The organism is Ruegeria sp. CDSA193, from assembly GCF_059611885.1.
Window position 1 is genome coordinate 1 of record NZ_JBXWPN010000004.1, and the last position, 436,555, is coordinate 436,555.

Below are 436,555 nucleotides of genomic sequence, written 5' to 3' on the forward strand. Positions count from 1 at the left end.
CGCTGACGGCCCAGCTCGGACGTGATCGAGCCGAACAGCTCTGGGTCGCGCGCTGAGAGAGACTGGGTGAAAAAACCGGTATCACGTAGATTGGCGTTCATGGGGGCTCCACAATGCTGGGATTTCTTGCGGATTTCCTATCGGAAACGGGACATCGGCAAAAGGCTTAAAGCGACGATTTGGCCAGCGGTGGCGTCAAGTCTGGTCTATAGGGGAAAGGTATGATTGTTTCGGAACCAAATGTGCAGCACTGGAAACCACAATAGATGATTCAAAGAATCGCTTTTCTTGCCAGCGACGCCAAGGTGGCTCAAACCGCACGCGACAAACTGGTCAGGCGCTATGGCAATGCGGCGCCGCGTGATGCCGGTGTAATTGTCGCGCTGGGTGGGGACGGCTTTATGCTGCACACTTTGCACAACATGCAGCACCTCGATACGCCCGTATATGGCATGAATCGTGGAACAATCGGGTTCCTGATGAACGAGTTCCACGAAGAAGATCTGATGGACCGTCTTTCCGCCGCTGAAGAAGAGGTCATCAACCCGCTGGCGATGCGCGCGATGGATCAGTCCGGAAAGATCCATGAGGCGCTAGCCATCAATGAGGTCTCTTTGCTAAGGGCAGGCCCTCAGGCGGCGCGGCTGAGGATCAGTGTGGACGGTCGCGTGCGCATGGATGAATTGGTTTGCGATGGCGCTTTGCTGTCAACGCCAGCAGGATCGACGGCTTATAACTATTCCGCGCATGGGCCAATCCTGCCGATTGGATCGGATGTTCTAGCTCTGACAGCGATTGCAGCCTTTCGTCCGCGACGCTGGCGGGGGGCGCTGCTGCCCAAAATCGCCCAAGTGCGGTTCGATGTGTTGGATGCGGACAAGCGGCCGGTCATGGCTGATGCGGATTCAAATTCATTTCCGGATATTGATTGGGTCGAAATTCGATCTGAACCGGCGATCCGGCACCGTATCCTGTTCGACCCGGGCCACGGCCTGGAAGAGCGTCTGATTTCGGAGCAGTTCACCTAATTGAAAGGCCAGGTATGAATTAATCGCGCTTGTGTGAACCAGTTCACACGAATCCGATTAACATTAAGGTACTGTGAACTTGCCTGGAGAACACGCCATGGTGGAAGTGAGTGGCCATCAACGGCGGTTTCGAAATGAACGTGCAGTTTATGTGCGGGCGAGGGTAGGTGGTGCTACGCTCGTTATCGGATTTCTAGGCATATTTTAGAAAGCGGACCCCGGGTACAAAACCCCGGGGTCTATTTTTTTGGACAACGTCTATTTAGAAGGACGTCCCCATTTTCTTCCACAATGGCAGGCACATTTGCCCCACCCGGTCTTCGATCGCCGCGGCGGCGTCTACGGCCATATCCTCGCGCCATCTGCGGGCTGCGATCTGGATGTTGATCGGCTGCGGCCCACGCGGCAGCTCGGCCAACCGCGCCGGAACGCATGCCGCGGGCAGGCCGATGAAGTTCATCGCATAGGAATAGACCGCACAGCCCAGAACTTCATGCACGCCCTCGGCGCCCTCGGTATCTCGGTCCGGTTTGAAGAACGGCTGTGGCAGGAATGGTGACAGGACCAGAGGATAGTTTTGCATGAACAGAGACCACTCGCGCGCATAGTGGCTGCGCTTGGCCAGCATTTCGATAAGGTCTGTGCCAACTATGGGTGGGAATTCCTGAAAGTAGACCTCGAATATGTCGCGGATTGTTTTTGATCCCGCAGCCTCGATATCGGCTTTCAACAAGGTCAAAACTTCGCCCATCAGGGCGCGGTACCCGCCACGACCAGCTTCAAAGATATCGGGTGGTGCGACCTCTTCCACTACATAGCCTGCTTCGATCAATGCATCGCATGCAGTATCCAGAGCCTTGTCGACTTCGGGATGCAAATCGTATCCAAAGGTCTGCTTGGTGAAGGCGACCTTGATCGGGCCGGTTTGGTCCTCACCCCGCCACGGCATCGGCACGTGAAACGGATCGCGCGGATCGGGCGCGATCAAGCTGGGCATGGACAGGTGCAGGTCCGCTGCGGAGCGCGTGATCAGACCCTGCACCGACATCGATTGTGCCAATATGCCCCGTTCTGCCGATTGGCTGGGATTCCACGCCGGAACACGACCCAGACCCGGTTTGACGGTGACCGCCCCATTGGCGGCGGCTGGAAATCGCAGACTGCCCCCTATATCGTTGCCATGGGCCAGCGCACCGATCCCAGCCATCACAGCCGCGCCCGCGCCACCAGAAGATCCCCCGGGCGAGATATGACGCCCCCAGGGGTTATACGTGCGGCCATGCAGTTCGTTATCTGTGTCAGCACGGAATGAAAATTCGGGCGTGTTGGTGCGACCGATGACGATGGCGCCCGCCTTTTGCAGGTTGGAAACAACTGGCGCATCATCCGGGGCGATCACGTCTTTCAGGGCAACGACCCCATTCGAGGTCGCATGTCCTTTTTGATCGACGTTGATCTTGATGGTGACCGGCACACCATGCAGGGGGCCGGGCTGCTCTCCGCCACCGACCGCCTTGTCCAGATATCGCGCACGGTCCAGCGCCTGCAGGCTCAGATCTTCAACAACCGCATTCAACGAAGGGTTGACCTGATGCATCCGCTCGATTGCGGCTTTTACGGCCTCTTCCGCGCTGAGTTTACGGTTGCGGGTCAACGCGGTCAGATCGGTGGCGCTCAGACGCCAGATGTCGGTCACTGTCATGGGGCCTCACTGTCTTGGTCAGACAGTAGAGGCCCAGTGTCAGGTTGCAAGAGGCGGCAACTGTGCCGATATTCTACTGGGCGTAGCCTATGGATTTCAGGGCTTCGGTGATTTCGTCCAGAATCGCCGGATCGTCGATGGTGGCGGGCATCTTGTATTCCTTGCCATCCGCAATCGAGACCATGGTCCCGCGCAATATCTTGCCCGACCGCGTTTTGGGTAGGCGATCGACAACCACGGCCAGCTTGAAGGCGGCGACCGGTCCGATCTTTTCGCGAACCAACTTGACGACATCCTGAACGACGTCCCCATGGTCGCGGTCACAGCCCGCATTTAGGCATAAGAAGCCAACCGGCATCTGGCCCTTCAGCTGATCCGACACACCGATCACGGCGCATTCGGCAACGTCAGGGTGCGCGGCCAGAACCTCTTCCATGCCGCCGGTGGACAGACGATGGCCCGCGACGTTGATCACGTCATCGGTGCGCGCCATGATGTAGAGGTACCCGTCCTCATCAACCATGCCCGCATCGCCGGTTTCATAATATCCGGGAAAGTGATTCAGGTACGAGCTTTTGAACCGGTCTTCGGCGTTCCACAGCGTTGGCAGAGTGCCGGGGGGCAGGGGCAGCTTTACCGCAATCGCGCCCAGCTCTCCGGGTTTCATCGGGTGGCCGCCTTCGTCCAGAATCTGCACGTCGTAGCCGGGCATCGGCTTGGCAGGTGAGCCCAGCTTGGTTGGCAGCTCTTCAATCCCCAGCGGATTGCCCGCGATGGTCCAACCGGTTTCGGTTTGCCACCAATGGTCGATGACCGGAACGTTCAGCGCGTCTTTGGCCCATTCGATCGTGTCGGGATCTGCCCGCTCTCCAGCCAGAAACAGGGCTCGCAGGCAGGAGAGGTCGTATTCAGGGATTAATTCCCCCTTGGGATCTTCACGTTTGACCGCGCGGATTGCGGTGGGAGCAGTGAAGAAACTACGAACATTATGCTCGGATATCACCCGCCAGAAGGTGCCCGCGTCTGGGGTTCCAACCGGCTTGCCCTCGAACACTATCGTGGTGTTGCCGTGGATCAGCGGCGCGTAGCAGATATATGAGTGGCCAACGACCCAGCCGACATCAGAAGCCGCCCAGAACACGTCGCCGGGATCCACGTTATAGATGTTCTTCATCGTCCAGTTCAGGGCGACCAGATGGCCGGCCGTCGGCCGTACGACCCCTTTGGGCGCTCCGGTCGTGCCCGATGTATACAGGATATAAGCTGGATCATTGCCATCGACAGGAACACATTCCGCAGGCTCAACACCGTACTGGAACCCGTGCCAGTTGAAATCACGCCCCTCGATCAAATGCGCAACCTCTTGTTCGCGCTGGAATATCACGCAGAAATCGGGCTTGTGGCTGGCAAGTTCGATGGCACCGTCAAGCAGCGGTTTATAATGCACCACACGGCCCGGCTCCATCCCGCAAGAAGCGGCGATGATTGCTTTTGGTTTGGCGTCATCAATACGGACCGCCAATTCGTTGCTTGCAAAGCCACCAAACACAACCGAGTGCACCGCACCCAGCCGGGCACAGGCCAACATCGCCTCAAGCGCTTCGGGGATCATCGGCATATAGATGATAACCCTGTCGCCCTTTTCGACACCTTTTGCCCGCAATGCCCCGGCCAAAGTAGCGACCCGATTGCGCAGTTCGACATATGAGATCTCGCGCTTGGTGTGGGTGATTGGGCTGTCATAGATGATGGCCGTCTGTTCACCGCGACCATTCTCGACATGGCGATCAACCGCATTCCAGCAGGTGTTGACCCTGGCATCACAGAACCATTCATAAAGAGGAGCATTGTCGTCAAACAAAGCCTTGCTGGGTGGCTGAACCCAATCAATTCCTTTTGCAGCTTCCATCCAGAATGACTCCGGATCGGATTTCCAGCTCTGGTAAACGTCCTGATATGCCACTTTGGTCTCCTCCGAAAAATCCCTGCACCGTGTCTAGGGCGGGGTATAGGGGGCAGACAAGCGGTCGAAGTGACGGGGCGTCACTTTATCGCAAAATATTTGCAGATGTATAAGAATTTCCCTGCAAATTTTTGCAAACCTGTCGGCAATTTATGGATTTTGCGCGCCGAATTCACAGTTTTGCAAAACTGCAAATGTATTGGTGCAAATATGAAGGAATCAGTCCGGGCACCTGTTTCGGTGCCCGGAGGGGATCCGTGACCCTTTACCCGTAATGAGCGACAGGCGTTCCTGCGATCGCCGCCATGTTCAGTAACCCGCGTGCGGTGATCGAGGGGGTCACGATATGTGCCTTGTTGCCCATACCCATCAGGATCGGGCCAACTTCCAGCGCGTTGGCCTTCATCTTCAGGATGTTTCGCACACCGCTGGCGGCATCTGCGTGGGCAAATATCAGGACGTTGGCAACACCTTCTAGACGTGAATGCGGGAAAATGCGCGACCGCAGTTCCGGGTCAAGCGCTACGTCCAGATTCATCTCACCCTCATATGTGAAATCGCGCGGCTCCGAGTCCAGAATCTCCAAAGCGGCCCGCAGGCGCTTGCCCGAGCCTTCGGCCTGATTGCCGAATTGAGATTGCGAACAGAACGCGATTTTTGGCTCCAACCCGAAACGCCGGACATGACGGGCCGCGCCCAGGGTGGTTTCGGCAAGCTCTGCAGGCGTTGGTAATTGCCGCACATGTGTATCGGCAATGAACAAGGGGCCGTCCTCAAGAACCATCAGAGACAAAGCGCCATGTGCGCGCAGGTCGCCATTGGCCAACACCTGTTCGACATAGCTTAGGTGCCAGCGGTATTCGCCAAAGGTTCCGCAGATCAGGCTGTCGGCCTCGCCACGCTGGACCATGATCGCCCCAATGGCTGTGCTGTTGGTGCGCATGATGGCCTTGGCCAGATCAGGGGTGACACCGCGGCGCTGCATGATCTGGTGATATGAGGTCCAGTAATCATAGTAGCGATTGTCATGTTCCGGGTTCACGATCTGAAAATCCTCGCCGGGACGCACGGTCAGGCCCAGGCGCTCGCATCGCGCTTCAATGACTTCGGGACGTCCGATCAGGATCGGTGTTTCCGTGGTTTCTTCCAGAATGGCCTGAGCGGCGCGCAGCACACGTTCGTCCTCGCCCTCGGCAAATACTATTCGGCGCGACGCAGCTGCTGCGGCCTCGAAAACCGGGCGCATGATCAGGGCGGATTTGAAAACCGTCTGGTTCAGGCGCTCTTTATAGGCCTCCATATCTGGAATCGGACGCCTGGCAACGCCACTGTCCATAGCCGCCCGGGCCACTGACGAGGACACAACAGCGACGAGGCGCGGGTCAAAAGGTTTTGGGATCAGATAGTCAGGCCCGAATGTCAGTTGCTCGCCCTTATAGGCGGCGGCGGCTTCTGCACTGGTCGTTGCCCGGGCCATATCAGCGATACCGTCTACGCAGGCGATCTGCATAGCGTCGTTAATTTCGGTCGCACCAACATCCAGGGCGCCCCGGAAGATGAAAGGAAAGCACAGAACGTTGTTCACCTGATTGGGAAAATCACTGCGACCGGTTGCGATGATCGCATCGGGGGCCACTTCGCGAGCTGCGTCCGGCAGAATCTCGGGCGTCGGGTTGGCCAGCGCGAAGATGATTGGTCTGTTGGCCATTTTCGCGACCATTTCGGGTTTCAGGACATTCGGTCCGCTAAGCCCCAGAAACAGATCGGCATCCCCGATCACGTCATCCAGCGTGCGCAGATCAGTCTTTTGCGCGAACTGGCTCTTGTGCGGGTTCATGTCCTCGGCTCGCCCTTCATAGACAAGCCCGTGAATGTCACACAGCCAGATGTTTTCACGTTTCACACCCAGCTTCACCAGCATGTTCAGGCAGGCGATCCCAGCCGCGCCTCCGCCGGTCGAGACGATTTTGATATCCTCGAACTTTTTCCCGGCAACGTACAGCGCGTTCTTGGCAGCGGCGCCCACGACGATTGCGGTGCCGTGCTGGTCATCGTGAAAAACGGGGATGTTCATCCGCTCGCGGCACAGTTTTTCGACAATAAAACAATCGGGGGCTTTGATGTCCTCAAGATTGATCGCCCCGAACGTGGGTTCCAGCGCGCAAACGATATCGGCCAGCTTTTCGGGGTCGGATTGGTCAACCTCGATGTCGAAACAGTCGATCCCTGCGAATTTCTTGAACAGAACCGCTTTGCCTTCCATCACCGGCTTTGAAGCCAGAGCGCCTATATTGCCCAGGCCCAGCACTGCTGTTCCGTTCGAGACCACGCCAACAAGATTGCCCCGCGCAGTGTAAAGCTCGGCGTTGGATGGGTCGGCCTTGATTTCCAGGCTGGCCTCGGCGACGCCAGGCGAGTAGGCGCGCGCCAGATCCCGACCGTTGGCCATGGGTTTCGTAGCCCTGATTTCGAGCTTTCCAGGCTTTGGGTGAGCGTGATAATCAAGCGCGGCCTGTCGCAGGTTGGGAGTGTCAGACATAGGCAATTCATCTCCGTTCCGAATTTGGTTGAAGGGTTAAACTATTTCTGGCGCCTTGGCTACGTGACGTCACTTCATAAATGGATTTTTGCCAAACACGGCCGTAGGTTGAATTTTGTTCCAATATGGTTACGGTCTCGCATCTTCATATTCGGCACCGCTTCCACAGGAGATCGAAGGCCCAAGATGACCCCGGAAAAACAATCTCAGTCGATACCCGTCACAACCGATACCAAGCGGTCCTTTGGGCTGGACCAGCCGCTGTTTGGTGCAGCGATTGGTGTTGCGTTGCTGATCTTGGTGGTCCTCTGTATCTGGCCGGTGCAGGCGATGTCCCTCAGCCATGAGGGCGGCCCGTTCGAATCCATTTCGGCCGCGGCACTTGTTCTGGCCGGGGGCATTGCGCTTTTCCGGTATCGCGGGATTTCCCGTCTCTATATCGGTCTCGTCTGTTTGCTGCTGGCAGAGCGCGAACTTGCTGCGGATATCTATGCCGTAGATAGCCTGCCATATGGGATTCTGAATGGGCTGGACACGCTGCTTGATATGAACGCGGTTCGCGTCATCCTGGCTGTTTTGGTTCTGGGAGGCTTGCTCTGGCACGGGGTGCCAAACGGGTGGCGTGCGTTCAAGCAACGGGTCCCGTTTCTAATGGTGTTCTTTCTGGCCGGTATGTGTGCGGTGGTTGCGCAGGGGTTGGAAGAAGTCAGTGGCGCACTGAAAGACGACCTGTCGGACCAGATGATCATGCGTTTGTTTGTGTTGGAAGAAACGCTTGAGATGTTCTTTTCGATTGGCATTTTGGCTTCTGTTCTGATCGGATGGCCCAAAGCCACGACCGAAGAGAACTTGAATGACCAGCAATCAGACCAAAGCTGAGATTCGTCTGCCGACGCAGGAATTACGTGACGACATCCCGTTTTTTACCAAGGTACTGGGGATGCGGATGGATATGATCTATCCGGCTGATGACCCTCGGGTCGCCGTGTTCTCGGGGCATGGATTGCGATTACGGATCGAACAGGATGCACCCGAGGCGCCCGGAATGTTGCGCATTCTGACCGAAAATCCGGATGAGTTTGCGGCTGGCCAGCGCAGTTTGGTCGCGCCGAACGGGACGCGTGTCGAAATTGATGAGCTGAACCCGCCGATGGTGATGCCGGATACCGTGCATTCCTTTGTCGTGCGCAGACTCAAGGATCAGGCCCCGTGGGTCATCGGGCGCGCCGGAATGCATTATCGCGATTTGGTACCCGATCGCTTGGGCGGGTCGATCATTGCCAGCCATATCCGCATTCCTGATGGCGGTCCGGTTCCAGACATGGTGCATTTCCACAAGGTCGGGTTTCAGTTGATTTTCTGCATCCATGGCTGGGTCGATGTGGTTTACGAGGATCAGGGCGACAAGATGCGCCTGACCGCCGGCGATTGCTTTATCCAGCCGCCCGAAATCCGCCATCGTGTGTTGGAAGCATCGGACAATGTGCAGGTGATCGAAATTGGTGTTCCTGCCGAACATGTCACCGAAATCGACCACGAAATGCAGTTGCCGACCCCGCAATACCGCCCGGATCGCGAATGGCAGGGTCAGCGCTTTGTCTACAACCGGGCCGAGGGGGCAGAATGGGGGCCGTTCCGTTTGCCGGGCTACATCTGTCGCGACACCACGATTGCCCAGAACACGATGGGTGTCGCAGGCGTTCAGGTGGTGCGTCGGGGGCAGGGTGACACCGCCTGGGCTACACATGATACCGATATTCATTTCACCTTCGTTATGAACGGTGAGCTTACGCTTGAAGGCGAGGGGCGCGACCCGTATCGGCTGGAACAAGGTGATGCCTTTGTCATTCCACCGGGCATGCGGACACGCCTGTCTGATCCGACCGATGATGTTGAACTGCTTGAGGTCACGCTGCCTGGCGTGTTCAATACGGTTCTGGATTAAGCATTTTGGCTCAGGAATTCTGCGCTCGGGGCTTCAATTCCCCGGGGGCTTTCATTTAGGGTATGACTTTCTGACCAGATGATCAAAAAATAGGGAATCGCCATGAGCTTGAAAGACGCAGCCTTGTCCGTGCGGGAAAACGCCTATGCGCCTTATTCCAATTTCAAGGTCGGCGCGGCGATCCGGTCCCTGTCGGGGCAGATCTACTCCGGTTGCAATGTGGAAAACGTGGCCTATCCCGAAGGCACTTGCGCCGAGGCCGGAGCCATTGCCGCCATGGTCGCTGCTGGCGAGCAGGAACTGACCGAGGTTTACGTGGTCGCGTCGTCTCCTCAGCCAGTACCGCCGTGCGGGGGGTGCCGCCAGAAACTGGCCGAGTTCGGCAAGCGTGACGTCAAGGTGGTATTGGCCAGCTTGGACGGGGCGGAGTTGAAAACCACTATCGGGGATCTGCTGCCAGGCGCATTTGACGCCTCGCATATGGAGGATGTCTGACCCCATGGACGCCCGCTCGATCATCGCAAAGTTGCGCCGCAAGGATATACCCTCCGCCGAGGAACTGCACTGGTTTGCGCAGGGGCTTGCCGATGGTGGGGTCAGTGACGCGCAGGCAGGGGCCTTTGCCATGGCGGTTTGCATGGGCGGGTTGGGCGCGCAGGGCCGCGCCGATCTGACCATTGCGATGCGCGACAGCGGCGATGTCCTGAACTGGGATGTGGAAGGTCCGGTAATCGATAAACACTCGACCGGGGGTGTGGGCGACAGCGTCAGCCTGGTACTGGCCCCCGCACTGGCCGAGCTTGGGGCCTATGTGCCAATGATTTCTGGCCGGGGACTGGGACATACGGGCGGCACGTTGGACAAACTTGAATCCATCCCCGGTGTGACCACCCAGATCAGCCAGGACCGGCTGGTGCAGGTGCTGAACGAAACGGGGGCAGCCATCGTCGGGGCCACCGGGCAAATCGCGCCGGCGGACAAACGGCTTTACGCCATTCGGGATGTCACGGCGACAGTTGAAAGCCTTGACCTGATCACCGCGTCGATCCTGTCGAAAAAGCTTGCAGCCAGCCCGGATGCACTGGTGCTGGACGTTAAGGTTGGCAGTGGGGCCTTTATGAAAACCCTTGATGACGGGCGCAATCTGGCACGGGCGCTGACGGAAACCGCCAACGCTGCAGGGTGTCGGACCTCGGCAGTCATAACCGATATGAACCAGCCGCTTGCCTCTGCGCTGGGCAATGCACTTGAGGTGGATGAGGTCATGAAGGTATTGACCCAAGCGCCTAACGCGCCGTTGGCTGTGATCTCTGCCGAGCTGGGCGGGGTTCTGTTGGCTGACGCCGGTATGTTTGCCACTTCGGAAGAAGGCCGGGACAAAATCGCCAAGGTCATCCGCGATGGCCGTGCCGCAGAACGGTTTGGCCGCATGATGGCCGCAGTTGGGGCACCCATTCACTTTGTCGACGATTGGTCGCGCTATTTGCCCGAAGCCAGCGTGATCCTCGAAGTGTCTGCTCCCGCTGCGGGCTATGTAACCACGATAGACGGAGAGGCTCTGGGCCTTGCGGTTGTCGAATTGGGTGGCGGACGTCAGGTTGAAAGCGATGTGATCGACCCTGCGGTCGGGCTGTCAGATCTGGTGCGACTGGGCGACCGGGTCGAAAAAGGCGCGCCATTGGCTGTCGTCCATGCCGCCCGCGAGGATGCCGCGCGACGTGCGGCTGATGCTGTTCAAAAGGCGATCACGCTTGGAACGGGTAAACCAGTGGTGCCATCCCTTGTCCACGAGAGGATCACGCCATGAGCCGCGCCTTCCTTGTGGTGATGGATTCTGTGGGTATCGGCGGTGCGCCCGATGCTGATCAGTTCTTTAATGGCGACATGCCGGATACTGGGGCAAACACTCTGGCCCATATCGCGCAGGCTTGTGCACAAGGTCAGGCGGAAGAGGGGCGATCCGGGCCTTTGCATCTACCGCATTTGGATGCGCTGGGGTTGGGTGCTGCGGCACGACTGGCCTCGGGTGCGGAAACGCCGGGTTTGCTGGCCCAGCCGACAGGTCTGTGGGGCTGCGCCTGTGAGGATTCACCGGGCAAGGACACGCCATCGGGGCATTGGGAGCTAGCAGGGCTGCCTGTGCCGTGGGACTGGCATTACTTTCCAAATACAACACCATCATTTCCGGCTGATCTGAGCAAGGCCGCAGCCGAGGCCGCCGGAACCGAAGGGGTTTTGGGGGATTGCCACGCCTCGGGCACCACGATCATCGCCGAATTGGGGGCCGAGCATATGCGAACCGGTTGGCCGATCTGCTATACCTCGGCCGACAGTGTCTTTCAGATCGCCGCGCATGAAGAAAGTTTCGGCCTAGACCGTCTGCTTGACCTCTGCCGCGCGCTGGCCCCACGTTTGCACCAGATGAAAGTGGGGCGTGTGATCGCACGGCCCTTTGTCGGCTCGCCTGAACAAGGGTTCACCCGCACGACCAACCGCAAGGATTTTGCCATCGTGCCGCCCGCTCCGGTGCTGACGAACTGGTGTCAGGATGCGGGCCGCCGTGTTCATGCAGTGGGCAAGATCGGCGATATCTTTTCCATGCAGGGAATCGACACACTGCGCAAAGGGTCGGATGCTGACTTGATGGGTCATCTGTCCGATCTGGTCGATGAGGCCGAAGAGGGCAGCCTGACATTCGCTAATTTTGTCGAGTTCGACAGTCTCTATGGCCATCGGCGCGACATCAGCGGCTATGCCCGCGCGCTAGAATGGTTTGACCAAGAGATAGGTGCAATTCTGACCCGGTTGCGCCCCGATGACCTGATGTTGTTGACCGCTGATCACGGCAACGACCCAAGCTGGATCGGCACCGACCACACGCGTGAGCAAGTACCTGTCCTGATTGCAGGGCAGGGTGCGGGGCAGATCGGTAAGGTCAAATTCGCCGACATTGCCGCCAGTATCGCAAATCACCTGAATATCCCGGCACAAGGGCCGGGGCGGAGCTTTCTATGACTGTCGCTGACCTACCCAAGATCGAACTGCACTTGCATCACGAAGGTGCCGCGCCGCCTGCCTTCATCCGTCAGCTGGCGCATGAAAAGCGCATCGACCTGAGCGGGATTTTCAAACATGACGGGTCTTATGATTTCCGGGATTTCGCCCATTTCCTCAGCGTATATGAGGCCGCCTGTGAGGTGCTGAAATCGCCTGAGGATTTCCGCCGTCTGACGTTGGCTTTTCTTGAAGAAAGCGCGGCGAACGGGGTGGTGTATTCGGAAAGCTTTCTGAGCCCCGATTTCTGTGGCGGTGGCGATTTGGTGGCCTGGCGCGACTATCTAAGTGCCATTCAGGATGCCGCTGATGAAGCCGAGCGGAAATACGATATCACTCTGCGCGGCGTGGTGACCTGTGTCCGGCATTTCGGACCCCAACAGGCCAAGCTCAGTGCATATTGTGCCGCTGAAACAGCTGGCGACTGGATTACTGGGTTCGGTATGGGGGGCAATGAATCCGTGGGGGTTCAGGGCGACTATAAGTGGGCGTTTGACTGCGCGCGCGAGGCCGGACTGCGCCTGACCACCCATGCCGGAGAGTTCGGCGGGCCGGATAGTGTCCGCGATGCGATCCGTGATCTGGGAGTTGAACGCATCGGCCATGGCGTGCGTGCGATCGAAGATCCCGACCTTGTGCATGAGATCGTTGATCGTGGTGTGACGCTCGAGGTTTGCCCGGGCTCGAACGTGGTTCTGGGCCTGTTTCCTGACTTTGCCAGCCACCCGATTTCCAAGTTGCGCGAGGCAGGTGTCAAGGTCACCGTGTCCACCGACGATCCGCCGTTTTTCCATACCACAATGCGGCGTGAATATGAGATGTTGGCCAAAGCTTTCGGTTGGGAGGCCGAGGATTTTGCCGCCCTGAATGAAACCGCCCTGAATGCGGCTTTTTGCGATGAAGCGACCCGTGCGCGGGTCAAGAAAAGACTGGAGATATCATGAGCGAACACTTGACCGTCGTCGACCACCCGTTGGTGCAGCACAAATTGACGCTCATGCGGGACAAGGGCACTTCGACCGCCGAATTCCGGCAGTTGCTGCGTGAGATCACCTTGCTGCTGGCCTATGAGATCACGCGGGAAATGCCATTGACCACCCGGCATATTGAAACCCCGATGGAAGAGATGGACGCCCCCATCCTGGCAGGTAAGAAACTGGCGCTGGTTTCTATCCTGCGCGCCGGTAACGGAATGCTGGACGGCGTTTTGGAACTGATCCCCTCGGCCCGTGTTGGCTTTGTTGGCCTGTACCGCGATGAAGAGACTTTGAAGCCCGTCCAATATTACTTCAAAGCGCCCGAGGGGCTGAAGGACCGTTTGGTCATTGCTGTCGACCCGATGCTGGCAACCGGCAACAGTTCGGCCGCTGCGATTGATTTGCTGAAAGAGGCTGGCGCGACGGATATCCGGTTCCTGTGCTTGCTGGCCGCCCCCGAAGGTGTTGCCCGCATGAAAGAGGCACATCCGGATGTTCACATCGTCACCGCCGCACTGGACCGTGAGCTGAACTCAAAAGGCTATATCATGCCGGGTCTGGGCGATGCGGGCGACCGGATGTTCGGGACCAAATAAGCGGGCTTATCCGCCGCATATATTCTGCAGCCGGACCCATTCGCGATCTGGCAGTATCTGTTGCTGGGGCTGGCCCGCCATCGGGTCGGCCTCGATCAAGCCCAGCACGGTTTCACCTGTCACGTCCGTCGCATAGGCAAAGGGGACCGAGGGCAAAGCTGCCTCGGCAAAAATTTCCAGCAGGTTCTCGTCGGGTACAGCAGGACGGGGTTCTGATAGAACTTCTTCGGTATAACTGTCGACAATCTGAGGTGTCAGCTCACCGGTTGTCAGCAGGCGGAACGCAGATCTGATGCCGGTCCGGTCCAGCAGATCATCCAGTGGGTCCTGTGCCTGCACACGTGCACGTTCCGCAAGGATGTACCCGGCCACGACCGAGGGGTCCTCGTGATCTTCGACCAGAGATCGGTTCAACAGGACAATTCCACCCGGCAGGGTCAGGCTGGTCTGTACTCCGGCGGGTAGGATAACGATTGCGCGCACGCCCGTTCTTGCCGCCAGATGATCCAGTGCTTCCTGAGTGCCCTCGGACACGCAGGCGCGGCCTGACACTCTTTCTATGCGCCTCAGGATCGTGTCGCCGATGTCGATACGTTTGATTTCGGGAACGACGGATACGACATGGTTTTGTAACGCTGACGGTAACCACAACAGCATGAGCGCGGCCACAGCAGCCACAACCCCGGCCACGCTGAACCACCGCAAACGCCCGGGGTGGGGGCGTGACCAGTCGATGGCACGCTGCAGACGGTCAATGGCTTCGATCATCGTGGTTTCGGATTGGGCCAGTTCCAACGTCTCTTGCGGGTCGCCATCCGGGTGGTAAATCGCAGGGAAAACACCGGGGTTCTGGCGCTCTAACGCAGCCAGCGACCAATGCGTCAGGGCCCGGTCGTTGAAATCTGATATCGTCAGAGTCGCTTCGCCAATCGACACAACAACCTCGCGCCGCTGAACATCGGGCGAGGGGCGCCACAGACCGGTGGCTTCGATCCGCTGGAACTGTTTCAGTGCCGTCATCGGGGTGATGTCTGCTCGTTCTTAATTGGAGCCAGCTTAACACGCTAAATTCAACCGGCGCAAACCTGTTGCGCGATGTTCAGGAAATGTGCTGGATACCTAGACGAGCGGAATATTCTGTTACCGCTCTCCATCATGCCGCGGGGAAAATGATGCAGGCGGACACCCAGACTTCACCGGTTTTGGCCTCGGTGCTGATGGTCAGTGCTATGGCAATCATCGGCGTGATTGATAATGTGGTCATCTTGGTGGCCGAAACGATCGGTCTGTGGCAGTTCCATTTCAGCCGGGCTCTGCTCATGCTACCGCTGATAATGGGCCTGTCACTGCTTGGGCTGGGCCGCTTGCGCCCGATTAGGCTTGGCCCCGTGATCCTGCGTAGTGTTCTCATCACATTGGCCATGTTGTTCTATTTTGCCTCGCTTGCGCTGATGCCGATTGCTCAGGCGTTGGCGGGTTTGTTCACGTCGCCGATCTTTGTGCTGTTGATTACAACCGTCGCCATGAAGCAACGGATAGGCCCATGGCGTATTCTGGCCGTTGCAGTAGGGTTTGCCGGGATTTTGTGCGTGTTGCAGCCGAATCCCGGCGAGTTTGATGCAAAAACGCTGTTGCCGGTCGCCGGAGGGCTGTTCTACGCGTTCAGTTCAGTCATCACCCGAAGCCACTGCGCGCAGGAAAGCACAACGGCATTGCTGGCGGCTATGGTGACAACCTTGGGAGTGGCCGGAGCGGTAGGGCTGATCGTGTTATCCTTGTTTCCGGGGGTTCCGGTCGCTGGGCCGGAGGGCTTCGTTACCCGTGGCTGGGTCTGGCAAATGGGACCGGCAATTCCTTGGATTATAGTTCAGGCAATAGGGTCGACGATTGCGGTATTCATGCTGATCAAATCCTATCAGATCGGTGAGACCTCTTATGTGGCGGTGTTTGAATATTCGGTGATGATATTTGGACCCTTGTTCGCCTGGAGGGTCTTTGGGCAGAATATCGGTGTTCTGCAGATCCTCGGCATATGCCTGATCGCAACGGCCGGAGTTCTGCTGGCCTGGCGGTCCACGCGTCCCGCCGCTACAGAGGCCGCATCGTGATCATTTCGCGCGGTCGCTCTTATATCTTCGTCCACATTCCCAAAACTGGAGGGACATCTTTGTCGCTGGCTTTGGAACAGCGCGCGATGAAGGATGATATTTTGCTGGGAGATACGCCCAAGGCAAAGAAACGCAATAGGCGGATCAAACAGCTATCGGCGCGTGGCCGCCTTTGGAAACATTCAACCCTCGCCGATATCGAAGGTGTTCTTTCACCGGATGACTTTTCGGGGATGACAGTCTTTACTCTGGTCCGAAATCCCTGGGATCGGCTTGTCAGCTATTATCACTGGCTCAAGGTGCAAGGCTTTGATCACCCCGTAATCGCGCTGGCCCGCGCCCATTCGTTTGAAGGATTTGTCTGCCACCCTGCGACGCAACAATCGCTCCGTCAGCATCCGGCGCGGCACTACGTGACGCGAGCCGATGGTATCGAGCAGTGCCAGTATTTCATCAGACTCGAAGCGTTTGATCAGGACGCAGAGCCTCTGTTCGACCATTTGGGGTTCCGGATCACGCTGCCGCATCTGAATCGATCAGAGCGGGCGAAAGATTACCGCAGCTATTATTCAGCCGCATCACAAGAGGCCGTCGCCGAGGCTTGCGCTGAAGATATAGACAGATTCGGATACTCTTTTGATTAGATGACAGAAATATAGTTTCCCTGCCGGACTTAATACCGGGCGATTACAGATCGTTGTTCCGTTTTTAGCGTTATCCAACGGGGTTTGGGACCCAAATCAGGCTCAAATGTGTCAAAATTTGGACGTGTGATCGGTTTGGATGCTAATGAATATCTATTGTTTTTGGTGCCAGCAGGGGGGGAGGCACGTGTTTGAAGTAGTGAGTGACATGGGTATTTCAGATGTTCCGGAAAGCCGGACACAATTCGAAACCAGAGTAGAACTGAACGCGCGCCGTGGCGGCTTGATCCACGGGACCAGGGTTGCAACTGTCGACGGCTGGACGCCGATTGAAGACATTCAGCCTGGTGATCTGATCCGGACAGTCGAGAACGGCTTTAAGGTAGTAAGGCGCATTTCTGTCGATACGATTTCGGTTCCTACTGAAGAAAGTCGGATCGAGTATTTGCCAGTCCGCGTACCCCCAAGTGCCGTCGACAGCCCAGGTACGATTTGGATCATGCCTGAACAGGGTATAGCATTGGAGCATGGCACCGCAGATCTGACTGTTGTGGCAGCACGAAAGTTGAGCGGTTTGTTCCGCATCAAGTCGGACGTCCCGGCATCATCATTCGATGTCAGCGCACTGTTCTTTGACGAGGATGAAGTGGTCTATATGGAAGGCGGCATGCGCGCCTTCTGCCCGTCAGGGCGTTTCGGCGGCCACAGCGGCACAAGTGCGGGCTATCAAATTGCCGAAAGCGAAACAGCGGCGGATTTGGTCGAAGAAATACGAACCGAGGGCCGCGTGGCAGCCCTTGCCAACCCGTTGGGTGCGCTGCCTGCACCCATCTCGCTGGAACAAGTTGTCCCTTTGAGACCCAGCAGGGGTGCGCGTCGCCCGGGTCGTCCGGGCCGACCTCTCCCAGTGATCTGAACGGCAGACCAACCAAACACGACAAGCAGGGTGCTGGCGTAAGGTCTCTTACGCCAGCACCAACTGTTTAGGCAGCCTTGGCTTCGGGGTTGAACCGCCCGTAGAAGCTTTGGCCTTTATCTGCCATCTCACGCAGCAGCGGCGGGCAGGTAAACCGTTCCCCATATTGTGCGGTCAACTGATCGCAACGCTCGGCCGCATAAGGGGTGCCGATGATGTCCAGCCAGCTCAGTGGGCCACCTGACCAAGGTGCAAAGCCCCAGCCCAAGATTGCGCCGACGTCACCCTCGCGGATGTCTTCCAGAACGCCTTCTTCCAATGCGCGGACGGCCTCCAGAACCTGAGCGAACATCAGGCGTTCCTGCACTTCGATTAGGTCGGGCTGATCCTCTGCGAGCGGATACTTGTCCTGCAGACCCTTCCAATATTCGACGCGCTTGCCTTTTTCGTCATAGTCGAAGAAGCCCGCGTTTGCCTTGCGGCCCAGACGGCCCTGTTCTTCCATCCAGAAGATCAGATTATCGGACGGGCTTTCAGGATATTCGTTACCCATCGCGGCCTTGGTCGCGCGTGCGATCTTGGCACCCAGATCAATCGAGGTCTCATCAGTCAGCTGGATAGGCCCGACAGGGAAGCCCAACTGGCGTGCCGCGTTGTCGATCAGAACCGGGCTGACGCCTTCGGTCACCATCCGGGCACCTTCATTGATGTAGGGAATGATGCAGCGGTTGGCGTAGAAGAAGCGGGCATCGTTGACCACGATAGGCGTCTTGCGAATCTGGCGCACATAGTCCAGCGCCTTGGCCACTGCGCGATCACCGGTTTCCTTGCCTTTGATGATCTCGACCAAGAACATCTTCTCGACGGGCGAGAAGAAGTGGATGCCGATGAACTGATCCGCACGCACCGAAGCTTTGGCCAGGTCGCTGATCGGCAGGGTCGAGGTGTTCGAGGCAAAGATGCAGTCCTCGGGAATGATCGCCTCGACCTTTTTGGTCATCTCGGCCTTGACGCCCATGTCTTCGAAGACGGCTTCGATGATCAGGTCACAGCCCTTCAGATGATCAAGGTCAGGGGTCGCGGTGATGCGGCCCAGCATGGCCTCTTTCTTTTCAGCCGTAACCTTGCCGCGCTTCATACCTTTGTCCAGGTACGTCTCGGTATAGGCTTTGCCTTTGTCTGCTGCTTCCTGATCGCGGTCGACCAGAACAACTTCCATACCGGCCTGCGCCGATACAAGTGCGATACCCGCACCCATCATGCCAGCGCCCAGAACACCGATCTTCTTGACTGACTGATCCGGTACGCCCGCAGGACGCACGGCGCCTTTTTCCAAGGCTTCCTTGTTCAGGAACAGTGATCGGATCATGGCACCCGAAGACGGGTTCATCAAAACGGAGGTGAACCAACGGGCTTCGATCTTCAGCGCGGTGTCGAAATCAACCAGCGCACCTTCGTAAACAGCGCTTAGCAACGCCTTGGCGGCAGGGAACGCACCCTGGGTTTTGCTATTCACCATAGCCGAGGCGCCGACGAAATTCATGAAACCGGCAGGGTGGTAAGGCGCACCACCGGGCATTTTGTAACCCTTGGCATCCCAAGGCTTCACAATGTCCGCATCTTTGGCGTTCAGCACCCAATCTTTTGCCGCGGCAACTGGATCCTCTGCGATCTCATCGATGTAGCCTGCACTTTTCGCCTTTTTGACGTCCAGCATCTTGCCTTCCAGCAACAGCGGAGCGGCTGCAATCGCACCGACCTTGCGGACCATACGGGTGGTGCCACCAGCGCCGGGGAAGATGCCAACCATGATTTCAGGCAGGCCGTATTTCGCCTTTGGATTCTCGGCTGCAAAGATGCGATGCGTCGACAGCGGTAGTTCCATGCCAATGCCTGCGGCTGTACCGGGCAGGGCGGTTGCAATCGGCTTGCCGCCTTTCTTGGTCTTGGGGTCCATGCCCGCCAGCTCGATCTTGCGCAGCACGCCGTGCATATTCATGGTGCCTTCGAACAGGCCCTTGGCGGGGTTGTCACCCGCCTGTTCTTTCATCACCGCAAGCAGGTTCAGGTCCATGCCACCGGCGAACGAACCTTCTTTCCCGCTGGTGATAACGATGCCTTTGATCTCGTCATCGGCAAGTGCCTGATCGATGCAATCGCTCAACTGTGCGAAGCCGTCAAAAGACATCACGTTCATGGACTTTCCCAGGACGTCCCAGGTGATAATGGCGACGCCGTCCGCGTCTTTGCTCAGAGTGAAATCAGTCATTGTCATCTCCAATCTGGTCAGCCGTTAGCGGGCTGCCATCTTTCCGGGTGAAAGAGAATCCGTTCTCATCATCCTTCACCATCATGTCTAAGTCGCTGTAATAGCCGGTCTCGTTCGGGGTCCGTGTGCCCACCACCAGAAAGGTCGCAGGCGCATCGGTGTTGTTCACAAGGTGATGGCCGTTGGCTTCACCTGCGGGCCATGCGGCGCAATCGCCGGGCTGCATTTCATGCTCGCCATCGTCGTCGATCAGCGTACAGGTGCCGCTTAGCATGATTGCAAACTCGTCCTGCTCCATATGGTAGTGGCGCAGCGAGGACATGCCTTGCGGTTCAAGCCGTACGATGTTGACCCCGTACTGGGTTAGCCCGCCCGCATCACCGAGGCGCTGAACAAAACGGCCTGCGGTCGCCTCGGCCAGCTTGCCGGGATAGGCCGAGCCGCCCTGAAACGGAATCTGAGAGAGATCCAGCTTGGGCATCAGACGCGCTCGATGATCGTTGCTGCACCCATGCCAGATGCGATGCAAAGCGTGGCCAGCCCGGTTTCCTTGTCCTGACGTTCAAGCTCATCCAGCAGGGTGCCGATGATCATCGCGCCGGTCGCGCCCAGCGGGTGGCCCATTGCGATCGAGCCGCCATTGACGTTGACCAAAGCCGGATCGACATCGAATGCCTGCTGGAAGCGCAGAACAACCGAGGCAAAGGCTTCGTTCACTTCGAACAGGTCGAGATCGCTGATTTTCATGCCGTTGTCGGCGAGGATTTTCTCAGTCACCGGAACCGGACCGGTCAGCATAATGGTGGGGTCGGTGCCGATCTTGGCCGTGGCCTTGATGCGTGCGCGCGGCTTCAGGCCGTACTTCTCGCCGAATTCCTTGTTGCCGATCAGAACTGCCGCCGCACCATCCACGATGCCCGAGCTGTTACCCGCGTGGTGGATATGATTGATCTTTTCCAGATGCGGGTATTTCAGCTTTGCGACGTTGTCGAAGCCGGGCATTTGCTCGCCCATCATCTGGAATGCGGGGTTCAAGCCACCCAGGCTTTGCATGTCCGTGCCGGGGCGCATGTATTCATCATGGTCCAGAATGGTCAGGCCGTTCTGATCCTTAACGGTGATGACCGATTTCGAGAACCGGTTGTCGTCCCACGCAGCTTTTGCACGGCGCTGCGATTCCATCGCCAATTGGTCGGCCTGATCCCGAGAGAAACCGTATTCAGTGGCAATGATGTCAGCCGAAATACCCTGCGGCACAAAGTAGGTGTTCATCGCCAGCGAGGGATCAACCGCAATCGCGGCACCATCGCTGCCCATAGGCACGCGGCCCATCATCTCGACACCGCCTGCAATGTATGCGTCGCCTGCGCCGCCCTTGACCTGGTTAGCAGCCAGGTTCACGGCTTCCATCCCGGACGCGCAGAACCGGTTGATCGCCAGCCCGGGGATCGATTCATCCAGATCAGAACCCAGCACTGCGGTTCGTGCCAGACAGCCGCCCTGTTCCATAACCTGGGTTACGTTGCCCCAGATGACGTCCTCTACGGCGTGGCCCTCTAGATTGTTCCGCTCTTTTACGGCGTTCAATGTCAGCGAGGACAGGCGCGCCGAAGTCAGCTCGTGCAGGCTGCCATCCTTGCGGCCTTTGCCGCGCGGGGTACGCAGGGCGTCATAGATATATGCGTCGGTCATAGTTTTCTCCTTAAGCTCGATCCGGCACAGAGCCGGGCATCAGGTCGTAGGGGTGTTTCCAGCCAGGCTGCTGGGACAAGCGTGTCAGCCAGGCGTCGATATTTGGCCATTCGGTGCGGTCAAAGCCGAAGGGTTCAGGATAGTAGAGATAGCCACAGCAGCTGAGATCAGCATTGGTTACGCCGTCCCCAACGATCCAGTCGCGACCGTTCAGATGTGCATCCAGGACTTGATACGCAGCCTTCAGACGACCCTGGTTGAATGCGATCACATCTGGGTTGCGATGTTCTTCCGGCAGAAAGTTGATCAAAAAACGGGTCAGGCCTGCCATCGAGCTGAGTTTGTGATTGTCCCACAGCACCCAGCGCAGTACCTCGTATTTCTCTTCCTGCGTCTTTCCTCCGAACATACCTGTCTTTTCAGTTATATAAGTCTGAATGGCCCCGGACTGACTGGTGCGAAAGTCGCCATCAATCATGACGGGCGCTTCACCCATTTCGTTGACAGTGGCACGAAATTCGGGAGTGCGTGTCACTCCTTTGAAGAAGTCGACTTCGACGGCTTCCCATTCTAACCCTGATAACTCCAGAGCCAGCGCCGCCTTGTACGAGTTTCCGCTGACGCCGAAACAATGCAGTTTGATGGTCATCATTTGCCTCCCTTGGCACATGAGTCAGTGCGATGTGCTGTATCATGTAGCCCGCCCTTTTTTGGGCGGGTCTGTTTTCTTATCGTTTGCGTTCTTCAAGTTCGGAATTGAAGATACGCAAACGGTGCGTCAGGCTCTCTTCGTCGATGACACTGTTGAAGTTCTCGAACAGGAATGACAGTGCCTCACCTTCGTCCAGACCAGCCTCGCGCGCGAACCCTCTGAGTTTGCGATAGCCGTCTTCGGTCATGGCGACCGGGAAACGGCGTGTTAGGCGAAATCGTTTTGGCATATCGAGCCTTTCGAATGGCCGGCCCCAAGATGGTCTGGGGCCGGTCAGAGATCAGAAGCTTGCCGCGTCCAGGCCCATGACAGTATCCGCACCGCTCTGGATGCGTGTCAGATGAAGACCGGTGGCTGGCAAGCGACGCGCCATGTAGAACTGGCCGGTGGTAATCTTTGTCTCGTAGAACTCGGTGTCCGAAGTCCCGGCTTCAAGTGCGGCATAAGAGGCTTTTGCCATCTGTGCCCACATCAGGCCCAGGCAGACATGACCGAACATGTGCATGAAGTCATTCGACCCAGCCAGCGCATGGTTGGGGTTCTTGGTGCCGCTTTGCATAAAGTACATGGCAGCGGCCTGCAGATCCTTGGAGGCCGCTTTCAGCGGTTCGATAAACGCCGTATCATAGGCTTCGTTCTGACCTGCGTTTTCCTTGCAAAAGTTTTTGACCATTTCGAAAAACGCCATGACGTGTTTGCCGCCATCTTGGGCAAGTTTACGGCCCACAAGGTCAAGCGCCTGAACGCCGTTTGCGCCTTCGTAGATCATCGCGATCCGGGCGTCGCGGGTATATTGCGACATGCCCCATTCTTCGATGTAGCCGTGGCCGCCATAGACTTGCTGGGCCTTGACCGTCATGTCATAGCCTTCGTCGGTCAGGAACCCTTTGAGGACCGGCGTCAGCAGTGAGATCAGGCCATCGGCGGCATCGTCACCAGAGCGGTGGGCCTTGTCGATCATGGTCGCTCCCCACAGAACAAAGGCACGGGCACCCTCGGTAAAGCTTTTCTGATCCATCAGGCTGCGGCGGATGTCGGGATGCACGATCAGCGGATCGGCTGGACCGTCCGGGTTTTTCGCACCGGTCACATCGCGGCCCTGCAGGCGGTCTTTGGCGTATTCCACCGCGTTCTGATAGGCCGCGTCGGCCTGGGACAGACCCTGCATGGCTACACCCATACGGGCTTCGTTCATCATGGTGAACATCGCGCGCATGCCTTTATGCTCTTCGCCCAAAAGATAGCCGGTTGCCTCGTCATAGTTCATGACGCAGGTCGAGTTGCCGTGGATGCCCATCTTTTCTTCGATGTTGCCGACCGATACGCCGTTGCGTTCACCCAGGCTGCCATCTTCGTTCACCATGAATTTAGGAACGATGAACAGGGATACACCCTTGATGCCTTCGGGGCCGCCCACGATCTTGGCCAGCACCAGGTGAATGATGTTGTCGGCCATGTCGTGTTCACCAGCCGAGATAAAGATCTTCTGACCGGAAATCTTGTAGGAGCCATCCGCCTGCGGTTCAGCCTTGGTGCGCATCAGACCCAGGTCGGTGCCGCAATGCGGTTCGGTCAGGTTCATGGTGCCGGTCCAATCGCAGCTAACCATGTTCGGCAGATAGGTTTCTTTCTGCTCTTGGGTGCCGTGCGCCAGAATGGCCGAGGCTGCGCCGTGGGTCAGACCTTGATACATGGTGAACGCCTGGTTCGAGGCGGAAAACATCTCGGCCACGGCAGAGCCGATGACATAAGGCATGTTCTGGCCGCCGAATTCTTCGGGCATGTCCAGGCCGGTCCAGCCGCCTTCCTTCATCTGACCGAATGCGTCTTTAAAGCCAGTAGGGGTATATACCACACCGTTTTCCAAACGACATCCTTCGGTATCACCGATTGTATTCAGCGGGTGCAGAACATTTGTCGCCACCTTACCGGCTTCTTCTAGAACAGCGCCGGTAAAATCAGGTTCAAGCTCGCTATAACCCGGGATGTCCGATCCCGATACATTGAGCACTTCGTGCAATACGAACTGCATGTCTTTGGTTGGTGCATTGTATACGGGCATTGGGAACTTCCTTAGTTTCGCTTGTCCGGTGGGTGGGTGCCGCCGGGGTTATTCTGCGGCCTTTTTGTCGCTCTTGATCGAGGCGATCACTTTCTCGCCCCATCTCAACTGTTCTTTTAGATCGTCAATGGCCTGGGTCAGCTCTTCACGCCGGGATTCCATATCGGCAAGCCGCTCGCACGCGATCTCATAGGTGCGGGTCATCTGTGTAACCTGCTGATCACCTACGTGATACAAATCAAGAAGCTGGCGAATTTCTTCCAGGCTGAAGCCAAAGCGTTTGCCTCGCAGGATCAGCTTGAGACGCGCCCGGTCGCTTTTGGTGAACAGTCGTTTCTGCCCTTCGCGGATCGGAAACAAAAGTTCCTTTGCCTCGTAAAAACGTAATGTGCGCGGCGTGACATCATAGGTCTCGCACATTTCACGAATGGTCATCAGATCTTCGGTCATGGTTTCTGCACTCTTGTAACTGGCCTTCGTTAAGCTGATTTGCGCAGTCGATGCGCGTCTTACAGCACGTAGATGCCGTTCACGTAACGCGAACGCTGCGTCACAAATAAGTTGACGTAACTTCCGTTCGCGTCAAGGTTTCTACTGCAGGGAATTTCAGGACGTCACGTCAGATCACCTTCCAGATGCAATTTTCCAAACACGGGAAAGCATGCTGAAAGGGTAAAAGAGCCCAGGAAGGGTCTGTTTTTGGCTTTGGCAAATCCGATAGTAAACGCGATCAACTGGGCAGCAATGCCTAGTCTAACAATTTCGCGGTCTGGTCACGCATTTGTTCCAAGGCATCTATGGCTTCATCCAACTGTTTTTTCTGATTGTTCAGTTCGACAAGCTGATGTTCGGCCATTTCGATGAAGGCCTTCATCTGTGCCTGATTCCCCTGATCTTCGTAGATCAGCAGCCACTGGCGGATATCTTCCAGTGGAAATCCGTATTTCCGTCCCCGCATGATCAGCGTCATCCGAGCGCATTCCCTAGGCCCGTAAAAGCGAGTTCGGCCTTCGCGGTCAGGCTGCAGAAGTTCGATATATTCATAGTAGCGCAGGGTACGTGGAGTCACGTCAAACTCGGCGCACATCTCTTTGAATGACAAACGGTTGTCGGGCATTCCTGGTCTCCTTCGAAACAGCGTAGGACGTGGCGAGTTCAAGCGCAACAGGCGGGCTTGCTCTTTTGCTAGCCTGACGCTCATAAAGGGAGAAACAGAGAGGACACAAGTAGATGGTCGACAAAGCTGCTATAGCACGACAGTTTATTGAGGCCATTCCGCATGCCAAAGCTTTGGGTTTGACACTCACCAAAATGGGTAATGGCGAGGCCGAGATTTCGATGCCCTACAAGGCCGAACTGATCGGTGATCCACGCACGGGTGTGATCCATGGCGGGGCGGTTTTTGCCCTGCTTGACACCTGCTGCGGTTCCGCGGTCATGTGCCATCCTTCTTCGCCCGGCGCCACCGCGACAATAGATCTGCGGATAGACTACATGCGCCCGGCGACGCCAGGGCAGAGCATTACGACACATGCTGTCTGTTATCACATCACCAGAAACGTGGCCTTTGTCCGCGCAACTGCGATGGATGAGGACAAGGACCTGCCCGTGGCAACCGCCACCGGTTCATTCACAGTGGAGAGCCGATGATGTCACGACCTCGGCCCGAAGCCATGCAGCTTATCGAACAGCGTCGCGATGCAGCACTGAAGGCAATCGTGGATGGTGTTCCATATATTCAGTTTCTCGGAATCGAATTTGACCGGCGGGGAAATGAGTTGACCGGGGTACTGAACTTTGACCAAAAGCTGATCGGAAACCCGATGCTTCCGGCGCTTCATGGTGGTGTGACGGCTGCCTTTCTGGAAGTAACCGCGGTTATCACCCTGAGTTGGGAGTATTTCTTTCCCCGGATCGAAAACGGCGAATTGGATGCCAGCACGGTCTTTCAAGATGAAACCATCATGTTTCCAAAAACAGTCGATTTCACTGTTGATTACCTGCGATCGGGCTTGCCTCGGGATGCCTATGCGCGTGCCTTTGTTCGCCGATTAGGGCGCCGGTATGCGTCGGTTCGTGTCGAAGCGTGGCAGGACAATCATCAGCGACCTTTCGCACAGGCCAGCGGGCATTTTCTGATGCCGCAGTCCAAATCGAAAGCTGAGTAGATTTCCATGCAAGACGCCTCGGCACCAATCACGCACAGGCGCGTGCTTAAAATTGCAGCGCCCATCGTGCTGTCGAATGCCACGGTTCCGATCCTTGGGGCCGTGGATACTGGCGTAGTCGGGCAGATGGGTCTGGCTGCGCCGATTGGGGCTGTTGGGATGGGGGCCGTGATTCTGGCCTCGATCTACTGGATATTCGGCTTTCTGAGGATGGGGACCACCGGCCTGGCGGCGCAGGCGCGCGGGGCAGGTGACACTGCAGAAACCGGTGCGCTGCTGATGCGGGGCATATTGCTGGGCAGTGCGGCAGGTATGGTTTTCATATTGGCCCAAGTCCTTTTGTTCAAAGGGGCTTTTGCCCTTTCCCCCGCCAGCCCCGAGGTTGAGGCGCTGACCCGCGACTATTTGCGGATACGCATCTGGGGTGCGCCGGCAACGATTGCGCTGTTCGCCATCACTGGCTGGTTGATTGCGATTGAACGTACGCGTGGGGTCTTTGTCCTGCAGGTCTGGATGAACGGGCTGAATATTCTCCTGGATCTGTGGTTTGTGCTTGGTCTGGGTTGGGGCGTCGAGGGGGTGGCCATCGCGACGCTCATCGCCGAGTGGAGCGGGCTGGCACTGGGTCTCTGGCTGTGCCGCAGTGCTTTTACCGGGAATCAATGGCGTGACTGGCCGCGAATTTTTGATCCCACGCGTCTGCGTCGGATGATGCAGGTGAATGGCGACATCATGGTCCGTTCGGTATTGCTGACCGGCGCCTTTACCACATTCCTCTTCGTCGGGTCGGATCTGGGGGATGTTAATCTGGCAGCCAATCAGGTCTTGCTGCAGTTTCTCGAAATTACCGCCTTTGCACTGGATGGGTTCGCCTTTTCCGCCGAAGCACTGGTCGGCGGCGCCATTGGCGCGCGGGATCGGCATCAGGTGCGCCGAGCCGCGGCCATGGCTTCGCAATGGGGGGTAGGGGGTGCATTTGTACTTGGTGCGGTTTTCTATCTGGCCGGGCCAGCGTTGATCGACCTGATGTCAACTGCACCTGAGGTGCGACTAGCCGCACGCGAGTATCTGGTCTGGGCGGCGCTGGCGCCGGTGATCGGTGTGGCAAGCTGGATGTTTGACGGCATCTACATAGGCGCGACCTGGACGCGCGCAATGCGCAATGCGATGATCCATTCGGTTGCGATTTATGTTTTGGCCCTGTTCATATTGGTGCCTGCGCTCGGCAATCACGGCCTTTGGGCCGCGCTGATGATCTTGAACATCGCGCGTGCCTGCACGCTGGGATGGCGATACCCCAAGCTTGAGGCTTTGGTCGCCTAAAGAAGGTCCAGAAGGGATTCCGTAGGGCGACCAATGGCTGCGTTGTCCCCTTTGATTGCAAGCGGACGCTCGATCAAAATCGGATGGGCCGCCATTGCTGTGATCAGGTCATCCTGAGCGGTATTCTTGGTTAGGCCCAGTTCCTTGAACAGCTTTTCGCTAGTCCGCATCAGGTCGATGGCGGGGATATCAAGGCGTGTAAGTACGGCCCGGATTTCGTCTGCCGAGGGCGTATCCTCAAGGTATTTGCGAATTTCGACCTGCGCTCCGTTTTCCTCAAGCAAAGCGAGCCCTGCGCGAGACTTAGAGCATCTGGGATTGTGCCAGTATTCGATCATATCCAGTCCTGTCTTTTGCTTCCAACGGCCTGCGCAACTGTTTCAAACCCATCGCGCGCCAGCAAGTCATCCAAGCCTCGCGCGATTTCCGCTGCAAGTGAGATACCACCGAAAACCATCGCGGTGTAGAATTGCACGGCCGAAGCACCGGCGCATATCTTGGCATAGGCCTGTTCTGCTGTGCTGATGCCACCAACGCCGATCAACGGAATCTGACCGTCGGTCAAATGGCTAAACCGGGCAAGAACGCGGGTGGATTTTTCGAACAAAGGCGCGCCGGACAGGCCGCCTGCTTCGTCTCTGTGTGCGCTGCGCAACCCATCGCGCGACAAAGTGGTGTTCGAGGCGATGACCGCATCAACGCCCGATTCATGGGCCACTTCGGCGATATCCCGCAGCTCATCCTCGGTCAGATCGGGGGCGATCTTGAGGAATACTGGTAGAGGGCGCATTAGGGTGTTTCGGGTTTCGATCACGCCGCTCAACAGAGCGCTCAGCGCCGCTTTGCCTTGCAAATCCCGCAGCTTTTCAGTGTTCGGAGATGACACGTTGACCGTAGCGAAATCCAGATGCGCCCCACAATGGGCCAGTACCTTGGCAAAGTCGCCGGGGCGATCATCGCTGTCTTTGTTCGCACCAAGGTTCAGTCCGATCACCGCATCCCTGGGGCGCGCCGCCAGACGACGGGCCATGGCCTCCATCCCTTCGTTGTTAAAGCCAAAGCGGTTGATGGCAGCCTTGTCTTCGGTCAGGCGGAACAGGCGCGGCCTGGGATTGCCGGGCTGCGGGCGTGGGGTAACGGCACCGACTTCGATGAACCCAAACCCGGCGCGAGACAGGGGGCCAAGAACCTCTCCGTTCTTGTCGAACCCTGCGGCCAGACCAACCGGATTGGGCAGATCCAGCCCCGCGATTTTGGTCCGCAAACGCTGTGACGTAACCGGTCCTGGTTCAGGCGCAAGCCCTGCCTTCAGGGCTTTGATCGACAGGGTATGTGCGGTTTCCGGATCCAACCGGTGCAGGGCAGCCAGCCCCAGCTTTTCAGTCAGTTTCATCCAAACATTTCTCCGCCTTCGGTCGGCGCGCATCGGATCAGGCGAGAGGTCTTCACCGCAGCCTGACGATGCACGACCGCCTGTTTGTAATCAGGGTCGGATATCATTTCCAGAAAGGCATGGGCCGATGGGTAACGCGCGATAAATACCGCGTCCCATAGCTCATCCTTTGGGCCAATCAACGTAGTCTGAAACGCGCCGCGCCAAATGATCTTTGCCCCAAGGCGGGCAATGATCGGCCCGGTTTCGATCCCATAATTTCGATAAGCCTGAGCGCCCGACAGACCGCTTTTGGCCAGTTCGTGCCCCGATGGATATTCGGCCCGGCTGCGGAACCTCACCAGGTTCATCATCTCGATCGGGTGGTCACGATCCAGCACCTTGAAGGCTTCGAACTGGGCGCGATCCGGGTCGATATATTCCGTCATTTCATGTCGTCCGGGAAGCGATGCGCGTTGCCGTCAAAGGGCAGGGGGCAGGACCAAGCTATGTCGGTCATGCGGATCTGACGGTAGAGATGCGGAAACAGAGCGCCCCCGCGCGAAACCTCCCACTTCAGTTCCTCGCCCATCGCGTCAGCATCGCAGGCCAACAGCGTCAAACCTTCGGCGCCGGCAAAATGCTTGGCAGCGGTTTCCGCAGCTTGTTCAGCTGTCGAAAAGTGGACAAAACCGTCCGAAACATCAATCGGAGCACCATCCGTGGCGCCATCGGTCTGCAGCGCCGTCCATTCGTTGGCGCGGAAAATCTTGTAAATCAGCATAGAACGGTCATGCCCCGCGCTGCGGCTAGATTCAAGCCGGATTTCCCCCTTTGACTCTTTGCTGAAGGCGGCGCAACATCTTGGCAATTAACAAAGGGAGTTAAAATATGTTCACCCGTTTCCTAGCCTCGGCTGCTGTGCTGGGTTTGACTGCAGGAATGGCCGCCGCCGAATATAAACTGACCATTCTGCACACCAACGACTTTCATTCGCGTATCGAGCCGATCAACAAATATGACAGCGGCTGTAGTTCAGATGACAACGCCGAAGGCAAGTGTTTTGGCGGATCTGCCCGTCTCGTAACAGCAGTGGAAGAAGCCCGCGGGCGTGCCGAAAACTCGATCCTGGTAGATGGCGGCGATCAATTTCAGGGCTCGTTGTTCTATACCTATTACAAGGGCAAGGTCGCGGCCGAGTTCATGAACAAACTGGGCTATAACGCTATGACCGTGGGCAACCACGAATTCGATGATGGCCCGGAAGTCCTGCGCGGCTTTATCGACACGGTTGATTTCCCGGTGCTGATGTCGAACGCGGATTTTTCAGGCGAAGAATTGCTGAGTGGCAAGATCAAAAAGTCTACAGTGATCGAAGTCGGCGGAGAAAAAGTCGGCCTTGTTGGCCTGACGCCGGAAGACACGCATGAACTGGCCTCTCCTGGCCCGAACATCACATTCTCGGACCCGGTTCCCGCGGTTCAGGCCGAAGTGGACAAGCTAACCGCGGAAGGCGTGAACAAGATCATCGTTCTCAGCCATTCGGGATATGCTGTCGACCAGCGTGTTGCACAGGAAACGACAGGCGTTGACGTAATCGTAGGTGGGCATTCCAATACATATTTGTCCAACGTTTCTGACAAGGCTGTTGGCCCCTATCCGACAGTGGTCGATGGCGTGCAGATCATTCAGGCCTATGCCTATGGCAAATTCCTGGGCGAGCTGAATGTCACTTTTGATGACGACGGAAATGTTATCGCGGCGGCTGGTGAGCCGCTGATCATGGACAACAACGTGGCCGAAGATCAGGCCTCGCTGGACCGTATCGCGGAACTGGCCGCTCCTTTGGACGAAATCCGCAATAAGGTCGTGGCCAGCACGTCTGAGGCGATTGAGGGTGACCGTTCGATCTGTCGTGTTCAGGAATGTCAGATGGGCAATTTGGTCGCTGATGCCATGCTTGCGCGGGTTGCTGATCAGGGCGTTCATATCGCGATTGCGAACTCTGGCGGCTTGCGTGCTTCGATTGACCCTGGCGATGTGACCATGGGTGAAGTTCTGACCGTGCTGCCGTTCCAGAATACGCTTTCAACCTTTGAGATCAGCGGACAAGGCATCGTTGACGCGCTTGAAAACGGCGTGAGCCAGGTAGAAGAGGTCAAGGGCCGCTTTCCGCAGGTTGCCGGTCTGACCTTTGTTTGGGACGCATCGGTGGCACCAAACGAAGGGCGCGTATCAGAGGTCATGGTATCCAACGGCGATGGGCTTACCCCGATTGATCCGGCGGCGACTTACCTTGTCGTTACCAATAACTACGTCAGAAATGGCGGTGACGGGTACAGTATGTTCGAAGGCGACGATAAAAATGCCTATGACTTTGGCCCGGATCTGGCGGATGTCACGGCGGAATACCTAGCCGAAAACGCGCCTTACCAGCCTTATCTGGACGGTCGCATCAAGCAAAAGTAAGGCGACCAGAGCGAAACGAAAAGGGCCGCACCTTCGGATGCGGCCCTATTTCATTCAGCTAACCTTCAGCCTTGATCAATGTCGTATTCCGGCCAAAGCCCTGTATCAAAACCCGCAAGCATGGGCTGGATATGTTCCGACACAGATCGCCATCCCCCAATGGATTTGGTTGAGATTTTGTTGCGAACCTGGTCGATACTGGCAGTCCGGACCTGTTTGGTATTCTCTTCCGGACGCATCATCGTCTCGGTCCATTCGAGGTCGCAGAAAGCGGCGACCTGCTTGCTATAGGTTTCGGGGTCCGCGACAAGCTTTTCATATGGAACGGTCAGGATCTTGTCGCCAAAAACAGCATCCCAATGCGCCATATAGTGACGATATAGGTTGGCAGAATGGGCAATGGTCTCAAGATTCGAGGCATAGTTCATGCCACCCGCAGGGAACCGGCGGATCCATTTCGAAAGACCAACATCGCGCGGATCACGCAGCATGTTTATTATCTTGGCGTTTGGGAATGCCGACAACAGGAAGCCGACCCGCTGAAAATTGTGGGGCATCTTGTCAACAAAAGCGGTCGAGCCATCGGGGATCGGCGGCATCAACTCTCGGAACTCTTTGGCATATTTCGCTGCGGCAGTGGAATCGAAGGTCTTGCGATGTTGTGCGTAGTCGCGCGAAAGATCGGCCCCAACCGTCAGTTCGCCGCAGCCAGCAATGTCTGGCGCGGAGCTCAGCATCATTTCCATGAGCGTCGTGCCAGAGCGCGGCTGGCCCAGAACGAAGATCGGAACCGGCTGATCGGTTTGTTCGGACCAAGGAACTCTTCCTCCTACAGGGAACAGGCCAGTGATACGTTCGAACTTCTGTTCTTCCGCCTCTAAATCATAGGGTTTGACGTTGTGTTGGATGGCATTGGCACGTGCAAATTGCGGCAGTGCTGCGCCAAGGCTATCGGTTTTTTGGATCAGGTGGGCCTTGGCAAATTCCAGTTCCGACAGCTCGTGTACGCTTTCGGATATCGCTGCTTCAACCGCCTCCATCAGTTTCGGGGCGTCCTCTTTGCTGGACATTGTCGAAAGCTGAAGAAGGGTGGCAACATGGAAGGGTTCTTTGGCGTAGATGCCCTGCAGAATATTGGCGCATCCCTTTTTGTCGCCACTCTGGTGCAGATTTACGGCTTTTTGAAAGGCTATCTTTTCGTTGTCCGGTGCCAATTCATACGCCTTGGTTATATCGCGTGAGTTGTGCTCGATATAACCGATGCGGCCATAGGCGCGGGCACGAGTCGACAACAGGCTGACATTTTCAGGGTCGCTTTGAAGTTTTTTGGTCACGTGATCAATGATCAGGCGCCAATTCTGTCCTTTCAGCGTAATCTCATCAATGACCCGGTTCAGTTCCTTGCTGGCTGGGAATTTTTCGGCCTTGAGTTCGGCATATTCCAAGGCTTTGGCCATCTGGCCGGTTTGCATAAGAGCATTGGCGAGGTTTTCGACGAATTGCGGATCATCAGGTTTCATCCGCGCGGCTTCGACAAAATGCGGGATCGACCTTTTATACTGTTTCATCTCGGTCAGAACAAAACCGGAAATGGCATGAAAATCCGAGTCGGTCGGAAACTTTTTTACGCCAAGTTGAGCCTTTTTCAGCGCAGCCTGGAATTTGCCTTCTTCCAGCGCTGCGACAGCTTTGACTTTTAAGGTTTTCGCCGTTTGATTTTGCATATGACCCCGTGAGAACCTGTGCCTGTAGAAAACGATTGTTGAAAGTTCATTACCTATGTGCGGACGGTTTGCAATAACCCTTCCAAATGATGCCATGGCCCAGTTGTTTTCTGCGCGCCCGGCCAATGCTCTGCCTGTTGTCCCGAATTTCAACGTTTGTCCGACATGTCAGGTGCATGTGGTCAGGGCAGGCGAAACCGGGCGTCAGCTGGATGCCTTGCGTTGGGGGTTTTTACCACACTGGTACAAGTCTAAAACCGCTGGGCCATTGTTGATCAATGCCCGCGCCGAAACGCTAGCTGAAAAACCGGCTTTCAGGGCGGCCTGCAGAGAACGCAGATGTCTGATCGTTGCCAGCGGGTTTTATGAATGGACCAAAACCGAGAGCGGAGACCGGCTGCCCTGGTATATTTTCAGAAAAGACGGGGCCCCGATTGCTTTTGGCGGGGTATGGCAAGATTGGGGACCCGAGGGCGACCAGAAGGGAACATGCGCAGTCGTTACGACACAAGCGAACCGCAATCTGGGCAGAATTCATCACCGCATGCCCCTGATTGTTGAACCTGAAAACTGGCCTTTATGGCTGGGTGAAGTGGGCAAGGGGGCTGCGCAGCTGCTGTCTCCGGGGCAGGAAGGTACTCTTGGCTTTCATCGTGTCGATCCGGGCGTCAATTCCAATCGGGCCAGTGGACCGACGCTTGTCGATCCCATCGCAGGTTGACACCGTGCCTTTCCATCCGGTTCAACGCGGGTTAGATCGTTGACATGGTTCTGAAAATCACCAGCCTTCAGCAGTTATACGCGTATGAGTTCGACACAACCATAGACGTGCGCAGCCCGGCTGAATTTGCCGAGGATCATTTGCCCGGGTCTATCAACCTGCCAGTTCTGGATAACGACGAACGGGCGCGCGTCGGGACGATCTATGTCCAGGAAAGCCCGTTTCTGGCCCGCAAGCTAGGGGCGGCTCTGGTTTTCAGGAATGCGGCCAACCACATTGAACACAGCCTGTCCCATCACGAAGGGGGGTGGAAACCCCTTGTATATTGCTGGCGCGGTGGGCAGAGATCTGGTTCGTTTACCTGGATGCTACAACAGATTGGCTGGCGGGCCGAGGTTGTCGAGGGCGGCTATCGGGCTTATCGCCGCTTGGTGAGCCGGTATCTGTATGACGATCCGTTGCCGTTTCAATTCGTCCTCCTGGATGGGTATACGGGCACAGCAAAGACCGAGCTGCTTACACACCTTCAGGAACGTGGTGTCCAGGTTCTGGATCTCGAAGGGCTTGCCAATCACCGGGGGTCGTTGCTGGGGGCAATACCGGGCGGACAACCCAGTCAAAAGGCATTCGAATCCGCGCTGGCCGAAGAACTTTGTGGTTTTGACCCCACCCGTCCCGTCGTAGTCGAAGCGGAATCGTCCAAAATCGGCTCTTTGATCCTGCCACCGAGGCTTTGGTCCGCCATGTGTGCGGCCGTGCGCATTCAGATTGATGCCCCGATAGAAGCGCGCGCGGAATATCTGGTCTCGGCATATGACGATGTCCTCAGCGATGCCGAGCGGTTGAAAGATCTCCTGTCGCCGCTGAGGTCTCACCGTGGGCATGAGGTGGTGGATGGGTGGTTTGCGCTGATTGACGGCGGTAACAAGTTGGCCCTTACACGGTCACTTATGGAACAGCATTACGACCCGGCTTATGCCAAGTCGGCGCGCGTACACAGCGCCGAAATTGTAGCCTCGATCCAGGTGCCCTCGCTGGCAAGTACCGGTCTGAAAGAGGTCGCTGTGCGGGTCGAACAGGTCCTGGATCAGCTCTGAAGTTTTAAACCCGGCGTATCGTCGATCATGCCGATGATTGCTGCTGGATATCCAGCCGCACGTAGGTCTGCACACAGGCCTGGCGCGTCATCGGCTTGGACAGCGGCCAATAGCCCTCCGGCGGTTTGAGGATCGAAAAGAAGATCAGCCTTGGGTCCGTTGGCGAGTTCAGGCGCGATGGCGCGGTTGTCCTCGAAGATCGTGGACCGAACACCGCTTGCGCTGAGCTCTACGGCCCCGGCCATCACGGGAACCGCATCCAGAGCAATTACCGCACCGCAGCCAGAGGCACCGCAAATACCTTGCAGATGCCCTGCCAGACCAAACCCGGTCACATCGGTCATCGCATGGGCGCTGAACAGAATGCGCGCGGCTTCGCCCTGCGGCTGAACCATGTGGCGGAACGCCTCTGCGACCCAGATGCCATTGGCCAAACCGGCCATTTCGGCGGCCATGATCACGCCGCTGCCAATCGGCTTGGTCAGGATCAAAGCGTCGCCCTTGCGGGCCCCGGACAAGATGATCGGGTCGTTTTCGCACAGGCCGGTCAGAGTGAACCCGATGGTCATCTCATCCCCCATCGAACTGTGGCCTCCGACGATTTCGGCCCCGGTTGCGCGGATGACGTCACTAGCGGTGGCCATGATTTCTGACATGGTACGTTGTTGCAGTGCGGGTGACATCCGAGGCAGAATAATCGTCGCGGTGGCGGCCTGCGGTGCCGCACCCATCGCCCAGATATCACCTAATGCGTGAATGGCCGTGACCCGTGTCATCAAAACCGGATCATTGGTAAAGCTGCGCAAATGGTCCGAGGTCATCACCTGCCGCGCGCCGCCGGTGAGAAGCAAAGCCGCATCGTCACCTGAAAGCGGTATTACGTCTTGCCGATCGGGGGGCGGTAAATCAGACAGAACACTGCGCAAAGCGCGACGCCCAATCTTTGCGCCGCACCCACCGCACATGGGCTTTTCACCCAGGACTTCGGGCACGCCCAAAGCGTGGTCGCGGGGCAACTCTGCTGCTTTCATCTGCGGCAGATTCCGGAACTTATTCATGAAATTCTGGTCGATATGGTTCTTCCATTTCCACATCAACGGACCACTGAGCGAGGTTCCCAATCGCTCGGCCAATGCGGATTTCCCACCCAGCGATATCAGCTTGAGGTAATCTTTTTGCGGATGATAGGGGCGCATCTTTCCGACACCCAGTGAGGCCCGAAGATTGTCATAAAGAATCGGGGCTTCTCGGACGGCATAAACACCTGCTTTTGGTCTGGGGTTTTCTGACAGATGGGCACAATCGCCGGCTGCGAACACAAAAGGATTGCTGGACTGCAGCCTGCTATTCACCGTGATATATCCATCGTGAAGATCCAGCCCGGACTGCGCCATCCAACCATAGGGTTTGGCCCCCGCCGCCCCCGTCACGAATTCAGCTGCAATCTGGCGCCCGTCCTCCAACCGGATGTGATCCGCATGAATTTCGACGATGGCGGCCTGTTCGATCACGTCGATGCCAAGGTCAGCCATCGCATTGCGAATGATCGAGGCCGCCTTTGCGCCAATCGCGGTCAGGGCCCGAGCATTGTCGATCAGGGTCAATCGGGCGCTGCGGTTTGCGGAACGCAAAGCGTGCGCCATCGCCATGATCAACTCGACCCCGGCAACACCACCGCCGATCACGGCGACCGAGGCGGCGCCTGCACCAGATTGGTACTCGGCCCACCTGGCGGCAAAAGACCCTAACGGTTTTGCGGGGACCGCATGGTCGGAAAATCCAGGTAGGGCCGGCATGTCGGATGTAATGCCAACATTAACCGAGGTTACATCATAGGCGACGGGCGGTCGGCCGGGCACATGTACCTCTTGCCGGTCAGGGTCTAACCCTTCGACGGCACCCAATATCACCCGTGCCCCCGCAAAGCGAGCCAGGCGCACCAGATCAATATCCAGGTCACCCCGGCGATAATGACCGGCAACGAAACCGGGCAGCATCCCTGAATAGGGGGCTGAAGGCGCGGGGTTGATGACCGTCAGGCGCGCGCCAGGCAGAGGGTTCATCCCCCATTTTCGCAACACCAGCGCGTGCGTATGACCGCCGCCGATAAGAACCAGATCGCGGGTCAGGGGCAGCGGAGGTCTATACATAGGTATCAGGTGTTTCTGTGATCAGGAACGTCTTCGACCTGTTCGACCGCATGTGTGGCCCAGATTTTGTCCTCACCCGCGTCCGGCAGATCCTGGGGCTTTTCATGGCGGTGAATATGCCATTTGGCAATAAACAGGGCCGTGATCGGAGCAGTCAGGAACAGAAACAGCGTGATCAGCAGCTCGTGCAGAGACAGGTGATGTTCGATCAATACGGAATGGATGATTGAGGCGATCAGAACGCCACCCACCCCAAGCGTTGTCGCTTTGGTGGGGGCATGGAGCCTGGACATCGGGTCCTTTAGCTTGATCATTCCGTACGATCCGACAAAACCAAATATGCCTGAAACAACCAGGAAGAAGGCGACCAGAAACTCAAAAATTACCGACATGTCGCCCTCACTCGATGATATTGCCGCGCAGCATAAAGCGCGCGTAGGCAACGGTTGAGACAAAGCCGAGCATTGCGATGATCATGGCGGCCTCGAAGAAAATCTCGGTCCCCAGAAACAGCCCGTAAAGCACCATAAGGGCGATTGTGTTGATCACCATCGTGTCCAGCGCCAGAACCCGGGTGCCCACTCCATCGGCCGTAATGATCCGCCACAGGCACATCATGATGGCTGCGCCGAAACAGGCAAAGGCAAAGTAGATTGCTAGCTCGATCATTCGAAAATCTCCTTTAGCCTGCGCTCGTATCGTTGCTTGATTTGATCGCGTACTTCGTCCGGGTTTGGCGCATCGAGGCAGTGTACCAGTAAGTTGTGACCCTGCGCTGACAGATCGCAACTGACGGTGCCGGGGGTCATGGTGATTGTCCCGGCCAGAACCGTAATCGCTTCGGGTGTGCGCAGTTCCAGCGGAATGCAGACCCAGTTCGGTTCACGGTCGGAATCCCGTTTGAACAGGATGATCCTGGCAACTGTCATATTGGCGACAACAATGTCCCATAGAACCACCAATATGTATTCGGTGATCATCGGCCAATTCCGAAGAACGGGCCGGTCTGGCCAATACGGCTGTGTGACGAAGGGGATGATAATCCCCAGCACAAGGCCAAACACCAGTGAATTCAGCGATGGTGTGTTTGCCAGCAAAATCCACACAACCGTCAGCAGGAAAGTCAGATGCGGGTGCGGGAATATCCGGTGAAGCAGTTTTTTCATTCTTCCACCCCTAACACGGCCGAGATGTAATTTTCGGGTGCAAACAACTGTTCCGCTGTGCTGGTAGCGTAGTTCATTGCAGGCCCGGCAAACAATGTCAGCATGACCAGACCGATGATCAAAGCAAATACCGACGTAAAGGCCAACCCGGGCGAAGGTTCCGGGGCTGCCTGAAAGGCGGTCTCGCCGTCAGTTGTATCGGCTTGGTCGGTGGTCAAGCTGGCGTCATGGCTTTTCCAAAAGATCAAAGTTCCGGCGCGGGCCAACCCTACTATGGTTACGAATGAGCCGATCAATACCACAGCCCAGACCGTATTTGCGTCTGGTGCATCTCGCGCGGCGTCCAGGACCAGCAGTTTGCCAATGAACCCGGAAAGGGGCGGCATCCCGGCCAAAGCAATCGCACCAATAAAGAACAGTGCGGAAATCAGTCCGGTCTGTGCCATTGGGTGCTTTGGGGCAATTGCGCCTCCGCGCCGCTCGATCACCAGATCAGCAATCAGGAACAACAGTGCCGTCGCCAGTGTCGAATGATAAATATAGAACAAAGCGGCAGCAGTGGCCGTTTCGGTGAACAGGGAAATTGCGATCAGCAGGGTACCCATTGACGCGATGGCGCAAAAAGCCACAAGGCGCGCGATGTGTCGTGAGCCCAATATGCCGATTGTACCAACCGCCAAAGTTACCAAAGCGGCAGGTTGCAGCCAGTTGATCACAAGATCATGCGCAACCAAAACCTCGGGGCCAAAGCCAAGCGTGTACATGCGCAAGATCGAGTACGCCCCGACCTTTGTCATGATCGCAAACAGCGCGGCAACTGGCATAGGAGCATTCGCATAGCTGGCCGGTAGCCAGAAATGCAGCGGCAGAACTGCAGCCTTAATGCAGAATACCAGCAGCAACAGGGCAGCACCCACTCTTATCAGAGCGGTGTCTTCGAGCGGAAGCTCGGCAATCCGTACAGCCATATCCGCCATGTTCAGCGTGCCGGTCACTGAATAGAGCGTGCCAAGGGCAAACAAAAACAGCGTTGAGCCCAAAAGGTTGTAGGCGACATATTGCACGCCTGCCTTGAGCCGAACGGCTCCACCGCCGTGCGTCATCAAACCGTAGGACGCGATCAGCAATACCTCGAAGAACACGAACAGGTTAAAGGCGTCACCTGTCAGAAAGGCACCGCATACGCCCATAAGCTGAAAGTGGAATAAGGGATGAAAGTGCTTGCCGCGTGCATCCCATCCGGAGGCAATCGAATAAAGCACTATCGGAAGGGCTAAAAGCGCGGTCAGCAAGACCATCATGGCAGATAACCGATCCAGCACCAGCACGATTCCAAAGGGCGCTGGCCAGTTGCCCAACTCATAGACCAGAATGTCTCCACCTGCGGCCTGTGCGGTGATTGTCAGGGCGATGCCAAGCAGTGCCACGACACCGGCGACCGAGAATATGCGCTGCAAATCAAGGTGGTATCGCAGGACCATGATGATGAACGGAGCCAGAATCGCGGGCAGGACGACTGGCGCAACGATCCAATGGTTCATGCGTCTTCTCCCGGCGCGTCCGTATTGTCATGCGCGGCCATGTCGATGTGGTCATCCTTGGCCGACAGGTAAGCCGAAAGCGAGATCATCACGATCACCGCAGTCATCCCGAATGAAATCACGATGGCGGTCAGCACCAGGGCCTGCGGCAAGGGATCGGTATAGGCGACCTCTTCATATTTGTTCAGAACCGGCGGCGCGTCCAAAGCCAGCCGCCCGGTGGCAAACAAAAAGACGTTCACCGCATAGGTCAGCAGAGACAGGCCCAGAATGACCGGAAAAGTCCGGCGACGCAGGATCAGGAAAATCCCGGCGGCGGTCATCACGCCAACCGCAGAGGCTACGAGCGCTTCCATCAGACCCGCTCCTTTTCTTCTTGTTCTTCTTCGGGCGGATCGTCCCGCAGCGGGTTGATATCCATTGGGAATTCCTGCGCCATGCCGGGCTGCCAGGCCAAGCGGGACAGGCTATCCAGTGCCAGCATCACCGCGCCCAAAACCGCAAGGAACACGCCGGTATCGAACAGCATGGCGGTTGCCCATTCGAACTCTTCCAGCGGCGGCCAATTCAGATATCCGAAATCGCTGGTCAGGAAGGGACGTTCATTGAACCATGCGCCAATTCCAGTTGCTGCGGCGATCAGAACGCCCCAGCCGATTGTGCCGTGGTAATAGAACCGTTGCCGTTCGATGGCCCAGGTATAGCCGCTGGCCATATATTGCATCAGATAGGCGATGGCGACGACCAGACCGGCGATGAACCCTCCTCCTGGTTGGTTATGGCCGCGGAAAAAGATATAGGCCCCGACCATCAGCGCGATCGGCATCATCACTCTTGTCGCCACGACCATCATCAACGGATGAGAGTCACCCGATTGCGGCCAGTGCGGTTTACGGTTCAGCAAATACCCCCGGACATTGGTTTCCAGAACCGCCTCGGTCAGGGCAAAGATGATCAGGGCGGCAATGCCCAGAACGATGATTTCGCCGAAGGTATCAAAGCCACGGAAATCCACCAGGATCACGTTGACCACATTGGTGCCTCCGCCGCCCTTATAGGAGTTGGCCAGATGGAATTCGGAAATGCTCGGGAAACCGAAATCCCGCAGCATCAACGCGTAGATCAACGCACCTGATCCGATGCCTGCCACGACCGAAATTGCCGCATCCCGCCAACGCCGCGCCGCGCTGCTGTCCCAGGGCGTGTCCGTGGGCAGGAAGTTCAGTGACAACAACAGCAGGATCATCGTCACTACCTCGACAGAAATCTGTGTCAGGGCAAGGTCGGGTGCGGACAGATAGTTGAAGGCCATCGAGACGATCAGGCCCACGACCCCGATCAGCACCAAGGACAACAGCCGGTTGCGGTGAAACCACATGATGGCCAGCGTCGCGGCGATCAGGCAGATCCAGCCAATGAACGGAATGATCTGAACGGGTAGGGGCGTGCGTGTTTCAACGCCAATAGATCCGGTGGCGAATGCATAATATCCCAGCCCAACCGTAAAGACGATCAGGATGGCGGCATACCGGCTGAGGACCCCGTTATGCAGAGTATCTGTGACCCAGCGGCTGGTTGTCGTAAGCGCAGCGATCACTGCGTCAAAAATGGTCTTCGCCTCGGGTCTGGGCAGCGCATTCCAGATAAACTCACCGCGCCGATGCAGTGCCAGCAAGGCCAGGCCACCCAGTGTCGCGAACGCGGACATATATAGGGCAGGCGTAAACCCGTGCCAGAGTTTCAGCGAATAATAGGGCAGTTTCTCGCCCCCGATTACCGCACTTGAAACAACCGCCACCAGCGGACCTACGATGGCGTTGGAATAAAGACCGATCAGGACGACAAGCACGACCAGGAAAGCGGGTGCAAGCCAAAGCCCGGCCGGTGGGTCATGTGGATGGGTTGGGTAATCGTCGCGTACTGGACCAAGGAACACGTGACCAACAAAGCGGAACGAATAGGCTGCAGAGAACAAGGCCGCCAGCAGCGCCAGTCCGGGCACAAGATAATGCGAATGCAGCCAGGTTGTGTGGACCGTTTCCTCCAGCATCATCTCCTTGGACAGAAACCCGTTCAGCGGAGGTAGACCGGCCATGGAAAGTGCGGCAATCGTCCCGATGGTGAAGGTGATGGGCATCAAATGGCGCAATCCGCCCAGTCGCTTGATGTCGCGGGTCCCGGCCTCGTGATCCACGATCCCGGCGGTCATGAACAGGGCTGCTTTGAACGTCGCATGGTTGATGATGTGGAAGATGGCAGCAACGGCGGCTATCTTGGTTCCAAACCCCAGCAGCATGGTTATCAGACCCAGATGCGACACGGTCGAAAACGCCAGCAGCGCCTTGAGATCGTCTTTGAACAGGGCGATGCAGGCCCCGATCAGCATGGTTACCAGGCCGGTTGTGGCCACAATGTAGAACCACGCATCAGTACCCGCCAGAACGGGCCACATGCGGGCCATCAGAAACAACCCTGCCTTCACCATCGTGGCCGAGTGCAGATAGGCTGATACTGGCGTAGGGGCGGCCATCGCGTGTGGCAGCCAGAAATGGAAGGGGAACTGTGCCGATTTGGTGAAACACCCCAGCAAAATCAGGATCAGCGCTGGCATGTAATAGGGTGAAGACTGGATCAGCTCTTTGTTCTGGAGAATGACGCTTAGGTCATAAGAGCCAACGATATTGCCCAGGATCAGCATCCCCGCAATCATCGCCAAGCCGCCAGAGCCGGTCACAGCCAGCGCCATACGCGCGCCCTGTCGTCCCTCGGGGAGGTGTTTCCAATATCCGATCAAAAGGAATGAACTAAGCGAGGTAAGTTCCCAGAATATCAGCAAAAGCAGGATATTGTCCGACAGAACGATTCCCACCATCGCTCCCTGAAACAGCAGCAAATAGGTGTAAAACTGCCCCATCGGGTCTTCGCGCGATAGATAGAACCGGGCGTAGAGGATGATCAGCAAACCGATGCCAAGGATCAGCAGCGCGAACAGAAACCCAAGGCCGTCCAACATGAAATTGGCGTTTAGGCCCAGTGCCGGAATCCAGTCGAACCGGGCGGTAACGACCTCGCCGCGCATCACGGTTGGGATGTGAATCAACAGCCCCATCAGCGCCAGAAAAGTGGTCAACCCAGCGGCCGAGGCTGCTGCGTTTCGTCCAGCCCGGATCAAAAGGGCTGGGAATACAGCTCCGAGGAAGGGAAGGGCCGCGATGAGGAATAGGGACAACTGCGATACTCCGGTCTGGGCGGTCAAAAGTGCTATTGATTTTGTAAGGATAATTCGCGGAGTGTCCAGCGATTGCAAGCCATTCTGCCTGTTCAGGGGCCCCAAGGCAGAGGATGGTACAGGTAAAGCGGCGATGACACGAACTTGAACAGGCAGGTTAATTTCGACACGGAATTGGATAAGCTGCTGTGATACATAGGACCGCATCGGATCAGGAGGGATTACAGTGGCTGCTGGGGCAAACCGGACACGGCGAAAGGTTCTGCTGTTTGGTGCGGCTGCTGTTCTGGGCGGTTTTGCAATCCGTGAATACCGCCTGATCCCGCAGAGCTATGCGGGCGGTCGGATCAGTGTCGGGGATGCGCATCAGCAAGCTAGGCTGGGAGATATATTTTTGGTGGACATCCGTACCCCACGCGAATGGGATGCCTCAGGCGTGGGCGAAGGCGCGCATCCCCTAGACATGCGTCGCGATGATTTTGATGAGGCGCTGCTGCAGATTGTCGGCGGAGACCTCGATGCCCCAATCGCCCTGATCTGCGCGCGCGGTGTGCGCTCGGCCCGGCTGAGCAACCGGCTGTCCGAGGCGGGGTTCGCAAATATCATCGACGTGCCCGAGGGTATGTTAGGCTCAGCAGCAGGGCCGGGCTGGGTCCGGGCAGGCCTGCCGGTTCAACACTATGATGGGAAAGCAGAATGATCCGAAGCTTGTTTCTGTCGGTCGGGATGGCCGTGATCTGTAAGGCAGGAATGGCCGCCTGTGTCGATCAGGAAGACATGTGCGAAACGCCGTCGGGTGGGTACCATATCGAACTTCCCGAAACCGAAAACCCACCGCTGGTGGTGTTTCTGCACGGTTATGGCGGGACTGCGACCAGAACGCTGAAGAACCGCAGCTTGGTTGATCCTCTGCTTGCGCGCGGATATGCGGTTATGGCACCGGAGGGGTCCGAGCGTAACGGCCGCCAAAGCTGGAATTTCTTCCCGGGTTGGGAAGGGCGTGACGAAACGGCTTTTCTGCGCGAGGTGGTTCAGGATGCGTCGGACCGGTTCGGGGTCGATGATGACCGCGTCGTGTTGGGCGGGTTTTCTGCGGGGGCCTTCATGGTCTACTACCTCGCCTGCGCGGCGCCGGATACGTTTTCGGCCTATGCTCCGGTTTCAGGTGGGTTTTGGCGACCGCATCCCGAGGCCTGCGATGGCCCGGTGCGCATGTTTCACACCCATGGCTGGATCGACAATGTAGTCCCGCTGGAAGGGCGTCTTTTGGGCGGTGGTCGATTCCATCAGGGCGATATCTTTGCCGGTCTGGAAATTTGGCGGGTCGCAAACGAATGCGCCGATACCAAACCCAGCGGATTTTCCACGACCGGGCAATTCATGCGCCGCAGATGGACCGGATGCGCCGATGGCGCGATGTTGGAATTCGCACTTTTCCCAGGTGGTCACAACGTGCCGCAGGGATGGTCGGATATGATGGTAGAGTGGTACGAGGGCCTGCCGGGTGGTTGATCACTCGGCAGGAGTCATGACGGTTTTGCCTTCGACCAGGCGCTTCAATTCATCCCTGTGGAGACGGGCGGACCGGGTGATTGCCGGTTCCAGAACATCTTCTTTCATTCCGACCATGCGCCGCGCCGGTGAGGTTGAAACGCCGCTGAGTGCGGAAAGCGGGATGGCAAAGGCCAGGCTTATGGCAATCGGAGCCAGCCAGATTGACACCAGACCCGATAGGATGCCGGCGCCCAAGGCTATACCGCTGATGGTTTCCAGCGTGTGACATAAGATCAGCGTCCGCAGTCCATAGCTGCCACCATCCCGCGCCTGAGGAGACCAGCCTTTTTGAATACCAAGAATTGTCCGGAAGACGGCGATCATCTGTTGCACCATAAGGATCGGCGCATAGAGGATCGACAGGATAACCTCTGAGATGAATGAGGTCATGAATTTACCTGCGCCACCGAAATCCGCATAGCGCACACCGCTAAGTGGCAGGGCAAGCACGCCAAGTACCTTGGGGGCCAGCAACATGGCATACATGACCAGAATGATTAGCACGTGGCGGGTTTCCGACATCTCGGGCCATTGCGGGAACAGCGGATTGTCGGGGCTGAAATAATGCAGGACCGAGGCATCCTCGCCCTGACCGATCAGCGCCCACATCACCAGCAAGGCAAACCACAGCGGCGACATCAGATATCCGACTGCTCCATGGAACATGTGGAACCTCGACACAGCGCGGAATCCGGTTGAGCCCAGCAACTTCAGGTGTTGCAAATTGCCCTGACACCAGCGCCGGTCACGCAACGCGTGGTCGATCAGCGTGGGCGGGGTTTCCTCGTAAGAGCCCCGGATACGCGGCAGGAACCGCACGCCCCATCCGGCGCGCCGCATGAGGCCGGCCTCGACGAAATCATGGCTCATGATCAGCTTTTCCTGACCATTCATCGCGCGCAGTTTCGGCAGCCCGGCGCAGTTGGCAAACGCTTTGGTGCGGATAATCGCGTTATGGCCCCAATAGTTGCCTTCCTGACCACACCAGCGGGCTAGACCTTCGGCGAAGGCGATACCATAAACACCATTGGCAAATTGCTGCATCCGAGCAAAAACCGACTGAGCGCCAATTAACTGAGGGTAGCTCTGAATCAGGCCTGCGCCCGGGTCACGTGCCAAGGAATCCGTCAGGCGCAGGATGGCGCGGCCGGTCATCAGGCTGTCGGCATCCAGCACCAGCATCGCATCCCAATCCGCGCCCCAGCGGCTGACCCAATCGGCGATATTGCCGACCTTGCGGTCTGTGTTCTGTTCGCGGCGGCGGTAGTACAGCTCAAGCCCAGGGGCGAGGGTGGTGCGCAACGCCTCGACACTTGCCTGCTCTTGCGCCGCGATCTCGGGGTCGCGCGTGTCCGAGAGGATGAACATCGCATAGTGGTGCTGGCCATCCCGCGCACGCAAGTCTTCCAGCATAGTGCGGGCGTTGCCCAGCACGTTCCAGGGTACTTCATTATAGACCGGCATAAGAAGCGCGACGCGCAGCGCCTGTGGGCGGCCCTGACGTTTGGGCTGTTCCTGCCGCGACAGGGAAATCATACCCAACAAAACGGTGCAGACCGTGAAAGAGATCCAGAAAAAGTTGAATGAGATCAGCGTCAGCAGAATGGCTTCGATCAGGTTGATCCCTTCGGCACCGAACCAGTCGGCCATGACCCACAGCAGGCCCAGCGTAGCCGCCATCGCGGGCGAGAACGCCAGTGCGCGCCAGAACCCCGCAGATGCACGCCTGCGCCCGGGCGCCTGCGCGTCACGGAACCCGGCGCTAAAGTTCTGCTCTGGCATCGCCAGAGGTGCCTCAGGCGGCATGATATGCAGATCGCTGCTCATGAGGTCCAACGATACAGCCAGACTTCGGAGGCAGGCTGCTTGTCCTTCAGCAGTTGCGCCCGCAGTTCCACATGGTTCCGGTCGCCCGGCTCGAAGGAAAAGGCCAACCGCAGACCGCCCGTATCGGGGTTGCGCTGCAGAACGCCTTCGGAAGTTTCCGCATGGGGCGAGTTGACAAAGATCGTCATAGCCTCTGGGTCGTCGAACAGCTCGCTGGCCTCAAAGTCGATCACGGCCAGACGGCCTTCACCAAATGTGTTGTCACCCATCGCGGTGCTGATCACGCGCGGCATCGGGGTGCTCTGTGGTTCCTCACCCCAGATCAGGCGATAGGACAGGTCCACCTGGCTACCAGCCGCGTAGGGCTCCATCGGGCGCCAATAGGCGACGATATTGTCGTAGATTTCCTGATCGGCAGGGATCTCGACCAGAGTGACCGCACCTTTGCCCCAATCGCCAGTTGGTTCGACCCAGAGGCCGGGGCGTTTGTGGTAACTCGCTTCAAGATCGGCATAATCCGAGAACGCGCGTTTCCGCTGCATCAGGCCAAACCCGCGCGGGTTCATGTCAACAAAGGACGAGAACTGCAGGCGGGTCGGGTTTGCCAAAGGCCGCCACAGGACCTCGCCAGCGCCGTTGCGGATCAACAGCCCGTCGCTGTCATGCACCGCAGGGCGGAAATCGTCGAAACGGCTGTGATTGGTCTGATCGAACAGGAACATCGACGTGCCGGGTGCAATGCCGACATGGGTCAATTCCATACGCGGGAACAGAGTGGCCTCGACCTCCATCACGCAATCCGCGCCTGCCGTGACATTGAACCGATAGGCCCCTGTCACGCTCGGGCTGTCCATCAGGGCGTGAACGACCATGTTGCGCTGACCGGGCTTGGGACGTTCCAGCCAGAAACGAATGAATTCGGGAAATTCTTCACCATCCGGATCGCCGGTTTTCAGCGCCAGCCCCCGGGCCGACAGGCCGTAGACCTCGTGCAGGCCGATGGCGCGGAAATAACTGGCGCCCTGAAACACACAGAACTCATCGGTTTTTCCGGGGCGGTGCATTTCAGTCCGCAGGCGCAGGCCTGAAAAACCCAGCGTGTCGTCGACGGGCAACTGAGGAACCTCGGTTGACTTGTCAAACATCGACAGATCGAAGGCTACGGGTTTGGCCATGCCGTCTTCCACAGTCAACACCTGAACCGTGCGGGGGAAATAAAGCCCAGGGGTGAAGAAATCGACGTTGAACGGCGTCTCGGTCTCGTACCAAAGCGCACGATCCAGGCGGAACCGGATCGAGCGGTATTGCTCATAGGTCAGGTCCTGCCATTCCTGCGGGACCATCTCGCGCTCGGCAAAGGGCTTTGCGGCCAACGCACGGGCCAGCGCGATCACGTCACTGCGGTCAAACGGGACCTCTCCGCCCACGGCAAAAGTGGCCGGGGCGAAGGCAAGCGCTGAAGTCGTGGCCAGAAATGCGCGACGTGTGAATTTCATTTCTTTGATTTCCAGGGTTGTGACTTAAACCACGCGGCCAAATAGGCCACGCTGATGATCATGGCAAAGCCAATCATATTAGCGACAAAGACACTGGCAAAATCCCGCCCAAACAAATCGAGCCCAACGCCGATAAGTCGTGCTGCTGCCATGGAAAATACGAATACGGCAAGTGATTGCTGACCCACTTTGGTGACCAGGGTCAGTACGAATTGCCAGGCTTTGGCACCTGCGCTCTGACCGGTTGCGATCAGGCGGTGTCCATGCTCGCCAGCAGCGACCCAGCCCAGATAGGCCAGCGACAGGAAATGCATGTAGCGAAACAGACCGAAATCGGTCTTGTCGCGGAATTCCTTCGTGATGGGCCAGACTTTGCGGATTTCATCGGCCAAGTCCGGGGCTGCGGCATTCACCCATGTGAACACTTTCCACGACCCGAAGGGCATTGAAAAGATCAGGAACAGCGCCGCTGCCCAGATCAGCGTTTTTGACACCGGAGGGGCTGGGATCCAGCCGCGCATGAATGCAAAGCCAGTAAAGAACAGCAACTGCCAGCCAAAAGGGTTAAAGAACCACTGACGATCCGACCAGGGCTCGGCAGGCAGGTCCAGAATGTCGGTCTGCGCCACGAGCCAGATAGCAACGGATGTGGCTGCAACTGCCCAGAATCCGATGCGGGACAGGCCCATGAACAGCGGCATCATTGCAAGAACTACCAGATACATGGGTAGAATGTCGAAATAATTCGGCACGTAGGTCAGGGTGAACAGGCCGACGATCTGCGGCGCAGGATCATTGAAGAAATGCTGCAGGTTCAGGGACGAGATGTAGTTCTTCTCAAACAGGCCTGTTTGATTCAGCGCAGCCATCGTCATCGCGACAAAGAAGAACAGGCCGATATGCGCCCAGTAAACCTGCCAGATCCGGTATGATACCCGCGCAGTGCCCATCCACCAGCCCTTGCGCAGGAACGCGCCGCCAAAGGCGATGGCCGAGGCCATGCCCGAACAAAAAACAAAAATCTCGGTTGCATCCGAAAAACCAAACCGGGCAGGGATCCACTTGGCCCAGGGGTCGTTGGGAATATGCGCAATCAGGATGATGAACATCGCAATTCCGCGATAGAAATCCAGACGCGGGTCGCGCGTACTAACAGGGGCGGCCGAGGTGGCTGCCACAGGTGCAAAATCAGAAGCGGGCGATAGAGTCGCCATACGAGTTCTGTCCTTCTTCAGTCTTTTTGTTTTGTTATTCTGCCGGAACGCTTTGTGCGTCTTGGTTATCGCGGGCCGCATCGATCAATGCGCGGCGCGCCATAGCATAATTGTCCTCACCCCCGGCCCGCTTGGCACGGCGGTCGTCTAGAATGCGCTCGACAGCATCCAAACGGCCGGCACGCAGGCCGGAATCAATAGTGATGCGCTCGAATACATCACGTTGGGCGTGGCTACCACCGGCCAGTTGCATTCCGTCCCGTGCATTCGACAGGAAATCAAATGCTTCGCCGTAAAGGCCGTCGCCAAAAGCTTCAAGCCCTTTGGCTGCGGCAATACCGGGATCCGACATCCGGATCGGAGTGTCGCCCTGATTGCGCTGGGCATCTTTCTGGATGCGCTGCAGCATTTTGCCGGTCGCTTCGGTCCGGTTGTCGCCGGTCAGGGCCAGCAGATAGTGAAGATCGGCGAAGATCAGGCAGCCATCTTCGGTCCGGGCGGCGCTGAGGTCGGCCAGTTCCTCCCAGCGGTTTCCAACTTTGACACCCTCAAGCTCGAGCCGGGACAAAAGCGACGTGGCATTCGATATGTCTCGGTAATCGTCGGTTTTGTCCTGCCGGACATACTGGTCATACAGTTCCATAACCTGATCGACCTGGCCCAGGTCCAGATGCATCAGCGCCTTGTGCCACCAGACATGATAGCGAAAGTTGTTGCAATGCGCCCAGGCATCCTCGCGTCCGGCCAGCCAATCAAGACCTTGCTGCGCATTGCCGGTCATCTCGTGCACATGGGCCACTGCGTGCAGACCCCAGGCATCATCCGACACCATCCACAGTGCCTGACGTCCGGCGATTTCGGCTTTTTCATAGGCCCCGGTTTCCTCAAGCGCGAAGGAATGGCACCCCAGAAGATATCCGCGGCCGGCGTGGTCGGGTTCATAAGCAGGCAGGACACGTTCGATCGACCGTCGCATACCAGCGGCATCTCCCAAAACAAACCGTGTTGCATGGCTGAGTTTCATCGCCAGCGAGTCCTGTGGGTGGAGGCGCAGAATTTCTTCAAACTTCTGGATTGCATGTGAGGGCAGGTCGGACAGGTAAAGGGCCAACGCGTCGACATAAAGCCGCTCGCGCTCAGTTACCGGTTGGCGATCCATAGCGGTGTTGGCAGCATTCAACGCTTCCGCTGCAACTGGCATCATCTCGCGCCGACCCAGCAGGACCAGGAACAGACCTTTGATGGCGTGACCAAGCGCGAAATCGGGCTCAAGCTCTAGCACTTTGCCCAGATGCTGGGGTGTGACAGCTGAATGCGCCATGAAACCAAGCAGAACACCATTCCACGCCTCGACACTGGCCGAATGGCAAAGAGTGTTCATCTGTCCGAAAACATCTTGTTTCATGCGCGGGATCCAATCCATTTGCGATTTATTACTTTATTCGATTTAGCAGAGAGTCAGGCGGGGTCGTATCAGTATCGGCCCTGCTCTCGAATTGGTGAAAAGCTGTGTGTGGAAAACGTGAAAAAATCCGCCGATTCAACGGCATGTTTCAGCAATATGCCGCCTAGTAAGGCATTGTGTTTCAATCTTCAAATGGGTTCTTAGCGTTCAGGACTGCTGCAGTGTCCGCTCCGAACTGTGGCGGAGCCGTCCGGTAGGTAACCGGTGTCCGCGACAATTTCAGCGGGTTTCCGATCAGTTTTACCTCGGCCGGGGCAGCCTGCATCGCGATCTGCATTTGCCGCGCCGCGACCTGCTCGGTGTCAAAAACCTGATCCAGGGTCTGGACCGGCCCAACTGGTACTTTGCGTGCCTCAAGTTCTGCGATGACGGTTGTTGTGTCATATGACTGAACCGCAGGGCGCAATAGGGCGTTCAACGCATCCCGGTTTTCCAGCCGCGCCGGATTCGTCGCAAAGCGGACGTCATCCGCCAGATCAGGTTGGTCGATGAATTCGCAGAACCGGCGGAACTGACTGTCATTACCTACAGCAAGGATCACATGGCCATCGGCGGTTTCATAAACGTCATATGGAACAATATTTGGATGACCATTCCCACGGCGTTGTGGCACATTGCCGGATGTCAGATAATTCACGCCTTCATTGATCAGCCACGCAATCTGGGAATCGACCAGAGCCAGATCAATTTGCTGTCCCTCTCCGGTCTGGTCCCGGTGGCGCAATGCTGCCAGAATGCCAACGCAGGCATACATACCGCACATGACATCAGCGATACCAACTCCAACTTTCATCGGCGCCCCTTGGGGATCGCCGGTCAGAGACATGACACCGCCATAGCCCTGCGCCATCAGATCATATCCGGGCTTTGATGCGTTAGGCCCATCCTGCCCGTAGCCTGAGATCGAACAATAGACGAGGCTAGGGAATTCCTGCGAGAGCGATTTGTAATCCAGCCCGTATTTCGCAAGCCCGCCGGGTTTGAAATTCTCGATCAGGATGTCCGCAAACGAGGCCAGCCGCCGAATTTCCGCCTGACCTTCGGGTGTGGTGATGTCGATGGCGACCGATTTCTTGTTGCGGTTGGCTGACATGAAATAGGCACTAAGATCCGATGGAACCCCGTCGGCATCTGCGACATAGGGTGGGCCCCACTGGCGCGTGTCGTCCCCTTTAGTGGCAGGGTTTTCGATCTTGATAACGCTGGCACCCAAATCGCCCAGCAACTGTGTGCAGGTCGGTCCGGCCAGAATGCGGGACAGGTCCAGAACCTTGACGCCCTTCAGCGGCCCTTCAGATCCGGCCATCATATCCTCCGCGGTCAATCTCAGCAGCGATTACGGTGAACCTATCAGACTTGGTTGCCGCTTCCAGAGCATCCCTCAGTTCGGCGCGGGTGCGCACCGTGTGACCATTCCCACCGAAGGCCCGGCCCAAAGCTGCAAAGTCGTGGCGGTCGAAATCGACGCCTACGTTCCCCATTTGCCGCTGACGCTGTTTCAATTCTATCAGGGCAAGGCTGGCGTCAACGAACACCAGGAAAATCGGGTTACCCCCCATCTCGGCAACGGTCGACAGTTCTCCGGCGACCATCAGGAACCCGGCATCACCGGAAAAGCTGATGACCGGGCGCGTGGGTTCGGCCAGCTTCAGCCCGATGGCCATTGGCAGAGCGCAGCCCATGGTGCAGAGCGCCGAAGATTGGATCAGCCCGCGTTCTTCGGAACATCCCCACATCTGGCTGAGAAGGATGCGATGCGCGCCACTGTCAGCGGTGGCCAATGTCTCGGCAGGAAGAACCGCGCGGGTTTCCGCAATTACCGCGGCGGGACCCCATACGTCATCAGTAGGGAAGGCTCGCGCCAGGGCGGCCCGAACCTGTTCGGGTTCGCCGCCGGGCCAGGTGGCGCGGGCAGGGTTGCCCTTTGCAATGGCCTCGAGGGTCGCGCCGGTATCAGCCACCAGGTTCAACCCGGCCTGATGCATGTAGTGATCGTTCGGAACCGCCGAAATGTCGATGACGCGCTTTTCTTCGGGGTCCCAAATCTCGCGCCAGCCTGGGCGCATTTCGATCGGGTCATAGCCCAGACACAACACCAGATCGGCCTGTTCAACCAGCGGCACCAGATGGGTGTCAGCCAGCGGCGACAGGCCCGCGCCGCCAAGGCACAGTGGATGATCCTCGGGAACCACGCCCTTGGCCTTGTAGGTTGTCACAAAAGGAATGCCAAAATGTTCAAGGAACGCCTGCACCACATTGCGCGAGTCGTCATATAGAACATCCAGGCCGATAATCGCGATGGGCCGTTCGGCCTGTGCCACCCAGCGGCGGGCTTTTTCAACGCAATCCCCCTCGGGCGCGACGGCGGCAGGTTTGACAAGACGGCGGCGTTTGACATCGGTCACAGGCGCATCCGCAACCGAAATCGGCACGTCGATATGCACCGGCCCTGGACGCGGTTGATTGGCCAGCGACACCGCTTTGTCTGCGATAATATCCGCGCCTTTGGCGGTCAGCATGAACGTCCCTTTGGTGATCGAGCGATAGACCCGTGCGTGATCCATGACCTGATGGGTGTATGTCAGCGCCTCATCTGCGTCGACACAGCCGGTCAGCACGATCATTGGCACCCGGTCCTGCAACGCATTGGCGACCACATTGATCCCGTTCATCGCGCCTGGGCCGAGTGTGGCCACCAGAATGGCTGGGGCGCCGTCGCGGTGATGCACCGCCTCGGCCATAAAGCCGGCCGCGTTCTCGTGTTTGGTCAGGTGAAAGGTTATCCCCGCCTTTTCCAACGCATCCACTAGGGTCAGCACCTCGCCACCTGGCATGCCAAAAGCGTGGCGGCAGCCAGCCTCATAAAGCCGTTGGGCCAGAATGTCCGCAGCGCGGGGCGACGAGTCCTGCATCAGTATAGCTCCGAAAACTGTTTCAACGCAGATTGCGGAGGACAGACCCGGACGCAAGGCGCATCACGCCAGTGTGACTATTTGACAGCGGCTTCGGCCACGATCTGAAAGGTGTCATCCAATTCCTGGGCAATGTCCCTCAGGGGGTCTCCGCCCTCATAGATATAGGGCGCGAATACAAAGCTGGGCGTTTTATAGGACAGGGTGGCGGTGCCGTCCTCGTTTTCGGTCACGTAAAACCGGATTGGTGCTTCGATCATTGCGCGCACCGAGGTTTCCAGCACGCGCACCGCATAGTCATTGTTGAAGGCGCCGATCACCAGATTGCCTGGGATTGTAATTCCCCGCGCGGCGGCGGCTTTGGTGGGGCCGGCCTGCGTGACCACGATCAGACCGTTTGCCTTAACCGCCGATTTGGTGTCCGAGACTAATTCATCATAGCTTTTGCCCGTTGGATACACGGCCCATCCCGAGAGCGGTTCGTCGGCCCAGGCGGGCAGGGCCAGCAGGGCGAAGACGGTCCAAAGCAGTTTCATCCAGAGGCTTCCTTTTAAGGTGTCTGCAGGAATCCTGCCAGAAATGTGAGAACGTCGCACTCACAATCTTGTGTGCATTCGGGATTGCGCCGCGCCGCTTAAAGCCGCAGAAACGGGCGCAGGACGAAGGGAAAGGTCTGGATCGGATGCGCCTGATGATCTGCAAAACCTGTGGCACCGCACGCGATCGGGCGGCCGAGGTGCAGGCTGTGAAGGACGCACTGAAAAGGGCTGGATTGACGGATCAGGTCGAATTGAGCGAACACGCCTGTTTCAGCAGCTGCGCGGAACCCACGGCGCTGGCTATACAGGCGCTGGGGCGCGCATCTTATGTGTTTTCGGGTGTCGATGTGGTGGCGGATGCTGCGGATATCGCTGAAACTTGCCGTACTTACCTGAACAGCCCGCAGGGCTGGATCGAAGACGCCCGACCCTGCGGGCGGCTTCGGATGTGTTTGCGTGCGCGTATTCCGGCGCTTTAGTCAACCTGAACCGTAACCGCAGCACGAACCGGCACGTTATCGACCGAAAGCGGGCTATGGCTGTTGGAATTCAGCGAAACCGAAACCTCGACCTCACCTTTGGGCAACTGATCAATGTGCATCCAACTGCCGTAAAGCCGGGCGAGCTTTTCTCCGTTGATGTAAACATGCGCGTGCCCTTCGCCTGCCATGTCTGCGGTCGATGCGTTCTGCGGTGCGAAGGTAAAGTTTTTTGGCATAACATGCAGGTTCCAGCCAGACATAGGATCCTGTGTCAGAGCGATGTCCAGTGTAGGTGCATCTGTGCCTGCCGGTAGGTTCAAGGCCGTGGAATGATCGTGGGCCATGGTCTCAGTGGGTGAGGCTCCGTGAAGAGACGGATCAGAATGGTCGTGGCCATCAAATGTGACGCCGTTTGCAGCAGCAATTACAAATCCTGTACCGCCGCCAAAGACCAGACCGATCACGAATAGAGCAAGTGAACGGGTCATTGTATTTCCTTGAAAACATAGGGAAACGCGCCAAGTTTACACCCGGCGCGTTCAATCGAAGTGCGATCAGGCCGTTGCTTCGGAAGGTTGCGCTTCTTTCTGCCAGAAATAGCCAGCGAACGCGCCAACCAGAACCCATGCAACCAGACCGATTCCAAAAGCTCGTGCCGCGAACAACGCGCCAATTTCAGTCGGCACAGGGCCGGTGAAAACATCGGGCTCGGGTGCACCTATAAGATGTGGCACCAACAGAAGTACTGCGGCGATCACATAGCTGATCAGGTTACCTCCAAAGGCGATCAACCACATGGCGACAAGGGCTGCTGCAACCGTTGCGAACCACCAGACCTGACGTGCATAGACATCGGCTGCCGCGACACCCGGCACTTCGGGCGCCAGGGTGAAACCTGGTGCAAGGTGGAAGGCGATAAATCCGGCCAAACCCCAAAGGACGCCGGTCCGGCCATCAATCTGATGCCCTTGACCTTCGGCTACCGACATCAGCGCAACCATCACCAGCGAATAGCCGGTATAGGTCAGCATGGTAAAGATGACACTCAGCGCATCACGCGTCAGTTCAGAGAACATGCGCGGCAGCTCGGGATGAGCCGATACGGTCTCGGCCCCGAAATGCACCAGCTCTCCGGATTCATAAAGCTCGGCATGCAACAATACTGGTTGCACAAATACCAACTGCAGCAAGGCGGCAATCAGCCCCGCTGCAGCACCAGCGAACAACGCGCTGGTCAATATACGACTGAACACGGTCTTAGTGGCAGGGGAAGCCGGTCGCGTGACGCACGTCATGCGCTGCATCATGCAGGGCCGCTGCCTGAACGTGACCGGTCAGCGTAATGAGGCCCAGACCCAGAACCACTGCAAACATGACCGGAACAAAGCCTGTACGCGCGGCGGATGCTGTTTTCGTTTGTGTTGCCATTTTGTATTCTCCTCTGCCGCCGCACCCGACGGCCGGTGTTTCGTTTTTGCGCCTGGCAGGTCTCCTGGCTTGCGGGTCGATGCCTCTGTTCGCCTTCCCCCCGGAGAACCGGGAGTGGCTGGTTGAACAGGGGCTCTCCGCTTACAGTCGCGGGGGCGGCTTTGGAGTTGACCACCGAGGCAGTCGCACCAAATTCCCTCTTAGCATCCGGATTTCTCCGGCAGGACCAGACACCCCCATTTAGCCGCTATAGCTGTGGCGGTGCAATCATCATTTGCGACGTATTGTGTCAGATTATGCGCTTTTTCAGCAAATAAATATCCATGATCCAACCATGGTCGGCACGGGCATGGGCGCGGCGGTCCAGAATCTGCTGGGCAACCTCGGCCAAAGGGCCTTTGATCAGGATTTCCTCTTTCATGCCGACATATGCGCCCCACCAAATGTCCAAGTCTTCCATGTCCAGGTTTTGGAATGAACATTCACCATCCAGCATCACCGCCACGTTTTCTGCGGTTTCCGGCCATCCTTCGTCCCGGATGCGACGACCAGTTGTGACGATATAGGGCGCGCCCAGTTCGTTGATCGGAATCGCATGGGCCGCCGTCAGCGCTTGCAGCGCTGTGATGCCGGGAATCACGCGTGTTTCTGGCTGAGGGGTCAAACGTGCCGCGATTCGCAGCGAACTGTCATACAGCGACGGATCCCCCCAGATCAGCAGCGCCACATGACGGGCCTTCGGGTGGGCTGCGATGGCCTCCTGCCAGCGCAATGCAATCGCGTCGTGCCATTCGTCCACTCCGCGTAAATAGCCATCATCGGCACGGCGTTTGGGAATGTCGAAATACGCGATTTGCGGAGGAGTATCCGCGACCTGAGCGATGATCTGCTCGCGCAGCCCTGCCAGATCGGCCTTGTTTTCGCCCTTGCGGGGGATCAGGATCAGGTCCGCCGAACGGATCGCCTGCGCCCCTTGAAATGTCACATGATCCGGGTTGCCGGTGCCAATACCGATCAGCGTCAGGTCAATCATTTTCGAACTCTGCCAGAGGTCCATACAGGATCAGGGCCGGGGCGGTGCCGATCTCGGTTTCCAACTGCTGCGACAAGGCACCGATGGTCGAGCGTTGCAGCTTTTGTTCGGGGGTCGAGACGGATTCGGCCATCAATGCAGGCGTGTCCAGCGGTAGGCCGTGCGAATGCAGGGCGCCAACCAAAAGGGGAAAGGTGCGCTTGCCCATAAATACGACGGTCGTAGCCTGTGGATCAGCCAGTGCTGCCAGGTTCAGATCTTCGGGCAGTTTGCCACTGACATCGTGGCCGGTGACGAATTGCACGCGCCGCGCGGTCAGTCGCCGGGTCAGCGGAATGCCTGCCGCTGCCGCCGCCGCTACCGCCGAGGGGATGCCGGGGATGATTTCATAGTCGATCCCGGCCTCTTGCAGGGCCACCAGTTCTTCTTCAAGCCGGCCGAACATGCCGCCATCACCGGATTTCAACCGCACAACATGCTGACCGGTTTGTGCATATTCGACCAACAAGCGGCTGACGTGATCCTGCTTGGGCGAGGGGCGCCCGGCGCGTTTGCCGACACCAACCAGGTCAGCATCCTCGCGGGCATGGCTCAGGATCGGGCCGCTGCTGAGGTCGTCAAACAGCACCGCATCAGCTTTCTGCAACCTGTCTACCGCCTTCAGCGTCAGCAATTCCGGGTCGCCGGGGCCTGAACCGATGAAGGACACAAAACCACTCATGCCGAGGCCTCGGCGATCAGATGAAAGAATGTCCCAGTGACATTGCCTCGCACCGATCCGGTTTGCGGGCCTTCCGCGCCTTCGGCGTCGAACACGCGTGCCAGCGGCGCGTCAGGCTGTTCGATGATCGAGGAATAGTGGAACTCATGCCCGCGTAGCGCTGTGCCTTCGGCAAATCCGGCCATCGAGGCCAGTAATTCTGCCTTGCGATAACCCAGGTTGAACTTGCGCTTTTCATAGGAGGTCACAAGGCCCAGAAGGCCCGCCATTTCGTGCTGGACTCCGTCTTTGTCGATCAACGCCTGACCCAGCGCCATGTAGCCCCCGCATTCGCCGTGCACAGGTCTTGTCTCGGCATGTTTGCGCAGCCCAGTCTGGAAGGTGTTGGCGGCGGCCAATGTGCCTGCGTGCAACTCGGGATACCCACCCGGCAGCCAGACCAGATCGGCATCCGGGGCAGGGGCTTCATTCGCCAGTGGTGAAAACGGTAGGATTTCTGCACCCGCCGCGCGCCAGCCTTCCAGCAAATGCGGATAGGTGAACGAAAACGCAGCATCCCGGGCCAGTGCGATCCGCTGCGCCGGAGGGCGCGGCAGCACGGCTGACGATGGCCTATTTGGGCTTGAGGAAGCCGCCCGCTTGATCGCCTCCAGATCGACATGTTCACGCAGGAACGCAGCATAGCCGACAATGGCGCTTTCCAGATCGGGATGTTCCACCGCCTGGATCAAACCTAAGTGCCGCTCGGGAAGTGTCAGGTCTCCGCGTCGTGGCAGAACGCCCAGAACCGGCAGGCCTGCACGTTCCATACCCAACCGGGTCAGACGCTCGTGACGCGGGCTGGCGCAGCGGTTCAAAATTACCCCGGCAAAGGGCAGGTCGGGGTTGTACATCCGAAACCCCAGCGCCGTGGCTGCAGCTGATTGCGCCTGACCGCCGACATCCAGAACCAACACCACAGGCCAGCCCATACGCTGCGCAGTTTCCGCGCTAGATCCATGTCCAATCTCACCGGGTTTGGCGACACCGTCGAACAGACCCATCGATCCTTCGGCTACGACGATATCCGCGCCGTCAGCCTGTGCCGATATTGCGTTCAGCAGAGGATCGCCCATCGCCCAGCTGTCCAGATTGAACGAGGCGCGCCCAGCCGCCGCCCGGTGAAAGGCCGGGTCGATATAGTCAGGGCCGCTTTTGAATGGTTGGACGGTCAGGCCATCCTCGGCCAGCGCACGCAGCAGGCCCAGCATCACGGTGGTCTTGCCAGTCCCCGAAGACGGTGCCGAAATCAGAATACCCGGAGGGTTAGTCATCACCATGGCTCCAGGTTGACCAAGGGCTGTCCGCGCTTTGCGGGCGATACCGGCGGTCGTAATCCTTAGAATACAGGCAGCTTTCGTCAAACCCTTCACCAGCCAGTGCTGGACCCACCATGATCAGCGCTGTGCGCGAGATGCTCTCGTCCAGCGCGTCTTTCAGCGTCGCCAGCGTCGCACGGATGATCTGTTCGTCGGGCCAGCTGGCACGATAGACCACGGCCACCGGGCATTCGGCGCCATAGGCCGGGGTCAGATCGGCGATCACAGTGTCTAGATTGCCGATCGACAGGTGGATGGCCAGCGTCGCCCCGGTACGGGCAAAATTCGCCAACGTCTCGCCCTCGGGCATCGACGATGCGCGTCCCGGTGTCCGGGTCAGGACCACTGATTGCGCAAGTCCGGGCAGGGTCAGTTCCGTGCCCAGTGATGCGGCCGCAGCGGCAAAAGACGGCACGCCGGGGGTCACGCTGACCGGGATGCCCAATTCCTTGAGGCGGCGGATTTGTTCGCCCATCGCCGACCAGACCGACAGGTCGCCGGAATGCAGTCGCGCAACATCCAGACCGGCCTGATGTGCGGTCTCGATCTCGGCCATGATTTGATCCAGATCCATCGCCGCCGTGTTCACGATCTTGGCGTCGTCGGGGCAATGGTCCAGAATTTCCTCTGGCACCAGCGAACCCGCATATAGGCAGACCGGGCAAGCGGCGATGATATCGCGCCCCCGTAAGGTCAGCAGGTCGGCGGCACCCGGTCCGGCGCCAATGAAATGAACGGTCATGTCTGTCCTCCGATGGCGATGGCGCAGGTGGCCAGCCGGTCGCCTGAAATCTGTCTGGGTGAGATCAGCCGCGCACCAGGTCCGGCGGCGGCAAGGGCGGATGCTTCGGCCACGCTGCCGGTGCCATATGTGGCGCGGCTGCGGGTCGAGCAGGTGAGGGTGCGCTGCCCGGCCAGATCGGCGGGGGCAATGAAATGCAATGGCAGGGCAATGGCCGAGGCGAAATCTGTCAGCGCGGCGTGGCCTTCCTTGTCGGCAACCGTGGCCAGCGCGTCCACAGATTGGCCGATACTGGCCCGATCATAGGCGGCGCGCAGGCTGTTCACCGTGGCGGTCGAGGAAAATCCGATGCCTGCGACGATCATAGCGTGACGCTCCATTGCACCACCGGATAGGCCGATTTCCAACCGCGCCGCGGCCCCAGGGCTGAAGCCTGTGCCAGTTCGATCCGTAGCAGCTCACCGCCCAGCATATTCTGCCATTGCACCAGCAAAGCTTCGCTCTCCAGTGTCACAGCATTGGCCACAAGCCGCGTTCCAGATGGCAGAGCCGCTTGCAGCCATTGCAACAGATCCCCGCTTAGCCCGCCACCTATGAACACCACATCGGGCAGGGGCAGGCCGTCAAGCGCATCCGGGGCGCTGCCGTGCACCACCTGCAGCCGGTCTTGACCCAGCGCGTCGGCATTTCGGCGAATGCGCTCGGCGCGGTCTTCGCGGGGTTCGATCGTTGTGGCGCTGAGCGTTGGATCACACATCAGCCATTCGATGCTGATTGACCCGGTGCCGCCGCCAATGTCCCACAGATGCTCGTCCCGCTGCGGGGCCAGCGCCGAAAGGGTCAGCGCACGGATAGGGCGTTTGGTGATCTGGCCGTCGGTCTCAAAAATCTCATCCGGTTTGCCAGAGGCGCGCGGAAAGGCCTGCCCGCCGCCAGCAACCTCGAGCCCGACGCAGACCGGGTGATCGAACCCACCCAACAGCGCCTCAGTCAGCGAGACACTGCGCGCCCGTTCGCGCGGGCCACCCAGGGCCTCCATCACATGTAGGTGTGTGTCGGCAAAGCCAGTGTCAGTCAGATAGGTGGCAAGTTCCGTCACGGCCTTACCATCGCGCAGCAGCAGAATCGCGCGCAGGCCGAGGGCCAGATGCGGGCGCAGCCGGGTCAGTGGGGCCGCGTGCAGACCAAATGTCTGCGTGCTTTCCAGCGGCCAGCCCAACCGCGCAGCGGCCAGCGAAAACGTCGATTGGCCGGGTAGGGCGGTCCATTCCCCGGCCTCGAAATTCCGCGCGATCACGGATCCGGCGCCGAACCAGAACGGATCGCCCGAGGCCAGAACCACGGTTGATCGCCCGCGAAAACCGGTCAGGATCGGCAGACCATCGGCAAAGGGCACAGGCCATTCCACCTGCTGGGCTCCGAAATCGGGAACCAAGGACAGGTGTCGCGGTGGCCCCATGATGATTTCAGCGCGTTCCAGCACTTGACGGCTTGCGGGGGGCAAGCCATCCAGTCCATCTTCGCCCAAACCCAAAACGGTCAGCCACGGAGCTTCAGACATGTCCAACCTCCTGATATTGGGCGGCACGACCGAGGCCAACGCGCTGGCAAAAGCCATCGCGGATCTGGGTATTCCCGCGACCTATTCCTATGCCGGGCGTGTCGACAATCCGCGCCCGCAACTTCTGCCGGTACGTGTTGGCGGGTTCGGTGGGGCCGAAGGGCTGGTGAAATATATCCATGACCACGGCATAAGCCACGTGATCGACGCGACCCACCCTTTTGCCGCCGGGATGAGCTGTAACGCGATTGAGGCCTGCCATGCGGCGCAGATTCCACTTGTTGCGCTGACACGGCCCGAATGGGCACCGCAGCCCGGTGACACCTGGCTGCGCGTCCCGGATATCGCCGCAGCGGTGGCCGCTTTGTCCGGTAATCCGCAGCGCGTGTTTCTTGCGGTCGGGCGCATGCATCTCGAAGATTTCGTCAGCCAGCCCCAGCACCAGTATCTGTTGCGGCTGGTGGATGAACCCGATGTCCTGCCCTTGCCGAATTGCGAGGTTGTCGTGGCGCGCGGACCCTTTGCCGAGGCTGATGACCGGGCGTTGATGCAGCGCCACGGCACGCAGCTGGTGGTATCCAAGAACGCGGGCGGCGCCGGCGCGCGCGCCAAGCTGGACGCCGCGCGGGCTCTGGACATACCGGTGTTGATGATCGACCGTCCAGCCCTGCCGCAGCGGCTGGAACTGTCGAGCGTTCCGCAGGTTCTGGACTGGCTGGCTCATTCGGGTGTGAACCTCGGCGTATAGACGATGGGATCACCGTCGCGTTCTATAACGCGGGTTAAGGATGAGCCGACGATCACCACGGTCTGCATATCGGCCATATCAGGCGTGGCCTCGATCAATGTCGAAATCCGGATTGCCTCATCCGCCCGGCTGACAGCGCGGGCGAACAGGATCAGCCGCTCGGGTTCACATTCTTCGCGCAGGATTTCCAGCGTTTTGACAAAGCCTTCGGGGCGAGATTTCGAGCGGGGGTTGTAAAACGCCATCGCGAAATCCGCTTGTGCCGCCAGTCGCAGGCGCTTCTCAATCAGAGGCCAAGGTTTGAGGTTGTCACTCAGGTTGATGGTGCAGAAATCATGCCCCAGCGGGGCACCTGCACGTGCTGAGGCCGCAAGCATCGCGGTGATCCCGGGCAGCACCTCAACCGGTAGGTCACGCCATTCACGGGGGCCGTTTTCCAGCGCTTCGAACACCGCTGCTGCCATGGCAAATACACCCGGATCGCCCGAGGATACGACCACTACGCGCTTCCCTTCGGCCGCCATTTGCAACGCATGCTGCGAACGGTCGATCTCAACCCGGTTGTCGCTGGCATGCAGCGTCAGGCCGGGGCGTTCGGCGATGCGCGCGACGTAAGGAATGTAGCCGACGACATCCGTCGCCTCAGCCAGCGCAGCGGTCACTTCGGGCGTCACCAAAGCCTCGTTTCCTGGCCCGAGTCCTGCGATCTTGACCCAACCGCTCATGGCCGCCGCCCTTGTCCGTGAACGATGATGATCGAGAAATACGGAGTGATCCCCTCGCAATTTTCCGACAATTTGCACACGCGTTGATTGGGCATCTGAGCGTATTCCACGATCCAAGCACGGTCATACAAACCGGCCGTCTTCAAGGCCCGCTTCACTTTGTCGATATTGCGCCCGATCTTCATCACTACCAGCGCGTCGGTTTGCGCCATCCGATGTGCAAGATCATCCTCGGGCAATGTGCCTACCAGCACGGTCAGAACATCATCGCCCCATGTGATCGGATCGCCAGTTGCGGTCCATGCGCCGGACATTCCGGTGATCGCAGGCACGACTTCTACTTCAGCTCCGCTGCGTAGGCGATTGTAAAGATGCATGAATGATCCATAGAAAAACGGATCTCCCTCACACAGGACCACCACGTCTTCGCCCTGATCCGACAGTGTCTTCAGATGCGCGGCACAATCTTCATAAAACGCCGAGAGCAGCTCATTGTACCGCGGATCACTCAATGGAATTTCTGTGGTCACGGGGTATTCCATCGGGAATTCCACCGCGCCTTCTGGGATCATGCCATTGACGATCTTGCGGGCCTGACCACTGCGACCCGGTTTTCGGAAAAAGGCCACGTGACGTGCTGTGCGCAGTAGGCGGTCGGCCCGGACGCTCATAAGGTCCGGATCGCCGGGGCCGATGCCCACGCCGTATATCTTGCCCGCGTTCATTCGGCGCGGCTCGCGATGGCGTTGATGGCTGCGACTGTGATGGCACTGCCGCCGAGGCGGCCCTTGACGATGCAGGACGGCACGGGCTGCGCCTCCCACAGAGCGTCTTTAGATTCGACCGCACCGACAAAGCCCACCGGGCAGCCGATGATGGCCGCAGGGCGCGGGCAGTCGGGGTCTTCCAGCATGTTCAGCAGGTGGAACAGGGCGGTGGGCGCATTACCGATGGCCACCACGGCACCTTGCAGATGCGGGCGCCACAACTCCAGCGCAGCGGCGGACCGGGTGTTGCTCATCTCGGCAGCCAGCGGACGCACACGTTCGTCGTGCAGGGTGCAGACCACCTCGTTATCGGCGGGCAGGCGGAACCGGGTCACACCCTCGCTGACCATGCGGGCGTCGCACAGGATCGGTGCGCCGTCTTCCAACGCGGCACGGGCCGAGGTCACAAAACCGGTTGAGAAATGCACGAACTCTTCCAACCCCACCATACCTGCCGCGTGGATCATCCGAACGGCGACCTGTTCCTCATCGGCGTCGAACCGTGCCAGATCGGCCTCGGACCGGATGGTGGCAAAGCTTTGTTTGTAGATCGCCGCGCCGTCGGTTTCGTATTCATAGGGCATCAGGAGAAGTCCATGGTCATAAGTGTTTCGGGGCTTAACCCGCGCAGGTTTGGCTCATCTCCCGCGCGGCCTTGTTTGACAAGATCAAATCGACCATCGTGGCCGACCAGGGTGACATCAGCTGGTCCCATGCGCGCGCATCCTTTAGCACAGCCCGAGACATGCAAGTGGCCGGGAATACGCGAGGTCAGCGCGCGGGCGATATCGCGGGTCTCCACCTGCGCCTGCGGGCAGAGCGGGGCGCCGGGGCAGGCGTCAGTGGTCATCAGCGGGTCGGTGCCATCGGTGACGAACGCTGGGGCGGGTATCGCCGCCCCGCCTTCCATCAGGAACAGCCGCCAAGGGGTGACCCGCAGCGCAGAGGCACCGCAGGTCTCAATCAGCCCCGCAAGCCCGCGCGCTGGCAACTGACCGAACGCGGCTCCGTAAAACGCACCCAGCTCCACGATGCCCGGTTCAGGCAGAGCGCCAACATCACCCGGTGCGCTGCCTTGGCATTCTGACGGCAAATCCTGTGACGCAACCAAGCGGGCCATGCGCCGGGCCTCGGGAGTTTGGTGATCCGCGAACCATTCGGCCAGCGCGATCAGGTGGTCGATGGCGATTTTTTCGGTCACGCGACGCCCTGTTTCGGCGCCATCAGCGCGTAGGATCAGCCCGTCGGGGCCTGTCTCCAGCCGGATATCCGCCGAATCCCCGACCAACAGGCGATTTGGTCCGGTGTCGATGGCAAACCCAAACTTGGCTGGTAGCGACGGCAATTCACCCAACCGGTCGATCAGTTCCTGCGTCAGTCGTGCGGTAAGATCGCCGGATTGGTAGAGCGGCGTCACCAGAATATTGCGCCGCACCTCGATACCCGGTTCCGCATCCAAAAGGTTCAGCGCAGCGAGTTCTTCTAGCAAAGGTTGGTGATCGGCCTCGGCCACACCGCGCAGTTGCAGATTGGCGCGGTTGGTCAGGTCAATTGTGCCATTGCCAAACCGGTCGGCAAGTTCGCACAGGCCTAACATCTGCGCAGCCTCAAGGCGCGCCAGCCGCGGCCGAACCCGCACGACCAACCCGTCCCCCGACATCATCGGGCGATGGGCGCCGGGGCACCAGCCCTGAACGATCGGTGCACTCATCCCAACCCCTCCAGATCGGCTCGGATCGAGTTTCGGCGCGTGTTCCACAGGCCAGCCTCGAGCAGCGCACGGAACCGATCCTGCATGGCCTGATGCGCCTGTGGGTTGTTCTCTTGCAGAAAGGCATCAACCTCGGCGTTACCCAGTGTGGCATCGTGGTAGATGTCAAACAGATGCGGTGCTACGGTTCCCGACAGATGGGCAAAGCTTGCCATATGATCCAGCGTTGCCGCGATCTCGGCGGCACCGCGAAATCCGTGCCGTTGCATTCCTGCGATCCAGTTAGGATTAGCCGCGCGCGCGTGGACAACGCGGCTGATTTCCTCAGACAGGGTTCGGGCACGGGGGGTGTCTGGGTTGGTATTGTCTAGATGGTACAGCTGCGCAGTACCGCCAGTGGCTTTCTTGGCGGCGGCAAAACCGGCCTCATGCGTGGCATAGTCATTGGCCAACAGCAGATCGGTTTCGGTCAGGTCCTGAAGGTGAACAAAGCTATCGGCGTGGGCAACGCGTTGGGTTATACCATCGACATCCCGTGCAATTTGCTCGCCCTCAAGCGCAAAGGAACTGGCGTCCAGCCAAGCCTGACCGGCCTGTGCCCGCGCTTCGTCCGTATAGATTTCGGATAGCTGCGTCATGTTCAGGCCATAGCTGCCGGGGGCGGGGCCATAGACACGGGCGGCCGGTGCCTGCCCGGCATATGGGTTCCAGTCTGCTGCCTCGTCCCGTTCACACAATGCTCGCACTGCCTGGCCATACAGCGCAGAAAGCGTCGGGAATACATCGCGGAACAGGCCCGAGACACGCAAGGTCACGTCTAGCCGTGGACGGCTGAGATCAGTGATTGGCAGCACCTCGATACCGGAAACCCGCTCCGACCCCTTGTCCCAAACCGGTTTCACACCCAGCAGGTGAAGCGCCATGGCGAATTCTTCACCCGCAGTGCGCATCGTGGCCGAGCCCCAGAGGTCGACAATCAGCCCCTTGGGGTAATCGCCTTCTTCCTGCAGATGCCGCCGCACTAGTTCCTCGGCCAGTTTGACACCTTGGGTATAGGCCGCGCGTGTTGGAACCGAACGCGGATCGGTGGTGTAAAGATTTCGCCCTGTCGGCAGCACGTCCGAGCGCCCGCGATAGGGTGAGCCAGACGGGCCAGCCTCGATCCGTTTCCCGGCCAGTGCGTCCAAAAGTGATTGACGTTCCGCATGCGCCGAAGGCGTGGCATCAAAATTGCCGGTCACTTCGGGGACGCGGCCAAAGACGTGCAAGCCGTCGCCGAACTGGCTTTCTTTGATGTCGCAGACAAATCGGTCGATACGGGTGATCGCTTCGGCGGTACAGGTTGCCTGATTCAGACCCAGATCGCTTTCCAGACCAATGGCCTGCGCCTCATCCCGTATGTCTTCTTGTAGTCGGTCGCGGCGTTTGGGGTCCAGCCCGTCGGCGTTCGAGAATTCGTCCAGCAGGGATTCCAGCCGCACCATACGGTCCGGTGTGTCGCTTGTGCGCATCGGGGGCGGGATATGGCCCAGTGTAACCGCGCCGATCCGGCGCTTGGCCTGTGCGGCCTCGCCGGGGTCATTCACGATAAAGGGGTAGATCACCGGCAGATCGCTGACCAACGCCTCGGGCCAGCAATTTGCCGACAGAGCAACGGATTTACCAGGCAACCACTCCAGCGTGCCATGCGCGCCGATATGGATCAGCGCATCCGCGCCATGCCCCTTACGCAGCCAGAGATAGAAGGCAACATAGCTGTGGCGCGGGGTGCGCGAAAGATCGTGATAGTCGTCATCGCGCAGCTCGGGCGTGCCGCGTTCCGGTTGCAGCGCGATCAGTGTCTTGCCCCGGTTCAAGGCGGTAAAGTGGAACGCACCATCGGCAAAAACCGGGTCGTCCTCAGGCTTGCCCCAGATGGATTGCAGATCCGTTTGCAACTCTTCCGGCAAGTCTGCCAGCGCGGTCTGATAGGCCGCGAGCGGCCAAGACAGTCGCGCATCCAGAAGCGTCTCGGCAATCGGCGCGCCAGGTGCGGTGTCATAGCCTTCGGCCTGCAGATCAGACAGCATCGCCTCGGCCGAGGCCAGCGCATCCAGGCCAACCGCATGGGCCATCTGCCAGTCCTTGCCGGGATAAGTCGACAGCACCAACGCTGGGACCTGATCTGGCTTGGGTTTGTCGCTTAGGCGCAGCCAGCCGTCCACCCGATCAATGATCGCCTCAACCCGTTCCGGCTCGGGGCGGTGGGCAAAACGGGAATATTCCAGATACGGGTCGCGCTTGCCCGGTTCCTTGAACGAAGCGATGCCCGCCGAAATGCGGCCATCCACCTCGGGCAGGACCACATGCATTGCGAGGTCGGCGGGGGACAGCCCGCGTTCCGCATCGACCCAAGCCTTGCGGCGTGCGGTGGACAAGGCGACCTGAAATACCGGCACATTGGCGGCGTCCAGCGGGGACGTTCCCGAGGCGCCTTTGCCCGAAAAGGAGGTGGCGTTGATGATTGCCGAGGGGGCCAGCACCACGGCCTGTTCGCGCAGCCAGTCAGCGGCGGTAGGGGCTTTGAGCGACGGCGCAAATAGGCCAACAGCCTGAAACCCACGCGCACGCAGACGGTGGATCAGGGCCGCGACCGGGGCAGTGTCTGCCGAGGTCAGATAGGCGCGATAGAAGGTCACGAGGATGCGCTTGGTATCACCGGCGAATGCGGTATCCGCCGGGATCACACCGCGATCCGGGCACCATACGCCACATTCCGGGATCGTCTTGGCCCCCATCACCGGGCCAGAATAAAGCCCCGCGGCCAGTGCCATTTGCGCCAGTGCCGCCTGCGCTGCGACCTCACCGCCTGTGTCGCAAAGATGCGCCAGCCGCCGCAGGGTTGAAACGGGCAGGGTAGAATAGTCATCCAGCCGCGTATCTTCACGCCCATCCGCAGGCAGCACAGCAACGGCGATGCCCTTTCCGTGGGCCAGTGCCAGAACCTGCTGCAAGCCATAGGACCAGTAGGGCACGCCACCGATCAGGCGGATCAGGATGCCTTTGGCGCCCTCCAGCGTCTGCTCGACATAGGTGTCGACAGAAAGCGGGTGCTTCAGCGCCGTTAGATTGGCCAGCCGCAGGGTCGGCATCCGACCTTCGGGTCCACCCCCCCGATGCCAGCCTGCCGCGAAAGCGCCAAGGTCACTGTCGGAAAAGGACAGCACCACCAGATCCGCCGGGCTCTGGCCCAGATCGGTTGGGGTCTCCGTTTCCTCTAACCCGTGGCTTTCGCGGAAGACGACGTGCATGGCTTACTCGGCAGCCTCGGTTACACCCACGAGGATATCGCGGATTTCGGCCTCTTTGATGTCGTCATGTTCGGCGATGACCACCAGACGCGAGCGGCGGTCTTCACCTGGCTCCCACGGGCGGTCGTACTGATGACGCACACGGGCCCCGACAGCCTGCACCAAAAGGCGCATGGGTTTGCCGGCAACAGCGGCATAGCCTTTTACCCGCAGGATGTTCAGTTCATTCGCCAGACGTTCGATATTGGCGACCAACTGGGCCGGATCGGTCTGTTCCGGCAGTTCAACAATGATGCTTTCGAAATCATCATGCTCGTGATCGTGGTGGCCATCATGATGGCTGGGACGTGCATCCATGTCATCTTCGGCAGCGGCTTCAAGCCCCAGCACAACACGGACATCCACGGCGCCTTCGGCCACTTCGACCACAGGCAGCGGACGCGGAGCCTCAGCGGCGATGATTTCCTTGGCCTTGGCAACACCCTCGGGACCCGCCAAATCAGGCTTGGTCAGCAGAATGATATCAGCGCAAGAGATCTGGTCCTCGAACACCTCAGACAGAGGTGTTTCGTGGTCAATCGAGTCATCGGCTAGGCGCTGGGCATCTACTGCCGCGACATTCGGAGCAAAGCGACCGGCGGCTACAGCCTCGGCATCGGCCAGAGCAATTACGCCATCCACGGTGATTTTTGAGCGAATATCGGGCCAGTCGAACGCTTTCAGCAGCGGCTTGGGCAGGGCCAAGCCAGAGGTTTCGATCAGAATGTGATCGGGGCGCGGCTCTAGCGCCATCAGCGCCTCAATCGTCGGGATGAAATCATCTGCCACGGTGCAGCAGATGCATCCATTGGCCAATTCCATGATGTTTTCCGCCGGGCAATCGGGGATCGCACAGGATTTAAGGATATCGCCGTCCACGCCCACATCGCCAAACTCGTTGACCACAATGGCCAGGCGTTTGCCCTGCGGGTTTTGCATCAGGTGACGCACCAGCGTGGTCTTGCCCGAGCCCAGAAAGCCGGTGATCACAGTGACGGGGAGTTTTTCGAGGTTGCTCATTTCAGGGCTCCAATCGGGGGAATGCGGGCCGCACAGTTTTTGCGGAAATGTTCAGGACGTTCGCGCCATTTAACGAGGCCATCTTGGGTCGCGAGATATTTGGTCGCGCCTTCAACAATGGTCTCGACATGATCGGTTTCATCGAGATGCTCATAGACAAAGGTCCAACGTTTGGGTCCGCCACGCAGCACAATCGAGCAGCCCTGATCGCAATTTGAAAGGCATTCTACTGCCTTCAAAGTGACGCCATCAGGAAGTTCTGCCTGCTCCAATGCCTTGTGCAGCAACGCCCCAGGACGATCTGCATCATTCTCGACGGGCAGGCCGCGGCGGCAGGTCGTGCACACCAGCAGTTCAACAGGTGTGGTCTCGGTCATGTCTCTCATCCCCCCAAATCCTCTTCGCGGGGGACGGGGTTTCATGCGGGCCACGTATTGCGACATGGGCCCGACACCGGATCACCCCGTCCGGTTTCAACTTCGGATGTTGGCAGGTCTCCCGGCTTGCGGATGTCAGAGGCTGGCCTCTGGCAGATGTCCCGCCTTCCCGGCCTGTCTGGCCAGTGGCTTTGGGCACCCTCTCCGGTCACGGTCGCGGGGGCGGCTGCGTTTGACGGATGACCGCTGACGCATTCCCTTTTCATCTGCATATGCAGACACCAACGGATGGGACATGCGGCACGGGCAGGGGGCTTGTCAAGCGCGGCCGACGCACGGAAATCATCGAGAATGGAAAAGCGACCTGCCAATGCCTGTCAGCGGCATGTTTGGTCAGCCACACGTAAAATGACCGCAGGCGAATTTGGGCTTTGCGCCTCGAAGATATCCAGACGAAAGGATTCGCGGGCCCATTACTTCAAAGGTCATATCGCGTGGAATCGATAGAGCGGTCAAATTTACTGGCCGAGCCAGTGAGTTCACCGCCGTCTGATCAATCCGGTGCCAAGCTTCACTCAGCAGAGCACTGATGTAGCGAGACGGCATGTCGCAGGCTCGAAAAACCGAATGCGAAGCAACTGTTTGAAAGTATTGGAGGCGAGTACCGGAATCGAACCGGTGTACACGGATTTGCAATCCGCTGCGTCACCACTCCGCCAACTCGCCTTTTCAAGTAATATCAAATACTTGCCGTGGTGTGACAGGCGTTTTAGCAGCTTTAATCCGGGGCGTCCAGTGGGTTCGGTCTAAATTTGACGAACTGAAAATTGGATCACCCAATCGGATCACTCTAAAATCTTCACGACAGACGAAAGTTTCCGCTTGCGGGCCGTTGCTGGTTTGCCCGGGATGTGGCACAAGCCCAGCAACCTTGGGAAATGAATGAGCGATCCAATGACAGATTTCGCAGCCCGCCGCCGCACCATGGTCGATACGCAGGTCCGGCCTTCGGACGTTACCAAGTTCCCGATCATTGATGCCATGCTGTCCGTCAAGCGCGAGAATTTTGTGCCAGACGCGCAACGCGAAGCCGCCTATGTTGAGGGTTTGATAGAACTTGAGGCCGGACGCTGCATTCTGGAACCGAGAACACTGGCCAAGATGCTGGATGTGCTGAACATTACCAATGATGAGGTTGTTCTGGATATTGCTCCGGCGCTGGGATATTCGACGGCTGTTGCAGCCCGTATGGCGCAGTTGGTCGTAGCGGTGGAAGCGGATGAAGCGCTAGCTGCCGAAGCGCAAACTCTGCTGATGGAGGCTGACGCGGATAATGTGGTCGTTCACGTGGGGCCGCTTGATGAGGGCGCTGCCGAGCATGGGCCTTATGACGTGGTCATGATCCAAGGCGGCGTAGAAGAGGTTCCGTCTGCATTGATTGACCAGCTTAAGGATCATGGGCGTATCGCCTGCCTGTTCATGGAAGGTGATCTTGGGACCGTCCGTATAGGCCACAAATCAGGCGATCGCGTTACCTGGCGCCAGGCATTCAACGCCAGTGCACCTGTTCTGAAGGCTTTCTCGGCCGAGAGTGCATTTTCGCTATAGTCGGCGGGCAGATTTATCTGCTGCCTTGATTAGTTCAACACAAAGACGCAAACTGCCCTGAGGGCTGCGTTATTTTGATTTGAGAGGATTTCGCCATGCGTTTTGCAGCAGGAGGCAAGCTGGTCAGGACTCTGGCAGTGACTGCGGGTATTGCTCTGGGCACGTTGCCCGGTAAGGCGGTTTGGGCCGATAACCTGACCGATGCGTTCATCGGAGCTTATAATACCAGCGGTTTGCTGGAACAGAACCGGGCGCTGCTGCGGGCTGCGGACGAGGATGTGGCGATCGCGCTGTCGGCTTTGCGCCCTATTATCAACTGGACCGTCGCGGTTAGCCAAGATTATACGCGCAGCAGAAACAGTGGTGTTACGAACAGTGTTGATCCTTCGAACTTCTTCTCGGGCCTGACGCTGAGCCAGCTTTTATACGATGGCGGAGCCTCGATTCTGGGCAAGCAATCAGCGCAGGAAACGGTGCTGTCGACCCGGCAGGCGCTGATCGATATCGAACAGCAGGTCCTGTTCCGCGCGGCGACCGCTTACCTGAGTGTTCTGCTGCAGGAAGAGACCGTATCGATTCGTCAAAACAACGTTGAACTGTCCGCAGAAGAGCTTCGCGCCTCGCAGGATCGTTTCGAAGTTGGGGAAGTTACCCGCACAGACGTCGCATTGTCTCAGGCTCAGCTTGCAAGCTCGCAGGCCGATCTGGCGAATGCGCGCGGCGATCTGAGCACTGCTCAGGCGGAATATGTGAACGCAGTTGGCAAACTGCCGGGCCGTACTGCTGGTCAGCCCAGCCTGCCAAACTTGCCCCGGTCCCAGAGCGAGGCCGTCAGCCTGGCCCAACGCAATCACCCATCCATTCTGTCCGCCCAGCATCAGGTGCGCGCCCTTGATCTGGTCGTGCAGCAGCAGCGCGCGGGCCTGGGTCCGAATGTCAGCCTGAACGCTGATGCGGGCGTCACCGAGAGCTATGATGACGACGATTATGTGAATGATGCGAGTATCTCGCTGAACTTCAGCCAGCCGATCTATGCGGGTGGTCGACTCGCGGCAAGCGTGCGCCGCGCAATGGCCTCGCGGGATGGGTCACGTGCCAATCTGCTGAATGTGCAAAAGAACATTACGCAGGGCGTGTCTGATGCCTATGTTCGGTTTCAAACTGCAAGCGCAAGCCTGAGGGCCTCTTCGGAACGTGTGCGCGCCTCGGAAGTTGCGTTTGATGGCATCCGCGAAGAGGCAACTTTGGGTGCGCGGACCACTCTGGACGTGCTGGCTGCTCAGCAGGATTTGCTGGACGCGCAGCTTGCCGAAATTGCTTCCAGAACCGAGCGATCTCTGGCGGCTTATCAGTTGCTGCAGGCCCAAGGTTTGCTCACGGCCGAGCGTTTGGGTCTGGCGGTTCAGATTTACGATCCGACCCTTTACTATAATCTGGTGAAGAAAGCCCCCGCGCAGGTCAGCAAGCAGAGCAAAGATCTGGATCGGGTCCTGAAAGCACTGCGTCGGGACTAAACACCCAATACTGCCTGTTGTGAGGTCTGCATTGTTTGGCTACACTCGGACCTGAGGTTAGAGCGGTAGAAAACAATGACAGACAATGTCGTGAACTCCGGGATCGAAGACGTACTGTCATCGGTCAAGCGGCTGGTCAGCGAAGAAGGTCGAAAAGTTCCCGATCTGGTGCGTTCCAAGTCAGAGCGAAAGCCAGGGCGGCTTGTTCTGACTGATGCGCTCAGGGTTGGCGAGCAAACAGGTGTCGAGACGCAGCCTTTCAAGCTGGATGCTGAGTACAGCGCTGAAAAATCGGTGAAACCGATGCTTTTGCGCGCCTGCGATGTTGTTGCGGGTGATGAAGCGGAGTCGGCTACAGAGCATTCACCTGATCCAGTTGCGGAAGAGGGCATAGCCAAAAGTCTAAGTGCCAAAATTGAGGCGCTGGAAGCCGCGATCGCCAGGACCGAAGATCAGTGGGAGCCCGACGGTGACAGCGTAGATGCCTATTCAGGAACGCCAAATCAACCGTTGGAATGGCAACCCCAAGACGAAGCCCCAGATGCAGAGACTGAGACTGTTGAAAAGGCAGTGTTTGTACGGGACCCAGAGGTATCGGCTGCTGCGGATACAACAGGTTCAGAAGCAGATGCTGCCATGTCCCGGCTTGATGACGATGGCTTGCGCTCTTTGATTGCGCAGGTTGTTCGTGAAGAACTGCAGGGCGTACTGGGTGAACGCATTACGCGGAACGTTCGAAAAATGGTTCGCCGCGAAATCTACCGTGCGTTGGCCGAGCAAAAAGCCGAGTAAAAGTCAGCTTCTAATCGGCGTTTCAGCCAGTTCCAGCAAGCGGTCCAGATCCATATGTCTTTCCAGATGGTCGGCCAGACGATCAAGCGTATCTTCGACACCGTCCTCATAGTGCAGGGTGGAAGAGACTCCCAAAAGCTGTAGGTAGTCGGCCCGAAATTGATCGGATGAGAATATACCGTGTAGGTAGCTTCCGCGTATCCGGCCAGTCCGATCAGCTGCGCCCTCCGGGCGGCCCTCGACCTCCAGCCAGGCGCGGGTGCAATCGTTGCCTTCGGTGCGGCCCATATGGATCTCATATCCGGTTAGCGGTTGGTGCCCCGGCAGGGCGCGTGCAGTCCGCAGGGTCACCTTTTTCTCGCCGACCATAACGGTATCCACATCCAACAGCCCCAATCCATCGACTGTACCTGGCCGCCCATCCACACCATCGGGATCAGCAATGGTGTTACCTAGCATTTGGTAGCCACCGCATAATCCCAACACGTGACCGCCACGTCGCACATGGGCATAAAGGTCGATATCCCAGCCCTGCGCACGAAAGTAAGCCAAATCGCCAATGGTTGATTTGCTTCCGGGAAGCAGGACCAAATCCGCATCGCCGGGCAGCGCGCGGCCAGCGGGCACGATCTCGACCGTGATGCCAGGCTCTGCCGATAGCGGATCAAGATCATCAAAATTGGCCATCCGTTCCAACTGAGGTACTGCAACCTTACAGGAACCGCCACTGTGGGACCGGATATCCATCATATCTTCGGCTGGCAGCTTCCAGGCATCGTCGAACCAAGGCACAACACCGATACAGGCCCAGCCTGTTCGAGCGGCGATGTCATCGCGACCTTCGTCGAATAGGGATACATCGCCCTTAAAGCGATTGATGGCAAAGCCTCGGATCATTGCCAGATCGCCAGCATCCAGCACGGCCTGAGTCCCGACGATCTGAGCAATTACCCCACCTCGGTGAATATCGCCGACAAGTACGACCGGCACACCCGCGGCGCAGGCGAAGCCCATATTGGCAATATCACCCTGACGCAGGTTGGTCTCGGCCGGGCTTCCGGCCCCTTCAACCAACACCAGATCAGCGTCGGTGCAGAGCCGGTCAAAACTCTGGCGCGCGGCTGTCATCAGCTTGGATTTATCCTTGCGGTAATCGCCAGCCTGCATCGTTCCGGCGCGTTTGCCCTGAATGATGATCTGCGCGCCTGTATCTGTTTCAGGCTTCAAAAGGATCGGGTTCATATCCGTATGTGTGGCGCGTCGTGCCGCCAACGCTTGTAGGGCTTGCGCGCGCCCGATCTCGCCACCATTTTCGGTTACTGCGGCGTTATTCGACATGTTCTGCGGTTTGAACGGGGCAACCCGCAGGCCTCGGCGCGTATAGGCGCGTGCCAATCCGGCCACCAGAACCGATTTTCCAACATTGCTGCCTGTGCCCTGAATCATGATGGCGCGAACCATGCCGTGTCTCCTGTTAGCTAACGCGCAGATGACCTGATTTGACGGTGAAGGGAAAGCCCCGGATGACGCGGCATTGTCATCATTTTTCAGTCATCGGGTGAGGGCGCAGTTTCGCACCGGAATTCATATTCGGGGTCTATGCAACAAAAAAACACGCCTCCATCAATAGGAGGCGCGTTTTTTCAAACAGACTCGTGTCTGTGATCAGGCGGCTTCGGCCTGTTGGGCGGCGTTGCGGCGCTCGCTTTCTTCGCGCGAAAGAGCGACCGAAGTCCGCACACCGCGACCAACGAAATCCATCAATCCGCTGACAACCCGTTCATTTGGGTCGATACCCGCGCAAGACAGCACTTCGCGCCCATCGCGCGAGCGTGCCCAGCGGGCGATCTGTTCTGGGCCATTGCCATACTTTTTGTCGTCGGCAATAGCATCATCCAGCGCAGCCAAAACGACAGCTGCGAAAAGTTTACGAGCACGGTTGCCTTGCTCATTGTTAAAGGCGGTGCCGTCAACGAAATCTCTCATCTCGTCTTCCTTGTTGTTCTTGCTCTTGCATTTTCGGCGTGACGGTTCTTATGACCTATTAAGTGCGATTCGGATACACCTAATGTGCATAGTTGCGTTGCGTCACGCGCATAGCTTGCTGCGGCTGCAGCACAAGGTGTCGTTGTCTTGTCAGGTGCGGCCACGCCAGATATAGGGTGCGCGACTGACGCATCAACCGTTTGTGAAGGATTTATGTAATGCCCAAGATAAATGGGAACGAAATTCGCCCCGGCAATGTGCTTGAGCATAACGATGGGCTATGGGCCGCTGTCAAAGTTGATCATGTAAAGCCCGGTAAAGGCGGGGCTTTTGCACAGGTCGAGCTGCGCAATCTGCGCAATGGTTCCAAACTGAACGAACGTTTCCGCTCAGCTGACAAGGTCGAGCGTGTTCGCCTGGAACAGAAAGACCAGCAGTTTCTATACGAATCCGACGGCATGTTGGTGTTCATGGATTCTGAGACCTATGAGCAGATCGAACTGTCCGCTGATCTGTTGGGTGATCGCCGCCCGTTTCTGCAGGACGGCATGACTATCGTCGTAGAATTTTATGAAAGTGAGGCACTGAACGCCAAACTGCCACAGAAAGTGACGTGCAAGATCGTCGAGACCGAGCCTGTGGTCAAAGGTCAGACCGCTGCGAACTCGTTCAAACCGGCCGTTCTGGACAATGGTGTAAAAGTCATGGTGCCACCGTTTGTGGGCCAAGATGAAATGATCGTGGTGAATACTGAAACCATGGACTATTCGGAACGCGCGTAACTGCACTTCTGCTTTAAGACACCGAGAACCGCGACAGCCCGCGCTGCGCGGTTTTTTTGTTTTCACTCTTTGACGCGCCGGTATTTCTCGGGGTTCGGGCCAAATAGTTCGAGCATCAGTTCGAATTTGATCCGATTTGCGCTGACCTGGCGATAATAGGCGATCAGAAAGGCCGTGGGGCCTTGAATACGGCTGAGCCCACTGGTGGCGGCAACAACTGTGCCGACATCGGTTCTGCCCTGAAGGACAAGCCAGCCACCCAGCATCAGAACGCCAACCGTCCCGGCGCCGTTGATCACGCTTAGAAGGAATTTGGCCGAGAGCTTCCAGATGAACATCTTTCGGCGAGTTTCGTAGATTTTGTCGAATTCCGCTTCGATCTCGTGCGCGGCCGCGTCAATCTTTTCTGCTGTCAAACTGTCGGTGGCGCGGCGCAGGATACGAACGCGTTCGGCGACAAAGACGTTCACTTTGCGTTGCGAAACCAGAACGATGATGATCTGCGGCGCGACCATCGAAAAAGCGATCAAACCCAGCCCCGGCTGTGTAGACGAGATATAGCCAATCACGCTGATCAGAGTGCCGATTTGGACCACCGGGTCGGAAAAGGCACCGCCTGCGAATTTACCCAGCTCTTCTGCTTCGGCAGAAATGGCGGTAGTCATGGTCCCCTTGCGCATGGTCTCGCCGGTTTCATCCAGATCGGCGGACCGGACCAGCAGCCTTTGCCGGATCAGGCGGATCATATCCTCGCCCAGTGTTCCGGCCCGATAGCCGAGCAGCCATTTCAGCCCCAGGCTCAGCAAGATAACCACCATCATGCCGGCACCAAGCAGGATCATCCGGTCCACGGATACATCGTCCGAGGTCAGGTGGTTGATGATATCGCGCTGAAACTCCAGCGGGACCGCTGCCAGAGCGGCAACCGCAATAGACAGGATGATAAGGATGATCTGCCGGGCGGAACTGGCACGCCAAATTGCTTTATACAGACGAAACATCAACTCACCCGGATCGCTGAACCAAACCTAGTTTGGCAGCCTGTGCCGGGCGGATCAAATGGTTCCGGGGCTGGCGGGGCCATGGCCAGGCTGTATTCGAGAAATTTCATTCCGTCAGGCGCACGGCCGCGTCGCCCGCCTGCATATCGCCCTTGGCCCTGTCGAGCCTGAGATATGCGATCCCCTGGCCATCCGCTTGGGTAAACAGGCGCCCCACGGATTTCCCGTCAGCAGTTATTTCGGTTCCGACAGGCGTGGTGCCTGCGACAAGTACCGTGCGCAGCCCTTTACGCAGCTCGGTCTTGTGTTTCATGCGCGCGGTCACTTCCTGACCGACATAACACCCTTTTTTGAAATCAACGCCGTTCAGTAACTCGAACCCTGATTCCAGAATATAACTGTCTTCGGTCAGTTCGATTCCGGTTTCGGGAATGCAATGGAGCACGCGGATCGCGTTCCAATCGGTTCCGTCCTCGCTTTCCGCATCTTCGGTATATGCGCGCCAGCCCATATCTGAATGGCGCGGATCGGGCAGGGCCCCATCGGGTGCCAGGCCAGTGCCGCGTTGCAGATTCAGGTCGCTGGCTTCGATCGTTAGGTCGGCGCGCAGCTTGTACATGCTCAGACGTTTGATCAACCCGTCGGCGATAACCTCTGCGACGTCCAGCAAGATATCGTCGCCCTCGCGTTTCAGAAAGAAATCGGCCAGATACTTGCCTTGTGGGGTCAGCAGCGCCGTATAGACCAGACCCCGATCAAGCCCGGCAATGTCATTGGTCACCAGCCCCTGCAAGAAGCTGTCAACGTCGGCACCGGTTAGGCGCAGAATGCGGCGATTGGGCATGGCAGAGTCCTCGTCTTTTCCATGGTGCTCGTGATATATGAGAAATCGCTCATAAGACCAGAGGATATCCGACGTGCCGGCACCGATCAGTATTGTAATTCCAACCCTGAACGCGGCCGATACCTTGCCTGCTACACTTGGAGCGCTGATGGAGGGGCTGCGCGCAGGGTTGATCCACGAATTGATTGTGTCGGACGCAGGCTCTACCGACAAAACCCATGAAATCGCCGAGAATGCCGGGGCCAGGATCGTGACCGGAGAAGCCTCGCGCGGGGGGCAGCTGCGCCGTGGCTGTGCAGCCGCCAAAGCCGATTGGTTGTTGGTACTTCATGCGGATACGGTTTTGCAGGACGGGTGGAGCAATGTTGTGCGGGATCATCTGCCCTCGGGGCGACCTGCGGCGTTCAGACTGGCCTTTGTGGCCGCGGGGTTTGCGCCATCCTGGGTTGCCGGATGGGCCAATCTTCGTAGCCGGATCTTTGGGTTGCCCTATGGTGACCAGGGCATGCTAGTCCGGCGTTCTGAATATCAAGATGCAGGCGGCTTCCCGGACCAGCCCTTGATGGAAGACGTGGCGCTTGCCAAAAAGTTGCGCCGTATCACGCTCTTGTCCGCGCGCGCCTTTACGAGTGCGGACCGGTATGAACGGGCGGGGTGGTTGCGTCGTGGTGGTCGGAATCTGTGGACTCTGACCCGCTATCTTCTGGGCGCTGATCCCGAGCGGTTGGCGCGGGCGTACCGGCAGTAAGCGTCGTTCTGAGTTCGACAATGGATTTGCCCAGCCGGAACGGGGCGGCGAAACTTACAAGGCACAGTGCAATGATCTGAAGCACCAGAATATGCCCGTTTTCTCGCAAATACTCCCATTCATCCTTAAGCTTGCCGACCTGAGTGACAAGGTCATCGTAACTTTGGGCCAAGATCAAATAGTCGCCTGCGATTGCGGGAACTTTCCTGCGCAGATTGTCGATAGCTTCCTGTGTCGGGTCATCCAGCGTTGTGAACACCAGAAACTGGTCGACGTCGAATGAGTGCACCTTCGATGTCATCGCGCGCATGTCATCACGCTCTTCCTGGGCCTGCCGTCCAAACAGGAATTGTAGCCCCCTCAGAGGGGCGACTTCGTTTGTTACGGCAATAAACAAGGGCAGGTCAGCGTTGCTTGCGGTTGAGGCTGAAAGGAACTCAACTTTTTCGCACAGCGCTCCGATATCCTTGTCATAGGCCGGGTCGCAGAACCGCAATCGAAACCGCGCGGCGTCGCGGTCAAAGGCAAGTGTTGCGGCATAGGCAACGTCAATCTGCCGGTCCAGACGGGAACTGTCCGCTGTATAAAGCCCGGCCATCACCGCAACCAATGCGCCGACCCCGCCCAGAACCACCCAGACCAGATCAGCCAGTTTCCATGCGCGATGCCCGGCTGGTTTGCGAAACAGGAACGCTGTGCCAACTGTGCCGATCAGAAAAAACAGAATCAGCAGCGGCAACTGGTTTTCGGTAATAAAGGTCATGGAAACAAAGTGACCAACCGCCGGTCAAGTGGCAACACTCCTCACGGGCAGTTGTAGTTTTGGAACAATCCGAAGCTAAGAGCCCGAACTTTGACCGAATTTCCGAAACAGCTTGGTGCGATCAAAGGCCTGTTCCAGTTCGACCGTGCGATCTTTGACCGAATCCCAAAGCCGTTCCTGAACTTCGGCTATGGCGCATTCCATCAGGGTCAGTATCGCAGCCATCGAATCCCAGGCAGAAGGCACCGAGATGCGCGCCGCGAATGTGTGTTTGGCCAGCCGGTGGATTGGCGAGCGCCACTGATCGGTCAACAGCACGATTTCGGCCCCGCGCTCGTGGCAGAGCTGACCAATCAGTAGGCTCGCATTCTCATAGCGCCGGACATCCAGCGCGATCAGCACATCCCCTTGACGCACGTCCAACAGATCATGGGTCCAGGATGCGGCGACCGGCAACAGGCGGACATCCGGTCGGATCATTTGCAGGTGCAGATACAGGTATTGCGCCAGTGTTCCGGTAATGCGGCCACCGGTGATGAAAATACGCCGGTTCTGATCGCTCAGCAGGCTGCAGAAGCTATCGAATTCGTCGGGGTCGATCTCGTCGATTGTGCGCTTCTGGTTGGCCAGAGAACGCTGGGAATAGCGGTTGAGGATATGTTCTTCGGGCAGGTCATTCTGCCAGACATCACGTTTGGCTACTGGCCCCGAGATCATTTCTTTGACCTCACCACGCAGCGCGGCCTGAAATTGAGGATATCCGTCAAAACCGGTCTTTTGCAGCATCCGTGCAACCGTAGTGGTCGAGACTGAGGCGGTACTGGCCAATTCGGTAATACTACCCAGCCCGGCCATCGGGTAATCATCCAGCAGAACGCTGACCAGTTGCCGTTCAGACGGGGTCATCTTGTCCCGATGGGCCAGAAGCCTGTCTGTCACCCGCACTGGCGTGTCCTCCTATTATGCGACCAGACCATAATGTGAATAATTTTTCAGCAAGATCAAGCTTGGAAAAATTTATACAGAAAAAATATTGACAGGATGATGCGGTCTGTGGAAATTTTTCCACAGTGTCTCATTTTGGAATCGCAGGACGGTAGATTGGACTTCGGCAAAGTTGTTCATACGGATTTGGCGGGCAATGCGCCTGTGGTCGTGCTGGTGTGCGAACATGCGTCTAATCGTATCCCGGCTTTTCTGGGTGATATGGGGTTAAGCGCTGAAGCACGCGAAAGTCATATTGCCTGGGATCCAGGCGCACTGGCCGTGGCGCAGGCTATGGCCAAACGCATGTCAGCACCTTTGGTCCATGGCGGGGTGTCTCGGCTGGTCTATGACTGCAATCGCCCGCCCGAGGCGGCGGGTGCAATGCCGATCCGCAGCGAGGATTACGAAATCCCGGCGAACATCAACATGTCGCCCGAGCAGCGAGTGGCCAGAATCGAAAACGTGTATCAGCCGTTTTGCGCCGCTCTGTCGGATTTGATCGATCAGCACAGCGCTTCGCTTAGGCTGATGGTGACAATTCACAGTTTCACGCCGATCTATCTGGGGCAGAAACGGCAGGTCGAACTGGGTATTCTGCACGGTGTGGACAACCAGTTTGCCACAGCGATGATGGCTGACGAAGCTATCGGCAGACCCTTTATCATCAGGCTGAATGAGCCTTATTCTGCGGCGGATGGAGTAGCTCATACACTGGATACCCAGGCGCTGCCCCACCGCTTGCTGAACGTGATGATCGAGATCCGCAATGACTTGATCCGCACGCCTAAGCAGCAAGCAGAGATGGCCGATTGCCTGGTGCCCTGGATTGCGCGTGTTCTGTCCGGTTTTCAGGAAGGGGCGTCAGCGTGATCAAAGCGATGAGCGCATATGTCCGTATCGTGGATGCGATCAACTATCGGATCGGGCGGGTCATGATGTGGGGCCTGTTTGTCATGATGGGCATCCTGTTGTGGTCTTCGATATCAAAGACCTTCTTCCTACCGTCGCTCTGGACACTTGAAATGGCACAGTTTGCGATGGTGACCTATTACATCATGGGTGGGCCATATTCGATCCAGCTAGGGTCGAATGTGCGCATGGACCTGTTTTACCACAACTGGAGCCCCCAACGAAAAGCGTGGTTCGATGCATTTACCGTGCTTTTGCTGATCCTCTATCTGGGTGTGCTTTTCTATGGCGGGTTGGGATCGACGGCGTATAGCCTTGGTTATTGGGGCGACGAACCCGTTTCCTACTTCACCGGACTGCTGACCGGCAGTGAAGAGATCGGTCGGCTTGAACGTTCGTCGACCGCGTGGCGGCCGTATATCTGGCCGGTCAAATCCATCATGGTGTTGGGCTTCTTCCTGATGTTGCTGCAGGCAGTCTCGGAATTTTTCAAGGACATTGCGCGGATCAACGGGCAGGAAATCGGGGTACAGCGGGCATGAGCCAGGAATATATCGCCATCTTCATGTTCGCGTTGATGATGCTGATGCTGTTCACCGGTCAGCGCGTTTTTGGTGCGATCGGTGCGGTTGCGACGATCGCGGCGCTTTCATTGTGGGGAACCGGAGGGCAGGACATCACGTTTTCAGCCGCGATGAAGCTGATGAAGTGGTATCCGCTGCTGACCCTGCCAATGTTCATTTTCATGGGCTATGTGCTCAGCGAAAGCAGGCTGGCGGATGACCTGTATCGCATGTTCCATGTCTGGATGGGGCCGGTGAATGGCGGGCTTGCCATCGGGACGATTGGTTTGATGGTCTTGGTTTCTGCCATGAATGGCCTCAGCGTGGCCGGGATGGCCATTGGAGCTACGATTGCTTTGCCTGAACTATTGAGACGCGGGTACGACAAAACCATGGTGACCGGCGTCATTCAGGCCGGGTCCAGTTTGGGTATCCTTGTACCACCTTCGGTGGTTCTGGTGCTGTATGCGATGATCGCCCGTCAACCTGTGGGACAGTTATGGCTGGCGGGGATCGTGCCCGGCCTGATGATGGCTGGCATGTTCATTCTTTATATATGGATCCGCTGTCGCATTCAGCCCGAGCTTGGCCCAGCGATGAAAGACGCGCACGAGGTTCCGCGGGCCGAGAAAATCCGGTTGCTGGGCGCGGGTGCGTTGCCGCTGATTATCTTCGCTGCGATGATGGTGCCCTTTGTGAACGGGTGGACGTCACTGGTTGAAAGTTCGGCCATCGGAGCGCTGGCGGCATTGGTGGTTTCGGTGGCCAAACGTCGAATGACCTGGGCGATTTTTGAAACCTGTACCAAGCATACGCTGGCGATATCGTGCATGTTCATGTGGATCATCCTTGCAGCACTTGGTTTTGGCGCGGTTTTCGACGGGCTTGGTGCGGTGAAGGCAATCGACAACTTGTTTACCGACCAGTTGGGCCTGTCACCCTGGATGATCCTGATCTTGATGCAGCTCAGCTTTATTGTCATGGGCACGTTTCTGGACGACACCGCGATGCTGGTGATTGTGGCACCGCTTTATGTACCGCTGGTTGGTGCGCTGGGCTTTGACTTGATTTGGTACGGGGTTCTGTACACGATCACCACACAGATCGCCTATATGACACCGCCTTTCGGCTATAACCTATTTCTGATGCGCGCGATGGCCCCACCAGAAATCACGCTGAGGGATATCTATGGCTCGATCTTTCCGTTCGTCGCCGTGATGGTTCTGGCGCTTACGATTATCATGATCTTCCCGGAACTGGCTCTTTGGCTGCCCGGCTATGTCTATGGAAATTAACAAGAATGCCTTTCGAAGAGGCACGAAGCACTTCAACAGAGAGGAAATTGACATGACGACAAGACGTAAGTTTCTGAAAACCGCCGGGGTAGGGGTCGCAGCCGCACCTCTGGCCGCACCGGCGCTGGCTCAAAGCACGATCACGTGGCGCATGCAGACCTATGCCGGTCCTGCGCTGGCTGCGCATGTGATCGACCCGGCAATCGAGATGTTCAACAAGATTGCCGGTGACCGGATGCAGATCGAGCTGTTCTATGCTGACCAGCTTGTTCCGACAGGCGAACTGTTCCGTGCCATGCAGAAAGGTACCATTGATGCGGTACAGTCCGATGATGACTCGATGGCGTCGCCCACCGATGTCACAGTGTTCGGCGGCTATTTCCCGTTTGCCTCGCGCTATTCCCTGGATGTACCGGTTCTGTTCAATCAGTACGGTCTGAACGAAATCTGGGACGAAGAATACTCGAAAGTCGGGGTCAAGCACATCTCGGCTGGCGCATGGGACCCGTGCCATTTCGCCACCAAGGATCCAATCAACAGCCTGGCGGACCTGCAAGGCAAGCGTGTCTTCACCTTCCCTACAGCGGGTCGCTTCCTCAGCCAGTTCGGTGTGGTACCAGTTACACTGCCATGGGAAGATATCGAGGTCGCCGTACAGACCGGCGAGTTGGACGGCATCGCATGGTCGGGCATCACCGAGGATTACACTGTCGGCTGGGCGGATGTGACCAACTACTTCCTGACCAACAACATCTCAGGCGCCTGGGCCGGGTCTTTCTTTGCCAACATGGATCGCTGGAACGAGTTGCCGGAAGATCTGCAAACCCTGTTCCGTGTTTGCTGTGATCAGTCGCATTACTACCGCCAGTGGTGGTACTGGGGCGGCGAGGCCAGCTTGCGGGTCAATGGCGACAAGATGCAGCTGACCACGATCCCAGATGAGGAATGGGCACAGGTCGAAGGCGCGGCAATCGCATTCTGGGATGAGATTGCGGCAGAATCTGAGATCAAGGCGAGGGTTGTTGAGATATTCAAGCAATACAACGCCGACATGCTCAAGGCCGGACGGCCTTATCGTTACGGATAATAAGCAACTTCCCGACGCGGGTAACTCCTCTCGCGTCGGGATTGGACATCACCTGGCGACACCTCTTATGTTCATATCAATCCCAATAACAGAGATGCGAAACCGGATGCACAGTGCTGCTCACCGGTCGGACGGGGTATGAACACATGGCCATCGCTGGTTTTCTGATCGAGATTTTTGCCGCAACCATGTTGCTGCTTTTCGCCGTTCGCTTGGTTCGTACGGGGATTGAGCGGCGATTTGGCGCGCTATTTCAATCGCTTTTGACCCGACATTCAAACAGTTTTGTCGCCGGTGGCGCGGGTATGGTTCTGGCCACGATCCTGCAAAGTTCAGCCGCCGTGGCGGTTTTGCTGACAGGGTTTGCGGCGGCCGGAATGGTCAGTTTTGGCATCGCCCTGGCGGGGGTTTTGGGGGCCGATCTGGGATCGGCTCTGGTCATTCAGATACTGTCTTATGATTTGGGATGGTTGCAGCCGGTGTTGCTGGCGCTGGGCGGGTGGCTCTACCTCAAATCCGATCGGGCAAATGTTCGCCTGATGGGGCGGATTGTTCTGGGTGTGGCCTTCATTTTGGTATCACTGCAATTTTTGCGCGATGCAGTTGATCCGATCCGTGAAAGTGCCTTTTTGCCGGCTATCGCGGGCTATCTTGAAAGCGACTATTTCAGTGCCTTCATCGTTGGGGCTGTGCTTGCCTTTGTCATGCACAGCTCGGTTGCGACAATCCTGATGTGCGTGACGCTGGTACAGATCGGGGCAATCCCATTCGCGGCGGGTTTGTCGTTGGTATTGGGGGCCAATTTGGGCTCGGCCTTTATTCCGATCTGGTTGACGCGCGACCAGATCGTTTCGGCCCGCCGGATACCGATAGCTAACCTGTTACTGCGCGGCAGTGCGGCGCTTGTGATGCTGTTTGCTGTCAACGTCACCGGGACCCATGCCGCATTGATGATCAGCGGACCGGGGCAATCGTTGATCTTTGCCCATATCGGTTTCAACCTCGTGGTGTTTCTGCTGGCAACCGGGTTCGTCACCCGGATGGAAGCGCCGATGGCTTTGCTCATGCCCGAGACCGACCCTGAATCTGGTGTGGCAGATCAGTTCTCGGGTGCTCTTAATCCGCTAGGCGACCCCAGTGCCACAGGCCCTGATGTTGCGATGTCCTCGGTGCGACACGAATTGTTGCAGATGGTCACGCAGGTCGAACGCATGTTCCGCCCGGTGCTGGATATCTATGAGCGTGACGACATTGATACCATTGCCGCTCTGTCGCAGCAGGATGAAATGGTAAACGCCCAGTTGACGGAAATCCGACGCTTTGTCGCGCGGTTGCCGCGGCAGAATATGAGTAAGTCTCAGATCAAAGCCGCCCGTGGTCTGGTGGAATACGCTATTCGGCTCGAGGCCGCTGGAGATGTCGTGTCGAACAGAATGACGCGTTCAGCAAAGATTAAACACATGGAAAGGGCCGAGTTTTCCGCCCAGGGGTGGAAAGAACTCAAGGATTTACACGCCACCATTCAGGAAAGTTTTTCGCTGGCGCGACACGTTTTGTTGGTGGACGACGTCGACTGTGCCCGCCGCCTTGTTCTGGACAAGGCCGAGATCAAAAGGATGTCCCGCGACAGCCGCAAGGCGCATCTAAAGCGGCTGGAGCGTGGTCAAACGGAAAGTTTCCAGTCCAGCGATCTGCATCTGGAGGCACTGCGCGCTATGCGCGATCTGCACGGCCATATCGCGGCCATCGCCTATCCGATCCTCTACAAAAGCGGACAGGTTCTGGAAACGCGGTTGGTTATGGAAATGGAGAAAGAAGCGGCCGAAGACTAACGGCCGTCGATGGGAACAGGGGCGCGGTGGGCCCGATTGTGATGAAGGATGAACATGATGGGCCATGATGTTGTGTTGGCGGACCTCAAAACCAAGGTTGAAGCAGGTGAAGTAGACACCGTTCTTGTTTGCATGGTGGACATGCAGGGGCGGCTGATGGGCAAACGGTTTCACGCCGGTCACTTTGTGGCAGGCGCTTGGCAAGAGACCCATTGCTGCAATTATCTGTTGGCGACAGATCTGGAAATGGGCACGCCTGACGGATATGCCTCGACCAGCTGGGAGCGGGGCTATGGCGATTACGTCATGAAACCTGATCTCAGCACTTTGCGCCCGGTGCCGTGGCTTGAGGGCACGGTGATGGTGATGTGCGATGTTCTGGATCACCACACGCATGATGAGGTCCCGCACGCGCCCCGGTCGATCCTGAAGAAACAGGTCAAACGCCTGAAAGCCATGGGTTACGACGCGATGTGCGCCACTGAGTTGGAGTTCTTTTTGTTTGAGAAGAGCTTTGACCAGATCCGCAAGGAAGGGTTTCGCGATCTGGCGCCGATCTCGGGCTATAATGAGGATTATCATATCCTGCAGACCACCAAGGAAGAGCATGTGATGCGTCCCATCCGCAATCATTTGTGGAACGCGGGCATCCCGGTCGAGAATACGAAGGGCGAGGCCGAGACCGGTCAGGAAGAATTGAACATCAAATACGCCGCCGCCATGGAAACGGCCGAGTATCACTCGATCGCCAAGAATGCGGTGAAGGAAATCGCCTGGCAGCACGGGCATGCGGCCACGTTCCTGCCGAAATGGCATCATGACAAGGTTGGCAGTTCATCCCATGTGCATCAGTCGCTGTGGTCTGAGGGAAGGCCAATCTTTTTCGACGAAAAAGATCCGCTCGGCATGTCGGCAGTAATGAAAAGCTATATGGCCGGGTTGTTGAAATACGCTGCCGATTATACGTGTTTCATGGCCCCCTACGTCAACAGCTACAAGCGTTTCCAAAAAGGAAGTTTTGCGCCGACGCGGATCATCTGGTCGGTCGACAACCGCACCGCCGGTTTCCGACTGTGTGGTGATGGAACCAAATCGGTTCGCGTGGAATGCCGTATTCCGGGCTCGGATATGAACCCGTATCTGGCGATTGCTGGTATGTTGGCGGCGGGTATCGCAGGCATCGAGGAGGGGTTGGAGCTTGAACCACCAACCAAAGGCGATGCGTATCAGAGCGAGTCCGGCATGATCCCCGGCAACCTGCCCGCTGCGCGGGATGCCCTGCTTGGCTCAACCATGTTGCGGGCCGCTATGGGGGACGAAGTTGTTGATCACTATGCGCGCGCCGCCGAGGTAGAAATCGAGGAATTCGAAAGCGTGGTTACTGATTGGGAAATTGCCCGCGGGTTCGAACGGGCCTGAGGGTGGACGAAGTTGGGGGCCCTGCCTGTCGCTATTGGTACTTGAACCAATGGCGCATCAATGACGGCCCCCGAGGTTTGTGTTGGCCAGATAAAGCAGGAAATTCTGCTTTTTAGAGGATGGAGTGGAGATGGGGCAGATGTTGAAATGCATCTCGCCGATCGATGGATCGGTTTATGCTGAGCGCGAAACCTTATCGCGCGAAGCAGCGTTTGAGGTGGCTGCGCGGGCCAGGGAAGCGCAAACAGCCTGGGCAGCACGCCCATTACAAGAGCGAATTGATCTTGTGATGGCGGGTGTCGCCGCTGTTGGTGCGATGAATGACGAAATCGTGCTCGAATTGGCCCATATGATGGGGCGCCCAGTGCGCTACGGCGGAGAGTTCGGCGGGTTCAACGAGCGCGCCGGCCATATGGCCGAGATCGCGCAGGGTGCACTGGCCGATATTGCGGTGGGCGAGGATGAGGTCTTCAGGCGCTATATCAAACGGATTCCGCACGGGGTGGTCTTTGTCGTGGCGCCCTGGAACTACCCGTACATGACGGCGATCAACACGGTGGCCCCGGCGTTGATTGCGGGCAATACCGTGGTGTTGAAACACGCGACCCAGACCTTGTTGGTGGGTGAGCGGATGGCGCAGGCTTTCCATTCGGCAGGTGTTCCTGAGGATGTGTTCCAGAATGTGTTCCTGAGTCATGATGTGACTAACGATTTGATCGCTGGAAATGCGTTTGATTTCGTGAACTTCACCGGTTCGGTCGGTGGTGGTCAGGCGATGGAACGTGCGGCGGCGGGCACATTCACCGGGGTCGGTACCGAGTTGGGCGGCAAGGATCCAGGCTATGTCATGGACGACGCCGATCTGGACGCGGCTGTTGATACGCTGATCGACGGTGCGATGTTCAACGCGGGCCAGTGCTGCTGCGGGATTGAGCGGATTTACGTGCACGAAAGCCTGTATGATGCGTTCGTTGCCAAAGCGGTTGAGATTATTCAGGGCTATAAGCTGGGCAATCCGCTGGATGCAGAGACGACGATTGGACCGATGGCCAATATACGCTTTGCCGATGAGGTCCGCGCGCAGATTGCCGAGGCAGTCGCGGATGGCGCAGTTACCCATATCGACACTTTCCCCGAGGATGATGGGGGGGCATATCTGACCCCGCAAATCCTGACCAATGTCACACACGACATGCGGGTGATGCGGGATGAGAGTTTCGGCCCCGTAGTTGGTATCATGAAAGTGTCGTCGGATGACGAAGCCATCGCGCTGATGAATGACAGCGAGTTTGGTCTGACCGCCAGCCTCTGGACCCGCGACGTGGACCGGGCCGCGCGGGTCGGTGACCAGATTGAAACTGGCACCGTCTTCATGAACCGCGCCGATTATTTGGATCCGGGCCTGTGCTGGACCGGTTGCAAGAATACCGGGCGTGGCGGTGGTCTTTCTGTCATCGGCTATCACAACCTTACCCGCCCCAAATCCTACCATCTGAAGAAGGTGACACCATGAGCCTGTCTGGAAACTGGTCTTATCCGACCGCGATCAAATTCGGCGCTGGCCGCATCAAGGAACTGCCCGAAGCCTGCGCTGCGGCCGGAATGAAACGCCCTCTGCTGGTCACGGACAAGGGGTTGGCTGATCTGCCGATCACCTCGGCGACGCTGGATATTCTTGAGGCTGCGGGTCTGGGGCGTGGCCTGATTAGCGAAGTGGACCCGAACCCCAATGAGAAGAACCTTGAGGCCGGCGTTGCGGCGTATCGGGCAGGCGACCATGACGGGGTAATCGCATTTGGCGGTGGCTCGGGGCTGGATCTGGGTAAGATGGTCGCTTTCATGGCCGGGCAGACGCGCCCGGTCTGGGATTTCGAAGATATTGGCGACTGGTGGACCCGCGCCGATGCCGATGCCATTGCTCCGATCATTGCGGTTCCGACCACCGCTGGCACCGGGTCAGAGGTGGGGCGCGCCAGCGTCATCACCAATTCGGAAACCCACGCGAAAAAGATTATCTTTCACCCTAAGGTACTGCCAACCGTGGTGATCTGTGACCCGGAACTGACCGTGGGAATGCCGAAATTCATCACCGCTGGCACTGGTCTGGACGCATTTGCGCATTGTGTCGAGGCGTTCTCCAGCCCGCATTACCACCCGATGTCACACGGCATCGCGCTCGAGGGGATGCGGCTGGTCAAGGACTACCTGCCGCGCGCCTATACCGATGGCACCGATATCGAAGCGCGGGCGCAAATGATGAGCGCGGCAGCGATGGGTGCTACGGCGTTTCAGAAAGGCCTCGGCGCGATCCACGCGATGAGCCACCCGATTGGCGCGGTGTTCAACACCCATCACGGGACGACCAACGCGGTCTGTATGCCCGCGGTGCTAGAGTTCAACGCCCCCGCCATCGCCGACCGGTTCCAGCAGGCCGCGGCCTATCTGGGCATCGATGGAGGCTTTGACGGGTTCCGCGCCTTTGTGCAGGAGTTTAATGACTCGCTGGGTATCCCCCGCAAACTCTCGGATATGAAAGTGACCGATGCTGCAATCCCCGAACTGGTCAAGGGGGCGATCATCGACCCCTCTTGCGGCGGTAACCCGATTGAACTGACCGAGGACAACCTGACGGCGCTGTTCAAAGCGGCGCTGTAAGCCTCTTGCCGATCCGCTCCCTCATCTCTCATAGTGAAGGCAGGTGAGGGGGCGTTTCCATGACCAAAGAGATTGTTCTGATCCACGGAGCCTTTGCCGGACCGTGGTGTATGGCCGATTACGCGGAGTTCTTCCGCGACCGGGGCTGGACCGTGCACACACCTGCGCTGCGGTACCATGGCGGCGACGCCAAAGCCGAACCCGATCCGGGGCTGACCGACGTCAGCGTCACCGACTATGCCAACGACATTGCAGAGTTCGTGCAGGGGCTGGACGGCAAGCCGGTGCTGCTGGGCCATGCCATCGCGGGGGTTGTGGCGCAGCAGGTGGCGGCGCGCGGGTTGGCCAGCGCCATTGTTCTGATCAACCCGAACGCGCCATGGGGCACGTTGCCCGAAACCGACGACGAACGCGCCGTGCCGCGCGCGCTGATGGAGGGCGGGGCGTTCTGGAAACAGCCCATGCGGGTTGAGTTCGATCTGATGGCCCCCTTTGCGCTGAACAAGATGCCCGAGGCGCAGCAGCACGCGGTGTTCGACCAGCTGGGCGCTGAAAGCGGGCGGGTGATGTTCGAGATGTTCTTTTGGATGTTCGACGATCACCACGCGATGAAGGTGGATATCGACAAGGTCGACTGTCCGGTTTTGATCGTTTCAGGCACCGAGGACCGGGCCGTAAACCCCAACACCTGCCGCGCGCTGGCGAAGCTTTATGGAGACCGCGCGACGTTTTTGTCTGTCGAAAACCATGCGCATTTTCTGTTCATGGAGCCCGGGTGGGAGGGGCCAGTCGGGCAGATTGCGGAGTGGTTGGACGGGGTGTCGGATTGACGCCCAATCGTGCGGGAATCGGGAATTGTGGTAATGTAGGATGGGTGTTTCGCCCACCTAGATGTGGAAAATTTGATGGTTAAAAACTCATCCTACGCTTGCGTGTTTTATTGACAGGAAGCGTTGATTACGTTTTGGGAAACTTCTTTCGTTCTTGCTCGGCTCTGCCCAATCACCATTTCATTATGATAAACCAGTTGCATTGCGATTAGAGGCCGGGCATCGAAATTTTGAAAAATAGGCGGACCAAAGGTTTCACCTGAAAGCGAATCTTCTGAAAATAGTGAATCCAAGCCTATCGGATCGCCCGGCACGCCACTTGCGTTGAAAATTTCTTCTTTCACACAATTCGCAAACCTCATTGGCGATGTCGATGTTTTGATCCAAACCTCGGAATACTCAATTTCAGCATCTGGCCAGTCAAAGTTCGTGGCAAGGCAGGTTAGCTTTTTGGATTTTAAGAATTTTCCAAAAAACTCCGGCACTAGAGAGGTTTGATTTGACTCATCAGAGTCGCCAACCAAGATAACGTGGATAACGCCAGTTACAGTTTCTGGATGCTCATCAAGATAGAACTCTAGCCCGGACAAGTGGTTAACCAAGTTGATTGTGTATACGGCGTTAGCGTTGAACAGTTTTCTCGTTTTCTCAGAACCACCGTCATCTATAGTGATTTGTATGGGGCTTGTTCTTTTCTTCAACCCTTTGTCGCAGCCATCGGCTAAATGGCAGTACTCAACATCGTGTGCCATGTGGGCGACCAAGTCTGGGAATGAACCCTCGCCCTTAATGCTCTCATAGACTTCAATGTAATCACACGCAGGTTTTGACAGCTCTGAGCTTGCAGCAGTTGCGAAGGCGAGAAATATTGTACCTGATGCGATATTGAGTTTGAATTTATTCAATTTTGTAACAACTAGATTGTGAATCTATGAAGGATAGAACTATTGAGTTTTCGCGTCATTTAGATTGAAGCTGCAAAATCTTCGACGTTCACTTCTCAAAGCACAAACTCAAACATCCAACTCCTCCACAAACCGCGCGTTTTCCTGAATGTATTGGAACCGCAGTTCGGGTTTTTTGCCCATCAGGCGTTCGACAAGGTCGCCGGTCTCGCCGGGTTCGTCCTCGTCTATGGTGACGCGGATCAGTTTACGCGAGGCCGGGTCCATCGTGGTTTCTTTCAGGTCCTTGGCGTCCATTTCACCCAGACCCTTGAAGCGGGAAACGTCGATCTTGCCTTTGCCGCCAAGACCTTTTTCCATCCATGCGTCGCGCTCGGCCTCGTCCAGACAATAGACGCGTTTGGCGCCTTGCGTCAGGCGATACAGCGGCGGGCAGGCGAGGTAGAGGTGGCCCGCGTTGATCATGGGCCGCATCTGGGTAAAGAAGAACGTCATCAGCAGCGCCGCGATATGCGCGCCGTCGACATCCGCGTCGGTCATGATGATGATCTTGTCATAGCGCAGGTCGTCGACGTTGAAACGGGTGCCAAGCCCGACACCCAGCGCCTGGGTCAGATCGTTGATCTCGGCATTGGTGCCCAGCTTGGAACTGGCCGCGCCCAACACGTTCAGGATTTTGCCGCGAAGGGGCAGCAGCGCCTGTGTTTTGCGGTTACGGCCCATCTTGGCCGAGCCGCCCGCCGAGTCGCCCTCGACGATGAATAATTCGGTGCCGTCGCGGGTTGAACTGGAACAGTCCACCAGCTTGCCGGGGAGACGAAGTTTCTTAGTGGCGGACTTGCGCTGTGTTTCCTTTTCAGCCCGTCGGCGCAGGCGCTCCTCGGACCTTAGAATGAGGAAGTCGAGGATCGCTCCGGCGGATTTGTTATCCGCGGCCAGCCAGTTGTCGAAATGGTCACGGACCGAGTTTTCGACCAGCCGCTGTGCTTCGACCGTGGCGAGGCGGTCTTTGGTTTGGCCGACAAACTCGGGCTCGCTGATGAAACAGGACACCAGGGCACAGCCGCCGGTGACCAGGTCGTCGCGGGTGATCTGCGCGGCCTTTTTGTTGTTGATCAGCTCGCCGTAAGCTTTGATGCCCTTGAGGACAGCGGCCCAGAAGCCTGCCACATGGGTGCCGCCTTCGGGGGTGGGGACGGTGTTACAGTAGGATTGGATGAACCCGTCGCGTGAGGGGGTCCAGTTGATCGCCCATTCGACCTTGCCGGGCGCGTTGAACTTTTCGCGAAAGTCCACGGTTCCGGCAAAGGGTTGCTCGGCATAGGTGGACGAGCCGTTCATCGTTTCCTTGAGGTAATCTGACAGGCCACCGGGGAAGTGGAAGGTCGCCTCGGTCGGGGTTTCGCCGTCGTCGATATGGGACTTCCAGCGGATTTCGACGCCCGAGAACAGGTAGGCCTTGGAGCGGATGGATTTGAACAGGCGGGCCGGTTTGAATTTGTGGTGGCCGAAGATATCGGGATCGGCGTGGAAGGTGACGGTGGTGCCGCGCCGGTTGGGGGCAGCGCCGACCTTTTCGACGGGGCCCTGAGGTACTCCACGCGAGAAGCGTTGTTCGAACAGCTGTTTGTCGCGGGCCACCTGAACAACCATGGAATCCGACAAAGCATTGACCACAGATGCACCAACCCCATGCAGACCGCCCGAGGTCTGATACGCCTTACCCGAGAACTTGCCGCCCGCGTGCAATGTGCACAGGATGACCTCAAGCGCGGATTTGTCGGGGAATTTCGGGTGCGGATCGATCGGAATGCCGCGCCCATTGTCGCGCACGGTCAGGGCGTAATCTGCATGCAGTTCGACCTCGATCCGGTTGGCATGGCCTGCCACCGCTTCGTCCATCGAGTTGTCGAGGATTTCAGCGACCATATGGTGCAGCGCACGCTCATCCGTGCCGCCGATATACATGCCGGGGCGTTTGCGAACAGGTTCAAGACCTTCGAGCACCTCAATGGATGAGGCGTCATAGGTATTGGTCGCTTCGGGCGTCAACAGATCGTCGGGCATATGGGCTGCTCTTGTTTTTGAGTTTCCCCCATTATGGCAGGTGATGTGGTCCGGGGGAAGAGGGACGCGAGGTGTTGTGGATAGTTTGGGGCTGGTTGGCCAATTAGAGGATAATCAATATGGTTGCGGCACCAGCTATCACTAATGGAAGCGATGCGGGACAAAGCTGCCATTGCCTGTCTCTTCAACGGTGAATCAAGGGTATAATGAAAAGTGTATGACCAAAGCGCCGCAAACAGCAGTATAGAAACCAGGATGAAAGAACCAGATTAGAAACGCATTCTGTGGCCCAACCTTTTGAGGTTCACGAAGAGCCAAACTGATTACCTTTGGCTGTCTGATATAGGGCTCACCCATTCGAGCCAGTTCGCTCTGATATCTGTACGTTCCAATGCTCAAGCAAACTCCTGAAAGAAAACCAAAACCAACAGCGATTGGTGTGGAGGCACTTAGCACCAAGAGACCAGTCCACAGCACGAAAACCGAAAACCATGTGAGGGTTCGTGTTAGCAATGCGCAAGCTCCAACTACTTGTTTGCATCGTAAAATCAATATCTCGGTACCCGAATTTTGGCTCATATGGGCGAGAGTATCAATCGATAAGTCGACAAGCGAAAGGGAGACTGGGGGCCTACTTGCGGCAGGAGCGTTCGCATACACTTTGGGCTCAGAGCAGAAGTTTGACGATTTCGTTTTGCGACCTGTTCTAAGGCCTCTTAGGCTGCGGATAACAAATCACCGCGACAGCAGGAATCTTAAAATGAGCTGGATAAAAACCATCCCCTACGATACGGCCACTGGTCGGCTGAAGAAACTCTACGACCGCGTCACCGGCCCCGACAACAATGTCGACAACATCATGATAGCGCATTCCTTGCGGCCGCATTCGATGGAAGGACATATGGCGCTGTACAAGAATGTGCTGCACCATTCAGCCAATCAAATTCCCAAGTGGTTTCTCGAAACTCTGGGTGTCTGGGTCAGTTCCCTGAACCACTGCGGGTACTGTGTCGAGCATCATTTCAACGGGTTGCAAAGGCTGTTAGGCGACGAAGTGCGCGGTAATGCAATCCGTGCCGCGATCGAAGCTGGGACACCCGAAAGCGCACCATTGGAGGCTGCTCAGGTTGCGGCCATGCTGTATGCGCGTAAGCTGACGCAGGCCCCGGCGGATCTGGTGGAAGACGACATAGCCGTCCTGCGCAACACAGGGTGGGACGATGGTGAAATCCTCGAGATCAATCAGGTCTGCGCCTATTTTGCCTATGCCAACCGCACCGTTCTGGGGCTGGGATGTTCCACCGAGGGTGACATTCTGGGGCTGTCCCCCAATAACTCGGCTGATCCTGCTGATTGGGGGCATAAATAGGCCTCAGCCGTCTGTCCACTCAATGATTGCCTGTGCCATTGCTTCGGGCTTCTGGTGGTGTAACCAGTGATCCGTGCCCGGAATATCGACTCGTGTGAGGTCGGGCGCGAAATCTTCCAGACCGTCTGTCGTCTCGGGCAGCAGCGCTTTGTCATCGGAGCCCCATAGCAAAAGATGTGGGCAACGAACCATCAGCCGCTCGACCGGAAGCCGGGGCAGGTCTGTGCAGGGCTCGCCCGGTTTCGCCACAACCAGCGGAGATGCCCGATACCAGTTCAGCATGGCATTCAGACGACCGGGACGGGCCCATTCAGTGCGATAGTCCTCCATCCGGTCATCGGACAGCCAGTCCAAGCCCATCCCGTGGCGAAAGAAACTTTCCAAGCGGGTAAAATTGTTCGCGGCAAAGAGTGTTGCGGCATCAGGGGCCCGTAGCGCGTTAATATATTGAGAGGCCGCGGATTGTGCGCCGCCCGATGCCATAGCCCGTTGGAAGGGCACCGGGTGAACGCCGTTTGCGATGATAAGGCGACCGACGAGATCTGGGCGGAACATGGCCAGGCCATAGGCGACCGCGGCGCCCCAGTCATGGCCCAGAACACTGATTGGCGTATCCAGACCTTCGACAAGTGCGATCATATCCGAGACCAGCTCGGACGTGGCATATTGGCCGACACCTTCTGGTGCCCAGCTTTGGCCGTAACCGCGTTGATCAGGGGCAATGCAATGGAAATGAGATGCCAGATGTGGCGCCAGATCGGCCCATGCCCCACCATATTCCGGAAAGCCGTGCAGCATCAGCAAGGGTGGCAGGTCGGATGACCCCCAACGGCGAATATGAAACCTCTGGCCATTCAGGATCTGAAATCGGGTTTCCATGTTTCTTGGCCTTTTCGCCGTATAAGTGAATTTGGTTTGACCCCAATCAAAGCGCGAAAGCTTCGGTTCTGCTAGCCATTTTTTCGAACAGTGAAAAAAGGAGAATATGAATGGATGCAGCTGCGCAACCCGAGCAAAATCTACCACGCGTGAATGACGAAACACCTGTTGCAGGTGCTGTTTCCGAGCCAAGCCCGGAAAAGATCCGCAAGGCATTCGAAAGCGGAAGATATCCCTATCATCGCAAGATGCCCCGTCGGGTCTATGAGGCCGAGAAGGCCAAACTGCAGGCTGAGTTGCTTAAGGTTCAGCTGTGGGCGCAGGAAACCGGTCAACGGTTCGTATTGCTGTTTGAAGGGCGCGATGCGGCTGGTAAGGGCGGTACAATCAAACGGTTTATGGAACACCTGAACCCCCGTCAGGCGCGCGTGGTCGCCCTTAACAAACCCACCTGGGAAGAAAAGGGTCAATGGTACTATCAGCGCTATGTGCACGAGCTTCCCACCGTTGGTGAAATGGTGTTCTACGACCGCTCTTGGTACAACCGCGCCGGGGTCGAGAGGGTGATGGGGTTCTGTTCTCCGAACGAGTACCTAGAGTTTATGCGCCAGACGCCAGAGCTTGAACGGATGTTGGTGAGGTCGGGAATTCAGCTTTACAAATACTGGTTTTCGGTCACGCAACCCGAACAACAGCGGCGGTTTCAAAGCCGTGAGACCGATCCGTTGAAGCAATGGAAACTATCTCCGATCGACAAGGCAAGCCTTGGAAAATGGGATGACTATACCGAGGCTAAAGAGGCGATGTTCTTTTATACAGACACCGCTGATGCGCCCTGGACTATCGTGAAATCGAATGACAAAAAACGCGCTCGTCTGAACTGTATGCGCCACTTTCTGTCGACACTTGATTACCCGGACAAGGATCACGGCATTGTTGGCGAGCCCGATCCTTTGATCGTGGGTCAGGCGCATCATGTGATCCACCGATCCGAGCATATTCTGGGCAACGCGCTGCATCCTGACGCCCGCTGCTAGGCCTAAGGTTCGGGGCAGGGCACCTGTCCCGGTTCCATGTCTCACTCTGAAATTTCTCTGTTCCGGTCTTGTCCCGGCCTTTCGCCGGGCCTATGGCTGGTGGAATGAATAAGGTGATGACATATCAAGGCCATTTCCGTGCCATTGCCGTCCTGGGCCTGCCATTGGTTGGCGGGCATCTGGCGCAGTTCGCAATCGGTCTGACGGACACGATCATGCTTGGCTGGTACGGGGTCGAAGCTTTGGCGGCGGTCACGTTGGCCAGCAGCTTTTACTTTGTCCTGTTCCTGTTCGGGGGCGGGTTCGGTCTGGCCGTTATGCCAATGGTGGCAACAGCCGCTGCCGAAGACGATGAAACCAGCATTCGCCGTTCGACCCGCATGGGGCTCTGGTTGTCGTTGCTATATGCAGCAGTGGTAATGCCATTGCTGTGGTGGTCATACCCGATCTTGATCGCCACAGATCAGGATCCACAGGTGGCGGAAACTGCATCGGAATACCTGCGGGTTGCAGGCTGGGGTCTGTTCCCCGCTCTGGTGGTAATGGTCTTGAAGTCCTACCTTGCGGCGTTGGAGCGAACCCAGGTTGTTTTGTGGATCACTGTTGCAGCTGCGGTGGTGAACGGTCTGACCAACTATGCTTTGATCTTTGGCAACTGGGGTGCGCCTGAACTGGGCGTGATGGGCGCCGCTATCGCTTCGGTCGTGACGCAGACCGTGTCGTTAATTGCGGTTATCATCTATGCTGTAAAAGTTCTGCCCGAGCATAGCCTGTTCCAAAGGTTTTGGCGGCCCGACTGGGAGATGCTGCTTAGCGTTCTGAAGCTAGGCATACCCATCGGGCTGACCCTGCTGGCCGAAGTGTCTCTGTTCGCGATGTCGGCCTTTATGATGGGCTGGATCGGTCAGGTGCCGCTGGCGGCGCATGGGATCGCTCTGAACCTCGCCTCGGCGACATTCATGGTCCATCTGGGCCTGTCCAACGCCGCCACGATCCGGGCGGGCAATGCGCTTGGCCGCAAGGACCGCGCGCATCTGGAAAAAGGAGCCGTCGCCGTGACAGGGATGTCTCTTGTGGTGTCTATCCTGACAATCATCCTGTTCCTGACCTGCGCCGAGCCTCTGATTTCCGTATTTGTGGAACCGCAGGATCCGAAACGCCCCGAGATTCTGGCCATAGGTACCGGGTTGCTGGCCATGGCTGCGTTGTTCCAGCTGGTGGACGGTGCACAGGTGATCGCGTTGGGCCTTTTGCGCGGATTGCAGGATGCCAAGGTGCCAATGGTCATGGCCGGGCTAAGCTATTGGGTCGTCGGAATTCCGGCGTCCTACTATTTTGGGTTCATCCGCGGCATGGAGGGCGTCGGTGTCTGGTTGGGCCTTGTGCTGGGTCTTGCCTGTGCCGCCGTACTGTTGATGGCGCGCTTCTGGTTACGATCAGTGCGTATGATCGCTGAACCGGCAGCGTGAAGGCAAATTAGCCTTTGTTCAGCCGGTCGGCTTTCTTCCGAACCAATACGCTGCGCAGATCATGCATCGCCAGTAGTAGCCGGTCCGTAACGTCCTCGAGCTGTTGGTCAGTCGCTTTGGACTGGGCCCACTGTGTGGTTAGGTTCAGATAGTCCACCGCGCGGTGAATATCGTCGATATCGCGCTGCGCCAGAAGATCTTTACGTTCTGCCATCCAGCGCTCGATTTCGGCCTGATCCGCCTCAGTCAGAGCGCGCTGACCCTGCGGCTTCACCTCTCCATTGCGGATGTTGATGACCGCGATCTGGTTCATTTCAATCCGACGTTGGCGGTTTTCCGTGTCGATCCGGAAAACCGCGGCACCGTTTTCGCGTATGCGGAAATAGTACTCAGGCAATTCGGCAGTCATAAGGTCTCCGATCAGGTCAGCGAAGCACAAAACCTCTGAATGCGCGTGCAGGCTTCGGTCAGCGCTTCATCTGACGTAGCATAGCTGACGCGGAAGTTGGGGGACAACCCAAACGCAGCGCCGAAGACGACTGCAACGTCAGCCTCTTCCAAAAGCGCGGTTGCGAAGGCTTCGTCTGTGTCGATCAAAGTGCCAGCAGGCGTGGTCTTTCCGATCAACCCGGAAATGGAAGGGTAGACGTAAAACGCACCTTCCGGAGTTGGGCAGGTCACTCCTTCGATCTGGTTCAGCATGCTGATGACCAGATCACGGCGGCGTTTGAACGTTTCATTGTTCGGGGCCAGAAAGGACTGTGTACCGTTCAGCGCCTCTACCGCCGCCCATTGGCTGATCGAGCAGGGGTTCGAGGTCGATTGCGACTGAACCTTGCGCATTGCCGCAATCAATTCGGTAGGCCCTGCTGCATAGCCAATCCGCCAGCCAGTCATCGCATAAGCTTTGGATACACCATTGCAGGTCAGGGTGCGGTCATAAAGCCTGGGCTCGACTTCGGCCGGTGTGCAGAATTCAAACCCGTCATAGGCCAGATGCTCGTACATATCATCTGTCATTACCCAAACATGCGGGTGCCTGATCAGGACATCGGTCAAAGCTCTCAGTTCCGCCCGGCTATACCCTGCACCGGTTGGGTTGGACGGAGAGTTGAAGATGAACCATTTGGTCTTTGGGGTAATAGCTGCCTCAAGCTGTTCAGCGGTTAGTTTGAAACTGTTCTCCAAGGTCGTTTCAACTGTCACAGGCGTTCCCCCTGCCAGAAGAACCATATCGGGATAGCTGACCCAATAGGGCGCAGGTATGACCACCTCATCGCCCGTGTTCATGGTGGCCATCAGCGCGTTATACAACGTCTGCTTGCCACCGGTTCCGACCGAGATCTGAGCAGGCGAATAGTCCAGTCCATGATCACGTTTCATCTTGGCGCAAACCGCCTGCTTCAGCTCTGGTATGCCATCGGGCGCGGTGTATTTGGTCTTTCCAGCGGCGATGGCCGCCACCGCAGCATCCTTGATGTTCTGGGGCGTGTCGAAATCTGGCTCTCCGGCGCTTAGGCCAATTACGTCTCGTCCGGCTGCCTTTAATTCGGCCGCCTTGGCTGTCATCGCGATTGTTGGAGATGGTTTTACGCGTGACAGTGTCGCAGACAGGAAACTCATGGTCGGCCTCAGTTTGTATGTTTAGCCTGACTGTCATAGGGTGCGCCCGAACGACGATCAAGCGATATAAAACAAGAGATTTGGAGACCCCAATGAACGACGAAAATGACTGGTACGGACCCGACGCGGCGACATTCGGAGACCGGCTGGCAGGGGCGCGTGAAGCAGCGGGGATGACGCAGGCACATCTTGCCCGCAGGCTGGGTGTCAAGAAGTCTACGATTGCCGCCTGGGAAAATGATCTGTCTGAGCCCCGGGCCAACCGACTGTCGATGATGGCAGGCATGATCAACGTTTCGATCATGTGGCTTCTCACCGGCGAGGGCGACGGGATGGACGCCCCTGTCGAGGCTGGAGAAAACGCACCTGACCTGGCCGGAATCGTATCCGAGCTTCGATCAATCCGAGGCGAGATGCGCGCCAGCGCCGAGCGGGCTGCAAGGCTGGAGAAACGTGTGCGCATGATGCTGGAGGCGGAATAGTGGCCGAACCGCGCAATGTCAGGATCAAACGGATGAAAATGCGTTCCATGCGACGCGGCATCAAAGAGATGGATCTGATTCTGGCTGCCTATGCAGACCGCAATCTGGACTCCATGGATGCAACAGGGCTGGATGTTTACGACGCCCTGTTGCACGAGAATGATCAGGACCTGTATCAATGGGTCACCGGTCAGGTCCTGCCACCTTCCCAATTCTCGGACCTTGTTTCCGAAATCGCACAAACCTTTCAAAAATAGAGATTATCCGGCTTAACTGATTTTTCGGCTTTTCGTTTCATTCTGCCTGAAACTGCGCGAATGAATCGGAGGATCGTATGAGTTTGGAAATGCAGGTCTCCGCGCCGGGGGTCAAAGGCTTCATGACCAGCTATCTTGAGGCACTTGCTCTGGTTGAGCGGCTTCATCGTTTGTTGTTGGACGTTATCAAAGATGAGTTTGAACGGGTCGGTGTTCTTGAGATCAACGCAGTTCAAGCGTTGCTTTTGTTCAATATCGGAGATCATGAGGTTACCGCTGGTGAATTGAAAAGCCGCGGCTACTATCAAGGCAGCAATGTCAGCTACAACCTCAAAAAATTGGTCGAGATGGGGTATATGCACCACCAGCGTTGCGAAATAGACCGCCGATCGGTGCGTGTCCGGTTGACGCCACAGGGCCGCGAAATCCGCGATATCGTCTCCGAGCTGTTTTCGAGACATGCCGAAGGCCTACAATCGCGCGGCGTGCTTGGACAGGAAGGGATCGAAGAAATTACCGGAGCATTGCGGCGGGTAGAACGGTATTGGACGGATCAGATCCGCTATATCTACTGATGCTTGGTCGGCCTCTGTCCCGCATCCGATAGGGTCAGGCCTTCAAGTTCGCGGATCAGTTTACGGGTCATTGCTTCTTCGTAATCGTCAAAGCCCAGGGCAACCTCAACAAAGGCGCCGGGGCCAAGGATGACCCATGCTTTGAAATAGGCCAGCAGCTCTCCGACCTGAACATAGCGGGTGCTACCGATGTCAGGGTCGTCGGCACCGATGACCAGTCCATTGATCGTGATACCGTCGTCAGAGAGCGTCTGTTTCGCATTTCTTGGATGCAGGCCGATATTGTGCTTTCCGTCCCCCGACAGATCCAATGTCCGCTTCCAGCAATCGGGTTTCTGGCCCAAAAGCTCGGCACCGAACAGCATGGCGGACCCGACGGCGGTTCCTTGCGGAGCGCCGCTGCGTTTCACATGGTCGAGCAGGGTGGCTATGCGCCCCAGATCGAGGTCCGATTGTACTGCGGTCCAGCTCAATAACAGGCGTTGGTGGCCGGGTTCGCTCCACTCATAAATCGCGATTTGTACCGGGTTTGCTGTGTTTGAAAGAAAGAGTTGCTTAATCTCGGGCCTGCGCAAAGCACCTGCCAAGCCGCCAAGCTGCAACCGGTATTCCGAGCTGTCGACTGATCCCGACACATCCAGGCCCAAAGCCAAAGCATGGCGGCATTCTGATGCCGCAGAGGTGGCCAATATGCTGACTATCGTTGCAAGCGCACGTATCATCGCTGGCCGGGGCCCGACAATGCGCCGATCTGCATACCTTTTAGTTCGCGTTCAAGTTTGCGCCGCATGGCGCGTTCGAAATCCTGGAACCCGTCGGCGATTTCCAGAAACGCGCCGGGGCCGTACAGGACATTGTTTTCAAAGAAGGGAATCAGGTACAGCTCGCCTTCGAAGTCGGCGGCATTAATGACCAGGCCATTCACAATCGTATTCTCAAAGGGAAAATGCCGATAGGCGGAATCCGGGCCATATCCATCGTTGTTCGAACCGTCACCTGACAGATCAATGGTTTGAAAAAGACATGTCGGGGCCTGCTGCATCAGCGTCGCCCCAAAGGCTAGCGCATATCCCATCGCCGTGGCCGAGTCGCTGTCTGATCGGACCGATTGCTGTATTGTGGTCGCTGCCACCAGCAAATCGGTCTGCGTGTTGATCATCGTCCAGCCCAGTATGATGTGCTGAACGTCCCGGCCGCTCCATTCATAAACAGCCAGCGCGACCGGCATCGGCGAGGAAAAGAAGGCCTCGGTCACCTCGGGGGCAACCAACGCTGCGGCAAGGCCCTGCCTTTGCAGCGCGTCCTCTTCTGCGCTTACCGATGTTGAAATGTCCATTGCCAGCGCAAGCGCAAGGCGACAGGGCTCGGCCCGCAGGGGGCTGGCTAAAAAGGCTAGGCCCAGTGTGATCAACCAACGGATCACCAGTGCCCGGTGCTTTCCATGCTGGCCCAGGGTTCGGCCGGTTCCAGCGCATCACCGTTTTGTAGCAACTCTACCGAGATATTGTCGGGTGACCTGACAAACGCCATTCGGCCGTCGCGTGGTGGCCGGTTGATCACGACTCCATTGTCCTGCAGGTGCTGACAGGTTTCATAAATATTGTCGACTCCATAGGCGAGATGGCCGAAATGGCGGCTGTCGTTGGGCAGATCGTCATCCCCATCCCAGTTATAGGTCAACTCGATTGGTCGATCCTCTTGCCCAGCGGGAGCCATGAAGATCAGAGAAAACCGCCCCTGTTCGCTGTCATAGCGGCGCGTTTCCTTAAGACCCAGCAACTTGTAAAACGCCATGGATTTGTCCAGGTCCTTCACGCGAACCATGGTGTGGAGGTAAGTGAGACCCATTGCGGGTTCCTTTCTGTTCCGGTGATGCCCTGCACCTTAGCGCGCGTACATCACGTGTCGAGAGGCCGCACGGACACAATTCTGAAAATGCAAATGTGGGCGCACATATCGCGGTTCCTGTCTTTTGATTGGCGATATATAGTGGCAGGCGACTCATTGCTGGAAAGGAAATTTCATGCCGCTGTCCTCTGACCAACTGGCCGAGATCGAAGCGCAACGGGCGCAATCGCATCCAACACGCCGTGTTGTAGCTGCGGGGATGGAGGAACACCTGTACACGGCGCATCAGGTTCTGGACCACGGTTTTGTGCGCGTGATCGACTATATGGGTGATGACGCAGCGATTTGTCAGGCCGCACGCGTGTCCTATGGCAAGGGCACCAAATCAGTGCAAAATGACGAAGGGTTGATCCGCTATCTGATGCGGCACTGGCACTCGACCCCGTTTGAGATGTGCGAGATAAAGTTGCACGTCAAGTTACCGGTTTTTGTCGCGCGACAGTGGATTCGGCACCGGACAGCGAATGTGAATGAATATTCGGCGCGCTATTCGATTTTGGACCGTGAATTCTATATCCCGGCACCCGAGCACGTGTCCGCGCAGTCCGAGATCAACAATCAGGGTCGCGGCGATACGTTGCAGGGCGAAGAAGCCGCCCGCGTCCTTGAGATATTGAAAGCTGACAGCGCGCGTTGTTATGACAATTACGAGGCGATGATGGGTCAGGACGGGCAGCAAGGGCTTGCGCGTGAACTGGCGCGGATGAACCTTCCGGCGAATATCTACACGCAATGGTACTGGAAGGTTGACCTGCACAACCTGTTCCACTTCCTGCGTCTGCGCGCGGATCCTCATGCCCAATACGAAATTCGTGTTTACGCCGATGCCATGTGCAAGATCGTCGCTGATTGGGTGCCGGCCGCCTATAAGGCGTTTGAAGATTACCGCTTGGGTGCGGTCAATCTTTCCGCGCAGATGGTCGACAGCCTGCGTCGGATGTTGGCCGGAGAGACGGTCACGCAGGAAAACTCGGGCATGACCGGGCGGGAATGGCGTGAGTTCGAGGCGATCATCAAGGAAAGCTGAGTGCGCTTGCCGTCTGTCTATACGGGGCGTCATGAAATGGTTGCGATCGTTTCATGACACTTTCAGTTTTGATCAAAACCGGTTGTCTGACCCTGTTCCTACCTCGCGTGGCACATGCCGAGTCCCCCCATCGTCGATGGTGATTTGCGAACCCACGGCTACATGCACCAAAAACTTGCGCTCCAGTTCACCTCTGAGCGGGCAAGAGCCGGGATGTGCGATCCTGAACAACTGATGGAAGTGTGGACTAGATAATCCGGCAACTGGACGATGGTGGTCACTTATGCGACCAGTACGTCCTGTATCGTGCCATGTGGCAAAATTGAACCACGCGCCCCGAAAGCAGCAGGGCGCCAGAATAGGCACATCACTTTCGATGGCCAACGGCCTGAAATTGGCCGTTGTCCTGATTTTCGTACCCGCAGTAACGGGATTTTACAGTGGCTTCAAATCTGAAGCCATTTGTCGGCCGTCACGTCCGTCTTCCAGTTCGTAAGCGACCTTCTGATTGTCAGCGAGTCCGGTAAGACCAGATCTTTCAACGGCCGAGATGTGAACAAATACGTCCTTGCCGCCTTCATCAGGGGCAATAAACCCATAGCCTTTGGTGGTATTGAACCATTTCACGGTGCCAGTTGGCATTTCCCGTGTCTCCTTCTACTTGCACGTTGTCCCACAAAATTGGTGGGGGTAGCGATTGACGTAACCGCAACACATCACCGTCTCGTCCACACGACACGGCCCGAATTACGTGTTTCGTCTTTTTCAACATTGCACGGTGAAGTAAAAAATCAAGAAATACCGGAATACACTGGCGAATTTGCCCATTATCAAGATCGAAACAGGAGCAGCCCGAAAATGCGCGTATATGGATTGAAGACTTGCGATACTTGCCGTAAGGCTATGAAATCGCTTGAGGGTTCGGATTTTATCGATGTTCGCGCGCAAGGTGTGCCGGATGCGGTACTGGCGCAGGCCCTAAAACGTTTCGGCGAGGCTTTGCTCAATACCAGGTCGACAACGTGGCGCGGGTTGGATGCAGAGCAGCGCAAAAAAGAGCCGCTGGAACTCTTGCAGGAACACCCAACCTTAATGAAGCGACCGCTTGTTGAGAAAGACGGTGCACTTTATCTGGGCTGGACGGCTGAAACGCAGGCAGCCCTTGGCGTTGGCTGAGTGGGTACTTATGTGGTTGGTCGCAAGCTAGAGGGTTCTAAATGCGTAACGCAGCGATGATTTTAGGGGTAGTTGCCGGTCTGATCGGCATGTTGGTCGGGTTTGTTGGCTATGGATATGTCGAGTTGATCGACAGGTTTGGCGAAATCGACGGGATCGCCGAGCAGGTGGACAATGCGCAGTTGATCCGAACCGCGGCGATCCTTGCGCCTTTATTGGCTATTGCGGGCGGGGCGATGGCACATGCCCGCGCTCTGATTGGTGGCGTGTTGCTGCTGATTTCTGCGGCTGGGATGTATTATGCGTTCGGGTTCAATGTGTTCACCATGTTCCCGGTCGCCTTTGCCGCCGTGGCGGGTCTCCTTGGGCTGGCCGCGGGTAAACCGGACGAGCCCAAGGCACATTTCTGAGTTACTTCAGGCGCAGGATGCGATCGATCGAGATCGGGCCTGCGCCGTTTATCGCGATGACCAGAAACAGGAAAGTCCACATCACGCGCTGATCCATCAAGGTAAGTGCGTTGTCGAACAGGCCTCCCAATTTGACGCCATGACCGGTCACGTCGACAATGGTCTGGACCCAAACAAACCCAATCATCCCAAGGGCTGCCACCCGGGTCAGCAGGCCGACCAGCAACAAGGCTGGCAGGACAAATTCGGCGACTGTTCCCAGAAAGATTACGACGCGTTGGAAAAAAGTCATCTGGGTTACGTCATAAAGTACGGCCTCTGCCGCTTTGGGGAAAATCTGCCCAAACGCCCCCGCTGACGGAGAGAAAATCGACCCGTCGATTTTCAGGGTGGCTGAGTTCCAGTAGTAGACAAGCAACACGGCAACAAAGACAAGACGCGCCAGGGTTGGTGTCAGCCAGTTGGCCGAGCTGTCGATCCGTCCCAGGACGTTGTTATGAAGAGAGATCAGGGCAGTCATGTTGCCAGCCTTTCAATAGTCACAGAAGTGATAGCGCCGCCCTGTAACAGCAGCGCCAGAGTGGCCCCAAGATCAAAATCCGGGGTGGTTTCGGTAGTGTTTTCAAATGCCTGTCCGATTGTGTTTCCGGCCTTCATCGCGGCGATCCAACCCGCCCCGCCTTGCGGCAGGGCCTGAGGAACAGGATCATATTCGCGGCGCGTGATCAGGGTATCTTCAGCACCAGCTTGGGGTTTCGGTGCGCCGTCTTCGGTATTGAACCGCCATATCGAAAAGATGGGCCAGTCCGAGCGCAAGATTTGCATCGAAGGTGCGAATTCCAATCGGGCCCGGAACAGATCTTCGGGTGGCACGGCTAACGCGTCGTCCGACGCTGGCACGCTGTCCGCCGCGTGGTAAGATCGGCGAAGGGCCAGCTCCAGTTGCGCCACATCGGGCAGGTATCCGATATGCGACAGCTGATCCATCCCGGCCAGGAAATCCGGAAACGCTTCGCCATAGAACATCATCAACGGCGAGGTTGGTGGGTGGCTGCGCAGAAAAAGCCCGGCCAACCCGTCCATGTTTTGCGAACCCAGCAACTTGGCGATAACCGGGAAGGCTTGATGCATGGCTTCGGTCAGCGAAACGGCAACATTGTTGCGATAGACACTGAAACGCCGTCCCGCCGGCTGATCCGACGCGTCTACAAGGCCCTCAGGCACCGACATGGCTGGATCCAGCAAAGCCAGGTGAAACTCTTCTTGCGACACGCTCATGCTGGGATGCGGTCCAGTGCCGCTTGGGCGCGATCGGCTTCGGCACGCAAGACAGGCCAATCAGGGACGTCGGTATCCCATTCCACCAGAACAGGTTTTGGTCCCGATTGTTCAAGCACATAGTTCAGAAGCGCCCAAACCGGATCAACCACTTCTCGCCCGTGGCTATCGATCAACAAGGGAAGCCCGTGGTCGTCTTCATCCTCATCATGCCCGCCAAGGTGGATCTCCCCGACCTTGTCCAGCGGATAGGCGTCGATATAGCTCTTCGGTGAGAAGTCGAGATTTGTCGCCGATACGAAAACGTTGTTCACATCCAGCAAGAGCCCGCATCCGGTGCGGCCCGAAATTTCGCGCAGGAAGTCTGGTTCGGACCACGTACTTTCATCAAATGCTAGATAGCTTGACGGGTTTTCAAGCAGCATCTGTCGCCCAACGACATTCTGAACTTGGTCGATGTGATCGCAAATCCGTGCAAGGGTTGCGTCGGTATAGGGCAGGGGCAACAGATCATTCAGGAAGTGGCTGTCATGTGTCGACCAGGCCAGATGTTCGGAAAAGCTGGCGGGGTTGAGCCAGCCGACGAGGTGTTTCAAGCGGGCCAAGTGGTCTTTATCCAGCGGGCCTTCTCCGCCGATGGACAGGCCAACGCCGTGGACGGAAATCGGGAAGTGTTCCGACAAGTGCCGCAGCTGTGCCAGCGGTCGGCCACCATCGCCCATGTAGTTCTCGGCGTGGATTTCCAGCCATGCGACCGGTTGCGGGTGATCCAGAATCTGCTGGAAATGCTGAGGCTTATAGCCGACGCCTGGTGCCGCAGGCAGCCTGTTCGATCGGATTGTGCTGTCCAGCATCTGGTAACCTCGCGGTCTTGAAAAAAGAGGCGGGCGATTCTTGCCCGCCCCTCAGATTTGGCAAAAACTCAGGCTTATGCCGGCAGGTCACGCTCCAGCGGCTCGAGCGATCCCTTGCGGGCAGCGCCGTCAGCTGACTGAGGCAGGTCGATATCGGCGCAGGTGCCGGCATCTACCAACGTCCAGGCATTGCCCTGATAATCAACAGTCGAGGTGCCCGCGCACGTGGTGCCAGGCCCGGCGGCACAATCGTTCTGACCGGCCAGAGAAACGCCATAGCACTTTTCTTTGGCTTGTGCGGATGCGGTTGTGGCCATGCCTGAAACGGCTGCGGCTACGGCGCTTGCGATGACAAGGGATTTAGCGGTGTTCGACATCTCGGTTATCCTTTTGATGACTGCGTATGTCTGTGTTCGACAATGACAAAGGTAATGGGTTGCAGGTCACAGTTGAATTCACGAGCCTGTGTCTCACGAGCCCGTCAATGACTGTCATGACATCTTGCAAACTAATAGTTTGTTTTAGAAGAGATAAAACGCAAATGTTTCAATCCGACCCCTCAGAGGGGGCCGGATTTTGTGCAATTTGCCGCTGATTGTTACAGCAGGTCGGGCGGCGTAGCGGCCCGCGACAGTTCATTTGTTACAGCCTCAAGCGGCTGCACTTGTGTCTGTTTCTCACCAAGACGACGGACACTGACCGTGCGGTCCTCAACTTCACGGTGACCGACGGCCAGAATGACCGGAACTTTGCCGACCGAGTGTTCACGAACCTTATAGTTGATCTTTTCGTTGCGGATGTCCGCCTCGGCTCGGATACCTGCGGCCTTGAGTGTCTCAACCACTTCCTGCACGTAACCGTCAGCCTCGGAGGTGATCGAAGCGACCACGACCTGACGCGGGGCCAGCCAGAAGGGCAATTTGCCCGCGTGTTCTTCGATCAGGATGCCGATGAACCGTTCGAACGAACCCAGCGTTGCACGATGCAGCATGAAGGGGCGGTGCTTCGATCCGTCCGCGCCAATGAAATTGGCGTCCAGCCGCTCGGGCAGGTTGGGGTCCACCTGAAGGGTGCCGCATTGCCAAGTACGGCCGATTGCGTCGGTCAGGGTGAATTCAAGCTTGGGTCCGTAGAAGGCGCCTTCGCCTTCGAGAAGCTCATAGTCGTATCCTGCGGCCTTGCAGGCGTCACCCAGGGCTTTTTCGACCAGATCCCAGCTTTCATCCGACCCGATGCGCTTTTCCGGGCGCGTCGAGAGCTTGATGGTCCAATCATGGAAACCGAGATCGGCATAGACCTTCGACAGAAACGCGATGAATTTTGCAGTTTCAGATTCGATCTGATCTTCGGCGCAGAAGATATGCCCATCGTCCTGGGTAAAGCCGCGCACCCGCATGATACCATGCAGCGCACCAGAGGGTTCGTACCGCGCGCAAGACCCGAACTCGGCCATGCGCAGAGGCAGATCGCGATAGGATTTCAGACCCTGATTGAACACCTGCACGTGGCAGGGACAATTCATCGGCTTCAGGGCGTTCACGGCCTTTTCACGGGCATGTTCCTCGTCGACTTCGACGATGAACATGTTTTCCTGATACTTGTCCCAGTGGCCCGAGGCTTCCCACAATTTGCGGTCAACAACCTGCGGTGTGTTGACTTCGACATAGCCGTCACGCTCCTGCATGCGGCGCATATAGTCCTGCAGGGTGGTATAGATCTTCCAGCCATTCGGATGCCAGAAGATCTGGCCGGGAGCTTCTTCCTGCATGTGGAACAGGTTCATTTCGCGGCCCAGCTTGCGATGGTCACGCTTGGCAGCCTCTTCCAGCATGTGCAGGTGCGCTTTCAGCTTTTCCTTGCCGGTAAAAGCCACGCCATAGATGCGTTGCAGCATCGCGCGGTCGCTGTCACCGCGCCAATAGGCCCCGGCGATGGACATCAGCTTGAACGCATCGCCCGGAACCTGGCCGGTATGCTGAAGGTGCGGGCCACGGCACAGGTCCTGCCAGTCGCCATGCCAGTACATGCGCAACGGCTCGTCGCCCGGGATGGCGTCGATCAATTCGACCTTATAGGGCTCGTTGTTTTCGGTGTAGAAATCAATCGCCCGCTGACGGTCCCAGACCTCGGTGGTCACGGTGTCGCGCTTGTTGATGATTTCCTTCATCTTTTTCTCAATCGCGCCGAGATCTTCGGGCGTAAATGGCTCGGCCCGGTCGAAATCGTAGTACCAGCCGTTTTCGATGACGGGGCCGATGGTGACTTTAGTGTCGGGCCAGATTTCCTGCACGGCGCGGGCCATGATATGGGCGAGGTCGTGGCGGATCAGCTCGTTTGCCTGATCTTCATCTTTCATGGTGTGCAGGGCGATTTCGGCATCAGATTCAATGGGCCATTGCAGATCCCAATGCTGGCCATTCACCGTGGCTGAGATGGCCTTTTTGGCCAGTGAGGTCGAGATGTCGGCGGCCACCTGCGCAGGGGTTACACCCACGTCATAGGATCGTCCATTGCCGTCAGGAAAAGTGAGAGAGATTGACTGTGCGTCCAAGGCCATGGCTGGCTCTCCTCGTCGGTTTGGCGCCCACTGAACGCCCGGTTGCGGGTTATGTTGTGTTCGCTTCATTTGTCAGGTGGGGGTGGACCTGTCAAGGGCCGGCGCGAGGGGCCAGCCCTTCACGCTCCCCGAGGTATTTTTGGCCAGATGAAGGGGGATCTGGGAATTGCACTTAGGGGTGGGGCGTGCATGATATCGGAAAAAGAAAAGAGGGTGTCATGGCAGCGACGAATTTTCTGGAAACGGCGCAGGGACGGCGGCTGGCCTATCACAAAAGCGAGGGCATCGGGCCGACCATCGTGTTTCTGGGCGGGCTCAAATCCGATATGGAAGGCACCAAGGCGGTGCATTTGGAGGCCTGGGCGAAGGGGCGTGGCCATTCATTTCTGCGGTTCGACTATTCAGGTCACGGTGAAAGCGGGGGCAAGTTCGAAGAAGGATGCATTGGTGACTGGCATGAGGATACGCTGGCCGCGATCACGGAATTGACGGATGGGCCGCTGATTGTTGTCGGCTCGTCCATGGGGGGGTGGCAGGCGCTGCTGTTGGCCAAAGCGCTGCCAGATCGGATTCAGGGAATGGTGACCATCGCTGCTGCGCCGGATTTTACCGAGGACGGGTATTGGGCTTCATTCTCGAAAAACCAGAAACAGGCACTGGAAACTGTTGGCCATGTCGAGCTGCCTTCGGACTATATGGAGCCTTACATCGTGACCAAACGGATGATCGAAGATGGTCGCCAACATTTGGTCCTGCGCAAGCCTCTGCATATGTCTTTTCCCGTGCGGTTTTTGCAAGGTACCGAAGACACAGCGGTTTCAATCGGAACAGCAGTGCGCCTGATTGAACATGCGTTCGGGCCCGATATGCGCCTGTCATTGATCAAGCACGCCGATCATCGCTTTTCGGATGGCCCATGCCTGGGGTTGATCGAACAAGCCGTTCTCGATGTGATGGCAGCCCAATAATGCGGATATTGGGTCGCGTTTTTCTGACATTGATCGTTGCGTTTGGCCTGATCTATTGGCTTGGCCCGCGTGAGAAGGTTGATCTGGCCCCAACATTTGACGCGCGCAAATTCGGCGAAGGGGTGCAGGTCTATTTCGAAAGTGTGGAATCTGCATTCGCCGACATCATTCCGGGGGTCGAAAAGCGAGTTATTTGGCAAGAGGGCTATAAAGAGCAGCGAACACCTGTTTCGATTCTGTATCTGCACGGGTTTTCTGCATCATCCGAAGAGATCCGACCGGTTCCCGATCTGCTCGCCGAAACGTTGGGCGCCAATCTGGTCTACACGCGGTTGCAGGGTCATGGTCGCGGGGGGGAAGCAATGGGTGAGGCGACGGCCGCGGGTTGGATGCAGGATCTTGCCGAAGGGCTGGCTGCCGCACGGGCGGTTGGGGATCAGGTCGTGGTGATTTCGACATCAACCGGCGGCACGTTGGCAGCTGCGGCCGCACTGAATGAAGAGCTGAGCCAAAACGTTGCGGGGATCGTATTTGTTTCTCCGAATTTCGGCGTTAAAGCGGCCGGCGCATGGATACCCGGATTGCCTTGGGCGCGCATCTGGTTGCCCCTGATGATGGGTGAAACCCGGGGCGTCGCAGGGGTGAACCCGGAAATGAACAAATTCTGGTCGGCGGTCTACCCTTGGCAGGCTGTGGTGCCGATGACAGTGCTGGTGGATGTGGTCTATGCGCTGGATTTTTCAGACGCAAAGGTTCCCGCGTTGTTCTGGTTCTCGAATGAAGATCAGGTCGTGCGTGCCGACCTGACCCACGAGATTGCCAAGGCATGGGGCGCCCCTGCGTCGGTTGAGCTGGTAACAATGGGGCCCGGGGACGATCCTAATTCCCATGTGATCGCCGGGCGGTTGATGTCTCCGGGGCAGACCGACGAAGTGGTGGCTGGTATCCTGAGATGGTTGAAAACCTTGGGGATCGAGTGAGGAAGAAATAATGCGCAGACCAGGCAGTATGTGGAGCCTTGAAACCCTCGGTCGTGTGCGTCTGTCCCGTCATTTTTTCATGCGCGATTTTCTGTATTCGGAAATAAGCAATTTTCACGAAAAGCAGAATTTTCCAGACGATCCCAACCTTGCCATCGAAACCGGAAAGGCGCTTTGTGAAACCCTGCTGGACCCGCTTGAGGAGACCTTTGGCCGGATTGCCGTACGATCCGGCTATCGCTCGGCATCATTGAACCGTTTCGGCAATGAAAACCGGCTGAATTGCGCGCGAAATGATAACCCGCTGGAATGTCACATCTGGGATCGCGCGGTGGGTGATGATCGGATTGCCGGTGCATCGGTCGTGATCCCATGGTTTGCGGATCAATATGAGGCGGGGCGGGATTGGCGGGATTTGGCGTGGTGGATGCACGACCATCTGGATTATTCCGAAATCTGGTTCTTTCCAAAACTCTGTGCTTTCAATCTGGTCTGGAGGCCTGTGCCTCATAAGCGCATCGACAGCTATATCGCGCCGCGGGGCTGCCTTCTGCGCCCAGGAGGCGCGCCTGGCGAGGGTGACCTTGAGCGGCAAAGACGATATGCGGACTTCCCCGCTTTTCGCGGTATCCGCTACCCCTGAACTTTAACTTGCCGAACCATACAAAACCTCTCATCCTGAAACTAATGACGACGATTTGAGTGACTTTTCCAAAGGAGGCGTTGTTTGATCGAGCCGTTGGTTCTTTTGCCCGGTTTGATGTGTGATGCGCGGGTATTTGAGCATCAGATGCGCGCCCTGTCACGTGATCGCGCCGTGACGGTCGCTTCGGTTTCGACTGCTGAACGGATTGAAGAGATCGCGCGGGGCCTATTGGTTCAGTTGCCACAACGCTTTGCATTGGCGGGCCTAAGCCTGGGCGCCGTAGTCGCTTTGGAAATTGTCCGATATGCACCCGAGAGGGTGTCGCGCTTGTGTCTGATGGCTTCGGATGCGCATTCGGAATCGCCTCAGACCGCAGCCGCGCGGGAGGAGCTGTTGGTCGCCGCCAAGATGGGTCGGTTAGAGGAAGTGATGCGTCGGCTGATTGGGTCGGATTCGCTGGCCCCGGGGCCTCGACGTATTCCCATTCTTGCTGATGTCATCTCGATGGCGTTGGATTTGGGCCCGCAGGTGTTCGAGCGTCAGATTCGCGCGCTGCAGCGTCGCCCGGATCAGCAGGGCAACCTGCGCCGGATCACGGCCCCGACTTTGGTGCTATGCGGGGCGCATGACACAGTTGTTCCGGTGCGAAGGCATGCGTTCATGGCGGACCTGATCCCAAATGCAGAACTGCACGTCATCAAGGATGCAGGACATTTGCCTACGTTGGAATCGCCTGAAAATGTCACCGAGGCGCTGAAGACCTGGCTCAGCGTGAAGCCTGCGCTGGATTACGCGTAGAGCGCTTTACGCTGTTCTTTGCTGAGAATGACCGGGGTTGAGATCGTCTGGCCCGTATTCTGATCAAAGAACGGGGTATCCCTCCAGCTGCCAGAAAACCGGGATTTTAGTACCCGCGTAACAATCCCGGCGACAGCGTAACCCAGTCGCTTGTGTTTGTGTTTTCCATCGGCCTGGGGAATGAACCCTTGGGTCGTAACCGGCCCTAAACAGTCCGGGTCGGAAACTCGTTTCACATCAAAGCCCGCAAACGGAAATTTTGGAGTATTTGATGTCGTCGCCAGCGGTGCATTGCAGCAGCTGGCATACCAGCGCAGCATCCCCTTGGGGCCAAGGCGCATCGCGGCCAGGTGTTCGATGCCGCCGTCGATCCTTATTTCTTCAGGGGCCATTTGGAAAATGTCCACCGGTTCCGGCGCAGGGTCCGGTTGCCCGAAATATATCTGCGCGGCCCGGCAATCACGGCAAAAGCAGACTACATGCGTTCCGTACTGAACGCCTCTGGCTGTAATGCTGCCAAAGAGTTTTCCACAGTTGCAGGCGAAAGCCGTCTGTTTGGCGACTTTCTTTCCCATCGGCGTTAGGCCACTTTGTTGCGGTTGGCCGCTTTGCGAGAGGGTTTGCGGGCGTTGGCGTTCATAAATTCGATCACCAATGGGCGGATATTGTCGCGCCAGCTGCGGCCGGCGAAGATGCCATAGTGACCTGCGCCAGGTTCGACATGGCTGGCTTTTTTCGAATCCGGCAGCCCTGTACACAGCTCGAGCGCAGCAATGCACTGTCCAGGGGCCGAGATGTCGTCATTCGCACCTTCGACTGTTTTGACTGCAACGTTTGTAATTTTGCCGATATCTACCTTGTGCCCTGCAACAACAAACTCGTTGCGCGCGATTTCGCGGTTTTTGAAGACGCGTTCGACGGTCGAAAGGTAGAACTCGGCGGTCATGTCCATGACGGCGAGGTATTCATCGTAGAATCTGTTATGGGCATCGTGATCCGAAGCCTCGTCCCGCATAACCCTCTGTATCTGCTCGGAAAACGCCTGAGAATGCCGGTCCGAATTCATCGACATGAACGAGGCCAACTGCAGCAGGCCGGGATACACCATGCGCCCGACGCCCTTATACTTGAAGCCGACGCGCTGAATCATGGTTTCTTCCAGCTGCCCCATTGTCACGCGGCGGCCAAAATCAGTCACGTCGGTAGGTGTGGCATCCGGGTCAACAGGTCCGCCGATCAATGTCAGCGTGCTGGGTTGGGCTTTGGGTTCGACCTCGGCCAGATAGGCTGTGGCGGCCAGAGTCAGCGGCGCCGGTTGGCAGACGGCTACAACGTGGGTGTCCGGTCCCAATTCTTTCATGAAATCGACAAGGTAAAGTGTATAATCCTCTACATCAAACTTACCTTCGGACACGGGGATATCGCGCGCATTATGCCAGTCTGTGATATAAACTTCGCAATTCACCAAGAGGCTTTTTACGGTGGACCGAAGCAAAGTGGCGTAATGTCCAGACATCGGGGCGACCAACAGCACCTTGCGGGGCTGTTCGGCGCGGCCATTGACACGTATATGTATCAAATCACCAAAAGGGCGTTCGATCACCGGGACAATATCGACCAGATGATCCTTGCCGTCTTCGCAAGTGAATGTACGGATTCCCCAGTCGGGTTTTACAACCATGCGCTGGAACGTCCGCTCAGTCACCTCGCCCCAGGCGGCCATCATGCTGAACGCAGGGTTGGGCACCATCGAAAACAGCGGATAAGAAGCCATGGCACTTGCCGTAGCACCCATCCACTGATTGGTGTTGCGCATCGTTTCCATCAGATCGTAGGTCATCATGTAGCGCATGAAATGGGCCTCCTGAGTGTCAGCCTGATAATTCGGACCATTCGTCGCTTTGCCCCCCGACGCCCACGACGTTATTCTGCATAGCAGCGAGGTTAGGGTGGAATTGTTAAAATGACAACAAGTGAAGATAACGCGCCAGAGCTGTCCGAGGAACACCTTGAACGGATTAGAGAAAATATGACGAAAGTCGAAGAATTGTCGAAAAGGCTGATCGATGTGATGGCTGGCAAAGAGGCGCACACTCCCGCGTTGGACGGTCCGAATCAAGATCTTTTCGCAAGAGCAGCAACTTCGTATTTCGCCGAAGCGTGGCAGAATCCCGCCAAGCTTCTGGAACATCAGGTCGCCTTCTGGGGACAATCCGTTATGAACTTTGCTGAGGCTCAGCAGGCGCTGGCCGCCGGCGGGGTCGAGGACAGCGAACCCGGACCCAAGGATAAAAGGTTCTCAAACCCTCTTTGGGACACCAACCCCTATTTCCGGTTTATTCGCCAGCAGTATCAGACAAATGCCGATGCAATCGCGCAGGCGGTTGCTTCGGTCGACGATCTGGACGGCAAGGACAAGCAGAGGCTGCATTTCTTTTCGCAACAGATCATTGACTTGATGTCTCCGACGAATTTTCTGGCCTCCAATCCCGACGCGCTGGAAAAGGCGGTCGAGACGGAAGGGCAATCGCTGATCAAAGGGCTAGAGAATCTAGTTGCGGACCTAGAAGCCAATAATGGTGAAATGGTTGTCAGACTGGCGGATGAATCCGCGTTCAAGCTTGGCGAGAATATCGCGACAACTCCGGGCGACGTGGTCTATCGCAACAGGCTTATGGAGTTGATCCAGTACAAACCCACGACCGAGACCGTACACGAAACCCCGATCGTTCTGTTTCCGCCCTGGATCAACAAATACTATATTCTGGACCTTAAGGCGCAGAACAGCCTCATCAAATGGGTGACCGAGCAGGGCTATACCCTGTTTGTTGTGAGTTGGGTAAATGCGGATGCTTCTCATGCCGAGGTCGGTATGGGCGACTATGTCGAAGAGGGATTTCTGACCGCCATCGAGACCGTCAAGTCGATCTGTAAGGTCAAGCAGGTCAATGCGGTGGGATATTGCATTGCCGGCACCACGTTGAGCCTGACGCTGTCCCTGATGAAACAGCGTGGCGACAAATCCATCAAATCGGCGACCTTCTTTACAACCTTGACCGATTTCGGTGAGCAGGGGGAATTCACGCCGTTCCTACAGAACGACTTTGTCGACGGCATTCAAGAACAAGTGACGAAAGACGGTATCCTAAAAGCATGGGTCATAGGTCGTACCATGTCGTTCCTGCGATCGAATGACCTGATCTACGGCCCCGCCATTCGAAGCTATATGATGGGCGAGACCCCTCCGGCGTTTGATTTGCTCTACTGGAACGGGGATGGCGCAAATCTTCCGGGCAAAATGGCAATCGAGTATTTGCGGGGGCTTTGTCAGAAAAATCAATTTGTGACCGACGGTTTCGATTTGCTTGGGCACAAACTACATATCCGCGACGTTGATGTTCCTTTGATGGCCATCAGCTGTGAAACCGACCATATCGCCGCCTGGAAAGATTGTTATCGGGGTGTGCAGCAGATGGGGTCACGTTCGAAGACGTTTGTCGTTTCGGAATCCGGTCACATAGCAGGCATCGTGAACCCGCCGAGCAAGAAGAAATACGGCCACTACACAAACCCTGATCTCAATGCGGATGCCGATGCGTGGATGAAAGAGGCCGATTTTCATAAAGGGTCCTGGTGGCCGCAGTGGGAAGCTTGGCTGAAGAAGAGATCCGGCAAGCAGATCCCCGCGCGCCAAGTGGGCGATTCGGGATACGCTTCCCTGGCCGAGGCACCAGGAACCTATGTTTTGGTGAAGGCAACAGATTGATTTTTAACAGTTTAGAAAAATATTGCTGCAGTGCAGCAAGAAAAAACTTGCAATGCTGCGATGCAGCAACGATATTGTCCTCAAGCTGATGAAGCCCGGGGTTGGCCCGGATCGGCAAGCAAAGGATTTGGACAATGGCAAAGACTCAAGACTTTACCGCGACCCTGAAAGACATGATGGGTGCATTCCCTGTTGACACCACCGCTCTGGAAGGTGCGTTCAACACCACCGCGACCTTGAACGAAAAGCTGTCGGGCGTTGCTCTGGAAGCGGCTGAGAAATCGGCTGAGATTTCGAACAAATGGACCAAGGAAACCCTGGCCAAACTGTCCGATATGTCGAAAGCGAAATCTGACCCTGCAGATTACGCAAAAGCTGCAACCGACTACGCAAGCGCGTCGGCAGAAGTTGCTGCTGAAAACCTGGCTGCTTTCGCTGAAATCGCGAAAAAAGTTCAGTCGGAAACCGTTGAGCTGCTGATGGCTGCTGGCAAAAACGCTGCAGAAGATGCAACTGCCGTTGTCAAAAAAGCAACCAACGACGTGTCCACTGCTGCGAAAAAAGCAGCTGGCGCCAAGTAAGGTAAGATAGCGAGGCGCACCCACTCCTCCCATTTGGTGCAATCGCGTTGGGCAGGTCGAAAGACCTGCCCTTTCTTTTTGTTCTGCACTCGCATAATCTCTGCTGCAATGCATCATTCCTTGGGGAGGGTAGACGGTGTCAGAACAAGAAAAACCGTTGCTAATCAAACGATATGCCAGCCGTCGGCTGTATAACACTGAAACCAGTGACTATGTCACGCTCGAAGATATTGCGGCATTCATACGTGACGGTCGCGAAGTTCAGATCATAGACCTGAAGACTGGGGATGATCTGACACGGCAATATCTGCTGCAAATCATTGCCGAGCATGAAAGCCGCGGTGAGAATGTCCTGCCGGTGAACGTGCTGAACGATCTTGTGCGCAGCTATATGTTGCCGGGCGGAGGAGTGATGCCGCAATTCCTGCAAAGCTCGTTCGAAATGCTGCGCGAAAGCCAAAGCAAAATGATGGAAAACATGTCTGCGATGAATCCGATGACCCAGATTCCGGGTTTCGAAGCACTGCAAGCGCAGCAAAAGGCATTTCTGAAGGCGATGACCAGCGGCATTTCCGGCAGTTGGTCCAGTTCGGAAACGGATAGCGAGGCCAAACCCCAGTCGAGTGAGGATCTGGACGACATCAAGAAGCAGTTGGCGGAGTTGCAGCAAAAGCTGTCTAAACTGAACTGAATTTGTCCATACAATGAAATAGGCCCGCCGCTGGCGGGCCTTTTCGTTTGAATTCAGCTTTTTCAGGTTCCAAATGCGATTTTCGGGGCGGTAATTTCCCCTACTGAAGCCAACAGAATATCAGCGATCACATCCAGTTCCGCGCCTGTCAGGCGTACAGGCAGGCGCACGTCGCAAGCTTTCATCAGCATGTTTCGCGTTTGTGGCAGCTCGATCTGTTCCGGCAGGAATTGCCAGTTCCAAAAGGCACGGGCGTTGTCTTCACTCAGGCCGAATACCTGAACTTTCACCCCGCGTGCTTCGGATGCTGCGGCAAAGGCGCGGATATCATCATCGCTTAGGTCAACCAGATTGAACTGGATCGAGTCCGGCGCCCGGCGTTCTGGCACCAGCGGGGCAGGCACGTTGATATAGGGCGATGAGTTCAGGCGCTCTGCCACATAGTCGTGGTTTTGCAACCCATCGCGGACACGGCGTGCCAATTCAGGCATCTGGGGACGGATTACTGCAGCGCTCAGGTTGCTCATCCGCAGGTTATACAGCGGCAACTGGTTCTGCCAGCGGCCAAAGGCCTCTTCGAGTTCCGATGAGTTGTCGCCACGCGGACCTTTGTGTTTCTTCCAGTTATGTTCGTAGGCGCCGGACATGATCACGGCACGCGCCACCAGATCAGCGTCGTCGGTTATCAGAATGCCACCTTCGCCCGCATTGATCATCTTGTAGGACTGAAACGAGAAACAGCCGATCTTGCCAATCGTCCCAATATTGCGACCATGCCAAGTTGTCCCCAGCGAATGGGCTGCGTCCTCGATCACCGGAATGTCGCGCGCGCTGCACAGGGTCATGATCGCGTCCATATCCGAAGTATGTCCGCGCATATGGCTAATGATCACGGCCTGCACGTTATCCAGTTTGGCGGCAAAGTCATCCATGTCGATGCGATAATTGTCACCCACCTCACACAATACGGGGATGCAATCCGCATGTATGACCGATGAGGGCACCGCCGCAAAGGTAAAGCCCGGTATCAGCACCCGCGCGTCCCGCGGCAGACCCAGCGCCTTGAGCGACAGGAACAGTGCCGCCGAGCAGGACGATACAGCCAGCGCATATTTCGTGCCCAGCAGTTCCGCGAATTCCGACTCGAGCATCGCAACCGGAGCGTCCTGCGGCGCAGTGTAGCGGAACAGGTCGCCTGACTGCATCAGGGCATCAATGGCGTCGCGGGCGGCCGCGGGGATGGGTTCGGCGTCATGGACGTTAGGAGGCAGCGTCATATTTGGCATTCCTGAATTCTATCTTTGGGAAAGATAAAGCTAATGAAGTGTCAATCCAAGCCCTTAATCTTCAGGGTGGCGAAATTTCACTATTCTGTCGTAGTCAGAGAGACACAGATTGGCTTACCCCGCGTAGCGGGAAATTCTTTTGAACTTGCAACTTTGGGGGAAGTAAGGTGGCAATGGATCTTCTTTGACGTTGTTCTCGTATGATGGGTTGGATCACTGCATTGACTATCATTCGTTTGGCCTTTTGGGGCGCGTTTTCAACTTTCGCTTCGGCGGTTCACGCAGATTATCTTCCGTCGGATGGCACTGAAGTTGCGCCGCTTCAGATGTTTCAGGAATGCGATGTTTGCCCTGAAATGATTGTCTTGCCTTTGGGTGAGTTTCTGATGGGTGGACCGCCGGGAGAATCGAAACGAAACTTTCATTGGGATGAAAAAGGGCTTCGCCCCGCGACACCGGAAGAGCCGTATATCGCACATCATGAAGGTCCGGTTCATAAGGTCACGATAGATATGCCCGTCGCCATGGGGCGGAATGAGGTTACCCGTGATGAGTGGATGGCCTGCGTTGAAGATGGGGGATGTAGCAAATATGTGCCGGAAGATTTTGTAATCGGCGATAGTTTTGAGCGCATAGATCTTACGGGCAATCATCCAGTGAATGATGTGTCTTATTTGGATGCTTTGGCCTACACGGATTGGCTGAACAAAAAACTCGGGATAGATGCCTACCGCTTACCAACGGAAGCCGAATGGGAATATGCCGCCCGTGCCGGAACGCAGACTCCTTTTGCGCAAGGAGAGGAAGTTACGACGGATCAGGCCAATTTCCATGCCAAACCGACAGAAGAGATGATTGGTGAAAAGCGGCCGGATTTAGTGTGGCGCGGTTACCCAGTTCGCGTTGATGAACTTGATGCCTCCAATGCTTGGGGTCTTCGGCATATGTCGGGGAATGTCGGGGAAAGAACGATGTCCTGCTGGACAGCGACGCACCCGGGTTGGTCGACTTCCAGCCAGCACTTAGAGATGGCGAGATCAGTCGATTGTCACAGGCGGGTTGTAAAAGGCGGTTCTTATCCATTTGCTATGGATTTTTCGCGCGCTGCAAGTCGCGGTGGGGCGGGCATTGATTGGCGGTCAAAATTGACGGGCTTTCGTATCCTGAGAGAGTTTAAGTGAGTTTCTCTGACAATCTCGAAATCAGAATCCCAGCCGGTCCCGCAGGGAAAACCATGTCATCGCCAGCACTAGCAACGGGCTGCGTAGGGCTGCGCCGCCCGGAAAGGGCAAGGCGGGCACGCGGGACATGGTGTCGAACCCCTCGGCCTGGCCCTGAATGGCCATCGCCATCAACTGCCCGGCATGGGTGGCCGTGCCGACCCCATGGCCGGAATAGCCCGAGGCCGACAGGATATTGGGCGCAACCCGCGTCAGATAGGGCATCCGCCGCATAGTGATGCCCAGAGTACCGCCCCAGGCATAGTCGATTTTCACATCGCGCAGATGCGGGAAAATCTCGGTCATCGGTTTGCGCACCTTGGAGGCGATATCTGTCGGGAAGCGGTAGCCATAGCTTTCTCCGCCGCCAAATAGCAGGCGGTTGTCGGCGCTGAGGCGGAAGTAATTTACCACAAACTTGGTATCGGCGACGGCGACATCCCGGGTCAGGACGCGGGCGGCATCGGTGCCCAAAGGCTCGGTCGCGGCGATGAAATTGTTGATCGGCATGACGCGCGACGCCACTTTGCCGTTCAGATCGCCGAGATACCCGTTGCAGGCCAATATGACGTGGTTGGCCGTCACCTTTCCCTGTGGGGTTTGCACGATGGCCGGATCGGTCTCGTCGATCCCGGTGACTTCGGTACCCTCAAAGATGCGCACGCCGGCCTTGGCTGCGGCATCAGCCAGCCCCAAGGCAAAGTTCAGCGGGTGCAGATGGGCCGCCCCCATGTCCAGATAACCTCCGCGATAGGTTGGGGATGGGCACAAGCCATGCGCCGCGCCTTCGTCCAGCAGCTCCATTTGGTCATAACCATATCGCGCCGACAGATGCGCGGCGTGATCGTGGAGGTCTTGCTGATCCCCGGTGCTGAGGCCCAGAACCGCCACGCCCGGTTTCAGATCACAGTCGATTTTGTGCTTTTCGATCAGCGATTTGACCAGATCCTTGGCATCTTCGGCCAGACCCCACAGCTTGGCGGCATCGTCATCGCCGACCAGGCGTTCAAGGTCTTCCTGATCCATCCGCTGGGCGCTGCCCAGCTGCCCGCCATTGCGGCCTGACGCTCCGAAACCAACGCGATGCGCCTCAAGCAGCACGACGTCGAACCCGGCCTCGGCCAGATGCAGCGCGGCGGACAGTCCGGTATAGCCGCCACCGACCACGCAGACATCCGCTTTGGTATCCCCAGCAAGCGCGGGAAAACGGTCGAGTGTGTTGGCCGTCGCGGCATACCAGCTGGCCGGATACTCGGCCTTGCGGTCGTTGGAATAGAGGAGATTCATCGCGGCTTAAACGTTCATGAGCAGGTGCTCACGCTCCCACGGAGAGATGACCTGTAGAAACTCTTCATACTCGGCACGTTTTACAATGCCATAGACGCGGGCAAATTCCGGGCCCAGAACTTCGTGCAGGGCGGTGGCCTGATCAAACAGGTCCAGCGCATTGCCCATGACCTGCGGGATATCACCGTCACCTTCGTAGGCGTCGCCATAAAACTGACGGCGCGGACGTTCCTGCTGTGTCAGGCCGAGATAGCCGCAGGCGAGCGACAAGGCGATGCCCAGATAAGGGTTGCAGTCCATGCCTGCGATACGATTTTCAACGCGCCGCGCCTCGGGGCCGGACAGGGGAACACGGATGCCGGTCGTGCGGTTGTCACGAGCCCATTCCAGATTGATCGGCGCGGCATGGTCTTTCACGTAGCGGCGGTACGAGTTCACATAAGGTGCCATGACTGCCAGGCCTGCAGGCAAGTGGTTTTGCAGCCCTGCAATGAAGTTATAGAATGCATCCGTTTCGCCGCCCTGAGGTCCGGAAAAGATATTCTGTCCGGTTTCGATCTCGGTGATCGAGTGGTGGATGTGCATGGCCGATCCGGGCTCATCCGCAATCGGTTTCGCCATGAAGGTCGCAAAGCAGTTGTGTCGCAACGCGGCTTCGCGGATCAGGCGTTTGAAATAGAACACTTCATCTGCCAACTTGACCGGATCACCATGGCGCAGGTTGATTTCAAGCTGTCCGGCGCCGCCTTCCTGGGTGATGCCGTCAATCTCGAATCCCTGATGTTCGGCAAAGTCATAGATGTCGTCGATCACCGGGCCGAATTCATCCACCGCGGTCATCGAATAGGCCTGCCGCGCGGCCGCCGGACGACCCGAACGGCCCATCATCGGTTTGATCCCCTGCGCGGGGTCGACATTGGGGGCGACCAGAAAGAACTCCATCTCTGGCGCGACAATCGGTTTCCAGCCTTTGTCGTGATACATTTTTACGACGCGCTTCAACACGTTGCGTGGGCTGAACGGGATCGGCTCTCCGTCCCGGTCATAGGCGTCGTGGATCACCTGCAGTGTCCAGTCACCCGTCCAAGGAGCAGCGGAAGCAGTCGAAAAGTCAGGCTTAAGGATCATGTCCCGTTCAATGAAGCCGTCCTCTCCGGCGGCTTCGCCCCAGTCCCCGGTGATAGTCTGGTAAAAGATACTATCGGGTAGATGGAAGTAGGACTGGCGTGCAAATTTGGTGGCCGGAACCGCTTTCCCGCGCGCGATGCCGGGCAGGTCAGAGATGATGCACTCGACCTCATCCAATCGGTGGCCTTCAAAATAGGTACGGGCTGCCTGTGGCAGTTGTTTTGTCCAATCGGCCATCAGGCCCTCTCTTTCTTCAAAAACTCTGCCATGAACTGTCCGATCTTCGGACTGTCGTCGCGGGTGGGCAGGCGGTCGGCGGCGGCCTGCATTAGATTGTCTGGAACGACTCCTTTGCCGCGTGTGTCCATCAGCCCTTCGATGAAGCTGTCGCCATACTCCGGGTGGGCCTGAACGGTCCAGATCGTGTCGCCATAGGCCAGCATGGCATTCTGGCAAAAGGCGTTCGAACCGGTTACTTGTGCACCGGCGGGCAGCTCTACCACCTGGTCCTGATGCCAGGCATTCAAAGTGACGGTCTGTCCGTCCAAATCGTAGTCCGTCCGCCCCACGGCCCAGCCCTGTTTGAACTTTTCAACTTTCCCGCCAAGGGCTTGCGCAATGACTTGATGACCAAAGCATATGCCGATCAGGGGTTTGCCGCTTTGATGGATGTCGCGGATCAGCGCTTCGAGCTTGCGGATCCAGGCATGGTCCTCATAGGCGCCATAGCGCGAGCCGGTGATGATCCATCCATCAGCATCGTCAAAACTTTGCGGAAAGTGATCGTCGACAACAGCATAGGTCACAAACTCAAAGCCGTTGCCATCCAGCAGCGCGCGAAACATGCCGTCATACTCACCGAACTGATCGTGCAATTCGTCAGGGGGGTGGCCGGTTACAAGGATACCGATTTTCATGGGTCACCAAATTTGATCAAATTTATTCTAGCTGAGCAGAACGAAGCGAGCAAGGGGCTCAAACCGCCTCGAGATAACTTAGCCAATGCTCCTCGGGTGGGCGTTCGTTAAAGCGCAGGATCTCTTGTCGCTTTGTCATGGCGAGATTGCTGATCAGCGGGGCGGGAAAGATGCGCGCAACTTGCGGATCGGTTTCAAGGGCGGTGATGGCTGAAGCCCAGTCGCCAGCGAGTTGCGGCAGGCCGTCGATCTCATATGCGTTGCCCGTGATCGGAGCTGGCGGTTCAGTTCCGTCCTCGATGCCGTTCAGCGCCGCACCGAGCACGGCGCTCAGCATGAGGTAGGGATTGATGTCACCACCAGCAACGCGATGTTCGATCCTGCGGGCAGAGGGCGCGCCGCCGGGAACGCGCAGCGCGGCAGTGCGATTTTCATAAGCCCAGCATGCCTCAGTTGGGGCATGGGCGCCGGGGACAAGCCGGGTGTAGGAGTTCCCGTGCGGTGCAAAAATCAGAGTTGAACCAGGCATTGCAGACAGACATCCGGCTATGGCCGAGCGCAAAAGATCAGTGCCTTCAGGCCCGCCATTGTCAAAGATATTTTGCCCATCCTGGTCGACGACCGAAAAATGGACATGCATCCCATTGCCCGCATCCTGGGCATAGGGTTTGGCCATGAAAGTTGCGGTAAACCCATGTTTGCGTGCAAGGCCACGAGTCAACACCTTGAAAAGCAACGTATCATCTGCGCAGCGCATGGCGTCCTGATGGTTCAGGTTGATTTCAAACTGGCCGATCCCGCTTTCGGAAATGGCGGTTTGAGCCGGGATGCTCATTGCCTCGCATCCGTCATAGAGGTCTGTGAAAAAGGCGTCGAACGCATCCATTTCCGCCATGGACAGGACTGCCTCGTCGACCAGCCGTCGCCCCGTCAAAGGATTGATCGGAGGCACCGGTCGTGCACCTGATGAGTCCAATAGCGTGAATTCCAGCTCGGTCGCCGCAACAACAGACCAGCCACGCTCGGCATAGCGTTGCAGCACCGAGGTCAGAGCATGGCGAGGGTCGCCGGCAAAGGGCGCGCCCTGATCGTCATACAGGGACATCAATACCAGCGCTGTTTCGGTTTCAAGCCAAGGAACAGGGACGGGGCCACGCTCGGTTGGCAGTAATATGCCGTCCGCGTCGCCTGATTCAAACACAAGCGGACTATCCTCGATATCCGCGCCCCACAGATCAACATTCAATGCCGAAAAGGGCATCCGCACCACACCTTTACTCAGCTTGTCAGCATAAGAAGGAGGCACGCGTTTGCCGCGCAGCTGACCGTTAAGGTCGCAGGCCGCTACGCGAAAACTGTGTAGGGCGTTCAGGTCCATCGGCGTCTCCATCACTCTGGTACCCCGAGGTTTAATCGACACAAAGCGCCTTGTCACGAAATTTGATCAAATTATCCCCGCGCCGTTTTTTTCGGCGCGGGGTCGGGACCTTATGCAAAGCTTATGCCGTTCTCGGCCATCGGCAGATCGGCAATCAAGGTCCCCGACATTGCCTTGATTGCGTTCGCGAGCGCGGGGGCCGAAGGCGGCGTGCCGGGTTCGCCCACGCCCGTGGGGGCTTCGGCCGAGGGCAGGATGTGGACGTCGATTGTAGCTATATCGCCGATCCGAAGGGGCTCGTAATCCGGGAAGTTGTATTGATCCACGGAACCGCCGGTCAGTGTGATCTGATCGCGCATCACATGCCCGATGCCATAGCCAATCCCACCTTCCATCTGGGCACGCACCACGTCGGGGTTCACCGCGATACCGCAATCGACAGCACAGGTAACCTTTTCGATCTTGATGCCGTCATCCGGATCGCCCGAGATTTCGACCACCTCAGCCACATAAGAACCAAAGGATTTGTGCACCGCAATACCTTGCGCGCGACCGGCAGGGACGTTGCCCCAATCTGCTTTCTCGGCCGCAAGTTTCAGAACTGAGGCCTTGCGCTGTTGGTCTGCATTACCCGCATCCGCCAGATGTGCGAGACGGAACTCAACCGGGTCACGGCCCGCGGCGGTGGCGGCCAAATCCATCATTGTTTCCATCGTATAGGCAGTGTGGGTATGTCCTACCGACCGCCACCATAGGACTGACGTGGCCTTGGGTGTGTCGGTCAGTCCAAGCGCCATCCCCGGAATATCATAGGGGCTGTCTGCGATGCCCTCGATCGAGCTGTGGTCGACGCCGTCATGCACTGCAACCGCTTCGAACGGGGTGCCCTTCATGATCGACTGCCCAGCGACCTGATGCTGCCATCCAACGATATTCCCCTCCGCATTCAACCCGACACGGACTTTGTGGCCGAAGGCCGGGCGGTAGTACCCGCTGCGAATGTCGTCTTCCCGCGTCCAGACCAGTTTGACCGGGCGCGAGCGGTCGGTGACAACAAAGGCCAACGCGGCCTCAACCTGATAATCCGCATCCGGTGTTGCGCGACGCCCGAAAGACCCGCCGGCCAGCATCGTTCTGATGTGGATTTTCTCGGGTGGCAGCTGAAAGATTTGCTGATACGCCATGTGCGGACCGGTTGGCATCTGAGCGCCATCATGCAGAACGATGTCACCCTCTTCTGTCTGTTCGATTGTGCAGTTCAGTGGCTCCATCGGAGCATGGGCGAGGAGCGGGTAGTAAAAAGTTTTTTCTACGACCGTATCCGCCGCGTCGATCGCCGCCGAAACCGTGGCAACATCTGCCTTGTTCACGTTATAGGTCGGCTGGGCATTCAGCGCGTCCATGATCTCGGCCTTGATCTGATCCGAGTCGCGCGTTTCAGCGCCTGACATGTCCCATTCGACCTCAAGCGCGTCACGCGCCTGAATCGCCGCCCAGGTATCTTCGGCATAGACCGCAACGCCCGCCTGATTGGGCAGTGCAGCGGCGCTGATATAGCCTTTGATCTCTTTCGAGGCGCTGTCGTCAAAGCTGATGACAACACCACCGCGCGACTCCGGACGTTTGATCATCGCCACCATCTGGTTGGGCAGGTGGACATCCATGGCGTACATCGCCTGTCCGTTGCCTTTGATTGCCGAGTCCTTGCGGCGCACGGCCTCGTTTCCGATCAGGCGGAATTCCGAGGGGTCTTTCAGGCGTGGCTCGGTCGGCGCTTCCATCTGCGAAGCGGCTGCCACGAAATCGGCAATCGGTGCAGATTTCTCGTCTGCTTTGACGATGCCTTCCTCAATGGTGATGCCTGATGCATCTACACCCCATCTTTGGGCGGCGGCGTTGATCAGCATCTCGCGGGCGGCAGCGCCCGCCTGGCGATATTGCTGCCAGGAGTTCGCCATTGCGGTTGACCCGCCGGTGCCTTGGAAGGGGCCAAACAGCAGATTGTTATAGACTTGGGGGTTAGAGGGCGCGAATTCGTATTCGATCTGGTCCATGGACACGCCGATCTCCTCGGCGATAAGCGTCGGCAGGCCGGTCGCCGGCCCCTGACCCTTTTCGAAGTGTTTGACGATGGCAGTCACAGTGCCGTCCGCGTCAATCTTCACAAATGGGTTGAGCTGCGTCGTCTCGGACGAGGCCGCAGCCAGAACGCCATCGGGGCGGGCTCCAATCAGCAAGACGGCACCGGTAGCAGCAGCGCCTTTCAGAAAACTACGGCGAGAGGTGTTGATGGTCATGGATCAGGCCTCCAGAATTTCGGCTGCGCGCTGGATACCGGCGCGGATGCGTTGATAGGTGGCACAGCGACAGGCGTTGCCGGACATGTAATCGTCGATTTCTTCAACGCTGGGCTTTGGATTCTCGGACAGCAACCCGACCGCCGACATCACCTGACCCGACTGGCAATAGCCGCATTGAACCACGTCCAGCTCGACCCAAGCCTGCTGGACAGCAGCGCCGATATCATTTTCGCCCACCGCTTCGATCGTGGTGATTTCGGCACCTTCGACATCTTCGATATATGTCTGGCACGAGCGCACCGGCTCTCCGTCCAGATGCACGGTGCAGGCCCCACAGGACGCGACACCGCAGCCGAACTTGGTTCCTGTCATCTTCAGTTCGTCACGGATTACCCACAGCAGGGGCGTGCCGGGCTCGGCCTCAACCGTGTGGGTCTGGCCGTTCAGTTTCAATGTCAAAGCCATTGGGGGCATCTCCTGTTGGGCTGGCTACCTGAATCGGTAAACTGGCGGGTTTACCTTAGGCAGGGGACAGGGCGTTGTAAACCCGAGAGTTTACCTAGCGTTTGACCGGCTCATATCAAAGGGTCTATAGCTTTGGAGCATGAATGACCTCAGCGCACCGAAAGCATCAAAGCATGCCCAGATCATCGAGGCTGCCGTAGCTGAATTCCAAGAAAAGGGGTTCTCGTCGGCCAGCATGGATCGGATTTCGGCAAGGGCCGAGGTCTCCAAGCGCACGCTGTACAAGTATTTCGAAAGTAAGGAAAACCTGTTCCGCTCAATCGTGGTTGAGCTGTCGAACCGCTTCTCTGAGGTGCTGGATATCAGATACGAAAAGGGCCGGGATATCCAAGAGCAACTGACCGATCTGGCCTGGGCAGAAGGGCGCATTCTGATGTCCCCCGAGGTGATGGCAATGTCGCGTATGGTGATCAGCGAAACCTTGCGCAATCCCGACCTTGCGGTCGCCGCGCAGGGTAAGCTGGACAAAACCGCTATTTTCTCAGCCATGCTGAAAGAAGCAGCGGAAGATGGTCAGCTGCGCATCGACAACCCTGAGGTCGCAGGCCGTGAATTCATCGGATTGATCAAGAGCAGGGCATTCTGGCCCATGGTTTTTTGCGGGTCTGTACTTAGTCAGGACGAAATGTCTGATACCATTCAGCGCAGCGTCGAAATGATGATTTGCCGGTACGGTGTCGACAATCGGTAACGCGGTTGGCAGACACAAGGACGGCCCCTTTCGAATATGCTAAACCCCGGGCTGCCCGATTCGAAGGGCAGGAATTTGCGGTTTCGATCCGTCAGATTGGATACCGGGTGCGACGAGGACTCAGCATTGAATGACAAGGTAAGACAAGCCGCACGCCTGAGCGTCGCCCCTATGATGGATTGGACGGACAGGCATTGTCGCTATCTGCATCGGTTGCTGAGCACCGAGGCGCTGCTGTACACTGAAATGGTCACAGCGCCTGCGTTAGTTCGGGGTGGCGCGCTGCATTTGCTGGACCACAACCCGCAGGAGCATCCCGTGGCCCTGCAACTGGGCGGGTCGGACCCTCAGGAATTGGCACAAGCGGCCCGGTTGGGGGCGGATGCTGGTTATGATGAGATCAATCTGAATTGTGGCTGCCCGTCTGATCGAGTACAATCTGGCACTTTTGGTGCGGTGCTGATGAAATCCCCTGACCGCGTTGCGGATTGTGTTGCCGCAATGCGCGAAGCCGTGGACGTAGATGTCACGGTCAAATGCCGCATTGGAGTCGACGACCAACAGCCCGAAGACATTTTGCCTGAGTTTCTGAGCCAGATCAGGCAAGCGGGATGCACACGGGTCACGATCCACGCGCGCAAAGCCTGGCTGCAAGGGCTCAGCCCCAAAGAAAACCGGGATATTCCACCCCTGGATTATGATCTCGTGCATCGGATGAAGGCGGAATTCCCGGATATGCACATCTCTATAAATGGTGGCATTGCTGATCTGGAACAGGCGCGCGGGCATCTGGATGCAGGGCTGGATGGTGTCATGATCGGGCGGGCTGCGTATCATCAGCCGTCAGATGTTCTGTCCACGGCGGATCCTGTGATTTTTGGGGTCGGTCAGACCGCCGACCCGTTTGCTGTTGTCCGGAAAATGGTGCCTTATATCGAATGCCATCTTGCTGGCGGGGGGCGCTTGCACCAGATTACGCGACATATGCTGGGCCTGTTCGCAGGACGGCCGGGTGCGCGGGCTTGGCGGCGGACCCTGTCTGAAGGTGCGGTGCATGACGGGGCGGGCCCCGAGGTTATGTTGCAGGCACTGGATCATGTCGCGCCTCTGACCGAGGCCTGAATGGTGGCAATACGGCAAAAGGTCGGTTGGGGGGAATGATGCCCGAAGTAATGTTGCTTGCTCAGATGCTGGTTCTTCTGCTGGTGATCGGAGCGCTGGCAGGCGTTTTGGCGGGTCTGTTGGGTGTCGGCGGAGGCATCGTGCTGGTCCCTGCTTTTTTCTATGCGTTTCAGACCCTTGGGTATGGCGGCCCGCAGTTGATGCAGCTGTGCCTTGCCACCTCACTGGCAACGATTATCGTAACCTCACTGCGGTCGGTTCTGGCACATAACAAAAAGGGTGCCGTTGATTGGGATATCCTGCGCAGTTGGGGTCCGGGCATCGCCATCGGTGCGGTGTTGGGCGTGATGGTGGCATCCGCTCTTCGGACCGAGGCATTGCAAGCCCTGTTCGGTGTATTGGGTATGGTGATTGGTGCCTATCTTGGTCTGGGTAAATCCGAATGGCGGCTTGGAGACGCCATGCCCAAGGGCCTGAAACGCGCGCTCCTGTCGCCCTCGGTCGGCTTCCTATCCGTTCTGATGGGTATCGGCGGCGGCAGCTTTGGCGTGCCGTTAATGAGCTTGTTCAACACGCCAATTCACCGGGCTGTGGCTACGGCGGCCGGGTTTGGCGTGATCATCGCTGTGCCCTCGGTCATGGGGTTCCTGTTTCTCGAAATTGCCCCTGAACACCGCCCGCCCTTTACCATCGGCGCCGTCAATCTGATTGCCTTTGGGATTGTGGTCGCCATGACCATGATCACTGCGCCTTGGGGCGTTAAGTTGGCCCATGCGATGGATCCAAAGCCGCTCAAGCGGATATTCGCGGTCTTTCTGACTCTGGTCGCCCTGAATATGTTGCGCAAGGCGTTGGGTTTTTGAGTTCTTTCGAGGAAAAGGGCTGGGTGAAATTTCCCCACGACCGGGCTATTCTGGACTGGGTATCTTATGCGCTGCCCGCAGCACGCGCTGCTGCGGCGGATCCGGAATTCGCGCATTGGCTGGACTGTGAAGGGACCTGGTTCATTGGGGTCGACGCGCTGAACAACGACACCGAGGGCAGGGTCCAGGGGTCCCCGGTTCTGACCGGGGCCGTCATGGATTTCATAGTGTCGCGTTATGGGTCGTTGCCATTGCACAAAGCCCAGGTCTCGGTCATTTACCCCGGCTACCCGTTGCCCCGACGCGGAGAGGGCAAGGCTGCTGCCCAGTATCGAGCAAAGCGGGATGCGGCCCATGTGGATGGATTACGCCCGTCCGGCCCGGACAGGCGCCGAAGGGTCGAGGAACCGCATGCGTGGATACTGGGCATTCCATTGACTGATGCCAGCGAGAATGCGTCCCCGATGGTTCTTTGGGAAGGTAGCCACAAGATCATGCAGGCTGCATTTGCGGATGCACTTGAAGACAAGCGCCCGGAAACTCTGGATCAGGTGGACATAACAGATGTTTATCAGGCTGCCCGTCGTGAGGTCTTTGATACTTGCCGTCGCATCGTACTGCCCGCACGTCCGGGCGAGGCCTATCTGCTGCACCGCCACTGCCTGCACGGGGTAGCGCCATGGGGCAGCGGGGCTGAGGCTGGGTCGGATGGCCGGATGATCGCCTATTTTCGGCCTGAATGCGCTGGCGGTGTGGCCGAATGGATCAAATCCTCCTAACGTTCTGTCATTATACAGATTTGGAGGATTTTTTGATGATTGCTGTCCACAAAAACTCTGACGGAGCATTGATTGAAATCGAGCTTTCCGGCGAAGTGACAGGTACGGACTATTCCACAACATTGATCCCGGCGATTGAGGCCGCACTGGCCGAACACGACACGGTGCGGTTGTTGGCGATCGTGCAGCCAGAGTTCAAAGGGTACGATCTGAATGCGGTTTGGTCGGATACAAAATTGGGCCTCAGCCACTGGCGCGGCTTTGACCGAATTGGAGTGGTGGCGGATCAGGGTTGGGTTCAGACCAGTATCCGGCTTGCGGCTCCGCTTTTCCCTTGCCCTGTGCAGGTATTCGATCACGCGAATATTGAAGAAGCGCGCCGATGGTTGCGCGAATCTCTGGGCTCTATTCACGTTATGGATCTGGGCGGCCCCTGCGTGCAGGTCAGCCTGATGGGAAAACTCGACCCTGGCGAATTCAAAAAGGCCGAAACCGATCTGGACTACATTTTGCAGGAGAAACAGGGGTTTCGCCTGCTGATTGATCTGTCCAAGTTTGACGGATGGCAAGGCCTTACGGCGCTTGCCTCGCATTTTCGGCTGGCCCGGGGGCATATTGGTAATCTGGATCGGGCAGCGGTTGTTGGCGACAAAGCCTGGCAACATCTGGCCCAACGGGTGGCCAGCCACATCCTCGGCACACGCACTCAGTTCTTTCCCGCCGAGGAAATTCAGAACGCCAAAACATGGCTTGCGTCTGGGTAGAAACGCAGCGGCTTGAGCCTGCTGTGACATTTACGTCAGGGCACAGAAATATCAGCAAGGATTTTTCTTGATCGATTGGTCAAAAAAGACGTACACAGATCGAACTCCTCTGCCGAGCCACTGCAGAGGATCGATTGTTGAAACGCGCCGCTGTGGGTTGCCACTCACTCACCAGCTGTCAACGAACTTGACCCCCTCGTAGTTCAGACCAGCCCGCAGCGGTGCAGATTCAGCAATCACATCCTTTTGTGGAAATCTCAGGCCTTGTTGAGCCGCCCCGCCCGGCCGCCGCGCCGTTTGGCAAGCAGCGGTTTGCGAGACGGTAGGTCTGCCATGATATCGGCGCGCTCAGAGCTGTCCATTTTCGACCAGCGAGAGATTTCGTCGATCGTGCGGTAGCAACCGGTACAAATACGCTCGGTCGGGTGCACAACGCAGATCTGGATGCACGGGCTTTCGACCTCGTTCCTTTTCCAAACCATGTTCGACATCAGCGTTTTCCGATCCTTAAAGAAAGCGCATTCTGTCCAGCGCGCCTTGCAGAATATAGCCTGCCGCGACGTGGTCGATAACCTGTCCGCGACGCTTTCGTGTCGTATCCGCCTCAAGCAGTGCCTTTTCTGCCGCAACCGTGCTGAGCCGTTCGTCCCAGAACCCGATCGGAACTTCGGTCAAACGGGACAGGTTTCGGGCAAAGGCACGGGTGGACTGGCAGCGCGGCCCTTCGCTGCCGTCCATGTTTTTCGGCAGACCCAGTAGGATGCCCCCGATCTCACGGTCGGCGATGATTTCCAGCAGACGGGCAGAATCCAGAGTGAATTTCTTGCGCCTTACGGTCTCCAGCGGGCTTGCAACACCGCGCATCCGGTCCGAGACTGCAACCCCGATAGTCTTTTCTCCCAGATCGAGACCGATCAACGCGCTCATAGGCGCAAGCGCGCCTGCAAATTCCTCAAAAATATCATGGATCATTGGGTCACCCCAGCCTGAGCTGCTGCCGCACCAAGGATATCCAGTGCGTTGTCATTGTCCGAGAATACGGATTGGGCTTCGGCGTAGATCGCGGTGGCCCGGTCGATGTCGCCAACCACCCCAAGGGCACCGATCAGTCGGGCCCATTCTTCGGGGGAGCCGCCTTCGGTTGCAAGCCTGTCTGACAGTTGCTCGACCATGCCAAGGATCATCTCTTGTCGCTCTTGTGCGGTCAGAGATGCAGCGGCCTCGATGTCATCCTCACCGGGGCCTGGGTTCCCTGCTGGTATAGGGGCGGCATTGAACACACCCGCACGAAAGGCCAGATCGTCCATCTGTGCGCGAATGGCCGTTGCCCAGGGGGCATTTGTCGGCGCGCTTCCAAGTGCATCCACCCAGATCCTGTAACCGATATCAGGTCGTCCGACCTGTACCATCATCTGTCCCAGGTAATACAAGGCTGGACCATGGCGTGGATCACGCTGCAATGACTGTTTCAATGCGTCTTCAGCTTCGGGCGAGATATATCCGTTGGTAGCAAGGATCATCATCTCGGCAAGATGCGAATAGGCATCTGCGGGTGCAGTATTCCCGGACAGTTCGATCACACGTTGCTGCGCTTTGTAGGCGGCATGGAAGTTACCTGCGTTCGCCTCGTGCTGGGCAAGAAGGATATGTCCTTGTAGGTCATCAGGACGACCGGAAACGGTTTCGCGTAGTTGCCCGAGAAGAGAGGCATAGCTTTCGTCAAGCTGTGGCAGTGGTGCGGGTGGCGTGGCGGCTTCTGCCTCGGCCTGACTGGGGCGCTCTGTGCGCAGAGCATCGGCCATTTCTAGCCGCAATGACAGGGGCTGATCGGGGAGCCCGGCTGCACCAAGCTTCAGATACATCCAGGATCCTCCGCCAACCAGGATGGCCGCGACAAATATGGATGCCGCAACCGAGATCCATTTGGACGGCCCTTGCGGTTCAGACAAAGATTGCATCTGCGCATCAGCCGCAAGAATGCGGCGTGAAATTTCCGTGCGAACTCGCTCGGCATCTGCGTCAGCGATGACACCACGGGCCAAGTCTCGATCTACGCTGGCCAACTGTTCACGATAGACCTGCAAGTCATACGCAGTGGATGGTTCGCGCGTATCTCGCCTACGCAGTATCGAAATCCCAAGAAAAACCGCTATCAGGACGGCGGTGGCTATGATGAGGGCCCAGAAGGTCATGATAACTCCAAGATGGCTGTCCTGACTTAGACCTGTGGCGGGGCGGAAAAAAGGGACAAATGGCCGCGAGGGGGCTTCATGTCGCAATAATAAGGGCGATGTCGCAATAGTGCGATATTATGGCGTTGCACGGCAGGGGCCAAAGGCGGTTACACGGCATACCTGCGCCAATCACCGAACCGGATGGATTCGCTTATGAAACACTATTCAGCCTTTGCTGTGGCGCGCGAAGCGCTGCGCTATCATACCGGATGGGAACGCGCCTGGCGTTCGCCCGAGCCCAAGAAACGCTATGACGCCATTATTGTGGGGGCGGGTGGCCATGGTCTGGCAACCGCCTATTACCTGGGTAAGAACTATGGCATCCAGAATGTCGCTGTGATCGAAAAAGGCTGGCTGGGCGGTGGTAATACCGGTCGGAACACAACCATCATCCGCTCGAACTATCTGCAGGATCCGTCTGCCGCGATCTATGAAAAGGCGCGCAGCCTTTATGAGGATTTGAGTCAGGACCTGAACTATAACGTCATGTTCAGCCCGCGCGGCGTGATGATGCTGGCGCAGACCCAGCATGAAATCCGCGGCTATCAGCGCACGGCTCATGCGAATGCGCTGCAGGGTGTAAAGACTGAATGGATCACACCTGAACGGGTCAAGGAACTGGTACCAATCATCAATCTCGAAGGCCCGCGCTATCCGGTTCTGGGTGCGCTGTGGCAGGAACGCGGTGGCACCGCCCGTCACGATGCGGTGGCTTGGGGCTATGCGCGCGCTTGTTCCGCCATGGGCATGGATATAATCCAGCAATGCGAAGTGACCGGGGTTCGGTCACAGGATGGTCGTGTTGTCGGTGTCGACACCACCAAGGGTGCGATCGACTGTGACAAGCTGGGAATCGTGGTTGCGGGCCATTCCGGTCAACTGGCCGAAATGGCGGGCTTCCGTCTGCCGCTTGAGGCGATTGCTCTGCAGGCGCTGGTGTCTGAGCCGATCAAACCCTGCATGGACGTGGTCGTGATGGCCAACACGGTGCATGGCTACATGTCGCAATCCGACAAGGGAGAGATGGTGATCGGTGGCGGCACCGACGGGTTCAACAACTACACCCAACGCGGCAGCTTCCACCATATCGAAGAAACTGTGCGCGCGCTGGTCGAGACCTTCCCGATGATCTCACGCCTGAAAATGCTGCGGCAATGGGGCGGGATCGTGGATATGACCGGCGACCGCTCGCCCATCCTGTCAAAAACACCGCTTGGGAACTGTTTCATCAACGGTGGCTGGGGCACCGGTGGCTTCAAGGCCATTCCGGGGTCCGGCTGGGGCATGGCACAGCTGATGGCCACGGGCCATTCACCGCTGACCGAGGCGTTCTCATTGGATCGTTTCAAAGAAGGCCGCTTCATCGACGAAAGCGTCGCGGCCGGGGTGGCGCACTGATGCAGATTTTTCGGCGAAAAATCTCGCGCGCCCGTTACTCAGATTTCGCATGCAGCATGGTCTCGCCTGCTGCCGAGAGGATGAACATATGCTGATCCTGAATTGCCCCTATTGCGGCGTCGATGCCGAAGAAACCGAATTGGCCGCCGGTGGCGAGGCGCATCTGAAGCGTTTCGGTCCGGGCTCGTCGGATGGTGACTTCCACGATTACCTGTTCATGCGTGAAAACCCTAAAGGCGTTCATTTCGAACGCTGGCGCCATGCGAATGGATGCGGCAAGTGGTTCCACGCGGCGCGCTGCACGCAAACGCTCGAAGTTTTCGGCACCTACTCTGCCCAGGTGTTTGAGCCGCCCAAAGAAATTCGCGAGGCGATCACCGCCAAGCGCCCTGGCTGGACGTGGAGAGAATACAAATGATCCGCGCCACCACCCGTAATTCCGCCTGCGAAAGGTCCGCATCATGAGCACCCGTCTCGCAAATCAAGGCCGGCTGATTGACCGGTCGAAACAGGTCACATTCTCCTTCAACGGCACTTCGATGCAGGGCTACGAAGGCGACACGCTTGCCTCGGCCTTGCTGGCTAATGATCAGATGATGATGGGCCGGTCGTTCAAGTATCACCGCCCGCGTGGTGTTGTCGCCAGTGGTGCGGAAGAACCCAACGCTCTGGTCGGTCTGGGGCAGGGCAATCGGTTCGAGCCGAACCAGCGCGCCACCACGACCGAGCTGTTCAACGGTCTGACCTCGATTTCTCAGAACCACTGGCCGAACCTGGAATTTGATATCGGTGCGATCAATACGCACCTGTCGCGGTTCCTGCCGGCTGGCTTCTATTACAAGATGTTCATTCATCCCAAGCCGTTCTGGAAACACGTCTACGAGCCGTTCATCCGCCAATCTGCCGGTCTGGGTAAAGCCCCCGACAAGGACAGCCGTGATGCGGATACCTATGAGCATTTCTACAACTTCGTCGATGTGTTGGTGATCGGTGGCGGTGTGGCCGGTTTACAGGCTGCCAAAGTGGCTGCTCAGACCGGTGCAAAGGTCATGTTGATTGAGCAGACTGCGCATTGGGGTGGCCGTGCCCCAGTTGATGGCGGCACAATCAATGATGAGCCTGTGGATAAGTTCGTGGAACAAACTGTTTCCGAACTTGAAACAATGGGCAATGTCATCTTGCGCAATCGCTGCATGGGTGCAGGGGTCTATGACCATGGCTATGTGCTGGGCTATGAACGCCTGACAGACCACAAGCCTGGTGCACAGGGCCCGCGCCATCGTCTCTGGCGTATTCGGGCGAAACAGGTCGTGACTGCTACCGGTGCGATTGAGCGTCCGTTGTCTTTTGCGGGTAATGATGTGCCGGGTGTCATGCTGGCCTCGGCCATGCGGGATTATGTCGTGAACTGGGGTGTGACACCCGGTGAAAAGGTGATTGTGGCCACCAATAATGACGACGCCTACCGGACTGCGATCACCTTGAAACAGGCCGGTGTCGATATCTTGCGTGTGGTTGACGCAAGGGCTACCTCCGGCCCTCTGGCTGAAGAGGCGCGACAACTGGGTATCCGCGTCGATGTGGGCAAGGCCATTGCCAAAGTCAAAGGCGGCAAACGCGTCAAGAAAGTTGCCATTTGCAATCAGGACGGCATCGGTGGCGCCCGTGAAGAGGTCGAATGCGACGCTGTTGCGATGTCGGGCGGCTGGTCTCCGGTTGTGCATATGTGGTCGCATTGCGGCGGCAAGCTGATCTGGGACGATGCCAATGCGCATTTCCGGCCGGATCCTGCGCGACCCCCGCTTGGGGCCGATGGCGAAGGGTTCGTCGTAGCCGCCGGGGCATCGAATGGCCCGATGGCGCTGGGCGATGTGCTGGCCGATGCCGATGCAGCCGGTAAGGCCGCAGCCAAAGCGGCTGGTTTCAAAACCAAACGCACCAAAGCGCCTGTCGGGGAAACTACGTCCGAGGCACCTATGGCTGCAGTCTGGTTGATGCCTGCGAACGCGGATATTCAACTGCGGATGAAGTCCTGGCTGGACTTCCAAAACGACGTCAAAGTGTCGGACGTTCAGTTGGCCGCGCGCGAAGGATATGAGAGCGTCGAACATACCAAGCGTTACACCACTCTGGGCATGGCAACGGATCAGGGTAAACTGAGTAACATCAACGGATTGGCGATCCTAGCTGATGCGTTGGACTCCGAAATCCCGAAGGTTGGAACAACAACGTTCCGCCCGCCTTACACCCCAATTTCAATGGCATCTATCGGCGGTGAGGCACGTGGTGAGGTGTTCCAGCCAATCCGCCAGACTCCGATGCATAACTGGCACGACAAGAACGGCGCCGATTGGGAGCCGGTCGGCCATTGGCGCCGGACCTATGCCTATGTTCGCCCGGGTGAAACCGTGCATGACGCCGTGAACCGTGAGGTGAAAAACACCCGCGAGAACCTCGGCTTGCTGGACGCCTCGACCCTGGGTAAGTTGATCGTCAAAGGGCCGGACGCAGGCAAGTTCCTGGACATGATGTACACCAACATGATGTCTACGCTGAAGATCGGCAAATGCCGCTATGGCCTGATGTGTTCCGAAAATGGCTTTCTGATCGACGACGGTGTTGTTGCTAGGATCGACGAAGACACATGGTTGTGCCACACCACCACCGGCGGGGCCGAACGTATCCACGGTCACATGGAAGAATGGCTGCAAACCGAATGGTGGGACTGGAAAGTCTATGTTGCCAACGTGACCGAGCAATATGCGCAGGTCGCCGTTGTTGGCCCCAACGCCCGCAAGGTGCTTGAAAAGCTCGGCGGCATGGATGTGTCGAAGGAGGCGCTGCCCTTCATGGAGTGGCGCGATGGCAAGATCGGCGACTTTGATTGCCGGGCCTATCGCATCTCGTTCTCGGGTGAGCTGTCGTACGAGATCGCCGTACCTGCATCCCAAGGGCAGGCCTTCTGGGATGCGCTGACAGAGGCAGGCAAGGAATTCGGCGTGATGCCCTATGGCACCGAATGTCTGCACATCCTTCGGGCCGAGAAAGGCTTTATCATGATCGGCGACGAAACCGATGGAACCGTGATCCCGCAGGATCTGGGGCTGCATTGGGCGCTGTCGAAAAAGAAAGAGGATTACCTCGGCAAGCGCGCACATTCGCGCAGCCATATGGCCGATCCCGAGCGTTGGAAACTGGTGGGTCTTGAGACTGTGGATGGTTCTGTCATCCCGGATGGGGCTTACGCAGTGGGCGAGGGTGTCAACGCCAACGGTCAGCGCAACATGATCGGTCGTGTGACCTCAACCTATTATTCGGCCAACCTGGGCAAAGGTATCGCCATGGGCTTGATCAAGCATGGTCCTGACCGCATGGGCGAGATTGTCGAGTTCCCGGGCACCGATGGCAAATCCTACAAAGCAAAGATCGTAGATCCGATCTTCTTCGACAAGGACGGGGAGAAGCAGAATGTCTGAACCCATCAGCGCACTGAACCACGCCAGCTATGAGGGCATCGCCAAGGTTGAAGAATGCGGTCTGCAGGGCATGATCACCCTGCGCGGCGACCTGTCCGACAAGGTTCTGGTGAAGGCCGTCAAAGACGCCACCGGTCAGAAAGTACCCGGCCAGCGCGAGGCATTTGTCGACGGAGACTGCGGTGTTTGCTGGATGTCCACCGACGAATTGCTTGTGCTTGTCCCATATGCCGAGGTCGAGGCCAAACTGGCCGCGATGACCAACGCGCTGAGCGGTGTGCATGCCCTGGCGGTCAACGTCTCGGATGCCCGCGCGGTGTTCAGCATCTCGGGCGCGAACGCTCGCGAAGTTCTGGGCAAACTGGCCCCGGTAGATCTGTCGGCTGACGCCTTCCAACCCGGCCAAATCCGCCGTTCGCGCTTGGCGCAGGTTGCCGGTGCGTTCTGGCTGGATGACGCCGAAACTCTCCGCGTCGTCTGCTTCCGGTCAACCGCAGACTACGTGTTCAAACTGTTGAAGGTCGCAGCGCAGCCGGGCAGTGAGGTCGGGGTTTATTAGGTTCCGAAGCTAGGAAAAAAAGCCCCGGATTTTCCGGGGCTTTTGCGGTTTAACCGAAGCTTAACCATCGATCACTTTGCATTTGCCTTGCCCTGAAGGCTTGTTGACAAAGTTGGCATTCACCCAGTTGCCTCTCAGTTTCACGGTGTTGTCAGAAGGGTCAATGCGGGCCGTGTAATTTACCCGGACTTTTTGGCCGCCAAACTCTGTCAACTCAACGCGCCAATCCAGCTTGTAACGCTTCTTTCTATCAATTTTCAGCTTAGCGGACTGCATTTCGTTGTGCCCGCTGGCTGTTTGCGCACTAACGCCGTCCTTATCAATAACAAAGATATAGCGGGGCGCGACCCACCCGGTTCCGTCGCGGTCGCGAACGGCACAATCGTAAGTAATTGTTTCAGCCGCCGCTGCCTGTGCAAAAACGGTAAAAATGGATGCTAAGAAAAGATATTTCATGGTTCCTCGTTTACTCGGTCTATCCAGAAGGGAAGACACCAAACAACGCGAGAGTTTCAAGCGCATATGCAACTAATGCACGAAAAAAATACTGCACCTTCTATTCATGCAACACAACGGCGCGATACCGCTTCAACTCTTGAGGTTGCAGCAATTCTTCGACCTTTAGCGGGTGCCCGTTTTCGTCTTGAATTTCGGTGTAGAATGAAAGGCTTTCAAGGAGTTGAGATGTCCGTGTAAGCCGGTCTTCCTCGGCCAGAAGGGGCGAGTGGAGCGAAAGATAGAGGGCCGGGCGATGCTTTTTCAGAAAGGGCAGAAGGCTCGGCAGAACCGCAAATTCTGCCCCTTCGATATCCATCTTGACCAAGGAGACACGGGACAGGTCATTTACGGCCTCGAACTGATCCCACTCGATGGTCAATGCATCTGTCCCATGCACCCCGTCATGCAACAGTGAACTGGTGGAATCCCCGGGTTCACCGCGAACGGATGCCATACGGGCCACGCCGAATTGATCCGACAATGCGACGCCAAATGCCGAAACATTGCGAATGTCGTTCAGGTCCAGATTCCACGCCAGATGCCGAAACGCGGTGGGGTCTGGTTCGAAACACCAGACGTGGCGGGCTTTGCGGGCACCGTACAACACCGTTGGGCCGATCCATGCCCCGATGTCCAGATAGTCGCTGTCCGGCGTTAGATATCTATCCAGCACGGCAAAAGTCTCGGGCTCCCACGCGCCGGCCGAGGCCTTGCGCCAGAACTTTGAGTGGTAGGGATCCAGCCGGAAAGGCTCGCCATTCAGGCTGCCCGCATAGTATCCGCGGGCGCGGTAAAACATCTTGCGCGCCTGAGTTAGCATCGCGGACCTCCGGGTTTTATGATCTCTGCCCTTGACCTGCGGCACTTGCCAAAGCATTTAACCTTTGGAAACCGCAACATTCATTTTCAACAGGGGGCCGAGATGGCTTTTGAACTTCCTGATCTTCCTTATGCACACGACGCGCTGGCAGCCAAGGGCATGTCCGCCGAAACATTGGAATTTCACCACGACCTGCACCACAAGGCCTATGTCGACAACGGCAACAAGTTGATCGCCGGTACCGAGTGGGACGGCAAGTCGCTGGAAGAGATCATCACCGGCACCTACGACGCAAATGCCGTGGCGCAAAACGGCATCTTCAACAACATCAGTCAGCTTTGGAACCACAACCAGTTCTGGGAGATGATGGGCCCCGGCGACAACGCCATGCCTGGCGAGCTGGAAAAGGCGCTGGTCGAATGCTTTGGCTCGGTTGACGAGTTCAAGTCGCAGTTCAGCGCAGCTGGTGCCGGTCAGTTCGGCTCGGGCTGGGCGTGGCTGGTCAAGAATGCGGACGGTTCGTTGGCAGTGACCAAGACCGAAAACGGCGTGAACCCGCTGTGCTTTGGTCAGACTGCTCTGTTGGGTTGCGACGTGTGGGAGCATTCCTATTACATCGACTTCCGCAACAAGCGTCCGGTGTACCTGTCGAACTTCCTCGACAATCTGGTGAACTGGGAAAACGTCGCTTCGCGGATGTGATCCAGTGACCCGTAGAGGGTTCATAAAGGGCCTGCTGGCAGTGATGCTGGCAGGCCTTTTTGCTGCCACGTATGGTTTCTTCATCGAACCCGCGCTGCGCCTGCGTGTTCGTAAGTGGCGGATCCGGCGCGCGGACTGGACCGCACCGCCGCTGCGGATCGCGGTTCTTGCTGATCTGCATGTGGGTGAGCCCTATGTGGGGCTGAAAAGAATCCAGCAGATCGTCCGGCGCACCAATGCCTTGTCTCCCGATCTTATCCTGTTGTTGGGTGACTACGCCGCCGGGCATAGGATAAATCTAAAACCTGTGAAAATTGCCGATCTGGCGCCAGTGTTGTCCGGATTGCAGGCAAAGCATGGTGTCTATGCGGTTCTGGGAAATCACGATTGGTGGGATGACCGGTCAGCCCAAAAGCGCAGGGGCGGGCCGAATCTGTACGGCGATGCGCTGAGGCGGAATGGTATCCGGGTGCTTTCAAACGAGGCCTTCAAACTGGATGGTGCCGGGATTTGGCTTGCAGGCCTCGAAGATCAGTTGGCGATTTATACGGGCAATGGTCGATACCAAGGGCTGGATGACCTGCCTACGACGCTTAGGCAGATCACGGATGATGCCCCGGTGGTGATGATGGCGCATGAACCGGATATCTTCCCCAAAATTCCTGATCGCGTGGCCCTGACCCTGTCAGGTCATACTCATGGAGGGCAGGTACGGCTGTTTGGCTGGTCGCCGGTGGTGCCCTCGAAATTCGGCAATCGCTATGCCTATGGTCACGTGCGCGAAGGCAATCGTGATCTGGTCGTGTCCGGGGGTATCGGATGTTCGATCCTGCCCGTGCGTTTTGGTGTAACGCCCGAAATTACGGTCATCGAACTGTCCTCCTAACCGGTGAAAACTCGCCTATAACCGCAGTTTCGCGGTCCGGCCGGATTGTAAGACGGCGCGCAGTGCTTACTTTAAGTGTGGCGGAGGAGAGAGCCGCAAATCACTTTAAAAAAATTCCAGGCGGCGCGGCGAAAAACAAAGCTGCGTAAACGGTTAGCCGTGCCTGAAACCCGAGGGATGGTCTCAGAAAAACCAAAACAGGAGATCACAATGGTCGCACTATCGCAGGGAACATGGATTGTCATTGCCGACGGGGAAAAGGCGCTGTTCATGGAGAATATCACGGATGCCGAAGACCCCAATCTGGTGGTTGTCTCGGTCGAAGAAAGCGACGGCTCAGGCGTCAGGCCTTCGGATCGGGCAGGGCGACGCTCTGACAACGGGCCCAATCAGAAATCAGCCGTTGAGGAACCCAAGTGGAAATCGCAGGCCAAGTCTCTGTTCGTGCAGGATGTGGCAAATCTGTTGAATCGCAAAGGCCTGAAGGGGGCATATAAGCGCCTGGTACTGGTCGCCAGCCCTCATGTTCTGGGGCTTCTGCGCCGCCGCCTGCACAGCGAAGTCCTAAGGAAAGTGGTGGCCGAGGTTGATAAGACCCTGACCAACCACCCGCTGAACAAAGTGGAACAGGTTCTGATCAGCCGTCTAAAACCCGCCACCTAGGTCTGCGGCAATCTGCAGGCGGGTCACACCGCCCGACTAGCCCTTATGCGGGACCAACATCGCTCTCAGGGTCGACATCGCCGTTTCCGGGCTGTCGACCCACGCTATGAAATCGGCCAGAGATGTGTCCGCAAATCCCTGGCCGATGACCTGCTGCACAAGATCATGGAGGGCATCCCAATATCCATCAACATTCATAACCAGAATGGGCTTGTCGTGCAGACCCAACTGTCGCCATGTCAGGGCTTCGAACAATTCGTCCAGTGAACCCGGACCACCCGGCAGGACAACCACCGCATCGGCATTCATGATCATGACCTTTTTGCGTTCGTGCATCGTTTCGGTGATCACGAACCGGGTCAAGTCTGTCTTGCCAACCTCGCGCTTTAGCAGGTGAACGGGAATCACGCCGAACGTGTCCCCTCCGGCGGCTTGGGCCGCACGCGCGACCTCGCCCATCAGACCCACATCGCCCGCGCCATAGACCAGTCGCCAGCCCTCCTGCGCCAGAAGCTGACCAAAGGAGCGGGCTGCGTCGGAATAGCTGGTTTGGGCGCCATTGCGTGACCCGCAATACACACAGACGGATTTCTGAGACATCGAGAGGCTTCTCCGGGGTTGTATCTGGGCTTTTGACCCGTGATAGCGGTATTGATAGATTGGCTCAACCGTCAGGCAGAATGCGTTGTAGATAAGGCATTTGCGCTGCGGAGTGAAAGGAAGAGTATGGATTCCAATTCGGGAAGCGAGAGCCCCAGATCTTTCACCTGGGGGGTGATCGCCGGTTTGCTGGTTCTGTTAGGCGTCGGCGGCGCATATTTTTCCGGCGCGTTTAACGGCAAGTCTCTCGACCCAACAGCGCAGGAAGATGTGGCAGAGGATGCGTCTGAGAACGCGTCCGTTGCCTCGGACACAGAAGAGACCCCGCAGGCCGATGCGACGACTGATACGGATACGGCAGCAGCCGAGGCTCCGACCGAAGAGGCTGACGAGACCGCTGAATCGGCTGAGGAGGTTGCTGAACCGGCTGAGGAAGTTGCCGAAGTTACGCCTCCGGCCTTGGATCAGATCTTTGTTGAGCCTGACGGGAATGCTGTTCTGTCCGGAAATGCAGAACCCGGCGCCAAGGTGCGGGTATTGCTGGACGGTGAGGCAGTTCACAGCTTTACCGTTGATGACAGCGGGCAGTTTGCCGAATTCGTGTCGATCCCGTTTTCCACGGCCGCACGCGGTCTGACACTGGAAACCGATGGGGTCGATCAACCGGTCCGCTCTGATGACTATCTGATTGCGGCTTTGCCCGAACCCGAACCAGAGGTCGCATCGGTTGATACGGCGGAAACCACCCTAGCCGACGAATCCGCAGGCGGCGATGAAACCGAGGCGGGGCAGGTCGCTCAAACCGGCGACACATCTTCTGAAGAAACGGCAGATTCCACGCAAGGACAACAGGTTGCGATCCTGCGATCGGGGGAAGACGGGGTCGAGCTTGTCCAACCTGCGACGCCTCAGAGCACCGAACCTGATCAGGTCGCGTTGGATACGATCGGGTATTCAGACACGGGTGAGGTCGAGCTGACCGGCCGCGTGGCTGATGGTTCCGCGGTACGCGTGTACCTGGACAACCAACTGGTCGCTGATATGCAGCCCACGGATGATGGAAAATGGCGCAGCGAGATCGAACGCATTGATCCCGGTGTGTATACGCTGCGTGTGGATGAGGTTGCCTCGGACGGCACGGTTAAAAGCCGTCTGGAAACCCCGTTCAAGCGTGAGCCTCTAGAAGTTCTGAGCGTGGCCGAAGTGGACGATGGGCCTGCACCCTCTCAGGAAACACCGGCCATCCGTTCGGTTACAGTACAAAAGGGTGATACGCTTTGGGCTATCTCTCGGGAACGATTTGGCGATGGTGTCTTGTATGTCAAACTGTTCGAGGCCAACCGAGGCGCGATCCGCGACCCGGATCTGATCTATCCGGGGCAGGTATTCACCATTCCGGAATAATCCTGTACCTCTGACCTTCCGGGGTCAGGGGCACTCTCTGACCGCAGTTCCGGTACGTGAAGAGACGAGTAGCCCCGATGAATTCCGACAATATCCCAAAATTGGACGCGCGCAGCTCTGGCTGGCGTACAATCCGGAAAGTTGCGCCTTATCTCTGGCCCGAGGATGAGCCCTGGGTTAAGCGCCGCGTTCTGATTGCTATGGGCATGTTGGTTCTGGCCAAGTTGATCGCGGTCTACACCCCGATTTTGTACAAAGGCGCGGTTGATAGCCTGGCGGGCGAGGGCGTTCCCCCCGTAGCGCTGGGTGCTGTTGGGTTGACGGTGGCATATGGTGTCGCGCGCATGATGACTGTTGGTTTGCAGCAGTTGCGGGATGCGGCCTTTGCTCCTGTCGGGCAGCGGGCATTGCGCGCACTGGCATTGGAGACTTTCCAGCATATCCACCAGTTGTCGATGCGCTATCACGTGACGCGGCGCACGGGCGGTCTGAGCCGTATTATCGAGCGCGGCGTAAAAGGGGTCGAGTTCCTCTTGCGTTTCCTGCTGTTTTCCATCGGGCCTTTGATCCTTGAACTGCTGCTTGTTGCGATCATTCTGATGTGGCTGTTTGATGTCTGGTATCTGGTGGTCGTCGCGGCAACGATCGCGCTGTATATCTGGTTCACATTTGCGGTGACCGAGTGGCGCGTGAAACTGCGCCGCGAGATGAATGATCAGGATACCGAGGCGAACCAGCGCGCCATCGACAGCCTGCTGAATTTTGAAACCGTCAAGTATTTCAATGCCGAAACGCGTGAAGCTGAACGGTATGATGTGTCAATGAAAGCCTATGCGGGGGCGGCTCTCAAGACGGCGTATTCTCTGGCGTTTCTAAATTTCGGGCAGTCCTTTCTGATCACCTGCGGATTGATCGGTGTAATGGTCTTGGCAGCCATCGGGGTGCAGGCCGGGACGCTGACCGTGGGCGATTTCGTTATGGTCAACGCCTATATGATCCAGATTACCGTACCGCTGAATTTTTTGGGTACGGTGTATCGGGAAATCCGCCAATCTCTGGTCGATATGGGCCAGATGTTTGACCTGTTGGAACAACCCGCCGAAGTGGTCGACAAGACCAATGCACCGGATCTGGATGTAACAGGGGGTGAGGTTACCTTGCATGATGTACAATTCGGATATGATGCTGAGCGGGAAATTCTCAAAGGTGTTTCCCTAACCATTCCTGCAGGCCAAACCGTAGCGATTGTGGGTGCGACGGGGTCGGGTAAATCCACCATAGGTCGGTTGCTGTTCCGGTTCTACGATGTCACCGGGGGCGCGCTGAAAATTGATGGGCAGGATGTGCGCGATGTCACGCAGACCAGCCTGCACGCGGCAATCGGAGTGGTGCCACAGGATACCGTGCTGTTTAACGATACCATTCGCTATAACATTGCCTATGGACGCGACGGGGCCACGCAGGAAGATGTCGAAGCCGCCGCCCGGGCTGCCCAGATCCACGATTTCATAGTCACGTTGCCCGAAGGCTATGACACCACAGTCGGTGAGCGCGGGCTAAAGCTGTCGGGTGGGGAAAAGCAGCGGGTCGGTATTGCCAGAACGCTGCTGAAAAACCCGCCGATCCTTTTGCTGGACGAGGCGACATCGGCGCTGGACACAGATACCGAACAAGACATCAAGGATGCTTTGGCCCATGCGGGCGAGGGGCGTACGGTTCTGACGATTGCCCATCGCCTGAGCACAATCGCCGAGGCAGACAGTATTGTAGTGCTAGAGCGTGGCAAAATCCTGGAGCAAGGCACGCATGATGAGTTGCTGAAACGTGAGGGGCGTTATGCCCAGCTTTGGAATCGCCAGCAATCGGATATGCAGGCGGCCTGATAGGCGGCCCAAACTATGTTACACTACAGATCACTCATCTGAGGTTTTGTTATGCATAAATATTTCCGCAAGTTCATTGTGTCAGCCATAGCGGCAGTTGCCACACTTACACCGGTCTATGCGCTTGGAGACCCCATCATTGGAATTTGGAAGACCGAGCCGGACCGGAAGAACCTCGTCTCTGACATCAAAATTACAGCCTGCGGTGACAAGTTCTGTGGTCAGATTTTATCTGCATATGACGCCAGCGGAAAAGCAGTACAGACGCCGAATATCGGAAAGAAACTGTTCTGGGATGTCGGCAGCCAAGGCGGTGGTAAATATGGCGGGGGTGAATTCTGGGTGCCGTTAGTGGATGTTGATGCAGTTCCGCAAATGACGCTGAAGGGTGACACTCTGATGGTCAAAGGGTGTGAACACCACATTTGTGCGCATCAAACCTGGACGCGCGAGTAAAACAGGGCTGGATTGCCCAGCCCTGTTGCTTTTTATTCGGCTGCTTTCAGCGGTGAACCGGTCGGTTCTTTCCCGGAACTGTCAGCGCTCGGATCGTCGGTACGCAGCTCATCATCCCAGACCATTTCGGTTGCCTGAGCATTCATCGCGGCTTTACCGATGGCCATATCCAGCGCCACCTGGCTGGATTTTCCTGCTGTAGCGCGGGCCAAAATCTTACCCAACCAGATGGCATAGGTTGTCACCCAGACCCGCATAGCCAAAAGCGAAGGCGTCACGATCAGCGTCAGTACCGTCGCGATACCAAGGCCAAAGACAACTGCGGTTGCCAGCTGTTTCCACCACAGCGCTGTGGGGCTGTTGATCGAATACCCGCCGTTGATAAAGTCCAGCGACAGCCCGAACATCATCGGGGTAAGGCCAGCCATCGTGGTGAGTGTGGTCAACAGAACCGGACGAATGCGTGCCTCGGCGGTGCGTATGATCGCCTCGATCCTTGGCATGTACTGGCTATATTCCTGATAGGTGTCGATCAGAACAATGTTGTTGTTCACCACGATCCCCGCCAGAGCCACAATACCCGTCCCTGTCATGATGATCGAGAAGGGCTGTTGCATCACCATCATACCGATCAGAACACCTGTTGTGGACAGTACCACGGCCAGCAGAACCAGGATCGAATTGTAGAACGAGTTGAACTGCGCGAGCAGAATAACGAACATCAGCCCCAACGCGCCCATAAAGGCATTCACAAGAAACGCCCCGGATTCGGCCTGATCCTCCTGATCACCTGTCCATGTCCAGCTGACGGAACTGCCAAAAGGATCGGTTTCCAGCCATTCAGTCAACACAACAATCCGTTCGTTCGGGTTAATCAGACTGGTGCGCGCGTCACCGGAATCGATCAGCGTGCGCAAATCATCGGTGCTTTCTGCCTCGGTCAGCATTATCAGTTCGAACTGAGTCCCATCGGGAAATGCCAATGCGCTAGCTGTGGGGCTTTCACCCTCTGCGAGTTCACGCACCACTGCCAATCTTTGATCGGCCCCATCCGGTCCTGTGACCACAACATTGCTCAGGCCGGGCTCAACATCCGCCTTCACGTCAAAATAACGTTCCTGATCGACACGGTTGATTTCGGCCAGTTTGGCGACTGGTTTGCGCGAGACAAAGTTGGACAGTGGCACCAAACCATCGACCGTGCGGACCTTGAGCGTGTCAAGCGTTGACAAGACACGATCCTGATCAGGCAGGCGAACACGGATTTCGATTTCATCATCCACGTTGTCCGGGCGCATTTCGCCCAGCAAAAGGCCACGCGTAACAAGCTGTACCATCGCACCGACGGTGGCTACGTCTGCGCCAAACCGGCCTGCTTTGGCGACTTCAACGTCAATCTGCCAATCGATACCGGGCAGGGGCAGCGTATCCTCGATCTTAATAAGGCCCGGGGTGGCGTCGAATGCCTCACGTGCGGCCAAAGTGGCTGATGTCAGCTCTTGCCAGCCATCGGCCTTGATCCGCAGATGGACAGGTTTGGAAGAGCCTGGCCCTTGCTCAAGCGGCAAGGTCTCAACGATGATCCCCGGTAGCTGCGCAAGCTCCCTGTTCAACTCTTCCAGAACATAGTCGCCGTCATAGTCTGGCGCCACTGTGTGCCGGTCCAACAATCCTCCGAAAATCGGTTCCGAGACGTTCGGTCTGTCTTCCCAAGGGATGATTTCGAACTGAACCTGACCAACTGTATCCGCCGGGGATTGGCCACCGGGTCCACCGGTGTCCAAACCACCTTCACCAGCGAATGCAAAGACGTTGATAACAGCCGGGTGCGCACTGATAATCTCTTCTGCGGCGAGTACCATCTGGTCCTTTTCGGCCAAAGAGATATTGCCGCGTGCACGGACATAGGCCGTGGCCTGCTCTGGTTCGCTTTCAACGAAGAATTCAACTCCGCGGTTGTTTTCCCCGAATGCCGTCATGACCAGATACACGGCGAAGCCAATCACAAGGATTGACACAAGCGGCATGACCGGGTTGCCCACAAGGAACTTTACCACATGCCCAAAGCGTGTGTGTTCGCGGCTGGTCTGCACATGCTCAACCGGGGCGCGTTCGATTTTTGCCGCGCTCAGGGTGACCGACCCGGCAAACGCACCTAGCATGAACAGGATCATTCCAAGAACCGAACTACCTGAATCGACCAGGTAGTCCGGGTTCAGTGTCTGCATCGCCCCCAGGAAGATCAGGTATAACGACGGGGGAACCATCGCTGCCCGAATCCACCAGGCTGTTCGCGCCCTCAGCCAGTTCGACGACCGGTCAAACACGCGGCTCAGGCGGCCGGAAACGCCGCCCATCACGGGCAGGTAGATCAGTGCAACGATCAACGACGCCGACAAAACGAATATCAGCGTAACTGGCAGCATCCCCATGAATTCGCCCGGAACGCCCGGCCAAAAGAGCATAGGCAAGAAGGCGCATAATGTCGTAGCTGTCGAGGATACGATCGGCCAGAACATCCGTTGTGCGGCTTCGACATAGGCGTGCATGGGACCCACGCCCTCGTTGATCCGCTTGTCGGCATATTCAACCACCACGATGGCGCCGTCGACCAGCATTCCGACCGCAAGAATCAAACCGAACATGACGATGTTCGAAATGCTGACCCCCATCACCGCAAGGAATGCAAAGCACAGCAGGAATGAGGTTGGAATCGCAAAACCCACCAGCAGGGCGGCACGGGTCCCAAGCGAGGCCAGAATGACAATCATAACCAGCGCAATAGCGGTCAGAACCGAACCCTCAAGCTGGCTGACCATCGACCCTACGATCCGGCTCTGGTCGTTCGAGGTGCCCAGTTTGATCGCCGCCTGCATCTCGGCTGGCCATTTGGATTGGGCCGCTGCGATAGAGGCTTTGACCTCGTCGACCGTGTCGATCAGGTTATAGCCTTTGCGTTTGACGACCTGCAGTGCCACGGTGGCCTCGCCGTTGAAGCGGGCGGTGCCTTCGCGATCTTCGAAAGTATAGTTGATTTGCGCCAGCTCGCCCATGGTCACGACGCGGTCGCCATTGACCTTGACGGGTAGGTCATACACGTCCTGGGCGGTCTTGAAAGACGAAGGGATCTTGACCGAGAAGGTGCCTTGATCGGTTTCCACCTCACCAGCGGCGATCAGCTGGTTGTTGTTCTGAACAACATTGATCAGCTCGGCGGCGGTAACGTTATACGCTTCCAGCCGCAGCGGGTCGATGATCACTTCTAGCAATTCGTCTCGATTGCCGGCTATCCCAGCCTCAAGCACGGAATCCAATGCTTCCAGATCATCCTGCAAATCTTTGGCGACACGGGCCATTGTTCTTTCAGGAACAGCTCCGGTCAGATTGACAATCACAATCGGGAATTCAGAAAAGTTGATCTCGGTCAGGGTATATTGCTCAGCCCCTTCAGGAAAATCGGCCTGGGCGCTGTTCATGGCGTCGCGGACATCGGCCATGATCGCCGTCTTGTCCCATCCAAAATCGAATTCCAGCGCGACACCGGCATAGCCTTCGGCAGCCGTCGACGTCATTTCTTTGAGACCGTCCAGATCAGCCAGCTCGGTTTCCATCGGCTTGACCAGCAGGTTTTCCGAGTCTTCAGCGGAAATGCCGGGGAACTGAACCGAGACGAAAAGCGCAGGGATTTCGATATCCGGCTCACCTTCTTTCGGCAGGCCAACATAGGCGTATCCACCTACGATCAAGGAAATCGCGATAAATGCCAGAACCATTCGGGCTCGGCCAGCGGCCCAGCTTACTATTCCGGTCATTGCGCTGCATCCCGATAAGTTGGCTCAACCATCACGCCGCGAGTCACGAATTCTTGCCCGACGATGATGATGTCCGCCGTTTCCGGCAACCCGTCGACCCAGACACCTTCGGAAGTGTCGCGCAACAAAGTGACCGGCAGGAAATCCACAATGTTCCCATTTCCAACGGTCCGTACACCAACTTTGCCATCGTTATTCAGCGTCAGTGCGGACTGAGGCAACAGATGTGCCTTGGTCCCTTCAGCCGAGATTCGGATGTCCGCAGTCTGACCGTCCCGAATTGTCAGGTCGGGGTTAGGAACGGTAATCTCGACCTCAAAGGTCCGGGTGGTCTCATCGGCCGACCGGCTAAGGAAGGTGACCCGCCCAGAGACCTGAAGCCCCGAGATCAGCTGGGCCGAAGCCTCGGACCCTACGATGATCCGGTTCACATCTGCCTCGGGAACAAACCCGACCAACTTGATTGGGTCCAACTGGATCACAGTCGCACACAGCGACCCTGGTTGCATAAGGCTTCCAAGCTCAGCTGTGTCACTTTCTAACAGACCCTTGAATGGAGCTTCGATCGTCTGGCGTTCGATTTCACGTTCGGCGGCCTCGACTTCGGCTGATGCCGCTTCGATACCGGCGCGTGTTGCTTCCAGCCCGGCTTCGGCGCTTTTGATACCAGCCTGGGCTGTACTCATTTCTGCCTCGCTGGAAATCCTGCGGGTTTCCGACCCAAAACCGGTCTCTGATAGCTTTCGTGCGGCTTTCAAGTTGATTTCGGCTTCGGCTACGCGTGCATGTGCCTCCAGCAGACGCGCTTCGGCTTCGGGCACCCGGCTTTTGGCTTCAAGCTTGGCGGCTGCTGCTTCGGCCAGGCTTGCCGGACGGGTGCCTGGATCCAGCTCACATAACAAATCACCGGCTTCGACAAAACTGCCCTTGCGCTTGGGTTCTGATACGACAGTTGACGTCGTTTCGGCCAGAACTTCGACCTCGCGGTTTGCTCTGGTTTGTCCACGCAGAGTCACTGCGCTGTCTACTTCGCGGGCGACAGAGCGCTGTGCAACTACACGGATTACGTGCCGATCCTCTGCGGGAATTTCAGAAGATTCTGCCTCGGACGTAGTGCCCGGGTTTGAATCATCGCGGCCGGCGAATGCTAATAATGCATCCCTTTCGAATACCAAATAGAATAAGGCAACAATCACCAAAAAGGCGTTTACGAATGAAATCAAACGCATACAGGGTCTCTCCCAGAATTCTTTGCCGACTGTCCCTCGGCGCGCATGCTTAGAAATGGGGGCGGGGCCTCATCTTTTCCACACTAAACTGAATAGTTCGGTTCACTTTTTTCTGCAAGGGTATCCGCAGGTGGGGGAATTGTATGAAATCGGACCCTTGGCTTGGCAATGGCAGCGGGGTATGACATTGCCCAATATCACAGAACACAAGCCCGGGGAGCAGGGATGAGCGACGTCGACAGTTTCATTGATGAGGTGACCGAAGAGGTGCGCCGCGACCGTCTGTTCTTGCTTTTGCGCCGTTGGGGTTGGGTTGGCGTAGTGGCGGTTGTTCTGATCGTTGGTGGTGCCGCGTTCAACGAACTGCGCAAGGCGCGCGCAACCAGTCAGGCACAGGATCTGGGAGATGCGATTCTGGCCGCTATGGCACAGAATGAGTCCGCCGATCGTGCCGATGATCTTGCCTTGGTACCTGCACCAACACCCGGTGGAGATGCGATTGTAAAGATGCTGCTTTCTGCCTCGCAGACCGAAATCGAGTCCGGGCAGGGCGCTGTTGAGAGTCTGAACGCCATTGCGGTTCAGGGTGATCTGCCTGAAATTTACCGGGCCATCGCGACCTTCAAGGCATTGCTGCTGCAAAGCGAGACAATGCCGGTAGCAGACCGGCGTCAGCAATTCGAAGCGCTGGCCGTGCCGGGAGCCCCATTGCGGTTGCTGGCAGAGGAGCAACTGGCACTGATCGAAGTGTCCGAAGGTCAAGTCGATGCCGCCATTTCCCGTTTGCAGGCAATGCGGCAGGACGCTGAAATCGGCGTAGATCTGCAGCAACGCGCAACACAGTTGATTGTTGCGCTGGGTGGTGAACCGGAACCGCTGGTCGCACGGCAAAGCTGAACCGGTAGAAAATAAATGACAGGCAAGTTCGGAGTATCATGGTGATTAGTCTCTTCCCCCGTATTGGGTTGCCGGTCGCGGTTGTTTCCCTGACATTGCTGGCGGCTTGTCAGGAGCCCGAGGTCATCCTGCCCGGAGCTCGTGAGGACATCCGACCCACATCCGACAATGAAACGGTTGAGACCCAGGGGGCCAAGCCGATCAGCCTTCCTGCCCAGACGGCCAATGCCAACTGGTCACAAAGCCCGGGAACCGCGGCGTATCGGACGACAAATGCCTCTTTGCGTAATACTCCACAGAAACTGTGGTCAACGTCGATCGGTGATGGAGATTCGCGCAAGCAGCGCATCACGGCCGAGCCGGTCGTTGCAGGTGGTTTGGTCTACACGCTGGATTCCGGAGCGACCGTTTCAGCGGTCTCACCGCAGGGGCAGGTTGCCTGGAGTACAGATCTAATCCCTGGCACCGACGGGGATTCAGATGCAACCGGCGGTGGATTGGCCTATGCCAATGGCGTTCTTTATGTGTCTTCTGGTTTTGGTCGCCTGACCGCTCTGGATGGCAAAACCGGTGCCATTCGTTGGCAAAAGCGCCTGAATGCTACGGGCAGCGGCTCACCTCTGATCAATGATGGCCTGCTGTATCTTGTCGCCGGAGATGAAATCGGATGGACGATTGATACAAAAGATGGGCGCATCCTCTGGCAGGTTCAGGGCACCCCAAGCGTTGGCAATGTGTTGGGCGCGCCTGCGCCGGTGATTGCCTCGGATTTCTCGGTGTTTGCATTTGGCTCGGGCGATATAGCTGCAACGTTCCGCAGAGGTGGTATTCGCCGCTGGAACGCGTCGGTTGCTGGTGGGCGTCGCGGGCGCGCCGCAGCGCAGATCGTTGACGTAACAGGCGGCCCGATGGTGGTCGGCGATACCATCTATATCGGCAACCATTCGGGCCGCACCGTGGCATTCGATTCCACTTCGGGTGAGCGGAGATGGACCGCGGATGAAGGTGCCGTTGATACGGTTTGGCCGGCTGGAAACAGCATCTTCCTGATTAGTGATCGCAGTCAGTTGGTGCGTTTGGATGCCTCGGATGGCTCGATTGTGTGGGCGCAGGACTTGCCTGGATTCGTCAAGGACAAGCCTGGTCGGCGTGGCGCAATCTATGCGCATTACGGGCCGATCATGGCCGGTGGGCGTATCGTTGTTGCATCGAACGATGGTTATCTAAGGTTCTATAACCCGCTCGACGGCACGCTGGTTCACCGCGTCGAGGTTCCCGGCGGTGCCACTACGGCGCCAGTTGTTGCCGGGCAAACCTTGTACGTCGTTTCGACCAAAGGTGAACTGCACGCTTTCCGTTGACGACAAGATGCGCTAAAGGGCGCGTCTGAGTCTTGAAAGTTGAGTAACATGTCCCTGACCCTCGCTATCGTGGGGCGCCCCAATGTGGGCAAATCCACTTTGTTCAACCGCCTCGTCGGCAAACGACTGGCATTGGTCGACGACCAGCCAGGTGTTACGCGCGATTTGCGCGAAGGCGAAGCGCGTCTGGGCGATCTGCGCTTTACCGTTATTGATACGGCGGGTCTTGAGGATGCGACAGACGACAGCCTTGAAGGCCGGATGCGACGCCTGACCGAGCGCGCCGTGGACATGGCTGATGTGTGCCTGTTCATGATCGACGCGCGTGTGGGGTTGACGCCCACAGATGAGATGTTTGCCGAGATTCTGCGCAAACGATCGAAACACGTGATCCTTGCGGCCAACAAAGCCGAAGGTTCGGCGGCTGATGCCGGTGTGCTCGAAGCTTATAATCTGGGTCTGGGCGAGCCGGTCCGCCTGTCGGGTGAACATGGCGAGGGGATGACCGATCTTTACGCACATCTGATGCCTCTGGCGGATGCTGCTGCGGAAAAAGCGATCGAAGAAGCGCCCGTAACTGATATCGAGCTTGATGAAGACGGCGAAGCCGTAACCCCGTTGATCACCGACGCCAAGCCGTTGCAAGTTGCCGTTGTTGGTCGCCCGAATGCCGGAAAATCCACCCTGATCAACAAGATCGTTGGCGAAGATCGCTTGTTGACCGGACCCGAGGCCGGGATCACACGCGATGCAATCAGCCTGCGGATCGACTGGGCCGACCCCGAGGGTGAAAGCACGCCGATGCGGATCTTCGATACGGCGGGGATGCGCAAAAAAGCCAAGGTACAGGAAAAACTTGAGAAGCTTTCTGTATCGGATGGTTTGCGTGCAGTAAAATTTGCCGAGGTTGTGGTGGTGTTGCTGGATGCGGCGATTCCGTTTGAACAGCAGGATCTGCGCATCGCGGATCTGGCCGAACGCGAGGGCCGAGCCGTAGTTGTCGCCATTAACAAATGGGATATCGAAGAGGATAAGCAGGAAAAACTGCGCGATCTGAAAGAATCGTTCGAACGTCTTCTGCCGCAGTTGCGCGGCGCGCCACTGGTCACGGTTTCCGCCAAAACAGGGCGGGGGCTTGAGCGCCTGCGTGCTGCTATCCTACGCGCCCATGATATCTGGAACCGCCGTGTGCCGACTGCTGCTTTGAACCGTTGGTTGATCGCAATGCTGGAACAGCACCCGCCGCCAGCGCCGCAGGGTCGCCGGATCAAGCTGCGGTATATGACACAGGCCAAAACCCGCCCCCCTGGATTTGTGGTTATGTGTTCGCACCCCGACAAGATGCCTGAAAGCTATAACCGTTATCTGGTCAACGGCCTGCGTGAGAGTTTCGATATGCCCGGGACCCCCATCCGGCTGACATTGCGCGGACAGGGAGACAAGAACCCTTATAAGGGACGGCGTAAGAAAAACGCAGGTGCCTTGGCCAAACATTTGAAGGGACGCGCGTAACTGCGCCAATCTGTTGCATTTTTCATCTCGGGGCGTGACAGCCCTTTGATGGCGCGCTAGCATTCGCTGGCGCGCTTTTGTTTCCAAGCGTGTTGCTTGTTTGCGGGAAGACCGCACCCATTTTTAGAATCACATTGCAACGGGCCATTGTGGGGAGCCGACGGAATGGATTTGAGAGAATACACACGTCAATACGCGGTTCAGGACAATGGATTGGCCGCGATCAGCTACTTTGGGACTTTCGCGGTCTATTTCTCATCGTTGGCATTAGCCATCATCTATGTGGACCGCTGGTACGTCATGATGCCTGCCGGGGTGGTTTTCGCGTTTTCCGCTGTTCGCCTTTACGTGCTGCAGCACGATTGTGGGCATCATTCGCTATTTGAAACGCGTGCACAGAATGAATGGGCAGGGCATGGGCTTTCCCCGTTCACTTTCGCTCCATTCGAAGTGATGAAGCAAAACCACAACCTGCATCACTCCGGCATCGGCAATCTGGAACATCGTGAGACCGGCGAAATTCATACCATGACCGTGAGGGAATGGAATGCGGCGAACTGGTGGTCGCGGCTGTATTATCGCCTATACCGCAACCCGTTTGTGCTGGTACCGGTCGGAGCACTGTTTACTTATTTCATTCGCTACCGCTGGCCCAAGAATACGGTGCGGTTCGGCGTCAAAGGCGTGCTGCTGCACAACCTGTCGATCCTGATTTTCCTGGGCCTGCTGTATCTGATCGCCGGTGCGACCGGTATATTGGTTTGGGTGGCCTTTTCCTTCCTTGGCGGGATGCTGGGAGTTTTCTTAGTCTATCTTCAGCATAATTTCGAAGACACATACTGGGACCGTCGCCCAGATCTGGATCCGAAGTTGGCCGCGCTGCAGGGGTCGTCGGCGCTGGATTTCGGCTGGTGGTTTGATAATGCGGTGGCCTGCATCACATTGCACGATATACACCACTTCAACGCGCGCATCCCCTCTTACCGGCTGCGGGAATGCCACTATAACCTGCCGTCCGAGTATACGCCGCGCCGGATCAAATTCCCCGAGGCGGTAGCGGCTTTGAATCTGAAACTTTGGGATGAGGACACCAAACGGCTTGTGCCTTTCCCTCCTAAGGATCAATCCCGGGGGCTGGCCCATAGCAGCTAGCCGGTATTCCGGCCCGATGTGAGAAGGAAAGGAACTCTGATGACCGCAGTGACCGATGTTAAGGGTGTAGGCGAGGCGCTTGGGCAAGCGTTGATTGCCAATGGCTTCAAGACCGCAGAAGACCTTGCGAGCGCGAAACCCGCAGAGCTCGTCAAAGTTCCCCGCATTGGTGTGGCACGGGCACCGGTTCTTATAGCGGCGGCGAAAGCAGCTGTTTCAGCCAAAACCACGACTGCGCGCGCGGCAACCAAGCGCCCAGCTGCTCGGAAGGGCGTTACTGCCGCCGCCCGGAAGCGGGCTGAGGAAACCGCCCAGAAGGCTGCTGAAGAGAAAGCCGCTGCTGAAGCCAAAGCGCGAAAAAAGGCCAAGGCAAAAGCCAAGGCTGAGAAAGCTGCCAAAAAGCTTCTGGAAATGGAGGCCGCATTCTCAAAGGCAAAGGACAAGGTGAAAGCCAAAGCCAAAAAGGATAAAAAGTCCAAAAAGGACGACAAGAAAAAAGATCAAAAGAAACAGGACGCCAAAGAGAAAGTCGGCAAGAAGAAGAGTAAGAAAAAAGATAAGAAAAAGGCGAAGAAGTAGACCTCCTCCGCCTTTTGATTTTCTCAGGACCGGCGCAGTTGGTTAGCGCCGGTTTTCTTATGCCAGCGTGCCGTCCCGCTGCAAGGTCAGTTTACCGCCAAGATAGGGGGCCAGAACCTTGGGCAAGGTCACAGTACCATCGGCGTTCTGACCATTTTCCAGCACGGCGATCAAGCAACGACCGACAGCCAGGCCGGAGCCGTTCAGTGTATGGACGTATTCCGGTTTGCCACCCGCTTCGGGGCGGAACCGCGCGTTCATGCGGCGGGCCTGAAAATCACCACAAGTCGAGACCGAGCTGATCTCGCGATAGGTATCCTGTCCGGGCAACCATGCCTCGATGTCATAGGTACGGCGCGCGCCAAAGCCCATGTCGCCCGTACACAGGATCACGGTGCGATAGGGGATGCCCAGTTTTTCCAGAATACCTTCGGCGCAGCGTAACATGCGCTTTTGTTCCTTATCCGATTTATCCGGATGGGTGATTGAGACCATCTCGACCTTTTCGAACTGGTGCTGTCGCAGCATCCCACGGGTGTCTCTGCCAGCGCTGCCAGCCTCGGACCGGAAGCACAGGGAGTGCGCGGTATAGCGGCGAGGCAGATAGCTTTCGTCGATCAGCGTTTCATTGACGATATTGGTCAGCGACACTTCGGAGGTCGGGATCAGCCACCAGCCTTCACGGGTCTGATAGCTGTCCTCGCCAAACTTCGGCAGTTGCCCGGTGCCCTGCATCATTTCGGACAGAACCAGAACCGGGCCGTTGACCTCGGTTAGTTCGTTTTCGTTGATATGTGTGTCCAGCATGAACTGCGCCAATGCGCGGTGAATGCGGGCTACGCCACCGGACAGCAGCACAAAACGCGAGCCGGACAGTTTCGCGGCGGTCTCAAAATCCATACCGGTCTGGACGGCTTCGATCTCAAAATGCTCTTTGGGCGCAAAATCCAGTGTGGGCGGAGTGCCCCAGCGGTTGACTTCGACATTGTCGTTTTCATCCACGCCTTCGGGCACATCTTCGGCGGGCAGGTTGGCGATGCGGATCAGTTGATCGGTCAGAAGGGCGTCCAGATCCTTGGCCTCGGTCTGCATCTGGGCGATCTCGGCCTTTTTCTCGGCGACCAGCGCGCGCAGGCGCTCGAACTCGACCTCATCGCCACGACCCTTGGCCGCACCAACCTCTTTGGACGCCTTGTTTTGCTCCGCCTGAGCGGTTTCTGCGGCCAATATCTTGGCGCGGCGGCTTTCGTCCAGGCGCAACAGGTCCGACGACACCGGCGCGTCCCCACGGCGCGCAAGGGCGGCGTCGAAGGCGGCTGGGTTTTCGCGTATGGCGCGGATGTCGTGCATGGTTCAGGTCCTTAAATGCGTGAATCACTGCAGCCGCTTATGCACCATCTGAAAGGCGGGGTGTAGCACCGGTTACGACTTATCCGTTCCCTCGTGTGCTTCATGTGCCAGATGGCCATCCCAGCCTTCAGTGGGGATTTTCGGCTCGGGTGGATCGGCGATGTAAGACGGGGTCATAATCTGCACATTGTTCTCATTGAACACAGCCACAATATTGCGATGCAGGTCTGACCGAATTTTCGGGATGATGCTGCCCCGCGTAGTATAGCCGTTGATCTGATAATTGATCGCATAGTCGGCCAGAGCGGTCCACAAAACGAATGGTTCTGGCTTTGCCTTGATTGCCTTTGTTCGGCGCGCGGCTTCGATCAGCATCGCTTCGACCTTCTCCGTAGGCTCCTCATAGCCGATACCAACAGTCGTATGCAGCAACAGCCCGCTACCATCTGTTTTCTTTGAAAAATTGATCACATCCGAATTCATCAACTGCGCATTTGGGATCGAGATCAACTCGTTCTTGATCGACTTCAGGTGGGTCTCCATCAGCTTGATCCGTACAACGTCGCCGATGTGGTCGCCGATCTGGATGCGATCGCCGATCGAGGTTGAGCGGCGGTAGATCACAAACAGCCCAGCCAGCATGTTGGAGACCACCGAATTCGCGCCAAGCGATAGCATCGCACCCACCAGAATAGTCAGCCCCTGAAACGCTGCGGAATCCGAGCCTGGGATATAGGGTACTGCAAACACCAATGCGATCAGGATGACCAAAACTCGGGCAATGTTGAAGGTCGGGTTTACCCAATGGCTTTCAAAATCGCCCAGTTCGAATGTGCCGGCCTCGACCGCGTCAAAGAACACGCGCATCCCTTTGATGATATACATCGCCAACCAGGCGATCAGCGCCAGCATGATAAGGTTGGGGATATAGCTGACCACTCCTTTGAAGATCAGCAGAACCGGTTCGGTCAGATAGGTCAGCAACAGCTGAGCGAAATACCGGGTTTCGGCAAAGGAAAGCAGAACAAAAGACAGGTAGTAGTAAAAGCCCAGAAAGAAGACGACCAGCAATATGAAGTTCAGACCGTAACTGACGAGGGCTGCAATGGCTTCGGCTTGAACGCTTTTGGCTGTTGCCGTTTCCACGTCCTTCAGATGGCGCGATACGAATTTCAGCGTACGCCGTCTGATGCGCCGGTGCAGCCACAGAATAAAGGCGATGAATACGGCAAACCCCAGCGTCCAGCCCAAAGCCTCAAGCGCGCCGGATACACGCGCCTGTTCGGTTCGGTTTGCGCGGTAAGCGACAATCGCATCATGGATGGCCGAGCCATGGAGATAGGTGATGACGTCCAGCTCCATCTGGTCCATTTCGGCATCGGCGACGGTGACCGTCGATACCGGCACGCCATCAACCAGAATACGCGTGCCCAGTTCCGTATCCTCATAAGTGACAGTAACTTCGGGATTTTCCGAGGACAGGGCCACTTGGATAATGTTGTTCTGAACGGTCTCGGCCCGTTCGGGCGCGGGCAGGGCGCTGGATCCGCGCAGGAAAAACAGGCTTTCGCCGTCGATGATGACCGGCGCTTTGAAATTCTCTGATTGTTCAGAGGTTTCAGGCGTTTCGATTGGCGCATCCTGTGCTAGCGCCATCGCTGTGCTGAACATAATCCAGACAAGCGTGAACCAGATGCGCGAAAGCGTGCCAAGCGTTTGGATTAATTGAATCATCGGTCCTCCTGCCGGCCAACTATATCCCAGCCGAGCCCGGATCAAAGGACCGATCTGCGACCCCGGTGTATTTCTTTGATCATTATGAGACAATCATTGTAAAAACCTGTGCTGCCATTCCTTGCAAACAGGTGGTTCAGAGAATAGGTTCTCGCAAAATTTGCGGAGCATTTTCGCAGTACCAAACCAAAAGGAATATCCCATGGAAGGTGGCGCAATCGCCCAGTTTCTCCCGCTGATCCTGATTTTTGCGATCATGTATTTCCTGCTGATCCGTCCACAGCAGAAGAAAATGAAGGAACATCAAGCCATGGTCGAGGCCGTGCGCCGGGGCGATCAGGTCGTTACCCAGGGTGGGCTGATTGGTAAAGTGGCCAAGGTCAAAGAAGGCGACAACGAGATCGAAGTCGAAATCGCCGAGGGAGTCAAAGTCCGCGTGGTTAAATCGACCATTTCGCAGGTTCTGAACAAGACTGAGCCGGCGAAGTAACTTCGCGATATAATCCCTTGAAAAGGCAGGGTAATGCTGCAAATTGATACCTGGAAGCGGGTTCTGATCTGGCTGGTCTGCGTGACTGGCTTGCTGATGGCCCTGCCGAATGCGTTTTATACGCGCGTTGAACAATCCAATGACGCCAAGGCGGCGATTGAGCTTGGCGTCGACACTCCTGAAATGCAGGCCGAGGCGGCGCAATGGCCGAACTGGCTGCCGTCTTCGCTGGTCAATCTAGGGCTGGATCTGCGTGGAGGCGCGCATCTTTTGGCCGAAGTTCGGGTGGGTGACGTCTACGAATCCCGCATGGATGCGATGTGGCCGGAAATCCGGGATGCGCTGCGGGATGAACGTGCCACTGTGGGCACCATCCGTCGCCAGGACTCGGCGCCTGATGAGATTCGCCTTCGCATCAGTCAGCCCGAGGGCATGTCCCGCGCGCTGGAGGTTGTCCGCGGTCTGGCCCGTCAGGTGCAGACCCTCAGCGGTGTAGGGGCCACGGATATCGAGGCTCGCGCCGAAGGTGATACGATCATTGTACAACTTTCTGAGGCCGAGAAGCTGGCGTCAGACGACCGCACCGTGCGTCAATCGCTGGAAATCATTCGCCGTCGGATTGACGAGGTGGGCACCCGCGAGCCGACCATCCAAAGGCAAGGCACCGACCGTATCCTGATCCAGGTGCCAGGTATCGGCAGCGCAGGAGAGTTGAAAGAGATCATCGGCACGACCGCGCAACTGACCTTTAACCCCGTTGTTGGGCGCGGAACCGACCCCGATGCGATAGCGGGCGTTGGCGAAGAGGTGGTGCCGTCGATTGACGAAAATGGCGTCTATTACACGTTGGATGCCGCGCCTGTTGTAACGGGCGAGGAACTGGTCGATGCGCAGCCCGCGTTTGACCAGAATGGCCGCCCGGCGGTGAGTTTCCGCTTTAACACCTCTGGCGCGCGCAAATTTGGTGATTACACGCTGGAAAACATCGGGGCACCCTTTGCCATTGTTCTGGATGACGAAGTGATCTCAGCCCCGGTGATCCAAAGTCATATCCCCGGCGGGTCTGGTATCATCACCGGTAATTTCACCGTTGAGGAAAGTACAAATCTGGCTGTCCTGTTGCGCGCAGGGGCACTGCCCGCCGGGCTGGAGTTTCTGGAAGAAAGAACCATCGGCCCCGAGCTGGGCCAGGACAGTATCGACGCGGGTAAGGTGGCAACCGTCGTGGCCTTTGTCGCGGTGCTGACATTCATGGCGCTCAGCTATGGCCTGTTTGGTATCTTCGCCAATATTGCGCTGATCATCAACGTTGGCCTGTTGTTCGGTCTGCTTTCCCTGATTGGGGCGACGTTGACCCTGCCTGGGATCGCGGGGATCGTTCTGACGGTAGGGATGGCGGTGGATGCCAACGTACTGATCTTCGAGCGTATCCGAGAGGAACTGAAATCTGCCAAAGGTCCTGCCCGCGCGATTGAGCTGGGTTATGAAAAAGCGCTGTCGGCCATTCTGGACGCCAACGTGACCACCTTCATTACCGCTGTAATCCTGTTTGCCATGGGCAGCGGGCCAGTGCGCGGGTTCGCAATCACTTTGGGTCTGGGTATTCTGACCTCGGTCTTCACCGCGATCTTCGTGACGCGCCTGATGATCGTGATTTGGTTCGAACGCCGCCGTCCGAAAACGATCGAGGTTTGACATGAGACTGAAACTCGTACCCCAGAATACCTCGTTCGATTTCTTCAGTCGCTGGAAGATCTGGCTGGGTATCTCTGCCTTGATGATGATTGTCGCGTTTACGTCTTTCATGCTGCAGGGCCTGAATTTCGGCATTGATTTCCGTGGAGGGACCACCATTCGGACCCAAAGCGCGCAGGAAATCGATGTCGGCACATATCGTGACGCTATTGCGCCGCTTGGACTTGGCGACGTGACGATCACCGAGATTTTCGATCCGAGCTTCGGGCCAGATCAACATGTCGCGATGATCCGCATTCAGGCGCAGGATGATGCTGAGGCTGTCAATGCGGCCACGATTGAACAAATTGGCGAAGCTCTTGCCGCAGCGGACCCCGGGTTGAAACTGCCCTTCGAAAGCGTCGAATCTGTAGGACCCAAAGTCTCGGGAGAGCTTATCCAGACCGCCGTAATCGCGGTGGTGCTCGCCATTGGGGCGGTGCTTGTCTACATCTGGCTGCGGTTTGAATGGCAGTTTGCGCTGGGGGCTGTCGCTGCGCTGGTGCATGACGTCATCCTGACTATCGGCATCTTTTCCGAACTGCAGATCCGCTTTGATCTGGCGATCATCGCTGCGCTGCTGACCATCGTGGGCTATTCGTTGAATGATACGGTGGTCGTGTTCGACCGGGTGCGCGAGAACTTGCGGAAATACAAGAAAAAGGACCTAAAGGAGGTTCTGAACCTTTCGATCAACGAAACGCTCAGCCGGACAGTCATGACCTCTGTCACCACCTTGCTGGCGTTGATTTCGCTCTATGTTCTGGGTGGGGATGTGATCCGCGGGTTTGTCTTTGCTATGATTTGGGGTGTGATCGTAGGTACCTATTCGTCCGTCTTTGTGGCCTCAACCATCCTGTTGTGGCTGGGCGTCAAGCGCGACTGGTCCAAGCCATCAAACACTTCTGGCAACCAGTTTGCCAACATCGATGCCTGAGTATTTTGGCCAGTCCCCCACAGGGCTGGCCATCATAGTTTTTGCTGCTTTTCTTGGCGGTGTAGTGCGCGGCTTTTCCGGATTTGGGACCGCCCTGATTTTCCTGCCAATCGCAACCCCATTCCTTGATCCTTTCAAGGCGCTGACGTGCCTGACAATCATGGATATTCTGGGCCCGCTGCCCAACCTTCGCCGGGCCTGGCGCGAGGTCGACAGGGGTGATCTGGTCCGTCTGGTGGGAGGGTGCGCACTCGCTCTGCCATTGGGGCTGTGGTTGCTGACCACGGTCGATCCACATGTATTTCGCTATACCGTTAGCCTGTTGGCGTTTCTTATGCTGGCTATTCTGGTGTTCGGTCTGCGCTATCACGGTCATGTCAGTCGAAAAATGGTTTTGGGAATAGGAGGCGCTGGTGGGTTTTTGGGCGGTGTCGCGGGCCTGCCGGGACCGGCCGTTATCTTGTTCTATATGTCTCGACCTCTGCCCGTGGCCGTGATCCGTGCGACGATTCTGTTATACCTTTTCGCCTTTGATTTTCTTCTGCTCGGGTACCTGACTGGCATGGACCGTATCACGTTGCCTGCTGTTATATTGGGTCTGGCTCTGGCAGTCCCCAATCTGGCTGGTAATTGGCTGGGTGGTTGGATGTTCCGGCCCGAGCGGGAAAAGCTGTATCGTGCCGCTGCGTATCTGGCGATAGCGCTTGCAGCCTTGTCGGGCCTACCGCTTTGGGGCTAGATGCCTCCTATGCGTATGAATGAAATCTCTTATGACAATGCGGCCCCTGTTGACGGATATGGTCCTGGGTTTTTCCGCATCGGTGGTCAGGTCTATGACGGGCCGGTGCTGACCGGCCCTGCAGGATCAGCGAAATGGGGCGGGTACGACGACAGGGATGGTCTGTTGAAATTGGCGGGTCAGGTCGATGTGCTGTTTATCGGAACCGGCGCTGAGCTGGCCCATATTCCTTCTGATCTGCGCACCGCCTTGGAAGATTCGGGGATCGCGGTTGAGATCATGAACTCTCCGTCCGCGTGCCGCACATACAATATCCTGTTATCCGAAGGGCGCCGCATTGCGCTGGCGCTGCTACCGGTCTGATCGGATTCTTTTCCTCTGGCCTTACGCTTAGATGCCACCCAAATACGTTGCTGTCGGTATGCTGCGGCAAATCCCGCCTTTTGCCTCTGACGGCAATAGGATAAGCGGGATTCATGACATTGACCGTGACCGACCTGTCGATCGCCCGAGGGGGCGTTCCTGTGCTGGAAAATCTCAGCTTTTCGCTGGAGCCCGAAAAGGCGCTTATCCTGCGCGGGCCGAACGGGATCGGTAAAACAACGCTGCTGCGAACGCTGGCGGGCCTGCAGCCTCCGCTTGAGGGGCAGATCGACGGGGCTGAGGACCGGATCGCCTATGCCTCACATTCCGACGGACTCAAGCCGACTCTGACCGTGGTGGAAAACCTGTCGTTCTGGGCGCAGGTCTTCGGCAGTCACAGCATTCAACCGGCCCTGGACGCGTTTGCTTTGACTGAGCTGTCGGATCGCCATGCAGGCAATCTGTCGGCAGGCCAGAAACGTCGATTGGGGTTGGCGCGGATGTTGGTCACCGAACGACCGATCTGGATGTTGGATGAACCCACTGTGTCGCTGGATAAGAATGCAGTGCAGATGTTTGCTGACGCGGTGCGCGCGCATCTGGGGCAGGGTGGGTCTGCCCTGATTGCCACCCATATCGACCTTGGTCTGGACGGAGAGGTCCTGGATGTGGGGCCCTACAAGGCTAAACCGAAACCTGTCGATGATCTCGACGGAGGTTTCCTGTGATCGCCCTGCTTTTACGTGATTTGAGACTGGCCTTCCGTGCGGGCGGAGGGTTTGGCCTTGGCCTGGCGTTTTTTCTTATCGTCACCGTGCTGGTGCCTTTTTCAGTTGGCCCGCAATCCGCGTTGTTGTCCACGATTGCACCTGGCGTGCTATGGCTGGGGGCACTTTTGGCCTGCCTTCTGTCACTTGACCGGCTGCTTGCGCTGGATTGGGAGGACGGCTCGCTCGACCTATTGGCGACGGCGCCCCTGCCGTTAGAAGCGGTCGTAACGATCAAGTCTTTGGCGCATTGGCTGACTACGGGCTTGCCACTGGTTCTGGCCGCGCCCTTCCTGGGCGTTCTGCTTAATCTGCCTTTGCCCGGCTTTTTCTGGCTTGTCGCCTCACTTTTGATTGGCACGCCCGCGATGAGCGTCATCGGAACCTTTGGCGCCGCTCTTACGGTCGGCTTGAAACGCGGCGGATTGCTGCTGTCGCTTCTTGTGCTGCCTCTTTATGTACCGACATTGATCTTCGGGGCCGAGGTCGCGCGCCGCGGCGCAACCGGAATGGAAACGCAGACACCCTTGTTGATGCTGGCTGGGATCACTGCGGCGACGATTGCCCTGTTACCTTTTGCCAGCGCCGCCGTGTTGCGCATTAACCTACGGTGACACAGTGTAACTTTGACGGATGTCAATTGAGAATGAACCCGACTCGGACTAGATAAGGCCCATGTCTATCGCAGCCAAAGCCAATACCCTCTGGGAATATGCCAATCCGCGCAAGTTTCTTGCCACCAGTGAACGGGTGATGCCGTTCTTCTGGGGCGCGGCTTTGGTTTGCATCGTCATTGGTCTGGTGTGGGGATTTTTCTTCACACCCGATGATTACAAGCAGGGATCGACCGTCAAGATCATTTACCTGCATGTGCCCGCCGCGCTGATGGCGATTAACTGCTGGCTTATGATGCTGGCGACCTCTCTGGTTTGGCTTGTTCGCCGTCATCATGTCAGTGCGCTGGCTGCGCGCGCGGCCGCACCTGTGGGCATCGTGATGACATTGATTGCGTTGGCAACCGGGGCGATTTGGGGGCAGCCCATGTGGGGCACCTGGTGGGCCTGGGATCCACGTCTGACCTCATTCCTGATCCTGTTCCTCTTCTATTTGGGCTATGTCGCCTTGTGGGAGGCGATCGAAGACCCTGATACGGCTGCCGATCTGACCTCGATCCTGTGTCTGGTGGGGTCGGTCTTTGCTATCCTCAGCCGGTATGCGGTGAATTTCTGGAATCAGGGGCTGCATCAGGGCGCTTCTGTCCTGCGGGCTGGTGCCGTGACTGGAGCGGATACCGAAGAGAAGGTCAGCAATATCTATTTCTATCCTCTGCTGCTGTGCATTGTCGGGTTCGTGTTGTTGTTCATCGCCTTGGTACTTTACCGCACGGGTACTGAAATTCGCACGCGTCGGACCAAGACTCTGCTGGCGCGGGAAAGGGCAAACGGATGATCCCTGATCTTGGAAAATATGCCGATACGGTGCTCTGGTCCTATGTGGTTTCCATCGGGCTTTTGCTGGCGCTGGTTCTGGTCAGCGTGATGCGGGGCCGCAAGAGCCAGGCTGAATTGGAAAAAGTTGAACAGAGGATAAAGCGCAATGGCTAAGATCTCGCCCCTAATGATTGCGCCTCCGTTGATATTTGGTGCCTTTGCTGTACTTGCTGGTATTGGCATGTTCCGTGATGACCCAAACGCTTTGCCCTCGGCCCGTGAGGGCCAAACCGCGCCACCGGTTGTATTAACAGATTTTGCAGGCAAGCCAAAATTTGACGACGCAACGTTGCGCGATGGACAGATCAAGCTTGTGAATTATTGGGCCAGTTGGTGCGCGCCCTGCCGGGTGGAACACCCAAACCTGCAGGCCCTGTCGGATGAAGGCATTCCTGTCTACGGTATCAATTATAAGGACAAGCTGGAAAATGCCGAGGCATTCCTGAACGAACTTGGTGATCCCTATACGGGTATCGGCCGGGATGAACAGGGACGCATGGCGCTAGACTGGGGCGTTTACGGCGTACCGGAAACCTATGTGGTCGACGGCGACGGAACCATTATCCTGCGCTTTGCTGGGCCGATTACCCAGCGCGTCATCGAAGGAACTATTCGGCCCGCTTTGGAAAAGGCTAAGGCCGATTAACGCGGCAGGGTGAGGGAAGAAACACCAGTCTTCTGAATGATCTGGTCACAATCATCCATCTTGGTGCTGTCACCGTAGCCCCTCTGGTTGGGCAGAACCAAGTGGGAGGTCGGTGAAAAAGCCAGGCACAGCATCCTGGCGCAAATGGAACGTAAAAAGGGCGCCCGACCGGGCGCCCTTTTTAGTTTGCTCAGAGATCTTAGTCGGCCTTGGCCAGGTTCCGCAGCACGTAATGCAGCACGCCACCGTTTTCGATATATTCGATTTCGGGCGCGGTATCGATGCGGCACTTAAGGGTTATGGTTTTCTCAGAACCGTCACCGTAGGTGATGGTGCAGGGCACCTCTTGCCGCGGCTGGATCGTATCCAGACCGTGGATCGAGACGGTTTCATCACCCTTCAAGCCCAGCGTTTTGCGCGAGTCGCCACCGGTGAATTCGAACGGTACAACGCCCATGCCAACCAGGTTCGAGCGGTGGATACGCTCAAAGCTTTCGGCGATCACCGCTTTGACACCCAGCAGAGCTGTGCCTTTGGCCGCCCAGTCGCGCGACGATCCGGCGCCGTATTGCTCGCCACCGAATACAACCAGCGGCGTGCCCTGTTCCTGATAGGCCATCGAGGCGTCATAGATTGAAGTCTGCTCGCCATCGGGGCCTTTGGTATAGCCGCCTTCAACCGCGTCCAGCATCTCGTTCTTGATGCGGATATTGGCAAAGGTGCCGCGCATCATGACCTCGTGGTTGCCACGGCGCGACCCGTAAGAGTTGAACTCGCGCGGTTGCACCTGACGGTCGGTTAGATACTTGCCAGCCGGTGTTGTCGTGGCAAACGAGCCTGCAGGCGAGATATGGTCAGTGGTGACCATATCGCCCAGAATGGCCAGAACCTTAGCGTCTTCGATGTTCGAAATTGTGCCCGGCTCGGTCCCCATGCCCTGGAAGTAGGGCGGGTTCTGGATATAGGTCGAGGTCGGTGGCCAGTCATAGGTTTCGGCATCGGTGGTATCGACCGCTTGCCATTTCTCGTCGCCTTTGAAGACGTCTGCATATTTCGACAGGAACGCCTCACGGGTGACCGTCTGTTCGACCAATTCCGCAACTTCTTGCTGGGTTGGCCAGATGTCTTTCATGAAGACATCGTTGCCGTCCTTGTCCTGACCAATCGGCTCGGACGTCAGGTCGATATCCATCGTACCGGCCAGCGCATAGACCACGACCAGCGGCGGTGAGGCCAGATAGTTGGCGCGGACGTCCGGGCTGATACGGCCTTCGAAGTTGCGGTTGCCCGACAGGACAGACGTGGCGACCAGATCGCCTTCGGCAATCGCCTCAGACAGCTCTTTCTGGATCGGACCCGAGTTGCCGATACAGGTCGTGCAGCCATACCCAACAAGGTTAAACCCGATCTTATCCAGATCTTCCTGCAGGCCAGCGGCCTCAAGATAGGCAGATACAACCTGCGATCCCGGTGCCAGCGAGGTCTTGACCCAGGGCTGACGGTTCAGGCCCAAGGCCGCGGCTTTGCGGGCCACCAGACCAGCGCCGATCATCACATATGGGTTCGAGGTGTTGGTGCAGGAGGTGATCGATGCGATCACAACTTTACCGGATTCTAGGGTATAGTCTTCGCCTTTGACGGCGACTTCCTTGCCCATGGGTCGCTTGAACGTCTCGGCCATTTCCCTGGTGAACGCCGCCTTGGCACCGGTCAGAGCAACATAATCCTGGGGGCGCTTCGGGCCCGAGATCGCGGGAACGATGGTGCGCATGTCCAGCGACAGGGTGTCGGTGTAGATCGGTGCGTAATCTGCGTCGCGCCAGAAGCCGTTTTCCTTGGCATAGGCTTCGACCAGCGCGATGCGATCTTCGTCACGGCCGGTGTTACGCAGATAGCGCAGCGTTTCACCGTCAATCGGGAAGAAACCACATGTCGCGCCGTATTCCGGGGCCATGTTGGCGATGGTTGCCCGGTCGGCCAGCGGCAGACGGTCCAGACCTTCGCCGAAAAATTCGACGAATTTGCCCACAACACCCTTTGCGCGCAGCATTTCGACAACCTTCAGAACCAGATCGGTTCCGGTCGTACCTTCAACCAGATCTCCGGTCAGCTCAAAGCCGACAACCTCGGGGATCAGCATCGAGATCGGCTGACCCAGCATAGCGGCTTCGGCCTCGATCCCGCCGACGCCCCAGCCCAGAACGGCCATGCCGTTGACCATGGTGGTGTGGCTGTCAGTGCCGACCAGCGTGTCGGGATAGGCAACCTCGTTGCCATCCTGATCCGTGTCGGTCCAAACGGTCTGCGCCAGATATTCCAGGTTCACCTGGTGACAGATCCCGGTTCCGGGCGGCACAACGCGGAAGTTGTTGAAAGCACCCTGACCCCATTTCAGGAACTGATACCGTTCCATGTTGCGTTCGTATTCGCGGTCAACGTTCATCTGGAACGCGCGCGGGTTGCCGAATTCGTCAATCATGACCGAGTGGTCGATGACCAGATCAACGGGGTTCAGCGGGTTGATCTTCTGCGCGTCGCCGCCCAGAGCCTTGATTCCATCACGCATGGCGGCCAGATCGACCACCGCCGGAACGCCGGTGAAATCCTGCATCAGCACGCGGGCAGGGCGATAGGCGATCTCGCGGGGGTTCTTGCCACCTTTGGCACCCCATTCGGCGAACGCCTTGATGTCGTCGACCGAGACGGAGAACCCGTCATCTTCGAACCGCAACATGTTTTCCAACACCACCTTCAGGGCGGCGGGCAGTTTCGAGAAATCACCCAGGCCGGCCTCTTGCGCGGCGGGGATCGAGTAATACGAGATGGACTTGCCATTCACGCTCAGGCTGCGGCGTGTCTTGGCGGTATCCTGTCCGACTTTGATGGGCATCTGTGGCCTCCCTCTCAAATGACGTGGAATATGGGATTCGCTGAGGGCTATCTGCATCACCCAAGCGCGCGGTTCAAGGTCCAACAGACCAGGTGCGGCAATTTTTGTATACCATTGCACACATTTTTGCGAAAACCTTGTGTCACCGGTCTCAAGAAACCTTGATTGGTGCTTGATCAGCGTTCCGTCTAAACCAGTAATGCACCCCATGAAACCCGAGAGCAAACATGTTCAAATCTGCAACCGCAACCGCGTTGGCGTCCCTGTTCCTGGCTACTTCGGCCATTGCAGAAAGCGGACCCGTAGTGGTGGAGCTGTTCACCTCGCAAGGATGTTCGTCCTGCCCCCCGGCTGACCGGATCATGCACGATCTGGCCAATCGGGATGACGTCATCGGGTTGGCGCTGCATGTGGATTATTGGGACTATATCGGATGGGAGGATGAATATGCCGACCCCACCCATACTGAGCGTCAGCGCAGCTATGCCGGAAATTCCGGGCGTACGGTGATCTATACGCCTCAGATGGTAGTGAATGGTCAGCAGGATATTGTAGGGGCAGATACGGCAAAGCTGGATTACCTGATCGGCGACCATTCCAAGGCCGCTCCGCTGGCGTCGGTTTCGGCCTCGCGTACAGGAGATAACGTAACTGTCGACGTTTCCTCGATCAGTTTGCCACCGGATCAGGTCTATGACATCCGGGTGGTGCAATACACGCCAATGCGCCATGCTTCGATCCGGCGCGGAGAGTTGGCCGGACAAGAACTGGATTATGCCAATGTGGTCGAGGCCTGGACAGTAGCCGGGCAATGGGACGGGACAGCGCCTAAGACCTATAAGGTATCTTTGACGTCAGGTTTACCGGCCGTTGTGTTGGTGCAAGGGGTTGGCCATGGACCGATTATTGCGGCAGCACGCGTTCGCTGATCAAGGCATGTCTTTGGATTGGACGCCTAGCCCGTTCCAGGTTTTCCAGCGACGATGAATCCAGAACCACTGACCCATATGCTGTCGGACGACCGCCTCGAGGTCATCATTGGTGAACTGGGTCATCGTCTTTGGATCCGTATGTGGGACCGGTTCGTGCAGGATGATTTCGAAATCAACCCCATTGGGCTGACGCACTGCATAGCACGGAATCAGGACGGCTTTGTATTTCATGGCCAGTTCAGCATTCAAAACCGACGTCACGGCCGGTTTGCCGAAAAAAGTCAGCTCTTCCCCGCCATGTGCGTGCAGGTCTGACACAATAGCGATGATCCCGCCTTTTTTGAGTGTCCGCACCATTTCGACCATCCCGCGACGGCCTTGTTCGAACATCGGGGCGCCGGTTTTGTAGAACGCATCGACATACATGTCGTTGAAGTAGGGGTTCGCCATTCGACGGTAGAGGCAGCCAATAGGCTGACCGCTGCGTTCTTGAAGGGCGATACGCGCGGCCAGGTAATGGCCGAAATGCGCAGTGATCATCATCACAGGTCGCCCCTCCGCCAAGGCGGAATCAAAGGCGGCAAGACCCGTACCCGTGACTTTGGCAAAGCGTTGGCGCTCTGTGAAATCCTCGGGCGAGAAGTGCTCCATGATCGCGCGCCCGGCGTTGTCAGGAACGGCCTTGCAGATGCGTTTCACTTCGGATTCAGTCAGGTCCGGGCAGGTGAGTTTCAGATTGCTGCGTACTCTTTTCGAGAACCCGACCAACGGTGCAAGGTTTCTCGCTATGGCGCCCATTGTGGCAATGCGTGTCTCATAGGGCAGCAACCGTAACGCTTTGATAACGCCTTTCAGGAACATGCCGGATACATAGTATTTGCCAAGCTCGGACCTGCTTAGTTCAGACTTTTCAACGGGCATCAGAAGGTCTCGGCGTCTGTTGTGAATTGCCGGGTCAGACATACAAGCCGATCGAGGTAACCACAAGCTTTCTGCTCGGCCAGAAATTTTGGCGCGCTTTCTCTCTTTATTCGTCGCCGTCATCATCCCGGAGCGTGATGGTTCCCTCATCGACAAGTGTCCGGATGGCGCCAATGATCTGGGTCATCGCCTCCTCTGCATCGGGTTGTTTGATTTTTCCGACCTCATCCATTTCTTCGCGCAGGTTTTCGGCCATACGCGACGACATGTTGGACAACAGGTAGTCAACCGATGCCCTGTCTCCTTCCGTTTCTGCACCGGCGAGCGCTGTAACCAGGACGGGTTGTTCCACACCGCGTAGAATGGTCGGTACATCGCGGGGCAGAATGCGAGACGGAATATGGGCGAAGGTAAAAATGGATTGGCGAACTATGGTGGCAAAATCGGCGTCTTCTTCTTCTAATGCGCTCAGCAGGCCGTCCCGGGTCGAGGCAGCGGACTGATTCAGTATCGCGCCAACGCGGGCACCCGGTCCGTCGGCAAACGCTGTGGCAGGGCGCTGATCCATCTGAGCCGCCAGCGACCATCCGATCCGCTCGACGGCCTCTGGGCTGACATTTGCTGTTTTCGAAACCGCATAGGTAATACGCCGAGCAACTGGGCCGGGAAGGTGCCCTAGCAGTTGCGCAGCTTTGGCGGTTTCAAGTTTCGATAGCATCACGGCCGCAATCTCAGTGCTTTCGGCCTGCGCCATTTCGGCCAGATCTTCTGTAGGGATCTCTCGCAATCGCTGCCAAGGATCGCCGATCTGGCGTATGCCGGCCACTTTACGCAAACGCGCCGCTGTTGCCGGGGCGATTTTGCCGTTCACCACATCCAAAGCGCCCGCCAGACCATGTGGAAAGGACAGGCCAACACTGTCCAGCGCATCTGCAAATTCATCGGCAACAGCGTCCAAGGTAACCCGGTCGACAAGGCCCATTTTGCCCAGTTGGTGGGTTAGCTTTTCCTGTAAATCGTCGGGGAGCTCTTCCAGCGGAATGTCCGCCCCATCATTCAGCAAGAGACGCACAACCACCGCCGCCTTTTGTCGGCTGCTGAGGCTGCGGGCCACCAAGCGAAGGTCGTCATCGTTTTCTTTGGCCAGCTGGGCAGAAGCCCCCGGGGCCACCTGTACCAATGTGTTTGTGTTCTGCATCTGCCTGCGGTGCCAAAGTTCCTGTTCCACAGGCAGATTACAGAGAGTCGGGTAAAGAAAGGCTGAAGCTTAGTAGTTGTAGGTCAGTCCGGTGCGGATCGCCTCGCGCAGGGAAACCTCTGCCCAGGTTCCTTCGCCGCCACGTGCTTTGATTTCACGCCACTGCGCAATCGCCAGATCAGTTTTACCCTCGGCGACAAAGCCTTGCGCCATATAGGAACGTGCCAGGATATTGTCGGGATTTGCGTTAATTGCACCTTCATAGAACAGGTTCGCCAGTTCCAGCTTGCCCATCTTCCGATAGGTAAATCCCCAATAGGTCAAGACGCGATCGTCATTCTGGTCCATCACGCGCAGCACGCCTTGGGCGTTTTTGAACTGCCCGTCATAGGCCAGTTCACGCACGGCGTGGTACAGCTGATCCTGAGTGAAATTGGTGTTGCTGGGCTTTACGCATTTGCCCGCGGCCTCATCATAGACCCGTCCGAACAGACATTTCTTGGTGGTGTTTGTTGTTTTTGGCGGCGTCGATCCCCCGCCGCCACCTGCGGCATGAACCATGGGGGCAAATGTAAGGGCCTGAATTGCAATAACCGAAGCTAGGATGAGGCGCATAATTGGTCTCCGTTCGTAGGGCTGCTCAGAATAAGCATAGCGCGTTCTATACAAAAGCTAACAACTGATCGCGCGAATTTATTCACAAGTTTGAAAGCGGGAATGATCCTGCCGTGATCAAGCAAAGAAAAACCCGCACAAAAATTTTGTGCGGGTCAGTATTGCAGAGTCTTTACGAAATTTTACTCGCCAAACACCCGGGCAAAGATCGTATCGACATGTTTGGTGTGATAGCCGAGATCGAATTTCTCTTCGATCTCCTCCTTGCTCAACGCGGCGGTCACGTCAGTATCCGCCAGAAGTTCTTCTTTGAAGTCTGTGCGGTGTTCCCAGACCTTCAACGCGTTGCGTTGAACCATAGCATAAGCCTCTTCCCGGCTGACCCCTGCCTGCGTCAGCGCCAGCAGAACCCGCTGGCTCATCACTAGACCGGGGAACTTGTTCATGTTCTCCATCATGTTCTCGGGGAAGATCAGCATTTTGTCGATCACGCCCGTCAGTCGAGCCAGAGCAAAATCCAGTGTGATCGTGGCGTCCGGCCCAATCATGCGTTCCACCGAGGAGTGTGAGATGTCGCGTTCGTGCCAGAGCGCCACATTCTCCATCGCCGGGATCACCGCCGCGCGCACCATGCGCGCCAGCCCGGTCAGGTTCTCGGTCAGTACAGGGTTCTTCTTGTGCGGCATCGCCGACGACCCTTTCTGCCCCATCGAGAAGAACTCGGCCCCCTCAAGAACCTCGGTCCGCTGCATGTGACGGATTTCAATGGCAACGTTTTCGATGCTGCTGGCGATCACGCCCAACGTGGCAAAGAACGCGGCATGGCGGTCGCGGGGGATGACCTGCGTGCTGATCGGTTCGGGCACCAGTCCCAGCTTGTCGCAGACATGCTCTTCGACCTGAGGGTCGATATTGGCAAAGGTGCCGACCGCGCCGCTGATCGCACCTGTTGCAATCTCGGCCCGTGCGTCGCGCATGCGGGATAGGTTGCGATCCATCTCGGCATAAAAGCGCGCGAATGTCAGGCCCATTGTGGTGGGCTCGGCGTGGATGCCGTGGCTGCGGCCGATGCGGACAGTGTCCTTATGTTCGATCGCGCGGCGTTTCAGAGCGGCCAGCAAACCTTCGAGGTCGGCGATCAGGATGTCGGCAGCGCGGGTCAGCTGAACGTTGAAACAGGTGTCCAGCACGTCCGAGCTGGTCATGCCCTGATGCACAAACCGTGCCTCATCGCTGCCGACATGCTCTGCCAAATGGGTCAGAAAAGCGATGACATCGTGTTTGGTGACGGCCTCAATCTCATCAATGCGGGCCACATCGAATTCCACATCCTTGGCCTTCCACACGGCATCGGCGTTTTCACGCGGGATCACGCCCAGATCGGCCATGGCGTCACAGGCATGGGCCTCGATCTCGTACCAGATGCGGAACTTCGTCTCGGGCGACCAGATGGCGACCATGTCGGGGCGGGAATAACGTGGAATCATTGGCAGCGGCACCTTTTTATGATTTGGCAGAGGTCGTTGCGGCGCGGTTTAAACCCAGCCGCCCTACGGAACAAGGCGCGAGTGCGGTGATGAGACGGTTTGCCCTGATTTTATCCCTTTGGCCTGGTGTTGCGGCAGCGACAGAGTTCTGGCCGCTGACGGGTGATGAAATTACCGAAACCTTGTCGGGCAAAAAACTAACTTATGGCGACGGCATCTGGCAAACATTCGACCAAAGCGGGGTGACCCATTTTTTTTCGGGTCGTCCCAGCACCGGAAAGTGGGCCGTGCAGGGCGATCAGTATTGCTCGGTTTGGCCGCCTTCGGATATCTGGGCGTGTTATGATGTTCTGCAAAGCGGTGTCATCATTCGATTTATTGACGGCGCAGGCGAGATCACAGACGGGTATTATCCCGAATGACCTTTCCAAACGAACTGACCGACTTCGAAGGGGACTGGAGCCTGTCACGCACCATTCGGGATGCGCGGGCCGGGCAGGTAGTTTTGGCCGATGGCTCTGCGCGATTCACAAGGTCCAAAGACGGTCTGATCTATGACGAGACGGTAACTCTGCGTATTCCGGGCCAGCCCGAGATGATGGGAACGCGCCGATACCTGTGGCACGACAAGGGCGAAAGCGTTGCGGTGCATTTTGATGACGGGCGTTATTTCCACGCTCTCAAGCTGGGCCAGGCGCAGGCTGCGGATCACCATAATTGCTCGCCAGACAGCTATGACGCAGTCTATGATTTCTCAGGCTGGCCCTGCTGGAGGGTCCGTTGGACCGTGTCCGGCCCCCGGAAATCATACGAAATGAATACGGAATACATGCTGCGGTAGCGTAATCATCTTGCAGATGCGGCGCTGACAGGGCATTCCTGTTGCAGAATCTCGGTCCGTTTAGGGAGAAACAACATGAATGCGAACGTATTGGCCAATGCATTTGGCCCACGTGAAGGGACGGCGCTGCGCGTCAAACAGGTGGTTTTGGTTGCTTTGGGCATCGTTGCCTTGGCCGTCGCCGCCAAGATCAAAGTGCCGATGTGGCCGGTTCCAATCACCATGGGTACATTTGCGGTTCTGACCATCGGCACCGCCTATGGCGCACGGCTGGGTCTGGTAACCATGATGGGCTATCTGCTGATCGGCGCGCTGGGCTTTGACGTGTTCGCGGGCTCTTCGGCTGAAAAATTCGGCCTTACTTACATGATGGGTGGCACAGGCGGCTACCTAGTCGGATATGTGCTGGCAACCCTGATGCTGGGTACGCTGGCCGCGCGCGGCTGGGACCGTTCGGTCGTGAAAATGGCGTTGGCGCTGGTTCTGGCCAACGTTCTGATCTATGTCCCCGGCCTGCTGTGGCTGGGCCAGCTCTATGGCTGGGACCAGCCGATCCTGGCATGGGGCCTGACACCATTCCTGGTGGGTGATGCGATCAAGCTCGCGCTGGCCGCGCTGCTGATCCCCGGCCTGTGGAAGCTGGTGGGCGACGCCCGCACCTAAACCACAGTCAACCTAGTTGACATGAACCGCGCCCGGAGCGATCCCGGCGCGGTTTTTTGTTGCGCCAACAAGAGGCTGGACAAAACCGGTCGACACAGTTCAAGCTGTAGCAATAGAAACAACAGGTTATTCAGATATGCCTAATCTATTGAGGGCTGTAACCCTTTCCTGCGCGGTTGTTTGCGCCGGGGCAGGGAGTGCAAAAGCCGAAACACCGATCACCTATACTGATGAAGGGCGCGCCTTGTTCAGCTTTGCGGTACCAGATTTTTGGTCGGTTCGTACTGGCGGCCCGCGTGAGGTCGATGACACCGAGCTGAACGATCCCCGCGCGGTTGCCCGAGTCATGGGGATCAAACCGGTAACGGATGACAGCGTATGGATTGGATTTGTCTCGCCATCTGGTGTGTCATCCATCGACGGTGGCCTGCGATACCTTCAGGATATCGACAAGTTTCTGGTCAAAGATCCGATCGTTTCGGAAACAGTCGCAACCCGGATCGGAGGTCTGCCAGCGCGGGTTATCCGCGGTACCGGCACCCGTGATCGGCGGGGGATAAATTTCACGGCCACAGTGATTGACTTGCCGCGTGATCGCGTGGCTGTCGCAGTGGCCGTATTAAGAGACGGCGCCGATCCTGGCTATGTGGACGACCTGAATGCCGTATTCGCGTCATTCCGGTCGCTTCAGTGAGGAGGTTTGGATGACTCGTAAGCTGATGAAACGGTCGATCGCCGCGCTGGTATTCGGTTTGACCAGTATCACCTTGTCTGCCTGCGACGGCGTGACGGTTGGTGTGGGATACGGATATGATCCGTTCTATGACTCGATGCTTTGGAACGACTACTATCACGACGTTGATGTGGACATTGATGTAAATCGTCCACCGCAAGGTAAGCCTCCGGTCAAACCCAAACCTCCGGTCGCCAAGCCCCCGGCGCGCCCACGCCCCCCTGTCGCCAAGCCCCCGGCACGTCCACCGGTTGCCCGGCCGCCAGTTGCCCGGCCGCCTATTCACCGCCCGTCACCGCGGCGGCGCTGATGCGGATCACGACAGCAATTCCGTCGTGATTTTCGCTGTTCCTTCAAGTGTCCTGTGAACAGGGCACTTGTCGGCGATTTCAAGCAGACGTGCGCGCTGATCCTGATCCAAGGGGCCCTCGAGCCGGATTTTGCGGCGGAACAGATCGACCTTGTTGTCAGTGATCAGACCCGCATCCTGTGCGTGGACCTTGTTATGGCAAACATCGACAGTGATGCCTGTTAGTGGCCAGCCCTTGCGCCGCGCATACATCCGGATTGTCATCGAAGTACAGGCTCCCAGACCCGATGACACAAAGCCATAGGGCGACATACCGCGGTCGGTGCCTCCATATGAGGCCGGTTCGTCCGCAACAGCATGATGCTTGGGGCCGGACTGAATGTCTTGCTGGAATCCGTTGGGATCGGCCTCAGTCACCCGCACTACGCCTTCGGGCGCACCCGGTGGTGGGGCAGGCGGGCGCAGCACCACATAGCGCGTAACCCAAGCCGCTATTACATCTGCAGCATATTCCGCATCCGCCGCGCGTGTAATCAGGTGATCAGCGTCGTCCAGCGTCACGAAGCTTTTGGGATGTTTGGCTGCCAGAAAGATCGCGCTTGCATTGTCGATACTAACCGTTTCGTCGCGTGGCGCATGAAGTATCAGCAGCGCGGCCTTCAAATCCGCAATCGCAGGGGTTAGCGCGGATTGGGCGATATCTTCGACGAACGCTCTGCCAATACGGAACGGGCGACCACCCAAAGTGACCTCGGCCGATCCCTCTTGTTGGATTTCCGACAGTGCGGCGTCGAAATGGTGCGAGACATGCCCTGGATCGGCAGGCGCGCCCAGCGTAACAACGGCCTTAACACTCGAAATACCAGCTCGGGCGCGCAGAACCGCTGCCCCTCCGAGAGAATGCCCGATCAGCAGAGACGGGGACATGTTCCGTCCAGCCAGATACCGTGAGGCGGCGATCAGATCCTCAACATTCGAGGTGAAAGTGGTGTTTGCAAATTCGCCGTCTGAATGACCCAAGCCTGTGAAATCAAACCGCAATACCGCGATACCCATCGCTGCCAGACGGGCTGCGATCCTGCGCGCGGCCGGGATATCTTTTGAACAGGTAAAGCAATGGGCAAACAATGCCGTAGCAAGGACAGGCCCGTCCGGCAGGTCGAGGCGCGCAGCCAGTTGGTGGCCGTCGTGACCGGCAAAGGTGATGCGTTCGGTGGGCATGGCAGTTCCTTACGTCATGAGGTGCCTCAATATTGTGGCCGCCAGCGAGGGGTCTCAACCCCTATGTAAGAAGCGTCACGGGAAGGTGAGACTGGGTCAGGGGCGGGCGGAGTTCTGGTGCGATAGATTGCATCAACTTTTGTGATGCATCACCAGTCAAACATTCACTTTAATAAAGCGAACGCCACCCTCATCTTGAGCCTGTCGAACACAACCAGCCACGGAGGCAACAATGGTACATCTCACTTCTCAGCCACATGGCACAAATCTTCGAGTAGATTTACTGATCGCTATCGCCGTAACTGCGGTCGTCAGTTTTGCCGCGGGTCAGAACTGGACACAGCCGACATCTTTTGCCAGCACCGAAATCGAGGACTGGCATGGGAACGTCAAACGGTCAAACTGGCCGAACTGAGGGGTCAGGCCAGCCCCATAAGCTGTGGGTCAAAGGGATAGGTGGACAGGTTTTCATACCCATCCTCAGTGATCAGAACCTGATCTTCGAGTTTGATTGAGAAATCTGCACCTACCTCGCCAACCGCAGCTTCGACGCATAGAACCATGCCCGGTTCCAGCGGATAATCATAAGCGCCGGCGACGGCCTTGTCCGGATAGGCGACCAGAGGCCACTCGTCACACAGGCCAACGCCGTGCATCAGGCAGCCGTATTTCTGGTCCTGAAACTTGCTATCCAACCTATGGCTGTTGGCGGTCAGTTCAGGGATCATAACGCCGGGTTTCAGCATCTCCATATTTGTCATGATATGCTCATGCGCGTGCTGCATGGCATAGACCATATCCGGGCGGGGTTTCTCGTCCCCGATCCACCAAGTGCGCGAGATATCGATGCAGATGCCGTAAGACCCGATCAAATCGGTATCGAAGGCGATGATTTCATTCTTTTGCGTGATCCGGGGACCACATTCCTGAAACCACGGGTTGGTGCGTTGGCCCGAGGCCAGCAGGCGGGTTTCGATCCATTCCCCGCCGCGCCGGATGTTTTCGGCATGCAGAATGGCCCAGATGTCGTCTTCCGAGGTTCTTCCGTCTCCGACATTAGCGCGGGCAAATGCCTCCATCTCGGCCACCGCGGTCTCGCAGGCGTGGTTGGCACATCGCATCGCCAGAATTTCGTCCGGGCCTTTCACGGCGCGGGACTTTTCAGTGACTTCCTCGCCTTCCATGATCTCGAACCCCTGGGCCTCAAGGGCGCGCAAACCGTGCAGCATGATCTTGTCCACAGCCAGCCGCTTGTTACCGCCGCCATGCGCATCAATCAGCGCCCGCACTTCGTTCGAGAGTACATCCGCGGCAACATCGACCTTGTCGCCGCGATCGAAATAGAACAGGTCGGCGCCCGACCGCTGTTCCTTCACTAATGGGTTGAATTGGCTTAGAAAAGGTGAGTTTTTATAGTCCCAGATCACCATATACCCGTCGGCACATAACAGCACTGCGCGGAAGGGGTTATGCGTGTTCCAGAGCTGCATGTTGGTGCTGTCTGTGGCGTATCGAATGTTCAGAGGATCAAACATCAACAAGCCACCATAGCCACGATCAACGATGGCCTTGGTCAGACGTTTCCACCTATACTCACGCATCCTCTCAAGGTTCGGCAAGGACAGGCCGGCGGCTTCCCATTCGGCGAAGGCCAGCTGTGTGGGGCCGATCTCGATCCGGTCCAAATCATTGGGAGTGCCGTCCCCAAGCGCTGTGCCTTTGGTGGGGTCGATCTTGCGGATATCTCTATGGTGACGGTTCATAGTAGCCCTCCCTGCCTGTCTATCGAGCGTGAAGAAGCATTCTTTCAGCGTCTTGATAATTTGCGACCGCCATCCGTCGCTTTTTGACCGACAAGTCGAAGTGCCGATGTTAGGTCGGGTTCATGACGACCATTTTGCAGACCTCTACTCCCTATGATCCTTTGAAACCCCGCCCGCTGCCGGGTATTCAGCCCGCCAGTATGGAAACTTGGTTGCATCAGGACGAAGCGTTCGCGGCCCAGATGGAATATCGGGAAGCGTTGCTGAAAGAGCGTCACGCTGATGTTCTTGCGCTGGCGCTCGAAGCCGAACCAGCCGCACAAGAAGTCTTGGACCTGGTGTTGCAATATGCGTACCCCGGATGCTCAGACCTCGTCACGAGAGCCGATGGGCAGAAGGTCCAGATTGATCGGCAGGCCCCAATGGAGACCCTTTGCAGGCTTGTGCAAGAGGATATCTGTATCTTGCAAAAGCAAGGGGACGAACATGTTTTGACTGGCGCGGTTTTGTGTTTTCCAGCCAGTTGGCGACTGTCAGAAAAATTCATGCGTCCCCTGATCGACATCCATGTACCGGTCAACAGCTACGACGAAAGCATCGCGCGCCGTGTCCAGCGGTTGTTTGATGGAATTCAGCCCGATAAGCCGCTCTGGCGGTTTAATGCGCTGTGGTATGAGGATGCCGATCTGCATCAGCCTCGAAGCGCTACAGAACCGCGCGAGGTCAGTTCACCCGGAGACGCGTGCTATTTGCGCAGCGAGAGGCAAACATTGTTGCGGCTGCCGAAAACGCGGGCTGTGGTTTTTTCGATCCACACCTATGTTCTTGAGGCTGGAAGCCTTCGCCAAAAAGAAAACCCCACCTGACGGCGGGGCTTCCTAGGAGGGTCTTATTGGAATTAGTCTACATGCCTAAAGCAGTTGCCACACCGGCAAAGGCACCGCTGGTGCTGAGCGCTGATATTGCAACCGAATAGGCAAGTACCTGAGTATTCAGGCGGAAATCTTCACCTCGGATCAGGTTGACGGCAGCCATCGAGGCCGCGATCGGGACCGACACGCTGGCCACGGCACCCGTAAGTCCCCAACTGGTAAGTCGCAGGATATCATTGGGTTTCTCGTGGTCGAGGGGGGGAGTGTCGGTCCGATCATCCGGTTTCTGCTCGATCGGTTCTGTCCGAAAAGCAATGCTAAGCAACTGCTCGTCTGACAGCTGGATTGGCCGCGCATGTGAGGTCTGCGTTTTGTTTCTTGGCTCATCCAGATCTTCTGTCTCCGTTAATTCAAGACCTGCAAACGGCCCGGAAACGGATTCGAAAATTTGTTTTCTGTCCCGCTGTTTAACGGGCGCCAGAGTGTCAAAAGCACTCATGAATTGTTCCATGGTCAGGACTGTATTCGGAGACAGCCATTCCACGCGCTGAGTCGCACAGATATCAACCATACGATACAGGATCACAACAAGCATAAGCTCCGAGATCTCGCTGTCGTCCAGCAAGGCGGAAACAGGGGTAATTGTGACCGTCAACCGGTTTTCGGGCAGGGTCACCCGGGGTTTCGAGACGGTCCTCAGACCGGCCGCACGGTCCCGCCGTTCAAACCGGTCTTCTGTTTCAGCCAGTTGGGTATCCAGCGTAAGGCGCACAAGGTACTGACTTGAGACGATGCTCGCCTCGGTCGTGTTCAAGATCGTTTTGCGCTCAACAAGATGGCCGTAATCTTCCAGGGTCGCCGCCACGATGGCACCAAACCGCTCGATCGCGCCATTGGTCTTGCCTGTGAACTGCAGGCCGCCGTGATAGCTGTGCTTCGGAGTCACTGCGCATTCCTTTGTGCATTCCGTCAGATGACTCAAATTATCAACAGATAAGGGAAAGAATTGGGCGGAAATGGAAAAAAATGAGAAATCGGCAAGATTGATTACGCATTGGAAACCTAGGCATTTTAAGGGCTATTTAGCGTCTGTGGCGACAATGTGTCTGAATTGCGGTCGTCCTACATGACAGACCGACACAATCATCCGTCGATTCGAGCAGCCATGATTGCGATGGATTCTTGGTACACCGTCGCGGCATTCCACTGTTGAATGACCGCGAAATTCGGTTGGCCCGGTTGATATCCGCGTCCGGGCTTCCAGCCCTTTTTACGCAGGAAATTAGCGGTCGAGGCCAGCGCATCGGTCATATTGTAGAAATCGACCTGACCGTCACCCGTGGCATCCACACCGTATTCCAGGGCATTGCCCGGCAGAAACTGTGTATGTCCCAGCTCACCATGCTTGGCACCAACAGTGTTGGTCGTAATGCTGCCTTGATCGACCAGCTTCAGTGCTCCGATAGCGTGGGGGACGAAGAACTCGGATCGGCGACAATCATAGGCCAAAGTGGTTATTGCTGACACAACCTGGCTGTCACCCATGAAATTTCCAAATCCTGTTTCCATTCCGTGAATAGCGATCAGAACGCCTGCTGGCACCCCATACTGGCGCTCGAGCGTCGCATAGAACTGAGGGTTCCTGGCTTTGCGCTTACGGCCCTGCGCTACGATGGTATCCGCGCCGCGGATCTGCATGAATTTGTCCAGCGAGTATTTAAAACTCTTTTGGTTTCGGTCCGCGGCAATGGTTCGGGTGGCGTATTGGCTTTGGCTCAGCGCCTGCAATCCCTTCTTTTTTACTCCCGCGCGCTGGGCCTGCTTCGCGAAATCCCGCTTCCAGGTCTCAAATCCATTTCCGGTGTTGCCACAGGGGGCCGCTGCCGCAAAGCCAGGTAGAGAGATTGCCAAAATAAGAGCAAGCCGAAGCATCTTGTAATCCGATCCAATGAAATGACAGGGGCAGCCTAGGCAGGGAAGCCGCACACGAAAAGGGGTTAATAAAGGTCGAGTTCCCCGGTGCCCTTCAGGCTATCAAACCATTCATCCGGCGTTTTGTCGATTTTGGCGTGCTTGACCATCATGGCGTTCATATTGGGAAGCCCTGATGAATCTGGCCAGTTTTCAGGTTGCCACATATCCGACCGGATGACGCATTTAGGGCAATGTGCAAAAGCGGTCTCGATATGAATCATAAGGGCTAGCTTAGGCGCGCGATTATTCACTGCCATACTGTTCAGCAAGTCCGGGTCAATACATATGCGCGCGGTTCCTCGGATGCGCAAAGTCTCCAGCTTGCCAGGCACTAGGAAGATCACACTGACACGCGGGTCCTGTATTATATTGTGAAACGTGTCAGTCCGCTTGTTGCCTGGGCGGTCGGGAATGGCGATCAGAGTGTCTGAGATCAGCCGAACAAACCCTTCGGGATCCCCACGAGGAGAAATATCCAGATAACCACCCGGATTGGCCGAAGCGATCAGGCAGAAGGTCGACTTGGCGATAAAGTCGCGGCACATGCCGTCCAGCGCGGCTTGTTCCTTGGCGATGATCTGGGGAAGGGGCGCGCCGGTGATGCGCTCCAGTCCCTCTTTCGAAGTGACGAAATCCGAGAACGGGGCGAATGCGGTTTCGGCTGACATGCGATCTCTCCTAACCGGGGTAATGGCAAGTGTGAAAGATCGGGCCAAACGAAACAAGGGGCGCCCGATGGACGCCCCTATAGAGTTATCGTCGAAAATGCTGGATTAGCAGCTGTAATACATGCCGTATTCAACCGGATGCGGCGTGTGTTCGTAGGTTTCGACTTCGTCCATCTTCAGTGCGATGTAGCCGTCGATCTGGTCTTTAGTGAACACGTCGCCCTGCAGCAGGAAGTCGTGATCCGATGCCAGGGCTTCCAGAGCTTCACGCAGTGAACCGCAAACCGTCGGGATGTCGGCCAGCTCTTCGGCCGGCAGATCGTACAGGTTCTTGTCCATGGCTTCGCCCGGATCGATCTTGTTCTTGATGCCGTCCAGACCAGCCATCAGCAGCGCGGCAAACGCCAGGTAGGGGTTAGCGGCCGGATCAGGGAAGCGGGCTTCGACGCGCTTGGCTTTCGGGCTTTCGGTCCATGGAATACGGACACAACCCGAACGGTTACGAGCCGAGTAAGCACGCAGGACGGGGGCTTCAAATCCGGGGATCAGTCGCTTGTAGCTGTTGGTCGCCGGGTTGGTGAAGGCATTCAATGTCTTGGCGTGCTTCAGGATACCACCGATGAAGAACAGTGCCTCGTCCGACAGATCAGCATACTTGTCGCCAGCAAACAGAGGCTTGCCGTCCTTCCAGATCGACATGTTCACATGCATGCCGGTACCGTTGTCGCCTGCGATTGGCTTCGGCATGAAGGTCGCCGATTTGCCGTATGCATGCGCCACGTTGTGGATGATGTATTTGAACTTCTGCAGCTCATCTGCCTGTTTGGTCAGGCTGTCAAAGATCAGGCCCAGCTCGTGCTGGCACGACGCAACCTCGTGGTGATGCTTGTCGACCTTCATGCCCAGACGCTTCATGGTCGACAGCATTTCCGAACGCAGATCCTGGGCTTCGTCGATCGGGTTGACCGGGAAGTAACCGCCCTTAACCCCCGGGCGGTGGCCCATGTTGCCCATTTCGTATTCGGTGTCGGTGTTCCAGGATGCATCAGTTGCATCAACTTCGTAGGATACTTTGTTGATGCTGTTGGAAAAACGAACGTCGTCGAACAGGAAGAACTCGGCTTCAGGACCCATATAGGCCACGTCGCCGATACCGGTTGCTTTCAAGTAGGCTTCAGCTTTCTGGGCGGTGCCGCGCGGGTCACGCTCATAAGCTTCGCCGGTGTCGGGCTCGACAACTGAGCAATGCACGCAGATGGTTTTCTCTGCGTAGAACGGATCGACATAGGCGCTGTTGGTATCGACCATCAGTTTCATGTCCGAGGCTTCGATGGACTTCCAGCCAGCGATGGAAGAGCCATCGAACATGAAGCCTTCTTCGAGGAAGTCTTCATCTACCTGATCGGCCACCAGGGTGACGTGCTGCAGTTTGCCGCGCGGGTCAGTGAAGCGGACGTCGACATATTCGGCGCCTTCGTCCTTGATTAGCTGAAGAACTGCGTCCTTGCTCATTCTCTTGATTCCTCTGAATTGAAGATTTGGTCTTTTTACAGTGCGTCCGAACCGGTTTCGCCGGTACGGATGCGAATTGCTTGTTCGACGGGTGAGACAAAGATCTTGCCGTCGCCGATCTTGTCGGTTTTGGCGGCGGAAACGATGGCTTCGATGGCGGCATCGACCAGATCGTCGTCCAGCACAACCTCGACCTTCACCTTGGGCAGAAAGTCGACCACATATTCCGCGCCGCGGTAAAGTTCAGTGTGACCTTTCTGACGGCCAAACCCCTTGACCTCGATCACGCTGAGGCCCTGGACTCCGACGTCCTGCAGCGCCTCTTTCACTTCGTCCAGTTTGAACGGCTTGATGATCGCTTCGATCTTCTTCATACCGGGCTCCCTTTAACTCTTGTCAGGATGGCACTGACCACGTCTAAGATCGGGCGGCAATGTGAATGAGAAAATGGCGATGCCGGGTTGCATGGAAATTGGATGGCCGGTGAAATTTTGAACAGTTTGCACAAAAAATAGTCGAAATTGAATCGCGCGAGGGTTCAGCATGACAGACTTACTGACTGCAGCACAGATGCGGGCGATCGAACAAGCGGCCATTGAGTCCGGTGAGGTGACCGGTCTTGAGCTGATGGAACGGGCTGGGCAGGGTGTTGTCGAGGCGATTTTCGAGGAGTGGCCAGAGTTGGACAAGCGAGGGGCCAGCCCCTCGCGTTCCCTGACGTATCCGCGGCCAGATGAAGAGGATCCGTTGCGGGCAGTTGTCTTGTGTGGGCCAGGAAACAACGGTGGGGACGGGCTCGTCGTGGCCAGGCTTTTGCGGGAGCAAGGGTGGGAAATCGCGGTGTTTCTGTATGGCGACCTAGAGAAGCTGCCGCCGGATGCGCGGGTGAATTATGAGCGGTGGCTGGAGCTGGGGGAAGTTATACCTCTGACTGAAAAGGACATGCGCAAGGGTGGTTCTGCCGATCTTTACGTTGATGCTCTGTTTGGGACGGGGCTGAAGCGCGGCTTGGACGGAGAATTGTTCAAGGTCGTTCGGCATCTTTCTGGTGTGAACGGGGAGCACTATACCGACCGCCTGGTCAGCATAGATGCCCCATCCGGCTTGTGTTTGGACAGTGGGCGGGTGTTGCATCAAGAGCCATTGAACCTATGGCCTCGCGAATTTTTGGACGGTGTACCCGCAGAGATGCGAAACAAGGTAGCTCCTGCGGGCGGCGCGCGTGCTTTGCATGACCGTTTTGCTTGGTTGACAGTGTGTTTCGACAGCCCAAAGCCTGGGCATTTTCTGGCGCAAGGACCGGATTTGTGTGGCAAGCTTGTTGTGAAAGACATCGGTATTTCCACACAGCGTTGCCGCTTTAACGGTGAACCATACGACAGTGCGTTCACATTAGGTCCCAAGCCTTTTCGCAGGGCGAGCCGACCTGCTTTTCTAACCCTTGCCGAGGCACCTGGCCGCGTGAAGGACGAGCGAACATGGGTTGGGTTGCCGCTTTATCGCTTGCCCAAATTCAAACAACAACACAAGTATTCCCATGGACATGCGCTGATCCTGTCCGGTGGTTCTGGCAAGACCGGCGCGGCGCGATTGGCGGCGCGGGGTGCTTTGCGGATTGGGGCCGGGTTGGTGACATTGGGTGTTCCTCCGGCGGCACAGATGGAAGTTGCGGCGCAGGTAACCGCGATCATGTTGCAGCGGGTTGAAGATGATAATGCACTGTCGGAAACCCTTGAAGATGAGCGCTTGAATGCTTTGTGTCTTGGCCCCGGTTTAGGTCTGGAGCGAGCACGGCATTTGGTGCCTGTTGCCTTGGCCTCAAAACGAGCGACAGTTCTGGATGCGGGCGCACTGACGGCGTTTGCAGACGACCCGCTGACGTTGTTCGACATGCTGCATGACGGTTGCGTGTTGACCCCGCACGGGGGCGAGTTCGCGCGGCTGTTCCCGGATATCTCGGAAAAACTGAAAGCGGTTCCCATCAAGGGTCCGGCCTATTCCAAAGTGGACGCCACCCGAGAGGCTGCCAGGCGGGCAGGGTGCGTGGTTTTGTTCAAGGGACCCGATACCGTGATTGCGGAGCCGAACGGGCAATGCTCAGTGAATTCGGCCGTTTATGAACGTGCGGCGCCCTGGTTGGCGACAGCCGGGGCCGGGGACGTGTTGGCGGGGTTTATCACCGGGTTGCTGGCGCGGCGGTTCTCGTCCTTGCAGGCCGCGGAAACTGCGGCATGGCTGCATGTGGAATGTGCGCGATCCTTCGGGCCGGGGTTGATCGCCGAAGATTTGCCCGAACAGTTGCCACGGGTTTTGCGGGAAGTAGGTCCTTAATCGTCTCGGCGAAAATCCGCCGCTGCAGTATTCGATGTCCCAAAATGAGCGTATGATGAAATTCAGGTCAGGCGTCAGTATTGCGGCAAGCGATCTGGGTGACTTGGATGACATATATTCTATCGTTTTGAAGTAGATCAAATTAACACCCTTCAGCTGCGGTTATATTCGAACAAGATGCGCGAGCTGAATGGGCCCGAGACAGGGGATCATAGAGAAATCGCGCACAAGCGAGCAGTGCCCGTAAATAGATCCATTATGGTGAATGACTATGACCCAGAAAGTATCGATAAGCACGATTGCGACTTGCCTGACCGCTGCATCGGCCATCCCAGCAGCGGCGGAGCTTAGATATAACAACAACAGCGGCGGTTATGTTGAGCTGTATGGCCAGTTTAACCCTGTAATTGTCTCAGTTGACGACGGGGATGAGACGGAAACCCGTTTGCTGGACAATGATCTGTCCAACAGCCGTGTAGGGCTGTTTTTGATGCAACCCTACGGTAGCAATGAGTTTACCTTCCGTTTCGAATCCGGTCTGGGCCTGCCGAGCACGGGGAGCGCCAACCAGGAAGGGACAAATGCCGATGGTTGGAACCGTGAAGATATTCGGCACGTCGATTTTGCGTTGAAGGGTGGCTATGGTAAATTTTCTGCCGGGCAGGGTAGCATGGCCTCGGATGGAGCGGCCGAATCCGATCTATCCTATGTTGGCACGGCGCTCTATTCGTTCACCAATGATGAGAATGGCGCCTTCTTTTATCGTGAGTCTGATGGAATGCTAAGCGGCATTACCGTTGGTGACACATCTGATAACTTCGATGGTTCAAGGCGCGGGCGCATTCGCTATGACACGCCAGATTTCAACGGGTTTTCGGCAGCGATAGCCTATGGTCAGAACATCCTGTCCAGCAGCGATGACGATGATTACTACGATGTGTCGGTGTCCTATGGAAATACCTTATCCAACGGGGTGGAGATTGCTGCATCCCTTGCCTACGCCGTGCGCGATTACGATAGCGGATCCGGGGAGAGAAAAGACACAATCGGGTCCGCCTCGGTTCTGCTGCCCAGTGGTTTCAGCGTAACCGCAGCTTTGGGTACAAGAGATGACACTTCCAGCGGTGCCAGTGACCCGAATTATTGGTATGCGAAGCTTGCGTATGAAGACGATTGGGTGTCATGGGGTAAGACTGGTATCGGCATCGACTATTTCGACGGATCTGATTTCTCGATCGACGGCTCAAGTACGAAGGCCTGGGGTATTGCTGTCGTACAGCGCATCGACAGTATCAATACCGATGCCTACTTGAAATACCGTAACCATGATTTCGATGACACCACGAGTTTCGATGACAACGAGGCTTGGGTGCTGGGTGCGCGCTGGAAGTTCTGATCCCGCGAACAATTCCTCAAGAACGCTCCGGCCAGGTCCGGGGCGTTTTTTTGGTCAAATCGGCGGCAAAACAAGGCTGATCCGGGCTTTGCCCCTTGCACGCGGGCGGCTGGGCAAATAGAAGGCCTCAAATTTGCCCGGCGCGCCGTTTTGCGCGCCCCGAATCCTATGGGGACTACCATAATGCAGGTTACCGAGACGCTGAACGAAGGTCTGAAACGCGGCTATAACATTGTCGTATCCGCAGCTGAGCTGGACGACAAAGTTAACGAGAAACTGGTCGAAGCACAGCCTGAAGTCGAGATGAAGGGCTTCCGCAAAGGCAAGGTACCGATGGCACTGTTGAAAAAGCAGTTCGGTCAGCGTCTGCTTGGCGAGGCGATGCAAGAAAGCATCGACGGTGCAATGAACCAGCATTTCGAAGACAGCGGTGAGCGTCCGGCACTTCAGCCTCAGGTGAAGATGACCAATGAGGATTGGAAAGAAGGCGACGACGTACATGTCGAGATGTCTTATGAGGCCCTGCCTGCCATCCCTGAGGTCGACCTGAAATCGGTTGAATTGGAAAAGCTGGTTGTCAAAGCCGATGACGCGGCCGTTGAAGAAGCGCTGGGCAACCTGGCCGAAACTGCGCAGGATTTCAAATCCCGCCGCAAAGGCTCGAAAGCCAAGGACGGCGACCAGATTGTGTTCGATTTTGTCGGCAAGGTTGATGGCGAAGAGTTCGAGGGCGGATCCGCTGAAGACTATCCGCTGGTTCTGGGTTCCAACAGCTTCATCCCCGGTTTTGAAGAGCAGCTGGTTGGCGTAAAGGCCGAGGAAGAAAAAGACGTAAACGTCACCTTCCCCGAAGAGTACGGTGCCGAGCATCTGGCCGGCAAAGACGCTGTGTTTACCTGCACCGTCAAGGATGTGAAAGAACCCGTCGCCGCCGAGATCAACGACGAGCTGGCCACCAAATTTGGTGCAGAAGACTTGGAAGCGCTGAAAGGCCAGATTTCAGAACGTCTGGAAGCGGAATATAGCGGTGCTTCGCGGGCGGTTATGAAGCGTGCTCTGTTGGACGCATTGGACGTGAAGGTTTCGTTTGATCTGCCACCGTCGCTGGTAGATGCCGAGGCCAAGCAGATCGCACACCAGCTGTGGCACGAAGAAAACCCGGAAGTGGAAGGCCACGACCACGATGAGATCGAGCCGACCGACGAGCACAACAAGCTGGCCGAACGCCGCGTGCGTCTTGGCCTGTTGCTGGCCGAGCTGGGCCAGAAGGCAGAAGTTGAAGTCACCGATGCCGAGATGACCCAAGCGATCATGAACCAAGCGCGCCAATACCCTGGTCAGGAACGCCAGTTCTTTGAGTTCGTGCAGCAGAACGCTCAGATGCAGCAGCAACTGCGCGCGCCGATCTTCGAAGACAAAGTCATCGACTATATCGTCGAGCTGGCCCAGGTTGCGGATAAAGAAGTCAGCAAAGACGACCTGCAGAAAGCCGTAGAGGCATTGGAAGAGGAGTAATCCTTTTCTGCCCATAGAAATCTTATGGGCACAAAAAAAACGGAGCCGTCTGAAAAAGACGGCTCCGTGTGGGTGGCTTTATGCTATGAGGTGAGGGGGTCAGGCCTCATGAGCAAAAGCACGGGGGGTCCTTAGCAGAGCAGTTTTCTGCTCTGGGGTGAACCGATCCGAAACTGCTTCGATCAGGTTCAATACAGCTTCGACTTCGGCTTTTGTGGTTGCCGAATTCATCTGTTCGACAAAGTATTTTTCCATCTGGCTTAGTGGTTGGTGGTCGTAATTCGCCACACCTGTATCTGCCGGTGTTTTGTTTCTGGCATACAGATCTATTGCCTGCTCGTCCGTCAGGAATACATCGTGAGCGATGTTCGCATATTCCCGAATTCCGGAAATTCTCTCATCTGAGCAGTCCATCAAAGCGGCCATGGCGACGACTTTACCCATGGGCTTAGCACTACCGAGGTAGTCATAAGGCGCGTTACCGGACCTTTGCAGAACGCGGTTCATAACTGGATCAATCACCGCGATCGAGTCAAGAACGCCAGCCGCTTTGGCATATTCGAAAGAGCCAATCATAACTTCGCTGGTCACATAGGATACAGAATTTTCACCGCGCCCTCGGCCCAGTTTTTTAGTATCGACACAGAACCGGGTGGCTTCCCAGACTTGCGAGCTCCGAATTGGAGGTTCTCCATCCAGGATCGAATGGAAAACATCGGACAGCATATGCGGTCCTTTGGTTTGCAGTAGTCTCATGCACCCGACAACGTCCCCCTCGTCGTCGATGCTGACTACATGTGCTGGATGCAGATCATCGAAGTGGTCGCGCTCGCGCCCATCCTCAATATTGACCTCCCAACCAAGGCGATCGCCGAAAACACGAGCGCGCAGTTTGAACATGTCATCCAAGACATCTTTGAACTTATGTTGATTAATACCATCAATAACGATGATCATTTCCATCCCCCTACAGTCTGGTTACCGTAGGGATTAGGTTAACCAAGAAATAAGCGCAGACTATTAGGGATTTCCCGTAGAAGTGCTTTTTTTTGATTAACCAGGGGCAATTAGGCCCAGGCCGATCGCACGACCAATAGCCTGTGAGGTGGTCAGTGCGCCCAACTTTTCACGCCCGGACCGCATATGAACTTCGACGGTACGGTGTGAAATGGACAAAATATCACCGATATCTTGTTGCGACTTTCCGTCAGCTACCCATTGGAGGATTTCCTGTTCGCGTGTGGACAGCGTGGGCAGGTAAAGAGCTTTGGCCAGCAAGCCGGATTGCATAACAGTATCGTGGGCTTGAACGGCAGCAAGTTGCAGATCACCCATGACATGTTTCTTTAGCTTATCCCATTCGGAATCCGAACAGTCCCGGGTAACGTTTAACAGTCCGCATTCACCATAAGGTCCTCGAACAGGAACTGTTAACCCTCTGGAACTAATGCCAAAATCATGGGCGTCACGAAATACCGCGTTGAACTTCTCGTCCTGATCAAAGCGTCCCCAATCAACGGGTGCAATGCTTAGGACAGATTGATAAAGCGTCGGATCGAAGTGATGAAAGCCCTGGCTGCCATAGTGGATTTTCCACTCATCTGGATAGTTTGCATAGCCCTGCACATCACCTTTCACAGGGTTAAAGGTGGCATAAGACGCATAGTCGAAGCCAAGCTCTTCGCAGACGGCGTTTATAACGTCAGCGGCCGACTTCTCTGTGTGGTCGACCGCGGCCAAATCTATAAGTTTCACCTGTCCAACCCTTGTGGCGGCATATCTCTCCCCCAAGACATGCCAGACTTGTCCTTAGGGGTATACGTTGCGTCAACCACAGGGCATTGTGCAAGCAAATTGTTCGCCTTGTGTAGTCATATTGCGATGTAATGGCAACAGAATGGTCCGAAACAGCAAGTCTCAGATGATTCGTTTCGGGGTAAATCCGGTTATTCCGGACGTAGCCCTGTTTCGACCAGCATCCCACGTGCCTTTGCTTCGGGATAGAACCCTTTTGCGTAAAGGAATATGGCGCGTTGCTGGTCCCCGTCGGACAATAGCCAAGCGCCCCGCAGATATTTCCCGGCAAATTCGAGATTTGTGTCTGCATCCAAAAGGCCTTTGGCGTTTCCAGTATACCCCATTGAACGAGCTGTGGCCGGCAGGATTTGCAGCAAGCCATAATAGGGCCGATTCACAGCCCAAGGTCGGTGAGTGCTTTCGCGAATTGCTAGCTTGTGCACCAGTTCGCGCGGCACTTCGTAGTGGTCGGCCCATTTGTTTATGGAGGCCCGCAGTTCCGGTGTTTCGTTGGGATAGAGCGGAGGATCAAACGTGTTCTGGGTTGGGGTATCGGGCCCTCCGCACGCCGCAAAGGGTGCAATTATCAATAATGCCAATACACTGCGGCGCAGAAGAAATGTCATTGATCGTCTCCGAATAGTTATTATGCGATGATAGGAAACCTATTGATGACCGCAAGCAAAGGCCGGGGCCCAAGCTGGATTTCGCCGGGCGGAGGCATAAAAAAGGCCGCACAGATCGTGCGGCCTTTCTTGTTCAATTCGAAACCCGAGGATCAGGCTTTGGCTTCGTCTTCTTCGGCCGAAGCATCCTGAGCAACCAGATCGTCGTCGTCGGAAGCGGCGGAACCGATATCGTCGAACAGCTCGGCGATTTCGAATTCTGCGGCGGCTTCTTCTTCGGCGGCCAGTTCCTGAATCGATTTGCCCGATGCCTGTAGTTCGGCTTCTTCTTGCGAACGGGCAACGTTCATTTCGATTTTCACTTCAACCTCGGGGTGCAGTTTAACTGCGACTGTGTGCAGACCCAGGTCCTTGATCGGTGCGATCAAGGCAATCTGCTTCTTGTCGACGGTGAAACCTGCTTCGGTAGCGGCGTCTGCGGCGTCACGCGGGGTGACCGATCCGTACAGTGCGCCGGCATCCGAGGCCGAGCGAATCACGATGAATTGCTGTCCGTCCAGCTTTTCAGCCAGCGCTTCAGATTCTTTCTTGGATTCCAGGTTGCGGGCTTCAAGCTGCGCTTTCTGGGCTTCGAACGACGCGATGTTGGCGTCCGATGCGCTCAGCGCTTTGCCCTGAGGCAACAGGAAGTTGCGGGCATAACCGGACTTGACGTCAACGACGTCGCCCATCTGACCCAGTTTCGCAACGCGTTCCAGCAGGATAACTTGCATGTCAGTATCTCCTTACTTAACGGCGTAGGGCAGCAGGGCGAGGAAGCGGGCGCGCTTGATAGCACGGGCCAGTTCACGCTGCTTTTTCGCCGAAACGGCGGTGATGCGCGAAGGTACAATCTTGCCACGCTCAGAGATGTAACGCTGCAGCAGACGAGTGTCTTTATAGTCGATCTTCGGCGCGTTCTCACCCGAGAACGGGCAGACCTTGCGGCGGCGGAAAAATGGTTTTGCGGCCATGGTTTAGTGTCCTTTCTTCAGGCGTTAATCAACGGCGCTCGCGGCGGCCTTCGCGCTCGTCGCGCTTCTGCATCTGGACCGAAGGGCCCTCGTTGTGCTCGTCGACCTTGATGGTCAGAACGCGCATAACGTCGTCATGCAGGCGCATCAGGCGTTCCATTTCCTGAACGGCGCCAGCGGGAGCGTCGGTCTTGAGGAAGGAATAGTGACCCTTGCGGTTCTTGTTGATCTTGTAGGCCATCGTCTTGACACCCCAGTACTCGCTGTCGATGACGTTGCCGCCATTGTCAGCCAGAACGGTGCCGAAATGTTCGACGAGGCTTTCTGCCTGCGCGTTGGACAAATCCTGACGCGCGATCATTACATGCTCATATAGTGGCATGTGCACTCCTGTTTCTATCAAGGCGCATTTCATAGGCGGGGCCGTTTCGTCCTTCGCGACCCTGCCACGAGAGGCTGCGCGATTCATGTCGTTTGCGAAGGATGGCCCGATATACACGTTTGTACGCTGGGGGCAAGGCCTGCCACAGATGCCTTTGTGAAGTCGCGCTATTTCCTCTGCGCTGCCCAATTCCTGACGCTTTTCGGCTCAAAGTTGTTTTGTATACCGGAAATTAACCGGACTGACAAAAGTTGGAACGGCAACCTGAGAAACAGGGTACTGAAAATGACCGCGATTAACACAAATACCTTCGAGAAATCCGCCACAGGCGTAAGTTTTGAAAAGTCAGTGCCGGTGCTCATTAGCTTTGCACCAAATTGGAAAGCTCGGATGGTTCTGGCCCGTCTGGCCGGTGCGCTACTGATAGTTTCTGCCTTTTCCATGTGGTTGATGCCCAGCACGGCAATGGCCGCCGAAGTCTGGCCGATCAAATTGGCGGCCTCGCTGATGTTCCTTCTGGTAGGTGTCAGCCTTCTGACTATCGAAGTTCTGGACGCGCGTCCTGATGCGTATTTTGACCCGATCCGCCGCGAGGTCCGGGTATTGCAAAAGAATGAAAATGGCCGCCCGCAGACAGTTTTGCGCCGGAGCTATGACAGCCTGGGTGGTGCCCGTTTCATTGAAGACCAGATCGAGTTGTTCGATGTGGATGGCAGCCTGTTGATGAAATTGCCGCTTGAATCGGCGGATGTCAGCCGAGCGCTCAAAGGTCAACTTAGCGGAAGTGTAACAATTTTCGCCTGAGTTTTATTCTGTTCAATTAAGAACAGATATTGTGAAATAATATTACTTGTGTGCTGCCCTAGGGCAGCACATTTTCGTTGTCGAGCAACCCAAGAGGTTTGCATCTACAAAATTGCGGAGATTATCATGAAATCCACCCTTCTTGCAGCAGCGCTCGCGGTTTCGGCCACAACGGCATTTGCCGGCGCCGAAAAATACGTTCTGGACTCAAGCCACAGCCAAGTTCTTTTCAGCTATAACCACCTTGGCTTCTCGACCACCCATGGCATGTTCTCGGGGTTTGAAGGCGAGATCATGTTCGATCAGGAAAACCCGGCTGCATCCAGTGTTACAGTATCCATGCCAGTGGTCGAGATGATTACCGGTTGGAAGCCACGTGAAGACCACTTTATGTCCGAGGATTTCTTTGGTGTGACCGAAGGAGAAATGGTGACCTTTACTTCTACTGGTATCGAAGTCACGGGCGAAAACACTGCCAACATCACTGGCGATCTGACTATGAACGGTGTGACCAAATCGGTTGTTCTGGATGCCAAGCTGAACCAGGTGGGTGAACATCCTATGGCAGGAAAGCCCTGGGCCGGTTTCGACGCCACCACCACCTTGGTGCGTAGTGAGTTCGACCTTGGTCAGTTTGCGCCATTCGTAAGCGACGAAGTTGAACTTCAGATTTCAGTCGAAGCCCAGAAGGCCGACTAATACCATTACAACGAGTTGAAACGAGGCCGCCGGAGTAACCCTTCGGCGGCCCATTTTCTTAGTTGCCACGTTTTGCTGTAAGATCAACTGATACTGTAACAGCAAAACCCAGCGAATCCTCGGTCGACTGCGAAGTGCCGATGTCGAAATCCAGCCGGTTCAGTTCAAGCTGTCCTGAAATAGCTGCGCTGTCACCCTGAAGGTCGAGGGTAAATGGCAACACTACGTCCACACTCTTGTCGCGAATGGTCAACGCGCCGCGCGCTTCGAACCCGTCCTCAGTTTTGAAGAGATCAGCTTTGAATTGAGCGGTTGGAAATTGCGCACTGTTGAAGAAATCAGCACCCATTGCCTGATCTGTGACTGTCCCGAGCTTGAGCGACGGTATCGCGATTGTGACATCTGCTGATCCGGCTAAGCCCGGCGTGGGCGGATCTTCGAATGCGATTGCAGCGGTCCAATCGGAAAAGCTGCCGGTTACCGGGCTGCCCAGTTGGGTGATGGTAATGCTTAGATTGCCTTCCTGGACGTTCCAGTCGGACTGTACCTGGGTCAGTTCTGCGACCTCTGTGCCAGCTGTAGATTGGTGGTCAAACGCGCCGATTGACCATCCTCCGACCAGAACGGCACCCCAAATGGCCAAAGAGGCCAATGCGGGGGTCATTGAATGGCTTTGCTCTGGCGGTTCCGGTGCATCCGAGGCGCCCGGCATCATTCGGCGCAGCGTGCTGTCTTTATCGATAATGTGGTGTTTTAGCGCCCCGGCGACGTGCAGCGCGACTGAACCGGCCAGTGTCCAGACGAACAGCCAATGCAGGCTTCCGGTCAGCTCTGCCAGATACTCGGATTTTGGTACAAGGGGTAGGCCCTGTCCGAAGGGCCACAAAATCGGAGCGAAACCTTCGGCGGCAGCGTGATGGGTCCACCCGGTTAGTGGGGCCAGAACCAAAGATGCGTAAAGCAGCCAATGCACGGTTTCAGCTGCAAAGGCCTCGGGCTTGTTCTCGGCGTTCAATAGACCGGGTTTGGTCTGCGCTATCGCCCACATGATACGCGCGAGCGCGACAAAGAAAACAGTGACCCCGACGGTTTTATGGAGAGAAAAAAGGCTGGCGGCGCGTGCAATGTCATCTTCGGTTGTGGCTATGGCCGGATCATAAATCGCATGGGCCAATCCGTTGGCGACCCACCCCAGAGGGAATGCGGTGAAGATAAGTAACGCTGTCAGCCAGTGAAAAGTCTTGGTTACGCTTCCATAGCTTGAGAAGGTGTTTGACGAAGGCATCTGAGGCTCCGGAAGGTGGATCGTATGCAACAACCTACCGCTACAAGCCTAGGACACAATAGCAAGGGATGCACAGAGCCGGTGCCAAAGTGCAGAGATCAGGCAAAGCTTGTGCCGCGCGGTCTGTCGGTTTACACCCCGCGGCAACCTAACGTCATCCAAGAGGTTGCAATGACACGCGCATTTGTTTTCCCGGGGCAAGGTGCCCAGACTATCGGTATGGGCAAGGCTCTGGCCGAGGCCTATCCGGCTGCACAGGCTGTATTCGACGAGGTGGACGAGGCGCTTGGGGAAAAGCTGAGCGATCTGATCTGGGAAGGTGATATTGCGGACCTGACCCTAACCCAGAACGCGCAGCCAGCGCTAATGGCGACCTCGATGGCTGCGATGCGAGCCCTGGAGGCCAATGGGATTTCGATTGCGGATGCTGGTTTTGTCGCTGGGCATTCGCTGGGGGAGTACTCCGCGCTCGCTGCGGCAGGGGCATTGTCGGTCGCTGATACGGCACGCCTTTTGCGCACCCGCGGGCAAGCGATGCAGAGTGCGGTTCCCGTTGGAGAGGGCGCAATGGCCGCTATTCTTGGATTGGATCTTGATGCTGTGCGCACTGTTGCAGACCAAGCTGCGCAGGGTCAAGTTTGTCAGGCTGCCAATGACAATGATCCCACACAAGTCGTGGTATCAGGCGCAAAGGCTGCTGTGGAACGCGCCGCAGAAATCGCCAAAGAAAAAGGCGCCAAGCGCGCGGTCATGTTGCCCGTCAGCGCACCTTTCCACTGTGCATTGATGCAACCTGCCGCTGATGTCATGGCCGAAGCCCTGGCAAATGTCGAAATCAAAGCTCCTGCCGTGCCATTGGTTGCCAATGTGCGGGCCGAGGCTGTCACAGATCCCGATCTGATCCGTGGGTTGCTGATCGAGCAGGTCACAGGTTCGGTTCGCTGGCGCGAAAGCGTACTGTACATGGTTGCGCAAGGCGTGAGTGAAACTTGGGAAATCGGGGCGGGCAAAGCTCTGTCCGGTATGATTCGCAAAATTGACCGTGCGATCGTTGGTAAAGCTGTCGGTACGCCTGATGACGTGCAGAATGTGACACAGGCCGAATCGTAAGACACCGAGCATCAAGAGGAAAACCGAATGTTTGATTTGACAGGTAAGAATGCACTGATCACCGGTGCATCGGGCGGGATCGGTGGCGAAATTGCGCGAAGTTTGCATGCGGCCGGTGCAACTGTGGCTTTGTCTGGAACGCGAGTTGAGCCGCTACAGGCTCTGGCCGACGAATTGGGTGAACGCGCCCATGTTCTGCCCTGCAACCTGAGTGATGCCGAGGCGGTGACAGCCCTTCCGAAGCAGGCTGCTGAGGCAATGGGATCGGTTGATATTCTGGTGAATAATGCAGGGATCACGCGAGACAATCTGTTCATGCGCATGTCCGATGAAGAATGGCAGAGCGTGATCGACGTCAACCTGACATCTACTGCCCGTCTGTGCAAAGGCGTTTTGAGGGGCATGATGAAAGCGCGCTGGGGCCGGATCATTAATATCTCATCGGTGGTGGGTGCGACAGGGAACCCGGGACAGGCCAACTATGCTGCATCCAAAGCAGGCATGGTGGGCATGACCAAATCGTTGGCCTATGAGGTTGCCAGCCGTGGAATCACCGCCAATGCGGTGGCACCCGGTTTCATTACGACTGCGATGACCGACAAACTGACCGAGGATCAGAAATCTGGGATTTTGACGCAGGTTCCTGCCGGTCGTATGGGTGACCCCTCGGAAATTGCTGCGGCTGTGCTGTATCTTGCAAGTGCCGAAGCCGGATATGTTACCGGAACCACCTTGCATGTGAACGGCGGTATGGCCATGTTGTGAGCGCGGATCGAGGTGGGCGCGAAAGCGTTTGCCTCGGGCGTTGTCTGTGTTATAGGCGGCGCACATATGCAGGGGCTGGCCGGATGGTCAACCTTCTACTTACCCGGTAATCGGGGACCTAAACCGCCCAGAACGGGCACATCAAGGCCAGCCTGAGCGGGCAAGGGCAGAACCGGGCACTATGCCCTGAAATGAAATGAGGAATAGACATGAGCGACGTCGCAGATCGCGTTAAAAAGATCGTTGTTGAGCACTTGGGTGTTGAAGAAGATAAAGTGACCGAAAACGCGTCCTTCATCGACGATCTGGGTGCAGACAGCCTGGACACTGTTGAGCTGGTTATGGCCTTCGAAGAAGAGTTCGGCATCGAGATTCCTGATGACGCAGCCGAAACCATCCAAACTTTTGGCGACGCCGTCAAATTCATCTCTGAAGCGTCTTAAGACCTTCTTTATCCGCTAAAACGGCGCTTCCGGGCAACGGAGGCGCCGTTTTTTTTGCCCAGCCGGAATTCGCGCTTGCCAGATAGCTATTGACCCGCAACCATTTACGCGAGGCAGGAAATTCTGAGCGGGCAGGGCATGCTACGATCCACCCCGATGATAAATACGGCACGTCTGATGCTTTGCGCTATGCGTCCCGACGACTTTAGTCGTTACGCTGAGATTTGGCGGAACCCTTGTGTTGTGCGCCATCTTGGCCGGGAACCGCTATCGCGGGGCGAAGCGTGGGAATCCTTTCTGAGGAATGCCGGCCACTGGCAGATGGCCGGTTTTGGCCAATGGGCCGTCTTTCGACAGTCGAATCGTCAGATGATAGGTCAAGCTGGCTTTTTCTATCGTAACCGAGGGTTAGGCGACGACTTCGACAGCTTTCCCGAGGCCGGATGGCTATTGGCACCAGAAGCCCAGGGGCAGGGATTTGGTCTTGAAGCGGCTCAGGCCGCACATGACTGGTTTGACAGAATAATGCCTGGACCACTGGTTTCCCTGATTGATGCTGAAAACCACGCGTCGCAGAATCTGGCGGCAAAGCTGGGTTATGAGCTGATGGCCGAGCGCGACTATATGGGAAGTCAGGTGAACCTGCTGAAAAGAAACGGGCCGCCCAAACTGGCTTAACCTTTCTCTTTGATCGTGCCGCAAATTGCCTTTGGTTTGCCGAAACTGGAAATTCTCGCCGATAGGGTTGAGGGTATGGTATCCTCTATTGACGTTGCGATTGAGCGGAGGAGCAAGCTCATGAGGATTTACCCTACGATGGAACTGCAGAACGGCCGCTGTGTCACACTGGACAAGGGTCGTCTGGATGAGGCCATGATTTGGCACGTGAATCCCGCAGAAACGGCACGCAGTTGGGCCGATGCTGGAGCCGAGTGGATGCACTTGACCGATTTTGACGCGATTGAAGGGCGCGATACCAATTCGGAGATGGTTGAAGAGATCATCCGTTCTGCCGAAATCCCTGTGCAGTTGGCAGGTGGTATGAGAACGCGCGAGCAAGTCGAGCACTGGATCGACAAGGGCGCAGGCCGGATTGTTATCGGCACTATGGCTGCGTGGGATCCAAATCTTGTGAAAGAATTGGCCAAACTCTATCCGGACCAAATCGTTCTGGCCGTAGACGTTTGGCAAGGCTTAGTGATGACCGACGGTTGGCGTAGTCAAAGTGCGTTTACACCAGAGGCCTTTATCGAAGCGTTTTCAGAGACGCCGTTTGCGGCAATTCTGGTCACTGATATCGATAGCGACATGGAAGACGTTGAGGCACAGCTGGGCCTGATCTCGGGGCTGGCAGAGACATCTCGCACACCGATCATCGCAAGCGGTGTGGTCCGCACGACAGATGATATCTCGCGGTTGGCTTATATCCCGAATATTTCGGGCGCCTTGGTTGGCCGCGCGCTGTTCAGAAAGACGCTCGAGCTTTCAGATGCGCTGAATGTTGCCAGCACAGCGCACGAACCGGTTGCGGCGTTTCAGTAAGATTTCTTCCAAAACAACAGGTTCCGCCCTTTCATGTCCAGTGAAAGGGCGGGCTTTCATCTGGCCAGGAGCCGCATTGCAAGAGTGTATACTGTAGGTGTTCCGCTCAATCTGCTTGTGTGATGATTGCGCCTTGCTCTTGCCCCCGCACCCCGGCCCGGGGTATGAGCGTTTCTCAAACAGGAAGCAGGCAAGAGGCATTTTATGCGCAGAGTCGTTGTAACCGGTCTTGGGTTGGTCACTCCATTGGCCAGCGGGGTCGAGGAAACATGGTCGCGGTTGCTGGATGGGGAATCCGGTGCAGGCCCGATCACGCAATTTGATGCTGAGGCAAGTGGGGTCACCACAACGTATGCCTGCGAAGTTCCGCGAGGCGACGGCACCGACGGGACATTCAATCCTGACGACTGGATGCCGCCGAAAGAGCAGCGCAAGATCGAAGACTTCATTCTGTACTCGATTGCAGCTGCTGAAATGGCCTGCAAGGATTCCGACTGGCTGCCCGAGGATGAAGAGGCGCGTTTGCGCACTGGCGTTCTTATCGGTTCAGGTATCGGTGGGCTGGGTTCCATCGCGGCAACGGCTAACCTGATCCGCGACAAGGGCCCTCGACGGGTGTCGCCTTTCTTTATTCCAGGCGCGCTGATTAACCTGGCCTCGGGTCAGGTGTCGATCCGCCATGGATTCAAAGGCCCGAACCATTCGGTTGTGACTGCATGTTCGACCGGTGCTCACGCTATTGGTGACGCAAGCCGCATTATCCGTGCCGGTGACGCTGACGTAATGGTTGCCGGTGGTGGCGAAGGGTGCATTTGCGAAATCGGTATCGCTGGATTCAACGCTTGCAAGGCGCTGTCGACCAAATACGCGGATAACCCCAAAGCAGCCAGCCGCCCCTATGACGTCGACCGAGACGGTTTTGTCATGGGTGAAGGTTCGGGCATCGTTGTTCTGGAAGAGTACGAGCACGCAAAAGCGCGTGGCGCGAAAATCTATGCCGAAGTTCTGGGCTATGGCATGTCCGGTGATGCCTATCATATCACCGCACCCAGTGAGGACGGCGATGGCGCAGAGCGTTCTATGAAAGCAGCGCTACGCAGCGCGGGGCTGGAGCCGAAGGACCTAGACTATATTAACGCGCATGGCACATCGACCATGGCCGATACCATTGAATTGGGTGCGGTCGAGCGTCTCCTGGGCGAGCATTCGGCGAATGTAACGATGAGTTCGACCAAATCGGCCACGGGCCACCTGTTGGGCGCAGCAGGCGCGATCGAAGCCATTTTCTCGATCCTCGCAATCCGCGATCAGGTTGCGCCACCGACGATCAATTTGGACAACCCAGCGGTCGAGACGCAGATTGATCTGGCTCCGAATGCTAAGCGTGAGCGCAAGATTGATGTGGCGTTGTCAAACTCGTTTGGATTTGGCGGCACCAATGCAAGTGTGATCTTCGGAAAGGTCAGCTAAATGTGGCGCGCTTTGGCCTCCAACATGCTGACCATCCTGGTGGTCGGCCTGTTTCTTGCCGGTGGACTGATTTTGTGGGGGCAGGCGCGATACAAGAATGCGGGCCCTCTGGAAGCTGCGATGTGTTTGCAGGTCGAACGTGGCTCGAACATGACGCAGGTCAGCCGACAGCTGGAGGATCAGGGCGCGATCAGCAGCGCTACGATATTCCGTATGGCGGCGGATTATACCGACAAGGCACCTCAGCTGAAGGCAGGCAGCTTTCTGGTCCGCGAGGGTGCTTCGATGGAGCAGATCATTGATGAGATTACGCGGAGCGGGGCCAGTACCTGCGGATCCGAGATTGAGTACCGGATCGGTGTAACCCGCATACAAACCCGTGTACGCGAATTGAACCCCGCAACATTGGATTTCGATGAAATCGCATCGTTCGATGTAGCGGAAGAAGAAATACCCGCGGCTTATACCCAAAAGCGCGAAGACTCGGACACACGATACCGGGTCTCGATTGCTGAAGGTGTTACATCCTGGCAAGTGGTCGAGGGTCTTAAGCAGATCGACACGTTGACGGGAGATATCCCTGAAATACCGGCCGAAGGGGCGCTGGCACCGGATAGCTATGACATTGTGCGAGGTGCCGATCGGGCGGCAATCCTGCAGTCGATGCAGGATAAGCAGCAACTGCGCATTAACGCCGCCTGGGAAGGGCGGCAGGATGATTTGCCAATCAAAACCCCCGAAGAGATGCTGATTTTGGCGTCAATCATCGAAAAGGAAACTGGTGTTCCGCATGAGCGTGGACAGGTCGCTAGCGTATTTGTAAACCGGCTTGAGCGAGGCATGAAGCTGCAGACGGACCCGACTGTAATCTATGGTGTCACCAAGGGGCAGGGCACGTTGGGCCGAGGCCTGCGCCGCAGCGAACTGCGCCGTGCAACGCCTTGGAACACTTATGTGATTGATGGGCTCCCGCCAACACCTATCGCAAATCCTGGTCTTGCAAGTCTTGAAGCCGCAGTTTCGCCCGAAGCGACTGATTTTGTTTTCTTTGTTGCAGATGGCACCGGCGGACATGCTTTTGCCGAGACACTGGATGAGCATAATCGAAACGTCGCCAAATGGCGTGAGATTGAGGCCGAGCGCCAAAGCACCGGAAACTAAAAAAGGCGCCGCGAATAGCGGCGCCTTTTAGATTTAGGCGGCGGAGGATCGACGCGGTCGCCGACGTTTTGGGCCTCCGGGATTGCCCGACTTGTTAGCTGCTTGCGGCTTTGGACCACGGCGACGGAACCCTCCGCCTTTCCGCGATTTTGCGGGTTCGGCGAACTCGGGCATTGTGCCGCTGGCGACCGGAACCTCAATTTTCATCAGTTTCTGAATCTGCTTCAGTTGATCCAGTTCATCCGGTGCACAGAAAGCGATCGCCTCGCCTTCGCGTCCGGCACGGGCGGTTCGGCCAATGCGGTGGACGTAGTTATCCGGCACTTCGGGTAGGTCGTAGTTGATGACATAGGCAACGCCCGGGATGTCGATGCCGCGAGCGGCCACGTCTGTTGCCACCAAGACATTTATTTCGCCTGCGCGGAAAGCTTTGATCGCCCTGTCACGCTGTCCCTGACTTTTGTTGCCATGGATCGAGGCGGCGTTGAAGCCGTCGGCCACTAGGCCCTTCATCAGCTTCTCGGCGCCATGTTTTGTACGCGAAAACACCAGCGTCAGAGCTTCTTTATCCGCAGATAAAATCTCGCGCAGTTTGCTCGGTTTTTCCGCGCGGCTCAGGAAATGAACCGATTGGGTGATCTTGTCGGCGGCTTTACCCGGAGGGGACACTTGAATGCGTTGCGGGTTTGTCAGGTAGGCCTGGCTGAGTTCTTCCATCTGCTTGGGCATAGTGGCAGAGAACAGCATCGTTTGGCGGGGCGTACCCAACTGCGGTGCAATCCGGCGCAGAGCATGAATAAAGCCCATGTCCAGCATCTGATCGGCTTCGTCCAGTACCAGATGACGTACCGAGCCGAGGTCGACCGCTCTGCGTTCCATCAGGTCGATCAAACGACCAGGGGTGGCAACCAGAATGTCTGTGCCGCGTGCCAGAAACGAAATCTGCCTACTGATGGACTGACCGCCAACAACTGTCGCCACGCGCAGCTTCGTATTCGTGGTCAAATTGCGCAGGCTATCTGCGATTTGGTTGACCAGTTCACGGGTCGGGGCAAGGATCAGAGCCTTGGCGGTTTTCGGCGCAGGCTTGCCGGTCTGAGCCAGCAGGTGGTCGATCAGAGGTAGGCCAAAAGCCAGCGTCTTGCCGGTGCCGGTCTGGGCAAGGCCCAGAATATCGTGCCCCTGCAATGCCATGGGGATTGCCTGGTTCTGAATCGGAGTGGGTTGTGAAAAATTGGCGCGTTTCAAAGCGTCGTTCAGGGCCGGGGCAAGACCCAGCATATCAAAGTCGAACAAATATCATTCCTTTTTTGCCCCTGGTGACTGGATCACCACGGACGACATAAATCAGCAGCGCAATATGCGATGCCAACAGGGTTACGCTAAGACTCTGGATGCACAGGCGTTTCCTGCGGCATCCGGCCGTCGCATTCAGAACCCTGCGTGAAGGGGAACTATGGGGTGAATCGAGCGCTGTGGAGCAGGTCGGACCTGCCAATGCTCACGCGTCAGCGCTTTGTTAAGGCGCTCATGCAGGTTGCGGGGCGGAATGTCAAGCTGTGCGTTATAGATCACATCCGGCGAAAAGGATCGTTGTGGGCTGTCTGCAACCTTTAAGCAGTGAGATTGACCGCTTGGTTGATCGCAAAACCTGTTCTTACAGCTCGATATGTAGGGAAGGGCATCCGCGCGGCAGTTTCAATGTCCCGCCGGATCCAGTCGAGCGCCTCTAGCTGTTGAAGGGACGACGACAGCGCCCGATCCGTGATCGATACCAAATCCGATTTGATGGCGGAAAAGCGGTGCGGAGTGCCGGTGAGTGCCAGGATCGGGACGGTCCAGGATTTACGGACGAGCTTGAACTTGGTGTCATCCGGAACGGCGTTTACGATTGCGCTGGCCATACTGGCGGTTTCGATCCCCGGCAGGGTTAATCGGAATTCAGGGCGCAATGGGTGCCCGTGGCCTGGATTCCTTTCGATCAGGTCAAGGCGTATGAGATGGTCCAGGCTTGCCGCGAAGGCAGTTCTTCCTGCGCTGGTGGCAGCAAGCAGAGCGGCCTGCCTGCCAGGAGTGCCGGAATGCATGAGTGCCAGAATATTCAGCGACCAAGCTCGGGAGGTCAGCTTGACAAGCAAATTAATGTCCATAAAGTATAGTTAATATAATTTAGCTCAAAAGGAAAGATTGATGCCCCTTGTTTCTTTGAAAAACACGATCACGCTTGCGATTTCAGTTCGGGACCGCCATGCAAGCGCCGAATGGTTCAGCGACAAATTGGGGTTTGAAATTGCCCATCACATAGATGAAGCGGGTTGGAGTGAGATGCGCACCAATGTGGACGGTGTCACATTGGGGTTAGGAGAGCAGGCCAAGCCTTCGCCGGGGAATTGCGTTCCAGTGTTTGAGGTCGCCGATATCACCACCGCCCGCAGCGCGTTAGAGGCTGCAGGGGTGGCCTTCGATGGTGCGACGGAAACGATCGAAGGGATGGTCAGCACGGCCACGTTTTATGATCCGGATATGAATGCGCTGATGCTGGCACAGGATTTGACTGGCAGCAGCTAAAGACGCGCGCGGGGAAGAAATTGTTAACCTGCACCGAACGTTCCTTGTTGCGTTGGTGTTGCGCAATTCATTGACTTTTCGAACTTAATTTGGTACGAACTGTGTCATGCTAGAAGAAGTGAGTAACGGCCCCGGGGTAACTCCCGGTGGCCGTTTTTCGTTTCTCTCGTGCGGAGAAAACTCACGCATGAGGTCAATACGCAAACATGACTTTAATTACCCCGGAAGAGCGGATTTCCCAGACGGCTGACTTGTTGCGGTCGCTCGAGACGTCCATTCGCGATCTGCGCAATGCAGCGGAAGAACTGCGCAGGCAGATCGGTGCCGGGGAGGATGCAGATCTTGCTGGTGCAGGCAAGCAACTGGGACAGCTTGAGGGGCTGATCCGAAGTTGCCAAAAAGTGGAGACAAGCTTTGTCGAACAACATCACAGACAAGCCGGAATTGCCCAAGGGGGCTATGCGCTCGACCTTGATCGGGCACGATCTGAGATCGGGTGCAGGCTGGCTCGCCTCCGCGCCTGTTGCGGTGCAGGACAGATTTCTGAGTGAGATCGGGGAGGGGGGGCTGTGCGCCCTCCCTTTCCTGTTTGAGTTCTGGGCTCTGCCGCATCAGTTGCCGCCCGAGGGCGATTGGCGGTCATGGGTGATCATTGGGGGGCGTGGCGCTGGTAAGACGCGGGCCGGGGCCGAGTGGGTTCGGTCTGTGGTCGAGGGGTCATTGCCGTTGGACAAGGGGGCGGCCTGTCGTGTGGCCTTGGTCGGCGAGACCTTTGATCAGGTGCGCGATGTGATGATTTTTGGCGATAGCGGGATTTTACAATGCTCGCCACCGGATCGTCGGCCTATCTGGAAGGCGTCGGAACGCAAGCTGATCTGGCCCAACGGGGCCGAGGCGCAGGCGTTTTCAGCGCATGACCCCGAGGGATTGCGGGGGCCGCAATTCGATGCAGCCTGGGTGGACGAGTTGGCCAAGTGGAAAAAGGCCGGGGAAACCTGGGATATGTTGCAATTTGCGCTGCGGCTGGGGGATCAGCCTCGGGTCTGCGTGACGACCACCCCGCGCAATGTGAAAGTGCTAAAGGGTTTGCTGGCGTCGCCCTCCACCGTGCAGACCCATGCGCCTACCGAGGCGAACCGGGCCAATCTGGCGGGGTCGTTTTTGGAGGAAGTGCGCGCGCGTTATGCGGGCACACGGTTGGGGCGGCAGGAGTTGGACGGTGTGCTGCTGTCGGATGCTGAAGGGGCGCTGTGGACCGGATCGATGCTGGAGGCGGCGCGTTGTGCACAGGAGGCCGAGCTGGACCGCATCGTGGTGGCGCTGGACCCTGCGGTGACGGCGGGGGCGGCTGCGGATGCTTGCGGGATTGTCGTCGTTGGAGCGTGTTTGCAAGGGCCGCCCGAAGAGTGGCGCGCCTTTGTGCTGGCCGACCGGACGGTGCAGGGCGTCGGCCCGGCGGGCTGGGCGCAGGCGGCGATTGATGCGATGGATGAATTTGCGGCCGAACGGCTGGTGGCTGAGGTCAATCAGGGTGGCCAGCTGGTGGAAGAGGTCGTGCGGCAGGTGGACCCTCTGGTCCCGTACCGCGCGGTGCGGGCGTCACGCGGTAAGGTCGCGCGGGCCGAGCCTGTGGCGGCTTTGTACGAACAGGGGCGGGTGGCCCATGTGGCCGGGTTGGACGCGCTGGAGGAGCAGATGTGCCAGATGACCGCGCGCGGGTTTGAGGGGCAGGGCTCACCCGACCGGGTCGACGCGTTGGTCTGGGCGCTGCATGAGTTGGTTGTCGGGCCTGCGGGGGCGTATCGGCGGCCGAGGGTAAGGAGTTTGTGAGCTTAGCGATCAGGAAGGAATGACGACAACAGAGCTTTAACCAAGCTTTGCTATCAACTGTTTGCGGCTGGTTTCTGCAGATTTGACAGTTTAAAGGCTAAGCTATGCAAAAAGTCACAGTAACCAGTACCAACAGATTTGATTTAAAAGATATTCTCGCCCCCGGCGAAAAGTTGCTCTGGTCGGGTGAACCCGGATACGGACGCAAGTTCTTTCAGGCGGTAGGTGAGGAGCGGAAGATTCATGTTTTCCTGTTGGTCGCTTCGGTCGTCATGTGGGCTACTATTCCATTCATCAATGCCGATGCCGAGTTTGGCCGTTTTGAGGCGTATTGGATATACGGAGCAGTAACGTTCGCTTTCGTTGCCTTTTCGTTTAGCATCGCGAGTCAGCGGCACTACGTCCTGTATAACTTGGCCTATTTTGTTACGAACAGGCGGGTAATTGTTTGCCGGCGAGGTAGAAACTGGAGGCTAGGTGTCCGGCTCTATGTCGTTTCGTGTGAACATTCAGCGAAGTTTCCGTATTCAATAGTCGATAGTCGCCCTTATCCATCACTTGAAGTTGGCATTCTTCTTTCCGAACAGCAGGTGCAACCATTCGGGCTTGGGCTGTCCCATCCCGGCCATCCGATACTCTTTGGCAGGACATACTACCCTATACTGTTGGACTATGTTCCGGAGGCTGAGGAACTACTCACAATGATCCGATCTTGACGGCGTGATGTAGCGGATACCACAGGAGTGTCATGAGCATTAGATTTGACCTCGTTTCGGCTGCGTGGCCCCATCTCAATGCAGCTACAGCTATCCCGTTGCCCACCCTCCGTACGCCCCATTCCCAAGGCTTAAACTTCTTTCCGTCATAACTCCTTTCAACAAGCCGGGCAGAGCGGCGGCAGAAAGGAGCACAGATGGTATTCGATTTCTTGCGTCGTGGATCGGCTGATGAGGCGCCCGAGGCGAAGGCGAGCGCGGCGGGGCCTGTGGTGGCGTGGCAGACCGGGGGGCGCGTGGCGTGGAGTCCGCGGGATGCGGTGTCGCTGACGCGGACGGGGTTTGCGGGGAACCCGGTGGGGTTTCGCTCGGTCAAGCTGATTGCCGAGGCGGCGGCGGCGTTACCTTTGGTGCTGCAGGATCAGGCGCAGCGCTATGATGTACATCCGATCCTGTCCCTGATGCGCCGTCCGAATGCCGCACAGGGGCGGGCAGAGTTGATGGAGGCCTTGTTTGCGCAGTTGCTGCTGTCGGGCAATGCCTATGTTGAGGCGGTTCAGGCCGAAGAAGGGCTGCCGGTTGAGCTGCATGTCTTGCGATCCGACCGGATGAGCGTGGTGCCGGGAGCGGATGGCTGGCCCAAGGCGTATGATTACGCTGTGGGCGGCAAGAAACACCGGTTTGCGGCGGAAAACATCTGTCATATCAAATCGTTCCACCCGCAAGATGATCACTACGGGTTCTCGCCGATGCAGGCTGCGGCGATGGCGATTGATGTGCACAACAGCGCGTCTCGGTGGTCAAAATCGCTGCTCGACAATGCAGCGCGACCTTCGGGGGCGCTGGTTTGGAAGGGCGGTGATGGCCAAGGGGTGATGGCCGAGGATCAGTTCCGGCGTCTTTCCGATGAGATCGAGCAGAACTATCGCGGGGCGCGCAATGCTGGTCGTCCGATGGTTCTTGAAGGGGGGTTGGATTGGAAGCCGATGGGCTTTTCGCCCTCGGACATGGAGTTTCAAAAGACCAAGGAAGCCGCCGCCCGCGAGATCGCGCTGGCCTTTGGGGTCCCGCCGATGTTGCTGGGGATCCAGGGCGATGCGACCTATTCGAACTATCAGGAGGCCAACCGGGCGTTTTACCGCCTGACCGTGCTGCCCCTGGTGACGCGGGTGGCGGCGGCGGTGTCGGCGTGGTTGGCCGGCTTTACCGGCGAAGAGCTTATGCTGAAGCCCGATCTGGATCAGGTTCCAGCGTTGTCCGCCGAGCGGGATGCGCTTTGGTCGCGGGTCAATGGGGCTGAGTTCCTGACTGACGCAGAAAAGCGTGCTTTGCTGGGGCTGCCGGAGCGTACGGATGGCTGAAGGATATCCGCCATTCGATTGCGCGCCAGGCTTGCGGCTGGCCGCGCATGAGCGGGTGGCCGAGATTCAGCATGCGCATTTGTGCCAGCGGCTGGATCAGATCGAAGAGATGATGGAGCGGCTGGAGAGGCGGTTGTGGTTGACGGTGTATGGCGTGGCAGCGGTGATCCTAGCGCAGGCGTTTCAGTCATTCCTTTCAGTAACGCCATGAATTCAGCAAGTTACATGGAGAAGTTTATGGATTTGGAGCATAAGTTCGCACGGTTCGGAGAGGGTCTTTCGGTGACCGAGGACGCGGTGATCGAAGGTTATGCCAGCCTGTTTGGACAGATAGATCAGGGCAGTGACGTGGTGCAGAAAGGTGCGTATCGCGGTTCCCTTGAAGGGCTGGCTACAGCGGGCCAAAGGGTCAAGATGCTGTGGCAGCACGATCCGGCGCAACCCATCGGGGTTTGGGACGAGGTGCGCGAGGACGACCGGGGCCTGTGGGTCAAGGGACGTCTGCTGGAAAGCACTCAGAAAGGTCGCGAGGCGGCCGAGTTGATCCGGGCGGGCGCAATGGATGGCCTGTCGATTGGCTATCGTACCAAGCGCGCCGTGAAGAATGACAAGGGCCAGCGGGTCCTGACCGAACTGGAGCTGTGGGAGGTGTCGCTGGTGACGTTCCCGATGCTGCCCAGTGCGCGGGTGGCGGCAAAGGGGGTGGACCCCGAGGCCGAGAACACCTGGCGCAGTATTGCCGAGGTGTTTGATCACGCCCGGCAGGAGCTGGCGCGAACCTAGCGCGCCGAAACCTCACCCCCAAAAAGGAAGTGCTGATGAGCAAGACCGAAACCCCGGCCTTGACCGGAGAGGGTGTGTCCCTGGTTCAGGAGGTGAAGCAGGCGATGACTGGCTTCGTGAACGAATTCAAGGGCCTGAAGGCTGAAGTTAAAACCAAATTGCAACAGACAGAAGAGCGACTGACCATGCTGGATCGTAAATCAACCATCGCGGCACGCCCGCATCTTGCGGCCTCAATCGAGGACGGCGCACCGCATCAGAAGGCCTTTGATGCCTATGTGCGCTCGGGTGAGGATGACGGCCTGCGTGGGCTTGAGATGGAGGTGAAATCGCTCTCGAGCGCTGTGAACAGTGACGGTGGGTACCTGATTGACCCGCAAACCGCCGAGATCATCAAATCGGTGCTGAAATCTACGGCCTCTATCCGCTCGATTGCTTCGATCGTAAATGTCGAGGCGAACTCGTTCGATGTTTTGATCGACCACACGGATGTCGGTGCGGGCTGGGCGGATGAAAATGCTGCGGCGAGCGAAACCAGCACCCCGTCGATTGACCGGATCTCGATCCCGCTGCACGAGCTGAGCGCACTGCCCAAAGCCTCGCAGCGACTGCTGGATGACAGCGCGTTCGATGTCGAGGGTTGGCTGGCCGGTCGTATCGCGGACAAGTTTGCACGCGCTGAGGCCTCGGCCTTTATCAACGGCGACGGTGCGGACAAACCCAAGGGTATTCTGAACCACGCCAAGGTCGACAACGATGTCTGGGATTGGGGTAACATTGGTTATATCCCCACCGGCATCGATGGCGGTGTCGAGGCGGATGCCATTGTGGACGTGGTTTATGCGCTGGGTGCGCAGTACCGGGTCAACGGGACCTTCGTGATGAACTCGAAAACTGCTGGTCTGATCCGCAAGCTGAAAGACAGCGATGGCCGCTTCTTGTGGTCGGACGGTCTGGCTGCTGGTGAACCGGCGCGGCTGATGGGGTATCCGGTGCTGATCGCCGAAGATATGCCGGATGCGGGAACCGACAGCTTTTCGATTGCTTTCGGTGACTTCCAGGCGGGCTATACCATCGCCGAGCGTCCGGACCTGCGCGTATTGCGCGATCCCTTCAGCGCCAAACCGCATGTTCTGTTCTATGCGACCAAGCGCGTCGGCGGCGATGTCAGCGACTTTGCTGCGATCAAACTCGTGAAATTCGGCACCGCCTAAAGCGGGCTGAATCCCGGGGGGTCTTCGCCCCTCGGGGCGGCGGGCGCGGGTCGGGGCGAGACCCCTGCGTTGTCTAGCTGCTCCCCTCCGTCCGAGCAACGTGGGGCGGCGCGTGCCCGTCAATTCCTGAAGTTACGGCCCCGGAGGGGTCCGAGATTGCGGAGTGAATGGATGATGTTGATCGAAGAAACCGCCATCGCGGATGCGGCGCTGCCGGTGGATCAGTTCAAGGCGCATTTGAGGCTGGGAACAGGCTTTACTGGTGCCAGCGTGCAGGATGAAGTGCTCAAGGGCTTCTTAAGGGCGGCGATTGCTGCGATTGAGGCGCGTACCGGGAAGGTACTTATCACGCGTGAGTTTTCCTGGAGCCTTAACAGTTGGCGTGACCCTGCGGGCGAAGTGCTGCCTGTGGCGCCGGTCTCGACCATCAATACGGTCAGTTTGACGGATGCAGCGGGTACTGAAACCGCCGTTTCGTCTGACAGATACAGATTGGATCGCGATAGCCAGCGCCCGCGGATACGCCCTGCCGGGGCTGTCTTGCCCGCTATTTCGACCGGCGGATCCGTGAAGATCGCGTTTATCGCCGGTATTGCCGGGGAATGGTCAAGCTTGCCGGCAGATCTTGGGCAGGCGGTTCTGCTGTTGGCCGCGCATTACTATGAATACCGGGATGAGACCACGTTGGGTGCCGGCTGTATGCCCTTTGGCGTGACCAGCCTGATCCAACGCTATCGTGTGGTTCGTTTTGGTGCAGGGGTGGCCCAATGAAGGCGCCCCGGCTGAATAGAAAACTGTTGCTTGAATCCTCCGTGCGCACCGCTGATGGCGCCGGTGGGTATCTGGAAACATGGGTCGCCTTGGGCTCGGTTTGGGCCGAAGTCACTGCGCGCAGCGGGTCAGAGCGAAATGTTGCAGGGTTGCCGGTTTCGCGTGTCGGCTACCGGATTGTGGTTCGTGGCGCGCCCGAAGGATCGACCATGCGCCCCTCGCCGGATCAGCGGTTTGCGGAAGGCACACGCCGTTTCGTTATCCGCGCCGTCGCCGAACGGGACCCGCGCGGCCAGTACCTGATCTGCTTTGCGGATGAGGAGGTGGCGGTATGAGCTATGGCGTTTCAGCCGCGTTGCAGGCGGCAATTTACCAGAAATTGTCGGAAGACACACAGATCAGCACTCTTTCAGGTGGAGCGATCTATGACGCCGTTCCAGCGGGTTCAGTTCCGCAAACCTATGTGACGCTGGGCCCGGAAGAGGTGCGCGATGCCTCGGACCGATCGGGGACCGGTGCCGTCCATCGTTTCACGGTGTCCGTCGTGTCCGAAGCTGCCGGGTTCGGTGCAGCAAAAACGCTGGCGGGGGCAGTTTGTGACGCCCTGGACAGTGCGGGGCTGACCCTGGATCGAGGCCGATTGGTTGGGCTGTGGTTCGAACGTGCCTCGGCCCGTCGGACCGGAACGGGCGGCGCGATCCGCCAGATCGACCTGAAATTCCGCGCCCGCGTGGAAGACGATTAAGTAATCAACGGAGAGAGCAAATGGCTGCCCAGAACGGAAAAGACCTGTTGGTCAAAGTAGATATGAACGGCTCAGGCCTGTTCGAGACCATTGCGGGGCTGCGTGCCACGCGGGTCAGTTTCAACGCGGAAAGTGTCGATGTGACCAGCCTGGAAAGCCAGGGTGGTTGGCGCGAGCTTTTGTCGGGCGCGGGGGTAAAGTCGGCCTCGATTTCGGGCTCGGGCGTATTCAAGGACGCGGGAACGGATGAGCGCGCGCGACAGCTGTTCTTTGACGGTGAGACACCGGGTTTCCAGATCATCATCCCGGATTTCGGGATTGTTGAGGGTGCGTTCCAGGTGACCGGCATCGAATATGCGGGCTCTCACAATGGTGAAGCGACCTATGAAATGAGCATGGCAAGCGCCGGTGCTCTGACCTTTACGGCGCTGTAACGATGGCCAATCCGTGGACAGGAGAGGTGGCACTGACCATCGATGGAGAGCAACGGGTGCTGAAGCTGACTTTGGGTGCTTTGGCGGAACTGGAACAGGAACTGGGCACCGGGACATTGGTTGAACTGGTGCAACGGTTCGAAGGTGGCGCCTATTCCAGCGGTGATGTTCTGGCGCTTATCGTCGCCGGGCTGCGGGGGGGCGGGGCCAATGTCACCCGCGCCGACCTGCTGAGTGCCGAGATCGAGGGCGGGCCAATGCACGGTGCTCGTGCCGCGGCCGAACTGTTGGCAAGGGCCTTCATGGTGCCGGGGCAGGCATGAGCGGGTTCGACTGGCCCGCATTGATGCGGGCCGGGTTCCTTAGCCTGCGCCTGACACCGGACCAATTCTGGAGCCTGACCCCGGCCGAGTTGCGGCTGATGCTGGGGCAGGGCGCGGGCATGCCTTCGATGAACAGGATGGGTTTGGATGCGTTGCTGGCGGCCTATCCGGACAAGACAAAAGGAGAGCGTGATGACGGATCGTAACGGGTTGGAAGACCTGCAGGAGCGGGGCGAGGCGCTTGGCGACTCGTTGGGTGATGCGGCATCGATGGCTGCGGCATTTGATGGGCAGATGAAGCGCATCAAAGCAGCCTTTGAGGAAACGGGCAAGGATGTTGCAACGCTGGAGCGTGGCATGTCCGGTGGCCTGCGACGGGCGTTCGATGGCGTCGTGATGGACGGAATGAACCTGTCCGATGCGCTGGACGTGTTGAAAAACTCGATGATCCGCACCGCGTATTCGGCGGCGATCAAACCGGTCACGGATCACTTCGGCGGCCTTCTTGCCAATGGGATCGGCGGCTTTGTGAAGGGCATCCTGCCTTTCGCGGATGGCGGCAGTTTTAGTCAGGGACGGGTGATGCCCTTTGCCAACGGCGGAGTGATTAGCGGCCCGACTACGTTTCCCATGCGTGGCGGCACCGGGCTGATGGGCGAAGCCGGCCCCGAGGCCATCATGCCCCTGGCCCGCGGAACAGACGGGAAATTGGGCGTGCGCATGTCGGGCGGTGGTTCTGCGGTAAACGTGGTGATGAACATCACCACCCCGGACGTACAGGGTTTCCGTCGAAGCCAAAGCCAGATCGCGGCCCAGATGAGCCGCGCGCTGGGTCGTGGCAATCGCAACAGGTAGATCAGGGAGCAGATCATGAATTTCCACGAGGTGAGATTTCCGGCCAGCCTAAGCTTTGGCTCGGTCGGTGGGCCCGAGCGGCGCACGGATATTGTGACGCTGGCAAACGGGTTCGAAGAGCGCAATACCCCTTGGGCGCATTCGCGGCGGCGCTATGATGCCGGTCTGGGGATGCGGTCCCTGGATGACATCGAAACGCTGATCTCGTTCTTCGAGGCGAGGCAGGGCCAGATGTTTGGATTTCGCTGGAAAGACTGGTCTGATTTCAAATCTGGTACGGCTACGGCCGAAGTTGCCAAGGCCGACCAGATCATTGCGCAGGGCGATGGCGTTGCGACAGAGTTCCAGCTGGTAAAGACCTATTCCTCGGGTGGATTCAGCTATGTAAGGCCGGTCGTCAAACCCGTATTGGGAACCATCCGCATCGGGGTTGAGCAGGATGAAATGCGCGAAGGCGTTGATTTCGAGGTCGATCTGAACTCGGGGCTGGTCACGTTCTATTCGCCTCCGCCTGAGCAGGTTGATATCACCGCTGGCTTTGAGTTCGATGTGCCGGTGCGGTTTGACACCGACAAGATCCAGACGAGTGTCGCAAGCTTTCAGGCAGGGGACGTTCCGAACGTTCCCGTGGTCGAGGTGCGTGTCTGATGGCTGGTGACAAACAGGCACTGCAGGCCCATCTGCAGAGTGGTCTGACAACGACCTGTCGGTGTTGGGCGATTACGCGCACAGACGGTGTTCAGTTTGGCTTTACCGACCATGACCTGAAGCTGAGCTTTGAAGGCCTGGACTTCAATGCAAGTTCGGGTCTGACAGCAGCCGCGATCGAGCAGGCAACGGGGCTGTCCATTGATAACTCGGAAGCAATGGGTGCGTTATCGGATGTCGCAGTAACTGAAGAGGATATCGAATCCGGTCGCTTCGACGGGGCCGAGGTGCGGGCATGGCTTGTGAACTGGGCCGATCCATCGCAGCGAATGTTGCAGTTCCGCGGATCAATCGGTGAATTGCGACGGGCAGGTGGGGCTTTTCATGCCGAACTGCGGGGCCTGACAGATAAGTTGAACCGACCTTTGGGCCGGATTTACCAAAAGCCCTGCACAGCCGTGCTGGGCGACAAGGCGTGCGGGTTCAACACCGATGCCCTGGGATACTCGGCCGAAGCTGAGATCGTCGGTTTGACGGGTGGCAGTATTTTGCAGCTGCGAGGGGCGGAAACTCACCTTGAGACATGGTTCGAACGTGGTCGGCTTGATGTGCTGACAGGCCGTGCGGCTGGGCTGTGGGGGGCGGTCAAGAAGGACCAAAAGACCGACACAGGTCGATCGGTCGTTCTGTGGTCTGCAATCAGCGGTGGATTGGCCGAGGGCGACAGGGTGAGGCTGACCGCAGGTTGCGACAAGCGCATGACGACCTGCCGCTTGAAGTTCAATAATATCACGAATTTTCAGGGCTTTCCTGACCTGCCTTCCGAAGATTGGGTGATGGCGGTTCCCAAGAAAAACGGGGCAAACAGGGGGGGAAGCAGACGATGATCCCGATTAAGCAAAGCATTGTTGATGAGGCCAGAAGCTGGCTAGGCACCCCGTATGTCCATCAGGCGTCGGTCAAAGGCGCCGGAACGGACTGTCTGGGGTTGCTGCGTGGCGTATGGCGCGCGGTGCTTGGGCACGAACCTGAGGCCGTCCCGATCTATAGCATGGATTGGTCTGAGCCGCAGGGCGAAGAGCGCATGTGGGCCGCAGCACGTCGCCATCTTGTCGAGAAAGATCCAACGCGGTTTTCGGTCGGGGACGTGTTGCTGTTTCGCATGCGCGAAAGTGGCGTTGCCAAGCATTTGGGGATTGTCAGCACTTGCGGCGACATCCCCCGTTTCATTCACGCGTATTCCGGACATGGCGTCGTCGAAAGCGCTCTAAGCGACCCGTGGCGACGGCGGGTTGTTTCTTGTTTTGAGTTTCCCACGGAGGATATCTAAATGGCGACGATATTACTGTCTGCGGCGGGTGCCGCTGTTGGCGGGGCCATTGGCGGCACGGTTGCGGGTCTGTCCACGGCAGTTATCGGCCGTGCCATTGGCGCGACTCTTGGCCGGGTCATCGACCAGCGGCTGATGAGCCAATCGGTGATGGGCAGCGGCAGCGAAGTTGTGGAAACCGGCCGATTGGACCGTTTTCGCCTGACCCAAACGGGTGAGGGCGCTGCTGTCGCCAATATCTTTGGTCGAATGCGTGTTGGCGGGCAAGTCATCTGGGCTTCGGATTTTCTGGAAACCCGCAGCACCAGCTCTACCACGCAGTCGGTTGGGGGTGGCAAAGGCTCGCCGAAACAGCCCGAGGTTACGACGACCACCAACAGCTATAGCTATTCAGTTTCGTTGGCGGTTGCGTTGGGTGCGGGGCAGATCTCTGACGTGCCGCGTGTCTGGGCGGATGGCGAAGAGATTGAGCGCAGTAGCTTGAATATGCGCGTTTATCCCGGCACCGACGATCAGCTGCCCGATCCGTTGATCGAAGCGATCGAAGGGACTGGAAACGTCCCGGCCTATCGTGGCACCGCCTATATCGTGATCGAAGATCTAAAGCTGGGCGCATTTGGAAACCGTGTCCCGCAGTTCTCGTTCGAGGTTGTGCGGCAAGAGCAGCCCGGATTGCCCGATACCGAGAATGCGCTGTCACATATCGTACGGGGCGTGGCGCTTATGCCCGGGACCGGTGAATATGCACTGGCGTCCCAGCAGGTGAATTACACAAAAGGCCGCGGCCGCAGTTGGGCGGCCAATGTGAATTCGACCTCTGGTTTGCCTGATCTCGTGACGTCCACACAAGCCTTGAAAAGTGAACTTCCGGGCTGTGAAGCCGCCTCTTTGGTTGTGTCCTGGTTCGGAAGTGATCTGCGATGCGGTCAATGCAAGATACAACCAAAGGTTCTGCAAAATGGTATCGAGGGCAAAAATATGCCCTGGGGTGTCGCGGGGCTGACAAGGGCAACCGCCCAGATCGTTCGTCAGGAAAATAACGAGCCCGTCTATGGCGCGACACCAGCGGACGCGTCGGTCATTCAAGCGATCCAACACCTTAAGCAAGAGGGGAAGCGGGTCATGTTCTACCCGTTTATCCTGATGGATCAGATCGGTGGAAACGGATTGCCCGACCCGTGGTCTGATGCCAGCGATCAGCCGCACCTTCCCTGGCGCGGTCGCATCACTCTGAGTGTTGCGCCTGGGCGGGACGGGTCTCCCGACCAGATGGCTGAGGCCTATGTTCAGGTGTCCGATTTCTTTGGTCAGGCGCGAGCGGTTGATTTTGTTATCGGAAACGGCACGGTTTCCTACTCTGGCCCGCAGGACTGGGGGTTGTGCCGATTTATTCTTCACTACGCTGCCTTGTGTAAGGCGGCAGGTGGGGTGGACTCCTTCTGTATCAGTTCGGAAATGCGTGGTCTTACCCAGATTCGTGGCCTAAACGGATTTCCGGCCGTTGAGCAGCTGCGCGTTTTGGCAGGGCAAGTGCGTAGTATTCTGGGGCCAGACACAAAGATCGGTTATGCGGCGGACTGGAGCGAGTATTTCGGCTACCAGCCAAATGATGGCAGTGGGGATCGCTACTTCCACCTCGATCCGCTTTGGGCAGACGAAAACATAGATTTCGTGGGTATCGACAATTACATGCCTCTGTCCGACTGGCGAGAAGGCGAAGATCACTTGGATGCAGATGTCGGGGCAAAATCCATCTACGATCTCTCCTATCTGCGCGGGAACATCGAGGGTGGCGAGGGCTATGACTGGTATTATGCCTCGCCCGAAGAAGAGGCGGCACAAATCCGTACGCCGATCGAAGATGGTTCACATAACGAGCCGTGGATCTGGCGATATAAGGACGTTCGCAACTGGTGGTCACAACCGCATCACGAGCGAATCAATGGTGTGCGTAGCGACAACCCGACTGACTGGTTGCCAGAGTCCAAGCCCATCTGGTTCACTGAGCTCGGTTGTGCGGCAGTAGACAAAGGCACCAACCAGCCCAACAAGTTTCTAGACCCTAAATCTTCAGAATCCGGGTTGCCGAAATATTCAAACGGGCTTCGGGACGACTTTCTGCAGACGCAATACCTCAGGGCGGTTCTTGGCTATTGGTCGGACGCAGATATCAATCCAGTTTCATCCAGCTATGGCGGCCCGATGGTGGACGTGTCCAATGCCTATGTCTGGGCGTGGGATGCGCGGCCCTATCCGACCTTTCCAAACCTGCGCAGCCAGTGGAGCGATGGGGCCAACTATGCCCGCGGCCATTGGCTTAATGGGCGTTCCGGCTCACGAACGCTGGCCTCTGTTGTAACCGAGCTTTGCCATGCTGCCGGTGTTACCGAGATTGATGTCTCGGGCCTTTACGGTTCCGTTCAGGGCTATGCGGTTGAACAGGTTTCGGATGCCCGTTCGGCATTGCAACCGCTCATGCTGCGGTATGGTTTCGATGCGCTTGAACGCGAAGGAAAGCTGATCTTTCAGATGCGGGATGGCGCACGTGCCCTGACCCTGAATGAAGAGCAGTTGGCCATCACTTTGGACATTGACGGACACGTGGAATATCGCCGCGAGGCTGAGGCGGAAATGTCTGGCCGTGTCAGGCTGCGCTTTGTTCAGTCTGATGCTGACCATGAAATAGCCTCGGAAGAGGCTGTGTTGCCTGATGATGAAACCCATTCGGTATCGGTAAATGAGATGCCGTTGTCCATGACGCGGGCCGAGGGGCGTCAAACGGTGGAACGCTGGCTGAGTGAGGCGCGTGTCTCGCGTGAAACGGCTAGGTTTGCATTACCGCCTTCGCTTTTGAATGTCGGGGCAGGGGATGTTGTGCGGCTTGTCAGTGGTGGGCAGGAAGCGCGCTATCGCATTGACAGGCTTGAACAGGCCGAAATGCAACTGGCCGAGGCTGTCAGGATCGAGCCCGGCGTTTACACACCGCCAGATGCCCCCGCTGATGAAGTTACAGCGAAGCCATTTGTCGCTCCGGTGCCGGTGCTGCCGGTATTCTTGGACCTGCCTCTGATCACCGGTTCCGAAGTGCCGCATGCGCCATATCTTGCGGCTGCAGCAGACCCTTGGCCAGGAAGCGTTGCGGTGTATGCCGCATTAAGCGATGAGGATTACGCGTTGCAACAGGTGATAACAGGGCAGGCCATAATAGGCTTCACCGCAAGCCCGATGCGAAGGGCCAGTACCGGACTTTGGGATGAAGGCGATGCCTTACGTGTCAATCTTGTAGATGGCGTCCTGGAGTCCCGTCCACGGTCTGCCTTGTTAAACGGCGCAAATCTTGCAGCGATTGGCGACGGAACGCCCGGCAATTGGGAGGTGTTCCAGTTCGCGGATGCTGCTCTGCAAGAGGAAGGTGTCTATACCCTATCTGGCCGGTTGCGCGGCCAGCTGGGGACAGATGCAATCATGCCCGATCTCTGGCCCGAAGGATCAATGTTGGTGTTGTTGGACGAACGTGTCTTCCAGACAGGGTTGTTGCGGTCGGAACGTGGCCTGACCAAACATTACCGTATCGGCCCTGCAACCAGAGGGTACGAAGATCCCTCTTACGAGCATCTGGTCGAGGCCTTTGAAGGCAATGGTTTGCGGCCCTATGCCCCTTCTCATCTTCGCGTGCAGCAATCCAGCTCGAGGGACGTGTTCTCATGGGTGCGGCGGACACGTCTGGATGGCGATGACTGGTCCGGGCTGGATGTGCCGTTGAATGAAGAAACCGAAGCCTACCTTGTTCAGGTCCGGCAGAACGGTAGCCTGATTCGGGAACAGGTCGTTGCCCAGCCGGATTGGAATTACACGTCGTCCATGAAGGCCGGTGACGCTGCAACTGGGTCTTATGAGGTGTCGGTTTCGCAGATATCTGCGGCTTACGGACCTGGATTGCCTGTCAGGCTGCAGGTCGGATAGGCGCGGTGCGGCCCGTATTGCACGGAGATGTCAGCACGGCGGCGCGTGTTTTGTTGAACGCGCCGCCCGATCAGCGTGACCGTTTATGCCGACGTATGATTGCCGAAGCTGAAACGGCTGATGGCCATGTAAGTAAAACAGGGCGGCTACACCCGTTGTTCGGCAACGGTTCGTTAATGGCTGCGGCCCGAAACCGGCGCCTTGCCGCCGAACCCTCATTCGATGATCTGCAGTATTGCCGGTGTTTTGAGACGGTGCTGCGTCATTTGATCCGGTTCCGCATCAACCAGAAGCACAGCTGACACATCTGGTTGCGGCGAGGTCCAATTCCAGTCGGCCATTTGGAATCGGCTCGCCGCAATCTTCGCAGAATCCGTATTCTCGACTTTCAATCCGCTTCAGCGCGGCCAAAAGGCGTCGGTATTCCAGGTCCCGATTGACTTGGTGCGCCTTGGCCATGGCCTGGTTCTGTAGCGCATCCATCCGGCTCAGACGACCGATAGATTGTTGATCCAGTTCAACAACAGATTGCGCATCTTTCCCGGCCTGCGACTGGCGCGCCAATTCGTCCAGCCTGACAAGGATTTTCTCGTTGATTTGCTTCAGGTCAGCCTCATTCATTTTCGTTGCTTTGCCGATCACGGGTTTGCGTTTGGCGTTTTAGCCACTAAATGGCATTCTAGGCGCAGCAAAGGATCAAAAGCCATGTTGGAAAAGCGCAGTCATGTCACACCCGTAGATCCCGTTTGGGATCGCATCACGACCGAGGCTCAGGCCGCGGTCGAGAATGAACCACTGATGGGTGGATTGGTGCACGCCTGTATTCTGCATCATCGCAGCCTGACCAGAGCATTGTCCTATCGCGTTTCCGCAAAACTATGCTCGAACGAAATGTCGATGATGGTTCTGCGCGAGATCGTGGACGAAGCTTATGCTGACGACCCCCATTTGATTGAGGCCGCCCGCGCAGACCTGATGGCGGTCTACGAGAGGGACCCGGCCTGCCACCGTCTTCTGCAACCGATCCTGTATTTCAAGGGTTATCAAGCGATGCAGGCCTACCGCGTCGCCCATTGGCTATGGCTGAAGGGGCGATATGATCTGGCCTATTTCTTCCAGATGCGGTCCTCGGAAATCTTCGGTATCGACATTCACCCGGCTGCCAAAATCGGCAAGGGGATCATGATCGACCATGCTCATTCCATCGTGATCGGTGAAACGGCCATCGTTGGCGACAATGTTTCGATGTTGCATTCGGTCACGCTGGGCGGGACCGGAAAAGAAGAGGAGCAACGTCACCCCAAGATTGGTGATGGCGTTTTGATCGGCGCCGGCGCCAAAGTCTTGGGCAATATCGAAGTGGGCCATTGTAGCCGGATTGCCGCCGGTTCGGTGGTGCTGCAAGAGGTGCCACCTTGCAAAACCGTTGCCGGTATTCCGGCCAAGATTGTCGGTGAAGCAGGATGTGACCAGCCCTCGATCTCGATGGATCATATGCTGGGCAAAGATCACTAGATCTGAAGGTTCTTAAAGAAAAAGGCCGCCCAGAAGAGGGCGGCCTTTTTTTAGTCAGATATCAGGCCAGCATGACCATCGGGTTTTCCAGATTGTCGACGATCGCCTGCAGCAGCTGCGCACCGAGGGCACCGTCGATGACCCGGTGATCGACCGACATCGTAACCGACATGACCGTTGCAACCGTCAGTTCGCCATCGTCACCAACAACAGGTTTCTTTGCGCCAGTGCCGACGGCCAGAATGCCCGCATGCGGTGGGTTCACGATAGCGTCGAAATTGTCGATGCCGAACATGCCCAGGTTCGAGACCGCAAATGTGCCGCCCTGATACTCATGCGGGGCCAGCTTGCGTTCGCGGGCACGGGCAGCCAGGTCCTTCATCTCGGTTGAAAGCGCTGACAGCGACTTGGTGTCGGCGTCTTGCAGGACCGGCGTGAACAGGCCACCTTCGATCGCGACGGCAACGGCCACGTCCGAGGGTTTCAGCTGCAGAACCCGATCTCCCGCCCAGACGGCGTTGCATTCGGGCACCTGTTGCAGCGCATTGGCCAGGGCCTTGATGATGAAGTCATTGACGCTGAGTTTGACGCCACGGGCCTCAAGTTGCTTATTCAACTGACCGCGGAATTTCAGCAGTGCGTCCAGCTTGATATCCCGGCGTAGATAGAAATGAGGGATGGTTTGTTTGGCCTCGGTCAAGCGCGCGGCGATGGTTTTGCGCATCCCGTCCAGCTTGACCTCTTCGTAATCGCGGGATTCGTACATCCGCATAACCATATCCGTCGAGGGGCCGGTTGGCGCGGCTGTGGCGGCTGGTGCTGCTGCGGCCTGTACAGGGGCAGCCGTTACAGCAGGGGCTGCGGTTGCGCTCTCGACATCCGCCTTGACGATACGCCCATGTGGGCCGGATCCACTGATTTGCGCTAGGTCGAGACCTTTTTGCGCAGCGATGCGACGAGCCAGGGGCGAGGCGAAGATACGACCGCCATCTGCCTTGACCGGCGCTGCCGGGGCGGGGACGGGCGCTTCGGACGCCGCTGGAGCGGAGGCCTCGTTGCCCGTGGCGGCTGGCGCCGCCGCCGGAGCCGCTGCAGGCGTTGCACTGATATCATCAGCGCTTTCGCCTTCTTCCAGCAAAACCGCGATGGCGGTGTTGACCTTGACCCCTTCGGTTCCTTCAGGGATCAGGATTTTGCCGATTGTGCCTTCGTCAACGGCCTCGAACTCCATCGTGGCCTTGTCGGTTTCGATTTCGGCGAGCAGATCTCCAGAGGAGACGGTGTCGCCCTCCTTGACCAGCCATTTGGCAAGCGTGCCTTCCTCCATGGTCGGCGACAGGGCGGGCATCAGAATTTCGGTGGGCATCTGTCTGTTGCTCCCTTACCGGTAGGTCACTTGTTTGACGGCTGCGATCACCTCGTCGGTGGTCACCAGCGCCAGTTTTTCGAGGTTCGCTGCGTAGGGCATCGGAACATCCTTGCCGGTGCAGTTGATGACAGGCGCGTCGAGGTAATCAAACGCTTCCTGCATCACCACCGATGAAATGTAGCTGCCGACCGAGCCTTGCGGCCAGCCTTCTTCGACGGTCACAAGACGGTTGGTTTTCATCACCGAATTGATAATCGCGCCTGTGTCCATCGGGCGGATGGTACGCAGGTCGATCACTTCGGCGCTGATGCCGTCTTCGGCCAACTTATCGGCGGCTTCCAGTGCGAACTGCATGCCGATGCCAAAGCTGACGATGGTCACGTCTGTGCCCTCGCGCCAGATGCGGGCCTTGCCCAACGGAATGCTCAGGTCATCCACCTGCGGCACTTCGAATGAGCGGCCATAGAGGATTTCGTTTTCCAGGAAGATCACCGGGTTCGGGTCACGGATCGCGGATTTCAGCAAGCCTTTGGCGTCGGCCGCTGAATAGGGCATGACGACTTTGAGGCCGGGGATCTGCATATACCAGGCCGCATAGTCCTGACTGTGCTGGGCTGCCACGCGTGCGGCGGCACCGTTCGGACCCCGGAACACGATGGGACAGCCCATCTGACCGCCGGACATATAGAGCGTCTTCGCGGCCGAGTTGATGATCTGGTCAATCGCCTGCATGGCGAAGTTGAAAGTCATGAACTCGACAATCGGTTTCAACCCGCCAAAGGCCGAACCAACTGCGATCCCGGCAAAACCATGTTCGGTGATCGGGGTGTCGATTACGCGCTTGGCGCCAAACTCATCCAGCAAACCTTGCGAGATTTTATAAGCGCCCTGATATTCCGCGACTTCTTCACCCATGAGGTAGACGTCACCGTCATTGCGCATTTCTTCGGCCATGGCGTCGCGCAGGGCTTCACGCACGGTTTCGGACTTCATCTCGGCATCAGCTGGCCAATCTGGGGACAGATCTACCTTAGGTGCGGCTGGGGCAGAGACAGGAGCAGGGGCCTCAACCGCAGCAGGGGCGGCTTCGGTCGTCGCTGCGGCTGTGGGTGCAGCCGCGGGCAGGGCGGAGGCGTCTTCGCCTTCTTCGACGAGGATGGCGATAGGGGTATTTACTTTGACCCCTTCGGTGCCTTCAGCGATCAGGATCTTGCCCATGATCCCTTCATCAACGGCTTCAAACTCCATCGTGGCCTTATCGGTTTCGATTTCGGCCATGATATCGCCGCTTGATACGGTGTCGCCTTCCTTGACCAGCCATTTGGCCAGCGTGCCCTCTTCCATCGTGGGGGAAAGGGCGGGCATGAGAATTTCGGTTGCCATGTCTTAATCGTCCTCTCAGGCGTAGATATCTGTCCAAAGCTCGTCCAGCGACGGCTCGGGGCTTTCTTTCGAGAATTCAGCGGCTTGATTGACGATCTCTTTGATCTCTTTGTCGATCGCCTTCAGGTCATCCTCAGTCGCGTGTTTGCCGGAAAGCAGCAGCTCGCGGACATGTTCGATCGGGTCGCTTTGTTCGCGCACCTTCTGAACCTCTTCGCGGGTGCGGTACTTGGCCGGGTCGGACATCGAGTGTCCGCGATAGCGATAGGTTTTGATTTCCAGAATGTACGGACCTTTGCCCGCGCGGCAATGGGCGACGGCCTTTTCGCTGGCCTCTTTGACCGCTAGCACATCCATGCCGTTGACGATCTCGCCAGGGATGCCGAACGCCTCGCCCCGATGGTAGATGTCTTTGGTCGAGGTCGAGCGCGCCTGGGACGTCCCCATGGCGTATTGGTTGTTCTCGATCACAAAGATCACCGGCAGTTCCCAGATCGCGGCCATGTTGAAGGTCTCATAGACCTGCCCCTGGTTTGCGGCGCCGTCCCCAAAATAGGTGAAGGTGACGCGGCCGTTTTCCTGATACTTGTCGGCAAAGGCCAAACCGGCACCCAGAGGAACCTGCGCCCCGACGATGCCGTGACCGCCATAGAAATGCTTCTCTTTCGAGAACATATGCATCGAACCGCCTTTACCCTTGGACAATCCGCCCTCGCGCCCGGTCAGTTCTGCCATTACGCCGCCCGGATCCATGCCGCAGGCCAGCATATGCCCATGATCGCGATAAGAGGTGATCCGCTTGTCACCTTCTTCGGCGGCTGCTTCCAGTCCCACAACAACTGCCTCTTGACCGATATACAGGTGGCAGAAACCACCGATCAGACCCATGCCGTATAGCTGGCCAGCCTTTTCTTCGAATCGGCGGATCAGCAACATTTCACGGTAATAGGTCTTGAGTTCTTCCGCAGAAACGTTTGGTTTCTTTGTGGTTTTTCGCGCAGCCATTGTGGCGATCTCCCCCTCTCGGCAAGATAGTTTAGCGTTAAACTATCTAATAGAACATTTGAGGCTTTCTGGCGAGTGGAAATATTGCGCTGTTGTTTGACACGCGGAAAACCGTTCAGGTAGGGACGTATGCGTTACCACAGCAGGGATTTCCGACGAAGAATTTTGGTCCCGCTCAGCGGATGACAATCTCATCCGAGCGGATCATACCAAGGATCGAGCGCGCCTGCTGATCCAGTAAATCGAGGTCAAGATAGGTGTCTGAAAGCCTGCGGGTCAGATTTTCCATTTCGGCGATTTCGGTGCTCAACGCTGCAAGGTCGCGCGACAGAGCATCCCGTTCCGCTGCAATCTCGACCCGTCGAAACAGGCCATAGTCTCCCTGGACGGCAGCAAAGGTGAAATACACACCCAGCATGAAAGCCACCGAGAAAAAAGCAACTGAGCCCAAACCGGGCCGATGGGAACGGGACACTCTGTTTACCGCCGTATGAAGTCTGCCTCAATGTCGTGCCATTATGCTTGGCATCTGACTGCACTATGTCACAGGTGATTCGGCTTGTGAATCCCCCGATTCGCAAAATTACCCGTGCAGCTGAATTTATTGTTCCAGCGCGGCGACGCCGGGCAGGGTTTTTCCTTCCATCCATTCCAGGAATGCGCCGCCTGCTGTCGAGATATAGGTGAAATCCCGCGCCGCGCCGGACGCGTTCAGGGCGGCTACGGTATCACCACCGCCCGCGACCGAGACCAACTGGCCCGAACGGCTGAGCGCGGCAGCTTTAAGTGCGGCCGCATTCGTTGCAGCATCGAACGGTTCCAGTTCAAAGGCGCCCAAAGGGCCGTTCCAGATCAGGGTTCGGCTTTGGCTGATGACTTCAGTGATAGCGGCGACACTCTCGGGGCCTGCATCCAGGATCATGCCGTCTTCGGGGCATTGGTCTGCGGGCAAAACCTGATGCGGCGCATTGGCCTGGAAGGTTTTTGCAACAACCACGTCACACGGCAGAACGATCTGGCAACCAGAGTTTTCCGCCTTGGCAAGAATCTCTGCGGCAGTGTCTTTCATTGCGGTTTCCGCCAGCGATTTGCCGACACTGATACCTTGTGCCACTAGGAAGGTGTTGGCCATGCCACCGCCGATGATCAGGTGATCCACCTTGTCGATCAGGTTGCCCAGCAGCTCCAGTTTGGTCGAAACCTTGGCCCCGCCGACCACCGCTGTCACCGGACGTTCGGGCGCGCCAAGGGCGCTTTCAAGTGCTTGCAGCTCGGCCTGCATCAGCCGACCAGCGCAGGCAGGCAGCAGGCGTGCGATGGCTTCGGTTGAGCTGTGGGCGCGGTGCGCAGCGGAAAAGGCGTCGTTGCAATAGACCTCGCCCAGTTTGGCCATGCCTGCGGCCAGATCAGGATCATTCTTGGTTTCAGCAGCATGAAAGCGGGTATTTTCCAACAGCAATACTTGCCCGGCTTGCAGAGTGTCTGCGACAAGCTCGGCCTCGGTTCCGACGCAATCGGCTGCGAACAGAACCTGCGCACCAAAGGCGCTTTCCAGTGTGGGAATAAGTTGTTTCAGCGACAGGCTTTCGCGCCGCTCTCCGCCCGGGCGTCCGAAATGGGCTAGAAGGATAGGCTTGCCACCTGCGGCGAGAATATCGCGTACTGTGGGTACGATGCGCTGAATCCGGGTTGCGTCGGTCACGACCCCATCCACCACGGGCACATTGATATCCACGCGCACCAGCACGCGTTTACCGTTCAGGTCCATATCGTCCAGTGTTTTCCAGCTCATCGCGCGATCCTCGTGTTTGGCAACCGATCTAGGCGGTTCTTTTCCTGCATTTTGCCCTCAGGTCAATGCGTCACTTGGCTTTCGCGTGCGTGGCGCATAGGTATTTGCGCAAGACAAACGACAGGAGGGCCACATGGCCGAGATCAAGGATCCCGAAAACACAATCATCATCGAGCTGAAGGGCGGCAATGTCGTCATCGAGCTGCTGCCAGATGTAGCCCCGCAGCATAGCGCTCGGATGAAGGAACTGGCGCGCAGCGGTGAATATGACAACGTGGCATTTCACCGTGTGATCGACGGTTTCATGGCGCAAACCGGTGACGTGCAGCACGGCGATATGGAAGACGGATACAACCTGCGCAGTGCAGGCACAGGCGGGTCATCGCTGCCGAATGTTCCGGCAGAGTTTTCGAAACTGCCGCATGATCGCGGCACATTGGGCGCGGCTCGGTCGCAGAATCCGGACTCGGCCAATTCGCAGTTTTTCATCAACTTTAGCGACAACCATTTCCTGAACGGCCAATACACGGTCTATGGCCGTGTTATCGACGGGATGGAGCATGTGGACGCCATCGTTCGGGGCGAGCCGCCCGCAAGCCCGGATCGTATGATCAGCGTCAAGGTGGCTGCCGATGTATAAGCTGGCCGCCGCCTTTGTCCTGCTGGCCGGTCCTGCACTGGCCACGGGCCTTGAGATCGAGATTGAGGGCGAGGGGGCCAATGGCACCGTAACCGTTGATCTGTTTGACGATATTGCCCCCAAGCATGTTGAACAAATTAGCGCCCTTGCCGCTGCTGGTCAGTATGATGGCGTGGTGTTTCACCGCGTGATCGACGGCTTTATGGCTCAGACCGGTGACGTTGAACACGGTCGGGTCGGTGGCGATATGCGTCGTGCCGGTACTGGCGGTTCGGATCGGCCGGATCTGCCAGCTGAGTTCTCGGACTATAACTTTGATCGCGGTGTTATTGGCATGGCGCGGGCGCAGGATCCCGACAGTGCCAACTCGCAATTCTTCATAATGTTTGAACCTGGGCCGTTCCTGAACGGTCAGTATACGGTTGTCGGTCAGGTCACTGACGGTATGGACGTTGTTGATGCGATCAAGCGGGGCGAAGGCCCGAACGGAGCCGTAATCGGCCAGCCGGATGCGATGAAAAAGGTCACCGTGACCGAATAGATAAAAGGACCCCGGTGCCTGGTCAGGTGCCGGGGTCTTTTTGTAAGCGTGCGCTTGGATCAGTCGTCAGACATGGCCTTCCAGATCAGCGCACCAATCGCGCCACCAATCAGCGGGGCAACCCAGAACAACCATAGCTGAGCCAGCGCCGGCCCATCGGCAAACAGGGCAACACCGGTTGACCGTGCCGGGTTGACAGATGTGTTGGTCACCGGGATCGAGATCAGGTGGATCAGCGTCAGCGCCAGACCGATGGCAATCGGCGCGAACCCTGCCGGAGCACCGCTTGAGGTCGCGCCCAGAATGATCAGGATGAAAAATGCCGTCAGTACGATCTCGATCACCAAGGCGGACATCATCGAATAGCCCATGGGTGAAGCCTCGCCATAGCCATTGGACGCAAAGCCTCCGACCCCGGCGAAATCTGGTGCGCCGCTGACGATCAGATACAGAACAGCCGCTGCTGCAATGGCTCCGATGACCTGAGCAATCCAATAGGGCAGCAAATCCTTAGCCGGGAACCGTCCGCCGATCATTAAACCCAGACTGACTGCCGGATTGAAATGCCCGCCTGAAATGTGGCCAACGGCAAATGCCATAGTCAGCACTGTTAGGCCAAAGGCGAAAGATACGCCCAACCAGCCGATACCGACATCCGCGACGCCAGCCGCTAAAACAGCGCTGCCGCAACCGCCAAGCACCAACCAGAATGTACCGAAAAATTCAGCCATGAGTTTTGTTGACATGAAAAGTCCTCCGAAAACCAATGGGCTGTAGTGTAATCCAAAACGCAGAAATATCGAAGCTACTCATCACACATGAAAATTTGGCGGAGAATGAAGGGGTATTTGGGCGCGCTTGCCACGTCAAAAGGGGGCAGATAGACCTATGGGTGTGGCATGGAAATATGGGTTCAGCCTATGATGACGTCAAAGACGAATAAGCCGGTGAAGGCCAAGTTATTGCCGGATGATCCGTTCTTCCCGCTCATTCAGGATGCTTATCGCGTTTTTAAGCGTCCAAAGCCAAGCAGTATCGAGGTCTGCGAAGGGTGCTGCATGGAACCGGATATCGAGGCTGATTTCTTTCACCCGCCCATTCAGGAACTGCCGTTGCACTATCTTCAGGACTGGTATTTTGCAGCGAGTGATCCGGAAGGGATTGCCAAGAATACCTGGGCCTATCTTTTGCCGCGTGTGCTAGAGGTCTTGGCCTGTGGCGAAGAGGTAAGCTCTGTCGGGATCGAAGTCAGCCTGAGCCGGTATCCGACGGGACAGGCCCGGAACTGGTCGTCGGAGGAGTGGCGTGTCCTGGACGATTTCCAGAAACGTTTTCTTCTGAAGGCGATCGAAGGGGGCTCAGAAGAATGTCTGGACGATACGCTTTGCATGTTTCGCCTTGGGGGTTGGCCAATGGATGGCCTTTTGGCGCAAGTAGCCGCAGTTAAAACGGCGACTTTGGCAGAACGGTTCTGGCAGGACTGGTGTTACGGGTATCCGCCCTCGGTTTGGATCACGGCCTTCTGGGAAAGCCCCGACGGCACGGCTGCATTCGATTTTTACACGTCTGAAGTCATGTATCGAAGAATGCAGCAGCTTGCCTTTGATGATGGCACGCCACCAGATTTGTCCGAAAAGGCGCTGATGGTCGCAGAAGTGATCGAGGCCAATGCGACCTGGAACCAACCTGATCAGTGAACGCCTTTCGGTCAGAATTGCAAAAGAAAACGCCGCAGGCTGTCCTGCGGCGTTTGTTTCCTGTCAGTCTGTCAGGATTACTGTTTGACGTCAGCAGCCGGGTTAGCGCCCGGTTTTCCGCTGCGGCCAGGGTTCAGAGGATCGTCCTGACGCTGAACGGAGCCTTCGAAATGCGCGCCGCTTTCGATGGCGATTGTCTTGTGAATGATGTCGCCTTCGACCCGTGCGGTCGAGGTCAGGCGCACTTTCAGGCCACGCACGCGGCCAACGATACGGCCGTTGATGACAACGTCATCTGCAGTGACTTCGCCCTTGATGGTCGCCGTTTCACCGATGGTCAGCAGATGCGCACGAATGTCACCTTCCACCGTACCTTCGACCTGAATGTCACCCGAGGTTTTCAGGTTGCCGGTGATGTGCAGGTCCGAAGACAGCACCGATGCAGGTGGCTTGGGTTTGGGCGCGGTGCTGGCCTTGGTTTCCGTCGGTGCAGGGGTTGCCGGAGTGGCCGGAGCGGCAGGCTTGGCGGCCTCTGGGGCATTGGTTCCGGGCTCGTTGATTTTGCTCTTAGAAAACATTTCTTGCAGCCTTGATGTAAGTCATTGGGTTAACAGGTTTTCCGTTTACGCGGACCTCATAGTGCAGGTGCGTTCCGGTCGACCGTCCGGTGTTACCCATATCAGCAATATGATCCCCGCGCGAGACCCTTTGGCCAACCTTAACCCGTAACTTGGTGTTATGAGCGTAAAGTGTCTCAATTCCGAAGGCGTGCCGGATTTTGACCAGACGCCCGAAACCCGATTGCCAGCCCGCATGGGTGACTACGCCGTCGGCGGTCGCAAAGATATCAGTTCCATGTGCACCGGCGAAATCGGAACCGTTATGCATGCGGCGACCGCCCGTTTTTGGGTCACGGCGCGTGCCAAAGCCACTGGTAAAGCGGACAGCCGCTTTCACCGGGCTGGCAAACGGGGCCTTTTCTGCTGCGATACGATAGAGGTTCAGCTGGTCCATCTGTTGCAACAGAGTGTTCGCGCGGATCTCGTCGGGGGTCAGGTCCTCACCGCGCGTGCTGAAGGAAATTGGGGTGAGGGGGCCACCCATGCCGCTATAGCCACGCCGTACTTCTTCAATGATACGGTCAGTTGGCATACCTGCCTGTCGGAACATCTTGTCGAGCGGTTCAACCGAGATGATCATTGCTTCTTCTAGCTGACGGAAAATTTCGTCGCTGCGTTCCTGCATCAGCCGGATCTCAAGCTCGAGATCGTCCCGCTGATCCAGTGCGTTCCGGGCGTCGGCTGCGATCTGATCACGCTCTTGCGCGGTGCGAGTCAGAGCAACGGTCATAAATTCCATCTGTTCGGGGCTGGCAGTGTTTGCCAACGTGAGCCCATCATCAGAATCTGATTGTTGCAGCGCCGCAAGCTCCTGACGGGCAAATTCCCGTTGTTTCATAGTGGTGCGCAGGGTGGACTGGATTACCTCGATCCCCGTTTCCAATTCACGGCGGCTGTTTTCGGACGCCAGCAGCTCGGATTGCATCGCAGAGATCTGTTCAAGCGCGGCGTTGAACCGGTCCTGAGCCATCAGAGCCTCATGAGCGCGCACGTCACGCTCTGCTGACAGGATATTCAGCCGCTCCTGATATGTCGCCTGATCGCGCTTGGCCTGTTCCCGGAAGTTGCCTGATCCGATGCTGTCCATCAACAGGATTGCCGTAGTGACCGCAGTCCAGCCAACAAACAGGGCAACACCAGCAACTGCAAAGATTTGTGTCTCTGAGCTGAGCCGGATGAACCGTGTGTCATTGTCAGATTTCAGAAAGACCCGGCGTTCCGGGAAGTGCTGCTCAAGCAGCGAATGTAGTTTGATTGCCAGACGTGTTCGCACGCGCCTTACCTCTCGATCCCCAAATTCGGGATCGGTTGTGAGTGGTCTCCGTCCCTTGGGGCAACTGAATAGAGGGGACGTCCGATTTGGGCAAGTTTGTTAACTAGTTCACACAACAAACAGGGTTAATCCCGCCAATTCTCGGCGAGAAATTGCCGATTACATCAACTGGAGGATGTTTCAAAGACCGCTATGACCGTAGCATGCCGACCTAGCAGGCAGAGCCGGGCGGCGGCAGGCCTTCGGTCAGCGGCCAATAGAAATCCGGCGGTAATCCGGCTTCGGCCCGCTTTTCTTCGTTGAAGGGCGGTTTAAGAACGCCATGAAAATAGCGCCGGACCAGATCGTGAAAGATACCCTTTGGGTCAGCGTTCTCGCGTCCGCAAAGGAAATGGAACCACTTGGACCCGTAAGCAACATGCCCGACTTCTTCGGCGTAGATCACCTCGAGCGCGGCAATGGCCTGTTCAGCCTTTGCCTTGCGGAAGATGTCAATCATGCCGGGGGTCACATCCAGACCCCGCGCCTCAAGCACCATCGGTACTACGGCCAAACGGCCCATCAAATCTTCTGCTGTATCTTCGGCAGCGCGCCACATACCCGCATGGGCGGGCAGGGCGCCGTAATGACTGCCCATCTGTTCCAGGCAATCGCAGACCATTTCGAAGTGGCGCGATTCCTCTTCGGCGCATTTGACCCAGTCGTCGTAGAAACCGATAGGCATAGGGACATGGCCAAATCGGGCGATGATATCCCAATGCAGATCAACCGCGTTCAGTTCGATATGGGCGACCGCGTGTAGCAGGGCGATGCGCCCAGCCTCGGAGCCGGGGCGGCGCCTTGGGACATCCCGGGGGGACAGCAAATCTGGTTTGTCCGGTCGGGCTGGATTCAACGGCGGTGTTGCGGTGCCCACTTCAATCGCAGGAGCGTCTCCTGATCGCGTCGCAAACCAAGCTGCGGCATGGCGCTTGGACAGGGCGGTCTTTTCGCGCCCGTCTGCTGTGGTCAGAACTTCGGTCGCCATTTGGGTCAGTGTTTTCGACACCGGGATAACTCCGCTTTCAAGATTTGTGCGGGTCATAATCCGGATGACGACCGCGGTGAAGGGGTTACAGCGCGCGCACGGCTTCCAGTACCTCTTCCACATGGCCGGGCACTTTGACCTTTCGCCAGATGCGAGCGATCTTACCGTCGGCGTCAATCAGAAAGGTTGAACGCTCGATCCCCATCGACTTGCGCCCGTACATGTTCTTCTCGACCCACACACCGTAATCCTCGCAAACGGTCGAGCCTTCGTCGGACAAAAGTGGCGTCGTAAGACCGTGTTTGGCCACGAATTTGTCATGCTTAGCCACCGTGTCGCGCGAGATGCCGAAAACTTGGGCGCCGGCATCAGCAAAGGCTTGAAGTTGTTCCGAGAAACCGATGGATTCCTTGGTGCAGCCCGGCGTATCATCACGGGGATAGAAAAACAAAACGACGGCGCTGCCTTGCAGGTCTGACAGCGTAACCTCACCACCGCCGTCGCGGGGCAAAGTGAAACCGGGGGCGATGTCTGTAACGTCGGGCATTGGAAACTCCGCTAAAGGTTTTTAAGTGCTGCCTGACATCAAGGTTTGGTGCAAGCAGGTAATAGGGCGTGGGTCGGAATTTGGCGCGGCAAGAAGATACACAAGAAGGCCCGGACGGGAAGCCCCGCCGCCGTCGGTCACGCCGCCGCATCGCTGTGTGGGGGATCGTCGGAACCTTCCTGTTGCTTTGCCTGCTGGCCTTTGGCGGCTGGTTCTTTCTGATTGGCAAACAGCTGCACGCACCCGACTGGATGCGGGCCCAGGCCGAAAAACGGCTGGATCAAAGCCTTGGGGGGATCAAGATCCGCTTTGGCGATGCTAGCTTTATCGTCAACGAAAACTGGTTGCCACGTTTGCGACTGACGGATGTGACCATAAGCGACGCGGCGGGACAACAGATCGCGCAAGTGGCGGATATGCGCACACGGTTGTCGATGCGGTGGCTGCTACGGGGGAAAATCCGGCCGCGCACGATTACCCTGCGCGATGCCCAAATCGCATTGACCCGCGGATTGGACGGGGCGCTTTCGTTGACAGTCGGTTCTGGCAGTGCACCGGTTCAGCGGGCGCGGACATTGATCGAGTTGATCGAGGAATCTGACGATGTCTTTTTGTCACCGCTGCTGTCGGGCCTGCGGTCGGTCGAGCTTGAGTCGTTGACGCTGGACTATCAGGATTTGCGCCTGTCGCGCGCCTGGGTTTTCGACGGCGGACATATTTCGATCATCCGTACCGGTGACGAAATGCGCATGTCCACCGGGTTCTCTGTTCTGACAGGGCGCGATTATGCCAGTTCGATTGAGGTAAATTATACCAGCGTACTTGGAACGCCCCAGGCAAGCTTTGGCTTTGCCATAACCGACCTGCCTGCCGAGGATATTGCAAGTCAAAGCCTTGCCTTGTCATGGTTACAGGTCCTTGACGCTCCGATCTCGGGCGCGGTGCGCGGCAGTGTTGATGGCAACGCGGCGCTGGGGCCGTTATTTGCGACCCTGAACCTTGCGGCAGGCGCGGTGCAAGCCAACCAAGAGACAAAACCGATCCCGTTTGAATCCGCCAGGGCTTATTTCAGCTATGACCCAAGTCGGCAGGAGCTGGATTTCGACGAGGTTTCTGTGGTCTCTGCCTGGGGGTCTGTTCAGGCCGAGGGAAGGGCCTTTTTGAGAGGTATCGAGAATGGGCTGCTGGAAAGCCTGACCTCTCAACTCCGTCTCAGCAGCATCGACATCAACCCGGCTGGGCTGTTTCCGGAACCCCTCAAGTTGGCGCGTGCCGACCTTGATCTGAAGATGAAGCTGGCCCCGTTCGAGTTGCGCCTCGGACAGATGACGGTTGAAGACGAAAACCTAACGCTGCGTGCTAGGGGAAATCTGATTGGTGAAGCCGAAGGTTGGTCGGGGTACCTCGAGGCTCATCTGGACGAGTTGGAGTCAGGCCAGTTGCTGAGATACTGGCCCCAATTACTTGCCGAAAAGCCGCGTAAATGGGTGTCCGACAATTTATATGAAGGCCGGCTCTCGGATGTCGATTTTGCATTGCGGTTGAAGCCGGACACCAAGCCGGACATTTACTTGGACTTCGGGTTCGACGACGCCAAAGTCCGCTTTGCCAAAACTTTACCTCCGGTCCAGGACGCTCAGGGGCAGGCCAGCCTGATCAACCAACGGTTTACGGTGACAGCCGAGAAAGCGGTTGTCATTGCCGATCAGGGCGGCCCGATAGACGGGTCAGGTACATCCTTCATTATTCCGGATACGTCGATCAAAAAGCTTTCGCCGGCGATTGTGCGCGTCAAGGCCAAGGGCTCGGCAACGGCCGCCTTGTCTTTGATGGATCGTCCCCCTCTGCAGCTGATGACAAAGGCAAATTTGCCCGTGGATGTGGCCTCTGGCGATGTGGAACTGTCAGGCACCTTATCTCTGCCGATGAAGAAGGGGCTGAAGTTCGATGAAACCCAGTTTCACTTTACTGGTAAGATTGGTGATGTGCACAGTGATCGCTTGGTCAAAGGTTTTGTCGTCAGCGCGCCTCAGTTGACTATTTCAGGTGACCAATCCGCTGTCGAAGTCGGCGGCGACGGATATTTCGGCGACGTGCCCCTGCAGGCAACCTGGCGCCAGCCTATTGGGGGTCGAGAACCGAAACCCAGTGAACTGAAAGGGCAGATCGAGATTTCGCCCCGGTTGGTGACCGAGCTTCGTGCCGGGTTACCAAAAGGTATGCTGACCGGAAAAGGCGTTGCCGACATAACCTTGGGCATCGGTGCTGGTCGCCCCCCGAAACTGACGGCGACATCGGATCTGGAAGGCGTTGCGCTGTCCATCCCCGAGCTCGGGTGGCGCAAAGGCGCTGGTACCAAGGGGTCGATGGATGTCGAGGCAACGCTGGGCGATCAGATGCGCGTGGATACACTTCGGCTGGATGCGGCGGGGTTGAGAAGCCTGGCCTCCATTAACTTCAAAAATGGTGCTTTCGATCGTGTTGAGTTCAGCTCCTTCGAGCTGGGGAACTGGCTAGCGGTTCCGGCGGAGCTGATTTCACGGGGGTCAGCCTTGCCCGACATCAGGGTTTTAGGGGGCGTGATGAATCTGGGGGGCGCGACCTTTGGATCCTCCGAAGGTGGTGGCGGTGGTTCCGGGCAGGGGCCCGAGCTGGATGTAGTGTTGGATCGCCTCCAGATTACAGAGACGATCGCCCTGACCGGGTTCAAGGGAAAATTTGCGACAACTGGCGGTGTCAGCGGCGCGTTCACGGCGAATGTAAACGGCGGTGCTGCTGTGCGCGGACAGGTGACCCCGCGCGGAGGGCGCAGTGCAGTCAATCTAATCTCTGGTGATGCAGGCGACGTTCTGAGATCGGCCAAAATGATAACCCAGGCGCGCGGTGGCAAACTGGACCTGCAACTGGAACCGGTCGGCGGGGCCGGGAACTTCGATGTCATCATGAAGATCGTGAACACCCGAATTCATGACGCCCCGGCCATGGCTGCCTTGCTGAACGCAATCAGCCTTGTTGGGCTTGTGGATGAAATGGCTGGGCAAGGCATCTTTTTCTCGAGCATCGAAAGCCGAATGCGGATTACGCCGACCGAAATCAAGGTTCTCAGCGGCAGCGCCGTCGGTCCTTCGATGGGATTGTCCTTCGACGGGACAATCGACACGGTTAGCGAAATGCTGAACTTGCGTGGCGCGATTTCCCCAATCTATCTGGTGAATGCGATTGGAAGTGTCTTCACCAAAAAAGGTGAAGGTGTGATCGCGTTCAATTATACTCTGACCGGCCCTTTGAAATCACCCTCTGTCTCGGTCAACCCTCTGTCAGGGCTTGCGCCATTGTTCTTGCGCAACCTTCTAAGGGAGCCCGCGCCGAAGGTTCAGGATGGGCCAAATGCACAGAAAGCCAAGCCGGATGAGCCTAAGCGCACCTTTGGATCGCCGCCAAAAGACAACTGAACAGGGATATAGCCGAATCTGATACGACCCTGTAAGGCGCGCCCATGAAACTCAGCGATTTCGATTTCCACCTGCCCGAAAATTTGATTGCCACCCGGCCTGCCAACCCGCGCTCTTCGGCGCGTTTGCTTGTGGCCGAAGGCGATGCAATCTCGCATGCGCATGTCTTTGACCTGCCAGACTGGCTGCGACCCGGTGACCGGCTGGTGTTGAATGATACGCGGGTCATCCCGGCACGCCTCAGCGGGCGGCGTCATCGCGACAGTGCGCAAGGGCCGGTGTCTGCGTCGATCGAAGCGACGTTGCTTGATCCGCAGGCAGACGGCACCTGGGCGGCGTTGATCAAGCCTCTCAAGAAGGTCAAGACAGGTGAGGTGATCCGGTTTTCGGATCAACTGAGCGCTGAGTTGGATAGGGTGGCGGACGGGCAGGCCTTTCTGCGGTTTAACCTTACGGGGCAGGATTTCGATGCTGCGCTGGAACAGGCCGGCGCCATGCCGCTGCCGCCCTATATTGCCGCCAAGCGCCCTGCCGATGCGCAGGACAAGACGGATTACCAGACGATCTGGGCGCGCAACTCCGGGGCCGTGGCCGCACCCACCGCGTCGCTGCATTTTGACGAAGCGCTGATGCAGGCGCTTACCGCGCGCGGCGTTTCTGTTTCCTACGTTACGCTTCATGTCGGTGCCGGAACGTTTCTGCCAGTCAAGGTCGAGGATGTGACGACCCATAAGATGCATGCAGAATGGGGCAGGGTCAGTGCGGAAGCCGTCAGTGAAATTCGTGAAACCAAAGCCATAGGTGGCCGTGTCATTCCGGTGGGCACAACCGCGCTGCGATTGATCGAAAGCGCCGCCCGCAGTGGGCAGATCGTACCCTGGGAGGGCGATACCGACATCTTCATCTATCCGGGCTTTCAGTTTTACGTCACGGATGCGCTGATCACCAATTTCCATCTGCCGAAATCCACGCTGCTGATGTTGGTTTCAGCTTTGATGGGGCAGGATCGGATGCAAGAGGTTTATGAGCACGCGATTGCGCAGAACTATCGGTTCTTTTCATATGGGGATGGGTCGCTTTTGATCCCTTGAGCGGCGTGTTGTCGGGATCGTTGCGTTTCGATGTCGTAGACAAGCTGGTTCAAAGCCGTTTTTGATATAAAAACGAATCTCTAGTTCAGGTTAGCAATCTCGGAGGCCTCTATGCTTCAGGTCATTACCAGCGCGTGGTCACTTCTTCTTGGCATGGGCCTGCTTATGATTGGCAATGGCCTACAGGGCACAATCCTGGGCGTTCGAGGCGAGATCGAAGGGTTTTCGACCCTTCAGATGTCTGTTGTGATGTCAGCTTATTTCGTAGGTTTCCTCGGAGGTTCTCGCCTTGCACCGGAGATGATACGGCGGGTTGGGCATGTGCGGGTCTTTGCTGCGCTCGCTTCTTTTATTTCGGCCGTGATGATCATGTATCCGATGTTGACCGAGCCAGTCGCGTGGGCTTTGGGGCGTGTTGTGATCGGGTTTTGTTTCTCGGGAGTGTATGTCACCGCTGAAAGCTGGTTGAACAACGCGGCCAATAACGAGAACCGGGGCCAGGCGCTTTCGCTTTATATGATCGTACAGATGACTGGGATCATCACCGCTCAGGGGCTTATGCTGGTTGGCGATCCTGCTGGTTACGAAACCTTTGTGATCGCATCCATTCTGGTTTCGGTTTCCTTTGCTCCGATTCTGCTGTCGATTTCACCGACACCGGCATTTGACACGACCAAGCCCATGACATTGCGTGATCTGATGGGGAAGTCGCCGTTGGGCTGCGTGGGCATGTTCCTGCTGGGCGGAGTGTTCTCGGCCCAGTTTGGTATGGCGGCGGTCTATGGCGCGCGCGCTGGGCTGACACTGGTTGAGATTTCGACCTTCGTGGCCGCCTTCTATATCGGAGCAATTCTGCTGCAATATCCGCTGGGTTGGTTCTCGGACCGGATGGATCGCCGGTTCCTGATCATGCTGGCGGGCATCATTGGTGCTTGCGGGGCGGCCACTGCGATGATGTTCGGGTCGACCTCATTTCCGTTCCTTCTGGCCTCGGCCTTTGTGATCGGAGGCATGTCTAACCCACTGTATTCGCTTCTGATTGCGCATACGAATGACTTTCTGGAGCATGAGGACATGGCGGCGGCCTCTGGCGGTCTGGTCTTCATCAATGGACTGGGCGCCATTGCTGGCCCGCTGATTACCGGTTGGTTGATGGGCGATGACGTGTTCGGACCGTCGGGCTTTTTCCTGATCATCTTTGCACTGCTTGCAGCCACTGCGGTCTATGCGATGTATCGCATGACACAGCGTGCGGCGATTCCTGTGGACGAGACGGGCACGATGTCTCCGCTTTACCCAACGGCCTCGCCGGTGGCGTTCGAATTGGCGCAAGAGGTGGCTATCGAAGCCGCCGAAGCCGATCAGGAAACGCAAGATGTAGCCTAGGACACGAAATTATGTCGCAAGTGTTGCAAATTTTTACTGTCACAAATCTGTAAATCAGCCTTAAATGACGTTACGTCCCTGGGGAGGGCAAAACGACGGAGCAAGGCAATGGTAGGGCCTGAAGAAGTATTGAGTTTTTGGCTGGATCAAGTGGGTCCAGATGGTTGGTATATTGAGGATGAAGCGCTAGACGCAGAGATCCGCGAAAAATTTCTTTCCACATGGGAAATTGCTAATGAGGGAAAGTTCTCTCTCTGGCTGACATACCCCAGCGGGGCACTGGCCTATATCATTCTGATGGACCAGTTTCCTAGAAATATGTTCCGCGGCAGTGGTAAGGCGTTCGCCACTGATAAGGCGGCCTTGTCGGCAGCGAAATGCGCCATCGACAAGGGCTGGGATCTGAAGATTGACGAACCCGCGCGGCAGTTCTTTTATCTTCCACTGATGCACTCGGAAAATCTGTGTGACCAAGAGCGTTGTGTACGCCTGATGTGCCAGAATATCGACGAATCCAAGTCAACCAACCTGCTGCATGCAAGGGCGCATAGGGAGGTGATCCGAAAGTTCGGCCGTTTCCCCTATCGTAACGAAGCATTGTCGCGCCCCATGACCGAACATGAGGCCGCCTATGTAAACATGGGCGGGTACGGATCCACCGTCCGAGAGCTTCAGGCCGCAGGTTAGCCTTCGACCGAACAACCTTTGATTGTGATAATACGGTCGGCCACAGTGTCGGCCGTTTTTTCTATTGCGGTGCTGATAAAGGCGTCTGGCGTTTCGGCAACCGCAACGATACGAGACTGCGCCGCCTGCAGCGTATCTTCGATTTGGCTCAGGCGGTCGAGCGTTTGCGAGACCCGTTGGGCGGTGGCGGTGTCGGCAAGCGCGCCATTGACTTGTATTGTCGCGAGTTCAGTGCGAAGTGCTGCCAATTCACTGCGCACCCCTTGAACCTCTTCGCGCAAAGGGGCGACGATCTGAACCTTCTGTGAAAAATCAGACATCAGGGACTGCGCTGTTGTGGCCAGCTTCCAGCCCAAAAACAAACACAAGGCCACCAGGATAAGCGTGGCGTTGATTAGGGCGAGGGCCAGATCTTTCAGCGTTTTAGCCATGTTATGCCTTTCGCGTAAATGGATTTAGAATGGAGCAACTGGGATACTTAGCTATCTTCTAGCGTTTCGAACGGGTGCGGTATAGGCTCGAACCTCTGCAATCCGTATGGGTTTACCTTGCGTAGCTTTTGTCGCGGGGACTAAGTGTTGAAGGGTGACTGATATTAGTTTAATGGTAAACTAATTTGGAAATGACCTGCTCCGAGAGGGAAACATGGCAGCACAATCTTTTGATCTGATCGTAATCGGCGCTGGTCCTGGCGGGTATGTCGCAGCCATTCGCGCAGCACAGCTTGGTTTGAAAACCGCCGTGGTCGAGCGCGAACATCTCGGGGGCATATGTCTTAACTGGGGCTGCATCCCAACCAAAGCGCTGCTGCGGTCTTCAGAAGTGTTTCACCTGATGGAGCGCGCAAAGGATTTTGGGCTGAAGGCCGAGAAGATTGGATATGATCTGGATGCTGTGGTCAAGCGATCGCGCGGTGTCGCCGGGCAACTTTCGGGCGGTATCGGTCACCTGCTGAAAAAGAACAAAGTGACGGTTGTAATGGGCGAGGCGACGATTCCGGCCAAGGGCAAGGTCTCCGTCAAGACCGACAAGGGCAGCGAAGAGTTGACAGCCAAGAACATTGTTCTGGCAACCGGCGCGCGCGCCCGCGAGCTTCCCGGGCTGGAAGCGGATGGTGATCTGGTTTGGACTTACAAACACGCCCTGCAGCCGCCGCGGATGCCAAAGAAATTGCTGGTCATCGGGTCGGGTGCAATCGGGATCGAGTTCGCTAGCTTCTACAACACGCTCGGTGCAGATACGACGGTGGTTGAAGTCATGGACCGCGTTCTGCCCGTCGAGGATGCCGAGATCAGCGCCTTCGCCAAGAAAGCCTTTATCAAACAGGGCATGAAGATCATGGAAAAGGCGATGGTCAAGCAGTTGGACCGCGCTAAGGGTAAAGTCACTGCGCATATCGAGGTGAAGGGAAAGGTTGAAAAGCATGACTTTGACACCGTGATTTCTGCGGTTGGCATCGTTGGCAATATTGAAAATCTGGGGCTAGAAGCGCTGGGTGTCAAAATCGACCGGACCCATGTTGTGACTGACGAATTCTGTCGCACCGGTGTCGATGGCCTATACGCCATCGGTGACATTGCCGGAGCGCCATGGCTGGCGCATAAAGCAAGCCATGAGGGTGTCATGGTGGCCGATCTGATCGCCGGTAAACATGCCCATCCGGTCAAACCCGAAAGCATCGCGGGCTGCACCTATTGCCATCCGCAGGTTGCGTCGGTCGGCTATTCCGAGGCAAAGGCGAAAGAGCTTGGCTATGACATCAAGGTCGGCCGTTTTCCCTTCATCGGCAACGGCAAGGCAATCGCGCTTGGAGAGCCCGAAGGGCTGGTCAAAACAGTCTTCGACGCCAAAACCGGAGAGCTGTTGGGCGCCCACATGATTGGCGCGGAAGTCACTGAGTTAATTCAGGGGTATGTGGTCGGGCGCCAGCTTGAAACCACCGAAGAGGATCTGATGAACACAGTGTTCCCGCATCCGACTTTGTCCGAGATGATGCATGAAAGCGTTTTGGACGCTTACGGGCGCGTGATCCATATGTAACTCAGGGCAGGGGGCGCCCCTGCCGATCTGCGGCACGTTACCAAAAGTATCTTTGGCCAGATGAAGCAGCGAGCCAAGCTTCATCTGGCCTTTTGATTCCCGGATTTGCTTATCGGGTCAAAGCGTCGAGAATGCGCGCCCAGGACCGGATGCCTTTGTGAAAGCTTTTGACATCATATTTCTCATTCGGTGAGTGAATTGCGTCATCATCATTGGCAAAGCCCACAAGCATGGAATCCATGCCAAGTTCCGTGTCGAAGTAGCCAACGACAGGGATTGACCCGCCCATTCCGGTAAAGACGGCTTCGCGCCCCCATTCATCGGACAATGCGCCTCGGGCGGCTTCGAATTCGGGGCGGTTGATATTCATGACGGATGCGGGCGCGCCTTCAAGATCGTTGTCCCACTGTACTTTCGCGTCGGGTGACAGGCGGTCTTCTACATGCTTGCGAATCTGGTCACGCAAGGCGTCAGGGTTCATGTCACCCACCAGACGGCAGGTGATCTTGCAATGCGCCTGTGAGGGAATGACCGTCTTCGAACCGGCACCGTTATAGCCGCCCCAAAGCCCGTTTACCTCAAGCGTCGGGCGCGCCCATTGTTGCTGCAATGTCGAATATCCTTTTTCGCCATGTGGCTGAGAATACCCCACCGAGTTCAGATAATCCGCCTCATCGAACCCGCAGTTTTCCCATTGGCGCAACTGTTCGGCCGGGACCTCATGAACCCCGTCATAAAAGCCTTCGACAGCGACGCGACCGGTTTCGTCGTCATAGAACGAGGCGACGATCCTGGACAGCTCTCGCAGCGGGTTCAGCCCCGGTCCGCCGTAATGGCCCGAGTGCAGGTCGATCCGCGGACCGATGATGGTGAATTCGTCCTTGAGCATCCCGCGCAGCTGAGACGCGATTGATGGCACCCCACGCGACACCATCGAAGTGTCGCATACCAATGCCAGATCCGCTTTCAACTCGGCCACGTTTTCACGCAGGAACGGGACCAGCGACGGCGAACCGGATTCTTCTTCGCCTTCGAAGAAGAAGGTGATGCGGCAGGGCAGGGTGCCATGGACGGCCTTCCATGCGCGGCACGCTTCGACGAAGGTCATCAACTGTCCCTTATCGTCCGAAGAGCCTCGACCCCGGATAACTGGCCCATTTTCGGTTTCTTCAATGGCCGGATCGAACGGATCCCGGTTCCACTGGTTCAGCGGGTCAACGGGTTGCACGTCATAATGGCCGTAGAACAGAACATGGGGCGCGCTGTTGTCCTCACCTATGTGGCCCACCACCATGGGATGTCCGGTGGTTTCACGTTTTTCAGCCTGAATTCCTATGCTTTTCAGGTCAGATACCAGCCAGTCAGCTGCCTGGTTGACCTGTTGGTCAAAGGCCGGATCGGTTGAAATTGACGGAATGCGGAGCAGTTCCATCAGGCGGTCGATTGAGGTTGGCAGATCGGCGTCGATGCGGTTCAGAACAGCGTCCAGCGACATGAGAGGGCTCCTGCTTGATTTGGATTTTCCGGAACCCTATCAGCGCCACTTTTGCCGTCTAGCCCGCAAGGACAGGAATCTGGTATAATATCGGAAACCCGGATGAGATAATGTGCTGTGCCTGCGTCGTTTCCTCGCGTCCAGGGGGCGTAACTTTACTTGTCGGTCAGGGTCAGAGCGGATATTTGATGCAAATCAAATAAGCTTTCACTGTGCTTGCGGTATCAAGCAGGCAGTGGGAAATGCTCTGGTGCAGATTCGTATCCTGCGCAGAAGAAGACGTTCGGTCGCCGTAATTTCGGTCGGGCAACTAAGGAGAAACCGGTGGATTATACTGCTCAGCTCGATTCAGCGATCGCAAGGCTGCATGACGAAGGACGGTACCGGACCTTCATTGATATCGAACGTCGCAATGGTCATTTCCCGCATGCGGTGCGCACGCGCCTCGATGGATCGCAGCAAGATATCACCGTCTGGTGCGGCAACGACTATCTTGGCATGGGGCAACACCCTGTGGTGCTGGAGGCGATGCACGAGGCCGTGGATGCCGCAGGCGCCGGATCAGGTGGAACCCGCAACATTTCGGGCACCACGGTTTACCACAAACGGCTTGAGGCCGAGTTGGCCGATCTGCACGGCAAAGAAGCTGCGTTGCTGTTCACCAGCGCCTATATCGCAAATGACGCGACACTCAGCACTTTGCCGAAACTGTTTCCCGGTCTGATCATTTATTCTGACGCATTGAACCATGCTTCGATGATCGAAGGGGTGCGCCGCAACGGCGGGTCCAAGCGCATCTTCCGCCACAATGACGTCGCCCATCTGCGCGAACTGCTTGAAGCGGATGATCCCGCAACGCCCAAACTGATCGCCTTTGAGTCGGTGTATTCGATGGACGGCGATTTTGGCCCGATTGAAGAGATCTGTGATCTGGCCGATGAATTTGGTGCGCTGACCTATATTGATGAGGTACACGCCGTTGGCATGTACGGACCGCGCGGCGGTGGCGTGACCGAGCGTGATCGTCTGGCCCATCGGATCGACATCATCAACGGCACATTGGCCAAAGCCTATGGCGTCATGGGGGGCTATATCGCGGCCAGCACTAAAATGTGCGACGCGGTGCGGTCTTATGCTCCGGGCTTCATCTTTACGACGTCCCTGCCACCTGCCGTTGCTGCGGGTGCCGCAGCTTCGGTTGCCTACCTCAAAACTGCGTCCGAATTGCGAGAGCAGCATCAGACGCAAGCAAAGATCCTCAAGCTTCGGCTCAAGGGGATGGGCCTGCCACTGATTGATCACGGCAGCCACATTGTGCCCGTGATTGTTGGCAACCCCGTGCACACGAAGAAACTCAGCGATATGCTGCTGGATGACTATGGAATCTACGTCCAGCCCATCAATTTCCCCACTGTTCCGCGTGGAACAGAACGCCTGCGTTTCACACCGTCCCCGGTTCATGGACCTGACGAAATGAACCGTTTGATCCAGGCGATGGACGAACTTTGGTCACATTGTGCGCTAAATCGCGCCGAACTTGCCGGTTAACCTAACGCTAAAGTGTGCAATTCGTATGCCGCGTGCTAAAATTACGCTAACAAAACTACGGCGCGAATCATTCTTTTAATGATTCGACCACGGCGTGAAACACGCACAGGCAGAATGGGGCAGCAGGGATGATTGGGCGCAGATCACAGCGCGGATCCGAAGGCGACACTGACGTCAGGCCCAAGGGCTTTGACGACTATGAGGTGCGGCTGGGTGACATGATGCGTGGTGAACGCGCAACAATGGGCAAATCCCTACTGGATGTGCAGCGCGAACTGCGGATCAAAGCCAACTACATTGCAGCCATAGAAGATGCCGACCCGGACGCCTTCGATACGCCCGGATTTATCGCTGGGTATGTGCGCTCTTATGCCCGCTATCTGGGGATGAACCCCGACGAAACTTTCTTTGCGTTTTGTAAGGAAAGCGGGTTTGAGGTCGCACATGGCATGTCGGCCGAGGCGTCGGTGGTTCGAAAGACCTCGGGCAGCTTGCCGGCTCGCGGTCCGATGGGGCGCGATCCGTTTATCTCGCCAAACACTCCCTATATTCCCGGACGGGAATCGTTGGTCAGCCAGATAGAGCCGCGTGCCATCGGGTCGTCTCTGGTTCTGTTGGCTGTGATCGGCGGTATTGGATATGGCGGATGGTCCGTCCTGAACCGGATTCAGCAAGTGCAGGTAAGCCCGGTTGAACAGGCTCCGGTTGTCTTGTCTGATTTGGACCCGCTTGAGGCGGCGCGTGGCACCACCGAAGATCAAGTCGCGCTGATCGACACCCCCTCGGCTGAGGCTCTGGATAGGCTGTATCGCCCACAGGCCCTGGATTTGCCGGTGCTCGTTGCCCGTGATGCACCAATTTCTACACTGGACCCGCGTACCGTTGGCACCTTCCAGCCGCCTGAGCCGCCCAAGGTTGAGGTTGCCGAAGTCCATACGGTTCTTCGCCCGGCATTGCCGCAGGTGGTTGAACAGATTGATACGACCCTGAAAATCGTCGCCGTTGATCCGGCGTGGATGCGGGTCACCGCTGCGGATGGAAGTATCATCTTCGAGGGTACGCTTGGAACCGTCGAACAGGGCAGTACATTCGAGGTACCGCTGACAGAAGAACCGCCTAACCTACGTGCAGGTGCCGCCGGATCTGTCTATTTCTCGATGAATGGTGACCATTTCGGCCCGGTCGGAGCACCAGGAACTGTCGCCAAAGGTGTCGTTCTGTCCAAGGATGCGGTTTCCGAACGCTATACGGTAGCTGATCTTGAGGCCGAGCAAAACGTCGCCCTCAAGCAATTGGTGGCGGAACTTCAGGCGCAAAGCTCTGCCGCACCGACAGAATGATCTGACCATTGCAGTGGCCAGTTAGGCTGACTATTTAAAGATCAACTCAGACAGTCTTGGACCCGTCCACATGTCCCTTAATCACGTGCGCCCATGGCGCAATATCTACCGCCGCAAATCTCGTCAGATCATGGTTGGAAACGTCCCCGTCGGAGGTGACGCTCCGATTGCGGTGCAGACGATGACCAACACGCTGACGACGGATGTGGCGGCGACTGTGGCTCAGGTGCAGGCCGCCGCAGAGGCGGGTGCGGATATCGTGCGCGTTTCGGTCCCGGATGAGGCCTCGTCCAAGGCGCTGAAAGAGATCGTGCGCGAAAGTCCGGTACCTATCGTGGCGGATATCCACTTTCACTATCGCCGTGGGATCGAGGCCGCCGAGGCAGGCGCAGCATGCTTGCGGATCAACCCTGGCAACATTGGCAATGAAAGTCGGGTGAAAGAGGTCATTCAGGCCGCGCGTGACCATAATTGCTCGATCCGGATCGGGGTGAATGCGGGAAGCCTGGAAAAGCACCTGCTTGAGAAGTACGGTGAGCCTTGCCCCGAAGCGATGGTTGAAAGCGGGCTAGAGCATATCCGTATTCTTCAGGACAACGATTTCCACGAATTCAAGATCAGCGTGAAAGCCAGTGATGTCTTCCTGTCGGCAGCTGCCTATCAGGGCATCGCCGAGGCCACGGACGCCCCCATCCATCTGGGTATTACCGAGGCCGGAGGACTGGTTTCGGGCACCATCAAATCGGCGATTGGTCTGGGCAATCTGCTGTGGATGGGCATTGGCGACACGATCCGCGTCAGCCTGTCTGCGGATCCTGTCGAAGAGGTCAAGGTAGGGTTCGAGATCCTGAAATCTCTGGGCCTGCGCCATCGCGGGGTTAATATCATCTCATGCCCCTCTTGTGCGCGGCAGGGGTTCGATGTGATCAAAACGGTCGAGGCGTTGGAACAGCGTCTTGAACATATCAAAACACCAATGAGCCTATCGATCATCGGCTGTGTCGTGAACGGCCCGGGCGAAGCGCTGATGACCGATGTCGGCTTTACCGGCGGCGGTGCCGGATCGGGTATGGTGTATCTGGCGGGCAAGGCCAGCCACAAGATGTCCAACGATCAGATGGTCGACCACATTGTTGAAGAGGTCGAGAAGAAGGCCGCTGAACTGGACGCTGCGCAGGAAGCCGCTGAGTAATTTTCCAGCTTGATTGGCCATTGAATGACCAGTTCGGCAGGCATGTAGGGTCAATTCATAGGGCCTGCACGTTATTGGCCGCGTGTATCTGGTGGACCCCAATCCCAGACACCTCATTGAAAACGCGACGCTGTTGGTCCACATTATTGTTAGGAATGAGATTTTCATTCCCGCTTAGATTTGTTGTTTTTGTTTCAAGGGTTTCTTAGTCGTATGCCAGTAAGTGATCGTTTGAAGAATAGATTGTCTCCTGCCTCTTCGGCCCTCGGTCTTTGCGGTCCGAACTCTTACAGGGGGCTTATGCAATGCGCCGTAACTTGAAAGCCTTCGGCCTGGGTGTAGTGATCGCCGGGTGTTCGGGTTTCACGGTGGCAGATAGCGTAGTGGCCGATCAGCCCGCATTTCCCGGTGCGGTGGGATATGGGCAGAACGCTACGGGTTGGCGTGGCGGCGAAGTGTTTCATATCACAACCCTGGACGATACCGGCCCGGGCAGCCTGCGTGAATGCGTCGAAAATGACGGCTCCGGACGGGTTTGCGTTTTCGATATTTCAGGGACGATCACCGTAGACACCCAGATGAAAGTGGCTTCGAACACCTATATCGCCGGACAGACCGCGCCGGGACAGGGGGTGCAGATCAAACTTGGCAAGGTTCTGGATTCACCCCTGATGATTTTTGAGGCGCAGGACGTTTTGCTGCGGAACCTCAAATTTCGGCCCGGACCCAGTTACAAGCCCTCGTCGAACGTGGACGGGCTTTCCATAGAGAGCAGTTCGAATATCTACGTTGACCGTGTCTCGATCCAATTTGCCACGGATGAGAATCTGGGCGTTGGAACGGAAAACCTGCCAAGCGAAGATATCACGATTGCCCGCAGCATCTCAGCCCTGGCTCTGGATAAGTCCACCCATACAAAGGGAAAGCATTCAAAAGGAGCTCTGCTGTGTTCCGATGATGGAACGGCAAGGCAATGTGGGCGGGTCACCCTGTATCAAAACCTGTTTGCCCATAACCGCGACAGAAATCCAGACATCCAGTCGTCACCATCTGGGCAAGTCGACATTATTAACAACGTGTTCTACGACGCGACCTCGCAATTCGGTGAGTTCTGGAACCATTACGGCGACACATGGATCGCCTATGTGGGAAACGTGGTCCTGCCGGGCCCCAGTACACGGAACAGGCCGCCCCCCGCCGCATTCGAGGTGTTCCCTTATGGCGCGGACAAAGGGTTCAGCATCTCGGTTTTCGAACAAGATAACCTGCATCTGGACAGCCGTATTGAGCTGCTATGCGACAGATCAGTGAAGGGCAAGATTGCGGATGATGCGGCGGTCGAATTCCTTGTGGCTGAACCTCACCAGCCGCTGTCGGTTGAACCTGCCGAGGTGAGCACGACATACGAAACCGTTCTTGGAACCGTGGGGGCCCGGCACGGGGATGACCAAGCTTTGGACAGTCTGGATGCGATGGTGATCGAAAACGTCCGCAGCTGTGATGGACATCGGATAAACGATCCGGGCGAGGTGGGCGGTTGGCCGGATTTGCCCATTGTTCACGCGGCAGTTGATACTGACCGGGACGGAATGTCTGATACTTGGGAAACAGGGCGGACTGGCCTGGACCCGAATGATCCCTCTGATGTCTGGGCGGACCGGGACGGCGATGGCTGGTCTAATCTTGAGGAATATCTAAGCCACCTTGCTGGCGACCCGATGCCCTGACGGAAAGGCCGGCTCCTGTTGCGGAACCGGCCTGCCAAATCAGCCTTGCTCGGCGCGAACGGCGTTCGCAATTTGCTGCATCTGATCTGCTTTCAGGTACCCGCGCAGCATTTCGCTGCCCAGCACAAACGAAGGCGTGCCCGAAATCTGCATCCGCTGCGCCAATTCACGGGTCTTTTGGATTTCCTCGGTGACCTGTTCGCTGTCCATTGCCGCCAGAATCGCGTCACTGTCCAAACCCAGCCCGTCCGAGATACGGCGCAAAGTAACCGGCGACGGTTCCCCGGTGAATTCGAGCAGGGCATCGTGAACCTGCTTATAGGCATCGTCCCCGGCAACATGTTTAGCGGCAACGGCAAAGCGGGATGAGATCATCGACGCGTCTCCGAGGATCGGAAACTCTTTGATCACAAGCCGAATATTGCCATCCTCGGCCAGCAGGCTGGCCACTTCGGGCACCGCACGGCGGCAATATCCGCAGCGATAGTCCATGAATTCGACCAGAGTAATATCTCCGTCCGGATTGCCGCCCACCCAGCTGTACCCGTCGTTGAAAAGCTCATCAGCATTGCTGGCGACAAGCTCTTTATCCGCCTGCGCTTCTTCAACGGCGTTGCGTTGTTCCAGAATGTTGATCGCTTCGATGATGACTTCGGGGTTTTCCAGAAGGTATTCGCGTACCTGCTCTCCGAATTGTTGTTTTTCGGCGTCGGTCAGCTGGCTCAGGTCCAAGGCCTGCGCCGATCCTGCGATCAGGGAAAGCCCCAGAAGGGCTGGTGCAGCGTGTCTGAGGATCATTTCCGTTTCCTTTTCGAATTACTCTTGTTTGCTTGTTCAAACGCAATCAACACATCTTGGGCCCGTTGCCAACCCGGTGATCCGACCGGCAACTGCGCAACCGCGCGTTTCGCGTGAATACCGGCGTCATCCAAACGGCCCTGCAGGGCATATCTTTCGGCTGTAACCGCCGATGCCATGCCAGTATTGCCTGTTTTGGCATAAGCTGCACCCAGGTCTTGCATCAATCTTGCGTTACGAAAATCTCTGGCCCGCGCTTTTTCAAGAATGGTCAAGGCTTCCACTGTCTTACCTTGAACCAACAGGGACCGCCCGTATCCGGCCAGGATAAGTGGGTTATTCGGCGCCAATTCAACGGCTTTGCCATATGCTGCTACCGCATCAGCCACTTGACGGTTTTCAAGCATGATCTGGCCTTTGAGGTCATAGTAATAGGGGTCATTGGGCCGGATTGCCAATGCACCATCAATCGCAGCGCGCGCTTTGGTCAGATCACGGTTTTGATGGTGGGCTGCTGCCTCGCGCATCAGTCGTATGTCCTGGGCGGTTTCTTCTTTGGCGCGCCGCATCGTCCATGTGGGCGAGCGGATGAAGGCCGATAGTTTACCTTTCGCCCTTGCGAACCAGTAATCGGCATTCTGGCTGGGTTTGGCTTTATCGCCGAACTCTTCCAGAAACGCCTCGGCGGCGCGCAACCTCTCGCGGCTGGTGGGGTGTGATCGCATGTATGGATCCTGGTTGACCGTGTTTAACAGCTCTTGCCCCGCGAATTTACGGTGCAGAGACACCATGCCACTGGGCGAGATACCGGCCCAACGTAGATAGCTTGCTGCGCTGCGATCCGCCGAGGACTCTTCAGCGCGGGTGTGGCCAAGAAAGCTGCGCAGGGCTGCCGAATTAGTACCGGCTGCAATTCCGAATGCGGCCTCGCCGCCGCCGGCAGCTGCAGCAATCAGAGCCAAAGCCGTCCCAAGCCCGGCTTTTTGCCGTGCTGCATTCAGGTTTTCGTAACGGCGCGATAAATGCCCGTTGGCGATATGGGCCGCCTCATGTGCGATAACCGCCTGCAACATCTCGGGGCTTTCGACTGAAAGGATTAGCCCATAGTTCAGATAGATCGCATTGTAATCCAGAACGAAGGCATTGAACGTGCTGTCATTGACCACCAGTATCTGGACCCGATTGGTATTCAGACCGGCGGCACGCAGAACGGGAAAGGCCAACTCTCGCAGACCGTGTTCAATATCTGGATCACGGATCAGGCTTTGGGCCTGAACAGCGCCTACGAGCCAAGTCACTGCAAACAGCAACAGGGCCGGGATTGACGCCAGCCTGGATACGCGTTCAAAAGCCATGATTGCAACATGGGAGATGGCCATGCGAAACTCAACCCGGTCCGGGGTCGATCCGTTCATCGTGATGGACGTGATGGAGGCTGCCCGCAAAGCTGAAGAAGCCGGCCGTCACATCATCCACATGGAGGTCGGCCAGCCTGGAACCGGCGCACCCAAAGGGGCGACCGAGGCATTGGCTAAGGCAATGGAGCGAGGCCCGTTGGGATATACCGTTGCATTGGGTCTGCCAGCACTGCGCCACCGGATCGCGCAGATGTATGGCGAGTGGTATAATGTCGATCTCAATCCCGAACGGGTGGTGATAACCCCCGGTTCGTCTGGCGGATTCCTGCTGGCGTTCACCGCGCTGTTCGACAGCGGGGATCGCGTGGGTATTGGGGCCCCCGGCTATCCGTCATATCGGCAGATATTGCGGGCCCTGGGGCTGGTCGCGGTTGATCTGCCCACCGCTCCGGAACACCGCCTGCAGCCGGTGCCAGCCGATTTCGCCGGGCTAAATTTGCAGGGGCTGATGGTGGCCTCGCCCGCCAACCCGACAGGAACCATGCTGAACCATGCCGCAATGGGTGCGCTGATCAATGCCGCACACAGCCAGGGCGCGTCTTTCATCAGTGACGAGATTTATCATGGTCTGGAATACGAAGCCAAAGCCGTCACCGCGCTGGAGTTGACAGATGAGTGCTATGTGATCAACTCATTCTCCAAGTATTTCTCTATGACAGGTTGGCGTGTGGGCTGGATGGTTGTGCCCGAGGATCAGGTGCGCGTCGTCGAACGGATCGCGCAGAACATGTTTATCTGCGCGCCCCATGCCAGCCAGGTGGCGGCGCTGGCTGCGATGGATTGTGATGAAGAATTGCAGGCAAATTTGGATGTCTATCGGCGGAACCGCGCGCTGATGTTGGACGGTCTGCCCAAAGCCGGTTTCACCAATATCGCGCCACCTGATGGGGCATTCTATGTTTACGCCGATATGTCTGACCTGACCGACGACAGCCGTGCCTTTGCGGCTGAGATTTTGGATAAGGTCGGCGTGGCGGTCACTCCGGGGCTGGATTTCGATCCTCAGCGTGGGCACGGCACCATCCGTTTTTCCTATGCACGCTCGACCGGGGATATCGAAGAGGGGCTGCGGCGGCTTCAGCGTTTCATGGCTGATCGAGGCTTGATTTCTGCCCAAGCCTAAAGCGTTCACATCCAAGTGCGGGTCGGGTAGGCTGCGCTTCGAACGATCTCGGGAAAACTTGAGGCCATGAGCAGAATTATCTACGCCATCGCGCTGATCTGGGCGCTAGGCAATGCCGCAGTTGCGCAGGATTTCAGCGCACTCGCCCGTGTTTTGCCAGACCAAAGTTCGATTGTTGATGACGGGCGGTCCGGTGTAAGCATCCAGCTCGGGCTTAGCCAGGGGGTGCCTTATCGCGTTTTTACCCTGCGCGACCCGTATCGGATGATCCTGGATTTCCAGGAGGTAGACTGGACCGGTCTTGACCGTGACCGCTTTCTACAGACTGGCCGTATCAGCGGTGTGCAATTCGGCTCTTATGTACCGGGCTGGTCCCGCATGGTGCTAGAGTTGGGCGCGCCTCTGATGGTCGAGACGGCGGATATGCGGGTCGACCCTGTGACTGGGGCTGCACATTTGACGCTCGGACTGCAAGGGACAGATTTCGACAGTTTCGCGGCCAGCGCCGGAACGCCCCGTCAATCCGGATGGGATTTGCCCGAACCAGCTGAGACATCGGTCGCTCCGGTGGGGCAGGGCAACGGAACTTTGCTTGTCATGTTGGACCCCGGGCATGGAGGAATTGATCCCGGCGCCGAAGTTGACGGTGATGATGAGAAAACGCTGATGCTGACCTTTGCCCGAGAGCTGCGCGAGATGCTATTGCGCACGGGCGGATACGAGGTTGAGATGACGCGGACCGATGATCAGTTCGTTTCTCTTGAACGTCGTATTGCATTGGCACACCGCGCAGGTGCAGATGTGTTCATCTCTTTACATGCCGACATTCTGACAGAAGGGCGGGCTCATGGCGCGGCCGTTTATACGCTGTCGCAAGATGCCTCGGATGTGGCAAGCCACAAACTGGCCGAGCGGCACGACCGCAGTGATTTGATTTCGGGCGTCGATCTGAGCGGTGCGGATGATCAGGTTGCAGATGTTCTGCTGGACCTTGCGCGTCAGGAAACCAGGCCGCGTACGGATGCGTTGGCACAAATGCTGGCGAATGGAATGACGCAACAGGGCGGTCCGATGAACAACAAGCCAATTCGCACCGCCTCATTTTCGGTTCTGAAGGCAGCGGATATTCCTTCCGTTCTGATTGAGCTTGGCTTCCTTTCCAGCCCTAGAGATTTGAAAAATATACGAAATCAGGAATGGCGCATGGGAATGGCGCGCGGTATTCGGGATGGGCTAGAGAAATGGCGCCAGGACGATATGGTAAAACGATCCCTGATTGGACAGTGACCCCGTGGCGCAAACCGGCTATTATTGGCCATGGTGTTTTGACCCTGCACAGGTGCGACACTATATAGGCGGCACCGCGAGCAAAAGGCAGTAACGTGATCCGTTTCATTCTTTCGATTTTCGGGGCGATATTCAGCCTCGTGACCCTGGGTATTTTTATGGCTGCGCTGGTTATCGGCGCGGTGTTCTGGATGTATGGGCGCGACCTGCCCAGTCACGAATCCCTGGCGCAGTACAAGCCGCCCACGATCAGCCGGATTTATTCCGGCGAGGGTCAGCTGATCGACGAATTTGCGCAGGAACGCCGTCTGTTCACCCCGTCAGAAGAAATCCCCGAACTGGTTAAGCAGGCCTTTATTTCGGCCGAAGACAAGAATTTCTATAACCATAAGGGCTATGATCCGCGCGGGATTATTGCCGCCGGTGTCGAGGCAGTGAAATCCAAAGGCGAGAATGTACGGGGTGCATCGACGATCACACAGCAGGTAATGAAGAACTTCCTGTTGTCGGGGGACCGTCGGGCCGAGCGCAAGATCAAAGAGATCATCCTGGCCACACGGCTTGAGAATACGCTGGATAAGGAACAGATCCTAGAACTCTACATGAACGAGATTTTTCTGGGCCAGAACTCGTATGGTGTAACCGCAGCAGCGCAAACCTATTTCAACAAGACCCTTCAGGAATTGGCTCCGCATGAGGCCGCCACTTTGGCGGCTATGCCCAAGGCGCCGTCGGATTATCACCCGGTTCGGCAGAAAGAACGCCTTGTGAACCGGCGCAATTACGTGCTGCGCGAGATGAACCAAAACGGTTATATCGACACGGCGACCTATGAGGCCGAGGTCGAGATGCCTTTGCGGTCTGTCCAGAATGGTGATTTCGAAAGTTTCCGCACCGCCTTGCCGCCGCGGGATTACTTCACCGACGAAATCCGCCGCCAGCTGAGCGAAGATTTCGGCGAGGGCGAGTTCTTCACAGGTGGTTTTACTGTCCGCGCCTCTGTGGATGAGGAAATGCAAGTCAAAGCCGCGCACGCCCTGCGCGAGGCGCTGCAGAAATACGACCGATCTCGTGGAAAATGGCACGGGACTGACGAAGTGATCGCCGAAGAAATTCTGGCGGATGAGGCGCAGTGGCGTGAGGCCTTGGCGATTTTGGAAATCCCCCGTGATGTGGTTCTGCCAACGCAGTGGTATCCCGCCGTAGTACTGGATGTCGGTGAGCAGGCCCTGACCGTCGGCATTGAAAATGGTCCGGCTGACGGCATCATCCCGCGCTCGGACATCAAGTGGATGCAGGGCAGCTTCTTCGACAACTTCAAACGCGGTGACGTCATTCTGGTAATGGCCGGGGAGGAAGGCCAATGGTCGGCCCGTCAGGTCCCCGAGGTTCAGGGCGGCTTTGTTGCGATGGATGTGAACTCGGGCCGGGTTTTGGCGATGCAGGGCGGATTCTCGTATCAGGATTCTGTGTTCAACCGTGCCACGCAGGCGCAGCGTCAGCCCGGGTCAAGCTTTAAGCCTTTCGTCTATGCCGCTGCGTTGGACAGCGGGTATAGCCCTGCGACCATTGTGGTCGACGCTCCGATCGAAGTGAACACACCGCAGGGCCTGTGGCGACCCAAGAATTCGACAAACAAATTCTACGGGCCGACGCCATTGCGTACCGGGATTGAACAGTCGCGGAACCTGATGACCATCCGTCTGGCGCAAGAAGTCACGATGCCGGTGGTTGCCGGATACGCGGAACGCTTTGGCGTTTATGACCGGATGGGTGCTTTCCTGGCCAACTCGCTGGGGTCCGAAGAGACGACGTTGTACAAGATGGTTGCGGCCTATGCGATGTTCGCAAATGGCGGCGAGCGGGTTGAACCCACTCTGGTTGACCGTATTCAGGATCGGTTCGGCAAGACAATCTATCGGCACGATGACCGCCAGTGCCTGGATTGTAATTCGGCCTGGCTGGAACCTGATGAATCCCCCACGATCGAGACAAACCGCAGTCAGGTCATGGATGCGATCACCGCTTATCAGCTGACGTCGATGATGAAAGGTGTCGTGGATCGTGGCACGGCATCCCGTGTTGTCAATCTGCCGGTGCCGACCGCAGGTAAGACCGGGACAACCAATGAATCCAAAGACGCCTGGTTCATCGGCTTTACTTCGAACATCGTTGCTGGCTGCTATATCGGCTACGACCGTCCGCGCCCGATGGGCCGGGGCGCTTATGGCGGCACTTTGTGCGGTCCCGTGTTCCAAAGCTTCATGGAGACAGCTGTCGAGAAATACGGCGGAGGTCCGTTCGAAGTGCCACCGGGTGGTCACTTTATCAAAATTGACCGATTCAGCGGTGCACGCTTGCCATCTGATGCGTCCGGAGACTTTGTCGTGGCCGAGTATTTCCGCGATGGCGCCGACGGCTTTATCGACCGCATCTATGACGGTGGTTTTGCGATGGGTTCCGACCTGCCGCTGTTTGAAGAGGTCAACAGCTCGGGTCGTCAGGTGACCACGTCGACCGGCGACACCATCACCGTTGGCCCAAATGCCAGCCAGGGCGATTTGCAGGGCGGCGGGCTTTACTGATCCGCCGCGCGCAACAATAGGTTCAAGAGCGTCGCCTCGGGCGCAGCTGAAACTGTCCCGTGGCCGCGCCACATGATGGATAGCGCACATTTTGCAGCGGCCCATTGGGCAAGACGTTTCCGCGACACACCTAACGCTCCGGAGTAAAGCTGGAGGCAGCGTTCGATCTGGTCGCGGCTGCGAACCAGATCGGGCATGCCTTTGGGGTGCCGCAATGCGTTTGCAAGTTCAAAAGCAGGATCGCCCAGATACCCCTTTGCATCAATTACCCTTGCCCCTGAAGGCGTTTGAATTACGTTATCGGTGTGAAGGTCACCATGCAGCGGCACCACCTGCGGTTGGCTCGTCAGAAGGTTTGATGCCAGTTCCGTTGCGCGGATCACATCGCGTTGTAGCGCATCGGGGCAATCGCGGGCAAACGTGCAGTCAAACAGTGGATTGAATACCTTGTGCAATGGTCGCAGCTCGTCGAACGCAACCGTGGGCTTTTGGTGAAGGCGGTGGGCCATCTCCGAGAAAACCTGCAGCGCGCTTTCAGCGTTTCCGTCACGCGCGATGTCACCCAGTGTCGGACCCTCCAACCACTCCATCAATACGCCTTTGCCCGCTTCGGCATAAATGGCAACCGCGCCACGATCCCGCCAGAGCGACAAAAGCCCGGTCGAAGCAGCTTCGTTCCCGCGATCTGCGCGGTGGTATAGCTTTAGCGCGGCCGGCCCATAATCCCGCGCGTGAACTTTCCAGACTAACGCATGCTGGGCTTCGGCGATCAGTATGGCACGGCATAATCCCCAGCAATCCATGATATCACCCGGAACAATATGCATTCAGGTCTCCGCTGTCTTGTGGTGGCCCCACGCTCTTGCTATCACGCAGGCCTGATTGAGCAAGTTGGGACGTAACCATGCGCGCCGAAACCCAGAATACCGTGGCGGAAATTGAAAAGTCGCTAGAGCTGCTGGCGCAGCGCATGGACTATGAAACCGCACCTCACCGCCTTGAGGAATTCAATGCCCGGGTTGAGGATCCCAACCTGTGGGACAACCCCGAGAATGCGCAAAAACTGATGCGCGAGCGGCAGATGCTGGTCGATGCTATTGAAATCTATGAATCCATCAAAACCGACCTCAGCGACAATATGGAATTGATCGAACTGGGCGAGATGGAAGAGGACGAAGAGGTCGTCACCGACGCTGAAGAGGCGATCAGAAAGCTAAAAGCCAAAGCCGCCAAGAAAGAGCTTGAGGCGCTGCTGGACGGAGAGGCCGACGGCAACGACACCTTCCTCGAGATCAATTCGGGCGCAGGCGGCACCGAAAGCTGCGACTGGGCTTCGATGCTGGCGCGGATGTATGTCCGCTGGGCTGAGAAAAAGGGCTATACGGTCGAGCTGCAATCCGAGACCTCGGGCGAAGAGGCGGGTATTAAATCTGCGGCGTACAAAATTTCTGGCCACAACGCCTATGGCTGGCTGAAATCCGAAAGCGGCGTGCATCGGCTGGTGCGAATTTCACCTTATGACTCGGCGGCCAAACGGCATACATCGTTCAGTTCGGTCTGGGTTTACCCGGTGGTGGACGACAATATCGAGATCGAGGTCAACCCGTCCGAGATTCGCATCGACACCTACCGGTCCTCGGGGGCAGGAGGCCAGCACGTGAACACGACTGACTCGGCCGTGCGGATCACGCATATCCCGACCGGGATCGTTGTTACATCATCCGTGAAATCCCAGCACCAGAACCGTGATATTGCGATGAAAGCGCTGAAATCCCGCCTGTACCAGCAAGAGCTGGACCGCCGCAATGCTGACATCAACGCAGCCCACGAGGCCAAGGGCGATGCGGGTTGGGGCAACCAGATCCGGTCGTATGTTCTGCAGCCCTACCAGATGGTCAAGGACCTGAGGACCAACCATGAAACCTCGGATACCAAGGGGGTTTTGGATGGGGATCTTGACGGGTTCATGGCCGCCACACTGGCCTTGAACGTGGCCGGAAAAAGCCGCTCCGAAGCACAGGGCGAGGGCTGATAGCAGCGCGTTCGATGCCCATGATGAAGCTGATCAAAGGACATTGGCAACTGATTGCGCTTGTCGCTTTGGTGTTTGTGTTCTGGTCTACGCCGGTTGTGGTGCCTCTGAAGATACTCATCGTTTTCCTGCACGAGCTGTCGCACGCGATAACCGTCGTCCTAACCGGTGGTTCGGTCGAGAGCTTCTCGATCTCACCGCAGCAGGGTGGTCTTGTCACAGCGCGTGGTGGGCAAAGGTTCTTCAGCCTGTCCGCCGGTTATCTCGGGTCGCTGGCGCTAGGGATGGGGTTGTTGCTGATTGCATTGCGCACGCATTGGGACCGGGCGGTGCTGGGTGGATTTGGCGGAGTGATGCTGTTGGTAACAGCGCTTTATGTCCGCGATCCCTTTGCCATGGCGTTTTGTGCAGGTGTTGGGGCGGTAATGATCGGCATGGCGTTCTATCTAAGTCGGCCGATCTGTGATCTGGCTTTACGCGTGATCGGGCTGACCAGCGTGATCTATGTGCCTTATGATATCTTTGATGACACGATCCGGCGCTCGGGTGTCCGCTCGGATGCCTACATGCTGGCCCAAGAATTCGGCGGCACAACCATGATGTGGGGCGGGATCTGGCTTGTGTTAAGCGTCCTTTCCATCCTATTGTGCGTAAAACACTTTCTTGGGCACGACAGCAATTTGCATTTTGAGTCTCGATCCAAGTGACCTCGGGTGGTCTTTGCTAAAAAGATGCATTCAAACTGAGGGTTTAAATGAGGATACGCTCCGGCTAGGCTGACCAAAAAGGTGGAGCCCAGGGATGGATCTAGGCCAAATAACAGCAGCCGAATTGTTGAGTGCATTGTCCTCTGGGCGTTTATCGGCGGCTGAGCTGATGCAACTGACGCTAGAGCGGATCGGCGCAGTGAACGAGCGCCTGAATGCAATCGTGGCGATGCGTGATCCTGATGATTTGATGGCCGAGGCCCGTGCTGTTGATTCCGGACCAAACCGTGGTCCGCTGCATGGTCTGCCGATTGCCGTCAAAGACTTGGTGAATGTTGCGGGCGTCGTTTCGTCCCAAGGATCACCAATCCTGAATGGGTTCATTCCGGAAACAGACGATCTGTTAGCCCAGCGGATGAAAGAGGCCGGGGCAATCCTGATCGGTAAAACCAATACTCCGGAATTCGGGTTGGGCTCACATACGTTCAATCCAGTATATGGCGTGACATGCAATCCATATGACCCCGAGCGTACTTGCGGCGGTTCATCCGGTGGAGCAGCGGTCGCGCTGGCGTCTGGCATGGTGGCGCTGGCCGATGGGTCTGACATGATGGGCAGCCTGCGCAACCCTGCGGCATGGAACAACGTCTATGGCTTCAGGCCCAGTTGGGGACGGGTGCCAAACGAACCCGACGGTGACGGGTACTTGCACCAGCTTTCTACATTGGGCCCGATGGCGCGGAGCCCCGAAGATATTGGTCTATTGCTTGATGTGATCAGCGGCACTCATCCGTCTCAACCTTTGGGTCATCCGGGGGAAAGCGTGTCTCCGGTCCAACCCGCTGATCTGACCGGAATGCGTATCGGGTGGTTGGATGACTGGGGCGGAGCCTTTCCATTCGAACCTGGTATCCGCGAGGTATGCTGTGACGCGCTCGAGGTGTTCACTCAACTCGGGGCCAAGGTCGAACCCCTCACACCGCCCTTTGACGCAGACCAGATGTGGAATAGCTGGATTACATTGCGTTCGTGGAGCGTGGCCGCCGGTCTTGCGTCTCTGACAGAACACCGCGCGTCACTGAAGGATACTGCGCAATGGGAACTGGACCGTGGTCTGGCGCTGACAGCGATGCAGGTCCATCGTGCCAGTGTTGTGCGAACCGAGTGGTTCCGACGTGCGACCGAAGTTTTCCAGGACTATGATGCGCTTATCCTGCCGTCGGCCCAGGTCTGGCCATTCGACTTGCAGCTTGCATTTCCCACCGAAATCAACGGCACCCGGATGGATACCTATCACCGTTGGATGCAGGTCGTGGTGCCGGTCAGCCTGATCGGACTGCCTTGCCTCTCGGTTCCTGTCGGATTTGGATCCGAAGGCTTGCCGATGGGGATGCAGATCTTTGGGCCGCGCGGAGCGGATTCTCGCATTTTGTCCATCGGATCTGCATATCATTCTGCCACCAGTTGGCCGCAAAAACGACCCGCCTGAAAATCGACCGGATACGAAGGATAAAAGCCATGGACAAACAGTTTGGTGTTCCGAACATGGGGCGGGTAGATGTCGAAATGCTGCACGAGGCCCTAAGGCGAGGCTGGAGCGATTTTCGCCGCGCTCCGCTCTTTGGGCTGCTCTTTTCCGGGTTCTATGTTTTGATGGGTTGGCTGATGGTTTGGGTCACTCTCACGACCGGAACGACCTATTGGCTGATTTTGGCCGCAATCGGTTTTCCGATGCTGGGCCCCTTTGCCATGGTGGGGCTGTATGAGGTATCGCGGCGCATTCAAGAGGGTGAAGGTTTGGATTCTCGGGCCATATTTGGCGTAATCCTGGGTCAAAGCCGCCGTCAGTTGCCTTCGATCTGCGCCATCATCGTTGTGATGTTTCTGTTCTGGTTCTTTCTTGGCCACATGATCTTTGCCCTTTTTATGGGGCTATCGACCATGACCAATGTGTCTTCGTCCCTTGAGGTGTTCCTTACATCAAACGGGTTGACGATGTTGGCGGTTGGAACAGCTGTTGGCGCGATTTTTGTGACCATCCTCTACATGATCACGGTGCTTTCAATTCCGATGCTTTTGGACCGAGAGCTGGATTTTGTGACCGCAATGATTGCCAGCTATAGCTATGTGGCCGCAAACCGCAGATTGATGCTGGGGTGGGGCGCGCTGATTGCGGTTCTGACGTTTGCCGCAATGATCCCCTGGTTTTTCGGCTTGTTGATCGTACTGCCGCTATTGGGGCACGCCAGTTGGCACCTATACTGGCTGATCTCTCAGGGCGGGGAAATCGCGGGTTAACACGCCAGGATCGTTGTCAAGCGCGGGCCATGGCTTCTGGTCGGCGTGCAATGCGCGCGGCGGCCAGGACTGTCGAGGTGTCGTCCCCTAAATGTCTGAGCAATATCCGCCGTGTCGTCGTTGCGGTAGCTGTAGTTTTTGACAGGCAAATTGCGACACCGCGCCAACAGTTTGTTTGATTTTCAATTCCACGTGTCACCAGATAGATCCTGCTTTTCTGAGACGCACGACAGGACATGAGCATATAAATCTGCCGCCCGGCACAGGCCACGATACCTTGTACTTCGCGCTCTGCGACTGATGCTCCGGGTGTCTCGGAAATTGGTTCAAACCCTCTGACCAAAGTACATTGCGGTAACCTTCGGGCGTGAAAAAGCCTGTGTCTCAGGGGTTTTGTGCCATCAAGCTCTGTCTCAGTCGCATAATAGAATCCGCCGGGAAACAGAATTTCAGTCAGGGTGGCTGGGGTGGATCCCAGAAACTCGGTCAGGGCGACGGCAGCCGGGTGCTTGGACGGTTGGTCAATCTGATCCAAGGGATGGAGCAAAATCCGAGCATCAACATCAAAAAAGCGGCATATTCGGTCAAGGACATCGGGTCGGGGAAAGCTTTCGCCGCCAAGATAGCGATTGAACTGAGTTCGGTTCACTCCAAGCTGGCGGCACAGCTCGGAAACTGAATTATATTGTCCAGCAAGAGTTCGCAGATTGGCGCCGAACATCCTGCGTAGGTCGTCGGGGCTGCGGCTGTCGTTCGTCATTTTCGTCCCGGTACTTGTGTGTATTCCGAATAACCGCGACACAACTGGCCAACAAACCAGGCGCTGTCTGAAATCGTACAGATGACCCAGCGGACGCATCCCAACGCCGCGCTACCCTTGAAGGCTAACGCGATGATGCACAGACGCAATAGGTTAATTCTGATTTAGCTTAAACTTTTTAGGCAAATGTGACGTTGATGTTCACGTTTGGCGTATTGTGATCTTGCAAATTGGGTATTGCCGATACCCCGCCGCCAACTGGATGCGCCGGCGGGGCAGTTTTGGTCAATCGCCGCGCAACAGGGCTGCAACGCCGGTTCGGGCGATTTCGATCAGACCCAGCGGGCGCATCAGATCAGCAAAGGCGTCGATCTTGTCAGGTGCGCCAGTGATCTCAAAAATGAACGAATTCAACGTGCTGTCCACGACATTGGCGCGAAAAATATCGGCCAGACGCAGCGCCTCGACCCGCTTGTCGCCGTCGCCGACCACCTTGATGATGGCCAATTCCCGCTCGACCGACGCGCCTTCGACCGTCAGGTCATGCACGTCGCGTACCGATACGATCCGGCCCAGCTGCGCCTTGATCTGTTCGATCACCTGCGGTGTGCCGGTGGTGACGATGGTGATGCGACTGAGGTGGCCGGTATGGTCAACCTCGGCCACGGTCAGGCTTTCGATGTTATAACCACGGCCCGAGAACAGGCCGATGACGCGGGCTAGAACCCCCGGTTCATTCTCGACCAGAACTGCGATGGTATGGCGTTCCTGTACGTCGGAAAACGTGGGTCTTAGGTTATAGGCCGAATGGCGGGTGGAGCCTTTTTTGATATGTAGGGCAGACATGCTGAGCTAGTCCTCTTCGTAGCGAAGGTTCGATACACCTTCGGCATTCTCCAGAATTTTCCAAATTGCGCCACGCAATGCATCCACCTTGGGGGCTGCGTGGTATTTCTTGAACATCTTTCTCACATGCTCGGTCTTTGGTGAGAACTGAACCAGATGGCCATCACCATAGTTTGAGCAGCCGAAAACCAGGGCAAACGGCTCGTCGTGATCAATTTCGTGATACCATCCCCAGTCCTCGGCACAGGCGAAGGAAACCTCAAACCCGGATGCGGCAAGCTCTTTACTCAGAAAGATGCTGAGTTCCTTGCCAAACACATCCGGATTGATGAAATCATCAGATTCTTCGTTCAACTCGTCCGGGGTAGGCTGGAAGCGCGTTGCGTCAAAACTGATCATCTGCGCTGTCATACCAGTACCGAACCTTTGCTATCTATCACGCCCTGCGTCTCGGCCTCGCCCAGCAGCATCTCGTTGTGGGCCTTGCCCGACGGGATCATGGGGAAGCAGTTCTCGTGCTTTTCGACCAGACAGTCGAAGATCACGGGGCCGTCATAGTTGATCATCTCCATGATCGCATCGTCCAGATCGGCGGGGTCAGAACACAAGATACCCTTGGCGCCAAACGCCTCGGCGAGCTTGACGAAATCAGGCAGCGCTTCGGACCAGGAATGCGAATACCGTTCGCCATGCAGCAGTTCCTGCCACTGGCGCACCATGCCCAAGCGTTCGTTGTTCAGGATGAACTGCTTCACCGGCAGGCGATACTGCGTAGCGGTGCCCATTTCCTGCATGTTCATCAGCCACGAGGCCTCACCGGCCACGTTGATCACCAGCGCGTCGGGATGTGCCATCTGAACACCGATCGAGGCCGGGAATCCGTAACCCATTGTGCCCAGACCACCTGAGGTCATCCAGCGGTTGGGATCTTCGAAGCCAAGGTATTGAGCGGCCCACATCTGGTGTTGGCCAACCTCGGTCGTGATGTAACGGTCATGTTTTTTGGTCAGTTCTTCAAGGCGTTGCAGCGCGTATTGCGGTTTGATGGTCTTTTCGCTGTTGGTATAGGCAAGGCAGTTCACCTTGCGCCATTCGCCGATCTGTTCCTGCCATTTCGCAATAGCTGCGGTGTTGGTCTTGCGACCGCGCGATTTCCAGACCTTGAGGATGTCCTCAAGCACGTGGGCCACATCGCCAACAATCGGGATATCAACGCGGATCACCTTGTTGATCGAAGACGGGTCGATGTCGATATGCGCTTTTTTGGAATCGGGCGAGAACGCGTCGATCCGTCCAGTGATGCGGTCATCAAAACGAGCGCCGATATTGATCATCAGATCGCAATCATGCATCGCCAGATTGGCCTCATACAACCCGTGCATGCCCAGCATGCCCAGCCAATTCCTGCCAGACGCCGGATAGGCGCCCAGACCCATCAAGGTCGAAGTGATCGGGAAATCTGTTGCGTCTACCAGTTCCCGCAGCAACTGGCTGGCTGCCGGGCCCGAATTGATGACGCCGCCACCAGTGTAAAAGACTGGCTTTTTCGCGGTTTCAATCGCAGCAACCAACTCGGTGATCTCTTCCAGATCGCCTTTCAGAACAGGTTGATAGTGTGAGGTAGATGGTTTCGGTGCGCTGTATTCTCCGGACGCAAACTGAACGTCCTTGGGAATGTCGATCAGGACCGGGCCAGGACGGCCCGAGGTGGCGACATGGAACGCCTCGTGCAGGGTATCGGACAGCGAATTCGTGTCCTTTACCAGCCAGTTATGTTTGGTGCAGGGGCGGGTGATGCCAATGGTATCAGCCTCCTGAAAGGCGTCCGAGCCGATCATGAAGGTCGGAACCTGTCCGGTCAGAACAACAATCGGGATCGAGTCCAGAAGCGCATCTGTCAGCCCGGTCACCGCATTGGTAGCGCCGGGGCCCGAGGTCACAAGCGCAACGCCGGGCTTGCCGGTCGAGCGGGCATAGCCTTCGGCGGCGTGAACCGCACCCTGTTCGTGACGCACCAGAATGTGGCGAATGTCGTTTTGCAGAAAGATCTCGTCATAGATCGGTAGCACGGCGCCGCCGGGGTATCCGAATACCGTGTCCACGCCCTGATCCTTGAGGGCCTGAACTACCATCTTTGCGCCGGTCATCTCACGTGTCATCTGCTTTGCTCCATTGGCGACATGTGTCTTGCGTTTCGCATAAAAAAAGCCCCCGAGATTTTCGGAGGCGCATGGGTTCGATTATGGTTTACCGTTACCGGCCCATGCGCGTGGTTCCTACGATTACGACTAGCGTTCTCATCGCCAGAGGCTCCTTTTTGCGTGGGTTGGACATTATGGGCGGTGGAAAGGGGCGTCAACAGGCAATTGCACCAATTTTCTAACTTCTGGGTGGTATTTTGCGACATTTTATTGCGCATTTTGACGCATGTTCGGAACTTTCGGGATTTTCACCCCTTTGCAATGCTTGGCGAGTGGCACGGAAGTGTCGAAATGCGTCATGCCGATGTCCGAAACGGGCATGATCGTGATTTTAGGCTGAGTCACGCTGGACTTAATTGCAGTGGCGAGGGAGGCCGAACATGTTGCAGGATCTGGTTGATCTCGGGCGATACCCGATAGACCGCCCCGGTTCATGGGCATATGAGCAGCTGATAGGTGATCTGAGGCGCGAGCTGGATCGGGACGGCTGTGCTGTTCTTCCAGGTTTCGTACACGAGGATGGCGTGGCGCGTTTGCTGAAAGAAGCCGATAAGACTGCCGTTGGTGCACATAGGTCATTTAGCCGAACGAATGCGTATTTCACTAAAGACGACCCGGCATTGGCGCCAAGCCATCCGGTGCGTCGATTCTATGATCGGTCGAATGCCTTTGTGCCGGCGGACAGTTTTTCCAAATCCGGACCGCTGCGACGGATATATGAGTTCGCTGGTTTTTTACCTTTCATTCGAATGGCATTGAACGAGTCCGAAGACCGGTTCTTTCGCTACGATGATCCTTTGGCTGATGTCATCATCAACATGGTCGAAGAAGGGCAGGGGTTTCCCTGGCATTTTGACACCAACAACTACACCGTGACGCTGGCCATTCAGAATGGAGAATTCGGTGGTGAATTCGAATATGCCCCCAACCTGCGAAGCGCCGAGGATGAGAATTTCGCGGCCGTTTCTGCGGTTCTAGACGGTGATCGGACACGGGTGCACCAGTTGGTGTTGAACCCAGGGGATCTGCAGATTTTCAAAGGGCGCTATTCCTTGCACCGGGTCGCTCCCGTGAAAGGAGAGCGCAGACGATATGTCGGGATCTTTTCTTTTGTCGAAACCGAAGGCATGTGCGGTGGGGTGGAACGGACCCGTCAGTTATATGGGCGTGTTCTTCAGCATCACCATGACAAGGAAGGTGTCCGGCGCGACGCCCTTCTGGATTGACGGTAACTAAGAGTGCTCTCGCCCGTTGCCCGCCTGCCTGCGGCGGCTGGGCCGGGCAGCGCGTGCCGCGCTGCGGTCAAAACCCCGGGCTGGTGCCCTGTAGAACGCCGTGCTCCAGCGCATAGCGGGTCAGGCCAGCGGTTGAGGATATGCCCAATTTTCGTTTGATGTTCTTGCGATGGGTCTCGACCGTTCGCACTGAGATATCAAGCGTTTGGGCGACTTCCTTGTTCGATTTCCCTTGTGCCAGCTCCAGCAAGATCGTCTGCTCGCGCCCGGTCAAAGCCTCGCGCGTTGTGTCGCCTTTGGGTTTGAGGGAACCGCTTGCGCCCGTGCACAAATATTGTTCACCCCGCATGACGGCGTCGATGGCCTTTTTGATTTCATCCGTTGGGACGTCCTTGAGCACGTACCCTTTTGCACCGTGGCTGAGAGCAGTCGAAATATATTCGGGGCTGTCATGCATGGACAGGATCAAAATGCAGGTGTCCGGTATGCGTTCAAGGATGATCTCAGTTGCGCTCAGACCGCTTAGCCCGGGCATGTTTAGGTCCATCAGGATGACGTCAGGCTTCAGATTTGCAACCTGATCAACCGCTTTCTTTCCGCTGCTGAGTGTCCCGACCACGGTGATGTCGTCATAGCTTTCGAGGATCGACTGGATCCCCTCGGCCACCATTGGATGATCGTCGACAATCAGGACCCGGATCGTCTGGTCGCTCATGTACCGGCCTTTCGGTTCGGAGTTGCGTCTTCCTGTGGCGGCAACAGGTGGCTGAGTGGCAGGCTGACCTCGATCACTGTGCCGCTGCGGTGGCCGCGTGATGACAGAATACGCAGCGATCCGTCAAGTTGCTCGATCCGTTCCTGCATATTGCGCAACCCAATCCCGGTACTGCCCCGACCCGGAGAGTTCCGCAAACCGCGGCCATTGTCGGTTATTCGCATGGTTGCGCCTTTCTTGTGCCCGCGCAGATCGATGGTGACATGGGTGGCTCCGGAATGGCGTTCGATATTGGTCAGGGCCTCTTGGGCGATGCGGTAGAGGGCGATCTTGCTATCCTGATCCAGCCGGTTGCGGAAAACAACGGTCGAGAAATCGGTCTCGATCCCGGTTCTCTCGCGGAAATCATCTGTCAGAGCCTCAAGCGCGGGGCCGAGGCCCAAATCGTCCAGCACGCCTGGGCGCAAGTCGCGACTGATGCGGCGGACCTCGCTGATGGCGGTTCCCAGATGCTCGATCCCCTTGTCCAGTGGATCATGCGCGCCCACATCATCGCCGCGCGACAGGCGACGGCGGGCGTTGTCCAACGCAAAGCGCACGCCCACAAGGATCTGGCTGATTCCGTCATGAAGCTCGCGTGCCACACGGCCGCGCTCTTCCTCTTGCGCGTCGAACACCCGTTGGGTCAGCTGTTTCAGCTTGGCATCGGCCAGACGTCTTTCGCGGATGTTCAACAGCATGCCCGAGGCAAAGACGATCAGAACAGCGGCCAGAACAATGGCACCGATATACATAAAGGTACGCTGCACGCGCGCTTCAACCTCGGCCCGGGCGCTGGCAACGGCGGCAACGATGTCGTCGATGAACACGCCGGTGCCCACAACCCAGCGCCAATCCTGAAGGCCGACGACATAGGCGATCATTTGCGCTTCTTCCCCGGTCGAGGGCTTTTGCCACATAAAGCTGTGCCAACCCGCACCCTGACGAGCAAGGCGAATGAACTCATTCACCACCGGTGTGCCGTCGCTGTCGGTCAGACCCTCCCAATTTCGGTTGATGAACTCAGTCTGACGCGGGCTGACCAGATTGGTGCCGTCATAGTCATAGACGAAAAAGAACCCGTCCTGCCCATAGATCATGGCCGACAGGATTTGCGCGACCTGAGTTTTGGCGGCGGTGTCATCCGGAGCCGCGCGCCCGTAGATATAGGCAAACCCATTGCGCGCCTGAGTCACATAGTTGCGCAGCTCTTCCTTCTTGGCCTGAATCAAAGAGCGTTCCAGTGCTTCAATTTCGCGCTCGGCAGTGGCGCGCGCCTCATAGGCAACCATCACCGCAATCGCGGCCACCGCCACGACCAGCGGGATCGCCGCCACCAGCGACAGCTTTTGAGCATAGGTCAACGAGACCAGTTGTCGAAGTCTTTGCATGGACGAATCGATACGCAAGCCACAGCAAAATTGCAAAAAGATTGGGCGTCTGGCGGGAAAACGGCACCAAAAATCCCTGTTTTGCTATGATTGGACCGTTATTGCCTGTGCAATTCGCGCAGAAAGCCGCGTTTCTACGCAGTAGTAGGTATTCCCTTTCACTTCCTTGTGACTAGTCTTGCCGCTGTTGAATACGACAGGCCCGGACAATCCGGGTCATGATTATGAAGGGGAGGATCACTCATATGGACCGTCGTTCATTTCTGAAAACATCCGCACTGGGCGGCTCGGCTGCTGCAGCGACCACGCTGGCGGCACCGGCCTATGCACAGGGCAAGCGCACGCTGACCATGGTCACATCCTGGGGCCGTGGCCTTGCAGGTGTGTTCGACAGCGCGCAGCGTTGCGCCGACAGCATCACCACCATGTCGGACGGCAACCTGAACGTTGAGATCAAAGCAGCCGGTGAGCTGGTTGGCGCGTTCGAAGTGTTTGACGCGGTATCATCCGGTCAGGCCGATATGTACCACGCGGCAGACTATTATTTTGTGGGTCAGCATCCGGGCTATGCATTCTTTACCGCTGTTCCGTTTGGTATGACCGCCCAGGAACTGGTGAACTGGTACTACCATGCCGGTGGTATGGAACTGCATGACGAGCTGGGCGAAATCTTTGGCCTGAAATCCTTCCTGGCTGGTAACACCGGTGCGCAGGCGGGTGGCTGGTACTCGAAAGAGATCAACAGCCCCGAAGATTTCAACGGCCTGAAGTTCCGCATGCCGGGGCTGGGCGGTAAAGCTCTGGGTAAACTGGGCGCATCCGTGCAGAACATTCCGGGCTCCGAAGTGTATCAGGCGCTGTCATCCGGCGCGATCGACGGAACCGAGTGGATCGGTCCGTGGGCTGACGAAAAAGCCGGTTTCCAGGAAATCACCAAGACATACTATACCGCGGGCTTCCATGAGCCGGGTGCGGGTCTTTCGCTGGCAACCAACCGCGAGGTCTATGACAGCCTGTCTGCCTCGCAGCAGAAGATCATCGAGATCGCCGCAGGTGAATGCCACCAGTGGAACCTGGCGCAATTCCTGGCCAACAACGGCGCGGCGCTGCAGCGTCTGCAGGCTGGTGGCGTCAAGGTCATGGAGTTCCCGGACAGCGTTTGGGACGCGTTTGGTGCCGCAAGCCAGGAAGTCCTGGACGAGAACATGGGCGACGAGCTGTTCAAGCGCATCCACGACAGCGCGATGGAATCCATGGCCGCGTCTTCGGCCTGGAACAATCTGTCGTCGGGTGTCTACACCTCGCAGCGCGACCGCGTTCGCGGCTAAGTCACTTCGATCTTTGAAATCGGTTCCCCCGCATGTCGGGGGAGCCTTTCCCGTTGCGCATCTGACGGTCGGACAAACTGTAACTCTCAAATGTGCAACTGACGCGACCTGGGGACAACATGCAGGACGAAAACGGTATCTCGTTCTTCGGCGCCCTGTGGAATGGACTGATATGGTTCATTCAGAGCATTGCCGAAGCCTTCATTAATTTCGGATACGCCATCACGCATCCGCAACTCTGGCTGGACTGGTCGGACAAAGAAGCAGTCATGCGCTTTGTCTATTACGGCGGGTCGGTCGAGTTCTTCTTTGTGGTTTTCACGCTGTTTCTGGTGTTGACGGCCATTGGTCTGTACTACCGCAACTTCATGTGGGCGATGGTGCGCGGGCTTGAAGGCTTTGCCAACACGACGGGGCGTTTCTTCGCCTGGGCAGGCCTTTTGATGGTGGTTCAGCAGATCATCATCGTGTTCATGCAGCGGGTCTTTACCCGCCCGGATATGTCCTTTGGGCTGGGTATCCCGTTTCAGATGGATATCAGCTGGTTCGCGGAAGAGCTGAAACTGTATAACGCCATGGTCGTGTGCCTGTGTTGCACCTACACCTTTGTACAGGGCGGCCATGTCCGCGTTGACCTGATCTATGCCGGCATCAGCCACCGCGCCAAACGTGTGGTCGACATGTGTGGTGCTGTACTGTTCATGATGCCGATGGCGGTGCTGACCTGGATGTATGGCTGGTACTTCATGTGGCGGCATCTGATCGTGCCGAAGCCCTCGGCCAGTGATACTTTGGACCGGCTGGTGGCCAAGTCCCGCGCGCTGCGCTGGAACGTGGAAACCATCGGGTTCAGCCCCAACGGATTCAACGGCTATTTCCTGTTCAAGATCCTACTGATCGCCTTCGCAGCGATGGTGTTCCTGCACGCGATTGCATTCCTGTACCGCTCGTATCTGGAATATGTGGAAGGCCCGGAAAGTGTTGGAAAATACCTCGACAAGGACAGCCTTGGCGAGGGTGAAGAAGCCTACGAAGGCGCGCATTAGGGACGGAGAACCAGACAATGCTATTCGGACTTGATGGCGTCGAGATAGGCCTCATTATCGTATTTTTCTGCCTCTTCGGAGGTATTCTATCCGGTTTTCCGGTGGCCTTCGCCATCGGCGGGGCAGGAGTGATCTCATTCGGCATCATCGCCGCATTGGACAGCGCAGGTTTGCTGATTCACCAGGCGATCGACACCGGCTCTGCGGCGTATCGGGATCTGGTCAGCACCGGGGTTAAACCCGATACCATATCAGTGTTCCGCTTCCCGGACTTACCAAGGATTGCCGAGCCTGTTTTTGTCTCGGGCTGGGAAACCGCGCTGGACCGCAACGTGTCGTTCATCGTGAACCGCATGAACGAGCGGGTTCTGGCCGGTCAGTCTATCGAAACCCTTCTGGCGGTTTTGATGTTCGTGCTGATGGGCATCACGCTTGAACGGTCGAAGATCGCCAATGATCTGCTGACCACAATGGCGCGCGTCTTTGGACCGTTGCCGGGTGGTCTGGCCGTTTCGATTGTGGTCGTGGGGGCGTTTCTTGCGGCCTCAACCGGGATCGTGGGCGCGACCGTTGTAACCATGGGCTTGCTGGCGCTGCCAACCATGCTGCGCAACAACTATTCGCCTGAATTGGCGACGGGTGTCATTGCGGCTTCGGGTACGCTGGGGCAGATCATCCCGCCCTCGATCGTGATTGTTCTGCTGGGAACGCTGGCCGGTGACTTGTATTCGACGGCTCAAGAGACCCGCGCGGTTGACGCAGGATGCACGGACGCACTGACCTATCTGGGTGAGCCTGCGGTTGTCTCGGTCGGTACTTTGTTCCAGGCCGCCTTGCTGCCAGGGATCATGTTGGCGCTGCTATATGCGCTTTATGCCTTTGGCTATGCGCTGCTCAACCCGCATAAGGCGCCTGCGGTGCCCATGACCGGCGGCAGCGGAGAGCCCATTACCCGTTCAGAAGGTTTCACCTGGTTGCTGGGTGCGCCTGTCGCGCTGATCGTGGGTACAGTTCTGCTGGGCAATCTGGGGGTTATCGGCAGCCAGAACGTCTCGGTCTCGGCCTTCTCCGATATCGGGCAGGGCGCATCCCTGCGGACCAACGTTTCCGAAACCTGCAAAGCCTCGATGATCGAGCTGCATGGTCAATCCGCTTGGGATCAGGCCGTGGCCGAGCAAACGGCCATTGATGACGCAGGTGGTGCCGCAGAATCAACTCGTCTGACCGAGGAAGAGCTTGCCACCGCGCAGCAGGAGAAGATTGCCAACGCCGCTCCGATTGGAACGGGTGTTGCGGTGATGGTTCTGTTGCTGGGTCTGACCATTGTGATGGGTCGGGGCATCGCGCCGTCTCGGTCGCCGCAGCCGCTGATCCTTGGGGCCATTGGTCTGATCCTGATGTTGCTTGTCGATATTCTGTTCGTGTCGCCAACAACGTCGTCAGGTTTGACCTTTGTGATGCTGGCGTTGCCCTTTGCCTTGGCCATCTATGGCTGCAAAGAGGCTGCGGCGCGCTGTGCCACCAATGATCTGATCCGGGTGGTCTTTCCTCCGCTGGTTCTGATCATCGCGGTGCTGGGGTCGATCCTGGGTGGGGTGACCAACCCGACCCCGGCGGCGGCACTGGGCGCGGGTGGTGCGATCATGCTGGCGGCCTATCGAAAGCTGCAAGATCAGGAGCGGTCTGGCAAGGTCATCATTTGGGCCACCTTCGCCGTGGTCATTGCCCTGTTGATGGGGGTCAATTTTGATCTGCGCATCAATCAGAGCAGCGCCTCGGCCGAAACCTGGATTGCCTTCATCATAGCCTATGCGGCCTATCTGTATGCCCTGTTCGGTTTGCTGTTCGGCTGCTGGGTTCTGTATTCCAGCGGCGTGCTGACCCCGGTGGTGCGGGAGACCGCCAAGGTGACCTCAATGGTGTTTACCATCTTGATCGGGTCTCAGTTGCTGAACCTTGTGGTGATCTCGTTTGGCGGTGAGCACTATATCCAGCAGTTCCTCAAGAGCTTTGACAATGAATTCACAGTCTTCCTGATCGTGATGCTGGTGCTGTTCTTCCTTGGGTTCGTACTGGATTTCCTGGAAATCATCTACATCGTGATCCCGATTGTAGGCCCGGTAATCTACGGCGGGTCTTTTGATCCGAAATGGGTGACGATCATGGTGGCGGTGAACCTGCAGACCTCGTTCCTGACACCACCTTTTGGATTTGCGCTGTTCTATCTGCGCGGGGTCGCGCCGAAAGAAGTGACCACCGGCCATATCTATCGTGGGATTGTACCGTTTGTGCTGATCCAGGTGGTCGGTATCGGAATCCTTTGGTTCTTCCCTGCGATTGTGACCATCGTGCCGGATCTGATCCCGAATTGATCAAAGATCATGTGTTCAAATGAAAAGGGGGCCAGCTGGCCCCCTTTGCTTTGTTTGTAGGTAGAAGGGGCCAGCCCCTTCTTGGCCTGCGGTCAATTCAACCCCGAGGTATTTTGGGCCAGATGAAGATGAGGATCAGGTGAATTGGATCAGATCCCAGCGGTTGCCGAATGGGTCCTGCCAGACCGCTACGGTCCCATAAGGTTCATGGCGCGGGGATTCTTCGAAATGGACGCCTTTGGCCAGCATGGCCTTGTGGTCGCGGTCGAAATTGTCGGTTTCCAGAAAGAAGCCGACCCGGCCACCTGTCTGGTTGCCGATTGCGGTTCTCTGATCTGCATCGGCGGCCCTGGCGAGTAGAAGTGAGCCCCCGGTGGATCCGGGTGGGCTTACGCGGACCCATCTTTTTCCAGCGCCCAAGTCGATGTCCTGCGTCAGGGAAAAGCTGAGTGTATGCGTGAAAAAGGCGATGGCATCATCGTAATCCGGCACGACAAGCGTAACGGCGTGGAGGCTTTGTCGCATCAGGTTTCAGCCTTTGGTCGGGTGACGATCAGGCAGTTGGATGCTGGCAACCTGTTCGGCGATGGGGGCGGTGGACAGCGGGTGGTGGCCGTCATGTGCAATGTCACAGGGATCCTTGACCCGTTTCCATTCGCCCTGACTGTACACTTCCAGCCCTGCAAAGCGGGATTTGTATCCCATTTTCGGGCTGCCAGGCACCCAGTAGCCAAGATAAATATAGGGCAGACCCGCCTCGCGTGCGATGTCGATGTGATCCAAAATCATGTACGTGCCCAATGAACTCTGAGGCTGTTCCGGGCTATAGAATGAATAGACCATGCTCAGCCCGTCCTCGAGCACATCGGTAAGGCTGACAGCGATCAGATTGCCGGATTCCGGGTCGGAATATTCGACCACGCGGCTACGTATGGGGGTTTCTTCGATCATGGCTGCAAATTCGAATACGTCCATATCCGCCATGCCGCCATCCGCATGTCGGGTGTCAAGATAGGTGCGGAACAGGTCATACTGTTCGTCGGTAGCCCATGGGGAATTCGCCCGGCGTCGCAGATATGAGTTCCGCCTGACCGCGCGTTTCTGGCTTTTGCTGGGTTGAAAGGCCGAAACGTCAATCCGCGCGGACAAACACGCGGCGCAATCGGTGCAGGAAGGGCGGTATAGGACGTTTTGAGACCGTCGAAACCCTTGCTGGGAAAGGGAGTCATTCAGTTGATTCGCGCCTTCGCCTTGCAGGGCTGTGAACAGCTTACGCTCCATCTTGCCCTCAAGATAAGGGCAAGGCTGAGGGGCCGTAACGTAGAATTGCGGCGCGATTGGCAGCGTGTGTCGCATGAATGTCCTATGGTTCCTGAAACGGGATGATAACAACCGTTCCCGGAGCCGCCAAGTGATTCACGCGACAGTCTTTTAAGCGCGACGGTTAATCATAACCGTGCCGAGAAGGGTGTCAGTCAGGCCCTGGCCGCGCGCGCCGGTCAGCATCATGATGACTGAAATGATTTGCAGCACCGGAAATGCCATGCTGACAAAATAACCGGCTGTGTGTGCGACCGCTTTACCTGTGTCCATTCGTTCACCAAAAGCGTCGCGTAGTTCGACCCCCATGAAACGCATACCCAGAGTGGCCGAGCCGTTGGCGATTGTGACGACGCGATAGACAAAACTGACCACCGCATAAATCAGGGCGAGTATCAGTACGCCGAGCCCGAGGGTCAGGACGATGGCGACGGTACAAAGCAGCGAAATAAAGGCGATATCGAACAGCCAGGCCAGGAACCGTTTGGTCGTGACGGACTGGTAAAACTCGGGCTGCCGGTTCGGGTCTGGCAAAGAGTGCATACGGGTCATTCCGGTAGATGTTTCAAATACCCTGTCCCGATTGTCGGAACAGGGCAAGGTCGATCAGGCGTTATCGCCGGATTCGTCGCTTTCGCGGTTCTCGCGGACGCGTTCATCCATGAACTGGTCGAATTCGGCCTTGTCTTTCGCTTCGCGCAGACGATGCAGGAACGCTTCGAATTCCTGTTGCTCACGCTCCAGCCGAGCCAGAGTATCGGACTTGTAGGCGTCGAATGCGCTGTTGCCCGAGGGCTTCATTGCGCTCATGTGGCTGTGCCAGGATTTGCGACGGCTGCAGGATTTGTTGAACATACGTTTGCTCCAGATCATGTAGGCCAGAAGGGCCAGGCCGACGGGCCAGAAAAAGATAAAGCCAAGGACCATGGCTGCGATCCAGGCCCCTTTGCCTTTATCGTCAAGCCAGGCTTCTGCGCGGCTGAGCCATCCCGGGTTTTCAGGGACGGCGTGTTCGGTCAATGCGGTCATTGGTGCTCTCCGGGTTAGATGTAAATTGTTTTCACATTGAATAGATGGGGGCACCAAACCCAGTTACAAGAGGTCAATGTGAAAATGATTTACATTTCTGAATTTCGGATGGTTGACCTGACATCTGAACAAGCGCAATTTCAGTCTAACGCACCACGGTTTCTTTCAAACATTGGCTGGGTTGTCTGCTGCGGCGCTGTTTTGAGTTAAGCGCCAAATTGTTGCAATGTCGGGTCAGATATTTGGCCAGAGAAATACTGAAACCACGTCATCGGAGATGAAATGACAGGACTTCTTGCCGTCAACCGTGTACCGCGCGCCTTTGATCCTTCACTTGGTTCCGAAGCGCGCGATGCAGTGGGTGGCATTACACCTGAGCAGGGGGAACTGATCGCAGGGGCTGCGGGCTCCAGCCCCTATCTCAAAGGCCTGATTGATCTGGAAGCCGACTGGCTACCGCAAGCTTTGGCGCAACCGGACGCGATGCTTGCATCCGTTATGGAAACCGCAAGGGCCTTGCCTGCGGATCAACTCAGGCCGGGGCTGAGGCAGGCCAAGAGGCGTTTGGCGCTGTTGACCGCCCTGGCGGATCTGGCAGGGGCGTGGCCGTTGGAAAAAGTTACAGGGGCACTAACCGATTTCGGGGCCATGGTAGCGGATGTTGCCGCCAAGGCCGAGATTGCAACCTTGATCCGGCGAGGTAAATTGCCTGGGATGACCGAAGATGATGTCGCCTCTGCCGCGGGGATGATCATATTGGCCATGGGCAAGATGGGTGCGCATGAGTTGAACTACAGCTCTGATATCGACCTGATCGTTTTGTTTGACGAAACGCGCTATGATCCGGACGATTTCTATGAAGCGCGGCAAGGGATGGTCCGGGCGACACGGAATTTCTGCGCCACACTCAGTGACAAGACAGCGGATGGATATGTATTTCGCACGGATCTAAGGCTGCGGCCTGACCCTGCGGTGACGCCAGTTTGTCTGGCTGCGGAAGCTGCCGAACGGTACTATGAAAGTCTGGGCCGCACTTGGGAGCGCGCCGCATATATCAAAGCGCGTCCCTGCGCTGGCGATATCGCTGCGGGGCAGCGTTTCCTGGATACGCTCCGCCCCTTCATCTGGCGAAGGCATCTGGACTTCGCGGCTATTCAGGATGCCCATGACATGCGCTTGCGTATCCGCGAAAACAAAGGGACAGGCGGTGCGCTGACCATTCCGGGTCATGATATGAAACTAGGGCAAGGCGGGATACGCGAGATTGAATTCTTCACTCAGACCCGACAGTTGATTGCCGGAGGTCGCGATACGGACCTGCGCGTGCGTGGCACTGTACCGGGTTTGGCGGCTTTGGCCGGCAAAGGGTGGGTGCCCGAGGACGTGGCTGAAAAGCTTACCGATCACTACCGCGCGCATCGCGAAGTCGAACACCGCATTCAGATGATCCATGATGCGCAGACCCATAAGATTCCGCAATCCTCGGACGGGATTGAGCGGATTGCATGCCTGATGGGGATTGATAGCGCCGATCTGACTGCGGATCTGAAACGGCGACTGACCGAGGTTCATGAGTTGACCGAAGGTTTTTTCGCCCCCGGCCCGACAGCCCGTGCACCTTTGCCAGAAGTTGAATTTGACGAAAGCATATTGGCGCGCTGGACGACCTACCCATCACTGCGTTCTCAGCGCGGGGCGCGGATTTTCGAACGGCTGAAACCAGAGCTGCTGACGCGTCTTGCCAAAACCGCCCAACCGGATGAGGCGCTGCTGGCACTGGACGGGTTCCTTCGCGGGTTGCCTGCGGGCGTGCAGCTGTTTTCTCTGTTCGAGGCCAACCCGCAGCTTATCGACCTGCTTGTCGATATAGTAGGCACGTCGCATGCATTGGCCGCGCATTTGTCGCACAACGCCTCGGTCTTTGATGCGGTGATTGGCGGCAGCTTCTTTGACGACTGGCCGGGCCGGACGGTGCTGCAGGGCGAATTGGAGCGAGAACTCTCGCAGGAGCAGGACTACGAAAGCCAGCTTGATCTGGCGCGGCGCTGGTGCAAGGAATGGCATTTTCGTATTGGGGTACACCATCTGCGCGGGTTGATCGAAGGCGTGCAGGCGGGGCAGCAATATGCCGAACTTGCAAGCGCGGTAATCGCTGCGATCCTGCCATGTGTTGTGGACCAGTTCACCAGCAAACACGGGCCCGCACCTGGTCGCGGTGCCGCTGTGCTGGGCATGGGATCCCTGGGGGCAGGGCGGATCAACTCGCAATCTGACCTGGATATGATCGTGATCTACGACCCGCTGGATCAGGACATGTCCGAGGGCCCACGGCCTCTTGCCACGCGGACCTACTATGCCCGGTTCACGCAGGCACTGATCACGGCGCTGTCGGCCCCGATGTCGCAGGGGCGACTTTATGAGGTCGACATGCGGCTGCGCCCCTCGGGCAATCAGGGGCCGGTGGCGACCAGTTGGGCCAGCTTCACGAACTATCAGCAGAATGAGGCCTGGGTGTGGGAACACCTTGCCCTGACACGCGCAAACCCCGTCGCCGGTGAGCCCTCACTGGCCGACGATATCGAGAGCTTTCGAACAGAGCTTGTTTCGCGCTCCCGCGATCAGGCGCAGGTTTTGCGCGAAGTTGCCGAAATGCGCGCGCGTCTGGCAGCCGCGAAAACCCCCGCCGGTATTTGGGATGCCAAGAATGGGGCCGGACGCATGATGGACATAGAGCTGATGGCCGAAACAGGCGCTTTACTGTCCGGTGTTGCAAAGCGCGATGTACATGCCGGGTTGGACGGTGCAGTCGCAGCCGCGCTTTTGGATGTCGCTCAGGCGCAAACGTTGAAGGATTGCTACGATCTATGCTGGTCTGTGCAATGCGCAGCTCGGCTGTTGTCAGGTAAGGTTATCGAGGCCGATAAAATCGGAGAGGGCGGTTCCGCCTTCCTGTGTCGGGCCACCGGGTATGAGCAGGTAGAACAGTTGCAGGCCGCGTTGCAGGAAAGCTACGATATCGCCGCCGAAATTATCGGCCGCGTGATTCAGGAGGATAAAGATGCCGCGCAATGACGATCCGAACGATCACAAAGGCCTGATCCGCGAGGCCTATCGCATCGATGGCATCACATTGCCCGAATGTCGCAGTATCTTTCTGGACTGGGCGTTAAGCCTTCCGGAGGGGCGTGATCAGAGGCAAGCCCTGTCTGACCTGCACGCCATCTATGCCAAAGATGAGGCCGATCACCCAATGACACAGGTGCTGACCGAAGGGTTGCAATCTGCTCAGGCGCCGAAACGGCGCGGTGGTTGGCGGTCTCGCAACCGCTAGGGCTTTCCCCTCGGCGCGTTCGCGACTATGAGGTCGCCATGACCCAAACTGCAGTCCGTCCCCGTATCCGCCTGAAACCCAAAGCCAATGCGCGCGGCCTGCGCCATGGCTTCCCGTGGGTCTATGCCAATGACATTGTCACCGACCGTCGCACGCGCAAAATCCCTGCTGGCGCGCTGGCCGTGCTCGAGGATGAAAATCGCGCGCCGATCGCGTTGGTGGCGGTCAATCCTGAATCGAAAATCATGTGCCGTGTGCTGGACCGCGATCCTGACGCCGAGCTGACGGCTGATTGGTTCGAAACCCGTCTGCGCCGCGCGCTTGATATGCGCGAACGCCTGTTTGACTCGCCCTTTTACCGCCTGATCCATGCCGAGGCGGATGGCTTTCCGGGTGTCATCATCGACCGGTTCGGTGAGGCCTGTGTGATCCAGCCCAACGCTGCCTGGGCCGAGGCGCATCTGGATATGTTGACCGACGCGCTGGTCGCTGTGACCGGCGTGACGACCGTGCTGAAAAACGCCTCGGGCCGGACACGCGGTCTGGAAGGGTTGGATGATGTCAACCTGACCTTGCGCGGCACTGTCCCGGATGCGCCTTTGCCCGTGTTGATGAACGGTGCAACCTATATGGCGGATTTGGCGGGCGGTCAGAAAACCGGCCTGTTCTATGACCAACGCCCCAATCACGCCTTTGCTGCGCAGCTGGTTCAACCCAAGGCACAGGTACTGGATGTCTTCAGCCATGTCGGAGGGTTCGGGTTGGCGATGCTGGCGGGTGGCGCCGGACAGGCGCTGTCGGTCGATGGGTCGGCCGCGGCATTGGAGTTGGCCGCAAAAGGGGCCGAGGCTTCTGGCTTTGCCGATCAATTCGACACGCGCCAAGGCGATGCCTTTGATGTGTTGGCTCAGTTGAACGACGAAGGCGCTAAATTCGACGTCGTTATCTGTGATCCTCCCGCCTTTGCACCATCAAGGCAGGCGCTGGATGCAGGGCTGCGGGCTTATGAACGCATTGCGCGATTGGCCGCCACACTGGTCAAGCCGGGCGGATATCTGGGCTTATGCTCTTGCTCGCACGCTGCTGATCTGAGCCGCTTCCGCGACGCCTCATCCCGTGGCATCGGGCGCGCCGGGCGCTCAGCCCAACTGATCCATACCGGCTTTGCCGGGCCCGATCACCCGCAACTGCCGCAGCTGGCTGAAAGCGGTTACCTCAAGGCCGTGTTCTACCGGTTATGAAGGCTGTACTCGATACCTGCGTCATCTATCCAACGGTGATGCGTGAGATGCTGTTGGGCACCGCCCGACTAGGTCATTTCACCCCTATATGGTCGGCGCGCATCCTCGAGGAATGGGCCCGCGCCGCACGCAAGCTGGGCCCCGAGGGCGAGGCGCAGGCCCGTGCCGAGATTGCCCTGACGCAGGTCAAATGGCCCAAGGCAGAACGCCCAGCCAATGACGGTCTGCAGGCTCGGCTCTGGCTGCCGGACGCAGCAGATATCCACGTTTTGGCCACTGCAGTAGCCGCGTCAGCGGATATCATCGTCACGGTCAACGCCAAGGATTTCCCCAGAAATATTCTTGCAGAAGAAGAGCTTGAGCGGCGTGACCCTGACAGTCTGCTGTATGGTTTCTGGTATAACGACCCGCAAGGGCTGGACCAGCTTGCACAGCAGGTACTGGCCGAAGCAAACCGTCTGTCAGGCGATACATGGACTTTGCGTGGATTGATGAAAAAAGCCCGCCTGCCGCGTCTGGGCAAAGCGCTCGCCAGCTAAGTGGGATCCCTGCTTCATCTGGCTAAAATTACCTCAGAGGGCGCGAGAGGCTGGCCTCTCGCCGCCGAGCCTCAGCCAAGCGCCCAACGCTGCTCAAGCACTTCCAGCGCCGCAATCCGCTCATCCGTTTTGGGATGGCTCATCAACCAGGCGGGTACAACGCCCGCGCGTTGCTGCGTCAAATCCTCAAGTTTGTGAAACAGAGACTTTTGCGGGCCGATGCCGATTCCGGCTTTGGTTAGCAGGGCGGCGGCATATTCATCTGCTTCATATTCATCCCCACGTGACAGGCGCGACGCCAAAAGCGCAGTCAGCGCGTTTGCAATCATCGCACCGATGAATGGGATGAACCGGCTCAGAAGCAGCATCAAGGCTGTCCGCAACGCATTCTGTCCAGAAAAATCAATCATCCGTCGCCGTGCATGACCCAAGGCCACATGCCCCAGTTCATGTGCGATGACGCTCGCCATCTCTTCGGCGGAAACCTCGCCATTGAGGAACTTGCGATAAAACCCGCGTGTGATGAATATTCGTCCATCCGGCGCCGCAAGCCCGTTCACCGGGTCGATTTCATATATATAGACCGGAACCCTCTCGATCCCCAGCGCCGCCGCCAGCCGGTCAGTCATACGCTTGAGGGCGGGATCGGCCAGTTCGGTCGATTTCAGGTCAAGCTCGCGATGGGTGCGCCAGACCGAGATCCGGTACATCACCACGGCATACAGAACCGCCAGAAGAATCGGAGTAATTCGGAGCATGGTTCTGATATGGGGATAAGCAGACACAAGGGCAAGGCATCAGCGTTTCCGTGGGCCTGAAAGGTCTCCAAGCTACCATGACGCAGTGGAAACTGGGTTCATTAGGATTCTAACTGTTGAAAAACGCCGCCTGCCGCCTTATCCGCACGGGAACTCGTCGGAGAACACACAATGTCCAACAATGACCACGAAGCCCGTCACCTGGAAACGCTTGACCGCGACCTTAGACGCTTTTCTCGGCTAGAAGTGGCAACCTCCCAGGTGGGTCGCCCATTTGTCGGGTCTGGCATCGCGCTTTCTTTTATCGTTGTCGCAGGTCTTGTGGCAGCCTTCCTGTTCGGACAAGGCAACAACACGCTGATCGTAGTACTTGCGGCAATGTTTGGGGCATATATGGCGCTGAATATCGGGGCCAATGATGTTGCCAACAATATGGGACCGGCGGTCGGGGCCAATGCGCTGACCATGGGAGGCGCCATCGCGATTGCTGCCATATTCGAAAGTGCCGGCGCGCTGATCGCTGGAGGTGACGTTGTTTCCACGATCGCGAAGGGCATTATCGCTCCTGAAAGCATGGGAACGCAGACTGTATTCATCTGGGCGATGATGGCGGCTTTGTTGTCTTCGGCGCTTTGGGTCAACCTGGCGACCTGGGTCGGAGCGCCGGTGTCCACGACCCACTCGGTTGTCGGAGGCGTCATGGGGGCAGGGATCGCCGCAGCCGGTTTTGGCGCAGTGAGCTGGGGGACGATGAGCAAGATCGCGGCCAGCTGGGTTATCTCGCCGATGCTTGGCGGTCTGGTCGCCGCAGGATTTCTCTGGTTCATCAAGTCGCGGATTATCTATCAGGACGACAAGATCGCAGCGGCCCGGAAATGGGTGCCGATGCTGGTTGGTATCATGGCAGCGGCTTTTGCCAGCTATCTGGCGCTGAAGGGGCTCAAGAAGATCGTCAAAATCGACCTCGGCACGGCTTTGTTGATCGGGGCCGCCTGTGGTGGGCTGGTCTGGGCCGTGATGATTCCGGTTATTCGGCGTCAATCCGAAGGTCTGGAGAACCGCAATAAATCCCTCAAAGTATTGTTCGGCATCCCTCTGATCGTATCCGCCGCATTGCTGAGCTTTGCACATGGGGCCAATGATGTGGCCAATGCCGTTGGGCCTTTGGCGGCCATCGTGCAAGCCTCTGCCTCGGGTGATTTCACCCAGGCGATCAGTATTCCCTATTGGGTCATGATCATCGGCGCCTTTGGCATTTCGTTTGGCCTGTTCCTGTTTGGGCCAAAACTGATCCGAATGGTTGGCAGCCAAATAACCAAACTTAACCCGATGCGTGCCTATTGCGTTGCGCTGTCCGCAGCCATCACCGTTATCGTGGCCAGTTGGCTGGGTCTTCCCGTAAGCTCGACCCATATTGCAGTGGGTGCCGTCTTTGGTGTCGGCTTCTTCCGTGAATGGGATGCTGAAAGACGGCTGCGTAAAGCCCGCATTACAGTGCCTGAGCGGACGGTTCTGGCACCGGAAGAACGCCGCCGGCGCAAGCTGGTGCGCCGCTCGCACTTTATGACGATTATTGCAGCCTGGATTATTACCGTGCCCGCGGCGGCTGTGTTGTCGGGTGTTTTGTTTCTGGGCATTCAGGCCATCGCCGGGTAATCCCGGCCTCGGCAGAACCTGATCCGCGGGCTGGCGTTATCGCGTCAGCTCGCGCATTCCTTTTTCCAGCCCGGCCAGAGTCATCGGCACCATCCGATCCTGAAAAATCTCGCGGATCATTCCGATTGAGTGGGTATATTCCCAATACTTCTCAGGCACTGGGTTAATCCACAGGTTCGATGCCCATTGGTCGCGTGCCCGCTGCAGCCAGATCTGGCCAGCCTCCTGGTTCCAATGTTCATTGGCACCGCCGGGATAGGCGACCTCATAAGGGCTCATCGAGGCGTCACCGACGAAGATGCATTTGTAATCGGGACCATAGGTGCGCAACACCTCATGGGTCGGCGTCTGCTGGTCCCAGCGGCGGATGTTGTCACGCCAGACACCTTCGTACAGGCAGTTGTGGAAGTAGTAATATTCCAGATGCTTGAATTCGGTTCTTGCGGCCGAGAACAGCTCTTCCACCACTTTGATATGTGGGTCCATTGAGCCTCCGACGTCCAGAAACAACAGAACCTTGACGGCATTGTGCCGTTCGGGCCGGGTTTTGACGTCTAGATATCCATGCTCGGCTGTTGCGCGGATGGTGCCGTCCAGATCAAGCTCTTCCGCCGCACCCTCGCGGGCCCAGCGGCGCAGGCGTTTCAGCGCGACCTTGATGTTGCGCGTGCCCAGTTCGACCGTGTCGTCGAGGTTCTTGAACTCACGCTTGTCCCAGACCTTGACCGCGCGCTGATGGCGGCTTTCCTTCTGACCGATCCGCACGCCTTCGGGATTGTACCCATAGGCCCCGAAGGGCGAGGTTCCGGCGGTGCCGATCCATTTGTTGCCACCCTGATGGCGGCCTTGCTGATCCTTGAGCCGCTCTTTCAGCGTCTCCATCAGCTTGTCGAATCCGCCAAGGGCCTCGATCTCGGCTTTTTCCTCTTCGCTGAGGTGCTTTTCCGCCATCTTCGCCAGCCATTCGGCAGGGATGTCGACGGCTTCGAGGACCTGTTCGAACCCGATCTGTTCCAGCCCTTCAAAGCTGGCGGCAAAAGCGCGGTCGAACTTGTCGATATTGCGTTCGTCCTTCACCATCGACACGCGGGCGAGGTAATAGAACGCCTCGACATCATAGGTTGCCAGCCCCTTTTTCATACCCTCCAGAAAGGTCAGATATTCCCGCAGGGATACGGGGATACCGGCTTTGCGAAGGTTTTCGAAAAAGGGAACAAACATGGGCTACACCACAAAGCGAACCAGAACCAAGGACAGGATAAGCCCGACCAGCGCAAAGGCGATTCCATATCCGGCTGCATATTGCGCGATATCAGCGCCGCTGCCGTTGCGTTTGCGCGCGGTCAGCGCCCCAAGGAGCGCACCCAGCACCGCCAGTCCCAGAACCACTATCATGCGTTAATCGCCCCCGTTAATTGACTGGTCCTTCTGCGACGTCCTGCATAAGCGACCGGGCCACTACATCCGAGCCAAAGCCGTATCGTGCCCATCTCAGACTGTCCAGCCTGACGGAACGTGCCTCTGCGGAACGGCCTATTTCATTCAGGACCTCGGCTTTCAGCAACAACAACGTTGCAAGCTGCGAGGCGTTCTCAGCCCGTGTCATCACGTTAATAGCGTCGTCGATTTCGGGCAGGAACTCTGGCCCATTGCCTTGCGAAAGCGCAAAGGCGCCCAGTTGGGTCGTGATGTAGGATTGATGCAATTCCGTGCCCGGTGTAGCGCGCAGAAACTGCAGGGCAATATCATATTGGCGCAACGCCTCTTGCGGATCATCGAACTGTTCCATGCGGCCCATCAGGTAATGAGGGTAAGCGCGCCGGTGATCGGTCCAACCTTGTTCCTTGCCAATTCGGGCTGCCTTGCGGGCCTGCCTCATGCGCGATTGCTGGCTGCGACTGGATTGCAAGGATTTCTGAATTGCTGAAATCCAGGCTCGTGGAGTTTCCGACATGGGCTGTACCGGCACCGTATCACCGCGCGGATTCAGACGCGAGAGAATTTCGGGTATGGCCGTTTCGACCTGTTCACGTGTCATACCGCTGTGCAGTTGGGATGAATATGCGGCCTTCAGGATCAACATGTCGAACCCGGTCAGGACCGTGTGGATATTGTCATCGTTGAATACCGAGTCCGGAAGGCGATACAGGTCATTCAGCGGGCCAAGCGCCTGTGCGATCTCTTCGTGCAGGCAGTCACGTTTTTCCTGCGGACTTGCATCGGCGGGAATGAAGATGCCCAGTCGCTGACGGCTGCTCAGTTTGGTCCAGCTGCTTTTCTGTTTGAACCGATCCCGGCGGTACTCCGCAAGGCTTGAGGCATTGGGTACCACGAAACATGCAGCCTGAGGCAGGATGGCCTGAATCTCTTTTTGACTGACCGCCGCGATCGTGATGTTGGCCTGACCGTCCTTGATCTGTTTGATGTCTATCCCGGCTTCAGTGCGCAGACGGGTCAGCAGGCGGCCCAGATCCTTTTGAAGCGAGGGCGTCGCAGCCCCGGTCAACCGCACCGTGATCGGGGTTTCGAACCGCGTAAAAACAGGCAGTGCCGTACCCCCTTCCAGTGCGAAATGCAGAGAGATGAAATCCGCTGCCATGTTTTCATTCGACCGCGCCGGAGGCGAGGGGTATGCACGCGTAAAGGACTTGGCAGGGGGCAGGGGTGGTTCGACGTCCACAATCTCGGATGGGCTTTCGGCAGGCTCAATCGTGGCGCATGCGGTCAGGACAAAGCTGATCAAGATTGCGAGCCATCGCGTCATGGGCGCTGATACTTGATGAAAGGTGTCTGTTTGCCAATCCTGTCATAGAGCTTTCGCGCGGTATGGTTGAAATCCTGCGTCAGCCAATAGACAGACGGTGCACCTTGCCGATCCGCTTCGTCGTAAACGGCCTGAATCAAAGCGCGACCGACCCCCAAGCCGCGCGCCTCGGGGCGGGCGAATAGGTCCTGCAAGTAGCACACGCTTTCTTCCTTCCAGGCATGGCGGTGGAACAGAAAGTGGGTCAAACCCACAAGCCCTCCGTCGGCCTGCGCGACGAAACACGAAAAATCGTTCGGATCATCCCCCAGCAATCGCGAGAAAGTGCTGTCATAGACGGAATCCGGAACCGTGGTTTCATAAAACGCCAGATAATCCCGCCACATATCCGCCCAGTCCTCGCGATCAGTCGGATGCAAGGCTCGAATTGTTACTGTTTCTGGCATTGCTGAGTCCCGTTGGGTCTGATGGTAAATTGCCCGGACATGCCGGGCAACCTGAGACCAATGCTTGCATCCGAGACTTGCTAAGGCAAGCGGCGATCACCGAGGGTTTACCGGCTCAGCGTTTGTTGCGGGCCATGAATGCCAGGCGTTCGAACAGGTGCACGTCCTGTTCATTCTTAAGCAGCGCACCGTGCAGTTTGGGCAGGGCATTGGCGCCATCGCGCTTGAGGTCTTCGGCGGTCAGGTCCTCGGCCAGCAGCAGCTTGAGCCAGTCCAGCACCTCTGAGGTTGATGGCTTTTTCTTCAGGCCCTGAGTTTCGCGAATCTCATAGAACTGGGTCAGAGCCGTTGACAAAAGCGCATCTTTGATGCCGGGATGATGTACCTCGACGATGCGGCGCATCGTGGCCTCATCAGGGAACCGGATATAGTGAAAGAAACACCGGCGCAGGAAGGCGTCGGGCAGTTCCTTTTCATTGTTCGATGTGATGATGACGATCGGACGGTTCTTGGCGCGGATCGTTTCGCTGGTCTCGTAGACGTGGAACTCCATCTTATCGAGCTCTTGCAGCAGATCGTTCGGAAATTCGATATCGGCCTTGTCGATCTCGTCGATCAACAACACGACCTTTTCATCGGTTTCAAAGGCCTGCCACAATTTACCCTTGCGGATATAGTTCGACACGTCGTGCACGCGCTCCTCACCCAACTGGCTGTCGCGCAGACGACTGACGGCATCGTATTCATACAGTCCCTGCTGCGCGCGGGTGGTGGATTTCACGTTCCACTCGATCATCCGCAGCCCCAACGCTCCGGCCACCTGCTTGGCCAACTCGGTCTTGCCAGTTCCCGGCTCACCTTTGACCAGCAAGGGACGTTCCAGCGTCACCGCGGCATTTACCGCAATGGTCAGATCGTCTGTGGCGACGTATTCGGCTGTTCCTTGGAAACGTGCGGTCATTGGCCCCTCATCAAGTGTCGCGCGAAATGCGCCCTTGGGGTTACCGCGCAGCAGAAATTTTGACAAGCCAGGTCGCTGCGTCGCATGAAGGGAAATTGCCGAGTAACTACAATGCTTTTGGTTGATTCGTGCGCTAACATCCGGTGCCGTCTTTTTGGAGTTGCCCTGAAATGGTCAGTTAATTTTCACAGAAAAACAAGGTTTTGTTGTTTGGTTGGACGTATTTAGATCACGCGCAATGGCGCGGCGCCGGGGCGACGTTTGCATAGTGACAATTACTGCGCTGTCAGATAAACGCTCCGCAGAAGGGGATTGCCGCATGTCAGGTAATGAGAGAGTGACCGGCGTTGCAGGCCACACCGAGGGAGCAAAAATGAAGCAGGAAGTTTTTCTGCCTGAAGATTACCGTCCAGCTGAAGACGAACCATTTATGAATGACAGGCAGCTAGAGTATTTTCGTCGCAAGCTGCTGGATTGGAAAAACGAACTAATGGCTGGCAGCCGCGATACGATCGAAGGGCTGCAGGACAACACCCGTAACATTCCGGATGTCGCTGACCGCGCAAGCGAAGAAACCGATCGCGCGCTGGAACTGCGCACCCGCGATCGTCAGCGCAAGCTGGTTGCCAAGATCGATTCTGCCATGCGCCGGATTGATGAAGGCGAGTACGGCTATTGCGAGATGACCGGTGATCCGATTTCGCTGAAACGTTTGGATGCGCGCCCAATCGCGACCATGACGCTTGAGGCGCAGGAACGGCATGAGCGTCGCGAAAAGGTCCACCGCGACGATTGATCGCTGGGAAAATCTGATAACATAGACGCCGGGGCCTTTTGCTCCGGCGTTTTTGCGTTAAGCCGGTGACATGAACATCAGCGGATCGAAAATCGGCATAGTCGGAGGTGGCATTGGCGGCCTCGCGGCTGCTTTGACCCTGCGACAGCGCGGCGCCGTGGTGACCGTGTTTGAGCAGGCACCAGAATTGACCGAGGTTGGCGCGGGCCTTCAGATTAGCGCCAACGGGATGGCTGTGCTGCGTGCGCTGAAGGTTGTTGCGGACACGCCCGAGGCTGGGCTTTTGTCCCATGGAACGGTCCTTCGTGATTACCGGGCAGGGCGGCTGGTCTGCAAAATCGTGCCACCCTCTGCCGGGCCTACCTATTATTACCATCGCGCTGACCTGCTTGATCTTCTCTACAAAGCGGCGGTTCAAAAAGGGGTAGAGTTTCACCTTGGTGCGCGTGTGGAACGGGTGCGAAAGCACCCGTCCGAGGCCGAAATTATCCTCGATACGGGGGCGAGATTTCGGGTTGATTGTGCAGTCGCCGCGGACGGCGGCCAAAGTGCAATTCGTGCTGACCTGACTAGCAAGGAAACACCGAAATTCACACATCAGGTTGCCTGGCGCGCGACGATTCCATGGGACCGACGCAACAAGAACCCTTGCGCTGTGCTAACCATGGGGCCGGGACGGCATGTAGTGACGTATCCTTTGCGCGATCAGACCCTGATGAACATCGTGGCAATCGAAGAGAGGTCTGACTGGCAGGAAGAAGGCTGGCGTCTGCGCGGTGACCCCGAAGAGCTGAAGGCGCGATTTGCAGGTTTTGGCGGCTTGGTCAAAGAGATTTTGCAAGAGGTTCAGGACCCGAATATCTGGGCATTGTTCCTGCGCCCTGTTGCTGAATGCTGGCAGAATGGGCGTGTGGCGCTTTTGGGCGACGCAGCTCATCCGACGCTGCCTTTCATGGCCCAAGGTGCTTGCCTTGCACTAGAAGATGCCTGGACTCTGGGGCGGTCTTTCGAAGAACAATCCGGCGTTTCGCAAGCACTGGCCGCCTATGAAGCGACCCGTCGCCAGCGGGCAACTCGTGTGGTCGCTGCCGCTGGAGCCAACGCGCGCAACTTCCATCTACGTGGCCCTATGCGTGTCGGGGCGCAACTGGCGTTGATGGCAGTTGGATCGCGGTTGGGCCGAAAATATGATTGGATCTATGAGTTCGATGCCACGGCTTAGCCGATTACAGATCTAGATCTATCCAAACCGGAACATGATCTGACGGTTTTTCGTGCCCCCGAATTTCGGAATCGATTTTGCAATCGCGCAACAGGTCAGCGGCCTGAGGGGTCAGAAGGAAATGATCAATACGAATCCCGTCATTTCGGTTCCACGCACCCGCTTGATAATCCCAGAATGAATAATGTTCCGGACCTTGCGTGCCAGCGCGAAAGGCCTCGGTGAAGCCGAGATTCAGAATTTTCCGAAATGCGGCCCGGCTTTCAGGGCGAAACAATGCATCCTTGCGCCAGGCATCGGGACGCGCTGCGTCTTCGGCCTGGGGAATGATGTTGTAATCACCTGCCATCAGAGCGGGTTCTTCACTGTTCATCAGGTCGCGGGCCCGATGATAGAGCCGCTCCATCCAGGCAAGTTTGTAGTCGTATTTTGGCCCCGGGGTGGGGTTGCCGTTTGGTAGATAGAGCCCACAGATACGCAGCGCCTGTTTGCCGACGACCGTGGCCTCGATCCAGCGGGCCTGTTCATCCTCATCATCACCGGGCAAACCCCGCGAGACGTCCTCGAGCGGTAGCTTTGACAGAATGGCAACGCCGTTAAAGCTTTTCTGACCGTGCGTTTCCACGTTGTACCCGCGCGCCTCAAAGATCTCTCTGGGGAAGTTATCGTCGACAGACTTGATCTCTTGCAGCAGCACAACATCGGGCTGGGCATCATCCAGCCAACGCGGAAATGCTTCGGCCCGCGCCTTGATGCCGTTGATGTTGAATGTGGCGATTTTCATGCGCGACCCTCCGACAGTCCTTGGCAACCTATCGCCCAGAACGGGCCCAACGGCAAGGCGGAGAACAGGTTTGCGAGGCGCTGCCTCGCGCTCCGAGGTATTTTTGGCCAGATGAAGAAACGGACCGTTAACCAGAATCTCCGAAAATCAGCTGGCGGTACAGGCGGAGGCGCCGATGACCGCGCCAGGTGAAGCTCTCCGGTCTAGAAATCGGAGAGCGGATCCCTGCTTCATCTGGCTAGAAATACCTTGGGGGTGTGGGGGTGAAACCCCCACGGGTGATCACATTGAAAACGAAGTGCCGCAGCCGCAGGAGGAGGTGGCGTTTGGGTTTTCGATAACAAAGCGTGCGCCGATCAGTTCTTGCGTGAAATCAATCACCGCATTTTCAAGAAACGGCAGTGAGATTGCGTCGACAATGACTTTCTGCCCCTTACCCTCAAGAACCAAATCGTCGTCTTTGGGTTTGTCCAATGCAATTTCGTACTGAAAGCCCGAACACCCGCCGCCTTCGACAGCGACACGCAGGGCTTGACCCTGATCGGCCGCGCCGATCTCGGCAAGGCGGTCAAAGGCGCGTTCTGTAACTGTCGGGGGCAGATTCATGCCAAACTCCAAAGGTTTATTTCTTAACCACTCTACCATATAGAAAGCCCAAGGACAGGCGACAAGGACAGACCGTTGGACAGAGCAGGTTTTGCCTCGAATCCCGACCGCGCAAGAGGGCGGTTGGTGCCAGAGGAAGAAAGCAGTTTCCGGTCATGCTTTCAGCGCGACCGGGACCGGATCATTCATGCCAGCGCCTTTCGGCGGCTCAAGCACAAGACCCAAGTTTTTGTTGAGCACGAAGGGGATAGCTATCGGACCCGGTTGACCCATTCGATTGAGGTCGCGCAGGTGGCGCGGACGATTGCCGGGGCCTTGGGTTTGAATCCAGAACTGACCGAAGCGGTTGCCCTGGCTCATGATCTTGGCCACACGCCGTTCGGACATACTGGCGAGGATGCTTTGCATGAGATCATGCAGCCGTATGGTGGGTTCGATCATAACGCGCAGGCCATCCGGATCGTGACCCGGCTTGAGCGTCATTATGCCGAGTTCGATGGGTGCAACCTTACGTGGGAAACCCTGGAAGGCATTGCAAAACATAACGGACCGGTGGAAGGGGAACTGCCTTGGGCGCTGGCGGAGTGCAATGCGGCGTTTAATCTTGAACTGCACACGCACGCAAGCGCAGAGGCGCAGGTGGCGGCCTTGTCTGACGACATCGCCTATAACAATCATGACCTGTTGGACGGGCTGAGGGCGGAGTTGTTCAGCGACGAGGACATTCAGCGACTGCCGATCGTGGGCGACTGTTATGCGGAGGTGGATCGCAAGTACCCGGGCCTCGACCCCTATCGCCGTCGGCATGAGGCATTGCGGCGGGTGTTTGGGGTTATGGTGTCGGACGTGATCGACACGTCTCGGGCTCTGATCGCAGGGTCCGGTGCCCAGAGCGTCGAAGAGATCCGGCATCTTGGCTATCCGGTCATTCAGTTCTCAACAGGCCTTTGGGCGCAACTGAAGGAAATTCGCGCTTTCCTGTTTTCGCGGATGTACAGGGCGCCGTCGGTGATGACGGTGCGCGCCGAGGTCAGCAAAGTGGTCGAGGATTTGTTTCCAATCTACCTTGGCGATCCGAAGCAAATGCCCGCGCGCTGGCACGCGGACATTGAAGAGGCTGAGGATGAGACTGCCTTAGCCCGGATCGTATCGGACTATATTGCCGGGATGACCGACAGGTTTGCGCTACAGGATCATGCCAGACTGACTGGCCACCCGATACCGGCGGATCACTCGACCCCGATATAGGCCAAAGCCCAGACTTGTTGGCCCGTCTGATCCTGCGCCGCCTCAGCGTCGTCGGTGGGTGGGAAGACGATCATCGTTGGGCCATACCCTCCGATCCCCATGGGGGCGCCGTCGGCGTGGGTGGCGAGGATAGGCTGATAGGTCGAGATACTATGCCAGGGAATTTCGGCTTGATACCCGTCCATTGCCATCGGTTTGGCCGTTTTACCTTCGGCACCGGCTATGACCATCACATCCGACAAAAGCGGTCCGCTAAAGGTGATGTCGCGCTGGTTGTCCTCGGGGCCGTAGGGAATTGTGATCTCGACCTGATCCAAACTATCCAGCAATGCCGCGTCAAAGCCAGCTGCCCCGTCATGGGTGACCTCCAGATATCCCAGCAAGCCGCCGTCATTCTCGCCGCGCGCGGGCAGGTTGGTTTCCCCAACCGCGCCGCCAAGGGTGACCAGCACATGGCCTTGCGGGGCAGGCATTTCAGCAAAAGCCGGAAGGGCGGTCGACAAAATCAGACCAAGGGGCAGGGCAAAACGCATGGGATTCTCCGTTTAGGTGTATCTGACAGACCTTAGCGGGGAGGGGTCTTTATCCAAGCGCAAATTGAATGCCTCCATTGACCTTGCGGTGTTGCGTGGTAAACCGCCGGGCAAGCAAAAGGACATTCGAAATGAACCTGTTTTCCGAGATCCGCAGCCTCGTGCTGGACGCGTTGGCACAGATGCAGTCCGAAGGCGTGCTGCCCGAAGGGTTGAGCTTTGACAACGTGGCGGTCGAGCCTCCACGTGATGCGGCGCATGGCGATATGGCAACGAATGCGGCGATGGTGCTGGCAAAGCCCGCCAAGATGAAGCCGCGCGACATTGCCGATGCGCTGGCTGGAAAGCTGGCAGAGGATGATCGGATCACAAGTGCAGAGGTTGCCGGGCCGGGGTTCTTGAACCTGCGGTTGGCGCCATCAGTCTGGCAGGGTGTTCTGGCTGCGGTGCTGCAACAGGGCACGGATTATGGCCGCTCGACCATGGGGCATGGGCAGAAGGTGAACGTGGAATACGTCTCGGCCAACCCGACCGGCCCCTTGCATGTGGGTCATACGCGGGGCGCGGTGTTTGGCGATGCGCTGGCAAGCTTGCTGGCCTATTCCGGCCATATCGTGACCCGTGAATACTATATCAACGATGGCGGTGCGCAGGTCGATGTGCTGGCGCGCTCGGCCTATGAACGGTACCGCGAGGCAAACGGGCTGAGCCCCGAGATTGCCGAAGGCCTGTATCCTGGCGACTATCTGATCCCGATTGGCGAGGCGCTGAAAGAGAAATACGGTGACAGCCTGATCGACAAACCAGAAAGCGACTGGCTGGAAGAACTGCGCGAGTTTTCGACAGACGCGATGATGGACCTGATCCGCGCCGACCTGAAGGCGCTGGGCGTTGAGATGGATGTGTTCTTCTCGGAAAAGTCGCTCTATGGCACGGGTCGGATTGAAGCTGCGTTGCAATCCCTGACCGACAAGGGCCTGATCTATGAGGGCGTGCTGGAACCGCCCAAGGGCAAAAAGCCCGAAGATTGGGAACCACGTGAGCAGACCCTGTTCAAATCGACCGAGCATGGCGACGACGTGGATCGCCCGGTCAAGAAATCGGACGGGAGCTGGACCTATTTTGCCCCGGATATCGCCTATCACTATGACAAAGTGACCCGTGGGTTTGACGCGTTGATCGATGTGTTCGGCGCTGACCACGGTGGCTATGTCAAACGGATGAAGGCCGCAGTATCGGCTCTGTCCGATGGCAAGGTACCGCTGGATATCAAGCTAACCCAGTTGGTGAAACTGTGGAAGAACGGCGAGCCGTTCAAGATGTCCAAGCGGGCAGGGAACTTCGTCACATTGCGTGATGTGGTCGATCAGGTTGGCCCGGATGTGACCCGCTTCGTGATGCTGACCCGCAAGAATGACGCTGCCCTGGATTTTGACTTTGACAAGGTGTTGGAGCAAAGCCGCGAGAACCCCGTTTTCTACGTCCAATATGCCCATGCCCGCGTGATGAGTGTTCTGCGCCGTGCAGCTGAGGCCGGGATCGACGCGCAGGACCCAGCGCTTAAAAGCGCCGATCTGGGTAAGATCGACCATGCCTCTGAGCTGTCTGTTGCCAAGAAGCTGGCCGAATGGCCGCGTCTGGTTGAGATCGCCGCACGTACCAATGAACCCCACCGCGTTGCCTTCTATCTGTATGAACTTGCAGGGGATTTCCACGCGCTTTGGAACAAGGGCAACGATGAAACCCAGCTGCGGTTTATTCAGGATGGCGATGTTGCCACAAGCCAGTCAAAAATCGCACTGGCCCGGTCCGTTTCTGTTGTGATTTCAGCAGGCTTGGGTATTCTTGGCGTTACCCCGGCGCAGGAGATGCGGTGAACAACACCGTCCGAACCGCCGGTACGAGGTAGGCAAGAAATGACCCGCGCGCCTTATTTTTGGCGCTAAACGGGCGGTGAGGCGGACATGGCAAGTTACGATTACCCGGGGCAAATGCGCCCCGAGCAGATGCATTATACGAATCAATCTCATCCTCAGGATGGGTATGACCTCCCTAATGACTTGCACGGATATGACGAAACGCCCCATCCTGCGGGTTTTGGTCGTATTGTTAGTGCTCTGGGTGCTGTTGCATCTTTGGCGCTGGTCGCTGGCATCGGTGTTTGGGGTTACAATTTGGTAATGCGCGATGTCAGTGGCGTACCGGTTGTTCGGTCCTTAGATGGACCAATGCGTATTCAGCCGGATAGCCCGGGTGGCACCCCGGCGGATCATCAGGGTTTGGCCGTGAACACGGTTGCGGCAGTGGGCACAGCAGCGCCGCCTGCTGATCGGCTGATCCTTGCACCGCGCCCGGTTTCCCTGACAGATGAAGATACTCCGGTGGCACCGTTGCAACCGATACCTGCCGTACATGTGAACCAGGAAAACGTCTCTGACCGGACGGCCACACAGATGCGCCAGGGCGCGGTTGATACACTGGTTGCTGAACTGGCGGGAGAGGCGGAAAATTCCGATCAGGTTGGCGAGCAAAGTTTTCAGTTGGCCTCTTTGACCATCCCCGAGGAAGAGCCTGCTATTGATCCGGCTGATCTGGCTGCATCGCAACCGGACCCAGAACTGGCAGCTTTGCCAGGTGTGCGCCGGTCGCTGCGCCCGGTCCTGCGCCCCGCTGGTGGTGTGCGCAGCGCGATTACGTCAAACACCACTACCGAAGACGCGATCAACGCGGCGGTCAAAGCTGCGGTCGGCTTGGATGTGGATCCTGAAACTCTGACCAAGGGCACCCGTATGGCCCAGCTTGGCGCCTATGAAAATTCGGACGTCGCGCGCTCGGAATGGGATCGAATGAATGGACGATTCGGGGATTATATGGATGGAAAACAGCGTGTTATACAGAAAACCTCAAGCGGTGGGCGAACCTTCTATCGTCTTCGGGTTCTGGGGTTTGACGATCTGAGCGACTCGCGCCAATTCTGTGCCGCTTTGCAGGCCGAAGGCGCTGATTGCATTCCGGTTGCCGCGCGGTGAGTTTCGGCGCAGTCATTACCGACGCTGAAGGTCTGCGCCTGACGTCTGACGAGAAAAAACTGTTCCGAGAGATGAACCCATTCGGGTTCATTCTGTTCGCCCGTAATATCGAGTCTGCGGATCAGGTGCGCGCCCTATGCGACGATTTCCGCGAGGCTGTGGGGCGTAACTGCCCGATCACTGTTGATCAAGAGGGTGGACGTGTGCAACGACTGCGCACACCGCTGGCACGGGAATGGATGCCGCCGTTGGATCACGTGGCCCAGAGCGGAGAGCAGGCCGAACGTGCTATGTATCTGCGCTATCGCCTGATTGCGAATGAACTGTTCGAGCTTGGGATCGACAGCAACTGCGCCCCCATGGTGGATCTGGCCCGGAACGAGACGCATCCGTTCCTTAAAAACCGCTGCTATGGATCTGATCCCAAAATGGTTTCTCGGATCGGTCGTGCGGCTGCCGAGGGGCATTTGGATGGCGGTGTATTGCCGGTGCTCAAACACATGCCGGGTCATGGTTTGTCCACGCTGGACAGCCATCATGACCTGCCCCATGTCGATCTGACGCAAGAGGAGCTGACCGAAGCAGATTTCGGCCCGTTTCGGGATTTGAACGATCTGCCAATGGGGATGACGGCGCATCTGGTCTATGACCGGATTGACCCTCAACCTGCTACGATTTCTCGGACCATGATCAGCCTGATCCGCAAATCGATCGGGTTTGGCGGGCTGATCATGACGGATGATATCTCGATGAAGGCCCTCAGCGGAAATCCAGAAGAGATTGCCAATCAGGCGCTAGCTGCCGGGTGCGATGTGGTATTGTACTGCAACGGCTCTTTTGATGCCCGTGCTGAGGTGCTGAGCACCGCCGGAAAGATGTCCGAACAGGCACAGAAACGCGCTGAACGCGCGTTGGCGATGCGCAAAGCCCCGCAGGAACTTGACATCCAAGCCGCCGAAGCCGAACTTTCTCGCCTAATGGGCGGGCAGGTGTATGTCGGATAATCTTTTTAGCGAAGACCCCGTCTCGGTCGCGGATCGCCTTGCGGCAGAGGCATTGATCGTAGATGTCGACGGGTTCGAAGGCCCGCTCGATGTGCTGCTGATGCTGTCGCGCACGCAAAAGGTTGATCTACGCAAAATCTCGGTTCTGGCGCTGGCGCAGCAATATCTGTCCTTCGTGGAAAAGGCGCGGGCGCTGCGGATCGAATTGGCCGCCGACTATCTGGTGATGGCGGCATGGCTGGCCTTTCTGAAATCGCGCTTGCTGCTGCCTCCGGATCCGAATGACGAAGGCCCCTCGGGCGAAGAACTGGCTGCGCATCTGGCGTTTCAGCTCGAGCGGCTTCAGGCCATGCGCGATGCTGCCGCCCGATTGATGGGGCGCGATCAGCTGGGGCGCGATTTCTTCAAACGTGGGCAGGGCGAGGATGTCACGCGCATCCGCACCGTGACCTATTCCGCCACTCTGCTGGACCTGATGCAGGGCTATGCCCGCATTCGTACCCGCGACGAATTCCGCCCCTTTGTCATGGACCGTGACGCCGTATTCACGATGGAACAGGCGCTGGAACGTATGCGCCCGCTGATCGGCTTTGCGGGAGCCTGGACGGATATGGAGACCTATCTGCCCGAAGGCTGGGATGCAGACCCAGTGCGCAGGCGGTCCGCGACGGCGGCTACTTTTGCGGCCTCACTTGAGTTGGTGAAAGAAGGGCATATGGAAATACAGCAGAGCGAAACTTTTGCTCCGATACAACTACGCAAGAGGACCCAATCCCGTGACTGACGCGCCTCAGGAAGAAGGTACCGGCACCCTGTTCGAAGCCCCGCCTATGGCCGAGCAAGAACGCATGGTTGAGGCCGTGTTATTCGCCAGTGCCGAGCCGGTGACGATTGCCGATCTAGAAGTGCGGATGCCCCATGGCAGCGACGCGTCACAGGCGGTGGAAATGCTAAAGAAACGCTATGAAGGGCGTGGTGTTCGTGTGGTTCAGGTTGGTGAATCCTGGGCCATTCGCACTGCCCCAGACTTGGGTTTTCTGATGCAAAAAGAAACGGTTGAAACCCGCAAGCTCAGCCGGGCCGCGATCGAAACGCTGGCGATTGTGGCATATCACCAACCCTGTACACGTGCCGAGATCGAAGAAATTCGCGGCGTATCGGTCTCGCGCGGGACCATCGACCAACTGTTGGAGATGGAGTGGATCAGACTGGGTCGTCGTCGCATGACGCCGGGCCGTCCGGTGACTTTCGTGGTGACTCCGCAGTTTCTGGATCACTTTGGGCTGGAGAACGCCCGCGATTTGCCGGGGTTGAAAGAATTGCGCGCTGCCGGTTTGCTGGAGAACAGACCGCCTCCGGGAACGATCCCACTGGGAGAGGGGCAGGAAGACGAAGATCAAACCGAACTGTTCGAGGAAGAGTGATCACGTGGCCCTTTTGTTGCCGCACAAATCGACTATTTAGAAGCCTGGAAATCGGAGTTGAGCAATGAATGCCAATCGTATCATTGACATGATCGTGCGACAGGTCATGCGGCGGCTTGTCATCAAAGGGGTGGACAAGGGGTTCGACATAGCCAGCCGCGTGGGCCAGAAGTCGGGGCAAGAGCAGCCGCCGCACGAGAGCTCAGGTGCCTCTGATCAGTTGCAGGCGGACGGAAACCGCCAACGTCAGAACATGCGTCAAGCCCAACGCGTGGCCAATCAGATGCGCCGGTTTATCCGGTTCTGATCAGGTTACCGTTTTGAAATGCTTGGACAGTTTCAGCCCCTGTCCCTGGTAATTCGAGGCGATGCCCGCCCCGTAAAGCTGCGTGGGCATCTCTGACATCCGCTCATACACCAACCGTCCGACGACTTGTCCGTGTTCCAGCACAAATGGGGCCTCGTGACAGCGGACTTCCAACACGCCGCGTGATCCTTCGCCACCTGCGGCCGCATGGCCAAAGCCGGGGTCGAAGAATCCGGCATAATGCACCCGGAATTCCCCGACCATCGCCAGATAGGGGGCCATTTCAGCCGCATACATCGGCGGGATATGCACTGCCTCGCGGCTGACCAGAATGTAGAACGCACCGGGGTCGAGGATGATGCGCCCATCAGTGGTACGCACTTCTTCCCAATATTCTTGCGGGTCGTATTCGCCGATCCGGTCCAGATCAATGACACCGGTATGAGGTTTGGCGCGGTAGCCGACCAAATCAGTGTCGGGCAGCCGCAGGTCCACCGAGAACCCAAGCCCGTCCTGAATGACAGCGGGGCCATCGACCAGCGGGGATTCGGCGTGCAGGGCGCTTAGATCGGTATCGCTCAGCACGGCCTGTCCCTCCCGGAACCTGATTTGGTTCAGCCGCATTCCCGGACGCACCAGAACCGAGAATGAGCGGGGGCAGATCTCGGCATACAAGGGGCCGGTGTAGCCTGCAGGCACCCGGTCAAACTCGGTCCCGCCATCGGTGATCGTGCGCGTCAGAAGGTCCAGCCGCCCGGTCGAGCTTTTTGCATTGGCGGCCGCGCTCAGCCCCTGGGGCAGGGCCAGCGATTCCATCAACGGCACTAGATAGACACAGCCCTTTTCCAGCACAGCACCTTCAGAGATATCGATGCGGTGCATCTCAAATTCCGACAAACGTTCGGCTACGGTGCGACCTTCGCCTGCCAGAAACGAGGCACGTACCCGGTAAGCAACTGTACCTAAACGCAAATCAAGGCTGGCGGGTTGAATCTGGGCGGGGATGACCTCTGGGCTTGCGGTAATCTCACTGCGAGCGATCATCGCCTCTATCTGCTGGTTCGGGCATACGCCGGTCATTCCGATCCCCCCTGATGCCAGAGCGGGATCTGGCCTGTGTGCCATAAACGTCGGTGTGATTTGGTCGGGCTAGCAGGACTCGAACCTGCGACCTTCCGTCCCCCAGACGGACGCGCTACCAGGCTGCGCCATAGCCCGACGTTGAGGTGTTCATAAAGACTTTCCCGGCGGGGGCAAGAGGAAATCATCGCCTTTTTTCTTATCCCGCCGATCGGTTTTCTATTCGGTTCAACACGCTGCGCAGCTCTTGCGCGATGGGCGCTATCTGGCTGAGCAACTGGTCATCGAATGCGTCTCGGGTCCAGGCCAATGTCGCGATTCCGCCCAACAATGGCGAGGCGTCGGGATAAGACGACTGGGCTTGCGTCCGAGGTTCCGCATTTGGCGAATTGGGAGCAGGTTGCGGTTCGGGTTTTTGCGCGTCGCCAAGATCCAGATGTATCTGCTCTTGCGGGGGGGCTGGCTTGGCCGTGAATGGCACAACGACATTTGCATCGGGTGCGGGTTCAAGATTCGCCATTTCATCCAGGCCCTGGGACACTGAAGAAACATGCGCCACGCCCTGTTCACGCAAGATGCGCTGTACGCCTTTGATGGTGATCCCATCCTCATGCAAAAGCTTCTTGATGCCGCCCAGCAGGCGCATGTCGTTGGGGCGATAATATCTGCGCCCGCCCGCCCGTTTTACCGGTTTCACCTGATTGAAGCGGCTTTCCCAGAATCGCAGAACATGCGGCTGCACACCCAACCAGTCCGCAACTTCACTGATGGTGCGAAAGGCGTCTGGGGACTTGCTCATATTCGTGCCGTCCTGATCTTATTTGCGGTTCCCTGCGGCGACGCGATCTTTCATCAGATGCGACGGGCGGAAGGTGAGAACACGGCGAGGCTGAATTGGAACCTCTTCGCCTGTCTTGGGATTGCGGCCGATACGAGCTGTCTTGTCCCGAACACTGAACGTTCCAAAAGACGAGATCTTCACCTGTTCGCCGCGCACCAAGGCGTCGGACATATGGTTCAGAACGCTCTCGACCAGTTGCGCGCTTTCATTGCGTGAAAGGCCAACTTCACGAAATACGGCCTCGCTCAGATCCATTCGGGTCAGTGTTTTGTCGCTCATGCCAATTCCCCTGTTGCTATCAGAGCATAGGGTCAGGGCAAATTCGCTGTCAATATCAATGAATTGCGGGCGAGTGTGTAAGCTGAATTGCGCTTGTTACCACCGCAAGAGGACTGAGCCCCAGGCCAATCCACCTCCGATTGCCTCTGTGACCAGCAGATCACCCTGTTTGAACTGCCCACGCTGTTTAGCAACAGACATTGCCAGGGGAATCGATGCGGCCGAGGTATTTCCGTGGTCCTGCAGGGTAACGACAACGTGTTCCATAGGAACGCCCAATTTCTTGGCTGTGCCCTGGATGATTCTAATGTTTGCCTGATGCGGTACGATCCAATCCACATCTTTATGACTTAGCCCAGCCTTCTCTAGGCAGGTTTCTGCGGTAGAGGTCAGTCGTTCAACTGCCTGCCGAAACAGCTGGTTCCCTTTCATCCGCAGATAGCCTGTGGACTGGGTCGAGACGCCTCCATCCACATAGAGCAGGTCCTTATAGCGCCCGTCCGAGTTCAGGTCGGTTGCCAGAATGCCCCGATCGTCCGAGGTTCCTGCGCCCTCATGCTGTTCAAGGATTATTGCCCCGGCGCCGTCGCCGAAAAGCACGCAGGTCGACCGGTCGGTCCAGTCCATGATACGAGAGAACGTCTCGGCGCCGATGACCAGCACGCGTTTGGCCTGGCCTGACACGATCAGCGCATTGGCATTGGTCATGGCATAGACAAATCCGGCGCAAACCGCCTGTACGTCAAAGGCGAAGCCTTTGGTCATGCCAAGCTGTGATTGAACCATTGTTGCGGCAGAGGGAAACGTCAGGTCAGCGGTCGATGTTGCAAGAATAATCGCATCAATATCATTTGCCTCCAGACCCGCATCGGCCAGTGCGGCACTGGCAGCCTTTGTGGCCATAATCGAAGTGGTTTCGTCTTCCGCTGCAAAATGCCGGCGTTCGATCCCGGAACGGGTCCGTATCCACTCATCAGACGTATCGAGCGTTTCTTCGAACTCGGAATTCGGGACGATGCGCTCTGGCAAATAGTGCCCGACACCAACTATAATTGAACGGCCTGCCATGCTGGGGTACTGCCTTTTTTGTTATTCACCGGCCTTCGACGGCGTGTCTGCGGCATCTTGTGCAAGCTCGGCTGTCGATGCAACCCGTGCTGCCAATTTTTCGGCGAAGCCGGACTCGGCCAGGGTAAAGGCCAGCTTTACAGCGGCTGACACGCCGGTCGAGTCTGCACCACCATGTGATTTGACGACGGTTCCGTTCAGGCCAAGGAAAACCCCACCATTCACGCGCCGAGGATCAATTCGTTTCTTCAAACGCTGCAAAGACGTGATTGCAAGGATCGAGGCTAGTCGTGAGAGCGGAGAATATTTGAACGCCTCGCGCAGAAGATCTCCGATCAGGCTGGCTGTGCCTTCTCCGGTCTTGATGGCGACGTTGCCTGTAAACCCGTCTGTTATAATGACATCGGCTTTGTCTCCCGGGATGTCGCTGCCTTCGACAAAACCCACAAAGTCAAAGCTGGCCTGATCCGCAAAATCCGAGATCATGCCATGCGCTTCTTTTAGCTCGGCGCGCCCTTTATGTTCCTCGGTGCCCACATTCAAAAGGCCGATCCGGGGACGTTCCAACGCCATGCCGTTTCGGGCATAAGAGGCACCCATCAAAGCATATTGCAGCAGGTCCTTGGCGTCCGCGCGCACATCGGCGCCTACGTCCAGCATTACATTGAAACCCTGCGGATTGCGCGAGGGCCACAAAATAGCGATTGCCGGGCGGTTTACCCCCGGCAGCTTACGTAGACGCATCATCGACAGGGCCATCAATGCGCCGGTATTGCCACAGGAGACCGCGCCGTGGGCTTCACCCTGACGTACCGACTCCAGTGTGGACCACATCGAAGTTTGCTTGCCGTGTCGGACGACCTGGCTGGGCTTGTCCTCCATCGTGACCACATCGGGACAATCACGAAAAACGACGCGCCCGTTCAGGACACGCCGTTTTGCGACAAGTTTGCGCAACATGGCCTCAGGCCCGTGCAAGATGAACGCGATATCGGGGTTCTTATCCGCCGATTTGGCGATCCCCGCCACAACAGCAGCGGGCCCCGAATCTCCGCCCATTGCGTCAACCGAGATGGTAATCCGTCCGGCGTGCGTGGGCTGTTCTGTCATGCTTGGCCTGCGCTTTTAGGGCTTAGGCCGCGTCTTCGTCCAGGTCGATTTCGTCGGCCTGAGCGACGACTTCGCGGTCATCATAGTGGCCGCAGGACGCGCAGACGTGGTGCGGGCGCTTCAGCTCACCACAGTTGGCGCATTCGTTCGGGTTTGCAGCAACCAGAGCGTCGTGCGCGCGGCGGTTGTTGCGACGCGACTTGGAAACTTTGTTCTGTTGGACAGCCATGGTCTCAACCTTTGTCTACTAAGGGCCGGCAGATTCGCTGCGGGCCAGGTTTCATTCTTCGTTTTTCTCGTGGTTTGACGCGCGTTTAGGGGACGGGCCCCGCGATGTCCAACCCAAATTCCGATGAGCGCGCGAAAATACTGCGATTCTCAGCATGTTCAAGCGATTTTTCTGAGCGCCTGCTATGACAGGATTTCAGGCCCGTGTCACTCGTCTTTTTTCAGTGCATCGCGCAGCCCGGCCAAGCCCGCAAAGGGTTTGACATCTTCATCCGTTATTGCCTGTTTGCCGGGTTCGGTATAGCCCGCCTGTTCCAATTCGGCACCTTCTTTCCGGGGATACTGGGGCAGGGCAAGCGCCAGCGCTTCGGACATGACCTCGGTCAGAGCGATTTCGGTCCCTAGCGGTTCAGATTCGTCACCCTCCGGGATTTCGAACTCTTCCTCGTCAGGGTTTGTCCAATCTGACAGAAACATCCGGGTCACCGGAATGTCGATCCGCGTGGTAACCGGTGTCAGCGTCACGACACAGGGTTGAATCACGGTTGCCCCCAGTTTTCCTGAAAGCGCCCAATCACGCTTTCCATGCGCACGCACCTCGCCGACAAAACTCAGCTTACGCAGCCCAAGCAGGCTCAACTCGTTCTTTAAGAGATCCAACTCCTGCGCGTCAGGGCGAATTTCAAAGGGCGTCGGTGCGTTCTGAGGCAGGTCGGCGACCCGTAAAGATGTCTGGTTGCTCATACGTGGCCCTTTCGTGTGTTGAACCGGGGTGGCGGTTTGATGTAATCGGATAGGGGCCGCACGGTCCCAAGGCAAGAGGGTGTGAATGTTGAAAGTTATGAGCAGGTTGAAACCAGCGTCCAGAACGCTCGTATTTGCGGCCTGTCTGACCGCTGCTGGTGCGTGTGCTCCGGTCTTCAAGAAACACGGATATGTCCCCACAGCCGAGGACCTGGCCGAAATTCAGGTGGGTGTCGATACACGTGAAAGCGTACTCGAATCCGTTGGCGCGCCCAGTACTTCAGGCGTTGTTCGCGATTCCGGCTTTTATTATGTGACATCACGCGTTCGTCATTATGGTCCGAAACGACCGAAAATCGTCTCGCGCGAGCTTGTGGCGATCAGCTTCGATGACCGGGGTGTTGTGCGCAATATTGAACGCTTTGGCCTTGAGGATGGAACCGTCGTGACGTTGGATCGTCGTATTACCGAATCCTCAGTTCAGAACCGTGGGTTCCTGCGGCAGCTGCTTGGCAATATCGGCAACTTCAACCCGGCAAACATTCCTGGCGCGACCAACTAATTCATAGTCACGTCTTGTCAACTTCACAGGGCAGTCACAAATCCTGTGTTATTGACCCTGCAAGACGAAACAGGTCAGCAACCCAGGAGGATGCGACCATGGCACTATTGCTCGGCAAGGGCCGGTACCGTGCGCGTCAGGCGCAAACACCGCAGGATGTTGCGGCGGCGCAGTGTCTTCGAACACTGGCTTTCGGGACTGATCAGGTGGATCAGGATGAGTTCGACAGCCGTTGTACACATATTCTGGTCGAGGATATGCGTGCCAACGGTAAACTCGTGTGCTGCTTTCGCATGTTGATGATGGAGCGCGGGGCCGAGATTGGCCAAAGCTATTCCGCCCAGTTCTATGACCTCTCGGCACTTGAAGGGTTTAAGGGGCGTATGGTCGAGATGGGGCGCTTTTGCGTGCATCCTGGTCGAAACGACCCAGACATTCTGCGTGTTGCCTGGGGGTCGATGACTGCATTTGTCGATCAGAATAATGTTGAGATGCTGTTTGGCTGCTCATCGTTTGCGGGTACAGAAACGGCGGAATATCTTGATGCTTTTGCGATGTTGAAACATCGCCATCTGGCCCCGAAACGCTGGTTGCCTCGGGTCAAGGCCCCAGATGTTTTCCGGTTCGCCACGAGATTGCGTCGGCGGCCGGATGCCAAAAAAGCCATGATGCGCATGCCCCCTTTGCTGCGTACTTACCTGATGATGGGTGGCTGGGTCAGTGACCACGCAGTCGTTGACCGTCACATGAACACTTTGCATGTCTTTACCGGCCTCGAAATCTGCGCGATTCCGCCCGCACGTAAACGTTTGCTGCGGGCCGTTGCCGGGTAATCGCCGTTGACGGCTCGGCGCTGCGGGGGTAGCTGGCGGGCATGGCAAGAATTCCTTTATTGCAGATGTCCGGCATTTCCCTGACTTTCGGGGGCGATCCGGTTTTTTCAGACCTTGATCTGGTGGTTCAACCAGGCGACCGCGTCGCTCTGGTTGGGCGGAACGGATCCGGCAAGTCAACCTTGATGAAGGTGATGGCCGGTTTGGTGGAAGCGGACAAGGGCGAGATTGTAATTCCCCCGGGTAAGTCAGTCGGTTACATGGAGCAAGACCCCGGAATGGAAGGGTTTGCTACGCTCGGCGACTATGCCTCCAGCGGGTTAGAGCCGGGTGAGCTTTACAAAGTCGAACGCGCAGGCGAAGGGCTGAAATTCGACCCGGCACGAGCTGTTGATACGGCTTCGGGTGGTGAACGCCGCCGTGCCGCGCTGGCAAAGCTGATGGCCGAAGCCCCGGATTTGATGCTGCTGGACGAGCCGACCAACCATCTTGATATCGAAGCCATCGCCTGGCTCGAGCGTGAGCTAGGATCGACACGGACGGCCTATGTGCTGATCTCACACGACCGTGCCTTTCTGCGCGCCTTGACCCGCGCGACGCTGTGGATCGATCGTGGGGCGGTCCGACGGCAGGAGCAGGGGTTTACGGCATTCGAGGCTTGGCGCGACAAGATCTGGGAGGAAGAGGACCAGCAACGTCATAAGCTGAACCGTCTGATCAAGTCCGAGGCGCGATGGGCCGTCGAGGGCATCAGCGCCCGTCGCAAGCGCAACCAGGGTCGGGTCCGCGCCTTGCAGGACCTTCGATCTGAAAAAGCCGCACAGATAAAACGTCAGGGTTCGGCCGCGATGACCCTTGAGGCTGGACCAAAATCAGGGCGAAAAGTGTTTGAAGCCAAAGGCCTATCCAAGTCTTTTGGTGATCATCAGATCGTGCGCAACTTTGACCTGTTGGTACAGCGGGGCGACCGCGTGGCCTTTGTTGGCCCAAACGGCGTCGGCAAGACAACATTGCTGAAAATGCTGTTGGGACAAGAGAACCCGGATGAGGGTTCGGTCACGCAGGGCACCAATCTTGAGATTGCAGTATTCGACCAGGCCCGCGCGCAGCTCGACCCCGAAATGAGCCTTTGGGACAGCCTGACTGGCGACCCCGAGATGCGTGTTTCCGGCAAGGCTGATCAGGTGATGGTGGGTGGACAACCCAAGCATGTGGTCGGCTACCTCAAGGAGTTTCTTTTTGACGAGGGGCAGGCCAGAGCAGCCGTTAAATCACTGTCCGGTGGGGAAAAGGCCCGTTTGCTGCTGGCAAAGCTGATGGCCAAACAGTCGAACCTGCTGGTATTGGACGAACCAACCAACGATCTGGATGTGGAAACACTGGATCTGTTGCAGGAACTGCTGGACGATTATGACGGTACCGTTTTGCTGGTCAGCCACGACCGCGATTTCTTGGACCGTGTGGCCGCAACGACCATCGCGATGGAGGGTAACGGCCGTGCAACCGTCTATGCCGGGGGCTGGTCGGATTATCTCGCTCAGCGCGGCGAGGTGTCTGATAAGAAAGAAGTAAAAACAAAAGCTTCCAAGTCAAAGGTAAAGCAAGAGGCGCAGCCGAAACTGGGGCTATCATTTTCAGAGAAACACCGTCTTGAGAAATTGCCTGCCGAGATTGAGCGGCTTGAGGCGGAAATCGGAAAGCTTGAAGAGCTGATGTCCGATCCTGAGCTTTTCAGCCGTGAACCTGTTAAATTTCAGAAAGCGACCGAGGCTTTGGTCGAGCGGCAGGAAAAGCTGGCCGCAGCCGAGGAAGAGTGGCTGATCCTCGAGGAAAAGGCCGAGGGCGCCTAGATCAGCTTTCGCGCTGTGGCCGGCTATCCGACCACAGTTCATTTGAGTGAGCCGTATTCTTCGGTAGGTGATCAGCCACGCTCAGCGCATTCGCAGCGCGCCGTCGATACGGATGACCTCGCCGTTCAGATAACCCATTTCGACGATGAACCCGGCCAGTCTTCCGTATTCGCGGGGGGCGCCAAGGCGCACAGGGTTGGGAACGTCAGAGGCCAGTTGTTGCTGCACCTCTTCGGGCAGACCGGCCAGCATCGGAGTCATAAAGATTCCGGGTGCGATGGTCATCACGCGGATTCCGGACGAGGCCAGATCCCGTGCCATGGGCAGGGTCATACCTACCACACCACCTTTCGAAGCCGCATAGGCAGCCTGACCCTTTTGCCCATCAAAGGCCGCGATTGAGGCTGTATTGATGATGACACCGCGCGCGCCATCCGGTTCCGGGTCGTTCTTTGCCATTTCCGCGGCTGCAAGGCGTGAAACGTTGAATGTACCCACAAGGTTGATGTCGATCGTGCGCTGAAATGCGTCAAGCGGGTGCGGGCCATCCCTGCCTACGGTTTTCATGCCAACCGCGATCCCGGCGCAATTCACTGCCGCGTTGATTGCTCCCATCTTCTTGCGGGCATGGGCGATGGCCGCGGCCACGGATGTTTCATCGGTTACATCCGTCTGGGCGAAATGCCCGCCAATTTCTGTTGCGACCTGGCTGCCTCGGTCTGCATCCCGGTCCAGAATGGTTACCTGTGCATTGTTTTCTGCAAAAAAGCGGGCCGTTGCCTCACCCAGCCCCGAGGCGCCTCCGGTGACAATGGCTGCGGTGGTCGACAGGTGCATCTGGATCTCCTTCCAAAAGATATGAACATACGTTCATTTAATATCAGCCAAGGGACAGTGTCCATAGGGGGGCGTCGGGCAGGCGGCCCTTCCTCAAGGCTTTCTCAGGTCAGCTTCAGGCGTTCTTAATATTGGAATCTCAAATCGACACTGAACGCAATCGAGCGTCTGGGTGGCGCATTTGAGGAGGACAAACTATGCGAATTGGAACCAAATCAGGGCTTTCCGTTTTGGTAGCCGCTCCGTTTCTGGGGATTATGGCGGCTGGAAGTGCGGCCGCTGCACCAGAGGTCTGCAACTGGAAAACGGCGCGGGATGCAGCAAACAGCGGCGATTATGCGACCATGTGTGAGTGCACGCAGGTAACCCCCAGCTTTCTGGAGCGCTTGCAGAAACGTGCGGATTTCGAAACCACATTGCAAAACACATCCGCGCAATGCCCGGGGTTGGCCGCCTTGTTGACCGACTTTCCGACAGCATCGATCGTAAGCGCGGCAAATGCGGGCGAAGACCGCAGTTCGGACCCAAGCAGTCCGGTCACGCCGGTTGGCGGCGGTGGAACAGGGTCCGGCGGGTCGGGCGGTAACGGTCCCGGCAACGGCGGCGGCGATGATCCGGGTGGCGATAACCCAGGTGATGATCCCGGCAATGGTGGTGGCGATGGCCCCGGCAAACCTGGAAATGGCAATGGCCCCGGCAAAGGGGGCAATGGTCCAGGTAAAGGCGGGAACGGCCCCGGTAAGGGCGGTAACGGCCCTGGCAACGGCAATGGAAACGCTGGAAACCCCGGCAATGGCGGGGGCAATAACGGCGGCTCTGGCCCCGGCACCGGAAACGGTGGAGGTAACAACGGCCACGGCGGAGGCCACGGTAACGGCGGCGGCGGCCACGGGAATGGCGGCGGCCACGGTAATGGTGGCGGCGGTCATGGACATGGCGGCGGCAAAGGGGGCAAGGGATAAGCCCACACTTGGCAGATATGTCCGTACCGAAACAGAAACGGCCACCCAATTAGGTGGCCGTTTTTCTTTCAGAGGTCTTAGTTATCCCAACTGAACCAGCGCGTGCCGTTTCTTGCCGGCGCTTAGTTTGATGGGCGAGGATAAGGCGCCTGCGTCGATCATCAGACCCGCGTCTGTTAATGAAGCGTCGTCCAGTTTGGCGCCGTTTTCTGCAATCAGGCGCTTGGCCTCTTTGCCAGATTTCGCCAGGCCAGACTGTACGATCAGTTGCACGATGGATATCGGTAAGTCTGCTTCGCCGACCGTTAGGGTCGGCAGATCGTCCCCGACGCCACCTTTTTCGAACACTTCGCGAGCGGTGGCCTCGGCATTTGCCGCTGCCTCTGTCCCGTGCAGCAAGGAGGTGACCTCGTTTGCCAGGCGGATCTTGGCCTCGTTGATCTCGGACCCCTGCAATGCGCCAAGGCGGTCACACTCATCCACAGGCAGTTCGGTGTACAGCTTAAGGAACCGCCCAACATCCGCGTCGGTGGTGTTGCGCCAGAACTGCCAGAACTCATAGGGCGAGCGCATCTCGGCATTCAGCCAGACTGCACCGTCTTGCGATTTGCCCATCTTCTTGCCATCGCTGGTGGTCAGCAAGGGTGAGGTCAGGCCATAAATCTCGTTATCCAACACGCGACGGGTCAGGTCGATACCGTTGACGATATTGCCCCACTGATCGCTACCGCCAAGCTGTAGGACACAGCCATAGCGACGGTTCAGTTCAAGGAAGTCATAGGCCTGCAGGATCATGTAATTGAATTCGAGGAAGGACAGCGATTGCTCGCGGTCCAGCCGGGATTTCACCGATTCAAAGGCCAACATCCGGTTGACCGAGAAATGCCGGCCGATGTCGCGCAGGAAGTCGAGGTAATTTAGGTCGTCCAGCCACTCTTCGTTGTTCAGCATCAGTGCTGCGTTTTCTGCGCCGCTATCATAGTCGATATAGGCGGCAAACACCTTTCTGATGCCTGCGATATTGGCGTTGATCTGGTCCGGGCCCAGCAGGGGACGCTCATCTGACCGGAAGGACGGATCGCCCACCTTCGTGGTGCCGCCGCCCATCAGGGTGATCGGCTTATGACCTGTTTTCTGGAACCAGCGAAGCATCATGATCTGGATCAGGCTGCCCACATGCAGGGACTTTGCCGTTGCATCAAACCCGATATACGCCGACTGACACCCGCTGATCAGCGCCTCGTCAAGGCCCTGATAATCGGTGCAGTCAGCCAGAAAGCCGCGCTCGATCATCGTGGCGATGAAATCCGATTTGGGGTGGTAGGTCATATCGTGCCCTTTGGGTTAATGTTGCGGGGCAGTGTATAGGCGGTGGGGATGACAAGGAAAAGGCACCTTATCCAAGAAAAACACGCGGCTTTTGTGATCTGGCTTGCCTTGGGTTTGCGTTAACGTGCAGGTTGTGGGCAACGCGACGACATAACGGGCGCGAACAGGCGAAAGAGGGCTGGCGTGGGTCGGGCAATTAGCAAATCAGGCGTATTGACTGCATTGGGTGCAATGTCGGGGACCTCGCTGGATGGCGTGGACGCGGCGGTGATCAAAACGGACGGTTACAGAATTCTTGGCTTTGGGCCCACCGGATACCGCGCCTATTCAGATGCAGAGCGGAAAACGCTTCGCGCAGCACTGGGGCAGTGGCACGGCCCCGAGGTGGATGCCGCGGCGGAATTGGTCACGCTTGCCCATGCCGAAATACTGGCCGACTTCGACAAGATTGACCTGATAGGGTTTCACGGTCAGACCCTAGCACATGAACCAAGCGGGCGCGGTACGTTGCAGGTGGGTGACGGCGATGGCCTGACGCAGGCCTTGGGTGTCCCCGTCGTTTGGGATTTCCGCAGCGATGATGTGGCGATGGGGGGCGAGGGCGCTCCGCTTGCGCCCTTTTACCACTTTGCCTGTGCCAAGTGGATTGAGGCCAACCAACCGCTTTGTTTTCTGAACCTGGGCGGGGTCGGGAACCTGACCTATGCAGATCCCAGGTTTGATGGCCCTGAGATACCAGGTGCGCTGTTGGCTTTTGACACCGGTCCGGCCAACGCACCGGTTGATGATCTGATGCAGGAACGTCTGGGTCTGCCCATGGATCGCGACGGCGCGATTGCGCGCGGCGGCAGGGTCGAGGCCGGAGCACTTGAACTGTTTCTGGCAGAGCCTTTCTTTAACAGGATGCCGCCGAAATCGCTGGACCGAAACGACTTTGCCGAGATGATCCGCCTAGTTCAGGAATTATCAGATGCTGATGCAGTTGCCACGCTTACCGGCATGTGCGCCGCCGGAGTTGCGCAAGGGATCGAGCATTGCCCGGAACCGCCGTCGCGTGTGTTGGTGACAGGAGGGGGACGGCATAACCCGGTCCTGATGGAGATGCTGCGCGTTTCGCTGGATTGTCCGGTAGAGCCGGTCGAAGCGGTTGGTCTGGATGGAGATATGCTGGAAGCACAGGCCTTTGCCTATCTTGCTGTCCGTGTCGCGCGCGGGCTGCCGACCTCTTGCCCCGGCACCACAGGGGTCAAGGCGCTGGTCGGGGGCGGGATGGTCAGCGTTCCATCGAGCGAACGTAGTCTGACGTAAATTCTGAATACCCCTCAGAAGTCGATTTCAGATGTGCTTTGGTCCAGTCATGCAGCGTTGGCAGCTGGTGAAACGGCACGTTTGGAAAGGCGTGGTGTTCTGCGTGATAGGGCATGTTCCAGGCCAGAAATCGGACCAATCGGTTGGTGAACGTAGTGCGCGAGTTTTCAAGCATATTCGCCACCGGCGGGCAGAGGCCGTGTTCCGCAAGCAGGTACAGCCGAAGAACGGGCTGTGCCACCAAGACCGGCAACAGCCATAAGCTGACCACCAAAGGAGACACCAGCAGGCTTGCCCCTGCAAGCGCGTAAATGGCCAGCAGGACACGGGCCTCAATCCGCATGGCCTTATGTTGGCGATGCGGCAAATAGGGCGCCTCGATCCGGCCCATTGCGTTACTGATCAGAACGCTCGTCATCCCAGACCAGTAAGGCCAACCACTCAGATAGATCATCAGGCTGGGCCAGCTGTCGGGTCGCGGTTTGCCACCCAGCTCTGGATCTTTGTCCGGGTGGTTGGTCCATTTGTGATGTGCAAGGTGATAGTATCGAAACCAGGTAAAGGGCAGGGCGATTGGGATTGAGACAAGATGCCCAACCGCGTCATTCATCCAGCCGGTCCTAAACGGCGTTTTGTGGGTGCATTCATGGCTGAGGGTGAACAGAAACACCAGCAACACGCCTTGCGCCAGGATCAGCAGCGGCCAGAGCGGGATTTGCACGGCGATGCCTGTGCTGGTTGTGAATAACACCAATAGATACAGTACCAAGTGCCTCAGACCCGCCGCGTCAGACCGCATCTGCAGCCGGTCTTTGGCCTCGGCTGGGAGTGATGCGATGAGGGCGCGGTGATCCATCGGTCAGCCTCGGGGGATGTCGAACCCTGGAGCGGCGAGCTCGAACCCGTCAAACTCAAACCCCGGGGACACGGTGCAAGAGACCAGCGTGTAGGCCCCCGTGCTGCGCGCGGCCTGCCAGTGATCCTTGGGCACGATCAGTTGTGGTGCGCCTTGCGACAGGTCCGGGGTCAGCATGTGGTCGGTCGCCGGGCCAGTTTCGGTTGCGCTGAGCGACAGCACCAAGGGCGCCCCCGCGTGATACAGCCAGATCTCGGTCGCATCGACGCGGTGCCAATGGCTGGCCTCGCCCTGGGCCAGCAGAAAATAGATACAGGTCCCGGTGGCGCGGCCGTGGTTATCAGCGCGCCAGGTTTCACGGAACCAGCCGCCTTCGGGGTGGCGTTGCAGATTCAGATGTTGAATGATCTCTTGTGCGGTCATGGGGCCTCGGTCGTTTCAGGGCGATTATGCACGGGATTGGACGATCCGCTATGGTATTCGTCCCGATCAGGAATATGTTTGGAACATGACTCTGATGATCCCCTTCGACAACAGTTACGCCCGTTTGCCAAACAGCTTTTATGCGCGGCAAGCGCCGGTGCCGGTTCGTGCGCCTCGCTTGATTGCTTTCAACTCCGATCTTGCGCAGATTCTGAGAATCACGCCCGGCGAGGTGCATGAAATGGCCGAGGCCTTTTCCGGCAACGCCCTGCCAGAGGGGGCAGAACCGATTGCACAGCTCTATTCAGGGCATCAGTTCGGAAATTATAACCCCCAGCTTGGGGACGGGCGCGCGGTTTTGCTGGGCGAGACAGTTGGGACGGATGGCGTTCGACGGGATATCCAGTTGAAGGGATCAGGCCCGACGCCGTTTTCCCGACAGGGTGACGGACGTGCATGGCTGGGCCCGGTGCTGCGCGAGTATGTGGTGTCCGAGGCGATGCACGCACTGGGCATCCCGACCACACGGGCGCTGGCCGCCGTTGAGACTGGCGAGGCCATTTTTCGAGAAGGTCCAATGCCTGGTGCGATCCTGACCCGTGTCGCACAAAGCCACCTGCGCGTAGGTAGCTTTCAGATCTTCGCCGCGCGTGGACAGTTGGACAGTCTGCGTCGACTGACAGATTATGCCATCCAGCGCCATTACCCGCAGGCCGACGGCCCGATGGGTCTTTTGCGCGCTGTTGTCGACGCACAATCGCAGTTGATTGCCGCATGGATGAGTGTGGGATTCATCCATGGGGTGATGAACACTGACAACTGCTCAATCTCAGGCGAAACCATTGATTACGGCCCTTGCGCCTTCATGGATAACTATCATCCCAATACCGTCTACAGCTCGATCGACCGCATGGGTCGCTATGCCTATTCCAACCAGCCCGAAATCGCTGTCTGGAATGCAGCGCAACTGGCGACTGCGTTAATCCAGCAGTTCGACGATAAAGAGGCCGCCGTCGCTGAGGCCACCGAAATCGTCCACGGGATGCCGGATCTTATGCAGCAAAATTGGCTTGCAAGGTTCCGGGCAAAGATCGGTCTTGAGATGCATGGAGACGGCGATTTTGAGATGATCTCGGACTTGCTGAAACGCATGGCTCAGAACCAGGCGGATTTCACCAATACCTTCCGGGCGCTGGGCGGCGATCAGGCGCGGGATCAATTCACCGATCCGCAGGCCTTTGATCAATGGGCAGACGGTTGGCGGTCGCGGCTGTCTCGTGAAAAAAAACCTGCTGAGGTGATTAACAAGGCCAATCCGGCCTTTATCCCGCGCAACCACCGGGTTGAACAGATGATCCAGGCGGCGGTACAGGGGGATTTTGACCCATTCCACCGGCTGAACAATGTGCTGTCCCGGCCCTATGAGGATCAACCCGGCGCTTTGGATCTGACACGGCCACCGGCACAGGATGAGGTTGTTCAGGCGACCTTCTGCGGTACATGAGTTCCTCACACCTGTTTTCGCAGTCAGCTACGTCGGTGTTTCGCCATGCGCTTGCTTTGGTGAAGCCGGCTTGCAATCAACGATGAGCAGCGCAATCCTGCGATCTCAAACGAACTTTCAGGAACCCATGTCTCAGACCGCAATCCTGCGCATCGCCAGCTATAATATTCAGAAATGTGTCGGACTGGATCTACGCCGACAGCCCCAGAGGATTCTTCAGGTCATCGAAAGCCTGCAGGCCGATATTGTCGTCTTGCAAGAGGCCGACAAACGATTGCCTCCGCGCCCTGCGGCCCTGCCGCATTTCATGCTGGACGAAGCGGGATGGCAGATCGTTGATTTGGGTGGGGCTGGCAGCTTGGGGTGGCATGGGAATGCAGTGATCTGGCGGGGTGATGCGATCCGTGTCCGGCAGACCGGGCATCACGAATTACCGGGGCTGGAACCGCGTGGAGCTGTCAGGGTCGAGTTTGACACACCAATCGGTCCGCTTCGGGTGATGGGCATGCATCTGGGGCTCTTACCCGCCTCACGCCGTCAGCAAATCACCCACCTCAGACGGTGCGATGCGAATCTTGAGGATTTGCCAACTGTCTGGGCTGGGGATTTCAATGAATGGTCCCGACAGCCGGTTCTGGATCACCTGGCCCCGGATATGCACTTTCTTCCACCATTCCCCAGCTTTCCAGCGGCACAGCCGCTGGGCGCGCTGGATCGGATCGCGCTCGGCGCGGGGCTTGAGGCTGTTTTGCATGGCGTGCATTCGGTGCGACCAGCGCATATCGCCTCGGATCACTTGCCAATCTGGGCCGATCTACGGCTTGTAGCTTAGCCGGTAAATCCCCTGTAGCGCCGATCACGCATACGGTTTAATACAGAGAACCGAATATATGCCGAGGGTTCCTATGTCCGACACGATCATCGCCCGTTGCGAAGCCAAAGGCCTGCGTATGACAGGACAGCGCCGCACGATTGCACAGGTGCTGCAACAAAGCGATGATCATCCCGATGTCGAAGAGCTCTATTCGCGCGCCTCGCAGGTTGATTCTGGTATTTCCATCGCCACCGTCTATCGGACCGTCAAACTGTTCGAAGAGGCCGGGATTCTAGAGCGTCTAGAATTCGGTGATGGTCGCGCGCGGTACGAGGATGCCGAACGGGACCATCATGATCACTTGATCGACATGCAGTCAGGTGAAGTCATCGAATTTGTAGACCCTGAGATCGAAGCGCTACAGGAAAAGATTGCAGCTAAGCTTGGCTACAAGCTGAAAGGGCACCGGCTGGAACTGTATGGCGTTCCGCTGGACCACGACTGATCCATCACAAAAAACGAACGGCCTGCGCACGGGAATTCATGATTCCCAGGCGGATATTGCTTGCCTGACCGCCCGGCATCGGCTTTTGCTTGGATAGGGTCGGTTGAACGCGCCGCAATATTCTACGGACAAAACTATGAACAACGTGAACGGCATTTTGCTGGTCGTCGGCGCAATGGCGGCATTTGCACTTGAAGATATGTTCATCAAACACCTGTCGGTCACAGTGCCAACAGGACAGATCATGGTTCTTTTGGGCCTTTCCTGTGGTCTGGTCTTTGTTGGTATGGCGGTGTTCACCCGCAAACGCATCTTTGATGCTGCCGCGTGGCAGACTTTGCCCCTGATACGTGCGCTCTGCGAGGGGTTTGGGGCCGTGGCTTTTGTGACCGCGCTGTCTCTGGTCGATTTGTCAACGGTTGCCGCGGTGTTTCAGGCAATGCCTTTGGTCGTTACAATGGGGGCGGCGTTGTTCCTGGGCGAGCAGGTTGGATGGCGGCGATGGAGCGCAATCGGCGTCGGTTTCATCGGTGTTCTCTTGATCATCCGACCGGGGCTGGACGGGTTCCAGCCGGAAACCCTGTTCGTGGTGGCCAGCGTTGTGGCCATTGCCGCCCGCGATCTGATCACACGCAGACTGGACGCACGCGTGGCCTCAGCCGTGGTGGCGATGCAGGCTTACGGAGCGGTGACGCTTGCCGGTCTAGTGCTGATCTCGATGGCCGGCCAGCCGGTCGTTGCACTGAACCAGGCGCAATTCGGGCCGTTCCTGGGCGCGATTGGATTTGGTGTTCTGGGGTATTACGGGATTGTCAGTGCAATGCGGATTGGCGATGCCTCGGCCCTGACCCCGTTCCGATACACCCGGCTGGTGTTCTCCATCGCAGCCGGAATGCTGATGTTCGGCGAGCGCCCGGATATGATGACGGTTGCCGGTGCCTCGCTGATCCTGGGGTCGGGGCTTTATACCTTCCTGCGCGAACGGCGCTTGGCGCGGTCACTGGCTGTCGCGGCCTGACGGATCGTCGCAGGTTTGCGCAAACACGCTCTCAGACCTGTGTTAGCGATAACATGAGTGGTTTACTTTTTGCCCTGTACTGATATGAGGCTGGCAACTGATTGCAGCCACAGGGACGGGCCTCATGAGCACCATCATCGACATCCATGCACGCGAAATTCTGGACAGCCGGGGCAACCCAACGGTCGAAGTGGACGTGATCCTGGAAGACGGCACCATGGGCCGGGCAGCTGTCCCATCGGGCGCCTCGACCGGTGCCTATGAGGCGGTCGAAAAGCGTGATGGCGACAAATCGCGCTATATGGGCAAGGGCGTGCTCGAAGCGGTTGCCGCCGTAAATGGTGAGATCGCCGAAGAACTGGTTGGGTTCGACGCGACCGAGCAGGTGGCGATCGACCAGACTATGATCGAACTGGACGGCACCGAAAACAAAGGCCGTCTCGGCGCAAACGCCATCTTGGGCGTTTCGCTGGCAACGGCCAAGGCGGCAGCGGATTTCACCACGCAGCCGCTGTTCCGCTATGTCGGCGGCACCTCGGCCCGTATCCTGCCCGTGCCGATGATGAACATCATCAACGGTGGCGAACATGCCGACAACCCGATCGACATTCAGGAATTTATGATCATGCCGACCTCGGCCGCGAATATCCGCGACGCGGTGCGCATGGGGTCCGAGGTGTTCCACACTCTGAAGAAAGAGCTGTCGTCGGCAGGTCTTGCCACAGGTGTCGGCGACGAGGGCGGCTTTGCCCCCAACATCGCCAGCACGCGCGAGGCACTGGATTTCATTCTGAAATCCATCGAAAAGGCGGGCTACAAGCCGGGTGAGGAAATCCATCTGGCTTTGGATTGCGCCGCGACCGAGTATTACAAAGACGGCAAATACGTCCTGTCCGGTGAGGGCAAGAGCCTGACCTCGGAAGAAAATGCCGACTATCTGGCCGCTCTGGTCAAAGACTATCCGATCATCTCAATCGAAGACGGTATGTCTGAGGATGACTGGGACGGCTGGAAAGCCCTGACGGACGCCATCGGCGACAAGGTGCAACTGGTGGGCGACGATCTGTTCGTCACCAACCCCACGCGACTGGCGGAAGGGATTGAACGCGGCTGTGCCAACTCGATGCTGGTCAAGGTGAACCAGATCGGATCGCTGACCGAGACGCTGCGCGCCGTCGATATGGCCCATCGCGCACGCTATACCAATGTGATGTCGCACCGCTCGGGCGAGACCGAAGATGCCACGATTGCCGATCTGGCAGTGGCCACGAATTGCGGTCAGATCAAAACCGGATCACTGGCGCGGTCAGATCGGTTAGCCAAGTATAATCAACTGATCCGTATCGAAGAATCTCTGGGTGAGATTGCCGAATACGCAGGGGCCTCAATCCTCAAGCGCTGAAACCTGTAAGCCTGAATTTTGATTGCCTGGCCTGTGGAAATGGGCCGGGCTTTATTGTGTTGGATTGCAGGTTTTGCCCATGTCTAAATCTCAAATCGGCACTTTAGCATGATTGGGTCAGAAGAAACTTGGGAGGTTATGAATAGTATTATCTAGATATATTAATGACTTATATACGGGTTCTGCGCTGGCGATCCTTATGTGTGAACTTTTTCCTTTTTGTTCTGTAGTGCGCATTCGTATCATATTGAAATAACAGATAAGGGGAACACTATGAATGGTTCGAAACTTCTTCTGGTAGCGTCTGCACTCAGCACTGTATTTCTGGTTGCTTGCTCAGAGCCTGGAACATATCCGATCACCGGTACGGCAGTGTCCCCTGACGATCCGGTGGCAAACCTTGAAGCACCGGTTTACATCCGTCGCGGTGAGGCCCGGTAGGGCCTTCAATCTTTCGCGGGTGGCCTTGTTGTTCAGCCACACAGAAATGGATCAAAGGGTTTTGCTCATCAGCATATAGCGGTCACGAGGCTTGAAACCTGTGCGTAGATACAGTTTCTGTGCCGTCTCGTTTGTACGATCGACTTCAAGATGCAAGGCTGTGAGCCCCGCGCTCGCCAACGCCTTGGGCAAATCCAGCAAGACTTCAGACGCAATTCCGCGCCCTCGCACGGCAGGACGAATATAGATCTCATCCACGAATCCATCCATGCCGCCGAATTCAACCGACCACCCAAAGGTCAGGATGACATAGCCCAAGGGTGCGCGACCGGGGCCAATCAGGTAGATGCACCCAAAAGGTATTCCCTCGAGAAGAGGCGCAAGCGCATTGCGCGTCTGATCGGCATCCTGGGTAATGCCTTCTTCGGCGTGAAAGGCGGCGACCAGACCAACCAGACGTTCCAGATCCTCGGGGCGGGCAAGGCGAAGTGCGGCGCTCATAGTCGGGCCAGCCGATCCGTGAGCAGTTCAAAAAACCCGCCAGCGTCAATTTCTCCGATAAACAGGGCGTTGGGTTTTCTGTCGGTAACACCCCACCAATCGGCAACTGTCATGCCCAAGGTCAGCTTTGATTGGGTCTCTACCTCGACATTCACCAGCCGCCCGGTAAACAGTTCGGGTTTGATAAGATAGGCTGTCACGCAAGGGTCGTGTAACGGAGCACCTTCCGAGCCGTATTTGTTCTTGTCGAACCTTTCAAAGAAATCGGTCATCTCGGCCACCGCGACACCGGCCTTGTTTCCTATTGCACGGAAGGCATCGTTGCGCGTCTTGGTCACCAGAGCTTTATGCGTGACATCAAGCGACATCACCACAATGGGGCGTCCAGATTTGAACACAATATCAGCGGCTTCTGGATCGACGTAAATGTTAAATTCGGCGGTTGGGGTGATGTTTCCAACTTCGAAATATGCCCCTCCCATCAAAACGATCTCTTGAACCCGGTCCACGATGTCAGGCGCTTTGCGGAACGCTGTGGCGATGTTGGTCAATGGCCCAAGGGGACAGAGCGTAACGGAGCCCGGTTCATGCGCGCGCAACGTGTCGATGATGAAATCGACGGCATGTCCTTCGGACAGCGGCATCTGCGGATCCGGCAGAACCGGCCCATCCAAGCCAGTTTTGCCATGCACATGCTCTGCTGTGATCAGGGGGCGCTCTAATGGGCGGTCGCATCCGGCATAGACGGGGGTCTGGGTATGGCCAGCTAATTCGCAGACAATACGCGCGTTTTTGGCGGTTAGCTCTAAGGGTACGTTGCCAGCGACTGCGGTAATGCCCAAAACCTCAATTTCGTCGGGGCTGGCAAGCGCCAGCAGAATGGCGACGGCATCGTCCTGTCCCGGATCGGTGTCTATAATGATTTTGCGAGCGGGCATGATCGTCTCCGGAGGTCGTGAAGGTGGGACACTCGCAAGTGTCCGAGAGCTTGTCTAGCGGTTTTACGTTCCGGCCTCGGCCTTTGCCGGCGGGAGTTTGCCATTGGCCCGATGTTCCTCGATCTTTACCTCGTCCCAAAGCGCGTCCATCTCTTCCAGCGTGCTTTCTGTTGGGGTTTTTCCCCGTGCAGCCAGGCGCGACTCGACCTGCTCGAACCGGCGGGTGAACTTGGCGTTGGTCCGACGCAGGGCGGTTTCGGGCTCGACCCCAAGATGGCGGCCCAGATTGACCATAACGAATAGCAGATCGCCGAACTCATCCTCTAACGCATCCGCATCCATGCGGTCGCGTGCCTCTTCCAGCTCGGCAGCCTCTTCGGTTATCTTGGCCAGCACATGGCTGGCATCGGGCCAGTCGAATCCAACACGGGCGGCACGTTTCTGCAATTTGAGAGCACGCAGCAGGGCGGGCAGGTTGGCGGCGACACCGTCCAACGCGCCTTGTTGTTCTTTACCAGCACGCTCGGCTGCTTTGATGGCTTCCCAGTCCAGTGTTTGCTGCTCTGCCGATTTGTCGCGGGATTCGTCGCCAAAGACATGCGGGTGCCGGGCGACCATCTTGTCCGACATGGTGCGCACCACGTCCTGAAAGGTGAAATGCCCGGCTTCTTCGGCCATTTGTGCATGAAAGACAGACTGGAACAGCAGATCCCCAAGTTCGCCCTTCAGCTCATCATAAGCCTCACGTTCGATGGCATCAGCGACCTCATAAGCCTCTTCGATTGTGTAAGGAGCGACCGTGCCGAAATCCTGCTCGATATCCCATGGGCAGCCGGTTTGAGGGTCGCGCAGTCGGCGCATGATCTCTAACAAGCGTTCGATGCCAGCATCGCTGTCATGGATCAGAGGATTTTCGGCCATTGCGAACCCTTTCGTTCCGGTGTCAGATGCATCCATTCCGCAGTCACGATCAGGAGTCCACCCCAGATGCCCGTCGTCAACCGAATTGCCGATTTCTCTGCCGATATGGCCGCATGGCGCCAGCATCTGCATACGATCCCCGAGCTTGCCTTTGAATGCCACGAAACCGCAGCCTTTGTTGCTGACCGGCTGCGTGAGTTTGGTGTCGATGAACTGCACGAGGGGATCGCCACTACAGGGATAGTCGCGATCATCAACGGGCAGGGTGAGGGGCCGACGATTGGTCTGCGCGCCGATATGGATGCTCTGCCGATCCCGGAGGAAACAGGGGTCACCTATCAATCGACCAAGCCCGGAAACATGCATGCCTGCGGCCATGACGGGCACACCACAATGCTGTTGGGCGCGGCGCGCTATCTGGCGGAAACCCGAAATTTCCGTGGACGCGTGGCGCTGATCTTTCAACCGGCCGAAGAAGAGGGTGGTGGCGCGGGCGTCATGGTCGAAGAGGGGATTATGGACCGGTTCGACATTTCCCAAATCTATGCATTGCACAATGCGCCTGGAATTCCCGAAGGATCCTTTCAGACAACCCCCGGGCCGATCATGGCTGCTGTTGATACGTTCGAAGTTCACATTCAGGGCCTTGGTGGCCATGGTGCCATGCCGCATGAAACCCGGGATCCGGTGATGGCGGCCTGCGGTATCGCCCAGGCGATTCAGACCATCGTCAGTCGTAACAACTATGCTTTGGACAGTCTGGTGGTCTCGGTCACGCAAATCCATACCGGCACCGTGAACAACGTGATCCCCGATACCGCCTATATCAACGGCACCGTGCGAACCTTTGATCCGACGGTGCAGAAAATGGTGATGGAGCGGATGGAGCAGATCGTGCAGGGCCAGGCCCAATCCTATGGGGTCGAGGCGCGGCTGGATTATGATGTGAACTACCCCGCCACCATCAATGACCCCGACAAGACCGGTTTTGCCGCCGGAATCGCGCGTGACATTGCCGGTGATGACCGCGTGATGACCAATGTCGACGCGATGATGGGGGCCGAGGATTTTTCATACATGCTGCAGTCGCGCCCCGGCGCTTACCTGTTTCTGGGGCAAGGCGAGGGGGCCGGACTGCATCATCCGAAATACAACTTCAACGACGACATCGCGCCGGTTGGGGCGTCTTTCTTTGCGCGGATCGTCGAAAAGGCCCAGCCTTTGGGCTGACAGGAGAAAGACATGGCACTGGAAGATTCAAAGAATTTCGTCGACGAGGCGTTTACCAATCCTGAACTGAAAGGCGTCTCGTACGAGAATACTTTCGGGGGGGCGATGTCATTTTTGCGCCGCTTGTATACCAAGGATCTGACCGGGATTGATATCGCCGTAACCGGCGTGCCATTTGATCAGGCGGTGACGAACCGCCCCGGTACGCGTCTTGGGCCACGCGCCATCCGCGAGGCCAGCACGTTGCAATCCCCGGATGAGCCTTATGGCTGGCCGTTTGATGCGCTAAGCGAATTGGCAATCGTGGATTACGGGGACATGGCTTATGACTACGCCAATATACCTGCCTTTCCGGACACATTGACGGACCACATTCGCACAATTCTCAACGCTGACGTGGCCTCGGTGACGCTTGGTGGGGACCACTATATCAGCTTTCCGATCCTGAAGGCCTATGCCGAGAAATACGGGCCGATGTCCTTGCTGCAATTTGATGCGCATACGGATACATGGGCTGACGACGACATGTCCCGCGTGGATCATGGGACCATGTTCTACAAGGCGGTCAAATCAGGGATAGTGGACCCTAAGCGTTCCGTTCAAGTGGGTATTCGTACGACGAACGAAGATACTTTGGGGGTCAACATCATTGACGCTCGGGAGGTGTATGAGTCCGGTCCCGCCGCCGTGGCGCAAAAGATCAAAGGCATTCTTGGTGACAACCCTGTTTACCTGAGCTTCGATATCGACGGTCTGGACCCGGCCTTTGCGCCTGGCACGGGAACGCCGGTCTGGGGTGGACTGAGTTCGATTCAGGCCCAGATCATCCTGCGCGACATTGCTGGGATCAACATCAAAGGCGGGGACGTGGTCGAGGTTTCGCCGCCCTATGACACCTCAGGTGCGACAGCGATTGCAGGCGCACATGTGGCGACGCAAATCATTTGCCTGCTGGGATGGAACAAGCTGAAGCCTTAACCTTTGGTTAGCCATCTTTCCGGTATCAGGTTAGCAGCAGGGCAGGACGGAAGACATAACGGCATGACACAATTCAACCAACCAATCAGCGGTAACGATCTGGCGCGTTTTTCCGGCCCAAACACGTTTATGCGCCTGCCGCAGGCGGATACGTTGGCCGGATTGGATGTGGCCGTAATAGGCATACCGATGGACATTGGCACCTCTTGGCGGTCGGGGACACGGTTCGGACCGAAACAGATCCGCAGCGAAAGTGCGATGCTGCGGCCTTACAATATGGCCACCTTTGCGGCCCCCTTCGACAGCCTGCAAATCGCCGACATCGGCGATCTGGCAATCAACACCTTTTCGCTGTCCGACAGTCTGAGGATCATCAAGGAAAGCTATGACGCGATTCTGGCGCAGGGTGTGACACCTGTGGCGATGGGGGGCGATCACTCGATCACCTTGCCGATCCTTCGGGCGATAGCCGCGAAACACGGGCCTGTGGCGCTGGTCCATGTGGATGCCCATGCGGATGTAAATGATGAGATGTTTGGCGAAAAGGAAACCCATGGCACCGTTTTCCGGCGTGCCTATGAAGAAGGGCTGATCGTGCCGGAAAAAACCTTTCAGATCGGCATCCGAGGCTCTGGCTATGCGGCATCGGACTTTACCGAGGCCAAAGGGTGGGGCTTTCGCCAATACCCCGCATGGGAGCTTTGGCAGCAGAACCTGACGGTCATGGGCGCGCAGATACGCAATGAGATCGGGGATCATCCGGTCTATATCACCTATGACATTGACAGTCTGGACCCGTCTTTCGCCCCCGGAACCGGCACGCCCGAGATCGCCGGGTTAACCACACCGCAGGCGCTGCAACTGATCCATGCCCTGGGCGGGGCAAATGTGGTTGGGTGTGATCTGGTCGAGGTTTCTCCGCCGTATGATCCCTCTGGCAATACGGCGCTGACCGCTGCCAATCTGCTGTTTGAATTGCTGTGCATATTGCCAGGCGTGACGTCACGGTAGGGATCACGGCAGTCTCTTGTTTGCTATGCGGAACTGCATATGGTTCCGCAATCTAACAGAGTGGAAAAGATGAAAATGACGCTGTGGCTGATTGCGGGTCTGATTGTCCTTGTGGGGGCGTATATACGGCTTGCGCCGTCTGATCCCGCCATCTGGCACAATGCCCCCGTCGGCGACGCGAACAGGGACCTCCGTGGTGGCGTCGCGCGAGTACTTGAAACGGGGCCGGACGGGTTGGCGCAGTTGAACGAAATCGCAATGGCCTCACCACGTACAAAGGTTCTGGCCGGGTCAGTTGATGACGGGATGGTCACCTATATCACCCGTACCAAAGTGATAGGTTTTCCGGACTACACAACCGCCCAGCAGAACGGCGATACACTGCGCATCTATGGCAGGTTGCGCTTTGGACGCTCAGATTTTGGGGTAAACCGAAACCGCGTTGATGGCTGGCTCGCGCGTATGCAGCCCTGAGGACAGGCATCCTTCCTGTACCTCGCGCCACATCGGAACGTTCAGTGACATCTGACATTGTGCAGTGAAAATGCGACCGTCGACCTGCAGGCAGATCATCTCGCCCAATTCAACGCGTGACCCGGATTTGTCAGTGCAATAGCAGTCCTGTACCTTGCCGCCGGGACCGACGACATCGGCCATCACGGGCGTCGCAAAAAGCGATAGAACCAGAACCAACCGTCTCATGCGGGGCAGCTTAGCATACGGACAGCCCTTGACCATAGCCCCGGATTAGGAGACACCGCCCGGATGATCCCCGAAGAACGCCTTGAACAGATAACTCAGCGATTCCAATACCTCGAAGCGGCCATGGCAGATGGTGCTTTGGGCGGCGATATTGCTGTGCTGGCCAAGGAATATTCGGACCTCAAGCCGGTGGTCGATCAGATCATGGCATGGCGCCAGCTGGTCACTGACCTTGCCGAGGCCGAGGCGATGTTGGCCGATCCCGATATGAGGGAGCTGGCCGAAGAGGAAATCCCCAACCTGCAGGCCCAAATCCCCGGTGCCGAAAACGCCCTGCAACTGGCCTTGTTGCCTAGGGATGCCGCTGATGCGCGTCCGGCCATGTTGGAAATCCGCCCTGGAACCGGCGGTGATGAGGCTGCGCTTTTTGCGGGCGATCTGCTGCGCATGTATCAGCGGTATTCCGAAGCGCGCGGCTGGAAATTCGAGATCCTCGAAGAGCAGGCGTCGGATCTGGGCGGCATCAAAGAGGTGGTTGCCCATATTAAGGGCGACAACGTCTTTGCCCGTTTGAAATACGAATCCGGTGTTCACCGGGTGCAGCGGGTGCCGGAGACCGAAAGTGGCGGGCGCATTCATACCTCGGCGGCGACCGTGGCGGTTCTGCCCGAGGCCGAAGATGTCGATATTCAGATCGACGCCAATGATATCCGTATCGACACGATGCGCAGCTCGGGTGCGGGTGGGCAGCACGTGAACACCACCGATTCGGCCGTGCGGATTACACACTTGCCCACCGGGCTTGTGGTGACCAGCTCCGAGAAATCTCAACACCGCAATCGCGAGATCGCGATGCAGGTTCTGAAGACTCGACTCTATGATCAGGAGCGTCAGCGGATTGACAGCGAACGCTCGGCAGATCGGGCGAACCAGGTCGGGTCTGGCGACCGGTCGGAACGGATTAGGACCTATAATTTTCCGCAAGGCCGCATGACGGACCACAGGATCAATCTGACGCTGTACAAGTTGGATCAGGTGATGCAGGGCGATCTGGATGAGGTAATCGACGCATTGACCGCGGATGATCAGGCGCGTCTCCTGGCCGAGATGGCGCAATGACCGGCGGCCAGACAGCGGCTCAGGCCATGGTGGCCGCTACGGCAAGATTGCGTGCGGCTGGTGTGGCTGATCCGGCGCGGGATGCGCGGGTTCTACTCGCCCACGCCGCCCGGATCGAAGCAAGTCGCGTGACACTGATTACACCCGAAGAGCTTTTACCGGATATTGCTGAACGATACGAGCAACTGATCTCGCTTCGGGCCATTCGTGTGCCCGTTTCTCACCTGTTGGGGGAACGTGAGTTTTACGGCCGTCGGTTCAAAGTTAGCCGGGACGTGCTGGATCCACGGCCGGAAACAGAGACCCTGATCGAAGCCGCGCTGAGCGAACCCTTTGACTATGTCCTCGATCTGGGGGTTGGATCGGGGTGCATCCTGATCACATTGCTGTCCGAACGCACCAGTGCATCGGGTATTGGTGTGGATCTGAGTGAGGCGGCCTGCCTACAGGCCAGTGCAAATGCCGTGCAACACGATGTTCAGAACCGGATCGAAATTAAGCAATCCGATTGGTTTGGAGACATTGAAGCTAAATTTGACCTGATTGTTTCAAACCCGCCCTATATTTCCCTTCCGGAAATGGACACCCTGGCACCTGAAGTGCGGGACCATGAGCCGCGGATGGCATTGACAGACGAAGGTGACGGCTTGGGGGCCTACCGCAGGATTGCTGCCGCCGCCCCGGATTTTCTATTGCCCCATGGTCGGTTACTTGTCGAAATCGGACCCGAGCAAGGGCAAAGCGTCGCATCTTTGTTCGACGCAGCAGGATTGACAGACGTACGGATCATTCCCGATCTGGATGGTCGCGACCGCGTCGTTTTCGCCAGAATGCCTTCATGACGGAACGTTCTGAGGCCGAAATGCGCCGATTGATATAAAAAAGGTACAAAAATTGGGACAAACCTCTTGTCTGCACGCTCTGGACGTGTTTACTCAGGTGTAGTCAGAGAGGTTGACGCTGTTACAGCGGGCCCCTGACGCCAAGCCCAAAAAAGTCGACATCGTGTCATAGCTAAGCCCTTGAGCAGTGCAAGACGCGAACTGATCGGCAGCGAACGACAAGGCTGACTAAAGTAGATGAGATCTTCCAAATCCCGCTCTCGGGCAAAGAATAACCGCAATCGTCCTTCTGGCGGCAACGTCGTAAACCGAGTTTTCGACAGTTCGGGCCCAGAGGGCAAAGTGCGTGGCACGCCGCAACAGATTATTGATAAATATAATCAGCTTGCACGCGATGCTCAGTTGTCTAACGACCGTGTAGCTGCCGAAAACTTTCAGCAGCACGCCGAACATTACCTGCGTTTGCTTAGCGAAGCTCAGCGTGAAATGGATGCACGCCGTGAGGAGCAAGAGCGTCAGAATCGCGAACGCCAGGCTGAGCGGGATCGTGAGCGTGCCGAGCGTCAGGAACGCGAAACCGTCCGCCAGTCGGATCCCGCTGAGGCACCTCAACCTGATGTGATGGGGTTTGCCGCTGACGCAGCTGCTCCGGAATCCGGACTTGTAGAAACGCCTGAAAGCAAAAGCCCTGAAGAGGCCGAGAAAAAAGAAAAACCGGCCCGTCGGCCTCGGGCGCGCAAGCCCAAAGCCGCACCTGCTGCGACTGAGGACGCGCCCTCCGGCAACGGTGATACGCCTGAAGCGGCAGAGTAAATCAGCCAGTAGATTTATAATAGAAAACCCCGGTACTGCGCCGGGGTTTTTTGATGTGTTGCCCCGACCTTCAAACAAAAAGTGTTTTGTTCGGATCTTTGGAGTGTCAGTCACCTTACCGTTCTGCATATGCCTTTCGGTCTTGGTGCGTTAGGTACATTCGATCTTATGTTCGCGGTCGCAGAATTGGTGTCAACAAATGCGGTATACCGAATGGTCTTTTGGACATTTTGGGGCATACCTTTTCTGGTTCCATATCTTCTCGATAACACAACAGGCAGCGTAAGATTCCACTTAAGCCTATACTCGTCAGAGCCCAGGGATTTATAGGGAACCCGTATTGGGCCCTTTTTTACGTGGCGTATGAATTGGTCATCCACAATGGCCGTTTCGGAGCCGGTATCGATTGTGAAGCGAGTCTGTTGCGCAAACCACCCATCACGGTCGCCGAGAAAGGTGCACAACAGCGTGACTTCTGAGGCATTTGAGGAGTGGGGCTGTATAAAGCATAAGATGGTTAGTGCGGAAATTCCAACAACCAGCTTCTTTTTCAGTTCCGACGCCAGTGGATTTGAGTTCACTGTTTGTCTCCGTGAGTTGACAGCAGAAATATTAGGATTGAGTGGAAGACACTTCGCGGGCCAATGCGCAGAACGCTTCTAAAGGCACTTGTTCCGCACGTTCGGTGGGTTTGATTCCGGCGGCGATCAGGCGGTCTTCGATATCCGGGGCCACGCCCTTTAGCGAGGCTCGCAGCATTTTGCGGCGCTGATTAAAAGCGGCGGCGACCACGCGGGACAGTGTGGCAGGATCAGCCGGATAGCGCGGTTGCGACAGGGCGATCAGGTGGACCACAGCGCTTGATACCTTGGGGGGCGGGGTGAACGCGCCGGGTGGCAGTGACATGGCGATGCGCGCGTCGGCCCGCCATTGGGCAAGGATGGCCAAGCGGCCATAGGCTTTTCCGCCGGGCTGGGCGACGATCCGTTCCGCCACTTCGCGCTGAAACATCAGGGTCAGGCTTTGCCAGAACGGAGGCCATTGCGGCGGGGTCAGCCAGCGGACCAGCAACTCGGTGCCGACATTGTAGGGCAGGTTCGCCGCCACACGGATCGGAGGGGTCAGATGCGTAAGCGGATCAATCTCAAGCGCGTCACCGTTGATGACCTCAAGCTTGCCGGGATAGGCGGCGGCGATGTCATTCAGGGCAGCGATACAGCGGGTGTCTTTTTCAACTGCAACAACCTTGCGCGCACCTTCTGAAAGTAGCCCACGGGTCAGCCCGCCGGGGCCGGGGCCGATTTCCAGAACATCGCATTCCGCAAGATCTCCGGCCTGCCGCGCGATCTTGGCGGTCAGGTTCAGATCCAGCAAAAAGTTCTGGCCTAGCGACTTGCGAGCCGAGAGTTGATGCGAGGCGATAACCTCGCGCAGAGGGGGAAGGTTGTCGATAGTGCTCATGATCCGATCACCGTGGCGCGGTTTGATAGGAGAGTGCCAGAGAATTTTTACCTCTGGCCGGGATATTTTCAGCCTGCTGAAGGATCAAGAGCTTTGTGCCATCTGCTGGGCAAGTTTCAGCGCTTCGATCAGGCTGGTGGGGTTTGCAAGGCCTTGCCCCGCAATGTCCAGTGCAGTCCCGTGATCGGGTGAGGTTCGGATAAATGGAAGGCCTAGGGTAACGTTCACACCGCGATCGAAATCCAGCGTCTTGATCGGAATCAGAGCCTGATCGTGATACATGGCGATGGCGGCGTCATAGCGCGCGCGCGCTGCGGCGTGGAACAATGTATCCGCGGGGTGCGGGCCGGTTACGGTATACTCTTTGCGGGGCAGCTCCGCGATCAGCGGTGCAATCCAGTCCAGTTCTTCTTGTCCCATCTTGCCGCCTTCACCGGCATGCGGGTTGAGGCCCGCGACGGCTATCCGCGGGGTGGCAATACCGAACTGTGATTGTAATCCCTGAGCTGTGATTTCGATGGTTTCCCGCAAAAGCTCGGGCGTAAGCTCGCAAGGAACGCGTGAGAGCGGGATGTGGATGGTTGCTGGTACAACGCGCAGTTGGTCACTGGCCAGCATCATCACAACACGTTGGGACCCAGCCAAGGCGCCCAGAAATTCCGTATGGCCGGGGAATGAGAAACCTGCTCCGTCGATAAGTGCTTTCTTGTGGATCGGCGCGGTACATAGCGCCGATGCAGAACCGGACTGAACCAGCGCTACGCCGGTTTCAATGGCAGTGACAACTGATCTGGCGTTGGCTGGATTAGGGTGCCCAGGCCGGTTGGGGGCTGGAAAGTCCATTTGCAGTACGGGCAGGGCAGAGCCACAGATCTCGACCGCCTGAGAGGCGTCGCTGATCTGTACCGACGGTGTCTCGGGCGGCAAATGCGCGGCATCGCCAATATAGAAGAAAGGGCAGGTGGTTCTAAGGCTGGTCCAGGCTTTTGCGGCGATCTCGGGCCCAATTCCGGCCGGATCGCCGCAGCTGAGCGCGATTGGCTTCATTGTTCAACAATAGTTGCGTCGGCACGCATTTGCCCCAACAGGCTTTCTGCAAGTGTTTGCAGCCTTTGCTGGGTCAGAGCATTGGCGACATCTGCACGCGTTGTCTCTTCGCCAAGGTTGCGGGTACGTGTGCACAACATCACAAAAGCCAGTGTTTGGCCGTTGTTGCGGGTCAGCGTGGTTGAAACTTCGTTCAGGTCCAGTTTGGCCAGTTCCAATGCGATATCGCGCGGGATTTCCGACGGTTTGCTGACATTCCGCTCTAAGACTTCTGCTGGCTTGTTTTGCACGATACCGTACAGATCATCGCAAGTGTCTATTTCTTCTTTCAGCTTTTCGGCTGCGGCCAGTGTTTCCGCACTACGACCACCGGGCATGTAATAGACAGCATAGTCGATCTCGGAATAGGTGGGCGTACTCGCAGCGGTCTCACGCAAACCGCGCATCTGAAACAGTGCAACGGCATTGGGCAGAGGAATGGGCTGGGTGACGTCACCATTTTTGAGCCCGATGATGACCGGCTGCAGCGCCGGGGGCAGATCGGTCAAGTTCAACCAGTCGAGGCGCCCCCCATTGGTGCGAGTTCCGGCCGCCGAGTACTGTGTTGCGGCGGTTGAAAAGGAATCATAGCCCTCGATCAAGGCGATCTCTTCGGCCAGCAGTTGAACCTGTGGCAGGTTTTGTTGGTTCACAGGAATAATGATTTCCGAAAGAAGGACTTGCAGGCCGCCACTTCCAGATTGTCCAAGTGCGCGATTGATCTCGTCTTCCGATGGTCTCGCCTGCGACAGAAAACGCGCGCTGACGAATTCACGCCAGGAAATCTGATCCTTGATGAAATCCCGAACCGTCTCACGGTCAACACCGGCATCCGCCAGAAGCTGCAGGAATTCGTCGCTCGAAAGCTGACCGCGGGCTGCAAATTGGTCTATTCCAACCTGAACGTCTTCGGGGGCGACCACGATTCCAGCGTCGCGCATCGCCTGTTTGCGCAGGCGGTCGTCTATCAGAGCTTTGCGCACGTCTTCCTCGGTTGCGCCGGGAACACCCAGAATCGAGAGGAATTGCAGGCGCTGTTCCAGCTCATACCAGGTCACGATGTCTTGATTGACCTTTATGGCAGGTGAGAACAGGTTCTGCGCCACTGCCTTTACAGGTGCTATGGCAATCGAAACTGCAACCAGTGCCGGAGCAACCAGCCCGATATGGCTGGAACGAAAGAAACGTGAAAAACCTGTTATCAACTGCATCTTCTCTTGTACTGTTTGCCGCCACCTTCGACAGAATATCCTGTCAGAGCTACGGTAAAGCCGAATTCGGTCGAAGGCTCAATACTTGATGACGAGGTATAGCGCCTGCTGACCGACATGTTAACCTGAACACACTCGTTCCGGTACGTGATACCCAACCCATATCTGATCGGTTCAGATTCGCTCAGGTCATACCGCGCCTGAGCACGGGTTTGCCAGTTCTGATCGATGTCGTACCGCCCGCGCAACCAGATCTCAGAAATCTCATCGTCGACATTTTCTGCGGGATCGGGTTCTTGCCAGACATAGCTTCCGCTGAGGGCCGTTGTTTCCTTTTGCCATGCTGCACGCAGCTCGGCCTTGGCAAAGCTGAAATCTCCGTTCACCAAACCTCGCCCGGCCAGAGACCACCCGTTGGGCGTTTCAAGTTGTCCGGCGATCAACACATCGGACGATGTGCCCTGAAGGCCCGATGTAAGGTTAAAGTCGGGATCAGCATCCGCACGAAAGACCTGACCGATCGTGGCACGCGCTTGCCAGCCCCTGGAGCCATAACGCGCCCAATTCATCCCAACAACGCCGCTGACCCCATCTTCGCGCCTGTCCTCGGCAGGGAATCGGGACAGGGATAACAGGTTACCCTGGTCAAACTCCTGAAACGTACTTTCGTCGATAGGAACATCATTGTCGGAGACATGCGTCCACCCGATCTGCGCGATGGGTTCCAGCAACTGGGTTGCGCCCGACGCCTCGCGGCGAGTCATTGGAAGGCGCAGCGTCAGTGCGGCGCGCGGGGTCGTGCGGGTCACCTGATCGGGATAGGCGCTGTCGTGGCGGATATTGAACGTGTCGATTGACGCGCCTACTTGGGCATCTGCACGTAGCCCCCAGCCCAGTATCCAGCTGCGCAGCCATTCGGTATCGAAGGTCGCTCGGGCAACATCGCGCCCGATAACGTCCTCATTGCTCGTTCTTTCATGGGCATGGCCGATGAAAGCCATCCGCACCTCTCCTCCGACAGCTGCCGGGAAGAAGCGTTTGCGATAGTTCAGGTCGAAGATGCGAGAAGGAATCTGATCCTGATCCTCGCTATCTCGCAAGGTTTTATAGTGGTTTAGGCTGGTCCGGAAAGCGGTATCGCGCTTGATCCTTTCCAGGGCAATTTCGCTGCGCAGACGGTCAAAGTCGGGTAGGCCGTAATCAGCCAGATAGGAATCGTCGGACGTGGTTCGAATGTTGAAGGTCAGGCGATAGTCGTCCGGCAGATCAAACCAGCCGTTGGTAAAGAAATATCCGCGCGCCTCGTCCCGTTGAAGGTCATCGCGAGTATGCGCGCCTTCGATTGTGAGCCGTCCGTTCTTAAAGGCCTGACGATAGCGATAGCCCAGAGTTCTGGTCTTACCGGAAAGGTAAGGTGTCAACGTGAGGTCCTTGTGATCTCCAAGCTTGAAGAAATAGGGAACCTTTATGCCTGTGCCCAACTGCGAGGTGGTGCGGACCGATGGGACCAGAAAACCAGTCGCCCGGTCCAGCGTTGGATCGGGGAGACGCAGGTAAGGGAAATAGAAGACCGGCACATCCAGCACACGGAATTGCGCACCTTCGAAATAGAGCTGTCGTTCCAACTGATCATGGGTCACCTTGCGGGCACGGATTTGCCAGAGCGGTGGCCGCCCATCCGTGCAGACATGGCAAGACGTCGCCGAGACTTTGCTGAACTGGGTGTATCTGCCGCCTGCACGTGTCGCCTGCACCGAGGCAATTTGCACCTGTTGGTCGAACACCATTCGGGCGCCGATCAAAAGGCCGTTGAGCAAACCCCGGTCGAGTTCTGCGGAATCCGCCAGAACTGTCGTTCGATTGCCCTGATCAATCCGGATCGGTCCTTCCAGTGTAAGCTCACCGCTTTCGCGGTCGTACAAAATCCGGCTGGCCGTCATTTTGACGTCACCCTGAAACGCTTCGACATTGCCTTCTGCGATCAGCACACGCTCTGGGGTAATGAAAATCTTGTCGGCGACAAGCAGGGCTGGTGGCTCTTGCTGGGACGCGTTCGTCGTTTGATCCTGTTCCGGCAAAGTCTGGGCCATGACATCCGAAGGCAAAGACAATGCAACCGCACCCGAGAGCAATAGCAGAGCAAATTTGCGCATCAGCCATCCTCCGCATGCAACAGCAGGCCAAGAGAAAGAAGGATGGCCGCAAATGGCGGGGCCCAGGCTGCAACGAAGATAGGCAACTGACCGTTTTCTCCCAATATTTGCGCGAAATTACGGACGAAATAGATGGCGAAGCCCAGTAACACGGCCGTCAGCACCGCTATTCCGGTGCCGCCGAACCGGACATGCCGCATGGTAAAGGCCGCGCCAATCAAGACCATTGCGACCAGAAACAGAGGTCTTGCCAGTTGGACCTGAAACCAGACCTCGTATTGCTTGGTCGAAAAGCCCGCCTCGCGCAGGTCTCGGATCAACTGGGGCAAATCGTAGACAGACATCGAATCCTGGTTGGCCAGCCTGTCCAGAATGCGCTGACGTGTCAGGGTGGTCGGAATCTCCAGACGATCATGCTCTTTCGAGCCAGCTTCGGGATTGATGCCGTTCATAAGCGGCCAGATCTTGGCATCCTGTAAAACCCAAAAACCGTCTTCCAACTTGGCCTGTTTGGCAGAGATTTGGCGTGTCGGCTGACCAATCGCGTCGAATGTTATTATGGTGACGTCCTTCAACAGCAGGGTGTTACCGTTTGACGTTCGGCGCGCATGGACAACCGATTGGCCCTCTTCTGTAGCTTGCCGTAACCACAAACCCTCACTGCTGATCGAAAGAGCTGAGCTGGTGCGGTTACGGTAGGAATCGGAAAGCCGTTGGAATTCTTCGGAAGTTGCGGCAGCAAACGGGTTAAGCACCGCAACTGCCAAGGCTCCGATCAACAGGGCCAGAGTTACAGGTGCAAGCAGGACGCGAATTCCAGACCGCCCGATCGAGCGCGTCACCACCAATTCCGAGCTGCGCGCCAATCCGATGAACAACGCAATCGTGGACAGGATGATCAGCAGAGGCAGCATCTCACCGATGGCGGCGGGCGTATTCAATAGGGTCAGATACAAAAGCCGGCCAAATGACAGATCGACCTCATCAAAGCGCCGGACCTGTTCAATCAAGTCGATCAGAATCATCAGGGTCAGAAAGATGCAGCCAATGACCAAAAAGCTCTGGGTAAACCGGCGGGCAAAATATCGATCCAGGATCACAAAAGCGCCCTCGACTTCGCTGCTTTGCCCACAGCCGGGGTACTGAAGTCACGAGAATCAGCGGTACACGCAACAGTGCGCAACGGCTTATGCCTGCCCCGATTTGCCAATTCGCCCTCCCGCTCTCCGAACCTGCCGGAACTTTTTCCGCGACTGTAATGCAAATGCCGGGCGGGGAAAACTGCTATCTGGTCAATGCGGTCGCCGCGGGCTAGGTCTTGGGAAACAGATTTTCAGGAGTTCCCAATGAGCAGTCTTGTTCCAATTCAGTTTAAGGCTTTTGACGTGGACGTGATGGCGCAGACCAAAGGGCGCGTCGTGATTATTGTCTCGGATGAAGGCAAGATGAACCCAGCCGCACGCCGCGCCAACCGTCTGACCCGGGGCGCAGTCGCGCGACTTGTCGAAAGCGACCGGTTCGAAAAGGTGAAATCCGGCGATGTAGTCTCTCTTGCCTGGCCAGGCGGAATGGCCGCTGAAGCGCTTGATATTCTCGTGCTGTCGCGCCGTGCCGATGCTGCAGAGGCACGCAAGGCCGGGGCGAAGCTGGCCAAATTGTCTGATCACCAGCCCTTGTTGGTCATGGCCGGAAATCAAGCCCGGACCGAAGAACTGGCATTGGGGATCGTTTTGCGCAGCTATGATTTCGATGCCCATAAAACCCGAGATTCGGATGAAGCCGGACCAGTAACAATCAGTCATCAAAAACATGATGAAGTCGAAGCCGCATTCGCACCGCTGTATGCGATTGCCGATGGCGTTCGGATGACACGGGACCTGACCAATGAACCCGCCAATGTGCTGACAACGACCGAATTCGCGGATCGTTTGTCCGAAATGAAGGCGCTTGGCCTGGACGTCGAAGTGCTCGACGAAGACAAACTGGCCGAATTGGGTATGCGCACCTTGTTAAGCGTCGGGCAGGGCTCGGTCAGCCCGTCCAAGGTTGTGGTGATGCAGTGGAATGGAGGCGACAAGGATGATGCGCCGCTGGCACTGGTGGGTAAGGGCGTCGTGTTTGACACTGGCGGCATTTCCTTGAAACCCGCCGCAGGTATGGAAGACATGACCATGGACATGGGCGGTGCAGGTGTGGTCGCAGGCACCATGCGGGCGCTGGCCAAGCGCAAGGCCAAAGCCAATGTCGTGGGCCTTGTCGGGCTAGTGGAAAACATGCCTTCAGGCAATGCCACGCGCCCCGGCGATGTCGTCAAGTCGATGAAGGGCGACACGGTCGAGGTCATCAATACCGACGCCGAGGGCCGTTTGGTCCTGTGCGATGTGATGTGGTACGCGCAAGAGCGGTTTGCCCCCGTGGGCATGATCGACCTGGCAACATTGACCGGCGCGATCATCATTGGGCTTGGGCATGAGAATGCCGGTGTCTTTTCGAACAATGACACGTTCTGCAACGCCTTCCTAAAGGCTGCCGGGGCCGAGGATGAGGGCGCATGGCGGATGCCGCTGGGCAAAGCCTATGACGAGCAGTTGAAATCGCGCATCGCCGATATGAAGAATGTCGGTGGACGACCTGCCGGGTCCATCACTGCTGCGCAGTTCCTGCAGCGGTTCGTGAAGGACGAAACCCCCTGGATCCATCTGGACATTGCTGGGGTGGCTTCGATTGCAACCGAGACATCCTATGCGCCCAAAGGGGCCACCGGTTGGGGTGTCCGCGCACTGAGCCGGTTCGTGCAGGACAATTTCGAATAATCCAATGGGCGCCGTTTATTTCTATCACCTGACCCGCCAACCGCTGGAAAACACTTTGCCCGTGTTGCTGGACAAGGCGCGGCAGGCCGGGTGGAAGATAGCCGTGCGGGGAACTGATCCCGCACGGATGGATTGGTTGGACGAAAAGCTGTGGCAGGGCCCCGAGGAAGGGTTTCTGCCACATGGCCGCACCGGGGGGCCGCATGACAGGGACCAGCCCATATTGCTGACGACAGGGGCCGAGGCCGCAAATGATCCGGCTTGCGTGATGGCCGTCGATGGCGCGACGGTTGAACCCGAGGAAGTGAACGCGCTGGAACGCGTGTGCATCTTGTTCGATGGGAATGATGATCAGGCTCTCCAACATGCCCGCGGGCAATGGAAAACACTGACCGGGGCGGGCTGTTCGGCGCAATATTGGTCCGAGGAATCGGGCCGGTGGGAAAAAAAGGCCGAGGCATAGGGCCTCCGCAGATTTCAGGAGAATGAGCGATGGAAATGAAGCCCCTGGGCCGTACTGGAATCATGGTGACAGACCTGTGTCTGGGTACGATGACATTTGGTACGCAAACATCCGAGGCCGACGCGCATACTCAGATGGACATGGCACTTGATGGGGGCATTAATTTCGTCGATGCCGCCGAGATGTATCCGGTGAATCCCATCTCGAAAGAGACGGTGGGCCGGACCGAAGAAATCCTGGGCCTCTGGAACGCCTCAAATCCGTCACGGCGTGGTGACTATGTTCTGGCAACCAAGCATTCTGGGGCAGGGTTCGCACATGCGCGCGATGGCGCACCGATTTCACCGCAGACAATCCCCGAGGCGGTCGAAGGTTCCTTGCGCCGACTGCAAACGGATTGCATCGACCTTTATCAGTTTCACTGGCCGAACCGCGGAAGCTATATGTTCCGGCAAAACTGGACCTATGCGCCTTCGGGGCACAATACCGATGAGGTTCTGGACAATATGCACGAGTGCCTTGTTGCCCTGAAGGAACAGGTCAACAAAGGAAATATCCGAGCGTTTGGCCTTTCGAACGAAAGCGCCTGGGGCACCGCTCAGTGGTTGCGGATCGCCGAAGCCACCGGCACGCCCCGCGTGGCATCGGTTCAGAATGAGTATTCTTTGATGTGCCGGCATTTCGACACCGATATGGCCGAGCTGAGCGCGCATGAGGATGTGGGGCTGATGGCCTTTTCACCGCTTGCCGCCGGATTTTTGACCGGGAAATACCAAAACGGCATGGTGCCCGAGGGTTCCCGGATGTCATTGGTGCCTGAGGTGGGAGGACGTCATCGCAGACGGGCATTTGAGGCGGTTGCGGCCTATCTAGAGATCGCTGACCGCCACGATCTGGACCCGGTCCATATGGCGCTGGCCTGGTGCCGGACGCGGCCCTTCATGATGTCGGCCATTTTCGGCGCGACAACGGTGGCGCAGCTTGGGCATATTCTCGACGGTAAGGAACTTCGCCTTTCTGGGGAAATTCTGACTGAAATCACCGAAGCGCATCGCGCGCATCCTATGCCGTTTTAGGGGCGCTGCCCTCGTCTCCGCATGCGGAGCCTCCACCGAGGTATTTTCAGCCAGATGAAGCAGATCCGCTTAGTGATGTGTGGGTTGTGTCCTGTCTTGCCGTAGGTCCCGGGCCGAAAGGCCGTGCGCTGTGCGAAAGGCGCGGGCAAAGCTGGATTGCGAGGCGAAACCCGTTGCCAGGGCCACATCCATCAGTGACATATCGGTGTCCGTCACCAATCGGCGCGCCTCGGCCAGTCGGAGCTGCAGGTAATGGTCCTGCGGCGTGGTGTTCAGGCGCAGGCGGAATTGCTGTTGCAAGGTGCGGGGGCTGGTGCCCAGGGTTTCGGCGATATCTGCCAATGGCATAGGGTCGTCCAGTGCGGATTGCATCAGCGTATTGGCTTTGGCGGTCAAAGCTGTGTGGCGGTGCGGCGCCCCGGTGCGGCTTTGTGGTTTTGTGGGATCAGGCGCACCGTCATAGAGGAACAGACCCGAGACGCGGGCGGCAAATCCGGCGCCATGACGGGCGGCGATGATATGCAGCATCATCTCGACCGCTGGAATTGCCCCGCCCGAGGTCAGGCGGCTTTCAGAAACGGTAAACCGGTCAGGGCGCACGTCCACTTCGGGGAAGCGGGCAGAGAAGTTCTCCAAATCTTCCCAATGGGTGGTGGCGGCGTGGCCGTTCAGCAGGCCTGCCTCGGCCAGCAGCCAGGGACCGCCATCAATACCTGCCATTGTGGCGCCGGTCTTGGCGATGCGGCGTAGGCCGGCCAGCAGGCTGGGTGTGGCATGGCGGGCCAGTTGGAACCCGGCAACGACAATCATCAGATCGCAGGATTGCAGCCGGGCCAAAGGTACACCCGGAACCGAAAGCGCACTGGTCAGCATGGCCGGTTCAGCAGTGGCTGTCACATAATCCCAGTCAAAGGCCGGACGATCCGCCAACCGATTGGCGGCGCGCATTGGATCAACGGCCGACGCAAAGCTGAGCGTGTTGCATTCGTCCAGCACCAGCACAGCCGTTTTCAGGGCACGATGTTCGGGCTGCAATATGTTTTTTGCGGATTTCATCAAGTTCGATTCGCATTCTGACAAGTGTTTGACCAAAGCTGCGCCAAACTCGGGGGCGAAAGCAAATCGGAATCCGTGGAGAAGCCTGGGGAAAACTCAGGGTTAACCGGGTATAAGCTGGGGAGAACGCCATGCCTTTGGAAATGAACCGCGAAGTCTTCATTACGTGCGCCGTCACAGGCTCGGGTGGGACGCAGGATCGCAGCCCGCATGTGCCGCGTTCGCCAAAGCAGATCGCCGACAGCGCGATAGCTGCAGCCAAGGCAGGGGCGGCGGTGGTGCATTGCCATGTGCGCGACCCTGAGACCGGAGCGCCTTCGCGTGATCTGGCACTGTATCGTGAGGTCACAGATCGCATTCGCGATGCCGAGGTCGACGCCGTGCTGAACCTGACTGCTGGCATGGGCGGCGACATGGTGTTTGGCGGTATCGAAAACCCGCTGCCGCTGGCCGAGGCGGGAACTGATTTGGTTGGCGCGACCGAGCGTGTGGCCCATGTGGCCGAATGCCTGCCGGAAATCTGCACCCTCGACTGCGGCACCATGAATTTTGCCGAGGCCGATTATGTGATGACCAACACGCCGGGTGCGTTGCGCGCGATGGGCCAGATGATGACCGATCTGGGGGTAAAGCCCGAGATTGAGGCCTTTGATACCGGTCATCTGTGGTTCGCCAAGCAGTTGGTGAAAGAGGGCGTTCTGGAGCCGAACGCTCTGGTTCAGCTGTGCATGGGCGTTCCATGGGGTGCGCCGGATGATCTGAACACCTTCATGGCGATGGTGAACAACGTGCCGGATGACTGGACCTTCAGCGCGTTCTCATTGGGCCGGAATGAGATGGCCTATGTGGCCGCTGCGGTTCTGGCGGGCGGCAACGTGCGCGTCGGGCTGGAGGACAACCTGTGGCTGGACAAAGGCGTGCTGGCCGAGAACTGGCAACTGGTTGAACGCGCGGGCAGCATCATCGAGAACATGGGTGCGCGCGTGATTGGCCCCGCAGAAGTGCGTGAGAAGCTGGGCTTGGTGAAGCGGGCGCCGAAAAGCTAGGCGCGCCATGTTCCGCCGAGTTCTTTCATGGGTAGTTGGATGCTTGCTCGTTGGATTGATTCCAACGTGTGGCTTGGTAGACAATGAGGGCTTTCGAGCACGTCAATTTAATATTCAACCCGTCGAAGCGGTGAACTGGTCGATCTTTGACGAACCGTATTTTGAGGTTGCTGCGTCCAGACGCAAAAGCAAGGGCAAGCAGCGGCTTTTTGTGAGGCTTGAGGGACAGCCATACCCTAGCTATCAATTGCGTGACCCGGACCGGACCGAATGTTTTGGGTACATCGCAGGAGCAAGTGATTGCTTTGAAAACCACCTGAGCGTGCCTACCCGGCGATCCGAGTCTGCACTTGAATATGACATCACTGCCGCAAGCCCCACAAAGTTTCACATCATCTACGTGGGTGACGGGGAGCAGATGGTTGTATTGGCCCGCCCAGATAGGTCGTTTGCAGTTGTACTGAGCAGAGATTTAACGATCACACAAAATCAACTGACGATTGCGCGTGACGTACTGAGCGAAAATGGGTTTGACCCTCAAGAGTTGAAAGTAGTGAAGTGATGACAAAAACAGCAGCAATCATTGGCGGCGGAGTTATCGGCGGCGGATGGGCCGCGCGGTTCCTGCTGAACGGTTGGAACGTTCGGGTATTCGACCCGGACCCGGAAGCCGAGCGTAAGATCGGAGAAGTTTTGGACAATGCGCGCCGCTCGCTACCGGGGCTGAGCGACGTCCCGTTGCCGCCTGAAGGTGCGTTGTCATTCCATAACGATATGGCCGATGCAGTGCAGGGTGCTGCTTGGATTCAGGAAAGCGTGCCGGAACGGCTGGACCTGAAGTTGAAGGTTTACAAGGGCTTGCAAGAGGCTTGTGATCCGGGAGCGATCATCGGGTCCTCAACCAGCGGGTTCAAGCCGTCAGAGTTACAGGAGGGCGCGCTGCGCCCCGAACAGATCGTGGTGACGCACCCGTTCAACCCGGTCTACCTGCTGCCGCTGATCGAACTGGTGCCAACTGGTGCGAACCCGCAGGAGATGATCGAACGGGCGCAAGAGGTCCTGAAATCGGTCGGGTTCTTCCCGCTGCACGTCAAGAAAGAGATCGACGCACATATCGCTGATCGGTTCCTTGAGGCCGTCTGGCGCGAGGCGCTGTGGCTTGTCAAGGACGGCGTCGCCACGACCGAGGAAATCGACGAGGCGATCCGTATGGGGTTTGGCATCCGTTGGGGGCAGATGGGTCTGTTCGAAACCTATCGTGTCGCCGGCGGCGAGGCTGGGATGCGGCATTTCATGGCGCAGTTCGGCCCGGCACTGAAATGGCCCTGGACCAAGCTGATGGATGTGCCCGAATTCACTGACGAGCTTGTAGACCTGATTGCGGATCAGTCGGATGCGCAATCCGGCATGCATTCGATCCGTGAGCTGGAGCGTATCCGCGACAATAACCTTGTGGGCATGATGCGCGCGCTCAAGGCGCAGAACTGGGGCGCGGGGGCGGTGCTGAACCAACATGATGCTGCGCTGAAACCCGGTGCGCTGCCATCGCTGGATCAGGCTGATCTGAGCCAGCCGATCCTGACCCTGTCGCGCGCGGTGCCTTTGGACTGGACCGATTACAACGGTCATATGAACGAAGCCAAATATCTTGAGGCCTTCGCCGCCGCCACCGACCGGTTCATGGAGATCATCGGCTGCGATATGGAATATATCTCGTCCGGGGGCAGCTATTTCACAGCGGAAAACCACATTCGTTACATGAATGAGGTCCATGCGGGCGCAAAGATTGAGGTGCGCACCCAGATGCTGTTGGGGCAGGGCAAGAAACTGCACGTGTTCCACAGCATGTATAGCGGTGAGACGCTGCTGGCGACCGGGGAGAGCTTTTTGCTGCATGTCAGCCTGGAAACACGCCGCCCCAGCCCGACATCGCCCAGCATTGAGGCCGCCATGGCCCGCATCGCCGAAGCGCAGGCCGGATTGCCTTATCCCGAAGGGGCCGGGGTTGCGATCCGGAAACCCTCATGACCTGCCGGGTGTTGGTGACGGCTGGCGCTTCGGGTGTTGGTCGGGCTATGGCAGAGGCGTTTGATGCGGCCGGGTATGATGTCTGGATCACAGATATTGATCGGGCGGCGCTAGATGGCGTGCCGGATCATTGGACAGCCCACCATGCTGACGTGTCGGATGAGGGTGATATGCATGCCGTGTTCGCCGCGATTTCTGATGCGGGTGGTCTGGATTCGCTCTGCGCCAATGCGGGAATTGCCGGGCCAACCAGCGCTATCGAGGATATTGACCTCAAGGACTGGCGCAGCTGCGTAGCGGTCAATCTGGAGGGGGCGTTTCTGGCGGCCAAATACGCCGCGCCGCTGATGAAATCCGCCCGGGCGGGCAGCATCATCCTGACCTCATCCACTGCGGGGCAATATGGCTATCCCTTTCGTGCGCCCTATGCCGCGGCCAAATGGGCGGTGATCGGATTGATGAAAACACTGGCGATGGAGCTTGGCCCTCACGGCGTCCGCGCCAATGCGATTTGTCCCGGCGCGGTGGAGGGCCCAAGGATGGAAGGCGTTCTGGCACGCGAGGCGGCGACCAAGGGCATGAGCCGGGACGAGGTCTATCAGGGCTATGCCTCGGGCACGTCCATGGGTCGTTTCGTCGAAGCGCAGGACATCGCCAATATGGCTGTCTTTCTGGCCTCTGGCGCGGCGCGGTTGGTGTCGGGTCAGGTGATCGCGGTGGATGGCCACACGGTTAATCCTGACCCGAAGTTGTAAGCTAGCCCTGGTTCGGGCCGCGGATCTGGCGGATGGTTTGACGAACGGCTTGCCAATCGCGGGCTTGCTGGGCGTTTCCGGCAGCCTCGCATTCGCGCATTTTCATTGCGGCTTCTGCCTCGGCCTGGTCACCGTGCGCCGTGTATAAAGCCCGTGCATATTGGGCTGTTTTCAGTGCGTCCATTCCTGTGGTCCTCCGTCTGTGGTCGGAATGCCCGAAAGTTCGCGCCCGGCGACGATACCACAGGTTGTACGGGGATGCATCACATGTCGCGGGAAATCGCTGCTCTGAGCTGTTGCAGGTGCTCTGGAAAGTCCCGCGCGGTCACGACTGCCTCGCGAACCAGAGTGTCGAAATGGCGGCTGAAAATTTCAATCCGGTCGCGATCGCGAAAGGCCATGTAATGGCTTCCTGCGTAAAACACGCAAAGAAGGGGACCGAAAATCGTTACGGGAGCCGAATACAGCCGTTTGGCATCGAACAGATAGATGCGCAGCCGTGGGTAGAGCTGTTCACACAACTCCAAAAGGTGGTCAATCTGATCCAGCCGCTTGCGAAGGCTAAGACCTTGATAATAGCCGGTTGCATGCGCAAAGCTGTCGATTTCGTACATCGGCATTGCGATCTCGTAATCGGACTGGGCGCTGCGCATCCAGGTCAGTCGATCTTCGGACGCACCTATGGCCTGATCTGCCGTGCGCCCCAGATGCGGTGCGTATTCCCATTCCAGAACGGTGCGGGTCTTGAGCATGTCGGGCAAGGTCGCAGGAACATATCTGATTTTGTAACCCGCTGCCTCTTGGTGCCACTCGAATATGCGCTCATCTACCAGGGCGCGGGGGGCCTCAGTCATGCTCAGCGACAAAGCCAGCAACTCGGCCGCGCTTTCCGGCCGGTCAGACAGGCTCAGCAACCAGTCCGCCGAAACACCCAATGCCGTCGCGCAGCTTCCGACAACATGGGCATTCGGCAACCGTGCCCCGTGATCGGTCAACAGTTGCGATACGGTTGAGCGGTCAACACCGATCTGGCGCGCGAGGGCGCTTCGGCTGATTTGGCGTTCTTCCATTGCGCGGGCCAGGCGCAAACGGAATTGAGCGGCGCGGTCGCGTTTGTCTATTTTATCCTGCATGTGGTGATAAATATCACGTTTGATGAGTTTTGTTAATCATATTCAGAATGTTCAACCTAAGCGGCGGGCCGTATTTCTTAAGCCATAACAATATTATGGGTGACGGAATGGAAACACGACGCAGATCGGTCGTGAAGGCGGTTTTGTGGAACGTGATGGGCCTGATCATCATGTCGGTGGTTGGGCTGGTTGCGACAGGGTCCGCCGCGATTGGCGGAACTCTGGCCGTAGTAAACACGGCGATCGGGCTGACACTCTATGTGGTTTATGAGAGGGTCTGGGCGGGCATTTCGTGGGGGCGCAATGTCTGAGCGCCCGGGTCCGGAATGGGGCACTTTCACGCTGATGCTGGCCTGTTATGCTGCCTGGTTGGCCGTGATCTTCTTCCTGCCCATCTGGTTAGCGGTTCCAGTGATGGGCGCGGTGGCCGCGTTACATTCATCATTGACGCATGAAGCACTGCACGGGCATCCTTTTCGCGCCAGATGGCTGAACGAGGCGCTGATGGCGCTGCCCTTGACCTTATTCATCCCATATCAGCGGTTTCGGGACCTGCATTTGGCGCATCATCGGGATGCAACGCTGACCGATCCCTATGATGATCCTGAATCAAACTATCTGGACCCAAAAGTTTGGTCGGGGCTAGGTCATTCGCACAGGCGGTTGTTATCGGTGAACAATACTCTGTTGGGGCGGATCGTTTTGGGCCCAGCAATCGGACAGGTTGCCTTTGTCAGGGACGAGTTGCGAGGGGCCGCGCGTGGCGAATGGGACATATTGCGCGCATGGGCTTTGCATATGGCGGGCGTGGTTGCAGTTATCTGGATCGTGACCTTGTCGCCCATGCCGGTCTGGGCCTATGTCCTGTCCGCGTATTTGGGGCTTGGCCTTGTCAAAATACGCACTTTTCTGGAACACCGTGCGCATGAAGATGTGGGGGCAAGAACCGTTATCATCGAAGATCGCGGGATACTGTCTTTTCTGTTTTTGAACAACAATTTACATGTAGTTCATCATCTGAACCCGCGTACCCCCTGGTATCAACTTCCGAAGATCTACCAGCAGGGTAAAGAGGGCTATCTGGCCACGAATAAGGCCTATGTATACCCTTCATATGCCGATGTTTTCCGGGCGTATTTCTGGAAGGTAAAAGACCCGGTGGCGCATCCGCTCTGGCCAAAGGGTTGATTTGCGGCCACAAAAGGCGGCATGAGCCTCTGGATACCTGTCACTATCGCCGCCGCAACGTTTCAGACGGTGCGGTTCATGCTGCAAAAATCGCTGAGCAGTGTAAAGCTGACGGCCGCCGGGGCGACATTTGCCCGGTTTGCCTATTCAATCCCGCTGGTTCTAATCGCTCTGATCGCGGCGCTGCAGTTGACGGGGTATTCCTTGCCGCCGCTGACCGCCCGGTTCTGGGTGTTTGCCACCATTGGAGGAACGGCTCAGATCCTTGCCACGATCTGTGTCGTCGCCTTGTTCAAACAGCGCAATTTTGCTGTCGGCATAACTTTTAAGAAAACCGAAGTAATCCAGACCGCCATCGTTGGTTTTCTGGTCCTGGGCGATCAGGTCTCGTTCTGGGCGCTTGGTGCGATCTTTCTGGGGCTGACGGCTGTGTTGCTGCTGTCGAAAAGTCCCGGAGGAGACGGGGCGTGGTGGCGACATCTGACGAACCGGGCCTCGCGGCTTGGCCTGGGATCAGGTGTGCTGTTTGCGTTTTCCTCGGTCAGTTATCGGGGTGCCTCGCTTGAATTGGGCGAAATTGATGCGTGGTTTCGGGCACTTGTGACGCTGGCAGTCGTTGTCTCGCTCCAGTTCGTCAGCATGGGCCTGTGGCTGTTGTGGCGAGACAGGGCCGAGCTGCGCGCCGTGTGGCAGACACGCCGAACGGGCGTATTTGTCGGACTGACCAGCCTGTGCGGATCGTTCTGCTGGTTCTTGGCATTCACCTTGCAAAACGCCGCCTACGTCAAGGCTCTGGGGCAGGTCGAGCTGATCCTCAGCTTGTTCGCGTCGATCTTGTTTTTCCGCGAAACCATCACCCGGCGCGAGATCGCCGGGATGACGTTATTGGGCGCATCAATTCTGGCGCTGGTTTTGTCTATTTAACCCGTGCGGCGTTCGTCGAAGCTGAGCGCGATAAAGCTGGGCAGGTGATCGCCCATTCCCACGACTGAAGGACCGTTGTCAGCGCGCCGTCCACGGCCTCTGACTTCTTTATCCTTCTTGCGATCTTCTCTTTTATCGTCGCGTTTGGGGGCCTCTGTTGGTCGGACCTCAGTTGGCCGGGCCTTTTTCTCGGGTTTTGGCCTCTCGGGTTTTGGCTCTTCCTTTACCGGATTGTCCAAGCGAGGAATTTCTTTTTGAATCAGCTTCTCGATCGCGGCCAGTGCTTTTTCATCGCGACCCGAACAGATAGTGATCGCTTTGCCTTCGCGTCCGGCGCGACCTGTACGACCGATCCGGTGCACATAATCCTCGGGGTGGCCGGGGACATCGAAATTGATCACATGACTGACAGAGGGCACATCCAATCCGCGCGCGGCAACGTCCGAGGCGACAAGCAGGCGTAGTGTTCCGTCACGGAAACCGTCCAGTGTTTTCGTCCGTTGTGACTGATCGAGATCGCCATGGATCGCGGCAGCATCATAGCCGTATTTCTTCAGCGATTTCGCACAGATATCCACATCGGTCTTACGATTGCAGAAGATGATCGCGTTGGTGCATTTTTCGCCCTCGGAGTCGATCAGCGAACGCAGGACCTGGCGCTTGGCGCTGGCCTCGCGGTCACGGCGACCACCTTTGAACATGACCACACTTTGCTCGATGGTTTCCGAGGCCGTCGCCTGACGGGCAACTTCGATCCGGGTTGGGGCCGACAGGAATGTATCGGTGATCCGCTCAATCTCGGGCGCCATGGTGGCTGAGAAGAACAGCGTTTGGCGTGTGAACGGCGTCAGCGAAAAAATGCGTTCGATATCGGGGATAAAGCCCATATCCAGCATTCGGTCGGCCTCATCCACCACCATGATCTGGACGCCGGTCAACAATAGTTTGCCGCGTTCGAAATGATCCAGCAGGCGACCTGGTGTGGCGATCAGAACGTCGACGCCACGGTCGATCAGCGCATCTTGTTCCTTAAAGCTGACGCCGCCGATCAACAGCGCTTTGGTCAGCTTTACATTTTTGGCATAGGTGTCGAAATTCTCGGCCACCTGCGCGGCCAGTTCCCGTGTCGGGCACAGCACCAGCGACCGCGGCATGCGCGCACGTGCGCGGCCACGGGCCAGCAACGTGATCATCGGTAGCGTGAAGCTGGCGGTTTTGCCTGTACCGGTCTGGGCGATACCCAGAACGTCCTTGCCCTCAAGCGCGGGTGGGATTGCGCCTTCCTGGATCGGTGTTGGCGTTTCGTATCCGGCTTCCTCAATGGCTTTGAGGACCTTCGGGTTCAGGTTCAGTTCGTTAAACTTTGTCATGTATGTCCGGTTGTTGCGGACACTAAAACCTGGCCCGCGCGTAAAGAATGTGCCGGGCCCGGATGGCCATGCGATGTTTTGTGCATTTCGGCTTGGCGGGACATAACAAAATCACGGGGCAGGGTCAAATGAAGTCACTTTTACACTGCAACACCGGCTGACCATGCGGATTTATCGCAACAATTCAGGTACTTCCGGGGAAATGTTTCGCGACTTTTCCATCCAAATCCAACGGACGGTGCTTAATCAGCCCAAACTTTTCGAGGCGGGTGCGAACTTCTTGGTCGGCGCCACTGATTTCATCATAGAAAGCCCGCAGGCCGTGAGCCCCATCTTCTTCTTCGATCCAGCTCAGCAATTCATTCATGTTCATCCCGCCTTGTTCGCGCGGAACATTGGGTGACATGCCTGGCTGATACGAGCCCTTTTCGAACCGGAACTGATAATGGGCTAGCCAATGATCCCAGTCAGGTGCATGACGGTGGCATAGATCAACCTGGGGCAGCTCGACCTTGGTCGGGAGGATTTCGCCATCCTGAAACAGATTGTGAATCCGGAAATTGATCTTAGGTAAGCCTTTGCGAACAAACAGTTTACCCTGAACATGGCTGAGGAATCCAGCAAGAACAAATCCGCCAAAATTCGGATATAGTGCCTGAACGATCCCATCACGGCCCTGACCAGCGGGGATATAGGCTTTGTACAGGTCTTCGGTTCCGCCTACGGGCTCGATCGGACGAACGCGCACCGCTGGTATATGTTGCGGAATCTCCGCTAATATCACGCCAAGGTCGGATTGCGGCCAGAGGAACTCGTCCAGATCAATATGGGCAAGCCAGTCGACCTCAGCCTTTCTGTAAGTAAAGCTGGCATTTGCGGTTTGCCGGACCTGATGTTTGTCGGGCCTCTCGCGCTTTCGGTTCGACCAGTACCCTTCGTCGCAGTTGCGTATTTCGATCCGTGGGTGGCGGTTCAGGGCGTTGAACGCAGCCGGGCAGGGCTCGTCCAGATACAGATACATCCGGTCGGCCCCGAGATCGAGGTGATAGGCCGCAAACCGAAGTATGTCCGGGGCCGAGCCCCGGATCGTTGATACAATGCCCCAGCTTGGGACATTATCCGGCATATGAAGCTCGTAACCCTGTCACGCCATCATCTCTTTGGTGGCGGTCAGGTTCAGGTCGGGATAGTCCCGCACGACCCGGTCAATGTCCCACTGCAGGCGAGTCAAATAGACGATGTCGCCGTCATGATCATGAGCGATGTGCTGCTTGTTGGCATTGACGAATTTCTCGACCTCAACCTTTTCACCACTGACCCAGCGGGCGGAGGTGAACTGAGACGCCTCGAACCGTACCGGCAGGCCGTATTCCATCTCAATCCGGCTGGCCAGAACCTCGAATTGCAGCGCGCCAACGACGCCGACGATAAAGCCCGATCCGATCGACGGTTTGAACACCTTGGCCGCGCCTTCCTCGGCGAATTGCATCAGGGCTTTTTCCAGATGCTTGGCTTTCATCGGATCGCCCGGGCGCACGGTCTGCAGCAGTTCCGGCGCAAAGGAGGGGATGCCAGTTACCCGGATCGCTTCGCCCTCGGTCAGCGTGTCGCCGATGCGCAACTGGCCGTGGTTTGGGATGCCGATGATGTCTCCGGCCCAGGCCTCTTCGGCCAGTTCCCGGTCGGATGCCAGAAACAGCACAGGGTTCGAGATTGCCATCGGCTTTTTCGATCGAACATGGGTCAGCTTCATGCCGCGTTTGAAATGGCCCGAGGCCATGCGCACAAATGCCACCCGGTCGCGGTGCTTGGGGTCCATGTTTGCCTGAACCTTGAAGACAAATCCGGACACTTTCTTTTCTTCCGGTGCGATCTGGCGGGGTTCCGCGGACTGTACCTGCGGCTGTGGACCATAGGCGCCGATGCCTTCCATCAGTTCCTTGACGCCGAACGAGTTGATCGCCGAGCCGAACCAGATCGGGGTCATGTGACCTTCCAATACCGCTTGGGGGTCAAGCGCGGGCAGCAATTCGCGTGCCATCTCAACCTCTTCCAGCAGCTTCTCAAGCAGGTGCTCGGGCACATGTTCAGCCAGCTTGGGGTCGTCCAACCCGTTGATCTGGATGCTTTCGGCCACTTTGTTACGGTCAGCGCGGTCCATCAGCTCCAGCCGGTCGCGCAGCATGTCGTAACAGCCGATAAAGTCGCGGCCGACTCCAATCGGCCAGGCCGCGGGCGTGACGTCGATGGCCAGCATTTCCTGAATTTCGTCGATGATCTCGAACGTATCGCGGCTTTCGCGGTCCATCTTGTTACAGAAGGTCAGGATCGGCAGGTCGCGCAGGCGGCAGACCTCAAACAGTTTCTGCGTCTGGCTTTCCACACCTTTTGCGCCGTCGATCACCATCACGGCGGCGTCTACGGCGGTCAGAGTGCGATAGGTATCTTCCGAGAAATCGCTGTGGCCGGGCGTGTCCACCAGATTGAACCGGAAGTTTCCATAGTCGAACGACATGGCCGAGGCCGAGACCGAGATCCCGCGATCCTTCTCCATCTGCATGAAATCCGAACGTGTCCGCCGTGCCTCACCCTTGGCGCGTACCTGACCGGCCATCTGGATGGCGCCGCCATACAGCAGGAACTTTTCCGTCAGGGTCGTCTTGCCCGCATCCGGGTGCGAGATGATGGCAAATGTCCGGCGCCGGGCGATCTCGGGCGGCAAGGTGGGTTGGTTCGTGGCGGTATCAAGCATAGTCGCGCGTATAGGCGGGGAATTCTGCCGAAGCAAGACAAAGAGGCTGGTTCGAATCGTCTGCTTGTGGCAATAAGAACATATAGTGAACAAATAATGGAGAGGATCAATGAATTTGAAAGAAATCGCCGATGAGCTGGTGGCGGGATGCCGGGAAAACCGGGCCAAGGCCAATCTGGATAAGCTGTATGCGGCAGATGCCGTTTCGGTTGAGGCCGTCGATGCATCCGGTATGGGACGCGAGGCGCATGGGCGCGACGCGATCCGTGGCAAGCACGATTGGTGGGAGAGTTCGACCGAAGTGACGGGCGGAAACGTCAGTGACCCGATGGTGCATGGTGAAGACCGTTTTGCCGTGATCTTTGAGGTGCAGGGCAAGTTCAAGGAAAGCGGTGAGAGCTTCGATATGCGCGAAGTTGCGCTGTATCACGTCGCGGATGGCAAGATCGTCCGGGAAGAGTTCTTCTACTAACCCCTTGTCATCAATCTGTCTTCCCTGTCTGCTGGGTGCAAGACATGCGGATAATCACAGATGGGGAGGAACAGATGGATCTGGGAATAGGTGGAAAGCGCGCGCTGGTCTGTGCCAGCAGTAAAGGTTTGGGTCTGGGCTGCGCCGAGGCTCTGGCGGCGGCTGGTGTGGACCTGGTGATGAACGCACGCGGCGTCGAGGCGTTGGAGGCTGAAGCCGCGCGCTTGCGTTCGGAATATGGTGTCGATGTGCAGAGCGTTGCCTGTGATGTGACCTCGGAAGAGGGGCAGGCGCAGGTGATTGCCGCAGCACAGGGCGTTGATATTCTTGTGACAAATGCTGGCGGCCCGCCTCCGGGCCTGTGGTCGGATTGGCAGCGTGACGACTTCATCAAGGCATTGGACGCCAACATGCTGACCCCGATTGCCTTCATGAAGGCCTTGTTGCCCGGCATGATGGATAAGGGCTGGGGCCGAGTGGTCAACATCACCTCACAATCCGTACGGGCGCCGATTGCCGTTCTTGGCCTGTCTAATGCGGCACGGACCGGGCTAACCGGATATGTGGCCGGAACGTCCAGGCAGGTCGCGCCGCAAGGTGTGACAATCAATAACCTGTTGCCGGGGATACATGCCACGGATCGGGCGGATTCCCTGGACGGAGGCGTGGCCGCGCAGCAGGGCATTTCCATTGATGAGGCGCGCGCGCAGCGTGAGGCAACTATCCCCACGCGCCGCTATGGCTCGCGGGAAGAATTCGGCGCAACTTGCGCGTTCCTGTGCTCGCAACATGCGGGCTTTATCGTCGGCCAGAACATCCTGTTGGATGGTGGCGCGACCAATCTGACGATGTGACCATGGCGCAAGGGTTTTCACTGAAGGATCAGTTGTTTAATGCAGAAAAGACCGGCTATCTGGCGGGGCTTTTTGCCGAGGCTGATCCAGGGTTCGATGCACAGGCGTTTCAAACGCAGGTGATGTCACGCCTTCTCGAGCTTGAGTTGAAAGAGCGGATGGCGTGGATCGCCGAATGCCTGCAGCAACAGGTTCCGGGTGAGCTGCCAACTGTCGCTCCGACCCTTTTACGGGCCTTGCCGCCGCCGCTGGATCCGAACAAAACGGATGACGATTTTGGCGATTTCATCTTTGCCCCGCTGGGAGAATGGGTCGTCAATGTCGGCCTTGATCACCCCGACCTCGCGCTGGACGTGCTGGCTGAACTGACGCAGAGGTTCTCGATGGAATGGGCCATTCGCCCCTTTCTAAATCACCACCCCGAACACGTCATGGAGCGGCTGGAGGATTGGTGCGGACATGACAGCTATCACGTGCGGCGTCTGGTGTCCGAAGGAACCCGCCCGCGTTTGCCATGGGGGCAGGCGGTGGGGCTGGAATTGACCGATCCGCTGCCTCTGCTGGATCGGCTGCATCAGGACCAAACGCGCTATGTGACGCGGTCGGTGGCCAACCATCTGAACGACATCTCCAAAAAAGACCCGGATCTGGTACTGGACCGCCTGCAGGGCTGGTCTCGTTCACAGCGTCAAGACGCGGACGAGCTGCGGTGGATGACCTCTCATACCCTGCGCGGTCTGGTTAAGGCCGGGCACCCACGCGCGATGAAGATGCTGGGATATGACCCTGATGCCGATATACAGGTCTCGGTTATGGTAAATGGGCAGGCAAAGATTGGCGGCGCGCTTGAGTTTGATGTTTCATTGGCTGGTGAGGTGAACCAACCCGTTTTGATTGATTATATCATCCATTTTCAAAGACCTGGCGGCAAAAAATCGGCCAAAGTTCACAAGCTGAAACAGGCCGCGCTAAGGAATGGAAACCTGACCTTGAGCAAAAAGCACAAGCTCAAAGGCGATGCGACCACGTTCAGGCTTGTTCCCGGCGCACATCTTCTGGAGATTCAGGTGAATGGCCGGGTGCGCGCGGATCTGGATTTTGAGCTGCTGGGCTAGCTCAACCTTTCGTCAGAATGCTCGGCTTTTGATTGCACGGCACGCAGCGCTGCGTTAGCTGAGCAACAGTCAGGCGAGGGGATGACAGCGATGAAACATGAATCGGTGCAGAACTACTATGGCGAGGTCCTGCAAAGCAGCGCGGACCTGCAGACCAATGCGTGCTGTACGCCTGACGATATGCCGGATCATCTGAAGAGGATTCTCGCAAATATTCACGATGAAGTACTGACCCGGTATTATGGATGCGGTCTGATCGCGCCGCTGGATCTTGAGGGGATGAGCATCCTCGATCTAGGCTGTGGCGCGGGTCGGGATGTATACGCCCTGTCTGCCATGGTGGGCGAGAAAGGGCGCGTGGTCGGCGTGGATATGACGCCCGAACAGTTGGATATCGCCCGCGCGCATCAGGATTATCACGCCGAAACCTTTGGATATGCCCAAAGCAACGTGGAATTCCATCACGGCTACATCGAAAAGCTGGATGAACTGGACTTAAAGGCGGGGTCTTTCGATATCATCGTTTCGAACTGCGTGATCAACCTGGCCACCGATAAAGAGGCCGTTCTGCGCGGCGCGCATCGCCTGCTTAAGGACGGCGGAGAGATGTATTTCTCGGACGTTTATGCGGATCGTCGCGTACCGCAGGCAATGGCCGAGGATGAGGTTCTGTATGGCGAGTGTCTGTCCGGTGCGCTGTACTGGAATGACTTTCTGTCGATGTCTCGCAAAGCCGGTTTCGGCGACCCGCGTCGAGTCACGCACCGCCCCTTGACCATCGAAAATCCGGTTCTTGAGGACCGCGTGGCACCGCTCAAATTCCTGTCAGCCACCTATCGTCTGTTCAAGTTACCTGCGTTGGAACCCGCTTGCGAAGATTATGGTCAGGCCGTGATCTATAAGGGCACTGTCCCCAATGCGGCGCACATGTTTGAGCTGGATGACCACCACGCAATCGCGACGGGTAAGGTGTTTCCGGTGTGCGGCAACACATGGATGATGCTCAAAGACACGCGGTTTGCGCGGCATTTCGAGTTCATCGGTGATTTCTCAACCCATTACGGCATCTTCGAAGGCTGCGGTGGTGAAAGCCCATTTGAGGCGACCGGGCAGGCCGAAACGGGCGGCTGCTGCTGATCCCTTGCACCCAAAGGGAGGTGTTGCTATCCCCGCCCAAGCCCGATTGATTTGATCGGGTAAGGCTACGGGGTCCATCGGTGACAGTAAACGCAACTCCTCCGCGTCTGGAAATTCGCAATCTGGTCGCCCGGTACGAAGGTCGGGTGGTGGTTGATGACGTCTCGCTGACCGTGCAAGCGGGGCAGGTGACATGCCTGTTGGGGCCGTCAGGGTGCGGCAAGTCAACGACGCTGCGGATGATTGCCGGTGTCGAGATGCAAGAGACAGGCCAGATCTATGTCGATGGCAAGCTGATCTGCGATACGGTGTTCCGTGTCCCGCCTGAGCGGCGCGAGATTGGCCTGATGTTTCAGGACTTTGCCCTGTTCCCGCATCTTAGCGTAGCTGACAATGTTGCCTTTGGCCTGAAGGGTAGCAAAGATGAAAAACGCGCACGCGTGGATGAGTTGCTGGCCAAAGTCGACCTGATGCGGTTCGCAGACAGCTTTCCACATCACTTGTCGGGCGGTGAGCAACAGCGGGTGGCCCTGGCGCGCGCATTGGCCCCACGCCCCCGGATCATGTTGATGGACGAGCCGTTTTCGGGGCTCGATAACCGGTTACGCGATGGAATTCGGGACGAAACTCTGGCGATCCTCAAGGAAGAGGACGCCGCTGTGCTGTTGGTTACCCATGAACCCGAAGAAGCAATGCGTATGGCCGATGAGATCGCCCTGATGCGCCGTGGCAGAATCGTTCAACAGGGTGCGCCTTACAACGTCTACACCCGTCCTGCGGACAAAGCTGCAGTTGCATTCTTTAGCGATATAAATGTGTTAGGCGCGCAAGTTAACGGAGCTTTGGCCGATACGCCATTTGGTCAGTTTCTTGCTCCGGGTGTGCCGGATGGAACGAATGTTGAGATTGTATTTCGGCCTCAGCACGTCCGTTTGGATTTTGATCGCAATGGCAAAGGTCCACTGCCGACACCGACGGACGGGGTAGCCGCGCGTGGTGTGGTCGAACGGGCGCGTTTTCTGGGCAACGAAAGCTTAATTGAATTCCGTATGGACTATGATGATTCAATCTTGAAAGCGACCGTTCCCAACGTGTTTGTCCCGCAAGCGGGGCGGGTCATGTGGCTGACCATTCGCCGCGATCGGTGCTTTGTATTCCCCAAATAGGGTCTAAAACTGCAGTTTAGGCGCAAGTGGTGCGTGAAAGCCTCAGATTGCGCCTGCGGGTTGCTTGCCGCAGTGCGGGGCTGGGTCTATCAAGGAAAAAACGCTGCGGTGGATGGGGCATATGCGTATTCTTCTAACGAATGATGACGGTATCAATGCGCCGGGACTTATCGCACTCGAGGCGATTGCTGCCGATCTGGCCGGACCGGATGGTGAAGTCTGGGTCGTTGCGCCCGCTTTCGAGCAATCCGGCGTGGGGCATTGCATCAGCTACACGCACCCGATGATGGTTGCCAAGCTGGGAGAACGCCGTTTTGCTGCGGAAGGATCACCAGCTGATTGTGTCTTGGCCGGTTTGCACGATGTGATGAAGGACGAACCACCCGACCTGGTATTATCTGGTGTGAATCGTGGGAACAACTCGGCCGAGAATACGCTGTATTCTGGCACAGTCGGGGGCGCGATGGAGGCGGCCCTGCAAGGGGTTCCGGCTATTGCCCTGTCTCAATATTTCGGTCCGCGCAATTTGGGGCTGGATGACCCGTTCGAATCCGCGACCCGATTTGGTGCCGAGCTGGTTCGTAAGATACTGGGGGCGACGCCGGCAGAACAAGGCGATTACCGTTTGTTTTACAACGTCAATTTCCCCCCAGTGCCTGCGGATGAAGTACTGGGCACCCGGATCGCCCCTCAGGGTTATCGGCGTGACACACATTTCTCGGTCGAGCCGCACAGCTCACCTTCGGGGCGGCGGTTTCTGTGGATCAAGGGTGGGTATCAACACAACCCGACTGCACCTGGGACGGATGCTGCCGTCAATCTGGCAGGCTATATCTCGGTCACACCAATGCGTGCGGATCTGACCGCGCATGACGCGCTGGAAGCGTTAAAGTCGATCGAATGAGCGGACTGGACCCTGAAACAACCATGCAGTTCCTGTTTGCCCTGCGCTCGCGCGGGGTGACGGATGCGCGTGTGCTGGCAGCAATGGAGCAGATAGATCGCGGCAGATTTGTCAAAGGCCTGTTTGCAGAACGCGCCTATGAGGATACGCCACTGCCGATTGCGTGCGGCCAGACGATCAGCCAACCGTCTGTCGTTGGGCTGATGACGCAGGCGCTGGAAGTACGTCCGCGTGATACCGTGCTCGAGATCGGGACCGGATCGGGCTATCAGGCCGCGATCCTGTCGAAACTGGCACGCCGGGTATACACGGTCGAGCGTCATAAGCGACTTGTGCGCGAAACCGGCCAGTTGTTCCGTGATTTGGGGCTGACAAATGTGACGGCAATGTTGTCGGATGGTTCGTTTGGTCTGCCCGAGCAAGCCCCGTTTGATCGTATCATCGTGACCGCAGCTGCCGAGGACCCGCCCGGGCCGCTCTTGGCGCAGCTCAAAATCGGCGGTATCATGGTTTTGCCGGTGGGGCAGTCGGATACGGTCCAGACATTGATCAGGGTCCGACGCACCGAATCCGGTTTGGACTATGACGAATTGTTGCCTGTCCGTTTTGTGCCCTTGTTAGAAGGGCTTGGGAAGGATGGAGCTTAAAGGAATATTCTGCAAAATGCGCCGGAACCCCGATGAACAGGGGCAGGTGTCGAGGACAATAAAATGAGAGCAGTTTCCAAATCAGCAATGCGCCGCTGTGCGTTAGGAGTGGCTAGCCTTGCAATCCTGGCTGGGTGCGAAGGGCCGCTGGACTATGATCTTCGCGGACAGGTAGGCGGTTTTTCCACCGCCGAAGCAGCACAGTCGGCGACGACCAACCGGCCCGCACCGGATGCCAGGGGTGTCATCACATATCCGACCTATCAAGTGGCGATTGCTCGCCGCGGTGACACTGTCAGAGACTTGGCCGCAAGGGTTGGTTTGCCTGAAGGAGAGCTGGCGCGTTTCAATGGTCTAATGCCTACCGATTCCTTGCGCGAGGGCGAAGTTGTGGCACTGCCCCAGACGGTCGGTTCCGCAAGCTCTGTCGATATTGCGACGATAGCTGGTACGGCAATCGACGAAGTCCCCGCAAATGGCTCGGTCCGTACATCAACGCTTGAACCCGCAAAACCTGCGGCGGCACCGGCACCAACCGGTCCCGAACCGATCCGCCACAAGGTGAAACGTGGTGAAACGGCATTTACAATTTCACGCCTCTATGACGTTCCCGTTGAGGCGCTGTCAGACTGGAATGGATTGGATTCCGATTTTACCGTCCGCGAAGGCCAGTTCCTTCTGATCCCGGTGAAAAGCCAATCCGCACCGCGCAAAGCTGCTGTGCCTGCAACGAATGTGACACAGCCCGGCCAGGGGTCTCCGACACCGACGCCGCCCAGTGCTACGCAGCCCTTGCCTGACGAAACCATTTCCCCGGCCACTCCGGCACCTGATGTGACCGCCGAGGCACCAACAAACCAAAGCAATTCGGCGCTTGGGCTTCCTGTGAACGGTACGATTATCCGCACCTATCAAAAGGGAAAGAACGAGGGGATCGACATCGCAGCGGCCGCAGGATCGCCTGTAATGGCGGCAGAGGCGGGAACTGTTGCGGCGATCACTGCTGATGCAGATCAGGTTCCGATCATCGTTGTTAAACACAACAGTGATCTGCTGACCGTCTATGCCAATGTGGCAGATATCACGGTCAAGAAAGGGGATCGCGTGCGACGAGGGCAGAAGATTGCCTCGCTGCGGAGCGGGGACAACGCCTATGTCCATTTCGAAGTGCGCAAAGGCTTCGAATCTGTAGATCCAGAGCCCTATCTGAAATGATAAGAATGGCCCCGTCAGGGCCATGCCGCTGGCAGGGATAATCCCAACCCGATGACGGCAGGGTTAAGCGTATGGGTCGTAATCGCTCAGACGCTTTCCCGGCTCGTCTGCAAAAATCTCGGGCAGGGGAAGGACGGTTTCGATCAGGTCAATTCGGAAGACCCGGAAACCATCGCGGAGTTCACACCAGGAAGTCAGCGTCCAGACTCGTCCCCAATACTCCATATGCAATGGCCGAATGGTGCGCTCGGTCAGCACGCCGTCGATCCTGCGGTAACTCAGACGTAATTTTTGTCGTGATTTGATGGCGGCGCGGATCGGGGCCATATGCGCCAGCCCGCGTGCGGCATCGGCAAAGGGGTATACCGCAAATTTCCAGCTGTCAGCCTCGGAAATCACCTGGGTCGGCAGCACGGTGTCGATCTTTTCAGCCAAAGACTCGGCGGCGGTTTTCAAGTCGGGGTCGGCGGCCTCGGCCACGATTGCCATGCCAAGGTTCAGCGCTTCCAGTTCGGCCGGGGTCAGATTCAGCGGGGGCAGGGTGATCTGCTCACGCACCATATAGCCTACGCCGCGCTCACCTTCGACCGGAACGCCCGAGGCGGCCAGCGTATCCATGTCGCGATAGATCGTGCGGACCGACACCTCGAGCCGATCCGCAATGTCCTGCGCACGGTGCAAGCCACCGTCGCGCAGGATCTGAATAATGTCGAACAGACGATCAGTACGGCGCATGACACGCCGCTCTGACCGGGGTTATGCGGTCATGTTCCATAGCACGTTCTCGTGGCGCATCTGCATGCCTTCGGGGTTGATCGCTGCGATCAGTGCGGGCGCAAAACCCTGCTGCGGGAACTGCGCAGCTGCGTCCTGTGCGGCCTTCATATCGGTCCAGATCACGTAGTCAGTCCAGCGCCCGTCTTCGCCTTGACTGAGTTGACGATGGGCAAACCCCGGAGCTGCGCGTACAAAGGCTTCGGACGCTTGGCTGAGTTTTACGAACTCTTCCGGGGTTGTCCCGTTGGCGAGGGTGAAGGTGACGATTTCTGCAACATGGGTCATGTGAATCTCCGTTGACCAGGTTTCGATACCGCCTACCTAGTCCCTATCAACTGACACAAACCTGTCAGTTGATCAATCCGAGGCCGTAAAAAACATCGGATCGGATCAAATTTGAAGGCAGATTTGAACCAACTCACTTTTGCAGGCGGGCCAGCGGGCGTAGACACGGACCCAGATCACATTTCCGGCGTACGGCGCCGACGTTAAAGGAGAAGAGAGATGCTCAACAATATTGGCCTTCCCGGCATTCTGCTGATCGCAGTTGTGGTTCTGGTGCTATTCGGCCGTGGCAAAATCAGCTCGTTGATGGGCGAAGTGGGCAAAGGCATTACGTCATTCAAGAAGGGCGTCAAAGAAGGCGCAGAGGAACTGGATCAGGACGCATCCGAGCTGGCCAAAGACGTCACGCCCGAGACCGACAAAGACAAGGTCTGATCCGGTATGTTTGATCTGGGCTGGACCGAGCTTCTGGTCATCGGCGTCGTTGCCCTGATCGTTGTGGGGCCAAAGGATCTGCCGGTTTTGTTCCGTAATGTCGGTCGTTTTGTCGGCAAGGCCCGTGGCATGGCGCGCGAATTCAGCAGTGCCATGAACGATGCGGCGGATCAGGCCGGTGTGAATGACATCAAAAAAGGTCTCAACGCGGCCACCAACCCTGTAGGCAGCGCCATGGATGGTGTGAAAGAAGCCGCGCAGGACCTGGCCAAAAGTATCGACCCCACCAAGTTCGACCCCGATAGCGAGACCGGTAAGTTGGCCGCCGAACGGGCCGAGCAGGCCAAGAAGATTCAGGCCTCGACCGCACGTGCTGCGGCTGAGCGTAAGGCGAAAGAAGCCGCCGACGCGATGGCCAAGGCTGAAGAGGCCGAAGCCGCGCTGAAAACCGAAGGCAAATCATGACCGACACAGACGAGATCGAAGACAGCTCGGCCCCATTGATCGAGCATCTGGCGGAACTGCGCACCCGGTTGATCCGCGCGGTCATTGCCTTTGTAATAGGCATTGTCCTGGCCTTTACGGTCGCGGAACCTATCCTGCAATTCCTGGTCCAACCAATCGAGGCAACGCTGCGCGATCTGGGCGATCCGTCTCCGACTTTGCAATATACCTCGCCACAGGAATATCTGTTTACGCTGTTCCGAATTTCGATGGTGTTTGGGTTTGCGCTGGCCTTCCCGGTGATTTCCTATCAGCTGTGGCGCTTTGTGGCACCTGGTCTGTACCGGTCTGAGAAGGGCGCTTTCCTGCCATTCCTGGTCGCCTCACCGTTCATGTTCCTGCTGGGGGCATCTTTTGCACAATTCGTGGTAACGCCGCTGGCCATGCAGTTCTTTTTGGGCTTTGCGGATGTCAGTTCGATTTTTGCCAATCTGTTGTCGGCGACTACCGGAGATGTTCCGGAAGAGATCGTGGTTGTGCCCGAAACCACCGAGGGCGTGAAGATCACGTTCTTCGGCAAGGTGAATGAATCGCTGGATATCACGCTGAAATTCATCCTTGCCTTTGGTCTGTGTTTCCAACTGCCTGTGCTGCTGACCTTGATGGGTAAGGCCGGACTTGTCAGCGCCGAGGGTTTGGGCAGTGTCCGAAAATACGCCATGGTAGGTATTCTGGTGCTTGCTGCCCTTGTGACACCGCCAGACGTGATCACTCAGATCATCCTGTTTGTCGTGGTCTATGGCCTCTATGAGGTGTCGATCTTCCTTGTCGCCCGAGTTGAGAGAAAGCGCGAGGCCGAGTTGCGCGCAGAAGGATACTATGACGGCGAAGAAGAGGCGGATGCCGATATCATCCACGAAGAAGACGGCAAATAAAGCTGCGATCAAGCAATGAACAGGCGCGCCCAGCCCGGCGCGCCTTTTTCATGCGCCGCTCTTGTCGCGCCGGGCGGAACATGGTTTGAGACCCTGCAGACACGACCGGAGGCCCCAATGGATGACCAAGCTCTGAACCGTATTGCCGACGCGCTGGATCGCATGGCCCCGGCGCCTCTGGCCGCGCCCGATTTTTCGGCAGCTCCGGCTTTTGTCTGGCATGTCGAACCCGATCGCCTAGAACCGGTTAAGCAGGTCAATCGGGTCGATTTGGATCTCTTGGTGGGTATCAACCGGTCTCGCGATACACTTTTGGACAATACACGCCGCTTTGCCGCGGGATTTAAGGCCAACAATGCACTGCTCTGGGGCGCGCGCGGTATGGGCAAATCCAGCCTTGTCAAAGCGGTCCACGGCACCCTGCAGAACGAACATCCCGATCTGAAACTGGTTGAGCTGCAGCGCGAAGATATGGGCTCGGTCGCGCGTCTGCTGAACCATCTACGCGCAGCACCGCATCGGTTCATCCTGTACTGTGATGACCTGTCCTTCAGCCACGATGATCAGCACTACAAATCGCTCAAGGCAGTGCTGGACGGTGGCATCGAAGGTCGCCCGGAAAATGTGGTGTTCTACGCCACCTCAAACCGCCGCCACCTGATGCCGCGGGATATGATCGAAAATGAACGTTCCAGCGCCATCAACCCGTCTGAGGCCGTAGAAGAGAAGGTCTCACTGTCGGACCGGTTCGGGCTATGGCTGGGTTTCCATCCTTGCGATCAGGACGAATACCTTGCCATGATCGACCGCTATTGTGCTTCTTACGGCGTCTCGGTCGACGCAAACACCCTGCGCGCCGAAGCGATCGAATGGCAAGCCACACGTGGCGCGCGCTCGGGCCGTGTGGCATGGCAATTCTTCGTCGATCTGGCCGGGAGAAACGGTGTTCACATCGCGTAATCCGCCGGCTTCATCTGGCTAAAAATACCTCCGCCGGAGGCATGGCCCAATGGGCCATTCCTATAACAGAGCCAGAATGCGCGCCGCTTCATCTGCGGTGCTGGTCAATGCCTCCCGATCCTCACCGGGATGAAACCGGGCACGCACGGCAGTAGGCATAGCAGCCGGTTCCACGATGCTCACACGCGGCCCGGTGCGCTCAGTTTCCAGCGCCCAGCTACGGGCCAGAGCCATCTGCGCCGCCTTGGTGGCACCGTAGATGCCATAGAATTTCTCGCCCGCCTTCGGATCATCGAAAAACACCGCATGGCCGGCCTCACCCAGCAAAGGCGCAACATAGGGGATCAGGACCGACGTGGCGGTTGCGTTGGTGTTGATGGCTTTGGTCCATTCCTTGGGGTCAATGAAATGGGTCGGCGTCAGGGCCGAAGTGTGAACCGCAGTATGCAGCCACAGGTCCACCTTGCCCCAGCGATCATGGATGCCACGACACAATGTGGCCATTGCATTTGGATCGGCGATATCCATCGGAGCCAGGGTGGCTGAACCGCCCTTTGCTTTGAGGCGGTCGTCCAGTTCTTCCAACCCGCCGGTGGTGCGGGCGACAGCGACGATGTGGTACTCTGGTGCCAGCGCCTCGGCCAGGGCAGCGCCCAGCCCGCGTGAGGCCCCGGTGATGAGGGCGATTTTAGTCTGATCGGTCATGACTGCGGTTTGAACCCAAGCGCGCAGCGCGTCAAGACAGGATTAGCTGCCCGGGATCGCTATGCGCGTCGTCTGACCGCTTTGTCGCAGCATGATGCCCTCGGCATCAATGGCCACAATAGTACCTGAAGACACACGGCTGCCCAGCTTGACCTCTTTGACCCGGCCAGAAGACATCCGCATCAGCGCGCGCATATCGGCTTTTGGCCCAAACACCCCAAGCAGGGTGACAGAGTTTTTGCTAAGCGCGCCCTGTTGCGTGGCCGCGCTTGTGACGGTTTTGTTTGACATAGAGTGCGGCTGCGGCACACGGCCCCAACCCCTTTTGATGAGTGGTTGGAGGCGGACTATCAAACGCAACAAGGGAACAAAAGGTCCGGTAAACTGTCCGTTCCGTCACTTTTACACCGCAGTTGGAGAACCCATTGCGATTGCGTTTCCTTCGCCAATAAGTTGTGCGCGGAACCTAAGCGGTTTCACACCGAGACGGGGCGGTAGCCGCCCAACTGGCGCGGGGCAGGGGAATGCTGATTCGCCGAGAGCCTATCCCGAGGCCAGCTTGGCTGCGTTCCACGATCCGCCGGGCACCTGCATGTCTTCGCGCTTTTTGCTCACGCGTGAGCTGGTCTCAAGCGTGTCCAGATAGTCCGAGCTGACGCTGCCGGTGATGTAATTGCCGTCAAAGCAGGAACAATCGAAGGCTTCGATCTCGGGATTGCCTTCTTTGGCCGCCCAGATCAGATCGTCCAGATGCTGATAGATCAGGGCGTCCGCACCCAGCTCTTGCCGGATTTCCTCGACCTCTTTGCCATGGGCAATCAGCTCGTGTTTGGTGGGCATGTCGATGCCATAGACATTGGGATATTTTACCGGCGGCGAGGCGCTGGCAATATAGACCTTCTTGGCCCCGGCCTCGCGGCACATCTGTACGATCTTTTTGATCGTGTTCCCACGCACGATGGAATCGTCAATCAACAGCACATTATGGCCATCAAACTCCAGCGGGACCGCATTCAGTTTGCGGCGCACAGATTTCTGACGCTCGGCCTGACCGGGCATGATGAAGGTGCGTCCAACATAGCGGTTTTTGACCAGACCTTCGCGATAGGGGATGCCTGTGATCTTGGCCGCCTCAAGCGCGACAGGACGGGCGCTGTCTGGGACCGGGATGATCCGATCAATCTCAAGCCCTGATTCCTGGATCTGTTTGGCCAGCGTCTGCCCCATACGCATCTGCGTTTTATAGACAGAGACGCCGTCCAACAGAGAATCCGGACGCGCGAGATAGACATATTCAAAGATACAGGGTGTCAGCTTGCCTTCGACCGCCTGGAATTCGTGCATGTTGCCGTCCAGGTCGATCAGGATCGCTTCACCAGGGCGCAGGTCGCGCATCTTGTTGAAGCCGTTGATGCCAAAGGCCACATCTTCCGAGGCAAACGCAAAGTCGTCGCCACCGCTTTCGGTTTCGCGGATGGCCACCGAGAGCGGGCGAATTCCGTGCGGGTCGCGGAAGGCCAGCATTCCGACACCTGCAATCAGGCAGATCACCGAATAGGCGCCCTGTACCCGTTCCATCGTCATCTTCACACCGGCAAAGATATTGCGAATGGGCTCGGCGTTGCCATTGACCTTGATTGCGTCAGCGACCTTGTCCGCCAGAACGTTCAACAGAATTTCCGAATCTGACGTTGTGCGCAGGTGGCGGCTGTATTTTCCAGTGACCTTCTCACGCTGTGCGGCAGTGTTGGTGATATTGCCGTTATGAACCAGGTAGATGCCATACGGGGCATTCACGAAGAACGGCTGCGCCTCGGCCGCGCTGAGCGACCCGGCGGTCGGATAGCGCACATGGCCAATGCCGACCTTTCCAAGCAGGGTATCGGCGTCCTGAGCGTTAAACACGTCCTTGACCAGCCCGTTGGCCTTCTTTTCGCGGAAGAACTCTCCGGTATACGTGACGATACCCGATGCATCCTGACCCCTGTGCTGTAGCATCAGAAGCCCGTCATAGATTTCCGCAAACACATCATGTGTTCTGCTTGCGATCCCCAAAATCCCACACATGTACGGGCTCCAAATTACTATGACGATTTAAGTTGTGGCGGTGTTCGGAACATCAGCATGGCGGTGTCTTTGCCTGATACTTCCCATAGATCTTGGGATGCAGACGCGCCCTGGTCGCAAGCGGCAGGCGCGAAAGAAAACAGATACAGCAAGATCGGCAGCTCCGATTCCATGTCAGTTCGGACTTCACATAAAGCCTTACGGAGGCTGTGTCATCAAAGGATCACATTTGCGATTTGACGCAGGTGGAATTTGCCACAATGGCCGAACAAAAGGTGACAGGTTTCGCAGCTTGTGCTGTCATAGAGGAAACAATCCGAAACAATAGTTTCTTCAAGCCAAGCGGATTTCAGACATGTGGCAAAACAATCAAGGTCAGAAAAAGCAAGAACCGGTAAAACGCCGGTGCCACCGATGCCGTGGAATGGGGCGCGCACCCTGTCAGATTTGCGGAGGCGCAGGTGAAGTGATCAAAAGTCGGGACATTTTTGGCAAGCCCGTCATGTCCCGTTGCGAAGGGTGCTTTGGGCTGAAAAACATCAGATGCACCGTTTGCGCCGGAGAAGGGTTTGTCTAAGCCGAATTGAAAAAGCCCGGCTTTGACCAGGCTTTTGCTTTATTCCGCTGCAGGTGCTTCAGGGGCGGCAGGTGCGTCGGATGGATTGGCGCTTTCACCACAGCTGGCTACCAGTTCTTCATATTGGGATGTTACCCACCCCAGCGCGGCTTCGGGGTTTTGCTCTTCGATTTTGTCGCTGAATTGTTCGAACACTTTGGCTGACCGGCTTTCATCGACGATGGTGTAGGATTGGCCCGTCATGACTGTGTCATAGACGAAGAAGGCAATCGCCACCAAAAGGATGCCGCGCGCGATTCCAAAGAAAAACCCAAGTGCCTGATCCAAGCCGCCCAGTGCAGACCGTTGCACAAGAGATGAGAACAGTGGGGTAAATATACTAACCACGATCAGGGCAATGGCAAACACGCCAGCGAACCCGGTGATAACCGACAATTCACAACTGTCGCGCAGGAAATCTCCGACAACGGGGATTTCTTTGACCAGTGGAACGGCCTGTGGTGCGAAAATGAATGCCAAAACTGCCGCTGCAACCCATCCCGCGATCGCGAGAATTTCCCGCAACAGGCCACGGGAATAGGCCAGCAGACCCGATATAACGATGATCAGGGCAACTACCCCGTCAATTATTGTAAAACCTTCCATGGCCCTCGCCCGTAATTTTTTCTGCCCCTCAAGGCGTTACCTTAACCTGCTCCGAAGGTTTCGCCAACAAACCCTACCAAATCAGAGGGCCGGGTGAGTGTCAGACCTGCCACAGTACCGGTTTTCCCGCCTGCCGGAGCTATGGCGGATGTGAAACCAAGTTTTTGGGCTTCTTTCAACCTGTTTTCTGTCTGAGGGGCCGGTCTAAGTGCCCCGGACAACGAGATTTCTCCGAAAACGACGGTGTCCGTTGGCAGGGCCGTGTCCTCGCGCGCGCTGAGTAGCGCTGCAGCAACGGCAAGGTCCGCGGCTGGCTCGGTGATTTTAAGCCCGCCTGCGACGTTGAGATAGACATCGAGCCCGGCAAAGGGGATGCCGCAGCGGGCTTCGAGCACGGCAAGGATCATTGCCAGCCGTCCGCTATCCCATCCGACGACGGTTCGGCGAGGCTGAGAGTGGGGGGATGGGGCAACCAGCGCCTGAAGCTCAACCAGAACCGGCCGTGTCCCTTCGATACCAGCAAATACGGCCGATCCGGGGCTGGGCTTGCCGCGTTCAGATAGAAACAGGGCCGACGGGTTTGTGACTTGTGCCAGACCCTTGCCTGTCATCTCGAACACGCCAATCTCATCGGCTGGACCAAACCGGTTCTTGACCGCACGCAGAATGCGGAACTGATGCCCGCGTTCGCCTTCGAAATAAAGAACGGTATCAACCATGTGTTCAACCACGCGGGGGCCAGCGATCTGACCATCTTTAGTGACATGGCCAACCATGATGATTGAAACTCCGTGTCGTTTCGCAAACGTGGTCAATTCATGTGCTGCGGCGCGGACTTGTGACACTGAACCCGGTGCGCTGTCGACGTTGTCGGCCCACATGGTTTGAATTGAGTCGATGATTGCGAGACCGGGTTTCTCGGCTTCCAGCGTGGTGAGGATGTTACGCAGGTTGGTTTCGGCGGCCAGTTGCACGGGCGCATCTTCAAGCCCTAACCGGCGCGCGCGCATCCTAACCTGCGCGCTGGCTTCCTCGCCCGAGACGTAAATGGTTTTCACACCCGCACGCGAGAACCGGGCCGCGGCCTGCAGCAAAAGGGTGGATTTGCCGATGCCCGGATCCCCACCTACCAGTAAGGCCGAGGCGGGGACGAGTCCGCCTCCCAGCACGCGATCCAGCTCCTCGACCCCGCAGAGTGTGCGGGGTGGGGGCGTTTCCTCGGTCGACAGGTCCGTGAGTGTGATAGACTGGCCACGCTTGCCGCCGAGGGATTTTTTGGCCGGGCCAGCCGAAAGGGGGACGTCTTGCGAGATGGAATTCCATTCACCGCAGCCGTCGCAGCGCCCGGACCATCGTGAATGAGTGGCACCGCAGGCCGAGCATGAAAAAGTTGTCTTTGCCATGGCGCCCTTGGTGCCCGAGGAATGGCGGTTCTTCAAGCCCTCGTGGGCCTTCATCTCCGCCGGTAGCGCGCCATATCCTCAGGCCCGTTTGGGCCATTGTCCAAAGCGGGCGCCGTCGCGCCTATTCGGCGGCGCGAGGTGGCGACATAGCTATGACGCTCGACGGCTTCGATGCACCGTCCTTGGGCTGCTGCAGTTGAGCCGACAATTCCGGCAACAGTTCGAAAAGTTCGTCGCGCAGACGGGTTAGCTGAGAACGAGCGATGGATTCCTCGATTTCAACATCATGGGTCCACTGGCGCAGCTCGTGCTGAATGGTTTGTGCCTCTTCCAGCCGTTGCTGAAACAGTTCGATCTCTTCCTGGCGTTGCTGCAGGAATGTGCGGGCACGGGCGATGCGGGTATCCCCGTAAGTTTCGGCCAATTCTTGGCTGATCTGGCTCATTTGCGCGGCCAACTCCAGAATCTCTGGTTCGAGCGATTGTAGGTTGGGATGTTGGCGCAGGAAGGCCATCCGCTCTTTGACCGCATCAAATTCGGACGACAGGATAAATGCCCCGCTGCGGTCCTGCGCATGGGCCAGCTGATAGGCATGGGCGATGTCGTGCATGTTCAGCGCAAATTTACGGTGCGCGTTTTCCAGGGCCATCATCCGGGCATTCGCAGGAAGGTAGAAGGCCAGCATCAGGATCAGAGCGGTCAGGCCAATCTGAACATAGATCCCGGCGTCTATGATGGTACCGCTCGCCAGTCCGGCTTGCATGGAAAGCCATGGCAGCACGCCCAGGGCGGATAGCATAGTGGTTGCGACGGCCAGAAAAGCCGCGGAACAAATCAGAAAAAATGTCAGTCGTAAAAAAGCGTTTTGAAACTGTAATGTTAACGTGTGGAGTGCGGTCATGTTCGACGATCTCCTTCTCAAACCGATACATATCGGGCCGAAGCGGACAAAGGTTGAACATAATTTTTGATCCGCTACGGACCGATCACTACAAGAAACTGGCTGCTCGAAATATTAAGATGATACTCAGATAAGTGTTTTCAATCAATTAGGTCTGATGATTTCGTGATCTGGATGTCATCTCGGTAATAATACCCAAGCCGATTGAGGCCAAAATACAGGCCGTAAACAGGTAAAGCCCCCAGGCGGTTTCGATGGTCGCGTAAGAGATGCCCTTGGCCAGCGTGATGTAGAGCGCGATCAGGAAAATGTCGGCCATCGCCAGCTTGCCGAGGATGTTCAGCGCAGGTTGAACGCGCGCATCCAGCAGGTCCCATTGGATCAGGGCGGTGCCGATGGTTTTCAGATAGGGGGCAAAAAGGGCGAAGACGGTGACGATCAGCGCGAGGAAGATATCGGATTTCCAAAGGGACTGGAGCCCGGTGATGACGCTGATTTCAGAAAGGCCAAAGATGGGCAGAAATCCCGCGCGCATCAGCGGGGCGAACCACGCGATGGGGTAGAGGATCAGCAGGGAGAGGGTGACGAGGCGGAGGGTCATTATAGATACTCTTCGGAACTTTTCGATGAGGTGAATATTTCACCTCAGTCTGTATTGTGCCTATATCGATATCCGAAACGCTATTGATACACATCACTTTGTTTACGAAAAAAATTTATATGGCTGAACCTGTTATAAAAATTGTCGAAGGCCCGTCCCCAACCCAGAAGGGGGTCAGCGAGGCTATAACTGTTGGCCTCGCGGGGGTTCTTTCAGCGGGAAGTGTCGCTGCAGACATTATGCCATTTGATCGCGAACAGTTGTTTGGCGTAATGCATTTTCGCCTCCAGGAAGCGCTGCAGGCGCAACGCAGGGCGCGTTGGTTCGGTGGAAAAATTTACAATCGATTTTCAGGGCAAGATCCCAATTACGTTCTGTTTTCGGGAACTCATCTGGGTCAAACATTGGCGCTTGCCCGGATTCAGACGCCAGATTTTGTGGTCCCGCGTGGGAAATACTTGCTGCGGCTAGATTATGTAAAAGAAGCCTACGAGAACTTGAAACAAGAAAGGAAAGGTGCGCCTGTCTAACGAACCGCCTCTATCGGCCCCTCTGCACTCCCGCTGATGAACTGCTCCACATAGGGATCACCCGAGGCATCCATCTGACCCACGGGACCGGTCCATTGGATCACGCCTCCGTGCAGCATGGCGACGTTATCGGCAATCGCGCGGACCGAGCTCATGTCGTGGGTGATGGTCATCGCGGTGGCGCCCATTTCGGTCACGATCTCGCGGATCAGGTCGTTGATGACACCGGACATGATGGGATCAAGGCCGGTGGTGGGCTCATCGAAGAAAATGATCTCGGGCTCGGCGGCGATGGCGCGGGCCAGGCCTACGCGTTTTTGCATACCGCCCGACAGTTCGGCCGGGAAACGATCGGCCACATCGGCTTTCAGACCCACGCGGCGCAGTTTCTCGATGGCGATCTCGCGCGCCTCGTCCACGGGACGTTTGAGCGAACCGCGCAGCAGGCGGAAGGCGACGTTTTGCCAGACGGGCAGCGAGTCGAACAGCGCTCCGCCCTGAAACAGCATTCCAAACCGGGCCAAAAAGGCATCGCGGTCGCCTTTGGTGGCGTCTTTACCGTCTACATAGACCGTGCCGCTATCAGGTTTGATCAGGCCAAGAACGCATTTCAGCGCCACCGATTTGCCGGTGCCCGATCCGCCGATGATGACCATCGAGGTGCCCTTGGGGATCTCGATATTGACGCCTTTGAGGACCTGATTGGACCCAAAAGCTTTATGTACATTCTCCATCCGGATCATATTGAGAAGAACACCCCTGTCAGAACGAAGTTTGCAGCCAGAATCATGATTGCGGCAGCCTCGACCGAAGACTTGGTCGCAGCGCCTACGCCCTGCGCGCCCCGGCCCGAATTCATGCCGTAGTAACAGCCCATGGTCGCCGTGATCAGGCCAAAGGCCGCGCCCTTGGTAAGCGAAGAGACGATGTCATGAAATTCGAGGAAATTCATGGTGTTTTGCAGGTAGGCCGCGGCGTTGAAGCCCAGGCTTTGGGTCGCCACGATATATCCGCCCGCAATGCCGATCACATCGCCAACCGCAACCAGAATCGGCACTGTGATGACGGCGGCCAGCACCCGCGGCGCGGTGAGGTATTTCATCGGATGGGTGGACAAAGTTACCAGCGCGTCGATCTGCTCGGTCACTTTCATGGTCGCAATTTCCGCAGCGATGGACGATGTGACCCGCGCTGCAATCATCAGACCACCCAGAACAGGCCCAAGCTCGCGCACCATGCCAATCGCTACGATTTGTGGCACCACAGCTTCGGCATTGAAACGCGCACCACCTGCATAGATCTGAAGCGCCAATGCACCGCCGGTAAATATCGCCGTCAGGCCAACCACCGGCAGGGACATCCAACCGATATTCATCAGAGCGACCGCAAATTCGCGCGGATAATAGGGGGGGCGGAAAATATGTGAAATCGCGTCTACAAAGAACAGAGCGACCTTGCCGAAATTTGCAAGCAAAGACAGGGCTGTACGTCCCAACCCGCCCAGCATTGAAAGAGGGTTCATTCGATATAGCCCCGAGAGTAGCGCGCGCCTAGAGATGTCAGAATTTCATACCCGATGGTGCCGGCGGCCTCGGCCAGATCATCTACTGTCTGGTGACCGTTGAGAATACGCAGGCGTTCCGGATCCTCGGGCAGATCCGTTACGTCGATGGTGATCAGATCCATTGAGATCCGGCCAACGACAGGGCAGGGCCTGTCCGCCACAAAGGCATCAATGCCGCCTCCGATAGCGCGGTGAAGCCCGTCTGCATACCCGGCCGCAACCGTGGCGATACGGGATTTGCGCCGCGCGAACCAGCTATTGCCGTATCCCACGCTTTCGCCGGGCTCGACCTCGCGCACCTGAATGACCGGAAGGTCGACGGTGACGACGGGTTTCGCATCGGCAAAGGGTTGTCCGCCATACATCCCGATACCGGGACGGCAAAGGTCGAAGTGATAATCGCTGCCCAGAAGGATACCGCCGGTGGCCGCAAGCGATCTGGGGGCCGCACTTCCATCAGTCAATTCGTGGAACACCCGCAGTTGGTGGCGATTCATCGGGTTGTCAGGTTCATCCGCACAGGCGAGATGCGACATCACCAGCGACGGATTAAGCGGCTCGATCTCTGTGCGCAACACGGCCCAGTCCGCAGGCTCAATCCCCAAGCGATTCATGCCGGTATCCAACTGGATTCCAAAGGCGTGTTCAGGCAAGGCCTGACGATGGCGGCGGAACTGTTCGGACGAATTCAGCAATGGCGTCAAATTGTGTTGGAGCAGTAGGTCGCTGTCGCCTTCCATATGCCCGGAAAAAACACTTATCGTTGCGTCGGGTCCGACAGCCTCGCGCACGGCGGCACCTTCTTCGGCAGCCGCGACAAAGAAATTTCTGACACCTTCTTCAGCAAGTGCGGCAGAGACAGGACCAGCGCCCAGGCCATAGGCGTCGGCCTTGACCACGGCACCCGTTTCACAGGACGTCTTTGCATCAAGCGCCTGCCAGTTGCTGGCCAGCGTATAAAGATTGATCGTTAAGCGTGCAGTACTCATGCGTCTGTTCATGACATTGGATCGCGTCAGGTCAAGGGGGGTCGCAGCGATAATTGACCTGTACGTTGCGCATAACGGCACCTTGAGGCCGGGAAGTGGGTTGAAACAGCGTAAATCTGCGTATTGAACATCTGAGGGCGCCAAATCACTATTGTGCGCACATCGTGGTCAACCATGATCGGGTCAAGGTGATCGTTCACTAATGCCCAAAGGGGCCTGTTGGGATGAAAACATGATTGAACTCTCGTTTGGGTACAAAAACCAGAGCAGTAGGTTGCCTGATTTCTTTTACGATGTGTTCTCTGCCTCAGAGGGGGGCGAGGAAGGACAGGCCATTCAATCTTTGATCAGGGAATTGCTGAAAACCGAGCCCGATCAGGATCTGCAGGGATGTGTTGCGACTGATGGGGGCGATCTTCTGGGATGTATCATGTTCTCGCGCCTGACCTTTGATCAGGATCCGCGACGGGTGTTTCTGATGTCGCCCGTGGCCGTGCGGACGGATCGGCAACAGGGTGGGGTCGGGCAGAAGCTGATCACCTTTGGTCTGGACCAACTGCGGGCCCAAGGCGTCGATTTTGCAATAACCTACGGAGATCCGTCATATTACGGCAAAACCGGTTTCCTGCCCATTTCTGAGGCATTCGCGCAGCCGCCAATGCCGCTTAGCCAGCCGATCGGATGGCTAGGGCAATCTCTGTCTGGTTCACAGGCTGATCCAATGGTGGGGCCGTCACGCTGTGTCAGTGCATTTGACCGGCCCGACCTTTGGTGACGGTCAGTAGCCTTCGATCTGACCGTCCTGCTGCCAGGGTTTGACGAGGTTCCCAAAGCGCGTGAACTGTGCTTCGAAGGACAGCTCGACCGTACCGATGGGGCCGTGGCGCTGTTTGCCAACGATCACTTCGGCCTTGGCGTGCAGGCGTTCCATGGCCTGCTTCCACTCTTCCATCTTCTCCAACTCATGATCGCCGGGCTTTTCCCGTTCTTTGTAGTATTCCTCGCGGAACACGAACATCACCACGTCGGCATCCTGTTCGATCGAGCCTGATTCCCGCAGGTCGGACAGTTGAGGGCGCTTGTCGTCTCGGTTTTCAACCTGCCGGGATAGCTGAGACAATGCGATGACCGGGATGTTCAGTTCCTTGGCAATGGCTTTCATGCCCATCGAAATCTCAGCGATTTCGTTGACGCGGTTTTCGGCCATGCCGCGACACAGCTGCAGATAATCGATCACCAGCAGGTCCAATCCATGGGTCCGCTTCAACCGCCGTGCACGCGCGGCGAGCTGTGAAATCGGTAGTGCCGGGGTGTCGTCAATGAACAGCGGGCAGGCTTCCAACTCCTTGGCTGCATCAACAAAGCGGCGAAACTCACCCTCGGTCATGTCACCCTGGCGGATCTTGTGGCTCGAGATTTCCGAGGCTTCGGCCAGAACCCGGCCCGCCAACTGCTCGGCGCTCATTTCCAATGAGAAGAACCCGACAACGCCGCCGTCAATCGCGCCTTCGGTGCCGTCGGGTTTCAGCCCGCGCTTGTACGCTTTGGCCACGTTGAACGCCACGTTTGTCGCCAATGAGGTTTTCCCCATCGACGGACGCCCGGCCAGAATGATCAGGTCTGACGGGTGCAAGCCACCCAACTGCTTGTCCAAATCGGTCAGACCGGTGGAAATCCCGGCCATTCCACCACCGCGCTGATAGGCCTCGTTGGTGACGTTGACAGCCTCGGTGACCGCCTTGAGGAAGGATTGAAACCCCTGTTCAGTCTGGCCTTGTTCAGACAGCTGATACAACTGCTGTTCAGCCTCGACGATCTGTTCCTTGGGCTCGCTCGCCACATCGACCCGCGCCGCCTTGTCCGAGATATCGCGGCCAAGCCGGATCAACTCGCGCCGGATGGCAAGATCATAGATCATCTGGGCATAGTCATGCACCGCAAAGGCGCTGATCGAGGCCCCGGCCAGCTTGACCAGATAGGCCGGACCGCCCAGTTCCTTCAGGCCTTCATCCTCGGCCATGAAAGATTTCAGCGTGACGGGCGAGGCCAGCGCATTCTTGGCGATACGGGTCGAGGCGACCTCGTAAATACGCGCATGAACCGGATCATAGAAATGCTCGGCCCCGATGATCGAGGCGACCCGATCATACAGATCATTATTGGTCAGGATCGCACCCAGAAGCTGTTGTTCAGCCTCAATAGAATGCGGCATGGTATCGGCGTTTTGGATCTGTGCCGCTGCCTGCTCGATGCTGCTTATCTCGTTCATTTTGTCCCCGCTGCCCGTCCCGAGGTTCTATACGCGAAACGCCATTGCAAGCTATCTGGAAATACCTGTGGCTAACTGGGGGTAAGGCCTAGGGATAACTTTCCAGACAGTTTGGACGATGTGGTGTGCTTGGCCTATTATGTAGGAAAGCGGGGAAAAGTCACCAGATATCGTATATGCTCAGCCGATTCTTTGGCGCTTATCCCCAATCCATCCACAACAGGTTTAGGAAGGTTTATTGGCCTCTTGCCAGCCGCGCGGGTCGTTCAGGAAGGCTTCGACACCGTCAAGTGTTTCCGTATCAAAGGCTTTCTGTGCTTTGGCCTCGGCCAGAACATCCCACCAGGTGCACAGCGAATGCAGTTTCACCCCATGATCGCCCAGAGTTTTCTCGGTTTCCGGAAAGATGCCATAATAGAAAATCACCGCCGTATGCCCGCAGGTCGCGCCGGTTTCGCGGATCGCATCAACGAAGGACAGTTTGGATCCGCCATCGGTGGTCAGATCCTCAACCAGCAACACACGCTCACCCTCGTTCATCGCGCCTTCGATCCGGGCGTTGCGGCCATAGCCTTTGGGCTTTTTACGCACATATGTCATCGGCAGGGCCATGCGTTCAGCGACCATCGCGGCAAAGGGAATGCCCGCAGTTTCGCCGCCAGCGATATTGTCGAACGCTTCAAAACCCGCATCCCGCATCACTGTGACGGTCAGGAAATCCATCAGGGTCGACCGGATGCGCGGGTAAGAGATCAGCTTGCGACAGTCGATATAGGTCGGGCTGGGCAGGCCGCTGGCCAATGTGAACGGCTCGCGCGAATTGAAGTGAACGGCCTTGATCTCCAGTAGCATCCGCGCGGTCAGACGGGCGATTTCGGTGCTGTCGGGAAAGGAACTGGGGATCATGGCGGGACCTCTGAGCTGAAAAACCTTCGGGGCTGATAGCCTGCTGCCGCCGTCAGAGTCGAGAGGGCAGGCAAAAGAAAAGCGGGCCCGAATGGGGCCCGCTGTCAGCTTGCACAAAGTGATGCGCTTAGCTGCTCATGTCATAGGCGCGTTCGCCGTGGACCGACAGGTCAAGGCCGTTGGTCTCGGTCTCGGCATCCACACGCAGCGGCGTGATGGCTGAGACCAGCTTGATCAACACAAAGGTCACCACCGCGGTAAAGGTACCCACGATTGCCAGACCGCCCAGCTGTGCGGTCCAGGTACCCATGCCGAACAGGGCGATCATGATTGTGCCAAAGATGCCGCCAACGCCATGCACCGCAAACACATCAAGCGTGTCGTCGATGTTCAGCTTGTTGCGGATGATAAAGACCGCTTCCTGACACAGGATGCCCGCCACGCCGCCGATGATCAGCGCCTGAACCGGGCCGACAAAGCCCGACGCCGGGGTGATCGAGGCCAGACCAGCGATGGTCCCGGTCACAAGACCCACCATCGAGGCTTTGCCAAAGCGGATTCTCTCCCACAAAGCCCAGGTCAGGGATGCAGTCGCCGCCGACAGATGCGTCACGGTCATAGCCATCGCGGCACCGCCATCTGCAGCCAGTTGCGAGCCGCCGTTGAAGCCGAACCAGCCGACCCACAGCATCGCAGCGCCGATCATGACATAGCCTGGATTATGCGGGGGCGTTGTGCGGTGAAGGCGCGGGCCGAGTACGACAGCAATGATCAAAGCGGCCAGACCTGCCGTTTCATGCACCACGATGCCACCGGCGAAATCTCGCACACCTGTCTCGCCAAAAATGCCGCCATCGCTCAGCATTCCGCCGCCCCATATCCAATGGACCACGGGCGCATAACACAGCAGCATCCACAGGGCAGAGAAGGTCAGAACAAAGCCAAAGCCAACCCGCTCGACATAAGCACCGACGATCAGGGCGGGGGTGATAATGGCAAAGGTCATCTGGAAGGCAAAGAACAGAATTTCGGGCAGGGTGCCGGCCAAGCTGTCGGCATCAACACCATTCAGAAAGGCCTTGCCCAACCCACCCCAAATCCCGCTTTCACCGGGGCCGAAGGCGATGGAATATCCTGCGACCAGCCAGAGAATGCTCATCAAGCAGGCGATGCTAAAGCAGTGCATGAACACGCTCAGCACGTTGCGGGCGCGTACAAGGCCGCCATAGAAGAGGGCCAGGCCCGGAAGTGTCATGAACAGGACCAGTGCGGTTGCTACTATGATCCAGGCGGTATCGGCTCCATTCATCAGCCACTCTCCTTTTCAGAATGCGTGGCGGGGCTTGAAGCGGATTGCGACTGGGGAAAAAAGAGGCAGAGCCCAAAAAAGCAGCCTATTTCAGGGGCCTTTTTTGAAGAGTTGATTAATTGGGCGTCAAATTGTCGAGCATGCCCGATTATTGGGCAGTGCTGAAAAGTGCCTTTGACAGCAGTGCCAGCGCGTGATCCCGCGCAGCGCGGCGCACCCGATCGCGGCCCAATGCGCCGAATTCGACGGTTTCTGTCATGGGTGGGATGCCGTCACCGGCCACACCAAAACATACCCGGCCTTCGGGTTTAAACTCGGACCCGCCCGGGCCTGCAATGCCGGTAACCGACACTGCCAGATGCGCCTGTGAATTCCGCAAGGCACCCTCGGCCATTTCGCGCGCGACCTGTTCAGAAACCGCGCCATGGGCATCCAATGATTCCTTGCGGACACCCAACATTTGCTGTTTGGCAGTATTTGTGTAGGTCACAAAACCGCGCTCAACGACCGCAGAGCTGCCGGGGATGTCGGTTAGAGCCGCAGCGACCATCCCGCCAGTGCAGCTTTCGGCGGTGGTGATCATCACCCCTTTCGCTTTGGCGCTTTCTAGCAGGTCGGAAACGGTCACAACCCCAGAACTCCGTGGCTGAACCCGGCGGCCAACATGATGCCTATGGCCGCGAATACCCCGGCAATCACATCGTCCAGCATAACGCCCATCGGATCGCCGCGCCGGTCGGCCCAACCCACGGGGCCGGGTTTCAGGATGTCGAACAGGCGGAACAGTACAAACCCAGTTACCCAACCTGGCCACAGCGCTGTAATGTCGATCCCGTGCGCCCAACTGGGATAGGATATCGCCCAAAGTGCGAGGAACTGACCTGCGACCTCGTCAATTACAATCTCGGAAGGGTCGTGGTCTTCTTGCCCGGCGGTCATCACCCGCGTGGCCCACAGACCGCCGAAAAACACCGCGACTGTCGCGACCGCCAGTAAGGGGAAGCCGCCCAGAGTATGCAGAACCCATACCAAGGGCAGGGCAACCAAAGACCCCCAGGTGCCGGGGGCGGGTCGCAGATATCCGACGCCACAAACAGTGCCAATCAGCTGTGCAACGGTCATGATTTCACCAAACAAGCTGTTGCAATAGAAGCAATTCCTTCACCACGCCCGGTAAAACCCAAACGCTCGGAGGTTGTGGCCTTGACCGAAATCTGATCCTGGCGCAATTCCATGATCTTCGCCATCTCTGCCCGCATGGCCGCGGCGTGAGGCCCGACCTTGGGGTATTCGCAGACCAGCGTGCAGTCGACATTCGAGATACGATATCCCATCTGCCCGGCCAACTCGACCGCGTGGCGCAGGAAAATTTCGCTTGCCGCGCCTTTCCATTGGGGATCTGAGGGCGGAAAGTGCTGTCCGATATCCCCTTGTGCCAATGCTCCGTAAATCGCATCGGTGACTGCGTGCATACCGACATCCGCATCAGAATGGCCCTGAAGCGATCGGTTATGCGGAACTTTGATACCGCACAGGAATACGTGATCCCCGTCACCAAAACGATGCACGTCGTAGCCATTCCCCAGCCTTACATCCATATCCGTTCCCAATATGCGTTCCGCCCTGGCAAAATCCTCGGGTCGGGTGATTTTCAGGTTGTCCGTATCGCCCGGCACGATGCAGACGTCCAGCCCGGCGGCGCGCGCGACTTCCACGTCATCCGCTGAACCTCCGGGATGCGCGGTGTGGGCAGCGACGATTGCGTCATAGTGAAAGCCCTGCGGGGTTTGCGCTGCATGCAACCCGGATCGATCCTGCGTGCCAGTGACCATAGTGTCGCTTGCTGTCCACAAGGCGTCCGTCACCGCAAGGCCAGGTGCGGCACCGGGGAAATTGTCCAGAGCGGCCAGAACGGCATCAATGATCTCGGTGCTGACACAAGGACGTGCGACATCGTGGATCAAGACGCGGGTCACATTCATGCCGTTCAACGCCGACAACCCGCTGCGCACCGATCCTGCTCTGTCTGACTCGCCTTCCGCGAGGATCAGATCGGCGCTTTCAAATTCTTCCCAGGCGGGGGCATCCTCCTTCGACAGCACAAGGACGATGTGATCGACTTGCCCGCGGAATCGGTCGATGGTCCAGTCGGCCACTCGACGACCTGCCAGATGGCGCCACTGTTTTGGCGTGCCGCCTCCGGCGCGTTGACCGCGTCCTGCGGCGACAATGATAGCTGCGGTCGTCATGTGTCGTGCTCTCCGACGAGTTAAGGGCAATGTTTAGGGTGCGGTGAAAGCAGAGGCAATCACTCGGTTTCATCTGCTTAAAAAATAGGCAAACGATGATTTTGCATGCTTGTTCATAGCGGTTTTGTTGTTCATATGCACTCAATTCGATATCAAAGCTGCAACTGCTCAAGGATTAAGCACGTTGACTCTGCGACTTGCCGACAAAGATTTGAACCCGCCCGTACTACTGGCGCCCATGGCCGGAATCACTGATCGTCCGTTTCGCGATCTGGTGATGCGCTTTGGGGCCGGGATGGTCGTCAGTGAGATGGTGGCCAGCCAGGAAATGGTGCAGGCCAAACCCGGTGTGCGCGAACGGGCCGAGCTGTCTGCGGATGTGGAAAACACTGCTGTCCAGCTTGCCGGACGCGAGGCGTATTGGATGGCCGAGGCGGCCCGCCAGGTCGCTGATCGGGGTGCGCGCGTGATTGATATCAATATGGGCTGCCCGGCCAAGAAGGTGACAAATGGATATTCGGGCTCGGCCCTACTGAAGACACCTGACCACGCGCTGACATTGATCGACGCCGTTGTCAGCGCCGTGGACGTGCCCGTGACGCTGAAAACCCGGTTGGGATGGGATGACAAATTGCTGAACGCGCCCGATGTGGCAAGGCGGGCGCAGGATGCTGGGATACGAATGGTCACGATCCATGGCCGCACACGTTGCCAGTTCTACAAAGGGCATGCCGATTGGAGCGCAATCCGGGCGGTCAAAGAAGCGGTCTCGATTCCGGTGATTGCGAATGGTGACATTGTTGATTCTGGCGCTGCACGCATAGCGCTGGATCAGTCCGCCGCCGATGGGGTCATGGTTGGGCGTGGGGCACAGGGTAAACCGTGGCTACTGGCGCAGATGGGGCATGAGTTATACGGGGCAGAGGCGCCAGTCATTCCCGCTGGTTGTGATTTGATCGACATGGTTCGTGCCCATTATCAGGCCATGCTGGGGTTTTATGGTTTGGATCTGGGCCTGCGCGTCGCTCGCAAGCATCTCGGCTGGTATATGGATGAGGCTGGAACACCGGCCCCGTTGCGCCGGGCGGTGCTGACATCGCGCAACACGGATGAGGTGATGCACCTGCTGAGTGTTGCACTTGGCAGTGATGCAGAGGAGGCGGCATGACCTCGGATCACAGCATCTGGACCTCGCTGCCCGTTCCTGCCTTTGTCATAGATGCAGATGACCGGATCGCAGACATAAACTCCGCCGGTGAAGGGTTCCTGAATGCCTCGCGCAAATCCGTGATCGGGCATCCCGTCTGGGATCAGATTGCCGTGGACGCTCCATTAGAAGAAGCGTTTCTGAGAGCGCGTCATCAAGGTACGCCACTATTTGTGAACGATGTGGATGTAGGGTCAGGCAACCGCGCGCCGTTGCAATGTGCGCTTCAGATCGCGCCGCTTGTCGGGCATCCGGGGTCAATGATCATGATCATCACACCGCGTGAACTTGCTGGGCGTATGACCCGTGGAAACACGGTGAAATCTGCTGCGCAATCGGCGATCGGCATGGCCGAGATGCTTGCGCATGAAATTAAGAACCCTTTGGCAGGAATTACCGGCGCGGCGCAGCTTCTCAGCATGAATATCTCGCAGCAAGACCTTGAATTAACAGATCTTATTGTCGAAGAGAGTCGCCGTATCGTAAAACTGTTGGAGCAGGTTGAACAATTCGGAAATCTCTCTGAGCCCGATTTCAAACCGGTCAACATACATGACGTGCTGGATCGGGCACGGCGGTCGGCCCTGTTGGGTTTCGGTGCCCATATGACGATCATCGAGGATTACGACCCGTCGTTGCCACTTGCTTATGGCGACCCGGATCAGTTTCTGCAGGTCATCTTGAATTTGTTAAAGAATGCCTCGGAAGCCGCTGACCCTAAAGGGGGAACCATACGTTTAAGGACGTATTTTGAACATTCTTTCCGCCTGCGACGCAGCGACGGGTCAGGTCATTCTCTGCCACTGCAAATCGAAGTGACCGATGACGGCCCCGGTCTGCCGGAGAAGATTCGGGGCGAGATATTCGACCCGTTTGTGTCGGGCAAGGAAAACGGCACCGGCCTGGGGCTGGCGCTGGTCAGCAAGATCATTTCGGACCACGACGGCTGGATTTCGGCCGAGTCGGTTCCGGGACGAACGGAATTTCGCATCTCTCTGAGGCGCGCGCCGCGTGACGCGAAATAGTCAATAAATCGCCGGAAAGAGCAAGAATAAGGAAAGCACCTGATGGATGGAACAGTACTGGTTGCAGATGACGACCGCACAATTCGGACCGTTCTGACACAGGCCCTGACACGCGCTGGGTGTAAGGTGCATGCAACCTCGTCGTTGACCACTTTGATGCGTTGGGTGGCCGAGGGCAAAGGCGACGTGGTCATATCCGATGTAGTTATGCCGGATGGCAATGGGCTCGAGATGTTGCCAAAAATCGCACAGGACCGACCGGGATTACCGGTCATCGTGATTTCGGCGCAAAACACGATCATGACGGCCATCCAGGCAGCCGAGGCGGAAGCTTATGACTATCTGCCGAAACCCTTCGACCTGCCGGATTTGATGAAGCGTACCGCGCGCGCGCTGGAACAGAAACAGCGCACGCCGTCAGATGCCGGTAACACGTCCCAAGAGCGTCCGGAAGAGCTGCCTCTGGTGGGGCGGACACCAGTGATGCAGGCGCTGTATCGCTTGGTGGCGCGGGTGATGAATACCGATCTGTCGGTCATGATTTCGGGCGAGAGTGGAACGGGCAAGTCGTTGATCGCCAAAGCGATACATGATTTTTCCGATCGCAGGACGCTGCCATTTGTAACGGCCACTGCCGCCGACCTGCTGGATCTTGAAGGCCCGGCGCGCGTCATGGCACGGGTGCGGGGCGGTACGCTGCTTATCGACGAGATCGCGGATATTGATGACGAATTACAGGCGCGTCTCGTTCGGATGATGGACACTCCAGGCGATCATGTTCCTCGGTTCATGGCTACGAGCCAATCGGACCTGACCGAAGCCATGGAGAACGGGCGCGTCCGGCAAGACCTGTATTATCGCCTTTGCGGTGCGACAGTGCATGTTCCGGCCCTTCGCGAAAGGGTCGATGATATCACCTTGCTTGCCGATCATTTTCTGGCGCGTGAAGAACGCGAACATGGCGCGAAACGCTGGTTCAGTCCGGATGCGGTCGAGCTGGTACGGCGCTATTCCTGGCCCGGAAATGTACGGCAGCTTGAAAATGCGGTCCGTCGATTGAGCCTGACCAGCCGCGCCGATGAAATCTCCAAAACCGAGGTCGAGTCGGTGCTAGGCAGCCAACCCGAAGCCGAGCCGGTGCTAGGCAATGGAGAACGCGAAAAGCTCTCGGCTTCGGTCGAACGCCACCTGCGCCGCTATTTCGATCTACATGGAAATATGTTGCCACCTCCGGGTCTATATCAGCGTATTTTGCGTGAGGTTGAGGCGCCTTTGATTGAACTGGCCCTGGATGCGACCGGGGGAAATCAGGCAAAATGTGCTGATCTTCTAGGGATTAACCGGAATACGCTGCGCAAAAAGATAACAGAGCTCGATATTCAGGTGACACGGCGGCGCAAACTGATGTAATATCGCCACACAAAGCGTGGCATCCGGGTTTCGACCGGGCAACGACCACGACATATGGCGGTAAGTCGCGCAAGCGGCACATCAGGATGAGGGCAGACGGTGGCAACCCGAGCACAGAGCGGGCTGATTTTATCAGTCAATCGGTGGCGAAAATCCCGAAGGCTGCGCAATTTTGGAACTTTGGGTCTGGTTTTGCTGGGCCCGGTGCTGGCTTTGACCACTTATCTGGTCATTGGTCCATTCGATCTGGGGGCAACCGCGCCCTCATTGCGCCTGATCCTGCTTGCGGATCTGGTCTATGTTCTCGTGGTTGCGGCGCTGGTTCTGGGTCAGGTAGGCAACCTGATCGCAGCACGCCGGGCCAAATCCGCGGGGTCCCGTTTGCACCTGCGACTGATCGGAGCCTTCACACTGTTGGCTCTGGTGCCGACTGTCACGGTTGCAATCTTTGCCGGTCTGACGGTGAATATTGGTCTTGAGGGCTGGTTTTCCGACCGCGTAAGGCAGGTTGTCGGATCCTCGCTTACTGCTGCGGAAGCTTATGAACAGGAACACCGAGAGGGCCTGACGCAGGACGCCGTCGTATTAGCGCTTTTTCTGGACAATGCCCGGACGCGTGATTTCTATATTTCCGATGCTGAACTGCGAGAGGTTCTGGCGCAAGGGCAGGCGCAAATCCAGCGCGGTCTGCGTGAGGCCTATGTCATTGATGGAAATGGTGAAATCCGATCCCGGGGGGATCGCTCTTATCTGTTCAACTTCGAAAAGCCGACCTCTGAACAGATGGCCCAAGCGACTGAGAATGAATTGCTGATCATTGCCGATTGGCAAAACAGTGAATTCAGGGCGCTTGTGCCTTTGAAGGCTTATCTTGATCGGTATCTCTATGTCAGCCGGGAAGTGGACGGGCAGTTGCTGACGCTGCTGGACGATACCAAGGAAACAGTTCAGTTCTATCAACAGCTTGAAAGTGAACGCGGACGGGTTTTGTTTGAATTCGGCCTGCTTTATCTGGGTTTTGCCGTGATCCTGATCCTGGCTGCAGTGTCGCTGGGAATGTGGTTCGCCGAGCGTCTCTCGCGCCCGGTTGGACGCCTGACCACCGCTGCGCAGCGTGTCGGGGCAGGCGATCTGGGCGTTCAGGTTATCGAAGAAGCCACCGATGACGAAATTGCGATGCTGGGCCGTTATTTCAATCAGATGACCCGACAGTTGAAAGGGCAGCGCGATACCCTTTTGGAGAACACACGGCAGATCGAACGCCGGCGTCGGCTGTTCGACTCGGTTCTGACCTCGGTCACATCCGGTGTTGTTGGTGTCGACCCCGATGGTTGCGTGACGTTTGTGAATCGATCCGCCGAACGCCTGTTGGATTGGTCCCGTGGAGAGGAACATCTTGCCATTGGCATTGCGGTGCCCGAATTCATGCCTTTGTTCGAAAGCCTCAAGGACAGCGGGCAAGAGGCTGTGCAGGGTGAAATCAAAGTCACGCGAAAAGGCCATTTGGAAAACCTGTTGGTCCGCATGGCGATCCGCCGCGGCGAAGATGGCGGGCTTGAAGGATATGTGGTTGCCTTTGACGACGTGACCGATCTGGTCAGTGCACAGCGAATGGCAGCCTGGGGTGATGTGGCGCGCCGCATCGCGCATGAGATCAAGAACCCCTTGACCCCGATCCAGCTGAGCGCCGAGCGGATCAAACGAAAGTTTTCGTCCAAACTGGATGAGGATGATTGCGATATCCTTGTATCCATGACTGATGTGATCGTTCGCCAGACGAATGACCTGCGGCGGATCGTGGATGAATTTTCAAAGTTTGCGCGCATGCCGGAACCGGATCGGCACGAAGAGAATCTGGTGGGGTTGGTGCGCGAGGCTGTTCTTTTGCAGCAAGCCGGTCAGCCGGATGTCGAAATCGAAGCGATGCTTCCAGATCAGCCGATTTCAGGTGATGTAGACGCAACAATGCTGAATCAGGCGCTGACCAACCTGATCAAGAATGCAGGCGAAGCGATTGAAACGCTGAAACAAAAAGGGGCACCTGAGAACCTCAAGCCTCAGATCAAGGTTACTGTGATCGGCGACGATGCGGGCACAGTAATTACCATTGCCGACAACGGTATCGGCTTGCCGGAAGATCGTGCGCGGCTGTTTGAGCCTTACGTGACCACACGCGACGAGGGCACCGGGTTGGGGCTGCCGATCGTCAAAAAGATTATCGAAGAACATGGCGGGGTGCTGACACTTGAGGACGCCCCCGTATTTGACGGACAGGACCATTTTGGCGCAATGGCCGTGATCCGTTTGCCCGGGAGCAATACTTCCTCAAATTCAGCGCCGAAAAAGCAGGCAATTGATACAAACAAACTGAAAGCAGGCCAAAGATGAGCGACATTCTGATTGTAGATGACGAGCGTGATATTCGCGAGCTTGTGTCCGATATTCTCGAGGACGAAGGCTATTCCACCCGGCTGGCTGGCAACTCGGACGAGTGTATGGCAGCCATCAATTCCGAACCCCCGGGGCTTTTGATCCTGGATATCTGGCTGAAAGACAGCCGGATGGACGGGATTGATATTCTGAAGACTGTAAAGCGCGACAACCCAGACATTCCGGTGGTGATCATTTCGGGCCACGGGAATATCGAAATCGCTGTCGCTGCGATCAAGCAGGGGGCGTATGACTTTATCGAAAAGCCCTTTAACATCGACCAGCTGATGGTTGTGATCCGCCGCGCGATGGAAACCTCGCGCCTGCGCCGCGAAAACGCCTCGCTAAAGCGGAAAGAGGTCACAAGCTCGGATATGATCGGCAAATCGGCCTCGTTCCGGGCAATGCAGAGCCAACTGGACAAGGTTACCAAGTCCAACGGGCGTGTGATGCTGACAGGCCCTGCCGGTTCAGGCAAGGAAATCGCCGCGCGCTATATCCATGCAGAATCGAACCGGGCAAATGCGCCCTTCGTGACCGTGAACTGTGCCGGGATCGAGCCGGAGCGCGTTGAAGAGGTTCTGTTCGGCCGTGAAACCACCGAACGCGGGGTTGAGGCAGGCCTGTTGGAAGAGGCCCATGGTGGCGTCGTCTACTTTGATGAAGTGGCAGATATGCCCATGGGAACCCAGTCAAAAATCCTGCGGGTTCTGGTTGATCAACAGTTTCAACGGGTTGGAGGTACCGACAAGGTCCGGGTCGACCTGCGGGTGATCTCTTCGACCAATCGTGACCTTGATGCAGAAATCGCCGCTGATCGTTTTCGGGAAGAACTTTACCATCGTCTGAATGTTGTGCCTATTTCGGTGCCTTCGCTGGAAGATCGGCGCGAGGATATTCCGGTTCTTGCCGAGTTTTTTATTGAAATGTGCAATGAATCCCAGGGCCTGCCGGTGCGCGAGATTTCAGACGAAGCTGTCGCGTTGCTGCAGACCATGACCTGGCCGGGCAATGTGCGTCAGCTTAAGAACCTGATCGAACGGGTGCTCATTCTGGGTGACGGTACGGGCCCGATCGAAGCGCGTGAGCTGCCAAACGAAGAAGAAAAAGCCGATGAATCGGGACGCGTCGTTCTGTCAGGGGCATTGGCGACCCTGCCGTTGCGCGAAGCTCGCGAGGCGTTCGAGCGTGAATATCTGCTGACCCAGATCAACCGGTTCGGGGGCAATATCAGCCGCACCGCCAGCTTTGTCGGCATGGAACGCAGCGCGCTTCATCGTAAGTTGAAATCTCTGGGCGTAGTGACCTCGAACAAATCGGGGGCGCGGATCGCGCAACTGGACGAGGCTGAACCGGCGGAGTGATCCGCCGGCCTTTACCCTGCCTGACCTGGGGTAATGATCTGAAACGTTCCGTTGTCGAATTTGACGAAACATGAATCTGTGCTGAGCGGTGGCAGCTGTGTTGTTGGGACCGCAGCAACACGCGACTTTACGCCCTGCTTGCAAGGCGGAAGGCTGACCGGGCGATAGCCTTTCTGCGCCATGCATTGTGCTTCCAGCTTGTTGCGCAGCCCTTTGTTCACATCGACCGTATAGATCTGACCGGGCTGCCACCAGCCTCCGGTGCGATGACACCTTCCCCGACCATCGCAGTAGGTGCGACCTGGCCAATAGGTTGGTGCCCCTTGTCGCACCTGATTGGCCACGGGGGCGTCTTTGAGGGACTGAACCTGACATCCAGTCGTTTCAGACTGCATTTGCGAAACTGTCTCGCCCTCTTGATAATACAGGGAAAGCGGCCCACACGCAGTTAGCAACAGAGTCAAAGAAATCGTGAGAGCTATTGTTTTCATACGCTTACCTTGCCTCAGCTTTGCTTGTGTTACAAACTAATTGACCGTCTGGGGGGCATCTGTCATTCAAAGATTTCAGGCAGAAGGGCCAATAGCATGAAGGTCATCATTTGCGGTGCGGGTCAGGTTGGCTGGCAGATTGCACGGCATCTTTCGGGCGAGTTGAACGACGTTACTGTGGTTGACAACAATCCTGATCTGGTGCGACGGGCGACCGAAACCTTGGATGTTCAGGGGATTGCGGGATTTGCAAGCTATCCGGATGTTCTGAACCGAGCGGGCGCGCGCGATGCGGATATGATTATTGCTGCCACCCATTCGGACGAGGTGAACATGGTCACCTGTCAGATGGCACATTCGGTTTTCTCCATTCAGCGCAAAATCGCCCGGCTTCGGTCGAAATCCTATCTCGAGGCCATTCATTCGGATCTGTATCGCCGCGATCACCTGCCGATTGATGTGGTGATCAGCCCCGAGCGCGAGGTTGCCGCAGCGGCGATGCGCCGGTTGTCTGCCCCATCCGCCTTTGACACCGAGATGTTCATGGACGGCAAAGCGCAGTTGCTTGGCATACGCATCGCCGAGGATTGCCCGATCGTGAACACGCCATTGCGGCAACTGACCGATCTGTTTTCGACGCTCAGCTCTATCGTGGTGGGTGTCCGGCGCGAGGGTACGCTGTTTGCACCGGAATCCGAGGACCAGCTGTTTGTCGGTGACGAATGCTATGTTTTTAGCAATGTCAAAGACGTGGACCGCACGATGGAGGTTTTCGGCAAGGCGCAAAAACGGCAGGACCGGGTGGTGATTGTCGGCGGTGGTAATGTCGGTCTTGAAGTTGCTCGGACATTGGAAGAACGTGAAAGCCGCGTTCGTGCCAAGATAATTGAACGAGACCGCCACTGTGCGGAAGTGGCAGCCGAAGCGCTTGAGCGAACGATTGTCCTTCACGGTGATGGTCTGGACGCGGCGCTGCTGCGCGAAGCTGGCATCGAACGCGCGGATGCAATGTTGGCCGTCACGGATGATGACCGTGTAAATATGTTGGTTGCCGTGCGTGCCAAGGCCGAAGGCTGTGCTCTGGCGATTGCACTGATCAATGATCCCAGCATGGTTGCCCTGATGGGGCCGCTGGGTATCGACGCCTATATCAACCCCCGCGCCACCACCGTCAGTTCGATTCTGCGCCATATTCGGCACGGACGCGTGCGGCAGGTCTATTCCATCGGAGATGCCGAGGCCGAAGTGATCGAGGCCGAAGTACTTTCAACCTCTCCTATGGCCGGGCAGAAGCTGCGCGACATTGATTTCCCCGAAGGTGTGCTGGTTGGTGCCGTACGCAAAGGCGATGAGATGTTGCGTCCCACAGGCAGCCTGAGGATTGAAGAAAAGGATGTGGTGGCGATTTTTGCCTTAGCCAAAGACGTGCCCGAGGTGGAACGGCTGATGCAGGTCTCGATCGATTTCTTCTGATGGCGCATGCACGGAAAAAACAGGTTAGCCTCATTCGGCGATTGCCGCTGTTTCTTCTGCTCTGGGGTATTTTTGCCGCCGCTATGTGGATGCCTGCCATATTTGCGCTGGTGCTGGATGATCACGACACGTCCCGGTCGTTCTTCTATTCCGGATTGCTGGGGTTGTTCGTGGTCGGGATCATTTCGCTGGCAACATCCAACAGAATGCCGCGCCGAGGGACATTGGGCCAGTTGGCGGTCTTGTTAGGCTGTTTCACCGTATTGCCCTTGTTTCTTGCGATCCCTCTGCATGATGCGTTGGGCAATACGAGCTTTCTCAACGCCTATTTCGACATGGTCAGCGCACTGACCACTACCGGGGCTGATTTGTTTCCTGATCCAGACCGGTTGTCGGCGCCGTTACACCTTTGGCGGGCTCAGGTCGGATGGATGGGCGGGCTTTTGATGTGGATTTCAGCGGCCGCGATCCTCGCGCCGTTGTCGCTGGGCGGGTTCGAGGTGACAGCCCGCGGTCAACCCGGTCGCCCGGTTTCAGGCGTGGCGCAAAGCGAGATGGTAGACCCGCGCGGGCGTCTAATCCGTGTCACGCTGACTTTGACGCCGGTTTATGTCGGGCTGACCGCTGTCATTTGGCTGTTGCTCGTGATCGCAGGAGAGCAGGGCCTGACCGCCATCTGTCATGCGATGTCGACCATGGCCACATCGGGTATCTCACCGGTTGGTGGGCTTGAGGGAGCGCAGGCCGGCGTAACCGGTGAGGCCATCCTGTTTCTGTTCCTGTTCTTCGCTTTGTCGCGGCTTACCTTTTCCTCGGACACAGCTACCTCAGGATATTCGCGGCTGGATAAGGACCCCGAGTTCCGGATCGGGCTCATGATCGTTGCAGGCGTAGCGGCGCTGCTTTTCTTCAGGGTTCTTGCCGGCGTCAGCGAAATTGGCGGCCAGATGGAGCCTCTTCAGGCGTTGAGCGTAATTTGGGGCATGATTTTTACGGTCTTGTCATTTCTGACTACCGCGGGGTTCGAAAGTGCAAACTGGGATGATGCCCAGCAAATTTCCGGTCTAGGCACCCCGGGATTGATCCTGATGGGGCTTGCGCTGATCGGCGGTGGAGTTGCAACAACGGCGGGCGGGGTAAAGCTGTTGCGGGTTTTCGCTCTGTACCTTAATGGCGCGCGCGAAATTGACCGTTTGATTTATCCGTCTTCGGTCAGCGGAGTAGGTGGCGGAAACCGCCGCATCCAAAGCGATGGGGCCTTTATCGCTTGGATATTTTTCATGATGTTTGCCCTGACAGCTGCTGTGTTCAATGTGTTGCTTGCTGCCATGGGTACGGGGTTCGAACACGCTATGGTGCTTAGCGTTGCAGCGCTGAGCACGACAGGGCCGTTGATCGAATTGGCAACCGATGTTCCTATCCGATTGATCGACCTTTCGGGCGGTGCCAAGCTGACCATGTGTGCCGCTATGGTGATCGGCAGATTGGAAACGCTGGCGATTATTGCCCTGATCACACCCGCTCTATTGAGGGGTTAAGAAACAATAACCATGCTAGTGACTGATTTTTCATCTGGAATATCGGTTAACGACACTCCATACTCCGCCGGAGGGAGCGCGTTGGTCCGCAGCGCGTAGCAAGAACAATGGCGAGATTATAAGAATATGGCTTCGGACAGACAGAATCTGCAGGACGCGTTCCTGAATAATGTACGGAAAGCAAAAGTCCCGGTCACAATTTTCCTGATCAACGGTGTGAAATTGCAGGGTGTGATCACCTGGTTCGACAACTTCTGCGTATTGTTGCGCCGCGACGGACAGTCGCAGCTGGTCTACAAACACGCGATTTCGACCATCATGCCATCGCAGCCGATCAGCCTGTATGAGGGCGAAGACGCCTCTTGATGGAACATGAAAGGGTGCGCACCCGAGCGTGGGTGCTGCATCCGGAAATCAAATCAGATGAACAGCGCCGCGTTCCAGGACCGGCGCTGGCAGAAGCGGTGGCGCTGGCCGCTGCATTGCCCGACCTTGATGTGATCGGATCCGAAGTTGTGCGCTTACCTCGAGCGCAGGCCGGTTTTCTGTTCGGTAGCGGCAAGATCGAGGAACTGGCCGAACGGTTGCACGAGAACGAAGTCGAGCTGGTTTTGATCGACGGATCGGTTACGCCCGTTCAGCAACGCAATCTTGAAAAGGCGTGGAAGGTCAAGATCCTCGACCGGACCGGGCTGATCCTCGAAATCTTCAGCGACCGTGCGCGCACCCGTGAGGGCGTTTTGCAGGTGGAAATGGCCGCGCTGAGTTACCAGCGGACCCGGCTGGTGCGTGCCTGGACCCACCTGGAACGGCAGCGGGGCGGATTGGGCTTTGTGGGTGGCCCGGGTGAGACCCAGATCGAAGCGGACCGCCGGGCCATTGATGAACAACTGGTGCGGCTGCGGCGTCAGTTGCAGAAGGTGGTCAAGACCCGCACGCTGCATCGCGCGGCGCGGGCCAAGGTGCCATATCCGATTGTCGCGTTGGTAGGCTATACCAACGCGGGCAAATCAACCCTGTTCAACCGCCTGACCGGGGCTGATGTCATGGCCAAGGATATGTTGTTCGCCACGCTTGACCCTACCATGCGTCGGGTCGAACTGCCCGATGGTCCCGAAGTCATCCTGTCGGACACGGTGGGGTTCATTTCGAACTTGCCCACCGAGTTGGTCGCCTCCTTCCGTGCGACGCTGGAAGAAGTTCTGGGTGCGGATATCGTGGTTCATGTGCGCGATATCAGCCACGATGAATCTGAGGCGCAGGCGAAGGATGTCGAAACTATCCTGACTTCACTGGGTATTGACGATACGCGGCCCCGGATTGAGGTCTGGAACAAGATCGACCTGCTGTCCCCGGATGAGCGCGAAGCCGCGATGGCGCGGGCAGAGCGGGATAAGGGGATTTTCGCGATTTCAGCCGTCACCGGCGAAGGGATCGCCCCGCTTTTGGCGGAAATTGCCGTCACGCTGCAGGGCGTACGTTCTGAGGCAACGCTGGAACTGGGATTTGCCGAAGGCAACAAGCGCGCGTGGTTGTTCCGCCAGGAGGTCGTGCAGTCCGAAAAGCAGACCGAAGATGGCTTTGTGATCGACGTGCTGTGGACAGAGAAACAAGCTTCGCAATACGCAGCGCTTTGAACCCTGACTGGGGAAGAACTTTCCTATACCCATCGAACAAAGTGGTCCGTGATCAGCCGTCAATCTGGCGCTGAAAATCCTCGGCATCGAACCAACCCAAAGAGTTCTGGACCTGGTTGGTGTCGGTCATTTCCCATTCTTCCCAGCCCCGCGTCACGACGTGATTGCCGGTTTTGGAATGGTGCCCTTCAAGTGTCCAGACAAATATTGCGTGGCTTCCCGCCCAGCGAAACATGTCGCAGCGGACCTCAAGATCGGGGAAATCAGTGTAAAACCCGCGCGCCATTTCCGCCACCGCAGCGCGGCCTATGATCGGTTCTCCACGGTTGATCGTGATCTGTCCGTCGGGCGCATAGAAACTGGCAACGGCCTCGGGGTCGCCCGAGCTCCAGGCGATCGCATAATCCCGCGCGAGATTGTTCAGCTTATCCCGGATACTGGCCATTTGGTCCCCCGCACACAAATCCTAGGCCTATGGATCGTATGCCAAACGCCATTCAGCGTCCACGCGATGGAAAATAAACGGGCGAGGTCTTGCCGAAGCACGGAACTTAGCGGGGGATAAGGGTGGTCACTCCGACGGCGGCTGCATGTGCCAGGTCAAGGTCCAGGGACATCGGGATGTATTCACCCCGACGCCAAAGCTGGGCCTGATCGTCATAGTAGCGTGACAGGAAGTGACCTGACTGGCCCGTAGCCGTGATAAAGACCGAGCTGTCGGGATCCGCAAAATCATATACGCCGCGATAGCCTGCACCGTGCACGTTCTGAAACGGATCGGGGCCTTCGCCCGATGTTCTGCCACGCAGCAGGGTGTTGTCGCCACCACTGGTGGACTGTCGGATATTCACAAAGAATCGCAGCACCGGAACCGATCCCAGAACCGGGTGGTCATGCGTCGCCTGATGCGCGTCACCCCAGCGTAGAGATTCCAGTGATCCTCCGTATTTTTCGGAAATCCAGATCAGCGCATCGTCCAGTGCCATGCGCGCCATATCGGTGCAGGTCTCTGTCGGCGCGCTCTGACGCACATTACACCAGGCCGAAGCTCCGTCGATGTCGCGATAGACACGTTCGATGAACAGTGGTTCGACATGTTTGTATTCAGCCGCCAGGGGGCCAAGCTCATCTGCGATCAACCGGATTTGCAGCGCCCGAACCCAAGCAGCATAGATCAGGGGCTCTGGCAGGTGTTCATTCATCTCGCCATTCCACTCGGCCAAAAGGTTCAGCGCGATCTGGCGCTGGCGTTCCTGGGTGCCTTCGGGGGCAGAGGCGCCGGTGTACCACAGATCAGCCCCGATCAGCGGCAGCAGAGAGCGGGCGGTAAAGCTGACAGTGTCCAGCTGTGCCTCGATAAAGCTGTCGCGCGTGTGTACCTCGCGCGATTGCATCAGCCGTTCCCAGCGATGGATGCGCTGCGTATCCCCCCATTCATATGAGACATGTTCGGGAAATGGCCGGTCGATGATCTTGTTGTTTGTGTTGCCCAGAATGCCGCCCGCAGGTGCGACGAATTCGGGGTTGTCAGCATAGGGCAGGCGGCCTTGCCACCGGTTTTCGGCCAGCCAGCCAGGCGTCGGAATACGCCCCCGGCTTTGGTTCTTTGCGGCACGGTGCGGCATTGCGCCGATCAGCTTCATGCCGATGGTGTCCTTGTCGACCAATGACAGGTTCTGAGATGGCGCCATGAACAGCTCGGCTGCGGTGATGGCTTGTCGGACAGTGTCCGCATTCATCAGCGCCATTGAGGCTGACATGGATGTGTCCTGTGCGCTCAGGGCTGTCCAGGACAGCGAGGCGACATGACCCGGCGGCGTGATCGTCCCAAGATCGTAATGGGTACCCGGCAGAACCGGTCCGTTCTCGGTCCAACGCAGGGTCAGAGTGATTGGGGCTTCGTCTTTGATCTCGATGATCGAAGGGCGGCTGCGAAAGGTCTTGTATCCTTCGGGGGTCAGGTATTCCTCGGGGTTTTCTGGGTTCAACTGCTCGATATGGATGTCCTGATCATCCAGATAGGATGAGGTCAAACCCCAGCCCAGTCGATCACTGCGTCCAGTCATCACCGCCGGGATGCCGGGGATCGTGGCACCGATCACGCCGCCTTTGGCCAGTTCCAGACGGGCCAGATACCAGATGCCCGGCGCTGTGAAACCCAAATGCGGGTCATTGGCCAAAAGCGTCCCTCCGCTGGCAGATCTTGTGGGCGCGGCAGACCATGCGTTCGATGCTCCGGCCAATCCGCGCTTTGGAAAGGGCGAGATGGGCATGTCCGGCATCGACGATCCGGCCGCATATCTGGGCAGGTTGGGAAACAGGGCGGCGTATTCGGGCAGAGCGGCGATTCCCGGCCCGGGGACATCAGGCAGAATATCCGCCAGTCGGGTCTGGTCATCCAGCATAAGCGATGTGCGCGCGCGCAGCACTTCATCCTCAAGATGGCCAGAAAGTTGCAGGCTCATGAGTTTGATGACGGCCAGGCTGTCGCCCGGTTGCCAGGGCGATACAGGCGCATTGAACAAAAACATCTCTGGCGCACCACGGCCCAATGCGTTTTCGTTAATCTCGGCCAGTCGTGCATTCACCCCGGCAGCATAAGCGCGCAGGGCCTCTTTGGTATAGTCGTCCTGGGCTTGTACCGACCGGTGTGCAAGCCCGTACAGATCAAACCGCCGCAACAGCTTGTCGATATGAACAGTGCGAGCGCCAAAGACTTCGGACAATCGTCCCTGCGCTGTCCGGCGCAGAACGGTCATCTGCCAGAGGCGATCCTGTGCATGGGCATAGCCAAGCCCAAAGAAGACATCCGGGTCTGATGCGCCCAGAATATGGGGAACATTCGCTGTATCCCTGACAACCTCAACCGGCGCAGTCAGGCCATCAACTTTAACGGTCTGATCGTAGTCCGGCAGGGACTGGCTGGCCAGAAAATACACCAGCAACACAGCCGCCAATGTCAGCAGAACAAGACCCGAGGCGATACGCACTAGCCAGCGAAAGACAATTCCCATCAGCGGTCACATTTCCGTTCACTCTATGATTGTGCAGACACTAGAGGATGGCTGGACGGATCGAAAGAGGAACCGCATGAGAACATGCGTGTTTACCGCGGTTTGAATGAAAAACCCCGCCTCAGGCCTGATGCCGAAAGCGGGGTGTCTTGAAGGGGGAGGGTAGTCCGGTATCAGGGAATGATGCGGGTGTATTTCGTGCCTTCGACCGTCGCGCCGAACTTTAGCCCTGCCTGTCCGAAGACTGCCGCCAGAACCGGCGAACGCAGGGTGGTGGTGTCGGTCGACAGAGAGTCGCCCGTCGCATCGACCACGTAGCCGACTTCGGCCCCGGCGGTCCATCCGCTGGAACGGCGGAAATCGTTCAACGCATCCTGTGTCATGAAGAACAGGACATGCGCATATTGCTGGGCACCGATTTGCAGGCCGGCGGTTCCCGAAATTGCGGAATAGTAATCAACTGTCGCGCCCTGAATGCGTAGCGCGCCTGTGCCGTAGGCACCGCCAAAGACGATTAGTCCGGCATCGGTTATCAGAGGCATGACCAGCATGCCGTTGGCCTTGTTCGCGATTTCGAGCGTGTTGGGGTAGGTGGCGTACATCTGGTTCAATGTCGCATCCACACGGGCGTCAATCGTCGCTGCGTTGGAACTGCCGACGCCATTGCCGCAAGCGGCGGTCACTGACAGACCGGCCATGCCAAAAGCAAAGCCACGACGGCTTAATCGAGTAGGTTTGGAACTGCTCATGTTTTTTATCTCTGTATAAATGCCTGATTGTCGGGTGCTCCCGATCTTGTCCGCAAGAATACGCCGATTGTCGCCTCGTGTCACGGGAAAGCTGCCGGGTGACCAAAGATAGTCGGCGAAAAATCGCGGAAACGCGGGGGATTAGCCCTGCAGGATCCGGGCGGCCTGAGGCGCGAAATAGGTCAGGATCCCGTCGCATCCCGCGCGTTTGAACGCCAGCAGACTTTCGAGCATGACCTTCTCTCCGTCGATCCAGCCGTTCTGAGCCGCGGCTTGTATCATCGCGTATTCGCCCGAGACTTGATAGGCATAGGTTGGCGCACCGAACGTGTCCTTCACCCGGCGGCAAATATCCAGATAGGGCATGCCGGGTTTTATCATGACCATGTCCGCGCCTTCGGTCAGGTCACGCTCGATCATGCGCAGCGCCTCGTCCGAGTTTCCGGGGTCCATCTGATAGGTCTTCTTGTCCCCGGTCAGCGCGCCCGAGGCGCCCACTGCATCTCGGAACGGTCCGTAGAACGCACTCGCATATTTGGCCGCATAGCTGAGGATCATCACGTTGTGATGGTCTGCGCCTTCCAAGGCGCGCCGCATTTCACCGATCCGGCCATCCATCATATCTGACGGTCCGATGATGTCGGCGCCCGCATCTGCTTGCGCCAGCGTCATCTTTACCAGCGCCTCGATCGTTTGATCGTTTATGATCTCACCATCGACCACATAACCGTCGTGGCCGTTGATATTGTATGGGTCCAGCGCCACGTCCGTCATCACCGCGATATTGGGTGCGGCTTTCTTGATGGCGCGAATGGATCGGTTGGACAGGTTATCGGGGTTCCACGCTTCGGCGCAATCTTCGGTCTTTAGGGATACGTCGGTGTAGGGAAAGATGCAGATTGCCGGGATACCCAGGGCCTGCGCTTCGACCGCAGCCTGTGCGATTAGATCGACCGAGCGGCGCATGACACCAGGCATCGAGGGGACAGGCTCTTCAATACCTTCGCCGTCTCGGACGAAAACCGGCCAGATCAGATCATCGGTGGTCAGTGTATTCTCGCGGACCAGCGCCCGCACCGCCTGTGATTGGCGTGTTCGACGAAAACGGGCCAGAGGATAGGGGGCAATGGTCGGTTTCATGACGCGCTCTCCTTGTAAATTCCAGCATTGGGTGGCATGAATTCCGTGTAGTCTCAAGGGTAACGATGGACGCGTCTTTGCGAAGAAGGTCCCTGAAGACGGAAATTAAGGGCTGACGCGTGGACTTATACTCTTCGATTTTTGAACTCATCGACATGCGCAGCTTTTCGAATCTCTGGTATTGGATCGGGCTTGCGGTGTTGTGGTCATCGGCCAGCCACTGGGCCATGGGCGTGCCGTATGACCTTGTTGTGCGCGCACGGCGGGTAGGCGGGCAATCGGAACAGGATTTGATGGATATCGTCCGCATTAACGGAAACCGATTGCTCTATATATTGGATGTATCCGGCCTCGCGATATTAGCGTTTAGTTGTTTTCTGTTCACGGGTCTCGCCACTTTGGGGTTCTATTACGGTGTCGAATTCGCGCAGGCCGTGTTTTTGTTGCTGTTTCCGGTTTGTCTTGTCGTGCTGATCAATGTATCAGCCGCACGGAAACTGCGCCGGGAAACACCCAGTCTGGAGTATATTTCCAAGATTCTTACGCGCTGCCGGATCTATACCCAGATAGTTGGTATGATTTCGATCTTGATCACTTCGCTTTGGGGCATGTACCAGAATTTTTCCATCGGCGTCCCGGGTTGGTAAAATCAGAAAGGCTTGGCGATGACGGGTCCGAACCAAGTAATCGTTGGCGGCGCCCCCGAAGGGTTTGACGCGCAGCTTGTCCTGAATGAGCTGGCGCGCTCGGGCGGGCCGGTGTGCCATGTAGCGCGTGATGACAAACGGCTTGAGGCGATGCGCGCGGCGCTTGCCTTTTTTGCGCCTGACATGCCGGTATTTGTGTTCCCAGGCTGGGATTGTCTGCCATATGATCGGGTATCGCCCAATGCCGATATCTCGGCAGCGCGTGTGGCCACCCTTGCCGCACTTGTGCACCAGATGCCGCAGCAATATGTGCTGCTGACAACTCTGAACGCCGCAACCCAACGCGTGCCCGCCCGTGCGGTGCTGCGAGAGGCGGCGTTTACCGCCCGTGTCGATCACCGCATTGATGAAACCGCGCTGCGGAATTTCCTTGTGCGCATGGGGTTCACGCAAAGCCCGACCGTGATGGAGCCTGGCGATTATGCCGTTCGAGGGGGTATCATCGACATTTTCCCGCCCGGCGAATCCGGGCCGGTGCGGCTGGACCTGTTCGGGGATGTTCTGGATGGAGCACGTCGGTTTGATCCGGTGTCGCAACGTACGACCGAAAAGCTGGCTGTTGTGGAGCTGGCACCAGTGTCCGAGGTCATTCTAGATGACGCGGCCATCACCCGGTTTCGGCAAAATTATCGCATCGAGTTTGGGGCGGCGGGCACAGATGATCCCCTGTACGAGGCCGTTAGCGCAGGGCGCAAGCATCAGGGGATCGAACACTGGCTGCCGTTCTTTCACGAAAAGCTGGAAACGCTGTTTGATTATCTGCCCGGTGCCACCATCTCGCTGGATGATCAGGTCACGCCCGCGCGTTTGGCGCGGTGGGACACGATTGCGGATCAATACGAAACGCGGCGGCTCGCGCTTGAGAACCGGTCGCGCATGGACACGGTGTATAAACCGACACCACCGGGCCTACTGTATCTCGATGACACTGCTTGGGAACAAGCTGTCGGCGATAGGCGCGTTCTGCAATTCAATGCATTGCCTCAGGCCCTTGGGCCCGGGGTGATTGACGCAGGTGGACGGATTGGACGGAATTTCGCGCCCGAGCGGCAGCAGGAAAGCATCAGCTTGTTCGGAGCACTGGCCAGCCATATCACCGACAAAATGGCCAAGGGGCCGGTTCTGATTGCCTCTTATTCCGAAGGGGCCCGCGAACGTCTGACTGGGCTGATCGAGGATGAAGGCCTTGCCGAGGCGATCCCCGTGCCCGACGGTACGCGTATCGGCAAACGCGGGCTGCATCTGGCCGTCTGGGCGCTGGAGCACGGGTTCGAAACGCCCGACCTGACCGTGATCGCCGAACAGGATGTGCTGGGCGATCGGTTGATCCGGCAGCCCAAAAAGCGCCGCAAGGCCGAGAATTTCCTGACCGAAACCCAATCCCTTAGCCCGGGTGATTTGGTGGTCCATGTGGATCATGGCATCGGGCGTTATCTGGGGATGGAAGTCGTGACGGCGGCCGGTGCCGCCCATGAATGTCTGCTGCTGGAATACGCAGAACAATCCAAACTGTACCTGCCAGTCGAAAATATCGAACTGCTGTCGCGATACGGTCATGATGAGGGTCTGCTGGACCGATTGGGTGGCGGCGCGTGGCAGGCCAAGAAGGCCAAGCTGAAAGAACGTATCCGCGAGATGGCGGATAAGCTGATCCGCATCGCTGCCGAACGGGCCTTGCGCAAGGCCCCGATCATGGACCCGCCTCCGCACGCGTGGGAGGAGTTCAGTGCGCGCTTTCCCTATCAGGAAACTGACGATCAGCTGCGCGCAATCGGTGAGGTCATGGAAGACATGCATTCCGGCGCGCCGATGGATCGTCTGATTTGTGGCGACGTGGGCTTTGGCAAGACCGAGGTCGCAATGCGTGCCGCTTTCGTTGCCGCAATGTCGGGCGTGCAAGTGGCGGTGATCGCACCGACAACGCTGTTGGCGCGTCAGCACGCGGCCAGCTTCAAGGATCGCTTCCGGGGCTTCCCGCTTGAGGTGCGGCAGCTGTCCCGCTTCATCTCGGCCAAAGAGGCGCAACAGACCCGTGATGGGTTGGCGCGCGGCACAGTGGATATTGTAATCGGCACCCATGCCTTGCTGGCAAAAGCGATACGGTTCAACAATCTGGGTCTGCTGATCATCGACGAAGAACAGCATTTCGGTGTTGGCCACAAGGAGCGTCTGAAACAGCTGCGTAGCGATATCCATGTCCTGACCCTGACCGCGACGCCGATTCCACGAACGCTGCAACTGTCCCTGACCGGCGTGCGTGACCTGTCGATCATCGGCACACCTCCCATCGACCGGCTGGCGATCCGCACCTATGTCAGTGAGTTCGACGCGGTCACGATCCGCGAAGCCCTGCTGCGTGAACATTACCGTGGCGGGCAGAGTTTCTATGTCGTCCCGCGCATCTCAGACCTACCCGAGATAGAGGAATTCCTGAAAGAGCAACTGCCCGAGCTGACTTATATGGTGGCGCATGGGCAGATGGCGGCTGGGGAACTCGACGATCGGATGAATGCGTTCTACGACGGGAAATACGATGTGTTGCTGGCCACCACGATTGTGGAAAGCGGGCTGGATATCCCGACTGCAAATACGATGGTTGTGCACCGGGCGGATATGTTCGGGCTGGCGCAGCTCTATCAGATCCGCGGCAGGGTCGGGCGGTCGAAAACCCGCGCCTATGCCTATCTGACAACAAAACCGCGCGCCCGTCTGACTGCCACGGCCGAAAAACGCCTGCGCGTTCTGGGCTCGCTCGACACGCTGGGGGCGGGGTTCACGTTGGCGTCTCAGGACCTTGATATTCGAGGGGCGGGTAACCTGTTGGGCGAGGAACAGTCGGGCCAAATGCGCGATGTGGGTTATGAACTCTACCAGTCGATGCTGGAAGAGGCGATTGCCAAGATCAAAGCCGGTGAGATGGAAGGCCTGTCGGATGCAGATGACCAATGGGCGCCGCAGATCAATCTTGGCGTCCCTGTCCTGATCCCAGAGGATTATGTGCCCGATCTGGATGTCCGCCTGGGCCTGTATCGCCGTTTGTCGTCGCTGTCGACCAAGGTGGAATTGGAAGGCTTCGCCGCTGAATTGATCGACCGCTTTGGCACGCTGCCGAAAGAGGTCAACACCCTGATGCTGGTCGTGCGCATCAAGGCGATGTGCAAACGGGCGGGGATTGCAAAGCTAGATGGCGGGCCCAAAGGCGCGACGATCCAGTTTCACAACGACAAATTCGCCTCGCCTCAGGGGCTGGTCGAGTTCATCCAGAACCAGCGCGGGTTGGCCAAGGTCAAGGATAACAAGATCGTCGTGCGCCGCGATTGGAAGAAGGACAGCGACAAGATCAAGGGGGCCTTTGCCATCGCCCGCGATCTGGCGGAAAAACTTGTGGCCGAAAAGAAAAAGGCCAAAGCCTAGTCACCGCTGACAAAGGTGCACAGCTGCCAGTCGCCCGCGTCGGATTGCGCCAATGCAGCCCGGAACCCGGTCATGGGCCACAGGAAATCGCTGTGCATATAGCCCTGGCCGCCGTCTGTCAGCAGAACCCTCTGGTACTGCGCGATGGGGGAGAAGTCGCGGATGATGACGACCTCATAGCTGATGAGGTCCAGTATCGCCGCGCCTCGATTTGGTGCGTTGCGCAGAGTTACATCCTGAGCGGTCACAAAATAGGCCAACGCCGGATCCAGCGAAGCGGGTAGGGTGAGCTGCCATTGGTGGGGCATCCAGAACTCGCCATCTTCGTTGAAATAGCCAGGCTGTGTCAGGGTGTTTTCCAGATCGGACCAAAAGGTTTCAACGACCTTTTCCCTGTCATCATCATCTTGCTCTGACGTTGCCGGTCCGGGAGTAAGATACTCGCGCAGCTCGTCCGGGCCGCCATTGCCGCCGTGGCTAAGGTAAATATCCGGGCAGGCAACAGACAGCACGCCTTCGATGTCGCGCTCGGCTACCATGTTCAGCAGGTTTGCCCGGAACGAGACGAGGGTGACATCCCGCTCGGCCTCGTCGACCGGCGGAAAGGATTGTCGATCCGCCAGCGCCGGGCTGCAGAGCAAAGCGAGCAAAAAGGCGTATCTCATTCGGCGGCCCTCATGGCGGCTTGAGCACAGAAACAGGACGCGCCAACAGCCCGGTCCGCACGAGCCAGAGCCAAATCCAGCCGTTGCCTGATCTGCACGATCTCAACCGTCTCACCGCGCGCCTTCAGGCAGTCATGCAGGCCCTTGAGGCTCCAGACATTGTCAGGATGGACAGAGGCACGGCTGAGCGTACCGCCCAACCCCAAATCCTCGCGGTATATGGCCTCGGCTTCGGCGGTATGCCCTTGTTCGAACAGCAATGCACCCAACGCGTGACGAGTGGGCTGCATCCATCCCCATGGCTCGTCATAGGGCAAGGTGTCGTCCAGTTCGACCGAGCGGCGCAGATGGGCGTAGGCCGCATCGTAGTTTTCCAGGCGATACTCGATTTCGCCACGCAGCATTTCGCGGGCAATGTCCAGCAGGTCGATCACGCGGTTATTGTGCAGCAATCGCGTTTCTGGCACGCGGGCCTTGGCAGCGAGGAACAACTGCTCTTCGGCTTCGGCTTCGCTGACCTGCCCTGTGGCGGCAAAAGCAATGGCTCGGGCATAATGCGTGGTTGCCGTGAGAGTGCAGTACAGATCGGGGTCCGAGGGCAGCTCAAGCGCCATTGCCTCTTCCCAACGGCCAAACCGGATGAGGATATGGGGGCCCATCGACATGTAACTTTCGAAGAAATCCGCCATGGGCGGGCTTTCTATGCGCAGCATGTCTTCGGGTGTGGTGTCCCACAATCCCTGATTGGCCCGCAGAGCCGGTTCCATCTGTCCCAGAAATAGGGCGCCATATATGACAAAATGATAATTGTGCTGGCGGTAGCCGGTGTAGATGTTGAACGCGCCTTCGCGTTCGTAATATTTCAGGTCGGCCTCAACGGCTTTTTGGTTCCAGTGGACGACGTTCTGGTAATGGCCGCACAGCACATCGATATGGGTGGGCATATGCACCAAATGGCCCGCATCGGGAACCAGCGTCCGCAGAACATCCCCCGCTTTCAGCGCTTTTTCCGGGGTCGGAGACATCTCCATCAGGTGGACATAAAGATGCAGTAACCCGGGATGAGACATCGCTGCTGGATCATCAGCCATCGCCTCCTCCAGCGTTTTTTGCGCCTCGACCGTGGCGGCCCCTTCGGCGGGCTGGCCGGTCGTCAAATCCCACATTTGCCAGGGAGTGAGGTTCAAAAGCGCTTCGGCATAGATCGTGCGCAGGTCCAGATGAGCGGGCTGCGATGCAAACGCTGCGCGCATGGCATCGGCAAAATCGTGATCCCAGTTGTGCATGTCGTCAATGGCTTCGCGCTGGGGATAGCGGGCGGGAAGCGCGCGGATCAGCGCTTGTTCAACCGGCGTACATTCGCCCGCAAGAGACATGGCCAGCTGCGTCGCATCATAGGCCAGCGTCAGCGCCTTTTGCCGGCCCGCGTCATCGTGCAGGTCCCAAGGCATGTTGTAATTCGGCCCCGCCGCATAGGCGACGCCCCAATGGGCCATGGCGCAGTTCGGGTCATGCTCTAGCGCGCGCTGAAAACAGACGACGGCCTCTTCGTGGTTATAGCCATAGGTCCAAACCAGCCCCCGGTCGAACCACAGTTGCGCATCGGGCGAAGAGGTGCTTACCGGACAGGAATGGGTGCCCAGATCGTAGTAGTCGCTCATTGAAAATCTCCCCTCGAAACAAGGGGAGGATAACGTGTTTCACGCGCTCTGCACAGATCAGGCGGGCAATCTGTCTTCTATCCGGCCCATATACAGCATCAGGCCGAACCCCATCGTGCACATAGTCAGGACACCTATTGCCAAGGGAAGGATCGATCCGTCAAACAACTGTCCCAGGGGGGCTGCCACTGCAGCGGCCAGAACGGTTGATACCGCGCCTATGACTGACGCTGCCATGCCCGCAATATGGCCCATCGGCTCCATCGCGATGGCATTTAGGTTGCCCATCGTCATACCGGCCATGAAGAACACGGCAGTCTGCCAACTGACAAAAAGCGCAAATGAGGCGCCATCAGAAAGGTCCAGACCATTCATTACCATGACAAAACACGTAAAGATGATCTGTGCGCCCAAAGTCCAGGTTACAATCCGGCGCATCCCCAATCGGATGACCAAAGTCGCGTTCAACAAACTGGCCGAGCCAGCCATCAGAGCAACGAAACCAAACCAGAATGGGAAACTGTCTGCTCTGTCGTAGATGATGTCATAAACAGGTTGTACCATCGTCAGCATGGTGAACAGCATCCCAAGGCAAAGCGTTTGCACCATGATCGAAACCCGCACAGTCGGGTGTGCAAACATCTGCCGCGCGGCATCAATCATGAGCGGCAGGCGCAGGGGACGGCGATTTTCGGGTGCCAGAGGTTCGCTCAGACGCAGGCCCATCCACGTGATGGTGATCAAAGAGAACAACATGAACGAAGCGAAGATGCCACGCCACCCGGCCAGAGCGATCACCCCGGCACCCATCATGGGCGCGATGGCGGGAACCAGCGTAAAGATCATCATGGCAATCGAGACGATGCGGGCCATCTCACGGCCGGAATAGAGGTCACGGATAATGGCCATGGCCACCACGCGTGGGGCCGCGCTGCCGATGCCTTGAAAGATGCGCGCAATCAACAGCATCTCAAGCGAGGAGGTGGCCCAGGCAACTGCGGCAGACAGGATATACAGCGCAGAGCCGACGTAAATTACCGGCTTGCGCCCGAATGCATCCGACAGAGGGCCGGTGAAAAAGGTGCCGATCCCCATGCCCAGCACAAATGAGGTCAGGATCAACTGCGCCTTGTTTGCATCACCTGGGCTGAGTTGCGCGCTGATCTGCGGCAGGGCGGGCAGCATCGAGTCGATAGAAAACGCGATTGTCGCAAACATCATTGCGATCAAAGCGACAAATTCTCCGCGCGGCATGCGATTACTCATGGGGCTCTCCTGACCCGTTCGCGCTATCACAGCGGATTGGGCACGGCCAGTGATCAGAATGCACAGGAGGCTGTGCTATTTTGCAGGGGAAGCCTCGATTTGAGACATGATTTCACCGATCACGCGTTCCCACATTTCCGGTGGTTGCGCGCCGGGGACAGCATGTTGGTTGGCAACGATAAAAGTCGGTACCGACGTCACACCCATCTGCCGGGAATGCGCGTCACGGTTGCTGATGTCGGTGCGGTCGGCGTCGGATTTCAGCAGCTTCATGACGACGGCGGCGTCCATCCCCTGACTGTCGGCAATATCCGCCAGAACCTCGTGGTCACCGATATCGCGACCCTGTACAAAATAGGCCTGAAACAGGGCATCAACTATAGCGTTCTGCTTGTTTTCGATCCCGGCCCAGTGGATCAGCCGATGAGCATCCAGCGTGTTCGGGGTGCGCTTCATCCCCTCAAAGTCGATGCCCAACCCTGCATTTTCGGCATGCTCGACCACCGGGGCATACGCACGGATGGCTCCGTCTTTGCCGCCGAATTTGCGCTCCAAGTATTCACGCCGATCCATGCCTTCGACCGGCATATCGGGGTTCAGCTGAAAGGGGTGCCATTCAATGATGAATGGATGATCCGGAGTTGCAGCCAACGCTTTGTCCAGATGAGTCTTGCCAATATAGCACCAGGGGCAGATCGGGTCAGACATGATGTCGAGCTTGACGGTCTGGGTCATGTATTGGTCGCCTTGAAATAGGCCGGCAGCGCCCGGCGCAAAAGTTTGCCATTGCCGCCTGTTGGCAGCTGAGGCAGATGGATAAAGGCGCGCGGTTGCTTATAGCGCGCCAGATTTGTCTCGACATAGGCGCGCAGGGCGTCCTCGTCCAGCTTTTCCGGCCCGGTATAGAATGCCACTATGACAAAACTGTCCTGCTTGACCTCAACTGTGGCCGCGCCGACCTGCGTGATGCCGGGATATCGGGACAATGTGGCCTCGACCTCGATCGGTGAGACCCGGTAGCCGCCAGCATTCATCATATCATCGTCTCGGCCAAGATAGGTGATCTGTCCATCAACTGCCATTGCACCCTGATCGCCGGTCAGAAACCACTCGCCCTGCATCCTGGCCTGCGCTTCGTCCGGCGCGTTGAGATAGGTCAGCATTAGGCCGGGGTCTGATCGGTGGATGGCGATGGTCCCTTCTTTCCCCTGTGGAACCGGCCCGTCTGGACCCAGAATTGCCACACGCCGCCCCGGTTGTGGTTGCCCCAGTGCATCGCCACGTGCCGGATAGGCTGGGCTTGAAGAGATGAAGGTCGAGCATTCGGACATTCCAAAAGCTTCATACAACTCGCGCCCGGTGATCCGTGTCCATTTCTGGTGCAGATGCCGTGAGAGTTTTTCACCAGCGCAAAGACCGTGCCTCAGATCGGGAAGGTGCAGATCGTTTGCTTCGTTCAAAATTTTCCGAAACACGCCCGGAGCTGCAGCAAAAATCGTGGCACGGTGATTGCGCAGCATATCGGGTAGGGTCGACAGATCGGTGCCGGGCTCCGGTATCAGCGCTGTCGCGCCAATGGTCCAGGGATCCATCAGTCCTGTCCCCAACGTATAGGTCCAGTTGAACGCACCTGCATGGCACAATCGATCCGTTTCCTGCAGGCCGTACCACCCATCCACCATCATCTGCCGCGCCCAAATTGCACGATGGGCATGTGCAACGGCCCTTGGCTTACCCGAGGTGCCAGAAGTATAGACCACATAAGCCATGTCTTCGGGGTCGCCCATCCGAAACTCGGCCAGAGGTAGATCGCGCATCTCGCGCAGTTGGCTCAAAGATATTTGGTTCGGGTGATCCGCGCTGGCGATATCGGGATCGCGGAGTATGGCGGCGGGCTTCAGATCTTGGATGATCTTTGCCGTTTCCGGCTGTGTCAGCTGTGACGATGTCGGCACGGGTACAATGCCGACCGCGATTGCACCCAGATAGGTTATTGGGAAATCAACCGTGTTCCCCAAACGCATCAAGACCAGATCGCCCGGTTTCAAACCGGCCCGCAGCAGACCTGTACCGGTTGCAAGGATCGCGCGTTTCAACGCAGCAAAGCTCCAGTTCTGTGCCGACGTTGCGCCAAGTACCGACAAGGCAATCTTGTCGCCATTGCGATCTGCTTGACGCAACACATGCGCGGCCAGATTGAAAGGGGTGGGGCAGGCCTTGGGCGGGCCTTGATCGAACAGGGAAAGCATGGCGTCTGGCTAACGCGGCAACTGCTGCGTTGCAAGCGGGACAGGCTGGCCCTATAGAGTGGCGCATGAGAACCAAAGAGCAGACATCTCTGATCCGAATTGCCCGAAACTCGGGCGAGCATACAGAGGTTGAACCGCTGGACCTTGGCGTCCGTGTGCGTGAATTGCGCAAGGCGCGTAACTGGACTTTGGAACAAGCGGCCAATCAGGCGGGATTGGCGCGTTCAACGCTCAGCAAAATCGAAAACGGGCAGATGTCGCCTACATATGATGCGCTGAAGAAGCTGGCGATCGGGCTGGAAATCTCTGTTCCGCAGCTGTTCACGCCGCCGCAGCGCGAGCAGGTGATCGGGCGTATGGCTGTGACCCGGATGGGGCAAGGTACCAGCCACGCAACCACAACATACGAGCACGAACTGCTGGCTGAGACGCTTACGAAAAAGCAGATGCTGCCCTATCGCGCCCGTGTACGTGCCCGGTCGATGGATGAGTTTGACGGGTGGGTCCGCCACGATGGCGAAGAATTCCTGTACGTGCTGACGGGTGTTGTTCGCCTGTATACCGAGTTCTACGAACCCGTCGAAATGCGCCGCGGTGACAGCGCCTATTACGACGGCAGCATGGGGCATAATGTCGTTTCGGTCAGTGAAGAAGACGCGATGATCCTGTGGGTGACGTCACTTACCTAGATGTTTGGTGACTTCACGGGTTAGCGCTTCGGTGAACAGGAAATCCTCAAGCTCTTCATGTGCCTCGTTCACCGTCAGATGATGACGTTCGGCCAGATAAGCCTCGAATTGCGCACGGTCGCGCCCTACCGCATCCATGTCTCGGTCGCGCAAATTGGGAAACCGCCGTTTTGCACGGGCGTACATTTCATTCCAATCTTGCGTCAGATCGTTCCACTTAAACATCTATTGGGCTTTCTGTTTGTCTGGCTACAGATCTGCTCGGCCCTGAATTCAGGGTACGAATGGTGTTTGCAGGTAGGGCTATGGCAAAATGTCGCACCTTGAGCGTGCGAAGTTTAAATCAGTTAGGCCCGCCACAGGAAATCTGAGACGGGCCTACGGACCAAATAGTTTTGAGTGAGTGGAGGCTGGTCCGAAAATACTGTTCCTGATATTGTAACACAGCTATGTGTCGGTAATGTTTGGCGTAATTCAAATTGGATACATTTGTACTAGTCGCAGGCTATATCTTTCGAACCCGTTACGTAAAGCCCCTTGTTGAAATTTTTCAAATTTGTCTGAAACTAGGGATCGCATCAATTTATAGCGGAATGCCCACAGCATTTACCTGCATGTCGTGGTACTGCGGGTCTGTGCCAGAATCCGCCGAAGGGTATGAGACCCACACAGCAAACGCCGAACCGGTCTTATTGCATCACATCTGCAGCGGTTGCGATCCTCTGGAACGAGATTGGCACGGACAGTTAGCAATTAGGAAAGGACGGGGCCGCCTCTTTTGAGGCGCTATTCCTCGTACCACCAGACCTGCGGCATGTATTCCGGCCCGTCACCGTATATGGGCAGGGTTTCCGGCTGTTTCAGCTCACGCGCATGTGCAATCCGGCCGACGTCAAAGCTCCAGATCGGGATGACATACCGGCCAGCGGTTAGAACGCGATCCAGCGCGCGGGTCGCAGACACGAAATCTTCGTGGCTTTCAGAGGCCAGCATCGTATCGATTAAACCGTCCACTGCTAGTGACTGAACCCCCATCAGGTTACGTGTTCCTGCCGTGTCGGCATTTTCACTGCCCCAATACAGGCGTTGTTCGTTGCCCGGCGACAGGGAAAGAGCCCGGCGAAATGGGGTCATGTCAAAATCATGGGCATCCATCCGAGAGGTGTATTGTGCGTCGTCGATTTTTTCGACTGTAAGCTCGATGCCAAGCCGTTCAAGCGTACGCGCATAGATTTCTGCGATGGTTCCGACATTCTGGACAACGTTGAGGCTGCCCTGGCTGATGACCATGTCAACGATGAACGCTTCGCCATCTGCGTTTCGCAACACGCCATCCTGAACCGTCCAGCCAGCCTCTTGCAGAAGCTTGGTTGCCTTGCGCAGATTGGCCCTGTTGCGTTCCGAACCGTCACCTTTCGGAAGCTCGTAACCTTCCAGTGTACCGGGCAACAGTGTATCGGCGTATGGCTGCAGCAGCTCAGCCACCTGACCGGTGGCAGTACCGGGCTGCATCGCCAGATCCGAGCCCGAGAAATACGAGGTTATCCGCGGTTGCGCGCTTCCGGTGACGGTGTCGTTGATGAATTCGAAATTGAAAGCCAGAGTCAGAGCCTCGCGCACGCGCCAATCATCGAAGGGTGGCTTGCGCGTATTCATGACAAATCCGGTCATGCCCGAAGGCTTGCGATGCGGGATTTCGGTTTTCACCACATCGCCGCGCTGTACCGCGGGGAAGTCATACTGGTTGTTCCACTTATCGGCGTTAAACTCGCGCACGGCTGAGAGCTCGCCTGCTTTGAAGGCCTCGAATGCGACTGTGCCATCCCCGTAGAACTCGATCCGCATCTCATCCAGATTCATGGTGCCGCGCCGAAACGGAATGTCAGCGCCCCAGTAATCCGGATTGCGACGCAGGTTCACATACCGTCCGGCTTCGTACCCATCGATGACATACGGTCCAGACCCCAAGGGGATGTCTTGCAGCGGCGCGTCGGCAAAGTCCTTACCCTCCCACTGTGCCTTCTGAAGGATCGGGCGCATCCCGGCGATCAGCGCAAGCTCGCGGTCGGGGTCGTTAAACGTGATGCGAACGGAACGCGGTCCGGTTTGTTCGATACTGTCGATCTTTCCCCAAAGGCCGCGATATCTCAGGTGCCCTTCGGTTCCCAAAGTCTCATATGACCAGATGACATCCTCGACAGTGACCGGTGATCCATCCGAGAATCGGGCATTCTCTCGCAGGGTAAATTCGACCCAGGATCGGTCTGGAGCCGTCTCAACTGATTCGGCTAACAACCCGTAAAGAGTGAAAGGTTCGTCCCAGGAACGCCCCATCAGGCTTTCATGGGTCCAAAATCGCAACTGCCAGGGTGACGTGCCTTTTTGCACAAACGGGTTAAGACTGTTATAGCCGCCGGTATTTCCAAATACGACTTTGCCGCCTTTGGGTGCATCAGCATTGACATAGGGTAGCGACACAAAATCCGGTGGAAGGGCAGGGTCACCATACATAGCTATGCCATGGGTCGATTCTGCATGGGCTGCTGCAACGGCAAAAACACTAACGATTCCCGCGATCATAGGGCGAACGGGGCGAAGAAAATCGGGGCTCATTTTGGAAACAATCCTGCTCTGGCCTTATTTTGTTGGGATTCACCGTACCGATGATTTTTCATATTATCAAACTTTTAGCTTGGACGAAGGCGTGGAATTGCTTATAAAGGGCGTACTGCTCGATAGGTTTCTTGCCTGTATGAAACCTGCCTCAATAACTTAACGCCCGCTTCGTGCGGGCGTTTTTTTTGTGCGATTTTCGCTGATACAGCGCCCCCAATCTTTCCCCGTTTTCTTTGCAGGTGCAGCATGGCACTGTGCCGTCAACACGGAATCTGACGGAGAGCACCCATGAGTCTTTCGGGCAAAACAGCAATCATCACAGGATCGAATTCGGGCATTGGGCTGGGCATCGCCCGCGAGCTGGCCAAGGCCGGAGCCGATGTGGTGCTGAATTCGTTTACTGACCGCGACGAAGATCATGCTCTGGCCGCAGAGATCGGGCAGGAAACCGGAACCAACGCGCGCTATATCAAAGCGGACATGTCAAAGGGTGAAGAGTGTCGGGCGCTGATCGAAAAGGCTGGAGCCTGCGATATCCTGGTCAACAATGCCGGCATTCAGCATGTGGCGCCGATTGATCAGTTTCCAACCGACAAATGGGACGCGATCATTGCGATCAACATGAACTCGGCCTTTCACACCACTGCCGCCGCGTTGCCGATGATGCGCAAGGCGGGCTGGGGACGGGTGGTGAATATTGCATCGGCCCATGGGTTGACGGCATCGCCTTTCAAAGCCGCCTATATCGCGGCCAAGCACGGTGTTGTCGGGATGACCAAAACCGTAGCTCTCGAGACCGCACAAGAGCCGATTACCTGTAATGCGATTTGCCCGGGATATGTGCTGACGCCGCTGGTCGAAGAGCAGATACCCAATACGATGAAAGAATACGATATGAGCCGCGAGGATGTCGTGAAGAATGTCCTGCTAAAGCGGCAACCTTCGAAAGAATTCGCTACGGTCGAACAACTGGGCGGTACGACGATCTTTCTGTGCTCGGATGCGGCGGCGCAGATCACCGGCACGACGATTTCAGTTGATGGCGGGTGGACCGCGCTCTGAGCCTTGGGGAGTAGGGCAGTGAAACGTATCAATCTGGCTTTGCAGGGCGGCGGCGCGCACGGAGCGTTCACTTGGGGTGTGCTGGATCGTCTGCTGGACGAAGATGATATCGAAGTCGCGGCGATCACCGGAACATCGGCAGGCGCACTGAACGGTGCGGCCTATAAGTCTGGCATGGTACGGGGCGGCCGGGAGGGCGCGCGCACCAATCTGGATGCGCTCTGGGCCCGTATGGGGGCCGTCGACGATACGAACCTGACCAACTGGATGCGTGCGTTTGAGCCCTCACATATCGCACAGTCTATCGAAAATTCGCTGCCGTTTGCTGTAGGCGACGCCTGGTCGCGGTTGGTATCTCCTTATGCCTATGGGCCGTTCTACCGCAACCCCCTGGAACCCGTGGTCGAGCGTTTTGATTTCGATGAAATATGCGCTGCCGAAGGTCCGCGTCTGTATGTCTGCGCGACATGCGTGCGCAGCGGAAAGATTCGGGTGTTCACAGGGGATGAGCTGTCGACTGAGGCCATCCTTGCGTCCGCCTGTTTGCCAACCCTGTTTCAGGCGGTCGAGATATTCGATCCAAAATCGGGCCGGACCGAGGCTTACTGGGATGGCGGATATACCGGTAATCCAGCTCTGTATCCCTTGTTCAATTCCGATCTGCCCGAGGACGTGGTGATCGTGAACATCAACCCCCTGGAACGGGAAGAAATCCCCAAGACGCCGCAGCAAATCCAGAACCGGATCAATGAGATCGGCTTTAACTCATCGCTGTTTCGGGAACTGAGGGCCATAAGCTTCGTTCAGCGCTTGCTGGAGGATGGCAAGCTGAAAGCGGGCGAAATGAGCCGTGTTCTGGTTCACATGATTGCCGATGACGCGTTGATGAATGACCTCTCGGTCGCGACCAAGACAGTGCCCAACCCTGTGGTCCTACATAAGCTCAAAGAAGCTGGCCGCAATGCAGCTGATCAGTTTTTGACAGATCACAAGGCCGATTTGGGTGCACGCAGCACGGTCAATCTGCCGGAAATGTTTGGATAGTCATTCTGGTGGCTGGGTCGGGTCTTTGTCGTTCGGGTAAACAAGACCGGCCGAAATCACCAGTTTGGCGGCATCTTCGATCGACATGTCCAAAAGGATGACGTCCTCTATCGGAAAGAACAGCAGGAACCCCGATGTCGGGTTGGGTGTCGTCGGAATGAACACGCTGTACAGATCGCCACCCGCTTCTGCGCGTTCGTTGACTTCTCCCTTGGCGGTGGTCGAGACGAACCCGATGGCCCAGATGCCACGGCGCGGATATTGAACCAGACAGGCTTTTTCAAATGACCGTTCAGTCTGGGCAAAGACGGTCTCGGAAATCTGCTTGATGCCTGAATAGATGGACCGGATGACTGGCATCCTATTCACCAGGCTTTCGGTGAACGAGATAAAGGATCGGCCCAGGATGCCCTTGGCAACCCAGCCAACCACGACGGTGAACACCAGAAAAAAGATGACACCTACACCGCGCAGGTTGATGCCAACATATTGTTCAGGCTGGAATTGGTGGGGAACCAGCGGCAGAACCGCACTGTCGATCCAGCCGACAACAGACCAGATCAGCCAGATCGTCAACCACACCGGCGCAATAACGACGATGCCCGTCAGAAAGGACGCACGCAGCCGTGAGAACAGGCCGGGCTGTCGGTTGGGTTCTTCGTCAAAAGGAGTGTTCATTACGGTCCTGAGTGGCTTGCGAATTTAGTTAAGCAGTCCTTGGCCTTGGTACAATAGCTATATGTTAATCCGCCTTGGCGGACAGGGCGCGGGCGATCCCGGCTGCCAGACGGGCATTGTTGCGGACCAATGCGATATTGGCGGTCAGAGAACGACCTTCGGTCTGCTCATAAATCCGTTGCAACAGGTAGGGTGTGACCCCTTTACCGCTGATCCGATGCACATCTGCATCCGCCTGTGCCGAGGCGATGATCGGGGCCAGTTCCTCGGATGGGATCTGATCGGCCTCCGGGATCGGATTGGCGACAAGTTGGCCGCCGGGCAGGCCAAGCGCGCGTCTGGTCGCATGTGCGTGCGCGATGTCTTCCGCACTGTCCATGCGCAGAGGGGCTGCCAGCGGGGATTTTGCCGACCAGAAGGCCGGAAATTCGTCCTGGCCATAGGCAATGACCGGAACGCCCAGTGTTTCCAGAACCTCAAGCGTCTTGGCCAGATCGAGGATGGCTTTGGCGCCTGCGGCAACAACCGTGACCGGGGTATGGGCCAATTCGTGCAGGTCAGCAGAGATATCGAACGAGGTTTCAGCCCCTTGGTGGACGCCTCCAATACCGCCGGTGGCGAAAACGTCGATCCCGGCGTGATGGGCGGCGATCATGGTTGCGGCGACCGTTGTTGCACCGGTGCCACCGGTTGCCATGCAGGCTGCCATATCGGCACGGGACAGTTTGGCGACCCCATGCGCTTGGCCCAGCGCTTTCAACTCTTCGGCTTCCAGACCGACGTGAAGCGTACCATTGATCACCGCCATGGTGGCTGGCACAGCGCCCGCGTCTCGGATGTCTTGTTCAACCTGTGCCGCAACCTCGATGTTCTGCGGGTAGGGCATACCGTGGGTGATGATCGTGCTTTCCAGCGCAACGATAGGTTGGCCTGCGTCTTTGGCGGCGCGGACCTCGGCAGAATATTGAATGTTGATCACAGTGGGGTTTCTCCGGAAACGTAAGTTGCGGCGGCATGCAGGGCACGTGACAGGGCCTCATCGCTTGGGGCACCGGTGGCCTCGGATGCGATATGCGCCGCCATGAATGTATCACCAGCGCCGGTCACACGGGTGACCAGAACGGATGGGGGTTTTTGGGTCAAGATTTCCTCGGCGCTGGCAACGGTTGCTGAACTGCCGCCATCGGTCACCAGCACGCGCAGCGCGCCGCGATCCAGCAGCCCCTTGGCGGCGCTTGCCGAATCCGCGAATTCGCGCTGGCACAGGATGCCAGCCTCTTCGAGGTTCACATAAAGCGTCGCGCGGGCATGCTTGAGGAAAGGCAGCAGGCGATCGGCCTTGCCGGGTGAGGCCGGTGCCACGCGCAGGTCGGCCCCGGCGAAGGCTGGGCTTTGCGCGATTTCTTCCAAAAGCGACAGCGTCAGGTTGCCATCCAAAGCAACAGGACCATCAAATGGCATGGTCTCTGTGCCTAATGGGCCTTGCATCAGGGGTTTCAGAATTTTTGCCCCAGCGGCCTCAAGTGAATGAGCGTCCGCTATCGCGGCAATCAGCCCATTGGCGCCCTCGACAGCCATATATCGGTCGGTCGGCAGGTCCTGCGAGCGATAGATGTGATCGGTTACCATCCCCAGTCGGGCGCAAGCGTTGACCAACTCGTCCCCTTCGGGATCGCGGCCAATGGCGGTCAACAGGGTGGGCGTCATGCCAAACCGCACCAGCGTCATGGCAATGTTCATTGCCACGCCTCCGGGCAGGCGGGTGATCCTGCCGGGAACATCCGACCCCTGCCGCATGGCGCTGGCAGAACGTCCGATCACGTCCCACAGGACAGAACCGATACAAAGAATTTCGCTGTTCTGAGTCATGTCGACGTCATGCCGCAGCCCCGGCGTGGGTGCAAGGGTTAACGCTCACACCCAGTTCAGCCCATGGCGGAGATCAAAGTTTTCAGTGCGGCGGCTGGGTCTTCCTGTGGCCAGATTTCATCCCCGATGCCAAAGAAATCGGTGCAGGGGCCCAGGCCGCGGATCAAATCCGGTGTCAGGCCACCTTCGGCCACAACCGGGACTTCGATCATCTCAGACCACCACTGGAACAGATCATGCTCGGCCACGGTTCCGTCACCCAAGGAGGACGTGCCAACCGGGCCAAAGGCCACATAATCGGCGCCGGCCTCACCAGCCGACATGCCGTCATGGCTGGAGGTGCCGCAGAAGCAGCCGACAATGGCATCGGCACCCAATTCCTTACGCACATACCGGACCGAACGCGCGCCATCATCCAGATGCACCCCATCCAGACCCAGACGCTGCGCCAACAGGACGTGGTTGGAAATCACCAGCGCCACGTCCCGTGTATGTGCCACCTCGCGGCAGGCATCAGCGGCACGGGCAATCGTATCCTCGTCATTTCCCGCAAGGGCCAGTCGGATACAGGCGATTTCGGTGCTGTCCAGAACGCGGGCCAGTTGGTCGGGGAACGTGCTCAACGTGATGGTCGGCGGGGTGATCAGGTAAATCTGCGGCTGCTCGGGGGTGTCCATCGGCGCGTCCTTAGCTTTAAGTCTTTTGCGCGGTTTAGCGGATTGCGGGGCGGAAGCAAACTTTTATGCCTGTTTCAGGCAGAATTGGCGCCGCCAATGGCTTGCCCTGCGTTGGCGCGACGATTACAGCAGGCGCAGTTTTCGGAGACAACCATGCCAAGCGACAAATCCCAGCCCTCATTTGTGCTCGTGCGCCCGCAGATGGGTGAAAACATCGGTGCCGCCGCGCGGGCGATGTGGAATTTCGGGCTGGACCGGATGCGGATCGTGGCCCCACGTGATGGCTGGCCGAACCCCAAGGCAGTGGCGATGTCCAGCGGTGCGGGCCGTCTGCTAGATGAGGCGCAGCTGTTTGACGATCTGGCTGGCGCGCTGTCTGACAGTACCTATGTCTTTGCTACCACGGCCCGCCAGCGCGGGTTGACCAAGCCGGTCTACAGCCCTGAACGCGCCATGCAGATCGCCGCGGAAAAGGTTGCTGCGGGCGAAAAAGTCGCCGTGCTGTTTGGCCCGGAACGGGCAGGGCTTGAGAATGAGGATATCGCCAAGGCCAATGCCATCATCTCGGTCCCGGTGAATCCGGAATATGCCTCATTGAACCTTGGGCAATGCGTGTTGCTGACCGCCTATGAGTGGATGCGCCAGACAGGCGACGTCGTGCATGAGGCAACCGATCTGGGCAAAGGCGACTGGGCCACAGGCATCGAGGTCGAAAAACTGGTCGAACATTATGAAGACCGGCTGGAAGAAGCGGGGTTCTTTTACCCCCCCGAAAAGGCCGAAAGCATGAAGACCAATCTGCGCAATCTGTGGTCACGGATGCGGATGACGCGGGCGGATGTGCAGATGTTGCACGGGGTCATGCGTCAGATGGTCCGTTGGAAAGACAAAGGGTAAGGCTGGACCTCGTCCCATGGTGGTCCTAGCTTGCAACGAAATTCAAGACACATGAGGAACGCATGAGCGGCAAGCGCAGCATCTTCGAAGAGGTCTCAGACTCTGAAAAACAACAAGCGGTTCAACCTGGTATGATTGACCGGGGCCGCGGTGGTGCGCGTAAGGCTATCCGGGCCTGGCTGATGATCCTGTTTGCGCTTGTGGTTGTGATGATTGCGGTGGGTGGGCTGACCCGCCTGACCGATAGCGGGCTGTCGATTACCGAATGGCGCCCGCTCACCGGGGCTGTCCCGCCGATGACCGAAACCGACTGGCAGGCCGAGTTCGACAAGTACAAGCAAATCGACCAGTGGCGCATCCAGAACCAGTGGATGGAGCTTGCGGATTTCAAGTCCATCTATTGGTGGGAATGGGGCCACCGGCAGTTGGGCCGTGTGATCGGGCTGGTATGGGCACTTGGATTTTTCGGGTTCCTTATTGCCCGCAAGATACCAACGGGCTGGACCGGCAAGCTGATGATCCCCGGTGCTTTGGGTGGGATTCAGGGAGCGGTTGGCTGGTGGATGGTTGCGTCAGGCGTGACGCAGGGCGAGGGGATGATCGCCGTTGCCAGCTATCGCCTGGCGATCCATCTGGGTCTGGCCTTTGTGATCTTGGGTTTCCTCGCCTGGTATATGTTCGAACTTGGCCGGGATGAGCGTGACCTGATGCAAGCCCGCCGCGCGAAAGAGGCCAAACTGTTTTCCCTGTCTACCGGCCTGATGCATTTCGCATTCCTGCAGATCCTCATCGGTGCACTTGTCGCAGGTATCGACGCTGGGCGGTCTTATACCGACTGGCCATTGATCGGCGGGCAGATTTTCCCGCCGGACGCGGCGATACTGGAACCGATGTGGCGGAACTTTTTCGAAAGCCCCGGGCTTGTGCAGTTCATCCATCGTTGCGCGGGTTATCTGCTGTTCATCTTTGCCATCGTTGTCTGGCGTCGTGGCAATTCCAGTGCGCATCCGCAAACGCGCTTTGCCTTCAACACGATGTTCGCAGCCTTGTCGCTGCAGGTGGTTGTTGGGATCATGACCGTGATCTACGCGGCCCCCTGGCAGATCGCCATTTTCCACCAGTTCATGGCCGTGATCGTGTGGACTCTGACCCTGCGTGCGCGCTTCCTGACAGCCTATCCCATCGCAACTTCGATCCGCGGAGCCTGACCCAGATGACTGCCTATGATGAACTGATGGCCTTCCAACGTGAAACCTCGGCACTTGGTCAGATTGCCGGGCGTCTGGGATGGGATCAGGAAACAGTGATGCCCCGCGGCGCAGCACCGCAGCGCGCAGAAGAAATGGCCGCGATCGAAGCTGTTTTGCATGCCCGACGGTCTGATCCGCGTGTGGCAGAGTGGCTGGAGCAGGCCGACCCGCAGGACGATGTCGCCCGCGCGCAACTGCGCGAGATACGCCGGTCCTATGAGCGGACCGTGAAAGTGCCCGCCGATTTGGCCAAGACCATCGCACGCGTTACCTCAGCCGCGCAGGGCACATGGGCACAGGCGCGCGCCGATGAGGATGTGGCGGCCTTTTTGCCCGTACTGGAAGAGGTTGTGGCGCTCAAACGTCAGGAAGGTCAGGCCCTGGCACAGGGCGGTGATGTCTATGACGCCATGGTCGAAGATTACGAGCCCTATACGACCGGCACTCAGATCGCTGCGATCTTTGACCAGATGCGTCCGCGTCTGGTGGCATTGCGAGCAGCCGTACTGGATCAGCCCGGACCGGCCGCCCTGACTGGGACGTTTGACTCAGCGACCCAGATGCGCCTGTCACAGAAGCTGGCCACCGGATTCGGTTACGACCTGAACACTGGCCGGGTCGACAAGGCCGTTCACCCGTTCAGCTCGGGCAGCGGATTGGACGTGCGGATCACCACGCGCACCAGCGAGACCGATCCGTTCAACTGTTTCTATTCAACCATTCACGAGGTCGGCCACGCCGCCTATGAACAGGGTATCGACCCAGCCTACCTTTTGACCCCGCTGGGGCAGGGCGTGTCGATGGGCGTGCATGAAAGCCAGAGCCGGATTTACGAAAACCAACTGGGTCGATCACGCGCCTATACTGGCTGGCTGTTTGGCCAGATGGTCGAGGCTTTTGGCAATTTCGGCGTCGCCGATGCCGATGCGTTCTATGCCACGGTCAACCGGGTCCATAATGGATATATCCGCACCGAGGCGGATGAGGTGCAGTACAACCTGCACATCATGCTGCGCTTTGACCTTGAGCGCGAGTTGATGAGCGGTGATCTGCAGGTCAGCGACCTTGAGGGCGCATGGAATGACCGGTTCAAGGCCGATTTCGGCTATGCGGTTGATAAGCCCTCGAACGGGTGTCTGCAGGATGTCCATTGGTCCGTCGGTCTGTTCGGGTATTTCCCGACCTACTCGCTGGGCAATGTCTATGCCGGATGCCTGAACCAGGCTCTGCGATCCGCGCTGCCCGATCTGGATACTCAACTGGCCGAGGGTGACACGTCGGGCGCCACCGGTTGGCTGCGCGAAAACCTCCAACGCCATGGCGGCCTTTACGCCCCCCGCGACATCATCCAACGCGCCAGTGGCATGGAACCTGGGCCGGAGCCTCTGCTGGACTATCTCGAGGCGAAGTTCCGGGCCTTGTACAAATTTTGATCGCAAAGAAACCTGCATTGGTCGTCAGGCTGGTTACAATCTGCATCGCAGCACTCGCTGGTTATTTGGCGTTGCGTGGCAATAGGCCAAACGCGTCCTTTTCCGAATTGTATCAGGTGACCGACTGCGGTGGTGCCGACATGCCTTGTCAGGTTTCAGACCGACACTATAACGCCCTGATCCCAATCGGGGATGGACCTTTTCCAGCCATCGTGTTCTTGCATGGCACAAACGGAAGTGGACAAAAAACGGTAGAAAACATTGATTTGGTTCAACCTTTTCTGAATCGTGGTTATGCGGTGATCGCACCAACAGCATTGGAGATCGAATACCGAAACGGCCCCGGTACTGGGTGGGTGTGGGATTCTACCCGATACAGCCGGGATGATTTCCGGTTTGTCGCGGATGTCGTCGAGGATGCAATTCAAAGGTTTTCCATCCAACCGGATGGCATTCTAGTCGCGGGACATTCTCGTGGCGGTTCATTCGCCTGGTACTTGGCTTGCTCCGAGGTTGATCCGCGCCTTAAGACCTTCGCGCCAATAGGCGGGACGCCGATGCGCCGTCAGCCTGGCCCCTGTGCCACGGCCAGTTTCGACTTTGATTTGCTTTATATGCATGGCTACGCAGACTCTGTCATTCCATTTGCCGGGACAGACTCATCCCTTCGGGCGCATAACTATATGGGTGCTGTCGAAGCTGCAGACGGAATGGCCTATAAATTGGGGTGCGATACGGTCGATCTAACCCAAGGAAACGGCTTTGATCAAAGAACTTATCACGGATGCCGTTCGGTTGCAGAAAAGGAAAGGTCCTTGTCAGTGATCGGTTTTCAAGGCGGACACAGTGTTCCAACCGGGTGGGCGGATCTTATCCTGAACTGGTTTGAGGGCCTGGCTGACCACGGCCAATAGCCCCAAACATAAAACGGATCGCGGAAACAGGTTCCACGATCCGCAATTCTCGACGGCCGCGTTACTCTTCGGTTTCCTCGTCACCCTGATCGGCGATCCAGGCGACGCTGACAACCTCTTCGCCTTTGCCGGTGTTGAACACCTTCACGCCACCTGCTGACCGCGAGCGGAACGAGATGCCTTCGATCGGGACCCGGATCGACTGACCCTTGGACGTGGCCAGCATGATCTGATCTTCGATATCGACCGGGAACGACGCCACAAGTGCCCCGCCGCGCATCGCCTTATCCATCGCCGCGACACCCATGCCACCGCGCCCGCGAACGGGGTAGTCGTGGCTGGAGCTCAGCTTGCCCGCACCGCCAGTGGTAATTGTCAGGATCATGTTCTCGGCCGCAGACATCTCGGCATAGCGTTCCTGCGTGATGGTGCCGGGGGTTGCTTCATCCTCATCCGTCTCACCGTCATCGGCGATGCCTGCCACTGCGCGGCGCATCTTGAGATAGGCGGCGCGTTCATCCGGATCAGCTTCAAAGTGGCGGATCACCGACATCGAGACGACACGGTCGCCACCGCTCAGCCTTATGCCCCGAACACCGGTGGATTCGCGTGAGTTGAACACGCGCACATCAGTGGTGCGGAACCGGATTGCGCGGCCCGAATTGGTGACCAGCATCACATCTTCGTCTTCTGAGCAGATGCGTGCATTCACCAGTTCGATGCCCTCGGGCAATTTCATCGCAATCTTGCCGTTGCGGCGGACATTGGTGAAATCCGACAGTCGGTTCCGGCGCACATCACCTGCGCTGGTGGCAAAGATGATCTGCAGGTTTTCCCATTCTTCGTCCGGCACATCCACGGGCATGATCGCCGCGATGGACACCCCGGTCGGAATCGGCAGGATGTTGACAATGGCCTTGCCCTTGCCGGTGCGCCCCGACTGCGGCAGACGCCAGGTCTTGAGCTTGTAGACCATCCCGTCAGTGGTGAAGAACAACAACTGTGTATGCGTGTTCGCCACGAAAAGGTTGGTAACGACGTCCTCTTCCTTGGTCTGCATTCCCGACAGGCCCTTGCCACCACGTTTTTGCGCCCGGAAATCGGCCAGCGGAGTACGCTTGATGTAGCCGCCCGACGTGACGGTCACGACCATATCCTCACGCTCGATCAAGTCCTCGTCTTCCATGTCGCCGGACCAATCGACGATCTCGGTGCGACGGGGCACGGCAAACTGTTCACGAACGCTGCGCAGCTCATCCCCGATGATCGACATGATGCGCTCTCGCGAGGACAGAATATCCAGGTATTCCTGGATCTTACCCGCCAGTTCTTCCAGTTCGTCCGTAACCTCTTTGACACCGATCTGGGTCAATCGCTGCAGGCGCAGGTCGAGGATCGCGCGGGCCTGAACTTCGGTCAGGTTATAGGTGCCGTCGTCGTTCATCATGGACAGAGGGTCGTCGATCAGGCGCAGATAGCTTTCGATCTCAGCCGCGGGCCAGCGGCGGGTCATCAGCTTTTCACGCGCTTGCGCGGCGTCAGCGGATGAGCGGATGGTTGCAACCACCTCATCCACATTCGAAACTGCCACGGCCAAACCGCACAAGATGTGACTGCGTTCGCGGGCTTTGCGCAGGTCGTACGCAGTGCGACGGGCGACGACGTCCTCGCGGAAGTCAATGAAGGAGGTCAGGAACCGGCGCAGAGTCAGTTGCTCGGGTCGCCCACCATTCAGCGCCAGCATGTTGCAGCCAAACGAGGTTTGCATCGGCGAAAAACGGAAAAGCTGGTTCAATACAACTTCGGGCGTGGCATCACGTTTCAGTTCGACCACCACGCGTACGCCGTTACGGTCGGATTCGTCCTGAACGTGGCTGACGCCTTCAATCCTCTTCTCACGCACGGCCTCGGCGATCTTTTCGATCATCGAAGCCTTGTTCACCTGATATGGAATCTCATCAACCACGATGGCATAGCGGTCTTTGCGGATTTCCTCGACGCGGGTCTTCGAGCGAATTATGACGCTGCCGCGCCCTTCCAAATAGGCTTTGCGCGCGCCGGACCGGCCCAGCATTACGCCGCCGGTCGGGAAGTCGGGGCCTGGAACATACTCGATCAGCTGCTCGGACGTCAGATCGGGATCGTCGATCAGGGCGAGGGTGGCGTCGACCACCTCACCAAGATTGTGCGGCGGGATATTGGTCGCCATGCCCACGGCAATGCCGCCAGCGCCGTTGACCAGCATGTTCGGGAACCGTGCGGGCAGGACTGTCGGCTCTCTGTCTTTGCCGTCATAGTTGTCCTGAAAATCGACGGTGTCTTTCTCGATATCCGCCAGCAGAGAGGCGGCGGGCTTGTCCATCCGCACTTCGGTATAGCGCATGGCCGCCGGGTTGTCGCCGTCCATCGAGCCAAAGTTGCCCTGACCGTCCAGCAGCGGCAGCGACATCGAGAAATCCTGAGCCATCCGCACCAACGCGTCGTAGATCGCGCTGTCGCCGTGTGGGTGGTATTTACCCATTACGTCGCCGACCGGACGGGCCGATTTGCGATAGGATTTGTCATGGGTGTTTCCGGTCTCGTGCATCGCGTAAAGGATGCGCCGATGTACCGGTTTCAACCCATCGCGCAGATCAGGAATCGCACGGCTAACAATGACCGACATCGCATAGTCCAGATAGGACGTGCGCATTTCGGATTCGATGGAGACCGTCGGGCCACCGTAAACGGGGCGTTCTGGTGGGTTTTCATCCATATTTTCAGGAACTTCTGGCGTATCGCTCACGTAAACTGCCCGTTCTGTATGCAGACTCTATATCTTGTGGATACACCTTATCAGACCCGGCACATAAGGTGCAAGCAAGCAACCATTTTGCAAGTGAGAAACTCCGGTAACATCACGGTAACATATTGTTAACTAAGGATTAGGGTGTTTTCGTGATACAATAGGGGGACCTTGCAATTAATATTGAGGTCGAAATGGAGCGCAGCGAAACGGAATTGATGCTTAAAGGATATGGGCTGACAACGGCGGAATTATTCTACCACATGCCCGACTATATCCATGTTCTAAACACCTTCATCTGGCAGGAATACGATCTGGCGCCGGATCATCCGAAACTGTTCGAGTTCATTGATTTCTGGCAGCGAGAGATCGAAGGCCCCTTACATTCCGTAAAATTCACCCACCGTAAGATGATCGCGCCCGGAGAGTGGCGCAATCAAGTTGGCGAGTTTCGGGTGAATTAGCCGCCCTGACAGATTATTGGCTGTGTAACGAAAGGGCGTGTTCCATTTGATTTTCTTAGGCTAGGGTCGTGTCCAAACCATTGATCAGCTAAGGAAATGCCGCATGCCCAGAATGTTGCTGTTTGTCGCCGCCGTTTTGCTTGGTGGGCCAGTCGCCGCTGAGGGAGTTTTGGACAAGATCAAAAAAGGCGCGTCAAACGCGGCTGACGTTGTAGGGCAAGGGGCCGAAACCGTTGGCGAGACAATCGATAAAGGCGCGAAAGCTGTTGAGGGTACGGTCGACTCGACCACCGAATTGCTAAGCAATGAGGCCACTCCGGAAGAGACGCGCGCCAAGCTGGACACATTGGCCACGCAGATTCTGGATCAGTTGCTGGCCGAAAATCACGAAGCGCATGCGCTGTACGAGGTCTGTGCCGGCTATGCCGTGTTCGACTCGCGCAAGGTTACGGTGTTTCCAGTCTCGGCTGGGTATGGGCGGGGTGTGGCGGTTTCAAAGGATACCGGCCAGCACACATATATGAACATGGGAACAGGCGGCGTGGGTGGCGCGATCGGCATCGGCGGCTTTGAATCCAAGTTTGTGATCATGTTCGAAACAGCTGCTGATCTGGATAAGTTCATCACTCAAGGCTATGACGCGACCGCCGAAACCGGCGCCATGTACGGCGACGAAAACACGACGGAAACCGTGCGATTCACCGACGGTCGGTCCTTTTTTGAACTGTCCAAGACAGGGTGGCGCGTGGCAGCGGGCGCGTCGGGTACAAAATTCTGGAAATCGCCGGAACTGAACTGATCAACCAGAGCAGCTGGCCCCACCCAGGACGCAGAATTTGGCACAATGTGGATGGTTGAGGTGCACGTCCGCTTCCGCCTCGGCCAGCGTATGCCCCATCTCGAACTCCGGCTCATAAGGCAGCAACGTGCAGGCCAGAACGGCCGGTTTTTCAGCGCCCTTGCGTTTGACCACCATCCGGGCGCTGGCACACATCACGGATGCAGGTGATTTGTTCAGGATACCCCAGCAGGCGGTGGTGATTTCCGGCACTTCCACGGTCTCGTCCATTTCCGGGAAAAGGACCGTTCGCGCAGGGTCATGCGCGTCGATGCCAAACCCGTGGTGGTTGAATAACGTAGCATATCCCTGACGGCTTTTTTCATCGTCCTCGCCCCATACGGTTCTGCCGGCAACAGCCATCCGGAATCCGCCATCGCGTAGCCACTTCATACCTTCCACGGTTTTGTCAAAACTGCCTTTGCCACGTTCCTTATCGTGCAGGTCGGCACGATAATGGTCGAGCGATACCCGCAGCGTCAGTTTCCCAGCGTAGTCGCGCTGAAGTTCAGTCAATCCCTCGCGCATCTTCTGGCGCATCATTGGCCGCATCGCGTTGGTCAGGATCAACACCTCATAGCCGCGTTCCAGCGCCGCGCCTGCCATCTCGATCATGTCGGGGTTCATGAACGGCTCACCACCGGTAAAGCCAATCTCACGCACGGGCCAGTTTCTGTCTTCGATCTGGTCCAGATAGTCCCGCACTTCACCCGCCGAGATATAGACCAACGCATCATTGGTCGGGCTGCTTTCGATATAGCAGTTCACACATTCGATGTTGCACAGAGTCCCGGTATTGAACCAGAGCGTCTCGGGGTTGGTCAACGCCACCGAGGCACGAGTCTGGCCATCCGCTGTCACCAATTTGTTTTGAAACTTGCCGATATTGACGATCTGAGGGGCGTTGTCTTTCATTCCGGTTTCCGGTTCTTTTCTGTTGTCACCTTGAATTAGAGGTTTCAGACCGTTTCGCAAAGTGAGACATGGGTGAACTGACAGAGAATTGATGTCGCGGAAATCCGCAAAAATGGTTGCGCTAACATTGGACATTGAGCATAGGGCAAGGTAAGGAAAACACATGGTTTCTCGCGTCATACCTGTAGACCCCTTTGATCTGGTCATTTTTGGCGGAACCGGCGATCTGGCGCAGGGTAAGATCCTGCCCGCTCTGTTTCGCCGGTTTTGTGCTGGCCAGTGGGCTGAAGGCGCGCAAGTAATCGGGGCGGCCCGAACGGATTACGACCGTGACAAGTTCCGCAATTTGGTCCGCAACTCGCTTGAGGCACATGCCGGACGACACAGTCAGGACACTGCTGCGCTGAACGCGTTTTTGCAGCGGGTTGATTATGTGACATTGGATGCTGTTGCGGATCATGGCTGGGCCGAGCTTGCGCAGAAACTTCAGCCGGATCGGGTTCGGGCGTTCTATTTTTCGGTGGGGCCGCGGTTGTTTGGCCCTCTGGCGGAACGGATCGAGGCTTATGATCTGACTACGCCGCAGACGAGGGTCGTGGTTGAAAAACCCTTTGGCCATGATCTGGAAAGTGCGCGGGCTTTGAATGCCACGCTGGCCGCGCATTTCAGGGAAAGTCAAATCTATCGAATCGACCACTATCTGGGCAAGGAAACCGTCCAAAACCTGATGGCTGTTCGGTTCGGCAACATGTTGTTCGAACCACTTTGGAACAGCCAGTATGTCGACCATATCCAGATCACCGTAGCCGAATCCGTCGGAATTAACGGCCGTGAAGAGTATTACGAGCGCGCAGGCGCAATGCGCGACATGATGCAGAACCACCTGATGCAGCTTTTGTGTCTGATCGCCATGGAACCTCCGGCCAAGTTCGACCCGGATGCGGTGCGTGATGAAAAGCTCAAGGTCATTCGCGCTCTGGACCCGGTAAAGCCACATCATATCGTGCGGGGGCAGTTTGAGGGCGAAAGTTCAAGTTACCGCAAAGCCGTTGGAAATCCGCGCTCGACCACGGAAAGCTATGTGGCGCTGCGGGCGCATATCAGCAACTGGCGATGGGCAGGAACACCGTTCTACTTGCGCACGGGCAAGCGCCTTGTGGCCCGGTCTTCGGTGATCAATGTGATGTTCAAAGACGCGCCGCACTCGATCTTTGGAGCGGATGCCGGGCGTCATGCGAATGCGCTGTCGATCCGCCTACAGCCAAATGAGGGCATCACGCTGAAAGTGACGATCAAAGAGCCCGGGCAAGGCGGTATGCGTTTGGTCGACGTGCCCCTGGATATGAGCTTTGCCGAGGCATTGGGCGCCGAGAACCAGGACCCGCCAGACGCCTATGAACGTCTGGTGATGGATGTGATCCGAGGCAATCAGACGCTGTTCATGCGCGGTGATGAGGTCGAGGCCGCCTGGGCCTGGACAGACCCGATCATCGCAGGATGGCAGGCGCGTGGCGACGTGCCGAAACCTTATGAGAGCGGCAGCACCGGACCGGGCGACGCCGAGCTGCTGATGAAACGGGACGGTCGCCGTTGGCAAGGGATAAACCCATGAAAATTCAGGAATACGCCGACCGGGATATGCTAGCCATCGACGTGGCCAATGCTATCGCCGGAGATCTTGAGGCGGCGCTGCTGCATCACGATCTGGTCTCTTTTGCTGTGCCGGGCGGTACCACACCCGGGCCGGTCTTTGACGGATTGTGTGCCGCTGATTTGGATTGGGACCGGGTCCGAATTCTGCCAACGGATGAACGGTGCGTGCCCAGCGACAGCGATCGCGCAAATGCGCGGCTGATCCAAGAGCGTTTGCTGACCAATCGCGCCTCGGTCGCGCAATATGTGCCGCTGTATCTGGATGGCAAAGATCCGGAATCGGTGCTGCCCGAAATTGAAAGCTTGATTGCGCCTGTGCTGCCTCTTTCGGTTCTCATGCTGGGTATGGGCGAAGATATGCACACCGCCTCGCTGTTTCCGGGGATGGACGGGTTGGCGGCCGCATTGGACGGGCATGCGCCACCTTTGGCCGTGGCCCGACCCGAAGTTCAGCCCGAGGCGCGGATTACATTAACGGCTCCGGTCTTGGACGGCGCATTGTCTAAGCATCTGGTGATTTTTGGGGAAACCAAACGCAAGGCGCTGGACCGGGCCATGTCCCTGCATCCCAAAGAGGCGCCGATTGCTGCTGTGTTGGGCGGCATGACGGTCCATTGGGCGGAGTAGAGTTATGAACCTGGATACTCTCAAGGCATTTGCGTCAGATGGCGGTCGTTCCATTTTGGACTTGTTCGAACAAGACGTGGATCGGGCACAGGTTTTCTCGACCTCAACGGGCGATATGCTGTTTGACTATTCAAAGACGCAGATTGACGCAGATATTCGCGCAGCCCTGATCCGCCTATGCGACGAGGCGGGGCTTGCCGACAGGCGCGACGCGATGTTTGCAGGTGCCAAGATCAATGAAACCGAAGAACGCTCGGTTCTGCATACGGCATTGCGGAATCTGGATGGCGGTCCGGTCGACGTGGATGGTCTGGATGTCATGCCTGGCGTTCTGGATACGCTGCAGCGGATGCGTGTCTTTGCCGAAGAGGTCCGAGGGGGTGCCGTGTCCGGGGCAGGGGGCAGCTTTACCGATGTGGTGAATATCGGAATTGGTGGGTCTGATCTGGGACCGGTTATGGCTACGCATGCGCTGGCTCCGTATCACGACGGGCCGCGGCTACACTATGTCTCGAATGTAGACGGGGCACATATTGCCGATGTTCTACGGCAGCTGGATCCGACGCGGACACTTGTGATTGTCGCGTCCAAGACGTTCACGACCATTGAAACCATGACCAATGCCCGCACCGCGCGCGCCTGGATGGTCGATGGCGGCGGGGAGCCGGCCCGACAGTTTGCTGCGGTTTCCAGCGCTTTGGACAAGACTCAGGCCTTTGGCATTCCCGAACAGCGCGTGTTTGGTTTCGCCGATTGGGTCGGCGGGCGTTATTCGGTTTGGGGGCCTGTGGGCCTGCCGGTGATGATTGCCGTAGGCTCGACGGCCTTTGACGCGTTTTTGCGTGGTGGACAGGCAATGGACGTGCATTTTTGCGCCGCCGATTGGTCCGAGAATATGCCGGTGATGTTGGCTTTGACCGGTGTCTGGCATCGGCAGGTTCTGGGATATGCCAGCCGGGCCGTGCTGCCATACGATCAGCGTCTCCTGCGCTTGCCCGCATATTTTCAGCAGCTCGAGATGGAGTCGAATGGCAAATCCGTTGCCATGGACGGCAGTGCGCTGACCATTCCTTCGGGTCCGGTGGTCTGGGGTGAGCCTGGTACCAATGGTCAGCATGCGTTTTATCAGCTGATCCATCAGGGCACAGACGTTATCCCTTGCGAATTCATGGTCGCTGCCGAGGGACATGAACCCGAGCTGACCCACCATCACCGTCTGCTGCTGGCCAACTGTCTGGCCCAGTCCGAGGCGCTGATGCGCGGCCGATCGCTGGACGAGGCGCGGCAGCGCATGGCCGACAAAGGGTTGACGGGTGAAGAATGCGAACGTCAGGCCCGACATCGGGTGTTTGCTGGCAATCGTCCCTCGACCACGCTGATGTACCCCAAGCTAACGCCTTTTGTTCTGGGGCAGATCATCGCCCTGTACGAGCATCGCGTATTCGTCGAAGGGGTCCTGTTGGGGATCAACTCTTTTGACCAGTGGGGCGTTGAACTGGGCAAGGAACTGGCGACTTCACTGGGGCCAATCGTGGACGGTGCAGAAGGTACCGAGACCAAAGACGGGTCAACCGCCGCCCTTGTTGCCTATGCCATGTTGCACCGGGAAACCGAATAAAAGCCAGCTTTGCAGCCCTTGCATGACGCATTCTTCTATTGTCAGACAATTAAATGCTTGGCAGGATTTCTTTTGACCGCGCCAACAGTCAAAGATGCGTGGCAAACAAGAAGGTGCTGCAAAAAGCGGCCCCGACACAGGGAGGATGTCCATGCTGGGACAAATGATGACGCAACCGTTGCTGATCTCGTCACTGATCGAGCATGCCGATCGCTATCATGGCCAAACCGAGATTTATTCTGTCGAAACTGACGGCAGTTTAACTGAAACAAACTGGTCGCAAGTCGCCGAAAACGCGCGAAAATTGGGTTCTGCACTGTTAGGTCTTGGGCTGGAACCGCACGCTCGGATAGCGACATTGGCATGGAACAACCGCCGCCATCTGGAAATTTACTATGGCACTTCGGGTGCTGGATTCGTGTGCCACACCGTAAACCCCAGGCTGTTTCCAGAGCAGCTGACCTATATCATCAATCATGCGCAGGACCGGGTTCTGTTTTTCGACGCCACATTCATCCCGCTTGTCGCCGCTTTGAAGGACCACCTGACAGAGGTGCAGCATTTCGTGTTTATGGGTCCGCGGAATGATGACGCAATCGTGCAGGTTCCAGGGGTGCAGTTCTATGATGAGCTGATCGAAACCGGTGATTCCGGCTATCAATGGCCCAGACTGGACGAAAACACAGCCTCAAGCCTTTGTTACACCTCGGGCACAACCGGAAACCCCAAGGGGGTGCTCTATTCCCATCGCTCGACAGTTTTGCACAGTTTTGGGTCCAACACGCGTGACGTGATCGGGTATTCGGCGATGGATGTGGTACTGCCAGTTGTACCGATGTTCCATGTGAACGCTTGGGGATCGCCGTACGCTTGCGCGATGTCGGGGTCTCGGATGGTATTACCGGGACCAGATTTGCATGGCGAGGCATTGGTCAATTTGATTGACAACTATGGGGTGACACTGGCCATGGGTGTGCCGACGATCTGGCAGGGTCTGCTGGCCTCTGCCAAGAAGTCGGGCAGTCAACTGTCCAGTCTTGAGCGCACAGTTATTGGTGGGGCGGCATGTCCGCCGTCGATGATCGAGACGTTCCGCGAAACCTACGGTGTTGATACAGTCCACGCCTGGGGGATGAGCGAGATGAGCCCGCTGGGAACCGCGAACCAGCCCTTGGCGAAACATGGAAAACTGCCCAAAGAAGAGCAGTATGGGCTTCGGGAAAGTCAGGGCCGTCCTTGTTATGGGGTCGAATTGAAAATCGTTGATGATCTCGGCAATGAGCTTCCGCGCGACGGTGAAACACAGGGAGACCTGATGGTGCGCGGATACTGGGTATTGGACAGCTATTTCATGATGCAGGATCAGGGTCTGTTGCAAGACGGTTGGTTTGCCACTGGCGACGTGGCGACACTGGACCCGGACGGGTATATGACGATCCGAGATCGCTCAAAGGACATCATCAAATCCGGCGGTGAATGGATCAGTTCGGTCGAGCTCGAAAATATCGCGGTGGCACATCCAAAGCTGGCAGGCGCAGCCGTTGTAGGTGTGCCGCATCCGAAATGGGACGAACGGCCCGTTCTTGTGGCGGTGAAAGCCGAGGGGGCAAACCCAAGCGAAGAAGAATTGCTGGCGTTTTTTGGTGGTAAGATCGCCAAGTGGCAGATCCCGGACAGGGTAGTCTTTGTGGACGCGCTGCCACTGAACGCGACTGGCAAGATCCTGAAACGCAACCTGCGGGAAGACTTCAAAGGTCTGCTGAGTACCTAGCGCAAGATCACTGGTCTGGCAGACACAAGCGAGATGGTTTGCCGGGTTTTCTGACTTCGCGGCGAACGTAGATCTATAGCCCCTCAGCCTTCTGAAGTTCCACGCCTGAAATCTGCCAGTTTGGGTTTCCTCGTGCGCCTGAAATACTCGAACGAACTGCCTGGCCAGTTGGTGGTTATCCGCTCGCCATCTTTGTAATAGCTGCGCTTGATCCGCGCCCACTGACTTTTGGCAAGACGCTGTTGCATCTCGTCATCGAAACGCAATGCCGCCTCAGGTTTTACTTCGATCGTGCCGTGATCGGCCGCCTTGATAAGTTGGATGACAAAACCGATTTGCGCTTCGATCATGGCCAGTACCGTCGTGTGGCCAAGGTTTGTGTTTGGTCCGTAAATAATGTGCAGATTGGGGAATTTGGGAACCGAAATACCAAGATAGGCCCGCGCACCACCCTTATCCCAAACATCGCGCAACAAGATACCATCACGTCCCTTGATATCAATAGCTTGCAGGAAGGGGTTGGATTGGAACCCGGTGCCAAGAATGACCACATCATGGTTGCGTTCGGTACCGTCTGTGGTCTTGATCCCATCTTTGGTGAAACAGTCGATCCGCTCCGTTACCAGATCAACCTTATCCTGGTTCAGGGTCTGATAGTAGCTGTCCGAGACCAAAAGGCGACGCGCGCCGGGCGGGTATTTGGGCCGAAGCGCCTCGCGCAGTTTTGGGTCCGATATCGTCTTTTCCAGATGCCGGTTCAGTATGTTCTGCATCAGCATCTCGTGCAGTTTCGATCCTTTCATGACTGGAAAGATCTTGAATTCATTCTCGGCCCAAAGGCGGAAGCGATAAAGTTTTTGAAGGAAGGGCATCGAACGCATCAGCGACTTGAAGCTCTCGCCATAGGTCTTGTTGCCTTTGGGCATGACCCAATTTGCCGTGCGTTGATAAACTGTCAGAATGTCTGCCTGTTTGGCGATCTCTGGGATGAACTGCAGCGCGCTGGCTGCATTTCCAATCACGGCAACTGATTTGTCCTTCAGGTCGATATCATGGCGCCATTCGGCAGAATGGAATATGGTTCCCCCGAAGAGCTTCATCCCCGGTATCCCAATACGGTTGGGAAAGTGCAACTGACCAACCGAGCAAACCACGTGGCGGCAGAGATAGGTTTCATCTCCATTGCCCTTGGTCGTTACAGTCCACATTTCACTTGTCGGATCGAAGCTTGCTGAAGTGACGGCGCAGCCAAGGCGTAAATGCGCGATCACTCCGAATGTTTCCGCACAATCCCGGATGTAATCCAGAATCTCTTTCTGTCCCGACCATTTTCGGCTCCAGTCCGGCGTTTTGCTGAAAGAGTAAGAATACAAATGCGAGGGCACATCGCATTCCGCACCGGGATAGGTGTTATGCTGCCAAGTGCCCCCAAAATCAGTGGCCTTGTCGAGTATTGCGAAGCTGTCGATTCCCGCTTGTCTGAGCTGGTAGCCCATACCAATGCCGCCAAAACCAGCACCTATGATCAAACAGTTCACCTGCTTCATGATACTTCCTTATGCTCGTATGTCCGTTTCGCGACTTGCCAGTGGCGTTTCTGATCTGCCTGGTTTGGCTTTGGGACAAGCGTGACCGGCATAAAATCTTCTTTCAATTTATCTCAAGTTCACCTGAGCCTGCTAATAACTTGGGCCCAGACTAAGTCCTTCAATGCAAATGTAATTGGGAACTTATCCCTCAACTTTGGGTTGAAGGGAATGGAAAAATTAGAAGATGAACCTTTGAAACCGTTTATCATCTGCCCTGAGTTATGGCGCACGGCCTGAAGCAGGGTGTTTCTATAGTCGTAAAGATTTTGGAAGATTGGCTCCGGCGGTAGGGATCGAACCTACGACCAATTGATTAACAGTCAACTGCTCTACCGCTGAGCTACGCCGGA

General features: G+C 57.3%; 430 protein-coding genes, 3 tRNA genes and 2 riboswitches. Of the genes, 226 read left to right on the forward strand and 207 right to left on the reverse strand.

Features of this window, described 5'->3' with window-relative positions:
* The first annotated feature begins 266 nt into the window (after positions 1 to 266).
* Positions 267 to 1,028: an NAD kinase gene (locus AC2FLG_RS08145; RefSeq protein WP_142632779.1), complete on the forward strand. Its 762-nt coding sequence runs from the start codon at positions 267 to 269 to the stop codon at positions 1,026 to 1,028.
* A 262-nt stretch (positions 1,029 to 1,290) separates the two neighbouring features.
* Here AC2FLG_RS08145 and AC2FLG_RS08150 read toward each other — a convergent pair whose 3' ends face one another.
* The 3 genes from AC2FLG_RS08150 to AC2FLG_RS08160 form a co-directional block, all read right to left on the reverse strand.
* Entirely contained in the window at positions 1,291 to 2,730 is a 1,440-nt protein-coding gene (locus tag AC2FLG_RS08150) for an amidase family protein (protein ID WP_496705784.1), read from the reverse strand.
* A gap of 73 nt (positions 2,731 to 2,803) precedes the next feature.
* Positions 2,804 to 4,693: a propionate-CoA ligase PrpE gene (prpE, locus tag AC2FLG_RS08155; RefSeq protein WP_496705786.1), complete on the reverse strand. Its 1,890-nt coding sequence runs from the start codon at positions 4,691 to 4,693 to the stop codon at positions 2,804 to 2,806.
* Positions 4,694 to 4,958: 265 nt separating this feature from the next.
* Entirely contained in the window at positions 4,959 to 7,232 is a 2,274-nt protein-coding gene (locus AC2FLG_RS08160) for an NADP-dependent malic enzyme (protein WP_142632785.1), read from the reverse strand.
* Between the two features lie 186 nt (positions 7,233 to 7,418).
* Between AC2FLG_RS08160 and AC2FLG_RS08165 the strand changes: the two genes are divergently transcribed.
* The 7 genes from AC2FLG_RS08165 (at position 7,419) to upp (ending at position 13,804) form a co-directional block, all read left to right on the forward strand.
* Complete coding sequence (locus AC2FLG_RS08165; RefSeq protein ID WP_496705787.1) at positions 7,419 to 8,111, forward strand: hypothetical protein; 693 nt, start codon at positions 7,419 to 7,421, stop codon at positions 8,109 to 8,111.
* A complete protein-coding gene (locus AC2FLG_RS08170; protein WP_142632789.1) occupies positions 8,086 to 9,177 on the forward strand; it encodes a cupin domain-containing protein in 1,092 nt (363 codons plus the stop codon). The genes AC2FLG_RS08165 and AC2FLG_RS08170 overlap by 26 nt, the downstream gene beginning before the upstream one ends.
* A 102-nt stretch (positions 9,178 to 9,279) precedes the next feature.
* Entirely contained in the window at positions 9,280 to 9,672 is a 393-nt protein-coding gene (locus AC2FLG_RS08175) for a cytidine deaminase (protein WP_142632791.1), read from the forward strand.
* A gap of 4 nt (positions 9,673 to 9,676) precedes the next feature.
* Positions 9,677 to 10,984: a thymidine phosphorylase gene (locus tag AC2FLG_RS08180; protein ID WP_496706083.1), complete on the forward strand. Its 1,308-nt coding sequence runs from the start codon at positions 9,677 to 9,679 to the stop codon at positions 10,982 to 10,984.
* Positions 10,981 to 12,192 carry a phosphopentomutase gene (locus tag AC2FLG_RS08185; RefSeq protein ID WP_271948024.1) on the forward strand — a complete coding sequence of 404 codons (1,212 nt, stop codon included), beginning with the start codon at positions 10,981 to 10,983 and terminating at the stop codon, positions 12,190 to 12,192. The genes AC2FLG_RS08180 and AC2FLG_RS08185 overlap by 4 nt, the downstream gene beginning before the upstream one ends.
* The gene (locus AC2FLG_RS08190; RefSeq protein WP_496705790.1) at positions 12,189 to 13,175 is read left to right on the forward strand and encodes an adenosine deaminase; all 987 of its coding nucleotides are present in this window, start codon (positions 12,189 to 12,191) and stop codon (positions 13,173 to 13,175) included. The genes AC2FLG_RS08185 and AC2FLG_RS08190 overlap by 4 nt, the downstream gene beginning before the upstream one ends.
* Entirely contained in the window at positions 13,172 to 13,804 is a 633-nt protein-coding gene (upp, locus tag AC2FLG_RS08195) for a uracil phosphoribosyltransferase (protein ID WP_142632797.1), read from the forward strand. Before AC2FLG_RS08190 ends, upp begins: the two co-directional genes overlap by 4 nt.
* 6 nt (positions 13,805 to 13,810) lie before the next feature.
* Here upp and AC2FLG_RS08200 read toward each other — a convergent pair whose 3' ends face one another.
* On the reverse strand, positions 13,811 to 14,824 hold the full coding sequence (locus AC2FLG_RS08200) for a hypothetical protein (RefSeq protein WP_496700627.1): 1,014 nt from the start codon (positions 14,822 to 14,824) through the stop codon (positions 13,811 to 13,813).
* 152 nt (positions 14,825 to 14,976) lie between these two features.
* Between AC2FLG_RS08200 and AC2FLG_RS08205 the strand changes: the two genes are divergently transcribed.
* The 3 genes from AC2FLG_RS08205 to AC2FLG_RS08215 all read left to right on the forward strand — a co-directional run bounded on the left by AC2FLG_RS08205 (position 14,977) and on the right by AC2FLG_RS08215 (position 17,472).
* Positions 14,977 to 15,912 (forward strand): DMT family transporter, encoded by a 936-nt coding sequence (locus AC2FLG_RS08205; protein ID WP_142632801.1) that lies wholly within the window; start codon positions 14,977 to 14,979, stop codon positions 15,910 to 15,912.
* Positions 15,909 to 16,556, forward strand: coding sequence for a sulfotransferase family 2 domain-containing protein (locus AC2FLG_RS08210; RefSeq protein ID WP_496705792.1), 648 nt, complete (start codon positions 15,909 to 15,911; stop codon positions 16,554 to 16,556). The genes AC2FLG_RS08205 and AC2FLG_RS08210 overlap by 4 nt, the downstream gene beginning before the upstream one ends.
* Before the next feature lie 187 nt (positions 16,557 to 16,743).
* Entirely contained in the window at positions 16,744 to 17,472 is a 729-nt protein-coding gene (locus AC2FLG_RS08215; RefSeq protein ID WP_496692446.1) for a Hint domain-containing protein, read from the forward strand.
* Positions 17,473 to 17,539: 67 nt separating this feature from the next.
* On the opposite strand, the gene AC2FLG_RS08220 is transcribed toward AC2FLG_RS08215, so the two are convergent.
* From AC2FLG_RS08220 to AC2FLG_RS08255, 8 genes are all read right to left on the reverse strand, one after another.
* Positions 17,540 to 19,741 (reverse strand): 3-hydroxyacyl-CoA dehydrogenase NAD-binding domain-containing protein, encoded by a 2,202-nt coding sequence (locus AC2FLG_RS08220; protein ID WP_496701474.1) that lies wholly within the window; start codon positions 19,739 to 19,741, stop codon positions 17,540 to 17,542.
* Positions 19,734 to 20,222 carry a cupin domain-containing protein gene (locus AC2FLG_RS08225; RefSeq protein ID WP_142632807.1) on the reverse strand — a complete coding sequence of 163 codons (489 nt, stop codon included), beginning with the start codon at positions 20,220 to 20,222 and terminating at the stop codon, positions 19,734 to 19,736. The genes AC2FLG_RS08220 and AC2FLG_RS08225 overlap by 8 nt, the downstream gene beginning before the upstream one ends.
* On the reverse strand, positions 20,222 to 21,433 hold the full coding sequence (locus tag AC2FLG_RS08230; protein ID WP_281971800.1) for an acetyl-CoA C-acetyltransferase: 1,212 nt from the start codon (positions 21,431 to 21,433) through the stop codon (positions 20,222 to 20,224). The genes AC2FLG_RS08225 and AC2FLG_RS08230 overlap by 1 nt, the downstream gene beginning before the upstream one ends.
* Before the next feature lie 10 nt (positions 21,434 to 21,443).
* Positions 21,444 to 22,082 carry a glutathione S-transferase family protein gene (locus AC2FLG_RS08235; protein ID WP_142632811.1) on the reverse strand — a complete coding sequence of 213 codons (639 nt, stop codon included), beginning with the start codon at positions 22,080 to 22,082 and terminating at the stop codon, positions 21,444 to 21,446.
* A gap of 79 nt (positions 22,083 to 22,161) precedes the next feature.
* Positions 22,162 to 22,374: a hypothetical protein gene (locus AC2FLG_RS08240; protein WP_142632813.1), complete on the reverse strand. Its 213-nt coding sequence runs from the start codon at positions 22,372 to 22,374 to the stop codon at positions 22,162 to 22,164.
* A gap of 51 nt (positions 22,375 to 22,425) precedes the next feature.
* Positions 22,426 to 24,207, reverse strand: coding sequence for an acyl-CoA dehydrogenase C-terminal domain-containing protein (locus AC2FLG_RS08245; protein ID WP_496705794.1), 1,782 nt, complete (start codon positions 24,205 to 24,207; stop codon positions 22,426 to 22,428).
* 48 nt (positions 24,208 to 24,255) lie between these two features.
* The gene (locus AC2FLG_RS08250) at positions 24,256 to 24,657 is read right to left on the reverse strand and encodes a MerR family transcriptional regulator (protein ID WP_142632817.1); all 402 of its coding nucleotides are present in this window, start codon (positions 24,655 to 24,657) and stop codon (positions 24,256 to 24,258) included.
* Positions 24,658 to 24,955: 298 nt separating this feature from the next.
* Positions 24,956 to 25,324 carry a MerR family transcriptional regulator gene (locus AC2FLG_RS08255; RefSeq protein ID WP_142632819.1) on the reverse strand — a complete coding sequence of 123 codons (369 nt, stop codon included), beginning with the start codon at positions 25,322 to 25,324 and terminating at the stop codon, positions 24,956 to 24,958.
* A gap of 113 nt (positions 25,325 to 25,437) precedes the next feature.
* On the opposite strand from AC2FLG_RS08255, the gene AC2FLG_RS08260 reads away from it, so the two are divergent.
* From AC2FLG_RS08260 to AC2FLG_RS08270, 3 genes are read left to right on the forward strand one after another with little or no spacing between them, the layout of a single operon-like run.
* Positions 25,438 to 25,857 (forward strand): PaaI family thioesterase, encoded by a 420-nt coding sequence (locus AC2FLG_RS08260; RefSeq protein WP_142632821.1) that lies wholly within the window; start codon positions 25,438 to 25,440, stop codon positions 25,855 to 25,857.
* Positions 25,857 to 26,375, forward strand: a complete 519-nt coding sequence (locus tag AC2FLG_RS08265) for a PaaI family thioesterase (RefSeq protein WP_271948008.1) — start codon at positions 25,857 to 25,859, stop codon at positions 26,373 to 26,375. The genes AC2FLG_RS08260 and AC2FLG_RS08265 overlap by 1 nt, the downstream gene beginning before the upstream one ends.
* A gap of 6 nt (positions 26,376 to 26,381) precedes the next feature.
* The gene (locus AC2FLG_RS08270) at positions 26,382 to 27,698 is read left to right on the forward strand and encodes an MATE family efflux transporter (protein WP_142632825.1); all 1,317 of its coding nucleotides are present in this window, start codon (positions 26,382 to 26,384) and stop codon (positions 27,696 to 27,698) included.
* On the opposite strand, the gene arsC is transcribed toward AC2FLG_RS08270, so the two are convergent.
* Genes arsC through AC2FLG_RS08290 form a run of 4 tightly spaced genes read right to left on the reverse strand, consistent with a single transcriptional unit; the run spans position 27,695 to position 29,854 of the window.
* The gene (gene arsC, locus AC2FLG_RS08275; protein ID WP_142632827.1) at positions 27,695 to 28,036 is read right to left on the reverse strand and encodes an arsenate reductase (glutaredoxin); all 342 of its coding nucleotides are present in this window, start codon (positions 28,034 to 28,036) and stop codon (positions 27,695 to 27,697) included. The genes AC2FLG_RS08270 and arsC overlap by 4 nt on opposite strands.
* Positions 28,033 to 29,091 carry a quinone-dependent dihydroorotate dehydrogenase gene (locus AC2FLG_RS08280; RefSeq protein WP_496705795.1) on the reverse strand — a complete coding sequence of 353 codons (1,059 nt, stop codon included), beginning with the start codon at positions 29,089 to 29,091 and terminating at the stop codon, positions 28,033 to 28,035. The genes arsC and AC2FLG_RS08280 overlap by 4 nt, the downstream gene beginning before the upstream one ends.
* Positions 29,088 to 29,519, reverse strand: a complete 432-nt coding sequence (locus tag AC2FLG_RS08285) for a DUF1330 domain-containing protein (RefSeq protein WP_496705797.1) — start codon at positions 29,517 to 29,519, stop codon at positions 29,088 to 29,090. The genes AC2FLG_RS08280 and AC2FLG_RS08285 overlap by 4 nt, the downstream gene beginning before the upstream one ends.
* On the reverse strand, positions 29,516 to 29,854 hold the full coding sequence (locus AC2FLG_RS08290) for a DUF952 domain-containing protein (protein ID WP_496692441.1): 339 nt from the start codon (positions 29,852 to 29,854) through the stop codon (positions 29,516 to 29,518). Before AC2FLG_RS08290 ends, AC2FLG_RS08285 begins: the two co-directional genes overlap by 4 nt.
* Before the next feature lie 107 nt (positions 29,855 to 29,961).
* On the opposite strand from AC2FLG_RS08290, the gene AC2FLG_RS08295 reads away from it, so the two are divergent.
* On the forward strand, positions 29,962 to 31,539 hold the full coding sequence (locus AC2FLG_RS08295) for a bifunctional metallophosphatase/5'-nucleotidase (protein WP_496700619.1): 1,578 nt from the start codon (positions 29,962 to 29,964) through the stop codon (positions 31,537 to 31,539).
* Between the two features lie 65 nt (positions 31,540 to 31,604).
* On the opposite strand, the gene AC2FLG_RS08300 is transcribed toward AC2FLG_RS08295, so the two are convergent.
* A complete protein-coding gene (locus AC2FLG_RS08300; RefSeq protein WP_496705799.1) occupies positions 31,605 to 33,263 on the reverse strand; it encodes a tetratricopeptide repeat-containing sulfotransferase family protein in 1,659 nt (552 codons plus the stop codon).
* A gap of 55 nt (positions 33,264 to 33,318) precedes the next feature.
* On the opposite strand from AC2FLG_RS08300, the gene AC2FLG_RS08305 reads away from it, so the two are divergent.
* Both AC2FLG_RS08305 and mnmH read left to right on the forward strand, forming a co-directional pair.
* A complete protein-coding gene (locus tag AC2FLG_RS08305) occupies positions 33,319 to 33,984 on the forward strand; it encodes an SOS response-associated peptidase (RefSeq protein ID WP_496705801.1) in 666 nt (221 codons plus the stop codon).
* 44 nt (positions 33,985 to 34,028) lie between these two features.
* Positions 34,029 to 35,081 carry a tRNA 2-selenouridine(34) synthase MnmH gene (gene mnmH / locus AC2FLG_RS08310; RefSeq protein WP_496705803.1) on the forward strand — a complete coding sequence of 351 codons (1,053 nt, stop codon included), beginning with the start codon at positions 34,029 to 34,031 and terminating at the stop codon, positions 35,079 to 35,081.
* Here mnmH and selD read toward each other — a convergent pair.
* Genes selD through AC2FLG_RS08345 form a run of 7 tightly spaced genes read right to left on the reverse strand, consistent with a single transcriptional unit; the run spans position 35,072 to position 43,167 of the window.
* A complete protein-coding gene (selD, locus tag AC2FLG_RS08315) occupies positions 35,072 to 37,231 on the reverse strand; it encodes a selenide, water dikinase SelD (protein WP_496705805.1) in 2,160 nt (719 codons plus the stop codon). The genes mnmH and selD overlap by 10 nt on opposite strands.
* Before the next feature lie 5 nt (positions 37,232 to 37,236).
* Entirely contained in the window at positions 37,237 to 37,623 is a 387-nt protein-coding gene (locus AC2FLG_RS08320) for a Na+/H+ antiporter subunit G (protein WP_142632844.1), read from the reverse strand.
* A gap of 7 nt (positions 37,624 to 37,630) precedes the next feature.
* Complete coding sequence (locus AC2FLG_RS08325) at positions 37,631 to 37,900, reverse strand: K+/H+ antiporter subunit F (protein WP_142632846.1); 270 nt, start codon at positions 37,898 to 37,900, stop codon at positions 37,631 to 37,633.
* Positions 37,897 to 38,397: a Na+/H+ antiporter subunit E gene (locus AC2FLG_RS08330; RefSeq protein WP_496692434.1), complete on the reverse strand. Its 501-nt coding sequence runs from the start codon at positions 38,395 to 38,397 to the stop codon at positions 37,897 to 37,899. Before AC2FLG_RS08330 ends, AC2FLG_RS08325 begins: the two co-directional genes overlap by 4 nt.
* A complete protein-coding gene (locus AC2FLG_RS08335) occupies positions 38,394 to 39,938 on the reverse strand; it encodes a monovalent cation/H+ antiporter subunit D (protein ID WP_496692433.1) in 1,545 nt (514 codons plus the stop codon). Before AC2FLG_RS08335 ends, AC2FLG_RS08330 begins: the two co-directional genes overlap by 4 nt.
* The gene (locus AC2FLG_RS08340; RefSeq protein WP_142632852.1) at positions 39,935 to 40,294 is read right to left on the reverse strand and encodes a Na+/H+ antiporter subunit C; all 360 of its coding nucleotides are present in this window, start codon (positions 40,292 to 40,294) and stop codon (positions 39,935 to 39,937) included. The genes AC2FLG_RS08335 and AC2FLG_RS08340 overlap by 4 nt, the downstream gene beginning before the upstream one ends.
* Positions 40,294 to 43,167: a monovalent cation/H+ antiporter subunit A gene (locus AC2FLG_RS08345; RefSeq protein WP_496706086.1), complete on the reverse strand. Its 2,874-nt coding sequence runs from the start codon at positions 43,165 to 43,167 to the stop codon at positions 40,294 to 40,296. The genes AC2FLG_RS08340 and AC2FLG_RS08345 overlap by 1 nt, the downstream gene beginning before the upstream one ends.
* A 226-nt stretch (positions 43,168 to 43,393) precedes the next feature.
* Between AC2FLG_RS08345 and AC2FLG_RS08350 the strand changes: the two genes are divergently transcribed.
* Together AC2FLG_RS08350 and AC2FLG_RS08355 are read left to right on the forward strand one after the other, a co-directional pair.
* Entirely contained in the window at positions 43,394 to 43,867 is a 474-nt protein-coding gene (locus tag AC2FLG_RS08350; RefSeq protein WP_496700614.1) for a rhodanese-like domain-containing protein, read from the forward strand.
* The gene (locus AC2FLG_RS08355) at positions 43,864 to 44,679 is read left to right on the forward strand and encodes a CE1 family esterase (protein WP_496705807.1); all 816 of its coding nucleotides are present in this window, start codon (positions 43,864 to 43,866) and stop codon (positions 44,677 to 44,679) included. Before AC2FLG_RS08350 ends, AC2FLG_RS08355 begins: the two co-directional genes overlap by 4 nt.
* On the opposite strand, the gene mdoH is transcribed toward AC2FLG_RS08355, so the two are convergent.
* The 7 genes from mdoH to AC2FLG_RS08390 form a co-directional block, all read right to left on the reverse strand.
* Positions 44,680 to 46,548, reverse strand: coding sequence for a glucans biosynthesis glucosyltransferase MdoH (gene mdoH, locus AC2FLG_RS08360; protein ID WP_496705809.1), 1,869 nt, complete (start codon positions 46,546 to 46,548; stop codon positions 44,680 to 44,682).
* Positions 46,545 to 48,044 carry an OpgD/OpgG family glucan biosynthesis protein gene (locus tag AC2FLG_RS08365; protein ID WP_496705811.1) on the reverse strand — a complete coding sequence of 500 codons (1,500 nt, stop codon included), beginning with the start codon at positions 48,042 to 48,044 and terminating at the stop codon, positions 46,545 to 46,547. Before AC2FLG_RS08365 ends, mdoH begins: the two co-directional genes overlap by 4 nt.
* Entirely contained in the window at positions 48,041 to 49,258 is a 1,218-nt protein-coding gene (locus tag AC2FLG_RS08370; RefSeq protein ID WP_496692428.1) for an OpgC family protein, read from the reverse strand. Before AC2FLG_RS08370 ends, AC2FLG_RS08365 begins: the two co-directional genes overlap by 4 nt.
* A 34-nt stretch (positions 49,259 to 49,292) precedes the next feature.
* On the reverse strand, positions 49,293 to 50,663 hold the full coding sequence (locus AC2FLG_RS08375) for a tetratricopeptide repeat protein (RefSeq protein WP_271947985.1): 1,371 nt from the start codon (positions 50,661 to 50,663) through the stop codon (positions 49,293 to 49,295).
* A gap of 181 nt (positions 50,664 to 50,844) precedes the next feature.
* Complete coding sequence (locus tag AC2FLG_RS08380; RefSeq protein WP_142632866.1) at positions 50,845 to 52,029, reverse strand: CaiB/BaiF CoA transferase family protein; 1,185 nt, start codon at positions 52,027 to 52,029, stop codon at positions 50,845 to 50,847.
* The gene (locus AC2FLG_RS08385; RefSeq protein ID WP_496705813.1) at positions 52,016 to 53,635 is read right to left on the reverse strand and encodes a thiamine pyrophosphate-binding protein; all 1,620 of its coding nucleotides are present in this window, start codon (positions 53,633 to 53,635) and stop codon (positions 52,016 to 52,018) included. The genes AC2FLG_RS08380 and AC2FLG_RS08385 overlap by 14 nt, the downstream gene beginning before the upstream one ends.
* Positions 53,636 to 53,712: 77 nt before the next feature.
* Positions 53,713 to 54,171, reverse strand: coding sequence for a DUF302 domain-containing protein (locus AC2FLG_RS08390; protein WP_271947979.1), 459 nt, complete (start codon positions 54,169 to 54,171; stop codon positions 53,713 to 53,715).
* Positions 54,172 to 54,239: 68 nt separating this feature from the next.
* Between AC2FLG_RS08390 and AC2FLG_RS08395 the strand changes: the two genes are divergently transcribed.
* Positions 54,240 to 54,653, forward strand: coding sequence for a DUF1636 family protein (locus AC2FLG_RS08395; RefSeq protein ID WP_496705815.1), 414 nt, complete (start codon positions 54,240 to 54,242; stop codon positions 54,651 to 54,653).
* Here the strand turns inward: AC2FLG_RS08395 and AC2FLG_RS08400 are convergent.
* The 9 genes from AC2FLG_RS08400 to cbiE form a co-directional block, all read right to left on the reverse strand.
* Positions 54,650 to 55,144, reverse strand: coding sequence for a hypothetical protein (locus AC2FLG_RS08400; RefSeq protein ID WP_496692424.1), 495 nt, complete (start codon positions 55,142 to 55,144; stop codon positions 54,650 to 54,652). The two genes, AC2FLG_RS08395 and AC2FLG_RS08400, sit on opposite strands and share 4 nt — an antisense overlap.
* A gap of 66 nt (positions 55,145 to 55,210) precedes the next feature.
* Positions 55,211 to 55,909, reverse strand: a complete 699-nt coding sequence (locus AC2FLG_RS08405; protein ID WP_496705817.1) for a CbtA family protein — start codon at positions 55,907 to 55,909, stop codon at positions 55,211 to 55,213.
* 4 nt (positions 55,910 to 55,913) lie between these two features.
* Positions 55,914 to 56,084 (reverse strand): CbtB domain-containing protein, encoded by a 171-nt coding sequence (locus tag AC2FLG_RS08410; RefSeq protein WP_142632876.1) that lies wholly within the window; start codon positions 56,082 to 56,084, stop codon positions 55,914 to 55,916.
* Positions 56,085 to 56,121: 37 nt separating this feature from the next.
* Positions 56,122 to 56,330: riboswitch (cobalamin riboswitch) on the reverse strand.
* Between the two features lie 43 nt (positions 56,331 to 56,373).
* A complete protein-coding gene (cobF, locus tag AC2FLG_RS08415) occupies positions 56,374 to 57,117 on the reverse strand; it encodes a precorrin-6A synthase (deacetylating) (RefSeq protein ID WP_281971820.1) in 744 nt (247 codons plus the stop codon).
* Positions 57,110 to 57,838, reverse strand: a complete 729-nt coding sequence (cobA, locus tag AC2FLG_RS08420) for a uroporphyrinogen-III C-methyltransferase (protein ID WP_496700609.1) — start codon at positions 57,836 to 57,838, stop codon at positions 57,110 to 57,112. Before cobA ends, cobF begins: the two co-directional genes overlap by 8 nt.
* Entirely contained in the window at positions 57,835 to 59,157 is a 1,323-nt protein-coding gene (locus tag AC2FLG_RS08425) for a cobyrinic acid a,c-diamide synthase CobB (RefSeq protein ID WP_496705819.1), read from the reverse strand. Before AC2FLG_RS08425 ends, cobA begins: the two co-directional genes overlap by 4 nt.
* A complete protein-coding gene (gene cobM, locus AC2FLG_RS08430; protein ID WP_496705821.1) occupies positions 59,144 to 59,938 on the reverse strand; it encodes a precorrin-4 C(11)-methyltransferase in 795 nt (264 codons plus the stop codon). The genes AC2FLG_RS08425 and cobM overlap by 14 nt, the downstream gene beginning before the upstream one ends.
* Positions 59,935 to 60,303 carry a cobalamin biosynthesis protein gene (locus tag AC2FLG_RS08435; RefSeq protein ID WP_496706087.1) on the reverse strand — a complete coding sequence of 123 codons (369 nt, stop codon included), beginning with the start codon at positions 60,301 to 60,303 and terminating at the stop codon, positions 59,935 to 59,937. Before AC2FLG_RS08435 ends, cobM begins: the two co-directional genes overlap by 4 nt.
* On the reverse strand, positions 60,300 to 61,499 hold the full coding sequence (cbiE, locus tag AC2FLG_RS08440) for a precorrin-6y C5,15-methyltransferase (decarboxylating) subunit CbiE (RefSeq protein WP_496705822.1): 1,200 nt from the start codon (positions 61,497 to 61,499) through the stop codon (positions 60,300 to 60,302). The genes AC2FLG_RS08435 and cbiE overlap by 4 nt, the downstream gene beginning before the upstream one ends.
* Here cbiE and AC2FLG_RS08445 point away from each other — a divergent pair.
* Positions 61,498 to 62,247, forward strand: coding sequence for a cobalt-precorrin-6A reductase (locus AC2FLG_RS08445; RefSeq protein ID WP_496705824.1), 750 nt, complete (start codon positions 61,498 to 61,500; stop codon positions 62,245 to 62,247). The two genes, cbiE and AC2FLG_RS08445, sit on opposite strands and share 2 nt — an antisense overlap.
* Here AC2FLG_RS08445 and cobJ read toward each other — a convergent pair.
* The 8 genes from cobJ to AC2FLG_RS08485 form a co-directional block, all read right to left on the reverse strand.
* Positions 62,220 to 62,972 (reverse strand): precorrin-3B C(17)-methyltransferase, encoded by a 753-nt coding sequence (gene cobJ, locus AC2FLG_RS08450; protein ID WP_496705826.1) that lies wholly within the window; start codon positions 62,970 to 62,972, stop codon positions 62,220 to 62,222. The genes AC2FLG_RS08445 and cobJ overlap by 28 nt on opposite strands.
* Entirely contained in the window at positions 62,969 to 63,697 is a 729-nt protein-coding gene (locus AC2FLG_RS08455) for a precorrin-2 C(20)-methyltransferase (protein WP_496705828.1), read from the reverse strand. Before AC2FLG_RS08455 ends, cobJ begins: the two co-directional genes overlap by 4 nt.
* Entirely contained in the window at positions 63,694 to 64,323 is a 630-nt protein-coding gene (locus AC2FLG_RS08460; protein WP_496692415.1) for a precorrin-8X methylmutase, read from the reverse strand. The genes AC2FLG_RS08455 and AC2FLG_RS08460 overlap by 4 nt, the downstream gene beginning before the upstream one ends.
* Positions 64,323 to 65,450, reverse strand: a complete 1,128-nt coding sequence (cobG, locus tag AC2FLG_RS08465) for a precorrin-3B synthase (RefSeq protein ID WP_496705830.1) — start codon at positions 65,448 to 65,450, stop codon at positions 64,323 to 64,325. The genes AC2FLG_RS08460 and cobG overlap by 1 nt, the downstream gene beginning before the upstream one ends.
* On the reverse strand, positions 65,447 to 68,740 hold the full coding sequence (gene cobN, locus AC2FLG_RS08470; protein ID WP_496705831.1) for a cobaltochelatase subunit CobN: 3,294 nt from the start codon (positions 68,738 to 68,740) through the stop codon (positions 65,447 to 65,449). Before cobN ends, cobG begins: the two co-directional genes overlap by 4 nt.
* Positions 68,741 to 68,743: 3 nt before the next feature.
* The gene (cobW, locus tag AC2FLG_RS08475; protein ID WP_496705833.1) at positions 68,744 to 69,799 is read right to left on the reverse strand and encodes a cobalamin biosynthesis protein CobW; all 1,056 of its coding nucleotides are present in this window, start codon (positions 69,797 to 69,799) and stop codon (positions 68,744 to 68,746) included.
* Positions 69,796 to 70,176, reverse strand: a complete 381-nt coding sequence (locus AC2FLG_RS08480) for a DUF1636 family protein (RefSeq protein WP_496705835.1) — start codon at positions 70,174 to 70,176, stop codon at positions 69,796 to 69,798. Before AC2FLG_RS08480 ends, cobW begins: the two co-directional genes overlap by 4 nt.
* A 94-nt stretch (positions 70,177 to 70,270) precedes the next feature.
* Positions 70,271 to 70,477, reverse strand: a riboswitch (cobalamin riboswitch).
* Positions 70,478 to 70,828: 351 nt separating this feature from the next.
* Positions 70,829 to 70,902, reverse strand: a tRNA-Cys gene (locus tag AC2FLG_RS08485).
* A 228-nt stretch (positions 70,903 to 71,130) separates the two neighbouring features.
* On the opposite strand from AC2FLG_RS08485, the gene AC2FLG_RS08490 reads away from it, so the two are divergent.
* From AC2FLG_RS08490 to AC2FLG_RS08500, 3 genes are all read left to right on the forward strand, one after another.
* The gene (locus AC2FLG_RS08490; RefSeq protein ID WP_142635071.1) at positions 71,131 to 71,784 is read left to right on the forward strand and encodes a protein-L-isoaspartate O-methyltransferase family protein; all 654 of its coding nucleotides are present in this window, start codon (positions 71,131 to 71,133) and stop codon (positions 71,782 to 71,784) included.
* A 95-nt stretch (positions 71,785 to 71,879) separates the two neighbouring features.
* A complete protein-coding gene (locus tag AC2FLG_RS08495) occupies positions 71,880 to 73,298 on the forward strand; it encodes a TolC family outer membrane protein (RefSeq protein WP_496692410.1) in 1,419 nt (472 codons plus the stop codon).
* 75 nt (positions 73,299 to 73,373) lie between these two features.
* On the forward strand, positions 73,374 to 74,090 hold the full coding sequence (locus AC2FLG_RS08500; RefSeq protein WP_271947944.1) for a hypothetical protein: 717 nt from the start codon (positions 73,374 to 73,376) through the stop codon (positions 74,088 to 74,090).
* Positions 74,091 to 74,093: 3 nt separating this feature from the next.
* On the opposite strand, the gene AC2FLG_RS08505 is transcribed toward AC2FLG_RS08500, so the two are convergent.
* Entirely contained in the window at positions 74,094 to 75,551 is a 1,458-nt protein-coding gene (locus AC2FLG_RS08505; RefSeq protein WP_496705837.1) for a cobyric acid synthase, read from the reverse strand.
* 204 nt (positions 75,552 to 75,755) lie between these two features.
* On the reverse strand, positions 75,756 to 76,076 hold the full coding sequence (locus tag AC2FLG_RS08510) for a DUF6280 family protein (RefSeq protein WP_108785849.1): 321 nt from the start codon (positions 76,074 to 76,076) through the stop codon (positions 75,756 to 75,758).
* A gap of 218 nt (positions 76,077 to 76,294) precedes the next feature.
* Here AC2FLG_RS08510 and efp point away from each other — a divergent pair, with 218 nt between their 5' ends.
* Positions 76,295 to 76,858, forward strand: a complete 564-nt coding sequence (efp, locus tag AC2FLG_RS08515; RefSeq protein ID WP_142632922.1) for an elongation factor P — start codon at positions 76,295 to 76,297, stop codon at positions 76,856 to 76,858.
* A 62-nt stretch (positions 76,859 to 76,920) separates the two neighbouring features.
* Here the strand turns inward: efp and AC2FLG_RS08520 are convergent, their stop codons facing one another.
* Both AC2FLG_RS08520 and ygfZ read right to left on the reverse strand, forming a co-directional pair.
* Positions 76,921 to 77,859: an ABC transporter transmembrane domain-containing protein gene (locus tag AC2FLG_RS08520; protein WP_142632924.1), complete on the reverse strand. Its 939-nt coding sequence runs from the start codon at positions 77,857 to 77,859 to the stop codon at positions 76,921 to 76,923.
* Between the two features lie 106 nt (positions 77,860 to 77,965).
* The gene (ygfZ, locus tag AC2FLG_RS08525) at positions 77,966 to 78,703 is read right to left on the reverse strand and encodes a CAF17-like 4Fe-4S cluster assembly/insertion protein YgfZ (RefSeq protein ID WP_496705839.1); all 738 of its coding nucleotides are present in this window, start codon (positions 78,701 to 78,703) and stop codon (positions 77,966 to 77,968) included.
* A gap of 73 nt (positions 78,704 to 78,776) precedes the next feature.
* Between ygfZ and AC2FLG_RS08530 the strand changes: the two genes are divergently transcribed.
* Entirely contained in the window at positions 78,777 to 79,451 is a 675-nt protein-coding gene (locus AC2FLG_RS08530; protein ID WP_496705841.1) for a TIGR04283 family arsenosugar biosynthesis glycosyltransferase, read from the forward strand.
* A gap of 838 nt (positions 79,452 to 80,289) precedes the next feature.
* Here AC2FLG_RS08530 and AC2FLG_RS08535 read toward each other — a convergent pair.
* Positions 80,290 to 81,159, reverse strand: coding sequence for a MurR/RpiR family transcriptional regulator (locus AC2FLG_RS08535; RefSeq protein WP_142632930.1), 870 nt, complete (start codon positions 81,157 to 81,159; stop codon positions 80,290 to 80,292).
* A gap of 156 nt (positions 81,160 to 81,315) precedes the next feature.
* Here AC2FLG_RS08535 and AC2FLG_RS08540 point away from each other — a divergent pair, with 156 nt between their 5' ends.
* The 9 genes from AC2FLG_RS08540 (at position 81,316) to AC2FLG_RS08580 (ending at position 91,791) form a co-directional block, all read left to right on the forward strand.
* A complete protein-coding gene (locus AC2FLG_RS08540; protein ID WP_496705843.1) occupies positions 81,316 to 82,071 on the forward strand; it encodes an N-formylglutamate amidohydrolase in 756 nt (251 codons plus the stop codon).
* An 8-nt stretch (positions 82,072 to 82,079) separates the two neighbouring features.
* Positions 82,080 to 82,652, forward strand: a complete 573-nt coding sequence (locus AC2FLG_RS08545; RefSeq protein ID WP_496677919.1) for a TRAP transporter small permease subunit — start codon at positions 82,080 to 82,082, stop codon at positions 82,650 to 82,652.
* Entirely contained in the window at positions 82,649 to 83,968 is a 1,320-nt protein-coding gene (locus AC2FLG_RS08550) for a TRAP transporter large permease (protein ID WP_281971849.1), read from the forward strand. Before AC2FLG_RS08545 ends, AC2FLG_RS08550 begins: the two co-directional genes overlap by 4 nt.
* Positions 83,969 to 84,020: 52 nt before the next feature.
* Positions 84,021 to 85,055, forward strand: a complete 1,035-nt coding sequence (locus tag AC2FLG_RS08555; RefSeq protein ID WP_142632938.1) for a TRAP transporter substrate-binding protein — start codon at positions 84,021 to 84,023, stop codon at positions 85,053 to 85,055.
* Positions 85,056 to 85,201: 146 nt separating this feature from the next.
* Positions 85,202 to 86,887: a Na/Pi cotransporter family protein gene (locus AC2FLG_RS08560; protein ID WP_142632940.1), complete on the forward strand. Its 1,686-nt coding sequence runs from the start codon at positions 85,202 to 85,204 to the stop codon at positions 86,885 to 86,887.
* 57 nt (positions 86,888 to 86,944) lie between these two features.
* Positions 86,945 to 88,306 carry a glutamine synthetase family protein gene (locus tag AC2FLG_RS08565; RefSeq protein ID WP_496705844.1) on the forward strand — a complete coding sequence of 454 codons (1,362 nt, stop codon included), beginning with the start codon at positions 86,945 to 86,947 and terminating at the stop codon, positions 88,304 to 88,306.
* A gap of 130 nt (positions 88,307 to 88,436) precedes the next feature.
* Entirely contained in the window at positions 88,437 to 89,819 is a 1,383-nt protein-coding gene (locus AC2FLG_RS08570; RefSeq protein ID WP_496705846.1) for an aldehyde dehydrogenase family protein, read from the forward strand.
* Positions 89,816 to 90,961, forward strand: coding sequence for an iron-containing alcohol dehydrogenase (locus AC2FLG_RS08575; protein WP_496705847.1), 1,146 nt, complete (start codon positions 89,816 to 89,818; stop codon positions 90,959 to 90,961). The genes AC2FLG_RS08570 and AC2FLG_RS08575 overlap by 4 nt, the downstream gene beginning before the upstream one ends.
* 59 nt (positions 90,962 to 91,020) lie before the next feature.
* Positions 91,021 to 91,791, forward strand: coding sequence for an alpha/beta hydrolase (locus tag AC2FLG_RS08580; RefSeq protein ID WP_496705849.1), 771 nt, complete (start codon positions 91,021 to 91,023; stop codon positions 91,789 to 91,791).
* A 107-nt stretch (positions 91,792 to 91,898) separates the two neighbouring features.
* On the opposite strand, the gene AC2FLG_RS08585 is transcribed toward AC2FLG_RS08580, so the two are convergent.
* Both AC2FLG_RS08585 and parE read right to left on the reverse strand, forming a co-directional pair.
* Positions 91,899 to 92,696 carry a DUF2927 domain-containing protein gene (locus AC2FLG_RS08585; RefSeq protein ID WP_496705851.1) on the reverse strand — a complete coding sequence of 266 codons (798 nt, stop codon included), beginning with the start codon at positions 92,694 to 92,696 and terminating at the stop codon, positions 91,899 to 91,901.
* 108 nt (positions 92,697 to 92,804) lie between these two features.
* Complete coding sequence (parE, locus tag AC2FLG_RS08590; RefSeq protein WP_496705853.1) at positions 92,805 to 94,763, reverse strand: DNA topoisomerase IV subunit B; 1,959 nt, start codon at positions 94,761 to 94,763, stop codon at positions 92,805 to 92,807.
* A 760-nt stretch (positions 94,764 to 95,523) separates the two neighbouring features.
* On the opposite strand from parE, the gene AC2FLG_RS08595 reads away from it, so the two are divergent.
* Positions 95,524 to 96,132: a carboxymuconolactone decarboxylase family protein gene (locus tag AC2FLG_RS08595; protein WP_496705855.1), complete on the forward strand. Its 609-nt coding sequence runs from the start codon at positions 95,524 to 95,526 to the stop codon at positions 96,130 to 96,132.
* 3 nt (positions 96,133 to 96,135) lie between these two features.
* On the opposite strand, the gene AC2FLG_RS08600 is transcribed toward AC2FLG_RS08595, so the two are convergent.
* Positions 96,136 to 97,011 carry an alpha/beta fold hydrolase gene (locus AC2FLG_RS08600; RefSeq protein WP_496705856.1) on the reverse strand — a complete coding sequence of 292 codons (876 nt, stop codon included), beginning with the start codon at positions 97,009 to 97,011 and terminating at the stop codon, positions 96,136 to 96,138.
* A gap of 110 nt (positions 97,012 to 97,121) precedes the next feature.
* On the opposite strand from AC2FLG_RS08600, the gene ppk2 reads away from it, so the two are divergent.
* Positions 97,122 to 98,048, forward strand: a complete 927-nt coding sequence (gene ppk2, locus AC2FLG_RS08605; RefSeq protein ID WP_142632960.1) for a polyphosphate kinase 2 — start codon at positions 97,122 to 97,124, stop codon at positions 98,046 to 98,048.
* A gap of 104 nt (positions 98,049 to 98,152) precedes the next feature.
* Positions 98,153 to 99,517, forward strand: coding sequence for an MATE family efflux transporter (locus tag AC2FLG_RS08610; protein ID WP_496705857.1), 1,365 nt, complete (start codon positions 98,153 to 98,155; stop codon positions 99,515 to 99,517).
* A gap of 7 nt (positions 99,518 to 99,524) precedes the next feature.
* On the opposite strand, the gene AC2FLG_RS08615 is transcribed toward AC2FLG_RS08610, so the two are convergent.
* Positions 99,525 to 99,926, reverse strand: a complete 402-nt coding sequence (locus tag AC2FLG_RS08615; protein WP_271947903.1) for a hypothetical protein — start codon at positions 99,924 to 99,926, stop codon at positions 99,525 to 99,527.
* A gap of 11 nt (positions 99,927 to 99,937) precedes the next feature.
* Positions 99,938 to 101,140: a pyridoxal phosphate-dependent aminotransferase gene (locus AC2FLG_RS08620; RefSeq protein WP_496700588.1), complete on the reverse strand. Its 1,203-nt coding sequence runs from the start codon at positions 101,138 to 101,140 to the stop codon at positions 99,938 to 99,940.
* Between the two features lie 92 nt (positions 101,141 to 101,232).
* On the opposite strand from AC2FLG_RS08620, the gene AC2FLG_RS08625 reads away from it, so the two are divergent.
* The 3 genes from AC2FLG_RS08625 to AC2FLG_RS08635 all read left to right on the forward strand — a co-directional run bounded on the left by AC2FLG_RS08625 (position 101,233) and on the right by AC2FLG_RS08635 (position 102,454).
* Positions 101,233 to 101,622 carry a helix-turn-helix domain-containing protein gene (locus AC2FLG_RS08625; RefSeq protein WP_142632968.1) on the forward strand — a complete coding sequence of 130 codons (390 nt, stop codon included), beginning with the start codon at positions 101,233 to 101,235 and terminating at the stop codon, positions 101,620 to 101,622.
* A gap of 32 nt (positions 101,623 to 101,654) precedes the next feature.
* Entirely contained in the window at positions 101,655 to 101,879 is a 225-nt protein-coding gene (locus AC2FLG_RS08630; RefSeq protein WP_496700638.1) for a succinate dehydrogenase assembly factor 2, read from the forward strand.
* A 77-nt stretch (positions 101,880 to 101,956) separates the two neighbouring features.
* Positions 101,957 to 102,454, forward strand: coding sequence for a MarR family winged helix-turn-helix transcriptional regulator (locus AC2FLG_RS08635; protein ID WP_496695935.1), 498 nt, complete (start codon positions 101,957 to 101,959; stop codon positions 102,452 to 102,454).
* On the opposite strand, the gene AC2FLG_RS08640 is transcribed toward AC2FLG_RS08635, so the two are convergent.
* Genes AC2FLG_RS08640 through AC2FLG_RS08650 form a run of 3 tightly spaced genes read right to left on the reverse strand, consistent with a single transcriptional unit; the run spans position 102,448 to position 104,302 of the window.
* Positions 102,448 to 103,176: a DUF1194 domain-containing protein gene (locus tag AC2FLG_RS08640; protein WP_496705858.1), complete on the reverse strand. Its 729-nt coding sequence runs from the start codon at positions 103,174 to 103,176 to the stop codon at positions 102,448 to 102,450. The two genes, AC2FLG_RS08635 and AC2FLG_RS08640, sit on opposite strands and share 7 nt — an antisense overlap.
* The gene (locus AC2FLG_RS08645; RefSeq protein WP_271947892.1) at positions 103,173 to 103,877 is read right to left on the reverse strand and encodes a DUF1194 domain-containing protein; all 705 of its coding nucleotides are present in this window, start codon (positions 103,875 to 103,877) and stop codon (positions 103,173 to 103,175) included. Before AC2FLG_RS08645 ends, AC2FLG_RS08640 begins: the two co-directional genes overlap by 4 nt.
* Positions 103,874 to 104,302, reverse strand: a complete 429-nt coding sequence (locus AC2FLG_RS08650; protein WP_142632976.1) for a VOC family protein — start codon at positions 104,300 to 104,302, stop codon at positions 103,874 to 103,876. The genes AC2FLG_RS08645 and AC2FLG_RS08650 overlap by 4 nt, the downstream gene beginning before the upstream one ends.
* A gap of 175 nt (positions 104,303 to 104,477) precedes the next feature.
* Between AC2FLG_RS08650 and thyX the strand changes: the two genes are divergently transcribed.
* Complete coding sequence (gene thyX, locus AC2FLG_RS08655) at positions 104,478 to 105,389, forward strand: FAD-dependent thymidylate synthase (RefSeq protein WP_281971864.1); 912 nt, start codon at positions 104,478 to 104,480, stop codon at positions 105,387 to 105,389.
* A 435-nt stretch (positions 105,390 to 105,824) separates the two neighbouring features.
* On the opposite strand, the gene AC2FLG_RS08660 is transcribed toward thyX, so the two are convergent.
* The gene (locus tag AC2FLG_RS08660; protein ID WP_142632979.1) at positions 105,825 to 106,031 is read right to left on the reverse strand and encodes a cold-shock protein; all 207 of its coding nucleotides are present in this window, start codon (positions 106,029 to 106,031) and stop codon (positions 105,825 to 105,827) included.
* A gap of 216 nt (positions 106,032 to 106,247) precedes the next feature.
* Here AC2FLG_RS08660 and AC2FLG_RS08665 point away from each other — a divergent pair, with 216 nt between their 5' ends.
* Entirely contained in the window at positions 106,248 to 106,565 is a 318-nt protein-coding gene (locus tag AC2FLG_RS08665) for an ArsC/Spx/MgsR family protein (RefSeq protein WP_496692461.1), read from the forward strand.
* A gap of 41 nt (positions 106,566 to 106,606) precedes the next feature.
* Complete coding sequence (locus tag AC2FLG_RS08670) at positions 106,607 to 106,975, forward strand: hypothetical protein (RefSeq protein WP_142632981.1); 369 nt, start codon at positions 106,607 to 106,609, stop codon at positions 106,973 to 106,975.
* A gap of 1 nt (position 106,976) precedes the next feature.
* On the opposite strand, the gene AC2FLG_RS08675 is transcribed toward AC2FLG_RS08670, so the two are convergent.
* The 5 genes from AC2FLG_RS08675 to thrS form a co-directional block, all read right to left on the reverse strand.
* Entirely contained in the window at positions 106,977 to 107,495 is a 519-nt protein-coding gene (locus AC2FLG_RS08675; protein ID WP_496695928.1) for a hypothetical protein, read from the reverse strand.
* Complete coding sequence (locus tag AC2FLG_RS08680; protein WP_142632984.1) at positions 107,492 to 108,253, reverse strand: HvfC/BufC N-terminal domain-containing protein; 762 nt, start codon at positions 108,251 to 108,253, stop codon at positions 107,492 to 107,494. Before AC2FLG_RS08680 ends, AC2FLG_RS08675 begins: the two co-directional genes overlap by 4 nt.
* Entirely contained in the window at positions 108,250 to 109,107 is an 858-nt protein-coding gene (bufB, locus tag AC2FLG_RS08685; protein WP_496705861.1) for an MNIO family bufferin maturase, read from the reverse strand. Before bufB ends, AC2FLG_RS08680 begins: the two co-directional genes overlap by 4 nt.
* Positions 109,108 to 109,181: 74 nt before the next feature.
* A complete protein-coding gene (locus tag AC2FLG_RS08690; protein ID WP_142632987.1) occupies positions 109,182 to 109,484 on the reverse strand; it encodes a BufA1 family periplasmic bufferin-type metallophore in 303 nt (100 codons plus the stop codon).
* A gap of 221 nt (positions 109,485 to 109,705) precedes the next feature.
* Complete coding sequence (thrS, locus tag AC2FLG_RS08695) at positions 109,706 to 111,664, reverse strand: threonine--tRNA ligase (protein ID WP_496705863.1); 1,959 nt, start codon at positions 111,662 to 111,664, stop codon at positions 109,706 to 109,708.
* Positions 111,665 to 111,882: 218 nt separating this feature from the next.
* Between thrS and AC2FLG_RS08700 the strand changes: the two genes are divergently transcribed.
* The 4 genes from AC2FLG_RS08700 to AC2FLG_RS08715 all read left to right on the forward strand — a co-directional run bounded on the left by AC2FLG_RS08700 (position 111,883) and on the right by AC2FLG_RS08715 (position 115,056).
* On the forward strand, positions 111,883 to 112,632 hold the full coding sequence (locus AC2FLG_RS08700) for an alpha/beta fold hydrolase (protein WP_496705864.1): 750 nt from the start codon (positions 111,883 to 111,885) through the stop codon (positions 112,630 to 112,632).
* Positions 112,632 to 113,612 (forward strand): alpha/beta hydrolase, encoded by a 981-nt coding sequence (locus AC2FLG_RS08705; RefSeq protein ID WP_496700581.1) that lies wholly within the window; start codon positions 112,632 to 112,634, stop codon positions 113,610 to 113,612. Before AC2FLG_RS08700 ends, AC2FLG_RS08705 begins: the two co-directional genes overlap by 1 nt.
* 28 nt (positions 113,613 to 113,640) lie before the next feature.
* A complete protein-coding gene (locus AC2FLG_RS08710) occupies positions 113,641 to 114,255 on the forward strand; it encodes a hypothetical protein (RefSeq protein ID WP_496700637.1) in 615 nt (204 codons plus the stop codon).
* 84 nt (positions 114,256 to 114,339) lie between these two features.
* A complete protein-coding gene (locus AC2FLG_RS08715; protein WP_142632994.1) occupies positions 114,340 to 115,056 on the forward strand; it encodes an alpha/beta fold hydrolase in 717 nt (238 codons plus the stop codon).
* Here the strand turns inward: AC2FLG_RS08715 and AC2FLG_RS08720 are convergent.
* Both AC2FLG_RS08720 and phaZ read right to left on the reverse strand, forming a co-directional pair.
* The gene (locus AC2FLG_RS08720; RefSeq protein WP_496705866.1) at positions 115,047 to 115,631 is read right to left on the reverse strand and encodes a DUF6151 family protein; all 585 of its coding nucleotides are present in this window, start codon (positions 115,629 to 115,631) and stop codon (positions 115,047 to 115,049) included. The genes AC2FLG_RS08715 and AC2FLG_RS08720 overlap by 10 nt on opposite strands.
* A gap of 5 nt (positions 115,632 to 115,636) precedes the next feature.
* Positions 115,637 to 116,908: a polyhydroxyalkanoate depolymerase gene (gene phaZ, locus AC2FLG_RS08725; RefSeq protein WP_271947865.1), complete on the reverse strand. Its 1,272-nt coding sequence runs from the start codon at positions 116,906 to 116,908 to the stop codon at positions 115,637 to 115,639.
* A 111-nt stretch (positions 116,909 to 117,019) separates the two neighbouring features.
* Here phaZ and AC2FLG_RS08730 point away from each other — a divergent pair, with 111 nt between their 5' ends.
* From AC2FLG_RS08730 to phaR, 3 genes are all read left to right on the forward strand, one after another.
* Positions 117,020 to 118,822: a PHA/PHB synthase family protein gene (locus AC2FLG_RS08730; protein WP_496692387.1), complete on the forward strand. Its 1,803-nt coding sequence runs from the start codon at positions 117,020 to 117,022 to the stop codon at positions 118,820 to 118,822.
* A gap of 134 nt (positions 118,823 to 118,956) precedes the next feature.
* A complete protein-coding gene (locus AC2FLG_RS08735; RefSeq protein ID WP_142633002.1) occupies positions 118,957 to 119,403 on the forward strand; it encodes a phasin family protein in 447 nt (148 codons plus the stop codon).
* Between the two features lie 136 nt (positions 119,404 to 119,539).
* Positions 119,540 to 120,094, forward strand: coding sequence for a polyhydroxyalkanoate synthesis repressor PhaR (gene phaR / locus AC2FLG_RS08740; protein WP_281994416.1), 555 nt, complete (start codon positions 119,540 to 119,542; stop codon positions 120,092 to 120,094).
* Between the two features lie 62 nt (positions 120,095 to 120,156).
* Here the strand turns inward: phaR and AC2FLG_RS08745 are convergent, their stop codons facing one another.
* Positions 120,157 to 121,371, reverse strand: a complete 1,215-nt coding sequence (locus AC2FLG_RS08745; RefSeq protein WP_496705867.1) for a DegT/DnrJ/EryC1/StrS family aminotransferase — start codon at positions 121,369 to 121,371, stop codon at positions 120,157 to 120,159.
* 212 nt (positions 121,372 to 121,583) lie between these two features.
* Here AC2FLG_RS08745 and AC2FLG_RS08750 point away from each other — a divergent pair, with 212 nt between their 5' ends.
* Positions 121,584 to 122,561, forward strand: a complete 978-nt coding sequence (locus AC2FLG_RS08750) for a formylglycine-generating enzyme family protein (protein WP_496705869.1) — start codon at positions 121,584 to 121,586, stop codon at positions 122,559 to 122,561.
* A gap of 21 nt (positions 122,562 to 122,582) precedes the next feature.
* On the opposite strand, the gene AC2FLG_RS08755 is transcribed toward AC2FLG_RS08750, so the two are convergent.
* From AC2FLG_RS08755 to AC2FLG_RS08780, 6 genes are all read right to left on the reverse strand, one after another.
* Positions 122,583 to 123,887, reverse strand: a complete 1,305-nt coding sequence (locus tag AC2FLG_RS08755) for an NAD(P)/FAD-dependent oxidoreductase (RefSeq protein ID WP_496705870.1) — start codon at positions 123,885 to 123,887, stop codon at positions 122,583 to 122,585.
* Positions 123,888 to 123,893: 6 nt separating this feature from the next.
* Positions 123,894 to 125,252 carry a glutamine synthetase family protein gene (locus AC2FLG_RS08760; RefSeq protein WP_496705872.1) on the reverse strand — a complete coding sequence of 453 codons (1,359 nt, stop codon included), beginning with the start codon at positions 125,250 to 125,252 and terminating at the stop codon, positions 123,894 to 123,896.
* Positions 125,252 to 125,932 carry a type 1 glutamine amidotransferase gene (locus tag AC2FLG_RS08765; protein ID WP_142633014.1) on the reverse strand — a complete coding sequence of 227 codons (681 nt, stop codon included), beginning with the start codon at positions 125,930 to 125,932 and terminating at the stop codon, positions 125,252 to 125,254. The genes AC2FLG_RS08760 and AC2FLG_RS08765 overlap by 1 nt, the downstream gene beginning before the upstream one ends.
* A gap of 58 nt (positions 125,933 to 125,990) precedes the next feature.
* The gene (locus AC2FLG_RS08770; protein ID WP_496705874.1) at positions 125,991 to 127,310 is read right to left on the reverse strand and encodes a glutamine synthetase family protein; all 1,320 of its coding nucleotides are present in this window, start codon (positions 127,308 to 127,310) and stop codon (positions 125,991 to 125,993) included.
* Positions 127,311 to 127,420: 110 nt separating this feature from the next.
* Positions 127,421 to 129,607: a molybdopterin cofactor-binding domain-containing protein gene (locus AC2FLG_RS08775; RefSeq protein WP_496705875.1), complete on the reverse strand. Its 2,187-nt coding sequence runs from the start codon at positions 129,605 to 129,607 to the stop codon at positions 127,421 to 127,423.
* A gap of 3 nt (positions 129,608 to 129,610) precedes the next feature.
* Complete coding sequence (locus AC2FLG_RS08780; protein ID WP_496705877.1) at positions 129,611 to 130,075, reverse strand: (2Fe-2S)-binding protein; 465 nt, start codon at positions 130,073 to 130,075, stop codon at positions 129,611 to 129,613.
* Between the two features lie 139 nt (positions 130,076 to 130,214).
* Here AC2FLG_RS08780 and AC2FLG_RS08785 point away from each other — a divergent pair, with 139 nt between their 5' ends.
* The 5 genes from AC2FLG_RS08785 (at position 130,215) to AC2FLG_RS08805 (ending at position 134,354) form a co-directional block, all read left to right on the forward strand.
* Entirely contained in the window at positions 130,215 to 130,826 is a 612-nt protein-coding gene (locus AC2FLG_RS08785) for a TetR/AcrR family transcriptional regulator (protein ID WP_496700570.1), read from the forward strand.
* A 126-nt stretch (positions 130,827 to 130,952) separates the two neighbouring features.
* Positions 130,953 to 131,948 carry a tRNA dihydrouridine(20/20a) synthase DusA gene (gene dusA / locus AC2FLG_RS08790; RefSeq protein WP_496700569.1) on the forward strand — a complete coding sequence of 332 codons (996 nt, stop codon included), beginning with the start codon at positions 130,953 to 130,955 and terminating at the stop codon, positions 131,946 to 131,948.
* 38 nt (positions 131,949 to 131,986) lie between these two features.
* On the forward strand, positions 131,987 to 132,811 hold the full coding sequence (locus AC2FLG_RS08795) for a sulfite exporter TauE/SafE family protein (RefSeq protein ID WP_281971883.1): 825 nt from the start codon (positions 131,987 to 131,989) through the stop codon (positions 132,809 to 132,811).
* A gap of 23 nt (positions 132,812 to 132,834) precedes the next feature.
* Positions 132,835 to 133,590 (forward strand): hypothetical protein, encoded by a 756-nt coding sequence (locus AC2FLG_RS08800; protein ID WP_496700568.1) that lies wholly within the window; start codon positions 132,835 to 132,837, stop codon positions 133,588 to 133,590.
* A gap of 35 nt (positions 133,591 to 133,625) precedes the next feature.
* Complete coding sequence (locus AC2FLG_RS08805; RefSeq protein WP_496700567.1) at positions 133,626 to 134,354, forward strand: SpoIIAA family protein; 729 nt, start codon at positions 133,626 to 133,628, stop codon at positions 134,352 to 134,354.
* Positions 134,355 to 134,611: 257 nt separating this feature from the next.
* On the opposite strand, the gene AC2FLG_RS08810 is transcribed toward AC2FLG_RS08805, so the two are convergent.
* Genes AC2FLG_RS08810 through ccmI form a run of 3 tightly spaced genes read right to left on the reverse strand, consistent with a single transcriptional unit; the run spans position 134,612 to position 136,546 of the window.
* Entirely contained in the window at positions 134,612 to 134,845 is a 234-nt protein-coding gene (locus AC2FLG_RS08810) for a DUF1289 domain-containing protein (protein WP_142633031.1), read from the reverse strand.
* A gap of 16 nt (positions 134,846 to 134,861) precedes the next feature.
* Positions 134,862 to 135,326, reverse strand: coding sequence for a Holliday junction resolvase RuvX (gene ruvX, locus AC2FLG_RS08815; RefSeq protein ID WP_142633033.1), 465 nt, complete (start codon positions 135,324 to 135,326; stop codon positions 134,862 to 134,864).
* Complete coding sequence (ccmI, locus tag AC2FLG_RS08820; RefSeq protein ID WP_496705879.1) at positions 135,323 to 136,546, reverse strand: c-type cytochrome biogenesis protein CcmI; 1,224 nt, start codon at positions 136,544 to 136,546, stop codon at positions 135,323 to 135,325. The genes ruvX and ccmI overlap by 4 nt, the downstream gene beginning before the upstream one ends.
* Positions 136,547 to 136,741: 195 nt before the next feature.
* Here ccmI and AC2FLG_RS08825 point away from each other — a divergent pair, with 195 nt between their 5' ends.
* From AC2FLG_RS08825 to AC2FLG_RS08840, 4 genes are all read left to right on the forward strand, one after another.
* Entirely contained in the window at positions 136,742 to 137,986 is a 1,245-nt protein-coding gene (locus tag AC2FLG_RS08825; RefSeq protein ID WP_271947765.1) for a sarcosine oxidase subunit beta family protein, read from the forward strand.
* Positions 137,987 to 138,074: 88 nt separating this feature from the next.
* The gene (locus tag AC2FLG_RS08830) at positions 138,075 to 138,404 is read left to right on the forward strand and encodes a sarcosine oxidase subunit delta (protein WP_142633040.1); all 330 of its coding nucleotides are present in this window, start codon (positions 138,075 to 138,077) and stop codon (positions 138,402 to 138,404) included.
* A gap of 43 nt (positions 138,405 to 138,447) precedes the next feature.
* A complete protein-coding gene (locus AC2FLG_RS08835; protein WP_496705881.1) occupies positions 138,448 to 141,462 on the forward strand; it encodes a sarcosine oxidase subunit alpha family protein in 3,015 nt (1,004 codons plus the stop codon).
* On the forward strand, positions 141,455 to 142,021 hold the full coding sequence (locus AC2FLG_RS08840; protein WP_496705883.1) for a sarcosine oxidase subunit gamma: 567 nt from the start codon (positions 141,455 to 141,457) through the stop codon (positions 142,019 to 142,021). Before AC2FLG_RS08835 ends, AC2FLG_RS08840 begins: the two co-directional genes overlap by 8 nt.
* A 60-nt stretch (positions 142,022 to 142,081) precedes the next feature.
* On the opposite strand, the gene AC2FLG_RS08845 is transcribed toward AC2FLG_RS08840, so the two are convergent.
* Complete coding sequence (locus AC2FLG_RS08845; RefSeq protein ID WP_142633046.1) at positions 142,082 to 142,477, reverse strand: hypothetical protein; 396 nt, start codon at positions 142,475 to 142,477, stop codon at positions 142,082 to 142,084.
* 100 nt (positions 142,478 to 142,577) lie between these two features.
* A complete protein-coding gene (locus AC2FLG_RS08850) occupies positions 142,578 to 143,339 on the reverse strand; it encodes an FkbM family methyltransferase (protein ID WP_496692374.1) in 762 nt (253 codons plus the stop codon).
* 102 nt (positions 143,340 to 143,441) lie between these two features.
* Here AC2FLG_RS08850 and AC2FLG_RS08855 point away from each other — a divergent pair, with 102 nt between their 5' ends.
* From AC2FLG_RS08855 to AC2FLG_RS08865, 3 genes are all read left to right on the forward strand, one after another.
* A complete protein-coding gene (locus tag AC2FLG_RS08855) occupies positions 143,442 to 144,041 on the forward strand; it encodes a superoxide dismutase (RefSeq protein ID WP_142633050.1) in 600 nt (199 codons plus the stop codon).
* 4 nt (positions 144,042 to 144,045) lie between these two features.
* A complete protein-coding gene (locus AC2FLG_RS08860; protein ID WP_496701366.1) occupies positions 144,046 to 144,927 on the forward strand; it encodes a metallophosphoesterase in 882 nt (293 codons plus the stop codon).
* 210 nt (positions 144,928 to 145,137) lie between these two features.
* On the forward strand, positions 145,138 to 145,590 hold the full coding sequence (locus AC2FLG_RS08865) for a host attachment family protein (protein WP_496692372.1): 453 nt from the start codon (positions 145,138 to 145,140) through the stop codon (positions 145,588 to 145,590).
* A gap of 36 nt (positions 145,591 to 145,626) precedes the next feature.
* Here the strand turns inward: AC2FLG_RS08865 and AC2FLG_RS08870 are convergent, their stop codons facing one another.
* Complete coding sequence (locus AC2FLG_RS08870) at positions 145,627 to 146,190, reverse strand: LOG family protein (RefSeq protein ID WP_496692371.1); 564 nt, start codon at positions 146,188 to 146,190, stop codon at positions 145,627 to 145,629.
* A gap of 126 nt (positions 146,191 to 146,316) precedes the next feature.
* Between AC2FLG_RS08870 and AC2FLG_RS08875 the strand changes: the two genes are divergently transcribed.
* From AC2FLG_RS08875 to AC2FLG_RS08885, 3 genes are all read left to right on the forward strand, one after another.
* On the forward strand, positions 146,317 to 147,594 hold the full coding sequence (locus AC2FLG_RS08875; protein ID WP_496705885.1) for a LysM peptidoglycan-binding domain-containing protein: 1,278 nt from the start codon (positions 146,317 to 146,319) through the stop codon (positions 147,592 to 147,594).
* Positions 147,595 to 147,671: 77 nt separating this feature from the next.
* Positions 147,672 to 149,477, forward strand: a complete 1,806-nt coding sequence (locus AC2FLG_RS08880; protein WP_496688505.1) for an ABCB family ABC transporter ATP-binding protein/permease — start codon at positions 147,672 to 147,674, stop codon at positions 149,475 to 149,477.
* Between the two features lie 51 nt (positions 149,478 to 149,528).
* Entirely contained in the window at positions 149,529 to 149,933 is a 405-nt protein-coding gene (locus AC2FLG_RS08885) for a DUF2147 domain-containing protein (protein WP_496705887.1), read from the forward strand.
* 32 nt (positions 149,934 to 149,965) lie between these two features.
* Here the strand turns inward: AC2FLG_RS08885 and AC2FLG_RS08890 are convergent, their stop codons facing one another.
* Positions 149,966 to 153,745 (reverse strand): efflux RND transporter permease subunit, encoded by a 3,780-nt coding sequence (locus tag AC2FLG_RS08890; protein WP_496705888.1) that lies wholly within the window; start codon positions 153,743 to 153,745, stop codon positions 149,966 to 149,968.
* On the reverse strand, positions 153,742 to 154,974 hold the full coding sequence (locus AC2FLG_RS08895; RefSeq protein ID WP_496700555.1) for an efflux RND transporter periplasmic adaptor subunit: 1,233 nt from the start codon (positions 154,972 to 154,974) through the stop codon (positions 153,742 to 153,744). The genes AC2FLG_RS08890 and AC2FLG_RS08895 overlap by 4 nt, the downstream gene beginning before the upstream one ends.
* A 225-nt stretch (positions 154,975 to 155,199) precedes the next feature.
* Here AC2FLG_RS08895 and AC2FLG_RS08900 point away from each other — a divergent pair, with 225 nt between their 5' ends.
* The 5 genes from AC2FLG_RS08900 to AC2FLG_RS08920 all read left to right on the forward strand — a co-directional run bounded on the left by AC2FLG_RS08900 (position 155,200) and on the right by AC2FLG_RS08920 (position 160,475).
* Entirely contained in the window at positions 155,200 to 155,871 is a 672-nt protein-coding gene (locus AC2FLG_RS08900) for a hypothetical protein (RefSeq protein ID WP_142633066.1), read from the forward strand.
* Between the two features lie 38 nt (positions 155,872 to 155,909).
* Positions 155,910 to 157,232 carry a PQQ-like beta-propeller repeat protein gene (locus AC2FLG_RS08905; protein WP_142633068.1) on the forward strand — a complete coding sequence of 441 codons (1,323 nt, stop codon included), beginning with the start codon at positions 155,910 to 155,912 and terminating at the stop codon, positions 157,230 to 157,232.
* 48 nt (positions 157,233 to 157,280) lie between these two features.
* A complete protein-coding gene (gene der, locus AC2FLG_RS08910; RefSeq protein ID WP_142633070.1) occupies positions 157,281 to 158,744 on the forward strand; it encodes a ribosome biogenesis GTPase Der in 1,464 nt (487 codons plus the stop codon).
* Positions 158,745 to 158,909: 165 nt separating this feature from the next.
* Entirely contained in the window at positions 158,910 to 159,896 is a 987-nt protein-coding gene (locus AC2FLG_RS08915) for a fatty acid desaturase (RefSeq protein ID WP_496700554.1), read from the forward strand.
* A gap of 39 nt (positions 159,897 to 159,935) precedes the next feature.
* Positions 159,936 to 160,475: a helix-hairpin-helix domain-containing protein gene (locus tag AC2FLG_RS08920; protein ID WP_496705890.1), complete on the forward strand. Its 540-nt coding sequence runs from the start codon at positions 159,936 to 159,938 to the stop codon at positions 160,473 to 160,475.
* A 57-nt stretch (positions 160,476 to 160,532) separates the two neighbouring features.
* Here the strand turns inward: AC2FLG_RS08920 and serS are convergent, their stop codons facing one another.
* The gene (gene serS, locus AC2FLG_RS08925; RefSeq protein WP_281971895.1) at positions 160,533 to 161,825 is read right to left on the reverse strand and encodes a serine--tRNA ligase; all 1,293 of its coding nucleotides are present in this window, start codon (positions 161,823 to 161,825) and stop codon (positions 160,533 to 160,535) included.
* Between the two features lie 72 nt (positions 161,826 to 161,897).
* Positions 161,898 to 163,559, reverse strand: a complete 1,662-nt coding sequence (locus tag AC2FLG_RS08930; protein ID WP_496695870.1) for a mechanosensitive ion channel family protein — start codon at positions 163,557 to 163,559, stop codon at positions 161,898 to 161,900.
* Positions 163,560 to 163,761: 202 nt separating this feature from the next.
* Between AC2FLG_RS08930 and yajC the strand changes: the two genes are divergently transcribed.
* The 10 genes from yajC to AC2FLG_RS08980 all read left to right on the forward strand — a co-directional run bounded on the left by yajC (position 163,762) and on the right by AC2FLG_RS08980 (position 170,725).
* Complete coding sequence (gene yajC / locus AC2FLG_RS08935; protein ID WP_142633080.1) at positions 163,762 to 164,049, forward strand: preprotein translocase subunit YajC; 288 nt, start codon at positions 163,762 to 163,764, stop codon at positions 164,047 to 164,049.
* A gap of 33 nt (positions 164,050 to 164,082) precedes the next feature.
* Positions 164,083 to 165,744 carry a protein translocase subunit SecD gene (secD, locus tag AC2FLG_RS08940; RefSeq protein WP_496676197.1) on the forward strand — a complete coding sequence of 554 codons (1,662 nt, stop codon included), beginning with the start codon at positions 164,083 to 164,085 and terminating at the stop codon, positions 165,742 to 165,744.
* A gap of 1 nt (position 165,745) precedes the next feature.
* Positions 165,746 to 166,720 carry a protein translocase subunit SecF gene (gene secF / locus AC2FLG_RS08945; RefSeq protein WP_282021836.1) on the forward strand — a complete coding sequence of 325 codons (975 nt, stop codon included), beginning with the start codon at positions 165,746 to 165,748 and terminating at the stop codon, positions 166,718 to 166,720.
* On the forward strand, positions 166,713 to 167,459 hold the full coding sequence (locus AC2FLG_RS08950; protein ID WP_496676192.1) for a sulfite exporter TauE/SafE family protein: 747 nt from the start codon (positions 166,713 to 166,715) through the stop codon (positions 167,457 to 167,459). Before secF ends, AC2FLG_RS08950 begins: the two co-directional genes overlap by 8 nt.
* A 9-nt stretch (positions 167,460 to 167,468) precedes the next feature.
* On the forward strand, positions 167,469 to 167,822 hold the full coding sequence (locus tag AC2FLG_RS08955; protein WP_496705891.1) for an Mth938-like domain-containing protein: 354 nt from the start codon (positions 167,469 to 167,471) through the stop codon (positions 167,820 to 167,822).
* 113 nt (positions 167,823 to 167,935) lie between these two features.
* Positions 167,936 to 168,550 (forward strand): heme ABC exporter ATP-binding protein CcmA, encoded by a 615-nt coding sequence (gene ccmA / locus AC2FLG_RS08960; protein WP_496705893.1) that lies wholly within the window; start codon positions 167,936 to 167,938, stop codon positions 168,548 to 168,550.
* On the forward strand, positions 168,547 to 169,203 hold the full coding sequence (gene ccmB, locus AC2FLG_RS08965; protein ID WP_496705895.1) for a heme exporter protein CcmB: 657 nt from the start codon (positions 168,547 to 168,549) through the stop codon (positions 169,201 to 169,203). Before ccmA ends, ccmB begins: the two co-directional genes overlap by 4 nt.
* Positions 169,204 to 169,264: 61 nt before the next feature.
* Positions 169,265 to 170,038 (forward strand): heme ABC transporter permease, encoded by a 774-nt coding sequence (locus AC2FLG_RS08970; RefSeq protein ID WP_142633092.1) that lies wholly within the window; start codon positions 169,265 to 169,267, stop codon positions 170,036 to 170,038.
* A complete protein-coding gene (gene ccmD / locus AC2FLG_RS08975) occupies positions 170,035 to 170,193 on the forward strand; it encodes a heme exporter protein CcmD (protein ID WP_185956600.1) in 159 nt (52 codons plus the stop codon). The genes AC2FLG_RS08970 and ccmD overlap by 4 nt, the downstream gene beginning before the upstream one ends.
* Entirely contained in the window at positions 170,186 to 170,725 is a 540-nt protein-coding gene (locus AC2FLG_RS08980; protein WP_496705897.1) for a DsbE family thiol:disulfide interchange protein, read from the forward strand. The genes ccmD and AC2FLG_RS08980 overlap by 8 nt, the downstream gene beginning before the upstream one ends.
* A 199-nt stretch (positions 170,726 to 170,924) precedes the next feature.
* On the opposite strand, the gene acnA is transcribed toward AC2FLG_RS08980, so the two are convergent.
* On the reverse strand, positions 170,925 to 173,615 hold the full coding sequence (gene acnA, locus AC2FLG_RS08985) for an aconitate hydratase AcnA (protein WP_496705899.1): 2,691 nt from the start codon (positions 173,613 to 173,615) through the stop codon (positions 170,925 to 170,927).
* Between the two features lie 227 nt (positions 173,616 to 173,842).
* Between acnA and AC2FLG_RS08990 the strand changes: the two genes are divergently transcribed.
* Positions 173,843 to 174,544: a DUF1223 domain-containing protein gene (locus AC2FLG_RS08990; protein ID WP_281971901.1), complete on the forward strand. Its 702-nt coding sequence runs from the start codon at positions 173,843 to 173,845 to the stop codon at positions 174,542 to 174,544.
* Here the strand turns inward: AC2FLG_RS08990 and AC2FLG_RS08995 are convergent, their stop codons facing one another.
* The 4 genes from AC2FLG_RS08995 to purB form a co-directional block, all read right to left on the reverse strand.
* Positions 174,545 to 175,468: a lysophospholipid acyltransferase family protein gene (locus AC2FLG_RS08995; protein WP_496705901.1), complete on the reverse strand. Its 924-nt coding sequence runs from the start codon at positions 175,466 to 175,468 to the stop codon at positions 174,545 to 174,547.
* 106 nt (positions 175,469 to 175,574) lie between these two features.
* Positions 175,575 to 176,666 (reverse strand): flagellar motor switch protein FliG, encoded by a 1,092-nt coding sequence (locus AC2FLG_RS09000; protein ID WP_496705903.1) that lies wholly within the window; start codon positions 176,664 to 176,666, stop codon positions 175,575 to 175,577.
* A gap of 69 nt (positions 176,667 to 176,735) precedes the next feature.
* A complete protein-coding gene (locus AC2FLG_RS09005) occupies positions 176,736 to 177,281 on the reverse strand; it encodes a tetratricopeptide repeat protein (protein WP_281971903.1) in 546 nt (181 codons plus the stop codon).
* A 182-nt stretch (positions 177,282 to 177,463) separates the two neighbouring features.
* Positions 177,464 to 178,768: an adenylosuccinate lyase gene (gene purB / locus AC2FLG_RS09010; protein ID WP_142633106.1), complete on the reverse strand. Its 1,305-nt coding sequence runs from the start codon at positions 178,766 to 178,768 to the stop codon at positions 177,464 to 177,466.
* On the opposite strand from purB, the gene AC2FLG_RS09015 reads away from it, so the two are divergent.
* From AC2FLG_RS09015 to AC2FLG_RS09035, 5 genes are all read left to right on the forward strand, one after another.
* Complete coding sequence (locus AC2FLG_RS09015) at positions 178,759 to 179,190, forward strand: hypothetical protein (protein ID WP_496700547.1); 432 nt, start codon at positions 178,759 to 178,761, stop codon at positions 179,188 to 179,190. The genes purB and AC2FLG_RS09015 overlap by 10 nt on opposite strands.
* Positions 179,187 to 179,609: a DUF6314 family protein gene (locus tag AC2FLG_RS09020; RefSeq protein WP_496700546.1), complete on the forward strand. Its 423-nt coding sequence runs from the start codon at positions 179,187 to 179,189 to the stop codon at positions 179,607 to 179,609. Before AC2FLG_RS09015 ends, AC2FLG_RS09020 begins: the two co-directional genes overlap by 4 nt.
* A 75-nt stretch (positions 179,610 to 179,684) precedes the next feature.
* Positions 179,685 to 180,272: a biotin transporter BioY gene (locus AC2FLG_RS09025; RefSeq protein WP_142633110.1), complete on the forward strand. Its 588-nt coding sequence runs from the start codon at positions 179,685 to 179,687 to the stop codon at positions 180,270 to 180,272.
* 136 nt (positions 180,273 to 180,408) lie between these two features.
* On the forward strand, positions 180,409 to 180,966 hold the full coding sequence (locus AC2FLG_RS09030; RefSeq protein WP_496692354.1) for a hypothetical protein: 558 nt from the start codon (positions 180,409 to 180,411) through the stop codon (positions 180,964 to 180,966).
* A gap of 10 nt (positions 180,967 to 180,976) precedes the next feature.
* Positions 180,977 to 181,315, forward strand: a complete 339-nt coding sequence (locus tag AC2FLG_RS09035) for a hypothetical protein (RefSeq protein ID WP_496688465.1) — start codon at positions 180,977 to 180,979, stop codon at positions 181,313 to 181,315.
* A gap of 6 nt (positions 181,316 to 181,321) precedes the next feature.
* Here AC2FLG_RS09035 and AC2FLG_RS09040 read toward each other — a convergent pair whose 3' ends face one another.
* Positions 181,322 to 182,536, reverse strand: a complete 1,215-nt coding sequence (locus tag AC2FLG_RS09040; RefSeq protein WP_496695854.1) for a bifunctional alpha/beta hydrolase/OsmC family protein — start codon at positions 182,534 to 182,536, stop codon at positions 181,322 to 181,324.
* 232 nt (positions 182,537 to 182,768) lie between these two features.
* On the opposite strand from AC2FLG_RS09040, the gene AC2FLG_RS09045 reads away from it, so the two are divergent.
* Entirely contained in the window at positions 182,769 to 182,951 is a 183-nt protein-coding gene (locus AC2FLG_RS09045; RefSeq protein WP_496692351.1) for a hypothetical protein, read from the forward strand.
* Positions 182,952 to 182,955: 4 nt separating this feature from the next.
* On the opposite strand, the gene dddP is transcribed toward AC2FLG_RS09045, so the two are convergent.
* Positions 182,956 to 184,299 carry a dimethylsulfonioproprionate lyase DddP gene (gene dddP / locus AC2FLG_RS09050; RefSeq protein ID WP_496705906.1) on the reverse strand — a complete coding sequence of 448 codons (1,344 nt, stop codon included), beginning with the start codon at positions 184,297 to 184,299 and terminating at the stop codon, positions 182,956 to 182,958.
* A gap of 122 nt (positions 184,300 to 184,421) precedes the next feature.
* Here dddP and AC2FLG_RS09055 point away from each other — a divergent pair, with 122 nt between their 5' ends.
* Positions 184,422 to 185,165 (forward strand): heme-dependent oxidative N-demethylase family protein, encoded by a 744-nt coding sequence (locus AC2FLG_RS09055; protein ID WP_496705908.1) that lies wholly within the window; start codon positions 184,422 to 184,424, stop codon positions 185,163 to 185,165.
* Between the two features lie 37 nt (positions 185,166 to 185,202).
* On the opposite strand, the gene AC2FLG_RS09060 is transcribed toward AC2FLG_RS09055, so the two are convergent.
* The 5 genes from AC2FLG_RS09060 to AC2FLG_RS09080 all read right to left on the reverse strand — a co-directional run bounded on the left by AC2FLG_RS09060 (position 185,203) and on the right by AC2FLG_RS09080 (position 189,699).
* Complete coding sequence (locus AC2FLG_RS09060) at positions 185,203 to 186,117, reverse strand: hypothetical protein (protein ID WP_246097123.1); 915 nt, start codon at positions 186,115 to 186,117, stop codon at positions 185,203 to 185,205.
* Positions 186,118 to 186,314: 197 nt separating this feature from the next.
* Entirely contained in the window at positions 186,315 to 187,103 is a 789-nt protein-coding gene (locus AC2FLG_RS09065; RefSeq protein ID WP_142633122.1) for a lytic murein transglycosylase, read from the reverse strand.
* Between the two features lie 65 nt (positions 187,104 to 187,168).
* Positions 187,169 to 187,813, reverse strand: coding sequence for an MSMEG_1061 family FMN-dependent PPOX-type flavoprotein (locus AC2FLG_RS09070; protein WP_496692347.1), 645 nt, complete (start codon positions 187,811 to 187,813; stop codon positions 187,169 to 187,171).
* Positions 187,814 to 187,918: 105 nt separating this feature from the next.
* Positions 187,919 to 189,325 (reverse strand): type I glutamate--ammonia ligase, encoded by a 1,407-nt coding sequence (glnA, locus tag AC2FLG_RS09075; protein ID WP_142633127.1) that lies wholly within the window; start codon positions 189,323 to 189,325, stop codon positions 187,919 to 187,921.
* Between the two features lie 35 nt (positions 189,326 to 189,360).
* Complete coding sequence (locus tag AC2FLG_RS09080) at positions 189,361 to 189,699, reverse strand: P-II family nitrogen regulator (RefSeq protein ID WP_142633129.1); 339 nt, start codon at positions 189,697 to 189,699, stop codon at positions 189,361 to 189,363.
* A 169-nt stretch (positions 189,700 to 189,868) separates the two neighbouring features.
* Here AC2FLG_RS09080 and AC2FLG_RS09085 point away from each other — a divergent pair, with 169 nt between their 5' ends.
* The 3 genes from AC2FLG_RS09085 to tig all read left to right on the forward strand — a co-directional run bounded on the left by AC2FLG_RS09085 (position 189,869) and on the right by tig (position 194,567).
* Positions 189,869 to 191,656, forward strand: a complete 1,788-nt coding sequence (locus AC2FLG_RS09085) for an NAD(P)H-hydrate dehydratase (RefSeq protein WP_496705910.1) — start codon at positions 189,869 to 189,871, stop codon at positions 191,654 to 191,656.
* Positions 191,657 to 191,927: 271 nt separating this feature from the next.
* On the forward strand, positions 191,928 to 193,052 hold the full coding sequence (locus AC2FLG_RS09090) for a porin (RefSeq protein ID WP_496705912.1): 1,125 nt from the start codon (positions 191,928 to 191,930) through the stop codon (positions 193,050 to 193,052).
* A gap of 183 nt (positions 193,053 to 193,235) precedes the next feature.
* Complete coding sequence (gene tig, locus AC2FLG_RS09095; protein WP_271948081.1) at positions 193,236 to 194,567, forward strand: trigger factor; 1,332 nt, start codon at positions 193,236 to 193,238, stop codon at positions 194,565 to 194,567.
* A 99-nt stretch (positions 194,568 to 194,666) separates the two neighbouring features.
* On the opposite strand, the gene AC2FLG_RS09100 is transcribed toward tig, so the two are convergent.
* The 6 genes from AC2FLG_RS09100 to rpsF all read right to left on the reverse strand — a co-directional run bounded on the left by AC2FLG_RS09100 (position 194,667) and on the right by rpsF (position 198,385).
* Entirely contained in the window at positions 194,667 to 195,524 is an 858-nt protein-coding gene (locus tag AC2FLG_RS09100; protein ID WP_496705914.1) for an acyl-homoserine-lactone synthase, read from the reverse strand.
* Between the two features lie 96 nt (positions 195,525 to 195,620).
* The gene (locus tag AC2FLG_RS09105) at positions 195,621 to 196,322 is read right to left on the reverse strand and encodes a helix-turn-helix transcriptional regulator (RefSeq protein ID WP_185956601.1); all 702 of its coding nucleotides are present in this window, start codon (positions 196,320 to 196,322) and stop codon (positions 195,621 to 195,623) included.
* 191 nt (positions 196,323 to 196,513) lie between these two features.
* The gene (locus tag AC2FLG_RS09110) at positions 196,514 to 196,990 is read right to left on the reverse strand and encodes a transglycosylase SLT domain-containing protein (protein WP_281994455.1); all 477 of its coding nucleotides are present in this window, start codon (positions 196,988 to 196,990) and stop codon (positions 196,514 to 196,516) included.
* A 152-nt stretch (positions 196,991 to 197,142) separates the two neighbouring features.
* Positions 197,143 to 197,763, reverse strand: coding sequence for a 50S ribosomal protein L9 (gene rplI, locus AC2FLG_RS09115; protein ID WP_142633139.1), 621 nt, complete (start codon positions 197,761 to 197,763; stop codon positions 197,143 to 197,145).
* 12 nt (positions 197,764 to 197,775) lie between these two features.
* Complete coding sequence (rpsR, locus tag AC2FLG_RS09120; protein ID WP_005608650.1) at positions 197,776 to 198,003, reverse strand: 30S ribosomal protein S18; 228 nt, start codon at positions 198,001 to 198,003, stop codon at positions 197,776 to 197,778.
* A gap of 28 nt (positions 198,004 to 198,031) precedes the next feature.
* Positions 198,032 to 198,385, reverse strand: a complete 354-nt coding sequence (gene rpsF, locus AC2FLG_RS09125; RefSeq protein ID WP_142633142.1) for a 30S ribosomal protein S6 — start codon at positions 198,383 to 198,385, stop codon at positions 198,032 to 198,034.
* Positions 198,386 to 198,670: 285 nt separating this feature from the next.
* Here rpsF and AC2FLG_RS09130 point away from each other — a divergent pair, with 285 nt between their 5' ends.
* Positions 198,671 to 199,189, forward strand: coding sequence for a hypothetical protein (locus AC2FLG_RS09130; RefSeq protein ID WP_496691047.1), 519 nt, complete (start codon positions 198,671 to 198,673; stop codon positions 199,187 to 199,189).
* A 126-nt stretch (positions 199,190 to 199,315) separates the two neighbouring features.
* Positions 199,316 to 199,888 (forward strand): YceI family protein, encoded by a 573-nt coding sequence (locus tag AC2FLG_RS09135; RefSeq protein ID WP_281971916.1) that lies wholly within the window; start codon positions 199,316 to 199,318, stop codon positions 199,886 to 199,888.
* 58 nt (positions 199,889 to 199,946) lie between these two features.
* Here the strand turns inward: AC2FLG_RS09135 and AC2FLG_RS09140 are convergent, their stop codons facing one another.
* Complete coding sequence (locus AC2FLG_RS09140) at positions 199,947 to 201,173, reverse strand: cytochrome b/b6 domain-containing protein (protein WP_496705916.1); 1,227 nt, start codon at positions 201,171 to 201,173, stop codon at positions 199,947 to 199,949.
* A gap of 171 nt (positions 201,174 to 201,344) precedes the next feature.
* On the opposite strand from AC2FLG_RS09140, the gene fabD reads away from it, so the two are divergent.
* The 7 genes from fabD (at position 201,345) to mltG (ending at position 207,664) form a co-directional block, all read left to right on the forward strand.
* Entirely contained in the window at positions 201,345 to 202,283 is a 939-nt protein-coding gene (gene fabD / locus AC2FLG_RS09145) for an ACP S-malonyltransferase (RefSeq protein WP_496705917.1), read from the forward strand.
* A gap of 27 nt (positions 202,284 to 202,310) precedes the next feature.
* Positions 202,311 to 203,048: a 3-oxoacyl-[acyl-carrier-protein] reductase gene (fabG, locus tag AC2FLG_RS09150; RefSeq protein WP_142633152.1), complete on the forward strand. Its 738-nt coding sequence runs from the start codon at positions 202,311 to 202,313 to the stop codon at positions 203,046 to 203,048.
* A 209-nt stretch (positions 203,049 to 203,257) separates the two neighbouring features.
* On the forward strand, positions 203,258 to 203,491 hold the full coding sequence (locus AC2FLG_RS09155; RefSeq protein ID WP_005982462.1) for an acyl carrier protein: 234 nt from the start codon (positions 203,258 to 203,260) through the stop codon (positions 203,489 to 203,491).
* Between the two features lie 177 nt (positions 203,492 to 203,668).
* Positions 203,669 to 204,169 (forward strand): GNAT family N-acetyltransferase, encoded by a 501-nt coding sequence (locus AC2FLG_RS09160; protein ID WP_342781993.1) that lies wholly within the window; start codon positions 203,669 to 203,671, stop codon positions 204,167 to 204,169.
* Positions 204,170 to 204,289: 120 nt separating this feature from the next.
* On the forward strand, positions 204,290 to 205,033 hold the full coding sequence (locus tag AC2FLG_RS09165) for a 1-(5-phosphoribosyl)-5-[(5-phosphoribosylamino)methylideneamino]imidazole-4-carboxamide isomerase (protein ID WP_496691050.1): 744 nt from the start codon (positions 204,290 to 204,292) through the stop codon (positions 205,031 to 205,033).
* 204 nt (positions 205,034 to 205,237) lie between these two features.
* Positions 205,238 to 206,503 (forward strand): beta-ketoacyl-ACP synthase II, encoded by a 1,266-nt coding sequence (gene fabF, locus AC2FLG_RS09170; protein WP_496705919.1) that lies wholly within the window; start codon positions 205,238 to 205,240, stop codon positions 206,501 to 206,503.
* A complete protein-coding gene (gene mltG / locus AC2FLG_RS09175; RefSeq protein WP_496705921.1) occupies positions 206,504 to 207,664 on the forward strand; it encodes an endolytic transglycosylase MltG in 1,161 nt (386 codons plus the stop codon).
* 33 nt (positions 207,665 to 207,697) lie between these two features.
* Here mltG and AC2FLG_RS09180 read toward each other — a convergent pair whose 3' ends face one another.
* Positions 207,698 to 208,960 (reverse strand): DEAD/DEAH box helicase, encoded by a 1,263-nt coding sequence (locus tag AC2FLG_RS09180; protein ID WP_142633162.1) that lies wholly within the window; start codon positions 208,958 to 208,960, stop codon positions 207,698 to 207,700.
* Between the two features lie 317 nt (positions 208,961 to 209,277).
* Positions 209,278 to 209,814, reverse strand: coding sequence for a winged helix-turn-helix transcriptional regulator (locus AC2FLG_RS09185; protein ID WP_496688439.1), 537 nt, complete (start codon positions 209,812 to 209,814; stop codon positions 209,278 to 209,280).
* Positions 209,815 to 209,854: 40 nt separating this feature from the next.
* On the opposite strand from AC2FLG_RS09185, the gene AC2FLG_RS09190 reads away from it, so the two are divergent.
* The 20 genes from AC2FLG_RS09190 to AC2FLG_RS09285 all read left to right on the forward strand — a co-directional run bounded on the left by AC2FLG_RS09190 (position 209,855) and on the right by AC2FLG_RS09285 (position 225,507).
* Positions 209,855 to 210,232: a VOC family protein gene (locus AC2FLG_RS09190; protein ID WP_496705923.1), complete on the forward strand. Its 378-nt coding sequence runs from the start codon at positions 209,855 to 209,857 to the stop codon at positions 210,230 to 210,232.
* A 206-nt stretch (positions 210,233 to 210,438) separates the two neighbouring features.
* Complete coding sequence (locus AC2FLG_RS09195; RefSeq protein ID WP_496705924.1) at positions 210,439 to 210,783, forward strand: hypothetical protein; 345 nt, start codon at positions 210,439 to 210,441, stop codon at positions 210,781 to 210,783.
* The gene (locus tag AC2FLG_RS09200; protein WP_496705926.1) at positions 210,692 to 212,062 is read left to right on the forward strand and encodes a DNA-packaging protein; all 1,371 of its coding nucleotides are present in this window, start codon (positions 210,692 to 210,694) and stop codon (positions 212,060 to 212,062) included. The genes AC2FLG_RS09195 and AC2FLG_RS09200 overlap by 92 nt, the downstream gene beginning before the upstream one ends.
* A 104-nt stretch (positions 212,063 to 212,166) precedes the next feature.
* The gene (locus tag AC2FLG_RS09205) at positions 212,167 to 212,778 is read left to right on the forward strand and encodes a hypothetical protein (protein ID WP_496700538.1); all 612 of its coding nucleotides are present in this window, start codon (positions 212,167 to 212,169) and stop codon (positions 212,776 to 212,778) included.
* Positions 212,779 to 212,975: 197 nt separating this feature from the next.
* The gene (locus AC2FLG_RS09210) at positions 212,976 to 214,139 is read left to right on the forward strand and encodes a phage portal protein (RefSeq protein WP_496705927.1); all 1,164 of its coding nucleotides are present in this window, start codon (positions 212,976 to 212,978) and stop codon (positions 214,137 to 214,139) included.
* A complete protein-coding gene (locus tag AC2FLG_RS09215; protein WP_496691057.1) occupies positions 214,132 to 214,350 on the forward strand; it encodes a GTA head formation protein, RCAP_rcc01685 family in 219 nt (72 codons plus the stop codon). Before AC2FLG_RS09210 ends, AC2FLG_RS09215 begins: the two co-directional genes overlap by 8 nt.
* Positions 214,351 to 214,376: 26 nt before the next feature.
* The gene (locus AC2FLG_RS09220; protein WP_496705929.1) at positions 214,377 to 214,922 is read left to right on the forward strand and encodes an HK97 family phage prohead protease; all 546 of its coding nucleotides are present in this window, start codon (positions 214,377 to 214,379) and stop codon (positions 214,920 to 214,922) included.
* Between the two features lie 35 nt (positions 214,923 to 214,957).
* Positions 214,958 to 216,136 carry a phage major capsid protein gene (locus AC2FLG_RS09225; protein ID WP_496705931.1) on the forward strand — a complete coding sequence of 393 codons (1,179 nt, stop codon included), beginning with the start codon at positions 214,958 to 214,960 and terminating at the stop codon, positions 216,134 to 216,136.
* Between the two features lie 171 nt (positions 216,137 to 216,307).
* A complete protein-coding gene (locus AC2FLG_RS09230) occupies positions 216,308 to 216,907 on the forward strand; it encodes a head-tail connector protein (protein ID WP_496691059.1) in 600 nt (199 codons plus the stop codon).
* Entirely contained in the window at positions 216,904 to 217,242 is a 339-nt protein-coding gene (locus AC2FLG_RS09235) for a phage head closure protein (RefSeq protein WP_496705933.1), read from the forward strand. The genes AC2FLG_RS09230 and AC2FLG_RS09235 overlap by 4 nt, the downstream gene beginning before the upstream one ends.
* Positions 217,239 to 217,652, forward strand: coding sequence for a DUF3168 domain-containing protein (locus AC2FLG_RS09240; RefSeq protein WP_142633186.1), 414 nt, complete (start codon positions 217,239 to 217,241; stop codon positions 217,650 to 217,652). Before AC2FLG_RS09235 ends, AC2FLG_RS09240 begins: the two co-directional genes overlap by 4 nt.
* 20 nt (positions 217,653 to 217,672) lie before the next feature.
* Positions 217,673 to 218,086, forward strand: a complete 414-nt coding sequence (locus AC2FLG_RS09245; RefSeq protein ID WP_142633188.1) for a phage major tail protein, TP901-1 family — start codon at positions 217,673 to 217,675, stop codon at positions 218,084 to 218,086.
* A gap of 2 nt (positions 218,087 to 218,088) precedes the next feature.
* Complete coding sequence (locus AC2FLG_RS09250) at positions 218,089 to 218,409, forward strand: gene transfer agent family protein (protein WP_496700533.1); 321 nt, start codon at positions 218,089 to 218,091, stop codon at positions 218,407 to 218,409.
* Entirely contained in the window at positions 218,406 to 218,615 is a 210-nt protein-coding gene (locus AC2FLG_RS09255; protein ID WP_496700532.1) for a rcc01693 family protein, read from the forward strand. Before AC2FLG_RS09250 ends, AC2FLG_RS09255 begins: the two co-directional genes overlap by 4 nt.
* Positions 218,602 to 219,264 carry an RcGTA-type gene transfer agent tail tape measure protein gene (locus AC2FLG_RS09260; protein WP_271947594.1) on the forward strand — a complete coding sequence of 221 codons (663 nt, stop codon included), beginning with the start codon at positions 218,602 to 218,604 and terminating at the stop codon, positions 219,262 to 219,264. Before AC2FLG_RS09255 ends, AC2FLG_RS09260 begins: the two co-directional genes overlap by 14 nt.
* A 15-nt stretch (positions 219,265 to 219,279) precedes the next feature.
* On the forward strand, positions 219,280 to 219,912 hold the full coding sequence (locus tag AC2FLG_RS09265; protein ID WP_496705935.1) for a phage distal tail protein, Rcc01695 family: 633 nt from the start codon (positions 219,280 to 219,282) through the stop codon (positions 219,910 to 219,912).
* On the forward strand, positions 219,912 to 220,799 hold the full coding sequence (locus tag AC2FLG_RS09270) for a phage/gene transfer agent baseplate hub protein (protein ID WP_496691062.1): 888 nt from the start codon (positions 219,912 to 219,914) through the stop codon (positions 220,797 to 220,799). Before AC2FLG_RS09265 ends, AC2FLG_RS09270 begins: the two co-directional genes overlap by 1 nt.
* Positions 220,796 to 221,242 (forward strand): NlpC/P60 family protein, encoded by a 447-nt coding sequence (locus tag AC2FLG_RS09275; protein ID WP_496705937.1) that lies wholly within the window; start codon positions 220,796 to 220,798, stop codon positions 221,240 to 221,242. The genes AC2FLG_RS09270 and AC2FLG_RS09275 overlap by 4 nt, the downstream gene beginning before the upstream one ends.
* Positions 221,243 to 225,205 carry a baseplate multidomain protein megatron gene (locus AC2FLG_RS09280; RefSeq protein WP_496705939.1) on the forward strand — a complete coding sequence of 1,321 codons (3,963 nt, stop codon included), beginning with the start codon at positions 221,243 to 221,245 and terminating at the stop codon, positions 225,203 to 225,205.
* A 5-nt stretch (positions 225,206 to 225,210) separates the two neighbouring features.
* Positions 225,211 to 225,507, forward strand: coding sequence for a DUF7742 family protein (locus AC2FLG_RS09285; RefSeq protein WP_496691065.1), 297 nt, complete (start codon positions 225,211 to 225,213; stop codon positions 225,505 to 225,507).
* On the opposite strand, the gene AC2FLG_RS09290 is transcribed toward AC2FLG_RS09285, so the two are convergent.
* Positions 225,488 to 225,847, reverse strand: a complete 360-nt coding sequence (locus AC2FLG_RS09290; RefSeq protein ID WP_496705940.1) for a TraR/DksA family transcriptional regulator — start codon at positions 225,845 to 225,847, stop codon at positions 225,488 to 225,490. The genes AC2FLG_RS09285 and AC2FLG_RS09290 overlap by 20 nt on opposite strands.
* A 63-nt stretch (positions 225,848 to 225,910) precedes the next feature.
* Here AC2FLG_RS09290 and cysE point away from each other — a divergent pair, with 63 nt between their 5' ends.
* Positions 225,911 to 226,720, forward strand: a complete 810-nt coding sequence (gene cysE / locus AC2FLG_RS09295; RefSeq protein ID WP_496676121.1) for a serine O-acetyltransferase — start codon at positions 225,911 to 225,913, stop codon at positions 226,718 to 226,720.
* 61 nt (positions 226,721 to 226,781) lie between these two features.
* Here cysE and AC2FLG_RS09300 read toward each other — a convergent pair whose 3' ends face one another.
* From AC2FLG_RS09300 to AC2FLG_RS09320, 5 genes are all read right to left on the reverse strand, one after another.
* Positions 226,782 to 228,086 carry a pyruvate dehydrogenase complex dihydrolipoamide acetyltransferase gene (locus AC2FLG_RS09300; protein WP_496705941.1) on the reverse strand — a complete coding sequence of 435 codons (1,305 nt, stop codon included), beginning with the start codon at positions 228,084 to 228,086 and terminating at the stop codon, positions 226,782 to 226,784.
* 15 nt (positions 228,087 to 228,101) lie between these two features.
* Positions 228,102 to 229,472 (reverse strand): pyruvate dehydrogenase complex E1 component subunit beta, encoded by a 1,371-nt coding sequence (locus AC2FLG_RS09305; protein WP_142633211.1) that lies wholly within the window; start codon positions 229,470 to 229,472, stop codon positions 228,102 to 228,104.
* 15 nt (positions 229,473 to 229,487) lie between these two features.
* Entirely contained in the window at positions 229,488 to 230,477 is a 990-nt protein-coding gene (gene pdhA, locus AC2FLG_RS09310) for a pyruvate dehydrogenase (acetyl-transferring) E1 component subunit alpha (protein ID WP_142633213.1), read from the reverse strand.
* A gap of 175 nt (positions 230,478 to 230,652) precedes the next feature.
* Positions 230,653 to 230,952 carry an FtsB family cell division protein gene (locus tag AC2FLG_RS09315; RefSeq protein WP_185956602.1) on the reverse strand — a complete coding sequence of 100 codons (300 nt, stop codon included), beginning with the start codon at positions 230,950 to 230,952 and terminating at the stop codon, positions 230,653 to 230,655.
* Positions 230,953 to 231,078: 126 nt separating this feature from the next.
* Positions 231,079 to 232,269, reverse strand: a complete 1,191-nt coding sequence (locus tag AC2FLG_RS09320; RefSeq protein WP_496700524.1) for a phosphoglycerate kinase — start codon at positions 232,267 to 232,269, stop codon at positions 231,079 to 231,081.
* Between the two features lie 133 nt (positions 232,270 to 232,402).
* Here AC2FLG_RS09320 and AC2FLG_RS09325 point away from each other — a divergent pair, with 133 nt between their 5' ends.
* Entirely contained in the window at positions 232,403 to 232,909 is a 507-nt protein-coding gene (locus AC2FLG_RS09325; protein ID WP_496705943.1) for a peptidylprolyl isomerase, read from the forward strand.
* Positions 232,902 to 233,450: a peptidylprolyl isomerase gene (locus AC2FLG_RS09330; RefSeq protein ID WP_142633219.1), complete on the forward strand. Its 549-nt coding sequence runs from the start codon at positions 232,902 to 232,904 to the stop codon at positions 233,448 to 233,450. The genes AC2FLG_RS09325 and AC2FLG_RS09330 overlap by 8 nt, the downstream gene beginning before the upstream one ends.
* 59 nt (positions 233,451 to 233,509) lie before the next feature.
* On the opposite strand, the gene aqpZ is transcribed toward AC2FLG_RS09330, so the two are convergent.
* Positions 233,510 to 234,196, reverse strand: a complete 687-nt coding sequence (gene aqpZ, locus AC2FLG_RS09335; protein WP_271947574.1) for an aquaporin Z — start codon at positions 234,194 to 234,196, stop codon at positions 233,510 to 233,512.
* A gap of 153 nt (positions 234,197 to 234,349) precedes the next feature.
* Between aqpZ and AC2FLG_RS09340 the strand changes: the two genes are divergently transcribed.
* Positions 234,350 to 235,147: a hypothetical protein gene (locus AC2FLG_RS09340; RefSeq protein ID WP_496705944.1), complete on the forward strand. Its 798-nt coding sequence runs from the start codon at positions 234,350 to 234,352 to the stop codon at positions 235,145 to 235,147.
* Between the two features lie 77 nt (positions 235,148 to 235,224).
* Here AC2FLG_RS09340 and AC2FLG_RS09345 read toward each other — a convergent pair whose 3' ends face one another.
* The 4 genes from AC2FLG_RS09345 to AC2FLG_RS09360 form a co-directional block, all read right to left on the reverse strand.
* On the reverse strand, positions 235,225 to 235,725 hold the full coding sequence (locus tag AC2FLG_RS09345) for a bactofilin family protein (protein WP_271947570.1): 501 nt from the start codon (positions 235,723 to 235,725) through the stop codon (positions 235,225 to 235,227).
* Positions 235,715 to 237,040 carry a DUF5930 domain-containing protein gene (locus AC2FLG_RS09350; protein WP_496691069.1) on the reverse strand — a complete coding sequence of 442 codons (1,326 nt, stop codon included), beginning with the start codon at positions 237,038 to 237,040 and terminating at the stop codon, positions 235,715 to 235,717. The genes AC2FLG_RS09345 and AC2FLG_RS09350 overlap by 11 nt, the downstream gene beginning before the upstream one ends.
* A gap of 211 nt (positions 237,041 to 237,251) precedes the next feature.
* Complete coding sequence (locus tag AC2FLG_RS09355) at positions 237,252 to 238,124, reverse strand: ferritin-like domain-containing protein (protein WP_496705945.1); 873 nt, start codon at positions 238,122 to 238,124, stop codon at positions 237,252 to 237,254.
* 28 nt (positions 238,125 to 238,152) lie between these two features.
* Positions 238,153 to 238,614, reverse strand: a complete 462-nt coding sequence (locus AC2FLG_RS09360) for a peroxiredoxin (protein ID WP_496705946.1) — start codon at positions 238,612 to 238,614, stop codon at positions 238,153 to 238,155.
* 68 nt (positions 238,615 to 238,682) lie between these two features.
* Between AC2FLG_RS09360 and AC2FLG_RS09365 the strand changes: the two genes are divergently transcribed.
* The 4 genes from AC2FLG_RS09365 (at position 238,683) to AC2FLG_RS09380 (ending at position 245,230) form a co-directional block, all read left to right on the forward strand.
* Positions 238,683 to 242,066 (forward strand): YhdP family protein, encoded by a 3,384-nt coding sequence (locus AC2FLG_RS09365; RefSeq protein ID WP_496705947.1) that lies wholly within the window; start codon positions 238,683 to 238,685, stop codon positions 242,064 to 242,066.
* 44 nt (positions 242,067 to 242,110) lie between these two features.
* Positions 242,111 to 243,157: a tRNA preQ1(34) S-adenosylmethionine ribosyltransferase-isomerase QueA gene (gene queA / locus AC2FLG_RS09370; protein ID WP_496705949.1), complete on the forward strand. Its 1,047-nt coding sequence runs from the start codon at positions 242,111 to 242,113 to the stop codon at positions 243,155 to 243,157.
* A gap of 111 nt (positions 243,158 to 243,268) precedes the next feature.
* On the forward strand, positions 243,269 to 244,543 hold the full coding sequence (locus AC2FLG_RS09375) for an MFS transporter (RefSeq protein ID WP_282021879.1): 1,275 nt from the start codon (positions 243,269 to 243,271) through the stop codon (positions 244,541 to 244,543).
* 108 nt (positions 244,544 to 244,651) lie between these two features.
* Positions 244,652 to 245,230, forward strand: a complete 579-nt coding sequence (locus AC2FLG_RS09380; protein WP_142633241.1) for a DUF924 family protein — start codon at positions 244,652 to 244,654, stop codon at positions 245,228 to 245,230.
* Here the strand turns inward: AC2FLG_RS09380 and AC2FLG_RS09385 are convergent.
* Positions 245,227 to 245,661, reverse strand: a complete 435-nt coding sequence (locus tag AC2FLG_RS09385) for a hypothetical protein (protein WP_496705950.1) — start codon at positions 245,659 to 245,661, stop codon at positions 245,227 to 245,229. The genes AC2FLG_RS09380 and AC2FLG_RS09385 overlap by 4 nt on opposite strands.
* A gap of 214 nt (positions 245,662 to 245,875) precedes the next feature.
* On the opposite strand from AC2FLG_RS09385, the gene lpdA reads away from it, so the two are divergent.
* Complete coding sequence (gene lpdA / locus AC2FLG_RS09390; protein ID WP_271947557.1) at positions 245,876 to 247,270, forward strand: dihydrolipoyl dehydrogenase; 1,395 nt, start codon at positions 245,876 to 245,878, stop codon at positions 247,268 to 247,270.
* A gap of 109 nt (positions 247,271 to 247,379) precedes the next feature.
* Here the strand turns inward: lpdA and AC2FLG_RS09395 are convergent, their stop codons facing one another.
* Complete coding sequence (locus AC2FLG_RS09395) at positions 247,380 to 248,765, reverse strand: M20/M25/M40 family metallo-hydrolase (RefSeq protein ID WP_496691075.1); 1,386 nt, start codon at positions 248,763 to 248,765, stop codon at positions 247,380 to 247,382.
* A gap of 324 nt (positions 248,766 to 249,089) precedes the next feature.
* Between AC2FLG_RS09395 and hemA the strand changes: the two genes are divergently transcribed.
* The 4 genes from hemA to AC2FLG_RS09415 all read left to right on the forward strand — a co-directional run bounded on the left by hemA (position 249,090) and on the right by AC2FLG_RS09415 (position 254,572).
* Positions 249,090 to 250,313: a 5-aminolevulinate synthase gene (hemA, locus tag AC2FLG_RS09400; RefSeq protein WP_142633250.1), complete on the forward strand. Its 1,224-nt coding sequence runs from the start codon at positions 249,090 to 249,092 to the stop codon at positions 250,311 to 250,313.
* A gap of 128 nt (positions 250,314 to 250,441) precedes the next feature.
* A complete protein-coding gene (locus AC2FLG_RS09405) occupies positions 250,442 to 251,653 on the forward strand; it encodes a helix-turn-helix domain-containing protein (RefSeq protein ID WP_142633252.1) in 1,212 nt (403 codons plus the stop codon).
* 70 nt (positions 251,654 to 251,723) lie between these two features.
* A complete protein-coding gene (ispG, locus tag AC2FLG_RS09410; protein ID WP_142633254.1) occupies positions 251,724 to 252,845 on the forward strand; it encodes a flavodoxin-dependent (E)-4-hydroxy-3-methylbut-2-enyl-diphosphate synthase in 1,122 nt (373 codons plus the stop codon).
* A 305-nt stretch (positions 252,846 to 253,150) separates the two neighbouring features.
* On the forward strand, positions 253,151 to 254,572 hold the full coding sequence (locus AC2FLG_RS09415; protein ID WP_496705952.1) for a pectate lyase family protein: 1,422 nt from the start codon (positions 253,151 to 253,153) through the stop codon (positions 254,570 to 254,572).
* A gap of 39 nt (positions 254,573 to 254,611) precedes the next feature.
* Here AC2FLG_RS09415 and AC2FLG_RS09420 read toward each other — a convergent pair whose 3' ends face one another.
* Positions 254,612 to 255,370 carry a DsbA family protein gene (locus AC2FLG_RS09420; RefSeq protein ID WP_142633258.1) on the reverse strand — a complete coding sequence of 253 codons (759 nt, stop codon included), beginning with the start codon at positions 255,368 to 255,370 and terminating at the stop codon, positions 254,612 to 254,614.
* A complete protein-coding gene (locus AC2FLG_RS09425; protein WP_496705953.1) occupies positions 255,367 to 256,749 on the reverse strand; it encodes a M48 family metalloprotease in 1,383 nt (460 codons plus the stop codon). Before AC2FLG_RS09425 ends, AC2FLG_RS09420 begins: the two co-directional genes overlap by 4 nt.
* Here AC2FLG_RS09425 and AC2FLG_RS09430 point away from each other — a divergent pair.
* The 3 genes from AC2FLG_RS09430 (at position 256,748) to AC2FLG_RS09440 (ending at position 261,783) form a co-directional block, all read left to right on the forward strand.
* Positions 256,748 to 257,911 carry a pyridoxal phosphate-dependent aminotransferase gene (locus tag AC2FLG_RS09430; protein WP_496705955.1) on the forward strand — a complete coding sequence of 388 codons (1,164 nt, stop codon included), beginning with the start codon at positions 256,748 to 256,750 and terminating at the stop codon, positions 257,909 to 257,911. The two genes, AC2FLG_RS09425 and AC2FLG_RS09430, sit on opposite strands and share 2 nt — an antisense overlap.
* Positions 257,912 to 257,977: 66 nt before the next feature.
* A complete protein-coding gene (locus AC2FLG_RS09435) occupies positions 257,978 to 259,198 on the forward strand; it encodes an N-acetylmuramoyl-L-alanine amidase (protein WP_496695767.1) in 1,221 nt (406 codons plus the stop codon).
* Positions 259,199 to 259,293: 95 nt separating this feature from the next.
* Entirely contained in the window at positions 259,294 to 261,783 is a 2,490-nt protein-coding gene (locus AC2FLG_RS09440) for a penicillin-binding protein 1A (protein ID WP_496705956.1), read from the forward strand.
* Here the strand turns inward: AC2FLG_RS09440 and AC2FLG_RS09445 are convergent.
* Positions 261,777 to 262,610: an aminoglycoside phosphotransferase family protein gene (locus tag AC2FLG_RS09445; protein WP_496705958.1), complete on the reverse strand. Its 834-nt coding sequence runs from the start codon at positions 262,608 to 262,610 to the stop codon at positions 261,777 to 261,779. The two genes, AC2FLG_RS09440 and AC2FLG_RS09445, sit on opposite strands and share 7 nt — an antisense overlap.
* Positions 262,611 to 262,687: 77 nt before the next feature.
* Between AC2FLG_RS09445 and prfB the strand changes: the two genes are divergently transcribed.
* From prfB to AC2FLG_RS09465, 4 genes are all read left to right on the forward strand, one after another.
* The gene (gene prfB / locus AC2FLG_RS09450; RefSeq protein ID WP_142633271.1) at positions 262,688 to 263,815 is read left to right on the forward strand and encodes a peptide chain release factor 2; all 1,128 of its coding nucleotides are present in this window, start codon (positions 262,688 to 262,690) and stop codon (positions 263,813 to 263,815) included.
* 14 nt (positions 263,816 to 263,829) lie between these two features.
* Positions 263,830 to 264,522 carry a M50 family metallopeptidase gene (locus AC2FLG_RS09455; RefSeq protein ID WP_496691084.1) on the forward strand — a complete coding sequence of 231 codons (693 nt, stop codon included), beginning with the start codon at positions 263,830 to 263,832 and terminating at the stop codon, positions 264,520 to 264,522.
* A 94-nt stretch (positions 264,523 to 264,616) separates the two neighbouring features.
* Entirely contained in the window at positions 264,617 to 266,011 is a 1,395-nt protein-coding gene (locus AC2FLG_RS09460) for an amidase (protein ID WP_496705960.1), read from the forward strand.
* Positions 266,012 to 266,040: 29 nt separating this feature from the next.
* Complete coding sequence (locus AC2FLG_RS09465; protein ID WP_281971948.1) at positions 266,041 to 266,820, forward strand: DUF2189 domain-containing protein; 780 nt, start codon at positions 266,041 to 266,043, stop codon at positions 266,818 to 266,820.
* Between the two features lie 16 nt (positions 266,821 to 266,836).
* Here the strand turns inward: AC2FLG_RS09465 and AC2FLG_RS09470 are convergent, their stop codons facing one another.
* The 4 genes from AC2FLG_RS09470 to AC2FLG_RS09485 all read right to left on the reverse strand — a co-directional run bounded on the left by AC2FLG_RS09470 (position 266,837) and on the right by AC2FLG_RS09485 (position 270,585).
* Entirely contained in the window at positions 266,837 to 267,679 is an 843-nt protein-coding gene (locus tag AC2FLG_RS09470) for a helix-turn-helix domain-containing protein (protein ID WP_496691086.1), read from the reverse strand.
* A gap of 186 nt (positions 267,680 to 267,865) precedes the next feature.
* Complete coding sequence (gene ilvN / locus AC2FLG_RS09475; protein ID WP_142633282.1) at positions 267,866 to 268,426, reverse strand: acetolactate synthase small subunit; 561 nt, start codon at positions 268,424 to 268,426, stop codon at positions 267,866 to 267,868.
* A 6-nt stretch (positions 268,427 to 268,432) separates the two neighbouring features.
* Positions 268,433 to 268,825 carry a hypothetical protein gene (locus AC2FLG_RS09480; RefSeq protein ID WP_496705962.1) on the reverse strand — a complete coding sequence of 131 codons (393 nt, stop codon included), beginning with the start codon at positions 268,823 to 268,825 and terminating at the stop codon, positions 268,433 to 268,435.
* 8 nt (positions 268,826 to 268,833) lie between these two features.
* Positions 268,834 to 270,585 carry an acetolactate synthase 3 large subunit gene (locus AC2FLG_RS09485; RefSeq protein WP_496688368.1) on the reverse strand — a complete coding sequence of 584 codons (1,752 nt, stop codon included), beginning with the start codon at positions 270,583 to 270,585 and terminating at the stop codon, positions 268,834 to 268,836.
* A 422-nt stretch (positions 270,586 to 271,007) separates the two neighbouring features.
* Between AC2FLG_RS09485 and AC2FLG_RS09490 the strand changes: the two genes are divergently transcribed.
* Positions 271,008 to 271,853 carry a HalD/BesD family halogenase gene (locus AC2FLG_RS09490; RefSeq protein WP_496705964.1) on the forward strand — a complete coding sequence of 282 codons (846 nt, stop codon included), beginning with the start codon at positions 271,008 to 271,010 and terminating at the stop codon, positions 271,851 to 271,853.
* Positions 271,854 to 271,929: 76 nt separating this feature from the next.
* Here the strand turns inward: AC2FLG_RS09490 and AC2FLG_RS09495 are convergent, their stop codons facing one another.
* Both AC2FLG_RS09495 and AC2FLG_RS09500 read right to left on the reverse strand, forming a co-directional pair.
* A complete protein-coding gene (locus AC2FLG_RS09495) occupies positions 271,930 to 272,577 on the reverse strand; it encodes a response regulator (protein ID WP_496691091.1) in 648 nt (215 codons plus the stop codon).
* Positions 272,574 to 274,007, reverse strand: coding sequence for a cache domain-containing protein (locus AC2FLG_RS09500; protein ID WP_142633292.1), 1,434 nt, complete (start codon positions 274,005 to 274,007; stop codon positions 272,574 to 272,576). The genes AC2FLG_RS09495 and AC2FLG_RS09500 overlap by 4 nt, the downstream gene beginning before the upstream one ends.
* 245 nt (positions 274,008 to 274,252) lie before the next feature.
* On the opposite strand from AC2FLG_RS09500, the gene AC2FLG_RS09505 reads away from it, so the two are divergent.
* From AC2FLG_RS09505 to AC2FLG_RS09515, 3 genes are all read left to right on the forward strand, one after another.
* On the forward strand, positions 274,253 to 275,335 hold the full coding sequence (locus AC2FLG_RS09505) for a TRAP transporter substrate-binding protein (protein ID WP_142633295.1): 1,083 nt from the start codon (positions 274,253 to 274,255) through the stop codon (positions 275,333 to 275,335).
* Positions 275,336 to 275,454: 119 nt separating this feature from the next.
* On the forward strand, positions 275,455 to 276,381 hold the full coding sequence (locus AC2FLG_RS09510; RefSeq protein ID WP_496691092.1) for a TRAP transporter small permease subunit: 927 nt from the start codon (positions 275,455 to 275,457) through the stop codon (positions 276,379 to 276,381).
* 17 nt (positions 276,382 to 276,398) lie between these two features.
* Entirely contained in the window at positions 276,399 to 278,753 is a 2,355-nt protein-coding gene (locus AC2FLG_RS09515; protein ID WP_142633299.1) for a TRAP transporter large permease, read from the forward strand.
* Between the two features lie 135 nt (positions 278,754 to 278,888).
* On the opposite strand, the gene AC2FLG_RS09520 is transcribed toward AC2FLG_RS09515, so the two are convergent.
* The 4 genes from AC2FLG_RS09520 to AC2FLG_RS09535 all read right to left on the reverse strand — a co-directional run bounded on the left by AC2FLG_RS09520 (position 278,889) and on the right by AC2FLG_RS09535 (position 281,102).
* Positions 278,889 to 279,278, reverse strand: coding sequence for a VOC family protein (locus AC2FLG_RS09520; RefSeq protein WP_496705966.1), 390 nt, complete (start codon positions 279,276 to 279,278; stop codon positions 278,889 to 278,891).
* A 6-nt stretch (positions 279,279 to 279,284) separates the two neighbouring features.
* Positions 279,285 to 280,109 (reverse strand): arginyltransferase, encoded by an 825-nt coding sequence (locus AC2FLG_RS09525; protein WP_496705968.1) that lies wholly within the window; start codon positions 280,107 to 280,109, stop codon positions 279,285 to 279,287.
* A gap of 75 nt (positions 280,110 to 280,184) precedes the next feature.
* On the reverse strand, positions 280,185 to 280,616 hold the full coding sequence (locus AC2FLG_RS09530) for an RDD family protein (protein WP_142635100.1): 432 nt from the start codon (positions 280,614 to 280,616) through the stop codon (positions 280,185 to 280,187).
* Positions 280,617 to 280,679: 63 nt separating this feature from the next.
* The gene (locus tag AC2FLG_RS09535; RefSeq protein WP_496695748.1) at positions 280,680 to 281,102 is read right to left on the reverse strand and encodes a DUF2852 domain-containing protein; all 423 of its coding nucleotides are present in this window, start codon (positions 281,100 to 281,102) and stop codon (positions 280,680 to 280,682) included.
* Between the two features lie 282 nt (positions 281,103 to 281,384).
* Between AC2FLG_RS09535 and AC2FLG_RS09540 the strand changes: the two genes are divergently transcribed.
* The 4 genes from AC2FLG_RS09540 to AC2FLG_RS09555 are packed head-to-tail and all read left to right on the forward strand — an operon-like array spanning position 281,385 to position 286,213.
* Positions 281,385 to 284,174 (forward strand): [protein-PII] uridylyltransferase family protein, encoded by a 2,790-nt coding sequence (locus AC2FLG_RS09540; RefSeq protein ID WP_496705970.1) that lies wholly within the window; start codon positions 281,385 to 281,387, stop codon positions 284,172 to 284,174.
* Positions 284,161 to 284,433, forward strand: a complete 273-nt coding sequence (locus AC2FLG_RS09545) for a hypothetical protein (RefSeq protein WP_281971953.1) — start codon at positions 284,161 to 284,163, stop codon at positions 284,431 to 284,433. Before AC2FLG_RS09540 ends, AC2FLG_RS09545 begins: the two co-directional genes overlap by 14 nt.
* Before the next feature lie 38 nt (positions 284,434 to 284,471).
* The gene (locus AC2FLG_RS09550) at positions 284,472 to 285,674 is read left to right on the forward strand and encodes an RSP_2647 family RNA methyltransferase (protein ID WP_496705972.1); all 1,203 of its coding nucleotides are present in this window, start codon (positions 284,472 to 284,474) and stop codon (positions 285,672 to 285,674) included.
* Positions 285,671 to 286,213 (forward strand): RSP_2648 family PIN domain-containing protein, encoded by a 543-nt coding sequence (locus AC2FLG_RS09555; RefSeq protein ID WP_496705974.1) that lies wholly within the window; start codon positions 285,671 to 285,673, stop codon positions 286,211 to 286,213. The genes AC2FLG_RS09550 and AC2FLG_RS09555 overlap by 4 nt, the downstream gene beginning before the upstream one ends.
* 71 nt (positions 286,214 to 286,284) lie before the next feature.
* Here AC2FLG_RS09555 and AC2FLG_RS09560 read toward each other — a convergent pair whose 3' ends face one another.
* Complete coding sequence (locus AC2FLG_RS09560; protein ID WP_496705976.1) at positions 286,285 to 286,971, reverse strand: M48 family metallopeptidase; 687 nt, start codon at positions 286,969 to 286,971, stop codon at positions 286,285 to 286,287.
* A 171-nt stretch (positions 286,972 to 287,142) separates the two neighbouring features.
* Between AC2FLG_RS09560 and AC2FLG_RS09565 the strand changes: the two genes are divergently transcribed.
* On the forward strand, positions 287,143 to 288,627 hold the full coding sequence (locus AC2FLG_RS09565) for an inorganic phosphate transporter (protein ID WP_496691098.1): 1,485 nt from the start codon (positions 287,143 to 287,145) through the stop codon (positions 288,625 to 288,627).
* Positions 288,628 to 288,663: 36 nt separating this feature from the next.
* On the opposite strand, the gene AC2FLG_RS09570 is transcribed toward AC2FLG_RS09565, so the two are convergent.
* The 5 genes from AC2FLG_RS09570 to AC2FLG_RS09590 form a co-directional block, all read right to left on the reverse strand.
* A complete protein-coding gene (locus AC2FLG_RS09570; protein WP_281971955.1) occupies positions 288,664 to 289,848 on the reverse strand; it encodes a vWA domain-containing protein in 1,185 nt (394 codons plus the stop codon).
* Positions 289,849 to 289,851: 3 nt separating this feature from the next.
* Complete coding sequence (locus tag AC2FLG_RS09575; protein ID WP_185956603.1) at positions 289,852 to 290,022, reverse strand: hypothetical protein; 171 nt, start codon at positions 290,020 to 290,022, stop codon at positions 289,852 to 289,854.
* A gap of 16 nt (positions 290,023 to 290,038) precedes the next feature.
* Positions 290,039 to 291,391 carry a DUF2927 domain-containing protein gene (locus tag AC2FLG_RS09580; RefSeq protein ID WP_496701242.1) on the reverse strand — a complete coding sequence of 451 codons (1,353 nt, stop codon included), beginning with the start codon at positions 291,389 to 291,391 and terminating at the stop codon, positions 290,039 to 290,041.
* On the reverse strand, positions 291,388 to 291,837 hold the full coding sequence (locus AC2FLG_RS09585; RefSeq protein ID WP_496701240.1) for a GNAT family N-acetyltransferase: 450 nt from the start codon (positions 291,835 to 291,837) through the stop codon (positions 291,388 to 291,390). Before AC2FLG_RS09585 ends, AC2FLG_RS09580 begins: the two co-directional genes overlap by 4 nt.
* Before the next feature lie 115 nt (positions 291,838 to 291,952).
* Complete coding sequence (locus AC2FLG_RS09590) at positions 291,953 to 292,798, reverse strand: AAA family ATPase (protein ID WP_496705978.1); 846 nt, start codon at positions 292,796 to 292,798, stop codon at positions 291,953 to 291,955.
* Positions 292,799 to 293,171: 373 nt separating this feature from the next.
* Between AC2FLG_RS09590 and dksA the strand changes: the two genes are divergently transcribed.
* A complete protein-coding gene (dksA, locus tag AC2FLG_RS09595) occupies positions 293,172 to 293,594 on the forward strand; it encodes an RNA polymerase-binding protein DksA (protein WP_142633326.1) in 423 nt (140 codons plus the stop codon).
* Between the two features lie 70 nt (positions 293,595 to 293,664).
* On the forward strand, positions 293,665 to 294,816 hold the full coding sequence (locus tag AC2FLG_RS09600) for an FAD-dependent monooxygenase (protein WP_496705980.1): 1,152 nt from the start codon (positions 293,665 to 293,667) through the stop codon (positions 294,814 to 294,816).
* A gap of 4 nt (positions 294,817 to 294,820) precedes the next feature.
* Here AC2FLG_RS09600 and xth read toward each other — a convergent pair whose 3' ends face one another.
* A complete protein-coding gene (xth, locus tag AC2FLG_RS09605) occupies positions 294,821 to 295,600 on the reverse strand; it encodes an exodeoxyribonuclease III (protein WP_496705982.1) in 780 nt (259 codons plus the stop codon).
* A gap of 282 nt (positions 295,601 to 295,882) precedes the next feature.
* On the reverse strand, positions 295,883 to 296,206 hold the full coding sequence (locus AC2FLG_RS09610; protein ID WP_142633331.1) for a HesB/IscA family protein: 324 nt from the start codon (positions 296,204 to 296,206) through the stop codon (positions 295,883 to 295,885).
* Positions 296,207 to 296,281: 75 nt separating this feature from the next.
* Between AC2FLG_RS09610 and AC2FLG_RS09615 the strand changes: the two genes are divergently transcribed.
* Positions 296,282 to 297,454, forward strand: coding sequence for a deoxyguanosinetriphosphate triphosphohydrolase (locus tag AC2FLG_RS09615; RefSeq protein WP_496705984.1), 1,173 nt, complete (start codon positions 296,282 to 296,284; stop codon positions 297,452 to 297,454).
* On the opposite strand, the gene AC2FLG_RS09620 is transcribed toward AC2FLG_RS09615, so the two are convergent.
* Positions 297,436 to 297,987 carry a putative pterin-binding protein gene (locus AC2FLG_RS09620; RefSeq protein ID WP_496705986.1) on the reverse strand — a complete coding sequence of 184 codons (552 nt, stop codon included), beginning with the start codon at positions 297,985 to 297,987 and terminating at the stop codon, positions 297,436 to 297,438. The two genes, AC2FLG_RS09615 and AC2FLG_RS09620, sit on opposite strands and share 19 nt — an antisense overlap.
* A gap of 131 nt (positions 297,988 to 298,118) precedes the next feature.
* Between AC2FLG_RS09620 and argS the strand changes: the two genes are divergently transcribed.
* From argS to AC2FLG_RS09650, 6 genes are all read left to right on the forward strand, one after another.
* Positions 298,119 to 299,864, forward strand: coding sequence for an arginine--tRNA ligase (gene argS / locus AC2FLG_RS09625; protein WP_496705988.1), 1,746 nt, complete (start codon positions 298,119 to 298,121; stop codon positions 299,862 to 299,864).
* Positions 299,865 to 299,951: 87 nt separating this feature from the next.
* Positions 299,952 to 301,016, forward strand: coding sequence for an SPOR domain-containing protein (locus tag AC2FLG_RS09630; RefSeq protein ID WP_496705990.1), 1,065 nt, complete (start codon positions 299,952 to 299,954; stop codon positions 301,014 to 301,016).
* A complete protein-coding gene (nagZ, locus tag AC2FLG_RS09635; protein WP_496700498.1) occupies positions 301,013 to 302,020 on the forward strand; it encodes a beta-N-acetylhexosaminidase in 1,008 nt (335 codons plus the stop codon). The genes AC2FLG_RS09630 and nagZ overlap by 4 nt, the downstream gene beginning before the upstream one ends.
* Entirely contained in the window at positions 302,010 to 302,804 is a 795-nt protein-coding gene (locus tag AC2FLG_RS09640) for a segregation and condensation protein A (RefSeq protein WP_142633343.1), read from the forward strand. The genes nagZ and AC2FLG_RS09640 overlap by 11 nt, the downstream gene beginning before the upstream one ends.
* Complete coding sequence (gene scpB, locus AC2FLG_RS09645) at positions 302,797 to 303,444, forward strand: SMC-Scp complex subunit ScpB (protein ID WP_281994496.1); 648 nt, start codon at positions 302,797 to 302,799, stop codon at positions 303,442 to 303,444. The genes AC2FLG_RS09640 and scpB overlap by 8 nt, the downstream gene beginning before the upstream one ends.
* Before the next feature lie 64 nt (positions 303,445 to 303,508).
* Positions 303,509 to 303,751 (forward strand): hypothetical protein, encoded by a 243-nt coding sequence (locus AC2FLG_RS09650; protein ID WP_496700497.1) that lies wholly within the window; start codon positions 303,509 to 303,511, stop codon positions 303,749 to 303,751.
* On the opposite strand, the gene AC2FLG_RS09655 is transcribed toward AC2FLG_RS09650, so the two are convergent.
* The 8 genes from AC2FLG_RS09655 to AC2FLG_RS09690 form a co-directional block, all read right to left on the reverse strand.
* On the reverse strand, positions 303,752 to 304,831 hold the full coding sequence (locus tag AC2FLG_RS09655; protein ID WP_496705991.1) for a 2'-deoxycytidine 5'-triphosphate deaminase: 1,080 nt from the start codon (positions 304,829 to 304,831) through the stop codon (positions 303,752 to 303,754).
* 61 nt (positions 304,832 to 304,892) lie between these two features.
* A tRNA-Pro gene (locus AC2FLG_RS09660) sits at positions 304,893 to 304,969 on the reverse strand.
* A 61-nt stretch (positions 304,970 to 305,030) separates the two neighbouring features.
* Entirely contained in the window at positions 305,031 to 305,630 is a 600-nt protein-coding gene (locus AC2FLG_RS09665; RefSeq protein ID WP_496705992.1) for a MerR family transcriptional regulator, read from the reverse strand.
* An 18-nt stretch (positions 305,631 to 305,648) separates the two neighbouring features.
* Complete coding sequence (gene ihfA, locus AC2FLG_RS09670; protein WP_037316145.1) at positions 305,649 to 305,951, reverse strand: integration host factor subunit alpha; 303 nt, start codon at positions 305,949 to 305,951, stop codon at positions 305,649 to 305,651.
* A gap of 96 nt (positions 305,952 to 306,047) precedes the next feature.
* Complete coding sequence (locus AC2FLG_RS09675) at positions 306,048 to 307,019, reverse strand: beta-ketoacyl-ACP synthase III (protein WP_496705993.1); 972 nt, start codon at positions 307,017 to 307,019, stop codon at positions 306,048 to 306,050.
* A gap of 21 nt (positions 307,020 to 307,040) precedes the next feature.
* On the reverse strand, positions 307,041 to 308,129 hold the full coding sequence (gene plsX, locus AC2FLG_RS09680) for a phosphate acyltransferase PlsX (protein ID WP_142633356.1): 1,089 nt from the start codon (positions 308,127 to 308,129) through the stop codon (positions 307,041 to 307,043).
* Between the two features lie 22 nt (positions 308,130 to 308,151).
* Positions 308,152 to 308,358 carry a 50S ribosomal protein L32 gene (gene rpmF / locus AC2FLG_RS09685; protein WP_037316137.1) on the reverse strand — a complete coding sequence of 69 codons (207 nt, stop codon included), beginning with the start codon at positions 308,356 to 308,358 and terminating at the stop codon, positions 308,152 to 308,154.
* A gap of 206 nt (positions 308,359 to 308,564) precedes the next feature.
* A complete protein-coding gene (locus AC2FLG_RS09690) occupies positions 308,565 to 309,101 on the reverse strand; it encodes a YceD family protein (RefSeq protein WP_496705995.1) in 537 nt (178 codons plus the stop codon).
* Positions 309,102 to 309,186: 85 nt separating this feature from the next.
* Here AC2FLG_RS09690 and AC2FLG_RS09695 point away from each other — a divergent pair, with 85 nt between their 5' ends.
* From AC2FLG_RS09695 to AC2FLG_RS09705, 3 genes are all read left to right on the forward strand, one after another.
* On the forward strand, positions 309,187 to 309,663 hold the full coding sequence (locus AC2FLG_RS09695; RefSeq protein WP_271947471.1) for an outer membrane protein assembly factor BamE: 477 nt from the start codon (positions 309,187 to 309,189) through the stop codon (positions 309,661 to 309,663).
* Positions 309,664 to 309,761: 98 nt separating this feature from the next.
* A complete protein-coding gene (locus AC2FLG_RS09700; protein WP_496705997.1) occupies positions 309,762 to 310,496 on the forward strand; it encodes a GNAT family N-acetyltransferase in 735 nt (244 codons plus the stop codon).
* A gap of 41 nt (positions 310,497 to 310,537) precedes the next feature.
* Positions 310,538 to 312,346 (forward strand): ABC-F family ATP-binding cassette domain-containing protein, encoded by a 1,809-nt coding sequence (locus tag AC2FLG_RS09705; protein ID WP_496705999.1) that lies wholly within the window; start codon positions 310,538 to 310,540, stop codon positions 312,344 to 312,346.
* A gap of 81 nt (positions 312,347 to 312,427) precedes the next feature.
* Here the strand turns inward: AC2FLG_RS09705 and AC2FLG_RS09710 are convergent, their stop codons facing one another.
* Positions 312,428 to 313,183 (reverse strand): 3-hydroxyacyl-CoA dehydrogenase, encoded by a 756-nt coding sequence (locus tag AC2FLG_RS09710; RefSeq protein ID WP_496706000.1) that lies wholly within the window; start codon positions 313,181 to 313,183, stop codon positions 312,428 to 312,430.
* 197 nt (positions 313,184 to 313,380) lie between these two features.
* Here AC2FLG_RS09710 and AC2FLG_RS09715 point away from each other — a divergent pair, with 197 nt between their 5' ends.
* On the forward strand, positions 313,381 to 314,145 hold the full coding sequence (locus AC2FLG_RS09715; protein ID WP_496706001.1) for a hypothetical protein: 765 nt from the start codon (positions 313,381 to 313,383) through the stop codon (positions 314,143 to 314,145).
* Positions 314,146 to 314,226: 81 nt separating this feature from the next.
* Here the strand turns inward: AC2FLG_RS09715 and tyrS are convergent, their stop codons facing one another.
* Positions 314,227 to 315,474, reverse strand: a complete 1,248-nt coding sequence (gene tyrS / locus AC2FLG_RS09720; protein ID WP_281971972.1) for a tyrosine--tRNA ligase — start codon at positions 315,472 to 315,474, stop codon at positions 314,227 to 314,229.
* Between the two features lie 231 nt (positions 315,475 to 315,705).
* Between tyrS and AC2FLG_RS09725 the strand changes: the two genes are divergently transcribed.
* Positions 315,706 to 316,782, forward strand: coding sequence for an anhydro-N-acetylmuramic acid kinase (locus tag AC2FLG_RS09725; protein WP_496706003.1), 1,077 nt, complete (start codon positions 315,706 to 315,708; stop codon positions 316,780 to 316,782).
* On the opposite strand, the gene AC2FLG_RS09730 is transcribed toward AC2FLG_RS09725, so the two are convergent.
* Together AC2FLG_RS09730 and AC2FLG_RS09735 are read right to left on the reverse strand one after the other, a co-directional pair.
* On the reverse strand, positions 316,748 to 317,638 hold the full coding sequence (locus AC2FLG_RS09730; protein ID WP_496691114.1) for a fatty acid desaturase: 891 nt from the start codon (positions 317,636 to 317,638) through the stop codon (positions 316,748 to 316,750). The genes AC2FLG_RS09725 and AC2FLG_RS09730 overlap by 35 nt on opposite strands.
* A gap of 3 nt (positions 317,639 to 317,641) precedes the next feature.
* Positions 317,642 to 318,061, reverse strand: a complete 420-nt coding sequence (locus tag AC2FLG_RS09735; protein ID WP_496693434.1) for a cupin domain-containing protein — start codon at positions 318,059 to 318,061, stop codon at positions 317,642 to 317,644.
* 85 nt (positions 318,062 to 318,146) lie between these two features.
* Here AC2FLG_RS09735 and AC2FLG_RS09740 point away from each other — a divergent pair, with 85 nt between their 5' ends.
* The 6 genes from AC2FLG_RS09740 (at position 318,147) to AC2FLG_RS09765 (ending at position 323,745) form a co-directional block, all read left to right on the forward strand.
* Positions 318,147 to 319,565, forward strand: a complete 1,419-nt coding sequence (locus tag AC2FLG_RS09740; RefSeq protein WP_496706089.1) for a protein adenylyltransferase SelO — start codon at positions 318,147 to 318,149, stop codon at positions 319,563 to 319,565.
* 127 nt (positions 319,566 to 319,692) lie between these two features.
* Entirely contained in the window at positions 319,693 to 320,397 is a 705-nt protein-coding gene (locus tag AC2FLG_RS09745) for an endonuclease/exonuclease/phosphatase family protein (protein ID WP_142635102.1), read from the forward strand.
* Between the two features lie 73 nt (positions 320,398 to 320,470).
* Positions 320,471 to 320,884, forward strand: a complete 414-nt coding sequence (locus tag AC2FLG_RS09750) for a Fur family transcriptional regulator (protein WP_142633379.1) — start codon at positions 320,471 to 320,473, stop codon at positions 320,882 to 320,884.
* Positions 320,885 to 321,020: 136 nt separating this feature from the next.
* Entirely contained in the window at positions 321,021 to 321,902 is an 882-nt protein-coding gene (locus AC2FLG_RS09755; RefSeq protein WP_496706005.1) for a DMT family transporter, read from the forward strand.
* A 124-nt stretch (positions 321,903 to 322,026) separates the two neighbouring features.
* On the forward strand, positions 322,027 to 323,304 hold the full coding sequence (gene eno, locus AC2FLG_RS09760) for a phosphopyruvate hydratase (protein WP_496701208.1): 1,278 nt from the start codon (positions 322,027 to 322,029) through the stop codon (positions 323,302 to 323,304).
* Positions 323,305 to 323,577: 273 nt separating this feature from the next.
* On the forward strand, positions 323,578 to 323,745 hold the full coding sequence (locus AC2FLG_RS09765; RefSeq protein WP_185956604.1) for a hypothetical protein: 168 nt from the start codon (positions 323,578 to 323,580) through the stop codon (positions 323,743 to 323,745).
* Between the two features lie 51 nt (positions 323,746 to 323,796).
* Here AC2FLG_RS09765 and AC2FLG_RS09770 read toward each other — a convergent pair whose 3' ends face one another.
* The 3 genes from AC2FLG_RS09770 to mazG form a co-directional block, all read right to left on the reverse strand.
* Positions 323,797 to 324,246 (reverse strand): GNAT family N-acetyltransferase, encoded by a 450-nt coding sequence (locus AC2FLG_RS09770; RefSeq protein WP_142633385.1) that lies wholly within the window; start codon positions 324,244 to 324,246, stop codon positions 323,797 to 323,799.
* Entirely contained in the window at positions 324,243 to 325,184 is a 942-nt protein-coding gene (locus AC2FLG_RS09775; protein ID WP_496706007.1) for a nucleoside hydrolase, read from the reverse strand. The genes AC2FLG_RS09770 and AC2FLG_RS09775 overlap by 4 nt, the downstream gene beginning before the upstream one ends.
* Positions 325,185 to 325,247: 63 nt before the next feature.
* Positions 325,248 to 326,105 (reverse strand): nucleoside triphosphate pyrophosphohydrolase, encoded by an 858-nt coding sequence (mazG, locus tag AC2FLG_RS09780; RefSeq protein WP_142635104.1) that lies wholly within the window; start codon positions 326,103 to 326,105, stop codon positions 325,248 to 325,250.
* Between the two features lie 66 nt (positions 326,106 to 326,171).
* Between mazG and AC2FLG_RS09785 the strand changes: the two genes are divergently transcribed.
* From AC2FLG_RS09785 to AC2FLG_RS09800, 4 genes are all read left to right on the forward strand, one after another.
* The gene (locus tag AC2FLG_RS09785; protein WP_496706008.1) at positions 326,172 to 327,335 is read left to right on the forward strand and encodes a M20 aminoacylase family protein; all 1,164 of its coding nucleotides are present in this window, start codon (positions 326,172 to 326,174) and stop codon (positions 327,333 to 327,335) included.
* A 12-nt stretch (positions 327,336 to 327,347) separates the two neighbouring features.
* Positions 327,348 to 328,313, forward strand: coding sequence for an agmatinase (speB, locus tag AC2FLG_RS09790; RefSeq protein ID WP_142633391.1), 966 nt, complete (start codon positions 327,348 to 327,350; stop codon positions 328,311 to 328,313).
* Between the two features lie 63 nt (positions 328,314 to 328,376).
* On the forward strand, positions 328,377 to 329,324 hold the full coding sequence (gene speB / locus AC2FLG_RS09795; protein WP_496706009.1) for an agmatinase: 948 nt from the start codon (positions 328,377 to 328,379) through the stop codon (positions 329,322 to 329,324).
* Between the two features lie 69 nt (positions 329,325 to 329,393).
* Positions 329,394 to 329,798: a DUF1499 domain-containing protein gene (locus tag AC2FLG_RS09800; protein WP_496695686.1), complete on the forward strand. Its 405-nt coding sequence runs from the start codon at positions 329,394 to 329,396 to the stop codon at positions 329,796 to 329,798.
* Here AC2FLG_RS09800 and AC2FLG_RS09805 read toward each other — a convergent pair.
* The gene (locus tag AC2FLG_RS09805; protein ID WP_496695684.1) at positions 329,739 to 330,026 is read right to left on the reverse strand and encodes a hypothetical protein; all 288 of its coding nucleotides are present in this window, start codon (positions 330,024 to 330,026) and stop codon (positions 329,739 to 329,741) included. The two genes, AC2FLG_RS09800 and AC2FLG_RS09805, sit on opposite strands and share 60 nt — an antisense overlap.
* A 63-nt stretch (positions 330,027 to 330,089) precedes the next feature.
* Here AC2FLG_RS09805 and prfA point away from each other — a divergent pair, with 63 nt between their 5' ends.
* The 3 genes from prfA to AC2FLG_RS09820 all read left to right on the forward strand — a co-directional run bounded on the left by prfA (position 330,090) and on the right by AC2FLG_RS09820 (position 332,800).
* Positions 330,090 to 331,145, forward strand: coding sequence for a peptide chain release factor 1 (prfA, locus tag AC2FLG_RS09810; RefSeq protein WP_496695682.1), 1,056 nt, complete (start codon positions 330,090 to 330,092; stop codon positions 331,143 to 331,145).
* Positions 331,142 to 331,987: a peptide chain release factor N(5)-glutamine methyltransferase gene (gene prmC / locus AC2FLG_RS09815; RefSeq protein WP_496706011.1), complete on the forward strand. Its 846-nt coding sequence runs from the start codon at positions 331,142 to 331,144 to the stop codon at positions 331,985 to 331,987. Before prfA ends, prmC begins: the two co-directional genes overlap by 4 nt.
* A 237-nt stretch (positions 331,988 to 332,224) precedes the next feature.
* On the forward strand, positions 332,225 to 332,800 hold the full coding sequence (locus AC2FLG_RS09820) for a DUF4167 domain-containing protein (RefSeq protein ID WP_496691122.1): 576 nt from the start codon (positions 332,225 to 332,227) through the stop codon (positions 332,798 to 332,800).
* A gap of 612 nt (positions 332,801 to 333,412) precedes the next feature.
* Here the strand turns inward: AC2FLG_RS09820 and rsmA are convergent.
* The 5 genes from rsmA to lptG form a co-directional block, all read right to left on the reverse strand.
* On the reverse strand, positions 333,413 to 334,261 hold the full coding sequence (gene rsmA, locus AC2FLG_RS09825) for a 16S rRNA (adenine(1518)-N(6)/adenine(1519)-N(6))-dimethyltransferase RsmA (RefSeq protein ID WP_496706013.1): 849 nt from the start codon (positions 334,259 to 334,261) through the stop codon (positions 333,413 to 333,415).
* An 84-nt stretch (positions 334,262 to 334,345) separates the two neighbouring features.
* Positions 334,346 to 335,308: a 4-hydroxythreonine-4-phosphate dehydrogenase PdxA gene (pdxA, locus tag AC2FLG_RS09830; RefSeq protein WP_496701201.1), complete on the reverse strand. Its 963-nt coding sequence runs from the start codon at positions 335,306 to 335,308 to the stop codon at positions 334,346 to 334,348.
* Entirely contained in the window at positions 335,305 to 336,558 is a 1,254-nt protein-coding gene (locus tag AC2FLG_RS09835) for a peptidylprolyl isomerase (protein ID WP_281971985.1), read from the reverse strand. The genes pdxA and AC2FLG_RS09835 overlap by 4 nt, the downstream gene beginning before the upstream one ends.
* The gene (locus tag AC2FLG_RS09840) at positions 336,549 to 338,711 is read right to left on the reverse strand and encodes an LPS-assembly protein LptD (protein ID WP_496706015.1); all 2,163 of its coding nucleotides are present in this window, start codon (positions 338,709 to 338,711) and stop codon (positions 336,549 to 336,551) included. Before AC2FLG_RS09840 ends, AC2FLG_RS09835 begins: the two co-directional genes overlap by 10 nt.
* The gene (lptG, locus tag AC2FLG_RS09845) at positions 338,711 to 339,811 is read right to left on the reverse strand and encodes an LPS export ABC transporter permease LptG (RefSeq protein ID WP_142633419.1); all 1,101 of its coding nucleotides are present in this window, start codon (positions 339,809 to 339,811) and stop codon (positions 338,711 to 338,713) included. The genes AC2FLG_RS09840 and lptG overlap by 1 nt, the downstream gene beginning before the upstream one ends.
* A 246-nt stretch (positions 339,812 to 340,057) precedes the next feature.
* Between lptG and AC2FLG_RS09850 the strand changes: the two genes are divergently transcribed.
* From AC2FLG_RS09850 to AC2FLG_RS09860, 3 genes are read left to right on the forward strand one after another with little or no spacing between them, the layout of a single operon-like run.
* Entirely contained in the window at positions 340,058 to 341,524 is a 1,467-nt protein-coding gene (locus AC2FLG_RS09850) for a leucyl aminopeptidase (RefSeq protein WP_142633421.1), read from the forward strand.
* Positions 341,525 to 341,528: 4 nt separating this feature from the next.
* Positions 341,529 to 341,987: a DNA polymerase III subunit chi gene (locus AC2FLG_RS09855; protein ID WP_142633423.1), complete on the forward strand. Its 459-nt coding sequence runs from the start codon at positions 341,529 to 341,531 to the stop codon at positions 341,985 to 341,987.
* 29 nt (positions 341,988 to 342,016) lie between these two features.
* Positions 342,017 to 343,063: an aldo/keto reductase gene (locus AC2FLG_RS09860; protein ID WP_496706017.1), complete on the forward strand. Its 1,047-nt coding sequence runs from the start codon at positions 342,017 to 342,019 to the stop codon at positions 343,061 to 343,063.
* 69 nt (positions 343,064 to 343,132) lie between these two features.
* Here the strand turns inward: AC2FLG_RS09860 and AC2FLG_RS09865 are convergent, their stop codons facing one another.
* The gene (locus AC2FLG_RS09865; protein ID WP_496706019.1) at positions 343,133 to 344,119 is read right to left on the reverse strand and encodes a GlxA family transcriptional regulator; all 987 of its coding nucleotides are present in this window, start codon (positions 344,117 to 344,119) and stop codon (positions 343,133 to 343,135) included.
* A gap of 131 nt (positions 344,120 to 344,250) precedes the next feature.
* Between AC2FLG_RS09865 and bcoG the strand changes: the two genes are divergently transcribed.
* The 4 genes from bcoG to AC2FLG_RS09885 all read left to right on the forward strand — a co-directional run bounded on the left by bcoG (position 344,251) and on the right by AC2FLG_RS09885 (position 347,948).
* Positions 344,251 to 345,165, forward strand: a complete 915-nt coding sequence (gene bcoG / locus AC2FLG_RS09870; protein ID WP_271947424.1) for a 3-dehydrocarnitine:acetyl-CoA trimethylamine transferase BcoG — start codon at positions 344,251 to 344,253, stop codon at positions 345,163 to 345,165.
* A 73-nt stretch (positions 345,166 to 345,238) separates the two neighbouring features.
* A complete protein-coding gene (locus AC2FLG_RS09875; protein WP_185956605.1) occupies positions 345,239 to 345,727 on the forward strand; it encodes a lipocalin/fatty acid-binding family protein in 489 nt (162 codons plus the stop codon).
* Entirely contained in the window at positions 345,727 to 347,193 is a 1,467-nt protein-coding gene (locus AC2FLG_RS09880) for a carnitine 3-dehydrogenase (protein ID WP_496706020.1), read from the forward strand. Before AC2FLG_RS09875 ends, AC2FLG_RS09880 begins: the two co-directional genes overlap by 1 nt.
* Positions 347,190 to 347,948, forward strand: coding sequence for an SDR family oxidoreductase (locus AC2FLG_RS09885; protein WP_496700478.1), 759 nt, complete (start codon positions 347,190 to 347,192; stop codon positions 347,946 to 347,948). The genes AC2FLG_RS09880 and AC2FLG_RS09885 overlap by 4 nt, the downstream gene beginning before the upstream one ends.
* A gap of 1 nt (position 347,949) precedes the next feature.
* On the opposite strand, the gene AC2FLG_RS09890 is transcribed toward AC2FLG_RS09885, so the two are convergent.
* Complete coding sequence (locus AC2FLG_RS09890; protein ID WP_142633436.1) at positions 347,950 to 348,132, reverse strand: hypothetical protein; 183 nt, start codon at positions 348,130 to 348,132, stop codon at positions 347,950 to 347,952.
* Positions 348,133 to 348,211: 79 nt separating this feature from the next.
* The gene (locus AC2FLG_RS09895) at positions 348,212 to 349,081 is read right to left on the reverse strand and encodes a helix-turn-helix domain-containing protein (protein WP_142633438.1); all 870 of its coding nucleotides are present in this window, start codon (positions 349,079 to 349,081) and stop codon (positions 348,212 to 348,214) included.
* A gap of 107 nt (positions 349,082 to 349,188) precedes the next feature.
* Between AC2FLG_RS09895 and AC2FLG_RS09900 the strand changes: the two genes are divergently transcribed.
* The 3 genes from AC2FLG_RS09900 to AC2FLG_RS09910 are packed head-to-tail and all read left to right on the forward strand — an operon-like array spanning position 349,189 to position 351,193.
* A complete protein-coding gene (locus tag AC2FLG_RS09900) occupies positions 349,189 to 349,392 on the forward strand; it encodes a DUF2061 domain-containing protein (protein ID WP_142635106.1) in 204 nt (67 codons plus the stop codon).
* Entirely contained in the window at positions 349,385 to 350,269 is an 885-nt protein-coding gene (locus AC2FLG_RS09905) for a fatty acid desaturase (RefSeq protein WP_496706022.1), read from the forward strand. Before AC2FLG_RS09900 ends, AC2FLG_RS09905 begins: the two co-directional genes overlap by 8 nt.
* Positions 350,270 to 350,290: 21 nt before the next feature.
* Entirely contained in the window at positions 350,291 to 351,193 is a 903-nt protein-coding gene (locus tag AC2FLG_RS09910; RefSeq protein WP_142633442.1) for an EamA family transporter, read from the forward strand.
* Here the strand turns inward: AC2FLG_RS09910 and AC2FLG_RS09915 are convergent.
* From AC2FLG_RS09915 to AC2FLG_RS09925, 3 genes are all read right to left on the reverse strand, one after another.
* Positions 351,190 to 352,563 carry a DEAD/DEAH box helicase gene (locus AC2FLG_RS09915; protein WP_496691135.1) on the reverse strand — a complete coding sequence of 458 codons (1,374 nt, stop codon included), beginning with the start codon at positions 352,561 to 352,563 and terminating at the stop codon, positions 351,190 to 351,192. The genes AC2FLG_RS09910 and AC2FLG_RS09915 overlap by 4 nt on opposite strands.
* Before the next feature lie 184 nt (positions 352,564 to 352,747).
* Positions 352,748 to 353,689, reverse strand: coding sequence for a glycosyltransferase family 2 protein (locus tag AC2FLG_RS09920; protein WP_142633446.1), 942 nt, complete (start codon positions 353,687 to 353,689; stop codon positions 352,748 to 352,750).
* 18 nt (positions 353,690 to 353,707) lie between these two features.
* A complete protein-coding gene (locus tag AC2FLG_RS09925; RefSeq protein WP_281994525.1) occupies positions 353,708 to 355,315 on the reverse strand; it encodes a peptide chain release factor 3 in 1,608 nt (535 codons plus the stop codon).
* A gap of 109 nt (positions 355,316 to 355,424) precedes the next feature.
* Between AC2FLG_RS09925 and AC2FLG_RS09930 the strand changes: the two genes are divergently transcribed.
* The 8 genes from AC2FLG_RS09930 to AC2FLG_RS09965 all read left to right on the forward strand — a co-directional run bounded on the left by AC2FLG_RS09930 (position 355,425) and on the right by AC2FLG_RS09965 (position 362,825).
* Positions 355,425 to 355,787, forward strand: coding sequence for a nuclear transport factor 2 family protein (locus AC2FLG_RS09930; RefSeq protein ID WP_142633450.1), 363 nt, complete (start codon positions 355,425 to 355,427; stop codon positions 355,785 to 355,787).
* A 74-nt stretch (positions 355,788 to 355,861) separates the two neighbouring features.
* Complete coding sequence (locus AC2FLG_RS09935; protein ID WP_496706091.1) at positions 355,862 to 356,641, forward strand: SDR family oxidoreductase; 780 nt, start codon at positions 355,862 to 355,864, stop codon at positions 356,639 to 356,641.
* 2 nt (positions 356,642 to 356,643) lie between these two features.
* Positions 356,644 to 357,756: a YhaZ family DNA alkylation repair protein gene (locus tag AC2FLG_RS09940; RefSeq protein WP_496700473.1), complete on the forward strand. Its 1,113-nt coding sequence runs from the start codon at positions 356,644 to 356,646 to the stop codon at positions 357,754 to 357,756.
* 90 nt (positions 357,757 to 357,846) lie between these two features.
* Positions 357,847 to 358,893: a methyltransferase domain-containing protein gene (locus AC2FLG_RS09945; RefSeq protein ID WP_496706024.1), complete on the forward strand. Its 1,047-nt coding sequence runs from the start codon at positions 357,847 to 357,849 to the stop codon at positions 358,891 to 358,893.
* Positions 358,894 to 358,973: 80 nt separating this feature from the next.
* A complete protein-coding gene (locus AC2FLG_RS09950) occupies positions 358,974 to 360,059 on the forward strand; it encodes an ABC transporter ATP-binding protein (RefSeq protein WP_185956606.1) in 1,086 nt (361 codons plus the stop codon).
* Positions 360,060 to 360,180: 121 nt separating this feature from the next.
* Positions 360,181 to 360,963 carry a 5'/3'-nucleotidase SurE gene (surE, locus tag AC2FLG_RS09955; RefSeq protein WP_496706026.1) on the forward strand — a complete coding sequence of 261 codons (783 nt, stop codon included), beginning with the start codon at positions 360,181 to 360,183 and terminating at the stop codon, positions 360,961 to 360,963.
* Positions 360,960 to 361,610, forward strand: coding sequence for a protein-L-isoaspartate(D-aspartate) O-methyltransferase (locus tag AC2FLG_RS09960; protein ID WP_142633458.1), 651 nt, complete (start codon positions 360,960 to 360,962; stop codon positions 361,608 to 361,610). Before surE ends, AC2FLG_RS09960 begins: the two co-directional genes overlap by 4 nt.
* Before the next feature lie 63 nt (positions 361,611 to 361,673).
* Positions 361,674 to 362,825: a peptidoglycan DD-metalloendopeptidase family protein gene (locus tag AC2FLG_RS09965; protein WP_496706028.1), complete on the forward strand. Its 1,152-nt coding sequence runs from the start codon at positions 361,674 to 361,676 to the stop codon at positions 362,823 to 362,825.
* A gap of 63 nt (positions 362,826 to 362,888) precedes the next feature.
* On the opposite strand, the gene AC2FLG_RS09970 is transcribed toward AC2FLG_RS09965, so the two are convergent.
* A complete protein-coding gene (locus AC2FLG_RS09970; RefSeq protein WP_496706030.1) occupies positions 362,889 to 363,560 on the reverse strand; it encodes a helix-turn-helix transcriptional regulator in 672 nt (223 codons plus the stop codon).
* A gap of 21 nt (positions 363,561 to 363,581) precedes the next feature.
* Positions 363,582 to 363,887, reverse strand: a complete 306-nt coding sequence (locus AC2FLG_RS09975) for a hypothetical protein (RefSeq protein WP_142633465.1) — start codon at positions 363,885 to 363,887, stop codon at positions 363,582 to 363,584.
* Between the two features lie 219 nt (positions 363,888 to 364,106).
* On the opposite strand from AC2FLG_RS09975, the gene AC2FLG_RS09980 reads away from it, so the two are divergent.
* The 4 genes from AC2FLG_RS09980 (at position 364,107) to AC2FLG_RS09995 (ending at position 366,661) form a co-directional block, all read left to right on the forward strand.
* The gene (locus tag AC2FLG_RS09980) at positions 364,107 to 364,322 is read left to right on the forward strand and encodes a twin-arginine translocase TatA/TatE family subunit (protein WP_142633467.1); all 216 of its coding nucleotides are present in this window, start codon (positions 364,107 to 364,109) and stop codon (positions 364,320 to 364,322) included.
* 6 nt (positions 364,323 to 364,328) lie between these two features.
* Positions 364,329 to 364,787, forward strand: coding sequence for a Sec-independent protein translocase protein TatB (tatB, locus tag AC2FLG_RS09985; protein ID WP_496706032.1), 459 nt, complete (start codon positions 364,329 to 364,331; stop codon positions 364,785 to 364,787).
* Complete coding sequence (tatC, locus tag AC2FLG_RS09990; protein ID WP_281971999.1) at positions 364,784 to 365,701, forward strand: twin-arginine translocase subunit TatC; 918 nt, start codon at positions 364,784 to 364,786, stop codon at positions 365,699 to 365,701. Before tatB ends, tatC begins: the two co-directional genes overlap by 4 nt.
* Positions 365,702 to 365,818: 117 nt before the next feature.
* Positions 365,819 to 366,661: an ATP-binding protein gene (locus AC2FLG_RS09995; RefSeq protein WP_496706034.1), complete on the forward strand. Its 843-nt coding sequence runs from the start codon at positions 365,819 to 365,821 to the stop codon at positions 366,659 to 366,661.
* A gap of 60 nt (positions 366,662 to 366,721) precedes the next feature.
* On the opposite strand, the gene AC2FLG_RS10000 is transcribed toward AC2FLG_RS09995, so the two are convergent.
* From AC2FLG_RS10000 to AC2FLG_RS10030, 7 genes are all read right to left on the reverse strand, one after another.
* Positions 366,722 to 367,366, reverse strand: a complete 645-nt coding sequence (locus tag AC2FLG_RS10000; protein WP_496706036.1) for an SDR family NAD(P)-dependent oxidoreductase — start codon at positions 367,364 to 367,366, stop codon at positions 366,722 to 366,724.
* A 42-nt stretch (positions 367,367 to 367,408) separates the two neighbouring features.
* A complete protein-coding gene (locus AC2FLG_RS10005; RefSeq protein WP_496688283.1) occupies positions 367,409 to 367,657 on the reverse strand; it encodes a hypothetical protein in 249 nt (82 codons plus the stop codon).
* Between the two features lie 252 nt (positions 367,658 to 367,909).
* Positions 367,910 to 369,433, reverse strand: coding sequence for an amidophosphoribosyltransferase (gene purF / locus AC2FLG_RS10010; protein ID WP_496706037.1), 1,524 nt, complete (start codon positions 369,431 to 369,433; stop codon positions 367,910 to 367,912).
* A gap of 616 nt (positions 369,434 to 370,049) precedes the next feature.
* Complete coding sequence (locus AC2FLG_RS10015; RefSeq protein WP_496706039.1) at positions 370,050 to 370,655, reverse strand: CvpA family protein; 606 nt, start codon at positions 370,653 to 370,655, stop codon at positions 370,050 to 370,052.
* A gap of 41 nt (positions 370,656 to 370,696) precedes the next feature.
* Positions 370,697 to 372,058 carry a DNA repair protein RadA gene (gene radA / locus AC2FLG_RS10020; RefSeq protein ID WP_496706041.1) on the reverse strand — a complete coding sequence of 454 codons (1,362 nt, stop codon included), beginning with the start codon at positions 372,056 to 372,058 and terminating at the stop codon, positions 370,697 to 370,699.
* A gap of 121 nt (positions 372,059 to 372,179) precedes the next feature.
* On the reverse strand, positions 372,180 to 372,959 hold the full coding sequence (locus tag AC2FLG_RS10025) for a DNA repair protein (RefSeq protein WP_496706043.1): 780 nt from the start codon (positions 372,957 to 372,959) through the stop codon (positions 372,180 to 372,182).
* Between the two features lie 148 nt (positions 372,960 to 373,107).
* Positions 373,108 to 373,560, reverse strand: a complete 453-nt coding sequence (locus tag AC2FLG_RS10030) for a paraquat-inducible protein A (protein WP_142633488.1) — start codon at positions 373,558 to 373,560, stop codon at positions 373,108 to 373,110.
* Between the two features lie 119 nt (positions 373,561 to 373,679).
* Here AC2FLG_RS10030 and AC2FLG_RS10035 point away from each other — a divergent pair, with 119 nt between their 5' ends.
* Positions 373,680 to 374,090 carry a hypothetical protein gene (locus AC2FLG_RS10035; RefSeq protein WP_281994537.1) on the forward strand — a complete coding sequence of 137 codons (411 nt, stop codon included), beginning with the start codon at positions 373,680 to 373,682 and terminating at the stop codon, positions 374,088 to 374,090.
* On the opposite strand, the gene AC2FLG_RS10040 is transcribed toward AC2FLG_RS10035, so the two are convergent.
* Genes AC2FLG_RS10040 through alr form a run of 3 tightly spaced genes read right to left on the reverse strand, consistent with a single transcriptional unit; the run spans position 374,087 to position 376,643 of the window.
* Positions 374,087 to 374,833, reverse strand: coding sequence for an ABC transporter ATP-binding protein (locus AC2FLG_RS10040; protein WP_282021912.1), 747 nt, complete (start codon positions 374,831 to 374,833; stop codon positions 374,087 to 374,089). The genes AC2FLG_RS10035 and AC2FLG_RS10040 overlap by 4 nt on opposite strands.
* Positions 374,830 to 375,612, reverse strand: a complete 783-nt coding sequence (locus AC2FLG_RS10045) for an MlaE family ABC transporter permease (RefSeq protein ID WP_142633494.1) — start codon at positions 375,610 to 375,612, stop codon at positions 374,830 to 374,832. Before AC2FLG_RS10045 ends, AC2FLG_RS10040 begins: the two co-directional genes overlap by 4 nt.
* Positions 375,609 to 376,643, reverse strand: coding sequence for an alanine racemase (gene alr / locus AC2FLG_RS10050; protein WP_496706045.1), 1,035 nt, complete (start codon positions 376,641 to 376,643; stop codon positions 375,609 to 375,611). The genes AC2FLG_RS10045 and alr overlap by 4 nt, the downstream gene beginning before the upstream one ends.
* Positions 376,644 to 376,875: 232 nt before the next feature.
* Between alr and AC2FLG_RS10055 the strand changes: the two genes are divergently transcribed.
* Positions 376,876 to 377,418 (forward strand): GNAT family N-acetyltransferase, encoded by a 543-nt coding sequence (locus AC2FLG_RS10055; protein ID WP_496706047.1) that lies wholly within the window; start codon positions 376,876 to 376,878, stop codon positions 377,416 to 377,418.
* Between the two features lie 3 nt (positions 377,419 to 377,421).
* On the opposite strand, the gene AC2FLG_RS10060 is transcribed toward AC2FLG_RS10055, so the two are convergent.
* From AC2FLG_RS10060 to AC2FLG_RS10085, 6 genes are all read right to left on the reverse strand, one after another.
* Positions 377,422 to 378,912 (reverse strand): replicative DNA helicase, encoded by a 1,491-nt coding sequence (locus tag AC2FLG_RS10060; protein WP_496706049.1) that lies wholly within the window; start codon positions 378,910 to 378,912, stop codon positions 377,422 to 377,424.
* A 225-nt stretch (positions 378,913 to 379,137) separates the two neighbouring features.
* A complete protein-coding gene (locus tag AC2FLG_RS10065) occupies positions 379,138 to 379,818 on the reverse strand; it encodes an orotate phosphoribosyltransferase (RefSeq protein ID WP_142633501.1) in 681 nt (226 codons plus the stop codon).
* A 127-nt stretch (positions 379,819 to 379,945) separates the two neighbouring features.
* Entirely contained in the window at positions 379,946 to 381,127 is a 1,182-nt protein-coding gene (locus AC2FLG_RS10070) for an ammonium transporter (RefSeq protein WP_496706051.1), read from the reverse strand.
* A 148-nt stretch (positions 381,128 to 381,275) separates the two neighbouring features.
* Positions 381,276 to 381,755 carry a CinA family protein gene (locus AC2FLG_RS10075; RefSeq protein WP_496695626.1) on the reverse strand — a complete coding sequence of 160 codons (480 nt, stop codon included), beginning with the start codon at positions 381,753 to 381,755 and terminating at the stop codon, positions 381,276 to 381,278.
* A complete protein-coding gene (locus tag AC2FLG_RS10080; RefSeq protein ID WP_142633508.1) occupies positions 381,752 to 382,249 on the reverse strand; it encodes a phosphatidylglycerophosphatase A family protein in 498 nt (165 codons plus the stop codon). Before AC2FLG_RS10080 ends, AC2FLG_RS10075 begins: the two co-directional genes overlap by 4 nt.
* Positions 382,246 to 383,376: a bifunctional 2-C-methyl-D-erythritol 4-phosphate cytidylyltransferase/2-C-methyl-D-erythritol 2,4-cyclodiphosphate synthase gene (locus AC2FLG_RS10085; protein ID WP_496706052.1), complete on the reverse strand. Its 1,131-nt coding sequence runs from the start codon at positions 383,374 to 383,376 to the stop codon at positions 382,246 to 382,248. The genes AC2FLG_RS10080 and AC2FLG_RS10085 overlap by 4 nt, the downstream gene beginning before the upstream one ends.
* A 184-nt stretch (positions 383,377 to 383,560) precedes the next feature.
* Here AC2FLG_RS10085 and dusB point away from each other — a divergent pair, with 184 nt between their 5' ends.
* From dusB to ntrX, 5 genes are all read left to right on the forward strand, one after another.
* Entirely contained in the window at positions 383,561 to 384,544 is a 984-nt protein-coding gene (gene dusB / locus AC2FLG_RS10090; RefSeq protein ID WP_496706054.1) for a tRNA dihydrouridine synthase DusB, read from the forward strand.
* On the forward strand, positions 384,541 to 385,608 hold the full coding sequence (locus AC2FLG_RS10095) for a two-component system sensor histidine kinase NtrB (protein WP_282021918.1): 1,068 nt from the start codon (positions 384,541 to 384,543) through the stop codon (positions 385,606 to 385,608). The genes dusB and AC2FLG_RS10095 overlap by 4 nt, the downstream gene beginning before the upstream one ends.
* 42 nt (positions 385,609 to 385,650) lie before the next feature.
* Positions 385,651 to 387,018, forward strand: a complete 1,368-nt coding sequence (locus tag AC2FLG_RS10100) for a response regulator (protein WP_282021919.1) — start codon at positions 385,651 to 385,653, stop codon at positions 387,016 to 387,018.
* Positions 387,019 to 387,117: 99 nt separating this feature from the next.
* On the forward strand, positions 387,118 to 389,406 hold the full coding sequence (locus AC2FLG_RS10105) for a sensor histidine kinase NtrY-like (protein WP_271947352.1): 2,289 nt from the start codon (positions 387,118 to 387,120) through the stop codon (positions 389,404 to 389,406).
* Positions 389,403 to 390,812, forward strand: coding sequence for a nitrogen assimilation response regulator NtrX (ntrX, locus tag AC2FLG_RS10110; RefSeq protein ID WP_496675862.1), 1,410 nt, complete (start codon positions 389,403 to 389,405; stop codon positions 390,810 to 390,812). The genes AC2FLG_RS10105 and ntrX overlap by 4 nt, the downstream gene beginning before the upstream one ends.
* A gap of 11 nt (positions 390,813 to 390,823) precedes the next feature.
* On the opposite strand, the gene AC2FLG_RS10115 is transcribed toward ntrX, so the two are convergent.
* Positions 390,824 to 391,303 (reverse strand): hypothetical protein, encoded by a 480-nt coding sequence (locus tag AC2FLG_RS10115; protein ID WP_142633522.1) that lies wholly within the window; start codon positions 391,301 to 391,303, stop codon positions 390,824 to 390,826.
* Positions 391,304 to 391,399: 96 nt separating this feature from the next.
* Here AC2FLG_RS10115 and trkA point away from each other — a divergent pair, with 96 nt between their 5' ends.
* The 4 genes from trkA (at position 391,400) to hflX (ending at position 395,951) form a co-directional block, all read left to right on the forward strand.
* Positions 391,400 to 392,776: a Trk system potassium transporter TrkA gene (trkA, locus tag AC2FLG_RS10120; RefSeq protein WP_496695617.1), complete on the forward strand. Its 1,377-nt coding sequence runs from the start codon at positions 391,400 to 391,402 to the stop codon at positions 392,774 to 392,776.
* Positions 392,776 to 394,314, forward strand: a complete 1,539-nt coding sequence (locus AC2FLG_RS10125; protein ID WP_496695615.1) for a TrkH family potassium uptake protein — start codon at positions 392,776 to 392,778, stop codon at positions 394,312 to 394,314. The genes trkA and AC2FLG_RS10125 overlap by 1 nt, the downstream gene beginning before the upstream one ends.
* 126 nt (positions 394,315 to 394,440) lie before the next feature.
* Positions 394,441 to 394,680 (forward strand): RNA chaperone Hfq, encoded by a 240-nt coding sequence (hfq, locus tag AC2FLG_RS10130; RefSeq protein WP_010440340.1) that lies wholly within the window; start codon positions 394,441 to 394,443, stop codon positions 394,678 to 394,680.
* Positions 394,680 to 395,951 (forward strand): GTPase HflX, encoded by a 1,272-nt coding sequence (gene hflX / locus AC2FLG_RS10135; RefSeq protein ID WP_496706056.1) that lies wholly within the window; start codon positions 394,680 to 394,682, stop codon positions 395,949 to 395,951. The genes hfq and hflX overlap by 1 nt, the downstream gene beginning before the upstream one ends.
* Before the next feature lie 52 nt (positions 395,952 to 396,003).
* On the opposite strand, the gene AC2FLG_RS10140 is transcribed toward hflX, so the two are convergent.
* The 4 genes from AC2FLG_RS10140 to hemB all read right to left on the reverse strand — a co-directional run bounded on the left by AC2FLG_RS10140 (position 396,004) and on the right by hemB (position 400,854).
* Complete coding sequence (locus AC2FLG_RS10140) at positions 396,004 to 396,396, reverse strand: SgcJ/EcaC family oxidoreductase (RefSeq protein ID WP_496691158.1); 393 nt, start codon at positions 396,394 to 396,396, stop codon at positions 396,004 to 396,006.
* Between the two features lie 106 nt (positions 396,397 to 396,502).
* On the reverse strand, positions 396,503 to 398,965 hold the full coding sequence (locus AC2FLG_RS10145) for a penicillin acylase family protein (protein ID WP_496706058.1): 2,463 nt from the start codon (positions 398,963 to 398,965) through the stop codon (positions 396,503 to 396,505).
* Positions 398,966 to 399,138: 173 nt separating this feature from the next.
* Positions 399,139 to 399,714, reverse strand: coding sequence for a lipid-binding SYLF domain-containing protein (locus AC2FLG_RS10150; protein WP_142633534.1), 576 nt, complete (start codon positions 399,712 to 399,714; stop codon positions 399,139 to 399,141).
* Positions 399,715 to 399,855: 141 nt separating this feature from the next.
* A complete protein-coding gene (gene hemB, locus AC2FLG_RS10155; protein ID WP_496706060.1) occupies positions 399,856 to 400,854 on the reverse strand; it encodes a porphobilinogen synthase in 999 nt (332 codons plus the stop codon).
* 119 nt (positions 400,855 to 400,973) lie between these two features.
* On the opposite strand from hemB, the gene AC2FLG_RS10160 reads away from it, so the two are divergent.
* Both AC2FLG_RS10160 and mfd read left to right on the forward strand, forming a co-directional pair.
* The gene (locus AC2FLG_RS10160) at positions 400,974 to 401,501 is read left to right on the forward strand and encodes a component of SufBCD complex (protein WP_496700457.1); all 528 of its coding nucleotides are present in this window, start codon (positions 400,974 to 400,976) and stop codon (positions 401,499 to 401,501) included.
* 18 nt (positions 401,502 to 401,519) lie between these two features.
* Positions 401,520 to 404,975 (forward strand): transcription-repair coupling factor, encoded by a 3,456-nt coding sequence (gene mfd / locus AC2FLG_RS10165; protein ID WP_496706061.1) that lies wholly within the window; start codon positions 401,520 to 401,522, stop codon positions 404,973 to 404,975.
* Here the strand turns inward: mfd and AC2FLG_RS10170 are convergent.
* From AC2FLG_RS10170 to AC2FLG_RS10190, 5 genes are all read right to left on the reverse strand, one after another.
* On the reverse strand, positions 404,972 to 405,640 hold the full coding sequence (locus AC2FLG_RS10170; RefSeq protein ID WP_496691163.1) for an SH3 domain-containing protein: 669 nt from the start codon (positions 405,638 to 405,640) through the stop codon (positions 404,972 to 404,974). The genes mfd and AC2FLG_RS10170 overlap by 4 nt on opposite strands.
* Entirely contained in the window at positions 405,637 to 407,301 is a 1,665-nt protein-coding gene (locus AC2FLG_RS10175) for a hypothetical protein (protein WP_496706063.1), read from the reverse strand. The genes AC2FLG_RS10170 and AC2FLG_RS10175 overlap by 4 nt, the downstream gene beginning before the upstream one ends.
* 57 nt (positions 407,302 to 407,358) lie before the next feature.
* Entirely contained in the window at positions 407,359 to 408,567 is a 1,209-nt protein-coding gene (locus AC2FLG_RS10180) for a multidrug effflux MFS transporter (protein WP_142633545.1), read from the reverse strand.
* A gap of 75 nt (positions 408,568 to 408,642) precedes the next feature.
* Positions 408,643 to 409,302 carry a DsbA family oxidoreductase gene (locus tag AC2FLG_RS10185; RefSeq protein WP_142633547.1) on the reverse strand — a complete coding sequence of 220 codons (660 nt, stop codon included), beginning with the start codon at positions 409,300 to 409,302 and terminating at the stop codon, positions 408,643 to 408,645.
* Positions 409,299 to 410,816: a class I adenylate-forming enzyme family protein gene (locus tag AC2FLG_RS10190; protein WP_496706065.1), complete on the reverse strand. Its 1,518-nt coding sequence runs from the start codon at positions 410,814 to 410,816 to the stop codon at positions 409,299 to 409,301. Before AC2FLG_RS10190 ends, AC2FLG_RS10185 begins: the two co-directional genes overlap by 4 nt.
* Positions 410,817 to 410,881: 65 nt before the next feature.
* On the opposite strand from AC2FLG_RS10190, the gene AC2FLG_RS10195 reads away from it, so the two are divergent.
* Positions 410,882 to 411,505 (forward strand): helix-turn-helix domain-containing protein, encoded by a 624-nt coding sequence (locus AC2FLG_RS10195; RefSeq protein WP_142633550.1) that lies wholly within the window; start codon positions 410,882 to 410,884, stop codon positions 411,503 to 411,505.
* On the opposite strand, the gene AC2FLG_RS10200 is transcribed toward AC2FLG_RS10195, so the two are convergent.
* Positions 411,494 to 411,730 carry a hypothetical protein gene (locus AC2FLG_RS10200; RefSeq protein ID WP_142633552.1) on the reverse strand — a complete coding sequence of 79 codons (237 nt, stop codon included), beginning with the start codon at positions 411,728 to 411,730 and terminating at the stop codon, positions 411,494 to 411,496. The genes AC2FLG_RS10195 and AC2FLG_RS10200 overlap by 12 nt on opposite strands.
* Before the next feature lie 561 nt (positions 411,731 to 412,291).
* Positions 412,292 to 414,118, reverse strand: coding sequence for an extracellular solute-binding protein (locus tag AC2FLG_RS10205; protein ID WP_496701135.1), 1,827 nt, complete (start codon positions 414,116 to 414,118; stop codon positions 412,292 to 412,294).
* A 291-nt stretch (positions 414,119 to 414,409) separates the two neighbouring features.
* On the opposite strand from AC2FLG_RS10205, the gene AC2FLG_RS10210 reads away from it, so the two are divergent.
* Positions 414,410 to 415,183 carry a 3-hydroxybutyrate dehydrogenase gene (locus AC2FLG_RS10210; RefSeq protein WP_496706067.1) on the forward strand — a complete coding sequence of 258 codons (774 nt, stop codon included), beginning with the start codon at positions 414,410 to 414,412 and terminating at the stop codon, positions 415,181 to 415,183.
* 18 nt (positions 415,184 to 415,201) lie between these two features.
* On the forward strand, positions 415,202 to 416,227 hold the full coding sequence (locus AC2FLG_RS10215; RefSeq protein ID WP_496706068.1) for a patatin-like phospholipase family protein: 1,026 nt from the start codon (positions 415,202 to 415,204) through the stop codon (positions 416,225 to 416,227).
* On the opposite strand, the gene AC2FLG_RS10220 is transcribed toward AC2FLG_RS10215, so the two are convergent.
* The 4 genes from AC2FLG_RS10220 to AC2FLG_RS10235 all read right to left on the reverse strand — a co-directional run bounded on the left by AC2FLG_RS10220 (position 416,228) and on the right by AC2FLG_RS10235 (position 419,451).
* Positions 416,228 to 416,905, reverse strand: coding sequence for a DUF502 domain-containing protein (locus tag AC2FLG_RS10220; RefSeq protein ID WP_142633557.1), 678 nt, complete (start codon positions 416,903 to 416,905; stop codon positions 416,228 to 416,230).
* A gap of 64 nt (positions 416,906 to 416,969) precedes the next feature.
* A complete protein-coding gene (locus AC2FLG_RS10225; RefSeq protein ID WP_496675820.1) occupies positions 416,970 to 417,884 on the reverse strand; it encodes a pseudouridine-5'-phosphate glycosidase in 915 nt (304 codons plus the stop codon).
* On the reverse strand, positions 417,881 to 418,774 hold the full coding sequence (locus AC2FLG_RS10230) for a PfkB family carbohydrate kinase (protein ID WP_281972023.1): 894 nt from the start codon (positions 418,772 to 418,774) through the stop codon (positions 417,881 to 417,883). Before AC2FLG_RS10230 ends, AC2FLG_RS10225 begins: the two co-directional genes overlap by 4 nt.
* Positions 418,775 to 418,830: 56 nt before the next feature.
* The gene (locus AC2FLG_RS10235) at positions 418,831 to 419,451 is read right to left on the reverse strand and encodes a thiamine phosphate synthase (protein WP_496706070.1); all 621 of its coding nucleotides are present in this window, start codon (positions 419,449 to 419,451) and stop codon (positions 418,831 to 418,833) included.
* 153 nt (positions 419,452 to 419,604) lie between these two features.
* On the opposite strand from AC2FLG_RS10235, the gene AC2FLG_RS10240 reads away from it, so the two are divergent.
* From AC2FLG_RS10240 to AC2FLG_RS10255, 4 genes are all read left to right on the forward strand, one after another.
* Positions 419,605 to 420,348, forward strand: a complete 744-nt coding sequence (locus AC2FLG_RS10240; protein WP_496706072.1) for an RNA methyltransferase — start codon at positions 419,605 to 419,607, stop codon at positions 420,346 to 420,348.
* A 62-nt stretch (positions 420,349 to 420,410) separates the two neighbouring features.
* Positions 420,411 to 421,556, forward strand: a complete 1,146-nt coding sequence (ctaA, locus tag AC2FLG_RS10245; protein ID WP_496691170.1) for a heme A synthase — start codon at positions 420,411 to 420,413, stop codon at positions 421,554 to 421,556.
* 5 nt (positions 421,557 to 421,561) lie between these two features.
* A complete protein-coding gene (locus AC2FLG_RS10250; RefSeq protein ID WP_496706074.1) occupies positions 421,562 to 423,031 on the forward strand; it encodes a carboxypeptidase M32 in 1,470 nt (489 codons plus the stop codon).
* Entirely contained in the window at positions 423,028 to 423,945 is a 918-nt protein-coding gene (locus AC2FLG_RS10255) for a CE1 family esterase (RefSeq protein ID WP_496706076.1), read from the forward strand. The genes AC2FLG_RS10250 and AC2FLG_RS10255 overlap by 4 nt, the downstream gene beginning before the upstream one ends.
* A gap of 61 nt (positions 423,946 to 424,006) precedes the next feature.
* On the opposite strand, the gene gyrA is transcribed toward AC2FLG_RS10255, so the two are convergent.
* Positions 424,007 to 426,700, reverse strand: a complete 2,694-nt coding sequence (gyrA, locus tag AC2FLG_RS10260; RefSeq protein ID WP_282021937.1) for a DNA gyrase subunit A — start codon at positions 426,698 to 426,700, stop codon at positions 424,007 to 424,009.
* A 224-nt stretch (positions 426,701 to 426,924) separates the two neighbouring features.
* Here gyrA and AC2FLG_RS10265 point away from each other — a divergent pair, with 224 nt between their 5' ends.
* Together AC2FLG_RS10265 and AC2FLG_RS10270 are read left to right on the forward strand one after the other, a co-directional pair.
* Positions 426,925 to 427,194: an usg protein gene (locus tag AC2FLG_RS10265; protein ID WP_142633572.1), complete on the forward strand. Its 270-nt coding sequence runs from the start codon at positions 426,925 to 426,927 to the stop codon at positions 427,192 to 427,194.
* 103 nt (positions 427,195 to 427,297) lie between these two features.
* A complete protein-coding gene (locus AC2FLG_RS10270; RefSeq protein ID WP_496706077.1) occupies positions 427,298 to 427,993 on the forward strand; it encodes a lipid-binding SYLF domain-containing protein in 696 nt (231 codons plus the stop codon).
* On the opposite strand, the gene AC2FLG_RS10275 is transcribed toward AC2FLG_RS10270, so the two are convergent.
* The gene (locus AC2FLG_RS10275) at positions 427,994 to 428,947 is read right to left on the reverse strand and encodes a radical SAM protein (RefSeq protein WP_496706078.1); all 954 of its coding nucleotides are present in this window, start codon (positions 428,945 to 428,947) and stop codon (positions 427,994 to 427,996) included. It lies immediately after the preceding gene.
* A gap of 163 nt (positions 428,948 to 429,110) precedes the next feature.
* On the opposite strand from AC2FLG_RS10275, the gene zwf reads away from it, so the two are divergent.
* The 4 genes from zwf to AC2FLG_RS10295 all read left to right on the forward strand — a co-directional run bounded on the left by zwf (position 429,111) and on the right by AC2FLG_RS10295 (position 434,616).
* The gene (gene zwf / locus AC2FLG_RS10280) at positions 429,111 to 430,559 is read left to right on the forward strand and encodes a glucose-6-phosphate dehydrogenase (protein WP_496706079.1); all 1,449 of its coding nucleotides are present in this window, start codon (positions 429,111 to 429,113) and stop codon (positions 430,557 to 430,559) included.
* Positions 430,556 to 431,227, forward strand: coding sequence for a 6-phosphogluconolactonase (gene pgl, locus AC2FLG_RS10285; protein WP_142633575.1), 672 nt, complete (start codon positions 430,556 to 430,558; stop codon positions 431,225 to 431,227). Before zwf ends, pgl begins: the two co-directional genes overlap by 4 nt.
* Before the next feature lie 4 nt (positions 431,228 to 431,231).
* Positions 431,232 to 432,845 (forward strand): glucose-6-phosphate isomerase, encoded by a 1,614-nt coding sequence (gene pgi / locus AC2FLG_RS10290; RefSeq protein WP_142633576.1) that lies wholly within the window; start codon positions 431,232 to 431,234, stop codon positions 432,843 to 432,845.
* A gap of 151 nt (positions 432,846 to 432,996) precedes the next feature.
* A complete protein-coding gene (locus tag AC2FLG_RS10295; protein WP_496700441.1) occupies positions 432,997 to 434,616 on the forward strand; it encodes a long-chain-fatty-acid--CoA ligase in 1,620 nt (539 codons plus the stop codon).
* Positions 434,617 to 434,699: 83 nt separating this feature from the next.
* Here the strand turns inward: AC2FLG_RS10295 and AC2FLG_RS10300 are convergent, their stop codons facing one another.
* Both AC2FLG_RS10300 and AC2FLG_RS10305 read right to left on the reverse strand, forming a co-directional pair.
* The gene (locus AC2FLG_RS10300) at positions 434,700 to 436,163 is read right to left on the reverse strand and encodes a flavin-containing monooxygenase (protein WP_496706081.1); all 1,464 of its coding nucleotides are present in this window, start codon (positions 436,161 to 436,163) and stop codon (positions 434,700 to 434,702) included.
* A gap of 317 nt (positions 436,164 to 436,480) precedes the next feature.
* Positions 436,481 to 436,555 (reverse strand) — tRNA-Asn (locus AC2FLG_RS10305).

Bases quoted from the DNA above. Each gene is read 5' to 3' on its own strand.
- AC2FLG_RS09520 (WP_496705966.1), bottom strand. From the start codon at position 279,278: ATGCGACAAAGCCTCCACGCCGTTACGCTTGTCGTGCCGGATTACGAT.
- acnA (WP_496705899.1), bottom strand. From the start codon at position 173,615: ATGCCCATCAAAGTCGGACAGGATACCGCCAAGACACGCCGCAGCCTG.
- fabD (WP_496705917.1), top strand. From the start codon at position 201,345: ATGACACGCGCATTTGTTTTCCCGGGGCAAGGTGCCCAGACTATCGGT.
- AC2FLG_RS08495 (WP_496692410.1), top strand. From the start codon at position 71,880: ATGCGTTTTGCAGCAGGAGGCAAGCTGGTCAGGACTCTGGCAGTGACT.
- AC2FLG_RS08520 (WP_142632924.1), bottom strand. From the start codon at position 77,859: ATGTTTCGTCTGTATAAAGCAATTTGGCGTGCCAGTTCCGCCCGGCAG.
- mdoH (WP_496705809.1), bottom strand. From the start codon at position 46,548: ATGAGCAGCGATCTGCATATCATGCCGCCTGAGGCACCTCTGGCGATG.
- AC2FLG_RS09980 (WP_142633467.1), top strand. From the start codon at position 364,107: ATGCTCAACAATATTGGCCTTCCCGGCATTCTGCTGATCGCAGTTGTG.
- AC2FLG_RS10150 (WP_142633534.1), bottom strand. From the start codon at position 399,714: ATGAGCAGTTCCAAACCTACTCGATTAAGCCGTCGTGGCTTTGCTTTT.
- lpdA (WP_271947557.1), top strand. From the start codon at position 245,876: ATGGCAGCACAATCTTTTGATCTGATCGTAATCGGCGCTGGTCCTGGC.
- AC2FLG_RS09255 (WP_496700532.1), top strand. From the start codon at position 218,406: ATGAGCGGGTTCGACTGGCCCGCATTGATGCGGGCCGGGTTCCTTAGC.
- AC2FLG_RS08930 (WP_496695870.1), bottom strand. From the start codon at position 163,559: ATGATTCAATTAATCCAAACGCTTGGCACGCTTTCGCGCATCTGGTTC.
- bcoG (WP_271947424.1), top strand. From the start codon at position 344,251: ATGCCTTTGGAAATGAACCGCGAAGTCTTCATTACGTGCGCCGTCACA.
- cobG (WP_496705830.1), bottom strand. From the start codon at position 65,450: ATGAGTGCACCGATCGTTCAGGGCTGGTGCCCCGGCGCCCATCGCCCG.
- AC2FLG_RS08365 (WP_496705811.1), bottom strand. From the start codon at position 48,044: ATGAAATTCACACGTCGCGCATTTCTGGCCACGACTTCAGCGCTTGCC.
- AC2FLG_RS09945 (WP_496706024.1), top strand. From the start codon at position 357,847: ATGAAACATGAATCGGTGCAGAACTACTATGGCGAGGTCCTGCAAAGC.
- AC2FLG_RS09895 (WP_142633438.1), bottom strand. From the start codon at position 349,081: ATGCAGGATAAAATAGACAAACGCGACCGCGCCGCTCAATTCCGTTTG.
- AC2FLG_RS08160 (WP_142632785.1), bottom strand. From the start codon at position 7,232: ATGTCTGACACTCCCAACCTGCGACAGGCCGCGCTTGATTATCACGCT.
- AC2FLG_RS08640 (WP_496705858.1), bottom strand. From the start codon at position 103,176: ATGATACGTGCGCTTGCAACGATAGTCAGCATATTGGCCACCTCTGCG.
- AC2FLG_RS09260 (WP_271947594.1), top strand. From the start codon at position 218,602: ATGACGGATCGTAACGGGTTGGAAGACCTGCAGGAGCGGGGCGAGGCG.
- ccmA (WP_496705893.1), top strand. From the start codon at position 167,936: ATGACATTGACCGTGACCGACCTGTCGATCGCCCGAGGGGGCGTTCCT.
- AC2FLG_RS08580 (WP_496705849.1), top strand. From the start codon at position 91,021: ATGACCAAAGAGATTGTTCTGATCCACGGAGCCTTTGCCGGACCGTGG.
- AC2FLG_RS08370 (WP_496692428.1), bottom strand. From the start codon at position 49,258: ATGGCGACTCTATCGCCCGCTTCTGATTTTGCACCTGTGGCAGCCACC.
- AC2FLG_RS08575 (WP_496705847.1), top strand. From the start codon at position 89,816: ATGAGCCTGTCTGGAAACTGGTCTTATCCGACCGCGATCAAATTCGGC.
- selD (WP_496705805.1), bottom strand. From the start codon at position 37,231: ATGTATAGACCTCCGCTGCCCCTGACCCGCGATCTGGTTCTTATCGGC.
- AC2FLG_RS09530 (WP_142635100.1), bottom strand. From the start codon at position 280,616: ATGCACTCTTTGCCAGACCCGAACCGGCAGCCCGAGTTTTACCAGTCC.
- surE (WP_496706026.1), top strand. From the start codon at position 360,181: ATGCGTATTCTTCTAACGAATGATGACGGTATCAATGCGCCGGGACTT.
- AC2FLG_RS08670 (WP_142632981.1), top strand. From the start codon at position 106,607: ATGCGTAACGCAGCGATGATTTTAGGGGTAGTTGCCGGTCTGATCGGC.
- AC2FLG_RS09750 (WP_142633379.1), top strand. From the start codon at position 320,471: ATGTCCGACACGATCATCGCCCGTTGCGAAGCCAAAGGCCTGCGTATG.
- AC2FLG_RS09630 (WP_496705990.1), top strand. From the start codon at position 299,952: ATGGCAAGTTACGATTACCCGGGGCAAATGCGCCCCGAGCAGATGCAT.
- AC2FLG_RS09270 (WP_496691062.1), top strand. From the start codon at position 219,912: ATGGCTGGTGACAAACAGGCACTGCAGGCCCATCTGCAGAGTGGTCTG.
- AC2FLG_RS08890 (WP_496705888.1), bottom strand. From the start codon at position 153,745: ATGACCGGAATAGTAAGCTGGGCCGCTGGCCGAGCCCGAATGGTTCTG.
- AC2FLG_RS09455 (WP_496691084.1), top strand. From the start codon at position 263,830: ATGCCCATGATGAAGCTGATCAAAGGACATTGGCAACTGATTGCGCTT.
- tyrS (WP_281971972.1), bottom strand. From the start codon at position 315,474: ATGACCTACCACCCCAAATCGGATTTCATCGCCACGATGATCGAGCGC.
- AC2FLG_RS10005 (WP_496688283.1), bottom strand. From the start codon at position 367,657: ATGTCAAACAAAACCGTCACAAGCGCGGCCACGCAACAGGGCGCGCTT.
- AC2FLG_RS09490 (WP_496705964.1), top strand. From the start codon at position 271,008: ATGTTGCAGGATCTGGTTGATCTCGGGCGATACCCGATAGACCGCCCC.
- AC2FLG_RS09250 (WP_496700533.1), top strand. From the start codon at position 218,089: ATGGCCAATCCGTGGACAGGAGAGGTGGCACTGACCATCGATGGAGAG.
- AC2FLG_RS08190 (WP_496705790.1), top strand. From the start codon at position 12,189: ATGACTGTCGCTGACCTACCCAAGATCGAACTGCACTTGCATCACGAA.
- AC2FLG_RS09210 (WP_496705927.1), top strand. From the start codon at position 212,976: ATGGTATTCGATTTCTTGCGTCGTGGATCGGCTGATGAGGCGCCCGAG.
- AC2FLG_RS10025 (WP_496706043.1), bottom strand. From the start codon at position 372,959: ATGACCGCACTCCACACGTTAACATTACAGTTTCAAAACGCTTTTTTA.
- AC2FLG_RS08175 (WP_142632791.1), top strand. From the start codon at position 9,280: ATGAGCTTGAAAGACGCAGCCTTGTCCGTGCGGGAAAACGCCTATGCG.
- AC2FLG_RS08335 (WP_496692433.1), bottom strand. From the start codon at position 39,938: ATGAACCATTGGATCGTTGCGCCAGTCGTCCTGCCCGCGATTCTGGCT.
- tatC (WP_281971999.1), top strand. From the start codon at position 364,784: ATGACCGACACAGACGAGATCGAAGACAGCTCGGCCCCATTGATCGAG.
- AC2FLG_RS09690 (WP_496705995.1), bottom strand. From the start codon at position 309,101: ATGAGCAACCAGACATCTTTACGGGTCGCCGACCTGCCTCAGAACGCA.
- AC2FLG_RS08425 (WP_496705819.1), bottom strand. From the start codon at position 59,157: ATGGTGATGACTAACCCTCCGGGTATTCTGATTTCGGCACCGTCTTCG.
- cbiE (WP_496705822.1), bottom strand. From the start codon at position 61,499: ATGTCTGAAGCTCCGTGGCTGACCGTTTTGGGTTTGGGCGAAGATGGA.
- AC2FLG_RS09560 (WP_496705976.1), bottom strand. From the start codon at position 286,971: ATGCTCCGAATTACTCCGATTCTTCTGGCGGTTCTGTATGCCGTGGTG.
- AC2FLG_RS09655 (WP_496705991.1), bottom strand. From the start codon at position 304,831: ATGACCGGCGTATGCCCGAACCAGCAGATAGAGGCGATGATCGCTCGC.
- AC2FLG_RS10240 (WP_496706072.1), top strand. From the start codon at position 419,605: ATGCCAAGCGACAAATCCCAGCCCTCATTTGTGCTCGTGCGCCCGCAG.
- AC2FLG_RS08375 (WP_271947985.1), bottom strand. From the start codon at position 50,663: ATGAAACAAGATGTTTTCGGACAGATGAACACTCTTTGCCATTCGGCC.
- AC2FLG_RS08205 (WP_142632801.1), top strand. From the start codon at position 14,977: ATGCAGGCGGACACCCAGACTTCACCGGTTTTGGCCTCGGTGCTGATG.
- AC2FLG_RS09900 (WP_142635106.1), top strand. From the start codon at position 349,189: ATGGAAACACGACGCAGATCGGTCGTGAAGGCGGTTTTGTGGAACGTG.
- pgl (WP_142633575.1), top strand. From the start codon at position 430,556: ATGAAAATTCAGGAATACGCCGACCGGGATATGCTAGCCATCGACGTG.
- AC2FLG_RS08325 (WP_142632846.1), bottom strand. From the start codon at position 37,900: ATGATCGAGCTAGCAATCTACTTTGCCTTTGCCTGTTTCGGCGCAGCC.
- aqpZ (WP_271947574.1), bottom strand. From the start codon at position 234,196: ATGTCAACAAAACTCATGGCTGAATTTTTCGGTACATTCTGGTTGGTG.
- AC2FLG_RS09240 (WP_142633186.1), top strand. From the start codon at position 217,239: ATGAGCTATGGCGTTTCAGCCGCGTTGCAGGCGGCAATTTACCAGAAA.
- AC2FLG_RS08505 (WP_496705837.1), bottom strand. From the start codon at position 75,551: ATGGTTCGCGCCATCATGATTCAGGGCACAGGCAGCAATGTTGGAAAA.
- mfd (WP_496706061.1), top strand. From the start codon at position 401,520: ATGACGGGTCCGAACCAAGTAATCGTTGGCGGCGCCCCCGAAGGGTTT.
- AC2FLG_RS09695 (WP_271947471.1), top strand. From the start codon at position 309,187: ATGTTGAAAGTTATGAGCAGGTTGAAACCAGCGTCCAGAACGCTCGTA.
- serS (WP_281971895.1), bottom strand. From the start codon at position 161,825: ATGCACGACATCCGCGCCATACGCGAAAACCCAGCCGCCTTCGACGCC.
- ispG (WP_142633254.1), top strand. From the start codon at position 251,724: ATGTCCCTTAATCACGTGCGCCCATGGCGCAATATCTACCGCCGCAAA.
- AC2FLG_RS09100 (WP_496705914.1), bottom strand. From the start codon at position 195,524: ATGATCATCGTTATTGATGGTATTAATCAACATAAGTTCAAAGATGTC.
- AC2FLG_RS08855 (WP_142633050.1), top strand. From the start codon at position 143,442: ATGGCTTTTGAACTTCCTGATCTTCCTTATGCACACGACGCGCTGGCA.
- cobW (WP_496705833.1), bottom strand. From the start codon at position 69,799: ATGAGCAACCTCGAAAAACTCCCCGTCACTGTGATCACCGGCTTTCTG.
- AC2FLG_RS09280 (WP_496705939.1), top strand. From the start codon at position 221,243: ATGGCGACGATATTACTGTCTGCGGCGGGTGCCGCTGTTGGCGGGGCC.
- AC2FLG_RS08905 (WP_142633068.1), top strand. From the start codon at position 155,910: ATGGTGATTAGTCTCTTCCCCCGTATTGGGTTGCCGGTCGCGGTTGTT.
- AC2FLG_RS10125 (WP_496695615.1), top strand. From the start codon at position 392,776: ATGGCGCATGCACGGAAAAAACAGGTTAGCCTCATTCGGCGATTGCCG.
- AC2FLG_RS08810 (WP_142633031.1), bottom strand. From the start codon at position 134,845: ATGTCGAACATGGTTTGGAAAAGGAACGAGGTCGAAAGCCCGTGCATC.
- AC2FLG_RS09665 (WP_496705992.1), bottom strand. From the start codon at position 305,630: ATGAGCAAGTCCCCAGACGCCTTTCGCACCATCAGTGAAGTTGCGGAC.
- AC2FLG_RS09085 (WP_496705910.1), top strand. From the start codon at position 189,869: ATGACAGACTTACTGACTGCAGCACAGATGCGGGCGATCGAACAAGCG.
- AC2FLG_RS10200 (WP_142633552.1), bottom strand. From the start codon at position 411,730: ATGTTTAAGTGGAACGATCTGACGCAAGATTGGAATGAAATGTACGCC.
- AC2FLG_RS09420 (WP_142633258.1), bottom strand. From the start codon at position 255,370: ATGATCCTCAGACACGCTGCACCAGCCCTTCTGGGGCTTTCCCTGATC.
- AC2FLG_RS08875 (WP_496705885.1), top strand. From the start codon at position 146,317: ATGGATTCCAATTCGGGAAGCGAGAGCCCCAGATCTTTCACCTGGGGG.
- AC2FLG_RS09135 (WP_281971916.1), top strand. From the start codon at position 199,316: ATGAAATCCACCCTTCTTGCAGCAGCGCTCGCGGTTTCGGCCACAACG.
- AC2FLG_RS09585 (WP_496701240.1), bottom strand. From the start codon at position 291,837: ATGCCAGAAACAGTAACAATTCGAGCCTTGCATCCGACTGATCGCGAG.
- eno (WP_496701208.1), top strand. From the start codon at position 322,027: ATGAGCACCATCATCGACATCCATGCACGCGAAATTCTGGACAGCCGG.
- AC2FLG_RS09340 (WP_496705944.1), top strand. From the start codon at position 234,350: ATGGAAATATGGGTTCAGCCTATGATGACGTCAAAGACGAATAAGCCG.
- AC2FLG_RS09425 (WP_496705953.1), bottom strand. From the start codon at position 256,749: ATGGCCATCTCCCATGTTGCAATCATGGCTTTTGAACGCGTATCCAGG.
- AC2FLG_RS09705 (WP_496705999.1), top strand. From the start codon at position 310,538: ATGGCAAGAATTCCTTTATTGCAGATGTCCGGCATTTCCCTGACTTTC.
- AC2FLG_RS08570 (WP_496705846.1), top strand. From the start codon at position 88,437: ATGGGGCAGATGTTGAAATGCATCTCGCCGATCGATGGATCGGTTTAT.
- AC2FLG_RS09610 (WP_142633331.1), bottom strand. From the start codon at position 296,206: ATGAATCTGCCCCCGACAGTTACAGAACGCGCCTTTGACCGCCTTGCC.
- AC2FLG_RS09045 (WP_496692351.1), top strand. From the start codon at position 182,769: ATGGTACATCTCACTTCTCAGCCACATGGCACAAATCTTCGAGTAGAT.
- arsC (WP_142632827.1), bottom strand. From the start codon at position 28,036: ATGATCGAATACTGGCACAATCCCAGATGCTCTAAGTCTCGCGCAGGG.
- AC2FLG_RS08185 (WP_271948024.1), top strand. From the start codon at position 10,981: ATGAGCCGCGCCTTCCTTGTGGTGATGGATTCTGTGGGTATCGGCGGT.
- AC2FLG_RS10195 (WP_142633550.1), top strand. From the start codon at position 410,882: ATGAGAACCAAAGAGCAGACATCTCTGATCCGAATTGCCCGAAACTCG.
- rpsR (WP_005608650.1), bottom strand. From the start codon at position 198,003: ATGGCCGCAAAACCATTTTTCCGCCGCCGCAAGGTCTGCCCGTTCTCG.
- AC2FLG_RS08660 (WP_142632979.1), bottom strand. From the start codon at position 106,031: ATGCCAACTGGCACCGTGAAATGGTTCAATACCACCAAAGGCTATGGG.
- AC2FLG_RS09505 (WP_142633295.1), top strand. From the start codon at position 274,253: ATGGACCGTCGTTCATTTCTGAAAACATCCGCACTGGGCGGCTCGGCT.
- secF (WP_282021836.1), top strand. From the start codon at position 165,746: ATGAGACTGAAACTCGTACCCCAGAATACCTCGTTCGATTTCTTCAGT.
- cobJ (WP_496705826.1), bottom strand. From the start codon at position 62,972: ATGAGCGGTTGGGTCAAGATCGCAGGACTCGGGCCAGGAAACGAGGCT.
- AC2FLG_RS09920 (WP_142633446.1), bottom strand. From the start codon at position 353,689: ATGCCGGATAATGTCCCAAGCTGGGGCATTGTATCAACGATCCGGGGC.
- AC2FLG_RS09070 (WP_496692347.1), bottom strand. From the start codon at position 187,813: ATGTCAGCCGAAACCGCATTCGCCCCGTTCTCGGATTTCGTCACTTCG.
- AC2FLG_RS08285 (WP_496705797.1), bottom strand. From the start codon at position 29,519: ATGACGGAATATATCGACCCGGATCGCGCCCAGTTCGAAGCCTTCAAG.
- AC2FLG_RS09730 (WP_496691114.1), bottom strand. From the start codon at position 317,638: ATGGATCACCGCGCCCTCATCGCATCACTCCCAGCCGAGGCCAAAGAC.
- rsmA (WP_496706013.1), bottom strand. From the start codon at position 334,261: ATGAGCACTATCGACAACCTTCCCCCTCTGCGCGAGGTTATCGCCTCG.
- AC2FLG_RS08635 (WP_496695935.1), top strand. From the start codon at position 101,957: ATGAGTTTGGAAATGCAGGTCTCCGCGCCGGGGGTCAAAGGCTTCATG.
- AC2FLG_RS10180 (WP_142633545.1), bottom strand. From the start codon at position 408,567: ATGAGTAATCGCATGCCGCGCGGAGAATTTGTCGCTTTGATCGCAATG.
- AC2FLG_RS09130 (WP_496691047.1), top strand. From the start codon at position 198,671: ATGACCGCGATTAACACAAATACCTTCGAGAAATCCGCCACAGGCGTA.
- AC2FLG_RS09355 (WP_496705945.1), bottom strand. From the start codon at position 238,124: ATGACCCGCACAAATCTTGAAAGCGGAGTTATCCCGGTGTCGAAAACA.
- AC2FLG_RS08755 (WP_496705870.1), bottom strand. From the start codon at position 123,887: ATGAATCTCCTCTATTCCAACGACCGCAAGGCCGAGTATCCGGCCAGC.
- AC2FLG_RS09140 (WP_496705916.1), bottom strand. From the start codon at position 201,173: ATGCCTTCGTCAAACACCTTCTCAAGCTATGGAAGCGTAACCAAGACT.
- rpsF (WP_142633142.1), bottom strand. From the start codon at position 198,385: ATGCCACTATATGAGCATGTAATGATCGCGCGTCAGGATTTGTCCAAC.
- AC2FLG_RS09495 (WP_496691091.1), bottom strand. From the start codon at position 272,577: ATGAGCGACCAGACGATCCGGGTCCTGATTGTCGACGATCATCCAATG.
- AC2FLG_RS08460 (WP_496692415.1), bottom strand. From the start codon at position 64,323: ATGCCCTATGAATACGAAACCGACGGCGCGGCGATCTACAAACAAAGC.
- AC2FLG_RS10235 (WP_496706070.1), bottom strand. From the start codon at position 419,451: ATGGACACCCCCGAGCAGCCGCAGATTTACCTGATCACCCCGCCGACC.
- AC2FLG_RS09975 (WP_142633465.1), bottom strand. From the start codon at position 363,887: ATGACCCATGTTGCAGAAATCGTCACCTTCACCCTCGCCAACGGGACA.
- AC2FLG_RS09065 (WP_142633122.1), bottom strand. From the start codon at position 187,103: ATGCTTCGGCTTGCTCTTATTTTGGCAATCTCTCTACCTGGCTTTGCG.
- AC2FLG_RS08880 (WP_496688505.1), top strand. From the start codon at position 147,672: ATGAATTCCGACAATATCCCAAAATTGGACGCGCGCAGCTCTGGCTGG.
- AC2FLG_RS09265 (WP_496705935.1), top strand. From the start codon at position 219,280: ATGAATTTCCACGAGGTGAGATTTCCGGCCAGCCTAAGCTTTGGCTCG.
- AC2FLG_RS10300 (WP_496706081.1), bottom strand. From the start codon at position 436,163: ATGAAGCAGGTGAACTGTTTGATCATAGGTGCTGGTTTTGGCGGCATT.
- AC2FLG_RS08885 (WP_496705887.1), top strand. From the start codon at position 149,529: ATGCATAAATATTTCCGCAAGTTCATTGTGTCAGCCATAGCGGCAGTT.
- AC2FLG_RS08380 (WP_142632866.1), bottom strand. From the start codon at position 52,029: ATGGCCGGATCTGAAGGGCCGCTGAAGGGCGTCAAGGTTCTGGACCTG.
- AC2FLG_RS09650 (WP_496700497.1), top strand. From the start codon at position 303,509: ATGAATGCCAATCGTATCATTGACATGATCGTGCGACAGGTCATGCGG.
- AC2FLG_RS09385 (WP_496705950.1), bottom strand. From the start codon at position 245,661: ATGGCTAAAACGCTGAAAGATCTGGCCCTCGCCCTAATCAACGCCACG.
- AC2FLG_RS09715 (WP_496706001.1), top strand. From the start codon at position 313,381: ATGCGAATTGGAACCAAATCAGGGCTTTCCGTTTTGGTAGCCGCTCCG.
- AC2FLG_RS08735 (WP_142633002.1), top strand. From the start codon at position 118,957: ATGGCAAAGACTCAAGACTTTACCGCGACCCTGAAAGACATGATGGGT.
- AC2FLG_RS09200 (WP_496705926.1), top strand. From the start codon at position 210,692: ATGCGCTCGACCTTGATCGGGCACGATCTGAGATCGGGTGCAGGCTGG.
- AC2FLG_RS09460 (WP_496705960.1), top strand. From the start codon at position 264,617: ATGGATCTAGGCCAAATAACAGCAGCCGAATTGTTGAGTGCATTGTCC.
- AC2FLG_RS08990 (WP_281971901.1), top strand. From the start codon at position 173,843: ATGTTCAAATCTGCAACCGCAACCGCGTTGGCGTCCCTGTTCCTGGCT.
- AC2FLG_RS09195 (WP_496705924.1), top strand. From the start codon at position 210,439: ATGACTTTAATTACCCCGGAAGAGCGGATTTCCCAGACGGCTGACTTG.
- AC2FLG_RS10055 (WP_496706047.1), top strand. From the start codon at position 376,876: ATGATTGAACTCTCGTTTGGGTACAAAAACCAGAGCAGTAGGTTGCCT.
- argS (WP_496705988.1), top strand. From the start codon at position 298,119: ATGAACCTGTTTTCCGAGATCCGCAGCCTCGTGCTGGACGCGTTGGCA.
- AC2FLG_RS09330 (WP_142633219.1), top strand. From the start codon at position 232,902: ATGTATAAGCTGGCCGCCGCCTTTGTCCTGCTGGCCGGTCCTGCACTG.
- AC2FLG_RS09320 (WP_496700524.1), bottom strand. From the start codon at position 232,269: ATGAGCTGGAAAACACTGGACGATATGGACCTGAACGGTAAACGCGTG.
- AC2FLG_RS08445 (WP_496705824.1), top strand. From the start codon at position 61,498: ATGTCCAACCTCCTGATATTGGGCGGCACGACCGAGGCCAACGCGCTG.
- AC2FLG_RS08170 (WP_142632789.1), top strand. From the start codon at position 8,086: ATGACCAGCAATCAGACCAAAGCTGAGATTCGTCTGCCGACGCAGGAA.
- AC2FLG_RS08225 (WP_142632807.1), bottom strand. From the start codon at position 20,222: ATGCCCAAGCTGGATCTCTCTCAGATTCCGTTTCAGGGCGGCTCGGCC.
- AC2FLG_RS09960 (WP_142633458.1), top strand. From the start codon at position 360,960: ATGAGCGGACTGGACCCTGAAACAACCATGCAGTTCCTGTTTGCCCTG.
- yajC (WP_142633080.1), top strand. From the start codon at position 163,762: ATGGAAGGTGGCGCAATCGCCCAGTTTCTCCCGCTGATCCTGATTTTT.
- AC2FLG_RS09600 (WP_496705980.1), top strand. From the start codon at position 293,665: ATGAACATCAGCGGATCGAAAATCGGCATAGTCGGAGGTGGCATTGGC.
- AC2FLG_RS09110 (WP_281994455.1), bottom strand. From the start codon at position 196,990: ATGACATTTCTTCTGCGCCGCAGTGTATTGGCATTATTGATAATTGCA.
- AC2FLG_RS10140 (WP_496691158.1), bottom strand. From the start codon at position 396,396: ATGGCCAGTATCCGGGATAAGCTGAACAATCTCGCGCGGGATTATGCG.
- AC2FLG_RS08255 (WP_142632819.1), bottom strand. From the start codon at position 25,324: ATGCCCGACAACCGTTTGTCATTCAAAGAGATGTGCGCCGAGTTTGAC.
- AC2FLG_RS10190 (WP_496706065.1), bottom strand. From the start codon at position 410,816: ATGCTTTCCCTGTTCGATCAAGGCCCGCCCAAGGCCTGCCCCACCCCT.
- AC2FLG_RS09415 (WP_496705952.1), top strand. From the start codon at position 253,151: ATGCGCCGTAACTTGAAAGCCTTCGGCCTGGGTGTAGTGATCGCCGGG.
- AC2FLG_RS10080 (WP_142633508.1), bottom strand. From the start codon at position 382,249: ATGACCGTTGCACAGCTGATTGGCACTGTTTGTGGCGTCGGATATCTG.
- bufB (WP_496705861.1), bottom strand. From the start codon at position 109,107: ATGCTGGACAGCACAATCCGATCGAACAGGCTGCCTGCGGCACCAGGC.
- AC2FLG_RS08435 (WP_496706087.1), bottom strand. From the start codon at position 60,303: ATGATCGTCGCAGGCATCGGATTTTCCTCGACCGCCACGGTGAACAGC.
- AC2FLG_RS08805 (WP_496700567.1), top strand. From the start codon at position 133,626: ATGATTGCTGTCCACAAAAACTCTGACGGAGCATTGATTGAAATCGAG.
- AC2FLG_RS09040 (WP_496695854.1), bottom strand. From the start codon at position 182,536: ATGCCCACCGAACGCATCACCTTTGCCGGTCACGACGGCCACCAACTG.
- gyrA (WP_282021937.1), bottom strand. From the start codon at position 426,700: ATGGATGAAAACCCACCAGAACGCCCCGTTTACGGTGGCCCGACGGTC.
- AC2FLG_RS09395 (WP_496691075.1), bottom strand. From the start codon at position 248,765: ATGTCGCTGGACGCTGTTCTGAACCGCATCGACGCCGATCTGCCAACC.
- AC2FLG_RS09480 (WP_496705962.1), bottom strand. From the start codon at position 268,825: ATGATCAGTTTTGACGCAACGCGCTTCCAGCCTACCCCGGACGAGTTG.
- AC2FLG_RS09820 (WP_496691122.1), top strand. From the start codon at position 332,225: ATGAGATCTTCCAAATCCCGCTCTCGGGCAAAGAATAACCGCAATCGT.
- AC2FLG_RS09590 (WP_496705978.1), bottom strand. From the start codon at position 292,798: ATGACCGCACGTTTCCAAGGAACAGCCGAATACGTCGCCACAGACGAT.
- AC2FLG_RS09435 (WP_496695767.1), top strand. From the start codon at position 257,978: ATGAGCAGAATTATCTACGCCATCGCGCTGATCTGGGCGCTAGGCAAT.
- AC2FLG_RS10085 (WP_496706052.1), bottom strand. From the start codon at position 383,376: ATGACGACCGCAGCTATCATTGTCGCCGCAGGACGCGGTCAACGCGCC.
- AC2FLG_RS09710 (WP_496706000.1), bottom strand. From the start codon at position 313,183: ATGCACCTGTCGACCACCGCAGCCATTGTCACCGGAGGCGCCTCGGGG.
- AC2FLG_RS08625 (WP_142632968.1), top strand. From the start codon at position 101,233: ATGAACGACGAAAATGACTGGTACGGACCCGACGCGGCGACATTCGGA.
- AC2FLG_RS10035 (WP_281994537.1), top strand. From the start codon at position 373,680: ATGGCTGAACCTGTTATAAAAATTGTCGAAGGCCCGTCCCCAACCCAG.
- AC2FLG_RS10175 (WP_496706063.1), bottom strand. From the start codon at position 407,301: ATGAGCGACTACTACGATCTGGGCACCCATTCCTGTCCGGTAAGCACC.
- AC2FLG_RS08970 (WP_142633092.1), top strand. From the start codon at position 169,265: ATGTCTATCGCAGCCAAAGCCAATACCCTCTGGGAATATGCCAATCCG.
- AC2FLG_RS09725 (WP_496706003.1), top strand. From the start codon at position 315,706: ATGTCGGGGACCTCGCTGGATGGCGTGGACGCGGCGGTGATCAAAACG.
- AC2FLG_RS08825 (WP_271947765.1), top strand. From the start codon at position 136,742: ATGAAACACTATTCAGCCTTTGCTGTGGCGCGCGAAGCGCTGCGCTAT.
- AC2FLG_RS10065 (WP_142633501.1), bottom strand. From the start codon at position 379,818: ATGATCCCCAGTTCCTTTCCCGACAGCACCGAAATCGCCCGTCTGACC.
- AC2FLG_RS08980 (WP_496705897.1), top strand. From the start codon at position 170,186: ATGGCTAAGATCTCGCCCCTAATGATTGCGCCTCCGTTGATATTTGGT.
- cobM (WP_496705821.1), bottom strand. From the start codon at position 59,938: ATGACCGTTCATTTCATTGGCGCCGGACCGGGTGCCGCCGACCTGCTG.
- AC2FLG_RS09770 (WP_142633385.1), bottom strand. From the start codon at position 324,246: ATGAGCGCCGCACTTCGCCTTGCCCGCCCCGAGGATCTGGAACGTCTG.
- AC2FLG_RS10250 (WP_496706074.1), top strand. From the start codon at position 421,562: ATGACTGCCTATGATGAACTGATGGCCTTCCAACGTGAAACCTCGGCA.
- AC2FLG_RS09735 (WP_496693434.1), bottom strand. From the start codon at position 318,061: ATGACCGCACAAGAGATCATTCAACATCTGAATCTGCAACGCCACCCC.
- AC2FLG_RS09020 (WP_496700546.1), top strand. From the start codon at position 179,187: ATGACCTTTCCAAACGAACTGACCGACTTCGAAGGGGACTGGAGCCTG.
- AC2FLG_RS08850 (WP_496692374.1), bottom strand. From the start codon at position 143,339: ATGCTAACTCAGGCGCGCAAGATGTTTTACCGCGCCCGCGGATACTAT.
- AC2FLG_RS08340 (WP_142632852.1), bottom strand. From the start codon at position 40,294: ATGGAAGCGCTCGTAGCCTCTGCGGTTGGCGTGATGACCGCCGCCGGG.
- AC2FLG_RS08785 (WP_496700570.1), top strand. From the start codon at position 130,215: ATGAATGACCTCAGCGCACCGAAAGCATCAAAGCATGCCCAGATCATC.
- hflX (WP_496706056.1), top strand. From the start codon at position 394,680: ATGGAACATGAAAGGGTGCGCACCCGAGCGTGGGTGCTGCATCCGGAA.
- AC2FLG_RS09445 (WP_496705958.1), bottom strand. From the start codon at position 262,610: ATGCATATTGTTCCGGGTGATATCATGGATTGCTGGGGATTATGCCGT.
- AC2FLG_RS10265 (WP_142633572.1), top strand. From the start codon at position 426,925: ATGGAGCGCAGCGAAACGGAATTGATGCTTAAAGGATATGGGCTGACA.
- AC2FLG_RS08615 (WP_271947903.1), bottom strand. From the start codon at position 99,926: ATGACTGCCGAATTGCCTGAGTACTATTTCCGCATACGCGAAAACGGT.
- AC2FLG_RS09465 (WP_281971948.1), top strand. From the start codon at position 266,041: ATGGACAAACAGTTTGGTGTTCCGAACATGGGGCGGGTAGATGTCGAA.
- prfB (WP_142633271.1), top strand. From the start codon at position 262,688: ATGCGCGCCGAAACCCAGAATACCGTGGCGGAAATTGAAAAGTCGCTA.
- AC2FLG_RS09905 (WP_496706022.1), top strand. From the start codon at position 349,385: ATGTCTGAGCGCCCGGGTCCGGAATGGGGCACTTTCACGCTGATGCTG.
- AC2FLG_RS08915 (WP_496700554.1), top strand. From the start codon at position 158,910: ATGGATTTGAGAGAATACACACGTCAATACGCGGTTCAGGACAATGGA.
- AC2FLG_RS08235 (WP_142632811.1), bottom strand. From the start codon at position 22,082: ATGACCATCAAACTGCATTGTTTCGGCGTCAGCGGAAACTCGTACAAG.
- AC2FLG_RS09805 (WP_496695684.1), bottom strand. From the start codon at position 330,026: ATGAGACGGTTGGTTCTGGTTCTATCGCTTTTTGCGACGCCCGTGATG.
- AC2FLG_RS08480 (WP_496705835.1), bottom strand. From the start codon at position 70,176: ATGACCGAGACCACACCTGTTGAACTGCTGGTGTGCACGACCTGCCGC.
- AC2FLG_RS09230 (WP_496691059.1), top strand. From the start codon at position 216,308: ATGATGTTGATCGAAGAAACCGCCATCGCGGATGCGGCGCTGCCGGTG.
- AC2FLG_RS08545 (WP_496677919.1), top strand. From the start codon at position 82,080: ATGAGCGCATATGTCCGTATCGTGGATGCGATCAACTATCGGATCGGG.
- hemB (WP_496706060.1), bottom strand. From the start codon at position 400,854: ATGAAACCGACCATTGCCCCCTATCCTCTGGCCCGTTTTCGTCGAACA.
- AC2FLG_RS09380 (WP_142633241.1), top strand. From the start codon at position 244,652: ATGGTAGGGCCTGAAGAAGTATTGAGTTTTTGGCTGGATCAAGTGGGT.
- AC2FLG_RS08920 (WP_496705890.1), top strand. From the start codon at position 159,936: ATGACCGCAGTGACCGATGTTAAGGGTGTAGGCGAGGCGCTTGGGCAA.
- cobA (WP_496700609.1), bottom strand. From the start codon at position 57,838: ATGAGTGGTTTTGTGTCCTTCATCGGTTCAGGCCCCGGCGACCCGGAA.
- AC2FLG_RS08150 (WP_496705784.1), bottom strand. From the start codon at position 2,730: ATGACAGTGACCGACATCTGGCGTCTGAGCGCCACCGATCTGACCGCG.
- speB (WP_142633391.1), top strand. From the start codon at position 327,348: ATGGCACTGGAAGATTCAAAGAATTTCGTCGACGAGGCGTTTACCAAT.
- AC2FLG_RS08400 (WP_496692424.1), bottom strand. From the start codon at position 55,144: ATGACCCGTTCACTTGCTCTATTCGTGATCGGTCTGGTCTTTGGCGGC.
- AC2FLG_RS08900 (WP_142633066.1), top strand. From the start codon at position 155,200: ATGAGCGACGTCGACAGTTTCATTGATGAGGTGACCGAAGAGGTGCGC.
- AC2FLG_RS08265 (WP_271948008.1), top strand. From the start codon at position 25,857: ATGTCACGACCTCGGCCCGAAGCCATGCAGCTTATCGAACAGCGTCGC.
- AC2FLG_RS09540 (WP_496705970.1), top strand. From the start codon at position 281,385: ATGACAGGACTTCTTGCCGTCAACCGTGTACCGCGCGCCTTTGATCCT.
- AC2FLG_RS09005 (WP_281971903.1), bottom strand. From the start codon at position 177,281: ATGCGCCTCATCCTAGCTTCGGTTATTGCAATTCAGGCCCTTACATTT.
- AC2FLG_RS09940 (WP_496700473.1), top strand. From the start codon at position 356,644: ATGGCGCAAGGGTTTTCACTGAAGGATCAGTTGTTTAATGCAGAAAAG.
- AC2FLG_RS09575 (WP_185956603.1), bottom strand. From the start codon at position 290,022: ATGATAGTGGTTCTGGGACTGGCGGTGCTGGGTGCGCTCCTTGGGGCG.
- AC2FLG_RS08555 (WP_142632938.1), top strand. From the start codon at position 84,021: ATGACGACAAGACGTAAGTTTCTGAAAACCGCCGGGGTAGGGGTCGCA.
- AC2FLG_RS08700 (WP_496705864.1), top strand. From the start codon at position 111,883: ATGGCAGCGACGAATTTTCTGGAAACGGCGCAGGGACGGCGGCTGGCC.
- AC2FLG_RS09515 (WP_142633299.1), top strand. From the start codon at position 276,399: ATGCTATTCGGACTTGATGGCGTCGAGATAGGCCTCATTATCGTATTT.
- AC2FLG_RS09235 (WP_496705933.1), top strand. From the start codon at position 216,904: ATGAAGGCGCCCCGGCTGAATAGAAAACTGTTGCTTGAATCCTCCGTG.
- AC2FLG_RS08355 (WP_496705807.1), top strand. From the start codon at position 43,864: ATGATCCGAAGCTTGTTTCTGTCGGTCGGGATGGCCGTGATCTGTAAG.
- xth (WP_496705982.1), bottom strand. From the start codon at position 295,600: ATGAAAATCGCCACATTCAACATCAACGGCATCAAGGCGCGGGCCGAA.
- AC2FLG_RS09220 (WP_496705929.1), top strand. From the start codon at position 214,377: ATGGATTTGGAGCATAAGTTCGCACGGTTCGGAGAGGGTCTTTCGGTG.
- AC2FLG_RS08995 (WP_496705901.1), bottom strand. From the start codon at position 175,468: ATGCCCGTTGAAAAGTCTGAACTAAGCAGGTCCGAGCTTGGCAAATAC.
- AC2FLG_RS09965 (WP_496706028.1), top strand. From the start codon at position 361,674: ATGAGAGCAGTTTCCAAATCAGCAATGCGCCGCTGTGCGTTAGGAGTG.
- AC2FLG_RS08455 (WP_496705828.1), bottom strand. From the start codon at position 63,697: ATGAACGCGGGCAAGATATACGGCGTGGGCATCGGCCCCGGCGATCCG.
- AC2FLG_RS08795 (WP_281971883.1), top strand. From the start codon at position 131,987: ATGCCCGAAGTAATGTTGCTTGCTCAGATGCTGGTTCTTCTGCTGGTG.
- thyX (WP_281971864.1), top strand. From the start codon at position 104,478: ATGCCGCTGTCCTCTGACCAACTGGCCGAGATCGAAGCGCAACGGGCG.
- AC2FLG_RS08610 (WP_496705857.1), top strand. From the start codon at position 98,153: ATGAATAAGGTGATGACATATCAAGGCCATTTCCGTGCCATTGCCGTC.
- AC2FLG_RS09090 (WP_496705912.1), top strand. From the start codon at position 191,928: ATGACCCAGAAAGTATCGATAAGCACGATTGCGACTTGCCTGACCGCT.
- AC2FLG_RS09580 (WP_496701242.1), bottom strand. From the start codon at position 291,391: ATGACGCGATGGCTCGCAATCTTGATCAGCTTTGTCCTGACCGCATGC.
- AC2FLG_RS09755 (WP_496706005.1), top strand. From the start codon at position 321,021: ATGAACAACGTGAACGGCATTTTGCTGGTCGTCGGCGCAATGGCGGCA.
- upp (WP_142632797.1), top strand. From the start codon at position 13,172: ATGAGCGAACACTTGACCGTCGTCGACCACCCGTTGGTGCAGCACAAA.
- mnmH (WP_496705803.1), top strand. From the start codon at position 34,029: ATGGTTCTGAAAATCACCAGCCTTCAGCAGTTATACGCGTATGAGTTC.
- AC2FLG_RS08950 (WP_496676192.1), top strand. From the start codon at position 166,713: ATGCCTGAGTATTTTGGCCAGTCCCCCACAGGGCTGGCCATCATAGTT.
- AC2FLG_RS09775 (WP_496706007.1), bottom strand. From the start codon at position 325,184: ATGCCCGCTCGCAAAATCATTATAGACACCGATCCGGGACAGGACGAT.
- AC2FLG_RS09185 (WP_496688439.1), bottom strand. From the start codon at position 209,814: ATGGACATTAATTTGCTTGTCAAGCTGACCTCCCGAGCTTGGTCGCTG.
- ccmI (WP_496705879.1), bottom strand. From the start codon at position 136,546: ATGACCTTCTGGGCCCTCATCATAGCCACCGCCGTCCTGATAGCGGTT.
- AC2FLG_RS08260 (WP_142632821.1), top strand. From the start codon at position 25,438: ATGGTCGACAAAGCTGCTATAGCACGACAGTTTATTGAGGCCATTCCG.
- AC2FLG_RS08710 (WP_496700637.1), top strand. From the start codon at position 113,641: ATGTGGAGCCTTGAAACCCTCGGTCGTGTGCGTCTGTCCCGTCATTTT.
- purB (WP_142633106.1), bottom strand. From the start codon at position 178,768: ATGATTCCACGTTATTCCCGCCCCGACATGGTCGCCATCTGGTCGCCC.
- AC2FLG_RS08770 (WP_496705874.1), bottom strand. From the start codon at position 127,310: ATGGACCTGAACGCCCTACACAGTTTTCGCGTAGCGGCCTGCGACCTT.
- AC2FLG_RS09375 (WP_282021879.1), top strand. From the start codon at position 243,269: ATGCTTCAGGTCATTACCAGCGCGTGGTCACTTCTTCTTGGCATGGGC.
- AC2FLG_RS10070 (WP_496706051.1), bottom strand. From the start codon at position 381,127: ATGAATGGAGCCGATACCGCCTGGATCATAGTAGCAACCGCACTGGTC.
- AC2FLG_RS09190 (WP_496705923.1), top strand. From the start codon at position 209,855: ATGCCCCTTGTTTCTTTGAAAAACACGATCACGCTTGCGATTTCAGTT.
- AC2FLG_RS08490 (WP_142635071.1), top strand. From the start codon at position 71,131: ATGACAGATTTCGCAGCCCGCCGCCGCACCATGGTCGATACGCAGGTC.
- AC2FLG_RS09930 (WP_142633450.1), top strand. From the start codon at position 355,425: ATGAATTTGAAAGAAATCGCCGATGAGCTGGTGGCGGGATGCCGGGAA.
- AC2FLG_RS09765 (WP_185956604.1), top strand. From the start codon at position 323,578: ATGAATGGTTCGAAACTTCTTCTGGTAGCGTCTGCACTCAGCACTGTA.
- fabF (WP_496705919.1), top strand. From the start codon at position 205,238: ATGCGCAGAGTCGTTGTAACCGGTCTTGGGTTGGTCACTCCATTGGCC.
- AC2FLG_RS10270 (WP_496706077.1), top strand. From the start codon at position 427,298: ATGCCCAGAATGTTGCTGTTTGTCGCCGCCGTTTTGCTTGGTGGGCCA.
- parE (WP_496705853.1), bottom strand. From the start codon at position 94,763: ATGCCCGACGATCTGTTGACGCCCGAAGCGACCAATACCTATGACGCC.
- AC2FLG_RS08675 (WP_496695928.1), bottom strand. From the start codon at position 107,495: ATGACTGCCCTGATCTCTCTTCATAACAACGTCCTGGGACGGATCGAC.
- pgi (WP_142633576.1), top strand. From the start codon at position 431,232: ATGAACCTGGATACTCTCAAGGCATTTGCGTCAGATGGCGGTCGTTCC.
- AC2FLG_RS08720 (WP_496705866.1), bottom strand. From the start codon at position 115,631: ATGGGAAAGAAAGTCGCCAAACAGACGGCTTTCGCCTGCAACTGTGGA.
- pdhA (WP_142633213.1), bottom strand. From the start codon at position 230,477: ATGGCTGCGCGAAAAACCACAAAGAAACCAAACGTTTCTGCGGAAGAA.
- AC2FLG_RS08760 (WP_496705872.1), bottom strand. From the start codon at position 125,252: ATGGCCGATTGGACAAAACAACTGCCACAGGCAGCCCGTACCTATTTT.
- AC2FLG_RS08630 (WP_496700638.1), top strand. From the start codon at position 101,655: ATGAAAATGCGTTCCATGCGACGCGGCATCAAAGAGATGGATCTGATT.
- AC2FLG_RS09215 (WP_496691057.1), top strand. From the start codon at position 214,132: ATGGCTGAAGGATATCCGCCATTCGATTGCGCGCCAGGCTTGCGGCTG.
- AC2FLG_RS10205 (WP_496701135.1), bottom strand. From the start codon at position 414,118: ATGAGCCCCGATTTTCTTCGCCCCGTTCGCCCTATGATCGCGGGAATC.
- AC2FLG_RS08245 (WP_496705794.1), bottom strand. From the start codon at position 24,207: ATGCCCGTATACAATGCACCAACCAAAGACATGCAGTTCGTATTGCAC.
- AC2FLG_RS09915 (WP_496691135.1), bottom strand. From the start codon at position 352,563: ATGACAAAGTTTAACGAACTGAACCTGAACCCGAAGGTCCTCAAAGCC.
- AC2FLG_RS09835 (WP_281971985.1), bottom strand. From the start codon at position 336,558: ATGCAGTTGATAACAGGTTTTTCACGTTTCTTTCGTTCCAGCCATATC.
- queA (WP_496705949.1), top strand. From the start codon at position 242,111: ATGAAACTCAGCGATTTCGATTTCCACCTGCCCGAAAATTTGATTGCC.
- AC2FLG_RS09545 (WP_281971953.1), top strand. From the start codon at position 284,161: ATGCCGCGCAATGACGATCCGAACGATCACAAAGGCCTGATCCGCGAG.
- AC2FLG_RS08780 (WP_496705877.1), bottom strand. From the start codon at position 130,075: ATGGCTTTGACATTGAAACTGAACGGCCAGACCCACACGGTTGAGGCC.
- AC2FLG_RS10170 (WP_496691163.1), bottom strand. From the start codon at position 405,640: ATGAGATACGCCTTTTTGCTCGCTTTGCTCTGCAGCCCGGCGCTGGCG.
- AC2FLG_RS09470 (WP_496691086.1), bottom strand. From the start codon at position 267,679: ATGCGTCCGCTGGGTCATCTGTACGATTTCAGACAGCGCCTGGTTTGT.
- AC2FLG_RS10015 (WP_496706039.1), bottom strand. From the start codon at position 370,655: ATGGAAGGTTTTACAATAATTGACGGGGTAGTTGCCCTGATCATCGTT.
- AC2FLG_RS09165 (WP_496691050.1), top strand. From the start codon at position 204,290: ATGAGGATTTACCCTACGATGGAACTGCAGAACGGCCGCTGTGTCACA.
- AC2FLG_RS09030 (WP_496692354.1), top strand. From the start codon at position 180,409: ATGCCTAATCTATTGAGGGCTGTAACCCTTTCCTGCGCGGTTGTTTGC.
- phaZ (WP_271947865.1), bottom strand. From the start codon at position 116,908: ATGCGCTACATGATGACCTACGATCTGATGGAAACGATGCGCAACACC.
- alr (WP_496706045.1), bottom strand. From the start codon at position 376,643: ATGAGTACTGCACGCTTAACGATCAATCTTTATACGCTGGCCAGCAAC.
- AC2FLG_RS08830 (WP_142633040.1), top strand. From the start codon at position 138,075: ATGCTGATCCTGAATTGCCCCTATTGCGGCGTCGATGCCGAAGAAACC.
- plsX (WP_142633356.1), bottom strand. From the start codon at position 308,129: ATGACAGAACAGCCCACGCACGCCGGACGGATTACCATCTCGGTTGAC.
- hfq (WP_010440340.1), top strand. From the start codon at position 394,441: ATGGCTTCGGACAGACAGAATCTGCAGGACGCGTTCCTGAATAATGTA.
- AC2FLG_RS08840 (WP_496705883.1), top strand. From the start codon at position 141,455: ATGTCTGAACCCATCAGCGCACTGAACCACGCCAGCTATGAGGGCATC.
- AC2FLG_RS09345 (WP_271947570.1), bottom strand. From the start codon at position 235,725: ATGTTTTCTAAGAGCAAAATCAACGAGCCCGGAACCAATGCCCCAGAG.
- AC2FLG_RS09025 (WP_142633110.1), top strand. From the start codon at position 179,685: ATGAATGCGAACGTATTGGCCAATGCATTTGGCCCACGTGAAGGGACG.
- AC2FLG_RS10030 (WP_142633488.1), bottom strand. From the start codon at position 373,560: ATGACCCTCCGCCTCGTCACCCTCTCCCTGCTGATCCTCTACCCCATC.
- AC2FLG_RS09785 (WP_496706008.1), top strand. From the start codon at position 326,172: ATGCCCGTCGTCAACCGAATTGCCGATTTCTCTGCCGATATGGCCGCA.
- AC2FLG_RS10185 (WP_142633547.1), bottom strand. From the start codon at position 409,302: ATGACCCAGACCGTCAAGCTCGACATCATGTCTGACCCGATCTGCCCC.
- AC2FLG_RS08290 (WP_496692441.1), bottom strand. From the start codon at position 29,854: ATGCTGATTTACAAGATTTTCCGCGCCAACGAATGGACGGCGCTGCAG.
- zwf (WP_496706079.1), top strand. From the start codon at position 429,111: ATGGTTTCTCGCGTCATACCTGTAGACCCCTTTGATCTGGTCATTTTT.
- mltG (WP_496705921.1), top strand. From the start codon at position 206,504: ATGTGGCGCGCTTTGGCCTCCAACATGCTGACCATCCTGGTGGTCGGC.
- AC2FLG_RS08560 (WP_142632940.1), top strand. From the start codon at position 85,202: ATGGCCATCGCTGGTTTTCTGATCGAGATTTTTGCCGCAACCATGTTG.
- pdxA (WP_496701201.1), bottom strand. From the start codon at position 335,308: ATGAAGCCAATCGCGCTCAGCTGCGGCGATCCGGCCGGAATTGGGCCC.
- AC2FLG_RS10100 (WP_282021919.1), top strand. From the start codon at position 385,651: ATGGATGGAACAGTACTGGTTGCAGATGACGACCGCACAATTCGGACC.
- AC2FLG_RS09860 (WP_496706017.1), top strand. From the start codon at position 342,017: ATGGAAATGAAGCCCCTGGGCCGTACTGGAATCATGGTGACAGACCTG.
- AC2FLG_RS09840 (WP_496706015.1), bottom strand. From the start codon at position 338,711: ATGCGCAAATTTGCTCTGCTATTGCTCTCGGGTGCGGTTGCATTGTCT.
- AC2FLG_RS09205 (WP_496700538.1), top strand. From the start codon at position 212,167: ATGCAAAAAGTCACAGTAACCAGTACCAACAGATTTGATTTAAAAGAT.
- cobF (WP_281971820.1), bottom strand. From the start codon at position 57,117: ATGATTGACCTGACGCTGATCGGTATTGGCACCGGCAACCCGGATCAT.
- AC2FLG_RS10220 (WP_142633557.1), bottom strand. From the start codon at position 416,905: ATGAACACTCCTTTTGACGAAGAACCCAACCGACAGCCCGGCCTGTTC.
- fabG (WP_142633152.1), top strand. From the start codon at position 202,311: ATGTTTGATTTGACAGGTAAGAATGCACTGATCACCGGTGCATCGGGC.
- AC2FLG_RS08835 (WP_496705881.1), top strand. From the start codon at position 138,448: ATGAGCACCCGTCTCGCAAATCAAGGCCGGCTGATTGACCGGTCGAAA.
- rpmF (WP_037316137.1), bottom strand. From the start codon at position 308,358: ATGGCTGTCCAACAGAACAAAGTTTCCAAGTCGCGTCGCAACAACCGC.
- AC2FLG_RS09080 (WP_142633129.1), bottom strand. From the start codon at position 189,699: ATGAAGAAGATCGAAGCGATCATCAAGCCGTTCAAACTGGACGAAGTG.
- AC2FLG_RS08870 (WP_496692371.1), bottom strand. From the start codon at position 146,190: ATGTCTCAGAAATCCGTCTGTGTGTATTGCGGGTCACGCAATGGCGCC.
- AC2FLG_RS10040 (WP_282021912.1), bottom strand. From the start codon at position 374,833: ATGATCCGGATGGAGAATGTACATAAAGCTTTTGGGTCCAATCAGGTC.
- AC2FLG_RS08250 (WP_142632817.1), bottom strand. From the start codon at position 24,657: ATGACCGAAGATCTGATGACCATTCGTGAAATGTGCGAGACCTATGAT.
- AC2FLG_RS08385 (WP_496705813.1), bottom strand. From the start codon at position 53,635: ATGCAGGACTCGTCGCCCCGCGCTGCGGACATTCTGGCCCAACGGCTT.
- der (WP_142633070.1), top strand. From the start codon at position 157,281: ATGTCCCTGACCCTCGCTATCGTGGGGCGCCCCAATGTGGGCAAATCC.
- dksA (WP_142633326.1), top strand. From the start codon at position 293,172: ATGAAGCAGGAAGTTTTTCTGCCTGAAGATTACCGTCCAGCTGAAGAC.
- AC2FLG_RS10095 (WP_282021918.1), top strand. From the start codon at position 384,541: ATGACCTCGGATCACAGCATCTGGACCTCGCTGCCCGTTCCTGCCTTT.
- AC2FLG_RS08705 (WP_496700581.1), top strand. From the start codon at position 112,632: ATGCGGATATTGGGTCGCGTTTTTCTGACATTGATCGTTGCGTTTGGC.
- AC2FLG_RS09360 (WP_496705946.1), bottom strand. From the start codon at position 238,614: ATGCCCGACGTTACAGACATCGCCCCCGGTTTCACTTTGCCCCGCGAC.
- AC2FLG_RS09535 (WP_496695748.1), bottom strand. From the start codon at position 281,102: ATGACCGCATTGACCGAACACGCCGTCCCTGAAAACCCGGGATGGCTC.
- purF (WP_496706037.1), bottom strand. From the start codon at position 369,433: ATGTGTGGGATTTTGGGGATCGCAAGCAGAACACATGATGTGTTTGCG.
- AC2FLG_RS09910 (WP_142633442.1), top strand. From the start codon at position 350,291: ATGAGCCTCTGGATACCTGTCACTATCGCCGCCGCAACGTTTCAGACG.
- AC2FLG_RS09035 (WP_496688465.1), top strand. From the start codon at position 180,977: ATGACTCGTAAGCTGATGAAACGGTCGATCGCCGCGCTGGTATTCGGT.
- AC2FLG_RS10230 (WP_281972023.1), bottom strand. From the start codon at position 418,774: ATGACTCAGAACAGCGAAATTCTTTGTATCGGTTCTGTCCTGTGGGAC.
- AC2FLG_RS09745 (WP_142635102.1), top strand. From the start codon at position 319,693: ATGTCTCAGACCGCAATCCTGCGCATCGCCAGCTATAATATTCAGAAA.
- AC2FLG_RS10145 (WP_496706058.1), bottom strand. From the start codon at position 398,965: ATGGGAATTGTCTTTCGCTGGCTAGTGCGTATCGCCTCGGGTCTTGTT.
- secD (WP_496676197.1), top strand. From the start codon at position 164,083: ATGCTGCAAATTGATACCTGGAAGCGGGTTCTGATCTGGCTGGTCTGC.
- cysE (WP_496676121.1), top strand. From the start codon at position 225,911: ATGTTGGAAAAGCGCAGTCATGTCACACCCGTAGATCCCGTTTGGGAT.
- ccmD (WP_185956600.1), top strand. From the start codon at position 170,035: ATGATCCCTGATCTTGGAAAATATGCCGATACGGTGCTCTGGTCCTAT.
- AC2FLG_RS08330 (WP_496692434.1), bottom strand. From the start codon at position 38,397: ATGAAAAAACTGCTTCACCGGATATTCCCGCACCCGCATCTGACTTTC.
- AC2FLG_RS09305 (WP_142633211.1), bottom strand. From the start codon at position 229,472: ATGGCAACCGAAATTCTCATGCCCGCCCTTTCCCCCACGATGGAAGAG.
- AC2FLG_RS09510 (WP_496691092.1), top strand. From the start codon at position 275,455: ATGCAGGACGAAAACGGTATCTCGTTCTTCGGCGCCCTGTGGAATGGA.
- AC2FLG_RS09225 (WP_496705931.1), top strand. From the start codon at position 214,958: ATGAGCAAGACCGAAACCCCGGCCTTGACCGGAGAGGGTGTGTCCCTG.
- AC2FLG_RS08390 (WP_271947979.1), bottom strand. From the start codon at position 54,171: ATGAAACTGCTTTGGACCGTCTTCGCCCTGCTGGCCCTGCCCGCCTGG.
- AC2FLG_RS10275 (WP_496706078.1), bottom strand. From the start codon at position 428,947: ATGAAAGACAACGCCCCTCAGATCGTCAATATCGGCAAGTTTCAAAAC.
- AC2FLG_RS08295 (WP_496700619.1), top strand. From the start codon at position 29,962: ATGTTCACCCGTTTCCTAGCCTCGGCTGCTGTGCTGGGTTTGACTGCA.
- AC2FLG_RS09995 (WP_496706034.1), top strand. From the start codon at position 365,819: ATGGATGACCAAGCTCTGAACCGTATTGCCGACGCGCTGGATCGCATG.
- AC2FLG_RS08240 (WP_142632813.1), bottom strand. From the start codon at position 22,374: ATGCCAAAACGATTTCGCCTAACACGCCGTTTCCCGGTCGCCATGACC.
- prfA (WP_496695682.1), top strand. From the start codon at position 330,090: ATGATCCCCGAAGAACGCCTTGAACAGATAACTCAGCGATTCCAATAC.
- AC2FLG_RS09885 (WP_496700478.1), top strand. From the start codon at position 347,190: ATGACCTGCCGGGTGTTGGTGACGGCTGGCGCTTCGGGTGTTGGTCGG.
- AC2FLG_RS09300 (WP_496705941.1), bottom strand. From the start codon at position 228,086: ATGCCCACCGAAATTCTGATGCCCGCCCTGTCGCCGACCATGGAGGAA.
- AC2FLG_RS09675 (WP_496705993.1), bottom strand. From the start codon at position 307,019: ATGGCAGGCCGTTCAATTATAGTTGGTGTCGGGCACTATTTGCCAGAG.
- ntrX (WP_496675862.1), top strand. From the start codon at position 389,403: ATGAGCGACATTCTGATTGTAGATGACGAGCGTGATATTCGCGAGCTT.
- tig (WP_271948081.1), top strand. From the start codon at position 193,236: ATGCAGGTTACCGAGACGCTGAACGAAGGTCTGAAACGCGGCTATAAC.
- AC2FLG_RS09275 (WP_496705937.1), top strand. From the start codon at position 220,796: ATGATCCCGATTAAGCAAAGCATTGTTGATGAGGCCAGAAGCTGGCTA.
- AC2FLG_RS08145 (WP_142632779.1), top strand. From the start codon at position 267: ATGATTCAAAGAATCGCTTTTCTTGCCAGCGACGCCAAGGTGGCTCAA.
- AC2FLG_RS09700 (WP_496705997.1), top strand. From the start codon at position 309,762: ATGGCACTATTGCTCGGCAAGGGCCGGTACCGTGCGCGTCAGGCGCAA.
- AC2FLG_RS08510 (WP_108785849.1), bottom strand. From the start codon at position 76,076: ATGAGAGATTTCGTTGACGGCACCGCCTTTAACAATGAGCAAGGCAAC.
- mazG (WP_142635104.1), bottom strand. From the start codon at position 326,105: ATGGCCGAAAATCCTCTGATCCATGACAGCGATGCTGGCATCGAACGC.
- AC2FLG_RS08500 (WP_271947944.1), top strand. From the start codon at position 73,374: ATGACAGACAATGTCGTGAACTCCGGGATCGAAGACGTACTGTCATCG.
- AC2FLG_RS08730 (WP_496692387.1), top strand. From the start codon at position 117,020: ATGACAACAAGTGAAGATAACGCGCCAGAGCTGTCCGAGGAACACCTT.
- speB (WP_496706009.1), top strand. From the start codon at position 328,377: ATGACACAATTCAACCAACCAATCAGCGGTAACGATCTGGCGCGTTTT.
- AC2FLG_RS08410 (WP_142632876.1), bottom strand. From the start codon at position 56,084: ATGGCAACACAAACGAAAACAGCATCCGCCGCGCGTACAGGCTTTGTT.
- AC2FLG_RS08955 (WP_496705891.1), top strand. From the start codon at position 167,469: ATGCGTATGAATGAAATCTCTTATGACAATGCGGCCCCTGTTGACGGA.
- AC2FLG_RS09800 (WP_496695686.1), top strand. From the start codon at position 329,394: ATGAAAATGACGCTGTGGCTGATTGCGGGTCTGATTGTCCTTGTGGGG.
- AC2FLG_RS08845 (WP_142633046.1), bottom strand. From the start codon at position 142,477: ATGAAATATCTTTTCTTAGCATCCATTTTTACCGTTTTTGCACAGGCA.
- glnA (WP_142633127.1), bottom strand. From the start codon at position 189,325: ATGAGCAAGGACGCAGTTCTTCAGCTAATCAAGGACGAAGGCGCCGAA.
- AC2FLG_RS09550 (WP_496705972.1), top strand. From the start codon at position 284,472: ATGACCCAAACTGCAGTCCGTCCCCGTATCCGCCTGAAACCCAAAGCC.
- efp (WP_142632922.1), top strand. From the start codon at position 76,295: ATGCCCAAGATAAATGGGAACGAAATTCGCCCCGGCAATGTGCTTGAG.
- AC2FLG_RS08665 (WP_496692461.1), top strand. From the start codon at position 106,248: ATGCGCGTATATGGATTGAAGACTTGCGATACTTGCCGTAAGGCTATG.
- AC2FLG_RS09000 (WP_496705903.1), bottom strand. From the start codon at position 176,666: ATGCAGAACACAAACACATTGGTACAGGTGGCCCCGGGGGCTTCTGCC.
- AC2FLG_RS10115 (WP_142633522.1), bottom strand. From the start codon at position 391,303: ATGAAAACAATAGCTCTCACGATTTCTTTGACTCTGTTGCTAACTGCG.
- AC2FLG_RS08690 (WP_142632987.1), bottom strand. From the start codon at position 109,484: ATGTCGAACACCGCTAAATCCCTTGTCATCGCAAGCGCCGTAGCCGCA.
- AC2FLG_RS10210 (WP_496706067.1), top strand. From the start codon at position 414,410: ATGAGTCTTTCGGGCAAAACAGCAATCATCACAGGATCGAATTCGGGC.
- AC2FLG_RS09850 (WP_142633421.1), top strand. From the start codon at position 340,058: ATGAGCAGTCTTGTTCCAATTCAGTTTAAGGCTTTTGACGTGGACGTG.
- ruvX (WP_142633033.1), bottom strand. From the start codon at position 135,326: ATGATCCATGATATTTTTGAGGAATTTGCAGGCGCGCTTGCGCCTATG.
- AC2FLG_RS09880 (WP_496706020.1), top strand. From the start codon at position 345,727: ATGACAAAAACAGCAGCAATCATTGGCGGCGGAGTTATCGGCGGCGGA.
- AC2FLG_RS10000 (WP_496706036.1), bottom strand. From the start codon at position 367,366: ATGACCGATCAGACTAAAATCGCCCTCATCACCGGGGCCTCACGCGGG.
- AC2FLG_RS08565 (WP_496705844.1), top strand. From the start codon at position 86,945: ATGGGCCATGATGTTGTGTTGGCGGACCTCAAAACCAAGGTTGAAGCA.
- radA (WP_496706041.1), bottom strand. From the start codon at position 372,058: ATGGCAAAGACAACTTTTTCATGCTCGGCCTGCGGTGCCACTCATTCA.
- ihfA (WP_037316145.1), bottom strand. From the start codon at position 305,951: ATGAGCGACAAAACACTGACCCGAATGGATCTGAGCGAGGCCGTATTT.
- AC2FLG_RS09935 (WP_496706091.1), top strand. From the start codon at position 355,862: ATGGATCTGGGAATAGGTGGAAAGCGCGCGCTGGTCTGTGCCAGCAGT.
- AC2FLG_RS09485 (WP_496688368.1), bottom strand. From the start codon at position 270,585: ATGACACGTGAGATGACCGGCGCAAAGATGGTAGTTCAGGCCCTCAAG.
- AC2FLG_RS08300 (WP_496705799.1), bottom strand. From the start codon at position 33,263: ATGCAAAATCAAACGGCGAAAACCTTAAAAGTCAAAGCTGTCGCAGCG.
- thrS (WP_496705863.1), bottom strand. From the start codon at position 111,664: ATGGCCTTGGACGCACAGTCAATCTCTCTCACTTTTCCTGACGGCAAT.
- AC2FLG_RS09405 (WP_142633252.1), top strand. From the start codon at position 250,442: ATGATTGGGCGCAGATCACAGCGCGGATCCGAAGGCGACACTGACGTC.
- AC2FLG_RS08745 (WP_496705867.1), bottom strand. From the start codon at position 121,371: ATGACGCTGCCTCCTAACGTCCATGACGCCGAACCCATCCCCGCGGCC.
- AC2FLG_RS09245 (WP_142633188.1), top strand. From the start codon at position 217,673: ATGGCTGCCCAGAACGGAAAAGACCTGTTGGTCAAAGTAGATATGAAC.
- AC2FLG_RS08620 (WP_496700588.1), bottom strand. From the start codon at position 101,140: ATGAGTTTCCTGTCTGCGACACTGTCACGCGTAAAACCATCTCCAACA.
- AC2FLG_RS08550 (WP_281971849.1), top strand. From the start codon at position 82,649: ATGAGCCAGGAATATATCGCCATCTTCATGTTCGCGTTGATGATGCTG.
- AC2FLG_RS09620 (WP_496705986.1), bottom strand. From the start codon at position 297,987: ATGCGTTTTGCCCTGCCCCTTGGTCTGATTTTGTCGACCGCCCTTCCG.
- AC2FLG_RS09890 (WP_142633436.1), bottom strand. From the start codon at position 348,132: ATGGACGCACTGAAAACAGCCCAATATGCACGGGCTTTATACACGGCG.
- AC2FLG_RS10060 (WP_496706049.1), bottom strand. From the start codon at position 378,912: ATGAACGAGATAAGCAGCATCGAGCAGGCAGCGGCACAGATCCAAAAC.
- tatB (WP_496706032.1), top strand. From the start codon at position 364,329: ATGTTTGATCTGGGCTGGACCGAGCTTCTGGTCATCGGCGTCGTTGCC.
- AC2FLG_RS08200 (WP_496700627.1), bottom strand. From the start codon at position 14,824: ATGACGGCACTGAAACAGTTCCAGCGGATCGAAGCCACCGGTCTGTGG.
- AC2FLG_RS09525 (WP_496705968.1), bottom strand. From the start codon at position 280,109: ATGCGACACACGCTGCCAATCGCGCCGCAATTCTACGTTACGGCCCCT.
- AC2FLG_RS09325 (WP_496705943.1), top strand. From the start codon at position 232,403: ATGGCCGAGATCAAGGATCCCGAAAACACAATCATCATCGAGCTGAAG.
- AC2FLG_RS08865 (WP_496692372.1), top strand. From the start codon at position 145,138: ATGGTCGCACTATCGCAGGGAACATGGATTGTCATTGCCGACGGGGAA.
- cobN (WP_496705831.1), bottom strand. From the start codon at position 68,740: ATGCACGTCGTCTTCCGCGAAAGCCACGGGTTAGAGGAAACGGAGACC.
- prmC (WP_496706011.1), top strand. From the start codon at position 331,142: ATGACCGGCGGCCAGACAGCGGCTCAGGCCATGGTGGCCGCTACGGCA.
- AC2FLG_RS08230 (WP_281971800.1), bottom strand. From the start codon at position 21,433: ATGACCGACGCATATATCTATGACGCCCTGCGTACCCCGCGCGGCAAA.
- AC2FLG_RS08775 (WP_496705875.1), bottom strand. From the start codon at position 129,607: ATGACCATCAACACCTCTCGCCGTAGTTTTCTGAAAGGCGCTGCTGCT.
- AC2FLG_RS09565 (WP_496691098.1), top strand. From the start codon at position 287,143: ATGTCCAACAATGACCACGAAGCCCGTCACCTGGAAACGCTTGACCGC.
- AC2FLG_RS10295 (WP_496700441.1), top strand. From the start codon at position 432,997: ATGCTGGGACAAATGATGACGCAACCGTTGCTGATCTCGTCACTGATC.
- AC2FLG_RS08750 (WP_496705869.1), top strand. From the start codon at position 121,584: ATGGGTTGGATCACTGCATTGACTATCATTCGTTTGGCCTTTTGGGGC.
- AC2FLG_RS09640 (WP_142633343.1), top strand. From the start codon at position 302,010: ATGTCGGATAATCTTTTTAGCGAAGACCCCGTCTCGGTCGCGGATCGC.
- AC2FLG_RS09855 (WP_142633423.1), top strand. From the start codon at position 341,529: ATGGGCGCCGTTTATTTCTATCACCTGACCCGCCAACCGCTGGAAAAC.
- AC2FLG_RS08765 (WP_142633014.1), bottom strand. From the start codon at position 125,932: ATGAAAATCGGTATCCTTGTAACCGGCCACCCCCCTGACGAATTGCAC.
- AC2FLG_RS09430 (WP_496705955.1), top strand. From the start codon at position 256,748: ATGCGAAACTCAACCCGGTCCGGGGTCGATCCGTTCATCGTGATGGAC.
- ygfZ (WP_496705839.1), bottom strand. From the start codon at position 78,703: ATGCCCAATCGCCGCATTCTGCGCCTAACCGGTGCCGACGTTGACAGC.
- AC2FLG_RS08595 (WP_496705855.1), top strand. From the start codon at position 95,524: ATGAGCTGGATAAAAACCATCCCCTACGATACGGCCACTGGTCGGCTG.
- AC2FLG_RS09160 (WP_342781993.1), top strand. From the start codon at position 203,669: ATGCTTTGCGCTATGCGTCCCGACGACTTTAGTCGTTACGCTGAGATT.
- AC2FLG_RS08280 (WP_496705795.1), bottom strand. From the start codon at position 29,091: ATGAAACTGACTGAAAAGCTGGGGCTGGCTGCCCTGCACCGGTTGGAT.
- AC2FLG_RS08680 (WP_142632984.1), bottom strand. From the start codon at position 108,253: ATGAGCGTGTCGCAAGAAGAGTTTCACCTGGCTTTGCTGGATCCAGCC.
- AC2FLG_RS10045 (WP_142633494.1), bottom strand. From the start codon at position 375,612: ATGAACCCTCTTTCAATGCTGGGCGGGTTGGGACGTACAGCCCTGTCT.
- AC2FLG_RS08650 (WP_142632976.1), bottom strand. From the start codon at position 104,302: ATGGGTCTCACTTACCTCCACACCATGGTTCGCGTGAAGGACCTGGAC.
- AC2FLG_RS09055 (WP_496705908.1), top strand. From the start codon at position 184,422: ATGACGACCATTTTGCAGACCTCTACTCCCTATGATCCTTTGAAACCC.
- AC2FLG_RS08180 (WP_496706083.1), top strand. From the start codon at position 9,677: ATGGACGCCCGCTCGATCATCGCAAAGTTGCGCCGCAAGGATATACCC.
- rplI (WP_142633139.1), bottom strand. From the start codon at position 197,763: ATGCAAGTTATCCTGCTGGAACGCGTTGCGAAACTGGGTCAGATGGGC.
- AC2FLG_RS09500 (WP_142633292.1), bottom strand. From the start codon at position 274,007: ATGCAAAGACTTCGACAACTGGTCTCGTTGACCTATGCTCAAAAGCTG.
- AC2FLG_RS09740 (WP_496706089.1), top strand. From the start codon at position 318,147: ATGACTCTGATGATCCCCTTCGACAACAGTTACGCCCGTTTGCCAAAC.
- AC2FLG_RS09570 (WP_281971955.1), bottom strand. From the start codon at position 289,848: ATGTTTGTTCCCTTTTTCGAAAACCTTCGCAAAGCCGGTATCCCCGTA.
- AC2FLG_RS09865 (WP_496706019.1), bottom strand. From the start codon at position 344,119: ATGAAATCCGCAAAAAACATATTGCAGCCCGAACATCGTGCCCTGAAA.
- AC2FLG_RS08220 (WP_496701474.1), bottom strand. From the start codon at position 19,741: ATGACTGATTTCACTCTGAGCAAAGACGCGGACGGCGTCGCCATTATC.
- AC2FLG_RS08895 (WP_496700555.1), bottom strand. From the start codon at position 154,974: ATGCGTTTGATTTCATTCGTAAACGCCTTTTTGGTGATTGTTGCCTTA.
- ctaA (WP_496691170.1), top strand. From the start codon at position 420,411: ATGAGCGGCAAGCGCAGCATCTTCGAAGAGGTCTCAGACTCTGAAAAA.
- AC2FLG_RS09155 (WP_005982462.1), top strand. From the start codon at position 203,258: ATGAGCGACGTCGCAGATCGCGTTAAAAAGATCGTTGTTGAGCACTTG.
- AC2FLG_RS08270 (WP_142632825.1), top strand. From the start codon at position 26,382: ATGCAAGACGCCTCGGCACCAATCACGCACAGGCGCGTGCTTAAAATT.
- AC2FLG_RS08305 (WP_496705801.1), top strand. From the start codon at position 33,319: ATGTGCGGACGGTTTGCAATAACCCTTCCAAATGATGCCATGGCCCAG.
- AC2FLG_RS09925 (WP_281994525.1), bottom strand. From the start codon at position 355,315: ATGCTTGATACCGCCACGAACCAACCCACCTTGCCGCCCGAGATCGCC.
- AC2FLG_RS08165 (WP_496705787.1), top strand. From the start codon at position 7,419: ATGACCCCGGAAAAACAATCTCAGTCGATACCCGTCACAACCGATACC.
- AC2FLG_RS09555 (WP_496705974.1), top strand. From the start codon at position 285,671: ATGAAGGCTGTACTCGATACCTGCGTCATCTATCCAACGGTGATGCGT.
- AC2FLG_RS08600 (WP_496705856.1), bottom strand. From the start codon at position 97,011: ATGGAAACCCGATTTCAGATCCTGAATGGCCAGAGGTTTCATATTCGC.
- trkA (WP_496695617.1), top strand. From the start codon at position 391,400: ATGAAGGTCATCATTTGCGGTGCGGGTCAGGTTGGCTGGCAGATTGCA.
- ilvN (WP_142633282.1), bottom strand. From the start codon at position 268,426: ATGTCTGCCCTACATATCAAAAAAGGCTCCACCCGCCATTCGGCCTAT.
- AC2FLG_RS08320 (WP_142632844.1), bottom strand. From the start codon at position 37,623: ATGTCGGTAATTTTTGAGTTTCTGGTCGCCTTCTTCCTGGTTGTTTCA.
- ppk2 (WP_142632960.1), top strand. From the start codon at position 97,122: ATGGATGCAGCTGCGCAACCCGAGCAAAATCTACCACGCGTGAATGAC.
- AC2FLG_RS09970 (WP_496706030.1), bottom strand. From the start codon at position 363,560: ATGCGCCGTACTGATCGTCTGTTCGACATTATTCAGATCCTGCGCGAC.
- dddP (WP_496705906.1), bottom strand. From the start codon at position 184,299: ATGAACCGTCACCATAGAGATATCCGCAAGATCGACCCCACCAAAGGC.